Source organism: Paenibacillus sp. W4I10 (assembly GCF_030816325.1).
In the GTDB taxonomy this organism is placed as follows: domain Bacteria; phylum Bacillota; class Bacilli; order Paenibacillales; family Paenibacillaceae; genus Paenibacillus; species Paenibacillus amylolyticus_B.
In genome coordinates this window covers 3,517,962-3,979,334 of sequence record NZ_JAUSXX010000001.1, presented here as the reverse complement: position 1 = coordinate 3,979,334, position 461,373 = coordinate 3,517,962, and the positions used below count along the sequence as shown (strand labels likewise).

The 461,373-nt window shown below is 47.2% G+C and carries 417 protein-coding genes, 6 tRNA genes, 6 pseudogenes, 2 riboswitches and 1 other annotated feature (2 of these 432 running past the window's edge); of the genes and pseudogenes, 295 read left to right on the top strand and 134 right to left on the bottom strand.

All coding sequences use genetic code 11. The features are described from left to right. Positions 1-413, top strand: partial view of an ATP-binding protein gene (locus QF049_RS17980; RefSeq protein ID WP_307539380.1) — the end only. The gene continues 1,138 nt to the left of window position 1, outside the view; the window shows 413 of its 1,551 coding nt (coding positions 1,139-1,551); its start codon lies off the left edge, out of view; its stop codon occupies positions 411-413. A 137-nt stretch (positions 414-550) separates the two neighbouring features. On the opposite strand, the pseudogene QF049_RS17975 reads toward QF049_RS17980, so the two are convergent. From QF049_RS17975 to QF049_RS17965, 3 genes and pseudogenes are all read right to left on the bottom strand, one after another. Then, positions 551-2,393: pseudogene (locus QF049_RS17975) on the bottom strand (ABC transporter ATP-binding protein). Further along, positions 2,377-4,161, bottom strand: a complete 1,785-nt coding sequence (locus tag QF049_RS17970; protein WP_307539378.1) for an ABC transporter ATP-binding protein — start codon at positions 4,159-4,161, stop codon at positions 2,377-2,379. The pseudogene QF049_RS17975 and the gene QF049_RS17970 overlap by 17 nt, the downstream one beginning before the upstream one ends. 103 nt (positions 4,162-4,264) lie before the next feature. After that, complete coding sequence (locus tag QF049_RS17965) at positions 4,265-4,699, bottom strand: MarR family winged helix-turn-helix transcriptional regulator (protein WP_307539376.1); 435 nt, start codon at positions 4,697-4,699, stop codon at positions 4,265-4,267. 216 nt (positions 4,700-4,915) lie between these two features. On the opposite strand from QF049_RS17965, the gene QF049_RS17960 reads away from it, so the two are divergent. The 4 genes from QF049_RS17960 (at position 4,916) to QF049_RS17945 (ending at position 7,893) form a co-directional block, all read left to right on the top strand. Further along, positions 4,916-5,854 carry an NUDIX hydrolase gene (locus tag QF049_RS17960; protein WP_307539374.1) on the top strand — a complete coding sequence of 313 codons (939 nt, stop codon included), beginning with the start codon at positions 4,916-4,918 and terminating at the stop codon, positions 5,852-5,854. A 90-nt stretch (positions 5,855-5,944) separates the two neighbouring features. Continuing rightward, complete coding sequence (locus QF049_RS17955) at positions 5,945-6,430, top strand: riboflavin biosynthesis intermediates N-glycosidase (RefSeq protein WP_307539372.1); 486 nt, start codon at positions 5,945-5,947, stop codon at positions 6,428-6,430. 112 nt (positions 6,431-6,542) lie between these two features. Further along, positions 6,543-7,415: a TIGR02452 family protein gene (locus QF049_RS17950; RefSeq protein WP_307543307.1), complete on the top strand. Its 873-nt coding sequence runs from the start codon at positions 6,543-6,545 to the stop codon at positions 7,413-7,415. A 55-nt stretch (positions 7,416-7,470) separates the two neighbouring features. After that, entirely contained in the window at positions 7,471-7,893 is a 423-nt protein-coding gene (locus QF049_RS17945; protein ID WP_307539370.1) for a macro domain-containing protein, read from the top strand. Between the two features lie 173 nt (positions 7,894-8,066). Here QF049_RS17945 and QF049_RS17940 read toward each other — a convergent pair whose 3' ends face one another. From QF049_RS17940 to QF049_RS17925, 4 genes are all read right to left on the bottom strand, one after another. Next, positions 8,067-9,014, bottom strand: coding sequence for an iron-hydroxamate ABC transporter substrate-binding protein (locus QF049_RS17940; protein ID WP_307539368.1), 948 nt, complete (start codon positions 9,012-9,014; stop codon positions 8,067-8,069). A gap of 60 nt (positions 9,015-9,074) precedes the next feature. After that, a complete protein-coding gene (locus QF049_RS17935; RefSeq protein WP_307539366.1) occupies positions 9,075-10,091 on the bottom strand; it encodes a FecCD family ABC transporter permease in 1,017 nt (338 codons plus the stop codon). 2 nt (positions 10,092-10,093) lie between these two features. Next, a complete protein-coding gene (locus QF049_RS17930; RefSeq protein ID WP_307539364.1) occupies positions 10,094-11,167 on the bottom strand; it encodes a FecCD family ABC transporter permease in 1,074 nt (357 codons plus the stop codon). A gap of 139 nt (positions 11,168-11,306) precedes the next feature. Beyond that, positions 11,307-12,998, bottom strand: a complete 1,692-nt coding sequence (locus QF049_RS17925; protein WP_307539362.1) for an AraC family transcriptional regulator — start codon at positions 12,996-12,998, stop codon at positions 11,307-11,309. Between the two features lie 489 nt (positions 12,999-13,487). Here QF049_RS17925 and QF049_RS17920 point away from each other — a divergent pair, with 489 nt between their 5' ends. From QF049_RS17920 to QF049_RS17910, 3 genes are read left to right on the top strand one after another with little or no spacing between them, the layout of a single operon-like run. Beyond that, on the top strand, positions 13,488-14,489 hold the full coding sequence (locus tag QF049_RS17920; RefSeq protein ID WP_307539359.1) for a Gfo/Idh/MocA family protein: 1,002 nt from the start codon (positions 13,488-13,490) through the stop codon (positions 14,487-14,489). Positions 14,490-14,510: 21 nt separating this feature from the next. Then, a complete protein-coding gene (locus QF049_RS17915; RefSeq protein WP_307543304.1) occupies positions 14,511-15,134 on the top strand; it encodes a pyroglutamyl-peptidase I in 624 nt (207 codons plus the stop codon). Positions 15,135-15,137: 3 nt separating this feature from the next. After that, entirely contained in the window at positions 15,138-15,308 is a 171-nt protein-coding gene (locus QF049_RS17910) for a hypothetical protein (protein ID WP_307539357.1), read from the top strand. Positions 15,309-15,788: 480 nt separating this feature from the next. Here QF049_RS17910 and QF049_RS17905 read toward each other — a convergent pair whose 3' ends face one another. Both QF049_RS17905 and QF049_RS17900 read right to left on the bottom strand, forming a co-directional pair. Next, on the bottom strand, positions 15,789-16,631 hold the full coding sequence (locus tag QF049_RS17905; RefSeq protein WP_036672450.1) for a 1,4-dihydroxy-6-naphtoate synthase: 843 nt from the start codon (positions 16,629-16,631) through the stop codon (positions 15,789-15,791). Further along, complete coding sequence (locus tag QF049_RS17900) at positions 16,628-17,533, bottom strand: futalosine hydrolase (RefSeq protein WP_373428264.1); 906 nt, start codon at positions 17,531-17,533, stop codon at positions 16,628-16,630. Before QF049_RS17900 ends, QF049_RS17905 begins: the two co-directional genes overlap by 4 nt. A 1,213-nt stretch (positions 17,534-18,746) precedes the next feature. Here QF049_RS17900 and QF049_RS17895 point away from each other — a divergent pair. The 11 genes from QF049_RS17895 (at position 18,747) to QF049_RS17845 (ending at position 30,607) form a co-directional block, all read left to right on the top strand. Continuing rightward, positions 18,747-19,136, top strand: coding sequence for a GntR family transcriptional regulator (locus QF049_RS17895; protein WP_036606399.1), 390 nt, complete (start codon positions 18,747-18,749; stop codon positions 19,134-19,136). Beyond that, on the top strand, positions 19,129-20,031 hold the full coding sequence (locus QF049_RS17890; protein WP_307539354.1) for an ABC transporter ATP-binding protein: 903 nt from the start codon (positions 19,129-19,131) through the stop codon (positions 20,029-20,031). The genes QF049_RS17895 and QF049_RS17890 overlap by 8 nt, the downstream gene beginning before the upstream one ends. Then, positions 20,006-22,033, top strand: a complete 2,028-nt coding sequence (locus QF049_RS17885; RefSeq protein ID WP_307539352.1) for a hypothetical protein — start codon at positions 20,006-20,008, stop codon at positions 22,031-22,033. The genes QF049_RS17890 and QF049_RS17885 overlap by 26 nt, the downstream gene beginning before the upstream one ends. A 459-nt stretch (positions 22,034-22,492) precedes the next feature. Further along, positions 22,493-23,428: an AAA family ATPase gene (locus tag QF049_RS17880; protein WP_307539350.1), complete on the top strand. Its 936-nt coding sequence runs from the start codon at positions 22,493-22,495 to the stop codon at positions 23,426-23,428. Positions 23,429-23,520: 92 nt separating this feature from the next. After that, a complete protein-coding gene (locus QF049_RS17875) occupies positions 23,521-24,534 on the top strand; it encodes an alpha/beta hydrolase (RefSeq protein WP_307539348.1) in 1,014 nt (337 codons plus the stop codon). Between the two features lie 52 nt (positions 24,535-24,586). Continuing rightward, positions 24,587-25,126: a nickel-responsive transcriptional regulator NikR gene (nikR, locus tag QF049_RS17870; protein WP_307539346.1), complete on the top strand. Its 540-nt coding sequence runs from the start codon at positions 24,587-24,589 to the stop codon at positions 25,124-25,126. A gap of 288 nt (positions 25,127-25,414) precedes the next feature. Beyond that, complete coding sequence (locus QF049_RS17865) at positions 25,415-27,073, top strand: ABC transporter substrate-binding protein (protein ID WP_307539344.1); 1,659 nt, start codon at positions 25,415-25,417, stop codon at positions 27,071-27,073. 49 nt (positions 27,074-27,122) lie between these two features. Next, a complete protein-coding gene (locus tag QF049_RS17860; RefSeq protein ID WP_307539342.1) occupies positions 27,123-28,118 on the top strand; it encodes an ABC transporter permease in 996 nt (331 codons plus the stop codon). Beyond that, entirely contained in the window at positions 28,115-29,047 is a 933-nt protein-coding gene (locus QF049_RS17855) for an ABC transporter permease (protein WP_307539340.1), read from the top strand. The genes QF049_RS17860 and QF049_RS17855 overlap by 4 nt, the downstream gene beginning before the upstream one ends. A gap of 2 nt (positions 29,048-29,049) precedes the next feature. Next, positions 29,050-30,006 (top strand): ABC transporter ATP-binding protein, encoded by a 957-nt coding sequence (locus QF049_RS17850; protein ID WP_307539338.1) that lies wholly within the window; start codon positions 29,050-29,052, stop codon positions 30,004-30,006. Then, on the top strand, positions 29,996-30,607 hold the full coding sequence (locus tag QF049_RS17845; protein WP_307539336.1) for an ABC transporter ATP-binding protein: 612 nt from the start codon (positions 29,996-29,998) through the stop codon (positions 30,605-30,607). Before QF049_RS17850 ends, QF049_RS17845 begins: the two co-directional genes overlap by 11 nt. A gap of 182 nt (positions 30,608-30,789) precedes the next feature. Here QF049_RS17845 and QF049_RS17840 read toward each other — a convergent pair whose 3' ends face one another. After that, entirely contained in the window at positions 30,790-31,983 is a 1,194-nt protein-coding gene (locus QF049_RS17840) for a MalY/PatB family protein (protein ID WP_307539334.1), read from the bottom strand. Between the two features lie 410 nt (positions 31,984-32,393). On the opposite strand from QF049_RS17840, the gene QF049_RS17835 reads away from it, so the two are divergent. Then, complete coding sequence (locus QF049_RS17835; protein ID WP_307539332.1) at positions 32,394-33,083, top strand: stalk domain-containing protein; 690 nt, start codon at positions 32,394-32,396, stop codon at positions 33,081-33,083. A 132-nt stretch (positions 33,084-33,215) separates the two neighbouring features. Here the strand turns inward: QF049_RS17835 and QF049_RS17830 are convergent, their stop codons facing one another. Then, positions 33,216-35,225: a S9 family peptidase gene (locus QF049_RS17830; RefSeq protein WP_307539329.1), complete on the bottom strand. Its 2,010-nt coding sequence runs from the start codon at positions 35,223-35,225 to the stop codon at positions 33,216-33,218. 395 nt (positions 35,226-35,620) lie between these two features. Between QF049_RS17830 and QF049_RS17825 the strand changes: the two genes are divergently transcribed. From QF049_RS17825 to QF049_RS17800, 6 genes are all read left to right on the top strand, one after another. Further along, positions 35,621-36,178 (top strand): STM3941 family protein, encoded by a 558-nt coding sequence (locus tag QF049_RS17825; protein ID WP_307539327.1) that lies wholly within the window; start codon positions 35,621-35,623, stop codon positions 36,176-36,178. A 46-nt stretch (positions 36,179-36,224) separates the two neighbouring features. Then, positions 36,225-37,088, top strand: coding sequence for an aldo/keto reductase (locus QF049_RS17820; protein WP_373428351.1), 864 nt, complete (start codon positions 36,225-36,227; stop codon positions 37,086-37,088). A gap of 223 nt (positions 37,089-37,311) precedes the next feature. After that, entirely contained in the window at positions 37,312-37,698 is a 387-nt protein-coding gene (locus QF049_RS17815) for a GntR family transcriptional regulator (RefSeq protein ID WP_091015665.1), read from the top strand. Continuing rightward, positions 37,691-38,389, top strand: a complete 699-nt coding sequence (locus tag QF049_RS17810) for an ABC transporter ATP-binding protein (RefSeq protein WP_307539321.1) — start codon at positions 37,691-37,693, stop codon at positions 38,387-38,389. Before QF049_RS17815 ends, QF049_RS17810 begins: the two co-directional genes overlap by 8 nt. After that, the gene (locus tag QF049_RS17805) at positions 38,386-39,126 is read left to right on the top strand and encodes a hypothetical protein (protein ID WP_307539319.1); all 741 of its coding nucleotides are present in this window, start codon (positions 38,386-38,388) and stop codon (positions 39,124-39,126) included. Before QF049_RS17810 ends, QF049_RS17805 begins: the two co-directional genes overlap by 4 nt. A 184-nt stretch (positions 39,127-39,310) precedes the next feature. Then, complete coding sequence (locus QF049_RS17800; RefSeq protein ID WP_307539317.1) at positions 39,311-39,814, top strand: LURP-one-related family protein; 504 nt, start codon at positions 39,311-39,313, stop codon at positions 39,812-39,814. A 257-nt stretch (positions 39,815-40,071) separates the two neighbouring features. Here QF049_RS17800 and QF049_RS17795 read toward each other — a convergent pair whose 3' ends face one another. Beyond that, positions 40,072-40,956: a WYL domain-containing protein gene (locus QF049_RS17795; RefSeq protein WP_307539315.1), complete on the bottom strand. Its 885-nt coding sequence runs from the start codon at positions 40,954-40,956 to the stop codon at positions 40,072-40,074. Continuing rightward, entirely contained in the window at positions 40,904-42,259 is a 1,356-nt protein-coding gene (locus tag QF049_RS17790) for a helix-turn-helix transcriptional regulator (protein WP_307539313.1), read from the bottom strand. Before QF049_RS17790 ends, QF049_RS17795 begins: the two co-directional genes overlap by 53 nt. A gap of 368 nt (positions 42,260-42,627) precedes the next feature. Between QF049_RS17790 and QF049_RS17785 the strand changes: the two genes are divergently transcribed. From QF049_RS17785 to QF049_RS17775, 3 genes are read left to right on the top strand one after another with little or no spacing between them, the layout of a single operon-like run. Beyond that, the gene (locus QF049_RS17785) at positions 42,628-44,145 is read left to right on the top strand and encodes a TROVE domain-containing protein (RefSeq protein ID WP_307539311.1); all 1,518 of its coding nucleotides are present in this window, start codon (positions 42,628-42,630) and stop codon (positions 44,143-44,145) included. Between the two features lie 2 nt (positions 44,146-44,147). Next, positions 44,148-44,951, top strand: coding sequence for a nucleotidyltransferase domain-containing protein (locus tag QF049_RS17780; protein WP_307539309.1), 804 nt, complete (start codon positions 44,148-44,150; stop codon positions 44,949-44,951). Positions 44,952-44,999: 48 nt separating this feature from the next. Then, a complete protein-coding gene (locus tag QF049_RS17775) occupies positions 45,000-45,629 on the top strand; it encodes a copper amine oxidase N-terminal domain-containing protein (protein ID WP_307539307.1) in 630 nt (209 codons plus the stop codon). Positions 45,630-45,762: 133 nt separating this feature from the next. On the opposite strand, the gene QF049_RS17770 is transcribed toward QF049_RS17775, so the two are convergent. Continuing rightward, complete coding sequence (locus tag QF049_RS17770) at positions 45,763-46,155, bottom strand: RidA family protein (protein WP_192132905.1); 393 nt, start codon at positions 46,153-46,155, stop codon at positions 45,763-45,765. A 276-nt stretch (positions 46,156-46,431) separates the two neighbouring features. Here QF049_RS17770 and QF049_RS17765 point away from each other — a divergent pair, with 276 nt between their 5' ends. After that, positions 46,432-46,683 carry an RNA-binding protein gene (locus QF049_RS17765; protein WP_091015650.1) on the top strand — a complete coding sequence of 84 codons (252 nt, stop codon included), beginning with the start codon at positions 46,432-46,434 and terminating at the stop codon, positions 46,681-46,683. Positions 46,684-46,744: 61 nt separating this feature from the next. On the opposite strand, the gene QF049_RS17760 is transcribed toward QF049_RS17765, so the two are convergent. Continuing rightward, positions 46,745-47,665, bottom strand: coding sequence for an AEC family transporter (locus QF049_RS17760; protein ID WP_017690279.1), 921 nt, complete (start codon positions 47,663-47,665; stop codon positions 46,745-46,747). Between the two features lie 121 nt (positions 47,666-47,786). On the opposite strand from QF049_RS17760, the gene QF049_RS17755 reads away from it, so the two are divergent. The 3 genes from QF049_RS17755 to QF049_RS17745 all read left to right on the top strand — a co-directional run bounded on the left by QF049_RS17755 (position 47,787) and on the right by QF049_RS17745 (position 50,695). Then, positions 47,787-48,302, top strand: coding sequence for a mismatch-specific DNA-glycosylase (locus QF049_RS17755; protein WP_307539303.1), 516 nt, complete (start codon positions 47,787-47,789; stop codon positions 48,300-48,302). A 226-nt stretch (positions 48,303-48,528) separates the two neighbouring features. After that, a complete protein-coding gene (locus QF049_RS17750; RefSeq protein WP_307539302.1) occupies positions 48,529-49,104 on the top strand; it encodes an RNA polymerase sigma factor in 576 nt (191 codons plus the stop codon). Continuing rightward, positions 49,082-50,695 carry a hypothetical protein gene (locus QF049_RS17745; protein ID WP_307539300.1) on the top strand — a complete coding sequence of 538 codons (1,614 nt, stop codon included), beginning with the start codon at positions 49,082-49,084 and terminating at the stop codon, positions 50,693-50,695. Before QF049_RS17750 ends, QF049_RS17745 begins: the two co-directional genes overlap by 23 nt. Positions 50,696-50,918: 223 nt before the next feature. On the opposite strand, the gene QF049_RS17740 is transcribed toward QF049_RS17745, so the two are convergent. After that, positions 50,919-51,983, bottom strand: a complete 1,065-nt coding sequence (locus QF049_RS17740; protein ID WP_307539299.1) for a LacI family DNA-binding transcriptional regulator — start codon at positions 51,981-51,983, stop codon at positions 50,919-50,921. Between the two features lie 335 nt (positions 51,984-52,318). Between QF049_RS17740 and QF049_RS17735 the strand changes: the two genes are divergently transcribed. Continuing rightward, positions 52,319-53,638, top strand: coding sequence for a glycoside hydrolase family 125 protein (locus tag QF049_RS17735; protein ID WP_307539297.1), 1,320 nt, complete (start codon positions 52,319-52,321; stop codon positions 53,636-53,638). A 308-nt stretch (positions 53,639-53,946) separates the two neighbouring features. Here QF049_RS17735 and QF049_RS17730 read toward each other — a convergent pair whose 3' ends face one another. Further along, positions 53,947-55,002 carry a Gfo/Idh/MocA family protein gene (locus tag QF049_RS17730; RefSeq protein WP_307539295.1) on the bottom strand — a complete coding sequence of 352 codons (1,056 nt, stop codon included), beginning with the start codon at positions 55,000-55,002 and terminating at the stop codon, positions 53,947-53,949. 75 nt (positions 55,003-55,077) lie between these two features. Continuing rightward, positions 55,078-55,965, bottom strand: a complete 888-nt coding sequence (locus tag QF049_RS17725; RefSeq protein WP_307539293.1) for a sugar phosphate isomerase/epimerase family protein — start codon at positions 55,963-55,965, stop codon at positions 55,078-55,080. 127 nt (positions 55,966-56,092) lie between these two features. Here QF049_RS17725 and QF049_RS17720 point away from each other — a divergent pair, with 127 nt between their 5' ends. The 3 genes from QF049_RS17720 to sigJ are packed head-to-tail and all read left to right on the top strand — an operon-like array spanning position 56,093 to position 59,268. Next, positions 56,093-56,989: a helix-turn-helix transcriptional regulator gene (locus QF049_RS17720; RefSeq protein ID WP_307539291.1), complete on the top strand. Its 897-nt coding sequence runs from the start codon at positions 56,093-56,095 to the stop codon at positions 56,987-56,989. 58 nt (positions 56,990-57,047) lie between these two features. After that, positions 57,048-58,367: a phytoene desaturase family protein gene (locus QF049_RS17715; protein ID WP_307539289.1), complete on the top strand. Its 1,320-nt coding sequence runs from the start codon at positions 57,048-57,050 to the stop codon at positions 58,365-58,367. Continuing rightward, a complete protein-coding gene (gene sigJ / locus QF049_RS17710; protein ID WP_307539287.1) occupies positions 58,357-59,268 on the top strand; it encodes an RNA polymerase sigma factor SigJ in 912 nt (303 codons plus the stop codon). The genes QF049_RS17715 and sigJ overlap by 11 nt, the downstream gene beginning before the upstream one ends. Before the next feature lie 101 nt (positions 59,269-59,369). On the opposite strand, the gene QF049_RS17705 is transcribed toward sigJ, so the two are convergent. Continuing rightward, positions 59,370-60,053: a serine/threonine protein kinase gene (locus QF049_RS17705; RefSeq protein ID WP_307539285.1), complete on the bottom strand. Its 684-nt coding sequence runs from the start codon at positions 60,051-60,053 to the stop codon at positions 59,370-59,372. 398 nt (positions 60,054-60,451) lie between these two features. Between QF049_RS17705 and QF049_RS17700 the strand changes: the two genes are divergently transcribed. After that, a complete protein-coding gene (locus QF049_RS17700) occupies positions 60,452-61,369 on the top strand; it encodes a PD-(D/E)XK nuclease family protein (RefSeq protein ID WP_307539283.1) in 918 nt (305 codons plus the stop codon). Positions 61,370-61,536: 167 nt separating this feature from the next. Here QF049_RS17700 and ald read toward each other — a convergent pair whose 3' ends face one another. Further along, complete coding sequence (ald, locus tag QF049_RS17695; RefSeq protein ID WP_307539281.1) at positions 61,537-62,670, bottom strand: alanine dehydrogenase; 1,134 nt, start codon at positions 62,668-62,670, stop codon at positions 61,537-61,539. 203 nt (positions 62,671-62,873) lie between these two features. On the opposite strand from ald, the pseudogene QF049_RS31495 reads away from it, so the two are divergent. Next, positions 62,874-63,185, top strand: a pseudogene (locus tag QF049_RS31495) (PucR family transcriptional regulator ligand-binding domain-containing protein); the annotation flags it as partial. A gap of 1,144 nt (positions 63,186-64,329) precedes the next feature. After that, entirely contained in the window at positions 64,330-64,530 is a 201-nt protein-coding gene (locus QF049_RS31410) for a helix-turn-helix domain-containing protein (RefSeq protein WP_373428263.1), read from the top strand. A 59-nt stretch (positions 64,531-64,589) separates the two neighbouring features. On the opposite strand, the gene QF049_RS17685 is transcribed toward QF049_RS31410, so the two are convergent. After that, entirely contained in the window at positions 64,590-64,880 is a 291-nt protein-coding gene (locus QF049_RS17685) for a hypothetical protein (RefSeq protein ID WP_307539277.1), read from the bottom strand. Between the two features lie 309 nt (positions 64,881-65,189). Between QF049_RS17685 and QF049_RS17680 the strand changes: the two genes are divergently transcribed. Then, positions 65,190-67,259, top strand: a complete 2,070-nt coding sequence (locus QF049_RS17680) for an nSTAND1 domain-containing NTPase (protein WP_307539275.1) — start codon at positions 65,190-65,192, stop codon at positions 67,257-67,259. Between the two features lie 47 nt (positions 67,260-67,306). Here the strand turns inward: QF049_RS17680 and QF049_RS17675 are convergent, their stop codons facing one another. Together QF049_RS17675 and QF049_RS17670 are read right to left on the bottom strand one after the other, a co-directional pair. After that, complete coding sequence (locus QF049_RS17675; RefSeq protein ID WP_307539273.1) at positions 67,307-69,160, bottom strand: sigma-54 interaction domain-containing protein; 1,854 nt, start codon at positions 69,158-69,160, stop codon at positions 67,307-67,309. A 469-nt stretch (positions 69,161-69,629) separates the two neighbouring features. Then, the gene (locus tag QF049_RS17670; protein WP_307539271.1) at positions 69,630-70,553 is read right to left on the bottom strand and encodes a proline dehydrogenase family protein; all 924 of its coding nucleotides are present in this window, start codon (positions 70,551-70,553) and stop codon (positions 69,630-69,632) included. 445 nt (positions 70,554-70,998) lie between these two features. Here QF049_RS17670 and pruA point away from each other — a divergent pair, with 445 nt between their 5' ends. Continuing rightward, positions 70,999-72,546 carry an L-glutamate gamma-semialdehyde dehydrogenase gene (gene pruA / locus QF049_RS17665; protein WP_307539269.1) on the top strand — a complete coding sequence of 516 codons (1,548 nt, stop codon included), beginning with the start codon at positions 70,999-71,001 and terminating at the stop codon, positions 72,544-72,546. A gap of 129 nt (positions 72,547-72,675) precedes the next feature. Then, on the top strand, positions 72,676-73,980 hold the full coding sequence (rpoN, locus tag QF049_RS17660) for an RNA polymerase factor sigma-54 (RefSeq protein ID WP_307539267.1): 1,305 nt from the start codon (positions 72,676-72,678) through the stop codon (positions 73,978-73,980). A gap of 123 nt (positions 73,981-74,103) precedes the next feature. Here the strand turns inward: rpoN and QF049_RS17655 are convergent, their stop codons facing one another. After that, entirely contained in the window at positions 74,104-75,537 is a 1,434-nt protein-coding gene (locus tag QF049_RS17655; RefSeq protein WP_124117146.1) for an aspartate ammonia-lyase, read from the bottom strand. Positions 75,538-75,871: 334 nt separating this feature from the next. Between QF049_RS17655 and QF049_RS17650 the strand changes: the two genes are divergently transcribed. The 3 genes from QF049_RS17650 (at position 75,872) to QF049_RS17640 (ending at position 79,173) form a co-directional block, all read left to right on the top strand. Next, the gene (locus tag QF049_RS17650; RefSeq protein ID WP_221819020.1) at positions 75,872-77,149 is read left to right on the top strand and encodes a methyl-accepting chemotaxis protein; all 1,278 of its coding nucleotides are present in this window, start codon (positions 75,872-75,874) and stop codon (positions 77,147-77,149) included. A gap of 200 nt (positions 77,150-77,349) precedes the next feature. After that, the gene (locus QF049_RS17645) at positions 77,350-78,195 is read left to right on the top strand and encodes a hypothetical protein (protein WP_307539265.1); all 846 of its coding nucleotides are present in this window, start codon (positions 77,350-77,352) and stop codon (positions 78,193-78,195) included. Positions 78,196-78,465: 270 nt separating this feature from the next. Next, complete coding sequence (locus QF049_RS17640) at positions 78,466-79,173, top strand: stalk domain-containing protein (RefSeq protein ID WP_307539263.1); 708 nt, start codon at positions 78,466-78,468, stop codon at positions 79,171-79,173. An 83-nt stretch (positions 79,174-79,256) separates the two neighbouring features. Here the strand turns inward: QF049_RS17640 and QF049_RS17635 are convergent, their stop codons facing one another. Next, entirely contained in the window at positions 79,257-80,231 is a 975-nt protein-coding gene (locus QF049_RS17635; protein ID WP_307539262.1) for a ring-cleaving dioxygenase, read from the bottom strand. Positions 80,232-80,495: 264 nt separating this feature from the next. Here QF049_RS17635 and QF049_RS17630 point away from each other — a divergent pair, with 264 nt between their 5' ends. Continuing rightward, positions 80,496-81,257 carry a YwaF family protein gene (locus tag QF049_RS17630; protein WP_307539260.1) on the top strand — a complete coding sequence of 254 codons (762 nt, stop codon included), beginning with the start codon at positions 80,496-80,498 and terminating at the stop codon, positions 81,255-81,257. A gap of 137 nt (positions 81,258-81,394) precedes the next feature. On the opposite strand, the gene QF049_RS17625 is transcribed toward QF049_RS17630, so the two are convergent. The 3 genes from QF049_RS17625 to QF049_RS17615 form a co-directional block, all read right to left on the bottom strand. Then, positions 81,395-82,189, bottom strand: coding sequence for an SDR family oxidoreductase (locus QF049_RS17625; RefSeq protein ID WP_307539258.1), 795 nt, complete (start codon positions 82,187-82,189; stop codon positions 81,395-81,397). A 205-nt stretch (positions 82,190-82,394) separates the two neighbouring features. Next, entirely contained in the window at positions 82,395-82,655 is a 261-nt protein-coding gene (locus QF049_RS17620) for a YqkE family protein (RefSeq protein ID WP_307539256.1), read from the bottom strand. A 485-nt stretch (positions 82,656-83,140) separates the two neighbouring features. After that, positions 83,141-83,791, bottom strand: coding sequence for a peptidylprolyl isomerase (locus tag QF049_RS17615; RefSeq protein ID WP_307539254.1), 651 nt, complete (start codon positions 83,789-83,791; stop codon positions 83,141-83,143). Between the two features lie 255 nt (positions 83,792-84,046). Between QF049_RS17615 and QF049_RS17610 the strand changes: the two genes are divergently transcribed. Then, on the top strand, positions 84,047-85,261 hold the full coding sequence (locus QF049_RS17610; RefSeq protein WP_307539252.1) for an MFS transporter: 1,215 nt from the start codon (positions 84,047-84,049) through the stop codon (positions 85,259-85,261). 102 nt (positions 85,262-85,363) lie between these two features. Here the strand turns inward: QF049_RS17610 and QF049_RS17605 are convergent, their stop codons facing one another. From QF049_RS17605 to QF049_RS17595, 3 genes are all read right to left on the bottom strand, one after another. Further along, on the bottom strand, positions 85,364-85,555 hold the full coding sequence (locus QF049_RS17605; protein WP_036611535.1) for a hypothetical protein: 192 nt from the start codon (positions 85,553-85,555) through the stop codon (positions 85,364-85,366). A 39-nt stretch (positions 85,556-85,594) separates the two neighbouring features. Then, complete coding sequence (locus tag QF049_RS17600; RefSeq protein WP_307539250.1) at positions 85,595-85,966, bottom strand: hypothetical protein; 372 nt, start codon at positions 85,964-85,966, stop codon at positions 85,595-85,597. Between the two features lie 121 nt (positions 85,967-86,087). Then, positions 86,088-86,249, bottom strand: coding sequence for a hypothetical protein (locus tag QF049_RS17595; protein ID WP_167483752.1), 162 nt, complete (start codon positions 86,247-86,249; stop codon positions 86,088-86,090). Between the two features lie 145 nt (positions 86,250-86,394). On the opposite strand from QF049_RS17595, the gene QF049_RS17590 reads away from it, so the two are divergent. Then, positions 86,395-86,676, top strand: coding sequence for a hypothetical protein (locus QF049_RS17590; protein WP_017690238.1), 282 nt, complete (start codon positions 86,395-86,397; stop codon positions 86,674-86,676). 189 nt (positions 86,677-86,865) lie between these two features. After that, positions 86,866-88,728 (top strand): sensor histidine kinase, encoded by a 1,863-nt coding sequence (locus tag QF049_RS17585; RefSeq protein ID WP_307539247.1) that lies wholly within the window; start codon positions 86,866-86,868, stop codon positions 88,726-88,728. Between the two features lie 77 nt (positions 88,729-88,805). Here QF049_RS17585 and QF049_RS17580 read toward each other — a convergent pair whose 3' ends face one another. Together QF049_RS17580 and QF049_RS17575 are read right to left on the bottom strand one after the other, a co-directional pair. Then, a complete protein-coding gene (locus QF049_RS17580; protein ID WP_091015589.1) occupies positions 88,806-89,048 on the bottom strand; it encodes an NHLP leader peptide family RiPP precursor in 243 nt (80 codons plus the stop codon). 54 nt (positions 89,049-89,102) lie between these two features. Then, the gene (locus tag QF049_RS17575; RefSeq protein WP_307539245.1) at positions 89,103-90,050 is read right to left on the bottom strand and encodes a hypothetical protein; all 948 of its coding nucleotides are present in this window, start codon (positions 90,048-90,050) and stop codon (positions 89,103-89,105) included. A 219-nt stretch (positions 90,051-90,269) separates the two neighbouring features. Here QF049_RS17575 and QF049_RS17570 point away from each other — a divergent pair, with 219 nt between their 5' ends. Then, a complete protein-coding gene (locus QF049_RS17570) occupies positions 90,270-91,007 on the top strand; it encodes a hypothetical protein (protein ID WP_307539243.1) in 738 nt (245 codons plus the stop codon). A 36-nt stretch (positions 91,008-91,043) separates the two neighbouring features. On the opposite strand, the gene QF049_RS17565 is transcribed toward QF049_RS17570, so the two are convergent. Further along, complete coding sequence (locus QF049_RS17565; RefSeq protein ID WP_307539241.1) at positions 91,044-92,297, bottom strand: acyltransferase; 1,254 nt, start codon at positions 92,295-92,297, stop codon at positions 91,044-91,046. Positions 92,298-92,436: 139 nt separating this feature from the next. Then, entirely contained in the window at positions 92,437-93,432 is a 996-nt protein-coding gene (locus QF049_RS17560) for an LCP family protein (protein WP_307539239.1), read from the bottom strand. Between the two features lie 184 nt (positions 93,433-93,616). Here QF049_RS17560 and QF049_RS17555 point away from each other — a divergent pair, with 184 nt between their 5' ends. From QF049_RS17555 to QF049_RS17535, 5 genes are all read left to right on the top strand, one after another. Further along, positions 93,617-94,168: an undecaprenyl-diphosphatase gene (locus QF049_RS17555; RefSeq protein WP_307539237.1), complete on the top strand. Its 552-nt coding sequence runs from the start codon at positions 93,617-93,619 to the stop codon at positions 94,166-94,168. A gap of 209 nt (positions 94,169-94,377) precedes the next feature. Next, positions 94,378-96,114: a methyl-accepting chemotaxis protein gene (locus QF049_RS17550; RefSeq protein ID WP_307539235.1), complete on the top strand. Its 1,737-nt coding sequence runs from the start codon at positions 94,378-94,380 to the stop codon at positions 96,112-96,114. Positions 96,115-96,457: 343 nt separating this feature from the next. Next, a complete protein-coding gene (locus QF049_RS17545) occupies positions 96,458-99,451 on the top strand; it encodes a glycoside hydrolase family 9 protein (RefSeq protein WP_307543300.1) in 2,994 nt (997 codons plus the stop codon). An 88-nt stretch (positions 99,452-99,539) separates the two neighbouring features. After that, entirely contained in the window at positions 99,540-102,815 is a 3,276-nt protein-coding gene (locus QF049_RS17540) for a glycoside hydrolase family 48 protein (RefSeq protein WP_307539233.1), read from the top strand. Between the two features lie 529 nt (positions 102,816-103,344). Next, the gene (locus tag QF049_RS17535) at positions 103,345-104,139 is read left to right on the top strand and encodes a C40 family peptidase (RefSeq protein WP_307539231.1); all 795 of its coding nucleotides are present in this window, start codon (positions 103,345-103,347) and stop codon (positions 104,137-104,139) included. 120 nt (positions 104,140-104,259) lie between these two features. Here QF049_RS17535 and QF049_RS17530 read toward each other — a convergent pair whose 3' ends face one another. After that, entirely contained in the window at positions 104,260-105,165 is a 906-nt protein-coding gene (locus tag QF049_RS17530) for an ArsR/SmtB family transcription factor (RefSeq protein WP_047844139.1), read from the bottom strand. Positions 105,166-105,347: 182 nt separating this feature from the next. On the opposite strand from QF049_RS17530, the gene arfA reads away from it, so the two are divergent. Beyond that, the gene (arfA, locus tag QF049_RS17525) at positions 105,348-106,853 is read left to right on the top strand and encodes an arabinosylfuranosidase ArfA (protein WP_307539229.1); all 1,506 of its coding nucleotides are present in this window, start codon (positions 105,348-105,350) and stop codon (positions 106,851-106,853) included. Between the two features lie 517 nt (positions 106,854-107,370). Here the strand turns inward: arfA and QF049_RS17520 are convergent. After that, complete coding sequence (locus QF049_RS17520; protein ID WP_307539227.1) at positions 107,371-108,123, bottom strand: MBL fold metallo-hydrolase; 753 nt, start codon at positions 108,121-108,123, stop codon at positions 107,371-107,373. A gap of 131 nt (positions 108,124-108,254) precedes the next feature. Here QF049_RS17520 and QF049_RS17515 point away from each other — a divergent pair, with 131 nt between their 5' ends. After that, positions 108,255-108,686 carry an Lrp/AsnC family transcriptional regulator gene (locus QF049_RS17515; RefSeq protein WP_307539225.1) on the top strand — a complete coding sequence of 144 codons (432 nt, stop codon included), beginning with the start codon at positions 108,255-108,257 and terminating at the stop codon, positions 108,684-108,686. 34 nt (positions 108,687-108,720) lie between these two features. Here QF049_RS17515 and QF049_RS17510 read toward each other — a convergent pair whose 3' ends face one another. The 3 genes from QF049_RS17510 to QF049_RS17500 form a co-directional block, all read right to left on the bottom strand. Then, positions 108,721-109,221 (bottom strand): hypothetical protein, encoded by a 501-nt coding sequence (locus QF049_RS17510; protein WP_307539223.1) that lies wholly within the window; start codon positions 109,219-109,221, stop codon positions 108,721-108,723. 104 nt (positions 109,222-109,325) lie between these two features. Next, positions 109,326-111,143, bottom strand: a complete 1,818-nt coding sequence (locus QF049_RS17505) for an ABC transporter ATP-binding protein (RefSeq protein ID WP_307539221.1) — start codon at positions 111,141-111,143, stop codon at positions 109,326-109,328. Beyond that, complete coding sequence (locus QF049_RS17500; protein ID WP_307539219.1) at positions 111,136-112,878, bottom strand: ABC transporter ATP-binding protein; 1,743 nt, start codon at positions 112,876-112,878, stop codon at positions 111,136-111,138. The genes QF049_RS17505 and QF049_RS17500 overlap by 8 nt, the downstream gene beginning before the upstream one ends. 361 nt (positions 112,879-113,239) lie before the next feature. On the opposite strand from QF049_RS17500, the gene QF049_RS17495 reads away from it, so the two are divergent. The 8 genes from QF049_RS17495 to QF049_RS17460 all read left to right on the top strand — a co-directional run bounded on the left by QF049_RS17495 (position 113,240) and on the right by QF049_RS17460 (position 124,656). After that, on the top strand, positions 113,240-114,163 hold the full coding sequence (locus QF049_RS17495; protein WP_307539216.1) for an S-layer homology domain-containing protein: 924 nt from the start codon (positions 113,240-113,242) through the stop codon (positions 114,161-114,163). A gap of 783 nt (positions 114,164-114,946) precedes the next feature. Then, positions 114,947-115,918, top strand: a complete 972-nt coding sequence (locus QF049_RS17490; RefSeq protein ID WP_307539214.1) for an ABC transporter permease — start codon at positions 114,947-114,949, stop codon at positions 115,916-115,918. A gap of 15 nt (positions 115,919-115,933) precedes the next feature. Continuing rightward, positions 115,934-116,842: a carbohydrate ABC transporter permease gene (locus QF049_RS17485; RefSeq protein ID WP_036668765.1), complete on the top strand. Its 909-nt coding sequence runs from the start codon at positions 115,934-115,936 to the stop codon at positions 116,840-116,842. A 41-nt stretch (positions 116,843-116,883) separates the two neighbouring features. Then, positions 116,884-118,479, top strand: a complete 1,596-nt coding sequence (locus tag QF049_RS17480) for an extracellular solute-binding protein (protein WP_307539212.1) — start codon at positions 116,884-116,886, stop codon at positions 118,477-118,479. Positions 118,480-118,584: 105 nt separating this feature from the next. Then, positions 118,585-119,871 (top strand): alpha-L-fucosidase, encoded by a 1,287-nt coding sequence (locus QF049_RS17475; protein ID WP_307539210.1) that lies wholly within the window; start codon positions 118,585-118,587, stop codon positions 119,869-119,871. A 63-nt stretch (positions 119,872-119,934) separates the two neighbouring features. Then, the gene (locus QF049_RS17470; protein WP_307539208.1) at positions 119,935-120,957 is read left to right on the top strand and encodes a carbohydrate-binding family 9-like protein; all 1,023 of its coding nucleotides are present in this window, start codon (positions 119,935-119,937) and stop codon (positions 120,955-120,957) included. A gap of 7 nt (positions 120,958-120,964) precedes the next feature. Further along, on the top strand, positions 120,965-123,598 hold the full coding sequence (locus QF049_RS17465; protein ID WP_307539206.1) for a transglutaminase domain-containing protein: 2,634 nt from the start codon (positions 120,965-120,967) through the stop codon (positions 123,596-123,598). A 5-nt stretch (positions 123,599-123,603) separates the two neighbouring features. After that, on the top strand, positions 123,604-124,656 hold the full coding sequence (locus QF049_RS17460; RefSeq protein ID WP_307539204.1) for a glycoside hydrolase family 18 protein: 1,053 nt from the start codon (positions 123,604-123,606) through the stop codon (positions 124,654-124,656). 198 nt (positions 124,657-124,854) lie between these two features. Here the strand turns inward: QF049_RS17460 and QF049_RS17455 are convergent, their stop codons facing one another. After that, on the bottom strand, positions 124,855-127,155 hold the full coding sequence (locus tag QF049_RS17455) for a helix-turn-helix domain-containing protein (RefSeq protein WP_307539202.1): 2,301 nt from the start codon (positions 127,153-127,155) through the stop codon (positions 124,855-124,857). Between the two features lie 315 nt (positions 127,156-127,470). Then, positions 127,471-128,985, bottom strand: a complete 1,515-nt coding sequence (locus QF049_RS17450; protein ID WP_307543297.1) for a glycoside hydrolase family 43 protein — start codon at positions 128,983-128,985, stop codon at positions 127,471-127,473. 178 nt (positions 128,986-129,163) lie between these two features. Here QF049_RS17450 and QF049_RS17445 point away from each other — a divergent pair, with 178 nt between their 5' ends. Beyond that, positions 129,164-130,027, top strand: a complete 864-nt coding sequence (locus QF049_RS17445; protein WP_307539200.1) for a helix-turn-helix domain-containing protein — start codon at positions 129,164-129,166, stop codon at positions 130,025-130,027. A gap of 73 nt (positions 130,028-130,100) precedes the next feature. On the opposite strand, the gene QF049_RS17440 is transcribed toward QF049_RS17445, so the two are convergent. The 4 genes from QF049_RS17440 to QF049_RS17425 form a co-directional block, all read right to left on the bottom strand. Then, positions 130,101-130,670 carry a YdeI/OmpD-associated family protein gene (locus QF049_RS17440; RefSeq protein WP_150366315.1) on the bottom strand — a complete coding sequence of 190 codons (570 nt, stop codon included), beginning with the start codon at positions 130,668-130,670 and terminating at the stop codon, positions 130,101-130,103. A gap of 11 nt (positions 130,671-130,681) precedes the next feature. Beyond that, positions 130,682-131,191 carry a DinB family protein gene (locus QF049_RS17435; protein ID WP_307539197.1) on the bottom strand — a complete coding sequence of 170 codons (510 nt, stop codon included), beginning with the start codon at positions 131,189-131,191 and terminating at the stop codon, positions 130,682-130,684. Positions 131,192-131,274: 83 nt separating this feature from the next. Further along, a complete protein-coding gene (locus tag QF049_RS17430) occupies positions 131,275-132,192 on the bottom strand; it encodes a helix-turn-helix transcriptional regulator (protein WP_307543295.1) in 918 nt (305 codons plus the stop codon). 270 nt (positions 132,193-132,462) lie between these two features. Further along, the gene (locus QF049_RS17425) at positions 132,463-133,380 is read right to left on the bottom strand and encodes an ArsR/SmtB family transcription factor (RefSeq protein WP_091033990.1); all 918 of its coding nucleotides are present in this window, start codon (positions 133,378-133,380) and stop codon (positions 132,463-132,465) included. Between the two features lie 397 nt (positions 133,381-133,777). Here QF049_RS17425 and abnA point away from each other — a divergent pair, with 397 nt between their 5' ends. The 8 genes from abnA (at position 133,778) to QF049_RS17385 (ending at position 142,990) form a co-directional block, all read left to right on the top strand. Then, positions 133,778-134,689: an arabinan endo-1,5-alpha-L-arabinosidase AbnA gene (gene abnA, locus QF049_RS17420; protein ID WP_206099161.1), complete on the top strand. Its 912-nt coding sequence runs from the start codon at positions 133,778-133,780 to the stop codon at positions 134,687-134,689. Positions 134,690-134,820: 131 nt separating this feature from the next. Continuing rightward, positions 134,821-136,164, top strand: coding sequence for an ABC transporter substrate-binding protein (locus QF049_RS17415; protein WP_307539195.1), 1,344 nt, complete (start codon positions 134,821-134,823; stop codon positions 136,162-136,164). A gap of 157 nt (positions 136,165-136,321) precedes the next feature. Beyond that, complete coding sequence (locus QF049_RS17410; RefSeq protein WP_124117107.1) at positions 136,322-137,212, top strand: carbohydrate ABC transporter permease; 891 nt, start codon at positions 136,322-136,324, stop codon at positions 137,210-137,212. 26 nt (positions 137,213-137,238) lie between these two features. Further along, positions 137,239-138,081 carry a carbohydrate ABC transporter permease gene (locus QF049_RS17405; protein WP_124117106.1) on the top strand — a complete coding sequence of 281 codons (843 nt, stop codon included), beginning with the start codon at positions 137,239-137,241 and terminating at the stop codon, positions 138,079-138,081. A gap of 56 nt (positions 138,082-138,137) precedes the next feature. Then, entirely contained in the window at positions 138,138-139,553 is a 1,416-nt protein-coding gene (locus QF049_RS17400; protein WP_307539193.1) for an arabinan endo-1,5-alpha-L-arabinosidase, read from the top strand. An 851-nt stretch (positions 139,554-140,404) separates the two neighbouring features. Continuing rightward, the gene (locus tag QF049_RS17395; protein WP_307539191.1) at positions 140,405-141,385 is read left to right on the top strand and encodes a glycoside hydrolase family 43 protein; all 981 of its coding nucleotides are present in this window, start codon (positions 140,405-140,407) and stop codon (positions 141,383-141,385) included. Between the two features lie 195 nt (positions 141,386-141,580). Then, positions 141,581-142,426: an EcsC family protein gene (locus tag QF049_RS17390; protein WP_307539189.1), complete on the top strand. Its 846-nt coding sequence runs from the start codon at positions 141,581-141,583 to the stop codon at positions 142,424-142,426. A 75-nt stretch (positions 142,427-142,501) separates the two neighbouring features. Beyond that, the gene (locus QF049_RS17385) at positions 142,502-142,990 is read left to right on the top strand and encodes a prolyl-tRNA synthetase associated domain-containing protein (RefSeq protein WP_307539187.1); all 489 of its coding nucleotides are present in this window, start codon (positions 142,502-142,504) and stop codon (positions 142,988-142,990) included. Positions 142,991-143,115: 125 nt separating this feature from the next. Here the strand turns inward: QF049_RS17385 and QF049_RS17380 are convergent, their stop codons facing one another. After that, positions 143,116-144,390 (bottom strand): MFS transporter, encoded by a 1,275-nt coding sequence (locus QF049_RS17380; protein ID WP_176872761.1) that lies wholly within the window; start codon positions 144,388-144,390, stop codon positions 143,116-143,118. Between the two features lie 210 nt (positions 144,391-144,600). Here QF049_RS17380 and QF049_RS17375 point away from each other — a divergent pair, with 210 nt between their 5' ends. Next, positions 144,601-144,813 (top strand): hypothetical protein, encoded by a 213-nt coding sequence (locus QF049_RS17375; RefSeq protein WP_307539185.1) that lies wholly within the window; start codon positions 144,601-144,603, stop codon positions 144,811-144,813. Between the two features lie 362 nt (positions 144,814-145,175). Here QF049_RS17375 and queF read toward each other — a convergent pair whose 3' ends face one another. From queF to QF049_RS17345, 6 genes are all read right to left on the bottom strand, one after another. After that, the gene (gene queF, locus QF049_RS17370; protein ID WP_124117099.1) at positions 145,176-145,667 is read right to left on the bottom strand and encodes a preQ(1) synthase; all 492 of its coding nucleotides are present in this window, start codon (positions 145,665-145,667) and stop codon (positions 145,176-145,178) included. Between the two features lie 149 nt (positions 145,668-145,816). Next, complete coding sequence (queE, locus tag QF049_RS17365; protein ID WP_124117098.1) at positions 145,817-146,590, bottom strand: 7-carboxy-7-deazaguanine synthase QueE; 774 nt, start codon at positions 146,588-146,590, stop codon at positions 145,817-145,819. After that, entirely contained in the window at positions 146,583-147,074 is a 492-nt protein-coding gene (gene queD, locus QF049_RS17360) for a 6-carboxytetrahydropterin synthase QueD (protein WP_100530025.1), read from the bottom strand. Before queD ends, queE begins: the two co-directional genes overlap by 8 nt. Next, positions 147,071-147,748 (bottom strand): 7-cyano-7-deazaguanine synthase QueC, encoded by a 678-nt coding sequence (gene queC, locus QF049_RS17355; RefSeq protein WP_307543292.1) that lies wholly within the window; start codon positions 147,746-147,748, stop codon positions 147,071-147,073. The genes queD and queC overlap by 4 nt, the downstream gene beginning before the upstream one ends. Positions 147,749-148,134: 386 nt before the next feature. Then, positions 148,135-148,839, bottom strand: a complete 705-nt coding sequence (locus tag QF049_RS17350) for an AIM24 family protein (protein ID WP_036668803.1) — start codon at positions 148,837-148,839, stop codon at positions 148,135-148,137. 18 nt (positions 148,840-148,857) lie between these two features. Next, entirely contained in the window at positions 148,858-149,313 is a 456-nt protein-coding gene (locus QF049_RS17345) for a hypothetical protein (RefSeq protein WP_124117096.1), read from the bottom strand. A gap of 330 nt (positions 149,314-149,643) precedes the next feature. Between QF049_RS17345 and QF049_RS17340 the strand changes: the two genes are divergently transcribed. The 3 genes from QF049_RS17340 (at position 149,644) to QF049_RS17330 (ending at position 151,846) form a co-directional block, all read left to right on the top strand. Next, a complete protein-coding gene (locus QF049_RS17340) occupies positions 149,644-149,811 on the top strand; it encodes a hypothetical protein (protein WP_017690196.1) in 168 nt (55 codons plus the stop codon). Positions 149,812-150,018: 207 nt separating this feature from the next. Further along, complete coding sequence (locus tag QF049_RS17335) at positions 150,019-150,723, top strand: hypothetical protein (protein ID WP_307539179.1); 705 nt, start codon at positions 150,019-150,021, stop codon at positions 150,721-150,723. A gap of 151 nt (positions 150,724-150,874) precedes the next feature. Continuing rightward, positions 150,875-151,846: a helix-turn-helix transcriptional regulator gene (locus tag QF049_RS17330; RefSeq protein ID WP_307539177.1), complete on the top strand. Its 972-nt coding sequence runs from the start codon at positions 150,875-150,877 to the stop codon at positions 151,844-151,846. Positions 151,847-151,903: 57 nt separating this feature from the next. Here QF049_RS17330 and QF049_RS17325 read toward each other — a convergent pair whose 3' ends face one another. Then, positions 151,904-152,575, bottom strand: coding sequence for a 3'-5' exonuclease (locus QF049_RS17325; RefSeq protein ID WP_017690193.1), 672 nt, complete (start codon positions 152,573-152,575; stop codon positions 151,904-151,906). A 435-nt stretch (positions 152,576-153,010) separates the two neighbouring features. Between QF049_RS17325 and QF049_RS17320 the strand changes: the two genes are divergently transcribed. Together QF049_RS17320 and QF049_RS17315 are read left to right on the top strand one after the other, a co-directional pair. Further along, entirely contained in the window at positions 153,011-154,957 is a 1,947-nt protein-coding gene (locus tag QF049_RS17320; protein WP_307539174.1) for an FAD-dependent oxidoreductase, read from the top strand. A gap of 367 nt (positions 154,958-155,324) precedes the next feature. Continuing rightward, entirely contained in the window at positions 155,325-157,109 is a 1,785-nt protein-coding gene (locus QF049_RS17315; protein ID WP_307539172.1) for a proline--tRNA ligase, read from the top strand. Positions 157,110-157,936: 827 nt separating this feature from the next. Here QF049_RS17315 and QF049_RS17310 read toward each other — a convergent pair. From QF049_RS17310 to QF049_RS17300, 3 genes are all read right to left on the bottom strand, one after another. After that, the gene (locus tag QF049_RS17310) at positions 157,937-159,739 is read right to left on the bottom strand and encodes a 5'-nucleotidase C-terminal domain-containing protein (protein WP_307539170.1); all 1,803 of its coding nucleotides are present in this window, start codon (positions 159,737-159,739) and stop codon (positions 157,937-157,939) included. A 172-nt stretch (positions 159,740-159,911) separates the two neighbouring features. Beyond that, on the bottom strand, positions 159,912-160,328 hold the full coding sequence (locus QF049_RS17305) for an ImmA/IrrE family metallo-endopeptidase (protein ID WP_017690190.1): 417 nt from the start codon (positions 160,326-160,328) through the stop codon (positions 159,912-159,914). A 42-nt stretch (positions 160,329-160,370) separates the two neighbouring features. Continuing rightward, positions 160,371-160,814, bottom strand: a complete 444-nt coding sequence (locus QF049_RS17300; protein ID WP_082219000.1) for a helix-turn-helix domain-containing protein — start codon at positions 160,812-160,814, stop codon at positions 160,371-160,373. 880 nt (positions 160,815-161,694) lie between these two features. Between QF049_RS17300 and QF049_RS17295 the strand changes: the two genes are divergently transcribed. The 7 genes from QF049_RS17295 (at position 161,695) to QF049_RS17265 (ending at position 167,680) form a co-directional block, all read left to right on the top strand. Next, positions 161,695-162,177, top strand: a complete 483-nt coding sequence (locus QF049_RS17295; protein WP_017690187.1) for an ArpU family phage packaging/lysis transcriptional regulator — start codon at positions 161,695-161,697, stop codon at positions 162,175-162,177. Between the two features lie 42 nt (positions 162,178-162,219). Continuing rightward, positions 162,220-163,944 carry a GAF domain-containing sensor histidine kinase gene (locus tag QF049_RS17290; RefSeq protein WP_307539167.1) on the top strand — a complete coding sequence of 575 codons (1,725 nt, stop codon included), beginning with the start codon at positions 162,220-162,222 and terminating at the stop codon, positions 163,942-163,944. A gap of 18 nt (positions 163,945-163,962) precedes the next feature. Beyond that, complete coding sequence (locus QF049_RS17285) at positions 163,963-164,697, top strand: response regulator (protein ID WP_307539165.1); 735 nt, start codon at positions 163,963-163,965, stop codon at positions 164,695-164,697. 188 nt (positions 164,698-164,885) lie between these two features. Continuing rightward, positions 164,886-165,461, top strand: coding sequence for an NADPH-dependent FMN reductase (locus QF049_RS17280; protein ID WP_036611439.1), 576 nt, complete (start codon positions 164,886-164,888; stop codon positions 165,459-165,461). Positions 165,462-165,505: 44 nt separating this feature from the next. After that, a complete protein-coding gene (locus tag QF049_RS17275; RefSeq protein WP_307539163.1) occupies positions 165,506-165,967 on the top strand; it encodes a VOC family protein in 462 nt (153 codons plus the stop codon). Continuing rightward, entirely contained in the window at positions 165,964-166,599 is a 636-nt protein-coding gene (locus tag QF049_RS17270; protein ID WP_307539162.1) for a VOC family protein, read from the top strand. Before QF049_RS17275 ends, QF049_RS17270 begins: the two co-directional genes overlap by 4 nt. Positions 166,600-166,720: 121 nt before the next feature. Beyond that, positions 166,721-167,680, top strand: coding sequence for a hypothetical protein (locus tag QF049_RS17265; RefSeq protein WP_307543290.1), 960 nt, complete (start codon positions 166,721-166,723; stop codon positions 167,678-167,680). 95 nt (positions 167,681-167,775) lie between these two features. Here QF049_RS17265 and QF049_RS17260 read toward each other — a convergent pair whose 3' ends face one another. After that, positions 167,776-168,258, bottom strand: a complete 483-nt coding sequence (locus QF049_RS17260; protein WP_091015510.1) for a hypothetical protein — start codon at positions 168,256-168,258, stop codon at positions 167,776-167,778. Positions 168,259-168,602: 344 nt separating this feature from the next. Here QF049_RS17260 and QF049_RS17255 point away from each other — a divergent pair, with 344 nt between their 5' ends. The 6 genes from QF049_RS17255 (at position 168,603) to QF049_RS17230 (ending at position 174,638) form a co-directional block, all read left to right on the top strand. After that, the gene (locus tag QF049_RS17255) at positions 168,603-170,453 is read left to right on the top strand and encodes a DUF4127 family protein (protein WP_307539159.1); all 1,851 of its coding nucleotides are present in this window, start codon (positions 168,603-168,605) and stop codon (positions 170,451-170,453) included. 331 nt (positions 170,454-170,784) lie between these two features. Next, positions 170,785-171,708, top strand: coding sequence for a hypothetical protein (locus QF049_RS17250; protein ID WP_307539157.1), 924 nt, complete (start codon positions 170,785-170,787; stop codon positions 171,706-171,708). 197 nt (positions 171,709-171,905) lie between these two features. Continuing rightward, positions 171,906-172,106 (top strand): YqzN/YkzM domain-containing protein, encoded by a 201-nt coding sequence (locus QF049_RS17245; protein WP_307539155.1) that lies wholly within the window; start codon positions 171,906-171,908, stop codon positions 172,104-172,106. Continuing rightward, positions 172,106-173,569 (top strand): phage tail sheath subtilisin-like domain-containing protein, encoded by a 1,464-nt coding sequence (locus tag QF049_RS17240; RefSeq protein ID WP_307539154.1) that lies wholly within the window; start codon positions 172,106-172,108, stop codon positions 173,567-173,569. The genes QF049_RS17245 and QF049_RS17240 overlap by 1 nt, the downstream gene beginning before the upstream one ends. Positions 173,570-173,618: 49 nt before the next feature. After that, the gene (locus QF049_RS17235; RefSeq protein WP_124117078.1) at positions 173,619-174,026 is read left to right on the top strand and encodes a phage tail tube protein; all 408 of its coding nucleotides are present in this window, start codon (positions 173,619-173,621) and stop codon (positions 174,024-174,026) included. A 177-nt stretch (positions 174,027-174,203) separates the two neighbouring features. Beyond that, positions 174,204-174,638 (top strand): phage tail assembly chaperone, encoded by a 435-nt coding sequence (locus QF049_RS17230; RefSeq protein ID WP_017690174.1) that lies wholly within the window; start codon positions 174,204-174,206, stop codon positions 174,636-174,638. Between the two features lie 416 nt (positions 174,639-175,054). On the opposite strand, the gene QF049_RS31405 is transcribed toward QF049_RS17230, so the two are convergent. Beyond that, positions 175,055-175,720: a leucine-rich repeat protein gene (locus QF049_RS31405; RefSeq protein WP_373428262.1), complete on the bottom strand. Its 666-nt coding sequence runs from the start codon at positions 175,718-175,720 to the stop codon at positions 175,055-175,057. Here QF049_RS31405 and QF049_RS31400 point away from each other — a divergent pair. From QF049_RS31400 to QF049_RS17060, 34 genes are all read left to right on the top strand, one after another. Then, positions 175,671-176,447, top strand: a complete 777-nt coding sequence (locus QF049_RS31400; RefSeq protein ID WP_373428261.1) for a hypothetical protein — start codon at positions 175,671-175,673, stop codon at positions 176,445-176,447. The two genes, QF049_RS31405 and QF049_RS31400, sit on opposite strands and share 50 nt — an antisense overlap. A 54-nt stretch (positions 176,448-176,501) precedes the next feature. Beyond that, positions 176,502-177,131, top strand: a complete 630-nt coding sequence (locus tag QF049_RS17220; protein WP_307543288.1) for a LysM peptidoglycan-binding domain-containing protein — start codon at positions 176,502-176,504, stop codon at positions 177,129-177,131. Continuing rightward, positions 177,128-178,114, top strand: a complete 987-nt coding sequence (locus tag QF049_RS17215) for an XkdQ/YqbQ family protein (RefSeq protein WP_307539149.1) — start codon at positions 177,128-177,130, stop codon at positions 178,112-178,114. Before QF049_RS17220 ends, QF049_RS17215 begins: the two co-directional genes overlap by 4 nt. After that, positions 178,107-178,517 (top strand): hypothetical protein, encoded by a 411-nt coding sequence (locus QF049_RS17210; RefSeq protein WP_307539147.1) that lies wholly within the window; start codon positions 178,107-178,109, stop codon positions 178,515-178,517. The genes QF049_RS17215 and QF049_RS17210 overlap by 8 nt, the downstream gene beginning before the upstream one ends. Beyond that, positions 178,510-178,965, top strand: a complete 456-nt coding sequence (locus QF049_RS17205; RefSeq protein ID WP_307539143.1) for a DUF2634 domain-containing protein — start codon at positions 178,510-178,512, stop codon at positions 178,963-178,965. Before QF049_RS17210 ends, QF049_RS17205 begins: the two co-directional genes overlap by 8 nt. A 4-nt stretch (positions 178,966-178,969) precedes the next feature. Further along, positions 178,970-180,109: a baseplate J/gp47 family protein gene (locus QF049_RS17200; protein ID WP_307539141.1), complete on the top strand. Its 1,140-nt coding sequence runs from the start codon at positions 178,970-178,972 to the stop codon at positions 180,107-180,109. Positions 180,110-180,246: 137 nt separating this feature from the next. Next, complete coding sequence (locus tag QF049_RS17195) at positions 180,247-180,837, top strand: YmfQ family protein (protein ID WP_307539139.1); 591 nt, start codon at positions 180,247-180,249, stop codon at positions 180,835-180,837. Further along, positions 180,837-182,447 carry a phage tail protein gene (locus QF049_RS17190; RefSeq protein ID WP_307539136.1) on the top strand — a complete coding sequence of 537 codons (1,611 nt, stop codon included), beginning with the start codon at positions 180,837-180,839 and terminating at the stop codon, positions 182,445-182,447. The genes QF049_RS17195 and QF049_RS17190 overlap by 1 nt, the downstream gene beginning before the upstream one ends. Then, on the top strand, positions 182,392-182,799 hold the full coding sequence (locus tag QF049_RS17185; RefSeq protein WP_307539134.1) for a phage holin family protein: 408 nt from the start codon (positions 182,392-182,394) through the stop codon (positions 182,797-182,799). Before QF049_RS17190 ends, QF049_RS17185 begins: the two co-directional genes overlap by 56 nt. A gap of 163 nt (positions 182,800-182,962) precedes the next feature. Then, positions 182,963-183,394, top strand: a complete 432-nt coding sequence (locus QF049_RS17180; protein ID WP_307539132.1) for a phage tail terminator family protein — start codon at positions 182,963-182,965, stop codon at positions 183,392-183,394. A 47-nt stretch (positions 183,395-183,441) separates the two neighbouring features. Next, a complete protein-coding gene (locus QF049_RS17175) occupies positions 183,442-183,663 on the top strand; it encodes a YqzN/YkzM domain-containing protein (RefSeq protein ID WP_307539129.1) in 222 nt (73 codons plus the stop codon). Beyond that, positions 183,663-184,979, top strand: coding sequence for a phage tail sheath family protein (locus QF049_RS17170; protein ID WP_307539128.1), 1,317 nt, complete (start codon positions 183,663-183,665; stop codon positions 184,977-184,979). The genes QF049_RS17175 and QF049_RS17170 overlap by 1 nt, the downstream gene beginning before the upstream one ends. 1 nt (position 184,980) lies before the next feature. Further along, positions 184,981-185,439: a phage tail tube protein gene (locus QF049_RS17165; RefSeq protein ID WP_307539126.1), complete on the top strand. Its 459-nt coding sequence runs from the start codon at positions 184,981-184,983 to the stop codon at positions 185,437-185,439. Positions 185,440-185,610: 171 nt separating this feature from the next. Beyond that, entirely contained in the window at positions 185,611-186,033 is a 423-nt protein-coding gene (locus QF049_RS17160) for a phage tail assembly chaperone (protein ID WP_111620520.1), read from the top strand. 201 nt (positions 186,034-186,234) lie between these two features. Continuing rightward, on the top strand, positions 186,235-188,313 hold the full coding sequence (locus QF049_RS17155; protein WP_307539123.1) for a phage tail tape measure protein: 2,079 nt from the start codon (positions 186,235-186,237) through the stop codon (positions 188,311-188,313). Further along, positions 188,314-189,009 carry a LysM peptidoglycan-binding domain-containing protein gene (locus QF049_RS17150; protein ID WP_074093888.1) on the top strand — a complete coding sequence of 232 codons (696 nt, stop codon included), beginning with the start codon at positions 188,314-188,316 and terminating at the stop codon, positions 189,007-189,009. A 13-nt stretch (positions 189,010-189,022) separates the two neighbouring features. Beyond that, on the top strand, positions 189,023-190,033 hold the full coding sequence (locus tag QF049_RS17145; protein ID WP_307539121.1) for an XkdQ/YqbQ family protein: 1,011 nt from the start codon (positions 189,023-189,025) through the stop codon (positions 190,031-190,033). Positions 190,034-190,039: 6 nt separating this feature from the next. Next, on the top strand, positions 190,040-190,297 hold the full coding sequence (locus QF049_RS17140) for a DUF2577 family protein (protein ID WP_307539119.1): 258 nt from the start codon (positions 190,040-190,042) through the stop codon (positions 190,295-190,297). Continuing rightward, a complete protein-coding gene (locus QF049_RS17135; protein ID WP_307539117.1) occupies positions 190,294-190,707 on the top strand; it encodes a DUF2634 domain-containing protein in 414 nt (137 codons plus the stop codon). Before QF049_RS17140 ends, QF049_RS17135 begins: the two co-directional genes overlap by 4 nt. Further along, positions 190,700-191,758, top strand: coding sequence for a baseplate J/gp47 family protein (locus QF049_RS17130; RefSeq protein ID WP_307539115.1), 1,059 nt, complete (start codon positions 190,700-190,702; stop codon positions 191,756-191,758). The genes QF049_RS17135 and QF049_RS17130 overlap by 8 nt, the downstream gene beginning before the upstream one ends. Next, on the top strand, positions 191,755-192,300 hold the full coding sequence (locus QF049_RS17125) for a putative phage tail protein (protein WP_307539113.1): 546 nt from the start codon (positions 191,755-191,757) through the stop codon (positions 192,298-192,300). Before QF049_RS17130 ends, QF049_RS17125 begins: the two co-directional genes overlap by 4 nt. Continuing rightward, positions 192,301-194,895, top strand: coding sequence for a hypothetical protein (locus tag QF049_RS17120; protein ID WP_307539111.1), 2,595 nt, complete (start codon positions 192,301-192,303; stop codon positions 194,893-194,895). Between the two features lie 13 nt (positions 194,896-194,908). Continuing rightward, positions 194,909-195,334, top strand: coding sequence for a hypothetical protein (locus QF049_RS17115; RefSeq protein ID WP_307539109.1), 426 nt, complete (start codon positions 194,909-194,911; stop codon positions 195,332-195,334). Between the two features lie 85 nt (positions 195,335-195,419). Further along, positions 195,420-195,533: a CD1375 family protein gene (locus tag QF049_RS17110; protein ID WP_307539107.1), complete on the top strand. Its 114-nt coding sequence runs from the start codon at positions 195,420-195,422 to the stop codon at positions 195,531-195,533. Positions 195,534-195,615: 82 nt separating this feature from the next. Continuing rightward, complete coding sequence (locus tag QF049_RS17105) at positions 195,616-196,116, top strand: phage holin family protein (RefSeq protein ID WP_307539105.1); 501 nt, start codon at positions 195,616-195,618, stop codon at positions 196,114-196,116. A gap of 422 nt (positions 196,117-196,538) precedes the next feature. Beyond that, entirely contained in the window at positions 196,539-197,486 is a 948-nt protein-coding gene (locus tag QF049_RS17100; protein ID WP_307539103.1) for a glycoside hydrolase family 25 protein, read from the top strand. A 916-nt stretch (positions 197,487-198,402) separates the two neighbouring features. Further along, positions 198,403-200,052 (top strand): ABC transporter substrate-binding protein, encoded by a 1,650-nt coding sequence (locus tag QF049_RS17095; protein WP_307539101.1) that lies wholly within the window; start codon positions 198,403-198,405, stop codon positions 200,050-200,052. Between the two features lie 207 nt (positions 200,053-200,259). Then, positions 200,260-201,264 carry an ABC transporter permease gene (locus QF049_RS17090; RefSeq protein WP_249911555.1) on the top strand — a complete coding sequence of 335 codons (1,005 nt, stop codon included), beginning with the start codon at positions 200,260-200,262 and terminating at the stop codon, positions 201,262-201,264. Between the two features lie 41 nt (positions 201,265-201,305). After that, positions 201,306-202,205 carry a nickel transporter permease gene (nikC, locus tag QF049_RS17085; RefSeq protein ID WP_307539098.1) on the top strand — a complete coding sequence of 300 codons (900 nt, stop codon included), beginning with the start codon at positions 201,306-201,308 and terminating at the stop codon, positions 202,203-202,205. 725 nt (positions 202,206-202,930) lie between these two features. Continuing rightward, on the top strand, positions 202,931-204,811 hold the full coding sequence (gene htpG, locus QF049_RS17080; RefSeq protein WP_307539096.1) for a molecular chaperone HtpG: 1,881 nt from the start codon (positions 202,931-202,933) through the stop codon (positions 204,809-204,811). Positions 204,812-205,525: 714 nt separating this feature from the next. Beyond that, positions 205,526-206,941: a deoxyguanosinetriphosphate triphosphohydrolase family protein gene (locus QF049_RS17075; protein WP_076209597.1), complete on the top strand. Its 1,416-nt coding sequence runs from the start codon at positions 205,526-205,528 to the stop codon at positions 206,939-206,941. A gap of 21 nt (positions 206,942-206,962) precedes the next feature. After that, positions 206,963-207,988, top strand: coding sequence for an MsnO8 family LLM class oxidoreductase (locus QF049_RS17070; RefSeq protein ID WP_373428259.1), 1,026 nt, complete (start codon positions 206,963-206,965; stop codon positions 207,986-207,988). A 284-nt stretch (positions 207,989-208,272) separates the two neighbouring features. Further along, entirely contained in the window at positions 208,273-209,985 is a 1,713-nt protein-coding gene (locus QF049_RS17065) for a methyl-accepting chemotaxis protein (RefSeq protein WP_307539094.1), read from the top strand. A gap of 341 nt (positions 209,986-210,326) precedes the next feature. Further along, a complete protein-coding gene (locus QF049_RS17060) occupies positions 210,327-211,304 on the top strand; it encodes a TRM11 family SAM-dependent methyltransferase (protein WP_307539092.1) in 978 nt (325 codons plus the stop codon). A gap of 178 nt (positions 211,305-211,482) precedes the next feature. On the opposite strand, the gene QF049_RS17055 is transcribed toward QF049_RS17060, so the two are convergent. Then, positions 211,483-212,439 (bottom strand): D-2-hydroxyacid dehydrogenase, encoded by a 957-nt coding sequence (locus QF049_RS17055; protein ID WP_307539090.1) that lies wholly within the window; start codon positions 212,437-212,439, stop codon positions 211,483-211,485. A gap of 207 nt (positions 212,440-212,646) precedes the next feature. Between QF049_RS17055 and thpR the strand changes: the two genes are divergently transcribed. Both thpR and QF049_RS17045 read left to right on the top strand, forming a co-directional pair. After that, positions 212,647-213,249 carry an RNA 2',3'-cyclic phosphodiesterase gene (gene thpR, locus QF049_RS17050; RefSeq protein WP_307539088.1) on the top strand — a complete coding sequence of 201 codons (603 nt, stop codon included), beginning with the start codon at positions 212,647-212,649 and terminating at the stop codon, positions 213,247-213,249. 130 nt (positions 213,250-213,379) lie between these two features. Beyond that, entirely contained in the window at positions 213,380-214,237 is an 858-nt protein-coding gene (locus QF049_RS17045) for a cell wall hydrolase (RefSeq protein ID WP_091033869.1), read from the top strand. A gap of 274 nt (positions 214,238-214,511) precedes the next feature. Here QF049_RS17045 and QF049_RS17040 read toward each other — a convergent pair whose 3' ends face one another. Then, positions 214,512-215,726, bottom strand: a complete 1,215-nt coding sequence (locus QF049_RS17040; protein ID WP_307543283.1) for an MGDG synthase family glycosyltransferase — start codon at positions 215,724-215,726, stop codon at positions 214,512-214,514. 382 nt (positions 215,727-216,108) lie between these two features. Between QF049_RS17040 and QF049_RS17035 the strand changes: the two genes are divergently transcribed. From QF049_RS17035 to QF049_RS17020, 4 genes are all read left to right on the top strand, one after another. Then, on the top strand, positions 216,109-216,690 hold the full coding sequence (locus tag QF049_RS17035; RefSeq protein WP_036611349.1) for a TetR/AcrR family transcriptional regulator: 582 nt from the start codon (positions 216,109-216,111) through the stop codon (positions 216,688-216,690). A 206-nt stretch (positions 216,691-216,896) separates the two neighbouring features. Continuing rightward, complete coding sequence (locus QF049_RS17030) at positions 216,897-219,179, top strand: YhgE/Pip domain-containing protein (RefSeq protein ID WP_307539084.1); 2,283 nt, start codon at positions 216,897-216,899, stop codon at positions 219,177-219,179. 672 nt (positions 219,180-219,851) lie between these two features. Then, a complete protein-coding gene (gene gltB / locus QF049_RS17025) occupies positions 219,852-224,450 on the top strand; it encodes a glutamate synthase large subunit (RefSeq protein WP_307539082.1) in 4,599 nt (1,532 codons plus the stop codon). 230 nt (positions 224,451-224,680) lie between these two features. Continuing rightward, complete coding sequence (locus QF049_RS17020) at positions 224,681-224,836, top strand: hypothetical protein (protein ID WP_017690128.1); 156 nt, start codon at positions 224,681-224,683, stop codon at positions 224,834-224,836. 97 nt (positions 224,837-224,933) lie between these two features. On the opposite strand, the gene QF049_RS17015 is transcribed toward QF049_RS17020, so the two are convergent. After that, entirely contained in the window at positions 224,934-225,302 is a 369-nt protein-coding gene (locus tag QF049_RS17015) for a helix-turn-helix domain-containing protein (RefSeq protein ID WP_017690127.1), read from the bottom strand. Between the two features lie 378 nt (positions 225,303-225,680). Between QF049_RS17015 and QF049_RS17010 the strand changes: the two genes are divergently transcribed. From QF049_RS17010 to QF049_RS16870, 29 genes and pseudogenes are all read left to right on the top strand, one after another. Continuing rightward, entirely contained in the window at positions 225,681-226,085 is a 405-nt protein-coding gene (locus QF049_RS17010; RefSeq protein WP_143786500.1) for a hypothetical protein, read from the top strand. A 155-nt stretch (positions 226,086-226,240) separates the two neighbouring features. Continuing rightward, positions 226,241-226,999 carry a tyrosine-protein phosphatase gene (locus QF049_RS17005; protein ID WP_105597655.1) on the top strand — a complete coding sequence of 253 codons (759 nt, stop codon included), beginning with the start codon at positions 226,241-226,243 and terminating at the stop codon, positions 226,997-226,999. A gap of 38 nt (positions 227,000-227,037) precedes the next feature. After that, the gene (locus QF049_RS17000) at positions 227,038-227,787 is read left to right on the top strand and encodes a YveK family protein (RefSeq protein ID WP_047841966.1); all 750 of its coding nucleotides are present in this window, start codon (positions 227,038-227,040) and stop codon (positions 227,785-227,787) included. Beyond that, the gene (locus QF049_RS16995; RefSeq protein ID WP_091033856.1) at positions 227,768-228,445 is read left to right on the top strand and encodes a CpsD/CapB family tyrosine-protein kinase; all 678 of its coding nucleotides are present in this window, start codon (positions 227,768-227,770) and stop codon (positions 228,443-228,445) included. Before QF049_RS17000 ends, QF049_RS16995 begins: the two co-directional genes overlap by 20 nt. A gap of 190 nt (positions 228,446-228,635) precedes the next feature. Continuing rightward, on the top strand, positions 228,636-229,538 hold the full coding sequence (gene galU, locus QF049_RS16990; RefSeq protein ID WP_036611572.1) for a UTP--glucose-1-phosphate uridylyltransferase GalU: 903 nt from the start codon (positions 228,636-228,638) through the stop codon (positions 229,536-229,538). Between the two features lie 35 nt (positions 229,539-229,573). Next, positions 229,574-230,234, top strand: a pseudogene (locus QF049_RS16985) (sugar transferase). A gap of 34 nt (positions 230,235-230,268) precedes the next feature. Then, complete coding sequence (locus QF049_RS16980) at positions 230,269-231,645, top strand: O-antigen ligase family protein (RefSeq protein WP_307539078.1); 1,377 nt, start codon at positions 230,269-230,271, stop codon at positions 231,643-231,645. Next, a complete protein-coding gene (gene pssD, locus QF049_RS16975) occupies positions 231,642-232,100 on the top strand; it encodes a PssD/Cps14F family polysaccharide biosynthesis glycosyltransferase (RefSeq protein ID WP_036611329.1) in 459 nt (152 codons plus the stop codon). Before QF049_RS16980 ends, pssD begins: the two co-directional genes overlap by 4 nt. Further along, a complete protein-coding gene (gene pssE, locus QF049_RS16970; RefSeq protein WP_307539076.1) occupies positions 232,097-232,576 on the top strand; it encodes a PssE/Cps14G family polysaccharide biosynthesis glycosyltransferase in 480 nt (159 codons plus the stop codon). The genes pssD and pssE overlap by 4 nt, the downstream gene beginning before the upstream one ends. Positions 232,577-232,614: 38 nt before the next feature. After that, a complete protein-coding gene (locus QF049_RS16965) occupies positions 232,615-233,682 on the top strand; it encodes a glycosyltransferase family 4 protein (protein WP_307539074.1) in 1,068 nt (355 codons plus the stop codon). A 21-nt stretch (positions 233,683-233,703) separates the two neighbouring features. Then, complete coding sequence (locus QF049_RS16960) at positions 233,704-234,648, top strand: glycosyltransferase family 2 protein (protein ID WP_307539072.1); 945 nt, start codon at positions 233,704-233,706, stop codon at positions 234,646-234,648. An 11-nt stretch (positions 234,649-234,659) separates the two neighbouring features. Further along, positions 234,660-235,682: a glycosyltransferase gene (locus QF049_RS16955; protein ID WP_076209611.1), complete on the top strand. Its 1,023-nt coding sequence runs from the start codon at positions 234,660-234,662 to the stop codon at positions 235,680-235,682. A gap of 43 nt (positions 235,683-235,725) precedes the next feature. After that, on the top strand, positions 235,726-236,631 hold the full coding sequence (locus QF049_RS16950; protein ID WP_307539070.1) for a glycosyltransferase: 906 nt from the start codon (positions 235,726-235,728) through the stop codon (positions 236,629-236,631). An 8-nt stretch (positions 236,632-236,639) separates the two neighbouring features. Further along, the gene (locus QF049_RS16945) at positions 236,640-238,016 is read left to right on the top strand and encodes a lipopolysaccharide biosynthesis protein (RefSeq protein ID WP_062833046.1); all 1,377 of its coding nucleotides are present in this window, start codon (positions 236,640-236,642) and stop codon (positions 238,014-238,016) included. After that, positions 238,003-239,031: a polysaccharide pyruvyl transferase family protein gene (locus tag QF049_RS16940; RefSeq protein WP_307539067.1), complete on the top strand. Its 1,029-nt coding sequence runs from the start codon at positions 238,003-238,005 to the stop codon at positions 239,029-239,031. The genes QF049_RS16945 and QF049_RS16940 overlap by 14 nt, the downstream gene beginning before the upstream one ends. Next, entirely contained in the window at positions 239,028-240,410 is a 1,383-nt protein-coding gene (locus tag QF049_RS16935; protein ID WP_307539065.1) for a sugar phosphate nucleotidyltransferase, read from the top strand. The genes QF049_RS16940 and QF049_RS16935 overlap by 4 nt, the downstream gene beginning before the upstream one ends. 32 nt (positions 240,411-240,442) lie before the next feature. Next, a complete protein-coding gene (locus QF049_RS16930) occupies positions 240,443-241,774 on the top strand; it encodes a UDP-glucose dehydrogenase family protein (RefSeq protein ID WP_307539063.1) in 1,332 nt (443 codons plus the stop codon). Positions 241,775-241,787: 13 nt separating this feature from the next. After that, a complete protein-coding gene (locus QF049_RS16925; RefSeq protein ID WP_307539061.1) occupies positions 241,788-242,708 on the top strand; it encodes an LCP family glycopolymer transferase in 921 nt (306 codons plus the stop codon). Positions 242,709-242,729: 21 nt separating this feature from the next. Next, positions 242,730-244,889, top strand: coding sequence for a WD40/YVTN/BNR-like repeat-containing protein (locus QF049_RS16920; protein ID WP_307539059.1), 2,160 nt, complete (start codon positions 242,730-242,732; stop codon positions 244,887-244,889). A 31-nt stretch (positions 244,890-244,920) separates the two neighbouring features. Beyond that, positions 244,921-245,484 (top strand): VanZ family protein, encoded by a 564-nt coding sequence (locus QF049_RS16915; RefSeq protein WP_307539058.1) that lies wholly within the window; start codon positions 244,921-244,923, stop codon positions 245,482-245,484. Positions 245,485-245,568: 84 nt separating this feature from the next. Further along, positions 245,569-246,090, top strand: a complete 522-nt coding sequence (locus tag QF049_RS16910; RefSeq protein ID WP_307539056.1) for a hypothetical protein — start codon at positions 245,569-245,571, stop codon at positions 246,088-246,090. Between the two features lie 294 nt (positions 246,091-246,384). Beyond that, positions 246,385-246,636, top strand: a complete 252-nt coding sequence (locus QF049_RS16905) for a hypothetical protein (protein ID WP_143760279.1) — start codon at positions 246,385-246,387, stop codon at positions 246,634-246,636. A gap of 32 nt (positions 246,637-246,668) precedes the next feature. Next, positions 246,669-247,577, top strand: coding sequence for an ABC transporter ATP-binding protein (locus QF049_RS16900; protein ID WP_047841976.1), 909 nt, complete (start codon positions 246,669-246,671; stop codon positions 247,575-247,577). Then, positions 247,570-248,361 carry an ABC transporter permease gene (locus QF049_RS16895; protein ID WP_307539053.1) on the top strand — a complete coding sequence of 264 codons (792 nt, stop codon included), beginning with the start codon at positions 247,570-247,572 and terminating at the stop codon, positions 248,359-248,361. The genes QF049_RS16900 and QF049_RS16895 overlap by 8 nt, the downstream gene beginning before the upstream one ends. Before the next feature lie 178 nt (positions 248,362-248,539). Beyond that, entirely contained in the window at positions 248,540-249,613 is a 1,074-nt protein-coding gene (locus tag QF049_RS16890) for an AI-2E family transporter (protein ID WP_307539051.1), read from the top strand. Between the two features lie 152 nt (positions 249,614-249,765). Further along, positions 249,766-250,143, top strand: coding sequence for a GntR family transcriptional regulator (locus QF049_RS16885; RefSeq protein ID WP_307539049.1), 378 nt, complete (start codon positions 249,766-249,768; stop codon positions 250,141-250,143). A gap of 23 nt (positions 250,144-250,166) precedes the next feature. After that, positions 250,167-250,886: a DUF1648 domain-containing protein gene (locus tag QF049_RS16880; RefSeq protein ID WP_307539047.1), complete on the top strand. Its 720-nt coding sequence runs from the start codon at positions 250,167-250,169 to the stop codon at positions 250,884-250,886. A gap of 65 nt (positions 250,887-250,951) precedes the next feature. Further along, positions 250,952-251,266, top strand: coding sequence for a DUF5808 domain-containing protein (locus tag QF049_RS16875; RefSeq protein ID WP_307539045.1), 315 nt, complete (start codon positions 250,952-250,954; stop codon positions 251,264-251,266). Between the two features lie 58 nt (positions 251,267-251,324). Then, the gene (locus QF049_RS16870; protein ID WP_307539043.1) at positions 251,325-252,914 is read left to right on the top strand and encodes an alpha/beta hydrolase family protein; all 1,590 of its coding nucleotides are present in this window, start codon (positions 251,325-251,327) and stop codon (positions 252,912-252,914) included. A 121-nt stretch (positions 252,915-253,035) separates the two neighbouring features. Here the strand turns inward: QF049_RS16870 and QF049_RS16865 are convergent, their stop codons facing one another. Next, complete coding sequence (locus QF049_RS16865; protein WP_307539040.1) at positions 253,036-254,394, bottom strand: hemolysin family protein; 1,359 nt, start codon at positions 254,392-254,394, stop codon at positions 253,036-253,038. Positions 254,395-254,771: 377 nt separating this feature from the next. Here QF049_RS16865 and cls point away from each other — a divergent pair, with 377 nt between their 5' ends. Both cls and QF049_RS16855 read left to right on the top strand, forming a co-directional pair. Then, positions 254,772-256,211, top strand: a complete 1,440-nt coding sequence (gene cls, locus QF049_RS16860; RefSeq protein ID WP_307539038.1) for a cardiolipin synthase — start codon at positions 254,772-254,774, stop codon at positions 256,209-256,211. A gap of 349 nt (positions 256,212-256,560) precedes the next feature. Further along, entirely contained in the window at positions 256,561-257,472 is a 912-nt protein-coding gene (locus QF049_RS16855; RefSeq protein ID WP_307539037.1) for a YitT family protein, read from the top strand. Positions 257,473-257,527: 55 nt separating this feature from the next. Here QF049_RS16855 and ligD read toward each other — a convergent pair whose 3' ends face one another. The 5 genes from ligD to ku all read right to left on the bottom strand — a co-directional run bounded on the left by ligD (position 257,528) and on the right by ku (position 262,839). Beyond that, positions 257,528-258,418, bottom strand: coding sequence for a non-homologous end-joining DNA ligase (gene ligD / locus QF049_RS16850; RefSeq protein ID WP_307539035.1), 891 nt, complete (start codon positions 258,416-258,418; stop codon positions 257,528-257,530). 40 nt (positions 258,419-258,458) lie between these two features. Continuing rightward, positions 258,459-259,409 (bottom strand): ATP-dependent DNA ligase, encoded by a 951-nt coding sequence (locus tag QF049_RS16845; protein WP_307539032.1) that lies wholly within the window; start codon positions 259,407-259,409, stop codon positions 258,459-258,461. A 54-nt stretch (positions 259,410-259,463) separates the two neighbouring features. After that, the gene (locus QF049_RS16840; protein WP_307539030.1) at positions 259,464-260,561 is read right to left on the bottom strand and encodes a GerAB/ArcD/ProY family transporter; all 1,098 of its coding nucleotides are present in this window, start codon (positions 260,559-260,561) and stop codon (positions 259,464-259,466) included. 177 nt (positions 260,562-260,738) lie between these two features. Next, positions 260,739-261,608, bottom strand: a complete 870-nt coding sequence (locus QF049_RS16835) for a VOC family protein (protein WP_307539029.1) — start codon at positions 261,606-261,608, stop codon at positions 260,739-260,741. A 316-nt stretch (positions 261,609-261,924) separates the two neighbouring features. Beyond that, entirely contained in the window at positions 261,925-262,839 is a 915-nt protein-coding gene (ku, locus tag QF049_RS16830; RefSeq protein ID WP_307539027.1) for a non-homologous end joining protein Ku, read from the bottom strand. Between the two features lie 250 nt (positions 262,840-263,089). Here ku and QF049_RS16825 point away from each other — a divergent pair, with 250 nt between their 5' ends. The 9 genes from QF049_RS16825 (at position 263,090) to QF049_RS16790 (ending at position 269,505) form a co-directional block, all read left to right on the top strand. Further along, positions 263,090-263,386, top strand: a complete 297-nt coding sequence (locus tag QF049_RS16825) for a hypothetical protein (protein ID WP_192133236.1) — start codon at positions 263,090-263,092, stop codon at positions 263,384-263,386. Positions 263,387-263,390: 4 nt separating this feature from the next. Further along, a complete protein-coding gene (locus QF049_RS16820; protein ID WP_026081228.1) occupies positions 263,391-263,567 on the top strand; it encodes an H-type small acid-soluble spore protein in 177 nt (58 codons plus the stop codon). A 108-nt stretch (positions 263,568-263,675) separates the two neighbouring features. Then, positions 263,676-263,837 carry a hypothetical protein gene (locus QF049_RS16815; protein WP_307539024.1) on the top strand — a complete coding sequence of 54 codons (162 nt, stop codon included), beginning with the start codon at positions 263,676-263,678 and terminating at the stop codon, positions 263,835-263,837. Further along, positions 263,834-264,316, top strand: coding sequence for a tRNA (adenosine(37)-N6)-threonylcarbamoyltransferase complex ATPase subunit type 1 TsaE (gene tsaE / locus QF049_RS16810; protein WP_017690089.1), 483 nt, complete (start codon positions 263,834-263,836; stop codon positions 264,314-264,316). Before QF049_RS16815 ends, tsaE begins: the two co-directional genes overlap by 4 nt. A gap of 2 nt (positions 264,317-264,318) precedes the next feature. Further along, positions 264,319-265,167 (top strand): tRNA (adenosine(37)-N6)-threonylcarbamoyltransferase complex dimerization subunit type 1 TsaB, encoded by an 849-nt coding sequence (gene tsaB / locus QF049_RS16805; protein ID WP_373428350.1) that lies wholly within the window; start codon positions 264,319-264,321, stop codon positions 265,165-265,167. Positions 265,168-265,184: 17 nt separating this feature from the next. Continuing rightward, complete coding sequence (rimI, locus tag QF049_RS16800; RefSeq protein ID WP_036668955.1) at positions 265,185-265,706, top strand: ribosomal protein S18-alanine N-acetyltransferase; 522 nt, start codon at positions 265,185-265,187, stop codon at positions 265,704-265,706. Next, complete coding sequence (tsaD, locus tag QF049_RS16795) at positions 265,703-266,758, top strand: tRNA (adenosine(37)-N6)-threonylcarbamoyltransferase complex transferase subunit TsaD (protein WP_017690086.1); 1,056 nt, start codon at positions 265,703-265,705, stop codon at positions 266,756-266,758. The genes rimI and tsaD overlap by 4 nt, the downstream gene beginning before the upstream one ends. 360 nt (positions 266,759-267,118) lie before the next feature. Then, a complete protein-coding gene (locus QF049_RS31490) occupies positions 267,119-267,259 on the top strand; it encodes a hypothetical protein (protein WP_483874751.1) in 141 nt (46 codons plus the stop codon). Positions 267,260-267,273: 14 nt separating this feature from the next. Further along, positions 267,274-267,610, top strand: a binding site (T-box leader). 335 nt (positions 267,611-267,945) lie between these two features. Beyond that, the gene (locus tag QF049_RS16790) at positions 267,946-269,505 is read left to right on the top strand and encodes a 2-isopropylmalate synthase (protein ID WP_307539019.1); all 1,560 of its coding nucleotides are present in this window, start codon (positions 267,946-267,948) and stop codon (positions 269,503-269,505) included. A gap of 649 nt (positions 269,506-270,154) precedes the next feature. Here the strand turns inward: QF049_RS16790 and QF049_RS16785 are convergent. Continuing rightward, complete coding sequence (locus tag QF049_RS16785; RefSeq protein WP_307543280.1) at positions 270,155-272,113, bottom strand: ABC-F family ATP-binding cassette domain-containing protein; 1,959 nt, start codon at positions 272,111-272,113, stop codon at positions 270,155-270,157. 278 nt (positions 272,114-272,391) lie between these two features. Between QF049_RS16785 and QF049_RS16780 the strand changes: the two genes are divergently transcribed. From QF049_RS16780 to QF049_RS16735, 10 genes are all read left to right on the top strand, one after another. Then, positions 272,392-273,030, top strand: coding sequence for a 5-formyltetrahydrofolate cyclo-ligase (locus tag QF049_RS16780; RefSeq protein WP_307539017.1), 639 nt, complete (start codon positions 272,392-272,394; stop codon positions 273,028-273,030). Positions 273,031-273,057: 27 nt separating this feature from the next. Further along, positions 273,058-273,549: a cyclic pyranopterin monophosphate synthase MoaC gene (gene moaC, locus QF049_RS16775; RefSeq protein WP_306068493.1), complete on the top strand. Its 492-nt coding sequence runs from the start codon at positions 273,058-273,060 to the stop codon at positions 273,547-273,549. Positions 273,550-273,586: 37 nt separating this feature from the next. Further along, positions 273,587-274,072 carry a MogA/MoaB family molybdenum cofactor biosynthesis protein gene (locus tag QF049_RS16770; protein WP_017690080.1) on the top strand — a complete coding sequence of 162 codons (486 nt, stop codon included), beginning with the start codon at positions 273,587-273,589 and terminating at the stop codon, positions 274,070-274,072. A 209-nt stretch (positions 274,073-274,281) separates the two neighbouring features. After that, entirely contained in the window at positions 274,282-274,530 is a 249-nt protein-coding gene (gene tatA / locus QF049_RS16765; RefSeq protein ID WP_036611264.1) for a twin-arginine translocase TatA/TatE family subunit, read from the top strand. Between the two features lie 78 nt (positions 274,531-274,608). Next, on the top strand, positions 274,609-275,391 hold the full coding sequence (tatC, locus tag QF049_RS16760) for a twin-arginine translocase subunit TatC (RefSeq protein WP_307539014.1): 783 nt from the start codon (positions 274,609-274,611) through the stop codon (positions 275,389-275,391). Positions 275,392-275,864: 473 nt separating this feature from the next. Further along, positions 275,865-276,146: a co-chaperone GroES gene (gene groES, locus QF049_RS16755; RefSeq protein WP_017690077.1), complete on the top strand. Its 282-nt coding sequence runs from the start codon at positions 275,865-275,867 to the stop codon at positions 276,144-276,146. 73 nt (positions 276,147-276,219) lie between these two features. Next, positions 276,220-277,854: a chaperonin GroEL gene (gene groL, locus QF049_RS16750; protein WP_036611259.1), complete on the top strand. Its 1,635-nt coding sequence runs from the start codon at positions 276,220-276,222 to the stop codon at positions 277,852-277,854. A gap of 520 nt (positions 277,855-278,374) precedes the next feature. Next, positions 278,375-278,596: a hypothetical protein gene (locus QF049_RS16745; RefSeq protein WP_307539012.1), complete on the top strand. Its 222-nt coding sequence runs from the start codon at positions 278,375-278,377 to the stop codon at positions 278,594-278,596. Positions 278,597-278,718: 122 nt separating this feature from the next. Further along, positions 278,719-278,955 carry a hypothetical protein gene (locus QF049_RS16740; RefSeq protein WP_150366569.1) on the top strand — a complete coding sequence of 79 codons (237 nt, stop codon included), beginning with the start codon at positions 278,719-278,721 and terminating at the stop codon, positions 278,953-278,955. A gap of 132 nt (positions 278,956-279,087) precedes the next feature. Beyond that, a complete protein-coding gene (locus QF049_RS16735; protein WP_307539008.1) occupies positions 279,088-279,435 on the top strand; it encodes a hypothetical protein in 348 nt (115 codons plus the stop codon). Positions 279,436-279,561: 126 nt separating this feature from the next. Here QF049_RS16735 and QF049_RS16730 read toward each other — a convergent pair whose 3' ends face one another. Together QF049_RS16730 and lacZ are read right to left on the bottom strand one after the other, a co-directional pair. Beyond that, a complete protein-coding gene (locus QF049_RS16730; RefSeq protein ID WP_307539007.1) occupies positions 279,562-280,248 on the bottom strand; it encodes a hypothetical protein in 687 nt (228 codons plus the stop codon). A 152-nt stretch (positions 280,249-280,400) separates the two neighbouring features. Further along, positions 280,401-283,520, bottom strand: coding sequence for a beta-galactosidase, LacZ type (gene lacZ, locus QF049_RS16725; RefSeq protein WP_307539004.1), 3,120 nt, complete (start codon positions 283,518-283,520; stop codon positions 280,401-280,403). Positions 283,521-283,613: 93 nt separating this feature from the next. Between lacZ and QF049_RS16720 the strand changes: the two genes are divergently transcribed. The 13 genes from QF049_RS16720 (at position 283,614) to QF049_RS16660 (ending at position 301,308) form a co-directional block, all read left to right on the top strand. Next, entirely contained in the window at positions 283,614-284,480 is an 867-nt protein-coding gene (locus QF049_RS16720; protein ID WP_307539001.1) for a helix-turn-helix transcriptional regulator, read from the top strand. Positions 284,481-284,720: 240 nt separating this feature from the next. Beyond that, complete coding sequence (locus QF049_RS16715) at positions 284,721-285,656, top strand: helix-turn-helix domain-containing protein (RefSeq protein WP_307539000.1); 936 nt, start codon at positions 284,721-284,723, stop codon at positions 285,654-285,656. Between the two features lie 27 nt (positions 285,657-285,683). Next, positions 285,684-286,172 carry a DinB family protein gene (locus tag QF049_RS16710; protein WP_091033740.1) on the top strand — a complete coding sequence of 163 codons (489 nt, stop codon included), beginning with the start codon at positions 285,684-285,686 and terminating at the stop codon, positions 286,170-286,172. Positions 286,173-286,361: 189 nt separating this feature from the next. Then, positions 286,362-286,649 carry a hypothetical protein gene (locus QF049_RS16705; RefSeq protein ID WP_091015368.1) on the top strand — a complete coding sequence of 96 codons (288 nt, stop codon included), beginning with the start codon at positions 286,362-286,364 and terminating at the stop codon, positions 286,647-286,649. A gap of 134 nt (positions 286,650-286,783) precedes the next feature. Continuing rightward, complete coding sequence (locus QF049_RS16700; RefSeq protein WP_307538998.1) at positions 286,784-287,515, top strand: MORN repeat-containing protein; 732 nt, start codon at positions 286,784-286,786, stop codon at positions 287,513-287,515. A gap of 119 nt (positions 287,516-287,634) precedes the next feature. Beyond that, the gene (locus QF049_RS16695; protein ID WP_307538996.1) at positions 287,635-288,159 is read left to right on the top strand and encodes a GNAT family N-acetyltransferase; all 525 of its coding nucleotides are present in this window, start codon (positions 287,635-287,637) and stop codon (positions 288,157-288,159) included. 384 nt (positions 288,160-288,543) lie between these two features. Then, a complete protein-coding gene (rhaD, locus tag QF049_RS16690; protein WP_307538994.1) occupies positions 288,544-289,389 on the top strand; it encodes a rhamnulose-1-phosphate aldolase in 846 nt (281 codons plus the stop codon). 278 nt (positions 289,390-289,667) lie between these two features. Further along, positions 289,668-291,485, top strand: a complete 1,818-nt coding sequence (locus QF049_RS16685; protein ID WP_307538992.1) for an APC family permease — start codon at positions 289,668-289,670, stop codon at positions 291,483-291,485. 344 nt (positions 291,486-291,829) lie between these two features. Further along, complete coding sequence (locus QF049_RS16680; protein ID WP_307538990.1) at positions 291,830-292,792, top strand: carbohydrate ABC transporter permease; 963 nt, start codon at positions 291,830-291,832, stop codon at positions 292,790-292,792. Beyond that, complete coding sequence (locus QF049_RS16675; protein WP_036669010.1) at positions 292,789-293,610, top strand: carbohydrate ABC transporter permease; 822 nt, start codon at positions 292,789-292,791, stop codon at positions 293,608-293,610. Before QF049_RS16680 ends, QF049_RS16675 begins: the two co-directional genes overlap by 4 nt. 406 nt (positions 293,611-294,016) lie before the next feature. Beyond that, positions 294,017-295,375: an ABC transporter substrate-binding protein gene (locus QF049_RS16670; RefSeq protein WP_307538988.1), complete on the top strand. Its 1,359-nt coding sequence runs from the start codon at positions 294,017-294,019 to the stop codon at positions 295,373-295,375. A gap of 429 nt (positions 295,376-295,804) precedes the next feature. Beyond that, the gene (locus QF049_RS16665) at positions 295,805-300,961 is read left to right on the top strand and encodes an S-layer homology domain-containing protein (protein ID WP_307538986.1); all 5,157 of its coding nucleotides are present in this window, start codon (positions 295,805-295,807) and stop codon (positions 300,959-300,961) included. Between the two features lie 134 nt (positions 300,962-301,095). After that, the gene (locus QF049_RS16660; RefSeq protein ID WP_047842001.1) at positions 301,096-301,308 is read left to right on the top strand and encodes an immunity 17 family protein; all 213 of its coding nucleotides are present in this window, start codon (positions 301,096-301,098) and stop codon (positions 301,306-301,308) included. 254 nt (positions 301,309-301,562) lie between these two features. Here the strand turns inward: QF049_RS16660 and QF049_RS16655 are convergent, their stop codons facing one another. Continuing rightward, positions 301,563-304,151, bottom strand: a complete 2,589-nt coding sequence (locus QF049_RS16655; protein WP_307538984.1) for a glycine betaine ABC transporter substrate-binding protein — start codon at positions 304,149-304,151, stop codon at positions 301,563-301,565. After that, a complete protein-coding gene (locus QF049_RS16650) occupies positions 304,117-305,346 on the bottom strand; it encodes a quaternary amine ABC transporter ATP-binding protein (RefSeq protein WP_124116993.1) in 1,230 nt (409 codons plus the stop codon). The genes QF049_RS16655 and QF049_RS16650 overlap by 35 nt, the downstream gene beginning before the upstream one ends. A gap of 501 nt (positions 305,347-305,847) precedes the next feature. Between QF049_RS16650 and QF049_RS16645 the strand changes: the two genes are divergently transcribed. After that, on the top strand, positions 305,848-306,423 hold the full coding sequence (locus QF049_RS16645) for a GbsR/MarR family transcriptional regulator (protein WP_105597693.1): 576 nt from the start codon (positions 305,848-305,850) through the stop codon (positions 306,421-306,423). A gap of 129 nt (positions 306,424-306,552) precedes the next feature. Here the strand turns inward: QF049_RS16645 and QF049_RS16640 are convergent, their stop codons facing one another. Together QF049_RS16640 and QF049_RS16635 are read right to left on the bottom strand one after the other, a co-directional pair. Beyond that, positions 306,553-308,184 (bottom strand): helix-turn-helix domain-containing protein, encoded by a 1,632-nt coding sequence (locus tag QF049_RS16640; protein ID WP_307538980.1) that lies wholly within the window; start codon positions 308,182-308,184, stop codon positions 306,553-306,555. Between the two features lie 186 nt (positions 308,185-308,370). Next, positions 308,371-309,657 carry a DUF5050 domain-containing protein gene (locus QF049_RS16635; RefSeq protein ID WP_307538978.1) on the bottom strand — a complete coding sequence of 429 codons (1,287 nt, stop codon included), beginning with the start codon at positions 309,655-309,657 and terminating at the stop codon, positions 308,371-308,373. 242 nt (positions 309,658-309,899) lie between these two features. Here QF049_RS16635 and QF049_RS16630 point away from each other — a divergent pair, with 242 nt between their 5' ends. Together QF049_RS16630 and QF049_RS16625 are read left to right on the top strand one after the other, a co-directional pair. Further along, positions 309,900-310,913 carry a Gfo/Idh/MocA family oxidoreductase gene (locus tag QF049_RS16630; RefSeq protein ID WP_307538976.1) on the top strand — a complete coding sequence of 338 codons (1,014 nt, stop codon included), beginning with the start codon at positions 309,900-309,902 and terminating at the stop codon, positions 310,911-310,913. A gap of 32 nt (positions 310,914-310,945) precedes the next feature. Beyond that, positions 310,946-311,932 (top strand): Gfo/Idh/MocA family protein, encoded by a 987-nt coding sequence (locus QF049_RS16625; RefSeq protein ID WP_307543278.1) that lies wholly within the window; start codon positions 310,946-310,948, stop codon positions 311,930-311,932. Positions 311,933-311,935: 3 nt separating this feature from the next. Here QF049_RS16625 and QF049_RS16620 read toward each other — a convergent pair whose 3' ends face one another. From QF049_RS16620 to QF049_RS16610, 3 genes are all read right to left on the bottom strand, one after another. Continuing rightward, positions 311,936-312,730, bottom strand: coding sequence for a MurR/RpiR family transcriptional regulator (locus QF049_RS16620; protein WP_307538973.1), 795 nt, complete (start codon positions 312,728-312,730; stop codon positions 311,936-311,938). A gap of 136 nt (positions 312,731-312,866) precedes the next feature. Beyond that, entirely contained in the window at positions 312,867-313,700 is an 834-nt protein-coding gene (locus QF049_RS16615) for an ABC transporter permease subunit (protein WP_124116987.1), read from the bottom strand. After that, positions 313,693-314,598 (bottom strand): ABC transporter ATP-binding protein, encoded by a 906-nt coding sequence (locus QF049_RS16610; RefSeq protein ID WP_150366555.1) that lies wholly within the window; start codon positions 314,596-314,598, stop codon positions 313,693-313,695. The genes QF049_RS16615 and QF049_RS16610 overlap by 8 nt, the downstream gene beginning before the upstream one ends. 444 nt (positions 314,599-315,042) lie before the next feature. On the opposite strand from QF049_RS16610, the gene QF049_RS16605 reads away from it, so the two are divergent. Genes QF049_RS16605 through QF049_RS16595 form a run of 3 tightly spaced genes read left to right on the top strand, consistent with a single transcriptional unit; the run spans position 315,043 to position 317,926 of the window. Then, positions 315,043-316,878: an HSP90 family protein gene (locus QF049_RS16605; RefSeq protein ID WP_307538969.1), complete on the top strand. Its 1,836-nt coding sequence runs from the start codon at positions 315,043-315,045 to the stop codon at positions 316,876-316,878. Then, positions 316,878-317,060, top strand: coding sequence for a hypothetical protein (locus tag QF049_RS16600; RefSeq protein WP_307538968.1), 183 nt, complete (start codon positions 316,878-316,880; stop codon positions 317,058-317,060). Before QF049_RS16605 ends, QF049_RS16600 begins: the two co-directional genes overlap by 1 nt. Continuing rightward, positions 317,027-317,926, top strand: coding sequence for a hypothetical protein (locus tag QF049_RS16595; protein WP_307538966.1), 900 nt, complete (start codon positions 317,027-317,029; stop codon positions 317,924-317,926). The genes QF049_RS16600 and QF049_RS16595 overlap by 34 nt, the downstream gene beginning before the upstream one ends. Positions 317,927-318,077: 151 nt before the next feature. Here the strand turns inward: QF049_RS16595 and QF049_RS16590 are convergent, their stop codons facing one another. The 4 genes from QF049_RS16590 to QF049_RS16575 all read right to left on the bottom strand — a co-directional run bounded on the left by QF049_RS16590 (position 318,078) and on the right by QF049_RS16575 (position 322,742). Next, on the bottom strand, positions 318,078-320,285 hold the full coding sequence (locus tag QF049_RS16590; RefSeq protein ID WP_307538964.1) for a serine hydrolase domain-containing protein: 2,208 nt from the start codon (positions 320,283-320,285) through the stop codon (positions 318,078-318,080). Positions 320,286-320,335: 50 nt separating this feature from the next. Further along, on the bottom strand, positions 320,336-321,106 hold the full coding sequence (locus tag QF049_RS16585; RefSeq protein ID WP_307538962.1) for a DUF3169 family protein: 771 nt from the start codon (positions 321,104-321,106) through the stop codon (positions 320,336-320,338). Position 321,107: 1 nt separating this feature from the next. Next, the gene (locus QF049_RS16580) at positions 321,108-321,317 is read right to left on the bottom strand and encodes a helix-turn-helix transcriptional regulator (protein WP_017690042.1); all 210 of its coding nucleotides are present in this window, start codon (positions 321,315-321,317) and stop codon (positions 321,108-321,110) included. A 174-nt stretch (positions 321,318-321,491) separates the two neighbouring features. Then, positions 321,492-322,742, bottom strand: a complete 1,251-nt coding sequence (locus tag QF049_RS16575; RefSeq protein WP_307538959.1) for an MDR family MFS transporter — start codon at positions 322,740-322,742, stop codon at positions 321,492-321,494. A gap of 123 nt (positions 322,743-322,865) precedes the next feature. Between QF049_RS16575 and QF049_RS16570 the strand changes: the two genes are divergently transcribed. Then, positions 322,866-324,749: an ABC transporter substrate-binding protein gene (locus QF049_RS16570; RefSeq protein ID WP_307538957.1), complete on the top strand. Its 1,884-nt coding sequence runs from the start codon at positions 322,866-322,868 to the stop codon at positions 324,747-324,749. A gap of 49 nt (positions 324,750-324,798) precedes the next feature. Here QF049_RS16570 and QF049_RS16565 read toward each other — a convergent pair whose 3' ends face one another. After that, complete coding sequence (locus QF049_RS16565) at positions 324,799-326,292, bottom strand: serine hydrolase (protein ID WP_307538955.1); 1,494 nt, start codon at positions 326,290-326,292, stop codon at positions 324,799-324,801. A gap of 248 nt (positions 326,293-326,540) precedes the next feature. Between QF049_RS16565 and QF049_RS16560 the strand changes: the two genes are divergently transcribed. From QF049_RS16560 to QF049_RS16535, 6 genes and pseudogenes are all read left to right on the top strand, one after another. After that, a complete protein-coding gene (locus QF049_RS16560; RefSeq protein WP_307538951.1) occupies positions 326,541-327,740 on the top strand; it encodes an outer membrane lipoprotein-sorting protein in 1,200 nt (399 codons plus the stop codon). Between the two features lie 395 nt (positions 327,741-328,135). Next, positions 328,136-329,324, top strand: a pseudogene (gene alr / locus QF049_RS16555) (alanine racemase). A gap of 259 nt (positions 329,325-329,583) precedes the next feature. Further along, positions 329,584-329,865 (top strand): CopG family ribbon-helix-helix protein, encoded by a 282-nt coding sequence (locus QF049_RS16550; RefSeq protein WP_017690037.1) that lies wholly within the window; start codon positions 329,584-329,586, stop codon positions 329,863-329,865. A gap of 3 nt (positions 329,866-329,868) precedes the next feature. Then, positions 329,869-330,219, top strand: a complete 351-nt coding sequence (locus QF049_RS16545) for a type II toxin-antitoxin system PemK/MazF family toxin (protein WP_024630714.1) — start codon at positions 329,869-329,871, stop codon at positions 330,217-330,219. Positions 330,220-330,453: 234 nt separating this feature from the next. Continuing rightward, entirely contained in the window at positions 330,454-332,643 is a 2,190-nt protein-coding gene (locus tag QF049_RS16540) for an alpha-galactosidase (RefSeq protein WP_307538948.1), read from the top strand. A gap of 502 nt (positions 332,644-333,145) precedes the next feature. Further along, positions 333,146-335,368, top strand: coding sequence for a Tex family protein (locus QF049_RS16535; protein ID WP_307538946.1), 2,223 nt, complete (start codon positions 333,146-333,148; stop codon positions 335,366-335,368). A gap of 180 nt (positions 335,369-335,548) precedes the next feature. On the opposite strand, the gene cmpA is transcribed toward QF049_RS16535, so the two are convergent. Next, the gene (gene cmpA, locus QF049_RS16530; RefSeq protein ID WP_017690033.1) at positions 335,549-335,692 is read right to left on the bottom strand and encodes a cortex morphogenetic protein CmpA; all 144 of its coding nucleotides are present in this window, start codon (positions 335,690-335,692) and stop codon (positions 335,549-335,551) included. 183 nt (positions 335,693-335,875) lie between these two features. Further along, positions 335,876-336,232, bottom strand: a complete 357-nt coding sequence (locus QF049_RS16525) for a hypothetical protein (protein WP_017690032.1) — start codon at positions 336,230-336,232, stop codon at positions 335,876-335,878. Between the two features lie 119 nt (positions 336,233-336,351). Here QF049_RS16525 and QF049_RS16520 point away from each other — a divergent pair, with 119 nt between their 5' ends. The 3 genes from QF049_RS16520 to QF049_RS16510 all read left to right on the top strand — a co-directional run bounded on the left by QF049_RS16520 (position 336,352) and on the right by QF049_RS16510 (position 337,077). Next, positions 336,352-336,813, top strand: coding sequence for a SprT family protein (locus tag QF049_RS16520; protein ID WP_036669054.1), 462 nt, complete (start codon positions 336,352-336,354; stop codon positions 336,811-336,813). 93 nt (positions 336,814-336,906) lie between these two features. After that, positions 336,907-336,982 (top strand) — tRNA-Asn (locus tag QF049_RS16515). A 6-nt stretch (positions 336,983-336,988) separates the two neighbouring features. Further along, positions 336,989-337,077, top strand: a tRNA-Ser gene (locus QF049_RS16510). A 221-nt stretch (positions 337,078-337,298) separates the two neighbouring features. Here QF049_RS16510 and QF049_RS16505 read toward each other — a convergent pair. Beyond that, positions 337,299-337,997 carry an ArsR/SmtB family transcription factor gene (locus QF049_RS16505; RefSeq protein WP_124116976.1) on the bottom strand — a complete coding sequence of 233 codons (699 nt, stop codon included), beginning with the start codon at positions 337,995-337,997 and terminating at the stop codon, positions 337,299-337,301. Positions 337,998-338,094: 97 nt separating this feature from the next. Here QF049_RS16505 and QF049_RS16500 point away from each other — a divergent pair, with 97 nt between their 5' ends. Together QF049_RS16500 and QF049_RS16495 are read left to right on the top strand one after the other, a co-directional pair. Beyond that, entirely contained in the window at positions 338,095-338,754 is a 660-nt protein-coding gene (locus QF049_RS16500; RefSeq protein WP_307538943.1) for a flavin reductase family protein, read from the top strand. A gap of 284 nt (positions 338,755-339,038) precedes the next feature. Beyond that, positions 339,039-339,710, top strand: a complete 672-nt coding sequence (locus tag QF049_RS16495; protein WP_091033649.1) for an MgtC/SapB family protein — start codon at positions 339,039-339,041, stop codon at positions 339,708-339,710. A gap of 64 nt (positions 339,711-339,774) precedes the next feature. On the opposite strand, the gene QF049_RS16490 is transcribed toward QF049_RS16495, so the two are convergent. Beyond that, positions 339,775-340,671: a Cof-type HAD-IIB family hydrolase gene (locus QF049_RS16490; RefSeq protein ID WP_307538941.1), complete on the bottom strand. Its 897-nt coding sequence runs from the start codon at positions 340,669-340,671 to the stop codon at positions 339,775-339,777. A 4-nt stretch (positions 340,672-340,675) separates the two neighbouring features. After that, the gene (locus QF049_RS16485) at positions 340,676-341,452 is read right to left on the bottom strand and encodes a DeoR/GlpR family DNA-binding transcription regulator (protein ID WP_307538939.1); all 777 of its coding nucleotides are present in this window, start codon (positions 341,450-341,452) and stop codon (positions 340,676-340,678) included. Positions 341,453-341,758: 306 nt separating this feature from the next. Between QF049_RS16485 and QF049_RS16480 the strand changes: the two genes are divergently transcribed. The 4 genes from QF049_RS16480 (at position 341,759) to QF049_RS16465 (ending at position 342,708) form a co-directional block, all read left to right on the top strand. Continuing rightward, positions 341,759-341,830, top strand: a tRNA-Glu gene (locus QF049_RS16480). A gap of 106 nt (positions 341,831-341,936) precedes the next feature. Beyond that, a tRNA-Lys gene (locus QF049_RS16475) sits at positions 341,937-342,012 on the top strand. Positions 342,013-342,030: 18 nt separating this feature from the next. Further along, positions 342,031-342,113: transfer RNA gene (locus QF049_RS16470), tRNA-Leu, on the top strand. Between the two features lie 169 nt (positions 342,114-342,282). After that, positions 342,283-342,708, top strand: coding sequence for a helix-turn-helix domain-containing protein (locus tag QF049_RS16465; RefSeq protein WP_036610863.1), 426 nt, complete (start codon positions 342,283-342,285; stop codon positions 342,706-342,708). 111 nt (positions 342,709-342,819) lie between these two features. Here QF049_RS16465 and QF049_RS16460 read toward each other — a convergent pair whose 3' ends face one another. From QF049_RS16460 to QF049_RS16435, 6 genes are read right to left on the bottom strand one after another with little or no spacing between them, the layout of a single operon-like run. Beyond that, on the bottom strand, positions 342,820-343,722 hold the full coding sequence (locus tag QF049_RS16460; RefSeq protein WP_307538937.1) for an urease accessory protein UreD: 903 nt from the start codon (positions 343,720-343,722) through the stop codon (positions 342,820-342,822). Next, entirely contained in the window at positions 343,697-344,416 is a 720-nt protein-coding gene (gene ureG / locus QF049_RS16455) for an urease accessory protein UreG (RefSeq protein WP_017690021.1), read from the bottom strand. The genes QF049_RS16460 and ureG overlap by 26 nt, the downstream gene beginning before the upstream one ends. A gap of 33 nt (positions 344,417-344,449) precedes the next feature. After that, complete coding sequence (locus QF049_RS16450) at positions 344,450-345,145, bottom strand: urease accessory protein UreF (protein WP_307538935.1); 696 nt, start codon at positions 345,143-345,145, stop codon at positions 344,450-344,452. Positions 345,146-345,178: 33 nt separating this feature from the next. Further along, positions 345,179-346,897 (bottom strand): urease subunit alpha, encoded by a 1,719-nt coding sequence (ureC, locus tag QF049_RS16445; protein ID WP_307538933.1) that lies wholly within the window; start codon positions 346,895-346,897, stop codon positions 345,179-345,181. Continuing rightward, the gene (locus QF049_RS16440) at positions 346,894-347,283 is read right to left on the bottom strand and encodes an urease subunit beta (protein ID WP_307538931.1); all 390 of its coding nucleotides are present in this window, start codon (positions 347,281-347,283) and stop codon (positions 346,894-346,896) included. Before QF049_RS16440 ends, ureC begins: the two co-directional genes overlap by 4 nt. A 17-nt stretch (positions 347,284-347,300) precedes the next feature. Beyond that, positions 347,301-347,603, bottom strand: coding sequence for an urease subunit gamma (locus tag QF049_RS16435; RefSeq protein WP_076209470.1), 303 nt, complete (start codon positions 347,601-347,603; stop codon positions 347,301-347,303). A 262-nt stretch (positions 347,604-347,865) separates the two neighbouring features. Here QF049_RS16435 and urtA point away from each other — a divergent pair, with 262 nt between their 5' ends. From urtA to urtE, 5 genes are all read left to right on the top strand, one after another. Continuing rightward, positions 347,866-349,116, top strand: coding sequence for an urea ABC transporter substrate-binding protein (gene urtA, locus QF049_RS16430; RefSeq protein WP_169480114.1), 1,251 nt, complete (start codon positions 347,866-347,868; stop codon positions 349,114-349,116). A 183-nt stretch (positions 349,117-349,299) separates the two neighbouring features. Continuing rightward, entirely contained in the window at positions 349,300-350,205 is a 906-nt protein-coding gene (urtB, locus tag QF049_RS16425; protein ID WP_307538926.1) for an urea ABC transporter permease subunit UrtB, read from the top strand. 21 nt (positions 350,206-350,226) lie between these two features. Next, positions 350,227-351,318 carry an urea ABC transporter permease subunit UrtC gene (gene urtC / locus QF049_RS16420; RefSeq protein ID WP_091015303.1) on the top strand — a complete coding sequence of 364 codons (1,092 nt, stop codon included), beginning with the start codon at positions 350,227-350,229 and terminating at the stop codon, positions 351,316-351,318. After that, positions 351,281-352,090, top strand: a complete 810-nt coding sequence (gene urtD / locus QF049_RS16415; protein ID WP_101314094.1) for an urea ABC transporter ATP-binding protein UrtD — start codon at positions 351,281-351,283, stop codon at positions 352,088-352,090. The genes urtC and urtD overlap by 38 nt, the downstream gene beginning before the upstream one ends. Beyond that, entirely contained in the window at positions 352,068-352,763 is a 696-nt protein-coding gene (gene urtE, locus QF049_RS16410; RefSeq protein WP_307538922.1) for an urea ABC transporter ATP-binding subunit UrtE, read from the top strand. The genes urtD and urtE overlap by 23 nt, the downstream gene beginning before the upstream one ends. Positions 352,764-352,793: 30 nt before the next feature. Here urtE and QF049_RS16405 read toward each other — a convergent pair whose 3' ends face one another. From QF049_RS16405 to QF049_RS16395, 3 genes are all read right to left on the bottom strand, one after another. Continuing rightward, positions 352,794-353,429, bottom strand: coding sequence for a nitrogen regulation protein NR(II) (locus QF049_RS16405; protein WP_307538920.1), 636 nt, complete (start codon positions 353,427-353,429; stop codon positions 352,794-352,796). A 27-nt stretch (positions 353,430-353,456) separates the two neighbouring features. After that, positions 353,457-353,660, bottom strand: coding sequence for a hypothetical protein (locus QF049_RS16400; RefSeq protein ID WP_017690011.1), 204 nt, complete (start codon positions 353,658-353,660; stop codon positions 353,457-353,459). A gap of 267 nt (positions 353,661-353,927) precedes the next feature. Beyond that, positions 353,928-354,629 carry an urease accessory protein UreF gene (locus tag QF049_RS16395; protein ID WP_307538918.1) on the bottom strand — a complete coding sequence of 234 codons (702 nt, stop codon included), beginning with the start codon at positions 354,627-354,629 and terminating at the stop codon, positions 353,928-353,930. 444 nt (positions 354,630-355,073) lie between these two features. Between QF049_RS16395 and QF049_RS16390 the strand changes: the two genes are divergently transcribed. Continuing rightward, positions 355,074-355,156 (top strand) — tRNA-Leu (locus tag QF049_RS16390). A gap of 149 nt (positions 355,157-355,305) precedes the next feature. Here QF049_RS16390 and QF049_RS16385 read toward each other — a convergent pair. After that, entirely contained in the window at positions 355,306-355,785 is a 480-nt protein-coding gene (locus tag QF049_RS16385) for a glutathione peroxidase (RefSeq protein WP_307538916.1), read from the bottom strand. A 369-nt stretch (positions 355,786-356,154) separates the two neighbouring features. Next, a riboswitch (cyclic di-AMP (ydaO/yuaA leader) is annotated at positions 356,155-356,330 on the top strand. A 115-nt stretch (positions 356,331-356,445) separates the two neighbouring features. Here QF049_RS16385 and QF049_RS16380 point away from each other — a divergent pair. After that, entirely contained in the window at positions 356,446-356,844 is a 399-nt protein-coding gene (locus tag QF049_RS16380) for an HAD family hydrolase (protein WP_235193755.1), read from the top strand. A 178-nt stretch (positions 356,845-357,022) separates the two neighbouring features. Then, positions 357,023-357,706: an HAD family hydrolase gene (locus QF049_RS16375; protein ID WP_307538914.1), complete on the top strand. Its 684-nt coding sequence runs from the start codon at positions 357,023-357,025 to the stop codon at positions 357,704-357,706. Positions 357,707-357,848: 142 nt separating this feature from the next. On the opposite strand, the gene QF049_RS16370 is transcribed toward QF049_RS16375, so the two are convergent. Continuing rightward, positions 357,849-359,144 carry an Nramp family divalent metal transporter gene (locus QF049_RS16370; RefSeq protein ID WP_307543276.1) on the bottom strand — a complete coding sequence of 432 codons (1,296 nt, stop codon included), beginning with the start codon at positions 359,142-359,144 and terminating at the stop codon, positions 357,849-357,851. A 399-nt stretch (positions 359,145-359,543) separates the two neighbouring features. Between QF049_RS16370 and QF049_RS16365 the strand changes: the two genes are divergently transcribed. From QF049_RS16365 to QF049_RS16290, 16 genes are all read left to right on the top strand, one after another. Continuing rightward, positions 359,544-359,963, top strand: coding sequence for an organic hydroperoxide resistance protein (locus QF049_RS16365; protein ID WP_036610819.1), 420 nt, complete (start codon positions 359,544-359,546; stop codon positions 359,961-359,963). 210 nt (positions 359,964-360,173) lie between these two features. Beyond that, on the top strand, positions 360,174-360,419 hold the full coding sequence (locus tag QF049_RS16360) for a zinc ribbon domain-containing protein (protein WP_036610816.1): 246 nt from the start codon (positions 360,174-360,176) through the stop codon (positions 360,417-360,419). Between the two features lie 99 nt (positions 360,420-360,518). Further along, on the top strand, positions 360,519-360,797 hold the full coding sequence (locus QF049_RS16355; RefSeq protein WP_017690003.1) for a hypothetical protein: 279 nt from the start codon (positions 360,519-360,521) through the stop codon (positions 360,795-360,797). Positions 360,798-361,121: 324 nt separating this feature from the next. Next, on the top strand, positions 361,122-361,544 hold the full coding sequence (locus tag QF049_RS16350; RefSeq protein WP_124116962.1) for a thiol-disulfide oxidoreductase DCC family protein: 423 nt from the start codon (positions 361,122-361,124) through the stop codon (positions 361,542-361,544). 67 nt (positions 361,545-361,611) lie between these two features. Further along, positions 361,612-362,475 (top strand): DUF6612 family protein, encoded by an 864-nt coding sequence (locus QF049_RS16345; protein ID WP_307538910.1) that lies wholly within the window; start codon positions 361,612-361,614, stop codon positions 362,473-362,475. A 209-nt stretch (positions 362,476-362,684) separates the two neighbouring features. Continuing rightward, complete coding sequence (locus QF049_RS16340) at positions 362,685-363,068, top strand: VOC family protein (protein WP_307538908.1); 384 nt, start codon at positions 362,685-362,687, stop codon at positions 363,066-363,068. 161 nt (positions 363,069-363,229) lie between these two features. Continuing rightward, positions 363,230-364,447 carry a nucleotide-binding protein gene (locus tag QF049_RS16335; RefSeq protein WP_307538906.1) on the top strand — a complete coding sequence of 406 codons (1,218 nt, stop codon included), beginning with the start codon at positions 363,230-363,232 and terminating at the stop codon, positions 364,445-364,447. After that, positions 364,444-365,748 carry a TadA family conjugal transfer-associated ATPase gene (locus tag QF049_RS16330; protein WP_307538904.1) on the top strand — a complete coding sequence of 435 codons (1,305 nt, stop codon included), beginning with the start codon at positions 364,444-364,446 and terminating at the stop codon, positions 365,746-365,748. The genes QF049_RS16335 and QF049_RS16330 overlap by 4 nt, the downstream gene beginning before the upstream one ends. Positions 365,749-365,788: 40 nt before the next feature. After that, positions 365,789-366,532, top strand: coding sequence for a type II secretion system F family protein (locus QF049_RS16325; RefSeq protein ID WP_091016179.1), 744 nt, complete (start codon positions 365,789-365,791; stop codon positions 366,530-366,532). Positions 366,533-366,544: 12 nt separating this feature from the next. Further along, positions 366,545-367,414 carry a type II secretion system F family protein gene (locus QF049_RS16320; RefSeq protein WP_307538902.1) on the top strand — a complete coding sequence of 290 codons (870 nt, stop codon included), beginning with the start codon at positions 366,545-366,547 and terminating at the stop codon, positions 367,412-367,414. A gap of 11 nt (positions 367,415-367,425) precedes the next feature. Beyond that, positions 367,426-367,614, top strand: a complete 189-nt coding sequence (locus QF049_RS16315) for a Flp1 family type IVb pilin (protein ID WP_221819185.1) — start codon at positions 367,426-367,428, stop codon at positions 367,612-367,614. Beyond that, a complete protein-coding gene (locus tag QF049_RS16310) occupies positions 367,598-368,272 on the top strand; it encodes a TadE/TadG family type IV pilus assembly protein (protein WP_307538900.1) in 675 nt (224 codons plus the stop codon). Before QF049_RS16315 ends, QF049_RS16310 begins: the two co-directional genes overlap by 17 nt. A 91-nt stretch (positions 368,273-368,363) precedes the next feature. Then, positions 368,364-370,481 (top strand): hypothetical protein, encoded by a 2,118-nt coding sequence (locus tag QF049_RS16305; protein WP_307538898.1) that lies wholly within the window; start codon positions 368,364-368,366, stop codon positions 370,479-370,481. A 29-nt stretch (positions 370,482-370,510) separates the two neighbouring features. After that, positions 370,511-371,542 (top strand): pilus assembly protein, encoded by a 1,032-nt coding sequence (locus QF049_RS16300; protein ID WP_307538896.1) that lies wholly within the window; start codon positions 370,511-370,513, stop codon positions 371,540-371,542. An 11-nt stretch (positions 371,543-371,553) separates the two neighbouring features. Next, the gene (locus tag QF049_RS16295; RefSeq protein ID WP_307538894.1) at positions 371,554-372,069 is read left to right on the top strand and encodes an A24 family peptidase; all 516 of its coding nucleotides are present in this window, start codon (positions 371,554-371,556) and stop codon (positions 372,067-372,069) included. A gap of 338 nt (positions 372,070-372,407) precedes the next feature. Then, positions 372,408-374,180: a DUF6382 domain-containing protein gene (locus QF049_RS16290; RefSeq protein WP_307538892.1), complete on the top strand. Its 1,773-nt coding sequence runs from the start codon at positions 372,408-372,410 to the stop codon at positions 374,178-374,180. Between the two features lie 12 nt (positions 374,181-374,192). Here the strand turns inward: QF049_RS16290 and QF049_RS16285 are convergent, their stop codons facing one another. Both QF049_RS16285 and QF049_RS16280 read right to left on the bottom strand, forming a co-directional pair. After that, positions 374,193-375,104, bottom strand: coding sequence for a TIGR01777 family oxidoreductase (locus tag QF049_RS16285; protein ID WP_307538890.1), 912 nt, complete (start codon positions 375,102-375,104; stop codon positions 374,193-374,195). Positions 375,105-375,261: 157 nt separating this feature from the next. Then, positions 375,262-375,729, bottom strand: a complete 468-nt coding sequence (locus tag QF049_RS16280) for a DUF2621 domain-containing protein (protein WP_176872741.1) — start codon at positions 375,727-375,729, stop codon at positions 375,262-375,264. A 170-nt stretch (positions 375,730-375,899) separates the two neighbouring features. Between QF049_RS16280 and QF049_RS16275 the strand changes: the two genes are divergently transcribed. Continuing rightward, positions 375,900-377,006: a deoxyribonuclease IV gene (locus QF049_RS16275; RefSeq protein WP_124113443.1), complete on the top strand. Its 1,107-nt coding sequence runs from the start codon at positions 375,900-375,902 to the stop codon at positions 377,004-377,006. Between the two features lie 42 nt (positions 377,007-377,048). Then, positions 377,049-377,942 (top strand): formyltetrahydrofolate deformylase, encoded by an 894-nt coding sequence (gene purU / locus QF049_RS16270; RefSeq protein WP_017689986.1) that lies wholly within the window; start codon positions 377,049-377,051, stop codon positions 377,940-377,942. 74 nt (positions 377,943-378,016) lie between these two features. Here the strand turns inward: purU and QF049_RS16265 are convergent, their stop codons facing one another. Beyond that, entirely contained in the window at positions 378,017-378,496 is a 480-nt protein-coding gene (locus QF049_RS16265) for a hypothetical protein (RefSeq protein ID WP_307538885.1), read from the bottom strand. A gap of 433 nt (positions 378,497-378,929) precedes the next feature. Here QF049_RS16265 and tkt point away from each other — a divergent pair, with 433 nt between their 5' ends. The 5 genes from tkt to QF049_RS16240 all read left to right on the top strand — a co-directional run bounded on the left by tkt (position 378,930) and on the right by QF049_RS16240 (position 384,585). Then, positions 378,930-380,972, top strand: coding sequence for a transketolase (gene tkt / locus QF049_RS16260; RefSeq protein WP_036610788.1), 2,043 nt, complete (start codon positions 378,930-378,932; stop codon positions 380,970-380,972). 333 nt (positions 380,973-381,305) lie between these two features. Then, the gene (gene ppnP, locus QF049_RS16255) at positions 381,306-381,623 is read left to right on the top strand and encodes a pyrimidine/purine nucleoside phosphorylase (RefSeq protein ID WP_017689983.1); all 318 of its coding nucleotides are present in this window, start codon (positions 381,306-381,308) and stop codon (positions 381,621-381,623) included. A gap of 189 nt (positions 381,624-381,812) precedes the next feature. Next, a complete protein-coding gene (locus QF049_RS16250) occupies positions 381,813-383,168 on the top strand; it encodes a glucose-6-phosphate isomerase (RefSeq protein WP_017689982.1) in 1,356 nt (451 codons plus the stop codon). A gap of 176 nt (positions 383,169-383,344) precedes the next feature. After that, positions 383,345-383,977 (top strand): YigZ family protein, encoded by a 633-nt coding sequence (locus QF049_RS16245; RefSeq protein ID WP_036610785.1) that lies wholly within the window; start codon positions 383,345-383,347, stop codon positions 383,975-383,977. Between the two features lie 5 nt (positions 383,978-383,982). Then, positions 383,983-384,585, top strand: a complete 603-nt coding sequence (locus QF049_RS16240) for a TetR/AcrR family transcriptional regulator (protein WP_307538881.1) — start codon at positions 383,983-383,985, stop codon at positions 384,583-384,585. Positions 384,586-384,774: 189 nt separating this feature from the next. On the opposite strand, the gene QF049_RS16235 is transcribed toward QF049_RS16240, so the two are convergent. Next, positions 384,775-385,176: a secondary thiamine-phosphate synthase enzyme YjbQ gene (locus QF049_RS16235; protein WP_307538879.1), complete on the bottom strand. Its 402-nt coding sequence runs from the start codon at positions 385,174-385,176 to the stop codon at positions 384,775-384,777. A 344-nt stretch (positions 385,177-385,520) separates the two neighbouring features. Here QF049_RS16235 and cysT point away from each other — a divergent pair, with 344 nt between their 5' ends. The 11 genes from cysT (at position 385,521) to QF049_RS16180 (ending at position 394,674) form a co-directional block, all read left to right on the top strand. Next, entirely contained in the window at positions 385,521-386,336 is an 816-nt protein-coding gene (cysT, locus tag QF049_RS16230) for a sulfate ABC transporter permease subunit CysT (protein WP_307538877.1), read from the top strand. Further along, positions 386,333-387,130, top strand: coding sequence for a sulfate ABC transporter permease subunit (locus QF049_RS16225; protein WP_017689977.1), 798 nt, complete (start codon positions 386,333-386,335; stop codon positions 387,128-387,130). Before cysT ends, QF049_RS16225 begins: the two co-directional genes overlap by 4 nt. A gap of 1 nt (position 387,131) precedes the next feature. After that, positions 387,132-388,196 carry a sulfate/molybdate ABC transporter ATP-binding protein gene (locus QF049_RS16220; RefSeq protein WP_036610770.1) on the top strand — a complete coding sequence of 355 codons (1,065 nt, stop codon included), beginning with the start codon at positions 387,132-387,134 and terminating at the stop codon, positions 388,194-388,196. A gap of 25 nt (positions 388,197-388,221) precedes the next feature. Next, positions 388,222-389,286: a sulfate ABC transporter substrate-binding protein gene (locus QF049_RS16215; RefSeq protein WP_307538876.1), complete on the top strand. Its 1,065-nt coding sequence runs from the start codon at positions 388,222-388,224 to the stop codon at positions 389,284-389,286. Positions 389,287-389,442: 156 nt separating this feature from the next. Beyond that, a complete protein-coding gene (locus QF049_RS16210; RefSeq protein WP_105597729.1) occupies positions 389,443-389,889 on the top strand; it encodes a hypothetical protein in 447 nt (148 codons plus the stop codon). Positions 389,890-390,168: 279 nt separating this feature from the next. Continuing rightward, entirely contained in the window at positions 390,169-390,975 is an 807-nt protein-coding gene (locus QF049_RS16205) for an MBL fold metallo-hydrolase (RefSeq protein ID WP_307538873.1), read from the top strand. Between the two features lie 118 nt (positions 390,976-391,093). Beyond that, entirely contained in the window at positions 391,094-391,966 is an 873-nt protein-coding gene (locus QF049_RS16200) for an RNA polymerase sigma factor (RefSeq protein ID WP_307538870.1), read from the top strand. A gap of 18 nt (positions 391,967-391,984) precedes the next feature. After that, the gene (gene clpP / locus QF049_RS16195; protein WP_307538868.1) at positions 391,985-392,566 is read left to right on the top strand and encodes an ATP-dependent Clp endopeptidase proteolytic subunit ClpP; all 582 of its coding nucleotides are present in this window, start codon (positions 391,985-391,987) and stop codon (positions 392,564-392,566) included. Positions 392,567-392,808: 242 nt separating this feature from the next. Then, on the top strand, positions 392,809-393,183 hold the full coding sequence (locus QF049_RS16190; RefSeq protein ID WP_036610760.1) for a GntR family transcriptional regulator: 375 nt from the start codon (positions 392,809-392,811) through the stop codon (positions 393,181-393,183). A 5-nt stretch (positions 393,184-393,188) separates the two neighbouring features. Then, positions 393,189-394,055: an ABC transporter ATP-binding protein gene (locus QF049_RS16185; protein ID WP_150366464.1), complete on the top strand. Its 867-nt coding sequence runs from the start codon at positions 393,189-393,191 to the stop codon at positions 394,053-394,055. Then, positions 394,048-394,674: an ABC-2 transporter permease gene (locus tag QF049_RS16180; protein WP_307538864.1), complete on the top strand. Its 627-nt coding sequence runs from the start codon at positions 394,048-394,050 to the stop codon at positions 394,672-394,674. Before QF049_RS16185 ends, QF049_RS16180 begins: the two co-directional genes overlap by 8 nt. Positions 394,675-394,814: 140 nt before the next feature. Here QF049_RS16180 and QF049_RS16175 read toward each other — a convergent pair whose 3' ends face one another. After that, positions 394,815-396,236, bottom strand: a complete 1,422-nt coding sequence (locus QF049_RS16175) for an aminotransferase-like domain-containing protein (RefSeq protein WP_307538862.1) — start codon at positions 396,234-396,236, stop codon at positions 394,815-394,817. 120 nt (positions 396,237-396,356) lie between these two features. Between QF049_RS16175 and QF049_RS16170 the strand changes: the two genes are divergently transcribed. Further along, positions 396,357-397,295 (top strand): DMT family transporter, encoded by a 939-nt coding sequence (locus QF049_RS16170; protein ID WP_307538860.1) that lies wholly within the window; start codon positions 396,357-396,359, stop codon positions 397,293-397,295. 64 nt (positions 397,296-397,359) lie between these two features. Here QF049_RS16170 and QF049_RS16165 read toward each other — a convergent pair whose 3' ends face one another. Then, a complete protein-coding gene (locus tag QF049_RS16165) occupies positions 397,360-397,929 on the bottom strand; it encodes a TetR/AcrR family transcriptional regulator (RefSeq protein WP_307538858.1) in 570 nt (189 codons plus the stop codon). A 156-nt stretch (positions 397,930-398,085) separates the two neighbouring features. On the opposite strand from QF049_RS16165, the gene QF049_RS16160 reads away from it, so the two are divergent. Beyond that, on the top strand, positions 398,086-399,612 hold the full coding sequence (locus QF049_RS16160; protein ID WP_307538856.1) for an FAD-dependent oxidoreductase: 1,527 nt from the start codon (positions 398,086-398,088) through the stop codon (positions 399,610-399,612). 167 nt (positions 399,613-399,779) lie between these two features. Here the strand turns inward: QF049_RS16160 and QF049_RS16155 are convergent, their stop codons facing one another. Beyond that, a complete protein-coding gene (locus QF049_RS16155) occupies positions 399,780-400,583 on the bottom strand; it encodes a Cof-type HAD-IIB family hydrolase (protein WP_062833159.1) in 804 nt (267 codons plus the stop codon). Between the two features lie 241 nt (positions 400,584-400,824). Further along, positions 400,825-401,829 (bottom strand): lipoate--protein ligase, encoded by a 1,005-nt coding sequence (lplA, locus tag QF049_RS16150; protein ID WP_237176486.1) that lies wholly within the window; start codon positions 401,827-401,829, stop codon positions 400,825-400,827. Positions 401,830-402,018: 189 nt separating this feature from the next. Between lplA and cobD the strand changes: the two genes are divergently transcribed. From cobD to QF049_RS16095, 11 genes are all read left to right on the top strand, one after another. Next, on the top strand, positions 402,019-403,209 hold the full coding sequence (gene cobD, locus QF049_RS16145; RefSeq protein WP_307538852.1) for a threonine-phosphate decarboxylase CobD: 1,191 nt from the start codon (positions 402,019-402,021) through the stop codon (positions 403,207-403,209). Further along, a complete protein-coding gene (locus QF049_RS16140; protein WP_307538850.1) occupies positions 403,206-404,042 on the top strand; it encodes an adenosylcobinamide amidohydrolase in 837 nt (278 codons plus the stop codon). The genes cobD and QF049_RS16140 overlap by 4 nt, the downstream gene beginning before the upstream one ends. A 37-nt stretch (positions 404,043-404,079) precedes the next feature. Next, complete coding sequence (gene cbiB / locus QF049_RS16135; RefSeq protein WP_307543272.1) at positions 404,080-405,060, top strand: adenosylcobinamide-phosphate synthase CbiB; 981 nt, start codon at positions 404,080-404,082, stop codon at positions 405,058-405,060. Beyond that, positions 405,051-405,737, top strand: coding sequence for a histidine phosphatase family protein (locus QF049_RS16130; RefSeq protein ID WP_307538848.1), 687 nt, complete (start codon positions 405,051-405,053; stop codon positions 405,735-405,737). Before cbiB ends, QF049_RS16130 begins: the two co-directional genes overlap by 10 nt. A 147-nt stretch (positions 405,738-405,884) precedes the next feature. After that, a riboswitch (cobalamin riboswitch) is annotated at positions 405,885-406,034 on the top strand. 409 nt (positions 406,035-406,443) lie between these two features. Continuing rightward, a complete protein-coding gene (locus tag QF049_RS16125) occupies positions 406,444-407,442 on the top strand; it encodes an ABC transporter substrate-binding protein (protein ID WP_307538846.1) in 999 nt (332 codons plus the stop codon). Further along, the gene (locus QF049_RS16120) at positions 407,439-408,485 is read left to right on the top strand and encodes a FecCD family ABC transporter permease (protein ID WP_091015237.1); all 1,047 of its coding nucleotides are present in this window, start codon (positions 407,439-407,441) and stop codon (positions 408,483-408,485) included. Before QF049_RS16125 ends, QF049_RS16120 begins: the two co-directional genes overlap by 4 nt. 38 nt (positions 408,486-408,523) lie before the next feature. After that, on the top strand, positions 408,524-409,360 hold the full coding sequence (locus QF049_RS16115; protein WP_373428349.1) for an ABC transporter ATP-binding protein: 837 nt from the start codon (positions 408,524-408,526) through the stop codon (positions 409,358-409,360). Between the two features lie 45 nt (positions 409,361-409,405). Next, positions 409,406-410,527, top strand: coding sequence for a nicotinate-nucleotide--dimethylbenzimidazole phosphoribosyltransferase (gene cobT / locus QF049_RS16110; RefSeq protein WP_307538840.1), 1,122 nt, complete (start codon positions 409,406-409,408; stop codon positions 410,525-410,527). Next, complete coding sequence (gene cobU, locus QF049_RS16105; protein ID WP_307538838.1) at positions 410,524-411,084, top strand: bifunctional adenosylcobinamide kinase/adenosylcobinamide-phosphate guanylyltransferase; 561 nt, start codon at positions 410,524-410,526, stop codon at positions 411,082-411,084. The genes cobT and cobU overlap by 4 nt, the downstream gene beginning before the upstream one ends. Continuing rightward, on the top strand, positions 411,081-411,971 hold the full coding sequence (cobS, locus tag QF049_RS16100) for an adenosylcobinamide-GDP ribazoletransferase (protein WP_307538835.1): 891 nt from the start codon (positions 411,081-411,083) through the stop codon (positions 411,969-411,971). Before cobU ends, cobS begins: the two co-directional genes overlap by 4 nt. Positions 411,972-412,100: 129 nt before the next feature. Further along, a complete protein-coding gene (locus QF049_RS16095; protein ID WP_307543271.1) occupies positions 412,101-413,645 on the top strand; it encodes a cobyric acid synthase in 1,545 nt (514 codons plus the stop codon). A gap of 126 nt (positions 413,646-413,771) precedes the next feature. Here the strand turns inward: QF049_RS16095 and QF049_RS16090 are convergent, their stop codons facing one another. Further along, positions 413,772-414,857, bottom strand: a complete 1,086-nt coding sequence (locus QF049_RS16090; protein ID WP_307538833.1) for a methyl-accepting chemotaxis protein — start codon at positions 414,855-414,857, stop codon at positions 413,772-413,774. 1 nt (position 414,858) lies between these two features. After that, on the bottom strand, positions 414,859-415,473 hold the full coding sequence (locus QF049_RS16085) for a hypothetical protein (protein WP_307538831.1): 615 nt from the start codon (positions 415,471-415,473) through the stop codon (positions 414,859-414,861). A 353-nt stretch (positions 415,474-415,826) separates the two neighbouring features. On the opposite strand from QF049_RS16085, the gene QF049_RS16080 reads away from it, so the two are divergent. The 3 genes from QF049_RS16080 to QF049_RS16070 all read left to right on the top strand — a co-directional run bounded on the left by QF049_RS16080 (position 415,827) and on the right by QF049_RS16070 (position 418,728). Beyond that, entirely contained in the window at positions 415,827-417,224 is a 1,398-nt protein-coding gene (locus QF049_RS16080) for an L-cystine transporter (protein WP_124113463.1), read from the top strand. Between the two features lie 263 nt (positions 417,225-417,487). Next, the gene (locus QF049_RS16075; RefSeq protein ID WP_036610716.1) at positions 417,488-418,171 is read left to right on the top strand and encodes a queuosine precursor transporter; all 684 of its coding nucleotides are present in this window, start codon (positions 417,488-417,490) and stop codon (positions 418,169-418,171) included. 203 nt (positions 418,172-418,374) lie between these two features. After that, positions 418,375-418,728: a hypothetical protein gene (locus QF049_RS16070; protein WP_307538828.1), complete on the top strand. Its 354-nt coding sequence runs from the start codon at positions 418,375-418,377 to the stop codon at positions 418,726-418,728. A 290-nt stretch (positions 418,729-419,018) separates the two neighbouring features. Here QF049_RS16070 and QF049_RS16065 read toward each other — a convergent pair whose 3' ends face one another. Next, the gene (locus QF049_RS16065) at positions 419,019-420,107 is read right to left on the bottom strand and encodes a M24 family metallopeptidase (RefSeq protein WP_307538826.1); all 1,089 of its coding nucleotides are present in this window, start codon (positions 420,105-420,107) and stop codon (positions 419,019-419,021) included. 262 nt (positions 420,108-420,369) lie between these two features. Here QF049_RS16065 and QF049_RS16060 point away from each other — a divergent pair, with 262 nt between their 5' ends. Then, entirely contained in the window at positions 420,370-421,581 is a 1,212-nt protein-coding gene (locus QF049_RS16060; RefSeq protein ID WP_307538824.1) for a PQQ-dependent sugar dehydrogenase, read from the top strand. Positions 421,582-422,058: 477 nt separating this feature from the next. Here QF049_RS16060 and QF049_RS16055 read toward each other — a convergent pair whose 3' ends face one another. Both QF049_RS16055 and QF049_RS16050 read right to left on the bottom strand, forming a co-directional pair. Then, positions 422,059-422,790 carry an MBL fold metallo-hydrolase gene (locus QF049_RS16055; RefSeq protein ID WP_307538822.1) on the bottom strand — a complete coding sequence of 244 codons (732 nt, stop codon included), beginning with the start codon at positions 422,788-422,790 and terminating at the stop codon, positions 422,059-422,061. A gap of 56 nt (positions 422,791-422,846) precedes the next feature. Beyond that, positions 422,847-423,389, bottom strand: coding sequence for a hypothetical protein (locus QF049_RS16050; protein ID WP_307538820.1), 543 nt, complete (start codon positions 423,387-423,389; stop codon positions 422,847-422,849). 104 nt (positions 423,390-423,493) lie between these two features. Here QF049_RS16050 and QF049_RS16045 point away from each other — a divergent pair, with 104 nt between their 5' ends. Further along, on the top strand, positions 423,494-424,357 hold the full coding sequence (locus QF049_RS16045) for an SDR family oxidoreductase (protein WP_307538818.1): 864 nt from the start codon (positions 423,494-423,496) through the stop codon (positions 424,355-424,357). Positions 424,358-424,369: 12 nt separating this feature from the next. Here the strand turns inward: QF049_RS16045 and thrS are convergent, their stop codons facing one another. From thrS to QF049_RS16030, 3 genes are all read right to left on the bottom strand, one after another. After that, positions 424,370-426,370 (bottom strand): threonine--tRNA ligase, encoded by a 2,001-nt coding sequence (gene thrS / locus QF049_RS16040; protein ID WP_307538815.1) that lies wholly within the window; start codon positions 426,368-426,370, stop codon positions 424,370-424,372. A 472-nt stretch (positions 426,371-426,842) separates the two neighbouring features. Then, entirely contained in the window at positions 426,843-428,603 is a 1,761-nt protein-coding gene (locus QF049_RS16035) for a sensor histidine kinase (RefSeq protein ID WP_307538813.1), read from the bottom strand. Then, the gene (locus QF049_RS16030; protein ID WP_307538811.1) at positions 428,600-429,361 is read right to left on the bottom strand and encodes a response regulator transcription factor; all 762 of its coding nucleotides are present in this window, start codon (positions 429,359-429,361) and stop codon (positions 428,600-428,602) included. Before QF049_RS16030 ends, QF049_RS16035 begins: the two co-directional genes overlap by 4 nt. 220 nt (positions 429,362-429,581) lie before the next feature. Between QF049_RS16030 and QF049_RS16025 the strand changes: the two genes are divergently transcribed. Both QF049_RS16025 and QF049_RS16020 read left to right on the top strand, forming a co-directional pair. Next, the gene (locus tag QF049_RS16025; RefSeq protein ID WP_307538809.1) at positions 429,582-430,682 is read left to right on the top strand and encodes a M23 family metallopeptidase; all 1,101 of its coding nucleotides are present in this window, start codon (positions 429,582-429,584) and stop codon (positions 430,680-430,682) included. Between the two features lie 297 nt (positions 430,683-430,979). Then, positions 430,980-431,483 (top strand): GNAT family N-acetyltransferase, encoded by a 504-nt coding sequence (locus tag QF049_RS16020; protein WP_307538807.1) that lies wholly within the window; start codon positions 430,980-430,982, stop codon positions 431,481-431,483. 114 nt (positions 431,484-431,597) lie between these two features. Here the strand turns inward: QF049_RS16020 and QF049_RS16015 are convergent, their stop codons facing one another. Beyond that, the gene (locus QF049_RS16015; RefSeq protein ID WP_307538804.1) at positions 431,598-432,089 is read right to left on the bottom strand and encodes a DinB family protein; all 492 of its coding nucleotides are present in this window, start codon (positions 432,087-432,089) and stop codon (positions 431,598-431,600) included. A gap of 286 nt (positions 432,090-432,375) precedes the next feature. On the opposite strand from QF049_RS16015, the gene QF049_RS16010 reads away from it, so the two are divergent. From QF049_RS16010 to QF049_RS15990, 5 genes are all read left to right on the top strand, one after another. Continuing rightward, the gene (locus QF049_RS16010; protein ID WP_307538802.1) at positions 432,376-432,795 is read left to right on the top strand and encodes a hypothetical protein; all 420 of its coding nucleotides are present in this window, start codon (positions 432,376-432,378) and stop codon (positions 432,793-432,795) included. Beyond that, positions 432,792-434,081: an ammonium transporter gene (locus QF049_RS16005; RefSeq protein WP_036610695.1), complete on the top strand. Its 1,290-nt coding sequence runs from the start codon at positions 432,792-432,794 to the stop codon at positions 434,079-434,081. Before QF049_RS16010 ends, QF049_RS16005 begins: the two co-directional genes overlap by 4 nt. A gap of 149 nt (positions 434,082-434,230) precedes the next feature. Then, positions 434,231-435,172, top strand: a complete 942-nt coding sequence (locus QF049_RS16000; protein ID WP_307538800.1) for a DUF1963 domain-containing protein — start codon at positions 434,231-434,233, stop codon at positions 435,170-435,172. A gap of 185 nt (positions 435,173-435,357) precedes the next feature. Continuing rightward, positions 435,358-435,816, top strand: coding sequence for a DinB family protein (locus QF049_RS15995; protein ID WP_307538798.1), 459 nt, complete (start codon positions 435,358-435,360; stop codon positions 435,814-435,816). Positions 435,817-436,091: 275 nt separating this feature from the next. Then, entirely contained in the window at positions 436,092-436,643 is a 552-nt protein-coding gene (locus QF049_RS15990; RefSeq protein WP_124113476.1) for a DUF2569 family protein, read from the top strand. Between the two features lie 102 nt (positions 436,644-436,745). Here the strand turns inward: QF049_RS15990 and QF049_RS15985 are convergent, their stop codons facing one another. The 15 genes and pseudogenes from QF049_RS15985 to QF049_RS15915 form a co-directional block, all read right to left on the bottom strand. Continuing rightward, a complete protein-coding gene (locus QF049_RS15985) occupies positions 436,746-437,204 on the bottom strand; it encodes a threonine/serine exporter family protein (protein ID WP_307538795.1) in 459 nt (152 codons plus the stop codon). A gap of 18 nt (positions 437,205-437,222) precedes the next feature. Next, complete coding sequence (locus QF049_RS15980; protein ID WP_307543269.1) at positions 437,223-437,984, bottom strand: threonine/serine exporter family protein; 762 nt, start codon at positions 437,982-437,984, stop codon at positions 437,223-437,225. A gap of 244 nt (positions 437,985-438,228) precedes the next feature. After that, a complete protein-coding gene (locus tag QF049_RS15975; RefSeq protein WP_307538793.1) occupies positions 438,229-438,534 on the bottom strand; it encodes a hypothetical protein in 306 nt (101 codons plus the stop codon). Positions 438,535-438,598: 64 nt separating this feature from the next. Further along, on the bottom strand, positions 438,599-438,844 hold the full coding sequence (locus tag QF049_RS15970; protein WP_307538791.1) for a S66 peptidase family protein: 246 nt from the start codon (positions 438,842-438,844) through the stop codon (positions 438,599-438,601). Next, a complete protein-coding gene (locus tag QF049_RS15965; RefSeq protein WP_307538789.1) occupies positions 438,753-439,643 on the bottom strand; it encodes a S66 family peptidase in 891 nt (296 codons plus the stop codon). Before QF049_RS15965 ends, QF049_RS15970 begins: the two co-directional genes overlap by 92 nt. Positions 439,644-439,740: 97 nt before the next feature. Beyond that, positions 439,741-441,075, bottom strand: coding sequence for a DUF4179 domain-containing protein (locus tag QF049_RS15960; protein ID WP_307538786.1), 1,335 nt, complete (start codon positions 441,073-441,075; stop codon positions 439,741-439,743). After that, entirely contained in the window at positions 441,072-441,587 is a 516-nt protein-coding gene (locus tag QF049_RS15955) for a sigma-70 family RNA polymerase sigma factor (protein WP_307538784.1), read from the bottom strand. Before QF049_RS15955 ends, QF049_RS15960 begins: the two co-directional genes overlap by 4 nt. Positions 441,588-441,760: 173 nt before the next feature. After that, positions 441,761-442,288, bottom strand: a complete 528-nt coding sequence (locus QF049_RS15950) for an ankyrin repeat domain-containing protein (RefSeq protein ID WP_307538782.1) — start codon at positions 442,286-442,288, stop codon at positions 441,761-441,763. Positions 442,289-442,357: 69 nt separating this feature from the next. After that, positions 442,358-443,227, bottom strand: coding sequence for a helix-turn-helix transcriptional regulator (locus QF049_RS15945; RefSeq protein ID WP_307538780.1), 870 nt, complete (start codon positions 443,225-443,227; stop codon positions 442,358-442,360). 18 nt (positions 443,228-443,245) lie between these two features. Next, positions 443,246-443,647, bottom strand: a complete 402-nt coding sequence (locus QF049_RS15940; protein WP_240768276.1) for an NUDIX domain-containing protein — start codon at positions 443,645-443,647, stop codon at positions 443,246-443,248. A gap of 210 nt (positions 443,648-443,857) precedes the next feature. Further along, positions 443,858-444,346: pseudogene (locus QF049_RS15935) on the bottom strand (GNAT family N-acetyltransferase); the annotation flags it as partial. A 150-nt stretch (positions 444,347-444,496) separates the two neighbouring features. After that, on the bottom strand, positions 444,497-444,907 hold the full coding sequence (gene flgB / locus QF049_RS15930) for a flagellar basal body rod protein FlgB (RefSeq protein ID WP_105597765.1): 411 nt from the start codon (positions 444,905-444,907) through the stop codon (positions 444,497-444,499). A gap of 183 nt (positions 444,908-445,090) precedes the next feature. After that, on the bottom strand, positions 445,091-445,906 hold the full coding sequence (speD, locus tag QF049_RS15925; protein ID WP_307538777.1) for an adenosylmethionine decarboxylase: 816 nt from the start codon (positions 445,904-445,906) through the stop codon (positions 445,091-445,093). A gap of 129 nt (positions 445,907-446,035) precedes the next feature. Continuing rightward, positions 446,036-446,614, bottom strand: a complete 579-nt coding sequence (locus QF049_RS15920) for an SLOG family protein (protein ID WP_036669296.1) — start codon at positions 446,612-446,614, stop codon at positions 446,036-446,038. A 36-nt stretch (positions 446,615-446,650) separates the two neighbouring features. Further along, a complete protein-coding gene (locus QF049_RS15915; protein ID WP_307538775.1) occupies positions 446,651-447,799 on the bottom strand; it encodes an RluA family pseudouridine synthase in 1,149 nt (382 codons plus the stop codon). Between the two features lie 190 nt (positions 447,800-447,989). On the opposite strand from QF049_RS15915, the gene QF049_RS15910 reads away from it, so the two are divergent. Then, positions 447,990-448,397 (top strand): hypothetical protein, encoded by a 408-nt coding sequence (locus QF049_RS15910; protein WP_307538773.1) that lies wholly within the window; start codon positions 447,990-447,992, stop codon positions 448,395-448,397. 228 nt (positions 448,398-448,625) lie between these two features. On the opposite strand, the gene QF049_RS15905 is transcribed toward QF049_RS15910, so the two are convergent. After that, on the bottom strand, positions 448,626-449,336 hold the full coding sequence (locus tag QF049_RS15905; RefSeq protein ID WP_307538771.1) for a GT-D fold domain-containing glycosyltransferase: 711 nt from the start codon (positions 449,334-449,336) through the stop codon (positions 448,626-448,628). A gap of 319 nt (positions 449,337-449,655) precedes the next feature. Here QF049_RS15905 and QF049_RS15900 point away from each other — a divergent pair, with 319 nt between their 5' ends. The 5 genes from QF049_RS15900 to QF049_RS15880 all read left to right on the top strand — a co-directional run bounded on the left by QF049_RS15900 (position 449,656) and on the right by QF049_RS15880 (position 455,290). Beyond that, positions 449,656-450,345, top strand: coding sequence for a glycosyltransferase (locus tag QF049_RS15900; RefSeq protein WP_307538769.1), 690 nt, complete (start codon positions 449,656-449,658; stop codon positions 450,343-450,345). A gap of 18 nt (positions 450,346-450,363) precedes the next feature. Beyond that, positions 450,364-451,353, top strand: a complete 990-nt coding sequence (locus tag QF049_RS15895) for an SDR family NAD(P)-dependent oxidoreductase (RefSeq protein ID WP_307538767.1) — start codon at positions 450,364-450,366, stop codon at positions 451,351-451,353. Positions 451,354-451,387: 34 nt separating this feature from the next. Continuing rightward, on the top strand, positions 451,388-452,899 hold the full coding sequence (locus tag QF049_RS15890) for a nucleotide sugar dehydrogenase (RefSeq protein ID WP_307538765.1): 1,512 nt from the start codon (positions 451,388-451,390) through the stop codon (positions 452,897-452,899). Next, positions 452,886-453,632 (top strand): class I SAM-dependent methyltransferase, encoded by a 747-nt coding sequence (locus QF049_RS15885; protein ID WP_307538763.1) that lies wholly within the window; start codon positions 452,886-452,888, stop codon positions 453,630-453,632. The genes QF049_RS15890 and QF049_RS15885 overlap by 14 nt, the downstream gene beginning before the upstream one ends. A gap of 527 nt (positions 453,633-454,159) precedes the next feature. After that, on the top strand, positions 454,160-455,290 hold the full coding sequence (locus QF049_RS15880) for a glycosyltransferase family 2 protein (protein WP_307538761.1): 1,131 nt from the start codon (positions 454,160-454,162) through the stop codon (positions 455,288-455,290). A 714-nt stretch (positions 455,291-456,004) separates the two neighbouring features. On the opposite strand, the gene QF049_RS15875 is transcribed toward QF049_RS15880, so the two are convergent. Both QF049_RS15875 and QF049_RS15870 read right to left on the bottom strand, forming a co-directional pair. Further along, on the bottom strand, positions 456,005-456,529 hold the full coding sequence (locus QF049_RS15875; protein ID WP_307538759.1) for a DUF5412 family protein: 525 nt from the start codon (positions 456,527-456,529) through the stop codon (positions 456,005-456,007). 17 nt (positions 456,530-456,546) lie between these two features. Then, complete coding sequence (locus tag QF049_RS15870; protein WP_307538757.1) at positions 456,547-457,440, bottom strand: AraC family transcriptional regulator; 894 nt, start codon at positions 457,438-457,440, stop codon at positions 456,547-456,549. A 114-nt stretch (positions 457,441-457,554) separates the two neighbouring features. Here QF049_RS15870 and QF049_RS15865 point away from each other — a divergent pair, with 114 nt between their 5' ends. The 3 genes and pseudogenes from QF049_RS15865 to QF049_RS15855 all read left to right on the top strand — a co-directional run. Continuing rightward, positions 457,555-459,375 carry an ABC transporter ATP-binding protein gene (locus QF049_RS15865; protein ID WP_307538754.1) on the top strand — a complete coding sequence of 607 codons (1,821 nt, stop codon included), beginning with the start codon at positions 457,555-457,557 and terminating at the stop codon, positions 459,373-459,375. Continuing rightward, positions 459,368-461,314 (top strand): ABC transporter ATP-binding protein, encoded by a 1,947-nt coding sequence (locus tag QF049_RS15860; protein ID WP_307538752.1) that lies wholly within the window; start codon positions 459,368-459,370, stop codon positions 461,312-461,314. The genes QF049_RS15865 and QF049_RS15860 overlap by 8 nt, the downstream gene beginning before the upstream one ends. Continuing rightward, positions 461,311-461,373 (top strand): annotated as a pseudogene (locus QF049_RS15855) (Rpn family recombination-promoting nuclease/putative transposase) (its annotated part continues 224 nt past the right edge of the window); the annotation flags it as partial. The gene QF049_RS15860 and the pseudogene QF049_RS15855, both read left to right, overlap by 4 nt.

Genomic DNA, 461,373 nt, shown 5'->3' with positions numbered 1-461,373 from the left:
AGCGGGTGATGTCTTTGACCGAGTCAGATGCGGCATCTCGAGGGCATCAAATTACGCTTGAAATGACTAATGAGCCAGTTGTGATCATCATGGATCGGGATAAAATTGTGCAGGTATTGATCAATCTGATTCGTAACGCTTTTGAAGCAATGACAGACCCTGGTGAGGTTCATATGGATTTGTTACAGGAAGGAGACGTAGTACTTATTTCAATTACAGATACAGGAAGCGGTATTCCGGAAAATTCGCTATCTACAATCTTTAATCCCTTTTATACAACCAAAGAAGAAGGTACGGGACTTGGACTCGCACTCTGCCAGAAAATCGTTCAGGATCACAATGGTAAAATTACCGTCCATAGCGAAATGGGGGTGGGTTCCACCTTCACGCTCCATCTGCCAATGGAGACGTAAATCATATAACTTACCCAGAGATAGCAATTAAATAGTCATTAGACAAAAACATAGAAACGCCGCATGGGTCCTGAAGAACCCCGTGCGGCGTTTAGTATTTCGATTAAACTAATGTGCAGTAGCAATGCAGACACACTTTAGTTCGACTTATTTAGCTGTCCCTGATGTAACTGATAATAGAATCCTTGTTGCTGCATCAACTTATCATGGGTGCCCCGTTCAGCGATCTGTCCATCATCAATGACGAGAATCTGATCGGCTTCACGAATCGTGCTCAGTCTGTGGGCGATGACAAAGCTGGTGCGGTCTTTCATTAAAGTGCGCATCGCTTCCTGGATCTTCATCTCTGTACGCGTATCAATACTGCTCGTTGCTTCATCCAGAATAAGAATGGCCGGATCAGCAAGAATTGCCCGGGCAATGGTCAGCAGTTGTCGTTGTCCCTGACTCAGGTTGCTTCCCCCGGAAAATGATGGGGGTATCGTAGCTCTGTGGCAGTTTTCGGATGAACGAATGTGCATTCGCCAGCTCAGCAGCTTGCCTAATCTGTTCATCGGTTGCGTCTGGCTTGCCATAGGCGAGATTGTCGCGAATGGTACCCGAGAACAAGTAGGCATCCTGAAGTACAATGCCGAGTTGCCGACGGAGTTGATCCTTCTCCAGTTCCGAGATGTCACATCCATCGATGGTAATCCGTCCGCCTGTAATCTCGTAGAACCGGGGTAAAAGGTTGATAATGGTCGTTTTACCTGCGCCAGTGGGGCCAACAAGTGCAATCATCTCACCAGGTTTTGCAGTAAAACTGACCTTCTTCAGAATGTCTCTTTCCGCACTGTACCCGAAGGAGACGTCTTCAAATACAACTTTACCTTGAATCTGATCCAGTTGTTTCTTCTGTTCCTCCACATATTCGCCAGGCGTATCCATGATGTGAAACACACGTTCAGCACCTGCGATTGCAGCCTGAATCAGATTGTACTGATTGGCCAGATCGTTGAGCGGCCGCTCGATCTGGCGGGAGTAAGCGAGAAAGCTGACAATCAGTCCGATGGACGTCAGATCATGATAAGCCATCCATCCACCTACAGAAGCCAGTATGGCAAACCCGATATTGTTCATCACGTTCATCGTAGGTCCAACCAAACCCGAAACAGTCTGGGCTTGTGTGCTGGATGTGCGCAGTTTCTCGTTCAGGTTCTGAAAATGTTGATGTGCTTGATCCTGACGGTTATAAGCCGCTACGACTTTTTGTCCAGCAATAGTTTCCTGAGCATACCCATTAAGCTCACCGAGTAATTTCTGCTGGGCGGTGAAGTGTTTGCGTGTTCTTGACGCGATCAGGCGAGTGGCGATGGTAATCAAAGGAACCGTTATCAGACTGAGCAGGGTAAGCCGAACATCGAGTGCAAACATGATCGACAAGGAACCAACGAGCAGGATGGCACTGGACATCAATTGGGTTACGCTTTGATTCAACGTTGTAGATACGTTATCGATATCATTGGTGGCCCGGCTCATCAGGTCTCCGCTTTGATTTTTATCAAAAAAACTGATAGGCAACTCTTGCAGTCGGGAGAATAATGCATGTCGCAGATCCTTAACGGTCAGTTGGGAGACACCAATCATGACATAGGATTGAGCCCACATCAGGAGTGAGCCAAGGACATAAACACTCAGCAAGAGGAGACATTCCTTCAGCAAACCCGCTGTTACTTTGGGCACGATATGTTCGTTAACGGCACGGCCGAGAAGGTAAGGTCCTGCCAGATTAAGCAGTGTTCCGAGAGCCGTCAGCACCAATGCAGCGATAACTCCTTTGCGATGACGTCCCATATACGACCACACCCGAATCAGGGCATGGCGAGCATTTTTCGCTCGGACTTTGGGGACAGGTCCTCTTCCCGCTGGTCCGGGTCTTCCGATGGGAGGCACGACCGTTTGTTGTATGGAGGAAGATGCAGGTTTAGCCAAATTGAACATCCTCCTTACGTTGCTGCGAATAATAGATGGCTTGATAGTGTGATGAATGAGCCATAAGGTCATCATGTGTGCCCCTGGCAACGATCTGTCCTTCATCAATGACATATATACAGTCTGCATCCTTTACGGAAGAGATCCGCTGTGCAATCAAAAATGTCGTGCTGTCTTTCATCAAGGTCTGCAAAGCCTTCTGAATGCTCGCTTCTGTGCGCAGATCCACAGCACTGGTGCTGTCATCCAGAATCAGTACTTCCGGTCGCATGAGCAGGGCGCGTGCAATGGATATACGTTGTTTCTGCCCACCGGACAGATTGACCCCGCGCTGACCCAGTTCCGTGTCATACCCGTCTTTCAGTTTCATAATAAAATCATCCGCTGCCGCAGCTTGTGCCGCAGCACGCAATTCAGCATCCGTTGCACCGGGCCGGCCGAAGCAAATGTTATCCCGGATGCTACCGCTGAACAGAATGGATTCCTGGAGCACAATGGATACACGGCTGCGAAGATCCTGAAGATCCCAGTGGCGAACGTTCACCCCGTTCACGAGCACTTCACCCTGAGAAGCATCATACAGACGGGGAATCAGCTGCACCAGCGAAGTTTTGCCTGAACCTGTGGAACCGATCAGGGCCACTTTCTCACCCGGGCGAGCGATTAGGTTAATGCCAGAGAGTGCATGGTCTCCGTCATAACGGAAAGATACGTTTCTGAACTCCACTTGACCTCCTGGGTAAGAGGGAAGGGGAGACGGTTGGTATGAGGAATGATCACGTTTAGACTGATGTGACTGTATATTACCGGAGTTATCGATTCCCGATTGGATATCCGGCTGTGTATGTAACACCTCGTTAATTCGGGCGGCAGATACCTTGGCGCGGGAGAAACTCATCATCATCATGCCGATCGACGTGAGGGACGAGAGGACAACCGTGACATAGTTGATAAAAGCAATCAGATCTCCGGCAGCAATATCGCCTCCTACTACCTGGAAACCTCCGTACCACAGCACCGCTACAATGGTAGCGTTCAGCATTAAGCTGAGCACGGGTGCATTCAGCGTTACAATTCGCCAGGCTTTGACGGCGGTTGTCGTGTAATCTTCGTTGGATTGCTTGAACCGCTTTTTCTCCAGACGTGCACGTGCAAACGCCTTGACGACACGGATACCGGCAAGATTCTCCTGAAGGACAGCGTTGACCTGATCAAGCTTGCTCTGAACACTGGCGAACAGCGGATAGGATGCTTTTATCAGGATAAATAAAATAATAAACAGAACCGGTACAGTCAGAATAAGAATGAGTGCCAGCTTCACACTGATCGTAAACGCCATGATGATACTACCGATGATCAGCATTGGCGAACGGATAAACATCCGCAGCAGCATCTGCACAAAGGTCTGCATCTGGGTAATATCACTGGTCAGACGAGTGATCAGAGATCCTTCCTGAAACGTATCCAGATTACGGAAGGAGAAGGTCTGAATATGGTCAAACAGTTCCTGGCGCAGATCCGTGCCGTATCCAACGGCAGCTTTGCTTGAATAGAGTGTACAGCCTGCGCCGCCAACCCAGCCGATTAACGCAACAAGTAACATGATCAGACCTGTAGTTACGATATGGGACAGATTCCCTGCAAGTACACCATCATCCACGATGCTGGACATCAGCTTGGGCTGGAGCAGGTCCATGGTTACCTCAAGTACCATGAGCAGCGGGGCAATGATCGCCGCTGACTTATACGGCGTCAAGAATCGTTTTAACGTCCACAATAGGAAATCACCTCAGTTTTAATTGCATAAGTGAATCAATTCCATCATACCTGTAGCTGCTTCAAACCTGTTGTTGCTAGCGATGTTGAGAGTTTGCATCACCTCAGGATTCACGCAGGTTTTGGAGCATACGCTGTGCAAGTAGAGACATGATCCGGAATTCTTCCGGGGTGAAATCTTTCTGAGCCTGCTGTTCCAACTCCTGAATCACTACTCTCAATTCTTGTAGCGCGGAGCGCCCCTGATCCGTCAGGTATACCCGCAGACTGCGCAGATCCTTCGGGTCTGCTTCGCGTCTCACATAACCGGATGTTTCCATGCGCTTGAGCATCACGGTTACCGTTGCGGGACTGCGCTGAAGTTGTTCGGCCAGGTTTTTCTGGGATTGGCCATCTTCCCGTTCAAGCTGGAACAGCAAAGGGGGCTGCCCCGGGTATAACTCGGGGTGGTTCACAAGTTTCTCATGAACCTTGTAACGTTTCAGTTTCACGAGCTCGGATAGCTGTCCCATCAAACGCTCATTGTGGACTGGGTTCATATCATCCGCTCCATTCATATCCTTTTAGACTTTTTGAATATGCTCATTTAGTTAGTCGACTAACTAAATTTTAAGTTTGATTTGACATATCGTCAAGTGAATACAGATCATTTATTTTGGACTGGAAATATTGACCTGAGATAAAACGATGTGATAAATTGATATTATCTAATTGTTAATAACAAAGTGTTAATAACAGAATGGAGTCTGTATATTATGACTAACGAAGGTTCCTCTGGAGGAAAATTCCCCGATTACCGGGAGCATCAGGATAAGGTACATATCAGTGAACAACAGTTTCTGGAAACGTATAATGCTGGTGATTACGAACGTCCTTCCGTCACCGTGGACATGTTGGTATTTACGATCCGCAGTGAAGCTCAGGAGAATTATCGCAAGCTCGCGGAACCCGAACTCCAGTTACTGCTAATCCGGCGGGGCGGCCATCCCTATCTGGGACAGTGGGCATTACCGGGCGGATTTGTCTCCATGCAGGAATCATTGGAAGATGCTGCTCGGCGGGAATTGCTGACGGAGACGGGGCTGGATGATATTTATCTGGAGCAACTGTACACCTGGGGAGATGTGGAGCGAGATCCGCGTACACGGGTCATCAGCTGTTCCTATATGGCGCTGGTCGATAGCAGCGAGCTGGAACTTCAGGCTGGTGATGATGCCAGTGAGGCCAATTGGTTTCGGGTGGAGCAGCGGCTTCTGGAAGAGAAGCGCCATATCCATGAGCGTGGACGTGTGACAGAACGCAGATTGCAGTTGATTTTGACCAATGGAACAGAAGAGTTATCGGCAATTGTTGAGACGAAAGAAACAATAGAAGGAAAAGTGCGGAGCCATCGTTTGACGTTGGGTGAGGTTCAGGGGATTGCATTTGATCATGCCAAAATCATTCATTATGCACTTGAACGTCTGCGATCCAAGATCGAGTACACGGATATTGCATTTAATCTGATGCCGGAGACGTTTACGCTGACTGCACTTCAGAAAGTACATGAGATCATCAGTGGCAAAAAACTGCTGGCTGCCGCTTTCCGGCGTAAAATCGCCGATTGGGTCATTGAGACGGGAGAGTATGCGAGCAGTGCCGGTCATCGACCATCACGTTTATACAGATTGAACCCAGAGAGGCAGACACCCTGAAAAGGGGAAGCATCAATGAAATAGGAGAAGTGATTCAAGCCATGGGCGGGATCGCTGCATACATGAGGAACAAGTAAAGAGGGGATATGGATGGAAAAGTTTACGTTTTTCTGGCGGACTGTATCTCCGTTCTCGCAGTGGCACCCGGCGGATTTTACTGTGAACGGGGTTCACTACACAAGTGCGGAGCAATACATGATGCACCAGAAAGCACTGCTGTTTGGCGATCATACCATCGCAGACAAGATTCTGAAGGCAAGCTCTGCTTCGGTACAAAAAAAGCTGGGCAGACAGGTCATGGGCTTCAACCAGATGGTATGGGAAGCTGAGTGCCAGCGCATCGTTTACGAGGGCAATTTGGCCAAATTTACACAAAACGAAGAACTGCTAACCGCGCTGCGCGCCACTCGTGGAACGACCCTTGTGGAAGCAAGTCCGGATGATCGCATTTGGGGTGTGGGACTGGCAGAGGAAGACCCGCGTATTCGGAATAGAAGAACATGGCGGGGAACCAACTGGCTGGGTGAGATTCTTACCCGTCTAAGAGAAGATATAGGAAGTGATTCAGATGAGTGACGATCAACAGTATAAGAACAATAGCAGCAATAACAAAAATAGCAGTGGGCGTTATAGCAACAACAGTAAACTCGATAGATCAACTGGTAATGCTGGCTCCAACTCACGTTCCATGAGGGCTAATATCGCACAGCAGACGTTGGCTATTTTGGATGATGGGCAATATGTAAATGGTTATGATCGCAAGGTTGAGATGGGTAACGATGTGCAGCAAGCGATCCGAAATTCGGTCTTATACCGTCCAGCAGAATTGTCCGCGCTCAGAGAAAAGCGTCGTACAGAAGCTCACGTTGGAATTCAACCCGCGGCCCCATCATCTGAAGTTGAAGCTGCATTGGGTCGCATTGAAGTTACTGGCGAGACTACACTTGGAGCCGCTTCACGTTTGACGATAGCTGAAGGAAGAGAAGATGTGGTCTGTCTAAACTTTGCATCGGCGAAAAATCCTGGCGGTGGCTTCCTTGGCGGAAGTCAGGCACAGGAAGAGAGTCTGGCCCGAGCGACAGGACTATACCCGTGCATCGCCCAGATGGATGAAATGTACGAGTACAATCGCAAACAGCGATCGGCTCTCTATTCGGATTATATGATCTATTCACCTCGTGTTCCGGTAATCCGTGATGATGAAGACCGACTGCTGGACAAATTTTATGTATCATCATTCATTACTGCGCCGGCGGTGAATGCGGGTGTGGTGAAAGAGCGTGGAGAAGCGGATGATCTACAGATTGAGTCGGTGATGAAGGAACGCATCTGTTATATTCTGGACGTGGCTGTTGCGAATGGTCACCGCACGATTGTTCTGGGTGCGTACGGTTGCGGCGTATTTCGTAATGAACCGGCAGTGGTGGCGAAGTATTTTCATGATGTGTTAGTGGGAGAGGCATATAAGGATTCCTTTGAACGAATTGTATTTGCTGTATATGATCGATCCGCAGGTCAGCGAACATTAAAGGCATTTCAACGTTTTTTGGCAGAGGCCTAATAAAAAATATGGGATATAGATTGAATGAGCGCGCTTGATTAAGGAGATGAATGCCATGCAGTTCCATGAGAGACAACAGGATTTATTTGATCTGGGAGATGAGTACATGCTTGCGCACTGCATATCATCTGATGCAAGGATGGGCAAGGGCATTGCCGTACAGTTCCGCGAGCGATTCGGTTTGGAGAATCTTCAAGAACAGGCCAAACAAGAGCCACTTGAGATTGGACGATGTTATCCGGTAGGACGGACGCTGAATCTGGTCACCAAGGCAAAGTTCTCCAATAAGCCTACGTACCAATCGTTGACTAATGCGCTAGAATCCATGCGGGACGTATGTGTGATGGAAGGCATCACTAAGCTGGCTATGCCCCGAATAGGATGCGGGTTGGACAGGCTGAAATGGGAGAAGGTCAGTCCGATTATCCAGGAAGCTTTTGCCGATACGGATGTTGAGATCATTGTCTGTGCACTGTGAGCGCACTTGGTGGAAGAGGATGGACTGCAGCTTGGTGGCAGATCCAAAGCAAAAAAACCTCAGCTTTGAGGGGAATAGAGTGTAAGTATGATTCATACTAACGCTGTTCCGATTTCAAAGGTGGGGTTTTTTGTTGTTTTTATAAATGATGGGTATCAGATGTATCGGACACTCTATTTTTTGGAGAACATTTCTTTGGCTTCATCCATGGCCATTTTATTACCGATAGATGAGTAATCAAGCCAAGGTTGTGCCCCAATCGGGTAGACGTAACCGGCTTTGACTGCTTTCAGACCTTGCCAGATCGGATTGTTCTCCAGTTCCTTAAACATGGTCTGAGCTTCATCATCCGAATTCACAACCACAAAGATCGCATCTGCATCATAGTCCGGCAATATTTCACGAGAGACGACCTGGTACGGTTTAGTTGAATCGATATCCGTAATCCCTTTGGCAGGCGTCAGACCGAGATCCTCATACAAAATGGGACCCATGGGACGGCGTGTACTGAACACACGTAATTCTTTGGCAGTAACACGGATTGCCATTACTGTACCATCACCGATAGTGTCGTTAATGAGGGACTTCACTTCTTCCGTTTCGGTTGCGTAGTCCTGAATGTATTGCTCGGCTTCCTTCTCGCGATTCACGAGTTTGCCAATGTCTTTCAGATGGTCACGCCATGTACCGTCATCCAGATTGAAGACATGCACCGGAGCAATTTTTTCGAATTTGGCAATATCACCACCGGAGAATTCTTCGTCCAGATAGATCACATCGGGTTTCAGGGCAAGCAAAGCTTCCATATCCGGGTCTTTAACCGGACCAAGTGGCGTTGTGTTTTGAAGGCGATCAGCAACGTGGGACAGGAAACCTTTGGCTTCGCCACCGATAACAGAACCAACCGGCGTAATCCCGAGAGATAGCAGATCATTGGTCAGATGGATCGACATGGAGGCAATACGTGGCTCTCCTGAACTTGCACTGTTGTCCTGATTCTTGGTTGAAGTATCCGTGGACGAACCGCCAGAAGCAGATGGTGAAGTCTTGGCCGTTCCACAGGCAGCGAGTACAAGCACCAGACAGATACTCAGGACAAGCATAAGATTTTTCTTTAACATAGGTAGTCACATTCTCCTTGAACATCTCTTGGATGTCATTATTGTTTTTTGAAAAAAAGATCACTTGCTTCGTACTAAAAGGTACAAAAAGTAAGGTGCACCAATCGCAGCAACCACCACACCTGCGGGAATGGCATTAGGCTGAAATATCGTTCGCCCGATCGTATCGGCGGTCACCAGAATAACCATACCGATGAGCCCGGCGGCAGGGATCAGATGCCGATGCATCGGACCGACAAGCCTGCGTGCCAGATGCGGCGCTGCCAGACCGATAAAGCCGATTCCACCAGCCATTGATACACTGACTGCAGACAAAGCCACGGCACAGAGCAGCAAAATAACACGCTGGGATCGAACAGGCGTCCCAATGCTGGTTGCGGCAGCATCTCCAAGATTAAAGGCATCGAGCGTTTTGGATCGACTCCAAATGTACGAGATACATAACACCACCCAAGGAAGCAACGCTTGCACATGAATCCAGTCCCGGCCCCAGACGCTTCCTGCGAGCCAGCGTGCGACAAAGGAATAGGTGTCTTCATCCAGACGCAGGGATAGGTAGAGGGTCAACGCATGAAACCCGGCCGCTACCGCGATTCCCACCAGAATCAGCTTAATGGGTGATACGCCGTTATGGCGATCATAAGATAGCAGCATGATGATCAGGGCGGCGGCAACACTGCCTGCAAAAGCAAACAACGGAATCAGCAAGGCTACAGAGCCATCCATCGTAAAGGAGAGACTAACAAACACCATGAGTCCAAACGCTGCCCCTGCATGTAATCCCAGAATGCCCGGGTCCGCCAGTGGATTGCGGGTGATACCTTGCAGGGCTGCTCCGGCAATACCAAGTCCCGCTCCAGCCAGTACAGTGACCAGGATGCGAGGCAGTCGGTAATCAAACAGAACAATCTGATCATCCGAACTGCCATTACCAAACAAAGTCTGTAACACAGCCATTGGGGAGAGACGAATGGTTCCCATGTTCAGGCTGATCACAATAACGGCAATGGCGATGCAGAGCAGTGTGATACTGACGACTATCGAACGTTTACCTCGTGAAGGTGTATTAAAATTCATCGCTACAAGGCCCTCCTTTCTTTACGGGCCAGATAGAGGAAGAACGGTACACCGACAAAAGCGACCATAATGCCTACCGCGAGCTCCTCGGGCGGGTTCACGATGCGTGAGCCCAGATCGGCGAGCACCAGTAATATCGCTCCAAGCAGAGAAGACATCGGAATGATGAGTCGATAATCCACACCCACCAGTTTGCGGGAGATATGAGGGATGACCAGTCCGACAAATCCAATCGAGCCTACTGCCGACACGGACACACCAGCAAGCACAACAACTGCTGCGAGGGCGAGAAACCTCGTCCAGCGCAGGTTGATCCCGAGATTAATCGCGACTTCTTCACCGAGTGACATAAGGGATACACGCCGAGCGAGTGGCATAATCAGCACCAGCGTCACGAGCAGTACGGGAAGAATCAACTTCAGATGCCGCCATTCTATTCCGCCAAAACCACCCGCATACCAGAAGGCCAGATCCTGACTCAGGTCAAAATAAATGGCAACGCCTGTGCTGAGCGAGGTTAACATGGCTGCAATAACGGCTCCGGCAACGGTCAGTCTGATGGAATTCAGACCACCAGGTGCTGCCATTCCAAGCAGGAAGATAAGCAGTGTGCCGAGAACAGCCCCCACGAATGATAAAAACATAATCCAGCCGTACGGCAGTCCGGGCCAAAAGGCAAAGCTCAGTGCTACGACAAAAGTGGCTCCAGCATTGATGCCCAGAATGCCCGTGTCTGCCAGCGGATTACGCGTAATACCTTGCATTAAAGCTCCTGCAACGGCAAAGGCAGCACCGATAATAACCGCGGCAAGGACACGAGGCAGCCGCAGTTCATGAATAATCTGATGTGGTGTCAAAGCTGGGTTGTACTGAAATATGGCAGCCCATACGGTTTCCAGCGTTAGCCCTTTGGCACCTAAAGAGATTGCGACAAACATACTTAGCAGCAGTATGGCTACGGCAGACAAAAACGTCAGCCCAACGGTCACTGCAGATTTTCTTGAATTAGACGGACGATGTGGCAGTCCCGGATGTTGAATACGGGTCACTCCTTTGGTACCAACAACGCATTTCATTGTTATTGATTATCATTATCAATTAGTGATCATTATAGAATCTTAATTCAGGCCCGTACATGGCATAAATTAAGATTCTGGAGATGGACATTTTTTAGATTACAGAAGTGAAGGTTTGTTCGTCAACATAGAGAGCGCTTCATCGAGCTGGATGTTGATGGAATATGGAGCATATACGACCCATGAGTTCCAGTCGATGAGATGTACACGTCCGTTTTTTTACCGCAGGATGACTGTTCCACAGTGGATTCGAAGCCATCTCTTTCAACAGTGTTGCCTTTTCATGCATAGAATTAATCGCCAGTACCAGCACATCTGCCTCCAGTCCGTCCCATTCTCCTGGTGTGAAGGGCAGCCAGTTGAATCCAACGCCGGGAGATTTGCCAGCCAGTTCGGTCTGAATACGCTGAGGAGCGGCCAATTGCAAAGTTCGATAAAAAACATGTCCAAAGTTCCGATGGCTGTACATCCGTGGACCTTTAGGAGTTAACGTGCCAACGGCAACGGTAATATCCCCGACGAATTCCTTGATTTTTTTGCGTGCACGCTCTGCCTTGCGTTCATGTCGATCGAGCCAATCTGTCGCGGCTTGGGTACGATCCACAATGGAGGCAATCTGATGCAGATGACCAAAGACGTCTGTATGGTTCCAGGGAATGGTGATGATGGGAGCGACATCGCCAATATGCTCCATGGCTTTTGCAGTGGCATTGTCCTTGGTCAGAATCAAATCAGGATTCACATCGAGGAAAGCCTGACGTCCCTGTTCCCACGGTTCATAAGCGTGGAAGGGCAGTGCCAGCGATTTTGGCAGATGAGGCAGGTGACCCTGGATCTGAGCTGCGCATGGCGTGACGCCAAGTGTCATCAGGTGGTCCGTGTATGGATAGGAGAGCGAAACGATGTTCCGGTGGACCTGCTTCGCATAAGAAGTGGGAGCATAGCCAGCATGGTTCCGGAAACGCCGGCTGAAATAGAATTCGTCACGGTAACCCACTTCACGAGCCACATCACGGATACGCAGATCGGAAGTGAGCAGCAATTCCTTGGCCCGGTTCATGCGCAGATGAGTGATGTATTCAATCGGATTCTTCTGCATGCGGCTCTTGAATAGCTGTGAGTAATAGGACGGGTGCATGTCAGCCAGTTCAGCCAGCTTTTCCAGCTTGATCTCGTGCATATAGTTTTCGCGCATGTATTGCAGGGTGGACCTGAGCCACTGTTCGGGTTCATCCTGCCCAGCCCCTACGTCAGTCTGGTCTTCTTGAGGCCAGAGCATATGTAACAGTTCCGTCAGGAGGAGCTGTGCTTTCAAGCCTGTTTCCAAACCTTCATTGCTTAATTGTGTAAGCTGTGCGGCAATGCGCTGTATACCGTAAAAGGGGCCCTGAATCCAGCCTGTAACAGGTGAACTGAGCTCACGTTCGTAGATACGTCTGGCTTTTGTTTTCTCCGTAGCCCGATACAGATCAAAGTGAATCATATACAGTTCAATATCATGGTCATCATCACTAATCAGTTCAATTGCAGTTCCTGGTAGGGACAGACAAGCTGATTTGCGAACCACGAGGGATTCGGTCCCATTCATGATCAGTTGGCCTGTGAATTTGTGCATATATATGAAGGTATGATGAGCAAGTTCAGTAGTGGACCAGCGCCATTTCCCACGGGTTATGATATGTTCTGCCTGACGAAGTTCGAGCAGGGTATCATTCAGGAATGCATTCAGGCCTGCTCGGGTTGAGGATTCCTTTTCTGCATTGAGACTTGTCTGCTGATGCAACAGGTGTGGATTCATACCGCTGTGGGCGGTACCGGGGATGGTAGTCATGGTGATATGCGGCCTCCTCTCTTATGAACAGTTCAGGTAATAATTGAATCTGGAACGTACCATATTTTCTCGGACCTGAAGGTCTTTCTTGAACGTCTATTGATGCGTTTCGCATGATGTTATGATTACTGGCTGTCTTGTCAAAAGCGCGTTTGCAGTATAGTCAGATGTTTTATGAATAGCACAGGGTATATGATCCCTTTATCAGATGTGATCGATAGTTTAACAAGATTGTCGCTAGTTACAAGTATGCTTAAGGACAAGACTTCTTGGCCCTAGTCTGCTGATAATCTTAGCAAATCTACTGGAGAATTGAAATGTACACAGATATGTTCGAGGCCCTGATGAGCTTGAAGTCTACTGAGAGCATATATTCGAAATCGTTTTCTGACGTAAGCGATTCTTTTTGGTAAAATAAAGGGGATAACATGTTGGCCTTATCTGAATCATGAACCTTTTCAACTCAATTTGCAGTAGGGAGGCTTTAATATGACAGAAGTAGTGGGACGGGACAAAGTACGTTGGGGCATTATGGGCACGGGATGGATTGCATCCCAGTTTGCAAGGGATTTGGAGCATGCCGGGAACGCAGTGAAAGCAGCGGTAGGTTCACGGACAGCGGGAAGTGCGGAGAAGTTTGCAGCTGAATATGGTTTTGCACGCGCTTACGGTTCTTATGATCAGATGCTTCAAGACCCTGAGGTAGATATTATCTATGTGGCAACACCGCATCCTGTGCATAAGGAGAATGTAATCGCTTGTCTGGAGGCGGGCAAGGCGGTGCTCTGTGAAAAGCCGTTTACGATGAATGCGCGTCAGTTGGAGCAACTGGTGGAGACGGCACGGGAGCGCAACCTTTTCCTGATGGAAGGGATGTGGACACGCTTTTTGCCGCCGATCGCTCAAGCCAGAGCATGGATTGCAGAAGGACGAATTGGTGAAGTACGTTTGCTCCAAGCAGACTTTGGATTTCGTGTCGGCTGGGAGCCGGAAGGAAGGTTGCTTAATCCGGATCTGGGTGGGGGAGCTTTGCTGGATGCAGGGGTGTACCCGATCTCCTTTGCTTCGATGATCTTTGGCGAACAGCCCCAGCATGTCTGGAGTACGGCCAATATTGGTGAGACGGGTGTGGACGAGCAGTTTTCCGTATTGTTGTCCTATTCCGAGGGACGTTCTGCATCACTGAGTGCTGCCATTCGTCTGAACCTCAGCAATGAAGCGGTCATATACGGTACGGAAGGCAAGATTCATCTCCCTTTATTCCTGGCGGGCAAAGAAGCCTATCTGCATGTGAATGGTCAGGACGAGCCGGAGAAGTTCACGGATGATCGAACATGTATAGGTTATGCTTTTGAGGCAGAAGAAGCGGGACGCTGTATCCTCGAAGGTCGGACGGAGAGCAACACCATTAAACTGGACGAATCCCTGGAAATCATGAAGCTGATGGACACGATTCGAGGCCAGTGGGGATTGCGTTACAAATCGGAGTAAACAGACAGGAGCTGACGTGTGATGGTGAAAATTCTGATATCCGGGTTTGAACCTTTTGGCGGGGATGCGGTGAATCCGACGGGAGCGTTAATGGAAGCTCTTGCGAACGAAGTGGTGGAGGGGGCTGAGCTAAAAACAGTACTGTTGCCCGTGCACTTCGATGAATGTGCAGACCTGCTGATCGCAGAGATGGAGACCTATCGGCCAGATGTCGTCATCGCCTGTGGACTGGCCAAGGGCAGAACGTCCATCACACCGGAGCGGATTGCCGTTAATGTCAAAGACATTCCGCCTGGCTCCTACGCGGATAACCAGGGGCAGCGTCCCGTGGACGAGCCAATTGTAGAGGGTAGCCCGGACGGTTTGTTCTCCACGTTGCCCATACGTGCCATGGTGAATGACATGTCAGCAGCAGGTATTCCGGCAGCCGTCTCCAATACAGCAGGCACGTATATCTGCAACAACACGATGTACCGGGTACTGGATCACAATCGAGTAGGTCAACTTCCGATCCGTGCCGGATTTGTACACTTTCCGGCCTCGACAGAGATGGCTGTGTTGCAGCCTTCCGTCCCTTCGCTACCCATACCCGTGATGCTGGATGCTCTGCGAATTATGATCCGCACGGTTGTGGCTGATTCGTAGGGGATGGTTGCGATCGTTTGGCTGCGGTTGCAGCAGAACGTAGGCGAAGGTTTATTCGTAGACCACAGTTGTGAATGGGAGAACGGTGAGTTGGGAAGGGTTACAGTAGAGTTCCGAGATGACGTGGAGAGTGTGGAGTTGCATGGGTTTCTTTCTGCTTCTATCTTGGGTTGAGTAGGATGATAGGTATGAGAATAAATATGAAGTTAAATATATAGTGAAAAAAAGAGCTGTCCCATCGTCATGAGTCTGACGTTAGGGGACGGCTCTTTCTATGTCGTGTGTCATGTATGGTCCAACATGGTTAGTGAGGCCACTAGTTTGCAGCAAGTATCTTGATGCTACCAAAGCCCTTATAAAAACAAGACCCTAGGACACCACCATCACCCTGGCTAGTTAAAAAGTTTTTATCCCGGAATGTACCCAATGCAGGACTCTAACGAATTGAGCGCACGCTATTCGCTGGAAAAACGCATATACCAATTTCTAATGAGTTGTAGGATTGTTATTGTGTGGAATGAAGCGAGTTTGTTGGTGATATGAACGAATCTAGCCGAATACGATGTCTGAGATTCTTTAGAATTCTCATCCCACGTTATTCGGCTAAAAAAGATGCGCTGGGTTCTTTAGATATAGAGCGTACAGATATAGGTGTCAGATTCGCAACAGATCAAGGTCGAACTCGGGAACGAGTCCTTCTTTCATGGCACGCCCAAGCAGTGCGGTAATTGCACCATAACCATCGTCACCCAGGTTGGCGCTGAACTCGTTAACGTACAGGCCGATATGCTGTGCAGCTACATCAGGGTCCATTTCTTGGGCATGTTCCATAACGTATGCTCTCGACTCATCGGGGTGCGCCCATGCATATTCAACGGAGGCGCGTGCCCATCCCGCGAGGGCATGAGCATCCATGTTGCGACGTGCAATGATCGCTCCAAGCGGAATCGGAAGACCCGTATCGCTTTCCCACCAGTTACCAAGATCCGTCATCAGTTTGAGGTCATAGTTCTGGTACGTGAAGCGTGCTTCATGGATAACAAGTCCGGCATCGATCTTGCCGTCCCGCACAGCAGGCATGATTTGGTCGAATGGCATGACAACAATCTCACCTACGCCACCAGGAACATTTTGTGCTGCCCACAGACGAAATAATAGATATGCTGTTGAGCGTTCACTCGGCACAGCAACCCGTCGTCCAGACAGATAGGCTGGATCGGTCGTACCGTTTGCGGTCAGAACCAGCGGACCGCATCCTCTGCCGAGTGCGCCTCCAGCAGGAAGCAGAGCATAGTCAGATAACACGTATGGCAGTGCTGCATAAGATATTTTCATCACTTCAGGTGTGTCGGGTCCATCGGGATTTGCCGCCAGACCATTGGTAATATCAATATCCGCATAACGGACATCCAGCTCAGGTGCGCCCGGGATCAACCCGTGCACCCACGCGTGAAAGATAAATGTATCATTTGGACAAGGGGAAAATGCAATTTTCATGATGTAATAACCTCCCGTAAAATGGAACTTGCAGCTTGGAGCGCATCGAGGGCATCCTTGATGCGCCAAGCGTCGCGGTCGCGTGGACCGACCGCGTTGGATATGGCCCGCAGTTCGAGTGCTGGCACGCCGAACTGTTGGGCAGCTGTTGCCACGCCGAAGCCTTCCATACCTTCGGCGGCGGCATCCGGCACGCGGCGCAATAGCTCCGCAGCTGTCTCTGCTGTTCCGGTCGCCGTGGACACGGTGACCGCAGTGCCTCCGCTGACAGCGAGCCCTGCCCGCTGCAGCTCATGGCGCAGGCGAGCGGCATGCTCCGCGTCCGCCGCCACAATGGACGAGCCGAATCCGAGCTCGTCCACACTAAGGAAGCCGTCTGGCGTCTGCGAGCCCAGATCGGCAGCAACCATGGCGTCGGCTACCACGAGGGAGCCGACGTCTGCCCGGCCGGGGAACCCGCCGCCGATACCGGCACTGATCACCAGCATGTAGGCTGGTGAAGATCCGGCTCCGGCAAGGGGCCCCGGCCTTGAAGATGTGGCAGATGCCTGTGCCACATCGGATGGGCTTGGCGCAGTGGAACCCTGCGCCAACGCCCTTGTGCTTGCAGCCGCTACGGCATATGCCAATGTAGCGGCTGTTCCCGCAGCGGCCGAGGCTGGGCCAACGCCCGCAGCGATGACGTCAAAACGTTCCGCGGCCGTATCTCCCAAACCACGGAGGACTGCATCTTTTTCCGCATCAACCGCGGTTACAATTAACACACGTTGTGATGAATTTGCTTGTACCGGACTTATATCTGAAGTGTTTATTTCCCCAGTTGAATCACCGTGGTGTCCACTATTTTCGAATGATGCGTTCGCTTTATTATTCTGATCTTCATCCTGTCTATGTTCATTCATCTCGGATTCTCCTTATGAGGTATTAGAGGCGTAGCATATGCCTCCATAGTATCTTTCTTACAACAAGCTTTTAGCTACACTTCTTTGAGTTATTACTGGCTTGTATATTTCTGTGTAAATGTATAGTTCAACTTATATAAATGGAATTCGGGTACATATTTGTTCACTACAAAAGGACATTTATCTTCATTTTGTCTTTCAAAGAGTGGACACTTTTTCTCAAAAGATACTATATCCATCCAGGAAAATGAAACACTATATATAGATGCTTTCAGATATAAAATTAAAAATGATCTATATGTAGGATATCAATTCCGAAGTGCTTTCTCATGTCCGTGTCCACCCTTTGAAAGACATATCTACAATATGTATGCTCAGTGTGGACAGCACGAGTTGGCCCTCCAAACGAACAGATAAACGATTGAAAACGCTGAAGACTGCCCCGACCCATTCAACGCTAATTATATATCGGGCCATCGGATTATTTACCACAAACCAAATGAATAACTGGCCGTGTTTACACCCGATCCCTATATAGTAGTTCATTTGTGCAAAACCGAATTTAAAGCAAATGAACAGTTTTGCTAACTGGGATATAGCTGCCTGCTGTACGGCCTACCGTTTGTGCAGACAATAGGTCTATAACACAACACAACACAAAACAACACAACACATCTAACGCATAACAGACAGAACGATCAATCAGGTTAAACGCGCACAAAATAGTAATCAATATACAGTGATTGTCGAACCCTTCATCTCCATCATAACGGAAGGGGAAAGACCTGAACAACCTTTGCAAAAAGCGTTCAAGCAAAGGTTGCAGGTAGCCGTATCACTTCGAGTAGCCACATCTAGCCACATCGCTTCAGATAGCCGTTTTGCCTCACCTCATGTGAACGTCACCCTGATCGTGCCACGTCCTAAGTCGAAATGAACCTGCTCCAAAAAAAAAACAATATGTCAAATATACCATATGATCTATCTTTATTAACGTACTCCCAATAAAACAAGAAGTCAAAGTCAACAGTTGACAATCCGATTTAACTGTATTAATAATAGTAGTACAGTTAATACACCTAAAAGTTGAATACGTACAGCTGTACAGCTTAGGTAGCATCTTTTTTACACCCAGATATTTGCACATACACCTCAGATACAGTCATTTAAAACCCATAGGTTATTTCACACATTTACAGAAAGGAGGTGCGGGATGTTCGAATTAGATGTACGCAGCCGTAAGGCGATCTACGAGCAACTGGTGGACAAAGTCAAAGAAATGATCGTATACGGTATTCTAAAGCCCGACGAGCAGCTTCCTTCCGTTCGTGCGTTATCCACGCAGCTGACTGTGAATCCAAATACGATTCAGAAAGCGTATCGTGAGCTTGAACGTGAAGGTTACATTTATTCTTTGCAGGGAAAAGGGAGCTTCGTATCATCGTCAGTGGAACATCCGAATGAAGCCATGAGAGATGAGATCAGAGAGTCTCTGGTGAAGTTGATTGCAGAAGCTTCGTATTCCGGTTTGACCAAAGCGGATATGACGCTTTTGTTTGAGGAAGCGATGGCCCGTATAGAGAAGGAGGAGCCTCATGATTGAGCTGAATCAAGTCGTCAAAGCGTTTGAACAGGAAAAGGCAGTGGATGGCGTAACGATGCACATACATAAGGGGTCGATCTATGGTTTGCTCGGTTCCAACGGGGCAGGCAAGACATCGCTGCTCAAAATGATGGCTGGTATTTACCGTCAGGACAGCGGGACTGTTCGTATCGAAGATAATGAGATTTATGAAAATATGGATCTCAGAGGCCGCACAATTTTTATGGCAGATTCGCCCTACTTTTTCCCGCAATCTTCAATAACTCAGATGGCTGCATTTTATCGTTCCGTATATCCACGCTGGAATGAGGAACGGTTCAAGCAACTGGCTACCGTGTTCAAACTGGATGTAAAACGCAAGTTACATCGCATGTCCAAAGGCATGCGCCGTCAGGCAGCCGTATGGCTGGGACTTAGCTGTATGCCTGAAGTGCTGCTGATGGATGAGCCGATTGACGGCCTTGACCCGGTCATGCGGCAGCAGATCAAAAACTTGCTGTTCCAGGAAGCAGCTGAGCGTCAGGTAACCATTGTCATCTCGTCGCACAACTTGCGTGAGATCGAAGATCTGTGTGACCATGTGGCGATTATGCACAAAGGCCGAATTATTGTAGAGAAGGATCTCGATGATCTGAAGGCCGATACGCATAAAATCCAGGTCGCTTTCCGCCACCCGGACCACGCGAGAGCCATGGATGAGCAGATTGATATCTTGCATGAAGAGAAACGGGGAAGTGTATCCCTGTACATTGTCAAAGGCAACCGACAACAGGTAACCGATCAATTCCGTATACATGACCCGTATCTGCTGGATGTACTGCCTTTGACGCTCGAAGAAATCTTTATCTATGAAATGGAGGACGCAGGGTATGATATTCAACCGATTGTTCTGTAACCGGGGCATCCTGATCCAAAATTTCAGACAGCATGGATGGATAGGCATTTTGTATCTCATCACATTGTTGTTCTCACTTCCGTTATATATCGCTACCGAGTACAGGGATGTGCCACAGCAGATTACAAGTTTGTTTCAGGCTAATGGTGAAGTGCAGATATTGTTCGCCATTACACTGCCGGTAGCTGCGGGTATCTTTCTTTTCCGCTATGTTCAATCCGGTGCACCTTCGGATCTTTTCCATAGTTTGCCGTTACGTCGTAAACATCTGTTAACGGTGAATCTGTTGACCGGATATGCCATGATCCTGATTCCAATCTGGATTACAACTGCGATTACCGGCTGGGTATGGGCGGTACTGGATCAACCTGCGTTTCTGTTCGATGGAAGTACAATCTGGATGTGGGGCTTGAGCATGAGTATCTACTCGCTGTTTATGTTCATGCTTACTGTGGCGGTCGGCATGTGTATTGGTCAATCTGTATTGCAGGGACTCACCGTGTACGCGCTCGTCTTGTTACCTGTTGTCGTGTGGTTCATTATGTCACTTCATCTCCAGCGTTATTTGCTTGGATATCCGTATGATGAATTGGGACGTAATTCGGAAGAAATGTCGCTTGTTCTTCGCGTGGCTTCAATCAGTTATTCTCCTGTCACTAATGGAGAACTTATAATCTATTCGATATTCGCAATCCTGTTTATTCCTCTGACTTATGTGCTCTATGCGAGAAGACAGGTTGAATCTGCTACGCAAGCAATTACGTTTGCTCTTGTGAAACCTATATTCCGATTTGGTTTAATGTTTACGTTGGTTCTGATTGGTGGAGCTTACTTCACTATTATTGCTCCAAGAGGATCAGCTGGATGGGGAATCTTCGGATATGTTCTCGGTGGCATTGTAGGCTATATCGTTGCCGAGATGATTATTCGCAAAACATGGCTGATCTGGAGCAGCAAGTTACTACCCAAGATGATTCTATATGGTATTATCGCTGGTCTGATACTGTACGTACCTATTGCCGACTGGAATGGATACGCTGCGCGAGTGCCTGAACTAAACAAGGTGAACAGCATCAAGCTTGGCGGAGAACGTTATATCTATAGTAACGGTGTCAATCAGAAAATGGATGACGGGCACCTCTATTCCAATGATCCGGAATACATGGGGGCAGTTATCGATCTTCATCAAAAAATCGTGGATTCCGATCTTCCTTTATTGAATGATCCAATCAATCCAGGTATGCGTGATGATGAGTATGTATTTATTAATTACAAGCTGGATAACGGCAAGGTGATGAAACGCAAATACTACATTCCAGAAGCCGAATTCCAACAGGAATTAATGGCTCTGAAACAGTCCCAGGATTACAAAAGAGTCGCATTTGAAACGTATAAGCTGGAAGAGGATGCGCTAAGTTTTGGCATTCGCTCTGCCATGAGCTCATTCCGGAAGGTGTACATTAGCAATCCGGAGCAAGTCCGTGAGTTCAAGGAACTCTTGAGACAGGACATTTTGGATCAGACCTACGAAGAACAGCGCTCTCCGTGGCAGTCGTTTGCTTACGCAGAGATGAATCAGGATTCGTCTTCGAAAGATCCAACTCAACCAAAAGAGATGTGGAATTTTGAGATCAAACCTAGCTACGATCGGGTATTGGCCTGGTTGAAGGAGAACAACTTATACGACCAGTTGCTTGTCAAGGCAGACGAGATTGTCTCCGCACAGTTTGTGAAGCAGGAGATCAACAGTCCGGGTTCGCTTCAATGGGCAAATCCGCAGCCCGAATACATCGATGGGAGTCTAAGCATCAAGAAGCAGGTCGCAACCCAAAATAAAGAAATCATTAGCGATCTGCTCAAACGTCAACGCTCTGGTTATAAAACAGAGAAAGATACCATCTACCAGATTAAGTTGAATGTGACTCGTGGCGAGAACATCTATATGATGCTAAAAGAAGAGGATCTGACCGAGGAAATGAAAGCTATTCTGGTCAATCAATAAGCTGAGCTGTATCAGTTGTTAACTATAAGCGGGAAGGGTTCTCCCGTTGATTGATGGGTTGATATTAGACCAGTCAAACTAGCACGACTTGACCAGATACAACGAATGGAATATATTAGAAAAAGAAAAGGTTCGAGCGACTCGTTCAATCGAATCTCATATGGAACGGCTTATGAGGGAAGCACCCGTAAGAGCAGGCAAATGCCTGACTTGCGGGTGCTTTTTTGTCGTTCGCTGATTTCGTTGGCTATTCTGCTAAATATTTTAGAAGAAAGGGTGTAGAGACGCATGCAAACAGAAGCATGGAAGGAAACAATAAGTGAACAGGAGGCAATGGAGTGTTGTTCTTCCCTATTGGAACGATCAAGCTCTCATAACATCATAGAACATCACAGTTTATTAGAAGAAAAGAAGGGGCGACAGCATATCGAAGATATAGCTACAGAAGATATATCTTTAATGGAGACGAGTGACATTCTATTCCCTTCTCCAATAGCAGGTAGCTATAGTCACATGATGGAACAAAGTAACGTCCGGCGTCGTCAATTGTCATCATTCGCTCATCTTATTTTCGGATCACGCCTACTTATAGGGCTTGTGATTCTGTTCAGCGCAGGCACGATCTATTTTGCTTCTTCAGTGGAGGCTGCGGGCATAGATCTTGGCGTAACAGCGCAGAAAGCCTGGGATTCCGTTTTGAACAAAGCCGATGCACAAACCAAGTTAACGTTGAAGCAAGCGTACGAGAAAGTGGGGAACTGGAAGGCTCAAGAGCAGGCTTGGGAACAAAAAATAAAGACACTTCATGCCGCCAATACCGCAGAGCTGGAGCGATTACGTGTAGAAATAAGACAAACCGATGACGCGAAGGTCGTAGCTCTAGCTGAAAAGGTAAAGCAAACACAGGCCCGCTATGAGCCGCTATTCGCCCTCTATAGTTCAGTCAATCGACAGTTGGATGCAGCCAAGGCCATCAAAAATAAGGAATGGAGTGCAGCGATCCGCACTCAGGCGGAGACGTTGAGACCTGTTGTGAAACTTGCCAGAGAAGACATCCGGATCAAGAAAAAGGAACTTGCTGAAGCACGTAAACAGAAGAGCGCTGAAATAAAACGTTTACGAGTTATGCTAGCAGGGGCCGACTCCGCGAAGAAACAGATTCAAACGGCGAAAAAACAGGCAAGTCTGGCAAAAGAACGATATTCCAACGCTCTACAACAGTTCAAACAGAATACAAAGCAAGGCCAAACGTCACGTATACTCAGCTCATTGAACACATTGGCTTCTGCAGCAGAGAAGTGGACAGGCACAAAACAAAACATTCATACACTGGAGCAAAAAGTGTCCACTACATATGTGAAAGTCAGACAGGAAATCGCCAAGAGACCCAAATAAGAGGAAACCCGGTTCTCTCCGCAACGTACACAACTTTAGATGTAAAGACGCTTCGATGATGATGGAACGAGGTGGAACTATTGCAGTCCAAGTTGGAAACGAAACGTACGGGGGCAAAAGGTTTTAAACGTAAACGTTACAGGATTCCCAGCGTTGTACTAATTTTGATCATTGGTTTCATTGGGATTGGTACACAATGGTCACCAAAAATAACGGTATTTTTATTAAAATCATTAATTGAAATTACTAATTCAGACACAAATAGCAAGGGCACTATGCTCTCGGGTGGGATAACTCGTGTTGCGGATGTACCCTATGTAGATGAAGGGCGTAATGACAGTACGCTGGATATCTATTATCCTTCCGTAACATCGGAGCCTTTGCCTGTTGTGTTGTGGGTTCATGGCGGTGGATGGGTCTTGGGTAATAAAGAGGACATCGCAGATTATGCCGTACAATTAGCCAAACAGGGCTATGTTGTGGTCAGTATGAATTATGCGCTCGCACCGGATATGAAATATCCCATTCCCGTGGTCCAGACAAATCAGGCTTTGAGTTACGTGAAGAAACATATCAGTGAGTATCAGGGTGACCCGGAAAACATATTTCTCGCAGGCAATTCGGCAGGTGCCCAGATTGCAAGTCAGACTGCGGCAGTGGTGACCAATCCTTCTCTCGCCAAACTGATGAATATAACGCCAGCCGCCCAGCCGGAAGAGTTGCGTGGGGTTCTTCTATTCTGTGGTCCATACAATCTAAGTACGGTAGCCAATACAGGCTTTCCACTCATACGGACATTTCTCTGGTCATATACGGGAGTCAAAACATTCGAAGACTATCCACGTCTGCATGAAATGTCGACCGTGCTTCAGGCCACATCAGAGTACCCGCCTGCATTTATTACCTCAGGCAATGATGACCCGTTGACCAGTCAATCGATTGAGCTCGCGCAAGTATTGAAGCGCCTTGATGTTGAGGTGGAAACCTTGTTTTTCTCGAACTCATCAGAGAAGCTGGGACATGATTATCAATTTGATCTGGAGAGTGACGCTGGACAACAGGCGATACATTCGGCAGTACGATTCATGCAACAGTATAGTCGATGAGCAGACAAGTCTGTGGTACACTCGAAGCAAATGAGGGCGCAGGAGGAGAAGTATGGCAGATAAAGAAGATTTGACCCGGTTCGGGGTGGCGTTTCCTACACCTCTGATTGAGCAGTTTGACCATTATATTGAGGAACAGGGATACAAAAACCGATCTGAGGCTTTCCGTGATCTTGTTCGCAAAACATTACTGCAACCTTCTGCATTACAATCCGACCAGGATGTGGCAGGCACCATTGTGATGGTCTACGATCACCATATCAGTGATCTTCCCATTCGTTTGATGGAGCTGCAACATGAGGCGCATCATGACATCATTTCCAATATGCACGTGCACCTGAACCATGACCAATGCCTGGAGGTTATTGCCGTACGAGGGAATCTGGGGCGATTGCGTCATCTGCATCAACAGATCCAGGTGCAAAAAGGGGTATTGTATGCGGAGCTCTCCGTGACTTATGTAGATGAGCTCAACAAACTAGCCCATGCTCAGAGTAGCGGTCAGGATCACAATCCGGATCAAAGCCTGGATCATAATCACAGTGCGGGGCAGCATGGTCACAGCCATCATCATCATCGCTCTACGGAGTAAGACAAATACGAGTGTAATTTCTATGAAAATATAGCAAATCTAAAAAACAGACTATTGGTTAGATGCCAACTGTCTGTTTTTTTTTTTGTTTGTTATAATACCTGACTTTATAGAGCGCTACAAATGCTCGGTTATATAACTTTTTATTTATTGATTCTGAAAAATGAAAAAATATGGATTATGAAGTGAACTTTGTTGACATATGATTTATGTTTTGTGCTACAATTTCTCTAAAAAGTAACACGAAAAAAGTGAGTGCAGCACATATTAAGAGGGGGAACGACCAGAATGGGCAGATTTTCATGGAGATGGGGAAAACGAAAAGTTAGAACAGGATTAGGCATCTTGCTTGCATGTTCCATTGGTTTATCTGGTTGTGCACAGGGCACAGCGCCAACAGCTTCGTCAGTAGAGGATGGACAATCAGGAACAACCTCAACCAAAGACGAATTGGTGCTGGCCGTTGGCACCGAGCCGGAAGGTGGGTTTGATCCAACAACCGGATGGGGGCAATATGGGTCACCACTTTTCCAGAGTACCTTGCTGAAGAGGGATGCCAAGCTACAACTGGTTAACGATCTGGCAACGGCATACTCAGTTAGTGAAGATGGGCTGACCTGGACGGTTACACTTCGGAACGATGTAAAATTCTCTGATGGGGAGCCGCTTACGGCTGAAGATGTAAAATTTACGTTTGATACGGCTGCTCAGAGTGGGTCTGTCATTGATTTGACAAATATGGCTGATGTGAAGGCACCTGATGATAGCACGGTTGTATTTACACTGAAGTCGCCGCAGTCTACATTCATCAGTCTGCTGACGACACTTGGCATTGTACCTGAACACGCCTATGGCGCTGATTATGCAGAACACCCGGTCGGATCAGGACCGTACAAGCTGGTTCAGTGGGACAAAGGACAACAGGCTATCGTTGAAGCCAATGAAGAATATTACGGTAAGAAGTCTGCATTCCACAAACTCACCTTCCTCTATCTGGATGAAGATGCAGCCTACGCCGCTGCACAGGCAGGTACGGTGGATATCGCTGCTATCCCGGCAGCGTTTAGCAAACAACAGGTGAATGGCATGACATTGGAGGCCGTGAAAACCGTAGATAACCGTGGCATCATGTTCCCCATGCAACCTGCTGGTGCCAAGTCGGGAGATGGTCTTCCCGCAGGAAATAATGTGACATCCGATCTGGCCATTCGCCAAGCGGTGAATGTTGTGATTGATCGTAAGGCTTTGGTTGAGGGTGTACTGGAAGGGTACGGTCGTCCAGCCTATTCCGTTAGTGATGATCTGCCTTGGAGTAATGCGGAAGCTGTATTTACAGATGCCAATCTCGAAGAAGCGAAGCAGATTCTGGCCGCTGGTGGCTGGGTAGATGCGGATGGTGACGGTATCGTCGAGAAAAAAGGAGTTAAGGCCGAGTTCAATCTGCTTTATTTTGCAGGTGATTTAACAAGACAATCTCTGGCGTTAGCTACTGCGGATATGGTTGCCCAGGCGGGAATTAAAATCAATGTTGAAGGCAAAAGCCGTGAAGAGACGAAAAAGCTGGCTTACTCCAACGCTGTATTATTTGGTTGGGGCAGCCATGATCCACTGGAGACGTATAACCTCTATAGCAGTACCCACAAGGGAGAAGGATATTACAATGTAGGACTGTACAGTAATCCTGTCGTGGATTCATGGATGGAGAAGGCCCTTCAGGCAACCAGTGAGGAAGAGGCATTGCCCTTCTGGCAAAAAGCGGAATGGGATGGCACAACAGGTTTCAGTTATCAGGGGGATGCACCTTGGGCGTGGCTCGTAAATATAGATCATCTGTATCTGGTTACGAAAGGACTGAACATTGGTGAGCAGCAGATCCATCCCCATGGTCACGGCTGGCCGGTGACAACCAATCTGGAGGAATGGTCCTGGGATAACAGCACGAAGTAGGAAATAGGAAACCTAGCAGTAGCTTTAGCCTGAATTGGGGAGAGATTGGATGACGGGCAGAAATGGATGGGCCAGATTTGTTGGTTTTAAAGTGTTGCGACTTGTATCTTTATTGGTTGGAGTCAGTGTGTTGTCTTTTCTATTAATGCAATTCTCTCCTGTGGACCCGATTGAAGCCTACATTGGTGGAGACATGATCAGGGTAAGCGCCGAACAGCGCAGTCTTATCGAAGAACGGTGGGGATTGAATGAATCCCCTACAGAACGATTGCTCACTTGGGGACAAGCGCTTATTCAGGGAGATCTGGGAACTTCGATGATCTACAGACAACCTGTAGCGGATATTATTCAGGAACGGTTCATGAATTCTGTCGCGCTTATGGCTGTAGCTTGGATATTATCCGGCATCATTGGTTTCACTCTTGGTGTAGTTGCTGCCATGAGACGGGATTCGAAGCTGGATCGTCTGATCTGCTGGTATTGTTATACGCTGGCCTCCACGCCGGTATTCTGGATTGCGCTGTTGCTGCTGATGGTATTTGGGGTGTGGCTCGGATGGCTTCCAGTTGGTCTTGGGGTACCCGCAGGGATGTCGGCTGATCAGGTGACCTGGGGCGATCGGGCTATTCATATGATTCTGCCAGCGTTGACTCTCAGTCTGACCGGAGTAGCTTCCATCGCTTTGCATACCCGGCAGAAGCTTACAGATGTGCTGGAGTCGGATTATATTCTGTTTGCGAGAGCGCGGGGTGAGCGTGGATTTCAGCTGTTCCGTCGGCATGGGTTCAGACATGTTGTTTTGCCAGCCATCACGTTGCAGTTTGCTTCGTTCAGTGAACTATTCGGTGGGGCTGTGCTTGCAGAACAGGTGTTTTCATACCCAGGCCTTGGTCAGGCAACGGTTCAGGCGGGGTTGCGTGGAGATGTTCCACTGCTGCTTGGACTTGTGATGTGCAGTGCGATTTTTGTTTTCACAGGTAATATGGTGGCCGACATTCTGTATCGCTTGATTGATCCACGGATGAAGGAGGAGCTGATGTCATGAAGCAGACGCTAGAACGCTCCTCCGAGCAGACGGCAGAAACAGCCGAAGCACAGAAAGTGAAAACTGCGAATCAAGAGGTACGGTACATGGCCGCCAGCAATCAACGTTTCCGAAATCCTCGCCAAAGAGCGGTGATCTGGGGAAGCCTCGCGGTGATCTGGATTGCCATTGTGTGGTTGACGGGCAGGCTGCTTCCGGCTGGTTCTACGCTGACTTCATTAATGGATCGGAATTTGGCTCCAACCTGGGCGCATCCATTTGGCACGGATTGGCTTGGAAGAGATATGTTCATGCGTACATTAAAAGGTTTGGCAACCAGCATTCAAGTGGGATTACTTGCTGCATGTGGTGGCGGATTGATCGCAATGCTATTGGGTTTGGCTGCCGCTTCAAGCAAGGCTGCTGACCGGGTAATCTCATGGATTATCGACCTGTTCCTGAGTGTACCTCATCTGGTATCGCTGGTTATGCTGGCCTTTGTATTCGGTGGAGGTTTGGCAGGAGTGGCGGCAGCGATTGCGCTGACTCACTGGCCAAATCTGGCTCGGATTGTAAGAGCGGAGATGATTCAACTGAAATCCGCAGAATACATTCAGATTTCACACAGGTTGGGTCAATCGCGGTTACAGATTGCGGTGCAACATATGCTGCCACATCTGGTCCCGCAGCTGTTCGTGGGCGTATTGCTAATCTTTCCCCATGCGATTTTGCATGAAGCAGCCATTACGTTTCTGGGGCTGGGGTTGTCCCCACAACAACCAGAAATTGGAATTATTTTGTCAGAGTCGATGAGATATTTATCTGCTGGCATGTGGTGGCTCGCTTTTTTCCCTGGACTGGCATTGTTGCTGGTTGTTCGTGCGTTTGATGTATTGGGCAACAGTCTGAAGACATTGACGGGTACAGGTAGTTCAAGGGAGGTGAGGTAAATATGGCTCTTCTTGATATTGAGGGAGTATCGGTGTCATTTCGGCGCGCTCGCGGCTGGTTTGGGCACGAACAGACTTATGTCATTCAGAATCTGGATCTTTCCATAAACGAGGGTGAGATCATGGCTGTAGTAGGCGCAAGCGGATCAGGTAAAAGTGTGCTGGCGCAGGCCATTATGGGCATTCTGCCTGCCAATGCCAGGTTGGAGGGGAGAATAAGCTATAGTGGCGAGCCTTTGACTCCAGAGCGGCAGCTTCATCTGCGTGGTGAGGAGCTGATGTTAATCCCGCAATCCGTCAGTTATTTGGACCCGCTGATGAAGGTGGGGAGGCAAGTTCAGCCGATAACTCGAGATTTGGGAAGGAAGCGTAGATTCATGAATCAAACCCACTTGAAAAAGACGGAGCAGGAGCTGACGGATCGTTATCATCTTCCTCAAGGAACAGCTGGGAAATACCCGTTTGAGTTGTCCGGAGGTATGGCAAGGCGGGTGTTGATGGCTACAGCAACCTCAGGTCAGCCCAAGCTGATCATTGCCGATGAGCCGACACCAGGCATTCATCCCGAAGTACTGGCCGAGACAATGAAGCAATTTCGCAAGCTTGCGAATGAAGGTGTAGGAATTCTGTGGATTACTCATGATATCACGACAGCCCTGACGGCAGCGGATCGCATCGCTGTATTTTACGCAGGGGCCAATGTAGAGACGGCGCAGGTTGATGATTTTAAAGGGAATGGAGAACGTCTGCGCCATCCTTATACAAAAGCGCTCTGGAATGCGTTGCCGCAGAACGGATTTCAGCCACTCCCAGGCTCCCAGCCGTTGGCAGGTCAAGAGATCACCACAGGATGTTCATTTGCTCCCCGATGTAGCGCAGCAACCGTTGCATGTACCCGCGAACGTCCAGAGCTTCGTAAGGTACGGGGCGGAGAAGTGAGGTGTTTCCATGTCACTTGAAGCACGGGAGGTAAGTTATCGTTATGATCAGAAATCATGGGTATTCCAACAGATGAACATGCAGGTGCAACAGGGAGAAGTGGTTGGCTTGTGGGGACCAAGTGGTTGTGGGAAAACAAGCCTTGGTCGCATACTTGCAGGATATGCCGAACCCGTGGCAGGACAAGTGTTACTGGAGGGAGAACCGCTCCCTCGTACAGGAGTATGTCCGGTTCAGCTGGTGTTTCAGCACCCGGAGAAAGCTGTGAATCCACGCTGGCGGATGCGTCGTGTACTTCAGGAGGTGGCCGTGCAGGATGAGCAGTTGCTCGAAGCTTTGGGGATTCAGCAAGCTTGGCTTGACCGCAGACCGAGTGAATTATCCGGTGGGGAACTGCAACGATTCTGTGTGGCACGAGCACTTGGTACATCGACACGTTATGTGATCGCAGATGAGATGACAACCATGCTGGATGCCATCACTCAGGCACAGATCTGGCATACCGTGATGGGGGTGGCTCGCCAGCGTAATCTGGGGCTATTGATCATAAGCCATGATCGGGATTTGCTGAACAGGTTGTGCGATAGAATTACACCGATGCCGGTATCGATGTCACTGTAATTTTAATTATGTTTTGAATAAATAAAATGATCGAATACAAAAGGGGTGCCCCGTAGTCATTGACCATGAATGTGAGTCATGGACTTGACTACGGGGCACCCCTTTTACCCTTTTGACAAATATTCGTCATTTAACGAACAGTACACGTTCTGTTCGCAACATACATAGATGTAATTGACAGCTTATTTGCCCGACACATTGCTTAACAACACAGATAACCTGCGCATCGCCTCTTCAACCGTAGAACGTGGACAGGCTACATTAATACGCATGAACCCTGTACCCTCTGTTCCAAAGAAACTCCCGTCATTGAAAGCAAGCCCTGCTTCATGAAGCAGCATGTTGCATAGTTGTGCATGTGGGATATTCAGCTCCCGGAAATCCATCCATAACAGATAGGTCGCTTCGGGCAGATGCATTTTAATCTGAGGCATATGTTCCGCAACATATTGCTGTACATACTCCATATTTCCACGGATATAGGCAAGGCACTCATCCAGCCATTCCTCGGCACCGTTATATGCAGCTTCAGTTGCAACAGCTCCCAACGTACTGATACTGGCAAGTCCCATCGTTTTTACACCCTGCGCGAACGATTCCCGCAACTTGGCATTGGGGATGATGATATTGGATGTGCAGAGGCCAGGAATATTGAACGTTTTGCTTGGAGCCGTACAGATGATACTTAGATCAGAGACGGCGTCCGAGATCAGGGTCAGTGGTGTATGAGTTCCGCGCTGATGAACAAGATCGGCATGAATTTCATCTGAAACCATCAGTACGTTGTATTGCAGACACAGCGACGTGAGCCCTTCAAGCTCCTCTCGAGTCCATACCCGTCCAACCGGATTGTGAGGGCTGCACAGAATTATCATTTTGACCCGCCCCGTCTGTAAGCTGGCTTCCAGTTGTTCCAGATCCATCGTGTAATGACCGTTATTCTCTACCAAAGGATTGGTGATCAGTTCACGGCCTTGACCACGTACTACTTCATAGAAGGGCGCATACACCGGAGTTTGGATGACCACTGCATCTCCCGGTTGAGTGAATCGTTGTACAGCAATACTGAGTGCGGGCACAATACCTGGAGTGAACACAATCCAGTCATCGTTAATTTTCCAGTTGTGGCGCCGTTCCATCCAACCTGCAACAGCGGCATGATACGCTTCAGTCCGCACTGTATAACCGAAAATCCCGTGCTCCATCCGTGTTTGCAGGGCCTGAATGACGGATGGTGGAGCAGCGAAATCCATATCGGCCACCCACATCGGAAGCGCATCAGCAGCGCCGAAGATCTCCTCAAGCGCGTCCCATTTTTCTGATCCGGTAGAGATCCGGTTAATAGACTGGTCAAATGTACTGTTATTGTTATTCATCGTATTTAATCCCCCTTGAGTTCCGTTCCTTCGACCACAAATCGACAAATCATTATCTAATACATTGGTTAATTTCGCAACTGTTGTGCATAAATGATTAGCTTCATATGTATGATCCGGATTTCGGGACTTTATTCATATAAGAACAAATTAACGAGCGAGAGAACAGCAGGCATACAACAAAGACTATTTTTGTACGCCCTTGGCCCTGTTTTATCCATTTATCGTTTACAAGCTCTTGTCAGATGCTATTATATTGCTAACATTTGGTGGAACAACGGGCTGTTATCCGAATAAGCTCGTACCCATACATGATGAGATAACTACATGAGCCTTTTGCATAAATCGAGCGATCGTCTTGAATCGTATTTTGCATAAGGCTGACATTGGAACACAGGAGGCGTTTAGGGATGAAAAGCAAAAAGTGGTTGATTGCTGCGGGTGTGTTTGGCATGGTGTTAACCGGATCGGCAGGTGTATTTGCAGGTACACAACTGGAGACGATCAAAGCTTATCTGAACCATGGGCTCGCCATCGAAGTGAACGGACAGAAATTTACACCGACAGGTGACCAGGGCAAAAAGCTTGCGCCAATTACATATCAAGGCAGTACATATCTCCCCGTTCGTTCGATTGCCGATGCGTTGAAGACCGAAGTGAAGTATGATTCCCAAAACAATAAAGTAAGCATCGGCTCTTCAAGCTCTTCTGGTGGGTCCACATCCACAGGCAACAGTGGATCGACATCACCATCTACAGGCACGAACTCACAGGCGGCAGGCGTGAAGTCCAAGTATCTGCCAGCAGATTTCCCATTACCGAAGGATGCGAAGGCAACAAGTCTCATTGAGAACATATTGGATGGTGACAAAAAAGTAGTGCTCACGTACACAACCAAAGAAACGTTGCTAACCGTTGGAACATCCTACAAAGACTACTACCAGACCAAAAACTTGAGTCAGAACACTCAGGATATCCAGGCAGACGGCTTCAGCATCGTGGGTCGTGAAGATGGGAAATATGCCGTAACCATCACAGGTTCGGTGTCTGCAACCAACAAGGATCTGAATGAAATCACCGTAGTGTGGGGCGAAGAGTAATCTTTCCTTCTATAAAAGGTGAACAACCAAAGCCGCCCGTTGAAATCATTACAGATTTCATTGGACGGCTTTTAGGGTTGAATCCATATCTGGTTCTATACTCTCTGAATTAATAGTCTAAATATTAGTCCGTTACAGGTACTCGTTAAACCATCCGGCAATATGCTCCAAACGGCGTACCCTCAAGTGAGGGTGACCTCCACGGGACAACTCGTGGTTGGCGCCTGGGAAACGAACGAGCCTTGTTGTCTGCTTACGCCGTTTCAACGCAATGTATAATTGCTCGGCCTGTTCAATTGGACACCGCAGATCCTGTTCGCCATGTAAAATGAGCAGCGGAGTACTCACGTTGCCGACATAAGCGAGCGGGGAATGTTTCCACAGCTTTTCCGTGTCATCCCACGCGTTACCCCCAATCTGATCTTCCGTGAAGAAATATCCAATGTCACTTACGCCATAGAAGGATAGCCAGTTGGAGATGGAACGCTGGGTAACAGCGGCCTTAAAGCGGTCCGTGTGTCCAACAATCCAGTTGGTCATGAAGCCACCATAACTGCCCCCGGTTACGCCCAATCTGGATTCATCGATAAACTCATATTGGGATAGGGCATAATCCACGCTCTCCATGAGATCGCGATAATCGCCACCACCGTAATCTCCGCGACATGCGTCTACAAACTGCTGCCCGTATCCGAGCCCTCCGCGTGGATTAATGTACACAACAGCGTAGCCTTGTGCGGCGAGAATCTGGAACTCGTGCATAAATGTAAAACCATACATCATGTGTGGGCCGCCATGAATCTCCAGAATGGTCGGGATTTTGACCCCATCGACCATGCCATGAGGTTTCATGATCCATCCTTGCAGACGCAGGCCATCTGAGGAATTAAACCAGAAGGTTTCCGGTGTACTAAGGTGGATCTCATCCTCAAACTGTGGATTGCTGCGGGTGAGTTGAATCGGTTCTACCCCGGGATCTTCCGGTTGTTCATACATATAGAGATCACCAGGATTTTGTGTATCGGCAACAGCAGCAACGATCTGCCCGTTTTCCAACTCGGCAAATTGATAAATCTCCCGTTCGTCAGGCCATATATAGTCGGCACTGCTGCCGTCTCGTGCGAATTTGGCGATGCGTACACTACCATGGATAGTCGCCAGACAGAGGATGGATGAACCATCCCTGCTGAATACAGGCCCCGTAGTTGTCAGATGTGATCGCATGTCGCCAACAATGCTGTGATTCAACTGTACGTCCCAATCGGTGCTCAGACATACGAGTTCACCACCTGATAACTGAAGGGTGTACAACTTCACAAGTGTGGCATTTCCATAGGAACGGTCACTGGCGAGCAGTGCAATGGATTGTCCATCCGGTGCAAAGGCCAGTCGGCTGAACGTATATCCTTCTTGGGTCAACTGCTGCACATCTGATCCGTCTGCCTTGGCAAGGTACACATGATTGGTCAGGGTGTAATCGTTATGATCCTCGCCATCTTCGGGCATCTGTGCAATCCAAGCGATGGATGTTCCGTCCGGGGACCAGGCATAGTCTCCAACGTCATAATGACCTGTAGTTACAGGAATTGCTTCCGCATCGATCGGTGCGAGAGCGAAGAGGTGGGAACGGCGACCGTTCCATAATCCACTGGCATCTGACTTCATGCGAATCCGGTCTACGACATGTTCTTGCAGCAGTTTGGGTTTATCGTCTATAGGATCTGTATGTTCTGATTCTTCATCTCCGCTCATATTCACGGATGATTTCACAAGTATGGTATGACCATCTGGTGACCAGAGCAGGGAACTGACGCCATGTTTCAGATGACTGATTTGCTGTGCTTCTCCGCCATCTGATGCGATAATCCACACTTGGGATTTCCCGTCAACCTCTCTTAAAAAGGCCAGCTGAGACCCATCGGGCGACCAGGCAGGGGAATGATCCTTCTCACCAGAGGTAAAGGGCCTGTCCTTTTGACTCCCCAGATGCAGCAGTCTCAGGTGAGAACAATAACCGTCACGTGCTTCATTCGTTTTCCGGCTTACATATACCAGTTGTCCGCTTTGAGGGGACGGAGTTGGATCATTAACCCATGTAATCTGATAAAGATCTTCCGATGTTATGCCGCGCTGACTCATCATTGTTTGTCCTCCCACCATGAATTAGAATTGGTTAATTTCCTAACCTTTCCATTTATATTAACGGAAAGCAAGTGACAGGACAATATGACTAAGGATGGGAGGGGAGACTTTTATAACAGCGATCGGAAGGTTGTTCTGTCATCGGAGTGACCCATGTAAAAATTCTTTAGTTCAATTCATATAGGTGTGTTAAAAGGAATTGCTCGAAGGATGACGAATCCTAATGTTGAATAAGCGCAGAAATGATGAAAAATGGTCTTAATTTAATGTTTAACTTCGGTGAATTTGGTTTAATGGACAATGCAATTCCTGTTCTACAATCAGGTATTTGGTTCATAGCCATTCGTTTATATAGAACTCGTATGATTCAGTCGTAATGAAGGAGGAACGTCACGTTGAGCACATCCTATGAGCAGCATGTAGAATATCCAAACCGGAAACGAATGGCGTGGCTTACGGCAGGGGCGGCACTTTTTGTGGCAGCCGGATTTTTTTTGATTTTTGATCGTTCTTCAGGTACGAATGATTCCATCCTTTCGGATGTGATTGGACTTCTATCCATTTTGTTTTTTGGGCTATGTTTCTGCTACAGTCTGGTAAAGATGATTAAGAAGGAACCTTCTTTTGTAATCGATGAGGATGGGTTTGTGGATGCATCTTCTTATACCGCAGGAGGAGCCGTGGCCTGGAGAGACGTTGAGAATATTTTTATGTATGAATTAATGGGACAGAAAATGATCGGGGTCAAATTGCGGGACGAGAAAGCCTTTCTGGATCGCCAGAACGGGATGAAACGCAAATTGATGACGGTCAACAGCAATATGGTCGATGCGACCATCAGCGTTGCCCAAAGTAGCCTCACAGTGCCACTGGATCAATTGTATATCATGATGATGAGCCACTGGAGACATGTGAGTGATAACATGATATATGATTCGTATAACCATCGTTAGAGAGGTCAGAATGTCCATAAGTCTTCAGAATGGAGGAATATAGATGATGCATGATAATCAGACACGCACAATTCTACTTCCGGATGGAACTGCCCTGCCTGCGATAGGGCAAGGCACATGGAACATGGGAGAGAAGCAATCCAGCCAAGAAGAAGAAATACGGGCACTGCGTTCCGGTATTGAACTGGGAATGACCGTGATTGATACGGCGGAGATGTATGCAGAAGGTGGGGCAGAAGTTGTTACGGGAAAGGCCATCTCGGGCCATCGTGACGAAGTTTTTCTCGTATCCAAAGTGTATCCCCATCATGCGGATCGCAAGCAGATGATTACGGCCTGTGAGCGTAGTCTTACGCGTCTTGGTACAGATCATCTGGATATGTATTTGCTCCACTGGCGAGGGGGAGTGCCACTCGAAGAGACGGTTGAGGCTTTGGAACAATTAAAGCAATCCGGTAAAATCCTTCGCTGGGGTGTATCGAATCTGGATACAAGGGATATGCAGGAGTTATGGAGTCTGCCGGAGGGGTCTCAGTGCATGGTGAATCAGGTGCTTTACCATGCAGCTTCGCGTGGTATCGAACATGATCTGCTTCCCTGGATGCGGGAACGGCATGTTCCAGTGATGGCGTATTGTCCCTTGGCTCAGGGTGGCAGACTTCGAAGTGAATTGTTGGAGCATCCCGTCATTCAGGAGATTGCACAGGGTCGAGGAGTTACGACTTCGCAGATCGCATTAGCCTGGGTGATCAGGGATGGAGATGTGCTGGCGATTCCCAAGGCGGTACAGCTGAATCATGTGGCAGACAATGCAGCAGCAGTGAATATCGTTTTGACACAAGAGGAACTCACCCGGTTGGATGAGGCATTCCCTGCGCCTAAAGGTAAGGTACCTTTGGATATCGTGTAGCTGGCTCTTTTTATGGGATAAGCATATGAATAAGATAACAATACGATTAATAATGTTATGCAGAGCAGATCTTCACGATCTGCTCTTTATTTGTATGGATATCGATAGCGGAAGCTTGCCCTTCAATTAAGCGAATATATATTTTAACAAATGGGCTTTACAACACTATTTTACTAGTGTACTATTTAACTAACACACCAGTACGGAGAGGAGCGAGTGCTTTGTGACTATGGAATTTGATAACAACTTACCAATATATCTGCAGATTATGCAGTACATCAAGAGACAGATTGTAACCGGGACACTTCAGGCAGGTGACAAAATCCCTTCGGTTCGTGAACTGGCGGCTGAATTACAGATCAATCCCAATACAGTACAACGGACATTTCAGGAACTGGAGCGAGAAGAAGTGGTCGAAACCAAACGGGGCTTGGGCAGATACGTGACAAGTGAGGAGCGGAAGATTATGACGATCAAAAAAGAGATGGCCGGTGAATTGCTGGAACGCTTTCTGACCGGAATGCAGGAACTGGGGATTGAAGAGCAGGATATCTTATCGATCGTAGCCGATGCCGTTGCGGAAGGAAAGGGAGGAAAAACGCATGAGTAACATCCTTGAACTGAACCAGATTAACAAGACATATGGCAGTAAGAAAGCGCTCAGTAATATCACATTGGATATTGCTCCTGGCCGAATCGTAGGTTTGCTGGGTAGCAACGGCAGTGGCAAAAGTACGCTCATGAAACTGGTTGCAGGTTTGCTGCATCCGAGCAGTGGAACGATTCAAGTCACAGGTAAGCCTGTTGGGCTGGAGACGAAGTCACTGGTTTCATTTATGCCGGATCGTCCATTAACCGAGAAGTGGATGAAAGTGCGGGATGCGATTTCGTACTACCGCGATTTCTATGCTGATTTTGACGAGGAGAAGGCACGGGAGATGCTCGATTTCATGAACCTTGTCGAGAGTGATCGGGTGCGGCATCTATCGAAAGGTATGAATGAGAGACTACAACTAACACTGGCGCTATCCCGTAAGGCTCGTCTGTATCTACTGGATGAACCGATTGGCGGAGTAGATCCGGTTGCGCGTGGCAAGATTCTGGATGCGATCGTCAAATTTTATGATGAAGACAGCAGTCTGATCATCTCCACACATCTGGTGAATGATATCGAACGGATTTTTGATGAAGTCGTCTTCATTCGTGAAGGTCAGCTGGTGATGCGGGAAGAAGTGGAAACGCTCCGTCTGAAGTATGGGAAAAGTGTGGATGAGATGTTCAAGGAGGTCTATGCGGAATGATGACATTATTGAAGTATGACTTTAGAAGGAACTGGAATACACTGCTGGCTGGGCTGGTTATTTTGATTATTGCGCAAGTGGCGCTTTCCCTTTTCATGTCTGAGGTCGCAGGGGTTGTGCTTGGCATTATGGGTTATGTTGGGGTAGGGGTGGCTATTTATGTGAAAATGATCAAAACATACACGTCCAATATCCGCTCTTATAATCGCCGTCTTTTACCCGTAACGGGGCTATCCCATGTGTTGTCTCCTTTGATCTTTGGAGCTCTTTGCGGGCTGGGATTAGTTATTATATTCACAACTCATGCCTACATCTATATCTCAATGAAACTCAGAATGAACATGGTTACCAATATAGATCTTTCGGGTCTGCATGTTTCGGATTATATTAGTTTGTTGCTGTTTATCGCTTGGGTTATAGTATTTATGACTGTCATCATCTTTCTTTCGATCTCGATTGCGGGCAGCTTCCGTTGGAGAACCGGGCCGTGGATCGGAATCGTTGCATTCTTAGTCCTCGTTAATCTGATTGGCTGGTTGGAGAATATGATTATGACAGGACGCTTCAGTCCAAATGAGATGTTCCGTTACACCGAAGAAAGTACAGGTATTGCAATCACAGCCAATGGCGTATTATGGTCGGACGGCATGTGGGGAAGCACTATATTTGAAGTAATCGTAGCAGTTATCTTGGTGTGGGCTACCATTTATCTGAACAACAAAAAAGTTGAAGTCTGATGACAGGATAACTTGAACGTGATGCGAGCAACCAGGGTTGCTCGTTTTTTTTTACATCCAGTGATGATCCGATTTTTGAATCCAACCCCATTAATTATACGTAAATATAGATATAATGTGTGTACAATGTGAGACTAGGCTAAAGAGAACGAAAGGGGATATGTAAGGGAAAGGAGAACGTATTATGGAACTATACTTCAGGGATAATTTTTTTAACGCGGGTTACACCGAGATTATGAATCCGAATCAGGAACAGGCAGGACATCTGGATTTGAAAAGTTTTTTTGGCTCTTCGCTCGATGTATCCGATAACTCGGGATTGGTCTGCAGCGGCAAATTCCGCATGTTAACCAATCGTTGGGATATCACTGCAGCCGATGGGAGACATTTGGGAGTATTGCGAGCGAGGTTTAGTTTCTTCAGCAAAAAGTATGAGTATGATGCAGGATCGCGTGGTACGTACGATGTGTCTGCTCCAGCATTTTCGCAGGAATATGATATAAGTGGCAGTGGTGGCCGCATCGTGGCCAGTTTCCGTCGCACCAGTGGCTGGTTTAGTTCAGGGGCATTTGTATTGGATAACCAGTCGGAACAACTGGACACGTATGAATTAATTGCAGTAGTCATGGGCGTGCACGCCATTAATAAAAGACGGAACTCGGCTGCCAGCAATGGTGGAGGTACGTAATAAGGTAGCGCTGATTCGTCGTGTTCTTGGCCAAAGCAGTTGTTTCAGAACCGGTTGAACCAGATCATGCGAATGTGTCAGAAACAGGAATTGGATCGCAAGTAACAGGAGATAAAGCTCTTGGTTGATCATAGGGTTACGGCCCGTTTTACCAGCAAGTAAGTACAGTAAAAAGGTTTGGATGAGATCATCCAGACCTTTTTTATATGGGATTGTTTTTGAGCGCAAAGGGTTTTGGTTAACCGACTTTTACGAAATCAATGACCATCGGCTTTTGCGAGCGGTTTTTCCTCGGGTTGGCGGTGCTGAACTTCATTGGAGTGTTCGGAATGTTTATCAGGTTCTTTTTCCGCATAACGAGCCAATGCCTTGGCAGCTGTCTCGGACATCCGCTCCCGCAGCATTGGATGGTCAGCAATTCGAACCCGTTTTCCGAGAAAACGCATTTTGGATAAGACGTAATCCATCTCATTGCGCGGAACGGTCAGCTCGATCCGATATGTCTGCTTGGCTTCCAGGTACTCGACCTGTTTTTCGAAGCAGGAGAAGGCATAGAGGATTCGGGACAGCTCCTGATTGAACTCAGGCAATACTTCGATGGTGATGATCGTTTTGCGCTTCTCTGTAATTGCAGCAATTCGGGCAGTGTAGCCAGAAGCGGTATCCGGCTCAACTGGTTGAGCTTCCACGGTAACGATGCTGTGCAGCTTGGTAGACATGAGTTTGTCAAAGCGAGGCGCGTACCAGAGCACGTACCATTCTTTTTTGACCATGGAATACTCCAGTTTATACGGGAAACCAAATTCATCATGACTCGTGCGTCCATTACGGACGCGGCCTGTCATTCGAAATCCCTGATGATGCAGAATGATTAGTCGTAACTGTCTAAGAAGTGGATGAGAGACACTGTTTTCCTCACTTTTGGCTTTTTCGGTCAGATAATCCTGAAGGTTCAGGTCCTGCTCACCATTCAGCATGTTGTGCATTTTATCCAACGTTACAGCGCTCAGGGCTTCTCTTGCGGCAGGGTGATTCAGCATCATGCGAAGCCAGGCCCGTTCCTGTGAAGTCCAGGTGAACAGTCCGGTTTCATTCAGTCGGGTCATCATCTGGTAATTGAACATCTTCTCGAACAGGTTCATAATATTCCGCAATCTCCTTCCATTCCTTGATCATCTCCTGGCGTAGTCTCTGAGGTGCGATGATTTCGCAGCTGGAGCCAAAACTTCGTAACCACGGTTTGATCTCGGTGGTACCGTTGACCTGGATTTCGTAGAGAGAGGTATGATCCGTTTCGGGTATGATCTTGCCCCATTGACCTTGCAGACGAACCCGATCCAGAATGAAGTTGCGCTGACCACGCTCCGGGTGGAAAAAGCGAGCTTGAACCGTCACGGTATTCCCCGTATCTACCAGCCAACTGTAGCGACTGATGTCAGTCCACTGCTGCTTCAACTCGAGCATGTATTCCTCTTCTACGGAGTCCTGTTCCTCCAGTTGGGTTATGCCTTCCATTCGGAATTTCACAAAGCCGCGGCGGCCCTGATATCCAATGACATACCAACGACCATACTGATGGTCATAGACCACTTCAAGGGGAACGATCCGGTTGGTTCGACCACCTGCTTCCCGTTCAAAGCGTGGATTCGTATTCTGTGAACTGTAGCTGGATGGTTTTTTCGGTGAAAAGTACAGAAACTGCACACGCTTGCGCTGACGAATCGCACTAAGCAGCGTGTAGAGATGAGCTTCGTCCAGGATACGAGAGTAATAGTGATACTTATAGATATAGGGTTCGGTAGCTTCTTCTTGTGGAAAACTTGCCGTAATGGCTTTCTTCAGACTGTCCCGCAATAAATATCCCTGTACGGAAGGCACCTGAGTATTCGCCATCATATCCACAAAATCATACAACTCCAGCTGTTCCTCCACTGTTAATTCGGTAAGGACATCCTGTTGCAAGGCATATCGATACGGTCTGCCACCAGGCTCTTTTCGAATAACCCCAACCTCTTCCAGATACTTCAGATCAGAGCGAATGGTTTTCTCGTCAGGTAACGCAAGGTCTTCCGGCAGATCAGCACAGCAGGCGTCCAGCAGTTCCATCGCGGTCAAAGTTTTATGTTGTAAGGTATGCAGAAGGACAGAAAGTCGCTGAACTTCAGTCTCTTTCATCGACTTGGCGCGGAAGAGGAAGAGCAGCAGGGGTTCAGCCGATTCTCCATACTGGAAGCGGACGAGATCCGCCATTTCCCGGCTTGCTTCGGCACCTGGGCGTTGATCAGCGACGGTCTGCATGATTTCTTTTAATTTGCGATTGGTTTTATCAAAGGTATGTACGGATATGCCAAGCCGTTCGGCGTACTGTTTGCGGTTATACGCACCGCTTGTTAGGGATAACATGCGTAAGAACTGAATTTCTTTGTCAAAACTCTCTCTTGCCATGAACATTCACTCCTTGTTATCCCTTCATTGTAGCAGGAAGAGTGGCGGGTTTCATTTTAAACTTGTGAAGATTGCAATTTCAGAAAATGATTCTTCGCCATACTTTCGCCATGTTCGCGTGCAGATGTGTGAGGCATAATGAGGATGTGAAGCGGGGCAGCAACAAGCACTGTGGATCAAGGTTCCGAGGCGCCAGGGAGGGTTACTTCGACTGTTAATCGACCAGGTTGTTGGTTCGAATCCAATCGCCGCCGTTCATGGCGGTGTAGCTCAGCGGTAGAGCGGGTATTATACCTTCCCACCTTTTTCCTCGGAACATTTTATTATGAAAGAACAGCCAATAGACTCACACCGGGAGGCCATGAGTGATGAGCAGAGCCAAACAATTATTTAATCAACCTCAGCCAACGACACGTAATCATGGGGGCTACGGAGCCTATGAGCGATTGGTGGAGGAACAATATATACAGATGTTGATGACCAATACATTAAACAATACGTTCTATGCAGATACCCAGCAACTGATGCACGATGCGATGGTCAGTCATCAGGAGATGGCTGAGGTCGATGCAGGGTTTATGGCGCGGGCGCTGGTCTATGCTCGTAATGAAGGTTTGATGCGGTTACAGCCTCTATACGGGCTGGCATTTCTGTCCAAGGTGGACGCGGATCAGTTTGCAAAGGTGTTCTCCCAAGTCGTACAGACGCCGGCTGATTTGGCCGATTTTCTGACCATTCTGAGAGGAATGGGTCGGGGGCAGGGCGGCCGAGCGGTGAAGCGTCAGGTGAGTCTCTTTTTGAACGGCATTACTGAGTATTGGGCGATCAAATACAACGGGCGTGGGCGTGGATACAGTCTGGGCGATATGATCGCTACAGCACATCCCAAGCCGATAGATATGAAGCAGCAATCCTTGTTTCGTTATTTGCGCGGGCATGAGGTGGATCTTACGGAACTGCCGCAGTTACAAGCGCTGGAAGAACTAAAAGCTACGCCCAACCCCGCAAGCCGGATGCATCTGATCGAGAAAGGTAAACTTCCGTATTCGGTGGTCACCTCGATCATGCAACCGACACGTACGGTGTGGGAGGCGTTAATGTCACAAATGCCGACCTTTGCGTTGCTGCGTCATCTGAACGCAATGGATCGCGCGGGAGTTTTTGAAAAATCGAAAAATATCGATTACGTAACAGGTCGTTTAACGGATGCAGAAGCCCTGCGTAAGTCGCGCATATTGCCTTTCCGATTCGCCAGTGCATATGAAATGATTGCGAGGGAAGAGTTGCGGGATGCTTTGCGACAAGCGGTAGAGCTATCCATTGGCAACCTGCCAACGCTGCCGGGAAGAACGGCTATTTTCCTGGATCGTTCCGGTTCCATGCAAGGGGATTATTTACGGATTGGTTCGGTACTGGCGCTGGCGCTTTATAAACAAACTGGAGGTAACGCACTGTTCTGGTTATTCGACCATATGGTTGAAGATGCTCGTCCCAAGATGAATGAAAGCATTCTTTCCCAAGCTCACCGTATTCGTGCACAAGGTGGAACAGACACCGGTCGACCGGTGCGGGAACTTCGGGATATCGGAGAAAAAGTGGATCAGATCATTATGATCACCGATGAACAGCAGAATGAAGGCAGCCCGTTATATGCCGAGCTTGAGCGATATCGCCGGATGATGAATCCGGAGTTGAAGGCATTTATTGTGGATATAGCACCTTATCGGCAGGCAATGGTACCGCCACGGGATGGCAAAACCTTTTACATCTACGGTTGGAGTGAAACGGTATTGACGTATATTGCCGAGACTGTGGCAGGATATGATACACTCGCGAATCGGGTGAGAGCGATGGATATTGAATTGCGGGAATTTGGAGGCGACTGACCATGACTTATGTTCATGAAGAAATGAGAGATATGATTAGACAACAGCTGAAGCAGATTGAACAGGAGGAGCAGGTACGGATTATCTATGCCTGTGAATCAGGCAGCCGGGCGTGGGGGTTTCCTTCCCAGGATAGTGATTATGATGTGCGTTTTCTGTATGTAAGACCGCTGGAATGGTACTTGTCGATTGAGGATAAAAGGGATGTGATCGAACGTCCGATCAGTGATCAACTCGATGTCAATGGTTGGGATCTGCGCAAGGCGTTGAAGCTGTTTCGCAAATCAAATCCACCGTTATTGGAGTGGCTGCAATCCCCGATTCAGTATGATGAACAGTATAGCGTGGCACAGCATATCCGTGCACTGTCGCCTTTGACCTTCTCACCCAAGTCCTGCATGTATCATTATCTGAATATGGCAAAGGGCAACTTCCGCGATTATTTACAAGGGGAGCGAGTGAGGATTAAAAAGTACTTCTATGTTCTTCGCCCCTTACTCGCTTGTGGCTGGATCGAACGTTATGATGCGATGCCACCGATGGCATTCGAAGAGCTGGTGCAAGAACTTGTACCTGCGACTACACCGCTATATACGGAGATTCATGAATTGCTGCGCCGGAAAAAGGCGGGCGAGGAACTGGATCTGGAGCCGCAGTTGCCAGCAGTACAGGCTTTCTTAGCCGAGAAGATCGAGCATTTTGAACGACTGGCTGGCCAGATGGAGATTGAGCAGATTATTCAATTTGAAGAATTGGACCGGATTTTCCGTTTGGCATTACAAGAGGTGTGGGGCGATCGGGGATAAGAGGAAGAAAGTTGTGTGCTGACAACGCTATTGCTGGAGGTTATCCGTATGCGTATCAAAGTAATAAGCAGTTTGCTTGCCATTTTTATGATTTTTGCTACTGTTGTGTCTGCCCATCCGGGAAGAACAGATGCAAATGGGGGACATACCTGTCGAACCAACTGTGCAAAATGGGGGCTGAAACAAGGGGAATATCATTATCACAACGGAGGTTCTTCTTCGAGTTCCAAATCTTCCTCTTCAAGTTCATCCAGTTCAGGAAGTACCAAGAAAAGTAACAAGTCTTCAACGGCAACCCAAAAGAAAGCCACTCCTAAACCAGAATATATCAAGTCTGCTGTTCAGGTGAAGGTGAATGGTTCCAAGGTTATTTTCACTGAATCTCCTATTGTAATGAATAACACGAATCTCGTACCCCTGCGTGAGATGGCCAAAGCGTTGAAGGCCAAAACGTCTTGGGACAGTAAGACTCAAACCATTACCGTTACCAAAGACAAGTACAAGCTAATCTTTACCTTGGGCAGTAAAAAGGTGAAGGTGAACGGGAAAGAAGTCCCCCTACAGGCAGCACCCAAAGAAATTAAGGGAACAACGTACATTCCGCTCAGAGTTTTGGTAGAAGGGCTTGAGGCATCCCTCACTTCATCTGGTAATACGCTGACGGTGAAAGTCAAATAATAAGAATAAGAATTCATAAAGAAGCAGGTTAGGAGTTCATCCGGCCCTGCCTCTTTTTTGTATATGAACTTCGTTAAAGTGAAACCTCATCAGGCCATTTTACTTGGCGCTGCAACTTTTGACCTGACCTGGATCAGTTGGTATGAGCAACGGCGCGAATCTCAATCAGTTGATGAGGAAAGGCGAGTCCGGATGTGCCAACCATCGTGACAGCCGGACGATGCGTACCGATATACTCTTTATACACGGCAACACATGGCTCAAGATGCTCCTGTGGGTGAACCAAGAAAATCTCCAGTTCAGCAATGTTCGACTTGGTCACGTTAAATCCTGCGAGCACGCGATCCAAGTTATCCAGTGTCTGGCGAACCTGCGCTTCAATATCATCGACACCAATAAAGGCTCCCTGCATATCATGCGAAAATTGACCTGCAATGTAGATCGTACCGTTAACACTGTATCCCTGAGCAACGCTAAATGCGTCTTCCCACGGGACACCGTGGCTATATATTTGAGCTGTAGACATATTTTTCTCTCCTTTGGGAATTCAAGATAAGGTTAGTATAAATGGAGAAAAACGACTTGGGCAGTACGCACTTTTATGATAGTGACTATCCATAAGGATAGTGTGAACACGGTGTTTGTAAGCCTAACGACTCATTCCAGAGAATCTTTATATCAGGATATTTAATTTTGGTATAACTAACTTAAGTCCTATATCCTTCCCCTAGAATCTGGGTAATAATTATAGTAGGCAAGTGATTAATGGAATCTCATAACGTAACGATAGGGGGTAACCTGTATGGCATCTGTGATTCTGCTGGTGAAACAGACGGAGGACGATGAGAAGGTTATTTATCGCTTCGGACCGAATGAGCGAAAGATGGGGCTCATTGAGATGAATAAGATCAAGGAAAGTGTGAGGGAACTGGAACCTGTCCAGGTGGATGGGGTAAGTCCGAGTTTTTTCTTTAACCGAGCCGCGCAGCGACTGGTACGATGTTTATTCAGGGAAGGCGGCAAGTTTCCTGAACGAACGACGTTTGAAACATAGTTTCAGCACCGCAAAAATAAGTCCACAACCCTGCTCATGGGTCATGGACTTATTTTTCGTATCAGAACGTTTTGGCATAAGAGATCAGTGCCGTAATTGTGATGATATTAAGCAACGTTGAGATCAACACCGTCTGGGCTGCAAAATCGGGTTCGTTATCGTATTCTTCCGCGAGAATGGATGCGTTGACACCGGTCGGCATACCCGAAGCGATAATGAGTGCCTGTGCAGCGATACCTTCCAACCCAAGCAGAAGCACAATCGAAATTCCGATAGCCGGGCCGATCAGGAGTCGCAAAAATGTGCTAATATACACATCAAGACGGTATAGTTGAATTGGATATTTTACAATCTGTGCTCCGAGTGTCAGAAGCGCCACGGCAACCATACTTTGCTGCGCATAGGTCAGCGGCATGGACAGGAACGTAGGCAAGGGAACCTTCCACATGTGTAACAGAATCCCCAGCAAGAGCGCATACGGAACAGGCATTTTAAGAAATCCAATAATCACCGCACGGTAATTACCTTTGAGCTTCGCGCCCTGAATGGACAACACGCCATAGGTGAATGTCAGTAATGCTTGTAAAGACATGACCAGCGCCTGGATGGAAGAGGCGAGTGGATCGCCGCGGAATACCAGTGCATTGATGGGCAGTCCATAGTTGCCTGCGTTATCCAGCATAATACTGTTGTTGAAGGCAGCCTTCATGCCTTTATTCATCCGAAGCGAGCGCGCAAATACAGAACCTACAATATAGAGAATCAATACATATATCGCGTAAAAGAGTGTCACGGTCCCAAGCAGTTCGCCCGACATATCCGAGTGGTACATGCTCATAAAGACGGCTGCGGGGGTAATACAATAGAAATTGATTTTGGCGAGTGTGTACAAGTCCAGCTTGAACACCTTTTGCATCCAGGACCCGACGGCAATGAGGAGAAAGACGGGCAGGACGACTTCAAGCATGATGTCTGCAATCATTAGTTCAGCTTCCTTTTTCATGAAAATTTCAATCCGATTTCGAAAATGCTTTGCTCATTATATCATTTTATACACAACCGAATGTGTGAATTGGCTAAAAAACATCAGGAGGGGTTGCATCATGATTCCAGATCATCTGGATGTTGGTTTATCGATATTGTTTATTGGTTTCAATCCGAGCATTACGTCTGGAGAGACGGGTCATCATTATGCTTACAAAGGAAACCGGTTCTGGCGCATTCTTGAACGGGCGGGATTAACCCCGCGTTTATACGATGCACAGGAGGATGGAGAGTTGCTGAAGCTGGGATATGGATTCACGAATATTGTGGCCCGTCCCACCAGAGGTATGGAGGATATTACAAAGGAAGAGTACGCAGAAGGACGACAGATTTTACGACAAAAGCTGGAGAAATACCGACCGGACATCGCTTGTTTTGTTGGAAAAGGCGTGTACACCCAGTACAGCAAGCGTACCAAAGTACAATGGGGATTCCAGGATGACCCGGTCGTCAAGGAAATTCAGGAGTTCGTCGCTCCGTCGTCCAGTGGGCTCGTGCGCATGTCGATGGATGAGATTGTGGCGATCTATTCCCAGCTTGCTGATTTTGTTGTGGAGAAAAACAGGGAAGATTAAGAGGTAAGAAAGACAGGAGAGGTAAGATAGCAGCAGTAATAGGCTACCACGAAACCTATAGAGAATGTGCAGCGACAATCACAGAATGTTGGTACGCAGAGTTCACCCTGTCGGCTTCGCCGATGAGGGCGAATTCTTTTTTTTGGATAAAGTGAGAGGTTTCGGGAACGGCTTCCGTCTATATAGTACAGAACCATGCATGGAAGCTGTAGAGAAGGGGGATTACATGACTCAACAGATACCGGAGGAGGAGCTTATTGAGCGCATTGTTGCAGGGGATAAGCAATTGTTCTCCGTGCTTGTGGATCGATATAAAAATAAAGTCTACGGCATCATGCGCGGAATGGGTGCGAGTCATCCGGATGCACAGGATCTCGCTCAGGATACATTCATTCGCATCTATCGCTATCTCCCGTCGCGGCGGGAGGGGAGTCGTTTCTCGTCGTGGGTGTACACCATTGCGGTGAACCGGATGCGGGATTTTATACGGGAAAAGAAACCCGTCATGTCTCCGGTCGATCAGGGGATCGAACCTGTCAGTAATGAAACACCGGAAAAGCGTGTGCTGCATAAAGAGATGCAGCGTGAAATATATCGCCAACTCGAACAGTTACCTGAATCGTATCGCCTGGTGTTATTACTGAAGTACACAAACGAGTTGAGCTATGAAGAGATTGCAGACATTACAGGCATGAGTTCAACCAAAGTGCGCAACGCCCTTTATCGCGGGAAAAAAACGCTGAGGAAGCAAATGGAACGCAAAGGAGGTTTAGCCACGTATGAAGCCTATTTCAAAGGATGAAGATCGGTTGTGGGAAGAGCATTTGTATCGAGAGGAGCCGGATGCGGATTTTACGCTTAAGCTCATGCAGAAGCTGGATGGCGTGTCCATGGAAAGTGGCGAAGACGGAAGTCCATTCGTAAAAAAATCCATGAGAGCACATTGGATGCGCCGGACTGGAATCGCCGCCGCGGCAGTTGTGATACTTGCCGGAGGGGCCTGGTTTGCTTTTGACCGAACAGCAGAGCCAGCACAACCCGCGGTAAATGCTGTGGATCGTCTGCCATTGCCTAACATACCTGTGCCTGAAGCATTGAAATATTCCTATTTTGCGGATGATTATAAACGTCTTAAACCTCTTGGACTTGTGGTTAATCCGGATATCAATATCAATGACCAGGGCTACACGCTTAAAATTGAAGACGTGCTTGTAGACCGATCTCATATGGTAATGACCATGCAACAAACAACACCTGATGGATTAGGGTTATCACGGTCACTGTATGCGATGGGGAGAATTCATGTTACGGATGAAGAGGGGCGACAGGTTGCCACTCTTGCAAGAGATGCAAGAACAAAGGGCCCTCTATCTGAACGATTGTTATTCCAGTTTGATGATGAAATTCCGGATCAAGTGGTCGTGCGGGGTGAACTGCGTAATTTAAATGTGGGCAGATATTATGATTACGAGAAGAAATCCTACGAAGATAGAGATGTTACGGTGGATTGGAGCTTCCAATTCAATATCGATATGACCAAAGCCAAATCATTGGCTGTTGAAAATTCTATGGATAACACATATACGACGCCAGAAGGACTAAAGCTTGATATGACACAGCTTGTACGTACGCCAAATGGAACCCGGCTAGATCTAAATGTGAAGCTGGAGGATAAGCTTCGTGGCAAAGTTGATGAGAATTGGGCGAGCTATATGAGTATCATCTACCATCTTGAGATTCCTGAAACAAATGAATATCGAATTTTCAATGGAATAAGACCAGATGCCCGTCAAGCCAAGTTTCGACTCCAAGATCAGAGTGACTTAAGGAATGGTGGGCCGTTGAAGTTGTCAGAGACATGGGACCCTGCGTTTGTAACGGTAGATGCGAAGAACATTCGCTTTGTTCTGGATGGTTACACCCTCCCGGTGAAGGAAGAGAAATCAGTGGAAGTTGATCTGGAGAAGAGGCGTAAGGACACGAATTTTTATACTTTTGCACAATTTGAACAGCTTGGAGATAAAATATTATTCTATGATTTTGAGTACGAGCCACTGATGGAATCGTATGATCCTCCGAAGATTGATGTAAAGGAAGGGTATTCACTAGTTCTGAAGGGGAGTGGGACGTTCCGAAATGCTTTCATGGGTGATCGCTGGGTTGCAGTAGATTCGGATGGAAAAGAGTATCCTGTTGAAGTGAACGGTTATCCGGATCAACCTAATAATAACGGTGAATACGTTGAAGATGATCTGCAATTAAAAATACGGGGGTTTAACGATGAAAAGGGTACAAAATTCACTTTGAAACGAACCGCAGTTAACCGAGAGTATCGCGATGTGAATTGGGAAGTGGACCTTCCGTCGTACAATAGCTTGCCCTGGCTGGAATAACCACTAGTACAATTCTCAGACATGAAGTAAATGAAAACTTCGAATGGATGTATAAGGATGGATCAACAGATTTAAGTGTGGATGTATAGACATATAAGGATATAAGCCTAATATACGAAAAGGCCCTGCATAATGGTATGCGGGGCCTTTTTCGTATGCACCAGACTTACGGGGGCATACCTAACGAATCCATCTTCAGAAAAGAGCAGTTACCCTTTCCGAATTATGCAGATTCCCTTGGAATTAACGTGGTCGATAACATAACGGTTTCCTTCGGCGTTCCCGGGCGTTCGATCCGACGTTGCAAAGCTTCCACCGCACGTTGTCCAAGTTCCTCTTTACACAGATTAACTGTGGTCAGAGGCGGGGAAGACGTAACGGCAGAGTGTACATTGTCGATACCGATGACAAGGCAATCTTTAGGCGTGGAGATGCCCATCTCCTGTAGTTTGTGCATCCATTGCAAGGCAATATCATCATTTACACCAATCCAGGCATCGGGACGTTCATCATCTGGCATGTTTTGAATTGTGGTAGCCAATTGGTTAATCCATTCGCCGTTCTCATACGGAATATTCCATTCTCTGAAGCTGGTCGTATGACTGGTGTCCACATGGAAATGGTTTAGAGCCAGTTCAATCCCGATCTTCCGCTGCGCGAAGCTGGCAGCACGACCATCATCTGTGATGAGGCCGATCCGTCGGCAATTCATAGACATTAGATATCTAGCCACGGTGATGCCGGCTTCCAGATTATCATGGCTGATCGTATCACAATTCAGCAGGGGTTCCTGATGATCCACCAGAATAATAGGCCGACCCGTCTGAGAGAGTCGTTGCAGAACCGTATGAGGAAAAGCACCCATGACAATAATCCCGGCACATCGTTCCCAGTCCAAGTGAGGAGCAATAGCTTTTTCGGGAGAGGTGTTCTCGTCTGTCACTCCGAGTGAGGGAGATACAATGGCATGATGCCAACTGCGCTCATTACAGGCGGAGATCATGCCTGACAGAACACGTTGCCAGTAGTGGGGTTCACCGCGGTTAAGCTGATTCATGCATATGAGAACAAATGGAGGATCGGAAGGATCATCCACATGGTTTGCGGCAGCAGGACTATTGCTAGCACCAGGAGTACTTTGGCGATATCCCAGTGCCCGAGCGAGTTCCAGTACCCGTGCGCGTGTCGCTTCACTGACACCCGTCTTGCCACTGAGTGCGCGGGAGACGGCATATTTGGATAATCCGAGCTGGTCAGCCAGCGTCTGAATGGATACTTTGCGTGACATATCATTACTCCTTCATTTGACGATCATCTTCTGACACAGTACACTTACAAATAATAATGTTATTATAAATTATCATAACAAAAATAACAATAGAGTTAGGGTCATATAGTCAATCTATATAAGTTGAACTAATCATTTACACGATAACGGAGAGGACAGAAAAAAATTGACAAAGCGAAGCGTGCGCCTTTATCACCGGATTTCCCCATGAGAAAGGGGATCGAAAAAATCTGGGGATAACAGCGATTGGAAAGTTGTTCTGTCATCGTAGTGCAAGTGTAAATAATCTTTTATCAACTTATACATAAAACCTCAATTCAAAGGAGACGACATCCATGGAACAGTTCAGATTACCGAAAATCCCTATGCCGCATCTGGAGTTGCCACAAGCTGTGCAGGATATTCTGACTGAGGCGGACGAGCGTTTGCAACATCGACCGAGATTGCTGGCTCAGTTTCGCAATTGTTTTCCCAATACACTGGAAACGACCACGAAGCTACTTGAGGATGGGACAACCTTTGTAATAACAGGGGATATTCCCGCGATGTGGTTAAGGGATTCCGTAGAACAGGTCATGCATTATGTTCCGCTTGCCAAGGATGATGAGAAGTTGCAGCGTATTATTAGAGGCCTGGTCAAACGGCATACGTTCTACGCTGATATGGATATCTATGCCAATGCGTTCAATGAAACGGCGAATGGTTGGCATTGGGATGCCAATGATGAGACGGAGATGTCACCGTGGGTGTGGGAACGGAAGTTTGAGCTGGATTCCCTTTGTTTCTCCATGAAGCTGGCTTATACATATTGGCGGGAGACGGAACTTACGGATATATTCGATGAGCGCTTCAAGAAAGTGATGGAGAATATCGTACAACTATGGGAGACGGAGCAGCATCACGCAGAGCGTTCATCTTACCAGTTCATGCGGCGCAATTGTCCAGCTCATGATACGCTGCGTAATGAGGGGTTGGGTATGCCTGTGAATTACACGGGAATGATCTGGTCCGGATTCCGTCCGAGCGATGATGCCTGTGATTTTCATTATAATATTCCGGCGAACATGTTCGCTGCGGTAACCTTGCGCCAGATGGGGGAGATCGGGAAGTGGGTATTTCGGGATGAACAACTGGTAAACCGGATGGCTCGTTTGGAAGAAGAAATACGACATGGCATTTCCCTGTACGGTACTTACCGTCATCCAGAGTATGGACAGATATATGCCTATGAAACGGACGGTTACGGCAACTTTTGCCTTATGGATGATGCGGGCACGCCTGGGCTGATGTCCATCCCGTATATGGAGTATGCTTCGATTGAAGACAGGGTATATCAGAACACACGCCGATTCATTTTGAGTAGGGAGAATCCGTTCTACTATGAAGGGAAGGTAGCCAAAGGGATCGGTAGCCCACATACCCCTCCGGGATACATCTGGCACATGGCGCTATCCATGCAGGGTCTGACCGCAGACAATGACGAGGAAATGCTGGCGATGATTGAATTGCTGGAGAACACGGATGCAGGTACGGGATATATGCATGAGGGCTTCCACGCCGATGATCCAAACACGTTCACTAGACCATGGTTTGCCTGGTCCAATAGCCTTTTCTCACAACTGGTGTACAAGGCAATGAAAAAAGGAATTCTATAAAAGATACATTATAAAAAAAGAGTTCTTACTGCTCGTGAAGCAGCCGTTCCGGTTACGAATCGTTCTTTTGATCGCTGTTATCCCCGGATTTCCTGATCGACTTTTGTAAAGTCGAAATCCGGTGATAAAGGCGAACACTTCGTTTCTTCAGAATCGATTTCGTTCCCTGCACTACTTTTACTATCGAGCGCGACTGTTTTTTGAACGACATCATTTTTAGAATAGAAGAGTAGGTAAAAAACAATAAAGCCCAAACTGCTGAACTTTGCAGTTTGGGCTTTGTTTAATTGAAAAACACAGGCGCTTCGCTATGTGTTTTTCAGTAGATCGGTGATGAATACTTTCTGGCCTGTGCGTGCGCTTTCCAAAGATGCGAGGACCATAGCCATGCTGAACTGGTTATCACTGCAATCGGTCTCAGGCAGTCGGCCGGATTCCAGTGCGGCAAACATGTCTTCTAGGCAGCCGTGGTGTCCTGTTTTATCCATGATCGGCAGTTCCGCTTCAATCCGCTCACTTGGCTGGAAAAAGGATGGTTTGCCGTCGGCATCCAGGTGTTGCGCAGCAACCACCTCAGCATAGATATCTTCATGACCATTCCAGATGGCGGTTCCTTTTTCACCCGTTACGCGCCAGCTTGCTTCCCATGATGTGGGTACACCCTCTGCGCACCATGAGCCACGATAGTTGAACACGGACCCGTCAGACATCTCAAATATACATAACGCCATTGCATTGCCCTGATACCAGGAACCTGGAGGGTTGAATTCATGGCAGTATACCGAGACCGGGTTGGCTCCAAGAATGTACCGTGCCTGATCAAACGTATGTATCGCCATATCGAGCAGCAGTGGACTATCCATCAGATCCCGGAATCCGCCGAAGTGTGGCCCAAGGAAAAAGTCAGCCCCCGCATAACCTACCTGCCCTATAGCTCCACCGGAAATGAGGTGCTGGTAGGCGCGGATACGCGGATCGAACCGGCGGTTTTGCATCACGGCTTGAATGCGTCCTGTGCTGTGAGCGGTTTGCACAATATCTGTGCAGTCGGAGAAGGACTCCGCAAGGGGTTTCTCGCCAAAGACATGACATCCTTCCTTCAGCGCTGTCATGGCAATGCCGTAATGACTCGCCGGAATCGTGACATCGAACACGATATTCGCACCGGTAGCTTGGATGGCCTCACGGATATCGGTGAATGTAGGACAGGTGAGACCATGTCTTGCAGCGAAAGCAGTGGCTGTCTGTTCGTACAGATCGACCAGCCCAACGATTTCCGTATCCGGTCTTTGCAAGGCATAGTCTGCCCACGTATTGGCCATGGCGCCACAGCCTGCGATGATTACCTGATAAGCATGACTCATCGTCTCATCTCCTTCGGATGAATTAGGTTTTTACAGCTTTGAATCGTTTATTACAAGGAGTGTTCAGCAAGGTTTCTATACCGGGTTTGGCACAAAATCGCCACCACGGCATTGCTTCAAATATCGTAATGCATGCACCTGTCCAGTCATTTCGAGTTCATCTTTGTACACCGGATCATGCCAGCCTTCAATATCAATCGTGCCCTGGTAGCCGTTCTGACGCAGAATGGTGATAATGTCTGCCCAGTTGTTATCCCCGAAGCCCGGAGTGCGGTGCCAGACAAATTCCCGCGGGCCATGCACACCATATTCCTTGACGATATCCCAGGCAATCGTGGCATCTTTTCCATGTACGTGGAACACTTTGTGAGCCCATTTGCGCAGCTGTGGAAGAGGATCGATCAGGCTGGACATTTGATGGCAAGGCTCCCATTCCAGACCCACATTTTCATCCGGAACAGCATCGAACATCATCTCCCAGGCTGTCGGGTTATGGGCAATGTTCCAGTCGCCCGTCTGCCAAGTTCCACCCATATCACAGTTTTCAAAAGCAATGCGTACACCCCGGTCTGCTGCCCGGCGCGCCAGTTCACCAAATACTTCCTTGAAACGGGGAATGGACTCGTTAATGGGTTGATCGGTCAGACGTCCGGTGAACCCGGAGACGATATCTGCACCGAAGAGCTGTGCATGATCGATGACTCGCTCCCAGCTCGCGAGTGTATCCGCGTTGTCTCCCGCTCCAGTTAGCGGGTTACCAAACACACTCACCGCGGAGATGACAATGCCCTGTTCGTCCACGATTTCACGAACACGTTTCGCTGTCTCGGCGAGATCCAGATCGCCTGTCGTTTGCCAGAAAGTCAGATTGAATGATTCGAAACCGTGTTGCATGATCTGCGGGATCACTCGGACGGCGTCCTGCCCGCCTACAAGGGTACCGATGCGTAATGGATTTTTCATGGTTGTAATTCACTCCAATATTGGCTTATAGTACTTCGTGACACTCATTATAGACGGGGATTAACGGGATGGCTCTAAACAATCTTGTGTAATATTAGTCGGATCTTGTGAAGAGGGGGAAGAAGTCGTGCTGGATCTGAAAGCGCTTCACGAAAACACCCGAATTGATCATAAATCGCACCCGTTTCAGTTGTTCCGAAATCGGTGTTCGGATATGAAAGCCGAAGAATGCATTCTGTATTTGCATTGGCATGAACATTTTGAACTGATTGTCATGCGAAGGGGCAGTGCGCTGTTTCATATCGATAGCAAACCTTATGTAGTTCGAGCGGGTGAGGTCATCATCATTCCCGGAGGTGCGTTGCATGTCGGGTATGCCCTGGATGATGGGGATGTGCATTATGATTCCGTCGTGGTTAACCGTGCACTGTTTCATGATTTCACCCATGATCCCGTGCATGAGCAATATGTCGCGCCGTATCTGGAAGGCAGGGTGAGATTTCCGGTCAAACCGGCAGAGGAAAACACAGCCTGTATAGGCTATTATTCTTTGTTGAATGAAGCTGTGGAGGAGATGGCATCACAGCCCCCCGCTTATCAGCTGGTAGTGAAGTCCAAGCTGCATGCTTTGTTCACTCTGCTTGCTCGTACCTTTATGCCACAGCAGTTGCCGGATAAGTCGGTCGGATCGTATTTTCCTAATCGTGAACGTTTCAAACAGTTGATTGCACAGATTGAAGCGGACCCCACAGGTAAGATGTCTGTTACGGAAGCGGCAAGTCATGTGGGATTGAATGCGTATCACTTCTGCAAAATGTTCAAAAAGCTGACCGGACGTACCTTTGTAGAATACGTGAACGGGTGCAGGATGAGTGAGGCAGAGCAGCTGCTGCAAGGTAGTAGTCTGACCATTACGGAGATTGCCGCCAGAGTAGGCTGCGACAACGCCAACTATTTTACGAAACTGTATAAGCAATACAAGGGGATGACTCCCTCCCAGGGGCGGTTGAAGAAGGAAGGTTGAGTCACAAAAAAGCTCCGTTCATCGTCATGTATGCATCAAGCGGAAGGGATTGATATACATGATACAGAATCACAATAAACCGATATGGGATGTTGTCATCGTGGGAGCAGGCATTGCCGGATTAACCGCCTCGATATATCTGGCACGGGCGGGCCAGACTGTACTGCTGCTCGACAAAGGAAAACATCCCGGAGGCCGGGCTATTTCGACTGAGATCGCAGCCGCACGCGTAAACTTGGGAGCCCATGCTCTCAGTAAGAGTGCGCTTCCCATTCTGCAAGAGGTAGGCGTCACACCTACCGGAGCAGTACCGAAACCGCCAGGCACATTGGTGTTCGAAGGAACAAACGGCGGTTATAGGGCGATTCCTCTAGCTCAGCTCTTGCTCGGATCGTTCTTGAAGTGGCAGGAGAAGTCCCAACTCCTTCGGTTCTACACTTCCCTAAGCAAGACAGACACATCTGCTCTGTGTAAAGTTAGTCTGCAGGCTCATTTGGAAGCCCAGATCTCCAGTCCACGTGTGCGCAGTGTCGTGCTTGGTCTCGTTCGTTTGAGCACGTACTGCGATGCTCCCGACCAGCTAAGTGCTGGCGCAGTCATCAAGCAGCTCCAGCAGAGCCAAGTGCTGTATATAGATGAAGGCTGGCAATTCCTCGTCAGCCGGCTGACAGAACAAGCTCAGCAGGCTAACGTGTTAATCCGCACGAGCTCGGTTGTACTGGGCATTGCGGGGAGCTATCCGCAAATGATGGTCACTTTAAAAGATGGATCACAGTTGACGACTCGTCAGGTGATATCCACTGCCGGTCCAATGGATACGCTAGCTCTCCTCAATCCCGCTCTTACACCCATGGAAGCGGAAGCATATAAAATTTTAACTCCTGTTCGTGCCGCGTGCCTGGATCTCGTCGTATCGGGAATGCCTCAACCAAAGACGAAATTTGTTTTAGGCGCCGATTACCCGTTGTACTACTCCAACCATTCCGCCGCGGCTTCCTTATCAGAGAACCCGGCAAACGAGGTTGTGCATGTCATGAAGTATTTGTCGGCTTCAATCAATTCGGACCCCAGGCAGGATGAACACGAGCTTAAAGGCTTTCTTGATTTCATTCAGCCGGGGTGGCGCAAGCACGTCATTCAGCAGCGGTTCCTTCCGCGAATGCTTGTCTCGCATGGCATCGTCACCGCGGCGAACGGCGGCCTCCCGGGCAGGCCTGGACCTGCGGTCAAAGGAAGACCCGGACTCTATGTTGCTGGCGATTGGGTAGGAGCTGAGGGGATGTTGATTAACGCATCCTTAGCGAGCGCGAAAGAGGCTGCTCAAATGATAATAGCAGGTAGAGAAAAAGATAAGGAAGGGATGTATCATGGAGCTTGACTTGGTATACAGAACGTACAAACCCCTTCTTCTTTCCATCGCATATCGTATGTTAGGATCTGTCACTCATGCTGAGGATTTGGTGCAGGATGCATTTGTAACGGTACAACAGCAGGATATCCATAAGGAGGGTGGCCCTGTTCGTAACCTAAAAGCGTACTTATGCAAAATGGTTACGAACCGTTGTCTGGATTACTTGAAATCAACACGTAAAAAAAGAGAGGTATATATCGGGCCATGGCTGCCCGAACCTCTGGTGCAAGACTATATGGTCGCTCCAGGATCGGCTTCAGCAGCGGGACAGGACCCACTCCAAACGATTGAACTGGAAGATACGATCTCGTACGCCTTTCTTGTCATGCTTGATCGGCTAACTCCTATTGAGCGCGCGGTATTCGTTCTACGAGAAGCCTTCGAATTTGATTATTGCGATATTGCAAACTTCGTGAACAAGACGGAGCTGGGATGCCGCAAGATTTACAGTCGTCTCAAACGTAAAATCCAAGATGAGCCGGAAGTCGAGTTGACCCCCAGCGCACAGTCCGAGCAGCTTGCACTTCGTTTCCTCCAGGCCACCTCTACTGGTGATATGGAAGGGCTCTTCAGAATGCTTTCGGACGATATTGTGCTGTATAGTGATGGTGGCGGTAAAGTCATGGCAGCAATTAAACCAGTTACATCAAGCCAGCGAGTTCTTGCGTTCATTCAAGGGCTTGTATCCAAAAGTGACAGCACGGGGGCTGTGCGGCTCGTCAAGATCAACGGACAACTTGGATTTGTATTAAGCAGCCCCTCCGAGGCATTCCCGACTGTTGTCAGTCTTGCGTTCAGAAACGACCGCGTTCAACGGATTTATCTCATGCGTAATCCAGATAAGCTGCGGCATTTGAATTTAGGGTGAGATTAATTTGGGAGAGATGGCATTAGACAAACAAAACCCGGATGATTGCCAATCTCTGGCGATCATCCGGGTTATTTTATTGAAGTGAGTTTGCAACATGCTTATTTCATAAATCTGGAGAACAATCTATTCGCCTTTTTGGAGAGGTCGTCTATTTTGACATTGGCATGATCGAACTGATTGTATCCCCATTTGATCGTTTGCAGCATGCGTGGAGATATGGGCGTTCCTTTGATCCGTGGATAGATGTTGTGATAGGCCCAGACAAGATGCTCCCAACGATTGTCATTGCCGTCCTGAATATACTCGGATACGTCAATCACTTTCCCGCGTCCGTTCTGGAGAATTACATTTTTCAGATGAATGTCGCGAGGGTTCAGCCCACGGCTGCGAACGGCTTCTCGCGCTGCGTCCACATCGAGCATCACCTGCTCGGGGACGGGGATTCCCTTTTCCAAACATTCCAGCAACGTATCCCCGGGTTCAAAACTGATCACGAGTACATTCCGGCCGCTGCCGTAATAGGTAGGGAAGTATGGCAGGCCTTTGAGCTGCTCGTATACCTGTTTTTCATTTTCGAGTTTGTCCAAGGCATGATCCGAGTACATCTTGAAGGCATACTGCGGCAAGCCGTCATACGTAAATACAGCCGCGTCTGTACCTGTGCCAATGCAATTCAATCCTTCTACATCGCCGATGATGTTCACGAGCTCATTCCGGTCGCTTCCGATGACTTGCATATGTTGTAATGCTTCTTCCGCCTGGAACCAATCCGGTCGATTCATGGGTGGTGCCTCCTTTTAGGATATGCCTGTACAATTTTTTTATAAAATAATTACGTTCGACAACCCCAAAAAAGACTAATTAGCGTGTCTGGAGATCGTTAGATTTAATAAAGCCACATTATGCACGTGATAAGGTGTGTAAGATTTGTTAGTTCCAGGCCCGCCCTGAGCACATACCAGCATCCCGGATTCTTTGTCCTCTATGAAGTATATTAAGCGTTCTGCTCCGCAATTTCATCTTTTGGTGATGTTACTATATAAACGATACGGATCGAATCGGAAACGGTTGCGTCATAAGAAAATAACGGAAGCGCGCTTGCGACAAGGTTGCCCGGGCTTTATACTGTGAGCATTAAGGGATCTCATGCAGATCCGGCATACAGAAAGGCAGATTACTTATGGCACAATACCCGCAGTGGTCTTATTCGCAGTCGCGGGCGAGTATGTTCGACGAGTGCCTGCGTAAATATTATTATCATTATTACGGTGCCCATAACGGCTGGAAGACAGACTCTGCTGATGAGATGCAGGTTCGTCTGTACCGTCTGAAGCAGCTCAGCAATCTGTACCTTGTCTTCGGGGACCTCGCGCATCGGATGTGTGAGTCGGCGGTACGCAGCAGGGAAGAGGGCAAAGATAAACCGCGTGAACATTTCCTGGAACAGACGATACGCAAGCTGCTGAATCAGGCGTATGTGGAATCCATGGACGCGGATCAGTGGCGGCTTAACCCCAAGAATCGCACGATGCTGTCCGAGATTTATTACGGGGATGATACGTTGAATGACCGGATCGCCACGATCAAGGAACGGGCTTCAGCCTGTGTCGGTAACCTGTACCAGACGCTTACGTGGGAGGACTTGTCCCGGGCAAGTACGGACATTCTGGAGATCGAGAAATGGGATACCATGATGCTGCACGATACACGCGTGTATGTGAAGATGGACTTATTGTATCGGCGCAGTAACGGCAATATTGTCATTGTGGACTGGAAGACCGGCAAGGAAGATGACTTCTCCGATCAGCTAATGCTGTACGCATCCTATGTAAGAGAGCACTACCGGGTTCCCTTGGAACAGATTGAGCTGAGAGTGGAGTATCTGTTAACCGGAAAACACCGAGAGTTTACAGCCACAGAAGAGGATATCCGGAAGGTGGAGGAGAATGTGGGTCGTTACATTGAGGAGATGCGATCCTGCGTGGAGGATGAGTATTATAACCGTCCAAAGGACGTCACCTACTTCACAGCGATGCCATCGCACCGGTCCTGCCGGGATTGCAACTTCCGCGAAGTATGCAGTGAGCGAGCAGTCTGAAGCGCCAAAACCGGAGGAACCTAAAGGTCTTATACCAACCAACAAGCTATTTCATATGTGAAAAAAATCAAGAAGCGCAAGCCGGGAACATCATCTGCCCGACTTGCGCTTCTATTCCGTTCCACAGGCCTGGCGACTATGCGCCGGGTGGAACGATCAGTTCAAGATTACTGGACAGCGGCGGTATTCTCCAGCGCCTGACCCGCAGGAACATAGGCATGCCCGAGATCCCGGGCAACCGCCTCATACGTGATGTGTCCATTCAGCGCATTGACCGCGCTGCGAATGGACGAACTGCCGCGAATCGCGACGGCTGCACCGTGGTTGGCCAGCTGCAGCGCATAAGGCATGGTGGCGTTGGTCAGCGCCACCGTGGACGTACGCGGCACGGCGCCTGGCATGTTCGCCACCGCGTAATGCACGACACCATGTTTCACATAGGTCGGTTCATCATGGGTTGTGATATGATCAATGGTCTCAACGATCCCGCCCTGATCAATCGCCACATCCACAATGACCGAGCCCGGTGCCATCGTCTTAACCACTTGCTCGCTGACAAGGGTTGGCGCCTTGGCGCCCGGAATCAGCACCGCACAGATCAACAGATCTGCTGCCGCAACAGCTGCTGCAATGTTGGACGGGCTGGATACCAGTGTATGGATCTGATTGCCAAAGATATCATCCAACTGGCGCAGACGATTCAGATTCAGATCAAGGATGGTCACATCGGCGCCAAGACCAATAGCAATTTTGGCTGCATTTGTTCCCACCGTTCCGCCACCGATAATGACCACTTTCCCCCGACTGACGCCTGGTACACCGGACAACAGAATGCCCTTGCCACCTTCGGTCTTCTCCAATAACTGTGCTCCGATCTGGGAGGCCATGCGGCCTGCAACTTCACTCATAGGGGTTAGCAGGGGTAGAGCACTGTTGACCTCCAACGTCTCATACGCAATAGCCGTTACCCGACTTTTAATAAGGGCTTTGGCAAGCTCCGGTTCCGCTGCGAGGTGCAGGTATGTGAACAGAATCAGTCCCGGACGAAAATATCCATATTCACTGGCAAGTGGTTCTTTCACCTTGATGATCATATCGGCTTCGGTCCACACTGACTTGGCATCAATCCGAATCTCGGCGCCCGCAGTTTGATATTCATGATCCGTGAATCCACTGCCGATCCCGGCGCCTTGTTCAATCAGTACCTGGTGACCGGCTCTGATGAAATCAGCAGCCCCGGCCGGAGTCATTGCTACACGATTCTCATTATTCTTGATTTCTTTGGGAATTCCGATTCTCATCACCATGCACCTCGTCCATTTATTGGTTGTTAGCTTATACTACAAGTTTATGACTTGAATAATCGTTTTGCACCTTACTTGATGTCTAATCTTTAGGAATTGAACTCAACATATTGTCGAAAAGACTGTTCAGGACATTTGTCCATGGATTATAATGTAAGAAAAAATAACACGAAGAGGGATCGCCATTGCGAAATGACCGTGTGTTTACGATCAAAGATATCCTTGCACGTCCGGTATTTGTCCGAGCACGACTAGCGGCAGGGAAGGATGGAGTGAACCGTCAGGTTGGCTGGGTTCATGTATTGGAGATTACGAATGTATCCCCATTCGTAAGCCCCCATGATCTTATTTTATCCACTGGACTGTGGCTTCAATCGGAAGAAGGGCGTGAAGAGTATCTGCTCCAGCTCATTGGCAGTGAGGCAGCGGGGTTATGTGTGGAGTTTGGTACCAGCATAAACGGGATCCCGGAAGAACTGATTGAACTGGCGGACAGACACCAGTTTCCGCTGATCGTATTTGAGCAACCGGTCCGTTTTGTCGAGATTACACAGGATATTCACTCTCTGCTCATTAATCATCAACATCAACTGCTGAAAAGTCTCGAAGCATACTCCCGTCAGCTTCAGCAACGAACATTACAGAGTACGGATATGTCTGCTGTGCTGAACCTGCTACATGAGTACGCTGCCAAACCGGTGGTGTACATTTCGTCCATGGAGCCGGGCAGTTTTGTGCCCGAACTTCTTCCGGAGATGGAACAGGCCATCTATACCTGGTATGAGCAGGAGGTAGAACATCTGGATCTGAATGATTCAGATACTGAATTATGGTTCCACATGAACGAAGAGAAGGCTCTGTTATGTCATCCGGTCGTCTGTTTCGGCCAGGTATTTTCTGCTGTAGGCATGATTGTGCATCCCGCAGCTCCAGTAGAATATCTCAAGCTGTTGCTCGATTATACGGCGAAGGCGGCGGCAGCGCTCACGCTTCGTTCCCAGTTTCTTGAGGAGAAGATGGTCCGCAATCAGAATGAACTGATCCAGGATCTGATGAATGGCAACATCCATCAGGAGGAACAGGCTCAGACCCGAATGGGGCTTCGTTTGCTGGTGAAGGGACAGTACTGGTTTGCAGGAGGGGTCATCGAGATTGAGCATCGATTGAAGGGTACGGGCCGGGAGCGAATGGAAGCGAATCATCAGGATGTTCTTGTCCTGCTGCGTTCCCTGCTCAAGAAGAACAATCTGCCTAGCCTGATTATGCTAAAGAACAACCAGGTATATCTGTGTTGTGCGAAGGAAGCGGTAACGGCTGCTGCACGTCATCAACTGCTGCGATTACTGGAAGGGATTGCCCAGGACGTGAAACGCTTTGCCAGTCGTAACTTGAAGCAGGTTATGATTCATGTGGGATTTGGCAAGTTACGCAACCGTTTGATCAGCCTGCCGGAGAGCCTTCAGGAGGCCTATCAGGTGATCGAAGTTTCAAGATCGGTAGATCCGATGGAACATGTTCACTTTTACGAACGTATGGGTATATATCAAATGTTAAAGGCATTGCCCCAATCCTTCCTGCAACCCTTTGTCCAGGATCACCTGGGTATGTTGATTGAATATGACCAAACGCATCACCTGCGATTGGTAGAGACGTTAGATGCTTACCTGCAGAACTTTGGTTCCAAGCGGGATGCGGCCGCCCAGTTATTTTATTCATCGGCAAACGTTGTACAACAGACTGGAGAAGCTGGAAGAACTGATGGGTCCAGGTTACATGGATCAAGGGAGAAGAATCTGTCTGGAGATGGCGCTGCTTGCGCACGCGATGATTGAGAATGGACAGTGGCAATCCTCTTGATGAGGTGAAAGGGATGCAAGACAGACTGTGCATCGATCTTACACTACCTTGAGCACAGTCTAGCAGTTTTTACTAATTCGCCGGGTATGTCGTAATGAAGCAGGCAGGCGTTGCAGAGTGGAAGTGGAGCGTCGGCCCCGATAAAGCTTCGTTTGACCGGAGGAAGGTGCCAGTGATAATGAAGAAGGGGCAGCAAGCCGATAAGGGGGTGATGAACGGTCGGGGCGTCCTTCCGGTTCTACTTCTTTGACTGTCGTTGAAATTCCACTTTGGTGGAGCCACTCATTAAGTCGTTTTGCATTGATTCCGAGTTGTCCGCTCAGATTACAGATATCGAGGTTTATTCTCACACAAATCCGCCTTTCTTGGAATATCGGGCTGGTAGTAGGTTTGAAAGGGAAGCATGAATTCGAGATCGGTAAATGCTCATGTACATGTTGGGTGTGCTTGATCGGCGGAATGATCCATTATGTTAAGAAATAGCGCGGAGTGTATATGTATACCTTGTTCCCATGTCCGCTGTGTTGAATATTTCCAATAAATTGGCTTTTAACAAGATTCTATCACTTCACATGCAATTATGCGTCTCAATATAGTCTCATTTTTGGAGAGGATATATTGTATATTAAAAGTACCAGTATCTAGTACGGAGGACATATATGGGAAACAGTAGTGAGGCACAATACGACAAATATGTTGAGGATGGGACACGTTTCGTCGGTCGAGCCAAGGAACTAACGATACTGGAGCGTTGGTTCAATCATCCGGAAGCCCCATTGACCATATTTTCAATTACAGGCATGGGAGGCATCGGCAAATCTTCCCTGCTCTCAGAGATGATATCCGTATCTCGGAATCGAGGTGCGACAGCAATCTGGATGGATGGCCGATCCTGCGGGGCAACACCTTCCGTTTTTATGGATTATTTGTCCTCGACATTGGGGCTGGAAACACTGGATAGTGAAGGGTACACTCGACCACTGAGTCTGCTGAAAGACACGTCAATCGATAAGCGAGTAGTCTTGGCAGTGGATAACTATGAAGAACTCGCACTACTTGAAAGTTGGTTCATGGAAGCCTTCGTATCCAAACTTCCGTTAAGAGGGATACTTGTCATTCTTGCCTCACGCCCGGAACTGGCCTCTGCCTGGCGGACACATCCCCGATTGCATCAGCGATTTGTACAGATGAAGCTACAACATTTTACAGTTGATGAGGTTACGGAGTATATCACGGTAGCAGGCTCTCTGAATCAGGGCGTGGCAGGCAGCATTGCGAGAATGACCGATGGACACCCGCTAGGTCTGGCTCTTGCGGTGGAGGCTGCGGATCAGAGGCGGAATCTTCCGCAGTCTGAATGGGCTGAACTGTCGCATATGATCAGCGCCCGATTATTATTGGAACTTACAATTCCCCGTTTACATCCCATGGTGGAGGTGCTAACACTGCTTGAGACAGCCAATCAGGAGTTGTTATCATCTGTACTGGATATGACCGTGACGACAGAAGAGTACCACATACTGAGACAGATGTCGTTTATCCGTTCCGGCCCGGATGGTCTTGCCCTGCATGACATGGCCAGGGTGCATCTGCTGCGAGATTTTCGGCAACGTGAGCCTCATCGGTTGCAGGCAATGCGTATCAAGATCGTGAAGTTACTGAAACCGCTGCATGAACAGGCGGGGCCGCATGAGCGTCGGCTGATCGCCCGGAAGATGCTGTTGCTCTGTCAGGAATCCATGCTTCAATACCGCAAGTACGCGGATGTGTCCCGTGATTCCTTGTTCTCACCTCTCGAAACGATGAGAAGCGAGGATCTGCCCGTTCTGCACAGCCTGTTACAGCAATGGTGCGAATACAGCGTGGAACCAAGACAGGCGTTATCCTATGGTCCCTTCCTGGATGAACTTGCACAACGTTATCCCGAAGGGATTGTATTGATGCGTGACAAGCTTGGGGAGACAATTGCCATGTTCATTACCATCCTTGTACATAAGGATAGTAGTGAGTTGTTACTAAAATATTTTCCGAATGAGATACATGAATGCTTCACACCACAGGAGCTTGAGAGTGATCCGGATCAGAGTGATACGCACTTTGCATTACTGGCTGCGGCAAGAGATGATGTGCCTGGTTACACACGAGAAGAACTGGTGGGATACATGGCATTGGACCGTCTGTCCCTGTTGGGCGATGGTGCGCGAGCGATGCTCGTTGCAACGAACCCTCACCTGAAACTATTTTTGCAAAGTATTGGATTCCGGATGCGAAGAACCCGCACCCGTGTCTGTGACCGTTTTGAGGACCGAGCGGACATACTTGATTTGGATCTGCGTAGTGGGCAATTCGGAGAGTGGGTCATGTCTCTGCTTGATCCGGAATCAACGGTGAATCGTATACAGCCGGAAACAACGGAAGCGGGTGGAGGAGTCTGGACTGAACAGGATGTTCGCAAGATGTTGGGATACCTTCGTTCTCCGGGAGAATTGCATGAATATGCTGGCAGAATTAAAGGGGTAAAGGATGGAATCCAGTTACAGCTGTATGTCATGGATCTGTTGGAAGGCAGAGTGCATGGCCTGTCTCCACAGGATCAGATGCTGTTATACGCGGCCTACTGGACGCATGCTGGCAATCCAACTGCCGCAGCCCAGACGTGTTCCATGAGTCGGGCGACATTTTATCGCCATCTCAGAACAGCGCTGACTCGCTTGGCGCGGATTTTGTAGGGTTCTATTCGTTCATCATACCGATAATAACGACAAGAAGAGGCTGGTCATAGACCAAGCCTCTTCATGCGATTATAGAGCGTTGCCCTTGAGATGCCAAGTTGCTTGGCGAGTATTCGTTTGTTGCCACCTGCTGCTTTCAGATATTGAATTAGAAGTTGGGCCTCATGGGTGTCCAATTTTTGCTGGTAGGTAACACCGGAGACAAGTTCGGAATCATCCGAGATATCTAATTCGTCCACATTTGCAACCGTTCGAGGTTCTTGTTCTGATTCTGCTCCCGCCGAATCCTGAGGTTTCTGATTTTCGTTGTTGGCATGTGAATGAAATCCAGATGTCAGTTGAACTTTGGACTGTTCTTGCATGGTGAGGGAAGTGAGGGTATCAGGCAGATATTCCTGCTTCACCTCACCATCAGTCGTCAGAATGGTCAGGCGCTCGATCACATTTCGTAATTCACGTACATTGCCTGGCCAATCATATTGGAACAGCAACTTGAACACTTCAGGTGGAACCAACTCAATATGACGGTTATAGAGCAATGAGAATTCTTGAAGGAACGTCTGGGTTAATTCATATATATCTTCCTTGCGCATACGCAGAGGAGGGATGACAAGGTTAATGACATTCAGTCGATAGTAGAGATCTTCTCGGAATTGATTGCGGGCAATCATACGCTGTAGATTCTGGTTGGTCGCAGCGATAATCCGGCAGTCGGCCTGTTTCATTCGTGTTCCCCCCACAGGAAAGTAACTCTTCTCCTGCAACACCCGAAGCAGCTTCACTTGCAATTCCAATGGCATCTCACCGATCTCATCCAGAAAAAGAGTACCCCCTTCGGCAAGCTCAATCTTGCCCTTTTTTCCTTTGGGATCCGCTCCGGAGAACGCGCCTTTCTCATAGCCGAATAATTCACTTTCAAACAATGAAGCGGGAATTGCCCCGCAGTTAATAGCGATGAACGGTGCAGTCTGCAATTCACGAAGATCATGAATGGCTTTGGCGAATAACTCCTTGCCTGTGCCGCTCTCTCCGAGGATAAGTACGGTTGCTGAGGTGGTACTGATCTTGCGAATGGTCTCCAGACACTTCTTAATGACCGTGCTGCTGCCCTTGATTCTGGCGAATGGATCTAATTCGGGCCGTAGCCGAGCAACGGCTTTCTCCAGATGCTGGACTTTGGAGGTCATATGTAATAGTTCCTGATGTAATCGGATTTCGGTTGTTATATCCACTTCGGCAGCAACTGCACCCACAATATGTCCATCCAGTTGGACCGGACGAGCATTAATCAGGGCGAAGAGGTCGGGCCGTGGCTGATGCTGTTTGCGATAGACCGTTTCGCCGGTATACAACGTCTTGAGAGATTGTAACCGATCTGGAGGAAAAAAGTCCGCTGCGGGTTGTCCAATGATGTCTTTTTTGCTGATCGAAAAAACATGCTCTGCGCCAGTTGTCCAGTAGGCCACTTTGGCATCTTCATTAATTAATGTCAGAGCTGAACCCGCTGTCTCCAGTGTGGTCTCAAAATAAGCTTCTATTAGGCGATGCGCATGCATCATGGCATGCAAAACATCGGATACGGAGATATATCCCTCATATTCGCCCTGATCATTCTTTATTAATAGAAGAGGGCTCGTAGCAAATAAGGGGATCACTTCCGCAAGTTCGATCGAAGCAGAGACGACAGGCACAGGAAGACGGCCGTATGGTACTGTTCTATTGGGTTGGCTGTACAACCAGGCGTATTCTGTATTACAGCGCATAAAGACAGGTCTGTCCGTACCTATATGGAGTTCTGAAGGTATAGACTGAAGTGGGTGTTCGTCATACAGGGCTTCATCTAGAATACACATATCGGTTCGTAACAAAGCATTCAGCTCAGGTAATAAATGTCTCATCAGAATCACCTCGGTTGCAGCATATACTTAGACAAAAATAAATAATGTGAAATTATGTATATTATAACGTTCTGAGGTAGTTGTGTATATATTTTTTGACATCGGGTGTGCAGGTTGGGATGTTGGACTCGATAAATAAGTTTTCGCTTTTTAATGTATGCGATTACATTAGATTGAAGTAAAGAGAAGTGTTGCTTGTAGCTGGAATTTAAAGGTTCTGAGTGGACTTAATGTTATGAAACCTGACGTTTGTATTCTTGCTAAATAGAGCCGTCAGACCGGAGGAAAGAGGACCGCGGGGGATTGAACGAGGTTGAACAGGTACAGGAGTGTCCATTATATTAGACATTTCAATTGGAGGCTTCTTAAATTTTAGACATGTGAATGGATCTCGTGTTAAGAATGAGAATTCAGTTTATAGCTCAAATAACCATGCTTTCCCAAAAAAACAGGAGAGCATGGTTATCATTTATCTAAACATATTTTTAACGACCATCCAGAGATTAGCCGGTTTTTCGGCTAAACGACGGGTATAGTACGGATACCACATGGTGCCATAAGGTACGTAACAACGAATGCGATAGCCTTCTTTGGCGAGACGTTCCTGTTCGCTCATGCGCAGACCATATAACATCTGGAATTCAAAGGCATCCGGCGAGATTCCCCGATCTTTGGCGTATTGTTTCGTCCAGTTAATGATGTGATCATCATGCGAGGCAACCGCAGTGTACACACCCTGATCGAGGTGATTACGAATTATCGTTTTGAATTGATGAATGACTTCAGAAGTATTCTGATAGGCGACTGATCCAGGTTCTTTGTAAGCACCTTTAACCAGACGAAGCCGGATGCCTTCCCGAATCATATCACGCGTATCTTCTTCGGTGCGATGCAGATAGGCTTGCAAGACTGTGCCCGTATTGTGCAGTCCTTCCGAGTGCAGTCTTCGAACAATATCCAGCGTTGCTTGAGTAAATGGACTATCCTCCATATCAATTCGGACAAATAAGTCATGCAATTTGGCTTGTGCGGCAACGGTACGGATATTTCGATAACCCTCTTCCGGGTCAAGTGCGAGGCCCATCTGGGTTGGTTTCAGCGAGACGTTGGAGTCTGCCCCTTCACGTGCAATGCCTTCTACCAGTCGTACATACTCATCCCTGTATAATGCCGCTTCGCTCAGACGTGTGATACCTTCGCCTAGATGATCGAGCGTAGCCATAATGCCTTTATTATTGAGTATGTGGATCTCTTTGAGAGCTTCTTCCAAGGTGTTTCCTGCGATAAACTTGCCTGCCAGCTTCTTACCATATCTAATGGACAGGTTCTCTACAGCTTTGTTGCCTGCCACGGTTAATAAGGTTTTGCGATATATTTCCGTTCCTACACTCATTTTCGTTTCCTCCTTCAGCATTGTGCATCATTCGATTCAGGCTCGGTTAAATCATGCTTTTTATTCCTAATTAGAAGCAAGAAGCGTGCCAGATTTAGCGATGGCCTACTATTTTTCATGAAAATTATCTATTTAAATTGAACTAAACATTTACACAAAACGGAGAGGACAGAAAGAACCTGAAGAAGTGGAGCGCTCGCCTTTATCCCCGGATTTTCCCTCTATAAAAAGGAGTCAAAAAAATCTGGGGATAACAGCGATCGGACGGTTATTCTGTCAACGGAGTGGCCCGTGTGAATTTTCAGTAGTTGAATTTAACGAGAAAAATATTTCAATCCCAACCTGAGTTGGCACGGATTTTGCTACATATATTTGATGATGAGTAACATGCAAAATAATTCAGGCGAGCAGCCAGCAACCCCACATCCTGAAGGAGGAATCATTGATGAATATCCCTTTTGTTAACGAACCATTCACACCTTTTGCGGTCCAGGCGAACCAGGAAGCATTTGAAGACGCACTTCGTCAGGTAGAAGCTGAACTTGGGCAGGAATACCCGATTATTATTGGTGGGCAAAAAATAACAAGTAGCCGCACGTTAACGTCTGTGAACCCAGCGGCCAAGAATCAAGTTGTCGGAACGATCCATCAGGCAGATCAGGAATTGGCCGAAAAGGCCATTCAGAAAGCGGCGGAGACATTCCACACATGGAAACATATTGACCCGAATGAACGGGCTCGTTATCTATACAAAGCAGCTGCCATTATGCGCCGTCGCAAGCATGAATTCTCCGCATGGATGGTTTATGAAGCCGGCAAGACTTGGCCTGAAGCCGATGCGGATACAGCGGAAGCCATTGATTTTATGGAATTCTATGCACGGGAAATGCAGCGACTGAGTGAACCGCAGCCCCTCGTACGGATTGCAGGGGAAGATAATGAACTGAGTTATATACCGCTGGGCGTGGGCGTTGTCATTCCACCTTGGAACTTCCCGCTGGCGATTATGGCAGGCATGACCTCTGCTGCACTGGTATCCGGCAACACCGTGGTGTTAAAGCCCGCCAGCACAACTCCGGTGATTGCCGCGAAGTTTATGGAGCTGCTCGCAGAAGTTGGTCTGCCGGATGGCGTCGTGAACTTTTTACCAGGATCAGGCAGTGAAGTGGGCGATTATCTGGTGGATCATGCGCTCACCCGGTTTATCAGTTTCACCGGTTCCAGAGATGTAGGACTGCGAATTAATGAACGTGCAGCACGTACAGCTCCAGGTCAGAAGTGGATTAAACGGGTTATTGCAGAGATGGGCGGCAAGGATTCCATCGTAGTTGACAGTGACAGTGATCTGGAACTCGCAGCAGAGTCCATTACCGCTTCGGCATTTGGTTTCTCAGGACAGAAATGTTCGGCGTGTTCCCGTGCCATTATTCATAAGGATGTATATGATGAAGTATTGCAAAAAGTGATTGAACGGACACAGAAACTGACGATGGGTAGTCCTCTTGAAGTTGGCAGTCAGGTCGGGCCGGTTATTGATGACAAGGCATATGCAAAGATCACGGAATATATTGAAATCGGCAAGGGTGAGGGGCGTCTTGTGCACGGTGGCGGTACAGGGAACGTTGAAGGTTATTTCATTGAACCAACCATAATTGCCGATGTGGACCCGAAAGCCCGGATTGCTCAGGATGAAATTTTTGGACCTGTGCTTGCGTTCATCAAAGCAGAATCTTTCCAGGACGCACTGGATATCGCCAATAATACAGACTATGGTCTGACCGGCGCGGTGATCTCACGTAATCGTGAACATCTGGAACAGGCAAGACGCGAATACTTTGCGGGTAATCTGTATTTCAACCGGAAATGTACCGGAGCACTGGTGGGCACACATCCATTTGGCGGATTTAACATGTCAGGCACGGATTCCAAGGCAGGTGGAAGAGACTATCTGCTGTTGTTAACACAGGCAAAGCTGGTATCGGAGAAATACTAGACAGAAACCCATGATCCGACTAAAAACTTCTTACATTTGCTTGAATAATATGCTATTATCCCTGCAAATCCTTTGGTTCGTATAAGAAACACAGATGTTTGTTGCCACAAGGCATAAGGAGGGAAACGGATGTTAGGTGTTCAGTTGGTGCAGGAACAACGTATTCGGCTGTCCATCACGCCGGAGATGAAACAATCCTTTCATTTGCTGACCATGTCCGGCCAGGATCTGAATCGTTACTTGCTGGATGCGGCGGAGGAAAATCCAGTTCTTGAACTGGAAGAACAAGCTGCGCCTCTCGCCAGGGTGCCACGGCGATTGGATCAGCGCAGGCATGATTCCTACGATCCGCTGCTTCAGGTCAGAGGTGCCGAGTCTACACTGGAACAATTGCTGATTGCGCAAATTCGAGTGATGACACTTCAGGACGAATTGGAGAATGTGGCAGTATATTTGGCAGGATGCGTCAATGATGATGGTTATCTCACCGTTGAACTGGCAGAGGTGCAAGCAGCGCTTGAGCAACCGATGAGCAAGATTGCAGCGGGACTGGAGCTTCTCCAATCGCTGGACCCTGCTGGTGTAGGGGCGCGGAATCTGCAAGAATGTCTGTTGCTCCAGATTAGACGTGATCCATCAGCAACGCTGAATGCGGAGCGGATGGTGGAAGCCGGATTGGAAGCACTGGTTCCTTTTCACCCAGGTAGAACAGGAAGTCGATTAGGTATGACTTCACGGGAAGCTCAGACTGCCTATGACTATATTACACGTCTGGACCCCAAGCCCTGTCGATCCATCGGATGTACAGAACGGCCACATTACATTATTCCGGATGCCGTTGTTGGGTTGCGTAACGGTGAGGTCCATTATAGTCTGCATGCAGCAGGTAACCCTCGTGTATCAATGAATGAAGCGTGCTTCCGCTGGATCAGGGAAGAGGCTCCGGACGCAATCTGGTCTACCCGCGTGGCACAGGCAAGGGCTATCATTCGGAGTGTACACCTGCGGCGCAGGACTTTAGTGCGTGTGCTGGCGGCAGTGATGGAAGAGCAAAAGCAATTTTTGGTCAAAGGCCCATCCGCGCTAAAACCACTTAATCTGGCTGTTATTGCAGAGAAGATTGGCATGCATGAATCAACGGTAAGTCGTGCGGTGAACGGTAAATACATTGAGACCCCACATGGTGTGTATGAACTCAGAGCTTTTTTTGACTCCGGAATCAGTACAACGTCAGGGGATAAAACATCAGCATCAGCGGTGAAACGCAGATTAAAAGAAATCATTCGCATGGAACAGACTCAGCGTCCATACTCCGATAGTCATTTGGCTACACTGCTCGCCGAGGAGGGGATTGTTATCTCCCGCAGAACGGTTGCCAAGTACAGAGAGGAACTTCAGATTCTGCCTTCCCTTGAGCGTAAACGATGGGCTTAATCAAATAGCTGGCGTCTTATCATCTCAGAATACAAGAACCCCCGCAAACCGTATAAACGGTCTGCGGGGGTTCTTGTTAATCATTCGTGTTTGGGTTGCTGCTGCACCAGTTTTCCTGATTACCTACAAACGTTCCATATTACGCAGGAAGTGTTCTCCGGCAATTCCTGGTGTAGTCATCTGTTCCGGATGAAGAATTTCTTCCAGTTCTTCCGGTGTCAGCAGTCCGCGTTCCAGGATAATCTCCTGTAAGGAAAGTCCAGTCTTGAGCGCTTCCTTCACGATGGAGGCTGCCACATTATAACCTAAGTGCGGGTTCAACGCCGTAACCACACTGAAACTTTGCTTCATGATTAATTCGCAGCGTTCACGGTTAGCTTCCATCTCTTCCACTGCATAACGTGTGAAAACATCGATACCGTTATTCATAATTTTCAGGGATTGCAGCAAGTTGAACGCAATAACTGGGCCCATGACATTCAGCTCGAATTGACCGGCTTCGCACGCCATACAGATCGTATGGTCGTTCCCCATCACCTGGAAGGATACCTGGTTAATGACTTCCGCCATAACCGGGTTGACTTTGCCCGGCATAATGGACGAACCTGGCTGACGCGGTGGCAAGAGCAATTCATTGAATCCTGCACGCGGACCTGAAGCCATCATGCGAATATCATTACAGATTTTGGACAGGCTGACCGCACATACCTTCAGCGCCGCTGAAAGTTCCAGATAGGCATCTGTGTTCTGCGTTGCATCCACGAGATCCTCAGCTGTTTGTAGTGGAAGTCCGGTAACAGCTGACAGGTGCTCTGTAACCTTGACGATATATTCGGGTTTGGCATTAAGTCCAGTACCTACCGCAGTTGCACCCATGTTAATGGTAAGCAGGCGGCGATTGGCGAATTCAAGACGCTCGATATCCCGTCCGATGACGCGGGCATAAGCGCCGAATTCTTGTCCAAGGCGAATAGGCACGGCATCCTGAAGATGGGTACGGCCAACCTTAACCACATCGTTAAATTCCACTTCTTTTTTATGGAACGCCTCCTGCAGTCTTTTCATGGTAGCGAGTAACGTCTCCGACAGTTGGTACGCCGCAATACGCAGTGCTGTAGGTACCACGTCATTGGTGGACTGGGACATGTTTACATGATTATTGGGATTGCAATGGAAGTAGTCTCCCTTGCTTTTAGTTAACAGTTCCAGCCCGCGGTTGGCCAAAATTTCGTTCATATTCATATTCATGGAGGTGCCTGCACCGCCCTGAATGGAGTCTACAATAAAATGATCCAGATGATGGCCTTTCATCATTTCTTCAGCCGCCATGACGATTACCTCGCCAATCTTGCTTGGCAGCATCTTCAACTCCATGTTGGTAATCGCTGCTGCCTTCTTCACCGCAGCCAGAGCCGTGATCAGCTCCCGGTGTACCGGAACGCCGGTAATCGGGAAGTTTTCCACGGCCCGTACCGTCTGAATTCCGTAATAAGCATAAGCCGGGATTTCTTTTTCACCGATAAAATCTTTCTCCGTCCGTGTGGACATAGTAGACATCTCGTTCGCCTCCAGTGGCATCAATAAAAATAGTTCGGCTTCAGCATTGCTGAAGCGCACTCAGTATATCATTTAAGCAAAATGGATGCCAATCTAAATCATTTGGCCGCTTGTGCCGATAATAAATAAAATTAGGGATATTAAATGGAATATTATTCAATTTTCAAGAAAGGGAGGAGTGTCCAAGCTTGTCTTATACATTATGCGCTTTATGGTAGAGAAGTCATGCATGAACGGCAAGTATGGGAGGAATAGAACGTTTTCAGTGATGTATATCACATGAAATTTGGTACTTGATTGGTAAAATAGGAAAAAAGGACTACGGGGTGTGCACATGAAATGGACTTTAGGAGCAAAGACTGTCGCAGGTCTGGTACTGATTTCGATTATTACCTACGGAACTAGCGGCTTTTTTATATTTTTTGTCAAAGACTGGATTACATTAGATATTCCGAATTGGGTATACATATCGATTATCCTGATCATGGGAGTTTGCTGGAACGGGATTTTGGGATGGTTTGCCTCACGCTGGCTGACTCGTCCAATCGTTCACCTGTCCCGGGCTGCACAGCAGGTTTCAGCGGGCGATCTGACAACCGAAATTCCACAGCGACGCACGCAGGATGAACTTACAGTATTATATGATGCTTTTCGCGCAATGGTTTCTAACCTTCGAAGCATTGTAAATGATATTGCAGACAGTACAAGAACGACTTCACAGAACGCACAGTCTCTGAGTGAAGCGATTACCCAAGCCGCTGAACAGATCGAGATGATGTCGGATGCGGTGGATCATATTGCGGTAGGCGTTGAAGAGCAGAAGGTCACTTCCCATCAATCTCTGATCACTGCGGATGAGATGCTGAACGATTTCCAGCGTATGCATAGCCAGTCCATGGATATGACAGAGATGTCTGGTCAGATGGAACGATCGGTGGATCATACAAAACAGACTTTCTCATCGTTGATGAAAGGAATGGACGAGCTGGCCGAGTCGCACAATCGTTCCCGCGACATTATGCTGTTGCTGGAGAAGGAAGCCTCCGATATCGAGGTAATTACCCATTCTGTCAAAAACATTGCTGAGGAAACAGGGTTACTTGCCCTGAATGCTTCCATTGAGGCTGCTCGAGCTGGTGAAGAAGGTTCTGGTTTTGCAGTCGTGGCGCAGCAGATCCGCAAGCTGGCAGACGAAAGTAAGGAATCGGTACATCGTATTAATGAGCTGATTAGTCGTGTACAGCAGCGGATCAGGGAGACAGCCCAACTATCTCATGAGCAGCATGGTCTCGTGGTTAATGAATCGGAGCGGACCATCTCTGTGGATCAGACGTTGCATGAACTGACAGGAACAGTGGAAGTATTTATGAAGGGTGCGCATGATATCGGTTCCAAGATTGCAGAACAGACTGGTCGCGTGGAGCAAACGCACGGTCATGTGAAGAAGATCCAGGGGAAAGCCGGATCGTTCTCGGATGAGGCGAGACGAATTATGGATGCCGCACACGAAGAGACAGCCATCATGGAGGAGATTTCATCCTCGGCTGAAGAACTGAGACAATTAACCGATCGGTTATTGGACAAAACTAAAGCATTCCGAATGCAGCCTTAAGCTGTGTTCGGGATTTTTTTTGTTTTTTTTGAGAACAGTTTTGGCATGATAATTTGCTTATTCTGGTTAAAGCCGAACGTTCTTTCGTGAAAACGGAAATTTGTAAAGATTATTTTATGAAAGATTAACAAATTCGCAACTTGCAGGCGATAAATGAAGATATAATAGGATTATCACAACAGATAAAGGAGCCCAGTATATTGAAAACTTGGACAGGTATCCTGCTGATGATTATTTTGGCGGTAGCTACGATTAGTACAACTTCGGCTGCCAGAACCATGAATGAATCGCAAAAACAGCTTAATATAGATGATCAATCCAGCCAGACCGCAGTGGTCGAGGCTTCCAATATAGATAAACTGCATGACACAGCGGAGACAACACAGGAATCCATCCCCGTGAAAGAGGAATATGTTTCGGTAGCTCCAGAGAATGAGAACGTCAGATTATACCCTATGAAAGTCGAGGGTTCAGGATATATATACAACGGAATGATTTTGGAAGTGGACGGCAAGATACAAGAATTTAGTGATTGGCAGGGAGAAGGTGGGTCTTACAAACCCGAAGTGCACGAGCTGGATCTGAATGGAGACGGCCAGAAAGAAATTATTGTTCTGTACACGGAAGGTCATGGAACAGGTATTTATTTGGGACAAGCACGTATTATTAATCCGGTAACGCTGGAAGAAATGAAGATGCAATCTCTGGATGAGATTGCGAAACAGCATGTGAAGTCGAAAGTTACGGTTAGTTCAGACCGCGTGGATGTTGATGTCGCCGTTGATGGCGTTCAAGCAGAACCTTTACGAATCGAGGAAGATACGAGTGGCGGCGTATATAACGAAGAGTTGGGATTCGGTGGAGTTACCTATTACAGTGTAGAGGATGGCCAGCTTGTCGTATCAGCAGCAGGATCTTACGGAGCGGCACTATATGCCGGTGATCTGACATTCACTTATGAGTATCAAGATGGCGAGTGGAAGGCCGTAGATTTGAAGTACAGTATGGAAGTGTATGAAGAAGAATATTATGAAACTTTTGATTAATGGCCTCATGTTGATATCGTAGTGCAGCGGGAATTTGGAAGTTCACGAATGTGAAATGTAGTGAGCATCTGAACAGAATACCTCCTTATCTGCGTTTGCAGACAGTGGGAAACAGGGCGAGGCTGAAAAAAATCGGGACATACAGCCTCGTTTTGTGCTGCCCGGAAATGGGCACAGGGTACTAAAAATGCAGTAAACAATTTGACATTATCACTTTAGTCGTTTAAATGTATAAAGGAAAAATCATTTTAACATTCAGGAGGGATTTTGATGAAGAAAAAGGTTGTACTGGGTTTGATGGTAGGCACATTAACGCTTGGGATCGGAACAGGTGCACTCGCAGCAACAGGACTGGAACAGATTAAAGCCTATCTGAACAGCAAGATTACGCTAAAAATGAATGATGCTACGGTGACAGCCAAAGATGCCAATGGTAAAACAGTGTTGCCTATCACTTACAACGGAACGACTTATTTGCCTGTGCGTGCTGTGGGATCCTTGCTTGGGACAGAGATCACTTATGACAGTGCAACTTCATCCGTCCTGATTGGTGGGAAAAATGAAACCGGGCCAGTAACCAACGATAAAGTAACACTAAGTACACTGGGAACAACGGTGTTGGGATCTACCGCATGGCATACCAAAGATCCTGCCGAGACTACTTACAAAGGCAAGGATTATAAAGATGTATATCTGCATACAGATTCCGTGAAGCAAGGAGACGACTTCCAGATCATGACGAGCAAAAAGTATTCTTCCCTGCATCTGGAACTGGCCGCTCTTCAAGGGAATCAGGAGATACAGGTCATCAACCAGGACAATACGGTTCTCAAAAAGCTGAGCATATCGCCGGGCAACGGATTGGTTAGCCTGGACGTGGATGTATCGGGTACTGAAGCTGTTTTTGTTGAGATTGTTTCAGAAGATCCAGGTTCATCGCTATTTGTACCTCTTACAACATCATATTTGGTTAAATAAAATAGACGTAATAAAAAACGATTATCAACGATGGTGTTGCTGGATCAAGTCCATAACACACATTGTGATAATCGTTTTTATGTTTAACGAATGACGGTATCCAGCGGTTTGAGATTAGCTTCAATCTCGGCGCGGCGACCTTCAAGGAATGGTGGCAAAGCAAGCGATTCACCCAGATGCTCCAATTCTTCGTCTGTATCAAATCCCGGACCATCGGTTGCAAGTTCGAACAGAATACCGTTTGCTTCACGGAAGTACAGGGAGCGGAAGTAGAAGCGATCTACAAAACCGGAGTTAGGGAATTGGAAGTTACGAACCCGTTCCACCCATTGTTTCAGTTCTTCTTCGTTATCCACACGGAACGCAACATGGTGTACGCTGCCACGTCCAGGACGCTCTTGAGCAAGGTCATTCCGCTCCTCAACATGCACCTCGGAGCCGCTGCCACCTTCACCGGATTCAAAAACGAGTACATCAGGTTGACCTGGAGTAAAGGCAGGGTAACTTCCTTTAGCTCTGAAACCGAGCAGTTCGGTAAGGACCGGAGAGGTAAGGGAAGCATCTTTTACCGTAAGATGGATAGGGCCAAGACCTATAATGCCATACTCGGCAGGCACAGGGCTCTGATCCCATGGTTTACCACCAGCGACACCTGTGTTGTTTTCATCCGAGACCAGAATCAGACGTTGTCCTTCAAAGTCTGTGAATGAGAGCGTCGCACGATCACCCCGTTCAACAATCTCTCCATGTGGGACTTCGAATTCTTCAAAACGCTGCTGCCAGTACGTTAGTGCCGCATCACTTGGAACGCGCAGTGACGTTCCAGATATGCTGTTCACACCTTCACGAGTCTGTCCGGCCATCGGAATCTCGAAGAAGGTAAGTTCGGTACCCGGATTGCCTTTCTCATCGCCATAGAAGAGATGGTAGACAGACACGTCGTCCTGGTTGACTGTTTTTTTAATGAGGCGCAGACCCATGATGTTGGTGTAGAAACGATAGTTCTGATCGGCATGTGCGGTTAGAGCTGATACGTGGTGAAGTCCTTTGATTTGCATAATAATTCCTCCTAGATGAAATGGGATAGTGTAAATGTTTAGTTGAACATTTGTTGAGTGCTGTATTTTTATCATTTCGATTAAGAAAGTTACTAACTTTTCGTTTGTTTTGGTTCTGGATTTATCTTAACATAAAGATATTTAAATTACAATGCTTATTTAGAATTCCAACTGGACAGCAATTTCATTCAATGGCAAAATGAAAAAGTTAACATTAAAGAGAGATAATGTTGGTGAGATCCTTGTAAAGGAGAGAAGAGATGCATGGCGTATCCACCAAGGCTGGACCCTTATGATGCAGAGCCGTTTATTCTGTTCTCCACTTCACATATCGTTTCAATTAGCGTAATTACAGCATTAATTGTACTGATGTTTTTGCTTCGACACCATCTTCGATCATGGTCAGAGCGGGCACGCCGCATACTGCGGATTGTTCTGGCCTGTATCATGTTTGCCTGCGAAATCGTGCTGCAGCTCTGGTATGTGTATGGAGGGATATGGAGCCTGCAGACGTCACTGCCACTCGAACTATGCAGTCTGTCTCTGCTATTATCGGCATTGTTACTGCTGACACGCAGTCGACTGTTACATTCTGCACTGCTGTTTGCAGGTATTGCTGGAGCCCTTATGGCGATCCTGACTCCTAATCTGGGTTATGGTTATGCACATTTTCGATTCATTCAATTTTTCGTTGCTCATGCCTGTATCATTCTGGCTTTACTCTACATGACCTGGGTGGAACAGCTGCGACCTAGCTGGAGGTCTGTAACAGGTTCCATGATATTTGTGAATGTGGCTGCACTAATCGTATACGTTGTAGATGTCATGCTTGACGCGAATTATATGTTTTTGAGACACAAACCGAGTACACCCTCGGTGCTTGATATGTTAGGTCCGTATCCCTTGTACATCCTTGGGGAAGAGATACTTGCGTTAGTCTTGTTTTCGCTGATGTACATTTTGCTCTTTGCCATCCCAGATCGGTTGAAGCATCGTGTGAAAAAAGGTAAAAGCTCCGCGGTATAGGGATAATCCTTGTAGTTGCGTCTACGCCGTATTATAAACTCTTTATAAATAAAATATCCCGCAGTAATCTGAACGGATCAGATGCTTACGGGATGTTTGGGCGTTGTCCCTGAAAGGGGGCAACTTATATTTATATTTTATCCACGGAGCAGAGATTCCGCACCATCCACATAGATTCGTGTACCTGTAACATGAGAGGCTTCATCGGAAGCGAGGAACAGAACGAGGTTCGCCACTTGCTTCGACGCTCCAGGTTCGCCCTTGAGCGGATGTTCATGACCCTCAGGGAATTCAACAGGAATCTGTACTTTTTTCAGATCATCCGACGGGTAGGTGTTATCATCAATGTTGGTATCAATCGCTCCTGGGCAGACGGCATTAACACGGATCTTATAACGAGCCAGCTCGAGTGCAGCCATCTTTGTAAACGCAGTTTGTCCTGCTTTGCTGGAAGCGTATGCAGAGAAACCGATCCCTGAGAAGACCCGGTTACCGTTGATGGAACTGGTGATTATGATGCTGCCGCCATGTTCTTTCAGATGGGGGATGGCATATTTGACGGTTGCGAAGGTTCCGCGCATATTGATCTCCATCGTTTGGTCCCAGTCCTCAATTTCCATCGTTTCGATCGGGGCCATCGTTCCGTTAATGCCGGCATTTGCAAATATGATATCCAGTTTACCCGCTTCAGCCGCAGCCTGATTGATTGCCTTCTGCACATTATCCGGTTTGGAGATGTCACATTCGATCACATACGCTTCTCCGCCAGCTTTTTCAATCGTCTGCTTGGTTTCCTCCGCATTTTCGGGTGTACGATCCAGCATGTACACTTTGGCTCCATGCTCGGCGAAACGAATAGCGGTAGCCTGACCAATACCCGATCCACCTCCGGTTACAATCGCCACTTTGCCTTCCAAACGTTGTTCACTCATCTCTGATCCCTCCAGGAGTTAGATTATCGTTGTACGCTCTACTTCTAACATACCCGGCTCAAGACTGATGAATCATATGTGTCTATATCAAAAAGAACAGGACCGCGATGCGGCCCTGTTCTGTGAGCAGATCATCTTCATAGATGTCTGCAGTAATATTATTTTGGCATGTGTGATAGGAGACACCCTTAGGTCATGCCTTGGTTTACTTATGTTTCTTCCAATCCATAGCGCTGTTATTGAGCAAATATTCGAAGTCGTTATCCCGGCGCTTCTGCTCGGCTTGGCGAGCTTCTTCTGCTTGCTGACGTTCCTGCTCTTTAAGTGCTGCCTCAGCAGCCTTTGCCTCATCCGCCTGAGCTTTCAGCTTCTCCAGCACATCACTGCTCAGTAGATCTTTCAGTGTTGTAGGTTTATCCTGTGTTGCTGCTTTGGGAGCAGGGGGGCGTTTTTTGGATTTTGCCATAGGAAAATCTCCTTTCCAAACATGAATCAGGTTCCATTTATCGTACAGTAGTCATAGTATATCAGGTTCCCGTAATGCATTCCATGAAACTGCGGAACAAAAAGCAGGAAAACGAGGGTTGCGTGACGAATGAAATCGGGTATAAAATCATATAATATTACCGATACTGCGACTATTCCCTGGAGAAAGGAGTCGTTGTTCGTGGAAGTAAACCGTGGTTTACTGAAAGGGCTTGCATGGGGTGTTGCCTTCAGCTGCCCGTTATGGATTGCGATTATCGGCTGGTTACGTTTGATGGGATGGATGTATTGAGGATGATGCCGGAAGAGGTCATTTTTTATAAAGTCATATATGTAACCGCTATCATTAAAATCAATAAATAAAGCTCTGCCTTGCGAATTTCGCATAGGACAGAGCTTTTGTTTGTTTAGAGTTCATTAACAAGTCATAACCATGGATTATCATCCGTTTGGCAAGGATGTTAATTAAGGCATTTTTACCGGTTCTGGATATTCCAGACCGTGGGTATCTACCGTAACCTTTTTCATAACTTGATCCTTAACGGGTTTGTCACCTTCACCTATTTCCTGAGCAGCAATACCATCAACAACTTCCATACCTTCTGTTACCTTACCGAAGGTAGCGTATGCGTTATCCAGGTAATCCGCGTCAGCTAACATGATGAAGAATTGGGAGCCTGCTGAATCAAGATTATCCGATTTACGTGCCATCGAAATGATTCCCCGAGTATGATTTAAGTGATTCTTATGGCCGTTGGATGTAAATTCCCCTTTAATCGTATAACCTGGGCCGCCTGAACCGTTGCCATTGGGATCACCACCCTGAATCATGAAGCCCGGAATGACCCGATGAAAGATCAGGCCGTCATAGAACCCTTTATTCGCAAGGGAGATGAAATTATACACCGTGTTGGGCGCAATCTCGGGATAGAGCTCAATAACGATCTTTTGACCATCCTGCATCTCAATGGTAGCCACCGGGTTTGGACCTTCAGGTGCGGCCGGAACCGGCGCTTTCTCGGCACTGGTCGCAGGGCGTCCGCAACCACTAATGACGATAAGCAGCATCGCAAGAACGAGCGATACTGCGGTTGTTTTTTTCCACCGTAAAGACATGAAAACGTTCCTCCTTGCATCTCTGCATTATATATTTTCTCCAAATCATATTTGGATATTTACCCAACTATCATACCGTTTTTGTGGACAGGATGGCAATGTAATACATGTGTTTGTGGTGAACAAGGGATGGTCTTCGTGGAATGATGGGTGTAAAATAAGGAAAATGCTTCCGCATCGGGACGTACGGGTCTGTTCCGTCCGCTCCAATACACGGCAGTCCCGGCGTCAGTAACGGAAAGGGCGTGCGGGTATATGAACTTCTCGTGGAAGCGCAATCTGGTCATATTGTGGATTGGTGTATTTTTTTGTAGCACCGCGTATTCGATCTCGATTCCATTTCTGCCCCTGTTTCTAAGTACTGACTTGGGGGTTCGTGATCACCTGGAGTTATGGTCAGGACTGGCATTTGGCATTACGTTTCTCGCGAGTGCACTCGTGTCTCCGTTCTGGGGATCCCTGGCTGATAAATACGGACGCAAGCCCATGCTGATCCGGTCGGGATACAGCCTTGCCGTCTTGTATTTAATCAATTATTTCGTGCAGGACCCGTATTCGCTGATTGTTGTTCGATTGTTTCAGGGTCTGCTTGCAGGGTTTGTTCCGGCAGCGATTGCTCTGGTAGGTACGAATACACCTGAAGAGAAGACTGGTTATGCCCTTGGTATTATGTCCACTGCAGGAGCCACTGGTGGTATTATCGGACCCTTAATTGGTGGCGTGGTGAGTCATTATTATGGTAACCGGAATGCATTTTTGTTTTCGGCTATTGTTGTGTTAGTCTCAGCAATCATCGCAACCTTCTGGGTAAAAGAAGAGAACTTCAACCGGAACAAAGCTCGTTCCCACGTCATGGATGACATTCGTGAAGCGAGAGCAAATCGTTTGTTTATGACGGTGCTTGGCATGATGGGTATATGTACATTCTCCGTCATGATTCTGGAGCCACTATTGACGGTATATGTGATGGAGATGGGCGTTCAGCCGGATCGTGCCTCACTCAGCTCGGGTATTATTTTCTCAGCGGTGGGGGTAGCAACAGTTATTATGGCGCCGCGGTGGGGCAAGATTGGTTCAAGGATTGGATACGGTAAAGTGTTGATCATTGGACTGGTTGGTGGGGCTGTAGGGAATCTTCTACAGTTCTTTACAACAGGTTATATAGCATTCGGCATTTTACGATTTGTGTATGGTTTATTCTTTGCGGCTGTATTTCCGGCAATTAACGCCATGATTGTGCAGGCTACCGCATCGAGTTTCCGGGGCAGGGCCTTTAGTCTGAATCAGTCCGCTGCCCAGATCGGGACGATGGCAGGGCCGATCATTGGTGGTGTACTTGGGGGCTGGCTGCCGATACGCTGGATATTTATTATTAATGGAGTGGCATTGATCATCACTGCGATTGTAGCGAAGTGGTCAGGATTGGATCACAAACTGCCCGTGGCAAGTAAGGTTCCCGCTAAGCGATGATGCTGAATCACTAAGAGTAAGTGAACTTACAGGTAACAAAAAAGATGACGCTGTGAAATTACAGACGTCATCTTTTTTAAGTCTACTACGGATCTATATAAGTTAGTCATCCGAAGAGGGCTTACGAGAAGCCTTCTCTTTGGGAATGGCATGCTCGACCGCATCACGTTGATCCTCATCCTCAAGTGCTTCGGGGAAGGAGTCCTCAGTGAACAGTCCAAAGTCCGGGTCAATATCTCGTTCGGTCACGAGATTATCCGGTTCATGCACATGCTTTTGGCGATCTTCCTTCATCGTGTATGCACCTCCTCATTCAGGATGTCGTAACAGCCGTTAATGACGTGGTGGAATGTCGTTCTCCGGTTTGGCATCCGCACCAGCACCATTAAGCAGATCGGTACCATGCAGCGCATCCGGATCGGGTGCAGCAGGATCAACCGGACTGTTCGGTTGTAGAAGATCTGCATCCGGTACAGATTCCAGCGGTGTCTCAGCCAAACGTGAATCCAATTCCGGCTCGTCCACAGCAGTTGCGGCTACGGGTGCCGGATCCGTATCTTCCGTTACAATCCGTCTGCCGGAAACTTCATCAAAGGTATCCATATCGCCTTCCGGGACTTCCGTCTCTGGGGGAATATCGCGGGACCTCTGATAACGGTCATAATAGCGGTCGCTCTCTTCGTTACTAATTGGTTTGTCAGACATGAGTAACACTTCCTTTCATTGTCGGTTGTCCAAAGCTTCTTACCCCGTAGTTACCCAAAGCGCTAGTGTTGTAATCTTGCACAGGTTATTATCTCCGGGTGTTCACTACGATATGAATGCCTTAGAATTTGGGGAATACATATTTAACCAAGAAGTATAAGAATCCGAAAAAGATAATGATATATGCGGCATATTTAATAAATGTGGAAGCGACCTTACTTGAATCCGATTTATGCTGAACATCCTTATGTTCCACCTCAACCGTACGATGTGGCTCATTCATTGTAATCATCTCCTTAGCGTAATTGTTTGCTTTGAGTAACCATTACACCCGGAGCAAAGGATTGAATCGCAGCCACCGTTTTTACAGCTTTTCCTGTTTTGCCTATGTTATGATGTAGCTTGAATATGTAAGGGAGGGATTTCATGTGGACTGGTTCACACTGGGCAATATGATCACACGCATCCGTATCGGGCAAAAGGCGTCCACACCCGGGTTCTCACGTACCGTCATCCGTCGTCCGGATGGTTTGTTTTGGGTAGGCGGTATATGGTCCGGGCAAGTTGTCCAGTTGCGGGACTTCCTTTTTTCCGACATATGGACCATCTATGATGATGAGGAGACAGAGCAGTGGCTTGAATTTCGCAGTCAAGTTGAACAGAAAGAACGGGAAATGATAGTGAACCAGTTCGAAGACTTGCGTGATTAATCAGATAACTTTAACAATAAAATGGAAATAAGACTATAAATCTACTTAAATGTGAAATTTCATTTTATCTCAAGAAGGTGACGTGACAAACGGTGGCGAATGATAAATGAGAGAATCTAAGATAGGGAAAATTGGAACTTTGAGGTGCTGTGAATGAAAAATGTGCCCAAAGCTATCGTCATCTTATGGATGAGTGTATTGATTATTCTAGGCATGCCACATGGGATAGTCTTTGCAACTACAGGAGTGGTTCAGCAACCTGTATCCATTACAGGATGGGAAGTAAAATGGGGGAACGTTGACGATCAAGGGTTCATCAGTGAGGTTAAGGGAGCAGACGAGATATGGGAAAAGCAGGGCAGCGATAAGTTAGAGTATAGTAATACGGATCGATCGAATTCTTTATGGATTCGCCTGACCATTCCTGAGTTGAGTGAGGAAAGTTCAGCCATTCGATTTGAGAACATTAAAGGCAATCATATTGTTGTTTATCTGGAAGACCGCAAGGTCTACGAGAACTACCATTACAATTATGATAATAATGCTGTGTTGCTGCCCTTATCCAGCGAAAATTCAGGTGACACGCTCTATGTATGGTCACAAAATGAAAAAGGCCGTCTGGGGATACAAGGTACTGTTCAGGTTGGACCTTATGCCGCGTTACAGGAGAAATATATTCATAACGGACTTATTGATGTAATTTTGGGCGCGACCTTTGTTTTCACAGCGATTACGATGCTGAGTTGTACGTTCTTCCTTGGCAAATTCCATAAGGGATTATGGATCTCGCTATGCATTGTGATGGGTTCCATTGGCACGATGATTATCACGTACTCGCAATTTTTGTATACGTTCTATCAGGTATATGGTGACCTGTATTCTGTAGTTTTTGATCTGGCGATGCTGCTGGGTATGCCAGCGCTATGTTATTTTTTTGAACAGATTATCGGGCCAGGACTGCATGGAATCTTCACCAAACTGAGAAAAATACTATTCATATATTCAGTTATCGCTGTGTTCTCTCTATTTATCTATGTTACTTCAGGTGGGCAATGGGAGATCCTCTACAATCTGCTCGTACAACGTGTGGTTGGCATTGTGCTGGTCATTCTGCTGACAATCCTGTTGGTTGGTACCATCGCCAAAGCTCTGCAACGAAATCGGGAAGCTATGCTGCTTGCGACGGGATTCGGTACATTTGCCTTGATCAGTGTGGCTGAACTGTTGTGGTATTATCAGCGGAGTGGGACGTATCATCTGTTATGGTGGAAATGGTCCATGGTTGCATTTGTGATCTCGTTGATTGCCATTCTCGGAAGTCGTTTTGCCGAAAAACATACTAAAGTTCTAGAGTATTCCAAGGAACTGGAGCTGTTCAACAATGAGTTGCAGCGATCCGAAAAGATGGAGATTATTAGTGAATTGGCCGCTTCCGTTGCCCATGAAGTTCGTAATCCACTTCAGGTGACAAGAGGGTTCCTGCAACTTATGACGGAACAGGAAGACAACAAAAATAAGGGGTATGTGCGAATCGCACTGGAAGAACTTGATCGGGCATCGGGCATCATAACGGATTTTCTTACCTTTGCCAAACCTGAGTTTGACCATATTATCTCGCTCAATATCTCGGATGAATTCAATCATATTGAAGGCATTCTTGTACCGATGGCTAATCTGGAAGGTGGTAAAATCACCACCGACATTCCGCCAGATCTATATATTCGAGGTAATTCCTCGAAGTTCAAGCAGGCTTTTATCAATATTATCAAGAACAGTATTGAAGCTTTGCAAGGACAAGGCCAGATTGATATCTGGGCGTACAAGCAGGATGGAATGATTAAGGTGCATGTCAGGGATAACGGAGAAGGGATGGACGAGGAAGCACTCTCCCGGTTGGGCGAGCCTTATTTCTCCAATAAAATCAAAGGCACAGGCCTGGGCATGATGGTGACATTCCGAATTGTTGAAGCGATGCAAGGACAGATCAGCTTTACAAGCACCAAAGGGGTAGGAACAGAAGCGGTTGTATCTTTTGCCGAGTTCGTCGAATGACGAACTCACAGAAGGATACAGCGGCTTTTTTTGTTCCTACCCCTGATTTCTTACACTACAAGATTAGCTCACCCGAATTAACTTCTCCAAGGTCCGCAATTCACATCATAATTTACTTTGGAAGGATTGGGAGGTATGACAAGCACATAGTCATTTTGCTGCTCCTCAACAGTACGTACCTGAATGTGCTCCGGAATTACGATGCCGAACGCTTCACGAAGCGCCTGCTTCGGATTGGAATGCAATTGTTGTCTGAAGTGCTCGTCAGTCCAAGCCTTTTCAATAATATCCTCATGCAACGTTTTCTCTGATACCATCATCGTCAACATTCCCTTCATATTTAAAATTAAACTGAATCAGCTTAGTCCTTATGCTCAGAATCCCAACTGTTGCTCGCTAATCCAGTGATGAAACCCGCCTTGGAGAAGCTGTTTCTTCCGTTGTGTAATGTTCTGAACAGCTTGTACTAAAATGCTGCATAAATAAGAATTAAACGCTTCGAGATGCGATATTCCTAAGTTAGACGATGTTAGTGTACGATTATAGTGATAAGCAATGTCTACGTAAGAGTTCATGAGTTGTGTATTGTATACATTGTCATGTATACGTTCGCTTAGAGGATGAACTGGATAGTTGTGATTCAGTGCTGCGGATATGTGGGAGAGGTAGCTGTTGTAGTTTCCATGCACAGCATCTTGTTGCGTGTCTGTGAAGTCATCGGTCATCTGGAGGGTCATGAGTGTGATGTTGATGGCAGAACACACCGGGATGATCCGGTCGGACTGATTCAGCAGAAGCAGTGCACCAGTAGCTCCAATGAGCAGAGGGGCAGCCTTTTGTGCAATCAACAAGGGATTCTGTTGGAAATAATCAATGGAATGCTCACCCGTAACACTCACGGCCCAATCCACTACATATTGTCTGAAATAGACCCAGAACGTGGAGGAAGGATTGAATAATACCGAGTAAAGTTGAAGTGCATCCATGTAATATAAATTACCCAGGGATAACTTCAATGTGGCATTCTCCGGTTGTTCATCCATCACGTCGTCCTGATTCAGAAAATATAACATATGGATGAGACAGGCTGTACTTAATTGGTGTGCTTTCTCTGGGGGTAGTTTATCTGAGTGTTGCATCCAAAGTGGAATGATGTACCCGATGTAGCTGTGTCCCGAATCTCGTAAAAGCGGATTAACCGAACGAAGCTGCTCTAATGCATGTCCTGACAAGGGTTCGGGATATTCTCGTACGAGTTGTTCCGCTGAAGCAAACACGACCTCCAGATCGGATCTAAACGGATCTAACCAATCTTTCCGCACTGTTACATCTCGTCCTTCCTGCGATAAGGTGGTCCAGGACTGTTCAACTAGATCATGAAGTTACATTCATTATAGCGGAAATAAAATGAAAAAAATAGGATTTTTTGTGATCAATTGTGAGAAAAATGATGACTTTTTGTATTTTATGGCATAAAAAAGTGGATTTTAGGCTCAAACTAGGAAGGCACAGGATTTCGACATCGGAAAGGCGGCAGAAAAATGAATTTGAAATGGAAAACATGGATGGCAGCCGGATTGGCAGCCGTAGTCATAACAGCAGCAACAGGACATGTAGCATTCGCTGATTCAACCGTTCGGGCTGAGGAACATGGCAATGCGTCAAAAGTTTCTTCCTCCGGCAAACCAGCGAAGCCATGCATGCAGGCAGGACACGGTCTGTTCATGATTGGTGAGACGGCAGACTTACTTGGGATTGGACTTCGGGATCTGAAAGAACAGATGGAACTTGGCAAGACGTTGTCCCAGATTGCGAAAGAGCGTAAGGGACTTAGTGAGGAGCAGTTATTACAGAAGTTGAAGCCTACACTTGCACAGCGTCTGGATCAAGCTGTAGATGAGGGGTGCCTCACCAAGGAACAAGCTGCGGCCACGAAGGCGGACATGGATACCAAGTTGAAAAAGGTCATTAATACCCCCCTGCGTGATTTGCGGCGTGAATTTGCCCACCATGGCAAACGTTCCATGGTGGATAAGGGCGAAATTGCCCGGTTTATTGGAGTCACGCCTGCTCAATTGCACGAACAGCTTCAGGGAGGGAAATCTCTGGCTGAGATTGCTCAGGCAAAAGGCATTAGCGAAACGCAGCTGGTGGACAAGCTGAAGGAACAATTAACGGGTGATCTGAAGAGATTTGTGAATCAGAAGGGCAACGTGCATCCAGCCCCGGGTCCCCAGGAACCTGTTCCTGGACGATCAACTTCGAGTGAAGTGAAATAAAGAAGAGCGTCTCCATAAGGGGACGCTCTTCTTGCTTCATAATGTCTCACGCGTTCCCCGACTGTGGGCGGGAATAGGTGAGGGGCTTGGCTGGGGTGAGTTTCTCTTATCCGCATTAACAGATGAATTAGGTATAGAACGTGGTTTGCGTATTAACCCTACGGTGAAACGTGAGCCAGGAAGCTTGGATAATGCCCAACTGATTGCAAGAGCAATACCAACCGTTACAAGGAACGATAGCAACGTTACAGGCAGATGCCATCCACTGAGTTGAAGCGGTCTGGTTACATAAGCGATCGCGTAGATCACCAGTGCATGAACCAGATATCCACCAAATGAATAGCGGCCAATCCAGGATAACAGGCGCTGAAACCGTGTATCTTTGCCCCGCATCAGTACAAGGAAACCATACATCATAAACATCTGAGCCATAATGATCAGGAATGTGGTTGGTTTCAGATAGGTGGAGATATTCAGATTAACAACATCCCCGGACCCACGCAGCACATCGTAACCAAGCCATATATACATCCCTATAAACAGACAGATCGTCCATGGCAGCACCTTCGTGGTCCAACTCCTCCAGCTATCCACTGACCAGGCACATACGGCACCCAGTAAAAAGTAGAACCAGTACATCACCCATGAATAGGAGCGATATTGCAGTAACGTTGACCAAGGCTCAGACATGGATTCTGTCCAGCCCCCCATATTATAGTAGGACCATTTCATAAGCAGGCCGTAGAATGCAGCTGCCAAGACAATGAGTGCCACAATGATTTGCATGGGCGTGAAACGTGAGGCGTTCTGGATACGTATCTGGATGGCTTTTGCTCCTGTCCAGAATAGGGGAAACAGAATATAGAACTGAAACACCATAATGACAAACCAGAGATGATATCCCGTCTGCGGGACAAACAGTTCACGAATCAGACTGCGAAAATCCGGTATGCTTGCAAGCCAGAACGCGGGGGTGAAGATACGGACAGACAGCCAGTAGATCAGTGTCCATACGACAAACGGCATATAGATATCGCCAAATCGCTTTCGAATGAAGCGAGGATATTCCGGTTTGGTGTTACGATGATGGTAAAACAACATTACACCCGATAGAAATACAAACGTTGGCGTACCAAATCGGGTCAGATGATAAATCATGGTCAGCATAATGGAATCCGGTTGTTCAATATCAGCGCGATAGATATACTCAGCGATACTATGCTGCATGACGATTGCCAGAAAGGCAATGCCCCGCAGTTCGGTCCATTCTGCTATTCGCGGTTTTTTCACACGTAATCCTCCCTCCAGGAACCGGAGTTCATCATATAAGGGTACCCGTTAAACATTAAGGCTGCATTAAATGGAGAAAATAGGTACTAAAAAAAGACGGTCTCAGCCGTCTTTTCTATTGATATATTTCATGCTTGTTTTAGTTCTGTTCCTCTGATGATGGAGTCTCTGAGGACTCGGCATCTTCTTCAAACAGTTTCTGAATGTAGGACTGGAGTTTGGTCACATCAACACCCAGTACCTGAGCTGAGCCGACCAGTTCATTGGTGAGTAGTTTGTTCGGTGGAATCTGCTGCTGATCGATATCGTTCACATGGATATCGAAGCCAAGTGATGCGAGTTTTAACATCTGGGTTGGACTGAGGTCTGTCTCAATATAAGGAGCGATGGCTTCCAGGATATCCGGGATTTTGAAGAGCGACGTAGTGCTCTGCATTTTCTTGGCCAGCTCGGTCATGAAGATCCGCTGCCGTTCGGTACGGGTAAAATCCGAGGTGGCATCATGCCGGAACCGAACATATTGCAGGGCGGTTTTGCCGTCCATATGCTGCAACCCTTTTTTCAAGTCAATGTCGTACATATGTTTATCTGCTTTACTGGTGTAATACATGTCTTTCTCCACGTCAATCTCAATACCGCCTACCGCATCAACGAGTGCCATGAAACCTGTAAAGTCTGTGTAGACATAATGCTGAATGGGAATACCGAGCAGATCACTGACGGTTTGTTTGGTCAGCTCCGCACCCCCGTAGGAAAAGGCTGCATTAAGTCTGCTTTTGCCATGCCCTGGAATGGCTACATAGGTATCTCGCAGTACAGAGAATAGATGGGCTTTCTTGGTGACTGGATCAATGGATGCCACCATGACAGAGTCCGAACGTCCTGCATCGTCGCCTCTTGAGTCTCCACCAAGGAGCAGAATGTTCACCCGTTCCTGGCCCTCCCATCTGGGAATCGTTGTAGATGGTGTGTCTGAATCGCTGTCTGTGCCGGAAGAGGACGAGTTGGATGAAGTCCCGGAAGCAGTGGAGATGCTATTGGCAAAATGAACAATCGAATATCCGTAATATACAACGACACCTGTAATCGCAAGTGCCAGGGTCAGGGCTGTACCCCATAACCATTTTTTAAGCATAATCTTCACCTTTCTATGATTGAACTGATATGTAACCCAAACTAGTTTAACAAAAAGAAAGCAAAATGTCCTCTTTGATTTCGTAACTTCGGTCAATGTGAGGATTGTTTGACAAATAGTTAGTGTATATTTATTATGTAAAAAATAATCTTGTTTTGTGTAATGGGGGTATTAAAAGCCAGTTATGAATCAATCACTATTTAATTGGATTAATCAGTTTGCAGACCAAATACCGTTTCTGGACTGGTTTATGATCACATCATCCGAGTATGCGGTTTGGGTCATGATCGCACTGCTCGTTATCGTATGGTTTCTCGGCGATCCATCGAAACAACGAATTGTTTTCTATGCCTGTGTGGCTTCCATTATAGCGCTAGTTCTGGCCAAATGGGGAATATCACCAGCGGTCGGTCATCCAAGACCTTTTATGGAAGGGACTGTGCATCAGCTGGTAGCCCATGTACCTGATCCTTCTTTTCCAAGTAAACATGCTTCCTTTGTATTTGCTCTAGCGGCTGCTTCATTCTTTATTGGACGTCGCTTCGGGTCATGGATGTTGTTACTCGCTGTGTTAACAGGGGTGTCGCGTGTATATGTTGGTGTGCATTATCCAGGAGATATTCTGGGAGGATTCATTCTCGGAAGTCTGCTTAGTGTGGTTCTGATTACAACCCGCAATTATACCAAGTCGATTCCCGACTTCTTCATTAACATACACCGACGTGTTTTTCGTTAGCGATTGAAAGCAATGTCTAGTGAAGTTTTGGTAGTTTAGATTATTGAAAGAAGTCTCTTATCTCTGGTTCTGCCAAAGATGGGAGACTTTTTTTTTGCGTTATTTTCGAAGTTACATGAAATTTCTAGAAATTGAATTCTAACATCTACAATTCATGACGATAGGTGACGATATACTATAAATATGTATTATTTTGAGGAGTGGGACACATGGAAGACACGCGGGGGAATATGTTGGGGAAATTGAAGTTAACGATTCGAGGCAAGCTACTGACTGGTTTTCTGATAGTCGTGGCTCTGTTGATTATTGTAAGCGGCTATGCACTAGTACAGATCCATGATATGTCTAATAAAGCGGCTGCTGTGGATAAGACTTGGATGCCGAGTGTAAGCCTCCTGGGTAAGATGAACGGTGATATTTCTGATGTAGAGCGCTTGGCACTGGCCATCATCGTTGAACGGAACAAAGATGAAACAACTAAGTTAAATGAAGCGTTACAGCTATTGCTTACGAAGATTGAAGATGAACGTAAACAGTTGCTAACGTTCATTGAGAGTAATGATGAAGCGATGAAGCTCTACAATGATTTTAGTACGAATTATGATGCTTATGTGGCGAAAATGCCAGTATTTATCGAATTTGGTTTGAACAACAATTACGAAGAGTCCAGTCGTTTACATACAGAGGCTTACCCGATGTGGTACACAGCAAACGACTCTATCACCAAGTTAATCACTTTAGGTAATGAAGGATCAGACGCGGCAACGAATGAATCTGTTGAGATGGCCGAAAATACATTTAATGTAATTTTGGCGGTGACGATTTTTGCATTCCTGGTAGCTGTATTTATTGCCTTCTTCATTGCAAGCATCATTTCACGTCCAATCAAAAAGATGAATGAAGCGGCCATGGCTATTGCCAATGGTGATCTGACGGGTGAGACGATTGTGCTCAAGAACAAAGACGAATTGGGAACGCTCGCGGCTTCCTTCAATACTATGAGTGGCAATTTGCGCTCCATGATTGAATCGGTATCGATGACTTCCGAACAGGTAGCCGCTTCATCGGAGGAGCTTCTTGCAAGTGCAGAGCAGAATACCCAAGCCTCGGAACAGATTTCCCAAACGGTCGAGGAACTGGCTGTAGGTACGTCTGATCAAGTTGATATTGTGAAGCGATCTTCACAGGCGATGAATGAGATGGCTCTCGGATCAGAGCAGATTGCCGAGCTTGCTCAGAGTGTATCCGTATCTGCTGTAGATGCGGCGAATCAATCTTCCGAAGGAAATATGATTATTCAGCAAGCGGTTGAACAGATGGGTTCTGTTCGAAATTCCATTGCTTCGCTTACAGAATTGGTTACAGGGCTGGGGGAACGTTCAGCAGAGATTGGAACCATTACCGAGGTAATCAATAACATTGCCCGGCAGACCAATCTGCTTGCACTGAATGCAGCCATTGAAGCTGCACGAGCAGGAGAGCATGGACGTGGTTTCGCCGTAGTTGCGGGAGAAGTGCGGAAGCTCGCTGAGGAATCTTCTACATCTGCGCAACGAATTACGGATCTCGTTCAATTGATTCAGAAAGATACGGATCATGCTGTTCAGGCAGTCAAAGTGAACAGCAGTGAGACAGAAGCAGGAATCGAGATGGTTACTGCGGCAGGACAAGCGTTCGAGCAGATCTCGGATGCGGTCAACAAAGTAGCGGGTGAAATCCAGGAAGTGTCTGCAGGTTCAGAAGAAATGTCGGCGAGTACAACTGAGGTTGTAGGATATGTAAGTCAAATCTCCAACATTGCTGGAGAGGCAGCGGGCGGGGTTCATAATGTATCTGCCGCAACTCAACAGCAGTTGGCTTCGATGGAAGAAATTGCATCATCCGCAGGTTCATTATCCAAGATGGCGGAAGAATTGCAGGAGCAAATTAACAAATTCAAAGTGTAACCGATGAGGTGACCTGACACATGGTGATGTGCAGGAACACACAGGCTGGATGGATAGAAATGCCTTTCGGGTTGTGGTATTGGTTACAGCCCAATCAAGAAGCTGTTTCTCTAACGCGCATATGCGTCAGAGAAGCAGCTTTTTTTGTCACATGACGCAGAGCAGGTCACAACAATGTTATTTCAGAAGTCACCAACGCTTATATAGCTAGTGAAACAAACGGCTATAATGGTAATTAATGGTGGAACTTACACTGAAATACACCATGGGGAGGAGCGATATAAACTTGCAGTCCAGAGTAATGCATACGAAATATTGATGAAGAGGAGATGAATAGTTGAACATGAAGGGGAGCTGGTGGAGACGAGTCGCTATGATCGCGTTATCGGCAGGACTACTGGCAGGGAGTTTATCGATGGGCACAGGAATCCGTAAGGCGGATGCGGCCGCCGGAAATCAGAACTATGCTGAAGCACTGCAAAAGGCCATTTACTTCTATGAGGCACAGCGTTCGGGTCCGTTGCCAGCCAGTAATCGGGTCGAATGGCGTGGTAATTCGGGCATGCAGGATGGGTCTGATGTAGGCGTTGATCTGACCGGAGGATGGTATGATGCCGGAGATCACGTGAAGTTTGGTTTTCCGATGGCTGCTTCCGCAACGATGCTCGCCTGGTCTGTCGTGGAATATGGCGACGGATATGAACAGGCCGGACAACTGGAGGAGATCAAGGATAATATCCGATGGGCGACCGACTATTTTATGAAAGCGCATACGAAACCAAATGAATTATGGGGACAAGTGGGGGCAGGTAATACCGACCATGCCTGGTGGGGTCCCGCAGAAGTCATGCAGATGAACCGTCCTTCGTTCAAGATTGATGCTTCATGCCCGGGCAGTGATCTGGCGGCAGAAACGGCTGCCGCACTGGCAGCGTCATCGATTGTATTTGCAGATGATGATCCGGCATATTCGGCCAGACTGCTTCAACATGCGAAAGAGCTGTATAACTTCGCAGATACATATCGGGGGGAATACACCGATTGTATCACTGATGCTGCAGCGTTTTATAATTCGTGGACAGGATACGAAGACGAGCTGGCATGGGGCGGAGCATGGCTTTATCTAGCTACTAATGATAGCGCTTACTTGTCCAAAGCCATTGCAGCTACGGACCGGTGGTCTTCTAGCGGAGGCTCAGCCAATTGGCCGTATACCTGGACACAAGGTTGGGACAGTAAACATTATGGTGCCCAGATCCTGCTTGCCCGTATTACGTCCAGTTTGAACATGCCGGAGGCGACGAGATTTATTCAGTCGACTGAGCGCAATCTGGATTATTGGACGGTTGGAGTCAATGGGACACGAGTCAAGTATACGCCAGGAGGTCTGGCGTGGCTGGATCAGTGGGGCTCGCTCCGATATGCAGCAAATGCATCCTTTATTTCTTTTGTATACTCCGACTGGGTCAGTGATCCTGTGAAAAAGTCAAGATATCAGGATTTTGCTGTCTCACAGATGAATTATATTCTGGGCGATAATCCGCGTCAGAGCAGTTATGTGGTCGGATATGGGCAAAATGCACCTCAACATCCGCATCATCGGACCGCTCACGGTTCATGGCTGAATAACGAAGATATCCCGGCAAACCATCGCCACATTCTGTATGGTGCCATGGTCGGTGGCCCGGATGCATCGGATGGATATACCGATGATATCGGGGATTACGTGAGTAATGAGGTCGCAACCGATTACAATGCTGGTTTTACCGGCGCACTGGCAAAGATGAATTTGCTATTTGGTCAGAATCATCAGCCCCTTGCGAACTTCCCTGCACCTGAGGTGAAGGGAGATGAGTTCTTTGTGGAGGCTGCGATCAAATCATCAGGTGCCAATTATACAGAAATCAGAGCACAGCTTAATAATCGTTCCGCTTGGCCTGCCCGAATGGGAGATCAACTGTCTTTTAAGTATTTCCTGGATTTGAGTGAAGTGTATGCTGCCGGACGTACGGTATCGGACGTGCAAGTGACAACCTCCTATACGGAGGGGGCGACGGTATCCCAACCCGTTGTGGTGAATGCAGCCCAGCATATCTATGCCATTACGGCGAACTTCGGTAATACCAAGATCTATCCAGGTGGGGAAGGAAATTATCGTAAAGAAGTACAGTTCCGCATTACAGGCCCACAGGGTGCATGGAATGCCAGCAATGATCATTCGTTCCAGACGCTGACCACAGGTACTCCTGTGAAGAGCATATACCTTCCAGTCTATGATGCAGGGGTGAAGGTGTATGGACAGGAGCCTGGTGTTACACCAGTCACGGTTCCAGGCGCACCTGCTGGCGTGCAGGCTGTAGGGGGAAGCAGTCAGGTTAACCTGACCTGGGCCGCTGTATCCGGGGCCGAATCGTATACGGTGAAGCGTTCCGAGGTGAGTGGAGGACCATATACAACTGTCGCGACGGGTGTTAATGGACTAACCTATACAAACACGGGACTGACCAACGGGACGGCTTATTATTATGTAGTGACTGCTGTGAATTCAGCAGGGGAATCATCGGGTTCTGTACAGGTGTCGGCTACCCCGCAAGCAGCTTCGACGGTGCCGGGAGCACTGACTTTAAGTGGGACAGCTGGTAATGCGCAGTCGGTCCTGATTTGGACAGCAGCCTCGGGCGCGACTAGCTATAAGGTACAACGTTCGGTGGCAGGTGGGACATATGCAGATGTGGCAACCGGATTGTCCGTGTTGACTTACACCGATACAACAGCGCTGAATGGCACCACGTACAATTACCGGATTGCAGCCGTGAATGCGAACGGACAGACACTGTCCAATGTCCTGGCACTGACGCCTTCTGCACCTCCGGTGACGACCGGTACACTCGAAGTGCAGTACCGCAGCGGAGGGTCCGGGAATTCAAGTAATGCGGTGACTCCGCAGTTCAACGTGAAGAATACCGGAACACAGGCGATTGATCTCAGTACCGTGAAGATCCGATATTATTTCACCAAGGATGGTGCGGATCAAATGACCTTCTGGTGTGATTATGCCGAGATGGGCACGACCAATGTTGAAGGTACATTTGTCGCAGTGAATCCGGAGAAGGGTACCGCAGATACGTATCTGGAGATTAGCTTCAAGTCTGGAGCAGGCAGTTTGGCCGCTGGAGCAGAGACCGGCGTGATTCAAGCACGCTTTTCCAAAAATAACTGGAGCAATTTCGATCAAAGTAATGACTATTCCTATGATGCTTCCAAGACGGCTTTTGCCTCATGGAACAAGGTAACCGGGTATCAGGGAAACACCAAAGTATGGGGCTTGGAGCCGTAACTGGCTGAATGTCAGAAGACGAAGAGCAGCATGGGCAGACCAACAACACTTATATTCAATTTCCACTATTCCAGGGAGGTATATATTAATGTTGAAATCAGCTGCGAAAAAAAGTTTAACAGCCATGCTGGCGGGAACCGTCATGTTGACCGGATACACCGGACTGTGGGCAGGGCCACAGACGGCACATGCCGCAGATCAGGCCATCGAGATTCAGTCAGACAGCATCAATGAAGCCCGGTTTTTGCAATTGTATGAACAGTTGAAAGATCCGGCAAACGGATATTTTTCGCCAGAGGGTCTACCGTATCATTCCATTGAGACGCTGTTGAGTGAGGCACCGGATTATGGTCATATGACGACGTCAGAGGCATACAGTTACTGGCTGTGGTTGGAAACCATGTATGGTCACTACACGGGAGATTGGTCCCAATTGGAAGCAGCTTGGGACAGTATGGAGAAATACATTATCCCGGTCAACGAAGGTGACGGCAAGGAAGAGCAGCCTACGATGAGCTCATATAACCCAAACAGCCCTGCTACGTATGCAGCGGAAAAACCTTTCCCTGATCAATATCCATCGCAACTTAATGGTCAATATGCAGCGGGTAAAGACCCGATTGATGCCGAACTTAAGGCGACCTATGGTGACAATCAGACCTATCTCATGCACTGGCTGGTCGATGTGGATGACTGGTATGGGTATGGCAACCTGTTGAATCCATCACATACGGCTACCTATGTGAACACGTTCCAGCGTGGGGAGCAGGAGTCTGTGTGGGAAGCCATTCCGCATCCATCCCAGGATGATAAATCTTTTGGTAAGGCAAACGAAGGCTTCATGAGCTTGTTCACAAAGGAAACTCAGGTACCGTCAGCACAATGGCGTTACACTAACGCAACGGATGCCGATGCGCGTGCTGTACAGGTGCTGTATTGGGCGAAGGAGATGGGATACAACAATCCGGAATATCTGGATAAAGCGAAGAAGATGGGGGACTATCTGCGCTATGGTATGTATGATAAATACTTCCAAAAAATTGGAAGTGCAAAGAGCGGTACACCAACTCCGGGTACAGGCAAGGATTCCAACATGTATCTCATGGCTTGGTATACGTCTTGGGGAGGTGGCTTGGGTCAAGGTGGGGATTGGGCTTGGCGCATTGGAGCGAGCCATACCCATCAGGCTTATCAAAACCCGGTTGCAGCGTATGCTTTGTCTGACCCGGCGGGCGGCTTGATTCCGAAATCAGCAACAGCGAAGGCAGATTGGAATGCTACGCTGAAACGTCAGTTGGAATTCTACACTTGGCTACAATCCCATGAAGGAGCTATCGGCGGGGGAGCAACGAACAGTCTGGATGGTTCATACAAAGCCTATCCGGCAGGCGTAAGTACATTCTATGACATGGCATATCAGGAGGCACCTGTATATCGTGATCCGGATTCCAACACCTGGTTTGGATTCCAGGCATGGCCGCTGGAGCGTGTAGCCGAGATGTACTATATTCTTGCGGAGAGCGGTGATTTGACCTCTGAGAACTTCCAGATGGCCAAAAAAGTAATCACGAAATGGATTGACTGGTCCAAGGATTATGTATTTGTAGGTGAGCGTCCGGTAACGGATGCGCAAGGTTATTATCTGAATGCGGCTGGACAGCGCATTGTAGGTGGAACTAATGTTCAGGTAGCGACAACACCGGCTCCGGGAGAGTTCTGGATTCCGGGTGGTCAGGAATGGCAGGGTCAACCGGACAAATGGAACGGATTCAGTTCGTTTACGGAAAATCCGAACTTCCGTGTAACGACCAAAGATCCAGTGCAGGACACAGGAGTTCTGGGAAGTTACGTTAAAGCTCTGACCTTCTTCGCAGCGGGAACACAGGCAGAGAACGGCACACTTAGCGCGGAAGGCCAAGAAGCCAAGGATTTGGCCGAGGCTCTGCTGGATACAGCTTGGGATTACAATGATGGTGTGGGGATTGTTACGGAAGAAGAGCGTAAAGACTACTTCCGCTTCTTTGCCAAAGAGATCTATATCCCGGCGAACTGGTCTGGAACCTTTGGTCAAGGCAACACGATTCCTGGTACAGCAGGTGTACCTTCCGATCCGGCGAAAGGTGGCAATGGCGTATACATTGGATATTCCGATCTGCGTCCGGCCATCAAGCAAGATCCGGCATGGGCTTACCTGGATAATCTGTACAAAACGTCATATAATCCGACAACGAAGCAGTGGGAAAACGGTGCACCAACCTTTACGTATCACCGCTTCTGGTCACAGGTGGATATGGCTACAGCGTATGGGGAGTATGATCGTCTCCTCGGAGATTCCGATAGTCCGGAAGTGGAAGTACCCGCTGCTCCTGCTGGCGTAACAGCAACTGGAGGAAGTGAGCAAGTGGTTCTGAATTGGAACGCAGCCGCTGGTGCAGCCTCGTATACCGTGAAGCGTGCAGAGGTGAATGGTGGTCCTTATACGTCTGTAGCGACAGGGATCACAGGATCGACATTCACGGATACAGGCTTGACCAACGGTACAACGTATTATTATGTCATCACTGCGGTGAATGCCGTAGGTGAGTCTGCACCGTCGACACAGGCATCTGCAACACCACTCGCAGGTACTGTTCTGCCAGGCGTATTCAACCTTACTGGAACGGCTGGCGATGCCCAGGCGGTACTGACATGGACTGCATCAACTGGAGCATCAAGTTATAAGGTACAACGTTCGGTAGGCACCGGGGCATATGCTGATCTGGCGACAGGTTTGACCGCACTGACGTATACCGATGCTACAGCGGTGAATGGTACGGCTTATAATTATAGAGTCGTAGCCATTAATACGAGTGGTCAGACGAATTCAAATGTATTGGTGTTGACTCCATTAGCACCTCCAGTCACAACGGGAACGCTTGAAGTACAATACCGTAATGGTAGTTCAGGAACTTCGGTCAATGCGATTACTCCACAATTTAATGTGAAGAATACAGGTACAACTGCTGTGGACTTGAGCAAAGTGAAGGTCCGGTATTATTTCACCAAGGATAGTGCCGCTGATCTGAGTTTCTGGTGTGATTATGCACAGATTGGCAGTGGTAACGTGGAAGGGCATTTTGTTTCGATAGATTCGGCCAAGGGCACGGCAGATACGTATCTGGAGATTGAATTCAAAGCAGGTGCCGGCAGTTTGGCCGCAGGTGCCGAAACCGGAATCATCCAGGGACGTTTCTCGAAAAACAACTGGACGAATTTTGATCAAACGAATGATTATTCCTTTGATTCCACCCAAACGGCCTTCAGTGCCTGGACAAAAGTGACAGCTTATCAGGATGGCGCCAAGGTATGGGGAATTGAACCTTAAATGAGTTGATCGACCAGTTGTAGAGTGATGTTACTCATCATATAGGTTAAGCCAAGGAGAAATCCCTGGCTTTTCTTTTTTTTTATGGAAAAGCGAAAATGAAATACGAAATAATCAAACGAACACTGCTGATAAAACGATCCGTATTAAGGCTGGAGGCAAAAATGTGAATTCGGGGAACGGTAATCGGCAAATGAATCATAGTAATGTTTACCATATTTTTGATTTTAAACATTAAAATCTAGGTCATATGGCATATGCCCTGGATGAGAAACGACCTAGCTCTTGTATCGCAGAAAAATCAAGCACATCAAATAGTTACAATAATTTAACCTTTCAAAAAGAAGGGATCAGCAGTGAATTTTTCCAGCAGATTACGGACAAACCCTGATACTTAGTGCTCAAGTTCGCCTGCATCAATACAGGACTTTTGACTGATGAACGTTATGGATAGCCCGTTTACAATGGGGCAAGCCCGGGAGAACCAAGCCAGGTTAAAATTCTGTAACATCAGGGGGAACTCGACATCATGAACTGGAAGAAAACGATTATTACGGCAAGTGTCACAGCATCGATGCTGATGGGAAGTCTGACAACAGGAGCACTAACGGCACAGGTATCGGCAGCTGCTGTTGACAATTCACAAGTAAAAGTAATTTGGGGCGTAAACCTACGCACAACACCTTCTTCTTCTGCGAAGATTGTTCGCTTGGTCGCTAAAGGGGAAACGGTAACAGTGCTTCAGCAATCCGGTTCGAATTGGTATAAGATTAAGGATTCTGCTAATCGGACAGGCTACATATCTTCTTCATCCAAATACACACAAGCGATTAGTGGCGGCACAAGCGGATCTGGTTCGAATAGTGGTACATCGGTGACCGGCAATGCATCTGTAGAAAAAGTAATTGCGGCGGGAATGAAATATTTGGGAACACCTTATGAGTTCGGAGCCAGTCGTAACAGCACAGCTACTTTTGACTGTTCCAGCTTTGTACGCCAGGCCTTCATTGATGCACTTGGCATCAAGCTTCCAGCGGATTCCCGCAAACAGGGAGCCTATGTAAAAGCCAAGGGTACAGTTCAGACGAACTGGAAAAACCTGAAACGCGGTGATCTGATGTATTTCATGTCGTATAAAGGCAGCTCTGCATCATCGTATTCGGGCGTGAATAAATCTAGCGCAACCATTACTCACACAGGGATTTACATGGGCGACGGAAAAGTATTACACACATATTCCAACGCTGGCGGTGGTGTAACAACTAGTGATATCTCCGGCAAACACTGGGAGTATCGCTTCCTGTTTGGTGGCAGTGCGTTGTAGGTTAGAACAAGAATCTTCTTAAATAATCCACGCATGTTCATATGCATACAAAACACCTCCCATTCTGCCTTTGACAGGCGAGTGGGAGGTGTTTTTGTGTTATTTATTATTTTGAAAAACTCAATCGTGATAGTACAGTCGGAACAGGATGTCCTGATTGTAGTTGCCGAATCCCTCGCCATATAAGGTAAGCCCGCCTACATGCTGAGCATCTTCTTCCACTGAAAGACGAAGGGTCCACTGGTTGCGTTCGACCGGGATATCTGCGAGTGTAATGTCGGATAGATGTTGTCCATCAATAAACGTACCCTCATTGGTAATTCGCAGTACCTTGAGCATGCCGTACTGATTGACACTGTCACTCCACCATTCCGGGGTGAACATGCCACGTCCGTTGCCTGAATCTCCAGGGCTTGTCCATTCCCCTAATCGGATGCCATTCAGCATGAATGTAATATCCGAGGGCCAATTCGGATTCACCGAAGGTGCTTCTGACCCGATCTCGAGGGACAATTCAATCGCATTGATCTGCTGTCCGGATAAGATATAGTTTGGAATTTTGTACTCCACAAATCCACGGCCAAACCATAGAATATGGGCATGCATCCGCTCAGGGTCGAGAAAATAACGAGGGTCATCATACTGACCGATAACATGATTGGACGTAGCCAGACCACATGTCGGATAGACGTCAAAGTGAGTATAGTGTCCCACAGGGACGGAAACCTCGTGCAGCTTGCGGGCTGTGCCGCTTTCCTGCGGCATGGAGATGCCAATCCAGTCTACAGCAAGGCTGTTCATTTTATGTGTGCCGCCGTCTTTGCGTATCATTTTGGACTGAATAATGCCCACATCCTGAAGTTTGCGGACATGCATGGTCACGATGGCACTACTCAGACCCAGTGAAGCAGCAAGGTCCTTCACATTCATCGGAGTCTCTGCAACAAGGCGGATGATCTGTAGACGGACTTCACTGGCAAGTGCTTCATATAGGGGGAGCCATTCGGCATCGGTATTTGCTCTGATCACAGTTGTTCCTCCATTTTATCTGTATAGAATTAAGTTAAACATAAATTCAGTAAAAAGAATAACATTTTGCAAAATTCAGGTTGAAATTAAGGCTATAATCGATTTTAATATAAATATGAACGTTGATCCATAGAATATCAATTAATTTTTATATTAATCTTAAGGAGTTGAAATTCATTATGGAAAAAGCAAAAATGACGGTAGATAAAGATTTTACAATTGGTGTAGTGGATAAGCGCTTGTACGGATCATTTATTGAGCATCTGGGACGTGCCGTCTATGGCGGGATTTACGAGCCGGGGCATCCATCAGCAAACGAACAGGGTTTCCGCACGGATGTGCTGGAGATGGTCAAGGAGTTGAATGTACCGATTGTACGTTATCCTGGAGGTAATTTTGTATCCGGTTACAATTGGGAAGATTCGGTTGGGCCTGTGTCAGAACGCAAACGCAGACTGGAACTGGCCTGGAGAACGATTGAGACCAATGAATTTGGCTTCAACGAATTCGTGGACTGGGCGAAACAGGCTAATTCTGAAGTCATGATGGCTGTCAATCTGGGAACACGGGGCGCCGATGCAGCACGTAACATTGTAGAGTACAGCAACCATCCGGAAGGTTCGTACTATAGTGATCTTCGTATCAAGCATGGATACAAGCAGCCGCATGCGATCAAAACATGGTGTCTGGGCAACGAGATGGATGGTCCTTGGCAGATCGGTCACAAAACAGCAGAAGAGTATGGACGTGCAGCTGTTGAAGCGGCAAAAGTCATGAAGTGGACGGACCCGACAATTGAACTGGTAGCCTGTGGAAGTTCAAACCTGAATATGCCATCATTCCCGGAATGGGAAGCAACGGTGCTGGATCATACGTATGATCACGTGGAGTATCTGTCCTTGCATCAATACTACGGCAATCAAGAGCAAGATACGCCAACGTTCCTGGCACGCTCGCTTGAAATGGATCGTTTTATCGATACCGTGAAGGCAACTTGTGATTATATTAAAGCAAAGAAACGCAGCAAAAAAACGATGTATCTGTCCTTTGATGAGTGGAATGTATGGTATCACTCCAATGAAAATGATTCGAAGATGGACCCTTGGCAGATTGCTCCGCCACAGCTTGAGGATATCTACAATCATGAGGATGCACTGCTTGTTGGATGTATGTTGATCAGTATGCTCAAACATGCGGATCGGGTTAAAATGGCATGTCTGGCACAACTCGTTAACGTAATTGCACCAATCATGACAGATACGGGCGGTGGTTCATGGAGACAGACAATCTTCTATCCATTTATGCATACGTCCCTCTTCGGGCGTGGAACAGCATTGGTGCCATTGATCCAGTCTCCAAAATACGATACAAAACAAATCACAGATGTTCCTTATCTGGAAGCTATTGCGGTTCATAACGAAGAGCAGGGTGAAGTGACTGTATTCGCAGTCAACCGTCATCTGGAAGAATCCCTTCCGCTCGAAGTGGATCTGCGCAGCTTCGGGAAGTGTACCGTGATCGAGCATATCGTGCTGGAGAGTGATGATCTCAAAGCATCTAACACGGCAGCACAACCAAACCGCGTTGCTCCTCATAATCGCGGAGGTGCAGTCATCTCCGATACCCTGATTACAGCGAGTTTGGCGAAAGCGTCATGGAACGTAATCCGTTTGAAAGTCCAGTAGGGGATAGCATAAAGGGATGTGACACGTGAGAGCGCAATGGCAGGCATGATGCCCGAGAAGGAAGCCAGCGGCTCAGCGTGTTCCTTCAATTAAAAAAGCTGGGTGCGAGTTCATCGCATCCAGCTTTTTTCGTTGTGTTTTGTAGGGAAAGGGAAGGCATGGGGGACAAGAGTGATGATGTGGCAGACAAGGTAGCATATAAGTTAGGTAACGGCGTGTGTTGAAAATGGAGTACATGGTCATGTGCATACATGCTAACTAACCTAGGACGCCTTATTGTGCCGATTATCGTTATAGTAGAAATTTAACGAATCTGAGACACGTTATCCTGGCAAAAAGATGGATAAATCTCGGGAAAAGTATGCCCGGAGCGGAAATAAGTGTCTAGGATTCGTTAGAATATTAGAGTATCCAACAACAGACTAATAGCGTGTGCTGAGTTCGTTACAATTCACCCACCTGTGTGAAAAGGTTATTTCTCTTCAGCTTTGATTCAGCGTAGCTTCCGCTTCAAAACTCAAAACTCAAAACTTTCGCCGTCACGTGGGATGAGCACCTGACCATCCAACTGCTCTGATGCCAGATAAGTCGCAAGATCCGTACGAGACATCACACAATGGTTAATCGCATCCATGTGCACAGCGATGACATGAGCAGATGGCGCATGGCGTTTCACGGCTACAACGTCAGGCCCGTCCATTGTAATGGGATCACCCTCCAGGAAGCGTGCGCCTCCGGCATTCACAACAATGACTTCAGGCGTATATTGACGAATGGCCTCAGCAGGTTCTTCACACCAGATGGTATCCCCAGCGATATAGGTGACGGGTTCTCCGTCTGCTTCAAGTACGAAACCGGACACGTTGCCCATACGTTCTCCGATTTCACCTGTACCATGATGCCCGGATGTACGGGCGAATCGGACAGAGTGATGCTCATGTTTTTCATCTACAGCTGTTACATTTGTGAATCCGGCACCCAAAAATACATTTTCATCCCCGGGCTGGCAGAACAGAGGAATGTCTTTATCAAGTTGTTTCGCTGCTGCTTCATCCCAGTGATCCGGATGGGTGTGTGTCACAATCAACAGATCTGGATTCAGGTAATCCGTTTCGGTTTCAGGCAGAGCAACTCTTGGATTACGTAACTCATTGGGTGTATTGGGGATTGCGGGGATGACTTCGGCGTCCATCAGCATTGGATCAACGAGAATGTTCAGCCCGCCATATTCGAGCCACAGTGTTGCATTGCGAATCAATTGAATTTTCATTATATTTGCACTCCTTCGGGTTGTTTAATAGTATTACCCTATATGGTATACAACCCGTTTAACGTAGTACATAACATGATGAATGGAATTAGACCACACTAATTTCACCGTGAAAGGATTGCTGAAGCAAGATGAATGAAATGATAGATGACACGGATATCCGTATTTTGCAGATCCTGATTCAGGATGCCAAACGTTCTCACAAAGAGATCGGTGAACAGGTTCATCTCACGGGACAGGCCGTCGGTGCAAGAGTGCGCAAGTTGCAAGACCTGGATGTAATCGAAGGGTACACGGTAAAATGGAACCCGGAACGCCTTGGCCTCGGCCTACAGGCATTTGTCACGGTTTTCTTGAACTCTGGTGACAGACATGCTGCCTTTCGCACATTCATTGCTGATCGTAAGGACATCGTTGAAGTCCATCGCGTCAGCGGAGAAGGCTGTTATCTGATGAGAGTGCAGACCGGCACCACAGAGCAGCTTGGCCAACTGCTTGAAGCATTGCTACCTTACGGCAATTACAAAGTCAGCCTGTCCATAGGTGTAGAGAAATCACAGTGATATGTGGGGAGCTTGTCCTCATCCATCCCGGTACTCAAAGAGCCTGCTTCTGTTCTTGCAAAGTCTCCTGAAGCAAAGTCACAGCCTGGTTCAGCTCTTTTTTGCTCAGCAGATGATCTGTCTGAATATGAGAACGTGTGCCGTCCTTCAGGAACAGAACGATCATTGGAGAAGCAGACAGGAGCCACTTGCTGCGGGCAGGTGAGGCGAGTTCAACTTTGCGAATCTGGCTCCAAGAAATCTTCCGTTTGCCCATGCTCAACACATCATCATTCCAGGATAACAACACGGCAGGGGTTCTGGTTAGTCGTGACACAAACATGAAGAATAGTGGTCCAATCAACCACATACCCAGTACGGCTGCGATGAAATAGTATATCGTCTCAAGTCTTTCGGCTTGTCCGTCTACGATGATCCATAATAAGCTCACGCACAAGAGAAGGAACAGGAAGCATAAACTTCCTTTCCATAGAGCTGTGCTGCGTCGGTAACGAACCTGCTGATGGTCACGCTTGGGTGTTTCAGGTTGTTGCATAGATGTTCCTCCTAATTAACAATGCTGATCGATATGCCAAACGTGCCGCCTGCATAAGCAGAGCGGCATGTTCAACGTTCTGTATTTACTATAACTCAGGTTCATTACCCTGATATAGCTGAATTTTTACCTGCATCACGCGCATGGGTGTACAAGTCTGCATACACACCTTTGGCTGCGATTAGTTCCTGGTGCGGTCCTTCCTCCACAATCTCACCATTCTCCATCACCAGAATTCGATCGGCATGCATCACCGTGGACAGACGATGAGCAATGACAATGGTGGTGCGTCCCTGGGATACCGATTCCAGCGCCTGCTGCACAAGCTGTTCCGTGTGTGAGTCCAGATTGGCGGTTGCCTCATCAAGGATGAGCACTCGGGGCTGGAACACAACGATCCGGGCAAACGATATCAACTGCCGCTCCCCGGCGGACAGTCCGCTTCCGCGTTCGGATAGATGCGTATCATATCCTTGAGGCAAACGTGAAATCATCGCATGTGCTCCGACAAATCGGCAGGCCTCAATCGCCTGCTCTCGCGTAATATCCTCACGAAACATCCTCACATTATCAATGATGGAACCGGAGAACAGGAAGGGTTCCTGTTGAATCAGACCCACGATACGATGAAGCTTAGCCTGCGGCAGATGCCGGATATCGGTACCATCAATCTCGATACTGCCCTTGTCTACATCGTAGAAGCGATTGAGCAGGGAGATCAGGGTGCTTTTTCCAGCGCCCGTTGTGCCCACGATACCTACCATTTCACCCGGATAGAGGTGCAGGTTCATCTGTTGGATCAAGGGCCGGTCTGCCCGATAACCAAATGACACATCATTAAAATCAATCTGCCCCATCACATTTTGTGGTTCCAGAGAGGAGGCCATCCCGGGTTTGGGATCAGCAACTTCAGGCCGTGTATTCAGGATGTTCCAGATGCGATCCATCGATACGGTCGTGGACTGGAATGTATTCCATTGCATCGTAATCTGGTTAATCGGTTGAAAGAACTGACGAATATAGCTGATAAACGCATACAATACCCCGACTTGCAGGGACTCACCCAGTACGGCGCGACCTCCAAGCCAGACCATCATGACAAGTGCCGCATTGCCAAGGATATCAAACGTTCGGTTGAAGATGACATTGGAGCGGGCTTGAGCAATGTTGGCTTTCAGATGGAGCGCATTCTGTTCCGAGAAACGTTTCTTCTGTTCTTCCTCTTGGTGAAAAGCCTGAATCAAGAACATGCCGGACAAGTTCTCCGCCGTAAAAGCGATTAAACGGGAAAGCCGGGTACGAGCATTTTGATAAGCTTTCCGCAGTCGACTACGGAATAATACCGCAACCACTGCAATGACAGGCAGAACGATCAGGGAGTAACTCGCCAGCACAGGATCAAGTTGGAACATAAAGACGATAATGAGCACCAGCATCATACCATCCCGAATCAGACTGAGCAGTACTTGAGTGAAAAAGCTGCTGATGGTCTCCGTATCACTGGATACGTTCGTAACCAGACTGCCGATATGAAAACGGTCAAAGAAGGACATGGACATCTTGGAGATATGTTTGAACAGGTCTTTTCTGATCCGGGATACAATGTTCTGTCCCACATGCTGCAATAGATTATTCTGGATATAGGTAAAAATAAAACTAATGACCGCCAGCCCAAGAAAGATGGCTGCGAGCTGAACGAGAAAGCCCACACTGGTCTGGCCGATGGCCAGATGATCATCGATGGCGATCTTCACCAGATATGGTTGTAACAAATCTGCCGATATGCCAAGCAGTGAGCAGAAGAAGATACCGGCAAAAGCCCATTTATGCGGTTTGGCGTATGCCATCATCGCTTTAAACGAAGTTCGTTTACTTTGATCGGCCTCTGCATCTGGGTGAAGTTCAGCGTTAGCGTTAGACATGATGTAATCCCTCCTCCTGCAAACGGTAGGTGGCCGCATATAACCCCTTGGCAGCCATCAACTGAGCATGTGTTCCCTGCTCAGCGACTCGCCCTTCATCCAGAACGATGATATCGTCTGCATGACGGACCGCGCTGATGCGATGAGAGATGATCAATGTGGTTTTGCCCTTGCCGATCTCGCGCAAACTGCGCAGAATACCACTCTCGGTGACAGCATCAACCGCGCTCATACTGTCATCCAGAATAAGTAACTGTGCTTGTTTGATCAGTCCTCTTGCAAGGCTGGTTCGCTGACGCTGTCCACCAGACAGGGTGAGTCCACGTTCGCCAAGACGTGTATCGAAGCGATCAGGAAAACGGACAATATTGTCATAGATCATGGCTTGTCGTGCACTATGTTCCACTGTATCCAGCGATACTTCCCGGTCGCTGAATGCGATGTTATCCCGGATGGTGGTACTAAACAGGAATCCATCCTGAGGGACATAGGCGATGCGTGATCTAAGACTTTCCAGCGACAGCTGCCGAATATCGGTACCATTGATGCGAATCGTTCCTTCAGGTGGTTCGTATGTACGCAGCAACAGCTTAACGAGGGTGCTTTTACCTGAGCCGGTCTTGCCTACAATACCGATCGTTCGCCCGGCACGGATATTGAGTTGAATGTTTTTGAGAGCAGGAGATGAACTGCCGGGATAGGAGAAGGTTAGATTCTCCATGGTGATATCTTGTACGGTTTGGAGCGATGTGGCTTCAGGAAGTTCACGTACATCCGCTACTTCGCTGAGCAGGTCATTCACCCGCTCCAGTGATGCGCCTGAGCGCTGAACCGTATTAATAACATTGCCGATCTGTTGAAGCGGTCCCATGATAATGCGCAGATATAAGGTTAAGGCGACAAAACTCCCTAGTGTAATAGAATTCTGCATGGTCATAATACCTCCGACAAGCAGAGAAACGACCAATGAGATAGCTCCCAGCAGCGGGAGCAAAGCCTGAAACAACGACGACAGACGAACCAGACGAAGCTGTTTGCTCTTGATTGCATCGACGGTAGTTCCAAAGCGTGCACGAGCACTGTCTTCAATGGCAAACGTCTTGGTTACGCGAATACCACCCAGTTGTTCTTCTGCGGATTCCGTCATGGTTGCAAGAGCTTCCTGTACGTCACGAGAGCGCTTGCGAATCCGCGGACCAAAAAACACGACCAGAAATGGAATCGCCAGCAAAGGTACAACGCTGATTAGAATGAGTGTCAACGGAATCCCGCTAAGCAGCATCATGACAATGCAAGACAACAGCAGGAAGGTGGCATTGGTCATGAGCGTCACGCCATTGGAGATTGCTTCACGTACGGAAGTAACATCGTTCATGACATAACTCAGCAGTTTTCCGTTTCCTTGTTTGGAGAAATAATGTTCGCTAAGTTCGGAAAACTTACTGAATATACGCTCACGTGTCATGAATTCGAAGCGTCGACCAAGCTTCATAATCATGAACTGTCCGGTACCAAACAGCACATTATACCCGATGGCAATAGCCAAAAGAGACAGGCTGTACCTTACGATTGTCTGCATCTGAAGTGTGTTCTGCATCAATTGATCCGTGAAACTGCCAAGTATTCGGGGCAAGGATGCTTGCCCCACATTGGAGGCAATAATCAGAAGAACAGCAACCAGATAGACAGGCCAGTTCGATACAACATAACCGCGAAGTAATCCTTTCTTGGACATAAGCATTGTTCTCCTTTTGTTATAGGTGAAGTCAGTTCAGCGGGTGGAGTCAAGAAAAGGGCCGACACCTGTTATTAGCGCGTCGTGCCCTCTTACTGTATGCGATCTGGTTCGTTGTTTATCCGTCATCCGATGGATTTCTCTATTCTTATTTTTGCGCTAATCCGATGGGATGTCAACGAAGCCAGTTAGCAAACCGTAGGTGAATCGGATTATCGGCGTTGGAGAAGAGTTCTATGCCATGTTCCCGTGTTGTATTCACCACATGTCGAAATTACTGAAACATTTTCTGAGGGTATCCCGTCTGTAGGAATGAAGAGGTAAAAAATAGGCTTTACTAATCATATGGAGGTGCCAGGAAATGAAACATAAAAAAGGATTGGCTGCAACGCTTGCACTCTGCGTTTCTTTGACAGCAGGAGGTGCATCGGTATTTGCTTTTACAGATGTGAAGGATGAAGGTCAGAAGTCGGTTGTGGATTCATTGAAATCAAAAGGCATTGTTAACGGAGTAACAGCGGATCTGTTCCGTCCAGATCTTGCATTGTCCGAGCCTCAGGGTGTTCAACTGATTGTGAACGCATTTGGTCTAAAAAATGAATTTGCGGAAGCATCCGCTCAGAATAAAATCAGTCCGGATACGTGGTATGCCGATGCGGTGCAGGCCGCTACTCAGAATGGACTGTCCATTCCGGTTGAAGTGAACCCACAGGGCAAGATGACGCGTGAACTGTTTGTCATTTTGCTACATGAAGGGATTAACACAACCGGGAATTATCCGGTCGTCATGAAGTATAATCTTGTTAAGGACGAAAATAAAATCGGTAAGGACGCCATATCTGCAGTCCAGAACCTGCTGAACATGAACATCATTGAACTGGATAAGGACGGGAATTTCCGTCCAGATCAGTCGCTTACCCGTATGGAGGCTGCAAGCATGATCTTTAATGCACTCGAATTTGTGGATAAACACGGCAATGGCGGCTCAGCAGAGCCAACTCCAACCAATCCAGGTGAAGGCCAACAAGCGATTGTACCTGAAGTAACAACGACCAAGGTTGATGACAAAACAACCAAAGTTAAACTCAGTGCTGAAATGCCACACCCTGGTTATGGATTGAAGATTGATGATGTGAAATTGGAGAAGGATGGACGCGCCATCGTGCTCTATTCCATTATTCAACCTGATCCAGACATGATGTATCCGATGGTTATCACAAATGTGACTGCAGAAACGGATATCCCAACAGGCTATACAGCAGAAGCTCAACCTTCTGGTAAGTAAATTCACTGCAAACCCTACAACTGAACATGGTTAAAACGGATGTGTATCTTCAAAACGACTCTTCATACATGTATGGAGAGTCGTTTTTTATTTGAGTTGAAACTGTACACAGGTTTTCATAAGATCATTTATATTACATTGAATGTAAATAATCCTGTCGTTTCTTTTATAAAGAAATGGATATCTGCTTAGGATGTAAAGCCAGTTCGTGTTAGCGGAATGGCTTTTTTTAATGGTCTTTTCCGAAATATCTACTGTTTTCAGATTCCACACCTTGTGCAAAATCTACATATATGATTCCATATTTCCAGTGTTTATAAGCGTTTATGTATCCTAAAGCCAAAGATAAAAACAACATATATACGAAAGAGGGAGGAGAAATATAGAATAAAGGCAAGCCATTATAGGTTTGTAATGTGCGAAAGATATATGACAGATAATATTACATTAAAGTATGATGGCTGTAGACATCAATACCGTGTCCCATGCGTATATGTGGGTTTTGACTTTAAGGTCTGTTTTCTAACCTAAGTTCGGATCTGACATCTTTCAAGTTCATGTGATGAAACTCTCAATGACAACTACAGGAGGGAAAAAGGTCAAATTCTACATGTTTTACAACCCCGAAATGACAATGACAAGCTGGCAACAAAAGTGTAAACCCCCGTTGTAACAGTATATTCCGTGATTTTAGAAGTGAAGATTGAAATGGCATATTTACGAATTAGGCAATGAACCATAAACTCGGTATGTAAGCGTTACCAAAAAAGGAGGAAACAACTGATGCAACCAGATGGGAAGTCCGCCTTATCGCAAAACTTATCGGTATACACCAATCCGAGCAGTAAGAAAAATAAATTATGGAGAAGGACGATTCGGAACTGGGAGTTGTATCTGTTTATTGCACCAGCCTTTCTATATTTTCTGATATTCCATTATGGTCCGATGTACGGCATACAAATTGCATTTAAAAACTTTATCCCAACGCTTGGTGTCACAGGAAGCCCATGGGTCGGATTTGATCATTTCATCCGTTTCTTCAATTCGTATTATTTCTGGGATTTATTATGGAACACCCTTAGCATCAGCTTGTATGAGCTGGCTATAGGTTTTCCACTGCCGATTATTCTTGCGTTAGCGTTCAATGAAGTGAAGGATTCCTTCTTCAAGCGTACTGTGCAGACCGTCACGTATGCACCGCATTTCATTTCGGTCGTTGTGATGTCGGGGATGATCATTACCTTTTTATCACCCTCGTCAGGCATGATTGTCAATTTGGTACAGGCTCTTGGATTCCAGGCACCTCAATTCCTGACGGACCCTGCGTGGTTCAAGACAGTGTATGTACTGTCGGGAGTCTGGCAAAGTGCAGGCTGGGGCACCATTATATATCTTGCCGCTCTATCGGGTGTGGACCCGCAACTGCATGAAGCGGCTGTGGTGGATGGTGCGAGCCGGTTTAAACGGATTTTGCATATTAACATTCCAGCGATCATCCCTACGATCACCATCTTGTTAATTCTGAATATGGGCAGTATTCTGGGCGTCGGATTTGAGAAAATCCTGCTGCTGCAAAATCCGCTGAACATGGGCTCGTCCGATGTCATCTCAACATTTGTCTATCGGTCCGGTCTGGTCGATGCACAGTACAGTTTCTCTACGGCGGTGGGATTGTTCAACTCTGTAGTTAATGCGATTCTGCTTATTGCCGTGAATCAGATTGCACGCCGTACCAGTGAAAACAGCCTATGGTAAAAGGAGGGAATACACATGTCATCCGCTGTGAAAGAAAGCAGAAGTGATAAATTGTTCTTATTGTGCAATTACATCTATCTGACGGTAGCGCTCGTCATTGTGCTGTATCCGCTGTTATACATCATTAGTGCTTCAATCAGTGATCCCAAATATGTAGCCTCCGGTGAGATGTGGTTACTACCAAAAGGGATTACGTTTGAAGGTTACGCCCGGGTGTTTGAGAACACCAACATCTGGATTGGGTACAAAAATACGATTATCTATACCGTTGTAGGCACCATCGTTAACCTGATTGTTACACTACCGGCAGCCTATGCGCTCAGCCGCTCGGACTTTGTGGGACGCGGATTCTTCATGGCAATGTTTATGGTAACGATGTTCTTCGGCGGAGGGCTTGTCCCAAGTTACCTGCTGGTCAAGGATCTTGGTATGGTGAACAGCATGTGGGCACTTATTCTGCCCGGGGCTGCATCCATCTGGAATATTATCGTATGCCGGACGTTCTTCCAATCGACCATTCCCAAGGAGTTACAGGAAGCGGCGCATATTGATGGGTGTACCAACACCCGGTTGTTCATCAAGATTGTGCTCCCGCTTTCCATGCCAATCATTGCAGTGATGGCGCTCTTCTATGGAGTCGGACACTGGAACAGCTATTTTAGTGCCATGATCTATCTGAATGATTCCTCCAAGTACCCGCTGCAGCTCTTTCTGCGCCAAATTCTGGTGCTTCAGGAAATGGCTGCTCAAGGGGGAGGAGCGATTGATACCTCTTCAGCAACGGCGATGAATACCAAAGCGGAGATTGCTGCGCTGGTCAAATATGCTGTCATTATTGTTGCCACCCTACCAGTCATTGCAGTGTATCCATTCCTCCAGCGTTACTTTGTACAGGGTGTTATGATCGGTTCCGTTAAGGGATGATCTTAATCCATATACCACATTAAACAAGGGGAGTTGTTGTTATGAAAAAGCTTCGCAAGGCTTCATCCATTACACTCTGTCTCACCTTATTCGCAACATTGCTTGCAGCTTGTGGTTCAACCAATGAAGACGGAAGCACGACCTCCAAAGTAGAGGGGGTCAAAAAAGAAGGTTTCCCCATTGTAGACAAAACGCTAACGTTAAAGGTCATGTCCCAGGATGCGGGCGTAGCCGATTGGAGCACGATGCCTGTGCTGCAAGAAATGGAGAAACTGTCGGGCATCAAGCTGGAGTACCAGCTCTCACCAATCGACAGCTTTGAAACGAAGAAAAATCTGGTTTTTGCGAGCGGAGACTTGCCCGATATGTTCTATGCTGCGGACCTCAAGCCAGCCGAGCAGGTGACATATGGCAGCCAGGGCATCCTGATTCCGTTGGAAAAATACATTGACGAAGGTTACGCCCCAAATATCAAAAAGATTCTCGATGAGAACCCGGATGTCCGCAAATCATTTACAACACCTGATGGACATATGTATGCACTCCCATTCATTGATAAAGCCGCCGTGTGGTATAGAGGCCCAATGTGGTACAACGGGGAATTCTTGAAGGTACTTAACGTTGAAGAGCCTAAGACCACGGAAGAATTGTATACGTATCTCAAGCGTGTAAAAGAAGAAGATCCTAATGGCAATGGCCAGCAAGATGAAATTCCGCTGACTTCTGTAAAACTGGATGATCTTCGCATGTTTTTCTTCGGCTTCTGGGGAATGTACAACGAAGGCATCTATTCTGATAAGGACGGAAAAGTTCACTACCCTTATCAAGAAGAAGGTTATAAAGGGTATCTGACATTCATGAATCGCTTGTGGAAGGAAGATTTGCTGGATCATGAGACCTTCTCTCAAACAGGCGATCAGAAAAAAGCAAAAGGTGAAAGCAACAAACTTGCACTGTTCAACGATTACCATCCATACTTCACGCTCGGCGGTGAACCGAGCACGGATCATCCGCTGATGACACCAGTGAAGAGCGAAGTGGCAGACTCCCCGGTATACGGCAAACACCCGGGTATGTCGGCTCGCGGTACCTTTGCTATTACGAGCAGTAACCCGTCACCTGAGGCGACGATGCGATGGATCGATTACTTGTACAGCTATGAAGGTGCGACTCTGTTCAATCAAGGTCCGGAAGGTGTGTTATGGCAATTCAAAGACAAGGAAAATCACGTAAAAGAGTGGCTCCCCGTTCCTGGGGGTGGGGATCGTGAGGAATACCGCGGTAAAATCACTCCGAACTTTGGTATCTTGACACCGGGCATTAATGATCCCGAAGTAGCGAAGGGTCTTCGCACCGAATTTGATGAGTGGATTGACCAGCAGAATCAAGAGAAGTTGGTACCTATCGGAAAAGCACCATTTCCTAACGTTTATTTGACGAATGAAGAGCAAAGCGAAGCAACCGCTCTATTGTCTGACCTGGATACGTACGTTAAACAGATGGAAGCGAAGTTTGTGACCGGCCAGGAACCACTTGAGAACTGGGATAAGTACATTGCACAGATGAAGAAAATGGGCAGTGACCGTATCATCGAACTGTATCAGGGGGCATATGACCGCTGGAATTCGGGGCAATAAAGCCTATCGAGGTACATCCCATGCAGAAAGACAGCAGTTAGCTTCAATAATGTTAGCTGCATTAAATTTTTCGCATATAAGAATTCTCGGGGGAGGTGGACCGTTATGCAGAAATGGTTTGAAGAAGCCAAACTGGGGATATTCATCCACTATGGCATCTATGCGGTGGACGGGGTTGCGGAATCCTGGTCCTTCTATAATGGCAGGATATCCTATGAAGAATATATGAAACAGTTGGATGGTTTTACGGCATCGGAATTTAATGCGGAAAAGTGGGCGGACTTGATTGAGAAGTCTGGTGCTCGGTATGCCGTATTGACAACGAAGCATCATGATGGCGTTGCATTATGGGATACGCAATATAGCGATCTCAATGTTGTCAAACAGACACCAGTGAATCGTGACATTGTGAAGGAATATGCGGAAGCGATTCGGGAAAAGGGCATTCATCTGGGGATGTATTTCTCGCTGATTGATTGGTCACACCCGGATTATCCTAGCGTCTATGAAGGTGGGAAAGTACCGGAGGATCTCAGCAGTGTCAATCGGCATTCAAGCCCTGTGGATGGTGTTGAGGATCAGGAGAAATGGAAGAAATTCCTTGAATTCAATAACCACCAGCTGCGGGAGATCATGACGAATTACGGTAAGGTGGATCTGCTGTGGTTCGATGGCGATTGGGAACGGAGTGCCGAGCAGTGGAATCTGCCGGAGTTCAAGCGTTACCTGCAATCTTTTAACCCGGATGTCATCATCAACTCCCGCCTTCAAGGTTATGGAGATTATAAAACGCCAGAGCAAGGCATCCCGATTACAAGACCGGAGGGACCATGGGAGTTCTGCACCACGATCAACACATCATGGGGCTATGTGCCAACAGACCATAAATACAAATCGTTAAATCAGATCATTCGGATGTTCTGTGATTGTATTTCGATGGGGGGCAATATGCTGCTGGATATTGGTCCGCGAGAAGATGGCACCATCGATAAGAGGCAGGAGGATATTCTGCTTGGACTGGGAGCTTGGATCCGAACCCATGAGGAGGCTGTTTTCGGAACGGGTGAAGGCATTATGACCCGCTATTATCTGGGAGGAAGCACTGTATCCGAGGATAGAAAAACGTTATATCTGTTTGTGTATGACGAGCCGAAAGAGAATGTGTGCATCAAAGGTCTATGCAATCCGATCAAGAAAATTACCGTGCTGCATTCGGGCCAAGAGCTTACTCATGAAATCCATGGAGGTGTGCCTTGGTTCAATATCCCGGGGACAACGTGGATCAAGATGGCCCCGGAGGACACGCATGAACAGGTGACCGTTCTTAAGCTCGAATTCGATGAGGAGCTGGAAATGTACGGCGGCTCAGGCGCCGTTGTCACCCATAACTAACCATTACGGGGAGGGGATGTGCCGATAGATGCATGCCCTCCCTTATGAATTGGAGAGAGCGAAATGAACCAAAGTGGAGTGCCGGAGCCGAAGATTGAGTATGCTCCCAAACATTATATATGCAAGCGTGCAAAGGAGCCGCTGGCGCTGGATGGTCGTGTGGATAAGGCATTCTGGGATGCAGCCGATTGGACGGATGATTTCGTTGATATCGAAGGCGATCTTCGTCCGAAGCCCGGGAAACAGACGCGGGTAAAAATGCTGTGGGATGACGATTATTTCTACTTTGCTGCCGAACTGATTGAAGATCAGATCTGGGCAACGTTGACCGAGCGGGATTCTGTTATTTTCTATGACAATGACTTTGAGATTTTTATCGATCCCGATGGGGATTCCCATCAATATTATGAGTTCGAGATCAACGCGCTCAATACGGTATGGGATCTCTTATTGGTAAAGCCATATCGGGATGGTGGACCTCCGGTTAACGGTTGGGATATCAGCGGTCTCAAGACCGCCGTATATATCGATGGAGAGCTGAACAGACCTGGCGCCGATAACCGGAAATGGAGCGTGGAAGTCGCGATTCCCTGGACCAGTCTTAAGGAATGCGCCGAAGGTAACCGTCCGCCTGCACCAGGTGAGTTCTGGCGTGTCAACTTCTCGCGTGTGGAGTGGCAGACCGAGGTACAGGACGGTGAATACCGCAAGGTGCTGAATCCAGATACGGGCAACCCTTATCCGGAGGACAACTGGGTGTGGTCACCTATGGGTATTATCAACATGCATTACCCGGAGTTATGGGGTTATGTTGTATTCTCGGATGACGAAACGGATCAGTCGTTTGAGTTGCCGGAAGACGAACGAATCAAATGGGAGCTTCGCAGGCTCTACTACCGTGAACGCAATTATTATGAAACCCATGGTGAATTTACACAGGATGTGAAGCTGCTTATGGGTGAGGAATCGTGGAGCTGTGAGCCTGTTATTGAAACGACTCGCAGCCTGTTCCAGATTACTGCGCCGTCTTCGGACGGAACGGCCTTGATCTGTATTCGGGAAGACGGAAAGCTGTGGAAGGAGTGATAACGCAATGACCAGCCAAACCTTGGTATTTTCCCTTGATGCACAGTCATTGGAGAGAATCGAGCAGAAGTTCCAGGAGAAGGTACGTTTTGCAGAGGCCCGCAAATCGGAATTGTTTCATGTTTTTCAGCAGGAGCTAACGCATGAAGAGGCATGGGCGTTGAAGTGTGTCTATGCCTATATGCCGGTAAACGACATGGCTGATTATAACGGGGACTTGTTCTTGAGCCATGTGCGCCGGGCTTTGGACACTCGCAAACGTGTGCCTTGGGGAGAACGCGTTCCTGATCATTTGTTCCTTCATTTTGTACTGCCTTATCGCATAAATACGGAAAATATTGAAGATTTCCGCGGTTTGATCTATGACGAATTAGCCGAGCGGACAGCGAAGTTATCCATGGCTGATGCCATTCTGGAGACCAATTACTGGTGTCATGAGAAAGCGACCTATATTGGCAGTGATCTGCGCACGATATCACCGCTGACGATGATCCGGAATGCTCGTGGTCGATGCGGCGAAGAATCCACGCTGGCGGTGGCCGCTCTTCGCAGCATCGGTATACCTGCCCGTCAGGTCTATACACCGCGCTGGGCTCACTGTGACAGTAACCATGCTTGGGTAGAAGCCTGGGCAGATGGTCAATGGTATTACATCGGGGCATGTGAGCCTGAAGCCCGTCTGAACCAGGGGTGGTTCAGCCCGCCAGCCCGCAGGGCCATGCTGATTAATACGAGGATCTATGCCGACTATCCCGGACCAGAGGATATTACGCTCTCGGAAAAGGGATTTACGGAAATTAATTTGCTTGAGAACTATGCGCCCATACGCAACATCTATGTGAAGGTGAAAAATGAACAGGGAGAGCCCGTACCCGGCGCGAGTGTTCGTTTTGAGTTGTACAATACGGCTGAATTCTATCCGATTGCCGAAATTAGCACGGATGCACAAGGGGAAGCGACCTTTAAGACTGGCTGTGGTGACCTTTTGATTCGTGCGGTCAGCGGCGGCAAGTGGAGTGAGATCCTATTTAAGGCTCAGGAAAACAAGGTTATAGAGCTTGTGCTGAACTCATCAGAGCAGCCTACAGGGATTGCAGATTTCGATATGGTTCCTCCTCCGGAAAGGGAGGGAGAGGTCGTGGTTGCATTACCGGAAGAGAAGATTGAGATTCATAATCGTCGTCTGGAGGAAGGATCGCAGACCCGGAGCGAGTATGAGGACACGTTCCTGAGTGAGGAGGAAGCTGTCTCGCTGGCTAAAAAGGTTGGACTGCCCTCGGTACGTGTGTGGGATGTTCTCCGCAAGGCACGGGGGAACAGCCAGGAAATTGCAGCTTTCCTAGAGGCACGTTCCAATCCATACGGTGAGTGGCCGCTCCGGTTGCTGGAGTCGATGAATGAAAAAGATTTAATTGATACTTTTCGCCAGACGCTGGATGATCATCTGATCGGTGCGCTCTCGCAGCAAGGATCTTGGGCGGAAGATACATTTGTGAGATACATCCTGTGTCCGCGGATTTCCTATGAGATGCTGGTCCCTTATCGAGGTGTATTCCACAATGCCTTTTCGGCAGATGAGGCGGCAGCGTTCAGGGAGAATCCCTCGACACTTGCCCGAATGCTGGAACAGCAATATGAATACTATGAAGATCTTCCTAATCTAAAAGGCAAAGGGAATCCAATAGGGACGTTTAGTCTAATGAAGGGAGACTCTCAGTCGCTGGATATTTTGTTTGTGGCTGTATGTCGCAGTTTGGGTATTCCGGCCCGATTACATCCCAGCGCACAGAAACCACAGTATCTAAGTGACAAAGGCTGGGAGGATGCAGTGTTTAGTCTCACCTCACCTCAAACTCAGAAGAGCACAAGTTGGGGAATGCTCCATCTTCATAGGGATATAAAGGTTCCGCAGGATACACCTGAAGCATCTTATTTCGAAAATTTCTCGTTTGCCCTTCTGGAGGATGGCGTCTACAAGACGTTGATTTATCCTTATGGCAGTACGGATGTCTATAGTGAGCCATATGAGGTTGAGGCAGGAGCTTATCGCTTAACGACAGGCGTTAGGCTGAAAGATGGAACGGCAAAAGTACGATTCGTTTACTTTACCGTGAGCGCTGGAGATACCACTGAGGTTGTCTTGTCTTATCGCGAGACTGAGGTTGATATTCCTGTACTGGGTAAACTGGCACCAGGAAGTATACTGACCCGTCTGGATGGTTCAGAGGTAGAACTGGAGGAACTTCTGGGATCGGAGGGTGCCATTGCTGCCTGGATTGAACCGGAGCGGGAACCGACCAAACATCTGATTCGTGAACTGTGCGAGCTGGCAGAGCCGCTGGATAAGCTGGGTATACCAATCGTACTCATGATCGGAGATATGGAATGGAACGCTTCTTTTGACCCTGTTGGTTATCCAAAGCTGCCTGTACGTACGGTTTTTGTACGAGATTCCAGTTATGCTTCCTTGTCAGGCTTCAATTCGAAGCCTGCGGCTTATGAAGCGGGTTATCCACATCTGTTTGTACTGGATACTCTGCATCAAGTTCGTTATTCGGCTTCCGGGTACAAGATTGGTACCGGGAAGGAAGCCTTGCAGATTGCTGCTGCGATATCTCAATCATCGATTGGATCGGAGTGAAGAGAGTGATGAAATATATTGCTGCGGGTTATGCCGTTGATTCAGTTCTTCCTGACATGACACATGAGGATCTGTCGAAGTTAACACATCTGAACATAGCCTTCGGACATGTCAAGAATGATGCAATCACTACCGAGCATTTAAAAAATGGCCATGTGATCCAGAACATCAAGCGGGAGCATCCAAATCTTACAGTGCTGTTGTCTGTAGGTGGATGGAGCGCTGGCGGTTTTTCCGAAGCCGCCTCAACCCAGGCGGGGAGGGACAGCATGGCTGCATCGGCGTTTAGGGCGCTGGAGGAATATCCTTTTGACGGGATCGATCTGGACTGGGAATATCCTTGTTACGGTGAAGCTGGTATCGCATCCAGCCCAGATGATAAACGGAATTTCACCTTACTTCTCAAGACAATGCGGAAGGCACTGAGTGCCAAGGGAGAAGAGGATGGCCGTCATTATCTGCTCACCATTGCAGCAGGGGCTGATCAATACTACGTTGATGGTACAGAGATGGCCGAGGTGCAGCAGTATCTGGACTACGTGCAGTTGATGACCTATGATATGCGCGGCGGTTTTCAGGTTCTGACCGGACACCATACGAATCTGTACACGCCAACAGGAGATCTGTTTCGAATTAGTACGGATGCTTCCGTGGCCCTGTTTGTTCGCGCTGGTGTCCCGAAGGAGAAGATTGTGATCGGAGCTGCGTTCTATTCCCGGATCTGGAATGAGGTTCCTGACCGAAACCACGGGCTCCATCAAATGGCTGGTAGCACAGGCGGCTACGGTCCGTCATTTGCCGAGCTGGAAGCGAAGTACATTAACAAGAATGGTTACACTCGTTATTGGGATGAAGAAGCCTGTGCACCGTTTCTGTTTAATGGGTCCAGCCTCATATCTTATGATGATGAAGAATCGATCCAATGCAAATGTGATTACGTAAAGGATCAGGGTCTGGCCGGGATCATGTTCTGGGAGTACGGCTGTGATCCGACTCACCGTTTGCTGGGTGCAGTACATCAAGGGCTGAAGGTTCTTCCGGCTGGGAAAATCGGATAAGGCCACCGGCCGCGACGAATCAGATTATTCCTTCGGACTAAAAACATACGAAGGGGCCGTCCTATACGTCATGAGCATGACGTATAGGACGGCCCTTGTTTGCGTTATTTTGGTCTAATGAATCAGGCACTGTTATTCGCTCTCATATACATTGTTTACTGTTCTGAGATGTAACCATCACAGAGACGATATCTCCCTTTATCCAATACATTCCTCATCATCATCATCAGGGGAATCGGCGGAGCCGTTGGGACGGTGCATTTTACGGTATTGCCCTGGGGTATAACCCGTCTCTTTTTTGAATTTGCGGATGAAGTTTGGTGTATCCAGGTAACCGACACGCGTGATGATATCTTTTAACGGATCGGTAGTATGCAGCAGTAGTCGAATGACCTCATCCATCCGTTTCTGCCAGATATATTGGGTAAAGTTCATGCCGATCTTTTCTTTGAAAGAACGACTGAAATAGGATGAAGAGATCGTAAATTTCGATGAAATCGTACCTAAACTGAGATCATAATCAGAGAAATTGGCATCGATATACGCAACGATTTCATCCATAAGAGAGCTTTCTTCCGTCTCACTTTTCGCCTCGACATGGGCGCAGATTTCGGCGGCGAGGCCTGTCAGTTTTTTCTCCAAATCCTCCAACGAGTCGTAGGAAGTGATTCTTGGAAGTTGATCAACCACATGATGGATTCCAAGCTCCGAGGCGGTTTTGAGCATTGTATTCAGAATATCAAAGCAGATGCAACGCAGCAGCGGTACAGACGGCATTTCGGATTTCAGGGTATTCAACGCAGTTGACACCATCTGAACCGCCACATCATAGCTGCCTTGTTTTAAGCTCTGAACCAGCTTTAATAACACATCCTTAGGGACCCAGAAGGAAGAATCCTGTGCATCGGAACCGGAAAGGTTGTTAAAGTATGTACTGCTGCCCTGTCCATGCAGCATCGATGCTTCCAGAGCGGTCGAGGCCTCAATGTAGGATTGATTCAGCTGTTTCGGATAAGTGTACCGATTGCCTATCCCGATCGCGGGCGCGACCCCGGTGTGTTCAATCACCATCCATTGCAGTTTTTCAACGATAGGCTCCATAAGGGTATTCAGGCTACCTTCATGCCCAATTTCGGCATCGAATCCCACGATAAGGGCCAATTGGTCTGCCTGTGGCAGCTCTACGCCGTAAGCATAAGCAGACAACTCAGGCAGCTCCACATCGTTCATCAGCTGCATGACAGTAGGTTGCTCGGGGTTATCACCGATAGGAAAAGCATGCATTTCCCAGCCCATGATCATGACAAAATAATGGGATCGGTTAAAGCGTATGCCAAGCTTATCCGTAAACTCAGAGGGAAAATCTCCGGTGTGACCGTGCTTCAGCAACATGAGCAAAATATGATTGCGAGCATAGGGCTCCTGAAGATCTACGCGCTGACTATAATCATGCAGTGTTTTCTTAATCCATTCCAGCTCGTTGGTGGTGGAGGATGGATCAGGATCATTCTTCAACCGAATGAACTCCATTAAGTCTGAAATCGGATGGTACTGTCTTCGGGCCAACATAATGGCGAGGAACGTGCCCATCACCACCATGAAGGAGAAAACAAGAACAACAAAGGTGCGAATATGAACGATTCGGCTAAAAAATTGGTTGCTGGGCATAGCGGTTACATAAGTCCAACCCGCATCCGATTTAACGGATACAACCGAATGTGGTTCTTGATTTAAGGAGATGCTGTGCGTTCCGGGTTCAAGAGCAAACAGAGCGTTAACTTCCTGTTCGGATATGATTTCTCCCTTGTAATTGGCTGCCAGTACTTGCCCGAAATTATCGAAAATATAAGTCATCCCGTGATAGTCGCTGAGGATGGAATCAATTAGGCCCGTCAGATTGGACTCGTGAATCAGGTACATGACGGTTCCATGGGCGGGCGTATTGTTAGGTGCAATCGGTACAAGGTAGGCCAGCATGGAATTGGGTATTCTGGTTCCTTGGACGACCTGCTCCGCTGGACGTATCGTGGGGGACTGTACGCTATTCAAATCCCGGATCATGTCTGTTTTGTTCCACGTAGTAAATTTGTAGCGACCAGTGAATACATCCAGGTTCTCAGAGCCTTGAGAAGAATAGATGTTATCATCTCCACGGAAGAACAGGAATAACTCATCGATAATGGAACTGGTGGCTTTGTATTTGACCAATGCGCCGATTGATTCCCGACTATAGTACGGATGGTGGGTCCAATACCGCGTTAACTGCTCATCGTAGGCGATGCGAAAAGCGATGTCTTGGAGTTCCTTCATGCGATCATCAATGACCGTTTTGGCTTGAGTGAGCTGATTGACATTGGTCTGTTCAATCTCTGAACGGAGCGTGTCCACAGCGTTGTGATAAATAATGATGGTTAAAATAACAAGAGGGATAAGGAAAATGGAGATATAGGATAGTGTGTACTTAAACAGAAGCTTGGACTTGAAGTGATTCCATTTCATATCTGCAACCTCCCGTTTTTCTTTCGTGCTGCAGCGATAGCGCTCTCATATGGGCAGTGAAGGTATTGCCAAGATGGTAGCTGCTGGGGTGTTCCTTCTGAAAATACTAGGAGAACTTCTCTAATAAAGCAATGGTTCTTTTATAAATTCCAGTGCAATCCGTAAGAAAGATATAGTTATAGCAAAATCCCCTCAAAGTTCACTCATTTCCTTATGCTACCACACAAGGCTTTTCAAAGAGTATCTACTTTAAGGGGATAATTTTAGCTGATCATATATTATATTTTCTATTACTGAATATAGGAGTTAAAACGATTATTCGTTCAGAGGTTCATAGTCAAACCAATCGTAACTTGCAGGTGTACACTCCTCCGATGGAGCATAGGCGTACATGGCTATCATCACACCAGTGAAACCACTCGCCACTTCGGTAGATAACAGATGTGTTTCTCCTGAACCCACTTCAATGGCATCGGATGAACCTTGCTGGTAGAGGAACGTGAAGTGATTACGGTCAGCCTTGATTTGTAATACAACCGGCCCCTTGTCACAGTCAAGCACCTGTTCGGTTCGCATAGAGCCGACGGTTCGTCGCAATACGATTTTCTTCTGACCGTCAATCCGAGTTACAGCCAAATCATAATGATATTTATGATTCATAAATACCGTTAATCCAGCTTCCTCACCGCTCGCATTTGGCTCATAATACAGCTCGGTGGCCGTATTGCATAAGAAATGGCTTAATCGACGCCCGACAAAGGCAGGATTTTGTCCATCATCGAGTGAAACCGAATGACCACGAAGGATGAGCTGCCCGGGATTTTCAGTGAGCGTCCAACTACCCGGAGCCGGATTACGTAAGAAAATCCAGTTCATGCCTAATGATGGTTCGTCAAAATCATCCCGAATAGCCTGAGGTGACCAAGGGTGCTCAGCCAACAAAGGCCCAGTCATCTCCTGCTCGATATGTCCGTCCACACCGATCACCGGCCAACCGGTATCCGTCCAAGTGACAGGTGCCAGGAACGTTTCGCGTCCCAGATGGTGCCGCATGGGGTAACCTGCTGGACGGATGCCAAGAGATACGGCCCACCAGCTTCCATCCTGGATCTGGACAAGGTCTGCATGACCGGTTGCATGAATGCTGGATTTCATGCTCCGATTGGACAGAATCGGATTATGAGGACACGGATCAAATGGTCCATATGGCTCTGTGCTCCGAGCAATGGTCTCCATATGACCATACTCGGTTCCACCTTCAGCGATCATCAGATAGTAGAGGCCGTTTATTTGATACATGTGGGGAGCTTCGGGTGCTGCTCCTCCGGTTCCAGTCCAGATCAATCGGCTATCGGTTAGTCTGGCTCCGGTCGTGATGTCTATCTCGCACTGATAGATGCCCTCGCCCTCATCGCCGTTAGAGGCCGTTTGAAAATACACATGTCCATCTTCATCGAAGAGAAAAGAGGGATCAATGCCGCCCTGATCAACAAAAATCGGAGCAGACCATGGTCCCTCGGGCTGGGCACTACGTACATAAAAATTTCCGCCGCCGCTGACATTGGTTGTTGTCATGTAGAACCAGCCATCATGGTACCGGAGTGTTGGGGCAAAAATACCGCCAGAGCTGCCTGCATTCGCTAGAGGGAGTTGCTCCGTTGTTGTGAGGACATGGCCGATCTGTCGCCAGTTCACAAGGTCTTTGCTGTGGAAGATGGGCACACCTGGGAAATATTCAAAGGTACTGGTTACCAGATAATAGTCTTCATCTACACGGCAGATACTTGGATCTGGATAAAACCCCGGAATCACCGGATTGGTATATTTCATCATGTTATGCTCCTATCATTTCGAGAGTTTAATATGGATCTGAACGAGAACGTATGAGATGTATCCTTGCTACAAGGGGAATTATATCGTCTTTAATCATTTCCAACCTTGATTTTTCGGTCCTCGAATAGCATGATATAGACATTCAACCCAACATGGTTTGCGGAGGGGAATGCTTTTGAGTAATGCATATTTGAGATGGTTTACTTCAGATCAAGAGTTTCCATTTTTCATTCAGTATGGTGGACACGACCAAGACATGGAACTTCATAATCATGTGGACTTTACGGAACTTGTCATTGTTCTGAGTGGTCATGCAACCCATGTAGTGAACACCGAGGAATTTTTTATTAAAAAAGGGAACGCATTTGTGATTAATGGCGACACCCATCATGCGTATAAAGACCCTCATGATTTTAGGATCTGTAACATTATGTTCAGTCCCGAGATGCTTGCTTCGGCTGGGCCCGATCTGAGAAAATCTAACGGCTTCCAGGCGCTGTTTGTTTTGGAACCGTTTTATCGTAATATTCACTCCTTTCCGAGTAAATTGGCGTTATCCATTTCCAGTCTGGAGTATGTAGAATCACTGATATCGTTCATGATTGAGGAGTATCAGAGTAAACAGCAAGGGTATCAGACGATGTTGATCTCACGTCTTACGGAGATGGTTGTTTATTTGTCGAGGCAATATGATACGCAGGAGAAAGGGATCGAAGGTAATAATCTGATGCATCTGGCCAATGCCATTTCATTTATCGAAGATCATTATCTGGAGCCACTGTCGCTAGAGGATATTGCGGGGAAGTCAAATATCTCTATAAGGCATCTGAACCGGATTTTTCGATCCTATTATCAGATGACCCCGATCTCTTATCTGCAAAAGTTGCGTCTGGAGAAGGCTTGTCATTTGTTGAAAAACGGGAATCTGTCCATCACGGAAATTTCGTATGAATGTGGATTTAACGACAGTAATTATTTCACCCGCCAGTTCAAGAAAGCTTTTGGCAAGTCTCCCAAAACATACAGGCAGACTCATTAATACCTGACCGAATATAAGACACCAAAACAGGGCCCCCTCATATGGAGGTCCTGTCTGCTGTCTCAGGGAAAATCTAATAGTCCAAAAGCCGTCCGTTGTCATGCCACTGACCGTACATTTTATTTTCCTTTGTGTTGGTTATGAACTTATCTAATCTGCTCTGGAATAATGCTGGCTGATTCTTAACACTTTGGATCGTATCGATCCGAACGTTTTGATACAGGGTAGGGAAGGCCATGAAATTTGCATAAACCTGATGGTCTTCTTTCAACCTTTGTTCGATCACACCATCAATTATGAAAGCATTTGGCTCCATAACAGGAAGAACCTCTCTACCCTCGTCATGCATGAAGCCCAACTTTTCAAGTCGACGGACACGTTCCTTGTTCAATTCAGTCCATGAGCTGCGTTTACTTCTAGGAGATAATCTCTGTGCTAATTGAGTCTCGGATATTTTCTTTTTGACTCCATCGATCCAGCCAAAGCACAGCGACTCCTCAACCACGTCCAAATACAGCAGGGTATTCGGCACGGGTTTTATGCTTATCATTACCCAGCAAGATTTCTCAACTTTTCCATGCGTCCGCAACCAATTTCTCAATTCATCCCTCGATGTCACGGGGATACAATGTACATTTTCCATCCGATTATCAACTATACTTGAGCCTGTTCCTGATACCAAAAGAGTGAATAGTCATTCATGATGGAGGCATGCCCCAATTGACGCAGCATGGTAGAAACATTGCCTCGATGATAGGTTCCGTGGTTAACCACATGGATTACGATATCCGATAAGCTGGTTTTGCGAATTCCTGCAAATGGATTATCGAGTAGAATGGTTTGCTCCAGATCAGCTTGGCCTCGTAACCACTCACTGTATTGTGCCGACAGGTCGGTAAAACATTGGACGTACTCATCCACAGAACCGTGAATTTCACTATTGAGTGGTATGCATGCTTGCAGTGCCTCGGGCATACCGGTGCCAGTTAACACCAGGTACCACATCTTATCCACTGTATAGATATGGCTGAGTGCGTGAGCAATGGTTGGATATGAACTGTTCACTTCCTGACTCAGTACAGAAGAGGGCAGTTCCTTGATTCTGCCCAGGATCGTTTGGTTGGCCCATGCGTGGTAGTTATACATTTGTTCCGAATGATTCATTGATGATCGTCTCCTTTAATTTGGCTATAGATTGGGTTAACTTACTGAGATGATTATAAAAAAAGAAGTATGACAACAGCGTGTCATACTTCTTCATAGAGCTTAAGTGCGTTTCGAAGTTGTTCTTTCAGAATGCCTCGTAATTCAATCGGTTCAAGCACCTCAGCGCCACTACCCAAACTAAGCAGAAACGACCATAACCACTTGGCTTGTAACGGTTGATGAACCTGGATACGCATCGTCATACTTCCATCCTCGTGAAATTGCTTATCTGCCTGTTGAAAATGATCCATGGCTTCCGCGAGCGCTTCCGGGTTCACCCGAAATACCACATTACTTACCTGATCTTGCCATGACGGATCTGACTCAACCGTCTCTTGGGGAAGCTCAAGGTGGGGTTGGAAGTGTTCCGATGTCAGCTGCACGTTCATCATCCGGGACAGTCGGAACTCGCGATAATCTTGCCGTGTCTGGCAAAATCCATATACATACCAATTACGATATTTAAAATGAAGTCTTACCGGTTCCAGATGGCGGGGTGTATGTTCATTCTTTGTATTGATGTAGTCAAAACGGACAACCTGATGATCCGTAATACCTTTACGCAGATGAGGAAGGGCGTCAGGTTCTGTTCGGCGAGTCTCCAGATCCACCGACAGACTTGAGGTTTGATGCTCCGGTCCAATCGTTTGCAGACGTTCAATCGTGCCTTGTGCACGTGCATCTTCGAATACTGTGGATAGACTGCTCAGGACCGTGATCAGGGAATCCACATCATAAGAACCGAGCAAGCTTTTATCCATCTTGTATCCGTCCATCATGCCGTAGCCGCCTTTGAGTCCCTGATGGGAGACGACCGGGAAGCCAGCGGCACAGATTACATCAATATCCCGATAGATCGTTCTTGGGGACACCTGAAACTCTTCCGCCAAGGTGGAAGCAGACAATACTTCGTGGTTCAGCAGTTTGTATATGATTGAGATTAATCGCTCCAATTTCAAAAGGTATCCCCGCCCGTTATTCCATTTTGTCATTACAGGCCATTATTATATCACGCCAGAGTAAACAACATGGAGGATTACAGAGGGTCTATAGAAGTCATAACAGCCCGTGTGTTTATTCCAACTTGGTTGAATTAAGTTCTTAGGCGAGATGAAAAAAAGAGTGCTGGATAGCACCCTTTTGAAGAAACATGATTGTTGTTGTATTGAACATTATGTTAGCAGATCGGTCGAACTTAATTAATATCGAGTGAATAGTCAGAGCCGGCTCTACTCTTCTTGCACGTTATAGAGAACCCGAGCGAGCAGATTCTGTCCATAGTTTCCGAAGTTTTTACCAAAGATCGTTAAACCCCGTTTGTTCAAAGGTTCGTCCGTAACCGCAATGCGGAAATGAATATCGCTTTTGTAATCCAGCCCAATCTGGTCCAACGTCACGTCCGAGATGCGGCATCCGTCGATATAGCTACCTTCCTGTGTAATCCGGATCAGCTTCAGCATGCCGTACTGATTCAAGTGCGGAGGCCACCATTCCGGGTTGAAGGTACCGCGTGTATTACCAAAATCCCCCGGACTTGTCCAGCAGCCAATCTCAATACCGTTAATGTAGAAATAAATATCCGAAGGGTAATTGTCACAAAAGCCAGGGGCCTCCGATCCCAGTTCCATCGACAACTGAATTTCGCTAAAGGACTGATTAGGTTTGAGATAGTTGGGAATCCGATACTCGAGATAACCTTCAGCCAGCCAGATCATCTCCGCATCAATTCGCAGTGGATCAGCAAAGTAACGCGGATCATCGAACTCTCCAACAATGCTGTCCCGGGTAGCGAGACCACATGTAGGTGCAGCCTGATAATCGCTGTAATGACCGACCTGAATTTCCACCTCATAACGATTGTTAATCTCCTGTGAACGCAGATCAACCATCAATTTCTCCTCATTGAGATAACATATCTTCTGAATTCCATGTTTGCCAACAGCGGTGTTGATCTCGATCAATCCGCTCTCTTCAAGCTTCTTGATATGCATTGTAATGGCGCCATTACTCAGTCCCAGCTTGGTTGCAAGATCATTGAGATTAAGACTTTGGTTCTTGGCCAGCAGCTCGATGATCTGAATCCTGATTTCCGAACTGAGCGCTTTGAAGATATTCACACCCGACATCAGATCTTTAATATAAATCATAGGTGGATTTCCTTTCCCCGTTCTGAACAAAGTCTTCGACACAGACATTTGCACATTTATATGTTTTATTTCAGATAATTATAAATCATTCCCTCATGGAAGGGAAGGGTGGAGAAATAGAAGCCAAAACCCTTGTATATAGCGCAAATACGAAAATATAATCTATATTTTGTTCACTATTCCGGTTAAAATAAGTGTTAATCAGTTCACATATATTTGAAATATACCATTGAAATGTAATGTAACCGCTTTTATAATCCTATTATACCTAAATTGATTCATTACTTCATGAACCTAATTAACCATTTGATCAGGAAAGGTGGAGTTTGGTTTGGAAAAGTTAAGCAATGTGAAGAGGTTTAAGTGGAAACGGTTGGCGTTACCGGCATTACTTGTGATGGTATTACTGCTGGCAGGTCAGTCAAAAGCTTTGGCGGCGTTCTGGAATCTGACCGGAGATACCGCTGTTCATGATCCGTCGATTATCAAAGAGGGCAGTTCCTGGTACACCTTTTCAACCGGCCCGGGCATTCAAGTATTGAAATCCGATAATGGATCGTCCTGGTATCGTGTTCCACAAATCTTCTTAAGTAAGCCATCCTGGTGGGCTTCTGCCGTTCCGGGACAAAGCGGATTGGATGTATGGGCACCGGACGTAGAGCAGTATAACGGAAAAGTATGGCTCTATTATTCGATCTCCACCTTTGGCTCCAATCGGTCTGCGATTGGTCTTGCGTCTGCGAACAGCATTGGAGCAGGGCAATGGAAGGACGAAGGATTGGTGCTTCAAACCACGACCGCCAATAACTATAATGCCATTGACCCGAATCTGGTCATTGATGCTTCAGGCAATCCATGGCTGGCCTTCGGTTCTTTCTGGAGCGGTCTGAAGATTGTCAAGCTGGACAAAAATACGATGAAACCGACGGGAAGTATAACTTCCATTGCTGCGCGCCCGAATAACGGAGGTGCTATTGAAGGACCAAGTATTGTATATCGGGGCGGCTACTATTACCTGTTTGCTTCCATCGATTCTTGCTGCCAAGGGGTGAACAGTACCTACAAAATGGTCTATGGACGTTCGACCAGTATAACAGGCCCTTATGTGGACAAAAACGGAGTTAATATGCTGAATGGTGGCGGAACGATATTGGATACAGGCAATGTGAAATGGAAAGGTCCAGGTGGTCAGGACGTGTACAACGGCAATGTCATCGCAAGACATGCCTATGATGCAGAGGATAATGGCAATCCAAAATTGCTGATTAATGACTTGTTGTGGGACGCTAATGGATGGCCGAAGTATTGATTTATTTTAGATAAATATAAAATGTTTTATAAAAGTGTTGACTAAAGTGATCTGGATTTGATAAATTAACAACAGAAATCCTATTTCATCCAATTGAATACGGTTACAAGTCCAGATCAGGAGGGGTTCAGATGGTAAAGAAAAAGAATTGGGTCACATTTATGCTTCTTATGCTGGTAAGTGCACTGGTACTTGCGGGCTGCGGAGGAGGAAGCGGCGGTGCAAGTGGGGACAAGGAGTTAACGTTTATGTTCCGCGGGGGCACAGATGAGCAGAAAGCATACCAGGCAGTGGTCAAGAAATTCGAAGAAGATCATCCGGGTGTGAAAGTCAAAATTATTGTAACGGCTGCGGATCAATATGCAACCAAGCTGAGAGCGGCAATTACAGGCAACAGCTTGCCTGACGTATTTTATTTTAACCCAGGCGATATTAAGGCCTATGTGAACAGCAATGTTCTCATGAATCTTACACCTTACATTGAAAAAAATGCGGATGTTGATTTGAATAACATCTGGAAATATGGAGTGGATCTATACCGTTATGATGGCAAGATGGCAGGACAGGGTGATCTCTACGGCATGCCGAAGGACCTCGGGCCATTTGCACTAGGCTACAACAAGACTTTGTTTGAAAAAGAAGGCATTCCACTCCCTGACAAGGATAAACCATATACATGGGAAGAGTTCATTAAGGTGAATCAGCAAGCGACCAAGGATACCAACGGGGACGGTAAACCGGATGTATTCGGTACAGGTTTTAACGTACAGTGGGCACTGCAATCCTTTGTATGGAGCAATGGCGGGGACTGGCTGGATGAGAGCAAAACGAAGGTGACCATTGATGATCCGAAATTCGCAGAAGCTCTGCAATTCTTCGCGGATATGCAGAACGTATACAACATTACACCTTCCATTGAGGAAGCGCAAACATTGGATACCTATCAACGCTGGATGAAAGGGGAAATGGCCTTCTTCCCTGTAGGTCCTTGGGATATGAGTACATTCGAGACTTTGCCTTTCGAGTATGATTTGTTACCTTTCCCTGCGGGATCGACTGGCAAGTCGGCTACGTGGATTGGTTCCCTGGGAATTGGGGTATCTGCGAAATCGAAACATCCGGAAGAAGCGGCAGCATTGGTGAACTACCTAACCGCTTCGAAAGAAAGTATGCAGCAACTGGTAGATGCCAAGGTACAGATTCCGAATCTGCTTGATATGGCAGACGAGTGGGCCAAAGATACATCCACGAAACCATCCAACAAGCAGGAATTCATTGATATCGTAGAGGATTACGGACGTTCTTTGCCAGGTAACTACACGTACAATGCGGAGTGGTATGACCTCTTCTTCACAGACATCCAGCCGGTATTAGATGGCAAGATTACAGCCGCTGATTATGTGAAGCAACAACAGCCAAAAATGCAGAAGCTGCTCGACAAAGCGGTTGAACAGGAACAGAAATCTCAGAAATAGTAGATAGGAAAGGGTGATGCCGGCAGCCTGCAATCATGCTGCTGGCATCATTCGTATTGGAACTTATTGGATTCCATACGGGCATGTGGCATTCGTTGATCGGCAAGGTTCAATCGAAGAATGCCACATGCTGATACTAGAAACAGGGGTGAACGCCGTGATTACGAAATCGAGTTTGTATCGCAAAGAGATGCTGTACGGATATCTGTTTATCTTACCTCCGATTCTTGGGTTGCTGATCTTTGTCATGTTCCCATTCCTCTACTCCCTCTATGGTTCCTTTACCGACTGGGATGGATTGGGACAGATGAACTTTATCGGATTGGCCAACTTCAAGGACTTGCTAACGGATGACTTATTTTACAAAGCGATGTTTAATACATTCTTCCTGATGCTCGGGATCCCGATTGGCCTTTTGCTGGCATTGTTGCTGGCTATGGGTTTGAATCGTAAAATTCCCGGGACTACGACCTTCCGTGTAATTTATTATATTCCGGTCATCTCCTCCCTGGCTGCGGTGTCCATCATGTGGAACTGGGCGTATAACGGGGATTACGGTCTGGTGAACCAGTTCCTCGGCCTGTTTGGCATTGAGGGTCCCAACTGGCTCGCGAACAAAGACACAGTCAAACCAGCACTGATTATTATGACGGTATGGAAAGGTTTGGGATACACCATGTTATTGTACTTGGCAGCGCTGCAAAGTGTATCACGTACATATTATGAGGCGGCTGAACTGGATGGAGCCAATGGGTTCCAGATTTTCCGCAATATCACCTGGCCAATGGTGAAGCCTGTTACCTTTTTCCTCGTCGTTACAAATATCATTGGCGGCTCCCAGATCTTTACCGAGATGAACATTATGACGCCTACAGGTGGTCCTGAATATTCATCGGCTTCGATTGTCTTCTATATTTGGCAGAAAGCCTTCAGTAACCTTCAAATGGGTTATGCGTCAGCCATGGCTATGATTCTTGGTATTTTCATTTTTGTCATTACCTTGGTGCAATTCAAAATGAACGAAAAATCAGCCTATGATGGGGATTAATTGTCAAGGGAAGGAGTGAATCGGAGATGTCTTACAGTCAAAAAAGGAATTTAACGAACACGATCATTTTTATCGTACTCGCGATCGGTGCTATTGCGATGGTTGCACCACTGATCTGGATGCTATCCACCTCATTGAAGGAGAAGCAGGATGTATTCGCGCTTCCACCAGTGTGGATACCTGAAGTGTTTCAATTTGGAAAGTATAAGGAAATATGGGAAGCAGGCCCTCTGCTAAGCGGGATCAAAAACAGCCTCATTGTTGCGGTGAGTGTAACGATCGTCGGTACGTTTACATCCAGTATCGCTGCGTTTGCTTTTGCCAAATTGAGGTTTCCACATAAAAACAAACTGTTTCTTGCTTTGCTTGCTTCCATGATGATTCCATATCCAACAGTCATGATTCCACAGTTCATGATGTTCTCAAAGCTTGGCTGGACAGATACATTATTGCCGCTTATTGTACCGGGGTTGTTCGGTAATGTGATTATGATCTTCTTCCTCCGGCAATATCTGCTTAGTGTGCCAGATGCCATTATTGAAGCAGCCAAAATTGATGGAAGTTCCTATTTCCGGCTCTATTCCAGTATTACATTCCCGTTAATTAAACCTGCCGTTGCTGCACAGTTAATTCTGTGGTTCATGGGGATCTGGAACGATTATCTTGCACCGATTATCTATCTGAATTCACCGGAGAAGCAGACGCTGCAGCTGGTCATTGCCAACTTCAATGCCACGTATGCAATCCAGACGGATTATCCACTTATTATGGCAGCGTCGATTGTGGCTCTGTTACCGGTATTAATCATCTTCCTGATCTTCCAGAAACAGATTATTGAATCGGTTGCCATTTCGGGAGTGAAGGGATGAACCAGCGGAAGAAATTCCGAGGATGGACATTTTCGAAGAGAGGGGTGGTTACTTCCATGTTGCTATTGTCGGTTGTTGGAGCTACGGGTTGTTCTGGAGCAGGAGAAACGGTGTCCCGTCCCGTCTTTCCTGAAGCTCCTCAAGATACTCAGCTGTATGACACATCCATACTGGATGATGAATCACGCTGGACGGTAAACAATGCACATGATCCGGCCATTATCAAAACAGACCAGGGATACTACGTCTATTCCACAGACGTTCGTGTAGCAGGAGAAGCAAAACCCGGCGTCATGGTACGCAAATCAGATGATCTGATCCACTGGAAGTGGGTAGGTCAAGCTCTCCCGGGTATTCCGCAAGAAGCGCTGGACTGGACAGGTGCGGTCAATCTGTGGGCACCGGATGTGATTCAGGCTGGTGATACCTATCGGATGTATTATTCGGCTTCTTCTTTTGGCAGTACCCAGTCGGCTATTGGTCTTCAGACATCCTCATCTCCCGAAGGTCCTTGGACAGATGAAGGACTGGTTGTGAAAACTTCTGCGAATGAACAGGACAAATTAAATGCCATTGATGCCAATCCCATTGTAGATGCCGAAGGCAATCCGTGGATGGTATATGGTTCATTCTTTGACGGAATCTACATTGCGCCACTTGATCCCGACACCGGGAAATTCAAGGACGAGGGTTATGGTACTCGCATTGCCGCTCGGGATCGTGCAACTGAAGAAGGTGCAGTCGAAGGTCCATACATTGTGTATAACCCGGAGTTCAAAAAGTATTATCTGTTCGTTTCATATGATTCCTTGTTCGAAGATTATAACGTGCGGGTTGCGCGTGCTGATTCAATCACAGGACCGTACACGGACATAAACGGCAATAACATGCTGGATACAGAGTATCTGCCGCAATATGAGATCGGCACCAAAATTCTCGGCGGTTATCGCTTCACAGAAGGCGAGGGCTGGGTTGCGCCCGGACATAACTCCGTTCTGAAGGACGGAGACGATTATTACATCGTGCATCATGCACGGGGTGAGACGGATAAAAACTGGCCCTATCTTCATGTTCGCAAAATGTTATGGACGAAGGACGGCTGGCCTGTCGTTTCACCTGAACGTTACGCAGGTGAGACTACACAGGATATTCCGAAGTCCATGATTGCCGGGGAATGGGAAGGCATGGCGATTGATCCGTCCGTGGACGGGCAGATTCAAGCCGTGCCTTATACCCTAACAAGCAACGGTAAAATTAAAAGCGAAAAAGGTTCAGGAACCTGGACATTTGATGACAAACAAACACTGACACTGAAGTGGAAAGAAAGCCCATGGGGCGGAGCCTCCACAGAAGAGCTGAAACTGCTGCCGTCTTGGGACTGGGAGAGAAGCCAGCCCGCGCTGGTGGTGACAGGTCTTAATGACCGCGGTGTGGCGGTCTGGGGCAAGCAGATCAGCGCAGCGGAGGAGTAAGGGGGCGAGCAGCGAGCGCGGTAAGAGCGAGCTGCTGCGCCAAGGTGCACAAGCAGTGAGGGGGAGGAAGGAGCCGCAGGAGCGAGTTTGCATCCGATTTCAACCGCCAAGAGCGGTGATAAAAAGAAATCGGAGGACAAGAGAGCACCAAGGCACTACCACCCCCGAACGCCCGCTGTGCATGACAAAGTTGGCCTATATCTGAGGCCAATAATGGACTAAATATGGGGAGAGTTGACCCTGCGAAGCGGTCAACCCCATAAGACCGAGCCAACAAAAAGGCTCAAAGTGAGGTTGTAACCCAGCGAGCGCAATAAGAGCGAGCTGCTGCGCCAAGGTGCACAAGCAGTGAGGGGGAGGAAGGAGCTGCAGGAGCGAGTTTGGCATCCGATTTCAACCGCCAGAAGCGGTGGGAAAGAGAAATCGGAGGACAAGAGAGCACCAAGGCCCTACCACCCCCGAACGTCCGCTGTGCACCCTAAGCTGGCCGAAAGAATGCGGCTAGCCTTGCATTACATGGGAGTTGACCCTGCGAAGCGGTCAACCCCATAAGACCGAGCCACACAATGGCTCGAAGTTGAGTTGTAACCCAGCGAGCGCGATAAGAGCGAGCTGCCGCTCCGAGGGTGCACAAGCAGTGAGGGGGAGGAAGGAGCCGCAGGAGCGAGTTTGGCATCCGATTTCAACCGCCAAGAGCGGTGGGAAAAAGAAATCGGAGGACAAGAGAGCGCCAAGGCCCTACCACCACTGAACGTCCGCTGTGCACCACCCAAAAAGGTTTTCGCTTTTTTCGCAATTGGGTTACATTCCCCAACTTCGAGCCAAACAACATTTGAAAGGGGAGCATTCCCATGACTGATTCTATTACATTTACTAATCCCATCCTGGAGCAACGCGCTGATCCGTGGGTGTACCGTCATACAGACGGTTACTATTATTTTTCCGCTTCTGTACCAGCCTTTGATCGGATTGAGATCCGGCGAGCAGAGACTTTGGAAGAGTTAAGAGATGCTGAGCCGGTAACGGCTTGGACCAAGCGTGACACAGGGCCAATGAGTGCCAACATCTGGGCACCGGAGATTCATTTTATCGATGGCAAATGGTACATACACTACGCTGCGGCTCACACCAGTGAGACCAACGAAGGTCTGTTCGATCATCGGATGTATGTTTTGGAGAACGATTCTGCGAATCCACTCGAAGGAGAGTGGGTAGAGAAAGGGCAGATTTACACCCGGTGGGAATCATTCGCGCTGGATGCAACAACCTTTGAACATAAGGGAATCCGCTATCTGGTCTGGGCGCAGAAAGATCCGGATATTGTGGGCAACTCGAACCTATACATTGCCGAAATGGAAAACCCGTGGACGATACGCGGCGAACAGGTTATGATCTCTACGCCAGAGTACGATTGGGAAATCATCGGCTTTAAGGTGAATGAAGGGCCAGCCGTGATGCATCGGAATGGGCGGTTGTTTATCGGCTACTCGGCAAGCGCGACCGATTACAATTATTGCATGGGTCTGCTTACCGCAGATGAAAATGCCGATTTGCTTGATCCGGCCAGCTGGGCGAAATCACCCGAACCGGTATTCCAGACTTGTGAAGCGAACGGCCAATACGGCCCGGGTCATAATAGCTTTACGGTGTCACCGGATGGCAAGACCGATATTCTGATTTATCATGCGCGTAATTACAAAGACATCGAGGGTGATCCCTTGTATGATCCGAACCGCCACGCTCGAGCTCAAGTGATTCGTTGGCGTGAAGATGGCACACCTGATTTCGGTGTTCCGGCACCGGATGGCAGCGCAGTAGCGGAAGCAAAATAAGAGGTCGTGTAACCTTTCATACGAGAGCCCTTAGTTAGCGAGTGATGCTGATTAAGGGCTCTTCTGTATGTGAACGATAAGATAGAGCAGTCTGAGTATCGATGTCTTGGATACAAAACAAAGCAACCACAACGATGACCTCTGCGTATGAGAAAGATACAGATTACGATGTAGAACTTATTAGGAGGATCACATATGGATTCACGCGAGACATTGGACCTGGAGCTTGAACAGATTTTGAAATGGGAGAAACAGCAGAAAGACTTGTTTATATGGGATAAAATCGGGCGTTTACCCTTTGCGATGTTGGATAAAGTGATGCCTAAAGCGCTGAAACAGAAGATCGGAGATTCCCTGAACGACGTGGGTCAGTATGTGCAGAATGGAGGCAAGTTCCTTGTACAGAAGAAAAAAGTAGCCAAGCTGCTGCAAGAGGAAGCTGAGAGGTCCGGTTATTCCATGATGGACACGACCGATCGTCTGGAGCAGGATGCTGAAGCGGAGGGGATAGCGAAGATTCATAGTGTAGAGAATCTGCCACTTCAGGTGCTGGACCAGGTGGCTGATAACATCACAGAGAGTCGAACCAAGTTTGCCGCGGCTCAGGGAGCAGCTACAGGGTTTGGTGGCATTGTAACCATAGCAGCAGATATTCCGATGGTGATGGGGCTTTCTCTGAAGGTACTGCAGGAGATGGCTCTTTGTTATGGTTATGATCCCGATGAACCGCTGGAGCGTATCTTTATCGTCAAATGTCTGCAATTCTCTTCCGCCGATATTGTAGGTAAGAAAGCGATCATTGAAGAACTGGCCGCCTACGACGATCCGGACAAGCCAATTGAAGTGGTATCGCAGATGCAGGGCTGGCGGGAAGTGTTTAACTCCTACAGTGAATCCTTTGGTTGGAAGAAACTGTTCCAACTCGTGCCGATTGCCGGCATGGTGTTTGGTTCCGTGAGCAACAAAAATACAATTCGAGATGTAGCCGAAGCAGGTAAAATGTTGTACAAAAAACGGCTGATCCTTCAGCGGTTAAAATAATAATACAGAAAAAGTAATATTACAGAAGAAGTAATATTAGAAAAGAATATTTATATTGAAAGAGATGAATTTGATATGTTAAACAAACAGGGTTTCTATGATCTATTGGATCGCAATAATATCGTTTACGAGAGCATTGAACATCCCGCAGTATATACGATGGAAGAAATATTCTCTTATCAAATTCCACATACAGAACATATCGTTAAAAATCTGTTTCTGCGTGATGACAAGAAGCGCAACTATTATCTGGTGACGATTGCTGGAACGAAGTCCGTTGATTTGAGAAGTTTAAGCGAAAAGATACCTAGCCGCAAATTAAGTTTTGCCAGTGAAAAGGATTTGTTGGAATTCCTCCGATTGGAAAAAGGGCACGTCAACCCTATCGGAGTTCTCAATAATATTCAGAAAAACGTGACCGTAGTTTTTGACAAGGATCTAGTCGGTCAGAAAATCGGAATTCATCCGATGGAAAATACGGCGACGGTATTCCTTGAATTTGAAGATGTGAAGGAACTGATTACAGCTCATGGCAGCAGCGTTATCATGTGTGACGTTGAATAATACGTTTGAAGCTAAATACGAGAAAAACATATATAACAAAAAAGGTTCCTGCCGTTCTGTATATACAGAGTTGGCGGGAACCTTTTTGTTATGGTTAAACTTTTTATTCAGCTTGCAAATGTAGGTTACTCTTCACTACCATTTTCTTTCGCCCAGATATTGAGTAATTTATCAGATGGAAGCAAGAACGTGAAGATCCCGAGCAGGGGCAGGAAGCTGCACATCTGCATTACCGGTGATACACCGAAAACGTCAATCCAGTTGCCCAGCACGAGTGCGCCCAGGCCTCCCATACCAAATGCCAGACCAGTAATTAGACCGGAAACCGTTCCGATTTTGCCCGGAATCAGCATCTGTGCGTACACAACCGTAACTGAGAAGCTGGATAACATGATAAAACCAATAATGGTAAGCAGTACACCTGTCCAGAACAGATTCGCATAGGGCAGCAACAGCGCCAGCGGAGCAGCTCCAGCCATGGACAGGAAGATCAGATTACGTTTGCCGAATCGATCCGCCAAGGGGCCTCCGAAGAACGTACCAAGTGCTCCAGCAGCCAGGAACAAGAAGATATAGATCTGCGCGTCCTCTGTGGACAATCCAAAAGTATCTTTCAGATTAAATGCATAGAAGCTGCCGATGGAAGCGATATACCAGGAACGAACAAAAACAAGCAAGATTAATATTGTAATGGCGGCAGTAATCTTTTTGCGCAAAGCAGGATTGGGTGCACGACGGGCAGCAGCCTGTCTACGCAGATATCCTCCCGATTGCAGCATGCGTCCATACCAACGGGCTATGTAGATTTGGACGGCAATCCCCATGGCAGCAATGCCTGTAAATCCAATGGCACCGAACAATCCAAACGGGATAAAGATCCAGCGTGTAAGCAATGGGGCAAGGGATTGCCCAGCGTTACCACCGACTTGGAAGATGGATTGTGCCAGCCCACGGCGCTGACCAGCAGCCATATGTGATACCCGTGAACCTTCGGGATGGAAAGCAGCGGAACCCAGACCGACAAAGATAACGGAAATCAGGACAGCCATATAACTGTCGGCGAAGGCCAACAGCAACATACCGGTAAATGTAAAACCCATGCCAATAGGCAGGATAGATGGTGTCGGTTTTTTATCAGCAAACCAGCCTACGACAGGCTGCATAATGGAAGCGGTAAAGTTGATAGCAAATGAGATCCATCCGATCTGAGTATACGTGAGATGCATGGAATCTTTCAGAATCGGAAAAATGGCGGGAATAACCGACTGGATCGAATCATTGAACAGATGAACCAGACTTATTGCAATGAGTATCCGGTAAACGGTGCTTTGGGCATCCAATCCGGGTGGGTTTTTCGAACGCGCTGTGGCGTCCTTGGTTAATGAGGTTTGTGTAGACATGTACAATTCTCCTTTGGTCGCGGTCACGAGGGATCAGCGCCTGATGTTGTATTCTATGCGTGTAAGCATATTGTTACATAATAGGATAGATTGATTGGACCGACAAGGGGAACAAGAGAAAACATGCATTTACAAAAGAAACGTATTACTTTAGCATCTACTGTAAGAAGACCCATATTTATGTGTAAGAAGGATAGAGGAGGGATACATATGAAATCCTTATCACCTTATGAATCCGCCAAACGTGAGTTGGTGATGACTATTTCGTATATGGCTGTAATAACGTTTCAGGCTATCTATGTAGCACCGAAATCTCTATCTGCTGCTATCGTCATATTTATCATTTTTCAGTCAATTGGTGTGCTTATGTTGAGACATTACATTAAAAAAATCAAAGCACTAAAGGAAGATCGATCTACTTGAAAGTGACTCCAAGCTTAGGGTAACGGAGGTTCTACAGGATTAAACTAAAAAGCCGAACTTCTTAAGCTATATAAGCTGAATTAATCATTTACAAGGTAACGGAGAGGACAGAAAAAACCTGAAAAAGCGAAGCGTTCGCCTAAAAGCTTTCTGAAAGAAAGCTGCATCGGAAGCATACGCCATCCCCGGATTTTCCCCTTTTAGAAAAGGAAATGTAAAAAAATCTGGGGATAAAAGCGATTGGAAGGTTGTTCTGTCATCGTAGTGTCAGTGTAAATAATCTTTAGTTCAACTTATATAGCAGAGTTCGGCTTTTGGCATTCTATGATTCTATTTTATACAGAATGGATGAACCTGACGATTTAACGATTATCAATCGTCTCCGGATACATATCATGATTCATCATGCGGTGGTCGGCCATCTGCTCGTACTTCGTTCCCGGCTTACCATAGTTTGTATATGGGTCAATGGAAATACCGCCGCGCGGTGTGAATTTGCCCCATACTTCGATGTAGCGGGGGTCCATCAGCTTGATCAGGTCGTTCATGATGATGTTCACACAGTCCTCGTGGAAATCACCATGGTTACGGAAGCTGAACAGGTACAGCTTGAGTGATTTACTCTCGACCATTTTGATATCAGGAATGTAACTGATATAGATCGTTGCAAAGTCCGGCTGACCCGTAATCGGGCACAGGCTGGTGAACTCCGGGCAATTGAATTTTACAAAATAATCGCGGTACGGATGTTTGTTATCAAAGTTCTCCAGGATGCCCGGATCATATTCAAACGTATATTTTACGTTCTGGTTGCCCAGCAACGTCACATCTTGCATCTCATCAGGTTGTCTCATCGGTTATTAAACGCTCCTTGTTTCCGTCAAAGCCGAAGCCTCGCGGTATATATGAATAGGCATTTTTTTGCCTGTTGAATTCTCTCATTTTCTAAGGACATTTCGTCCTCATCCTTACATCATGCCGCCCATTCCACCCATACTGCCCATTAAACGCCGCGTTTGTTACCCCATACCAGCGTATGAAGCTGTGGAAGCACACGAACATTGTTCAGGTCATCGGAGGCACTGACTTGGTCGATCAGCCACTCATAACGAGCAAGCAGTGAGGACGCCAGATCTGGCGTATCGGCGGAAGTCACATCCGGGTTCCCGGTTTGTAAAAATAAATCTGTGCCCGGATACCGCGCATGTACACGGCGGGCATAGTCCAGGTCTGTCTCATCGAAGATCACGATCTTCAGACTGTGACTTCGTTCTACCGGGCCAGCGGCCAGCCTTCCGATCAGATCATCCAGCACGGCCCAATCGGTGTCCATGCCGGAGCTGGGTGGCTTGGGGGAGACAGTGACTTCGTCAATGTCCGCCAGCCAAGGCTGCCAGCGGGAGCCCTGCGTCTCCACCGCAGTGCGGATGCCGTTCTCCCGCAGCAGGGCAACCAACCCGCCCAGCGAAGCGAGCAGGGCGGGATTACCGCCAGAGATGGTGACATGGGAGAAACGGGTGCCGCCAACGCGGCGCAATTCTTCCCATACATCCTCTGGCGTAATCATTCGAATCTGGTCCTTGCCACTGCCGTCCCAGGTAAAGGCCGAGTCGCACCAGGAGCAGCGATAATCGCAGCCCGCGGTGCGAACAAACATCGTTTTTTGCCCGATGACCATGCCTTCGCCTTGAACCGTCGGACCAAAAATCTCCATCACGGGAATACGAGCCTCTTTGCGAGATCCCGTCTCATTCACCTGCTGTGTCACACTACTCATGGATCATCCACTCCCGTCTCGCTTCCGCGTAACTGGTTGGTGTCTCGAAGAGCCTTACAAACTCCGTCCGCCCACCATCGGTCAGCCCGGCATAGGGCTCCGTCTGGAGCGCATGTTCCATCTGTTCGAACAGCCAAACGACCATATTTTCAGCCGTTGTATTCATTAAAGGAAGTGTCTCGTTGAGGTACTGATGATCCAGATATCCCTCAATCTGAGTTTTCCATATATCTTTGATATGTCCAAAATCAACCGTCAGCCCGGTCTCACCCGGATAACCGCTGATGCCAAAAATAACTTTATACGTATGACCGTGCAGGTTCTTGCACTTGCCTTCATAACAATGCAGGTGATGTGCTGCGTCAAAGGTGAATTCTTTGCTTACAAGCACACGTTTGCGGTGATAGCGCAGCTGGGTGGGTAGAATATCTTCTCCGATGCGTTGCAGATGCTCTACAATACGGAATGTTCCTGGCTCTCTCATCGCACATCCACTCCCGTAGATCCGGCAGCATGTTGCTGTACATAACGATCCAGTCCGGCTTTGCGCAGTTTGCAGGCAGGGCATTCTCCGCATCCATCGCCGATCACGCCGTTATAACAGGTCAAGGTACGCTCGCGTACATAATCAAAAGCACCGAGATCATCGGCCATCTTCCACGTTTGGGCTTTGTCCAGCCACATGAGCGGGGTGTGAATGACAAATGGATAGTCCATCGACAGATTAAGTGTCACATTCATCGATTTCACAAATGAATCCCGGCAATCCGGGTATCCGCTGAAATCTGTCTCGCATACACCTGTAACCAGGTGACGTGCTCCTTTTTGCTTTGCCATGATGGCCGCAAAACTGAGGAACAGCAGATTTCGTCCATCTACAAATGTACTCGGCAGTTCGCCTTCTTCATGCGTAATCTCCACATCCGTGCGAGTGAGCGCATTGGGGGCAAGCTGATTTAACAGACTCATATCGAGTACCGTTTGCTGTACGCCCAGATCACGAGCGATCTCGGCTGCACATTCAATCTCCAGCTTGTGGCGCTGACCGTAATCAAACGTAACAACCTCGACTTCGGCAAACTGTTGTTTGGCCCAGAACAGACACGTGGTACTATCCTGACCGCCGCTGAATACAACGACTGCTTTTTCTTCGTTCAACATAAAAAAACCTCTCTATCTTCTTGAGATCAAACCATGCACATAGGCATAGAGTGTCGGAAGAACAGAGAAGTTCATGAACTGGCATCCATCAAAAAACACACTTTCTCGATAACCGCTTCAAAAAAGCAGGCAAGAGTAAGTGTCCTTAGTTTTTTACGTACATGATTGCATGGTGACCGCAATGTGTACGCAAGACTTATACTGACCAACACATGGTCAAGTCTTATAGAGGGAGTTCGCGAACCTCTCCCATGCCACAGGCATGGATTTTCTTCTTCAATTGTCTGAACCATTATAACATGAAACCGCGTGGTGACCACCCCACTGGAGCATAATGGCAGCTAATCGGTCGGCTCCATCAACTAACAGCTTATTTGATCAGTTTATTTGATCAATACATTGCCGAAAGGGATAACTTCTTTCAAAATTCGTTTGAACAGTCCCTCATCGTTAAGATCCTGTTCCAAGCGGTGATTCTCACGTCCAGCCTGAAAGAGTACAGATCCATGTCCTGTCATCTTCCAATGATAATTCATATGCTGACTGGCAAGGTTGTTACCATATACGGTGAGTTCAAGATGTGCATTTTCGGGATAGGCAATGATGCTGCCAGCATCCACATAGAGCGGCGCTGTTGGGTGAAGTTCCTGTTGGCAGACCTGGCCTTGAGTGAGCAATCCGATCTTGCCTTTGCCGGAAAATTTCATTTTCACTGCATCACGGGTGATCAGCATGTTTTTGATTTTCTGGATTTTGGTATGCATGGTTACACCATCAGAGTAGAAGAACAGGTGGCGGAAGTCATAGAGCAGATCACTGTCCTCCGTGAGCTCCACTTCCTTCATCGTGAATCCGGGAGGCAGGGCAGCCACAAATTGGCAAGGTCCGGTGATTTCGGATTTAATCAGCTTTTTTTTGCGATATATGCCCGTGATATTCATGAATTTGTCATTGCGACTCCCACTTGGACCGCGGAAGGCCACAATTTGCTGCGGATGCAAAATATGAAGGCGGTCATCTTTAATCAGTGAAAATGTGACGACTTGTCCTGCTCCGCCTGCTTCAGCATTGTTCAGGTGTATGTTCATGCAGTTGCTCCTGTTCTTTTATACTCGGCCGGAACGGCGACGCATTCCCCAGCGCATCACACGAATCAGAATAAAGTAACCCAATATGAGAGAAACGACAGTGATGATCGTCGTCTGAATTCGTTTGGTGGTAGCTGCTTTGGCATTCTGGTCGTCCTGTAATTTACTTACCATTTCAGTGAGTTTCTGGTTCTGAGCCAGCAGTTGTTCGTTCTGGGTCTTAAATGCTTCGACATTGGCCTGGGCTTGTCCCAACTGAGCAGACGTTTGATTTAATTGCTCCATTGTTTGCTTATAACTTTCCTGCAGAGCGTTCACTTCTCCGGGCAATTCGGAGACTCGCTCCCATCCGCTGTATATATCCGTAAAAATATTGGCACTGGCAGCACTTGCTGTCGAAGCGATCGAAACGGTAAATAGAATGCATGTGGTGAATAACACCCGAATGAAATAACCCTGAATGGATTTTGGCATCGTTAACACCTCTTTCTTCGGTTAGATAGATCAATCGCCGAATTCGTCGTCTATTGTTGAAATACGGCTCTTACATTATACGTCAAAACCGGGACGATGGGTTCAAGATGATATCGTTTTATTACCCGAAATATTTAAAATTATTTAGGAACAGGGCTGTTTAACTTACAAATCTGTGGGGTAATAGAACGATAGGCAAGCACACCGGACCGTTTTACAGATCTTTTACTTCAGTTCCGGGTGCATGCTATTCACAAATGCGCAATTTAATGAACGATACCAATATATCCGATTGAATATAAGATCGTGAACATGAAGGAGTAGAAACATATGTACACAACAGATCAGAACACATCAACCAAAACAATCATGATCACTGTGAATGGAGAGCCAGTAGGGCGTAAGCTGGTCATTGATAGTGTCACCTATGCACCGGTAAACGAAGCAGATGGTGTGCAATATTTACACAAAATGGGAATCGATCATCCTACTGTTTAATTTGGGACTTGTCATAGATAAGTGATTGATAAGCTTGGCCTAGTGCCAGGCTTTTTCGTCGTTTATTGTCGTATTGAGACGGATTTAGGGATATAAAACTAATATATTGGAAAAATTTAATGAGAACATGTGTTCCGTGACAATATAGTGTCCATTCACCCTGATAACTTAGAAGATAATACATATAAATCGGGGGAGAGACTACCAGTGAACTCAGTCTTTGAAGTATCTTATTCGTGGAATAAAGAGGCCATACCGACAGGGGGAGCCGACCCCGTATATATGATGGTAGAGTGGCGTAACGGTGCCCCTGCCAAAAGACTTAGGAAAATAGCACCCAAAATTGTATCAAGAGATTTGGAACTTTTGCTCAAACCGGAATATGGAGTACAGCTAAAAGGCATCTATGGATGTCGTTCCAAAGAAACGGATATTGGCTGGTTATTGAGGCTTGGGGATATGTACAAGGGAGAAAGTAAACAAATTTTGCTTGAATTCGTCATGGGACCCCATGCATCAGGAAAAGCTGCCGTATGTTCAGCCTACTGGAGCACAAGGAAGTTGAAGCAAAGTCAACGTGTATTGTTACGAAGAGAACAGTTGTATATTCAGTACACCAGTCATCTGGGCATGTTGCGACAGCCGGAAGATCCCAAGGTGGAGAAGACGATCAAATTAAGTGAAACCGTGCCCCTGATCAAACAAGCCCTGCGCGCCTACGAAAGAGGCCGGGTTCAAGAGGGAAGTAATATGTTACGTCGTCGTGCTGATGCGTTGTTAATTGAAGCTGCGCGGAAGCAAGATCTGGACTATTACGCGGAAGCCGAGATCGTTGAAAAGTTGCGTTATCACTATGAGATAACGTTTACAACAGGATATCATGATCGTGAAAAAAAGATATTAGGGGAATAGGGTTGATTTCAGATGGTAACGGTATAGAGAGAGTCTACATATTTGAAGGTGAAGTTTAGGAGAAGGTCGAATGTATGTATCAATATCATATTAAACAATGGATGGAGTTGTATCAAATTTATTGAAACAACATCGTGGAGGGTCCGGCAAAATGACAGACCGACTAATCCGATTAATGCGCATTATCACACTGGTGCAGGCCAAGCCGGGCATACTGGCACGTGAGCTTGCCCAGCGATGCGAGACGACGGAAAGGACGATATACCGCGACATGGAGGCCCTCAGTGCAATGCATATCCCGATCGCCAATATGGGACACGGGCAAGGGTACATGTTTATCAGCCAATTTGCCATGTATCCGCTAAATTGGTCTGATGAAGAAGCCCAAGCTTTCATGCATCTTGCTGAAGTTATGGAGAATATTCGTCCTTTGCTGAAACCTGCTTTTGAGAGCGCTTATGAGAAAGTGGTTGCTGCGAGTCAGAAAAACAAAACAGAACGAGTGGAATGGTCGGAGCAAATTAGTGGATTGTTCAAAGCGGGATTGCCAGCATGGCAAAATGAAAACAACGATTCGCAGAATCAATCCCTGATTACCCTGCTTCAGGCTGGCATTTCACAGAACACCATTGAAGGGGAGTATCTGTCTCAAGGTAAAAAAGGGATCGTTCGCATAGATCCTTACTCTCTTATCCCTCGTGAATACAGATTTGAGCTGTTAGGGTATTGTCACCTGTCGGAGAAACTTCGAATATTTCAGGTGAGCCGGCTGCAAAGGATACGGATATTGCCACGCACGTTTCGCAAAGAGGATTATCTGATGCAATCGCACTTCCGCATTCCTTGGGCATACGAGGGAAGTACGGAGTGGACTGCGTTCAAAATTCGATTTGCACCTCATGCTGTGGAGCGTGTGATGCAGGAGCAATTTTTTATACGACCCATCCTAACCATTGAACCGGAAGGTAGCCTGTTATTTGAAGCCATATTAAGTGATGTTGACGAATTTCTCGTATGGATATCTAAATATGGACCTGATGCGGAAGTTCTCGAACCGGAGATCTTCCGCATCAAGATGAAAGAACGCCTAAAATATTGGCAACAAATGTACAATAAAAGTTGAGATTAGAATGCCACCTATCCTAAGGCAAAACACGATTAAGTACTGTGCTGTGGACGGTTACTCTTTGGTTTTGAAAAGGCTTGCCAGATTGCCAAAAGGGGATTCTTTCTCTTCATCTTCTGTGGAACTGGAATAGACAACCTTGGATGTAATGCCCTCATCATCGGCTGCACAGTTGTTTTCGAGAGTGAATCGGTCAAATTGATGCATAAACACCTTGGCTGTATTAATGGCATCATCCAAGGCACGGTGCTGGGTACCATCAAATTCAATTCCGCAGATTTCAAGAGCCTGAGCGAGTCCGAGTTGGCGGAACTTGCCTTCTTTACGAACGGTGCGGGACCATTGTTGCTGGAGATCGTTATGATTGGTGATCCAGGCCACATCAAGTTGATGGGTGCGACAATGAGAGATCAGTTTACTGCGGTCATCGGGTCCCCAGGAACACATGTAATAGGGGTCACTTCCCATCCAGGCAATGAATTGGTTCAATGCTGCCGGAAAAAGAGGGGCTGCATCAATATCTTTCTGTGTGATACCTGTAAACTGAATCGTGTCAGTGGACAGAACAGACTTATTGGAAGGACGAACATACGTATGGAACGTATCCGTTACAACCAATCCATCCGCACTTTCCGTAACTTTGACGGCACCAATATCAATAATTTCAGAAGAATAGCGAGTATTGCGGCTTACCGTGAATTCAAGATCATATATGATATATGGCATAGGACAAGCTCCTTTATCGATTAATACCTGTGATAGATTTCTATTTCTCTATATTACAGGGAACGTGCTGCCATGTCAGCCATCGCTAGAGAATTCATTGTAGTCAGGATGAACGAACAGTCTGAGTGTTTAATGATCTTTCTGATGCATTTCCGGTTTTGGTAAGTCTTTACTTCGCAAAAAGTGGTCGTTATAATGAGGAAAGTTAGGGACTTTCCTATATTTTGTTTGTATTTATGGCAACATAAAAGTAGAATTTTCCGTCTTATTATCAAAACTTCCTTACACCGTTTGAAGTGTTGGGGAGTTTTTTTATTGTTTATAGCATACTCATGTAGGAAAGGAGAAAAAGTTAGTTGGTTGTTGGTATAACATAGGAAAACTACTCACGAGTTAGTATTATTGAATTTAAAGTACATATGGAGGTTTGTTTCTTTGATTAGTAGAAAATTGAAAATAACAGCAATTATAGCCAGTGTGTTTATTGTTTTAATGAGCGCTGCATATGGTGCATTTTATATTTGGAACAAGAATTATAAATTTAATAATAATTATGTATGGCAGCCTTTGGAGGACGTGCAATCTACACTAAACCTGAAAGATTCCTATAACGTTATTGTAGCTGGAACGGATCCGGAAGGTATTACTGCTGCATTATCAGCTGCTCGTAATGGGATGCGTGTATTACTGGTGGAAGCAAGAGATCGCAACATGTTGGGAGGATTGTTGACCGAGGGAGGCCTTAATACGCTGGATCTAAATTATTCCCCTGAACAACCGCAGTTATTGAGTAGTTTGCGGCAGCCTGACTTTTTGAACAAAGGCATTTTCCAGGAATGGTTTGACCAGATCGAGGGTAGTTCATTTGATACCAATACTGCGGCTAACATATTCTATCGGATGGTTCGTTCTGAACCTAATATTGACCTGTTGATGAATGCTAAGGAATTAGTTCCCCTTACTGAACAATCTACAGGAGATCACACGACAATAACGGGTATGAGCATAACTAAAGAAGATGGAACAACTGTTCAGGTCTCAACCCGCTCCATCATTGATGCAACGCAAGACGCGGATATTGCAGCCGCTGCAGGAGTTCCATATTCCATAGGTAGACAAGATATTGGAGACGGTAAATCCAAAATGGTCTCTACGCTTGTATTCAAGCTAAGCGGTGTTACTGATGAGGTATGGCAAAAGTTTAGGGAAAGAGAGGGAACCGGGGTTGATAAGATGAGTGCTTGGGGGTACGGTGATGCTAGAAAATATGAATCCTCCAATCCACAACATATTAAGATTCGAAGTCTGAATATCGGAAGACAAAATGATGATACAATCTTGATTAATACGATGCAGATCTTTGGGGTAGATCCGTTAGATCCGATATCTGTGAAAAAAGGTCTGGAAATCGGGCGTAAAGAAGCCCCACTAATTGTTGATTTTCTGAAGAAAAATTATGATGAATTTGCAGGGCTACAATATGCTGGAACAGCAGACGAGCTTTACGTGAGGGAGTCACGTCATATCTATGGCGAGTACCGATTAACATTAGCTGATGTCATGGAAAATCGTGATCATTGGGATGCCATTGGATACGGCTCATACGATATTGATATTCAGAGCACGAGTGTTGGAAATCCCGGCACGATTATGTTGAGTCCGATTCAATATGGTGTACCCTTTCGCTCGCTTGTACCGCTAAAGGTTGATGGTTTACTCGTCGTTGGACGTGCAGCAAGTTTTGATACAATCCCACACGGTAGTGCAAGAGTTGTCCCACTGGGAATGGCAGAGGGAGAAGCAGCAGGAGCGGCGGTCAAGCTGGCATATATCCATAAGGAGTCCTTCCGCGAACTCTCAACTTCCGAAGAGCGAGCATCTGAACTACGTAAGATGCTGGAGAATCAGGGGATGGATCTGAAAGTACATCGTTTCGAGCAGCCTGATTATATGGAGCATAAGGATTACAAGGGATTGCTGGCTGCAGCGAGTATGTATATGACTTCAGGCAATTATAATAACGATGGTTGGGAACTGGATAAAGGAATGAATCCAGAACGATTTTTAAGTAAATTGAAAAGAATGCAAGCGATGTTTCCAGAAGCTTACTCAGGCAGTGCCGACCAAGCTCTAGCAAATATGGAGAATGCCGTAACCCTACCTTTAACGTTGGATCAGGCTGCGTATATGTTATGTCTGGCAATGGGATCTTCAGAAACGGAAACTTCACTTGAACAGGCACTTGCTCAATTACAAACGCAAAACTTTATAAGTGCCAACACGCTTGCTGGCATTGCTGACAAGAACAATCTTACCAATGGGGATGCGTTTATGCTCATTCGTGATGTAGTGGAGTATTATTCTGGAGTTGTATTTGACTAATTGGTTGACAATTACTTGTAAATGAACTAATGTGGTCAAAAATGATAACAGCGTTATAACGAGGACATGATTGTGCAAGCCAGCTTCAACAGAGAGGGAACAGTGTGCTGCAAGGTTCCTGTAGCTGCTTCATAATTCCTACCTCGCGAGCTGCGGAAGAGAATGCCCATACAGGGTTGCAACCTCCGCCGGCAGGGCCCGTTATGCCCCGTAGGACTGCATGTTACAGATCGCATAGGTTGCGAACGGATTAATTTGCAGTTAAATAAGGGTGGTACCACGACACATTCGTCCCTTGACGGATGTGTCTTTTTGCTGTTTATGCGCCGTATTTGATAACAAAAAGGAAGATTAGGAGTGTGTTCAGATGCGTCAAAGTGAAATGCTTGTTCCAACATTACGTGAAGCGCCAGCGGAGGCAGATGCAGCGGGACATCGCTGGTTACTGCGTTCCGGTATGATTCGCCAACTTGCTGCGGGAATTTACAGTTATCTGCCCCTCGGACGGCGTATATTGTTAAATGTTGAACGGATTGTTCGAGAAGAGATGGATCGTGCCGGGTGTCAGGAGGTGTTGCTGCCGATTATGCAGCCTGCGGAGTTGTGGGAAGAATCCGGAAGATACACACAGTATGGTCCCGAATTGATGCGTCTGAAGGATCGTCATGCACGGGAATTTGCTCTTGGACCAACACATGAGGAAGTCGTAACCGCTTTAGCGCGGGACGAGGTGAGTTCGTATCGTAAGCTGCCATTCACCCTGTACCAGATCGGAACCAAGTTCCGGGATGAACGCCGTCCTCGATTTGGATTGCTGCGTGGACGTGAGTTCATCATGAAGGATGCGTACTCTTTTGCTTCGGACTGGGAAGAGCTTGATCGGACTTATCAGGCGATGAACACGGCGTATAGTCGCATTCTGGAGCGTTGTGGTCTGGACTATATCCGTGTTGAGGCTGACGCAGGAACGATTGGCGGTCAAGGGGAAACACATGAGTTCATGGCTCTTGCTGATGTGGGTGAGGACACAATTGTAACCTGCAAACATTGTGGATATGCTGCAAATCTGGAGAAAGCAGATTATCAGACTTCTGGAGATATTGAGAAAAAAGAAGGAAGTTTGGAAGTTCCAGCCGACTCTGCGAGTGCAGACTCCGCGCTTCAAACGGATGAACATTCAGGAGCGGAAAAGGTAGTACGCATCTCCACACCTGGCGTTCGTACGATCGCAGAGTTAAGTTCCTTTGTTGGCGAAGGGGCTGAACATATGATCAAAACGCTGCTTTATGTGGCGGATGGTCAGCTCGTCGCTGCGCTTGTGCGTGGAGATCATGAACTGAATGACATCGCATTGAAGCAGGTGTTGGGGGCAGAGGAACTGATCCTTGCAGACGATGCAGCCATTGCGGCACATCCAAATCTGAAGGTAGGATTCCTGGGTCCGATTGGACTAAATCTGCCGATGGTGGTGGACGCTGACGTGGCAGTGATGAAGAGTGCAATTACAGGAGCCAATGAAGTGGATGTGCATGTTTCCGGCGTACGCCCAGGCATTGATTTTGCATTGGAGCGAGTAGAACGAATCCGTTTTGCTGCGGAAGGGGATGCTTGTCCAACATGTGGATCACCACTTGTGTTTACCAAAGGTATTGAGGTTGGACATATTTTCAAATTGGGAACGAAATATAGTGATGCCATGGGCGCTTCATTCCTGGATCGTAATGGTCGCCAATGCGCGCCAGTCATGGGATGTTACGGCATTGGCGTATCCCGCCTGATGGCTGCGATAGCTGAACAATATGCAGGAGATGAAGGCATAAGATGGCCTGCCGCTGTTGCGCCTTATGATGTGCATCTGATTACAGTAAGTTGGAAGGATGAGCAGCAGCGTCAGCTCACTCTCGAACTGGAACAACAATTGATCGATGGCGGTTACACGGTATTGGTTGATGACCGAGATGAACGTCCGGGTGTGAAATTCAAGGATGCGGAGCTGATCGGATTGCCTGTGCAGATCGTTATTGGCCGAGGAGCAGCAGAAGGACAGGTCGAACTGGGATCACACGCACTTGCAGCATCAGGTGAATTGAAACGAATCGCTTTGACGGCACAGGACGCTGTGTTTTTTGTGAAGGAACAGCTCACTTTCTAAATAAGTTGAACTAATCATTTACACAGAGACGGAGAGGACAGAAAAAACCTGAAAAAGCGAAGCGTTCGCCTAAAAGCTTTCTGAAAGAAAGCTGCATCGGAAGCATACGCTATCCCCGGATTTTCCCTTGAGAAAAGGGAATTAAAAAAATCTGGGGATAACAGCGATTGGAAGGTTATTCTGTCATCGGAGTGTACGTGTGAACATATCTTTAGTTCAAATTATATAGATCAAGGGGAATCGCTAATTATATGAGTTTATATAATAGTACCGAATATGATGCGGTAGCTGATTTTGATTGCTGAAATTCCAATGTGAGCATGAAAAAGAGGGCTATAGGCATGCAATTTGGTAGGGTTTTATGAGTGATATCATACGAAATAACTATATTTGGACATATGTATTTAGTATACAAATGATTTTATGATTAAGGAATTGAAGATGATCATACGCAGGCGGATTTATGTGCAAGTATGCAATTTTGAGAAGATAGAGATGTCGAAATTAAATGTACAATAACCGCATGAGCACGGTCATTCCGGAGAGTTTTTATATAGTTCGGTGTCGAAGGCACATGATAAAGTTGGTCCGTAAAGGCCTGGCTGGGATTTATTTTTGCCTCAGATGATTGTCAGAATCAGCAGGATATGTCCACAGGAAATGTTCAAGTATCTGATGTGGATTGATGTTTAAGAACGGAGATACAAAAGGGTGTCCCCTTAACCAGTAATCTGGCCTGAGGGACACCCTTTTTGTTATGACAAGATAGATCCTTATGTTGATGCACTATAAGCGGTCATGCCTATATGCACTTTGCTTTGCTTAGCTTAAGAAGCTGCAGGCAATTTCAATTGTTGACCTGGATAAATCCAGTGTGGATTTTTGATATTGTTCAGCTTTTGCAATGCCTGCCAAGTTGTGCCGTATTGTTTGGAGATAGAGTACAGGGAATCTCCGGATTTCACAACATGCAGTTTGGCTGGAGCAGGTTTACTAGGCGTTGGTTTAGACGGTTTTTCCGGTTTTGGTGTTTCTGGTTTTGGCTTGGTTGGAGCTGGTGTTTCTGTTGCCGGAGTTTCCGGCTCTACTGCAGGTTTTTTCGCTTCACTGATCCGACCATCTGTTTTGATGTCTACAGCGCCAAGCTTCTGCATGTAATTGATCAATGCTTCGTCCAGCGCGCCATACATACCCGTAGTTGGATATTTGGCAAACATGGTGTATTCGTCACCACCAACAGCTGTGAAATCATTGGTTGCCAGTGTATACGTTGCTTCCGAATCAAGGGCTTTATCACCAACAGTCACGGAATGTACACGGCTACCTTCAGCAGCGGAAGCGTCGATTTTGAACTTGATTCCAGATACTTGCGGGAATCCACCGCTTGGTTCCGGATAGGAGGCTACACCGACTTCAAGGGCTGCCAGGATATCGGACCCTTTCACTTCAAGAGTTACCACTTGATTACCAAAAGGAAGCACTGTGATAACATCACCTTTAGTTACGATCCCTTTTTCGATGGAAGCACGGATACCACCACCGTTAGTCAATGCGATGTCGGCTTTGCTGACATCACGAATGGCATCTGCAAGGAGGTCACCCAGGTTGGTTTCACCTGCACGTACCTGCTCACGTTTACCATCCAGCAGAATGGCTGTATTGGCTACTTCTTCTTTCAAAATAGGCTCTTGTTCTTTTTGAATGGAGTTCACGAGAGCCGCGACTTTCTCATTCGGTTTGATGTCTTTTGCTTCAGTTTCATCAATTAATGTTGCTTGTTTCTTCGTTACTTTACCACCGTCTACCCACAGATCAATGACACCGACGTAGTTAGTGTATTCTCCTGCACTTGCGATCAATGTTCCGTTATCGGATACAAGACCGTCCTGCAGTATTGTGTGGCTGTGACCATCAATGAATATATCGATGCCAGGAACTTCTTTAACTACTTTTAAACTAGTATCCGTGCTGGACGCGTCTTGTCCAAGGTGTCCCAATACCACAACAACATCTACTTTGCTGCGGATTTCGTTTACCAGAACTTTGGCTTCCGCAGATGGATCTGTAATATCAAGACCTTCTACGTTTTTGGGATTCGTTTTGTACAACGTTTCCGGTGTTGTCAAAGCGATGATACCAATTTTCACGCCATCTACCTCTTTAATGAGGTAAGGATCGAAGAGACGTGTTCCGTCTTTTTTCTTCACATTGGCACTCAGCATGGGGAAGTTCATCATGTCTGCCAGTTCGATCAGACGATCCGAACCGTAGTTGAATTCGTGGTTACCCGGTACGATGGCTTGGTATCCCATTTCATTCATGACTTTCACGATGCTCTCACCATTAACGAGAGTGGCAAAAGTTGTACCATGCACAGCATCTCCAGCATCAAGCAAGAGTGTGTTCGGGTTTTCGCTACGATATTTGTCAGCGATTCCAGCTACTTTGGCAAAACCCATAGCAGGTGAAGATTCAACTGCACGGGCATGCGTATCATTCGTATGTAGAATGGTAATGTGTTTGCCTGTGCCCGGAGTGGTGGTATCCGTTGCAGCCGCGGCAATACCTACACTGCCAAACAGCAAACAGACCGTTAGCAGAAGTGAAACGTAATTCTTCCAGATTTTCATATGAATCCGAAACCTCCCCAATTAATAATCTACTTGAGTGTTTACACAGCTCACGTAGTATTTTAACAGACTATTATTAGGAAATCTCGCGAATTACGTAAAAATAAGTAACCTGAAAGTGACATGTAAATCTGCTATTGGAAAATATAATCTTTGTAAAGAACGTATGTTCTTAAAGGGTGTAAAAAAAATGCTGCGCTTCACGCGGCAGTCCGGTACGTAAACAAAATTTCTCCAAAGATTCATCCGGTTCAGGCATCACTCCGGAGGTTAGCAATTGAATGGCAAAACGGTTGGCCTGTCTTTCCAGCTTGCCTGGAGCAAAATAGGAATGTTCCTCCAGAAAGAATCGATTAATCCCTTTATGAAGCCGGTCGTGTCCAAGCTCATGGGCGCATACGAACCGCTGCCATTCCGGCGGCAAATCATTGTGTATGACGATAAACCTGCGCCGGAGCTTCCGAAAGTACAGTCCTTTGGTGGACTTCCCCAAATTGGTGAAACGAATCTGTATTCCAACCGCGCGGGCAATGCTGAAAGGGCAGTTGGTCCGGTGTTTTCGAATCAGCTTTGTTACGATGTCATCCATATGATCTCACCTGCTGCCTCATTAAATTCAGTGGGTCATGCCTCATGGGCGATTGTCCGATTCGTCTGTCTTTTTGCGTTTGTTCATCTGTTTGGCTTCCCAGAACAGACCTGTCAGCACATCCTTGATTCGTTTCTTGTCCTCTTCATCGAGTGGAATGCCGTCAAACATCAGATCATCATCGTCCTCCAACATCTTTTTGAAATCACGACGGTCTTTGTATGTAGCCCATTCCGGTACGTCCTGAAGTTCAGCAGCACTTCCTGGTTCAATATAACCAGCCTGCTTCATCATCTCTGTATAAGGCACCGAGAGTGCATCTGAAATCTTGCGGATGGTCGCTGGTTTCGGCACACCCCGGACCCCATTCTCAATACGTGAAATCTGTGAGTTGCTTATTCCGGCTGCTTCGGCGAGCTGATTGATGCTGTATCCCTGTTGCTCGCGCAGTTGTTTCATATAAGGACCAAAAGCGTGCTCCACAATTATGCCAACTCCTTCGATTCGTACAAGTACTTGAGTTATAAAGAAGACAGTTGGATGTGGGGGAGGTAGATGTGCGTTCTATGCGCCGTTCCGGATTCGGATCGTTCTTTTGATCGCTGTTATCCCCGGATTTCCTGTTTCCCTTTCCTAAAGGGTGAAATCCGTTGATAAAGGCGAGCGCTTTGCTTCTTCAGAATCGATTCCTTCTCCTTCACTATGTATGCGCGTGATACACACCTAAGTCCCTTCCCGAAAAATCTCGGTGGCTTCTTTATAAAAATCAAATGACTTATACGGAAGTTCATTAATTAAACAGTACTATAACGTATATATACCATTAGGTAAAGAGATATGAAACAATTATGCCAAAAGGCATAGGAAATGAGAGCGAAGGTTTTATTTTATCGTCAAAACGAACCAAAATGAAGGTTTACTCCGATCTCCAGAAAGTGGTATCCTCAAATAGAAATACGAACACTATACGAACAAAATGTAACATTGCCACAGGTTGGAGTTTAAAAAATGACCCTTGAAGAAGGAAATTCCCCGGTTTATACCGATTTGGAGTGATTCCAAAAGGCAACAGGGGGAAATTAAAAAATGTCGTTATTATTTCAGAGATCTGGATAACTCTAATAAAAGATGAGAGCATGAGGGTTTAACTTTTATAGAATGAATTTTAAGGTACGCAAGAACGAAGAGGGCAGAAAAAAGCTGGAGAAGCGAAGTGTTCGCCTTTATCACTGGATTTCCACTTTTGAAAATATAATCAAAGAAATCCGGGGATAACAGCGATCGGAAGGTTGTTCTGTCATCAGAGTGAATATGCGAAGCTACTAGACTTTCATTCTATAGCGAACACTAAAGGAGGAAGATAAATATGGAATTGATGCTGCCCGAATTGGACCGACGCAAAACGCAAACAGCTGTTGAAGCTGCGCTGGAAAAATACCGAATCTATAAAACGATTGCATTTGAAGAACGAGAGGTTATGGTGACGGCAAGTTATGCCGAGCGTTTCCACGGTGCAACCAATGTGACGGGGGATTCCACGGCGAGAACGGCGATCTACAATGTGGACGTGCAGCGCGCGCGTCAGGCATATTGCGATACGATTGATTTTGTGGTGTCCCGGCTGAGTGAAAAGGAACGTGTACTCGTCTGTGAACGATATCTGAAAGACGATGATGTGTTTGACTATAAAGTGTATAATCATGTGTTTGATCCACCTGTCAGCAAGGATACGTATACGAAGATTCGTACACGTGCTTTCTACAAAATGGCGCTGGCTTTGTCAGATCGAGGTCTGATTAATATGGAGCCTTTGTCTGTGTCCCGCAAAGAGCGGCAGAAGCTGGGCTAAGTGAGCGATTGAAGAAGTTGATCCTTTAATATCCAAGGTGGATTGGTTACAATAGTTGAACAAACCACAGTTGGCACAGCCAAAGGAGAGAAGTCTGCCATGTCGGAAGAAGTCGGAATGCAGGAAATGGTCACGTTGAAGACAATCGCGGAAACGCTCAATACGTCCAATGATCTGAACTTAATGCTGGATACCGTGGTCGGCAAATTACTGGAGTTGACCGGATTAACGGCAGGCTGGATGTTTCTGATTAATGAACGTGGAGAATATACCTGTGTTTCGGATTACAATCTGCCCCCGGCATTACTGCGTAAAGATAAGGAGCCCATGCGAACGGGTACCTGCTGGTGTGTGAACCGCTTTAAGGACGGTCAACTCAATCATGCGGTCAACATCATTAACTGTAAACGGCTGGAGGATGCGGTGGAATTCCAATGGGGAGATACCCATGATATTACCCACCATGCAACCGTCCCGTTAAGGTCAGGTGAGAAGATGCTCGGCCTGCTCAACGTGGCTGCGCCAGCCAAGGAACATTTCAGCGACAGTGAACTGGCGCTGTTACAGGGCGTGGCGTACCAGATTGGTAGTGCGGTAGAGCGGATGAGATTGTATCGCGCGGAGCAGCGACGAGCTGATCTGTATGCCAAGCTGGGGGAGTTCAGCACAGCCTTGGGTCTTGCAGTGAACGAATGCAGCAATTCTGATGCTTTTTCTTTAAAAGTTGTACAGCTGCTTGGGCAGCACTATGATTGGCCTTTTGCTACAATTATTCAGCAGAAAAACGGAATGTTCGTCTTGCAGGCAGCCTATGCGGATGATAAGGTTCGAACGTTATCAAGTACTCCGTTATCTTCAGAAGTGACGGGCCACATTAACCATGTAATTAATAGTCATCGTGCTACATCTCTGTCTGGGACAGAGATCGCTGAGATATTTACCTTGTGCAAGTCTGAACAAGTTATGAATTCCATTGCCTCGGGAATTGCGGCTCCCCTTCCATACCATACGCCAGGGGAAATGGGAATTCTGGTGATCGGAATAGGAACATCAGGTACTGCGCAGGCGGACCGTGAAGTGCTGGAGGCATTGGCCGAACATATTGCTGCCTCATGGGAGAGTCTGAAGCTGGCGGAGAATCGCCGCGAACTTGCACGAATGGAAGAGAGAAACCGTTTGGCTCGCGATCTGCATGATTCGGTTAATCAGATTTTATTTTCACTATCGTTAACTGCTAAAGGCGCGGAAAGTATGTTATCCGGCTCTGAGCAGTTGCACCCGGCAGCGGAAGCGATGAAGGATATTCGGGCTTTGTCTCAGGAGGCGCTCAAGGAAATGCGCGCATTGATTATGCAGCTCCGTCCCGCGGGACTGGAAGCAGGGCTGCTCCATGCGCTACAGGAATACGGCACCAGCCAGGGTCTTCAAGTGGTGATGAATCGGACGGGAATGAGGTCTTTACCGCGTAATATAGAAGAAGCATTGTGGCGAATCGGACAGGAAGCGCTGAATAATGTACGGAAACACGCGGATGTTCCTTCTGCTGAGGTCACCCTCAAGTTAAGTGATCATGAAGTGGTGCTCACCGTCACAGATCAGGGAAAAGGTGGTACGGAAAGGCCAAAAGCCTCGTCTGGAAGCTCCCTTGGCCTGTCCATTATGAAGGAACGGGCTCAATCGCTCGGGGGCAGCTTAGAAGTAGTGAGTTCTCCCCGCAAGGGAACAACAGTAACGGCAGTCATTCCACTTCCGTTCGAATCTGTATAAAGTCAGGGGGAAGAAGAGATGCCGATTACGATTTTGCTCGCAGATGATCATGCGATGGTGAGAAGAGGTTTGCACGTTTTTTTGACCACACAGCAAGACATGGAGGTTGTCGGTGAAGCATCGAACGGACAGGAAGCACTGGTGCAGGCGGAAGCGTTAAAACCTGACGTGGTATTAATGGATCTGCATATGCCGGTCATGGACGGAATTGAAACAGCCAGACGGCTGCGCACGTTATTGCCAGCAACGCGAATCATTGTGCTCACATCGTTTTCCGATCAGGATCATGTGGTTCCTGCTGTGCGTGCAGGGGTGAAGGGGTATCTACTCAAGGATATTGAACCGGAGGATCTGGCTGTGGCCATTCGCAATGTGCATGCAGGTCAGGTAGAATTGCATCCCGCCGCAGCAGGTCAATTGATGCATGTGATGGCTTCATCCGATTGGTCTATAAATGAACAGCAACCACAGCATATAACGGCAGATCAGACAGCAGACAGTCAACATCAGGAGCCAAAGCAGGTTGGAAAATCAAATGAAACATCCCTTGGTGGTCCGGATATGCTCACTCGCCGTGAACAAGAGGTTTTGGGGCTGATTGCTCAAGGATTGAGCAACAAGGAAATTGCAGTTCAATTGGTCATCACCGAAAAAACGGTCAAAACCCATGTCAGTCATCTGCTCGACAAACTCGGGCTGGCGGATCGGACACAAGCGGCTCTTCATGCCGTAAGAAATGGCTGGGTCGTCTGACCAATTCCGACATATGTTCATACTTAAGTCGTATAAACTCAACCTAAAGGTTGAGTTTTTTTGTATTTCAAGTTAAGTCTATCTGCTGACGATTTGGATGCCAAAGAAAGGTAAGATAAGAGTAGAAATAACAGATCGGTTGAAACATGAGAGTTTGAATTATTAAAAAACCAAGGAGAGTGACATGAATGAATATTGTTATTTTGGCAGGCAGCAATCGGAACAATGCAACCAGTACACGTCTGGGAGAGTATGCTGTGGAGATTATTCGCGGCCAGGGACATCAGGCCAGCCTGTTTGATCTGTACCAGACACCACTTCCATTCTACGCACCTGATGAGAAACAAGCGGATCATGAACATCTGGCAGACCTGAATACACGTATGCTCGCGGCTGATGCAATCATCCTGTCTACACCAGAGTATCACGGCAGTATTAGCGGTGTGCTCAAAAATGCACTGGACCACCTGAGTCAGGCTCATTTCAGCGGCAAGCCCGTCCTGTCCATCAGCTCCTCTGGCGGAGCGGTGGGGGTAAGTTCGCTTTTACAACTGCAAGCGATTGTTCGCAATCTGCATGGTATCAATGCCCAAGAGTGGATATCTATTGGGGGTGCGCAGCGCAGACGATTCGAAGCGACATTTGACGGATACGAGGAGTACGAAGGCAGTCAGGATATAGAGGACCGGGTGCAGCGGGTCATTGGATCGTTTTTAAATCTGGCCCAGACGTTAACGAATGCGCGGAATTCAACCATGAGTTGAGAACAAACGAAGATGAAAAATCGGAAAAGGAAAAGAGGTTGAGCATGATGATTACAGGCATATTTGAAACACATCTAAACGTGACGGATCTGGAGAGATCCCATCATTTCTATGAAACGGTCCTGGGTTTACCTCATGCCTACGGGCAGGAAGAACGTGGAAACTCCTTCTACTGGATTGGTGGAAAAGGCAATGCCATGCTGGGATTGTGGCAAAAGGATCCTTCCGAGGTGAAACGTCAGCACTTTGCTTTTCATGTATCTCTGGAGGATATGAAACATGCGGTGGCTCACCTGGAGAACAAAGGAATCAAGACACAGAACTTCCTGGATGATGATATCGGTGAACTGTACGTCTTCGGCTGGATGCCTGCGGTATCTGTATATTTTACCGATCCGGATGGTCACTCGCTTGAATTCATCGCCATGCTCCCGGATGAAGCGAAGCCTGAACTTGGCATGGTGCCGTGGAGTCAGTGGGAGGAGATGCAGGAGAAGACCATATGATGATTGAAGAATTACAGTTATATACAACACGGTTGGAGGACCTCAAGCATTTTTATCGTGATACGTTGGGAATGGAAGTGTCCGATGCGACAGATCAGACCTTCAACCTGCAGGTTGGAAGGACAAAGATGATTTTCAAACCGTGTGAAACAGATCATGAGCCCTTTTATCATGTGGCCTGGTTGATTCCGACGAATCAGTTCAAGGAAGCGAAGCAGTGGGCTGCATCACGTGTTGTTTTAAGCAGGGAGGAAAATCGGGATGAAACGTACTCTGCTAATTGGAACTCTCATTCTCTCTATTTCGAAGATCCGGCAGGCAATATTATCGAGCTGATTGCTCATCATCGTATTCAGAACGAGAGTGACCATGACTTCTCGACTCAAGATATATTACAGGTGTGTGAGATTGGCCTAGTGACGGAGGATGTTCTGTCTACGGTGAATGAGCTTCAGCGGATTGGACTCACGCGCTGGGGTGAGGTTAGTGATACCTTTGCTCCTGTAGGAGATGTACATGGTTTATTTATTGTGGTGAAGAAGGATCGGACGTGGTTTTTCTCTACGCAAAAAGCAGAGATCTATCCGTTGGAAGTATCCATCCATGGCGTGGGCAAGCTTCGAATTGGCTAAACTTTGCATTCCGGGGCAAAACGGGCATATGTGGAGCATTTCCATCATGTTATAGAAGTAAACGCTTTATTTATTCATTCCAGGGTAGTTTCTCTGATGGGTTTACATATGATGAAGGGTGGTGGCAAGCTTGGATCGACGTTTGTTGGAAGATGGACTTGCGATTATCGTTTCCAGTCGGGAACGTACAGGAGATCTGTGGCACGCCCATTATGGGGCGGGTGCGATTGCGGCATATTTTTGGGTACGGGAAAATCGTCTCACTGCCCTTGCCGCCGGCAGTGTTACGGCCGAAGCAAAAGCCATGCTTCGCCAGCATGGAATCAGCCCTGGTCAGACCTCTCCGGTTGGTGAAATGATGCCCAGGGAAGATGCCGAAGCGCGTATTACGGACGCATTGGATCGAACGATTGGAGAGCTGCACTGGGTTGGGCACCAGGCCATCTACGGGGCAATCAGTCTGAAAGCCATTCGTGAACTGGATGGATGGGGCACTGCGGAGGATATTGGTCGGCTGGTTGAACTGATCGATTCATTCGATCGAACCATCCCGGGAAGATCCTGGATGAACACAACGATGAAAGAAATTCGCAGTCTCAAGCCGGAAAAAAGCGATGGTTTCCCGGAGATTGAAGATCCAGTTCAGTTGTCACGTCTGATTCTGGATGAGCTTGGTTCGTTCCAGACCATATATCACGCGGAAGCGCATCATGACCTGATTGGTCATATGCTCACCTACGGACATGCGCTTAACATATTATATGAACTGGGTTATCCGGCATTATTCCACAAAGGCATTCCGCCTTTCCTTACCATGGTGAAGGCACTACGCTTAAGCCGAGATGTGGATATTGAACAGGAGATGCCGACATTGCAATCACCCGTAGACCTGCTGCCACTGGAACGAGCGGAACGATCAGTGGCGCTACCTCATGAATTGGAATATTGGCTCACCGACAGACGTTCCCGTGACTGGAACGGAGGTCATGTATTTAAATTCCCGTTCAGCTTCTATCATCATGCCAAGAACGGGGAGCCTGTACCGGAAACATGGGAGAACTTTCGTTATATCATCGCGTGAGATAAAACATACATTTCAGAAGGGGTGTCCGTCATGACGGACACCCCTTATAGGCATTATTCTGGTCTACCGAATTGTGGGCATCCTGTACCTGTTTAACGGGGCCAAATTTCAAGGATAAAAAGGATCAGCATGACTCTGGACACCAGCATGTATGGTGATTTTCGTACGGGCTGACGCGCTGCCCATATTCCCCAGGAACTCATAAGTGCAATACTCCCCCAGAACATCCATAAGGAGATGCCTTCGGGTGTAAATAGAAAGGACAGCTTGGGCAGTCCCCTGTTGCCAGCCCCAAGAAGAACAGTGGTCATATAGACGAGGACAAGGAAAAACAACTCGAAGAGCAGGGTTTGCAGCCAGAAATAATAGATGTTGAACACTCGTAGCATGATGACTGTGATCAGGATAAACAGGATACCAACGGATAAGAATGTTGCCGCGGTCCATCCAATGAGAGATGTTGTTATAACATCTGTTTCTTGATATAAGATGTACATCGCCAACGCATACATAGCGGGGCCCGCCATATAACTGGTGACAGCAATCCAAAGATAGAAGAAATACCTCTTTTTCATGGTCATATCCATCCTTTATTGTTCGTAGGATTTGAAAGCTACTTATGTCATATAAACATCATCAGGATGGGTTTGGTTGGACTACCGATAGGAGTTTCTCGCGAAAAATCGGCATTTAACCGCCATAGAGACGACTACATTCAGGCGTAATTCATCCCGATTACCATCAGCGCGAGGGGGCAAAGGCGGTAAAATGGTATTATCGGATCAGCAGCAAGGAAGACACACCGACAGCTCATACGCTAAAGTACAGCCGGCCATGGGGCTGGTTTTTTAATTCGGTGATTGCATCCTTGCCCTGATCGGGTATTAAAGACTAAACAGATAACAGGAGGCTACGTGATATGAAAACAGTATTGTATGTTCCACTGGATGATCGTCCAGCGAATCTGGATGATGTGATTGTGCAAGGGAAAGCAGCCGGTATCCATATCGTTACACCGAACCTGAGTGATATTAAGAATCGTCTGGACTCGGAGAAAACCGTAGATGGCACAACGCTGCTCGGCACCTCTACGCCGGTTTATGGCAAACCGTCCAAGATTCATGACTTTATTCTGAAACATGCTGCCAAAGTCGACGGATTTATTATCTCATCCGATATGCTCGCTTATGGCGGCCTGATTGGCAGTCGTCAGCTCCGCGAAGATGGAGGAGGCGCCTATCCAGAATACGATAATGAGACCACGCGTTTGCTGGATGTGATCCGCGTGATCAAGCAAAAATATCCACGCAAACCCGTATTTGTAATGGATACCATCATGCGTTTGGCTACAACCTCGTTTGCAGATGGCTTGGCGCTCGATGCATATAATGAGTCCCGTGCGTTGATGCAGCAGCCACGTCAGACATACACCGAATTTGAGGATATTATCGAGGGTTATAACCTGTCCCCGGATGGAGTGGAATATGGGACAACGACCTATTTTGATAAAGAACAGTATTACAATACAAGACAGCATAAGTTCAAAACAAATCTGTACATTCTGGATCAACTGGCTCGCACAGGTTATATCGATTTCCTTGCAGTTGGTGTTGACGATGCTAACACCCAGGGGGTTCAGATCAATGAAATCAAATATGTAGAAACGCGGATCAATGAATGGCTGGGTGGAACCAATGGACAAAATCCGGATCGTGCTATCATCTTGCCGGATGCAGATGGTCTGGGGCACGCTTTGGTCGCTCGCATGGCAAACCAGTTGTTCCGAGGCGGGGCGAGGACACGTTACGCAGTGAAATATTTTGGTCCTCACGGCAATTCCATCATTAACACGTATGAATACATGGATGTACACGAGAATGTGGTTCGTCATGTGGATATTGTAGGTGGTGTGCTTGTAGCGGATTCGGCATATCCTGAACCGGATGTGGTGACGGATGTGGGTGCTGGCTTGGAAAATGAACAGCTAGTGGCTGTAGCAGCCGATCAAGTTGTCCCGTTTGACATGACCTCCGAACTGGATCGTATGACCAAGGGTCATCCGGGAAATTCCGGAGAGAACACAGGCATCGACATTGAGATTATTGCCATTACGGCTCTGGATCAGGTGCAGGCTGCGTTGGAGCAGTTGACGCTGAATAGTGAGCAAGGTCTGCCTTCGGTATTGATTGATTTTGTGGGTAAAGGACCAGCGAATGTCGATGTTGCCGAAGCATTGCTCAACAGTCCATATACCGGACGGGTTCTGGGTTATAGTGCATGGAATACACCGGGCAACAAGATCGGTATTGCTGTAGGCATGGGGCAGTCCAGGTACGCGTTGATTACAACAGAGAAGCATGACCATAAGTTGCGCGATGCGATGAACGCGCATGGCTCACTGTTATTTAAGCGTTTCCTGAAGGATTATTACTACAAAGCGGTAGCGATCGCAGAGATCCGCACATATTCCCGAGCCCATGCGCTGTATACCAACGTGGCTACCCTTTCGGATCAAAATATGTTGCTGTTTAACTCGGAGGAAGACTATGCCCATCTGCAAACATTGCTCCGTGATTTGATGCAGACTTATACCACGGCGCTTGCGAATAAAACAGCTTTCCAGACAGGCAATGTGGCGATTAAGCAGATCTGTAATGACGAATTGTCCTATGCCACGTATGGCAGTGCGCTGTTGGAATATGCGAATCCCGATTTCATCTGGGGCCGTGCATTTGAGATTACGTTGAATCCGAAGGTTACGCTGAACTAAGGTTTGAAATAGTAGAACGCGTTATGTCGTCTTTTTTCCACCCGAATGACTCCCTTAATCGCACCGAAGTCGTACGGAACACCATCCGCGCTAGGGATAAAAGGGTGTAAGATTGTATTATCGGATCAATAACAAGGGACACACCGAAAGCACATACGCTAATGTACAGACCGGCCAAATGGCCGGTCTTTTTGATGCGGTGAATGTAGTCCCGGTACTGATTCGGTCGGAACACAGACACTGAGTTAAAAGGGGGAGTCTACTGCTGCTGCACTGTCGCTGCATCGTGTGGGCAGATCTCAAACTTGCAGCCAAAGGGGGCGAAATGAATGTGTCTATGAGAAATGAAATTAGCACTGCCGTGAGCACCAGTAAAATGAGTACGCTCATTAAAAAAACGCTGAAACAGAAGCTCGCTGTACTTGTTTCAGATTGGGACGGTCGTGTGCTGGATGCACCTGCGTCAGGCGAAGTATTGGCTGGGCCTTGTGCCGTGGTTGCGTTTGCGGAAGAGGTGCCGAAGTCTGCCTGGGCGGGATATCGACGGATCATTAAAATCTCCCCATACGTTCGTCCGGAAGATGGCGGCGCTGAACAAGTGGAAGCTTGGTCAGCCCATCTAATCGAAGGGTTGCACCAGGTAAGACTGGTGGATGAAGCAGGTGGGGCATTCACTTGTATCTATCTGGGTTCTTCAGATAGTGACCGGGTGGATGCAGGGTCTGGCATGCTTACGCGCAGTCTGCGATTCGGAGTGTATGTTCCCGAAGACTCGGGAACTGCTCTCGTTGAAACAGAGGACGCATGGTTAGCTGCGCTTCAAGGCTGGACACAGCAGGAGCTTGGCTCGAACTGGTCGGTATATGGGGATGTATGGCCTGGTGGGTACGAGAAGCCGTCTGTGTTATGGCGATTGGCTGGATGTAGCACGTCTGTGGCGGGGACTTCGGCATTGGAAGTTCGACAACAGTGGATTGGGCATGTGCTCACCGATCATTCGGTGCTTAAACGGCAGACCGTTACTCGGTTGGTCCGGCAACTTGCAGTGCAATCTCGTCTTGCCGTCACTGAAACGGGTGGCGAAGAGCAAGAAGGTAACACGCGATATATCACAGTGGATGAAGTCACAGCAGATTTACAGGCAGATGCCTATCTGAACGGACAGATTCGTCTGACACTACAGCAGCGGATTCGTCGTCCGGGTACAAATGTGCCTTTGATTCGTGAGATTCACCATAGCAAAGGGATGGAATAGATGTTGAGCCCAGAGGAACTCCATCACAGGTGGTTCCAGATGATAACTTTAGATTGTGGATATAGCTTTAAGATGATTGATTTAGCTTCAACATTATAGCTTCAGATTCATAGTTTCATAGGATCGAAAATTCATAGATCAAGCTTAAAGATCAATGTTCACGAAATTAGCAGTCCAACAAATGAGGTGAGATGGCAATGGCAAGCTCAGTGAAAAAAAGCAAACAGATCGCCCCGCGGTATACAAGGGCAGAACTGATGAATCATGCAGAAGCCCTCTTTGCCGTTAAGGCAGAGGTGCTGTACGGTGCGCTGTACGAAGCGGTGCAAGAGACGTTTTCCATTGAAGAAACGCAAGAACGAATTAACCAATTTATGAAAGCGAAGGTGAAGGGATAATGGCAGGTGGAACTTGGGAACAAACGAATCGTCCGGTCCTTCCGGGCTTATATATGAATTTTCAGGCGGCAGCATCCTCAGCCATTCAAGCGGGTACGCGGGGAACGGTCGTTGTGCCGATCAAGGCCAACTGGGGTCCTGTAGGGACTTTTGTTGAAGTAGGGAGCGAAGCAGCGATTGAACGTATGTATGCGGCGAATGTGCTGGACAACGGTACAGCTTATACGTCCTTGAAGCTCGCCCTGTTGGGTGGGCCGAAGAAGTTGCTCGCTTATCGGGTAGCAAGTGCTGGGGCCAAAGCAGCTACGCTTACTTTGAAGGACAGCAGTGATGCCAATGTGCTGCAACTGGATGCGAAATATCCGGGTGATCGTGCAAATGGATTCTACGTCACCATCCAGCCAGGTGTGATTGATAATACGAAACATGAAGTGCGTCTCTTCGAAGGTAACCGGATGTTGTATGCGCTCCTGACAGCGGATATTACAGCAGCTTCTCTGGCAAAAGAGATTAACGCGGATGAACAAAATGTCTGGGTAACGGCGCAGGCCATTGGAGATGGTACAGGTGTGGTAGCCACTGTTGCGGGTGCGGCATTTAAAGGCGGCGTAAGTGGCAACGACGACCTGACCAATGCAGAGTACATTGCTGTGCAGGGTGCGCTGGAAGGGGAGCAATTCGACGTTTTGGCTTTGGATCAGGCGGCTGATGCGCCTCTGCTTGCGAGTTTTGCGGCATGGGTGAAACGTGTGCGTAGTGAAGGCAAACCGGTGGTGGCCGTATTTGGCGGTTCCGTAGCGGACGATACCTCTGCTACAGCAGCACAAAAAGCAGCAGCACGTTCGCTTGCGCTCAACCATGAAGGTGTGATTAATGTCGGTACAGGCGTGCGCCTTGGAGATGCATTTTACAGCTCCGCGGAAACATCCGCCTATGTTGCAGGTCTGATCGCCGGACAACGTCTGAACCAATCCACAACTTATGCAGCTACTCCGTTCGATGATGTGACACGTCGCTGGACGCGTGCAGAACAGGAGCAGGCGGTACAGAATGGTGTATTTATTTTCTTCCATGATGGACGTCAGGTGAAAGCACTTCGCGGTGTAAACACACTGGTAACTCCGGCCGCTGGACAGAATAATGCGTGGAAAAAAATCCGTTCCATTCGTGTGTTGGACGCCATCAACACGGATTTGCAGCGCTCCGCAGAAGATACGTATATCGGTAAAGTAAATAATACCGAAGAGGGTCGTCAGGCACTGATTAGTGCCATGAAGGCCTATTTGGCGTTGCTCGCACAGAGCAATGTGATTGAAGCCGATGGCTATGATGTCATTCTTGATCCGGCGTATTATGGTGCGGCACCAGTTCTCAAACCGGAAGCGGATCAGGTGTTCCTGCAATGGAATGTGAAGCTGACCGATGTAATGGAGCAGTTGTTTGGTACATTTTACGTGCAATAAGGTTGTGTGGAAGGAAAACGCGATTTTTTAATTTTAAGGAGGAAAATATATGTTGGATGCGTCAAGAGTAATTCTCGGTACCCATGGTCAGCTGCATATCGATGGTGTGTGGCAGACAAACATTAACAAGCTGGAAGCGAGTGTAGAGATTGAAAAGCGTGAGCTGAACCTGGTCGGTAATGACTGGAAAGTGCACAAAAACGGCGCAAAAAAAGGAACAGGCACGATGACGGGCTACAAAGTCACTTCGGATATGATCCAGCGCGGCTTCACCAAATTCGAGATTATTTCCAAGTTGAACGACCCTGAATCATATGGACATGAGAGTGTATTGCTGAAAGGTTGCATGGTGGACAAAATCCAGCTTGCCAACTGGACAGCGGGTGAGGAAGTACCAGAGGAAACGGGCTTTACGTTCGAAGGATTTGAGTTGCTGAATCCAATTGTGGCGAACTAAAGGTTGGAAGTGGTCACGTGTTGAAGCTAGTTTGCTCAAGCGTGATTGCATAGTTACTTCATTAATAATATGGGCACCATTGTAGGCCGAGATGATCTCGGTCTCTTTGTTGTCTCTACAGGCTTGGAAGATGGCATCGATGAACCCATTCGTGAAACAAGAAGGAGATAACGCCAGATGAGTATGAATGAAAATATGTCCGAAGAACAGATTTTGGATCAGTTGTTTGAAGCAGCAGAACGTTTGCCAGAGGAGAATGTGCGCATTCAGCGTCTGGATCTGCTGTTGACCTTGCGTGGACTGACTTCCTCCAAAGTGGATCACATTCGCGAACGCTGTACGATTCGAAAAACGACCAAAGGCCGCACCGAGGAAAAGGTGGACACCGAGACGTTTAACGCACTGCTTATTTCTGAGGCAACCGTGAAATTGAAAGTCCGTAGCCTGGAACTCTCCGGCTGGGGAGACACCCGCATTACCGGCCGCATGAAGCTGTCCGGTGGGGAACAAGCGGTTCGCCGTATGCTGCTCGCGGGTGAATTGGATGCTGTAGGCGATAAAGTGCTGGAGCTGTCCGGCTTTGGTGTGGAGATTGAAGACCTAAAAAACTGATTCACTCCGGCGGAATGACCACGTTCCTGTATCACATGTGGGTGCGTCATCATCTCCGGCCCGGAGAGTTCTGGTCTTTGCCACGCGGGGAGCGCTCGCTGTTGATTGCGTTCTCGGAAGAGGAAATAGAAGGTGCTCTAGAAGGATAAAGGCCAATGGAGGTGATATAGTTTGTTTGAAAATATAGTTAGTGATGGTATTAAATCATTTAGCAGGTTGAGGAATTATATGGGAAAATCCAATAAAAAGAAAGTTTTTAGCTCACCTGCTATAAGTACAATTCATAAAATTGTTTCAAAAAATACGGTGAGCGATAAAATAAATAAATCGAATTTCCTAAAAAAAAATAAAAATTTAGTCAAACTTATTAAAGGTACAGGTTCATTAATAGCTACTGCGGCAGATCAGAAAAGTTATCATAATGGATATAATTGGAATAAAAAAGCTGAAAACAAAGACTCGTGGATTGAAAACAATGCAAAGTGGCTATGGAAGAAGGGTGTATCGGTTAAGGATGCTACATTTTCCGGGATAGGCAACAATGCAAAGTGGCTGTGGAAGAAGGGTGTATCGGCTAAGGATGCTACATTTTCCGGGATAGGCAACAATGCAAAGTGGCTGTGGAAGAAGGGTGTATCGGCTAAGGATGCTACATTTTCCGGGATAGGCAACAATGCAAAGTGGCTGTGGAAGAAGGGTGTATCGGTTAAGGATGCTACATTTTCCGGGATAGGCAACAATGCAAAGTGGCTATGGAAGAAGGGTGTATCGGTTAAGGATGCTACATTTTCCGGGATAGGCAACAATGCAAAGTGGCTGTGGAAGAAGGGTGTATCGGCTAAGGATGCTACATTTTCCGGGATAGGCAACAATGCAAAGTGGCTGTGGAAGAAGGGTGTATCGGCTAAGGATGCTACATTTTCCGGGATAGGCAACAATGCAAAGTGGCTGTGGAAGAAGGGTGTATCGGCTAAGGATGCTACATTTTCCGGGATAGGCAACAATGCAAAGTGGCTGTGGAAGAAGGGTGTATTGGCTAAGGATACTACATTCTCTTGGCTTGGCAACACGAGTGTTGGCATTAAAGATTGGTATGACAATTCTAAAGAGAAAATCAAACAATTTTTTGAGATATCTGACTGGATTAACAAAGGTAAAGAGGGCGGTCAAAAAATACTGGAGACTTTTAAAAATTATGGTTACGGACTAAGTTACAAAATGCAAGATATGTGGGATCATCCATGGACTAAGCGTGTGAGAAAAGTAGGGAATGGTGCCTTTAAATTTCTTGATATTGTTGGAAATATAAATAAAGTTGTACATGCTTCTACACCAGAAGAAAAAATGATTGAAGTAAGTAAGATTATTGGAGCGAAAGTAGGATCTATAGCTCTAGGAACTGGATTGGGTGCTTTGGGTGGAATCATTCCAGGTGCGCAACCAGCTATCCCAATCCTTGCTGGTACTGGAGCATTCTTTGGTGATAAGTGGGGAGAGAAATTAGGAGAATGGGGCGGTAAGGCTCTTACCAATATTTGGCCTAAAAGTTGGTGGCCTTTAAAAAAGGTTAACACTAGCAGTATAAAGCCTACAAAAAACATAGGGTTAGATAAAAGTAGGGCAAATAATATCTTATCTTCTTCAACAAAAAAAACCAAGCAAATTAATGTGAATTTACCTAATGGCGCAATCCAAATATCCAATAATAATCATAAGTTGGATTATAGTGATCTGGCAAATCAAATTAGTAATCAGTTTGTTAAAGAATTACGTCGTGCCATGGAAAACCGAAAAACGATTATGGCCTAAGCTGAAAGGAGGCCTGTTATGACTGTATTTGAAGATAACGTAGATGGTGTCAGAATGGAATTCGCCCTGATCGATGGGAAAACAAAGTTCCAATTTCCGGTGAAACCGGAAGAACTGACAATCTCTCGTTCCAAAGGATATGAAACGATTAATATGTTGGAGCATGGCGAGTTTGATTTTGCGCAGGGAGAGAAGGTGAAGGAGATCACCTTCTCTTCTTTTTTTCCCAAAGAATATGATGCGTCCTATTGCATGTACGAAGATTTGCCTGATCCGCGGGTAGCGATGAATTTGCTGAATTCGTTTCTGATATCGAAAAAGCCACTACGATTCATCATCACCAACACGGGGGTGAACGTGCCGGTATATCTGATCTCGCATAATACGACCTTCCGCGGCGGCGAGAGCGGGGATATTTATTTCGACCTGACCCTGCGCACATGGCGGGATTCCAAGGTGGAGAAAGTTGGCGGGGCTACATCCGGGAGCAAGTCGGGTTCTCGTACCGATTTGAAAAAGAGCAGCAAGACCTACACCGTCAAATCTGGCGACTCCCTGTCCAAAATAGCAAAGCTTGAGCTGGGGAGCAGTTCCAAATGGAACGAGATCTACAAGCTCAACGCAAAGATCATCGGCAGTGATCCAAACCGGATCAAACCGGGACAAAAGCTGGTGATGCCATGACCTACAAGGTCATTGTCGACGACAAATATGACATTACGAAGCTGGTGGAGACGATTACGCTGAAGGACTCGCTCGACCAAATTGCCTATCAGGCCAACATCCGGTTGGCGGTGTCTGCATCTTCCGGTCTGCCTTCGATCTCACCGGGCATGGTGGTGCGGATTAGCGGGGTTCCTTTTGGCGAAAAATCCATGGTTCACTTGCTGCATCCTGCGGTCATCTGGGAGGTGGAAAGCTCCAACAGCGGCACCAAGCGGCTATCCCTCACGGTGTACGACCGGATGATTTATCTGGAAAAATCAGAGGACGAGTTCCTGTTGCCGAAGGATCAGACTGCTACGCAACGACTCAAGACCTACGCCAAAGAGTGGGAGATTCCATACGGCACGCTGCCGGATACGAAGACAAAGCTGGGAAAAGCCGTGTATCGGTCACAGACGATCTTTTCGATGATGTTTGCCGATCTGAAAGAAACGGCGAAGTCCGGCGGGGAAATGTACCATCCACGGATGACACCCGGCGGGTTGCAGCTCTTCCAGGTTGGAAGTAATGCAAAGGTGTATGAACTTGATCGACTGATTGATCTGACCCAGATGCGTACACTCGAAGGGGCGGTTACCAAAGTTAAAGTGATGGCAGCGTCGGAGTCACCGAGTGGCAAAGAAGTTCCTTCCAAAGTGCTTGCAATTGAGCAGAATGGTGTGGAAGAACTGGGCACATTGCAAAAGCTGGTAGAGGACGATCAGGTGAAATCGACAACTGCCGCGAAAAAACTGGCGAAAAGTCATCTGACGGGTATTCAGGAGACCTTTACGATATCGGCACCGGATATCAATACGATTCGCGCCGGGGACGCAGTGTTGTTGAAAGGACTGAAGCTAATCGTCATGTCGGTCAGCCGTGATCTATCTGCCGGGCCTGGAACGATGACGTTAGAGCTGGGGACGGCTGAGCTGGTGAAAAGGAGGTATTACCTTGAATAAAGATGATCCGTATGGGCATTTTGCCGACGTCATGCGGGGTGCGATGAGTACACATTCCCGTCAGGCCGTGAGCGGTCTGGGAGCGGTACTGGGTACGATGACATCGTCTGGTGTGAAGCTGGATGATTTCAAGCACGAAGTGCAGGATTATCTCGTGGCCGAATTGCCGGGCACGCTTGGACTGCCGGAGCGCGAGGCTACTGGCGCGATTTCCGGTATACCTGACGTGACAAACGGCGGAACGACGGGCACGGGACGGTTTCTTTTGCAAGAAGAGGAAGTGGAAGAAACGGTGTTGTCTCTTGGCAAAGGTCTGAAAGCGGGAGATCGTGTGCTGGCGATGCGGGTGAATGGCGGCAACGACATTGTGGTGCTGTGTAAGGTGGTGAGTGCGCATGCCTAGTTTGTTCCCAGAAACGGGTGTGGTATGGGGAGATGAGGAGGATCTGTCGGGGGCGGCTTCGGAAGAGGTACTCTTTGGGCGGAGCTGGCGATTCGATTACGATGCAGGAGATTTTGTGCTGACCTCAAGTGGCAAAGTAGCCGCGGCGGATGCACATGAAGCCTGGGTGCAGTGGTGCATTAAGGCTGTCAAAACGCCACGTTACAGACATGTGATCTATTCTCGAAACTATGGTTCGGAGCTGGAAGATCTGGTGGGGCAGGGTGACAGCCGGGGTGTGATGGAAAGTGAAATTACCCGGATGGTTACGGAGACGTTGCTGGCTGATCCACGCACGGATTCGGTGGACCAGTTCACGTTTGATTGGAATCGGGAGCAGTGCATGTTCTCGTGTCGTGTGGCGAGTGTGCAGGAAGAGATGTTTATTCTGGAAAGTGAGGTGATCTGACGGGATGGCTGAGATTCCGCGTTATTTGGAGGACCAGACGGAGGAACAGATTATGCAGCGCATGCTGGATCGTCTGCCCGTGGATCTGGATAAGTCTGAAGGATCGTTCCTGTGGGATGCGGAGGCTCCGGTTGCGTTTATGCTGTCTGAGGCGGCATTGTGGGCACAGGAATTACTACGGCGGGGGTTTGCAAGTACTGCGGCGAGCAGTGATCCGAATTTTCGTTCGGAAGAGCTGGATCTGCGGGCAGGAGAGCACGGCATCACGCGGCGAGCTGCGGTGGCGGCACAAGGTGCGGTGAGGTTTGCGGGTACGCCGGGGAAAGTGGTGCCTGCGGGAACGGTCGTGGCTACGCTTGCGGATGAAGTATCTGCTGAAGCTTCGCTCGAATATGAGACGGTGGGGCGTTTGGAACTGGATGCGGATGGTTCCGGGATGGTAGGCGTGCGAGCGCTTGTTGCTGGAAAAGAGAGCAATGTACCTGCGGGCACGGTAACTGTGCTGTCTACACCTGTAAGTGGCGTGACTTCTGTCACGAACATTGAGGTGATCAAAGGCGGTGCAGATATTGAGGCCGATACAGCGCTGCTGGAGCGTTTTTATGCCAAAGTCCGCAACCAAGGAACCAGTGGCAACAAGTCGCAATATGTGCAATGGGCCAGTGAAGTACCAGGTGTTGGTGCAACGCGTGTGATTCCTTTGTGGCAGGGGCCGGGCACGGTGGGATTGTATTTGCTGGACACGGACAAACGTGCTGCGGGTACCGATCTGGTGGCGGCTGTGCAGAAGTACGTTGATCCAACGCAGGATGGACATGGTGAAGGTGTTGCACCGGCTGGGCCAGTGGTGTCCGTAATGCCAGCCGAGGAAGTGCCGATGAACATTCAAGTGAAGCTGACGCTGGCAAGTGATGCGACACTGACCGATGTACGGGCATTGATCGAACGCGGGGTGACCGCGTATTTGAAACAGTTGGCTTTTGCCGATCCACTCGTTCGTTACACTCGCATTGCCGCGATTTTGTTGGACATTCCGCCGATTATCGACTATTCGGAGCTGACCGTGAACGGTGCGAGCGACCAGAATATTGAGATGACCGCCAGTCAGGTGGCCGTGCTGGGGACGGTGGATGTGCATGAGTAGCGTTGGGCAGATGGTGGATGAGGAAGTGATTTCGGAGTACGGAGACCGAGGAAGATTGGGAGAAGTACGCCGATCCGGGTTGGAGCTGGTGAGCGAGACGCTCCATGTTGATGTGAAAGGAAGGGAGGGGACAGGGCATGAGTGCTCCTTCTATTGTAGATGTTGGATTGACGAGTGAGAAAGGGCGGGAGCTGTTCTCGTATTTGCCAAGGTATTATGAGACTTCGCGTGTCATGCAGGCCGATATGCAGGCCAAAGGCACCGAGATGGATCTGCTGTATCAGGCGCTGGATGAGACGTTGGCGCAGTCTTTTGTCCGTACAGCAACGTGGGGGCTGGACTTCTGGGAACAGGAGCTTGGCATTGAGACGGATCGTCTCAAACCTGTGGAACAAAGGCGTGCCGTGGTTGAGTCGAAGCTACGTGGTGCCGGGAAGTTCTCTGGAAGATTGGTTGCGAATGTGGCTGAGGCGTACGCCGGGGGTAAAGTGGATGTAACGTTTCAGCCGGAAGCGTGGAGTTTTACGGTGAGCTTTGTAGACACGATGGGTATCCCGCCCAATATCGACGATCTCAAACGGGCGATTGAAGAATTGAAACCGGCCCATATGGCCGTGGAATATAAATACCGTTATCTGGTCTGGGACGATCTGGACAAGAAGCAGAAAACATGGGATGAACTGGACGCCGCGTCCTTGACGTGGAATGAACTGGAGGTGTGGGCATAATGCCACAAGAAACAGATCGACTGAAATTACCTCTTCCTTTGGGGAATGAGACCGTAAACCGGGAGAGTATTAACGAAATTTTTGAAAAGATTGATGCTGGTGTGGCAACGCAGGCGGATTTGGATACGCTTCGTGAAGCGATAAGTCAGATGGATATTCCTGATGCGTCTTTGACGCAGAAAGGGAAGGTGCAGTTGTCGAGCAAGACGGACGGCACGTCTGAAACGGTGGCTGCAACGGAGAAGGCGGTAAATGATGTGTTAGCAGCTGCTAACGCATCAAGCTTGCCACGTACAGGCGGTGCTTTGACGGGACCCTTGCGGATAAGTAGCTGGGGTGACATTAGCGCCAGCAGTGGTGGATATGTATTGTATGGTCATAACTGTTATCTGGATGCTGCTGGCGTGGTATATCGTTACCGCAACACCCATGCAACGATGGGGGCTCGGGGTATTGTCTTTCGGCTGGGAGCAGGGCTTCAAGGGGCTTGGATGTTTGATATGGGCGCGATTGCTACAACAGCAGGCACAGCTTTTACACCAACGCTTAAACGTATCCTTAACATTGACGATTATACCGCGTTACTGGATGCTGCTAAGGCATACGCTGATAATAACTTCCGCAAGCCCTCAGAAATTATTAATGCTAACCTTGTTAAAAATTCATCTGGCTTGATCGGGATGAATTATTGGACAAATGTGGGCGCTGTACCATTCTCAACAACTGTCAATCCTACATTGGGTGGGATGTTTTTTGTAACCGAAGCGGTGTCCGCGCAACAGTACGCCGTTTTGGATAGCGAGATAATCGGAGTTGATTCAGGACATAATTACTTGTTGCAAGCGATGTTTCACACAGCAGGTGTAGCCGCTGGAGCCGCAGTGCTTATCGAAATCAAAAATGCGGATTCAGACGTTACTATAGATAGCTTAGTTGCAGACCCTCAAAGATGGTGGCACCGAAAGGCTAAGTTTGTGCTTATCCCATCGGGTGTGTCTGCTATCAAGGTTAGGCTTGTCGTTAGTAACGCCAATTTTGCTACGAAAGGTTTCGGCAGGATCGGCTTCATGGAATCGCAATCTGGCGTTGATGTTCCCTACACTATGGAACGAGACACCCTCGCCCTTTACGGACAAATCGAAGCGGTAAAGCAATCTGGCGTTGATGCTAAGAACGGCATTGTGGGTGCCATTAACGCCAAGGGTGGTAGTGCATCCACAAATGACACATGGGTGCAGTTGGCGGACAAGGTAACTGCGATTAAACAACCATATAGAGTTTATAATGCAAGCGTGTGGTATGCAGGCGGCACTATATCCAACATTCCGTTCAAACCATACATGGTCATGGTGTTTGTGAGTGGTGTTAAATCGGATAATACTGGTGGTTCGACCGTTGACGTAAGGGCTTCCGGTACGATTGGCGCTTACGTCAACGAATCGGGGAATACAGTCACTATCGGAGGGCCAGGAGCTCAGGGTTATTACGGTTCTTCCAGCGCTGCTATGACCAATGTGGTGTTTGGTAGTAATTCTGTCAGTTTCAGCATAAGTTATGGCGGATATCCGTCAAACCAAGGAAACGTTACTGTGCAAGTTTTCGGTTTATAAATATTATGCCCTCTGGAGTGGTCAGGGGGCTTTTCCTATTACAAAAAGACAGGGATTCATTGTGGAAACTGTAGGCAAATGGATTATGGCCGTAGGTAGCGTAGTGGCATCATATTTTTTCGGTGGGTGGTCGGGTGTGCAAGGTGCGTCGCTGGTGTTTGGCGCGTTGCACTACCTGACAGGGTTTGCGGTGGCAGCCATGACAGGCACGCTCAAGAACAATATGGAATGGCTTGGCATTGCACGTAAGGCGCTTATTTTTGCCATGGTGGTTGTCGGCCATTTGGTGGACGGCATCTTAGGTGATGGTCACATGTTTAGGATGCAGTCGTCTTTTTTATACCGTGAATGAGCTCCTGTCCATCATTGAAAATGGAGGCAACAGGGTGAACCGATTACGTCTTTCACATGACCAGGTCTGAACGTATATTCATAACAAGTAAGATCGGATGCTAGTCCTTGTTAGATAGGAAGACTAACTTATTTCAAATTTCCAACCCCAAAGGAGGTGAACCATGACCACAAACCAACTAACTAATGCCATCGCAAACACGCTCACACAGCATTTCCCTGACATCCCGGTCCACCCATCAAATGGCGGCAGCACACCTGCTCCAGACACCCAAGGCCTCACCTACCGCTTGTTGTCTGCCAAACTTACCCGAGAACGCAGTGATCGCTTCGTGCAGTTCCATACCTTCGAAATCTGCTGGCTCGATGCAAGCAACATTCCAGACACTTTACCCGACAGGCTCTGTGAAGCACTGGAGACCATTGAAGTAGAAGGGACGCCGTATCGTGCTACCGAATTGCGATGGAAAACATGGGGGCAGATACCCAAGCTGCTGGTGTATTACACGATGCGAACCACTAAAGTGTCGGAGTCCGCCACGCCCATGCAACAACTGGAACAGCGACCAACGACACTTAAAGGTGCGAACGAATAATAATCAAACGAGGGATTTACATGAAAGGAATAGGAGGCGCATTGGCAATGTTTACGAAAAAGGAACCGGACCCTAAGAACCCGGAAACCAAACAGAAAAACAACCAGCAAACCAATCCGAAATACAGCAAAGCACAGTTCGCCGAATCCCGGCAACTCAGCCGGATGGAGAAAGACATTTTGGCAGCAGTTCTACTGGAACAAGAAACATACACCTTGCAAGAAGCACAGCAACACATCCAACAATTTATGAATGGGGAGGCACAATAATGGCTGGAGGAACATGGACGACACAAAACAAGGTACGCCCCGGCGTATATATGAATTTTGCATCAGAGGGCTCATTGCCGGGTACGGTAGGGGAGCGGGGAACGGTGGCTTTGGCGCTTCCATTGTCATGGGGGCAAACAGGCACAATCCTGACGTTACAAGCAGGTGAAGATGTACAAGCCAAACTCGGCTATGACTGGACAGCACCGCAATTGCTGCTGATCCGTGAGGCATTGAAACGGGCGCAGACGTTGCTTCTGTATCGACTCAATGCAGGTACCAAAGCCAAGGCAACCTTGGATAAACTGACAGTGACAGCCCATCACGGCGGTGTGCGTGGTAATGATCTGGCAGTTGTAATCTCCGGCAATATCAATGACCCGGAACAACTGGACGTTTCCACTTTGCTTGCGGGTAAAGAAGTGGACAAACAAACCGCGTCTACCATCGAAGCTCTGGAATCGAACGCATACGTCACATTTACTGGTGAAGGTGCACTTACAGCTACAGCGTCACTTCCACTAACAGGTGGCTTGGATGGTACAGCAACGAACCAGGAGCATTCCGATTTCCTGACCAAGCTGGAAGTACTGGATTTTAACACGGTTGGTCTGATCTCAGACGATGCCACACTCAAATCAGTCTACACAGCTTACATCAAGCGTTTGCGTGATACCGAAGGCAAGAAGGTGCAACTGGTTCTGTCTGATTATCCGGCTGCAGATCATGAAGGGATTATCAGTGTCAAAAATGGTGTTGTGCTCGCAGACGGTACCGTTCTTACGCCGAAACAAACCGTAGCATGGACTGCTGGCGCAACAGCGGGAGCTAACCTGAATGAATCCCTGACGTTCCGTGCGTATGACGATGCCGTGGATGTGAACGGACGATTGACACATAGTGAGACAGAAGCAGCATTGCGCAACGGCGAGTTTGTGTTTACGGCGAGCAGTAACCGCGCGGTCGTGGAGCAGGATGTAAATACGTTCCGTTCGGTGACACCGGATAAGGCACGTCATTTTGCCAAAAATCGTGTGGTGCGTGTTCTCGATGGCATCGCTAACGATATGAAACGCATTTTCGAGTCCTATTACATCGGCAAAGTGAACAACAACGAAGATGGGCGCAGCCTGTTCCGTTCCCAATGTGTTACTTACCTGAAGCAACTTCAGGATATTGGGGCGATTCAAAATTTTGATTCCAAAACAGATATCACTGTTGCTCCAGGCAATGAAACCGACAGCATTCTGATCGAGATTCAGGTCCAACCTGTGGATTCCGTTGAAAAAGTATATATGAAAGTGAAGGTGGTTTAAGATGGCATTTTTGAAAGCAAGTGACACAATCTCCGGCCAGGAAGGCCGCGCATACGCAACGATTAACGGACAGACGGAAGAAATGTTCTATGTGAAGACACTGGAAGCAACGGTAGAGAAACAAAAAGCAGAGGTCAAAACGTTGGGTCGCCGCGGCGTACAGCACAAAGCAACCGGTTGGTCTGGCTCGGGTTCCATGACGATCTTTTATACCACATCCCGTTTCCGCGAGCTGATGCTCCAGTACATGCAGAATGGTGTGGACACGTACTTCGACATTGAATTGACCAACGAAGATCCTTCGTCCACGATTGGCAAACAGACCGTGACCCTCAAAGGCGTCAACCTCGACAGTGTGATCATGGCATCTCTGGATACCGAGGCTGAGGCGTTGGAGGAAGAAGTGAGCTTTACTTTTGAAGATGTCGATATGCCTGTATCGTTCAATCTTCCTAAGTAATTTAGCGTGGAAAGCATAGTAATTTAAGATTTATAAACAGTTTAACTTAGCAGTGGGTTTGTAAAAGAAACCTGTTCAACTTGCCTGTGTTACGGGCTATTTGGCGTGTCAAAATTCTGCTCTTCGCCGCTTCTTGCGGCGGGGAGCCTAACTTTAGAGGAGGAACAATACATGAGTGGATTGAGTATGTTTTTTGCCCAAAATGCAGCAACGGATACAACGGAGGAGTTTATCGTTTCCCCCCGATTCAAAGATGAAAAAGGCGAACCGGTTGCCTGGAAACTGCGCAGCATGACCGAGGACGAAAACCAGGAATGCCGCAAAGCGGCTACCCGTAAAATTAAGGGTAAGAACGGTGTCTACACACCCGACATCGATGCGAATGATTACATGGCTCGCCTGATGAGCGCAAGTGTAGTATTTCCCGATTTGAAAAACGCAGAACTACAGCGGTCATATGGCGTGATGGGGGCGGAATCGCTTTTGCGGAAAATGCTGTTGCCTGGGGAATTTGCTTCTCTCGGTGAACAGGTCCAGAAGCTGAACGGCTTCAATCAGGATATGAACGAACTGGTGGATGACGTAAAAAACTAATTAAAGAGGGCGATTCCGAAGCCAATCTGGCTTATTACGCTCTCCATGAATTGAATATTTTGCCGCATGAGCTAATGGCCTTCTCCATGCGAGAACGAGCGGCCATCTATGCAATGATCTCCATCCGGGTGGAGGAAGAGAAGAAAGAGCGGTCCAAGAGCCGCGCCCGGAAGAAATAAAAAGGAAAGGAGGGAGAAATAGATGTCCGATACAAGGATCGATGTAATTAGTCCTCCGTCCATGAATACCCTGATCAATAATCTAAATCTGGTTCAAGTAAGAACAACCGAGATCCTTAATAATTTCAACCAGATTAACCGGATTAATCTGAACCAATTTAACCAGACGAACACGACCAACCATTTTAATCAAATCAATCAACAATTGAATGTAACGATTAATCTGATGGAAAAGTTGGAAGATACGGTCGATGATACAAGTGATTCGTTAGGTGATAATCTGAGCAAACTCTCCAAGTGGATGCAAATGGTAAAGTCCGCTGGAAGTGTCGTGTTAAAAGCGGCTGCTGAACAAGAAGACTTCAAGTATCGTTACATGGTTGCCGCAGAAGATCCGGTGCTCGGGGAAAGCATCTATAATAAGTATCGAGATCAAGCCTCCAAGAGCGGTCAGGATGTCAATGATTCGCTTAAATCTTCTCTGGGCTTCTTGCCATTGGCACAAAATACAGGGCAGGTAGATCAGTTAAATGAAATGACTCAAAGATTGAGTATGTTGTCACCGGATAATAAAAGTTTATCAGATGCATCCAAGGCTATTGTTAGTGCCATGAATGGAAAGAATACTGATTTGGCGAGTCAATTTAACATACCGGAAAGTGCATTGACCGGGGCTGGATTGGATGAATTTATACAGACTAAAGACCTTGACGGTTTTATACAAGGTTTGCAGACGGTTCTTGAAATGCAAGGTTACACACAAGAAGCCTTTGATACAATGCTGGATTCTCCATTGCAAAAATGGACGGCTCTCGTGAATCAGTTCAATGGAATACTATCTGAAATCGGGACAAGAGCTTTGGAAGTTTTATCTCCTGTGCTTGACCGATTAAACGAAGCAATAAGCTCAGGTCAGTTCAGTGCTTTCATCGAATGGATTGGTGGGGCCTTCGCAATTATTGCTCAGGTGGTGGCATTTATCGTGGACGGGTTCATCAATTTTGCTACAGTTGTGCAAGAAAATTGGGCTATCATAGCACCTATTTTGACTGCTATTGCTATGGTGCTGCTTTACAACATGATTATCTCACTTGGCATTGTGATCGCTGAAGTGTTTTTGCTTGCTGTAGCATGGTTGGCTGTAAACTGGCCTATATTGCTGATCATCGCAGCAATTGCTGCAATGATTATGATTTTCCAAATGTTCGGAGCAACCGGTACCGATATTCTCGGGGCTATTATTGGTACATTTATGATGCTTGGCGAGATCATCAGAGTGGTAATTGCTACCGTGTGGAACATATTTGCTTCATTGGCAGATTTCTTGATTAACCTGTTTATTGATCCTGTCTACGCAATTCAAAAGTTGTTCTATGACCTAGGCATGTTTGTTTTACAAACTCTTTACAATGTTATGGTAGGTATCGAGGATTTTCTTAAAAGGGCTGTAGGGGCCATTAGCGATGTTGCTTCATTTATCAATGATACCTTTGGTACGAACCTGAGTGTGATGTCCGAATCGGATATTAACATTGGCAGCAAGAACATTAAGAGTTGGATGGACACTCTGAAGTCTATGGAGCCACAGAGCGACAAAAATGTATTTGAGTCTATGCGAATGGACGGAGAATATAATCCCAGTGTATATGGGGAGGGTCAGATAAAGGCTGAGGAGTGGGTTTCTAAGTTCTCTTCCAACCCGAAGGATGACTCCAAGGATAAAGGTCTACCAGGTAATTTTGGCAAAGACTTCACACCCGAAATACCGAAAACACCTCCTATGCCATCGATACCAACTGCACCTGCTCCCACCGTTGTTCCCAATAGCAACATGAGTAACATCAACAAAATCAACAATATCGGACAGGTGGACAAGATCGGTGACGTGGATGGCACAGTGGATGTAACTAGCGAGGACTTGAAACTGATGCGTGAGCTTGCAGAGATGCAGGCGATTCAACGATTCGTCAGTCTGACGCCAACTGTTCAGGTCACCACGGGTGATATCAACAGCGGACATGATGTGGACAGCATCATCAGCAAAATCACCGATGGACTGAACAGTCAGATCGTCTCCAGTGCCCAGGGGGTGTATGGATAAGTGGAATATTATATTCAACTGAGTTTCAATAACCGCTCCGAATACATGTTTTTCCCGGTGACACCAGAAAGCATTGAGTTTTCGGATTCGGGAGACGGCAGTACGTTTAACGTTAGCGCTTTGGGTGAAATTAACGTGATCAAATCGCCGAAGCTGCGTGAAGTCAGTTTCAGCGGGATTTTTCCGGCAGACTACAGCCCGTATCATCTGAACTACGATGCTAGACATCCGGCAATTCAGAAGCAGTTTTACCGTGATCCCTATGAATATGTGAAAAAGATCATCCGTTGGATGCAGACGGGCAGACCCGTCAGACTGTTCTTTTCCAGTGCAAGGTACACCATTAATATGGCGGTTTCCATTGAGAGCTTCGACTGGAAGGAGACAGCGGGTACGGTGGGGGATATCCAGTATGATATCAAGCTGAAGCAGTTCATTTTCTATGCCGCCAAAAAAGTAGTACCACTCAAGGACAGCAAGGATACGGCTGCTTCAAAAACAAAAACCAAAGCCTCCCGGCCCAATGAAAAGATCCAGCCCAAGACCGTCACACTCAAAGCTGGAGACTCCTTGTGGTCTGTAGCCAAAGCCCATCTGGGAGATGGATCTCGCTGGAAAGAGCTGCAAAAGCTGAATGGCATCAAAGATGCACAACTGAAGAAGCTGCCGATTGGACTTGTGATCAAGCTTCCGTGAAAGGAGAGGGAATATGCAAGAGCAGATCAGGCTGGATGATAAGCTGGCCAACATGAAGGAACGGTTATTACTGGATGACAAGCAGGGCAACATCTGGGACATTAGCGAAATTGCCGGTGACATTACGTACAAAACCTCCCGTATCGGCAAACCTTCCTCTCTGGAATTCACGTTGATCAAGGGCAGTCTGTACCAGAATAAGAAATTCACCTATGAGAATGGATATGTTGTGAAATATATCAGCAACGAGGTAGGCATATTTTACGGATATATCTTCTCGTTGGATAGCGGCAAGGACGAAAGTGTCAAAATCAAAGCCTACGACCAGACTCGCTATCTAACCGCGAATCAGACGTACAAGTTCGTTAACGCAACGGCTACGGATGTAATTAAACGAATAGCAAAGGATTTTCTGTTGAAGACTGGCGATTTGATTCAGCCCAAATATGTAATTCCGCGCATGTTATTTGATAACAAAAAGCTGATCGACATGATCTGTGAGGCGCTCGACCGAACGCTGATCTATGGCGGCAAAAACTATATCTTCTACGATGATTTCGGCAAGCTTGTGCTTCGGGATGTGGAAGAGATACCTTATGGCTTTGTCATTGGGGATAACAGTCTGCTCACGGATTACAGCTATACAAGGTCGATTGACGACCAGACATATAACAAAATCAAGCTGTACCGGGATAACAAGGATACGGGAAAAAGAGAAACGTTTGTTCATCAGGATTCAGGCAGCATCCGTCAATGGGGGCTGCTTTTTTTGTACCAAAAAGCGGATGATGGCCTGAACGAAGGCCAGATTGATGCCATGCTGAAAACCCTGATGACCCTCCGTAATCGCGAGACGCAGACGTTGAAAGTGGATGCGCTTGGTGATTTCAAGGTGAGGGCAGGTAGTTTTGTCAACATCCAGATCGATGAACTGAAGATTAATCAATATTTTCTGGTAGACGAATGTACGCATAAGGTACAGGGGGGCGTGCACACGATGTCGCTGGATTTGAAGGTGGTGTAACGATAAATGATGCTGGACGTGATTAAAAAGGCGGCGGTGGCCGCTGTAGATGCCAAGTCTCCCGTTCAGATAATGTACGGAAGCGTGACAAACACTCAGCCTCTGGAGATCACCGTTGAACAAAGGCTGGCATTGGCTGAACCTTTTCTGGTACTGCCGGAATCCGTAGTGAACAAAGCTTGGACCGTGGGTGACTATGTCTTGTTGTTACGTGTTCAAGGCGGAGACAGCTTTGTTGTGCTGGATCGGCTGGTGAATCCATGATTCCACAGGGTGCGCAGATAAGTGCAGAAGATCAGGAAGAAGCTGCTGTGCTTCCGAGTCTAACGTATGTATTTCAAGCTTCGGGACAACGAATTGGAAGATTGCAACTGGATGGAAAAGATGCGGTAAAACAGGCCGTGTATAAAGCGTTGTCCACACGCCGCTACGAGCATCTGATCTACTCTTCGGATTACGGCATGGAATGGTCCTGGGAAGGAGTAGCCGGGAGATCCATGGTGGAATCGGAACTGGAACGCTGGATTCGCGAAGCATTGCTTCCGGATGATCGTATATCGGATGTAACCGAGTTCGATTTTGTACACGAGGCCGATGGAGTGCGGGTGTCTTTTACCGTGGAAACAGATTTTGGCAGCTTCAGGGAGGAGACGGAGGTGAACATGGATGTATGAAGAGCAGACATTTGAAGTTATTTTAAACCGAATGCTGGATAGGGTACCAGATGGTGTGGATAAACGTGAAGGCAGCATTATCTATGATGCACTTGCGCCAGCGGCTGTGGAAATGGCTCAGATGTATATCGAGCTGGATGTGAACGCCAATCTGAAGTTTGCGGATACAGCTTCTGGAGAGTATCTGGATCGCGCGGTGGCTTGGTCTGGCATTAGTCGAAAAGCGGCCACGAAGGCACGTTGGGCTGGAAGTTTTCGGGACAACGAAGGTAAGCCTGTTGAGGTTCTTTTGGAGAGTCGTTTTTCCACGGGGGATCGGGTGTATGTTGTTGTGGAGCGCGTCGCGGCAGGGCAATATGTGTTGGAGTGTGAAGTCGCGGGAGCGGAAGGTAATGAATATACGGGGGCACTGCTGCCCATTGATTATATTGCCGGCCTAACGATAGCTGAATTGACACAGTTGCTGGTTCCTGGAGAAGACGAGGAAACGGATCAGGCCTTGTATGATCGCTATCAGGATAAAGTTTCCCGTCCGGTTACGAGTGCCAACAAATATCAGTATGAGTTATGGGCGCGGGAAAATTCCGGGGTTGGCAAAGCGAAGGCTTTTCCACTATGGGACGGGCCAGGTACAGTCAAAGTGGCTTTGCTGAATAACGAAATGCAAACACCTGCTGAGGCGGTTATCGAGACAGTGCAAGAATATATCGATCCGACCCAGGATGGAATGGGCGAAGGTGCTGCTCCAATTGGACCTGTAGTCACAGTAGTGGGAGCGGAAGAGGTTCCTGTTGATGTTGAGGTGCAGGTCACGCTTGCTTCTGGTTCAACTTACGAGGGTGTGAAGACACTGATTGAAACGGGAGTTACGGCATATCTGAAAGAACTTGCTTTTGCCGATCCGTTGGTTCGTTGGACACGGATTGCGAATGTCATTCTGGATATTCCGCCCGTAATCGATTATAGCGATCTGCTGGTGAACGGTGGTATGTCCAATCTGGAGATTGCCCCCGGCGCAGTAGCCGTTCTTGGGACGGTGAAGGTGACATGAGTAAAGCACAGGTATTAATGAATCTTTTGCCCCCGTTGTATGAAAATGTGCTGGAGATGCAGCTTCTTACAGAGACCGAAGGTGTTGAGCTGGACAAGCTTACTGTTGGTTTAGAAAGTGTGCTGGACCAATTCTACCCAGAGTCTGCAACCTGGGCATTGGAACGTTACGAGCGGGATTTGCAGATTTCTACGAATCAAGCCAAGCCAGACGACCAGCGGAGATCCGTAATCATCTCCAAAATGCGCGGCAGTGGCAAAGTCTCTGGTTCGATGCTGAGGAATGTGGCACAGGCATACGAGAGCGGTGGGATTGAGGTATCGGTTGAGCCGAGCAAATACCGGATTATAATCCGTTTTGTGGATACGTATGGACTGCCGCCCAATCTGGACGATCTGAAGGCAGCGATTGAGGATATCAAACCAGCACATATGACCGTGGAGTACCGTCTGCGGTATTTGACGATTTCGGAAGTTGAGAGCATGACGCTGGATGAGATTGAACAGACCCGGCAGGATAAATTTGCAGGAGGTGGAGCTTAAATGAATGAACCAAAAACACCAAATTTGGGATTGAATAAGATTGACCGTTCCTCTCCATCGACAACCTATTTTGATCTGGATAAGTATTTGGATCAGAACTGGGAGAAGATTGATGAGGGTGTAGGGCAAGTCGTAGAAAAGGCTGAGGAAACCGCGGCACAGGTGAGTAGTATTCAAGAGCGGCTGGATACGGAGAAGCGTAGATCAGTGACGTTGGAGCCTGGATTGCAAATTATTAATGCTGAACGTGCCTCGGCATTTAAGTTGGAAGGATTGAAGGGTCGTACGCTGGTGAACTTGTTGGGGCGTGATGGTAACTTTGAGAGTGCCGCTCGGTGGCTGTTGTTTCAAGGCGCAGCCTCAATAGATCCCGCAAACAAGACCGAAGGCTCCAACGGAATTAAGTTAACGGTTACCTCGGGTGCTTTTGCCACGGCGACAGCTGTAAATACGATCAATGCCAAAGCAAACAAGTTTTACATTGCTGTAGTAGACGCCAAAAATGGCAATGCGACGAACGCCTCCTTTTATTGCAATGGATTAACGGCAACGAAAGGCGTCAACGTTACTTCCGATACTACTAAGTTCGTACCTTTGTGGAGGGCATATGCGCCTACATCGGATGTCGTTGGATCGGTAATTATACAAACTAATAGTAGCGCTACGGGTCAATATGCGTATTTTGATGCTGTGAGATTTTATGAAATCACCGCAGATGAATACGCTGCACTGGACAGCATGACGCCGGAACAGGTTAACGCTAAGTATCCCTACGTTGATAGCGTTCAACCCGTGCGAAATCCGTATGCGATTCGCTACGGCGAGAATTTACTGCCACCGTTTTACGAATGGTTAGTTAACGACGGAGTCAATGCCATGGTTGAAGGTCCTTATACTTTAACGGGCACAGCGACAGCCGCAAATCAACCTACGGACTCACCACTTATTAGTGTTCCTGTGGGTACAACTTTGACGATAAGCGGAGGCGGTAATTTTGAGAACGGTTATATGCAAATTATTAATAAATCCAAAACTGCGCCAATAGCAAACAACGCGGGGGCTGTATATGCTTCGTTCACCGCGACAGAAGAAACTCGCGAATTTTACGTAAGGGTGCAAGTTCAAGGGGCTGGGGCGTATAAAATCGAAAACCCAATGCTTAATATCGGTTCCACGCCCAAACCATTCAAACCGCGTGAAGACACCATACTGACAATGCAAACGGATCTATTCGCTGATCCAGTAACAGGTGAGAATGCTGACGAAGTGTTCGAGAAGGACGGGCGATATTTCAAATTGGCGAAGTGGTCAACATTTGATGATTTTAAATCTTTGAATTGGGTCATGAATGATTCGGCATCGGGCGTTAAGCGTGTTCGTGTAGATAATCTTTCATTTAATTGGATTGATCATGATAAATCTTCAATGACGAAATATGATGGAAAGGTTATGAAAGTCGGACAGAGTACGGCGGGCGCCGGTAGTTATACATTTGAAGCGGACGCAGGTCGTCAACTTTTTGTCGTTGTGTCTAATTCAGACAGCGGATGGGGAGATTCATACAATCCAACAGCCGACGAGATTAAAGCGTATTTCATGGGATGGACAATGTTCAACGGAGCAGCGGGTACAGGTGTGGGCAATAGTCCAGATGTGCCTACAAATAATGTATACAACGGTACAGGAATAAAATGGTGGGCACGGAGATCAGATGGAGTAGTACGTAGTTGGGCAGATGCTACTAATATATTGCCTACGACACAAGCGCCAAACTGGACACCGTACCAACTGATCTACCAGCTTACAACGGCTACTGTCGAACCTATCACGTCAGAGGGACAATTTACGTTTATTGAGGGCAATAACCATATTGAGGTCGGAACGGGGCTTGTGTTGCGGGAAGGTGCTAAGGCTATATCTGATGGGGCTAATTACTTTATTAACTCTAATACTCTTGGCTCTCAACTGAAATACCGTACAGCAAAGATATTAGCGTTGTACTCAAGTGGTAGAGTTGTCAATAATGCAGAGTTCCAAGCTAACGCGAATGCTTACGGCTTATATCAAATAAAAATACCTCCACAATATCTCAAACAATCAGAACCTTACAGCGTCACATACCTGATGCTGGACACATCTCCGGTAGCAGCATTTGTCGGAACGGTATCCGAGAACGAAAAGGCGTTGCTTACGGACTTGGTACAGGACGTTCAACAGGCCACTGCTCGGATCAGCGTTGTGGAAAGTAAGAAGGCCGAAAAGGATTCTCCTGCATGGATTACGCCGACACTGCTAAATGGATGGAGCCAGTATTCATCTGGGTATCCGTCTGTACAATATACTAAAGATTCAATCGAATATGTACATGTAAGGGGATTAATTAAAGGCAGCGGTACGGATGCAGGGACGAGACTGTTTATCTTACCAGCAGGATACCGTCCAAAAACCAGACGGATATTTAATGTACTTTCTTTCAACGCAGCTCCGGTGGCTACGACAGTGGAAGTAACAGAAGATGGGGCGGTATATTTAGGATCAACTGCCGCATCTCTCTGGCTAAATCTTGAAGGCGTATCATTTAATATCAATATATGATGGAGGAGCTAATATGAAAGCCGTACCTAAAGTAAATACAGAAGGCCTCTATATCGAGGACGAGTTGGTGGACGATGCCTTTTTCGGTGTCGTCCCTTTTTATGCCGAGCCTGAGCCGGATATTGCCGGTTATATTGTGGGCATTCCGGTTCCTGCTGGCCTGTTTCATCCACACTTCAATCTGGAAGCCTGGGATGATTACCAAACGGCCTTACAAGGTAATCGCCAGGAGAGTTTACCTGCCCTATGGAGCGAAGGGTTAAGCCAGGAAGAGATTGACGAACTGATCAAATCGCAGCCTGAAGAACCTTCGGAGCTGGACTATCTGAAGCAGCGTCTAGCGGAAGCTGAAGCAAAGAATACACAGTTGACTGAGGAAAGCACGCTCAACCAAGTTGCTCTCATGGAGCTGCATGCTATGATTTTGGCGATGGCTTAAGGCAGTGGGTCGAGTGAAGGATAAGGATAGGTTTGCTGGTCTACTAATCCGCTGTGGTATAGCACTCATGAGGGGTGGTGAAACGATGTTGGCTGTATATGTGATGTTGATTCAAAAGGGCATGATCTCCCTTGAGCAAGTGCCATCAGAGAGCCGCGAAAAAGTGGCTGAAGCACTTGGCGAAGGCGATATGGAGTAGCAGATACGCCTGATAATGGAGCGTTTTTTTGTCCTTTTGGAGAGGTGTGGGTTTTTATTTTGAGTATAAAGGAGGTGAAACCATGGAACGTTTGGAAACCCTATGGAAATGGGGAATTGCACTCATGAGCAGTTCAGCAACTTACTTCTTCGGAGGCTGGTCAGGCGTGCTCGGCGTATTGCTTGTATTCGTCATCCTCGACTACCTTACCGGTTTCGCGGCGGCGGGTATGAGCGGCAAGTTAGAAAGTAATGTTGGCTTCTTCGGCATTGCGCGAAAGGTATTCATATTTGCAATGGTATCGGTGGCTCATCTGGTGGATGGTGTTCTGGGAGACGGACATCTGTTCAGGGATGCGGTCGCCTTTTTTTATATCGCAAATGAGTTGTTGTCCATTATCGAAAATGGGGGCAAGTTAGGCGCTCCGATTCCGCCGGTGATTCGGCAAGCCATTGAAGTGCTCAAGGGCAAAGGGGGAACCGGGGAACTCCCCGGTAACTTCTCCCCAAGTGTCAAAGACTCTTTTTCACAGGCTGATCCTGACGACACAGAATTACCAACAATCAAAGATAACGATAAGTAGCGTTTAATATTGCTAGTTTAGAGTTATATTAAACATTTGTTGATTAGTAAGAATGCAAATTAAACAAAAACTAATCTGAATAATTAATGAGATATTATACATCTATACAGATTGAACTTAACATTTTACACAATAACGGAGAGGACAGAAAAAACCTGAAAAAGCGAAGCTAAAAGCTTTCTGAAAGAAAGCTACTTCGTAAGTATAATCTCGCCTTTATCCCCGGATTCTCCCCTTTAGAAAAGGGAATAAAAAAATCTGGGGATAACAGCGATTAGAAGGTTATTCTGTCATCGGAGTGTCCGTGTGGACAAGGCTCAGTTCATTTCAAACACATGAGGGACACGCACACAAGCAACCCCTGATCCAACCGCATTAACTATATACAAACGGCAATTTGCCGCATAAAGGGTGTGAGAAACATGCAAACGAGAAGTTCGGGCAACACACAGGGCATTGACGTCTCCCGATACCAGGGCAATATTGACTGGGCGAAGGTGAAGGCAAGTGGCATGACATTTGTATTCATCAAGGCAACCGAGGGGCAGACATATACCGATCCGAATTACCAGAAAAATGTAACAGGTGCACTGGCGGCGGGCATGCTGGTCGGAACGTATCACTTCTTCCGCGCAAACTCTACCGATGGTGCCAAAGCTGAAGCGGCACATTACGCCAATACGCTTAACAAAGTTGGAGGCGCCAAAGCGTTACAACTTCCACCTGTTATGGACTACGAGAACAACCCAGGCAACCTGAGCAAAGCGCAGATGAATACGGTTGCCAAAGCTTTTTTAATCGAATTACAACGTCTGACAGGTGTAAAACCGATCATATACACGGGCAATTCATTTGCCGGGAATTTTGATACATCACTCAGCTCATACGATCTGTGGATCGCGCGTTACAGCAATACCCGTGTACCGGACGACCAGCCGGCATGGAAGCGTTGGACGTTCTGGCAGTATACAGATTCAGGCAAGGTGAATGGCATTAGCGGCAACGTGGATATGAATGAATTCGAGGGAACAGCGGCACAGCTCAGAGCAAGATACGCAGCAGCCACTCCAAAACCACCGGAGCCTTCCAATCCAACGAATCCAAGTCACCCGAATCCACCGACTGAACCACCGAAAGGGGGCGAACCGATGACAGCCGAAGAGAAAGTAGCGTTTGACGCGCTCAAATCCCAGGTCGATAAACTGCAGGCGCGTCAGCAAATGGAAGTTCCAGTATGGGCGAAAGCTGCTGTGGATGCAGCACTGGCATATGACACCAAAAATCCATTGTTCAGCATCGATAATGGGGCGAGTTATGATTTTTACCGTTTTATTACCGTGATGCATCGTAGAGGTTTGTTTAAAAAGTGAGCTGATTCTTAGCAAATTAATATGTTGATCTTATATAAATGTGGATTGAGTGGAGAAGGAACACGAGACGTTTTTTGTCGAACTGTGTTCCTTTTTTGTGTTTTGTGTAAGTAATATTAACGCATATAATAAAGTTGAAGACTTATGTCTATAAATCTCTTGTCTAATTGATTAATGTGATGTAAAGTAAGTTACACGAAATTGTTTTTCACCACAGTTTATTTACACAATCCTCCTCATCATGACAAAACCATAACATATGAAGTTATTGTAATGTCTCCCTGTTGTACAATCCAACATCTCAAGATGACTCGTTCATACGTTATACACATCCAATCTGCAAGAGAAAACCACCGTTTTAAAAAACTTACACGATCTAAACAACCTAGCCTATGTTGAGTTTCTTTCGTCCGTATTGCAAACGATACCTAGTCCAGCTCCCGCACTGCATACTCAAGACGACCCGCGACCCGCTCAAGGAACAGATTTTATTGGTACCCAGCAGCGTAGTATCCATATGTCCATCTGTATTTCTAATCTACTGACTTGAACTTGCTCTTACCGGTCCGTAACCATTTGCGGTTATTTATTGACCTAAGTTCAAATAAATCGCAACAATCTCTCATTCAATTTCATAGATTCATCTCACAGGATACTTTAGGAATCTTTTTCTTTTCTATAAAAGTAATCAATTCATGTCCTCACTCAATGTGCCCGATCTGTTATGTACCTGTATTCCATACTTTTTTACGTTTCATATACATGCCTTACTTTTCCCAGAACATTAATTCAGGTATCGCAGGCACTTAAAGCCTTTTATATGATACATAGCACCAAACCGATTGCCAACATTGGAGATCTTTCATGCCAGCATCACACACATTATGAGACAGGGAAGGGTGTTGTACGTATGCGAATGAGAAAGAAATGGATGTCCGGTTTTTTGACTCTTGCTTTGAGCACCGTCTTGGTGTTGTCAGGCTGTTCGAGCAATGAGGGGGCTGGGAATTCGCCTGCTCCGGCGGAAGGCAGCGAGCCACCAGCCGAAGTGACAGAAGCGCAAGATACGATGATCATGGGCCGCGGCGGGGATTCCGTAGCGCTCGACCCGGCGATTGTAACAGATGGGGAGTCTCTGAAGATTGGGCATCAGGTATTTGATTCGTTGCTGGACTACAAGGAAGGCGGAACAGAAGTCGTTCCTGGACTGGCAGAGAGCTGGGAGATTTCGGCGGATGGACTCAAGTATGTGTTTAAGCTGAAGTCCGGTGTGAAATTCCATGATGGAACTGATTTTAATGCCGAGGCTGTTGTGTTCAACTTCAACCGCTGGGGTGATCCGGCGAGTGAATATAAATTCGAGGGAGATTCCTTCGATTATTACGATTCCATGTTTGGTCCAGAGGACGGACGTGTGATCAAGGAAGTGAAGGCGACGGACGAGACTACGGTGGAGTTCACATTGAACCAGCCACAAGCGCCTTTCCTGCAAAATATTGCGATGACGCCATTTGGCATTGCCAGCCCAAAAGCGGTTCAGGAGAAAAAAGAAAACTTCAAGAGCGAGCCTGTGGGCACGGGCCCATTTGTATTCAAAGAGTGGAAGCGTAACGACTCCATCACCCTGGAGAAAAACGCGGATTATTGGAAAGAAGGACTGCCAAAGCTGAACAAAGTAATCGTTCGTTCCATTCCGGATAATACCGCTCGCTTCAATGCCCTGCAAAACGGTGAGATTGATGTCATGGAAGACTTGAACCCGGACGATCTGTCCATCCTTGAAGGCAACAGCGAGTTGCAGAAGATTGAGCGTCCACCGTTCAACGTGGCGTATATCGGCTTTAACTTCAAGAAGAAACCATTTGATAATGTCAAAGTCAGACAAGCCCTCAACCATGCGGTGAACAAGCAGGCCCTTATTGATGCGTTCTTTGCTGGACAAGCTGAGCCTGCTGTTAACCCGATGCCGCCAACGCTGTGGGGGTACAACGATACCATTGAGGATTACCCATATGATCTGGAAAAAGCAAAAGCTCTATTGGCCGAAGCTGGCTTCCCTGACGGTTTGCCTGATCCGATAACCTTCTATGCGATGCCGGTATCCCGCCCGTATATGCCTGATGGCAAGAAGGTTGCGGAAGCGATCCAGGCCGATTTTGAGAAAATCGGAGTGACAGTCACCATCGAATCACCGGAGTGGGCAACGTATCTCGAAGATACAAAGGCCGGGGAGAAGGACGACATTTACATGCTCGGCTGGACAGGTGACAATGGTGACCCGGATAACTTCCTGTATACATTGCTGGATAAAGATGCCATTCCAAGCAACAACCGCAGTTATTATGTAAACGAAGAATTACACACATTGCTGACGGGTGCACAGAAAGAAACAGATCAGGAGAAACGTGCGGAGCTTTACAAACAAGCGCAGGAGATGATCAAGGAAGACGCACCATGGATTCCTCTGGTACACACGACGCCAATTCTGGCAGGTAAAGCCAACCTGAAAGGTTTCGTCCCTTCTCCACTGGGCACCGAATCCTATGCCGGTGCTTATTTTGAGTAAGCTGTAAGCTGAACTTATCCATTTCAGGATAACTGCGATCTGAAGATGGCACTACAGTTCGGAGTGATTACGTTTTAATTCTTTCTATTAAAGCGCTGGTAAGACGAAATGCTTGGCAGAACCCACATCCGGACGTAACTATCCAAAGCATGCGTTTCTGCCGGCGCTTTTTATTTTGCACGATATGTCGAAGGCAGGTGAACAGGATTGAACAGCTATATTGTCAAACGTGTGCTTGTGTTGCTGCCCGTACTGCTGGGCATGACCCTGATCGTCTTTTCCATCATCCACGCGATTCCGGGTGACCCGGCCGAGACCATACTTGGGCAAAAGGCAACCGAACAATCCAAGCAGGCCCTTCGTGACCAGCTCGGTCTGGATAAACCCTGGTTCCAGCAATATTTTGCCTACTTGGGTGATTTACTCAAAGGAGACCTCGGAACATCCATCCGAACCAAGGTGCCTATTGCCCAGGAAATTGTGCCTTATCTGACAGCAACCCTTGAATTAACAATGGCAAGTATGTTGTTTGCTGTCATTATTGGAGTGAATGCCGGGATTGTCAGTGCATGGAAGCACAACTCCTGGTTTGATTATTGCTGTATGGTCATTGCTTTGGTGGGTGTATCCATGCCAATCTTCTGGCTCGGTCTGATGGAACAATGGCTGTTCGCGAACAAGTTGCAGTGGCTGCCATCCATTGGGCGCATGAACGCACGAGATCCGGTTGAAGCCATCACGGGCTTGTATGTGCTAGATACGATGATTGCCGGACGCTGGGATCAGTTGTGGACCGTTACGAAACATTTGTTGCTCCCAAGTATTGCGCTTGGTACGATCCCGATGGCCGTTATTGCAAGGATGACCCGTTCCAGCATGCTGGAAGTCATGAGTTCCGATTACATTCGTACAGCAAAGGCGAAGGGACTGGGTCCGTTTTTTGTCGTATATGGACATGCACTCAAAAATGCGTTTATCCCTGTGCTCACGGTTATCGGCATCCAGACCGGATCGTTGCTCGGGGGTGCGGTGTTGACCGAAACGATCTTTGCTTGGCCGGGCGTGGGACGTTATATATATGAAGCGATTAGTTCGCGGGACTATCCGGTGATCCAGAGTGGCATTCTGATCGTGGCGTTCTTTTTCGTGGTGATCAATCTGATTGTGGACTTGCTCTACGCCGTGTTTGATCCTCGGATTAGTTATAAATAGGGAATTCATCAATCATTCATATCCATGAAAGGAGACGCCGCATGGCCAAATTATCGACCAATACCGGACCATCCATTGACGCTGCGTCGGCGAGCACATCCGGTCCATGGCGGGAAGCGTGGAGAACGTTTCGGAAAAATCGGCTTGCGCTTGCAGGTCTGATTATTATCGTATTTTTTATCCTGTTGGCCTTCCTCGCGCCATACATTGCACCTTACGATTACAAGGAACAGGTGCTGGTGGATCGGCTTCAGGCCCCTTCGGCAGAGCATTGGTTTGGTACGGATGATCTGGGGCGTGACGTGTTTTCCAGAGTGCTGCATGGGGCGCGTATTTCCTTGTGGGTGGGGTTCTTCTCCGTCATTGGTTCCATTATCGCGGGTACGCTACTGGGGCTGATTGCCGGATTTTATGGAAAATGGGCGGACATGCTTATCTCGCGTCTATTTGATATCTTGCTCGCCTTTCCGGGGATATTACTGGCCATCGCCATTGTGGCGATATTGGGCCCGTCGTTGCAAAATGCACTGCTCGCCATCGCCATCGTGAACGTCCCGACCTACGGAAGATTGGTGCGTTCACGGGTACTTAGCTTGAGACAGGAGGAATTCATTACGTCGGCACGGACACTCGGAGCGGGCAACGGGCGGATCTTGTTTCGCCACATCTTGCCCAACAGCCTTACTCCGCTGATCGTGCAAGGTACATTGGGAATTGGAACGGCGATCATCGAAGCTGCTGCACTCGGATTTCTGGGCATGGGCGCACAACCACCCGACCCGGAATGGGGTAAAATGCTGTCGGACTCCCGTCAGTTTATACAAAAAGCACCGTGGACACTGATTTTCCCCGGCGTTTCCATTATGTTGACCGTTCTCGGCTTCAACCTCATGGGCGATGGCCTGCGCGATACCCTTGATCCGAAAATGGCGAAAAAGTAGAAGTTTCTAATTCTAACCGTAATTGTTTCTTCTATGCCGGTTCGAACTTTGGTTCGAGGCGGCTTTTGTTTTACCTGCGGGATTACGTTAAAATGATTGGTGATGTGCAAAAGTAGAAGGGTTATTCGATCTTTTTGTTAAAATAACCGCCTGCGTATTGACACCCAATTTTCCCATATGTTATATAAAAGGAAGGGTTTAGCACTCCGATCATTAGAGTGCTAACAAATGATGTTTTACTACACGACTACATATGGAATGATTCTGTTTTTGAAAATAGAGATTGAACCTGAGTAGGACATGTGAAGCCAAGGGGCGCACAGACCTGAAGAAGCGAAATGATTGCTTAATCAACAGACTCCATCTAAATAGAAGGCTCTAATCCTCATACAAGTTCCTGATAAATGCGAAAGTAGTGCAGGGGACGAAATCGATTTGGAGGAAGCGAAGCGTTCGCCTTTATCACCGGATTTCTCCCTTCTTAAAAGGGAATCAAAGAAATCTGGGGATAACAGCGATCCGAAAAACGATTCGTAACCGGAACGGCTACATTGCAGAACGTCAGGCATTTTGAAGATTAGCAATCTATTGGATCTAATGATCAAGCGTTTAAGCTTCGAATGATGTTCTGGTACCATTAAGTTTTGCATGAAACACTCAAGGATTTACTTCCTATTTTCAATCAAATCATTCGATATCCAATTTGAAAGGAGTCCCAACCACTCATGGCTAAAAAAGAATTCCAGGCAGAATCCAAACGTTTGCTGGATATGATGATCAACTCCATTTATACCCAAAGAGAAATCTTTTTGAGAGAATTGATCTCCAACTCCAGTGACGCCATTGATAAAATTTACTACAGAGCACTGACAGACGATACGCTCGTTTTCAACAAAGAGGACTACTTCATCAAGCTTACGATCGACAAAGAGAATCGCACGCTCACACTGACGGATACCGGAATCGGGATGACGCAGGAAGAGCTGGAGAACAACCTGGGGGTTATCGCGAAGAGTGGTTCCCTGGCGTTCAAGAAGGAAAATGAAGCTAAAGACGGCCACAACATCATTGGACAATTCGGGGTTGGTTTCTACTCTGCATTTATGGTTGCGGACAAGCTGACCGTAACAAGTAAAACGCTGGGCAGCGACGAGGCTTGGAAATGGGAGTCCGAAGGCGCGGATGGTTACACGATCACACCAGCTGAGAAAGATTCCGTAGGTACAGAGATCGTGCTGACGATCAAAGAAAATACCGAAGAAGATTCGTATGACGAGTTTTTGGAAGAGTACCGCCTGAGATCCATCATCAAGAAATACTCTGACTTCATTCGCTACCCGATCAAGATGGATGTAACGGGTCAACGTCCGAAAGAGGGCACGGAGAACGAGTTCGAGGAATACCAAGAAGAACAAACCGTGAACAGCATGGTGCCGATCTGGCGTAAAAATAAAAGCGAACTGACCGAAGAAGATTACAATAACTTCTATATGGAAAAACGCTACGGTTTTGACAAACCGCTCAAACACCTGCACATCAGCGCAGATGGCGCTGTGGTATACAATGCAATCCTGTTTATCCCGGAGAACACGCCGTTTGACTACTACACGAAAGAGTATGAAAAAGGCCTTGAACTTTACTCCAACGGTGTATTGATCATGGATAAATGCGGGGATCTGTTGCCAGATTACTTTGGATTTGTCAAAGGTATGGTGGATTCGGAAGACCTGTCCCTGAATATTTCCCGTGAGATGTTGCAACATGACCGTCAGCTTAGCCTGATCGCGAAGAACATTAAGAACAAAATCAAGAGCCAACTGCAAAGCCTGTTGAAGGACGAGCGTGAGAACTACGAGAAGTTCTACCAAGCGTTTGGTCGTCAATTGAAATATGGCGTATATAGCGACTATGGTGTGAACAAGGATACTTTGCAGGATCTGCTGTTGTTCACGTCTTCCAAAGAGAGCAAACTCGTGAGCCTGGACGAATACGTCTCCAGAATGCCGGAAGACCAGAAGTACATCTACTATGCATCCGGTGAGTCCATTAGTCGTATTGAGAAGCTGCCACAGATCGAGGGTGTTCTTGAGAAAGGGTACGAAGTACTGTACTTTACCGATGACATCGACGAGTTTGCAATCAAGATGATCACGAACTACAAGGAGAAAGAATTCAAATCCATCTCAAGTGGTGACCTGGGTATCGAAGATAACGCGGACAAAGAAGAAACGGACGCTCAGGACAACGACAACAAAGAGTTGTTTGAAGCGATGCAAGCTCAATTGGCTGGTAAAGTCAAAGCGGTTAAAGCTTCCAAACGCCTCAGAAGCCATCCGGTATGTTTGTCCACCGAAGGTGAATTGACGATTGAAATGGAGAAAATCCTGAAAGCTATGCCGAACAGCGAAAACGTACAGGCTGATAAAGTGCTGGAAATCAACGTGAATCACGATGTTTTCAAATCGTTGAAAGACGCTTTCGCGCAGGATCAGGAAAAACTGAACCTCTACACAAGCCTGCTGTACCATCAGGCATTGTTAATTGAGGGACTGCCAATTCAAGATCCAGTAGAGTTCACCAACGATATTTGTAAGGTTATGGTGTGAACTTCTGCAATATCGCAGTGATGTAATAACGGTGCACTGAATCAAAAGTAATGGAATGTTCCATGCAGTTTCAGGGTCCAAGACTCTATATAGCTGGAAACTACAAAATTCCGTTGCACCCACCATCTCCACCCCGACAGGGCGTTTCAGTCCTGTCGGTTTTTTTTGTTTTTACCCACAACGGGGAGGGCGCGGGGGAGGCAGACTATCATTGTAGTGATGGATGAACATTGTAATGAAATTCATTAGCCTTTCAAAATTTTGAAGAATTCTCCCTTTATAGGGAATGTAATGACATTTAAATTGGGAGTGAATCAAACAGCAAAAGTAGTGAAGGGGACGGAATCGATTCTGAAGAAGCGAAGCGTTCGCCTTTGTCTCCGGGTTTTTCCCTTAGTAAAGGGAATTCAGAAAACCTGGAGACAACAGCGATCAGAAGAACGATCCGTAACCGGAACGGCTACCTGGTGGCACAGTGAGTACTTATGGTTGTTCAGCTATGGGAGCGAGCATATGTGAATAATGAGTTCAATATGAATCATTGTCATTTAGATGCACGGATGATAGTCTGGCAGGGTATAATAAGAGAAGATGACTGTTCATTACAAGTTGATGTAAGAAGAGATGACAATCGCAGACAGGTTTTGCTTTTCGAAACCACAGATGTTGTGTATAATCACTCAAAATAGAGACAGTCGGCTAGGAGTGATCCCCATGCAATGGAACGATCTGAGAGAACATAGACAATATCCTGAATTAACCAAATTGGATGGATCTCGTGCAGCGTATGAACGGGACTATTCGAGACTCATTCATTCACCGACCTTCCGTCGGTTACAGGGCAAATCGCAGGTGTTTGGCGCAGGAACGGGTGATTATTATCGTACTCGCTTGACCCATTCCCTGGAGGTGGCACAGATTGCACGAGAGGCTGCCCGAAGTCTGATTCGCCGTTTTCCCGAGGTGGACTGGGACCGCGCGGACAACCCCGGCCTTATTATTGATTCAGAAGTGGTGGAGTGCGCTGCAATCGCACATGACTTCGGTCACCCGCCGTTTGGACATAAAGGTGAAGAAGTATTGGATGGTATTCTGGATGACCTCATTAACACCGAGGCTAAGAAAATCATGAAAAAAAGCCGCAGCGCCAAAGTTCCCAAGGTGGAGTCTGAAGTCCGTGCCGAGCTAAAACGGAAATACGAGCATTTTGAAGGCAATGCGCACAACTTCCGTCTCATTATGCACTTGGAGAAGCGTGAAGATATCGACGGACTGAACCTGTCTGATGCGGTATTGCTTGGAATCAACAAGTATCCGTACCCTGGGACAGAGAGCAAAAAAGGCATGTATCATCATGAGTGGCAATATATTCGGGAGATCCGTGATCGCTGGAACGTGCCAGCAGGCAAGAAGACACTGGAAGCACAGTTGATGGACCTTTGCGACGATATTGCGTACTCCTCACATGACCTGGAGGATGGCATCAAAGCAGGCAAAATTGAAGTACATGAACATTTCCTGCAAGATCCGCATGTGAATCGACTGATTGTGGATAAGATTACAACGCTGGAGGATCTGTTCTGGAACGGATGGACCCGAGAAGCGATTGGGCAAAAAGTAGAAGAGGTCCTCGCTTCGTTCCTGCGCATCTGGAATGAGAAGATGCCGTTCTGCGAGCATGATTACTCGCGTACCCGTCGTGAAGTGAAGGCCTACTGGGTGAGCTTTTTTGTAGGCAGCCTTGGCGTTATTGACGACGGCGACTGGAAGAAGGTAACTTTTGTCCGTGAAGGGGCTGAAGACCTTGATATGCTGCGTACGGTGAGTGTGCTCAAGAGTTTTGCCTGGGTGACCATGATTCGTGACCTGCGTGTGCAGCGGCTACAGAAGCGCAGTGAGTGGATGATTAAGCGATTATGGGATGCATTTCTTGATCCGGAAACGTCCAAATCCATTATTCCATCCGACTGGCTGCAGCGGTATGAGAAGGATCAAGCCAAAGCCCAGCCAATCTGGACTTGGGAACACATGGTGATCGATTATATCGCAGGAATGACGGATGCATTTGCCGAGAAAATATACAATGAACTCTACGGGCTGAAGGTGGGTTCAATCTACGATCTGGATTAAAATTAACCGATATAAAGGGAGATGAGACGCGTGGCTAAGCGAATGAGTGAGACGTTCAGTCTGGGCGTACTTGACCTTGTTCCAAGGTTAGACGATGCCACAGCGGAACAGGCACTTCAACAATCGGTGACACTTGCGCAACATGCCGAGGCTTGGGGATACGCCCGATACTGGACATCAGAGCATCATGATATGGCTGAACTGGCATCGGCCTCTCCTGAAGTACTGTTATCGCACATCGGAGCAAGGACAACAACGATCCAACTTGGCTCTGGTGCGGTCTTGTTGCCGCATTATAGCCCACTCAAGGTTGCGGAGTCGTTCCGCCTGCTGGCTGCGCTCTATCCGGGGCGCATTGAGCTTGGGCTCGGACGTGCTCCTGGCGGTGGACCTCATGCCACGATGGCACTCAGTGGCAATTACTTGCAGCATGTGTCCAAGCTGCCCGAATCACTTGCAGCACTCACAGAATTGCTCGAAGACCGCTACATGTACGAGGATCATCCCGTGACAGCTCGTCCGATTCCAAAGCTTCCGTTATCACTCTGGATGTTGGGAACTAACGTGAAGAGTGCAGAGTTTGCGGCACGGTTTGGCATGGGATATGTATTTGGTCAATTCATGAGTGATGCCGATGGTACAGAGGCTGTAAGGCGATACCGGGAAGGATTTATTCCTAGTGCAACTATGAAGGAGCCTGAGGTTATGGTGGCAGTCAGCGTATTGTGTGCCGAGTCGGAGACGGATGCTATGGCCTGGAGTCGTGACATGTTGGAGAGACGCGAGGCAAATGGGAAAGAACGTTTAACTGAGCCGAATTCAAGTGGTATCACGGTCTCTAACACGAATGATGCAGCCGTGATTGATCATAATGAATCGGTGCGGCACTATGCAGGTACAGCTGATCAGGTATGGGCGCGATTGCAACAGGTGAGTAGCAGGTTGGATACGGAGAGGTTGCTTCTGGTTACGGCAGGACCAAATTATGAGCGCAGGTTGGATTCATATCGATTGCTGGCTGAGCATAAGACGGCAATACTGAACTAGGCTGATCACGTTAGATGTTAGCCGTTGAAATCCGAACAAACCGAAGAGCTGCAGATCGGGACTTTACCGTATGCTGCAGCTCTTCGGTTTGAACTTTGTCAAGGTTCAACAATCTTTTACAAAACCAAGCATCTTAATGACAAAATAATGTTATAATACTTTACGTCTATTTTCCTATCGATATAATATAGATAAGTTCTTTTGACAAGAGGTCAAAAGAAGGGGAAAACAATGACAAACGCACCTGTATTCGGGATGACCGAAGAGGTCAAGGGGGAAATCATATGTTCAGCAGATTCAAGATCAAGAGTATCGGTCTGCGTATCAGCATCGCGTTCTACTTGTTAATCCTCTGTTTAATTGTTTTGAGTGTCACGATTGTCACCCGGATGAATTCAATTGAAACCAATACCAATGAAATTACGAACAATTGGATGCCATCAATCCAGCAAATTAATCGGTTAAACTATACCACAGAGCATGTCCTGTCACTAAGTTATCGTCACTTTGACGCGGAAGAAACAGACAAGGCATTTTTGTCAGAAGAGCGTACCAAGTATATTCGTGAAACGACGCAGGCGATTAAAATTTATGATCAGCAGGAGAAGTCTGCGGAAGAGCTCGAACACTGGACTGCGTTCAAGAACAAATGGGAAGCATATCTCAAGATTAATACGCAATCGATCAAGCTGAGTGATGAGGGTCAGACACAGCTGGCGAAGGAAGTATCTGATAAAGGTGCTGATTCCTTTGACACCATGCAAGTCGATCTTGATTATCTCGTGGAATACAATCAGGAACAGTCCAATCTTGCGGCGGCCCAAACGATCAGATCGGTGCAGGATGGTAGATTAATTATCATTATCGGTGTTCTTGTCATGATTGTCATTACAGCGATCAGCATTCCGATTATTCGTTCACAGGTCGTGAAACCATTGCTACGTGTCATTAGTGCGGTGAAACTGATTGCAGAAGGCCAATTGAATGTTCAGGACATACATACCAAACATGAGGATGAAGTCGGTGTTCTGGCCAAAGCGGTGAATGACATGAAAGGTAACCTGACTTCCATGGTTCTGAGCGTCAGAAGAATTGCGCAAGCTGTCAATCTGCAAAGTGGGGAACTGGCAATATCCTCAGAAGAGGTTAAGATTGGTAGTCGCCAAATTGCTGTGACCATGGAAGAGTCAGCCAAGGCCGCGGAGAGCCAGGCAGAGACAGCCGTGGAATCAGCCCGTACGGTTGAAGTGTTGAATGATCACATTCAGAATCATACGGAACAAGGCAGTCAGCTACGCGTCATGTCGGATCTTGTACTGGAGCAAGGGCTGAATGGCCGCAAGGCGATGGAACAGTCGGTGCAGCAGATGCAACAGATTTCCGGTTCGGTCTCGGCTTCCATGAACAAGATGGAACGGTTGAATCGTAAAAATGAAGATATTTCCAAGCTGGTTCAGGTCATTCATGACATTGCACGTCAAACCAATCTGCTGGCATTGAATGCCTCCATTGAGGCAGCACGTGCGGGAGAGAGTGGACGCGGATTCGCTGTAGTTGCATCAGAAGTGCGGAAGTTATCTGAGGCTGTGCAGACTTCGGTCGAAGAGATCACAGCGATTACCGAGGATATTCAGCAGGAGTCACAAGGTGTGGTTGCGGAATTACGTACGGGCGTTCAGGAGACCGAACTGGGTCAGGAACATGTGCTTGCTTCAGGTCAACTCTTCCGTACAATTAACGAATCAGTGGAAGGCATGGTTGGTGTCATCAGCACGATGACAGATGGACTGGCAGGCATGCAGGAAGCAAGCGGACGAATGAATGATTTCAGTCAGCAGATTTCCGCTGTTTCGGAACAATCGGCAGCGAGTGTGGAAGAAGTTTCTGCATCGGCGGAAGAGCAAGTAAGTTCCATGGAAACGATTAGCGGCAACATTCAAAGTCTGAAAGAATTATCGGAAGATTTGCTTACATCCATTGAAAAATTAAAAATATAACCTTCTTCTTATAATAGAAGAAGCTGGAATCAAGCAGGCGGCGATTGGTGAGAAATCAGTATGATATATGAGCTGTTGGCCTATAACGTTTGCCAGCAAGAATGATTAGGTTTCCAATGTTATAATCTCAAAAAAAAATAAGGTGTTCCTAAACAATGGGAACACCTTATTTTTTTTCTTTCCAAATAGATACGTGCAAGGAAATGTATAGTTGTCTAGGAGCCTAACATTGTATACAATGACTACCTAAAGGAAACGTATGAGTCGTATTTGATATGTCTTCAATGAGCTTACTATTTATATAGAAGAAACATGATTAATGAAGGAAGGAGAGGGGGATTTTGCCTGATGATACACTTGGTATTTACGCTACTTCTGGGAAACACCTCTACACCTTTGCTTGCCACGAGAACGAGCAAGAATTATGCATGCTGGAGCTGAATACGCTGCTTGAACCGAGTTTGGAGATCCGTATGAATATGGGGTCGTATGTGTGGTCGGAACGATGTATTCCACCTGGACGCAGTCCTTTTATCCATGGCAGACTGGACGTGATCGGCGAAGGGGATGCCGTGACTGATTTGCTTCCTCTTGCCAGAGATATTCACCTGTTGCCTGAAGAGACATTTAAGGTGGTTTGTCTGAAAGAAGGGGACCATACCCCTGATTATGCACAGTTTCGTCAACTGGAAAAAGAAGTTGGTATGTGTATTAAAGGCAAGGCACAGATGAAACAACCTAAGGTGACTTTCGGCCTAATCCGAACAGGAGAAAAATGGATCTTGGGCCAGTGGACAGAAGCGGATCGATCATGGCAGATTCACCGACAGAAGCCGCAAAATTACTCAACTGGATTTGGCATCACGCTTGCGAGAGCGCTGGTTAATATTGCCGTTCCGAGAGTAGAAAACCATCGGTTGCTTGATCCATGCTGCGGTATGGGAACGGTTGTGATTGAGGCTTTATCCATGGGAATTGATGCAAAAGGTAACGATCTGAATCCGTTGGCTGTCCGAGGTGCGCGAATCAATCTGCCGCATTATGGATATGATTCAGATCGAATCACACTGGGGGATATGAATGAGCTGCAAGATTTGTATGATGCAGCAATTCTGGACATGCCCTATAATCTCTGCTCTGTACTTCCGGATGATGAGCAACGAGCCATGCTGGAGAGTTTGCGCAGATTGGCAAAACGGGCGGTAATTGTTTCCACAGAGTGGGTAGAAAAGCACTTGTTGGAAGCCGGATGGGCTGTAAAAGAATACCGAACAGTACACAAAGGCACGTTTATACGTCATATTTGGCTTTGTATGTAAGCGTAAAAAACAAAAAAAATCTACCTTAGGGAAATTTCCAGAGGTAGATTTTTTTATTGCTTACATATCCATTGAACTAACCGTTTACACTAGAACGTAGAGGACAGAAATATTCCTTTAGTTCTATTGATATCGTTGATCTGATTTGCACAATATTGCATGGGAACGGGTGTTTGTGTTAATATTTATGACTATAATCCACAAGGTTCAACGGTAGGGTATCGCCAGCGACGTAAGCTTCCAGATTTTTGACGAAAATATCGACTGCTCGATCCGCGTATTGCTCTGTACTTCCTGCGATATGAGGCGTAATTAACACGTTATCCATGCCCCATAGCGGGTGGTCTGCAGGAAGAGGTTCTTCCTCGAACACGTCCAGTGCGGCGAAGGCAACTTGGCCGTTTTGGAGTGCATTCAGCAATGCTTCCGTTTTCACACTGGGGCCACGGCCGACATTGACGAAGCAGGCACCGGATCGGAACTGCTCAAATGCAGTTTGATCATATATATGTTTGGTTTCATCAGTTAGCGGTAAAATGTTAATTACATAATCGCCCTGGCTCAAGGCTTCATGTAAACCAGTCATGTCGTACATTTGGTCCACATTGGGGACATCCTTACCTGAGCGGCGAACTCCGATCGTGCGCATGCCGATTGCTTTGAGAATACGGGCTGTTTCCGTACCAATCTCACCTACACCCACGATGACTGCTGTTTTGCCATGCAGTTCCGGCAGTGGTTTGGCAGGAGTTTTCCATTCGGCCTGCTGTTGATGCAGCATAGCTTGTCTCAGCCAGCGACTGTGGGATAACATCATGCCCAGAATAATTTCGGTGATTGGAATCGCGTGAACTCCATTTGCACTGGTGACCTGAACGTTCTTTTGTTGCAGATCTGCGAAGGGGAGATTGTCCACACCAGCAGACCAGACCTGAACCCACTTCAACAGGCTGTCCTGTTTCAATGCATGTTCTGTGACGAGTGGGGACCAGCCGAGAATAATCTCAGCTTCTTTCAACTCAGCGGGGTCCAATTCCTTGGCTTTTCCGAATTTCAGGGTGTATCCCGGTGCAGCATTCTGAATGCGTTGTTGCTGTTCTTCGGATAGAGATGGAAAACATACAATTTTACCCATAATGTGTGGTCCTCCTGAGATAAATGGTTTGATGAGTTTGATAATTAAAGTGTATCAGATTTGGTGTTGGATGTGCATTAAGGTGGGAAATGCAGGAATCTAGCCTTATTTGCAAATGGTTATATTTGTGTCACTCTATACTTACCCAACTTGAAACGATATGTATAGTTATGAAATAATAGAGCGAACTTTAGAGAGGTGTATGCAATGAATAACCAATCACATCAGGATCATTCATCCCGACGGGAAAGATTGTTTGTAGCCATTCGTCTTCCTGTTGCTGTTCAGCAGTCTCTTCAGATGGATGCGAGGCTTGTACAGAACAAGCTGGATTTTCGTAAATGGACAGATCATAGAGATTATCATATAACCTTGCAATTTTTGGGGGATACGTTAGTTAGTGACATCGGGCACCTGCGTAAAGCATTGCGCTCAGCAGCAAGCGGATTCCAGCCATTTGAACTTCAGCTTTCCGACTGGGGCACATTTGGACTTGAAGAAGCACCTAAGGTGCTTTGGAAAGGTGTTAGCGGAGAGATAGAGCGCTTGTTTTCATTGCAAAAACAAATCGTGCAGGCGACTTCGCCCCTTGGGTATGAAGCTGAATTAAGACCTTACGCTCCCCACATTACCATTGCCAGAAAATATCTGGGACAGGTTCCAGGTAATGAGAATAAAGGGGTATCTGGAGTGCTTCCGGAACATTCCACAGGTGCTAATTCATGGATGGTGGAGGACATTGTACTTTATGTGACAAGGCTGGGGCAATCGCCAATGTATGAGGTCGTGGATACGTTCTCTTTTTCCTGATAATCATTTTTATGCCATAAAATCACATTGACATAACGTTTATCCCTATGTAATATTAGCCATCGTTATTCAAATTCTTTTTTTTGGGTTACTTAGTTAAGGGAATTGTTTCGACAGGAGGAATCTTCGAATGAACATTATAAGCAAAAATCGTTGGGTAGCACCGATGTTATCAGTGCTGCTTGTATGTATAGTGGGGGTAAATGTCGTTCAGGCGACGGGGAAGTGGAATGAAGCTAGTGATAGTAAACAGATGACCGAACTTGCGGCTTCTGTGCAAAATAACCAAACATCTACGCAAGAAGAGAGGCGCATGATGGAAGATGGGACAAGTCTGTCCTCTAATCTGTCTGCCCAAACCGTAGCGTGGACTGAATCTCTGCCAGCGAAGAACTGGCTTACGACTGCTCAAGAAGAGCAGGAACTGCAAGAAGCCAAGGCCAAGAACAAAGCTAGAGCGGTAGCTGCGGCCAAAGCCAAAAAAGAAGCTGCACTGAAATTGGCCAAAGTGAAACGTGCCAAAGAAGTCGCTGCTGTAACAACTCCCCCCCAAAAACTATACTTTACCCGGACCAAACTTCTGAACCAGGAAGACTCGAAACTTGCAACCTGGTCATACAGTGTGTCCGATAAAGAACTGCATCTGCTGCAAAAAATCGTCATGGCAGAAGCGGAAGGTGAACCGTACGAAGGCAAAGTGGCAGTTGCCAATGTTGTCTTAAACCGGCTGCGGTCAGCCAATTTTCCCGATACCATTTACAAGGTCATCTATCAGAAATCCCAGTTTAGTCCTGTAGCGAACGGACGTATGAAACGTGTGGTTCCCAACGAGGACAGCATCAAAGCAGTGAATGCTGCGTTGAACGGGAAGAAGGAAGTTGCCGATGATACGTATTATTTCTTATCATTGACGCTTGCCGACGATCTGACAGTTGCTCGCTCGCAGAAAAAAGTAAAAACGATCGGTCATCATACTTTTTACAAGTAATTGACCCGTAAATTCTGCAAACAGGCAGGGTAGTTAACTGTGTGTGCATCACACGGCCCTTGAAAAAGCCTGAATCGTAGTTTTATTTCGTTATTTAAAATATCGTTATACTCTAAATTACCCTTTTTTCTGCCAAATCATACGGTGGAATTCGTGAAAATAAAAGAAGGTTCCCTTCCAAAAATTCGGAAGGGAACCTTCTTTGTATATCGTGAGCAATTGTCTTGTTCCCTATAACACCTCGTGAGAGCTATTCTATAGGTCCATAGAGACGTCAGAATGGTATTCTGGTACCTGACAAGGACGTGGCAGCAATTCCGGCTGTGAAGCGCTCCACGGAGGTTGTTGTGACTTCGGCTGTAGTCGGAAACAATAAGTTATGAACAGCTTGAGCACAGCACTTCGGATCATAGACCGAATGGTTACCTGAATTATGCGCTACGTTCAGCGGGCTTTCAGTTTGAGTAGATGCCTGCTCAACTAGTTGTCTGAAACGATTGGTAATCACGTAGGCAGAGTGAATGACCTGGCCGTATCCGGCTTGTACAAAGTATTCACAGTTCTCTTCCTCTTGACCTGCAATCGGAGGAATAAACAACATCGGTAGACCCTTGGCCAACGCTTCAGTGCATGTCATGCCACCTGGCTTTGTAATCAGCACATCGGATACATCCATCAGTTTGCTTACTTCTCGTGTATATCCCAGAATACGAATATTCGGATGCTGGAAGCAAGGCATTTCCTTCATTTTTGCAATCATTTTTTCATTGCTTCCTAGACAGAAGACCAATTGAACACGATCTGCCCAAGATGTGAGAGCTTTCATATGATCCTCATCAAACGAAAGTCCCCATCCGCCACCCATAAGTAGCGCTGTAGGCATGTTCTGAAGCCCCATCTCTTCCCGTAGCTTCACCTTATCTCCAGCTTCCCAGAAGTCTGGATGCACAGGGATTCCCGTGATCTGAATATGGGAGGGATCGACACCCCGGATCTCAAGCAATGCTTTGACCTGAGGGGTAGAGACCAGATATTTGTTCACTTCCGGATTAATCCATGTTCCGTGCACGTCATAATCCGTCACAACCGTATAGAGCGGGATATTCAGACCCTGGCGTTTGAGCCGGGAGATGACAGCATTCGGAAAAGGATGGGTACAGATCACCGCATCGGGTTTCAGTTGGGATACGACCTGTGCCGTCTGTGTATAGAAAATTCGGTGCAACGCCAGCTTGGTAAAACCATTTAATGATTTATTGTACTGTGTGCGGTACAACAGGCTGACCAGTTTGGGTTGAACCGATAGTGTCTTTCGATATGCAGAGAAAATTAGTGGAGCTACCGTTGGGTTCAAAAATTTGCCTAGTTCAATGACACGACTGTGAACATGTGGACTGACTTTTTTGATGCCATGTGCCAGCGCATGAGCGGCCTGAGTGTGACCGGTACCGAAACCTTCCGATAATAAGAGCACTCTTGGTTTTCGCATGAGTTCACCTTTATTCATAAGTTTTAATTCAAAAAGAAAATATTCATCGTTTATTCTAGCTATGGAATGCGTTACTACATGAATATACATTGAAGCACAAAATCATGTTTCTTCTATGAATATTTACACCATATATCTTACAATGAGACAACTTAAACTTCATTATATACACGTATTATCTGAGTCATCTTACACTATAGACGACGACAGAAGGAGTTTCCACTGCATTTCGGTTAAAAAATATTAACACAATTTTTAAAATGTTAGGGTTGCAATCTTATTTCGAAGGTGGTATTGTAGTTTTTGACCGAATGACTGAATTGTATTTTTGGTCATTTATATGAAACGTTTAAACAATGAATCAGCATAAAGGAGGGATACGATGGCTCCGATTGACAGGAGACAGCAGGTTATTCATGCAGCAGCCCAGTCGTTTGCCATGTTTGGATACAAAGCAACGACGATGGATCAGGTCGCCAAGATTGCGAACGTTGGCAAAGGAACGATCTATACGTTTTTCACCAATAAGGAACAATTGTTTGATCAGATCCTGGTAGAAGTGATTCAGGAAATGAAGAACATCGCGCATCGTGAAGTACATCAGGAAAGTGCATTTTTCGATAATCTGTTTCGGGTACTGGATGCATTGTTAGAGTTTCGTCGTGATCACGATCTGCTCGTTAAGTTATCTCAGGAGCTGAAGGACTTTGGAACGCTGCAGGCCAAGGAAGGATTGGACAAGGTGGAGAAAGTAATCTCCGACTTTCTGGCTAAGGAGCTTGAGAAAGCAAAAGACAATGGAGAGATTCGAGATTGTGATCCGCAAGTAGTCGCATTTATGATGATTCGCCTGTACATTGCACTCACCTCAGACTGGAGCAAACAACATCAACCGCTGAGCAAAGAGGAAATTAAGACTTACTTTCGCCTTTTCTTAATGGAAGGAATTGCTGCTGTAACGTAATCCGAATTTAATCTACTATAGTATAAGGATTTTCACGCGTATCAAGCAGGGAGGCTTGTCGGAAGACAGGTTGTTTTTTTGTCCTGAAGTGACCGTTTGAGGAAAGTGGTCAGTTCGTGTTTCAGTATGTTTTCTGGAATGCGACATTGTATTTCATTATGGTTATTCCTGCTCATGGAGCAGAGAGATTAAGGGGAGAAAATGACATGAAATCTTTATCCGTGTTTTTCAAGGATGTGGGATCGGCCGTGAGAAACCCGAAGGTGTTGATCCCTGTTATTGCAATTATGTTTATACCGATCCTGTATAGTGGCATCTATCTGGCGGCCTATTGGGACCCGTATGGTCATGTGGACGAGATGCCGGTTGCCGTTGTCAATCTGGATAAAGGCGCTGAGCTGGAGGGCAAATCCCTCCATGTGGGTAGTGATCTGGTGGATGAGCTGAAGAAAAATGCCGATTTCAAATGGGATTTTGTCAGTGCGAGTCAAGCCAAAGAAGGCATGAGTAATGACAAATATTATATGCAAATTACGATACCGGAGAACTTCTCATCCCAAGCAACAACATTGCTCGATGACAAGCCGGAGCCGGCTGATCTGATCTATGAACCGAATGGCAATTACAGCTTTGTCGGTGCACAGATCGGTAAGACCGCTATTAAGGACCTGAAAGCAAAAGTCTCAGCCAAAGTAACGGAATCCTATGCAGAGACATTACTCGACAAGTTCTCTGAAGTATCAGATGGCTTGGCTGAGGCAGGCGATGGGGCAGGTGAACTGAATACCGGCGCAGGCAAACTGGATGATGGTGCTGTTAAGCTCAAGGATAACCTGGCGAAGCTTGCATCAGGAACGCTTGAACTTCAGGAAGGACTTTCTCCATTAAGTGATGGTGTTAACGCGCTGCATACAGGGGCAACCAAGCTTGAAAGTGGAACATCGAATCTTGTATCCGGTCTGCAACAGCTTCAGGCAGCTGCTTCGAGCCAGCTTCAAAGCGGAGCAGATCAGTTGAAGGATGGCAGCGCCAAGTTGGAAACCGGACTCCAGTCTTCACTGGATGGCACAAGTAAGTTGCAGGCTGGCCTGAAATCGTCAGAACAGGGCAGTGCGAAGCTGTCGGATGGTCTGCAAAGTGCCGTTCAGGGCAGCGGCACACTGGCAACAGGCCTGCAATCGGCTGTAGATGGCAGTGGTAAGGTTGCTGATGGTGCACAGGGCGTAGCCGCCGGATTGAAACAGCTTGCTGCATCGAACCCCGAACTGGCCGAAAATGCGGATGTACAGAAGCTGCTTGCAGCAAGTGAGGCTGTCGCTGACGGCAGTGCACAACTGCATGAGAGCGAGCAGAAACTTGCGCAGGGTGCAGATCAACTGCATCAGGGCAACCAGCAGCTGGCTGCGGGTGCAGCCGAGCTTCATGGAGGTCAGGAACAACTCCTTGCTGGTGCGAATCAACTGGTGGATGGTCAGCAGCAATTACTGGCTGGTGCCGGACAGCTTAGTCAAGGAGGAGCGAAACTCTCCGATGGTCTGAAGCAGTTCAGCGGCAAGTTGGGTGATGCTGCAAGTGGCGGTACATTGCTTGCAGATGGTGCCAAGCAGCTGGGCTCAGGGACAACAGCTTTGCAAACGGGTGTAGGTAAACTCAGTGGTGGCGTTAATTCACTAACTGATGGTTCCAAGCAACTGGGTGATGGCGCGGGCAAACTGGCTGACGGTCTTACCGAGCTAAAAGATGGCTCAAGTGAACTGGCAACCAAGCTGAATGATGCCGCTCAGAAAACATCCGAAGTTAAGAAAACGGATGATGTGGTGAACATGTTCGCTGAACCTGTAAACTCCTCGGAGAACACAGCAGAGAACGTGAGTAATTATGGTACAGGATTGACACCGTTCTTCCTGTCGATTGGTCTGTTTGTGGGATCGCTGATTTCCACGATTGTATTGAAAATGCGGGAAACGTCCGTACCTGGTGTAACAGGCTGGAATCGTTTTGTCAGCCGGACACTGGTATTTGGCTCCGTGAGTATTTTCCAATCGGTTATTGTGGCAAGTTTCATGTTATATGGTCTTGGACTGGAGACGCACAGCGTAGGGCTGTTCTACCTGTTTACCATTATTACGGGGCTGACCTTCATGTTGATCGTTCAGGCACTTGTAACCTGGCTGGATCTGCCTGGACGTTATGTTGTCATTCTGCTTCTGGTCTTCCAGCTTGCGGCTAGTGCAGGGACCTTCCCTGTAGAACTGATTCCATCATGGCTTCAGGCATTTAGCCCTTGGTTGCCAATGACACACAGCATTATGGGCTTCAAAGCCGTGGTATCGAGTGGTAATCTGGATGTGATGTGGCATCAGGCAGGAATTCTTAGCATCTATGCAGGTGTATCCATCCTGCTGACGCTTGCTTACTTCCTTTGGAATGGCAGACGTCCGAAAAAAGAAGTCGAACAGGCTGATTCTGGTCAAGTAGTGACGGCATAAGTCGAACCTGATCTTCAGCAGGGTCATATTTTTGAAAAAAAACTTTATTTTCTTGTAGTGAAATTATGCAATATAGTAGTCAAATAGTGCAAATAGCCTGTGGCCCCAAAAAGGGGTTGCAGGCTATTTTGTATACAAATGCATAGAGAAGTAAAGTTTCGCTGGCTTAAGCAGTGAAAATTTGGTGGAATTATGGATAAACCTAGGCTGTACATGGAACGATTTTCTTCTGTCAGCAATTTAAATCAGTTGTACTCTGGCTTAAAAAGTGTATAATTATTCGAAAAAGAGATGAATTTAAACGTCACTACTGTAAAGCTGTACTGCAAAACATTTCTTATCAGAGGTATTAAAAAGTTTAAATTGCGCTGATGTTAGGTCGGTGTTAAAATAATAGAACTATATCAAAAAAACGTCGCTCCATTTCAGTAGCCGTGCCAGCGGCTGCGTGTTGATTTATACAGGCTGTTTGCCGGATCGTCCGGATCAGCTCATCTCATTTAATGGCTTCTGCCCAATAGCAGGCATTATTTTTGACAGTCTCATGCTGTCACCTCTTCTATCTAGCAGGCTCTATCGCAAGCGAAAGGCCAGCTCCTCCCGTTTCATTGTTGCCTGTTGCCTATGTTCTTGATCTTTCCGAAATACTTCATTATAGAAAGGTTGCGTTCCATGAGACACATCGGATTACCTCCAAAACAGGGTCTGTATGACCCGCAGTTCGAAAAAGACGCATGCGGAATGGGTTTTGTTGCCAACATCAAAGGAGTACCTTCACACGATATCGTTAGTCAGGCACTGACCATGCTTAGTAACATGGAGCACCGTGGAGGACAGGGAAGTGAACCAAATTCCGGTGACGGAGCAGGTATCCTGATTCAGATCCCACATCGCTATTTTGCACAGGAAGCGGAACGTCTTGGTTTTGCATTGCCTGAACAGGGTTTCTATGGCGTAGGGATGTTGTTCATGTCCCAAGACCCTGCCATCCGTAGTGCACATGAAGAGAGCCTTAAGAAGATTATTGAAGAAGAAGGACAGACGTTCCTGGGTTTCCGGGATGTTCCTACTTTTGATGAAATGCTTGGCCGTTCTGCACTTGCAGCGAAACCTTATGTACGTCAGGTGTTCATTGGAAGATCAGCAGATGTGAAGGATGAGCTTGGATTCGAGCGTAAGCTGTATGTTATTCGCAGACGTGCTGAGCTGGCTATTCGTTATTCGGCAGATGAAGCAGAAGGCGGTTCATTCTACCTTCCAAGCTTGTCTTGTCGCAAAATTGTATATAAAGGCATGCTGACAACGGAACAGGTGGGAGAGTTCTATCTGGATCTGCAGCAAGACCTTGTTGAATCGGCTATTGCACTCGTGCATTCCCGTTTCAGTACGAACACCTTCCCGAGCTGGGAACGTGCCCACCCGTATCGCTTCATGATCCACAACGGTGAGATCAACACGATGCGTGGTAACGTGAACTGGATGCATGCTAGACAGTCCTTGTTCGAGAGCGAGTTGTTCGGTGACGACATCGCGAAAGTAAAACCGGTCATCAATCCAGATGGTTCGGATACAGCCATGTTTGATAACACACTGGAGTTCCTGTATCTGAGTGGACGTTCCCTGCCACACGTGGCCATGATGATGGTTCCTGAACCTTGGAGCACGGATGAGGGAATGGACCCTGCCAAAAAGGCATTTTATGAGTATCACAGCACGATGATGGAGCCTTGGGATGGGCCAGCAGCAATGGCCTTTACAGATGGTTTGCAAATTGGTGCAACACTTGACCGTAACGGTTTGCGTCCAGCTCGTTATTATGTAACCAAAGATGACCGTATTATCCTGTCCTCAGAAGTTGGGGTACTTGATATCGCACCGGAAGAGATCCTGTACAAAGATCGTCTGCGCCCAGGTCGGATGTTGCTTGTGGATACACAAGAAGGCCGCATCATCGCGGATGAGGAAGTAAAAGCAATCATTGCAGCCGAGAATCCGTATCAGGATTGGCTTGATGAGCATTTGATGGATCTGAGCGAGTTGCCGGAAGCGCCGGAACTTCCTGATCCAAAACATGATAACGTGACCCAGCTTCAGCTGGCATATGGTTATACATTTGAAGAACTGCGTAAAATCCTGGAGCCTATGGCAACAACAGGTATGGAAGCTACGGGTTCGATGGGTTATGATGCACCGCTGGCTGTGCTGTCGGATCGTCCGCAGCGTCTGTACAACTACTTTAAACAGATGTTCGCCCAGGTAACCAATCCGCCAATCGATGCGATCCGTGAAGAGATTGTAACGTCTACGGCAACAACCATTGGACCTGAGCGTAACTTGTTGAATCCAGAACCGGAGAGCTGTCGCCAGATCCGTCTGGATACACCGGTATTGTCGAATGAAGACTTTGCGAAGATTCGCCATGTGCGTCGCCCAGGCTTCCGCTCCATGACGATTCCAATCTTCTTCACCGCTGCGGAAGGAGCAGAAGGACTTCGCAAAGCGATGGATTTGCTCTTCGAAGCTGCGGATCGTGTCATCGACAAAGGACATAACATTTTGATCCTGTCTGACCGCGGTGTGGACGCAGAGAATGCTGCCATTCCTGCATTGCTTGCTGTAGCAGGTCTGCATCACCATCTGATTCGCCAGGGAACCAGAACAAAAGTCAGCATTATGCTCGAATCGGCAGAACCGCGTGATATTCACCACTACGCGTTGCTGCTGGGTTACGGTGTAAGTGCGGTGAACCCTTATCTGGCCTTTGAAACGCTGGATGACATGATTCAGCAAGGGTTGCTGCGTGGTATCTCGCATGAGAAAGCAGTGAAAAACTACATTAAAGCAGCTACCAAAGGCGTTACTAAAGTGTTGTCCAAAATGGGGATTTCTACGATTCAATCGTATCGTGGAGCTCAAATATTCGAAGCGGTAGGTCTGAAATCAGACTTCGTTGACCGTTACTTTACCTGGACACCTTCCCGTATCGGTGGAATTGGGTTGGAAGAAGTGGCAGCCGAAGCGTTGACACATCATAACCGTGCCTTTACGGAAAAAGACGGTAACGATAAAGTATTGGATTCCGGTGGGGATTATCAATGGCGTAACGACGGAGAAGAGCATCTGTTCAATCCGCAAACCATTCATACCCTGCAACATGCGGTACGCACTGGGGATTACAAGCTGTATAAAAAATATTCCAAACTTGTACAAGGTGAGAATGATCAACTGTTGACCATTCGCTCCATGCTGAAACTGAAACCAGTTGGAGATTCCATTCCACTCGAAGAAGTTGAATCCGTAGAAGATATCATGCGTCGTTTCAAAACAGGTGCAATGTCCTTCGGTTCGATCAGTAAAGAGGCGCATGAAGATCTTGCCATTGCTATGAACCGTGTTGGAGGTAAATCCAATACCGGTGAAGGTGGAGAAGATCCGGCTCGCTTCATTAAAGATAGCAACGGGGATTCCCGTCGCAGTGCGATTAAACAGGTAGCATCCGGACGTTTTGGTGTTACATCCAACTACTTGGTTAATGCCGATGAAATTCAGATCAAAATGGCTCAGGGAGCTAAACCAGGTGAAGGCGGACAACTGCCAGGACGTAAAGTGTATCCTTGGGTTGCTGAAGTCCGTGGTTCAACACCAGGTGTAGGTCTGATCTCACCTCCACCGCATCACGATATCTACTCGATCGAAGATCTGGCAGAGTTGATCTATGACTTGAAAAATGCCAATCCACGTGCTGAGATTAACGTGAAGCTTGTATCGGAAGTGGGCGTGGGTACCATCGCAGCTGGTGTAGCCAAAGGCCGTGCCGATATCATCCTCGTCAGCGGTTATGACGGTGGTACAGGTGCATCACCGCAAGGTTCGATTCGCCACGCAGGTATGCCTTGGGAACTAGGTCTTGCAGAGACACATCAAACGTTGATGCTGAACAATCTGCGTGACCGTGTTGTCCTCGAAACAGACGGTAAAATGCTTAACGGCCGTGACTTGGCTATTGCAGCCTTGCTTGGAGCAGAAGAGTATGGTTTCTCTACAGCACCGCTCGTTGCACTTGGCTGTATCATGATGCGTGTCTGTCAAATGGATACCTGTCCAGTTGGTGTAGCGACACAGAATCCGGAATTGCGTAAAAATTATATGGGTGATCCAGCTCATGTGGTTAACTTCATGCGATTTGTTGCTGAGGATGTGCGTGAGATCATGGCTGATCTTGGTTTCCGGACTATTCAGGAGATGGTCGGACGTACAGATTGCCTCGAAACGGTAGAAGCCGTAGATCACTGGAAGAAAAAAGGTGTGGATCTGTCTGTATTGCTGCACGTGCCTGAAATGCCGGAAGGCTCTGCACGTTACCGCACACAGCGTCAGAATCACCAATTGGAAGAAACGCTGGATATGCAACAATTGCTGCCACTGGCACAGTCTGCTATTGAATCCGGTCAACCGGTTGAAGCGGTGCTTCCAATTACAAACGTTAACCGTGCAGTAGGTACCATTTTGGGTAGTGAGATCACACGCAAATATGGACTCGCAGGATTGCCTGAAGATACGGTTAAATTCAAATTTGTCGGCTCTGCCGGACAAAGCTTTGGGGCCTTTGTACCTAAAGGTATGACCTTGACCGTTGAAGGGGATTCCAATGACTACGTAGGTAAAGGACTGTCCGGAGGTAAACTGATCGTGATGCCTTCTCCGAAAGCAACGTTTGAGGCGGAAGATAACATCATTATCGGTAACACGGCTCTCTACGGAGCAACAAGCGGCGAAGCGTATATCCGTGGTATTGCGGGTGAGCGATTTGCTGTACGTAACTCGGGCGCCAAAGTAGTCGTTGAAGGTGTAGGCGACCATGGTTGTGAGTATATGACAGGTGGACGTGTCGTTGTACTGGGCGATACAGGTCGTAACTTTGCAGCAGGGATGTCCGGAGGTATTGCCTATGTGTATGATCCGGAAGGCACATTCCTGAAACGTTGTAATCTGGAAATGGTTCTTTTGGAGCGTATCGAAGATGTGGCTGAAAGTGCAGATCTGCGAGGCATGATTCAACGTCATGTTGCCAATACAGGAAGTGCTGTCGGTCAGCGCGTTCTGGATAACTGGCAAGATGCGCTGAATCAGTTCGTTCGGGTTATTCCGAAGGACTTCAAACGTATGACAGAACAGATCGAACGGATTCAGGCAACAGGTTTGACTGGAGAAGCAGCGCTGCTTGCAGCGTTTGAAGCGAATATGCGTGAACTTGCACGTGCTGGAGGTTAATAACTGCCTTGTTCAAAGGTATAAGTGCATGAACAGGTTGTATTAAGAATAATAGGAGCAATATGGTTGCCATTCCGGCACCATATTGCTCCTATTTTGCTTTCGACAAAATTAGAACCCCTTCAAAAAACGTTATCGCCATGAGACGACAACATCGAGGAACTTTCTCAAGTATAATAAGGCTAGTTTTGGAGGGCAGGGAAAGTATAAAGATAAGAGAGGTTAGCGGAATGAATATGAAGCATCCAAACAGGGACGATCGTAGGCCGACAGGTAAACAAGTCGAAGCAACCCAGATGGACATCATGAAGGTTTTACTGCAATGCGGAATCGACCCGGAGCGTTGGAACCATTTCGTATCCTCCGTCAACAACAAGCGTCCTTGACACAATAGACAAGCATGGAATGAAAGGGAATTAAGACACAAAAAAAGCCCAGAAGCCAGAGATGTTATCTCTCGGGAACTGGGTCCTCTTTTCGGGTTTAGTCCATACTGCGTTCCATTCGGACAAACGCAATAAAACGACGTGCCTCTTCTTCTGTTAAGGACTTCCCATCAATCATCAGATCGAAGCGTTCCAACACTTCCTTATCTGACAACTCCAAGGTATCAACGAATTCACGTACATCTTCATCCATCACAACATCGCTTTGCTTTGTACGTCCTATAAGATAATCAATAGACACCTCAAAGATGTCAGCAAGTCTCGTTAACACTTCGAAATCCGGTTTACGACGGTTCTTCTCGTAGTGGGAGAGAGCAGCTCTGGTAATATGAATGGAGCTCGCAAGTTCTTCTTGAGTAAGTCCCCGCTGTTCCCGTAATTCAGCAATGCGATTTCCGTAGCTCATAAGCTATTTCCCCCTGAACGACATCAAATATATATTGAAACAATCCTGAGCCAAGTGTTTGATCAGGGCAGCTTTCCTGCAAAAGAGTAACTCCTCATGTGTTTCCTTTAACCCATTTCCATTTGTAAATAGGTCTGTCTAAGGACATCTCAAATTGTCGTAAATCAAAAGAACCATGTCCAAATACCGCTTGACATGATACGTATTGTATCGTAAATTGGACGTATGGAGTTACAAAATGTATCATTTGGAATATTTTAAGTATCTCCTAGTTGCCTGGACCATATACCTGTGAGAAGGAAGTGGAGGCAGTCCATGTAGGCTAATCCATTCTAAAGGAATGAAACCATGTATTCAATAATTCAGGAATGGGCTGATATGAAATTAAATGTCCATATGTACATTCAGGAGTTTCAAGGGAAAATGGTAGACCGTAAAAGACGCCCTGTTCTGTTACTTGGAATGGACACTCAAGCAATCACCTTCCTGAGCGACCTGAACTTGCCGGTATCATCAGAAATGCTCATTGGTTTGGATGTTGAAGATCAACATGTATGTGTAAGACTTCACGCAAGGTTGCAATGGAAACAGCCCTTCGGAGAGCTCACAATGTATCATTCAAACTTGCATATTCAGCACGAACAGAAACTATATATAACTGGACAGTTAAACACAATGCTTACTGAAGTTCAGTTTCCCGCGGTTTCCCGTTTTCAGTATGAAAAGGCAACAGAACAAAAGGCTCTGCAGGAACCCTATCATTACATTGATTTCACCATATAATTCCAAGTCGATTCTTAACATTTTCTGAACAAAACATGTACTTAACGCCATTTTACTATATTTCATAGCGTTATGCATTAGTTCTTTAACACCAAAAGCATTTGCGCAATGAATAAAGGGGCGAGGGGGCTCATACTATTTCAGGAAGTTTGGATATGGTTGAAATGCACTGCCACATATTATCCGGCCTGGATGATGGTCCTGTTCGAATGGAGCAGTCCGTTGCGATGGCTGAGAAGGCGGCAGCCTCAGGAATTACCTCCATTATTGCTACTCCGCATCACCTGAACGGGCAATACAACAATGAACCGATGGTGGTCAATCAGGCCGTGAACCTGCTTCATGCAGAACTTCGCAAACGTAACATTCGCCTGGAGATCCGTCCCGGACAGGAGATCAGGGTGCATGACAACCTGATTGGAGACTTATATGCAGGAAAGTGCTGCACACTCGCCGGAAGTCGTTACATGTTGCTGGAACTGCCCTTTGGTCATATTCCCTCACAGTTCCCCAGGATACTGCATGAATTACGAATAGCGGGAATTACCCCTATTATTGCTCATCCGGAACGCAATCGTGTCATTTTGAAGAAGCCAAGGTTGTTGGCTGATTACTTGAGTCAAGGCGGGCTATGTCAGCTTACGGCTCAATCTTTCACTGGGCTTTTCGGACGGAAAGTTCGGCAGTGGTGTTTTCATTTTTGCAAAGAAAACGGGTTTCATTTCATTTCATCAGATGCACATGATACGTGCAAAAGGACATTTGCCATAAGTGAAGGAGAGCGGGCCATCGAGCGTCGATTTGGAGCTGAAGCCGTTAAGCGGCTGGCAGAGAATGCGTCGCACATTCTATCGAATTCGTGTCTGGTCACAGAACGCTGGAAACCTCGCAAATGGCTACTGTCCATCTGGTAGTTACATAGGATAGATCACAACGTATAGGAGGAATGAAAGTGGAACTGAAAGGATATTTTCGACTCTTACAAAAGAAACTGTGGTTGATTGTTGCAATTGCTTTGATAGCCGGTGTGGGTGCAGGGGTTAAAAGCATTTTCTTCACCCAGCCCATCTATGAGGCAAGTTCCAAACTGATCGTGAACCAGACCTCTAATGTTCAAGGCCAGGCGATGATGGATTTCAGCATGATTCAAACCAATATCAAACTCATTAACTCATACAGAGAAATTATTAAATCTTCCGCCATTATGGATAAAGTCGCTACTACGTATCCAGACCTGGGCTTAACCTCTGCTCAGCTCATGAATAGCACCTCCGTCTCTACAGCCAGCGAATCCCAAGTGATGAGCATAACTGTACAAGGGACTACCTACGAAAAAGCCGCAAAAACGGTCAATGCCATCTCCAACGTGTTCCAATCTCAAATCCCCCTAATCATGAAAATCGATAATGTGGCTATCCTCAGTGAAGCAAAAGTGGATAGTAACGCATCTCCAATCAATATGAAAACCACATTAAGCATCATTGTCAGTCTGTTCGCAGGTCTTGTGCTCGCGATTGCACTCGTATTCCTGCTGGATTATCTGGATGACACATTCAAATCCGAAGCTGAACTTGAAAAAGAGCTGGGCCTGCCTGTGCTTACAGTGATATCCAAAATGAAAAAAGACGATCTGAAAAATACGAAAAATTACGTATCTCAACAGAAAGTGGGGGATGGCAAATATGTCGCGGCTAACCAATGAAAATAACAGTCTGGTGACCTATTTTAACTCCAAATCTCAAATCTCGGAGGGATACCGTAAATTACGGACGAACATCCAGTTCTCCTCAATCGACAGTCATATCAAAAAAATCATGGTGGCTTCCGCCGAATCCGGCGAAGGCAAGACCACAACCATTAGCAACCTGGCGGTAACCTATGCCCAGGAAGGCAAAAAAGTTCTGCTGATTGATGCGGATCTGCGTAATCCTTCCTTGCACCAGGTGTTTTCCGTACCCAATCATATCGGTCTTAGTAGTGTGCTGTCTAATCAGTACAGTGTGGAAGACGTGCTTAGAGAGAGCTATATCGACAATCTCCAATTGTTCACTTCTGGTCCAATTCCGCCGAACCCTTCCGAGATGATCGGTTCCAACCGGATGAAAAGGCTGATCGAGAAGTTAGAGGATCAATATGATGTCATCATGTTTGATACACCGCCGGTGCTAGCGGTAACGGATGCACTCATTGTGAGTTCGCTGTGTGATGGCGTGCTGCTGGTCGTGAACTCGGGCAAGGTCAAGAAGGAATTAGTGAAGAAGACCAAGGCTGCTCTGGAGCATGTGAATGCACGAATCCTGGGCGCAATTCTGAACAATATCAAAAACGTTGCAGTTCCGGTGGGCTACGGAGAGAAGTAAACCTTCCATCCAATGCTCCCAAGTAAACAGGTAATGTCTACTGCACCTTTATCACTGTAGGCACTCGGTCATGCTGTGGGTTCAATGAACCTTAGACGTTAATCGTCGAAGGTATGACGTGAGGACGGGTTAGATGCCCTGGTTCAACTTTTATCAAACTAAAAAAAAAAAAGAGGATAGGGTGGTATTTATGAAAAAAGTGAGAAAAGCAATCATTCCTGCAGCTGGACTAGGTACACGATTTTTGCCAGCCACAAAAGCGATGCCCAAAGAAATGCTCCCTATTGTGGACAAACCAACTATACAGTATATCGTTGAGGAAGCCATTGCCTCTGGAATCGAAGACATCATCATCGTAACTGGTAAGGGGAAACGGGCAATTGAAGATCATTTCGACAACGCTTTTGAATTGGAACATAACTTGCTGGAAAAAGGGAAGCTGGGCCTTCTTGAAGAGGTTCGCAAATCCTCTAACGTGGATATCCACTACATAAGACAAAAAGAGGCCAAAGGACTTGGTCATGCTGTCTGGTGTGCACGTAACTTTATCGGTGACGAACCTTTTGCCGTGTTGCTCGGAGATGACATCGTCGTATCGGAAGTTCCATGCACCAAACAATTGATTGATCAATATGATCAGGTTCAACATTCCATTGTTGGCGTACAAACCGTACTTGCTGAACAAACAGACAGATACGGCATTGTGGACCCGCTTCAATCGGATGGCCGTTTGACAGAGGTTCTCAGGTTCGTAGAGAAACCTGCCCAAGGCACAGCGCCTTCCAACCTGGCGATTATGGGGAGATACGTACTGAGTCCAGAGATTTTCGAACATCTGGAGCAACAAGAGATTGGTCAAGGGGGAGAGATTCAATTAACAGATGCGATTCAGCGCTTAAATGAGACACAAGGAGTGTATGCTTACGATTTCGAGGGAGTACGTTATGACGTGGGCGAGAAACTGGGATTCATTTTGACAACCATCGACTTCGCTCTGCAAAAACAGGAACTTAGAATTCCAATGCTGCAAGCTCTGCAACAGATTTTGGAAAAAGAGTCGGTAGAACATGTAGCTGGGGGGGAGTTTGAATGAGTCCATCTCCCCAATCGAAGGAAGCGGAGATTGTTATGGACCCAAGTCTGGGGTACAATGCATCAACGATGTCAGGACAAAATGCGGATAAAGTGTATCTATTTATGAAAAGAATGCTCGATTTGCTGGGTTCTTTCATAGGTTTGATCATTTTGTGCCCCTTGTTTGCGGTCATCGGATTACTCATCAAAATCGAGGCCCCGCAGGGGTCTGTTTTTTTTCGTCAGGTACGGGTCGGACAGAATGGAAAAGAGTTTCACATGTACAAATTCAGGTCCATGGTTGCGAATGCAGAAGATCTGCTGGAACAGCTGATTGATCAGAATGAAGTGAACGGGAGATATGTTCAAAATGAAAAATGATCCCCGTATTACCCGGATTGGAAAGTTCATTCGGAAAACCAGTCTGGATGAGCTGCCACAGTTGTGGAACGTGTTCAGAGGAGAGATGAGTCTCGTTGGACCCAGACCGGCTCTGCCCAGAGAAGTGAAGAACTACACTTCCTATGACAGACAACGCCTTCAGATGATCCCGGGATGTACGGGATTATGGCAAGTCAGCGGTCGAAATAGTGTTGGTTTTGAGGAAATGGTGGAGCTGGATCTGACATATGCCCGTGAGCGCAGCATGATGGTGGATATCAAAATTATCTTCAGAACGTTCAAGGTGCTGGTAGGTTCGAAGGATGCGTTTTGAAACACGATTCTGGCTTTGAGGTGGCATAGCAGATATGCAAAAGACCGGTATACTTGCTGCATTAAATATGAAGTCGTTTAATATCATTCTTTTTTCGCTGGTAATTGTCTTCGCAGCAATCTATCTTCCGCTAGTCTCGGTTGTTGCACTCATAGCTGTGATTCTGCTGGGCGTTTATATTAAACAGCCCAGCTGGATTTTTATGATTCTCATCGTAAGTTTTTCATTGTCCATTGACAAAATATTTAGCATTCATCTGGCAGGACTGGATTCGCTGTCCTTCTACAAGCTGGCGATTCTGGGTTTTGTCGTCTCTCTTTTTTTACGCTTTGGTATTCGCAAAGATCTGATATATCCTGCACTGGCGATTGGTTTTTTATTTGTGGAGAGTTATTTTCTATCGGATCTGCCCAGTAAGGTTAGTCCGCTCGATCCATTCAAGGCCTTTCTGGGAGTCATTGTTCCTTTTTTGTTGCTGATGCCCCATTTTTCAAGAGAAATCAGTCAACGAATTATACGTGTACTCGCATGGTTGCCGCTGTTCAGTCTGGCTGGTGGTTATATTCTGCAACTCGTCGGCATATTGTCCATTACTAACCTGGAGATGTCGGGTGTAACCCGGTTACAGGGAGCTAACATCGCCGCGCATCTGGCCATGTTGTGTTTTATCTCGATCTGTGTCTGTCTGATTCAGATCAAGCAAGGCCATCAGGTTGTTCTGTATTACATGCTTACCTTGACACATCTGGTCATTCTGGTCCAGACGGGAACAAGGGGGCCACTTATTGCGCTTATTCCGATTATTCTGGTCTATCTTTTTGATCAACTGAAAGCCTTCATCAAAGGCAGAGTCAGTGCCATTATTCCTCTCATTCTGTTCGTTGTCGCTGTGGCCTATATGGTGATTGCGCAGTGGGACAATTATGAGATGAGGTCAGAGAGCAAAGGGCTGTCGGGAAGGGATGTAGCCTGGAATTATTTTATTGGCAAAGCAAATGAGTATCCGATATTTGGACGTGGACTCGGCTCAACTCTCGTAGCAAATGATGGAAGTATTTTTTCTGGATTCGTTGTTCCTCATAATGAATACATTCGTTTTTATTACGATGGCGGGTTAGTTGGAGCCATCCTGTTGTTTCTATCGCTGCTGCTGGTGTTTCGGGCTGTTTACTTCCGATTGGGCGGCATGATCCGGTTGTATTTTGCCGGTATGATTATCGGTTTCCTGACCTATTCCTTTTTTGACAATACCCTGTCCACGGTTCATCTGATTGCTCCATTCTGTATCTTCCTGAACGCGTTATATGCTACGGGAAATGGAGTTCATTCCAAGTCAGGGGCTGAAGCAGAAGTGGATATACAGATACAGCGAGCCAAGGACGTATCCTTTTCAAAGGAGATTAGAACATGAAGGTCTGTTTGATCAGTTCTACAGGCGGTCATTTTGATGAATTAACCAAAATTATTCCTGCGGTTGAAGAACATGATTATTTCCTGATTACCGAGAAGAATAAAAGCAGAAAAGTAGATTCTGCACAGGGCAAAGTATACTTCTTAATGCAGCAAGAGCGTAAAAATGCGATGTTCTTGCTAATCTTTGTGGCTAATATTATCAAGTCGTTCTTTCTATATCTGCGTGAGCGTCCAAAGGTGATCATTACAACAGGGGCCGGTGCTACCTACCCTTTTTGCCTTATCGGTAAAATCTTCGGTGCCAAGCTGATTTATATCGAAAGTTATGCCAAAATCTATTCCTCCAGCGCAACCGGGAGATTGATGTACAAAATCTCGGATGAGTTCTTCATCCAATGGGAAACGTTGCAGGATAGCTATCCCAATGCAAAATACAGGGGGGCTTTATTTTGATATTTGCTATCGTTGGAACCCAGCGGTTTCCCTTCAATCGGATGTTTGAGCTTATTGATGAGGCGATTGAGGCAGGAATTATTGAAGAAGAGGTTGTTGCCCAATCTGGATATACCGAGTATCAGCCGCGAAATTTCACTGTGATTCCTTTCCTCGCCCAGGAAGAGATGAATGAATATGTGGAACGCAGCAGATGCATTATTTCTCATGCGGGTGTTGGCTCCATTACAAATTGTCTTGAACGCGGCAAGCCCGTTATTGTCATTCCACGCCGGAAAGAATGGGGCGAGCATGTGGATGACCATCAGCTTGAAATCTCCAAGGTTTTTCAGGAAAACGGCTATGTGGCCGTCGCGGAGAGTCGGGCTGAATTGCAAAAGTTGGTTCCTTGCATAGAGGAGCTGACGTTCCAGCCCTATGTGAGAAAACAGTCTGATCTGATCTCATCCATTAAAAATTACGTGAATAGTCTGTAAGTGGTCTGAAGATTAACCATGAAAAAAAGGAGTCTATCATGAAACCAAAAGTATTGGTTGTTGGATCATCCTTGAAGGATATGGGCGGAATTGTGAGTGTCATCAAAAACATTGAGGATTCCTCCATCTCGGAAATGTACGCCATGCAGCGGGTCGAAACGTATATCACGGGCAGCGTGTTCTCACGGCTGCTTATTTTTATACGGGGATTCATTCAATTCTGGATGAAACTGTACACGTTTAAGCCGGATATCGTGCATATTCATATGGCGAACAACGGGAGCTTTTATCGGAAGTCTCTATTTCTGCTAACGGCACGAAAGTTGTTTCGAAAGTCAGTCATTCTGCATATTCATGCGGCCAGCTTTGCTGATTTCTACAATCAATTCGCTCTGCAGCGCAAGTATTGTCACTACATTCTGAATCAGGCAGATAAGTTGATTGTCTTGTCCCAGACGTGGAAAGAATACTTTGCTACGATTGTGCCGGAGACAGCGATTGAGGTTCTTTATAACGGGGTCTTTGTCAAAGAACCGTTTGTGAGAGAACAACAAGCAGCCGTTAATGCTCTCTTCATGGGCAGACTCGGTGAGCGAAAAGGAGTCTACGATCTGCTTCAGTCCATTCAGCAATTGAAGGCGCTAGGCGTTACAGCTACCTTCAATCTGGCAGGGGATGGTGAAGTCGAAGAAGTCAAAGCAATCGTGCAGCAGTATGGAATAGAGGATCGTGTCAATGTACTCGGCTGGATTAACGGAGAGCAAAAGGAAAAGCTGATGCGGGAAGCGGATCTACTGGTCCTGCCTTCTTATCATGAGGGATTACCTATGGCCATACTTGAAGCAATGAATTGTGGCTTGCCCATTATATCGACCACCGTCGGAGGCATCCCCGAAGTGATTACATCCGGTCATAATGGGCTGTTAATCGAGCCGGGAGATGTGCACGGGCTGACATCAGCGCTGGAATACCTCATCACGGATGAAGAGGTTAGAGCAAGAATGGGTTCGCATAACAGAGAGATTATATCGGATAAGTTCGATATGAATCTTCTCGTAGGCAGATTATCAGGAATATATGATGCACTTCAAGTGAAGGTATCCTAGTGAACAGGAAAAGGTGATGAAATGAACCCCTTGGTATCTTGCATCATTACGACCCATAACCGGGCCGATTTATTGAAAAATGCGTTGAGAAGTGTACGAGAGCAAACACATCCGTATCTGGAAATTTTCATTGTGGATGATGGATCAGAAGATCAGACGCCAGAGATCTGTCAGGCTTGGGCCCGGGACGATTCACGGATTCGGTACATCCGGGTTCCATATCCCAAAGGAGCCAACCATGCACGGAATGTAGGGATATCCCAAGCCAATGGCAAGTACATTGCCTTCCTGGATGATGATGATGAATGGATGCCTGACAAAATAAAAACTCAGGCGGAAGTGCTGGAACGAACCCAGGAATCATTCACTTTTTGCAGCAAGTATCTCGCATACACGAATGAGCAGCATCAGGTGGTCAAACGGAAATTGTCGGTGGAGCCTCGTGATGTTGTGCGGTATGAGGATCTGCTTACATTCAACTGGATCGGGGAAACGTCCAAAATCATGGTACTTACCTCGCTTGCCCGTGAAGTTCGATTCGATGAAAATCTGACATCCGCTCAGGATTATGACTTTTATCTGCGCATATTGAAACGAGGCTACATCGCCGTAAATGTGAAAGAACCGCTCGTGGATATCAATATCCATAGCGGGCCGCGCATTTCAACCTCCACAACGGCCAAGTACAAAGGCCAACGCAAGATTATTTTGAAATACTACAACGATATGTCCAAGGAACAGAAACGCCGCCAATTACATCATTATCGAATGCTCGAATGGTCGAGAAATACTCTGCGCAATAACGTTTATTTGAAAAAAGCACTGTCGCTGTATCCCTGGTGGAAAGATTGGGTGCTGCTCAAGCGTAATACCAAAATTATGATGCAAGGATTTTTAATGAGATTTCATGCAAGGCGCGCAGTTGGAACGTATACAGAGGAACCTGTGCGAATGAAACTAAAGTAAGAGGTGTCTGGATGGAAAATCCGACGGTGTATATGCTGCCCAAGATGATTGAGAACAATAAATTCAATGAGCTGTTATCCGATTCCATTGAGAACAAGGGATGGGAAGTGAAACAGTTTACCAAAAGAGATCTAATCAAACTGAAAAAAAATGATGTGCTGCATTTTCATTGGCCCAGCTTCTATTACAGAGGTTCTTCCGTGCTGACAACCGTGATCAAGTCCATTCTGTATGTATTGATGATTTGTTTTGCACGCTTGCGAGGGGCCAAATTGTTCTGGACGGTGCACAACATCTGGCCACACAACAGCGGCAAGACGCGGTTCGATTATTGGATGAGAAAAATACTGGTCCAAAATTGCTCCAAGCTGATTGTCATGGGTAAACCCTTGATCTCTGAGATCTGTTCGACGTTTGGGATTGATTCCAGCCGGATCGAGGTTATACCGCATGGACATTACAAGGGAGTGTATCAGGGGAAAGGCGTGAATATCCGCTCCCGGTTTGGCATCCCGGAGGATAGTTATGTGTATGCTTTCTTCGGTCAGGTGTCGCCTTACAAAGGCGTGGATGATTTGCTGGAGGCATTCAAGGATCTGGATTCCGAACAAGCCCATCTGTTGATTGCTGGCAAAAAGGTAAAGGATTATGACCTTGGAGATGAATTTCTCAAGAGTGGACATATTCATACCCATTTTCATTTCATCGAAGATGATGAATATTCGGACTATTTCGATGCAGTCGATTCGATCATTCTCCCATACAAGCAAATTGCAACTTCCGGTAGTGCGATTCTGGCATTGACCTTCTGTAAACCGGTGGTGGCACCACGGATTGGCTTATTGGAGGAATACCTGCCCGAAGATTGTGCGGTCCTCTACGAACCTTCGGATCCGGATGGATTGCTTAAAGCGATGAATATGATCCGATTAAAACAATCGGAGTTTCAGGAAGGCAGTGGTTTTGTCAAAGCGTTGGAGCGGCTGGATTGGCCAGTGATTGCCCAAAGGACACTTACCCTGTACTCCAGTTAGTGCAGATGAACGGGTGGACCTAATTGAAAAATATGGGGATGAAATGATGAAGGTAACCGTCGCGATCTGTACGTATAACCGTGCACATGATGCGGTAGAGGCCATACGAAGTGCAATACAACAGAATTACGCAAGCAGCGACTATGAGATCATACTCATTGATAACAATTCGAAAGACAACACACGGGAAATCGTGCTCCAAACCATCTTGCAGCATGAAAACCATTCGATCCGTTATGTGTTGGAAGAAAAGCAAGGTTTGTCTGTAGCCCGTAACCGGGCCATTCACGAGGCGCGCGGCGAGTATATCCTGTTCCTTGACGATGATGCCTTTGCTTGCAGGGATTGGATTCGCCAGATCGTTAGCGTGTTTGAGATGAATGAAAACATCGGTTGTGTCGGAGGCAAGATTGACCCGATCTGGGAAGTGCCTGAGCCAATGTGGATTCCACCGGAGAACAGGTCGCTATTCACCATTCTGGATTTTGCAGATGAAGTCACTGAAATGAAAAGTCCTTATATTCCATTTGGTGCAAATGTGGCTTTTCGTTTATCTGTCTTTGATCAACTGGCTCCCTTCCGTGAGGACCTTGGAAGAGTGGGGAATAATCTTCTCTCCAGTGAAGAGAGTGAGTTGATTGCAAGAATACGGACAAAGTTCAAGGTATATTACACGCCGTATGGCGCGGTACAACATAAAGTAGCCAAAGAGCGAACGACAAAGAACTGGTTTCTGCGCCGAATCTATTGGCAAGGTGTGAGTGATGCCATTCGTGATCAGGATCGTGGTGTTGTGCGTACGGCCAAACATGGTATCAAGCTTGCACAGGGGATCACAACCTCACTGATCTACATTTATAATGCAGATCGGTTCACACGTCAGCTTGCCAAAGTATGTTACCGAAACGGCATGATTGTTGGGTCGCTTCGTCAAAACAGTAAGGGATGAGGATCGCTATGGCGCAAGTTGCACTTCGCAAAGTATTCAGAGGAAACGGCTTAATGAGTGCCATATTTCAGACAAGTGGAACCAATCTGCTGGTCATGACACTGACGATGTTGTCTTCCATTTTGACGTCACGTATGTTCGGTGTGGAGGGAAAGGGTGCATTCTCGGCCATCCTGTTCTGGCCAGCGCTCTTAACCGGTTTGGTCGGATTTGGACTACCAACTTCTATCATTTATAACATCAAACAGAGCGCAACCGAGAAGAGTGCACAGTATGTTCGGTTAAGCTTTCTTTTTCAAGTTCCGGTGTGCATCATCATTGGTATTGTGGCCTGGTTTGGGTTACCTTTCTGGCTCTCCAGCTTTCCGCCGGAGGTCGTGCAGATATCCAGATGGTATACGATTGCTACCGTTCCTGTACTTATTGTCATCAATCTCATATCAGCCCTCTCGCAGAGTCGGGAGAAATTCGCTGTATATAATGGTATCCGGTTAATGATCCCCCTGTTTAATGTAGGCGGGCTTTTTGTGTTATGGGGTCTGGGCATGCTGAGCATTCAGCTCGCGGCTGCGATCTATTTTGTAACCAGCTTCTCAGTGGTGGCGTGGGCTATCTATGCGAACCGTAATGAATTAAGACTGAGATGGTTCAAGGATCGGGTGGACCAGAGTTCGGCCAAGAAACTTTTTGGTTATGGCAGCAAGGTGTATGGCGTTGAATTGTTAGGAACGCTGTATACCCAGTTTGATAAAATCATTATTTTGGCTTTGCTCACCCCGCGTGATTTTGGACTGTATTCCGTCGTATTTGCGTTATCCCGAATCTACAATGCCGTTCAGACGGCGATTAGCAATGTTGTTTTTCCAAAAGTGACCGGATTGCCCCAAGAGCAGATTATTCGAACAGTTGGCAGAGCCTTCCGCATCTCGCTCATGGTCATGATGATCATTGTAATACCCACTATGTTTGTGGGGAACTACCTGATGGGTCTTCTGTTTGGCTCCGAATTTTTGGAAGCAAGCGTTGCATTTTATATTTTGGCTGTTGAATGCATCATTGGTGGTGGCTCCTGGATTCTGGCATCCGCATTTAATGCACTTGGTCGGCCTGGACTTGTGATGATCAGACAGCTCATTGCACTCTCGGTGACGGTGGCTTTGTTCTTTGTATTCACCCCGCTGTGGGGGCTCAACGGAATTGCGATTGCATTATTGATCGGGTCCATTGTGCGAATGGTGGTTACTGTGGCCGCCATGAAAATTGTATTTAAGGTAAAGTTTGCCGCCATGTTCTATGACAAAGAAGATTTGCCGTTCCTCTATGAACGGTTAAACAAAAAAAGAAGAAGAGTCACCCAAGGAGGAGATGGAGATGCTGGGCACTAACAATATTCATCCAATGGAAGAGTTGAAGGGACATTTACGTCAGATTTTGAAGGTCATTCCACCTCGTACCGAAATCTATTATTTGGATTACCCGGTGCATAGTAACGGTGGCGACTTGTTGATTATGAAAGGTACTGAGGCTTTCTTCCGGGACAATGATATTCATGTACGTGCCAGATACAGCATTCTGGATTGCCCTTTGTCCCTCAAGGTTCCGGAAGGTATCACGATTGTGTTGCACGGGGGAGGTAACTTTGGTGATCTGTACCCTGCCCATCAGAAATTGAGAGAGCGCATGATTGCCCAGCATCCGAATCACCGGATTGTCATTCTGCCACAGACGATGTTTTACAAGAGTGATATTGAATTGAAGAAGACAGCCCAAGTATTCAATCGTCATAAGGATGTACACTTTTTTGTCCGGGATACCTTATCTTATGAGATAGCCAGTAAAGAATTTCAACAAACAAATGTCTATCTGTCTCCTGATATGGCGCATCAATTGTGGCCTCTTAAGTCCAAGAGCAAGCCTAGTGCAGAGATGTTGTATTTCTTCCGTAAAGACATTGAGAAAACTCAGAATCAGGTGCATTACGAATCCGTCAGTGGACCTAAGGCCACGTTTAAAGACTGGGAGACATTGTACAACCGGGTAGACCGGAAGATCATTCGCATGATTACATCCCGGTTAAAGTCAGGAAAAGGCAGCTCTTTTGCCCGCTGGTTGTGGTACAAATACTCTGATCGGATGGTACATACGGCCATTAAGGAATTCAATAAATACCAAACCATTACGACATCCCGTCTGCATGGACATATTCTGGCCTGTCTCCTGGATCAACCGAACATCCTGCTGGATAATTCATACGGCAAAAACTCAAATTATTATGCAGCTTGGACCAAGAGCAATCCGGCAGGCAGACTGGAGTCCAATCAGACCAGCACATATAACAAACCAACCGAGACCGGCAAGGGAGCAAGTACGGTTGTGTTGTCGGATGGTGCAGCCCTATGAGAAGTATTCTGTTATCCGGCGGTTCTGGCAAGCGTCTCTGGCCGTTATCCAACGATTCCAGATCCAAGCAATTTCTTAAAGTTCTTCATGGGCCAGAGGGAAATCCGGAATCCATGGTACAGCGGGTATGGCGACAGCTGAATCATGCCGGACTTGCATCAGAGTCGCTTATCGCGACCAGTTTGCCACAGGTGGAGATTCTGACTTCTCAGCTGGGAGACGATGTGAGACTGGTTGTGGAGCCTGAGCGCAGAGATACGTTTCCTGCGATTGCGCTGGCAGCCTCCTATCTGTATTCCGTAGAGAGTGTGAGTCTGAATGAGACAATTGCAGTGTTGCCTGTAGATCCCTTTGTTGAAAAAGAATTCTTCGAAGTGCTGGCAACCTTACCGGAGATGCTTGATAAGTCTGGTGCTGATCTGGCCTTAATGGGAGTTGTGCCCACGTACCCGTCAGAGAAGTATGGATACATCATTCCGCAATCCCTATCTTCCAGTGAAAATAACAATGAATACGTGAATGTAGCGAAGTTCCAGGAGAAACCCTGCGAATCCGATGCGGTCCTCATGATTGAGCAGGCCGCATTATGGAATTGCGGGGTTTTTGCTTTTAAGCTGGGTTATTTGATCAATCTGCTCATTGAGATGGAACTGCCGATCCAGTATGACGAAATGCTGAAGCAATACGGAAGATTAAACAAGATCAGTTTTGATTACCAGGTTGTCGAGAAGGCAAATCAGATTATCGCTATTCCGTATAACGGTTTCTGGAAAGATCTAGGCACGTGGAACACACTCACGGAAGAGATGGGAAGCTCGGTTGTAGGAAAAGGGTGGATTACGGGAGATTCCCTGAATACGCACCTGGTCAATGAATTGAACATTCCGGTTGCCATATTGGGATTGTCGGATGTGGTGGTCGCCGTGAGTCCGGATGGCATTCTGGTCAGTGACAAAGAAGCCAGCCCACGGATCAAGGAAATCTTGAAGAATGAGGATCAACGCCCCATGTATGAGGAGCGTAGGTGGGGGTGCTACCGGGTTCTGGATTACACAAGAAACGAAGCTGGCGGCGAGGTTCTCACCAAACGAATCTGCATCAGTGCCGGGAAAAACCTGAGTTATCAATACCATTTGCTTCGCAATGAGGTATGGACGGTTGTATCGGGAACAGGGGAATTGATTCTGGATGGGCAGAGCCGAATGATCGGGCAAGGAGATACGGTGATCATTGACCGGAGTATGCTTCATTCCGTCAGAGCCGTTACGGAACTGGAGATCATTGAAGTACAGATCGGCAGCCAGCTGATTGAGGAAGATATCGTTAGAGTGTCTACCGAATGGCAGGATATTGTTCAGACATATGTGAAGCACGCGTAACCAACACATTAGAACATGGGGGAGATTATGGAATGAATATTACGGTGATTGGCACAGGGTATGTGGGTTTGGTATCGGGCGTATGTTTTTCGGAACTGGGAAATAACGTGATCTGTGTCGACAACAATGTGGAAAAAGTGAATATGTTAATGGACGGTCATGTTCCGATCTATGAACCGGGTCTGAAGGATATCATGAATGCCAATATGAAAGCAGGAAGGCTGTCCTTCACCACGAACATTCAGGATGCTATCAGTCGTTCGGATATCATCATTATCGCGGTGGGTACGCCATCCCTGCCTAATGGCGAAGCTAATCTGAGCTTTATTGAGCTTGTCGCGCGAGAAATAGGTTCTTATATGGATAATTATAAAATAATAATGACTAAAAGCACTGTTCCTGTCGGAACGAACGATCGTATTCAGGAATGGATCAGCAGTTTGACGAATCATCCATTCGACATGGCATCGGTACCGGAGTTCCTGCGAGAAGGTACCGCTGTACAGGATACGCTTTATCCTGACCGGATAGTCATTGGGACACATAGTGAGCGGGCAGTCGCCACGTTGAAAGAGCTGCATCAGCCATTAACCGATCAGATTATTGTTACGGATATTCGTTCGGCCGAAATGATTAAATATGCATCCAATGCTTTCCTGGCAACCAAGATTTCATTTATCAACGAAATCTCTAACATCTGTGAGAAAGTAGGAGCAGATGTCAGCCGCGTTGCCGAAGGCATGGGCTATGACAGACGAATCGGTGCCTCCTTTCTCAAGGCGGGCATTGGTTACGGAGGTTCCTGTTTCCCTAAGGACACACAGGCTCTGATTCAAATTGCAGGTAATGTGGATTATGACTTCAAACTGCTGAAGTCCGTGGTGGAAGTGAACAAAGATCAACGCTTCAACGTCATTCGTAAACTGGAAGACGCACTAGGCTCACTCGAAGGGAAGGAGATTGCCATCTGGGGGCTTGCTTTCAAACCGGATACCGATGATGTTCGTGATGCTCCGGCGATTGAGATCATTCAGCGTTTGCTTGAGCAGGGGGCAGTGATTCGGGCGTATGACCCCATCGCTACCGAGAACTTCCGCAAAGAGGTGGATTCCCCATCCATTACGTGGGAAGAGCGTGCCATGAAAGCGGCGGAAGGTGCTGATGCACTCTGTGTTCTGACGGAATGGAAAGAGTTCATGGAGGTTAATCTGACTGATTTGGCAGCGCATATGAGTCAACCCATCCTGATCGATGGAAGAAACATCTACGGAGAAGATCAGATTAAAGATACATCCTTCCAATACTACTCTGTTGGTCGTCCAGGTCTAACCAATATCGATGGTAGAAAAACGGCAGTCATCTAACGGAGGCCATAACATGAGACGCGGGATCAAAATAACATTAGGTGCCATTTCCCTTGTTGCAGTTGTCATGATTGGATATTCTGTGTATCTGTATTCGCATGTTAAATCAGCGGCGGATCAAATGTATGAACCCCGGGAACCCATCAAGCAGGTATCTATTGTTGACCAGCGGGGTGGGGGAGATTTCCCTGTGGACATGGAGAATGAAGAACCTTTTAATGCTTTGATCCTGGGTGTGGATGAACGTTCCAATGATCGGGGGCGCTCCGACACCATGATTGTATTAAGTGTTAATCCTGCGAAACAATCCGCACTTATGTTTAACATCCCCCGAGATACCAGAACGAATATTGTTGGTCACGGCACCGAGGATAAGATCAACCATGCCTATGCTTTTGGGGGCGTTAACATGTCTGTGCAAACGGTGGAACAATTGCTTGATGTTCCCATACATTACTACATGAAAGTGAATATGGAGGGCTTTGCACAAGTCATCGACATGGTGGGTGGAGTGAATGTGAATAACCCGTTTGCATTTGACTATGAGGGTTACCGGTTCGAGCAAGGGAATATTCATCTGGATGGTGAAGCTGCTTTGGGATTTTCGCGGATGCGTTATGATGATCCGAAGGGAGATCTCGGGCGGAATGACCGTCAGCGGGAGATCATCAAACAAGTGCTGAAGAATACGGTTCAGGTATCCAACGTGTTGCAACTGGAGACGTTGCTGGACGAAGTCAGTGCTCATGTCAGAACCGACGTTACCTTTGATGAGATGAAGCAGATGTTCTCCAAATATCGTTCGGTACTGGATCATATTGAATCCGTTGAGATTAAAGGCACGGGCAAGAAAATAGACGGAGTGTATTACTATATCGTGGATCAGTCGGAACGAGACAGGGTACATCAGATGATTGAAGAACATTCAAAATGATCGGATAGGGCGGTGAACCAGATGCGTATCTCCAGGCTAATGAAATTGTCCCTGATTGTGCTACTAATGTATATGCTCATGATACCAGCAAGTACAAATTATGTTCAATCAGCTCAAAACTATCAGTGGAATAATATACCTATTGGTGGCGGGGGGTACGTTACGGGGGTGGTCATTCATCCGACTGAGCCTGATCTGGTTTACGCTCGAACTGACGTTGGAGGAGCTTACCGCCTGGATGTAACTTCAGGAGATTGGGTTCCGCTACTAGATCATTTTGGAGATGAGGACAGCAATCTGTACGGCGTGGATGGAATTGCGCTGGATCAGCAAAACCCCAATGTCGTGTATATCGCTGCTGGGAAGTACGGGAACGTGGGGCCGAGCGATATTCTGAAATCCACAGATCGGGGAGAGACCTGGATTCGAACCGGACTTAATCTTCGGAATGAATCGAATGGAAATATCCATCGAGCCATGGGAGAGAGCATCGCGGTTAATCCCACGAACTCCAATTACCTGCACGTGGGTACACGATATGATGGATTGTACACTTCCAGTGATGGTGCAGCAACGTGGAGCAAGGTATGGGATGTACCGAGCGGGCTGTCCGGTGAGGGAATTCGGAGTGTAGCTTATGGATTGAATCCCGTGACGAAGCAGGGTCAAGTTGTGTATGCGGGGGTTCGCGGTATTGGTGTGTATAGCAAAGCACCAAGAAGCAATGGGCAGACCACCTGGCAACTTACCGGGAGAAGTCCCGAATATCCTGCACGTATGACTGTGGCGAAGAACGGGACGTTGTATGTGACCACGGATAATCAAGGCGTCTACAAGTACAATGGTGTGCAGTGGACGAATATAACACCCAGCTCCAGTTACTCATCTTATTATGGAATCACGATTGATCCCAATAATGATAATCACATCCTGGCAGCCGTTCGAACAGGCGGAGATAATCTGCCACTGTATCGTTCCGTTAATGGCGGACAGAGTTGGACAACAGTGAGCAAAACGTTGGTATCCAAACCTTCATGGTGGACACCCAACATGTTTTTCTCAGCGACGTCTAGTATCAAGTTTGACCCACATAACCCGGGCACCGTATATGCTACAGACTGGTTTGGCGTATACAAGACAGACAACATTAATGGTACAAATGGATTGACTGGAAGTACTGCGAGTACCTGGGAAGCCATTACCGATGGTCATGAAGAAGTCGTTGCGCTGACTGCATCCACACCCCCTCAAGGTGTTTCATTTTTTAGCGGTTTAACAGATCAGATCGGATTTAGACATGAGAATGTATCCGATGTTCCTCTCAATAAAATCCCGCTCGCGGGTATGCGAGAAATTGTAAGTATTGACTATCATGAAGCAAATCCGAATTACATGATATTTCTGGGAAGCAGCGACTGGTATGGTACGACCACACGATTATTTGTCTCTTCCAATAACGGAGTTACCGTAACTCCAATGAATGTTCCGGCTGGCTCCAAACTGGGGAGGGTCGCCTACTCGGCCATTAATCCGAATGTAATTGTTTATTACCCCCAGACCGGTAATCCGGTCAGAAGCACGAATCGTGGCGCAACCTGGCAAAATATGAACGGTGCCCCTTTTCAGGCTATCGGGGGGAATATGGTCTTTGCCTATAATCATCCACTGGCTGCCGATCGCATCAATGGATATAAATTTTATATGTATGCTGCTGGTTATCTGTATCGCTCAACGGATGCGGGTGCCAACTGGTCCAAAGCCAATGCGGTTCGCCTTCCTGTTAATACGGATATCAATACGAGTTCCATTAAAGTCGAGGCTGCACCTGGTGTGGCGAATGCCGTATGGGTAAGTTTGGGAACTGATGGACTATATGCATCGACCAACTCGGGAAATACATTTTCCAAGATTCAGGGTGTACAGAATTCCAAATTATTTGCCTTTGGAAAGGCTCAGCCAGGCAAATTGGTTCCAGCCGTCTATGTATATGGCACCGTAAATAATGTGAATGGATTCTTCCGTTCAGATGATATGGGGGCAACCTGGAACAATATAGGTCCTTTAGGTGATGGAATCGGGCTGGGCAATGAACCGCAAATTATGGTGGCAGACCGTCAAATCTATGGTCAGGTATATGTAGGTACAAATGGCAGAGGCATGTATGTTGGATCAATAGAATAACGATAGAGATATGAAAGTGGTGAAGATCAAAATGATGGAGGAGGGCTCCGGACGCACGAGACAAAAGCATGTACGAAGAACGTACGGATTTCTCATTGCTCTGCTGTTGATTGTGATCTGGATTCTGGTCATCTGGTCCATGTCCACGCAATCCTCTCAACAGCAAGACATTCAGCCTTGGCTTCATAAATGGTCTCAAAAATTGCACATCGGTTTTACACTTCCTGATGTGCAATTCACTTACGGGGAGTATGAGTATTCGCTGAAGCAGCGGCCGTATGATTTTGCAGAGTTCGTCTTTCGCAAGAGTGCGCACTTATTTGTATACGCTGTGCTCGCCGTGCTTGTTTACGGCGGGCTACGGTACAGAAGAACATCCCTTGTGACCAGTATCGTTTCTGCTCTGGCTGTGGTGTTTGTCATAGCCTCCATTGATGAGTATATTCAGCAGTTCAGCCCGGACCGGACAAGCTCGATACGTGATGTTGGAGTAGACTTACTCGGCGGCTGCTGTGGGATTGCCATATATGCAGGACTTCAGTCCATGATCCGAAGGATCAGGAAGGGAAAGTGTACTTCCATTCACAGCGAGTGATTTCCCAGGAAATTAGATGTATCGTTCAACTTCTACTTGTCTGCCATCCATCATAAGTATGGAGTAGGACAAGGAGGACTGGACATGCTGCGAAGAAGGAACCGCAATGCTTTGCTCAAAAAGATCGGGTTCATCACGATCATTGTATTATTGCTGTGGTTGATTGCCAGAACCATTCCGTATTTGTTTCAGGCAGATACAACGGATGAAGCTGCTGCTGTTGCCGAAGAGTTTTACAAATATGAGCAGACGGGTGACTTCGGCAGTTCATGGGAACTCTTTCATCCCCTGATGAAAGAGCGGTTTCCCAAGAGTGCTTACGTACAGAACAGAGCACATATATTTATGCAGCATTTTGGCGTGGAAACGTTTGAGCTGGAGATGGAAAAGCCGGAGCGCGAGTTCGATGTAACCGTGATCGATGGCGTTAAGCCATTTTCTGAAGCCTACAGAATTCGGGTCACCCAGAAGTACTCAGGTACCTTTGGCCAATTCGATATTGTGCAGACCTGTTATCTGGTAGAGGATGGCGATGAGTGGACCTTACTCTGGTATTATCCAAATCAGAAGAATGAGGATACCTCGCAGATCGACAATAGTGACTGATCAGGAATCGTGGGCATCGTTGTGAAAGAGACGATTGGAACTCCGTCATAATGATATTAACCCATACATTGAACCGAATTGTATCATTTACCTAACATGAAGCTCCATGAATGCGAGACTTTTGTCGCATTTATGGAGCTTTTTTTGCGTTTTGCTTGTTTTCATGCCTGTAAAGCCTTGACATTAGTCCCGGTGTCAAGTAAATTACGAGATAGATACAAAATGTATCAATTTTCAGCGTCTAACGACAAATAACAAGGACTTCTAAGCTCCTTGTGAGGGGAAGGAATATCATTGATCGAAACGGGCCGCTTTTACTGTGTCAGTTGTGGGATGATTGTGTCGGTCACTAGAAGCTCTGTCGAAATGAAGGAAGAGGGCAATGGAGGCAATCACGTATTTCGCACCGGATTCTACCGGAGTGAAATGCCGCTTGGATGCTGTGAAGCGTGTGTAGTTGAAGCGAAACGTCAGGGGAAATCCCAGTTTGCGGGACAATATACTAAAGATTATGATACACTATGTTCATATGAGAAACGGGCATGAGTTATGTGCTCGTCCATGAAGGAGGGGATTGAATGCAGCAGGAGCCGGTCGTCCGGATTCAGGGCGTCAGCAAAATCATATCCTCCCGATCATTGGTCAGCGACCTGACTCTGGATATTTCTCCGGGGCAGGTTTTTGGTTTTTTAGGACCTAATGGCGCGGGGAAAACAACAACGATTCGGATGATGGTTGGACTGATGTCCATCAGTAAAGGTGACATTTTCATCTCGGGACACAGTGTGAAGAATGAATTTGAGAAGGCGGTAGCCCAGGTAGGAGCTATTGTGGAAAATCCGGAAATGTACAAGTTTCTGACCGGGTACCAGAATCTCGTTCACTTTGCCCGCATGTCGCCGGGAGTTACCAAAGAACGGATTGCGGAAACGATTGAACGTGTGGGGCTTACGGCCCGTATTCACGATAAGGTCAAAACCTATTCACTGGGCATGCGCCAGCGTCTGGGTGTCGCGCAAGCGATATTACATAAACCGAAGCTGCTTGTACTGGATGAGCCGACCAATGGTTTGGACCCACAGGGTATACGGGAACTGAGAGATTATTTGCGTCAGCTCACCCAAGAGGAAGGCATTACGGTCTTTGTATCCAGTCATTTGTTGTCAGAGATGGAGCTGATGTGTGATACGGTGGCCATCATCCAGAATGGCAAGTTGATTGATGTAAGAAACCTTCGGGCTGAAGCCGGTTCGGATGCATTAATCGAAGTTGCTTTTGAGCTGAATGATGCTGACCGCGCTGCGGATCTGATTCAGGGTGCTGTCGTACAGGGCAATGTCCTGGTGATGCGGGTGTCTCGTGAGCAGATTCCGGATATCAATGCCAAGCTGGTTAGCGAAGGGTTTCAGGTATACGGTATTCGTAACGTGACTCACACCCTGGAAGAACAATTCTTGCAAGTCACTGGGGGTGGAGGCATTGGGTAGTTTTGGTAATCTGATATTGAACGAGAATATGAAAATTTTCCGTCGTCCCCGTACCTGGATCATGTTATCAATTCTGGCGCTGATCTCGCTATTAATGCCAGTGTTACTGCGAGAAGGGATGGGGTCCAATGAAGTTTTGTACTGGGAAGCGGCTGTAACGACCATCCAGATTACGTTTTTCCTGAACACGATCTTCTGTGTCGTGATTGCAGCGGAATCGGTCGCGGGCGAATTTACCTGGGGAACCATTAAGCTATTGCTGATCCGTCCATGGTCACGAAGCAAAGTTCTTGCTTCCAAATATCTGACCGTCGTTGGCTTCAGTATTCTCAGTACATTGCTGGTCATCGTGATGGCCATGCTAACGTCTTATATCCTTTTCTCGCATGATGCTCCGGGAGGAAGCAGTAGTCCGGCTACGAATGCTCTGACGTTATGGGGGTATTTGTACGTTGATCTGTTCATTACGCTTGCGATTGCCTTTATGGTGTCTTCCGTATTTCGTTCAGGTGCACTTGCGATTGGATTATCCCTGTTCATTATGTTCTCACAGAGTATCTTCTCACTCATATTTAATCCGGTCCGTTATGAGTGGGCCAAGTATGTTCTATTCAACAACATGGATCTTAGCAAATACATGACCTCCGGGGCGGATTTTGCGCTAATGGGTGGTCCAAGTGCAGGAATGACACTGGGTTTTTCCATTGCAGTTCTGGCGGTGTATTACGTTATTTTCATGGTGATTTCCTGGGTTGTATTCAGCAAAAGAGATGTGGCAGGCTAACGCCTGCTTCTTTTTTTTGTTCCAATGCTGTTTTGGAAAGAAAAAAAAAGTGTATATTCAGCATCGCCTGTGGCATGACTGTCATTTAAGGGTACTTAGTATCATAAGTAAATGACTAGATATACATATGAACGCCGCAGTCACTTTGGCAGAGCAGCGCATGGAGGGATCATGTTTCTTGATAAATAACAAGTTCTACCGCATATGCACAGCGATAATTCTGCTGCTGCTCATCGTGTATCTGGGGGATAAAGTGAACTTTATTTTCAGCCCGCTGACCTCACTGATTCACATCATCATCATTCCGCTGCTGATTGCTGGTTTCTTCTATTATCTGCTGCGCCCGCTCGTCGATTATATGGAAAGGCATAAGATCAAACGTGCATTGTCAGTTCTGATTATTTATGTCGTAATTGCACTAATACTTGCAGGTTTTAGTGTGCTTGTATGGCCTTCCCTGCGTGAACAATTGATGAATTTCGTGGAGAATGCTCCAGCGTTGGTCACTTCACTCAGCGATCAGTTGAATGCACTTGAAAGGAGCAATTTTGTATCCAGATACCTGCCTGATGATTCCAATCTATTCTCACGATTATCCGATGTTCTGAGTCAAGGGATCACTCAGGTAACCGATTATGTCTCCGGGTTATTCTCCGTGGTATCCAATCTGGTTATTATTCTGGCAACGTTCCCGATCATGTTGTATTACATGCTCAAGGAAGGCAGCAAGTTTGGAACGAATCTAACCTTATTGTTGCCAAGACATTATCGGAAGGATGGGGAAGAAACCGTCCATGAGATTGATGAAGCACTAAGTAATTATATTGTTGGCCGGGTTATTGTTAATGTAGCCTTGGGGATTCTGATGTACATCGGTTTTCTCATCTTAGGTTTGCCTTATGCTTTGCTGCTGATCGTTGTATCCATCATTCTGAACTTCATCCCTTATGTGGGTGCTTTGCTGGCAGCTATTCCGGTTGTCATTGTTGCGTTTATTGAATCACCTTCGATGGCGATCTGGTCCCTGGTCATCATTGTAATCGCACAGCAAATTCAGGATAACCTGATCTCACCTTATGTCTATGGCAAGCAGCTTGATATTCATCCACTGACTACCGTTATCCTTTTGCTCGTGGGTGCTGACCTGGGAAATATCTTGGGTATGATCATCGTGATTCCCCTATATATGATTCTGAAAATTATAGTTCGCAAAATCCATTATCGGATTGTCGAAGATAAGACTGAAACTTAAATGGAATTTGAAATACAACGCTGTCATGTGCCACTACTAATGTTTGTTATTGAATCACATCGATAAGCTCAACAGGATAAGCCGCATATCAATGGTGAAGGGTCAGGTAAGTTTGCCCTCGCCATTGGTATGCGGCTTTTTTTCAACTGGATATGCAGTCCGAACTTCCCATCTATTCGCAACTTGTTTATCAAATTATTGAAGGTATTGCTAGTGGTGAGTTACAGCTAGGTGAGGCGTTACCATCGGTTCGGAATTTGGCCGCAGATATCGGTGTTAACCTTCACACCGTCAACAAGGCTTACACACTACTCAAGCAAGATGGATACATTCTGGTTCATAGACAAAAGGGAGTTGTGGTAAACCCTGATGGAATGCCAGATTTAACAGATGATTTTTTGAAAAAGCAGCAAAGAGAATTAAGACCGATTATTGCGGAAGCGATATGTCGCGGAATGACCAAAGAGGAACTATCTGCAGTGTTAGACCAAATGTATGATGATGTGAAGATGGGTCACAACAAAGAATAAAGAATCAAGGGAGTGTGTTATGTATGCAACTATTTAGTATATTGCCTATCATTTTAATCTTTGCTCCATTAGCCTTACTGCTATCCTTTGCACCTTATGTGACAAGGGAAACAATCAGCTTTGGGGTTACGGTAAGTCAATATAATTACTATACACCGGTCTTACGTAAGCTCCGGAGAACGTTTGCTACAGTAAGTCTGATCGGAAACGGGTTGATTATTCTTACCTGTCTGTATATACTCCGATCTGCCAATGAAGAGTCTACCACAATGATCACCGGTGTTTGCACAATGATATTCATTGTGTACTGGGCCGCACTACACATATTATTTCATTTCAAGATGAAAAAGATAAAAGAAACACTTACAACTGTAGAAGTACCTCAAAGGGTTAAAATCGATACCACCTTCCGCCCAAATAAACTCACCTATTCCAACTATTGGTTTCTCGTTCACATTGCTATTATTGTAGCCATGACGATCATTACAATCTTGAATTATAACGCACTACCTAACGTCATTCCGATGAAATATGATCTTCAGGGCAATGTCACTTCCAGTGTGCCCAAAACCTACCTTTCAGTATTGGCTATTAACCTTGTACAGCTAGGAATCATTGCACTGATGATGTTGGTGAACTGGAGTATTAAATCAAGCAAACAACAGCTTACTCCATCTAATCCTGCCCAATTTGCTGCTGATCATATCCGATTCCGCCGTAAGTGGCCCTATTTACGATCATAACAGGCTTGCTTCTTACCATCTTATTTGCCTTCATTCAGATAAATATGTTCGTTCCTAATCAGGTCTTGTTAACAGCGATTAGTCTGATCACCTCAGTGGCGATCTTATTAGGCGCTATATTGCTGTCTCTTACAGGCAGACAAGGCGGTGGAAAAATTAGGAACCATCAGGAAGATCGCGAACGGTCCAAGGAGCAGCCTGTGAATGACGATGATTATTGGAAACTTGGTTTTATTTACTTCAATCCCAAAGATCCTTCTTTTACCGTAGAAAAACGTTATGGAATAGGTTGGACGATTAACTTCGCTCGTCTACTATCTTGGGTCCTAGTGTTATTCATTATTGCTATTGTTGTTTTAAGCAGAGTTCTGAGCCAATAAATGCTCATAATTCTATGCATATAATAGATGAAAATAATTATTAGGAGGAGTTATTACAATGAACAATTGGAAAAAGCTATTACTTTCTCTTACTTTCGTAGGTCTCATCCTTCCGGTGACATCCATCTCAGAAGCTGCTAAAAAATCCGCTGGTAGTGAAAATCTTGTTCCTATTCGTGAGATTGCAGAACAGAATGGGGCAGAGGTATCTTGGCAACAAAAAACAGGAGAAATCACAATACGAAAAAGTGAGCTTACTATTGTAGTTAAGGTAGGAGAGAAACAGGCGATGGTGAATGGGCAAGCCATATCCTTAAACAATCCTGTTCAGTTAACGAAAGGAGTTACCTTTATGGATGGGGCATTTCTTTCTGAGACGCTGAAGGCAGCACTTGAGGATATATTCATTTCCCTTATTAGTGAGGGCGATGGCAAGGAGGCTGCCAAGTATGTTCATACCTCTGTGAGTGGAGTGTTGTCACCCACGTTGTTGAGTCAGCTGTGGGGAGCTTTAGAAGGACAAAATGGCAAAATTACAAGTGAAGCCATAGCTAAGCATGTAGAAAATAATACAGTGCATCGCAATGTTACCTATACGTTCAAAACAGAGCTGACTCGTTTAAATATTACGGTCAGAATGAATCATAACGGACTTGTGGATGATTTGCATATTGCCGCCGCTACTCCAGATGTGTACCAAAAACCAAGTTACGACGACCCATCTGCCTATACAGAACAAGACATTACGGTTGGTCAGGGTGATTTAGCTTTGCCAGGGACATTAACTTTGCCCAAGGGAGAGGGACCTTTCCCGGTTGTCATTCTGGTACACGGATCTGGGCCTAGCAATCAAGATGCTGCCATTGGTGGTGCAAAGCCGTTTCGCGATCTTGCGGTAGGTTTAGCTTCACAAGGAGTTGCTGTATTAAGATACGATAAGGTTACGTATGAGCATACCTATAAGGTGGCTTCACAGCCTAAATTCACATTAAAACAAGAGAGCGTAGATCAGGTAAACGATGTAGTGGAACTGCTTAAAAAGAATGCACATATTGATTCTACAGCGATTTTTGTAGCTGGACATAGTCAAGGCGGGTTTGCAATGCCGTTAATCATTGCTGAGGATAAGCAGCATGATATTGCAGGAAGTATTCTACTTGCTGCACCAAGTAGTAGCTTTGTGGATGTGCTTACCGAGCAACAGGACGAATTGGTAGAGCGGATGAAGCAGCTTGGTTTAGACGCGGATGTCATTCAAGGGCAAGCTGATTTTTATAAAAATGTAGCTGCGATGGTTAAAGATCCACAATATTCTGTAGATCATCTTCCTGAGGCGTTTCCACTTCAACCTGCTTATTGGTGGTTTGAGCAAAGAGATTATGTGCCTGCGGAACTGGCTAAAACACAAAATACACCTATGCTTGTTATACAAGGCGAAAACGATGTGCAAGTGTCTATGAATCAATTCCAAAACTGGAAATCGGCTCTTCAAGATCATTCCAATGTAACGTACAATAGCTATCCAAAGGTAAATCATCTTTTATCCAGCTATGATGGACTTTCAATCGGTCAAGAGTACGCTGAGCCATCTAATGTCTCCAAAGCCATTATCGATGATATTGCGAAGTGGGTATTAAAATCAAACTAAAAACGGGAGTTCCAATTTTGGTTGAGTGATAACATGGAGAAGTGACACATGGGGCGAGATATAATAAGAAGAGCACTTACCGATATAGGCAAGTGCTCCTCTTCTTATTTATAAATTTGCTTTATTTAGACCAATTGGACTCTTTCTCGTCTTCATCTGTGTAATCAGACATGGTCAGTGGTTCCTTGGGAACAACGGCCACTTTGTAGAACCGATTTTTGTCTTTTTCAAGCAAAACAAAGATTAGATTTTCGAACTCATATTCTTCCTGTTCGTTCATCTCGGGACGATGGCTGTAGAGCCATCCACCAATGGTGTCCCACTCATCTGCATCCAGGGTGGACATAAACATGTCGTTCACCTTCGATAAGGAAACCTTGCCATCCATAATGACATAGTTCTCATTGATGACTTGAATATCTTCCACTTCGTCTGCGTCGAACTCGTCGCGAATCTCACCAACAATCTGCTCAAGTACATCCTCGATGGTTACAATTCCGGAAGTTCCTCCATATTCGTCGACAAGTACGGCGATATGTACGCCATCCTTCTGCATTTTCTTGAGCAAGTCCTTCACAGGAGTTGTTTCGTGAACAGCCGATACAGGCTGAATCAGGGAGGATAGATCGACAGGTTCATCGTTTCCGTAAAGTTCCAGGAAGAATTGTTTCGTATTAATGATACCGATGATATCGTCTTTACTCTCATTCACTACTGGAAAACGTGTATATTGTTCTTCACGAATGATCTCCAGGTTTTCCTCGTTTGTTCTATTCACATAAAGGCAGACCATATCGGTCCGGGGTACCATGATTTCTTTGGCTAACATTTCATCAAAAGCAAAGATCCGGCTTACATAACCGAATTCGGCTTGGTTGATTTTACCACTTTCAAAGCTTTCATTAATGATGATCTGCAACTCTTCTTCGGAGTGTGCATCTTCATGTTCAGAAGCAGGTTTGATTCCGAACAGTTTCACCAGTTGGTTCGCTGAGCCGTTTAACAGCCAGATAAAAGGATACATAATTCGGTTAAACCAGATGATAGGTGTAGACGTCAGCAGTGCAACAGTTTCGGCTTTCCGGATTGCAATCGTTTTTGGAGCGAGTTCACCAACCACAACATGCAGATACGTGATGGAAGCAAACGCGATAACAAACGATAAGAATGAAGAAACCGCCTCAGGAATTTGCAAGCTTTCAAACACAGGGTGGAGAATCTTCTCTACCGTCGGTTCACCCAGCCAGCCCAGTCCCAGAGATGTGATCGTGATTCCAAGCTGGCAGGCAGACAAATATCCGTCCAGATTGGCAACGGCTTGTTTAACAGCCAGCGCACGCTTGTTTCCTTCTGCAATCATTTGGTCGATCCGGCTCGGTCGAACCCGCACCAGAGCGAATTCCACTGCAACAAAAAACGCCGAAAGTCCTATCAAAAAAGCAACCATTACTAAATTTAACGCATACCTCTCACTTTCCATTCACTGCTCTTCTCCTTTAGGTAATAAGTTTTTAACGATTATTATATCTAATTTTACGTAAGAAGACCACCTCCCGACAAAGAAATGAGGAAGAGTCTGGAAAGTGAAATGAGCAGATTGGTGTCACAATGCGAATCTGTTCCATCATTAAACTGATATGTAGAAGGTAACACAGTCAGAATATACAATAAACAAAGTAGAAATTTGAATTTCCAGAATCAAGTATTCCGTCTGCTTATGTAAAGTTTTATCTAAACAAACGTTACGAATAGGGGGTACATTGGGTATCTATGATTAGCTGTATACATAATCGTCAAAGCTGTGTAGGTGAGGAGAAGGGCAAGGTCATGAAGCTTGCCACTTGAGGAGGAAGCCAAATGTTCTGGCTGGTCATTATATTACTCGTATTTATTTTCCAGGCAGCCACAATTCTTTTGCTGGAATTTCGTAATCCGGCTAAAGCTGTGGCTTGGCTGTTTATTTTGTTCTGCGTGCCTTTGATCGGTTTTGTAGTGTACTATTTCGTGGCGCAGGATTATAACAAACGAAAAAAACTTCGCAAGGGTGGATCGCGGATCTTCCGTGAAATGAAGGAAACGATTTGGGAACAAGCCCACATCATTGGAGATGTCGAACAGATGCCTGGCGATCGTTTCAGCCACCAGCATCGATTGTTTAACCTGTTATCCCATCTGTCGGAGAGCCCGATTACAGGTTGTAACCACAGTACGGTGCTCACAAATGGTGAAGAGGCATTTGCGGCAATGCTGAGGGAAATGGAAAAAGCAAAGCATCATCTGCATGTGGAATTTTACATTTTCCGTGATGATGTGATCAGTACGAAGTTTCAGGATGTCATGATTCGCAAGGCACAGGAGGGCGTGAAGGTTCGGTTTATTTGTGACGGTCTCGGCAGTCACAAGATGAGCTGGAGTTTTATCCGCAAACTGCAGGATGTAGGTGTGGAGTTTCATTATTTTCTACCGCCACTGATTGCAACGATTGACCGAAGAGTCAACTACCGGAATCACCGTAAAATTGTCGTTGTGGATGGACAAGTTGGCTTCGTGGGTGGCATTAATGTAGGCGATGATTACCTTGGACAATATCCAGAGGTGGGTTTCTGGCGGGATACACATGTGCAGATCGAGGGAGATGCCGTGTACTTCCTGCAAAGTACGTTCCTTAACGACTGGAAATTGGCTTCCGGTGAGCGAATTACCGAACCCCAGCTTGCGGAATTATTTCCACCACATATCTGTAGCGGGGAAGAACGAATTCAGATTCTGGCCAGTGGGCCGGATCAGGACTGGGACGCCATTCAGGAAATGTGTTTTGGGGCCATTTCGGTAGCCTGTGACCGGATTTACATTACAACACCATATTTTATTCCTGATCCTGCCCTGTATGAGGCACTCAAAACAGCTGCTGTCAGTGGCGTGGATGTGAAAATTATCATTCCATATCAATCCGATTCAAAGCTTGTTCATTTGGCGTCCCTTTCATATGTAGAGGAACTTCTGCGAGCAGGTGTTGAGTTCTTCCAATATCGCAAAGGTTTTGTACATGCCAAAGTGATGATTGTGGATGAGTTGCTTGCAACGGTAGGCACGGCCAATATGGATATGCGCAGTTTTTTTTGCAATTTTGAGTTGACGGCTGTCCTGTTCGAGTCCTCTCCGATTCGTCGTTTGATCACTGACTTTGAACGTGATCTCGGGGAATGCAGTCAGATCGATGGGGAGGTATTTCAGAAGCGTTCACGACGGCAAAAAGGCGCAGAAATGCTTTCTCGGATGCTTTCTCCGCTTCTTTAGCCGATTTAGGGCAGATTTCTGAAGATAAGTTCACTTTTTGTGAATTTATCTTCTTTTTGCTAAGTATTTTGCGCAAATTTGATCTTTTATGATATAATAGATATATAAATTATGTCTTGGTGAAGGAGGGGAGTCTGAGGGAAAACAGGCTCCCTTTTGTTCTCTTTTGAAAGTGCAAACCGGGATGAAGACCATTTTGAATCCATTTTATATCGCCTTTAGATGCTTGTGCTTGTATAGCCAGGGTACATGTAGAACGCAGTTTGCTGTTTTCTAGATGTAGATTCACCCTGAGTATTTAAATGATTTATAAAATGGATTCACACACTGATTTAACGGGGGGGATACCATGTCCAATGTAACGGTGAAAGAACTAACAGCCAAGCCAGCTGACCGCGGGGTCAAAAGCTCGGTGTTTACATTAAAGCTGCTGCAACGTATTGTGATGATTCTGATTGGTGCTGCACTAATGGCTGTATCACTTGAAATATTCCTTGTGCCCAATGGCGTAATTGATGGTGGGATTACAGGTATTTCGATTATGGTGTCAGAGCTTACACATCTGCCGCTCGGAATATTCCTGACCTTGCTCAACTTGCCTTTCCTGATTCTGGGTTACAAGCAGATTGGTAAAACATTTGCGTTATCCACACTACTGGGGATCGTGGTCATGTCCATCGGTACATCATTATTGCACCATGTTCCTGCATTAACACCGGGAGAGCCTTTGCTCGGAGCTGTATTTGGCGGATTGATCCTGGGTGTGGGTGTTGGACTTGTCATTCGGTCTGGCGGTTCACTGGATGGTACGGAGATTGTGGCCATCTTGCTTAGTGAGAAGTCACCTTTGTCTGTAGGACAGATCGTATTGTTCATTAACGTGTTTATTTTCGCAGGTGCAGGATTTGTATTCGGCTGGCCAAATGCCCTGTATTCCATGATTGCATATTATATTGCGATGAAGATGATTGATATTGTGAATGAAGGACTTGACCAGTCCAAATCGGTATGGATCATCAGTGAGAAGTATCGTGATATCGGTTCAGCCCTGACAGACCGTCTCGGTCGGGGTGTGACTTTCCTGGATGGAGAGGGCGGATTCAGCGGGGATGAGAAGAAGATTATTTTCGTTGTAATCACCCGGTTGGAAGAAGCCAAGCTCAAGTCCATCGTTGAAGACTGGGACCCGCAAGCCTTTGTGGCGATCGGTAACATTCATGACGTGAAGGGCGGACGTTTCAAGAAAAAAGGTATCCATTAGCGATTGATATATACATGAATGATAATAGCCGACACCCTTGTGATGAGGGAGTCGGCTATTTTTTCTTCAAATGTTTGAGAATGTGTTCAACAGGTTGGGGTTCAACAGCTGCGATTAAATCACCGGTTTTGTTCAAGCGTTCAATAATGTTCATCAGATGATAATCCTGGATGGAGACGTTGCTTCGAACCTCATCCCAGGTAAGGGGTGTAGAGACAGTGGCGCCAGATTTGGCACGTGGTGTATAGGGAGCGGCAAGGGTTTTGCCTCCATAATGCTGGAGATAGTCAAAATAAATGCGGTCTCCTCGGTCCTTTTTAAGTCGTTCCAGTGTGAACAGATCCGGGTGCTTCTGAGTGACATATTTGCCTACAAAATAACCAACCTCTCTCAATTCATCAAAGGTTACCCCTTGGATAATCGGAACGATGATCTGAACTCCTGTTGCGCCCGAAGTTTTGGGAATGGACCTCAGACCAAGGGAAGTCAGGGTTTCGCCAACGATGAGTGCAGCTTGCATAATCCGGGGTTCATGTTCCTGAGAGGGGTCCAGATCAATCATCCATTCACTGGGCAGATGGCTTCCCACACTATGCAGAGAAGGATGAAATTCAAGTGCAGCCAGATTGCCAAGCCATAACAATTCGGGAAGTCCATTCATGACCACATAGCGGATGCCGTCGTGAACTTCAGTGTGCACATAATCTGGGACAGGCTCAGGGGCATTCTTTTGATAGAAAAATGTTCCTCCAGCGCCGTGGGGATATCTTATCGTGGTGAGAAGTCGATTGCTCGTATACGTGAGCAGATAAGGAGCCAGAGCGGCCAGCTTTTGCAGATAGATGGCTTTGGTAACACCCGCATCCGGCCATAACAACTTGTCCGGGTTTGTGACCGTCAGTTCTGTGCCTTCTATTATGATGGTTCCCTGGATCTTGGGGGCCATATGGAATACCTCCTATATGTGTAATCAATCTTGGACTGACTCATTGAAGAAGCTGGTTCGCCAGACAATCCTCACGGGTTACCTCTGCGAAGGTCTGAATACTGGGGTGGCGTAGAGTGTTATGGTGAGTCAGCTCCATATATTGCACTTTGACTCCTATTCGAGGTTCCACCCAGGTGGTCTCTGCACTGCGCTCGGGTACATTATGGAACGGTCTGTCCTGCCTGATCAGAGGCTCGACTTGATGTGTGAGTTCCCGCCACGTATTGGAGTTCAGCTTGCCAGTCCCGACATGACCAATATAGACAAAATCAGGCCCATCATATACACCGACCGCGACGGCATTCACAATACCGCTCCGGTACGTGACTCCCCCGATCATGGCATATACATCATGCATGATTTTGACCTTCTGCCAGCGCTGATCCTTGCCCTGTATGCCATAACTGCTGGTGAGATCCTTGCAGACAATGCCTTCCATCTGATGTTGTCTCATGACCGTAAGCAGGGAAGCGGCATCAAGCGTATTGGTGACCTCCTGAACATGGGGAGCGGTGTTAAGGACCTCGTGCAACAGGCGCTGTCGATCTACCAAAGGCTGATCCGTCACCCATTTCCCCTCATAAAACAGGATATCAAATACCATATATGTGACCGGAATCTGATGTATGGCTTGGGCGATACCTTCGGGTCTGCTCATCCGATCCCGCCGCAGAACATGATAAAACGAAGGTTTTCCGGTGTCTGGGTCCAGCGCAATAACTTCTCCATCCAAAATATAAGAGGAGCCTGAACATAGATTGCGTGGTGTTACCAGCTCGGGATACTGTGCGGTTCGATCATGTAATCTGCGATTCACCAGGCGCAGCTCATGCCCGTCCTCATAGGCAAGCATGCGGACTCCATCCCACTTGACCTGGGCAATCCATTGCGGCCCTGTGGGCAAAGTATCTCTGGAGATAGGTTCGAACGGAATCAACGGTTTGAACATGGGGTAACTCCTTCCTCGATCTAACCAATTAGCGCAGGTTCATTCGGAATTTAGTTATATTTTTTGAAAACGGGACTTCATATGATGCACCAGAATGAGCAGTAACGGAAGTGCTATGCCACAGGTCAGATCCCAATCAATCCAATAGGGAATAACGACCTTGAGATAAAAGTTCTCGTTCGGAGAGATTAGAATAGACATGGCGAGAATAAGCATGGCACCCGGCAGGATTAGAGAACGGTGACTGGACAAGCGAAACAGGTGAGCGACGCCCAGGACAAAACCGTAGAAGAACAGAGCGGCTTTGAAGAAAACAGCGATAATCCAGACCGATGCTATGAAGGCTTCGATGCGTTGCACAAAGTTTCCGATATTGATCTTCTGTGAAAGGTTGAATGAAGCGAACCAGTGATGCTGGGTCATCCATGGTCCCATAACGAGCAGACACATACTTAGCGTCAGTGTGAGTAACAATCCGCCAATCATCCCTGCTAACAGGATGTCCTTCTCCAGATGGGGCTCTTTTTTTGTGTAGGGAAAAAGCATCATGAAGATGCATAGCTCACAGTAGGGATATGTGAGTACAGCAACAAAACCTTTGAATGGATCGAGAAATCCTTGTGCCAGCACAGGTTGGATGTTGGCCAAACGTACATGGGGGATTAGGCACACCGTCAGAATAAGCAGAAACAACACGATCAGAGGAAGAAAGACCTCAGCAGTTTTACCAATGCTCTCCAGACCCGACAGAAGCCCCAAAACAAGCGCACACATAAATACCAAATGCAGAATCAGTAATGGAGATTCCGGCAAGATCTGGGTAGACATAAAATCGCCAATCTCCCTAATGAACGTTGAGGTACTGATCAGGAAATAAAAGAGATAAAAAGAGCCAAACAAGGTCCCGATCCAGGGTCCCAGTGTTCGAAGGGCATTTTGAATCAGATTTAACCGGGGATGCAGTTTGTAGGCAGCAAGCATAATGAAGAGTATGCCAATTCCCCCTGCGACTCCCAACAAGGCTGATAACCAGGCATCCTGATGAGCGTAGGATGTGATCATGGAAGGGAAGACCAGAATCTGCTCCCCAATTGTGCACAGGAACATGAGTGAAGCGAGCTGTCTAACAGTCAAACGTCCCTTTTCGATCATGAGGTATCTCCTTAACATATCTTGACTATGTATTGGTTAGAATGCACCAATTGTGCCAGTTTTATAAAAGCCAACTCAAAAAGCCCGGGTAACTGATCTCTCTGTGATGTAGAGAAATCAGTTACCCGGGCTTAATAAAATGTGGTTAAGCAAACATATTGTAACGCCTAAACAAAATCAGTTTGCAGTTGTCAGACGTATACGAATATTTTGTGGGTCTACCGTAAACCAGATACCCTCCACTTGTGTAACGACTGCACCGGATTGACGCAATTGTTCGAGTGCCTGATCCAATTGTTCCTTTGTGGCGTACACAATGGTGAAGTAGTCAATTCCTGTAGCGTTATCTGGATTAACAGGTGCGTTCACTCCGGCCCAGATATTAAGTCCCAGATGATGATGATAGCCGCCTGCGGATACAAATAGTGCTGACATGTTGGCGAAGTTACCCACGATATCAAAACCGAGTATGCCGGTGTAATAGTTGCGTGCTTCTTCCAAGCTGCGGACGTGGAAATGTACATGACCAATAACGGTGCCAGCAGGCAGACCCTGCCAAGGTTCATTCTCCGATATGGCAAACAGGCTTTCCACATCAACAGGATCACTTGCCATCACGTAGTTATTGTCGCTATCCCGTTTCCAGGTATCACGTGCACGATCGGCGTAGATCTCAATCCCGTTCTGATCGGGATCGGAGATATAGAAGGCTTCGCTGACCAAGTGATCGCCTTGGCCGATATCGATACCGGATGCAGCCAGATTACGAAGAGCAAGACCCAGGGACTTACGGTCAGGCAGCAGGATGGCGAAATGGTACAAGCCAGCGTGTGAGCGTTCCGGCAGGGTAATTCCATCCGTGAGCTCTTCTAATCGCAGCAGGGACTGTTTTCCGTCGGCTGTCAACGTGGCCACTTTGCCACTACGCTCAAGTAATTTCAATCCAACCACATCGGTATAGAACTTAATTGAACGCTCTAGGTTCATAATTCGGAGACTCACTTCACCCAGATGGGTTGTGGCAGGGATTTGATACGTTGTATTCATGATTGTTTCCTCCTGATCATAGATAATATGGGTTCTCGTTTGATTGTGTATATGTGTTGAAAACGGATTATTTAAGTGCATACTGCTGAAGCAGAATTACAGAGTGACTGTATATTCATAAATAAGTTACTTTTCATAAGTTAATATAAAATATAAATCAGCTTTCGTCAATCGCATTTTGCAATTATAGCTGGAGTTTGATTGACAAGAACTGTTTCAATAGTTCTGAAAACAAAAAAATCCGACTGTGAAGCCGGATCGGAGTAAACCTCATTACATGAGTTATATAACGGAATCGGTCTTGCCTTAGCGACATTCAAACTTTTGGTTTGGGTGTCGCCTTTTTTCTTTTGGCTGGTGCAGCAGGTGTATCGGATTCTCCTCCGGCAACCGCTTGAGTAGGCGTTTTTCGTGGCGCACGTTTCTTAGGCTTGGCCGTTGTTGTCCCAGGGTCAGCCGGAATAGGCTTCACAGCCTCGATACTTGCCTGCAAGGCAGCCATCAAATCCATCACATTGGCTTCTGGTTTGGCTGGAGCAATCTTGATTTCTTCGCCCGCCACTTTGTGCTGGATAAGATCCAGCAGTTTGCTGCGATAGTCATCGGTGTATTTACCGGGTTCAAAAGGCGTGGACAATTGATCAATCAGCAACTTTGCCATCGTGAGTTCCTTTTCATTCACGTTCTGCACTTCCGGCAAGTTGGGCACCTGGGAGACAGGACGAATCTCGTCCGGATAGAAAATCGTCTCCATGGAGAGGCAATCTTCCAGCACACGTATGGCAGCCAGACTGCTCTTCGAGCGAATGGAGATTTTGGCGATGCCAATTTTGCCGGTATCCCGCATGGCGTTCATTAACAACTGATAGGCATTTCCACCAGCCTGATCGGGCGATAGGTAATATGTTTTCTGAAAATAGATCGGATCAATCTCAGTCAAGTCGACAAAATCCAGTATGGTAATGGTTTTGCTGGTGGAATCATTTAATGCTTCCAATTCATCTTTCTCGAAGAGAACAAACTTTCCCTTTTCATATTCATAACCTTTGGTGATCTCTTCCCACTTCACATCCACTTCACAGGAGGGACATTGACGAACATAAGCGAGCGGGCTGCCGCAGACTTTATGGATATAGCGCATCGAGATGTCTTTGTCTTCGGTAGCCGAGAACATTTTGACAGGGACATGCACAAGGCCAAAACTGATTGCACCTTTCCAGACGGTATGCATAGGTCGGCTCCTTTCGAAAGGTTGTTCAAAAATTCCGCTTTCTCGGTATTGAAAACCAGACTTTTTGAACACGGATTTATATTCAATAGTATGGGCATCTGGTGCGAGGGATAATCGTCTTGTAGACGAACGAATTCGTATGGTTCGGCGATACTCGGGGATGATAACAGAAACATGCTTGGATTCCGACAGGAAGATGAGCATGGAATAGGTAGTTATTCTCGCAGCACATATGCCGGGAGGTGCAATATTGAAAAACAGACGTGATGAGGAAGAAGCACACAAGCATGCATTTTCTCCATATCCTCTTGCCAAAGCCGAAAGTGCTGAAGAATTCTATACACCTGCTACAGCTGTAAACTGGGAAGCGGTCACTTCGGAAGAATTGCCCCTTGATCGGGAGTCGTTCATGCTCGACATTGACCGGATGGTGAATGAAGGGTTAGGCGGGGGGCAGGTTACGGAAGATAACGGTTATATTGGTGATAGCACAACAGACACCATGATTAGGGAAGACCACGAAGATCCAGAAGGGGAGTATGAATAAAATGATGGATGCGAAACGCGCCAAAGCGATCTATGATTCGAAGGATACCATTGCCGTTACATTGGAGGGAGATCCAGTCTGGATCGAGAATGTGGATGAAGCCAATGGCATGGCAACCGTTCAGGTTGGCAGCAGGCCGGGAAATACCCAGACGGTTCGTGTGGATCGTTTGGAGGAGTAGATACAAGTAGCATATAGTTATTGAGGCATTCGAGAATGAATAAAAGCTGAAATATATGCATAACATGGCCGGTACCGAGAGGTGCCGGTTTTTGGTTTTTCCTAATAGGTGTCTGAAACTTCGAAGGAAGCGAGTTTTGAGACACGTCTAATCATGCATGTTGTATTTCCGCTTGCCTCCTTGGATGTTGCGGGGGAAGAAAGGGACCGATATAATAAGGTTCAAAGTGAACTCAGGCGGCTGGACCGCCAAAGGTGGGGCGAATATTGAATCAGACGCACGAGCAGTGGGTGTATCAATCCCATGGCATTGCAGATACAGAAGCACTCGCTTCCGCACTTGCCAGACAGGCAAACGCCGGCATGGTGATTGCTTTGGATGGTGATCTGGGCGCGGGAAAAACGGCATTTTCACAGAAATTTGCCTGGCATTTAGGTGTACGTGATGTGGTAAGTAGTCCCACATTCACGCTAATCAAGGAGTACGAAGGGCGTCTGCCTCTATATCACATGGATGTATATCGCATATCGCTGGAAGAAGCGGATGAGCTTGGACTTGATGAATATTTCTATGGAGCCGGAGTCAGTCTGGTGGAGTGGTCGAGTATCATTCCCGAATTGCTGCCGCAAGAGCACTTGCATGTGCAGATTGAAACAACGGGCCTGGAGGATCGAACGATTACACTGGATGGGTACGGTGAGACTTATGCAGCCATGTGCCGACAGTTCAGACAGAATGGGGTCAAATGATGATGGAAGATTTACAAAAAGAGCCGCGTCAGCGGTTTTTGGCGTTGGATACATCCACCGCAGTGATGGCAGCTGCGATGATGGAAGATCATGCGCTTCTGGAAGAACGCAATGAACGGGCTGAGCGTAACCATTCGGTACACGTCGTACCGGTGATGGAGCAGCTGCTGGCCGCCAGCAACACACAGCCTGGGCAACTTGACGGCATTGCCGTTGGCGTTGGCCCAGGCTCGTACACGGGCATCCGCATTGCGGTGACCGCGGCGAAGACACTGGCCTGGGCGTGGGACATCCCTGTAGCCGGGGTGTCCAGCCTTCAGGCCATCGCCTGGGGCGGCTGGCACAGCGGCCTTGCCGCCAAGGCAGAAGCTGCGGCAGAGGAAGCCGCAGCAGGGGCTGGCGGAACGCCATCCGCGGACCAGGGCAGCACAGGTGCTGCCCCTGTCCACTGGATCGTTCCGCTTGTGGATGCACGGCGCGGTCAAGCGTGCACCGCGCTGTTTGCCTCCGCCGGGAGCGATGCGCCCCGGCGTTTGGCGCCTGATGCCATCCGCAAGATGGACGGATGGCTGGAAGCTCTCGCCGCCCGCATGGCGGAGGCGGCGCCGGAAGAGCGGCCCGCAGCCGTCTGGATCGTCGGCGAGACGGGCCCTCATGCTGCGGCAGCGGCGGAGCTACGCTGCCCCGCAGGAACGGCGCTCCAGCTCGTGCCTTATGAGCTGGAAGGCCGCTGGGTTGGGCGCCTTGGCGCCGCCGCGCTGCTTGCAGGTCAGCGTGATGACGTGCATGCGCTGGTGCCAAACTACACCCAGTTGTCTGAAGCGGAAGCCAATCTGCTGCGCAAAGGCTGAAGGGGGAGGGGAAGCAGATGGACAATGTGGCGAATAATAAGCAGGAAGCAACGCTTCAGTTCAGGTTCATGACACTCGCGGATATTCCCGATGTGATGGAGATTGAACATGAGGCCTTTACCCTGCCCTGGACGGAAGAAGCATTTCAAAATGAATTGACACACAATCATTTTGCTAAATATATGGTGATGGAATTAGAAGGAAAAGCCATTGGCTATGCAGGTATGTGGACGATCATGGATGAAGCCCATATTACCAATATTGCAGTCAGAGGCGCGTATCGTGGACGCAAGCTTGGCGAAAAGTTACTGGATGAATTAATGAGTACAGCGGCTTATCTCGGGATGGAACGAATGACGCTGGAGGTCAGAGTCTCGAACAGCATTGCTCAGCGTTTATATCAGAAAAAAGGGTTTGAATCGGCGGGTCTTCGTAAAGGGTATTACTCCGATAATGGGGAAGATGCGATGATTATGTGGGCGAACTTGCCGTCTGCAGGCCGGAGCGGCGAAGAGGAAGGAAGCGTACTGGATTCATGAACGAACTCAATGAAAAAATAAATTCTGCACCATCTTACATTTTGGCGGTGGAGACAAGCTGTGATGAAACATCGGTAGCTGTTGTTAAGGATGGGAGAGAAGTGCTATCCAATCTGATCTCAAGTCAGATCGAGACGCATAAGGCATTTGGTGGAGTGGTACCTGAAGTGGCTTCACGCAAACACGTTGAAGTCATTACGTTGATGCTGGAACAAGCGATCGAACAGTCCGGCATTCGTCCACGTGATCTAAGTGCAATCGCCGTAACACAGGGGCCTGGGCTGGTCGGAGCACTGCTGGTGGGTATCGTTGCGGCCAAAACGATGGCGATGGCACTGGGCAAACCACTCATTGGCACACATCATATTGCGGGGCATATCTATGCCAACCGACTTACTCATGAACTGCAATATCCAGCGATGGCACTGGTCGTATCCGGTGGACATACAGAACTTGTGCATATGGAATCCGAGGGCAAGTTCAAACTGATTGGTCGTACACGTGATGATGCCGTAGGCGAAGCGTATGACAAAGTAGCACGTGCATTGGGTTGTCCTTATCCGGGTGGCCCGCATGTGGACCGGATGGCGTCTGAAGCGGAGGATGTAGTGCCATTACCACGGGTATGGCTGGAAGCGGGTTCGTACGATTTCAGTCTCAGTGGTCTGAAGTCTGCTGTACTGAATGTGCTCAATCAGGCCAAAATGCGAGGAGAAACCTTGGAGCCGTCTGCGGTTGCGCGTGGTTTCCAGGAAGCTGTTGTTGAAGTGTTGGTGGAGAAAGCCGTTAGAGCAGTTCGTGAGTATGGTTCACGTCAACTGTTATTATGCGGTGGTGTTGCAGCTAACCGGGGGTTACGCTCGGCATTACAGGAGCGATGCACGAAGGAAGGGCTTGAACTGTTAATCCCGCCAATGGAATATTGTACGGATAACGCGGCCATGATAGGAGCAGCTGCGTATCTGAAATGGCAGCGGGGAGAAATTGCTGAATTTGATGCGAAGGCAGATCCGGGACTTTCCTTGGAGGAATGGTCCGTTCAGTCCGTATAGGCAAGCAGTTTGAGATTAAGAGTTGACAACAGGGATGTAAAGAATGTATATTTAATTACAAATTTAAACAGGAATTCAGATTCCTGAACTGATAAACGCGATGAACAGGAATAGTAAGGTCATTCCCGGTCTTAGAGAGCTGCGGTACGGTGCAACGCAGTCGAAGGAAACCTGAAACTCACCTGGAAGCGGAACGATGGAACACGGTGACTCCTTGGGAGAATCCGAAGGCCGATCATGGCCCAAAGTACATGGTTACGGGTTGCCTCCGTGAATGGGCCGTTGTCGGTAGGACCGTTTTTACAAGGATCAACTGACGATAACTGAGGGGGCTTTCAGGCTGCTTCAAGTGATCCGGATATGCGAAAGCATTCAGGGGTTGTCTTGAATGAACAGGAAGGAAGTCAACAAGAGTGGTACCGCGAAGGTGAACAGCCTGTCGTCTCTTGCATTTTGCATGAGGTGGCAGGCTTTTTTGATTTTCAAAATAAAGATGAATGAAGTTAGGTCATATTATAAATGTGATGAACGGGAGCAGTAGAACGATAAAGCGCTCAGAGAGCTGCGGGGTGGTGCGACGCAGTGGCTGGAATCATTCGAATCTCGCCCGGGAACGGAGCTGTGGAAGCGTGGGGACGATATCAATCGCCCAGTTGTCCTGATGGACAACAACATGTGTTACACAGCAACGGTTAACCCCCGTTATAGGGTGTTTCTCCGAATTCCATTGGTGTCGTGCGTGTACGCACATCCAGCGGATCGGAGACGACGAGGTGGATGGAGTCCGGCGCAAGCCTGGCCCATCAAGCGAGAGTGGTACCGCGGAGGGGATAATAACCCGCCGTCTCTTATATGAGATGGCGGGTTATTTGTGTTTGCTGCCGGCAGCAGGGTGGGCATGGGAAGAACCATATGGAGATTGAAAAGTCAGAGGATCAGGGTGTAAGTCGACGTACACTCTGTCATGAGGGTAAGCGGGATATACAACGAACGAGTAATGAACATTGAACAACAAGTATAGGCACTAAACATTCATCAGGCTTTAATGATCACCCAGGACTAAGCTACAAACAACATACGCATTTACAAACAAAATATATAACAACAGCGACGGCGATTAGCGGGTGTTCTGTGGCACGTGGATCGTAACGAAAATATTTATAAAAATTTGATGGAGGTTGATGGATATGACAACAACTAATAACAAACGCATGATTGAGATTTTTGATACAACGCTGCGCGATGGAGAACAGGCACCAGGAGCAAGTCTGCAACCCGAGCAAAAGATTGAACTGGCACACCAACTGGCTTCTCTGGGTATCGACGTCATTGAGCCTGGATTCCCGATCTCCAGTCCAGGTGAGTTCGCGGCGGTTCAGGCGATTTCGAGACAGTTGCAGAACGTGGAGATCTGTGGATTCGCGCGTGCGGTCAAAGGTGATATTGATGCAGCCGTTCAAGCAACAGCGGATGCAGCACGGCGCCGAATTCACCTTTTTATCTCTTCCTCGGATATTCATATAGAACATCAGCTGCGCCGTCCGCGCAGTGAAGTGGTGGCTACCGCTCGTGAGATGGTATCGTATGCACGCCAGTTCACGGACATCGTAGAGTTCACTGCTATGGATGCGGCTCGTACCAAGATGGACGATCTGATTGAAATGGTTGAAGTCGCTATTGAAGCTGGAGCGAGTATTATCAATCTGCCGGATACGGTCGGTTATGCCCTGCCACATGAGTATGGCGAGATGTTCCGCCGGGTACGTGAGGGTGCAAGAGGCGGCGATCAGGTTCGCTATAGTGCACACTGTCACAATGATCTGGGCCTGGCCGTAGCCAATAGTTTGGCTGCAATTGCCAATGGGGCTTCCCAGATTGAAGTGACGATCAATGGTATCGGAGAACGGACGGGGAACTGTGCACTGGAAGAACTGATTATGGCGCTGGAGACCCGGGGAGATGCAATTGGTGCAACGACCAACATTAAGCTGAACCAGCTATATGAGACTTCTCGTCAGATTAGCCGTGCCATGCACTTCCCGATTGCATACAACAAACCGGTGGTGGGACGTAATGCATTCCAGCATGAATCTGGCATCCATCAGGATGGTCTGCTGAAGAATCGGAGTACCTATGAGATTATGGACCCGGAAGCGCTGGGTATCCCGCGCAGCATGATTATTCTGGGCAAACACTCCGGTCGTCACGCCCTGAAGGATCGGGTTCGCAAATACGGTTTTGAGCCGGATGAGCAACAGATGGAGCAATTGTATGAGGTGTTCAAAGAAACCGCAGACCAGCAAAAAGTGGTCAGTGACGACCAGTTATTGCAGATGGTTAGCCAGACCATGAATATTCCTGCACAGGACTATGAACTGGTTGAATTGCAGGTGACAGCGGGCAGCATGACGGATCGAATGGCCGCCGTTCGCATTCGCACAAGCGCTGGAGAACACTCTTACTCCGCTGTTGGCGGGGGACCCGTGGATGCGACCATTCGTGCAATTGGTCAGAGCATTTCCGATGATATTGCATTTGTAGATATGGAGATGCATGCCTTGAGTGGCGGAGAGGGTGCAAGTGCGGAAGCTGTAGTTACCGTGGAGCGTGCAGGACGTGAGTTCCGGGGAACAGCAACACATAATGATATCGTCATGGCTGCCGGTCTTGCTTATGTAGCGGCTTGTAATGCTGCTGGGCTGAAGGCTGAGTCTTCCGAACATCATGAACAAGAAGCGCATGCGTAAACCATCTTTGCCAGATCGCATCTACAGCGGCAATAGTAGCAATTGCGATTTGATGTAAATATGCAGGGCATATAGTAAATAAATGACGGGCAGGCCTTGAACGACAAAGGTCTGCTTTTGTCTTATTATGGAGGAACATTGAGGGGCGGGAGAATGCATTTGTCAAGGTGTGACTATAGTTATCCACATATCCAGTGTAATTTGTGGGTAACTACCGCAAAGTCAAACCAGTATAGTTTTCGAAACGAAAAGGGTTTAGGGGATAGAATGACTCCTTGCTATCCACAAAGTTGTGGATAAAGTGGATAACTTGGTGGATAAATATGGTTTTCACGTGTAAAAGGCTATTCTACCGCTGTATAATTAAGCTTATTAATGTGCTTGCTATCTTGCTTTCTTGTGGATAATTGTGTGGGAAAGGGGGATAAAAATATTTCTCTTCATTCGAGTAAATTTGACAAAAGCCAAAACAGTTCTCCCAACCTTCGTATGTTAGAGTTCAATCTCAAGGAACATAAAGAACATAAGGTGCATACCTTCAATACCTCCGTAACAAACAAAAAGCTGATCCCAATAAGGAATCAGCCGGTGGTACAGTTATACTTGTATGGACGCGATCAAGCCATGGTCTGAGTCTGTACTATTCGTACTATTCCATAGCTAGTTCTTCCCAGTCCTCGTATGCCTTAGTGAGTTCTGATTTGTGTTTCTCCGATTGTTGCTGGAGTTCTTGCAGCTTCATATAATCCTGATAGATTTCAGGCAGAGCCATCTGTGCCTCAAGCTCTGTAATCTTCGTTTCCAACTCCGCAATCTGTTGTTCCAGAGCTTCCTGCTTGCGTTGCCGGTTACGTTCTTCACGCTTCGCCTGTTTTTCCGCTTCGAATGAAGCCGCTCCGGATTTTTCGGTTGTGGCTGTGTTCAGATCGGATTTGGACGAGTTCTTGGTTGAAGCCTGACGTGCCTCAGCAGCTTCACGTGCGATGTCCTCAAGCTCCTGTTTTTTCTCCACATAATCATCGTAATTACCGAGATAGTGTTCCGTGCCGCCTGGATGAAGTTCGACAATGCGTTCAGCCATTTTGTTGAGGAAGTACCGGTCATGGGAGATGAACAGCAGGGTGCCTTCATAATCCATTAATGCCGCTTCCAGCACTTCTTTGGCAAACAGGTCGAGATGGTTCGTAGGCTCATCCAGAATGAGCATATTGGCTTCCTTCAGCATCAGCTTGGAGAGAGAGACACGTGCTTTCTCACCGCCGCTGAGGGAGGAGATCTTCTTGAGCACATCGTCACCGCTGAATAAAAAGTTCCCCAGTACGGTCCGAATGCGTGCTTCTTCCATCCCGGGATAGGCACTCCACAGTTCTTCCAGAACCGTGTTGGACGGATTGAGCCCAGTCTGTTCCTGATCATAATAGCCAATCTGCACTTTTGTTCCCCATTGGATCTCCCCGGTTACCGGACGTAAACTTCCCGTAAGACACTTCAGCATGGTGGATTTACCAATACCGTTTGGACCAATCAGAGCAACCGTTTCCCCGCGCCGCAGATCGAAGGATACGTTGCGGAACAACGGAGAAGCCTCGTCATAAGCGACGGACAGCTGATCCACTCGAAGTACTTCCTTGCCTGACATAACGGCGGTTTCGAAGGAAAAATGGGCCTTTTTCAAATCTCCCATCGGTTTATCGAGGCGCTCCATTTTGTCGAGGGCTTTGCGCCGGCTTTGCGCCCGTTTGGTCGTCGACGCACGTACAATATTTTTCTGGACAAAATCTTCCATCTTGGAGATTTCACCCTGTTGTTTCTCATATTGCTTCATCTGAGTTTCATATTCAGCAGCTTTGAGTTCCATATAACGGCTGTAATTGCCCGTATATTTTTTGGAGCGGTGACGTTCGATCTCAACGATGGTTGTTACGAGTCGATCAAGGAAGTACCGATCATGGGATACCACGAGCAGTGCGCCTGAATAACCTCTCAGATAATCTTCCAACCAAGTAAGGGTGGCGATATCGAGATAGTTGGTAGGCTCGTCCAGCATGAGCAGATCGGGTGCCTGAAGCAAAATACGAGCAAGAGCAAGGCGTGTCTTCTGCCCGCCGCTCAGAGTAGCAATGGGGGTGTCTGGCGAAAATTCGCCGAATCCCATCCCGTGCAGTACACTGCGAATGCGGGTTTCCATCTCATAACCGCCATGGTCCTTGAACCAGTCGGAGCGTTTCGCATAACGTTCCAGCAGGTCAGCATACTTTTTCTCGTCTTCCATCTGGGCAGGGTCGGCAATATCGCGTTCCATCTGACGCAAATCAGCTTCAGCCTGTGTCAGGTGAGCGAAGACGTTCATCATTTCTTCCCAGATGCTGCGATCGGATTGCAGCCCGCTGTTCTGAGCGAGGTAACCGAGCGTTGTTTCTTTGGACTTGAAAATCTGTCCTCCGTCATAGGACATTTCACCGGCTACAATTTTGAGCAAAGTGGATTTCCCTGCACCATTTACACCAACGAGGCCGATGCGCTCGCGTTCTAATATTTGTAAGTTCACGCCGTCCAGGATTGGATCGACACCAAAACGTTTTATAATTCCGGATACTTGCAGCAGCATAAAATTAAGTTCCTCCATAGGTCCAGTTCTTGATATGACAACTATATCCCAGTTTACATGAAATACAGAGCAATTGCACCGATTGGGAACGCATGGGGCATGTAGTCTTTTTGATCAATCAATGATAAACTGAAAGAAGGCATGTTATTACATGAGGATTTTGCAGAAAATGAATCATTTTAACCATTTCAACAAGATGACAACTGGTCATAACATATAAATTTTTTTAATGAGAGCTTTTTTCTACCTTCCCTATCAACAGGAGGTTATTCAAGGATATGCAGGATCATGCGGAACTGAAAAGTCAGCTTCGATCCAGACTAAGACAGAGCCGTGATTTGATGGATGCGAGCATGCGTCAGCAGGCAATGACTAAGATTAACGCTGGAGTGAAGCGGGAGCTGGAGCGCCTTAGACAGGCCAAGAATAAGGTCGTGAACAGACCACTCGTTATATTCAGTTATTTGTCCTATGGAAGTGAAGCATCCACAGCTTTTCTGTTTCAAGAGGGCTGGAACCATGGAGATGTGATGTTTGCACCGAAAGTATTGGCGAATCCACCCCGAATGGAGCTACGGCGAGTGACCGGAGAACAGGATCTGGAGCCAGGCCTATGGGGGATACCTGAACCTAAGGATTCCTGTGAAGTCCTGACGCCTGATGATTGGCCGGATATCGATCTCGTATTGGTACCGGGGCTTGGTTATGATCTCCATGGAGGGCGTATTGGTTATGGTGGCGGTTATTATGATCGTTTTGCCGAGACGCTTGCAGCAACATGTGTGATGACGGGCAAGAAACCGTTGATGGCTGCGATGGTATTGCCGGGTCAGCTACAAGAGGAGATCCCAATGGACCTGCTCGATCTGCGGATTGATCTGTTGATAACAACCGAAGGTATATTACATATCGAATAAAGGGTTGTGATGTGATTGAGTTCAGAAGTGAACAACGGCCAGGCTTCGGGTGGCAAACTGACCCATTTTAATGAACAGGGGCGGGCCCGGATGGTTGATATTTCGGGTAAGGAAATTACCGTACGTACGGCTGTGGCCGTAACGAAAGTGACGATGAATCCAGATACACTGGAAGCGATTCGGGAGGGCCGAATCGGCAAAGGTGATGTTCTGGCTGTGGCTCAGATTGCCGGGATTCAAGGCGCGAAGAAAACGTCAGACTGGATTCCGATGTGCCATCCGCTGGCACTGACGGGTGTGGATATTCGTTTTCATGATAACGGAGTGGATGAATTACACATTGAAGTTACTGTCAAAACCGAAGGCAAAACGGGTGTTGAGATGGAGGCGCTCACGGCTGCCTCAGCTGCAGCACTGACGGTCTATGACATGTGCAAGGCCATGCAAAAAGATATGATTATCGGTCCAACCATGCTGAATTCCAAGAGTGGTGGCAAAAACGGTGATTACAGCCGATAGGCAATATTTATTTTCATAGAGGAGAAGGGTGATCTTTATGGTGTGGAGAACAGCAATCCTGACAGCCAGTGACAAAGGAGCCCGCGGGGAACGTGAGGATACGAGTGCACAAGTCATTCGGGAGCTGGTGGAAGAAGAGCTGGGTGGTCAAATCGTGGAGTACCGTATCGTTCCGGATGAACCCGATGAGATTATTGCGGCTTTGATTGAGATGACGGATTATTTTCACGCCGATCTGGTGCTGACTACCGGTGGCACGGAGCTGGCCATTCGTGATATTACTCCGGAAGCGACCCGGCGCGTAATTGAGCGGGAAGTTCCCGGGATGGCAGAGGCCATGCGGTACAGTGTAATGAGCAAAAACCGTTCTGCAATGCTGTTCCGTGGGGTATGTGGCATTCGTGGACGCACGCTGATTGTTAATCTGCCAGGTACACCAAAGGGTGTGCACGAACATCTGGCGGCCATTATGGATCAGCTTCCGGAAGCGCTGCTGATGGTTACGGGTCAGTTCAAGCAATAATCGAGCACGGACTCTGGGGCAAGATATCCGATTAGCCATGAACCGGTGTTAGATTGTTATAGTGACATCTCTTATTTGTGAATTTTGCGGGTTATGTAAGTGGTTACATCTATGGTATGATGGGCTTAAATTAAGAACGCAGCAGAGACATCTATGAACATCTGGCCGAGTATGCGCATCTTCGAAGCTTGAGACGAGGAGGATTATCAATGTTAAGTTCCATTGGACCAACGGGTTTTATTTTGCTGGCCGTGATTGCATTGTTGTTGTTTGGACCCAACAAACTTCCGGAACTGGGACGTGCAGTTGGGCGTACCTTCCGTGAATTCAAAGAGGGCGCTCGCGAGATTATCTCTGAGGATGACTCGTCCAATCGCAAAGAGCAGGAGAAAGCGAAACCGCTGGCGGCTGAGAGCACACCTGCAGACAAGCCTGCTGATAAACGCCTGCCGGAATAATCTTGACGGCAATGAAAGAGAAATCCCTTCCTGCCGGAAGGGTTTTGTATTTTAAGCTGGCAATAATGGGGGGCAGGCATGACGCAGCAAATGGAAGAAATGTCGATTACGGAACATCTGAGTGAGCTGCGGAAGCGGCTGATCTACGTATTAAGTATTTTTGTGCTGGGACTTGTTGCAGGATTTTTTGTGGCGGACCCGGTATACCAATATCTGACCAAGGCAGAGTCGGCAAAAGGTTTTGTATTGCATGCCTTCTCGTTTTGGGACGGGATTGGCATCTACATGAAGATTGCAGGGCTGTTTTCACTTATAATTACACTTCCATTTACGGTGTATCAGATCTGGAAGTTTGTTAGTCCAGGGCTAAAGCCGCGCGAACGAAAAGCGACGCTGAAGTATGTGCCCTATGTGTTTCTCTTATTTCTGACAGGAATGGCTTTCTCGTATTATGTTATTTTTCCAATGGCACTTGCCTTCACAACAGCGATTACGGAGAAGATGGGACTTGTGGAGACCTACGGGATGAAGCAGTATTTCAGCTTCTTGTTTGGGATCGTGCTGCCTGTGTCCCTGTTATTCGAACTTCCATTACTTATTATGTTTCTGACAGGACTGCGGATTCTGAATCCAATTCGCCTTCGCAAGATGCGCAGAGTTGCTTATTTTGTTCTGATCTTCATTGCAGTGGTTATTACACCTCCAGACTTTATATCCGATCTGCTGGTGATGATTCCCTTGCTCCTGTTATATGAGATCAGTGTGTTATTATCCGCAATCGTATATCGCAAGCAGCTTGCAGCCGATGAAGAGATCGAATCCCGCTATGTTCGTGCCGAGGATAAGAAACATGCGGGCTAGAACAATAAGTTGATATGAAAATGGAACAGAGGATATCTCATTCATTGTGGTGTAAGACTGGTATGTGTGTGGATGAGGATGATCTGTAATGTGCCCGGAAAAGACGGTCTGTTCTTATCCGGGCTATTGTTGTAGATTGTTCTCCTGTAAGCAAGGACAAGCAGGCATATTATGCTCAACAATGGATACAATGGGAAAGGGGCTGTCTGCTAAGCGTTGCAGAAGGGCTAAACAATTTCGTAGAATAAGATTAGTGAATTGCAACATAGAACCAGGCACAGCGGGTGTAATTTGGCTATGTTTGTGTAAATTCAACGTAAATTCTCGCAGGAATTCGTCAAAAGGACTTGAAATCATGCTTCAAGTTGAGTATCATAAAGTTGGTTGTTAGCACTGAACACTGTCGAGTGCTAATACATATGGCTACAACCTACAATGTAACGTTATATAATTTCAAAAGGAGGCTATTTTTCATGATCAGACCTTTAGGTGAACGCGTATTGGTAGAACCACTGGAGCAAGAACAAACAACTTCTTTCGGGATCGTACTCCCGGACTCCGCCAAAGAAAAACCGCAAGAGGGTAGAATCATTGCAGTTGGTGCTGGAGTATTGAAAGACGGCGTACGTGTAGCTCTGGAAGTGAAAGAAGGAGATCGCGTTATTTTCTCCAAATATGCCGGTACAGAAATCAAATTCGAAGGTAAAGAATATTTGATTATGAAAGAAAGCGATATTCACGCGATTCTCGACTAATTCAAATTTAATCGGATAACCGAACCATATAGCAGTACCATTTTCCAACAAAAACTAGGGAGGTTTTCTTAACATGGCTAAAGACATTAAATTCAGTGAAGACGCTCGTCGCTCCATGCTTCGTGGTGTGGATGCATTGGCTAATGCAGTAAAAGTAACACTCGGTCCTAAAGGCCGTAACGTGGTTCTGGAGAAAAAATTCGGAAGCCCGCTCATCACTAACGATGGTGTAACCATTGCTAAAGAAATCGAACTGGAAGATGCATTCGAGAACATGGGTGCACAACTGGTTAAAGAAGTAGCAACGAAAACCAACGATGTTGCCGGTGACGGTACTACAACAGCAACTGTATTGGCGCAAGCGCTGATCACAGAAGGTCTGAAAAACGTAACTGCAGGCGCTAGCCCAATCGGTATCCGTAAAGGGATCGACAAAGCGGTTAAAGCTGCGGTTGCTGAATTGCAATCCATCTCCAAACCAATCGATTCCAAACAATCCATCGCACAAGTTGCAGCAATCTCTGCAGCTGACGAAGAAGTAGGCGAACTGATCGCTGAAGCTATGGAAAAAGTAGGTAAAGATGGCGTAATCACAGTAGAAGAATCCAAAGGATTCGCTACAGAGCTTGAAGTGGTTGAAGGTATGCAATTCGACCGTGGATACATCTCCCCTTACATGATCACTGATACGGACAAAATGGAAGCTGTTTTGGACAATCCGTACATCTTGATCACAGACAAAAAAATCTCCAGCACGCAAGATATCTTGCCATTGCTTGAGAAAATCGTTCAACAAGGCAAACCGCTGGTATTGATCGCTGAAGATATCGAAGGCGAAGCACTGGCTATGCTGGTTGTGAACAAATTGCGTGGTACATTCAATGCTGTAGCTGTTAAAGCTCCAGGATTCGGTGACCGTCGTAAAGCAATGCTGCAAGACATCGCTGCCCTCACTGGTGGCCAATTGATCACGGAAGAACTGGGTCTGGACCTGAAATCCGCTGTTGTGGAACAACTGGGTACAGCTCGTCAAATCCGTGTAACAAAAGAAAACACAATCATCGTTGACGGTGCTGGTAACAAATCCGATATCGATGCACGTGTTAGCCAAATCCGTACACAACTGGAAGAAACAACTTCCGAGTTCGACAAAGAGAAACTGCAAGAGCGTCTGGCTAAATTGTCCGGCGGTGTAGCAGTAATCAAAGTTGGTGCGGCTACTGAAACAGAATTGAAAGAACGCAAACTTCGCATCGAAGATGCCCTGAACGCAACTCGCGCAGCGGTTGAAGAAGGTATCGTATCCGGTGGTGGTACAGCGCTCATGAACGTATATAGCGCGGTTGCGGCTGTAGCTCTGTCTGGTGACGAGCAAACAGGCGTAAACATCGTCCTGCGTGCTCTGGAAGCACCAATCCGCACAATCGCAGCTAACGCTGGCGAAGAAGGTTCCGTAATCGTGGAACGTCTGAAAAAAGAACAAACAGGCATCGGCTTCAACGCTGCAACTGGCGAGTGGGTTAACATGATCGAAGCAGGTATCGTTGACCCTGCGAAAGTAACTCGTTATGCATTGCAAAACGCTGCTTCCGTAGCAGCAATGTTCTTGACTACTGAAGCGGTTATCGCTGACAAACCGGAACCAGCAGGTGCTGGTGGCGGAATGCCTGACATGGGCGGTATGGGTGGAATGGGCGGCATGATGTAATAAAGGTGTAAAAACCTTTAAAGCATCATGTGCCTGGCAGAGTGAATTATCGTTACGATGTGACGATAATTTGTGAAGCAGTCACTGTTACAAATTATAAATAATACAAAGACCACTTCTTAATATCTATTTAAGGAGTGGTCTTTTGTATTGTTGAATATTTTCATAATCAAAGTCACTAGTGTGGAGAACTTCATTTTCTCTTTTGTAGTGTTGCCATATATATATGCTTCCTATTGCATAGGGAATATTTGCAGTTGTATGATGAAAGTTAGTATCAAGAGTTATGGAGGACATATATCATGAAACATATTAGAAAAATGATATTAGCAGTTTTGGTGTCTACTGCTGTTATCATCTTAATTTATAATTTCACTTCCAATTCTGAAGGAAGATTCGTAAAAGCAAATGAACCTATAAGTACTCCATCAACTCCATTAACAGTAATTAATAATGAGGATTTCGCAGGTACTGCTAACACGCATCGGTTTGATATTCCGGCAGGATTTAGTTATGTAAAGTGGCTTTTAAAAACACGGGTTCGAAACACTTCACATTTACGATCAATGAAGGATCTACTAGTGGAACCGCGATAACGTCTGGCAGTGTTCCAGCAGATGGAAAAGAGCATACATATTTTATTGACAAAGCGTTGTCGGCTGGTGGGTATTATGTGAGCACCTCTTCTGCACAAGGGATGTCGGGCATACTGGATGTGTCTCTTGGAACTAAAGTTAATTAAAGATTCGGGAATTCGCTCTAAATGCAGATTTGAAGCCCTAAGATTGAAAACTCGTTCCTATGGTTTCGTATGTACTGTGATACATAGAGAGCTTATCAGTAACGACTTGAGGAGGAAATGATTTGAGAAAGGGTACAAAGTGGGTATTATGGATTCTGGGCTTGATGCTAGCTGCAATATTTATCAACTTTTTTATGAATTTATATAGCTTTGCTTATGCACTGATTACCGTGCTTTTACTTGCCTTTATGGGATGGGGATTCTTAGCAAAGTTAAAGAACGACGTTCGGCAGCATGAAGACCATCATAGAAGAGAGCACGAGTCTGCGATCGATGACATTGATCGATATACAAGATAGGTAACACATACATGATTTTTCACACGTAACCCAGCTTAGCTCTGATCTGATAATCTAGCCAATTGGTTTATCAGCCGTTTTTCGAGATTGATTTTTCAATTTATGGTTATTTTATTATATTGGAGGGATTTTATGAAATTATTTAAATTGCCATTGATTCTTTGTACTATATTACTTTTATCTATTGTCTCAGCTTGTAGTGCGGATGATAGGCTACACGGAAAGAGCGATAACTGGGATGTGTCTCTTCAGAGATCAACAGGGAACTATAGTATTACTTATATAGGTGATGAAAAGCGTATAAAGGATTTTGTGTTTGACCTTACCGGCAGTAATATAGACCAACAGGGGAAAGCGCTGGAAGAGCAAGAGGTTCCGTTCAGTATGTCGGGTACGGTTACTGAGGCGGAGAAAACGAAAGACCCGATTACCTTTAAAATGAGTTGGAACAATCAAAGCGAGACTGTAACTTTTGAGTAACTCTCGCATGGTGGAGGCGTTCATCATTGGTTTGTTGGCAAACACTGAATCATTCCTATAGTACATACCACACGTTAGGCCGTTCCTTCATGGAGCGGCCTTTTTACCTTTTTGCACACTCGCATCTTATTTCGCAACAGTTATTTCAAAAGTAGAGTGATCATGAACCTGTACGCTGAAGCGATATTCCAATCCGTTGCGAATAGTCACTCCATCAAAATCAGGCTGATTCACATCGCGATCCAATAGACGCATATCCTGAATGACATCTTGTGCATCTTTATACGAGTACTCACTATTGGTTGTGAGAATGAGTGTGGCGATAGCAGTCAAAAAAATTCCACCTGTTGGTTTACGCGTATCACCAGTTCCATATAACCTGATTTCCTGTACGCTCTCATCCGCATTCACTACACCAACCAAGCGCAATTCATCATTGAATACATACTCGAAAGTACCAGTGCCCTGCTCGGAAGAGTCTTTCATATCCAAGCGGGTAATACTCAAACCATTCAGTCGGTATTTGCCCACGGCGCCATTAAACTTGTTTTTAAATTCATCGGTAGTCATGTGGAGGCCCGAAAGTTTAATCTGGGGTGAAGGGGTCTGATCTATTTCAGACTGAGTAGAGTTCGAAGATAAATTCAGCATCCCATATAAACCTGTTGAAGCAATCGCAAAAAAGGCCGTCGTTAGAAAAATAAATCTGATCGGCAACCTATTACCTTTGCGAATAGATAAGATCATCCCAACAACAAATACCAAGAAAGCGATAAAGCCAAGAATGAAGAGAGTGGTAAACAGATATTGCAAATTCTCACCTCGTAATAGAGTAATAGCTGGTAAAGATCTTTTCTTGCACCTCATTCATTATAATGTTCCCATGGAAAACTTCAAACTCTCACTACTCACTGCCCCAACAAAAAAAGCACTGCTGGCATACTGCCAGCAGTGCTTGCTTGGTGTTATACAGGTCTTACCGTAAAGGTGAAGTGATACGCGCGGTTGGCTGGTAAGGTGTATTCAGCGTGGGTACGTGCGCCCCAGCTGTCATCTCCGCCAACACCCATTTGTTTGTAATTGATGCGTGCGACAGTCTGTGTGCTCTGAGGTAATTTGTACACATGGTCGTTTACTTCCAGTTCCTCCGGTGTCCACGGCAACGCGTTAATTTCAAATGGTATGGTGGCTTCAACATGAAGGCCAAGCTGACCATCCGTTGACGTAATTTCGGCAAAGCGTACATCCGTTTTGTTACCACACTCTTGTGGTTTCAGATATGGAACAAATTGATCTCGAACCGCACCTGTGTAATAACCGAGACGTGCACTGGTCAGACGATCTGCGTAGTTGTCATGCGGACCTCTGCCGTACCAGGATATCGTATCCAGGCTGCTATTCAGTTGCAGCAGCATACCAAATTCCGGTAGATCGGGTAGGCCCTCGCCTGGAATAAGAGTTTGGCTGATTTCGAGCACGCCATCCGGACTAATTCGGTACATAATAGACAGCGTACATCCCGGATGTTGATCCCACGTATAATCGCTCGTCACTAGAATGCCTTGCTCGTCTGTATGGTGCTCAAAGCGAATTAATCTGCTGGTAGCGTGAGCATCTCTCCAGAAGGCAGAACGCTCATTCAGGCGGTTCCCCATATCATTGTCTGTCATGGCTCTCCAGAAATTTGGCCGGACAGGTGCGAGCAATTGCTCCTGATTGTTGATCTGATAGGACGTTAACGCGCCAGTAGCTGGATTGAAGCTCAATGTTACTTTATACGTTGCCACTCTAAGTTCATCTTGCAGATTCTGAACATGTAGCGCATTGCCTTGCCCTTGTTGTACCGATTGGATTGGACGCAATCGCGGAGATACCACGAACTGATCCCAGGCAATTTCGTGACCTATTACTGCCCATTTGGTTGCAACTTTCGTAACCAGAGATACAGTCAGCACCGCTTCCTGGAACAGATCGGACGATGGCGTGTACGGGATTCGGACTTCAACCGATTCGCCAGGAGGTACCGCGATATCCAACGTGCCGTTCTCTACAGACTTGCCATCGTGAGTTACTGTCCATACGAGCGAATATTCGCTCAGATCCGTGAACAGGAACTGGTTTTTGATACGAAGCAGGCCGTCTTTCACATCAACGGTTTCCATACGAACGTTCTGATAACATTTCTTCACTTCTTCCAGCTTCGGTGTAACTGTCTTATCGGCCAGAATCAGTCCGTTCCCGCAGAAATTGCCATCATGAGGAGATTCACCGAAATCTCCGCCATAAGCAAAATATTCTACACCGTCCGCCGTAGTGGTACGAATGGACTGATCGACCCAGTCCCAGATAAATGCACCTTGCAACACATCATATTTATCGAACAACTCCCAATACAGATGTAGACCTCCACAGGAGTTACCCATGGCATGGCTGTATTCGCAGATAATATAAGGCTTCTTAGGTCCCTTCATGCGCGCGTATTGCTCCACATCTTGTGGACTGATATACATCGTCGATTCAATATCACTTGCCGAATCAGAAGGGCGATAATGGAAGGTGCCCTCATAATGAACGAGACGGGTTGGATCGACTTGTTTCAGATAATCGTACATAGCGATGAAGTTATCGCCCCCGAAGGACTCATTACCCAGAGACCAGATAATAACAGACGGATGGTTTTTGTCCCGCTGGAACATTGAGTTACAGCGATCTATTACGTTACTACGCCATTCCGGCTTGCTCGCGGGAATATTGTTCTCGTTCATTTCCTTTTGCCCATAATCCCAGGTGCCGTGAGTCTCCAGATTCGTTTCGTCAATGACATAGAGGCCATATTCATCACACAGTTCGTACCAGAGTGACTGATTCGGATAATGGGATGTGCGCACGGCGTTAACGTTATAGGACTTCATCAACTCGATGTCACGGATCATGTCTTCCCGCCCAATGGCTCGACCCTTATCCGGGGAAAATTCATGACGATTCACGCCTTTGAACACAATGCGTTTGCCGTTGATTTGCATCAGGCCGTCCTTCAGTTCAAACTTGCGGAATCCGATCCGGCTGCGGACCACTTCCAGTGTTTCGCCTGATTCGTCCTGAATGGACAGTACAAGTGTATACAGATGAGGGGTCTCGGCGCTCCATAGAAGCGGCTTCATAACCTCTGCTGACAACTGGAATGAAAGTTCATCCTCACCCTGGAAAGTAACCGCCGCAGTAAGTGGTTGCTTCAGTACAGTCTGCTGTTGTGCATCATAGAGCTGTGCCTGAACGGACAATCCGGCAGTAGTCTGCACCGCATTATGATTAAATAACTTCAAATCCAGCAGTAGCTCCGCATCCTGATAGGCATCATCAAGTTCAGTGCGAACAAAGAAATCGGCGATCTGAACCGGTGAAGGTGAGTGCAGGTATACACCACGGAATATGCCGCTTAACCGCCAGAAATCCTGATTCTCCAGCCAGCTCGCATCACACCAGCGATATACCTCTACAGCCAGTTTGTTCTCACCTTCGGTCAGATACGGTGTGATATCAAATTCTGCGGGCGTGAATGTGTCTTCACTATAACCGACGAGTTCCCCGTTGACCCATACATAGAAGGCAGATTCAACGCCCTCAAAGTGCAGCAGGACAGGCCGGTCTTTCCAGTCCGCAGGAACAGTAAACGTGCGGATGTACGAACCCACCGGATTATAAGTTGTTGGTGCAAATGGTGGCTTCAATTCAGGCTCACGCTCGACCCACGGATACGTCATATTTGTATAGTGGGGATAATCGTAACCTTGCAGCTGCCAGTTGGAAGGAACAGCGATCTCGTCCCAGTCACTGGCATCATAGTTGTTCTCATAAAAGGATGCAATCCGTTGCTCCGGTGTCTCCGCAAAGGCAAACTTCCACGGACCGTTCAGTGATTCGTACCATGGCGATGCGCTGGATTCATTGGATAACGCTTCTGCTACAGATGGAAACGCTACCATAGACGCATGTGCGGGTAGACGGCCTACTTGAAAAGTCTCGGGATTGTTGTTCCATTCCGGGTATCCATTTGCCGGAGGGGTGTGTACCAGTTTCTTTCGCATAACAGCAACTCCTTCTGAAATGTTATAATATTGTCATTATAGAATTGAATGATGACTTAGAGAATAAAGAATATTGCCCATATATATCACAATATGAAACTAACGATGAAGAAAGTGGTGTACTGGATGGATACCCGGATTTTTTTTGGTAAAACAGAAGAAGCTGCTCGCCTGCCGATCTATATGACGACGGTTGGTTACTGGGAACACCAATATGAAACCGAGCGTCCAGAGGGATTCCCGGATTATCAGATCCACCAGATTATTCATGGTCAGGGGAGACTGATTATACAAGACGAAGAGTATATCGTCGGACCGGGTGACGTTTTCTTTCTGTATCCCGATGTCCCGCATCGATATATGCCCATCAGTGACCGCTGGGAGCTGGCTTGGGTCTCGTTTCAGGGGAGAGAAGCCAGCCAGTTATTATCTTATGCGGGGATAACCGGTTCACGCGTATGCAGACTCAGGACAGCCACGCTGCTGCATGGCCTGGAGCAACTTCTGGTTAGAGGAGAGAATGGCGGTGATACGGATTACGCAGATTACGATGTTGAATGCTCCAAACAATTATATGCCCTGCTGCTGGATCTGAAGCCACTGCTCATCGCATCCGCCAATTATAATGATGAACTGGAGCGCTTGAAGCCTGTGCTGCGTTATATCGCAGAGCATCTGGATCGTTCACTTTCGCTGAAGGAACTGGCCGATGTGGCTGTGGTATCTCCCCAATATTTGTGCAGGCTGTTTCAGAAGGCGCTCCATATCAGACCTGTATTTTACGTGAACCAGGAACGGATCAATCGGAGCAAACAACTTATGTTCAGTGAGAGAGAGCTTCGAATATATGAAGTTGCTGATCGGGTGGGTTACGAGAACGCCAGTTATTTCTGTGCGATGTTCAAAAGGCATACAGGCATGAGTCCAGAGCGTTTTCGCAAACTGCACGGACTGAATTGAAAGTCTGAATCTTGTTCTTTATTTTGAATTTTGATCTGTTATTCATCCCAATTTCAGTTTTTATTAAGGTTGGGAAGGTAAGATAAGCCTTGTAAACCCCTTCTCGTGTTAAATAGATGTGTGACTGGCCCTATCGGATTGTCCTCCGGTAGGGCACTTTTTTTCTTCATTTCTTCGGTTGGTGGTATGATAGATGAATACATATTGTGTAACCAACTCTAGTGACCGGAGGATGGAATTGTGGATCATAGTCTGCACCCGTTGTTTAAGCCGATTCAGATGAATGGAACGTACCCTAACAGTTATTATGTTGAGAAAATACCTGCTGCCGGTCTGATGGCTTATGTGGCCTGTTATTGGGAATCTGGATCTCTTCCGAACTCGCATGCGGATGTTACTTCGGGAGAAGATCGAGAGCCATCGGTGATGACTGTGCCTGCTCGGGTATTGCCGGATGGTTGCACGGATATGCTGATTACATACGACCCGGTCTGTTCAGAGCACTCCTATGCTTACTGTGGCAATTATACACTGCCGTTCGCTCTACCTGAGCCAACCGTTCATGGTCCTCCTGCTGGAGACTACACCTTTGGTGTCCGGTTCTTCCCGGGTGGAGCGCATGTCTTCCACGGCATGCCTCTGGAGTGGTTTACGGATAAGCGAATTACACTTCAGGAATGTTGGCCGGAGAAGCTGAACGAGCTTCAGGAACGGATGGCTAAAACGAATAGTTTTGCAGAGCGAGTAGAGGTTATGAATGCGTACTTGAATCCGTTGCCCGTACAGGCAAGCACATCTGAGAACAATTTGATGAAAAACGTGTTGCACCGCATCTTTATAGATGGGGGACGTATGAGTGTCCAAGAGCTGGCGATGCGTGAAGTGATCAGTGAACGGCAGTTGCATCGCAAGTTCTCGGAATGGGTCGGAATCAGCCCCAAGCGATTCAGTGAGGTGGTTCGTTTTCATCGTGTGCTGAGTGATATTCATCAGGGGAACACGGCAGACTGGGCAATGCTTGCCCAGAATCATGGATTTTTCGACCAAGCCCATCTAATTCGGCAATTTCGCAAGTTTTATGGAGAGACTCCGTTGACAGCGGCCAGGGAACATGGCAGAATGTTGTCCGATTTGTACAATAGATCGGTAGCACCTTCGGTTATACTGAAGTCGTGAGAATAAAAGATAAGGGAGACATCATATATGAATGGAACATTACAGATTCGGGATCATTTGTTGAATGAATTGGAAACAGGCGTACGGACGGGGGCTTCGTTAATTCGCTTGATCCGTTCGGAGGATTGGTCTTATCGTCCACAGGAGAATATGCGTTCATTGGTGGAACTAGTGCATCATTTTATCCAGATTACCGCATCTGATCTTGCCATTATGCAGGAAAAAGGTGAAGCTGAGGTTGGGCTGGTAGAGAATAGCCTATCGGGGATTGAGGATATCGAGAAGCTTGAAGCAACGTTATGGAGCAATTTCGAATCCTACAAAGCCTATATCACGGGATTGAGCGAAGATGACTTTTTGAATCGTTCAACGAAAGCTTTTTATATGGAACATGGTCACTTGCAGGTTCAATGGCAGATTGAAACGGTAACGCATGTATTCCATCACCGTTCGCAGCTGTATAACTATCTCAAGCAGCAGGGCCATGAACTGAACTTTTTCATGCTGTATGCGTAATTAAACCTGTAATATTAAAGTAAGCTTAGTTAGCTCCACCGGATGGTCCGGTGGGGCTTTTTTTGCGTACATTCGTCTATCAATCTATGAAGTCTATTAAAATTGGACATTATGACGCTGGTAATTCACCGTTGCTTTAATAGATTTCAAGCATAGAATACCGTATCAAAGCAAAAGGAGGTGATTTCAATGGCCATCCTTTTACCACAACAGTTTTATAATTTGGCAGCAGGTGTGGGCAAATCCTACTATGAGAATTTGGCTGGGGGCACTAATGCCAGTATCACGGTTAACAACTTTGGTCCGTTTGCAGTTGAGTTGGTTGTTACTCGCGTGAATGCACCTGTCATCACGTATTTAATTCCTGCCGGCAACAGCCTTACACTGTCTGTACACTTGCTGCTCGTAGCTGCCTTATTGACTAGTGCAGCTGGTGCTTCAACAGGTACGATTCAAGTGGCAACATCTGATTTCTAATTGTTGTTGCGGGTCCAATTGACCTCTGTCGGACATCTTGTCGACGGGGGTCTTCTTTTTTTATGTGGAACCTTCTGGATTGAAAGTGATATTATACTAGAGTCTTATTATTTGATTAATAGGTTGTTATAAGAATGAATTTCTTATACAGCGAGAGAAAGGGAGATTTGATGTTTAGAAAGATGTTCATCTGTATTTTGGGGATAACCTTAGGATTGTCTGCAATCCTGGCACCACATGTTGCTCAGGCGGCGAATGAAAAGACCACTCTGGAGTATGGCAATGGGGCTACATATTATGGAGAGACCAAAAATGGAAAACCTCACGGAAATGGAACCATGACCTGGGGGAAAACCAAAACCTACAAAGGAAGCTGGGCACAGGGGAAACGTTCGGGACACGGCGTATATAAAGTTATAACACGCGGAGAGGACAGTATTACAGAGTCCAAGTATGATGGGAACTGGAAGAGTGACAAGAAAGATGGTCAAGGTAAACTTGAGACAAAAGAAACATCTCTGGATGGTGTGATGTTAAGAATGCGTGTTCAGAGCGGGACATTTGCCAAAAATGAGTGGGTAACTGGTTATGATGTTCAGCATGCGGCAGTAGCGGATCCTCCATATTTGTTTGCTTACAAAGATTCGAAAATGAGTCTTAAAATCATGGGAGATGCCGGAAATATTTTGAATGGATTGAAGAATAACTACTTCTTCTCGTTTACATATCAAAAGGGAAAAGTATATAAAAGTGTTGGTGTTGGAGATGAGTACAATCCTAAGCGATTTAGTTCTTTTATAAAAAGCATAGAAAAAGAGATCAAGCCTCACATTAATCAATTCGAGAGATTGGCTAAGCAATTATAAGTGTTATTACAAGGAATGAACATATACAGATTATAAATGTTGTTTACCCCGACGGTCATTCGATTAATTTAAGGTATAGGCGGCACGCAGATTTGTGTTGGCATACAGGAGGTTAGTGGATGATGAACAGAACAATCTTATTTGAAACCGAGCGGTTGGAATGTGCGACGTGGAATGAAGGAGATCGTGCGCTGGCATTTGCGTTGTGGGGCGATCATGAGGTTGCCAAATGGATTAGTAGCAAGGGATTTCTGAGCGAGGATGAAGTAGAAGCGCGATTGACACAGGAGATTCAAAGGCAGAAGGAAGCTGGTGTGCAATATTGGCCCCTTTTTGAGAAAGAATCGGAGGTGTTTGTCGGTTGCTGTGGCCTGCGTCCGTATTCTCCAGAAGAGGAGATCTATGAATTGGGATTTCATCTAACCCGGGATCACTGGGGCAAAGGGTATGCCCAGGAAGCGGCGCAGGCGGTAATCGGTTATGCCTTTGACAAAATGAACGTGAAGGCACTGTTTGCCGGGCATCATCCGGATAATGAAGTGTCACGTCACATCTTGATCAAGCTGGGATTTGAGTATACAGGTGATGAACGCTATGAACCGACAGGAAAGATGCATCCATCGTATATGCTCCAAAGTTCTTAAATCTCTTTCGGAGTATGGACAGGCCTCAGCGTATCACGCTTAACGTGAATTCGATCCAAAGAGGTATACGCTCCTTACTGGGTCAGCTTGCTTTTCATGCTTTTTTTATTTCGCTTTCAGCTTCTATTAAGGTAGCAGAGGTAAGATAAGTCTTGTAAACCCCTTCTCGTGTTAAATAGATGTGTGACTGACCCCACCGGGCGCCGGCGGGGTATTTTTTTGTTTGATTTTCAAATAAACAAAACTAAACAAAAACAATCAAAAGTATATTTCTGTGTTTGTTATTGACTACCAAAGATAAACAAAGGTATAATGAATGTGAAATAAGGAACTTACTATGTACGTGGCAAGCCATTTGATTTTCAATATAAGGAGAGATTGATCATGAACGTGACCCTTACGAATGATACAACGCAGGCTGCAGGTTTCCATATTCCATTTATCCGTGAGATGGCCGAGATTACACAACATATGTGGAAAAATGGCTGGGATGAGCGCAATGGCGGTAATGTCAGCTATCTACTGGAGGAAGATGAAGTAGCCCAATATATCGATATCCATCATGTAATTCGCAAGATCAAACCGGCATTTTCGGTGCAGGAGCTGGCAGGCAAGTATTTTATCGTGACCGCATCGGGCAAATATTTCAAAAATGTACTCGCTGATCCGGAGAGTAATCTAGGGTTGCTGCGTGTATCGCAAGATGGACAGGAGCTGGAAGTACTCTGGGGATTGAAGTCGGGCGCGAATCCAACAAGTGAGTTGCCTACGCATTTCATGAGCCATATCGAACGTTTGAAATTGGACCCGAACCACCGGGTTGTCATGCACAACCATGCCACTCATGTATTGGCTATGACGTTTATCCACGAATTGGATGAAGCAAAATTCACCAAGACCCTCTGGCAGATGTGCACGGAGTGTGTAGTTGTATTCCCGGATGGCATTGGCATTATTCCATGGATGATTCCTGGATCGAATGAGATAGGCCGCGAAACGGCTGAGAAAATGAAAGAATACCACGCGGTCATCTGGCCGCAACATGGCATCTTTGGAACAGGAACAACGATTGACGAGGCATTTGGTCTGATTGAGACCATCGAGAAGGCAGCCCAGGTGTATATGCTGGTTGCTGGTCACGAGATCCGGCAGAGAATTACGGATGAGCAGCTGACCACACTGGCGCAAGCGTTTGGTGTCACCCCTCGTCCCGGCATTCTGGGCAGTTAAGGAAATCTGGATTGTTTTATAGTCAACGCATAGATCAAGGAAGTGGTCTTTGGTTCATTGAACCAAAGGCCATTTCCTTTTTTTTGACGAACAATCGTCATTTTGGTTCAAAAAAGTTCAAATTGCTGAACAAGAATGGCTTTGTTATCGATTATTGAATCGTAGTATGCATTATCACGCGCTGGCGAATTTCGGGTGAAATGACGTATTGTCAATGGCTCTGCGATTTTGCATAATAACAATGCTTCACAGATGAGAGACGGAAGGAAGTTATGATCATGCTTGGCAAAATGAAGAGAATCTTAATAGGCAAGCCCATGAAATCGGCTGAACTGGATGGAGAAAAATTGGGGAAATGGAAGGCACTCGCCATCCTGTCCTCGGATGCCCTATCGTCCGTTGCCTACGGTACGGAACAGATTTTGCTGGTGCTTGTTGCGGCCGGATTCGCCGCCCTGTGGTACTCTGTTCCGATTTCCATCGCCGTACTGGGATTACTCGTCATTTTAATTTTTTCCTATCGCCAGACGATATTTGCTTATCCAACAGGGGGCGGCGCTTATATCGTAGCCAAGGATAACCTGGGTACAACATCCAGTCTGATTGCCGGAGGATCTCTGCTAGTCGATTATATTTTGACCGTTGCGGTAAGTTCGTCCGCAGGTACGGATGCGATTACGTCGGCTTTTCCTATGCTGCATGACTACAGTGTTGTGATTGCTCTGATTATGATTGTTTTTCTAACCATTATGAATTTGCGGGGAGTGACGGAGTCGGCGTCTGTGCTGGCGATCCCCATATATCTGTTTATTTTTTCGATTGCAATTCTGATTATCTCGGGCGGAATCAAGTTTCTTGCCGGGGGGATGGAAGCAGCTGCACCAGAATTCGGAACAAGTCTATCCCATGTGAGTATGTTTCTGTTATTGAAAGCATTCAGCTCCGGATGTTCGGCCTTGACTGGCGTGGAAGCGGTAAGTAACGCGATCCCGAACTTCAAGCAGCCTGCCGAGAAAAATGCCGCGGGTACATTACTGCTCATGGGTTGTATATTGGGAGCCATGTTCATCGGCATCACCTTACTGGCTTATGGGTACGGAGTGAAGCCTGATCCTAAAGCAACGGTCATTTCCCAGATTGCTGAAGCCACGTTTGGCAGGGGCACGATGTATTTTATCATCCAGGGTGTAACGGCACTGATCCTGTTCCTCGCAGCCAACACAGCTTATTCGGCTTTTCCGCTGTTATCCTTCATGATGGCAAAGGATAAATACATGCCGCATGCATTTATGGTCAGAGGAGACCGCCTCGGTTTCTCAAACGGGATCATTTTTCTTAGTGTGATGTCTGCGCTGCTGGTGGTCGGGTTCAAAGGAAATACGGAAAGCCTGATTCCGCTCTATGCGGTAGGGGTGTTCATTCCATTTACCCTGTCGCAGCTGGGTATGATGATTCGCTGGATCAAAGTCAAGCCGTCTGGCTGGCAGATGAAGTTGCTGGTCAATACCGTCGGTATGCTGACTACACTATCGATTACCCTGATCTTTATTTTCACCAAGTTTACGCAGACATGGGTCATCTTTATCTTTTTGCCACTCGTTGTTTATGTGTTCATGCGTATTCACCGTCACTATTGCAACATTGCCGATGAGCTGCGGATTGATATTCAGGTTGATAAGCCGGCCAAAAAAGGCAATACGATAGTCATTCCTGTTGCGGGCATTACCCGGGTCGTCATGAATACGATCAGTTACGCCCAGACGATGTCGGATCACGTGGTCGCACTGTACATTGGCTTCGATGATGAGGCGATACGCAAGATGGAGCAGAAGTGGGGAGAGTGGAACCCAGGCGTCCGTCTGGTCGTTATCAAATCGAGGTACCGTAGCATTATGGGGCCGCTCAAGAAATTCATTGATACCGTAGAGTGGAAAACGGCCGAGACCGATCATATCACCATTCTAATTCCACAATTCATCACCAAGCACTGGTGGCAAAATGTACTGCACAACCAGACCAGCTTCATGATCCGGGCTTATCTGATTAATTACAAAGACGTGATCGTCACCACGGTGCCATATCATCTTAATCGTTAACTCGAAGGATTAATCGCTTCACCCCGTTTGGAATATTTACAGATTAATGTAAAATGGGCCACTTTCATTAATAAGCAAACGTTCATATTCCATTTACAGATCAAACCGCAGGAATATCTCCAAAAAGGGGAGTTCTTGCGGTTTTTTTGTCTTGAAATCCGGTCTGGATAGCGCTTTCGAATGGATACACATTTGCGTAAAGCCCCTAGTCCATGATTAACGTTACGTTGATTCAGAATGAATTTTGCTGTGACATTCGACTCGTACACTAGATAACGTGGTGCTGAAGTTGATGTAACATTTCACACACACTGAATGCGTGAAACAAGGGGGAAGAAAATCCGATGAGTGAGCTTGATAACCGGATCAGCTTGCCCGCCGCCAAACGGCGCGTAACCGGTACGAGTGAGCGACGGACAGCCTCGCTGCGCGTGCAGCGAATGCGGGAGAATCTGCTGGCATATGGTTTCCTGGCACCATCGCTGCTTTTGTTTGCAGTGTTTCTGTTTTACCCGATGTTTAAGTCCGTGTACCTGAGTCTGCATTCCACAGATCCGACGGGACAGATTGCGGCTTATGTAGGACTGGATAACTTCAAGGCCGTGTTCCAATCAGGACTGTTTATGCAAGGGATGAAAGTGACATTACTATTTGTCCTGTTTACAGTCCCCACGGGCATGCTAGCTGCTCTGATTCTGGCTGCACTGACTCACAATAGGTTCAAGGGAATGCGTGTGTTCCAATTTGTATTCTCTCTGCCCGTGGTGTTATCCGTCGGTTCGTCAGCGGTGATCTGGAAGTTTCTATTCCATCCGACCCTGGGCATGCTGAATTATCTGCTTGGCAAAGTAGGCATCGATCCAATTCCCTGGCTCACCAGCCCGGATTGGGCATTGATCTCGATCTCCATCATGACCATCTGGATGAACCTCGGGTTCAACTACATTATTCTATCCAGTGGTCTGGCAGGCATCCCGGATGAGATCTACGAGAGTGCCAAGATTGATGGCGCAGGAGCATTGCTTACGTTTCGTAAAATCTCGATGCCGCTACTGTCACCAACGTTATTTTTTGTTACGGTCGTATCGATCATTGGCGCTTTTCAATCGTTCGGTCAGATCAACATTCTAACCCGGGGTGGCCCGATGGACAGTACGAATGTGTTTGTCTATTCCATCTATCAGGAAGCCTTCGTTAATTTCCGCTTTGGTACAGGTAGTGCACAGGCACTGATCCTGTTCGTGGTGATTATGCTGCTGACCCTGATCCAGTTTAAATGGGTAGAAAGGAAAGTGCATTACCAATGAGTGCGACATGGACCAAAACGCTGTTGTATGTATTACTGACGATCTGTGCAGCACTTGTGTTGTATCCGGTGATGTACACCTTTTTCATGGCCGTGATGACGCCGGAAGATGCGAGCGCTTATCCGCCGCATATCATTCCAAATTCCATCGATCTGTCCAACTTTAGCGAAGTATTTGATATTGTTCCGATCGGCCGATTTATCGGCAATACCTTTCTTGTCGCAGGACTGACAACACTTGGTCAACTGATTACAGCGAGTATGGCAGCCTATGCTTTTGCGAAAATGCAGTTCAAAGGCAAAAACGTCATCTTCAGCATGTTTGTCGCAACGATGATGATTCCATGGGAAGTAACGATGATCCCCAACTACCTGACGGTTCGCAGCTGGGGTTGGCTGGATAGTTACCAGGGGCTGACGGTGCCGTTTCTGGCAACGGCGTTTGGTACATTCCTGTTGAGACAGTTCTTCATGCAACTGCCCAAGGAACTGTTTGAGGCGGCGAGGATCGACGGTTGTGGTCATATTCGCTATTTCATATCGCACGTCTTGCCTTTGTCCCGTCCGGCACTTGGTACATTGGCAATCTATTCATTCTTAAGCATGTACAATTCGTATCTCTGGCCGCTGCTGGTGACAAATACACCGGAAATGAGAACCGCACAGATCGGAATCTCGATGTTGGAGTTCCAGGAATCTACAGCGTGGAATCTGGTATTTGCCGGAACAGCAATGGTCATTCTACCATCCTTACTACTATTGATCTTCGGGTTGAAACAGCTTGTCCGCGGAATGGCCGCAGGCGCGCTGAAGGGGTAAGGAAAGTAAGGTTTACAACTATTTAATTGAAATTGAAATCCTGAAGGTTTTGATCTTAAGTTTTTAATCTAAAGGTTCTGTATTAAAGGTTGTGACTTAGAGATTTTGAGTTAAACCTTGTATCTTCGTACAAGGTCGACGGTTTTGATACCAGGAGCGAATAAAATGAGGCTCGCTTTTCAATAAGATGTTGAGATGAACGACGGTAGTAGTGGAGGGGACGAAATCGATTCTGAAGAAGCAAAGCGTTCGCCTTTATCCCCGGATTTTCCCCTAAGAAGGGGAGAATAAGAAAAATCCGGGGATAACAGCGATCAAAAGAACGATTCGTAACCGTAACGGCCACACCGCGTTATCCCCAAGATTTTATTATTACGCGAGCCATATAAAAGGAGAGCGATTTCGTTTGAAAAAAAGAGGAACATTTGCATTAATGCTGGCTGCACTCATGTTGGTCATCTCCGCTTGCGGAACAAAAGCTGAAACAAGCAGCCCGACAAGTGGAGCTCAAGCAGAAGCGGCCGCGGCCGAAACAACACAATTGACGTGGTGGCATTCCATGTCTGGCGCTGGGGAGAAAGCCATTAATCAACTCGCTTCCGACTTTAACGCCAGCCATCCGGACATTCAGGTGAAACCCATCTATCAAGGGAAGTACGATGAGAGCTTGAACAAACTCAAAGCATCCATGGGCTCAGACAGCGGTCCAGACATTATCCAGGTCTATGAGATCGGCAGCAAATTCATGATCGATTCTGGCATGATTACGCCAGTACAACAGTTCATCGACAAGGATCAGTTCGACCTGTCCCAACTGGAGCCAAACATTATCCGATACTACACCATCGATGGCAAATTGAATGCCATGCCGTTTAACACATCAAACCCGATCCTGTATTACAACAAGGATATGTTCAAAGCAGCGGGTCTGGATCCGGAGAACCCGCCGAAGACATATGAAGAGTTTGAGCAAGCAGCAAAGGCATTGGCGAAAGACGGTAAGCCAGGTGCATCCATGGCGATCTACGGCTGGTTTATGGAACAGTTCTTTGCAAACCAGAATGCAGATTATGTAAACAATGGAAACGGAAGAACTGAAGCAGCTACAGAGTCTCTGCTGAACTCCGAAGCTGGAGTGAAGACATTAACATGGTGGAAAAAGATGATTGACGAGAAAACCCTCTCCAATCTGGGACGTAGCACAGACGATACAACAGCAGCATTTACCGCTCAGCAAATCGGTATGACCCTGGATTCCACGGCTGGCCTGCGTAAAATCGTAGAAGGTTCAGGTGGCAAGTTTGAACTGGGAACAGGTTTCCTGCCTCGTCCAGCGGATGCCAAAGAAGGCGGCGTTGTAGTGGGTGGAGCAAGCCTGTACATCATGAACAACAAATCGGAAGCACAACAACAAGCAGCATGGGAATTCATCAAGTACTTGGCTACACCAGAGGTACAAGCAAACTGGAGTGTTGCGACAGGATACTTCCCTATTACGACAGCAGCCTACAATGAGCAAGTATTAAAGGATAATATGGCGAAGTACCCGCAATTCCAGACAGCAGTCGACCAATTGCACGCTTCCGCGGATTCGACAGCAACATCCGGGGCATTAATGGGTGTATTCCCGGAAGCCAGACAACTTGTCGAAGGAGCGATTGAAACGGTCCTGAATGGACAAGGTACACCACAGGAAGCATTGGATGCAGCAGCTAAACAAATTACAGACAAGATTGCGCAATATAACAGTACGGTGAAGAAATAATTGTAGGCTAATCTCAAAATAAAGATGCGGCGATCATTCCTGATCGTCGTATTGTTATGCCTGTGTCTTGAAATTCTATAAGACTTAAGTCTGATTTTTCTTGAGAAGGGATAGAAAGATGCTGTAAATAAGTGTCGAAATACGAAACGATTTATAACTTGTATGTTAATTTATCTAACGTAAATGGTTTAATATGCACATGGATATGACCCAAAAAGATCAAAAAGACATGAATTTGATCTGAAATTAGTCCTAATTAGCATTGGATAATAGAAAATGATTTCTTTCTGTAATGTATATGTTCTATTTTATTTCATATCGAAGAAATATTGTTTACACAAGTCTGTTATTCAGTTATCTTATATTTGAACTAATGTACAAGCTGGCTGAACAAATGATTGCCAAGTTGAAAACATGGGGGTAGGACGAATGAACAACAAGCAAGTGAAACGTTGGGCACAAGGGTTTCTGGTTTTCGTTCTTGTCGTTACAGGTGCGGCACCAATAGGTGGATTAAGTAGCACCGCATATGCTGATGAGGAAAGTGTAGTAACGGAAGAGCCGCAAACAAGTGATCAGGAGACATCCATACCGGATGCTGTCCCAACTGAAGAATCGTCAGACCTAGAGTCACCGACTAACGAAGATGATGATATGGATGAAACTAAAAGTGAGGAACCAGCTGAGACGGATAATGCAGAAGTGCAGGAAGCAGACGGGACTGGAATCATATCCATTGCTGATGCACGAGTACTTGCACCAAATACAAATGTAGCCGTTTCAGGTGTCGTAACGTACAGTGAACTCTCCGGAGAATTCACGAATTATTATATCCAAGACGAAGAGGCTGGCATTGTAGTCCGAGCGAAAAATCAAGTTGACGTGGGGGATCGTATTGAAGTGTATGGTCCAATTACCCACTACAGCGGACTCGTCCAGATCGAGAAGGATAAGTCAGGTTTTTCTGAAGGATACATGAAGGTCACTGAGCAAAATATAACACTCCCCGAACCCAAAAATATGGTGTCCACAGACTTTGTCAGACCAGCAGACCAAAGTAACAAAGGTCCGGGCGAAAAGTATGAGGGAATGTTTGTCGAAGTAAGAGATATTCAGGTAACACGGGGCAGTAGTTCGACGTTTTACGCTACGGATAGTCACGGTGCTGAGATGACGATTTATGCCAAAAACTCTCCTACCGCGCTAACTGTCGGCAAAACCTACGAATATGTGCAGGGCGTTCTGACCTTCAACAGTAATTACGGATTAGAGCTTTTGCCTAGAACAGCCGCAGATGTTGTAGAAAATAGCCTGTCTGTGATGGCAAGTGTTCCATCTGGCGGAATTCCCCGAAACAATGAAGTCACATTAACCTCTCCAGCCAAGGGTGCAGTTGTACATTACACGACGGATAATACAGAGCCTACTTCTTCTTCCGCCATGTATAGTAGTCCAATAGTGATTGATCAAGACATCGTAATCAAAGCCGTTGCTATTCTTAATGGACAATCCAGTGTGGTGTACACCTTTACGTATCAAGTACTTCCTGATAAGGAAAACTTGCGTATCCATGATATTCAGGGTGCAGGACATACCTCTGTTTTTAACGGCTACGATGTTAAGGATATCGAAGGAATTGTTACCTCTGTCAGTACAAGCAGTTTTTACATGCAAGAGCTTCCGGATGAGATGGACGATGATCATCGGACATCCGAAGCCATTCAGGTTTATAAACCGAGTCATGGAGTTGTCGTTGGCAACCAGGTGAAGGTATCCGGAAAAGTTACGGAATATGGGGCGGTTAACGAATTAACCACCACGCAAATTACGGGGAGTACGATTGTAAAAGTGTTAGAAAAAGTCGATCTACCTGTACCTGTGAAGTTGGGTGTCAAAGGACGAATCATTCCCACAGTCATTGACTCGGACTCTTTTGCAGAATTTAATCCCGAGAAGGATGCTATAGACTTCTATGAAAGTCTGGAAGGCATGCGTGTTGAACTGGAAAAGCCTGAAATTATAGGTCCTTACTCCAGTCAACCGGGTTTGGCCGTTGTTGTGGATAATGGTGAGAACAATCCACTTCGCACACCTAACGGTGGTGTTATTCTGACCGATAACAAGAAAGGTGTGAATGAGAGTGATCTCAATCCGCAACGTCTGTTTATCGGCAAGAAACCTTCCAAAGCAGTAAAAACAGGCGATAAGTTGGATGGTAATGTAGTCGGAGTAATGACCTACTCTAGTGGCAATTTCAAGGTGAGTCCGGAAGGGAGTTTGCCAGCAGTTATCCCTGGAGAAACGAAACAAGCGACTACTTCCATTGAACAAGCGGCAGATAAACTGACCATTGCTACGTTTAATGTGGAGAACTTTAGCAAAAAAGATGCCACACGAGCCAGTAAAATCGGCAAAATTATCGTGGATAATCTGAACACGCCAGACATCATTGGCATTATGGAAGTTCAGGATAACGATGGAGATGCCGACACGGGCACAACAGCGTCCAATGAGAGTTTTCAGACTCTAATTGATGCAATCAAAACGAACAACGGACCAACATATCGATATAGTGAGATTTCTCCGGAAAATAATAAGGATGGCGGGGCACCTGGTGCCAATATTCGTGTAGGATTCCTTTATCAACCGAACCGTGTATCGTTGGCTATTGGTATCGGAAAAGGAAATGCTACGACAGCGATCACAGTCAAAGCTGACGGCAGTCTCTCCAATAACCCAGGTCGTATTGCACCAGGGGATGAGGCGTTCGCCAGCTCCCGCAAACCACTTGCCGCTGAATTCGAATTCAATGGTGAACGTGTAGTGGTGATTGCCAATCACTTCAATTCCAAAGGTGGAGACCTGAAACCTTTTGGAAACATACAGCCTGCCACTCGAAGCAGTGAAGTTCAACGTGCGAAGCAAGCTGCATTGGTGAATGGATTTGTGAAAGAGTTACTGAACAAAGACCCTGATGTAAATGTCGCCGTTCTCGGTGATTTCAATGACTTCCAATTCTCAAATACATTGAACATTGTTGAAGGTGATGAACTGGACAATCTGGTAAATGAACTGCCAGAGAATCATCGTTACTCCTACATCTATGATGGAAACTCTCAGACACTGGATCACATACTGGTGAGCAAAAACCTGACTGAGACAGCAGCCATCGAAGTGGTACATGTGAATGCCGATTTTGAGACAGCAGATGGACGGGTGAGTGACCATGACCCACTGCTCGCACAATTGAGTATTGGAGACCCAGTGGAAGAAGGGGACTTCAACCTGCGCGTACTACACACGAATGATACGCATGCGCATCTGGATAACATCCCGCGCCGAGTAACGGCAATTAAGGAAACACGCAATGATAATACTCTGGTGCTGGATGCAGGGGACGTATTCTCTGGTACATTGTACTTCAATCTGTTTAGTGGTCTGGCTGATCTGGAGTTCATGAACATGATCGGATATGATGCCATGACTTTTGGTAACCATGAGTTTGATAAAGGTCCAAGTGTACTGAAATCATTTATTGAAAAAGCAGAGTTCCCGTTTGTGAGTGCTAATATTGATTATTCAAAGGATGCGAGTTTGAGTGGTTTGTACAACAATAGCATCGGTAACCCGGCTGATAAAGCCGAAATCTATCCGGCGATTATTACGGAAGTGAATGGTGAGCGAGTCGGTATTTTCGGATTAACGACACCTGACACGGTATCTCTTTCTTCACCAGGAGATGACTTGAAGTTTACGGATTACAAGGCAAGTGCACAAGCAACTGTACAAATGCTGCAAAATGAAGGTATTAATAAAATCATTGCTTTGACTCACCTTGGCTACTCTGAGGATCTGAAATTAGCTGAAGCCGTAGAAGGAATCGATATTGTGGTAGGTGGTCATTCACACACCATTCTGAACGCACCAGTTTTGGTGGATACCCATGCGGACCCAACTTTGGTTGTGCAGACTGGGGAATATGACGTTTCTCTTGGTCAATTGGATGTTACGTTTGATGAAGCAGGTATATTGAAGAAGTGGAATGGCAAATTGCTGAGTCTGGATGCGAAAGATGCTACCAACCAATTCATCTATGCTGATGATGTGGAAGCTGCAAACAAGCTGGAAGAATATGCTCCTCAGTTGGAACAGTTCAAGAAAACGATTATCGGTAAAACAAATGTCTTCCTGGATGGAGAACGTGGCACTGTGCGGAAACAGGAAACCAATTTAGGAAACCTGATGACAGATGGTATGCTGGAGAAAGTGAAATCTATTGTTCAGGAAAACGACGTCAAAGGATACGTCGCGATCCAGAACGGCGGTGGCATTCGTGCTTCATTTCAGACAGGTGATATTACGCTGGGCAATCTCCTGACTGTGATGCCATTCGGTAATAACCTGTCTGCGTTGAAAATGACAGGCAAGGAAATCACAGCCGCGCTGGAAAATGGCGTTAGTGGTGTGGAAACGGGAGAAGGGCGCTTCCCACAAGTGGCAGGCATGCGTTTCTACTACGATTCCACGAAACCAAGCGAGAAAATTGATGCAACGACCAATACCGTGACCCAAGTGGGTCAACGTGTGGTCAAAGTTCAGATTAAGAATGCAGATGGTACGTACTCGGATATTGATCCGAACGGGTATTATATCGTTGCTACCAATTCATTCATGGCTAACGGTGGAGACTTCTATCGTGCTATGAGAATAGCGAAAGATGATAATCGATTCTACGAATTGAATCTGGTCGATTATGAAATCTTCCATGGACATTTGGACCGTGTAGGTACAGTCGATCAAAAGACGGAAGGACGCAGTATGGATTTGAAGGGAGCGCCACTTCCGGGGGACGGAAATGGAAGCAATCCTGGTAATGGTGGCGGCAATAATGGAAGTAATCCGGGCAGTGGTAACAGTGGTGGAGGGTCTACAACACCTACTCCGCCTGTAACTCCAACCATACCGACTACACCAACCAATCCTACAAACCCAATTACGCCAACCGTTCCGGGTAATGGAGGAAATCCTAATCCAACTACTCCGGTTATAGACCTGAAGGACATCGGAAATCACTGGGCTGCTGCTGCCATTGAGCAGGCCATTTCCCGGGGAATTGTGAACGGATATCAGGATGGTAATTTCCGTCCGAATGCACCAGCGACACGCGCCGAATTCATTGTGATGTTGGGAAGAGCATTTGAACTTCCAGCCAGCAACAAGGCATTGACGTTTAAGGATGCTGCTGGGATACCTGCATGGGCACAATCCTTTATTGCTCAGGCAGTGGATCAAGGCATCATTAGTGGGTACACGGATGATACGTTCCGTTCATCGGGTAAAGTATCGCGGGTAGAGATGACGGTTATGCTCGTCAGAGCACTCGGTCTTCCAGTGGAGTCCAATCCGGCACTGAGTTTCGCGGATGCAGATAAAGTATCGGCGTGGGCTGTTCCATATATCGCTGCTGCATATGATGCAGGACTGGTGAAGGGAACAGGGAAGAATATGTTTAACCCACTCGCTGAAGCAACACGTGCTGAAGTGGTAACCTTGTTATTGGCGGCAAGCGATTTGAAAAAGCAATAAAACACATGATATAGACGGTGTAAAACAGCTTGCAGACTTTCATCTGCAAGCTGTTTTTTTTCTAATTTATGCCTGTTAATTTTCACCAAGTGAAGGTATAGTAGACAGGATTATATTGAAGGAGTGTTGACGACATGCAAGATCAACCCGTTTTAATCGCATTATTTGCCATAGCGGCAGGAATTTTTAGTTTGCTCGGTGGTATCAACAATTGGGATTGGTTTATGAAGAGCTTTAGAGCAGGAATTTTTGTAAAGACTATTGGAAGACAGGGCGCAAGAGTAGTATATGGTATTCTCGGTGTAGTCATGATTGTCATTGGTGTACTACTGTTACTGATCGGATAGTTACTGGGAAATAAACGGACTCACCAAGTATCATCTACATACGATGTTCATGAGCGAAGGCAAAGTAAGAGGATATGTGAGAAGAGTCAAATGGAAAAAGCGTTTGAATGCTTAAAGTAGCAGTATGCAGTATGACCAGGATAGAATATCAAATCAAATAGCATGCCTGAAAAAATCATAGCCATAACAAAAAGACCACCGAAAAATTTCGGTGGTCTTTTTACCAAATTCAGGTTTATTCATCTCAATCTGGTTTAATTATCTTTTAAGTCTTCAACAGAATTGATATCCATGTAAGTCGGAACAACCAGACCTTGTTTAACTCCTGTCATGCTGACAGCGATATCTTCAATCTGGTCACCATATGTCTCCCAGTAGTCCCCATGTGTAAGCGGGAGCCAAACGGCTGGAGAAGCATCAATATCACCTGCTGCCAAGCCTGCCCACATTGGACCAGCTTCGACTTGCAGTGCTTTGACTGTGTAACCCAGATCCGTCTCAAGCACATACTTCATCAGGTTGGTACTCGCAATTTCAGAGTCCCATGCAACATAACCGAGACGTAAATTGTCACCTTTAACCGGGGTTAACCCCTTGGTCCATTCTTCAATTTGGTCCGGATGTTTTTCTGCATAAGTCTTGGCAGCTTCTTCAGGCGAAACGCCCTTTTGAATGTCTACCATGATTTCACTCATTTGATCCGCAGTCCAATTAAAACGAGAGAAGAACTCATAGGCAACAGGATGATCTTCTTTGATTCCCTTACGTCCAACCGTGTGAACTTCCTCTGCATCGCCGAAAATTAAGTCGGGATCGTCCAAATACTTCAGATCATACTGATTGAACATCCAGTGCGGAGTCCAACCCGTAACGATGATTGGTTCTTCATTTTTATAAGCTTTGTCCAATGATGCAGTCATTGCTGCTCCAGAGCCTTCAATCAGATTCCAGTTAGACAAATCATAATGCTTAATGGCGTTTGCTGTGGCCTTCATCAGACCTGCACCTGGATCAATACCAACGATTTGGTGATTAACCTCTTCGCCCACATTGGCACTTGCCGATGGAGTGGAAGAAGTGGCACCTGTCTCCAGATCTGCAATTGAATTGACTTCAGTCATGTAACTAGGAACCACGAGGCCTGTACGTACACCTGTCATGTTGGCCCCCAGATCGTCTACCTGGTCTTTGTAACGTTCCCAGTAGTCTGCGTGTGTCAATGGCAGCCAAGCTGCTGGAGAGGCATCTACGTCGCCTGAGGCAACACCTGTCCACATTGGTCCGGCTTCTACTTGCAGAGCGTTAACTTTATAACCCAATTCGTTTTCCATCACATATTTCAGCAAGTTCGTACTTGCGATTTCGGAATCCCAAGCCACATAGCTAAGTTTGAATGCATCACCATTCACTGGAGTCAAACCTTTGGTCCACTCAGCAATCTGATCGGCATGTTTCTCAGCATAAGCTTTAGCTGCTTCTTCTGCTGATGTGCCATCCTGGATAGCAGTCATCATTTCACCCATTTCATCCGATGTCCATTGGAAACGGGACAGGAATTCAAACGCAACAGGGTGATCTTCTTTCAGACCTTTACGGGCGATGGTATGAATTTCTTCAGCATCACCGAAAGATTTCTCAGGGTCTTCCAGATATTTCAGATCATATTTGTTGAACATCCAGTGCGGAGTCCAACCTGTAATAATGATTGGTTCTTCATTTTTGATCGCCTTGTCCAGCGTGGCCGTCATGGCTGCACCAGAGCCTTCAATCAGAGTCCAGTCAGTCAATTTATAGTCTTCGATCGCTTTTGCAGCAGACTTCATGATACCAGCCCCTGGATCGATACCAATAATCTGATAGTTCACTTCTTGACCTACAGCATTGGCTGCTGAATTGTTGCCACCAGCGGAAGTTGTGCCACCAATGAAGTATTGTGAGAAACCAGCTACAAGCACAAGGAATGTTGCCGCAGCAGTGATCCATGCTTTTTGCTTAACTGTAATGCGTGAGTTCTTTTTGCGACCTGGCATAAACACATTTTGTGTAAAACGGTCCAGGACAATCGCGAGTACAACAACGGCCAGACCGGCTTCGAAACCTTTACCGATTTGCAGTTGTGTTACAGCACGATAGACTTCCGCACCAATACCTTGTGCACCGATCATGGATGCAATAACAACCATGGACAGTGACAGCATGATGGTCTGGTTAATACCGGACATCACGGTAGGCAAAGCGAGTGGAAGTTGTACTTTGAACAACTTTTGCATGGAAGTTGAGCCGAATGCATCAGCTGCTTCAACCAATTCGCCAGATACCTGTCTGATACCCAGGTGAGTCAGACGAATCGTTGGCGGAATCGCAAATATAACGGATGCGATAACACCTGGAACGACACCTAGACTAAAGAATGTAACCGCAGGCAGCAAGTAGACAAATGCAGGCATCGTCTGCATGAAGTCAAGTAGCGGTGTAATGATACGCGCCGCAGTTTTACTGTATGCGAGCCAGATTCCGACAGGCACACCAAGCAGGATCGAAACCAATCCTGAAGTGATAACCAGACCGAGTGTGTCCATCGATTGGGACCAGTATCCCAAGTTATCTACGAGCAAGAACCCGATAACCGTAAATAGTGTCAGTGGGAGTCGACCTACGAGGAACGCAAGAACACCCAATATGGCAATGAACAGGAGTGGATGGGGCAGCATGAACAGCCCGGAGAAGAATCCGACTACTGCTTGAATAACAAGAGAGATTACATTAAACAATCCGGAGAGCGAGGAGCTCATCCAGTCAACGATGGATTCAATCCACGATGCTAGTGGTATTTTGGGAATCATTCGCAAGTTCCTCCTTTACTGCAACTTCACCGCTAAGTGCACCCAGCAGGGCACCGCGGACGATAACACCTTGCAGACGGCCATTCTCACCAACAACAGCTAGCGGCACATGGGCAGAACTTACAATCTCGAACAATTCATGAATCAAGGTCTCAGGCGCAACAGTAGGCCCGTCCGTGATCAGAATGTCGTTCAATAATTTGTTTTCGCGCATGGCACGGGTTGCATCTTCAGCTGTAATAACACCAAGCAATTTTTTCGAACGGTCAATGACAAACAGGTTGGAAATACCACGTTCGCGCATTAATTCGAGGGCAACACGAGGACCACGATCAAGCGTAATTGTTTCAGGGCGACGCATTACGTGAGATGCTGTAAGGACCTTGGACAGATCCACGTCTTCGACGAAGCGGGCCACATATGAGTTGGCCGGTTGAATCATGATTTCTTCCGGTGTACCGATCTGCACAACTGCGCCGTCTTTCATGAGGGCAATACGATCGCCGATGCGCAGCGCTTCGTCCAAGTCATGGGTAATGAAAATAATGGTCTTTTTCATTTTATCCTGAAGCTCGATCAACTCATCTTGCATATCACGGCGAATCAATGGATCAAGAGCACTGAAGGCTTCATCCATCAGTAGTACTTCCGGGTCATTGGCAAGTGCACGCGCCAAGCCGACACGTTGCTGCATCCCGCCACTGAGTTCATCTGGCATTTTGTCTTCCCAGCCTTTAAGGCCAACCAGCTCCAGTGAAGTTTTCGCCTTCTCCCGGCGTACTTCCTTATCTACTTTTTGTATTTCCAATCCATACTCCACATTATCAAGAACGGTACGGTGCGGGAACAACGCAAACTTCTGGAAGACCATGCTGATCGTTTTCCGGCGCACTTCGCGCAATTGTTCTTTGTTCATCTTGCGTAGATCCTTACCATGGACCAGAATTTCTCCGGATGTTGGTTCAATCAAACGGTTGAACATCCGAACCAGTGTGGATTTACCACTCCCGGACAGTCCCATAATAACGAAAATCTCGCCTTCTTTAATGTCCATGTTGACCCGGTTGACACCAACCGTTATCTGTTTTTCTTTGGCCAACTTTTCTTTACCCCAACCTTGCTCCAGTAATTGCAGACCTTGCTCGGTTTGGGGGCCAAACAATTTACTTACGTTTTTCACTTCAAGTATGGTCATGTTTTCACCCCTTCTGATGTGTTGTGCACTTCGAACGGCTTTCAGCATCCATAAGCCCATACACTTATGCGCCCAGCCACGAAATCCGGTAGTTGTTGCTTCGCTTCCCGTCTTTCTGGGTAACGAGTTTAATACTAACAATACTTAACCAGTATATCAACCGAATAAACAGTACATAATGTTTGTACAGTAAAAACTGTACAAAGTTTTTCGTCCAAATACTCCGTCATTCTCCTTATTCTGGCTAATAAGGCAGCTTTACATTTGACATTGCTTTTCCTACAATAGAAAATGAGCTGAATTGAAGCTGAATTTTTTGGTTAAAAGATAGTCATAGGCAATTGTAGCCTGGTAAAGTTCCCATTTTCATACATTGGGTGAATGAAAGCCCTCTGGCATATATGATGTCCGGCCGAGTGCTTTCCCATGTAAGCAGGACTTTTAAAGTGTTGCAATTATTTCGCCAAAGACTGTGGAATGTTCAGAATGGAGGTTGCAAGCATGGGCTTGGACCATTTACAAGAGGAACAGCAGGCAACCGTGCTGAAGATTCGTAAGCGTGTCATTGAAGCCATTGGACGTAATATGGATCTTTACGGCGTTACGCTGTCGACGGGACACTTATATGGATTGCTATTTTTTGCAGACAAACCAATGACCCTTGACGATATGGGACGGGAAATGGAAATGAGCAAAACGAGTATGAGTACAGGTGTACGAACACTGCTGGATTTGAAAATGGTAAATAAAGTATGGAGCAAAGGCTCCAGGAAAGATCTATATGAAGTGGAATATGACTGGCATCAGACATTTACGGATTATTTTGCAATTAAGTGGAGAAAAGCCGTGGAGAGTAACCTTCAGATTCTACGCAAATCGATTGAAGAACTGAATCGACTAGTCGATGATTTGGATGAAGAGGCGGATGCTGAACTTATCCACATCCTGATGGAAGACAAACACAAAGTTTTGCAAGCGGAAGCATATTACAAATGGTTGGATCGGTTGATTGATACCATGGAAAATGAAGAGATATACAAGCTGGTTCCGAAGGAAGAGATTAAGGAACATTCATAATGACATGCAAAGGGCCCTTTCCGTTAAAGGAGAGGGCCCTTTGGCCTGTGCAATATCTTACTGAATTATAATGAAGGAACACGTTGTAAAAAAGATAATCTTGCCCATCGTATCAACCTATGTTTACATCTAATGTCCGATCAGACCTGCCTGAGGAAAGACTACAGACTGCTGAGCAATCTGTTCCAGTTCGTTCAGAATCTGCAACCGGCCAGCCGGGGTCCAGCATAACCGTTGCCAGTTCGAAATATCGTGAACGTTACCATACAATACAGCAGGGGATCGATTCCACGATGCCGTTTGTTTCATGCGTCGGAACACCTTTTCACTGGCAGCCTGAAGCGAAGCACGATGGATCAACAGGTAATCCGTGTCCAGCACGGGGATACTATCCGCTGCATACTCATTTTTGGAACTTTCGGGAGATACAAGCTGAGCAGGCTGGAGTCCCAATTCAGCATACAACAAGTGATTTAATGGATGCTCGCCAGTTCCTTGTAAGCGAATAAACTGATTCGTAACCTCCATCAGAGCCAACCGTTTTTGTCCGAAATAGGGTTGTAGGTTCAGGCTTGCTTCAAGCTTGCGAAACGCAAGTTCTTTGAAATTTAGCAACGCTTGCTTTTCACGTCCGACCAGTTCGGCTATGCCAATATGGTTCTCTTTCCAGTCATCAGTGGACTCCAAGATGATGGTGGGTGCAATACTTTTCAGGTGATCGTAATAGGGCTTGTGGTAAAAGTCACCGATGATCAAGTCTGGCTTCGCCTGCCGAAGTTGATCTAATTGTCTGGTTAATCGGCGTTCTTGTTCATATTCATCCGATTCTCGATCAAACACACCTTCACCTTCCAGCACAGCTACCGGGCGCAGTCCAAGCGAGGCCAAGTTCTCATGGAATCCCATAATGGATGCCGTAGCTACGCGAAGTTGATCTCTTTTCATATATACGCTGGGAGCAATCCCCAAGGTTTGTTTGAATTTGCGGCTAAAATAATACTCATTGCCATACCCGACAGATACCGCGACGTCTTTGAGGACACAGGATTCCTCTGTCAGCTGTTTCTTGGCTTCGTTTATACGTAAACGATTGAGGTAATCGGTCGGTGACATGCCTTTGGCCTTCTTGAAACTGCGTGAATAAGAGCTGGGTGTGAGTCCAGCAATCTTGGCAAGCTGATCCATGCTGATTCCTTCACTCATGTAACGTCGCATATACATAATACTGCGTTCCAAGGCAGGGTCTACTTTCTCATGATTGGCTTCCAGCCGGTTCTCTGAGAGAAATTGCAGCAGTTCATGCAGCTGGCTATGTATGCTGATAAAGTGATCCGGTTGAAGACCGCGATAGGTTTCATACAGTTGTTCCAAACGTAATACAGCCTGCTGCTCATGACGAACCGGCAACCTGCCTGTCTGCCAATCCAGCGGGAAGGCGGGTGATGAGGTCATTTTCCATTCACCGCGCACTTGCTGCAAACAAACCGTATCCATGCTTAGCAATATACATTCGGTCACATTCGAGCGTGCGGCGGCCTCAATGGTTGTTCCTGGCTTCAGTACAAACAAGTTGCCCGCTTGCGCCGTATAGACTGTATCATTCAGGACCAGAACACCGTCTCCTTGCAAAATAAGACAGAGCATGGGCCGTGACACCGTCTTGCCTTGCACACGGAAATTCTCCCCACGACGCACACGGCACATGGAGGAGAGGAGTGGTAGAGATGAGGTTTCAGCAATGAAGGGAAACTGTTCAGTCATACGGACCATCCTTTTGTCTTATTTTCTTAATGATAACAATTATCATTCTCATATGGAAGATGTTTTTGAAAAATAGTTTTCGACAACCAAAAAAGGACTACCAAGAGCCGTTATGGCTGCATGGTAGTCCTTTTTGTTATGGACAAGTCCGTTGAATGGGCTATATGCCTGAATCAACATTATATGTTAGTACGGTGTCACCAATAGAATATTGTCGAGGAAAACGTCACTCATTACTTTTTTCCCTGTTCCACCCGTTTGCACGTGATACAAGCGATATTGATCTTTGGCATTGATATAGAAGAGGCCCGCAACATCATCTCTGATATGGAATGCATCCCATTCGTCCCCGGTAAGTTTCGTTACCTTGAGAGCTGTATTAACCGAATAGAGTCCGTTGTTGCCCGAGATGTATGCAGCCGTAGATGTACCATTGGTCAATTGATTCGCAACATACGTTACATTTGTCAGGTTCAGGTTGGCGGATTTGGTCACTTTGTTGCCCGAGACCGTTTTGGCATAAGCCTTTTTGTCTGCATCAATAAGGACAACCTTGTCTGTACCTAAGGCACTTACTTCCCGAACGCTTTTGTTATGAAGCTGAAGTGTTTTGGCTGAAGTCGTTAACGCAAACGCTTTGCCTTTGGCATAATTGTAATCCTTATTGTTGTCGAGAACGATTCCTTTGTTATACACGTAAAGATTGTTTCCCCAACCACCGGAATATACAGCATTCACATCCAGTTTGGCTTTGGGATTAACCGGAGTTGCTTTGCCAGTGTTGTAATTCACCTTATACATGACAACAGCATTGGTAGAATAGAAATCCTCGTACGGGTCTGTATTTACCATCAGTTGCAGTTCGTTTTTAGCTTGATTTGTAAAATAACGTCCTTCCACTGCGCCTGCGGCAATCCGCTGCACAGCTCCAGAACCGTTGGACGTTTTGGACACGATCCACGTGTTTCCATTAACCAACGCATTATAGTAGGCACGCCCTTTGGTTACCAGGAGGAATGGGAAGTCGGTATCAGCCTTGTCAGCAATCTTGGTGACAGCTGAAGCGGCACTATTGCCATTCGCGCGATAAATGGTACCTGTAGCATCCAGATAATAGATGAATCCGTTATCCGTATAATAGCTGAGTACATCTGTAGCAAATGTCTCTGCCGCATCGGTGGACCCGTCATTTGGAACCCGAAGCAAAGTTGTGGAAGAAGCAGTCTGCGTGTAGTAGAGATAAGAGCCTGCCGCGTGCAAGTCCACACCTTGGAAATCAATTAATACTTCTGTTGTATTGCTGCCATCCGCGGAAACTTTGTACAAAACTCCGTCGGACTCATAATACACTGTGGATTGGCTAAGTGAAGCTGCCTGGGCTGCGGTTCCACCTCCCAATGTCATTGCTGCAATGAGTGTAAATAACAGCAATGTACAGATGGTGCGTTGCAAGTATGTATACCCTGTTTTCATTCGTTCATCGTCCCCTTTGTTCTTCTATATGTATGTCGTTAATTCCTTATGTTATATCGGTAAACTATGGAAGATATGTTAGATCACCAACATGAAAAAAGAAGAGGATGAAATTGAATTTCATAGTCATTCAAACCGGAAATCGAATTGCGAATGATGCTGCCAATCCGGTTCCAAAGCATTCTCCGCCTGACTTGATCGTGATAACATAACATTCAACCAGAGCAGAGGAGTGAGCGATCATGTTAATGAATGTGGCGATCATCGGATTTGGAAACGCAGTGGTGAATTATCATTTGCCTTATCTGGACAAAAAAGAAAACATCAAGGTGAAGACGATATACCGTCGCGAGGAAGATCGGGTTGGCGATACAGAGCGTGAATCACGCTATCCCGAGATTACTTTTACGACGAATATCGAAGACATATTGCAGGATGATGAGATTGAGTTGATTGTTGTTGCCTCCCATGTGGATAGCCATGTTGAGTACGCCAAGCTGGTCTTGGAACACGGAAAACATGTGCTGGTGGAGAAACCTTTTGCCTCCACTTCTGCGGAAGCCAAAGATATCTTTGAACTAGCCACTCGTAAAAATCTCATCGCCATGCCAAATCAAAATCGCAGATTTGATGGTGACTTCCTGACATTGAAAAAAGTGATTGAGGGCGGCAAACTGGGGAATATTGTTGAAATCCAGTCCCACTATGATTATTTTCAGCCACAGTACGCGAGAAGTGGATTTGGATTGCTGCATGGTTTGGCCGTACATACGATCGATCAGTTAATCTCCATCTATGGCGTAGCTGACCGAATTGATTATGATGTTCGGAGTTTGATCGCGCCGGGTGAATCCGATGATTATATCGATATTGATTTTCGTTATGGACGAATGAAGGCCACGATTAAGTGCAGTCTGCTTGTGAAGATCGAGCATCCAAAATTCATTGTCCACGGTGATCGAGGGAGCTTTGTTAAATACAGCAGTGGGCATCAAACGAAAAATGGAGATGGACGAACCAGGGTATCCATTCAAGCTGAACCGGAGGATAACTGGGGGACGATTAGTTATGTGGACGATGAGGGAACATCACATACGGAGAAAGTTCCTTCGGAAGCGACAGACTATGGCATTTTATATGATCAACTGCTTCAAGCCATTCGACATAACGGTGATAAACCGGTCAAGGATGAAGAGGTTTTATATGTATTGGATATTTTACATGACGGAATCGAAGCGGCGAAGAAAGCCAACTGACAAACAACCAACGACAGGAGCGAAACGATATGATGAATGTAGCAACGATTGGTACAGGGTCCATTGTGGATGCCATTTTAGCTGCGATAAATGAACTGGATGATGTTACGTGTACAGCGATGTACTCCCGGAAGAGAGAGACAGCACAGGAGCTTGCGGGGAAGTATGAGGTCGATACCATCTATACGGACCTGGAATCCCTATTTTCAGATACAAATGTAGATCTCGTATATATTGCTTCACCAAACAGCATGCACTACGAACAGGCCTATCAGGCACTTCAGCATGGCAAACATGTCGTCTGCGAAAAACCGTTCACGTCTACGCTTCAGGAAGCAGAAACGCTGATTGCACTTGCAAAAGAAAAGAATCTGTTGCTGTTTGAAGCCATCTCCAACATTCATCTGCCCAATATTAAAGTCATACAGGAGCAGCTACCAAAGCTCGGTCCGATCAAACTCATCCAGTGTAACTACAGTCAATACTCGCGCAAATACAATGATCTGCTTGCAGGGGAAACACCGAACGTATTTAATCCACAATTCTCTGGTGGAGCGCTGATGGATATCAATATTTATAATCTGCATCTGGTCATGAATCTGTTTGGCAGTCCGAATACCGTATCGTATACCGCGAACCAGCATGCAAACCGCATTGATACGTCAGGTGTTGTGGTTCTCAAGTATCCGGAGTTTATTGCGGAATGTGTAGGTGCCAAAGACACAAACAGCATGAACTTTGTACTCATTCAGGGAGAGAAAGGTTATCTTCAGGTTGTGGGAGGAGCAAACGGTTGCCGGGAGATCAAGCTTCAAATCGGGAATGAGCCTGCTGAGGCGTATAATGCCCAGACTAAATCCAATTGGCTGTACTATGAGTGGGAAGCGTTCAGGGACATTCATGCAAGTGGTGATTACAAACGGTGTTACGAACTACTCGAACACAGCCAGTCTGTGATGAGTGTACTTATGAGTGCACGTCAGGATGCCGGAATTGTATTTGCAGCAGATCCACGGTAATCGTTAATACTTATCGCTAATGCTCCCCATGTATAACATGTCGAAAATGTAGAGTACCGAGACCATCGAAGACATTTTGGATAGCCTTAATTGTTCATTGTATCCATAAGCCAGCAGCGTTTCATCACAATGCTTGGATAGGGTTGAATGGTTGTTGCCCGTGACCGCGATGACTTTCATGTGTTTGCTATTGAGCACTTTGGCGGCTTCAATCATGGATTGGTTCTCACCTGTGTGTGAGATAACAAAAGACAGCGTGAGGCTATTGGGATTCATCGTGTTCAAATAATGCATGTTTGGACTATTGTGAGCAATCGCAGATATGCCGAGTTCATTCCACTTGGCACAAGCCTGTTGAGCCAGATAATAATTCATATCACTGCCATAGATATCGATACGTCCGGATTCTTTGACCCAGCTCGCGATTCGTAGCAAAACAGGAGCATTTAACATCCGGCGGGTATCATCCAGCGCTTGCTGGTACAGGTAAGGAACCGAGTCGATGGCAGCCAGCACGTTGCCTTGTTCTGCAATTGCATGATCCTGAGTCTGCAACGAGGAAGGCATCTGTTGATATTCAAGAGCAAGCTTGAGCTGAAAGTCTGGGTACCCCTTGGTACCCAGCTTTTTGCATAGGCGAACAATGGTGGAAGAGCTTGTATAAGTCTGCTGAGCCAGTTCATGGGCTGTAGAATCAAATACAACTTCGGGGTTGCTCAGGATATAGTCCACAATATGTTTCTCCTGTGCCGTTAATTGTGAAGCATATTTTAATTTTTGAAGTAGTTTGGATTCCATACAGTTGTTCCATTCCTCTCTAAAATCATCCCATAGCATATATCTCCACATCATAACCTGCACTTATTTATTTCTCAATCTGTATAGCGGAGCGACAGTGTGGTTTGTTGAATTTCGTCGCTACACTCCATATCATTCAGATCTGACTTTCCGCCAGTTGCTGACGACTATTCCACGCCGTGACCAGACGAAGAAGAACCAAACTTATGAGCAGGAGCACTGCTCCAATCATGAGTAACATCCAAGGACCAATCAGCAGCATGCCACTGGCTTGACCTGCGACTAAGGCGATCAGGGGAAGGACAATTAATCCGCCCAGCTGATAAGCTTCCTGGAACCCACGGACTTTTGCCGAGATCAGCACGTTTAATAAAATGACCATAAGACTGCAAGCGGGAACAACCCAGACCACAAGTATGATCCAGTTCAGATTGGGAAACATCAACGTTCCAAACATGGGGTACATCAGAATATTGGCAATGATTCCATAGATCAGGAAAGTAACCCAGGATAATAGAATGGAAGGGATCAGGGCAGCTAGCACTTTGCCTTTAAAAAGAGTGTTCATACTTATCGGTGTGAATAACAACCCTTCCAGCGTCTTACGTTCCTTCTCACCAGCGAAACTATTGGCCGTCAGAATACTGGAGGCCATCACCGGAATGATGAGAAACAAGGGAGCGAACATATACATGGCCAAGTAATAGACAATACGATGATTATCTGTAGGCATGGAAGCAAGCTGGGGAATCTGTCCACCATGGGTTAACGCATCCAATGATTCGAGTAGAAAGCTGATGTTGCCCAGAGAACGAAGTTCCATTCTGGAGGCCGCCCACAGGAGGGCGGAGGGCATGATGATTCCAATAATCAGTGGAACGATCAACATGGGCAACCAGAGCTGAACGCTGGCTGTGACGGACCGGATATCTTTACGTACCAGTGCACGTATGGCTTGGCGGTTATTCATGGTGGTGTGCCTCCCTTATGGCAAAATAGATACTTTCCAGATCACTGCCCGTGATGCGGGCCTGATAGACTTGACCATGCTCCGTTAATTGCCTTAGCAGTAATGGAATATCTTCACGCGATGTAAGCTGGAATGTCGCTTGATGTGCGGAGATTATTTCAGGTGTAAAGTTGGTTGCCGTGTGCCATCCATCGGACATGTCGGCTTCTACTTCGAGCTTCGGAGTGGACAGGTACCGGCTAACAATCTCCTGTTCCGTGCCTTCCTCCACGATGCGCCCCTTTTCCATGAAAATATAATGATCACAGACGGCTGACAGTTGAGACAGCACGTGGGATGAGACCAGAATTGTCATCTTTTCTTCCTTATTTAACTGACGGATAATGCGCAGCACCATCTGAATTCCATCCGGATCCAGGCCATTGGTGGGCTCATCCAGAAACAGGATGGAAGGACGGTGCAAGAGTACTCGGGCAAGGCCCAAGCGTTTCTTCATGCCTGTGCTATAGGTGCCGACTTTTCGATGCTGATAATCCTGTAACTCGAACAGAGTTACAAGCTCATCGATTCGTTTCTTGGCATGCTTCAGGCCAAAAACATCTGCGAAGAAAGTCAGATTGTCACGCCCGCTCATATTTTCATATAATCCACTTTGTTCGGTAAGAGTGCCACACATGGCCAGTACTTTCTCCGCCTCACGAGCGGCGTCCAATCCGTTAATGGTTACCTGTCCACCGGAAGCGCCTAAGACCCCATTCATGATGCGAATCAGTGTGGTTTTGCCCGAACCGTTGGGTCCAATCAACCCGGTGACACTACCTTGTTTAACTGTGAAACTGACATCATGCAGTGCTTGATGCACCTTGAATTGCTTGGATATGTTGCGTACTTCGATCATGTATATTCACCGTCCGATCTGAGTTTGGAGATTATACGTGCGGTAGGCTGATATCGTTCAAATGGACGACAAAAAAGATATTTTCCTCCTTCAATAGTCCCGAATGTAGGATGCACAATTACCCTGAAGTCTGCCTGAAATCGGGTCTCAGGTTTGTTTTCACTCTGCCTTGTAACATGTATCCTTATTTTAGGGTAGAACATCCGTTTCATTGCTATTCATAACGTGGTAATGAAAGATAAGGCCATACGTCTCATGAATGCCTGAAATATGCATATACGCCGGTCTTGGTTATCCAGGGCCGGCTTGATGTGATGTTTTGGCGTGCCTGTCACGGGGAACGTCTGTTTCTAACGATTACATAATGAATTCGTCTAACACATCCATATGAATACATTGTATGGATACATATTGTGTTTGGACGTAGAGGAAGGTGAGTGAGTCATGACAGCATCCAATGAATATCGTTTTCAAGTGAACCTGAGCGGGATGATCCAGATTTTATCCAACCATCTATATAGTAGTCCTAAGGTGTTCTTGCGCGAACTGATGCAGAATGCGACGGATGCGATTACCGCACGAACGGAGTCGGAGCCGGGGTATCAGGGTGAAGTGCGTGTTGAACTGACGGGAACAGGTGAGCAATTGACCATGATGGTGGAGGACAACGGCATCGGCTTGACTGAAGCTGACATCCATGAATTCCTGGCCATGATTGGACAATCCTCGAAGCGGGGGCAGCAAGCGCTGCTGGATGGAGAGACTTCGTTTATCGGACGTTTCGGGATCGGGTTGTTATCCTGTTTCATGGTAAGTCACGAAATTGTCATGCTGACGCAATCCGCGAAGGGCGGCCCTTCGATGGAGTGGCGGGGCAAGCCGGATGGCACCTATACGATTCAACAGTTGGACACACAGCTGTCCCCGGGGACCAAAGTATATCTGCGTTGCACACCGGACGCGGCGCACTACTTTGAACCAGATTATGTGAAAGAAGCTCTGTTCTATTACGGAGCGTTATTGCCGTATCCGGTCACGTTGCATCATGACGGCGCGCAACATGTGGTGAATAGTGAGACACCGATCTGGCTGATGGACCCTGCGCTCGCACGTTCACGCAGATCAGAGGTATTGGCATTTGGTGAACGTCTGCTTGGCGAGCAGTTCCAAGACTTCATTCCGTTGACGACAGCTTCAGGCCGTACCGGAGGTATTGCTTTTGTACTGCCACACGCGGTTAATCTCAATGCCAAGCGTTCTCACAGGGTTTACCTGAAGCGAATGCTGATTTCGGAGAAGGCCGAGAACATTTTGCCAGAGTGGGCGTTCTTTGTGAAATGTCTGATCTGGACAGATGAGCTTCAACCGACGGCATCACGAGAGCATTTTTATGAAAATGAAAAGCTGGAGGAAGTTCGCTCCGAACTCGGAGACGCACTTCGCAAGGGACTGGCCGACATGGCTGAGAGCCAGACGGAACGGCTACAGAAGCTGATTCGCCTGCATGCCTTATCCATGAAGGCACTGGCTGTGCAGGATCAGGCATTCTACGCGATGATTCATCGCTGGCTGCCTTTTGAGAGTACGAGGGGGCACCGTGAACTGGGTGAGCTGATCGATGAAGGAGAGACATTGTATTTCACGTCCTCTGTTGATGAGTACCGTCAGATTCATCATGTGGCATCCGCACAATCAATGCTGGTGATTAACGGTGGTTACATCTATGACAGCGAGTTGATGGCGACACTGCCGATGACCGTGCACAACGTACACACGGAGCGTCTACAGCCGGATCAGGTCTCGATGAGTTTCACAGATGTGCCACCCGCTGAGCGTAATCAGTATTATGATGCGTTGCGACTCGCCGATTCTGCTCTGCAGCGCTTCCGTTGTCGGGCTGAGGTGAAAGGTTTTAAGCCATCGGATCTGCCGGTGTTGTTCACGCTGTCTCAGGAATCGTCAACACTTCGTGCGCTGGAAAAAGCAAGCGAGGAGAGCACGGAATTGTTCTCGTCTGTTCTGGGTTCATTGTCTTCTGGCATGAGTTCAGCAGGGTACTCAACCTTGTATTTGAACGTGAGTAATCCGATCATTCAGCGTGTACTGACATCACCGGATGACCAGATGACACCGATTGCCATCGAAATGTTATACGTCAATGCACTGATGATGGGGCATTATGCCATGAGCAAGCAGGAGCTTGAAGTGTTAAATCAGGGCATTGTTCGTTTTATAGATTGGGGTTTGCGTGCAAATACAGATCGTAAGGGGGATGCCTGATGAAGACAGAGATGGACTTTGAAGAACTGATGGACGAGGCCTATGGCTTGCCCAATGGTCCGGCGAAGCTTGGTATGCTGGAGGAAGCGGCAAGAGTTGCCGATGTGAACGGCATGGAGGAGAGGCATACGAAGCAAGATCGGAGATTGTGGAGACAGCAACATTCTGTGGTTATCCGATGAAAGCACTGATTGCTTTTTCCTGGCAGCTGGGCAAGTTCGACCAACAGCCCGAAGAATATGATGAAGAAACATTAATGTGGTCGTACAAATGGATATTGGGCAAGATGCCCGACTTCCCGGAAATATCACGTGAGAAGATCCTGGAGCTGTTGGAGGATTTCGGACGGCGTTTCAAGTCCTACGGTTACAGCGAACGCTCCTACTGGTATTATCGGTTCCGGATCTTTATGGATTTTGGGGAGCTGGAGGAAGCGGGACGCAGTTATGATCGATTCAGAACGATGGATCGTGACTTTATGAGTGACTGCGAAGCCTGTGAGCAGGATGAGATTATGCGATATTTCTTGTTAAAAGGAGACGATGAGAAGGTCTTGGAAGTGGCACAGCCTATCCTGAAAGGGCGTATGAGCTGTGCAGAGATTCCGCATCTGACTTTGTCTGAAATTTTGATGCCGCTATATCGGTTGGGACGGACTCCGGAAGCAGATAAACATCAGACCAAGGGATATCGCCTGATCAAAGGCCAGAACGATTTTGTGCAGAGTTTTGCGGAGCAGATGGATTATCTCACACGTACGAATCCGGCAAAAGGCATTGATGTGCTGGAGGAAACACTGGTGTTTGCTGCTGATCATGAAGATCCTTACGCCAAAATGTTGTTTTATGCCAGAGCAGCATCGTTGCTTCGCCGCTGGGCGGAAGAATCTCCAGAATACCGATTACGTCTGCCAGCATCTTTCCCGTATGAAGGTGATCCAGGCGACCTGCTCAAGCTGGCCGATTACTTTGCGGAGCATGCTCAGACCGCTGCAGCCAAGTTTGATCAGCGCAACGGGAACCGCCATGTATCTTCGTTGATCGAATAGAGACGGATATAACTGAGTAACAGATTTTTATAATAAGTTATGAAAAGTAACGAAAATGGCTTGTTCGAGAAGGATCTTACCCTTCTGAACAAGCCTGTTTTTTTTGCATCATGAGCATGATAGATCTAATCGGTATGAAGATGTTTTATTTTTATTGTGCTGAAGTCGCAGAAGGGACCGGCGCTGGTACTGGAACCGGTGCAGTTTCAGATGTCTCCTCTGCAGCTTCGGCTTCTTCAGCAGGTTCTGCTTGCGGCTGCCTAGCAGCCATCAGCTCAGCGACGATTTGATCTGTTGGTTGGGTAAGCAACGCATACATAATCGCAGCCTCTTCCTGACGAATCAGAGGTTTGCGAGAAAGTAAATCAACGGATCCATCTTCAAGCACTTTTACCTCAGGTCCATGGATACCAAGCTTCGCCATCATCTGAACGGCTGGTACAGCCCATGGGTCCGTGTGACCCGCAAGTTTGACATCCGTGAACAGTTCACTAGGATATTGCAGTTGCAGAATTCTCCACATCATGACCATGGCTTCCTGTCGGATAATCACTTGATCCGGCTTAAACTGCTGTTCGTCTTTGCCAGTAATCATACCCATTTCATATCCAAGTTGGATATATCCGGCTGCTGCATGGTCTGCCCAGTCGGTGCCTGCAGGAGGTGTTGTTTTGCTGGGCTTCAATCCACTCAGTTTAAGCGTGTTCTCAATAAATTCAGCTCGTGTCACAGCTGTTTTCGGTTGGAAAGACTTGTTAGCATCATTCTCATAATATCCAAGAGATTGTATGGCATAGATTGCTTCAGCATAAGGACTGTTATCACGAACATCCCGGAAGCCCATAGGCTTTTGCCCTTTTTTCTCATAACCCATAGGGTTGAGGTAAGGTTCTTTCATATAGATGGTTCCATCAGCATTTTTCTTGAATGCTGTGAATTGACCGGTCAATTCATCTTTGAAGAGATTATCTTCCACTTGAATCAGGTTGCGTTGACCCAGAAAAACGTCCGAAATGCTCAGTTGTCCAGGCTCTGTACCAGCATTTTTCAGGGAGCTGACGATCGTGCTAATTCGCAGATCCGCGTACAATCCGGTGAAGCGTTGCAGCTCAGCTGCGGATTGCGGCGTGTATTCCTTGAACTGTACAGGCTCTGCATATTGCGGGAAGAAACTTTGAATGAATGCCGGGTAGAACAGATTACGAAGTGCTCCATTTTGATTATACGTCAGGAAAACGCCTGTATTTTGCTCGGGAATAAGGAAGAGATAAGAGCTGAATCCGGTCAGGTCGCCTCCTTTTGTAATGATACTTGGACTACTTCCTGCTCCGGGAAGCTGAAATGCAGCTTCGAATCCATACGTGGTGTTTGGTAACAGTGGATGAATGGAGGAACGGTACTGTTCCATGCTTTTCACCGTGGATTCCTTGAGAATGCGCTCGTTGTCTTTCACGCCATCATTCAGAAACGCAATCATGAACTGCCCGATGTCCTCAGCGGTAGACAACATGCCACCTTGAGGCATTGGTGTTGGAGAGATGGTGTACAGATCAAGCGGATTGTGTGCCGCATCATAGCCTGTAGCTAGCTGCTTTTGGAACTTTTTGTCCAGCATGAAACTGCTGTTATCCATTCCTAGCGGTTTGAAGATATGTTGTTGCATGTAGGATTCAAAAGGCTCGCCGCTTACATTTTCAACAATCATGCCAAGCAGCAAAAACGAGAAGTTATCGTACATGTAGGCGCTACCAGGCTCGCGAACGACAGGAGGCATGTGTTGCTGTGCGTAATCCTCCATCGCTATGTACTTGTCGAAATCAGTATGGATGTCTTCCTGCTGCGGATCACGAATCTCGAATCCGGTCGTGTGTGTGAGCAGGTTCTCCACAGTTACAGGTTTGTCAAAAGGATTATCAAACTCGAGCCCTTTCACATAGTTCTGAAAATCAGCTTGCAGATCAACCTTGCCTTGCTCGACCAGCTGCATAACAGCTGCTGACGTGAACGTTTTGGAGACAGAGGCTACACGGAAGGCCGTATTTTTCGGATCGATAGGCGTTTTGTTCTCCTGATCAGCATAGCCGTATCCTTTTTCCGCCAGAACTTTGCCATCCTTCACAACAACAACGGAGGCTCCCACATAATGGGGCTTTGCCTCAGGTGAATCGAAAAAAGAATCCAGAAATGCTGTAGCCGATTCAGTTGTCAGCGCTTTCGTCTTTCCTTGTTCAGCACCTACTGGAGTTGCGGTCTCCGCCTGAACTGCGGGTACCCACAGACTGAGAGACAGAACCACAGCCATAAAAGCTCCTGTTAGGGAGGTGAACCTGAAACGGGTCTTTCGTTTGGATAAATGCATGCAAACACTCCTTTATGAAAATATTTACAAAATAGTTACCTACCCATGTATTACTGATTACTCGCACGATAGGTTTCACGATAATAGATTCCAATGTTGGCAATCCAGATCACAGAGAGCATTACAATCGGGAATGGAGCAAAGGTAAAGAGCATCGAATATAGAACCATAGAGACCATTCCGACACCAAGAAGTACATTCATCATCTGAAAAGAACGATAGGCTGCGCGATACACGATCCATTTCTCACCTTCATCCAGCTTCTCAAAATGATCTTTCTTCATATTGCGCGAGTTCAGATCCAGAGTGCGTTCAGGGTAATAACGGTTGTATCGCTTCACAGTCAGAGTTTGCACTACCACAACGATGATAATAGAGATACACGAAGCAACAAAATTTAAGAGGTTGAACAATTCTGGAGAATTCGGCATGGTTCGGTTGGATGCATACAAGGACAAAGCAAGTGCTGCCCAGGTAAACGTAAGAATAACGCTGAATCCGCTGAGTATCATCGCTTTTCCGAGGGAGCGCTCTGCGGGAGAGATGAGTGAATCGGAATCTCCATAAGCATCATCTTCCATGGGAGGGACAGATGGCGTGCGGGAGAGACTGAAGATGTTCCACACCGTCATAACTACCACAAGAGCCGCCAGGATTGCGAATAAAAGATCATAGTCATAATACACGGACAGCGTCCAGTTCAAGTCAGAAGGGAGTTTACTGACTCCGCTAGCTCCGAGAAAACCAACTACAGCGCCACCTGCTGCATACAAGGGAAGACGCAACCGCTTTTTAATGGACGAGGATGATGAACTTTTCATTTTAATCTCCACCTTTCAGTTCAAAGATTTTTTCAACAGGTTCACGAAATACATGTGCTATTTTTAGTGCCAGAACGACCGACGGAGAGTAATCTCCACGCTCTATCAGGGCAATGGTTTGACGGGATGCACCAATGAGTTTGGCCAGTTCTGCTTGGGATAGCCGGTCTCTGGCTCGTAACTCCCGAACGTGATTGTGTAATTCTTCCACTTGCTCACCTCCATGAACCTAATGTACATGATATTTGACTAAATGTAAACTATAATATACAAAATGTTAAAGATAATTTACTTATAAACGTTGATAATGGACATGAAAAAGAGAGCCTGCTGGGCTCCCTTGGATGATTATTTTGTTGTCGGAAAAGTTGCCAGAAAAGTGAAATCAAGATGCATCTGCACACGGCAGATGTTGATTCTGTTCCTCTGCCTTCCGAAGTAACATTCGGAAAAAGATGAGCGCTCCAAGTCCCATCAGGATATACAGACCAGCCATCGCATAGGAGGGCAGAAAGGCTCCAATGGTTAACCCGAGACTGCCGAGGAGGGCAGCTGCGTTGTAACTCAACCCGTCAGCAGCCATATAGGCAGCACGGTCCGAATCTGGAATCATACCCGCGAGCATGACCTGACGAACAGGGGCGTACATCAATTCTCCAACGGTTAGCAGTATAGCGGATGAGATGAGTAACCAGGCCCAGTTGCTGAAAGCAAGTACGGTGAAACCTGCGGTATAGAGGAGCATACCGACAGTCATGATAGATCGGGACTGGAAGCGACCTATCCATCTGGAGAATGGAATGGCAACCAAGGCGACCATTACGGTGTTGATGACCATGATCAGGCTGAACATATGCAGACCTGAGATATCTGAGCCGAACAGTTGGGCGGTGAATTCATTTTTTAGACGAACAGCGATGTATTTATCCAACTGAAATTCCAGGGAGACTGCAAGTACAGTAGCCGTGAAAAATATCATGAAACGTTTGTCCTGAAAGACCGCCCAGTACGTTTTCAGTATGTTCCTCTGGATGGGAGCATCGCCATAACCAAGTACACGTTTATCCATTGTTTCACGAATCATAAAGATCAAAATAAACAGGGTAGCTAGGCTTTCAAGGCATACCAGACTGAACAATAGGAAACGAAATGATTCGAAAAATAGCCCGCCTATCAGTGCACCAAAAGTTACAGCAACGTTTGTGGTCCAATATTGCAATCCATATACATAATGACGTTCATGTTCACTGCTCACGTCGACAATCATGGCATTAGCAATCGGCACGGTGATCCCTGAACTGAGACTGCTGAGCAGAAACATGAGACAAGTGACAATGATCGAATCCATCCACGGCGAATTGGCGATGGCCAAGCCGAGTAGAGCCACGACCTGGAGACTTTGTGCGATCACCATCAATTTCTTCCGTCCAATCCGGTCAGACCAATATCCTGCCCACAATCCCACAATCATGGACGCCACAATATTGACAGTCAGCAATAACCCCGCCAAACTTGCGCCAATCTGAATACTCAGATAGATCGCCATGAATGGAATGATGGACTTCTGGGTCAGATCGGTGAAAAAATCAGTAATGATACGTATCCTGATGTTAGGGTGCAAATCGGCGTATTTCATAAGTCGTTTTTCTTCCTTCCCACTGGTCATGTTGATGTTACTGAGTATAATGGAGGAAAACCTGAAGAAAAACTGTAGAAGCATCCGGATGGATTTCGTATTTTAGCAGAAGGTAGGGCATATATGGACGTATCAGAACATTACATTCAACTGCGATTAAACTTTCCACATGTACATGATGAACAAGAATTGCATACAACGGTAGGTGAACTCGCCGATCTATTATGTTGTACCATGCGTAACATGAACCTCATTATGAACAAATTCAAGGAGAACGGATGGGTCAGGTGGAACCCGCAACGCGGAAGAGGCAAAAAATCGATGCTGGTATTTTGTGTCCCGTTACTTGAAGTGGCGCGTGAACGATTTGACCATCTCCTGGATGGGAACAGGATGGAGGACGCCTATGAACTGGCCGCCACCTTACCAATTACGATGAGAGAACATCTGATGCAGCAAATGCAGCATCAATTTGGTCTGCGTTCGAATGGAGGGGACAGAGGACGAGTGGATACATTGCGGATTCCACGGAATATCCCTTTTAAGACATTGGATCCCACGCAGACGGCCATGTGGGGAGAAGTTTTTATTGTTGCGGAGGTTTTTGATTGTTTGGTTCGCTATAATGCTGAACACCAGGTCTGTGAACCGAGTCTTGCTATGGCATGGGAGAGTCATTCAGAGGGGAGGGAATGGACTTTTTATCTGCACAAAGGTATACCATTTCATCATGGCAGAACATTGGATTCAGAGGACGTGAAGTTTACCTTTGATCGCATTATCTCTGACAATAGTAACCCGTGCAGACCTCTATTTGGATCTATTGAGCGCATAGAGACGTTGGACGAATTGACAGTACGTTTTGTGTTAAACAAGCCTAACTTCATGTTCCCGGATCTGATGAGTAGTATGTCTGCATCGATCTTGCCGAGAGATGTGGAGATGAATCCGCTCCATCCGATTGGAACAGGACCTTATCGGTTGACACGTCATGATTCCAAGCTGCTTGTGTTGGAAGTATTCCCTTCCTACTTCCGAGGCCGAGCCTATATTGACCGCGTTGAAGTATGGCAACTTCCCCACTCTGGGAGGGTGGAGTCCGTCATCAAGCATAATATATTTCCGGATGCGGAGCCTCGTGCCGTGCAGCATGAGATGCAGGGTGGCATGTATATGACGTTTAATATGCAAAAGGAAGGGCCACAGCATGATGTGAATTTTCGCCGGGCTGTTCAACAACTATTGAATGCGCAGGAGTTGTCGCAAGCGCTCGGAAGCACGAACACGCAGGCTGCTTATAGTTTGATTCGAGGACGAGTACAGCAACCTTTAAAGGTGGGTTCAAATCAAGGGGAGCCATGGAAACAGCAATCGGAACAACTGGATGGTTCGGTCACACCTGTACCTGAACTTTCCGTGGAGACCTCACTGGCGCGGGCCTCAGCATTATTGCGTCATAGCTCTTATCAAGGGCAGAGTTTAAGTCTGTGGGTGGAAGAAGGCGAGAAGATGGAGGCAGATATGGTCTGGTTTGCAGAGAGAAGTAAACAGATTGGCCTACATATCAACATTATGCAGGGAGATCCGATCCATGCAGTCTATCAAGATGGGTTCGGGGAATGTGATCTGATCTATACAGGAGAAATCTTCAATGATCATGTCGTGCTGAGTCTCGTGACGATGTACACCTTCCAGAACACGTTATTCCTGATTGCGATGAATGATTACTGGAGACATGAACTGGAACAGGAATGTGGACGAGTGGTGATGATCCAGGAACCTGCGGAGCGGTTGAATAGATTGATTCGGTTAGAAGATCGACTGATTCAGGAGGCGTTGCTTCTGCCGACATACAGCTTCAAGGAAGAACACGCCCATCATGATTCGTTGCGAGATTATCGTCTTGCGGGGTATGGTCTGCCTGATCTGCGGAGATTGTGGGTGAAGAGAAGACCTGGTGCCGAGGAAGAGGATACGAGTTACCCAGTGTATATTCCGTTGTGGTAGGTATGGATACCACAACGGAATGAATCAGGTGTTCACCAGTTCTGATCGTTTACGAAACCCTGGTGAATTCAATAGGTTTTGTACCCGGCTCAAGCAACAAAGGAATGGAGATGGATTGAGCAACTTCTGATGATTCATTCAGGGTGAATGTAAATGTAATCTTTAGCCCGAATGTGACCAGTTCGACAGAGAACGTATCTTTTCCGGTGTATTCCATGGGCATTTCAATGGCGTTAAAGGTTGCTTGCAACCCGTCCGTTGTCTCCTGAATAGACATCTCGCCATAACCAGGATGCGTGTAAATACCCGCATAAGCGGTGTAAGGACGATCACAAGGTGTAATGTGAGGTTCTTCAACTTTTTCCTCAACGGCAGAGTCTGGCTGAAAAGGTACTTCCAGAGGATTCTCCGGATTAGCCTCCGTTTCAGCTGATTCTTTCCCCATTAATTTGCTCAATTTGGAACTCCAATTGACGGGCTCCAATCCAAGCAGTTGATCCATGATATGAAAAGCAACCGTATACGGAATTATACTTCCGTTGGTATTGCTCAGAACCACGATTCCAATCTGCTCCTCTGGCAAAAAGGCAACTTGTGATGCAAAGCCATCAATAGCCCCACCATGATGAATCATGGCATGTCCACGATAAGGCTCAATCATCCAACCCAGACCATATGTACTCACAGGCAGTTCTTGGCTTATGAACGGCGAATCACTGGGCATCTGAGGACTATGCATAATCTTCATCTGCTCCTTAGATATCAAGGACGTTCCTTCCCATTGACCTTGATGCAACTGGAATTGAAGCCATGCAATCATATCGGCTAGATTGCTGTTAATGGAACCAGCAGGTCCTACGGCATCAATGGCTCGAAAAGGTATTCTCGTATTCTGACCATCCTTCTCCATATAAGGGTACGCATAGTCAGGCTGAAGTTGCATTTTTTCAACAGAGAACAGACTTGAGTTCATACCCAGCGGATTAAATAGGGTCATCTGAACCATCTGCTCCCACGAAGTTTCATTGAGCTGTCCAACCAGATAACCTGCCGTCATGTACATCAGGTTCTGATACTGCCATTTGTTTCGGAAATCCTGATTTGGCTCCAGATACTGTAATGTACGAACAAGTTCTTCTCTTGTACGCGGGGAGTTGTACCATACCAACTCATGCCTTGGAAGACCCGAACGATGACACAGCATGTCGCGAATAGTTATACGTTCTGTTGCGATCGGATCGAACATCTGAAAATCTTTCATATACGACTTCACAGGGGTATCCCAGTCGAGTATCCCCTGATCCACAAGCAGAGCAGCGGTTGCTGCGGTAAAGGCTTTGGTACTTGAACCGATGGCAAACAACGTATTAGGGGTAACTTCAAGTTTGGACTCCAGGTCACGATAACCGTAGCCTTTTTGCCAGACGACTTCATCCTTATGGACCACAGCCACCGCTGTGCCGACACCATTCCATAATTGAAGCTGCTCGTCGATGAATTCATCCAGTCTTTCCAGAGATGTGCTAAGCTTTGTTGTCGTCATGCTTTTCCCTCCCAATATTCAATAAAACGAATAATCTCCTACAATTCACTATGCCTTTTCTGGATAAAGTTAACATCCTCCCCGAGACTGATTTTGCGTAGCAATGCCGTATTAACGGACTTCACCGATTGCTTGTCAAACTAGTCCGCATATATCGAACAAGTCCCTCATAACATGTACTAATCAAGTAGGGGTTCTGCTGCAAGCACAATCCTGAAGTGAAAACATGTGCTAAAGGGGATGATGTCATGCGCCGAATATCATGGATGCTTGCCATGGTATTGGTCTTATCGGCCTTACTTGCCGCCTGCGGGAAGAAGGATGCGGCAGCTGTGGTCAAAGATCTGAACGAAGTCGTAGGAGAGATGGAAAGTTACCAGGGGGCAGGCGTGATGACGCTGCATACCGGAGATACGCCGCAGCAGTACAAGGTCGAGGTATGGCATCAGAAGCCTTCCTATTATCGTATTGCGTTAACGAATGCCAAAAAGGATGTAACACAGATTGTCCTGCGTAACGATGAAGGTGTGTTTGTTCTGACGCCGAGCCAGAACAAAAGCTTCCGTTTTCAGAGCAATTGGCCAGATAATCAGGGACAGGTATATCTCTATGAAACATTGATTCGGAGCATTACGGGGGATACAACCCGCCAGTTTGCGGATGAGAAGGAAAGCTATGTATTTGATGTAGCTGCCAACTATAATACACACGCACTTGTCAGACAGAAAATCTGGCTGAACAAAAGTGATTATGCTCCTAAACAGGTGGAGGTATCCGACTCCAATGCCAATGTTGTGGTCGATGTGAAATTTGACTCCTTCAAATTCGGGACTGAATTTGAGAAAGATGCCTTTGACATGCAACGTAACATGACAGCCGCTACAGAAGAAGGCGGCAAAACAGGAACGGACTCCGGTGTCACTCCTGTAGAACAAACCGGTAATGAGGGCGGTAAAGAACCTGCCAATCCTCAGACTGCGCCTGAACCTGACGGAGCTGTCACTGATGGACAGACGGGTGTAGGTGGGGACACAGAGCAGCAAGGTACAGAAGGTGCTGTAACAGGTCAGGAAGGCGAAGAGCCAACACTCGCAGAACCGGAAGATGCAGACAGCTTCGGCGTAATTCAGCCGACCTATGCGCCGGAAGGTGTGCAGCTCAAGGATGATCAGATTCTGGAAGAGGCGGGGGACTATTCGGTTATGCTTCGTTATGAAGGAACATATAATTACACGATATTCGAAGCCAGACCGCAGGATCGTGCTGTGTCGCTTGCCCCATCCCGTGTACTGGATCTGGGATTCACACTAGGGATGGTCAGCGGAGATGCGTTGCAGACACTGACATGGACGACAGATGGCATAGAATATCGGATCACCAGTGCCGACCTGCCTGATAACGAAATGGTACGTATTGCAACATCGATGCAAGAAGAGTCAGGCAAATGATTTTTGAACAAATGAACGAATAGTAGCATAAACATAAGGAATGCTAAGAAGCATCGGAGACCTGTTCTCCGGTGCTTTGCTTTGATGTAAGACAGGTATTCATCTGGCGCCGTTTTTCTTACTCGATACACCCAATAATGAAAAATTCGCTTCTACGCAGAGGGAACCGGGTAAATAATCGATATAAGCAGATTTTGCTGGGGTGGGAAAGTGGAATTTTGCCCTGCCAATCTCGCTTATTGGTCTTCTTCTGTGTTCGCATTTGTTCCTCAAACGGCGCACCTTACATCTGTTTTTGAATGCGAAACTTCGGTTCATTTGACAGTCACATGCTGGAGCATTACGATGGAGTCTGACGTGAGCCGGATTAAGATGATTAGAGAAGGTGACTTAACGTGCAAGGACAATATCGGCCGACCCAAGCGGACATCAATTTGGATCATTTGTGTACTAACGTAGAAGCTTTCCGCGAGGCATTGCCTCAGGGCATGAAATTCCTCGCCTGTGTGAAGGCCAATGCCTATGGACACGGAGCGGTGGAGACGGCCAGAGAACTGGAACGAGTGGGTGTGGATTACTTAAGTGTGGCTTTTCTTGACGAAGCTCTGGAACTGCGACAACATGGGATTACGATTCCAATCCTGGTATTGGGTTATACGCCGCCTGAAGGGATCGCTGTTGCATGGCAACATGATGTGACCGTCACACTGTTCAGCAAGGAAGTGCTTGAAGCCATTCGACATCTGGATGCGAGCACATTCGCTAACAAACTGAAGGTTCATATTAAAATCGACAGCGGAATGGGCCGATTAGGTCTGTTGCCTGGTGATGAGGCATTGGCTTTCATTCAGGAAGTAGCTTCGCTCAATCAGGTGATGCTGGAAGGCATGTTTACCCATTTTGCCAGAGCAGATGAAGAAGACAAAACCTATACACTGGAGCAGTATAGACGGTTCCAAAGCGTGGTTCATGCGCTCAGGGATCAGGGATGTTCCATCCCGATTATACATACGGCGAACAGCGCCGCTGCCATTGATACACCGGAATTATCCTATGACATGGTACGTGTGGGAATAAGCCTGTACGGACTGTATCCTTCGGCTGAGGTGAATCATCAGGTGGTGAAGCTGTCCCCGGGTATTGACGCTGAAGACAAAAGCGGTTCTGGTCAAAACACTGCCACCCCATTGGGGGATCAGTTACGGAACCCGTTATTTTACGCAAGGGTACGAACGAATAGCGACACTGCCGCTCGGATATGCAGACGGATTCTCCAGAATGCTGACAGGTAAAGCACAAGTGCTTGTACGCGGCCGCCGCGTCCCTGTCGTCGGTACAATCTGCATGGATCAGTGTATGGTGTCGTTACAATCTTTCGCGGAAGAGGCGGAAGAAATTCAAGTCGGCGAAGAGGTTGTCCTCATCGGTCATCAGTCTGGTGGCGTTATAACCGCAGACGAGGTGGCATCCCAGCTCGGTACGATTGCTTATGAAGTGATCTGCATGATGGCGCACCGCATTCCACGGGTATATACCCGCGGGGGAGCAGTAGTCGCCATAATCAATCCACTTTTGACATCCTGACAGCTAAATGGACGTCATTACCAATAAACTTTTTTTCAGAACAGAAGGAAAACTGTCGGAGCATCTCGAATTATGTATGACGGTAAGGATTTAATTCCTGAATTGAGATGTTTGGTCTGTACGAATATTGTTCCCCGTGTTTATAATGGAGTACAGCATACTTGATATACTCGGGGCATATATATTCCTTTGTATAAAAGTTCTGGAAAAACGTAATACTGGTTCACAATGGCGAAAGGTTTGTGGGGGTGGAAGAAAGGTGGCCAACTTGCAGAACACCAAGCGGATCATGATCAGTTTACCTGATTATCTTTTGCAGGAAGTGGATGGCATCGTAGCGCTGGAGAATTCCAACCGCAGCGAATTGATTAGGCAGGCTATGAAGCTGTATTTAACGGAGCGTAAGAAACGTTACATCCGTGAAACGATGCAGCGAGGATACATGGAGATGGCAAAAATTAATTTGACCATGGCATCCGAAGCCTTTCATGCGGAGGAAGATGCGGACAGCACTCTGGACCGCTTAGTTAGCGGGGTGTAGACATTGATCGTAAAACGTGGTGACGTTTTTTTTGCGGATCTTTCTCCCGTTGTCGGTTCCGAGCAAGGTGGAGTCAGGCCGGTTCTGGTGATCCAGAATGATATCGGCAACCGGTTCAGTCCAACTTGTATTGTGGCGGCTATCACCGCCCAGATCCAGAAGGCAAAGCTGCCAACGCATGTGGAAATTGATGCGGCGGCACACGGCTTTGACCGGGACTCGGTTATTTTGCTCGAACAAATACGGACGATTGATAAACAGAGGCTGACTGACAAGATTACCCATCTGGACGAGGAGACCATGAAATTGGTCAACGAAGCCTTACAGATCAGCCTTGGTTTAATCGATTTTTAGGCAGCAACCAGCGTCTTGTACGCTGTCCTGCTGTCCGTTGGCAATGGATGTTCCTGTAAGGGAACACACTGAATTCAGACTGTAATCAAAAGAGCGTATGACATCCTTCGGGCTGTTATGCGCTCTTTTGATTAAAGCTTGATGAAAGCGTAGAACATTGGCGATCTTTTCGCTATAATGAAACCTGAGAAACCGTTTACCCGAAAGACCTATATATAGAGGTGGAGGAGACATATGAGCATTTACATCAATCAGGAGAAGCTTCAATTTCATTTACAGACCCGTGAGGCCAGTTACGTATTTCAGGTACTGCCTTCAGGATATTTGGTGCATTTGTATTATGGCAAAAAATTACGCGACACCGATCTGAGCTGGTTGCATGTACGGACAGAACGAGCGTCCTTTAGCCCTAACCCGGTGCCAGAGGATCGTACGATCTCCTTCGATACGTTGCCAGTGGAATTGCCAGTGTATGGCACGAGTGATTTCCGTAATCCTGCAATCCAATTGGAACTTGAGAATGGCTCAACGGTTTCGGAGTTTACGTATACAGGCCATCGATTGGTCAAAGGAAAGACAGCGCTTACCGGACTCCCAGCAACGTATGTGGAATCCGATGACGAAGCAGAGACGCTGGTTATTGAATTGGAAGACCGCGTTGCTGGTATCAAAATCGAGCTCTCCTATACAGCCTTTACGGCATTTAATGCGATTACACGCTCCATACGTATCGTTAATGAGAGCGCTACCCCAGTGAATGTAGTGCGTGCGCTCAGTTCTTCCGTCGATTTCCCGCATGCAGATTATGAATTGTTGCAATTGTCCGGGGCTTGGACACGGGAACGGGATATCGTTCGCAGACCGCTTGCTTCTGGACTACAAGGTATTGAGAGTCGTCGCGGTTCAAGCAGTCACCAGCAGAATCCATTTATTGCGCTGATGACACCAGGCACGGATGAAGACCAAGGTGAAGTCTACGGATTCAGTCTCGTTTATAGTGGCAGCTTCACCGCACAGGCTGAAGTGGATCAGTTCCAAACCACCCGTGTATCGCTCGGGATCAACCCGTTTGAGTTCAGCTGGAAGTTGGAGCCACAGGAAGCGTTCCAGACACCTGAAACGGTTATGGTGTACTCGACTGCAGGTTTGGACGGCATGTCACAGTCCTACCACGAATTGTATCGGGAGCGTCTGGCACGCGGCAAATTCCGCAATGCGGAGCGTCCGGTGTTGGTCAATAACTGGGAAGCGACTTACTTTGGTTTTGATGCAGACAAGATTGAACAGATTGCTCGCGCTGGACAGAAGTTGGGTATTGAGCTGTTTGTCTTGGATGATGGCTGGTTTGGGCACCGGGACAGTGACAACTCCTCGCTGGGTGACTGGATTGTCGATAAAAACAAATTGCCACAGGGACTGGATGATCTGGCTAACCGCGTAACAGGTCTGGACATGCAGTTCGGACTGTGGTTTGAGCCTGAGATGATCTCACCAGACAGTGAACTGTACCGTGCGCACCCAGACTGGTGTCTGCATGTGCCTGATCGTCGCCGGACAGAAGGACGTCAACAACTGGTACTCGACTTCTCTCGTCAGGATGTACGTGATGAGATTGTACGCATGTTGACAGACGTACTTGGTTCTGCACCAATCACTTATGTGAAATGGGACATGAACCGGAATATGACGGAAGTGGGTTCCGCATTGCTTCCGGCAGACAGACAGCGTGAGACTGCGCATCGTTACATGTTGGGGTTGTATGACGTCATGGAACGAATCACTTCTGCGTTCCCGAACATTCTGTTCGAGAGTTGTTCAGGTGGTGGTGGCCGCTTCGATCCAGGTATGCTGTATTACATGCCACAGACGTGGACAAGTGATAACACCGATGCGATCTCCCGTTTGCGGATCCAATACGGTACGAGTCTTGTGTACCCGGTAAGTTCAATGGGGTCGCATATCTCAGCGGTACCGAATCATCAGGTCAACCGGATAACTTCGCTTGAGATTCGGGGACATGTTGCGATGTCGGGCAACTTCGGGTATGAGCTGGATCTGACAAAATTCACGGAGGAAGAGAACAACATCGTGAAAGCCCAGGTTGAACTGTACAAAGAGATTCGTGGAACGGTTCAATATGGAACATTCCGTCGCTTGCTCAGTCCGTTTGAAGGCAATGAGACAGCTTGGATGTTTATTGCACCAGACGGAAGCGAAGCTGTTGTATTCTACTTCCGTGTGCTCTCAGAGCCTAATGCGCCACTTCAGCGCCTGAAGCTGAAAGGATTGGACCCGAATGCGGATTATCGCCTGAAAGGCGGATCGGAGACCTTTACCGGCGATGCCTTGATGTATGGCGGCATTTCGGTAGGCAGTACATCAGGAGACTATCTGAGTGAGATGTTCCGCTTTGAACGCGTCTAGATAAAGTGAACTACAGTTTATTTACACGGATAATACGATGACAGAACAACCTTCCAATCGCTGTTATCCCCAGATTTTTTGATTCCCTTTCTCAAAGGGAAAATCCGTAGATAGCGTATGCTTCCGATGCAGCTTTCTTTCAGAAAGCTTTTAGGCGAACGCTTCGCTTTTTCAGGTTTTTTCTGTCCTCTCCGTCATGGTGTCAATGAGTAGTTTCACTTATTAGATTGCTTATTGTATATAGAGTTTTAAATAAAGGAGGACCGAGGAGCGTCGTGTTGACGTTTTTCGGTCTTTTTTTGACGTAATGGGGAAGGCTTGAGGATGACATCATTCTGTCAGAACTTGTATGCTTGCGGATTGATGGAAATCTGGACGTGATTCTGTGATAATATAGGGTAGAGTGGAAGAAACAAATGGTTCAACTATACTGTAATTACAGCAGCAAAGCTGCCCTGAAATGATTGTAACGAACGATTCAGGAAGGAAAGAGGGATTTATTTTGTCTGAACAGGAAACGGTTCTGGAACCCAATGAAGAAACAATAAAGGCAGAACGCCATGAACGAATCATCAAACAGGTAGCCAAGGAACTGTCACTGTCCTTGAAGCAGGTCCGCACAACGTCGGAGCTTCTGGACGAAGGCAATACGATTCCATTTATCGCCCGCTACCGTAAAGAAATGACTGGAGAGCTGGATGAGAACCAGCTGCGATCGATTGAAGAACGCATTGTTTATCTGCGCAATCTTGAGGATCGCAAATTGGAAGTCATCCGTATTATAGAGGAACAGGGCAAGCTGACCGGAGAACTGAAGAACTCCATTACCCAAGCTGTGAAGCTGCAGGAAGTGGAAGACTTGTATCGTCCGTTCCGTCAGAAGCGGAAAACACGTGCCAGTGTGGCCAAGGAAAAAGGTCTTGAGCCCCTTGCTGTATGGATCTGGGGTCAACCGAAACAAGGAGATGCACTCCAGGAAGCTGCGAAATATATCAATGCTGAACTGGGTGTAGAAGATGCGGAGGCAGCGCTTCAGGGAGCCAAAGACATTCTCGCGGAGAACATCGCAGATGATGCTGCCATTCGTGCCTGGATTCGTCGGTACACCTTGGATCACGGGATGCTGACTTCGGAAGCGAAGGATGCTCAAGAGGAGTCCGTGTACGAGAATTATTATGATTACCGCGAACTAGCCAAAAAGATGCCTCCACACCGTATTCTCGCGATTAATCGCGGTGAACGTGAGAGTATTCTGAAAGTTGGCCTGGACGTACAGGCAGAACCGGCCCATCGTCATATGGAAGGACAGATCATTCGTGGTGCTTCTGCCGTACAGGATATCCTGCGTGATGTGATTGAAGATGCATACAAGCGGCTTATTGCACCTTCCATCGAGCGTGAAGTTCGTGGAGAGCTCACGGAAAAAGGTGAAAATCAGGCCATATCGGTTTTCTCGGCCAATCTGCGTAACCTGTTGCTTCAACCGCCGATTCATGGCAAACGTGTGCTGGGTGTCGATCCGGCCTATCGTACCGGTTGTAAACTGGCTGTAGTAGATGATACGGGCAAACTGCTGGAAGTGGCTGTGACCTACCCAACGCCACCACACAACAAGAAACGTGAAGCTGCGGAAGTATTCCATCGGATGATCAAGCAATATGATATCGGACTGATCGTCATTGGTAATGGTACCGGATCACGTGAAACGGAGCAGTTTGTTGCCGAGATCATTCAGGAGAACGGTGATGAAAGTCTTGTGTATCTGATTGTTAACGAAGCAGGCGCGAGTGTATATTCTGCATCCAAGCTGGCCCAGGAAGAGTTCCCTGATCTGGATGTTGCGGAGCGCAGTGCAGCTTCCATTGCTCGCCGGGTACAAGACCCGCTGGCGGAGTTGGTTAAGATTGATCCAAAAGCCATTGGCGTGGGTCAATATCAGCATGACGTCTCCCAGAAGGTTCTGGAAGAAAGCCTGAAGGCTGTTGTCGAATCCGCAGTTAACCATGTGGGTGTGGACGTAAATACGGCATCACCTTCGTTGCTGTCATATGTTGCCGGAGTTAACGCTACGATTGCCAAAAACATTGTGAAATACCGTGAAGAGAATGGCCGGTTTACGAACCGCCGTCAGCTTCAGAAGGTGCCACGTCTGGGTGCCAAAACCTATGAGCAGTGCGTAGGCTTCATGCGTATTGGTGAAGGTGAGAATCCATTGGATCGTACACCGATTCACCCTGAGTCTTACAAGGTGGTGGATCAGCTGTTCAAGGAGCTTCAGGTTGCACTGGACAAGCTGGGCAGCAAGGAACTGTCGGTATTACTGTCAGAGCAACAGCCAGAACAATTGGCCGTGAAACTGGGCGTAGGTGTGCCTACATTGCGTGACATTCTGGACAGCTTGCAGCGTCCGGGTCGTGACCCGCGTGAAGAAATGCCGTTGCCAATCTTCCGTACAGATGTATTAAAAATTGAGGATCTGGTGGAAGGCATGGAGTTGCAAGGTACGGTTCGGAACGTTATTGATTTTGGTGCCTTTGTTGATATTGGAATTAAGAGTGATGGGCTTGTCCATATCTCACAGCTCAGCAACGGATATGTTAAACATCCGATGGATGTTGTATCTGTCGGGGATAATGTAACGGTCTGGGTTATGAATGTGGATACCAAAAAAGGCCGTGTCGGCCTTACGATGAAGAAGCCTGCTTCTGCGCATCAGTCTTCTTAAATAGTAGGATTGGAGAACAGCCTTCCCTAACCAGGAAGGCTGTTTGTTGTCGACAGTAATAGTCCCGTTGTCCGTTCTAATTCCTCTAGTAAGTACGGTGGGCAATATGTGCATTTTCTTAAAGTACGTGTTCAAAAGGCCATCCTTCGTAATCCGATGCAGACTTTTATGAACAACCTCTTAAAGTTCGTTCTCCGCGCTGCGTGGTGTGCCATTTGCTGGTTTGTTACGATAAAAGAACCAGCATTCGTTCAGCAACTTGATTTGCCGGCTGTCCTTTTTGTGAAATGCACGCATCAGTTGATTGCAAAGCCATTGAGGCAAGGGTATCTCCTCCTCTTGCATAATTCATCTGTACGTTAGCATATGTGGCAATAGCCTGGACTGTGCGGGATAAGTGGAAGCCTCCGGCAAATCAATGTCTCGTTGACTCAAAAAAAGCACAAATCCCAATTCAGGGAGATGTGCTTTTCGTTCTCATCATTATAAAATGATAACTGCGGTGAATTAGAGAGCCTCCATCTCTTCTTCATACCATTGTTCCAATTGGGCCTGAAGAGCCCGGATTTCGGTAAGCAGAGAAATCAAAGGATAATGGCTTTCACGTAGTGCTGCAAAAGATTCTTCAAGCGCATTGATATAATCAAGGCCGCCGATGATAGTAAGATTTTCGTTTAGGAGATCGAGGCTGTCACATTCGGCGATCGCCCAAGGCAGGACAGGGACATCTGCTGCCGTGAGTTTATCAATTTCCTTGTGCAGGCGCAAGTTGAGCGCACTGAGTTGATAGGCGTAATCTGCCGGCATTTCCACGAACTGCAATTGTTGTTCCTGCTGCAGGATGACATAGCGCATTGTAGGCATAACGAGTAATAATCTCCCCTCATACATTCTACTTGACAGTGTAGCCTACGAAACGGTTAAAATTCAAGTATTATGCCGGAAAAACAAATGCTCCGAGGGGGTGCAAGGAGAGGATACCGATGGAAAATGAGGAATTGCAACAATGGATTGAACAGGTATCACTGGATCATTTCGGAGTACCGTTCACCCATGAAGCGTTATTTAACAGTCGCCTGACCACTACGGGTGGGCGTTATATGCTCAAAAGTCACCGGATTGAAATCAATCCGCATCAACTCGAAGCCTATGGGCGAGATGAGGTTGAGAAAATCATCAAGCATGAGCTGTGTCACTATCATCTGCATATTCGTGGGCGCGGCTATCAGCATCGTGATCCGGAATTCAAGGCTTTATTGCAGAAGGTAGGTGGCTCGCGTTACTGCCAATCCCTTCCTGACGGCAAAGGCAGAAAGCCGCTGCCATACCGTTATAAGCTGGTATGCAAGAGCTGTGGTACGGAATATTTGCGCAAGCGGAAAATAGATCCGAAGCGTTACCGTTGTGGTCGTTGCGCGGGAAAACTGGGGCTTCAGAATATCTGATGTGTGTATCGTTCAATGTATTAAAGAAAGTGATGGAAGGGATGTTGACTTGGATTATTAATCATGATAAATTAATCTTATTCAAGTTAATTTTCCCTGATAGCTCAGTTGGTAGAGCACTCGACTGTTAATCGAGTTGTCACAGGTTCGAGCCCTGTTCGGGGAGCCATTTCTTGGAGAGATACCCAAGTGGCTATAAGGGGACCCTCTGCTAAGGGGTTAGACTGCGTAAGCGGTGCGAGGGTTCGAATCCCTCTCTCTCCGTTCTGAATTAAACTTCTCTGCAAAGGGATGAGAACCCTAAAGGTTCGTCGGAGCATAAGCTTCGTTAGCAATACTCCGCAGTCTCGAACGAAGTGAGAGTAACCCTCTTTCTCCGTTCCGATTGACAAAAAATCCTCTTCACATTAGATCGGTTAACGGTCAGTGTGAAGGGGATTTTTTGCGTTTACTGATCTTTGGTTATCCCTCGTGTACGCTTCTGCTTAAAGTGAAATGTTCAACACCTCGTATAAACCTTTCTTGCCTGCTTCCGTTACTTCGACAGAGCGACTTCCTGTTTTTTGACGAATCCAGTCCAGTTCCGATAATCGATGTCTGAGTTGTTCCCCAAGCATGCCTGAGAGATGATGACGGCGTTCGCTCCAATCCAGACATTTGCGAGCGATGGCCCGGCGTGATCCTGGCTTCATCTGAAGTTTAATTCCAAACGTAGTGAACCACTGTATTCCTTTCTCTGTAACTTGATAATCCTTGCTGTGTGCCTCTTCGGGCTCTGAAAGATACCCCTTCTGTATTAAGGCTTCACAGAGCGAGATTCCCAATTTCCCAGCCAGATGACCATAACAGGTCCGTGCATGACTCAGTTGTTGAAGCTGATCGGATTGTTTGAGAGAGCGGATCTGTACAGGCGGAGCAATACTGGCCATCGTTTCAATCAGATTAGCAATTTCTTTGTTTGCAAGACGGTAGTATCGATGGCGTCCTTGTTGTTCAACTTCGAGTAATCCTCCCTCTACGAGTTTAGCTAGGTGGCTGCTTGCCGTCTGGGGAGTGACACTTGCCATATGAGCAAGCTCACCTGCGGGCAACGCACGGCCATCCAGTAAGGATGACAGAAAAATAGCGCGGCTTGGATCAGCGATTAACGACGCAATAACAGTAATATTCGGATATACATTCATACTTCGATCATATCTGAACTATTACTGTATTACAATCCAGTTGTATCGGTCAGATTGAGCTTATAAATCATTGGAATTGGAACAGGAGAGGTACAGGATGAAAAAGATAACGAAACAGGACTTTGCTACAGGGCAGTTGTCCGAGAGTCCAGCAGTGATTCAACATGAAACGATTAATCCCAGTATTTTATATTATGGTACGCCCGTATTGCTGCTAAGCACATTAAATGAGGATGGGTCAACCAACCTGTCACCATTATCCTCATCTTGGGCGCTGGGGGATTGTCTGGTTCTCGGTCTAGGTACACAAGGCAAAGCCTATGAAAATCTGAGTCGACATCCGGAGTGTGTGATTAATTTACCAGATGCAACCATGTGGAGAAAGGTTGAGGCATTGGGTCGTTATACGGGAGTTAACCCGGTTCCTGAGGAGAAAAGGCAGATGGGATATGAATATTGTCATGATAAATTCACTGTAGCTGGACTGACATCCGAATGCTCGGCTCAGGTGGCACCAGATAAAATAGTTGAATGTCCACTCCAAATTGAAGCGGCTGTACAACACATACGTATTCCCGAACATACACCGTTCATGGCGATTGTCGAAGTGAAAGCGTTGAAGGTGCACGCGCACACAAGGCTAATATCTGGACCGAACAAGATTAATCCGGAGGAATGGCATCCGCTGATATATAATTTCAGACATTATTTCGGATTGGGCAAGAGACAAGGGGGAAATTTCCGGGCAGAGAATTGACCTGAGTGGAGGCTTTTTATTATATAAGATGAATTAATCATTTACACGATAACGGAGAGGACAGAAACAAACTGAAAAAGCGAAGCGCTCGCCTTTATCCCCTGATTTTCCCCTTTAGGAAAGGGAATGGAAAAAATCTGGGGATAACAGCGATTGGAAGGTTGTTCTGTCATCGTAGTGCCAGTGTAAATAATCTTTTGTTCAACTTATATAGTCAGGGAAAGATTGGGTAATAGTAAAGATAGACTAATGTAAGCATATACATAATGAAAGAGGTGATGTGCATGGAAGTGGAATATTTGATGCGTGTACTCATAGCTGGAATATGTGGTGTGCTAATCGGATATGAGCGCAAGAATCGAATGAAAGAGGCAGGAATTCGTACTCATTTTGTGGTTGCTGTCGGTGCAGCCCTGATGATGATTGTGTCGAAGTATGGATTCCAGGATCAGGCTGGCTGGGCCAATCTGTCTCTTGATCCGTCAAGGATCGCTGCACAAGTTGTTAGCGGTGTGGGGTTCATTGGAGCAGGGATGATCTTCACACAACGGCATACGGTCAGGGGATTGACCACAGCGGCTGGCATATGGGCTACGGCAGGCATGGGACTTGCTGTGGGTTCAGGTCTGTATTGGACGGGTGCAGGCGTGACACTGCTTATTGTCGTGGCACAGATGTTACTGCATAGACCCACACGCTGGCTGGTATCCGCCCGAACAGAGACGTTAACCATCCATCTGCAAAATGAGGGAGAGGCCCTGAAGACTGTTTTGGCACTGCTGGGACAGGAGAAGATCTCGGTCATCGGATTTAAGACTGAACAGCAAACAAGCACAGACTCCGTGGAAGAGACTGTGCTTGAGTTCACGTTGCAACTACCGGGTTCATACCGGGGCGAGCAACTGATTATTTTGTTACAGGACGTGCCTCACGTTCGATCTGCGGAGTTAAAATGAAGCGAACCTGCATGGATCAACAGGCGACCATGCAGGTTCAGTGCTTAATTCAGTATAGGTTCAATTACTGACCTTCTCCGACAATCGTTTCTGGACGGGACACCGGCTTACCTTCAAGCAGGCACTCGATGGCATGGGCAACACCGTGCTCCACATTGGTCAGCGTTATGGCTTTGGCTAATGCCTGGATTTCGGGTTCGCCATTACCCATGGCGATGCCGAGTCCTGCCATTTTTAACATGGAGACATCGTTGAAGTTATCACCGATCGCTACTGTATCTTCCATGGAGATGTTCAGGTGAGCCGCCAGTTTGGTGAGGGCATTACCTTTGGATACGTCCGGGTGCTGCATTTCGAAGTTGTGCTCAAAGGATACAACCATAGCGACATCGGATCGGGAAGCGAAGTATTCTCGTCCTGTCTTTACTTTGTCCGGATTCATGGAGAAGGCCATAATGTTATAAATGTAGGCTTCTGCCGGAATTTCGAGGTGGCTGTTTACGCGGTGGTAGTCTTTTTTGTCATAGTGTTTCTTGATGGAGCGAATCATGCGTGCAATGTCCTCACCTGGGTTCGAACCAAGAACACGTTCCATCTCGGCGAGCAAGGTCTCATGACTGCTACGCGGGGCATAGATGCCTTGTTGTGTTGAAGCCTCATAATAGACATCATGATCTTCCAGCCACTGCATGACGGAAGCTGCTGTGTCATGCTCGAGCGGAAGATGGAATAAACGTTCACCGTCTGCGTCATGAATTGTCGCTCCGTTGGAGCCGATAATTGGGGTTTTGATTCCGCCTTCACGGCTGATGGTCACAACATCGGAATAGACGCGTCCTGTTGCAATGGTAACTTTCATACCGGATTGCTGGGCCTTTTGGATAGCTGCGGCATTCTCCGGGCTAATCTGGCTATCTATGTTCAACAAAGTTCCATCTAAATCTGTGGCAAATAATTTCATATATTTACAACTCCTTATCATCTGTAGGTTCAGGAATGAGAATCTCAACCTGTTGTTCGGCTAGAAAAACAAGCCATTCTTTGGTTGGCCATTGATCCGTAATCAATACATCCACCAATGACCAGTCGGCAAAACGATAACCATAACGTCTATCAAATTTGGATTGATCTGCAAGAACAACAACTTTCTTGGCAGCTTTCATCATTTGGTGTTTAATTTTCCCTTCCTCTTCGGAAGCACTGAAGCCATCCATGGTGATACCACCAATTCCGATAAAGGCTTTATCTACATAATAGTGGGAGAGGGTCTCTATAACAGAGGTACCGTAGACATAACGTTGTTCCTTATCTACTTTGCCTCCGAGCAAACGAATCTGGACAGCAGTGTGATTGGAGAGAAGATCAGCGGAATGAATCGAATTAGTAATGACGGTACAGGATTTGCCGTTTAAGTTCTCGGCACAGGCCTGCACAGTCGTGGAAGAGTCCAGAATAATGATCTCGCCTTGCCTTACAATGGCCGCAGCGAGTTTGCCGATGGCCCTCTTTTCCTCAGATACATCGAGTAAACGGTCTTTGTAGGATCTAAATTCTTGCGGAGGAGGGGGGAGAATCGCGCCGCCGCGTGTTCGGATAATGGCATCCTGCTCCTCAAGCTTAATCAGATCCCTGCGTGCAGTATCCCGTGATACATCAAACAAGGCGACAATATCATCGGCTGAGATGCGATTGTGTTTGCGTAGATGTTCAATAATGAGCTGCATTCGTTCTTCTTGAAACAAACATGTCACCTCCGAGTATATGGATGACCGTACTTATACTGATACTTTAATTATAAGTATTCTTAATGTGATTTGCAATATTATAAGTGAACGTAAGTTTTTATAAGTGTTTTAATGGATGATTTACATTGTTCCTGCATGGGGATGACATTGGCATGAACGGGAAGTGGCTAATAACGGGGCTCTGAAGAACAGTATGCAATGGACAAAAAGGCTTGAAAAATAAATTTTAAAAAAAGTATTGCAAGTTCAATTTCTCCTGTGGTATACTCATTCTTGTCGCCAAGAAAGACAACTTGTTATTAAGGCCCGTTGGTCAAGGGGTTAAGACACCTCCCTTTCACGGAGGTAACAGGGGTTCGAATCCCCTACGGGTCATATCTTCACTACCTCATGAGATCTACATTTTCGATGAGTAATCCTCAAAGTCATTGCTCTTATAGACAAGAATGAAGCATGGCACATCCGGTGAAGTTTACAGCAAGAGCCATTAGCTCAGTTGGTAGAGCACCTGACTTTTAATCAGGGTGTCGAAGGTTCGAGCCCTTCATGGCTCACCATTTTTTACAATTGAATATGCGGTCGTGGTGGAATGGCAGACACGCTATCTTGAGGGGGTAGTGGGTGTATACCCGTGGAGGTTCGAGTCCTCTCGACCGCATCACAGCAACAACATAAGATAGACTTCTATGATCATTCATGGGAGTCTATCTTTGTGTTATACGATATACCTCATCCTGTTCCAGGCATATAAAGGCTGAGCATTCAGGAATAATGTGGTATAATTCAAGCAGATGAGTTGATTATTACGGTTGGAAGGCGGTTCTTGTATGCAGTCGATCTATGAGCGAATTGAACACCTGATTGCCGAACGAGGAATGACCAAGAAGGCTTTCTGCCAACAGCTGAAGATTAGCACAGGCAATCTGGGTGATTGGAAACGTGGCAAGTCTATTCCGAGTACGAATAAATTAATTGAGATTGCTTCGTTTTTTGATGTGAGCCTCGACTGGCTCATGATTGGACGTCCATCGAAGGAAGCGATGGTTCGGGAAAAACGGGAGGATTATTTTTTTGACGTTTTGCGGCAATTGAATTGCCAAGAAAGTGAATTATCGACTGTGGAACAGTCTTTTATCAGCGAATATATTGAGTTCACCCGTTACCGCAAATCGAAGGAAAGCAAGGATGCAGGCGACTATCGCTATAAACCTGAGAACAAATCAGAGAACGATTCTGAGGAAAACGAAGCGTAAGTGATATGAGCAGCATCCATAGACTGAATGTACAAAAACCTCTGGACTAATCCGAACACACTCGGAGACAGTTCAGAGGTTTTTTGTATTAACCATGCATGCTTCATGCCCTTATTTACGAAAGATAAGAGTTTCTTTGCCCAGCAGATGGGGGCGGAGTGTGTTCCAGATATGAAGACACTGCTCCTGAAGCTCCCAAGCTGCCATGCCAAGGAGTCGAACACCGATTCCACCTGATGCCAGCAAACTTGCACCTGCGAGCATTCGTCCATCTGGTGGCAGCGCGGATCTGACTTGCTCCAACTCCACAGTACCGAGCCCCGGGGCGATCATCCATAACGCAGCGGTATGGGTATAGTGAAGGAGAGACGCGGAGTGTTTGGGATCATCGGTATCCGGTTCGAGTCCGAATCGATCCCAGACAGCCAGTTGCTCACCTTGCCATATCTCCGTCAAGCTGCGATAACGCTCGAATTGGAAAGCTTCTCCCCGATGAATCCGTCCGGCAGACCAGATATCTGCATAGGCCAGGATTGCCCCTTTTTCCAGCTCAAAGGTTACAGCGAGCGAAGAAGAACTTCCCTTGAAGGGGATGACGCATTCAGGAAAGTACTCCAGCGTGGCCCCTTTTCCCAACCGAAAGTGATGATTAACGGATGAGGGAATGGAAGGTGTAGGATGAAGTCTGGTAGCAGATGTGCTGCTCAACATGACATGGGTGCCTTCACCTAATTCCCACTCGGAATGATAATGATCCCCGTTAAGGACTCCGGGCGAGACGTCTGACGTGTACACACATAATTCGGTTCCACCTCCGGGAGGTCGAAAGGATCGGCTAAACCGGAGCGGTGCGCTGTAATAACGATCGGTCATGACAGTTCGGTCGCCTTGAAAGGCAAAGGTGGCCCGAAGCTCGCTGCGGCGTGTGAAGGGCGCACCTGCACTTTCATTCCGATTCACCTCTGTCCCCGAGGGGACAGAAGATGAATTAATGCGAGTGAGTGCCATGTTCATGGCTGTGTGAATGCAGATGTGCAGCGGAAGCATCGTCATCCATGTATTGATGTTCGAGCCAGTGGACAATCTCGGACACACCTTCACCGCTCATTAGATTAGACATGACATAAGGGCGGCCTTCGCGTACCCGCTCGGTATCATTTTTCATAACTTCCAGGCTTGCTCCAACATAAGGGGCGAGGTCGGTTTTGTTGATTAACAACAGATCTGAACGCGTGATGCCGGGACCGCCTTTGCGAGGAAGTTTCTCCCCTTGGGCAACGTCGATAATGTAGATGAACACATCGGCCAGTTCCGGACTGAATGCAGCAGAGAGATTGTCGCCGCCGCTCTCGATGAAGATTAGTTGCAGATCCGGGAAACGTTCAATCAACTCGTCAACTGCTTCGAAATTCATGGAGGCATCCTCACGAATAGCCGTGTGCGGGCATCCACCTGTCTCTACGCCAATAATACGCTCTGGTGCCAGGGCGTTCTGACGCAGCAAAATCTCGGCATCTTCCTTGGTATAAATGTCATTGGTGATGACAGCAAGGCTGTAACGTGTACGCAGTGCCTTGGACAGCTTCTCCACAAGGGCTGTTTTACCTGAACCTACCGGTCCACCAATTCCAATTCGCATCGGACGACTCCGATCAAATGCCTTACGTTCCCACTCCGGATGATGCGTATGATTAGCTCCTCCACACATAACAATTCCTCCTTGGTTATATAAAAGTTGATGTTAAGACATAAACAGCCGCGCGGGTAAGGTCTCATGCCGCATGGCGTAGATTTCCTGGGCGATTCCGAAGCTGTGCATATCTTCCGGGTCATTGTCCCGCATGAGAGCCCATTCCGCTTCGATATCATCAAGCAGTTTCTGAATCAACATCTGCGCTTCAGTTTGTCCGATGGGCAGCAGGCGAAGTGCGCTGTTCACATAAGCGTTCACCGAGGTATACAGATGCCCGGTAACGGCTTCATCCAATTCAATCTCCAATTGATAGTTGATATAACCGTGAATGGTCGTGATGCCGCAATACGCGCCGTATTCCCGGATGGCCTCATCAATCAGGGAAAAGTCCATCCATGGATAGAGTGAGCGGGCCAGCTTGAGCAGTCGCTTTCCCATTTTGTGGCCGCTTTCCCTGAGTTCCCGAGGGGAGCGCTGGGAGTGGACACGTTTATCATACAGGGCAAGTAGAGCGGCATCTTGCTGTTTTATCGCCTGATAGACGCCTTTGATGGCAAGACCATCTAGTCGTACAAGACTGGAATGAAGTTGGCTACGAATAAACTGTTCAAGCTGCGCGGTATTTTGCACGGTGCCATCATGCGTGTAAGCTTCCAGACCGAAGGAATGGGAGAAACCACCGATGGGCAGGGCTGAATCCAGCAGCTGAACATAACGGAGTAGCTTTGTGCCACTGTTCATCATGAGTGCCCCCTTATCAGCTAATCCGTATTCCTATCAAAACATAAAGTACCGCTGTGCCATAGGCAACTCGTCTGCGGGTTCACAGGTGAGAAGCTCGCCGTCGGCGCGTACCTCATAGGTCTCGGGATCGACTTCAATGACAGGGGTGACGTCGTTGTGAATCATGTCTTTTTTGCTGACCGAGCGGCAGCCTTTAACGGGTTCAACCCGCTTTTTCAGGCCCAATGACTCTTTGATCCCCGCATCTGCTGCGGCTTGGGAGACAAAGGTGATCGATCCGCTGGCAATGGCGCTACCATAAGCTCCGAACATGGGTCTGCCAAATACGGGCTGAGGTGTCGGGATGGACGCATTAGGATCACCCATCTGGGCAAATGTAATCATGCCACCCTTGATGACAATCTCGGGTTTAACTCCGAAGTAAGCTGGTTTCCAGATGATTAGATCTGCCAGCTTTCCAACTTCCACCGAACCGACGAGATGACCGATTCCGTGTGCGATAGCTGGATTGATGGTGTACTTGGCGACATATCGCTTGATCCGATCGTTATCGGAGGGGGAATCCAGGTTGAGTTCAAGTTTGCCGCGCTGTTTTTTCATTTTGTCGGCTGTCTGCCAAGTGCGGATAATGACTTCACCCACTCGGCCCATGGCCTGTGAATCGGAACTGATGATGCTGAACACGCCAAGATCATGCAAAATGTCTTCGGCTGCGATTGTTTCGGGACGAATCCGCGAATCGGCGAAAGCTACATCTTCCGGGATGGAAGGGTCCAGGTGATGACACACCATCAACATATCGAGATGCTCTTCTACAGTGTTGCGTGTGTACGGTCGTGTTGGGTTGGTTGATGAGGGGATAACGTAGGACTCCCCAGCGGCCCGGATAATATCCGGTGCGTGTCCGCCACCAGCGCCTTCTGTATGGTACGTGTGAATCGTCCGGCCGTTGATTGCAGCCAGGGTGTTTTCGAGAAATCCGGTTTCGTTCAGGGTATCGGTATGGATAGCCACTTGAACATCATGTTCCCCGGCGGCAGTCAGGCAGGCATCGATAGCACTAGGGGTAGTGCCCCAATCCTCATGCAGCTTCAGGCCGATTACACCCGCTTCAATCTGTTCGATTAAAGGTGCGGTGCTGGAACTGTTGCCTTTGCCGAGGTAACCGATGTTCATGGGAAAAGCCTCTGCCGATTCTAACATCCGGTGGATGTGCCAGGCTCCTGGTGTGCAGGTGGTGGCTTTGGTTCCTGTTGCTGGTCCTGTTCCGCCACCAATCATGGTCGTGACCCCGGAGGATAATGCAGTCTGAATCTGCTGTGGGCAGATGAAATGAATATGGGTATCAATGCCGCCAGCGGTTACAATCATGCCTTCACCAGCGATGATTTCGGTGGAAGCACCGATGACCAGTGTGGGATGTACACCGTCCATTGTATCCGGGTTACCGGATTTGCCAATGGCGCAGATGTGACCATCCCGAATGCCAATATCCGCTTTTACAATGCCCCAATGATCGATAATGATAGCGTTGGTGATAACGGTATCAGGAGTGCCGTCACTTCGCAGAGCAGTAGTAGACTGGCCCATCCCGTCGCGGATAACCTTGCCGCCCCCGAACTTGCTCTCATCTCCGTATACGGCATAATCATACTCAATCTCTGCCCATAGTTCGGTATCTGCAAGTCTTACGGCATCGCCGGTTGTCGGTCCAAACATGGACGCGTACTGTTCACGGCTCATTCGTTTCATGAAGATTCACCCCCATCTTGTATGGGAGGGGAGAACGTCTTCAGGAATGCCTCCAGTTTCAGTGGATCAGGAGTTTGATCGGCAGAGCCTTCGGTTAATCCGTTGAACCCGTGAATCTGGCGTTTGCCGCCAAAGGTCGTGAGTTCAACAGGTTTCTCTTCACCAGGTTCGAAGCGGACTGCGGTGCCTGCCGGAATATGCAGGCGATGTCCAAAAGCTGCCGTGCGATCAAAGTCCAGTGCTGCATTAACTTCATAGAAGTGAACGTGAGAGCCGACCTGAACGGGGCGGTCGCCGCGGTTAAGGACAATGAGTCGTAGGGTTAAACGATCCGGATGACAGATGATGTCGTCATCTGGCTTCAAACGGTATTCACCAGGAATCATGGTTTCTCCTGCCTTTCTCAGCGTATAGGTTCATGTACGGTAACCAGTTTTGTACCGTCAGGAAATGTGGCTTCTACCTGTACTTCAGGAATCATATCGGGAACACCATCCATACAGTCTTCGCGTGTCAGGATGGTGCCTCCGTATCTCATTAATTCGGCAACACTCATTCCATCCCGTGCTCGTTCCATCAGTTCGGAGGTCAACAAGGCGATGGCTTCGGGAACATTCAACTTGAGTCCGCGTGCTCTTCGTTCACGGGCGAGGTTAGCAGCCACGGTAATCAGGAGTTTTTCCTTTTCCTGCTCAGTCCAGTGCAAGGCAATCCGACCTTTCGCTTATAATGTCTGATATGTTCATGGATCATGTTATATGTTAAATATACTCACACAGGGTGAATCCTTTGTCAATAAGCTTCAAAGCATATTAGCAGTATGCATGAAACGAGTAGGCATGAAATAAAATTATGTAAGCTATATTGACATGAAGAGTGTAACCCTCCATAATTTGGATCAACGAACATTTCGGACGCAAATGACCTTAATGTTCGTCAATAGACTAAAAAAAAGGGAGTGTAGGCTATTGAAGAAGAGGTCGGTCAAGTTATGGAGTATTTTGCTCGGTGCGGTCATTGTGATGACAGGATGTGTGGAGGGCGCTGCGCCGCCTGAAGCTTCGGGTTCAGGTGGTACAGGAGAGCCGGCTGCATCCGGTGATACGATTAAAGTTGGCATTCTTCACTCTCTCAGCGGAACGATGGCGATCAGTGAAGTATCTGTTAAAGATGCGGAGATGCTTGCCATTGAAGAGATTAACGCCGCAGGCGGAGTTTTGGGTAAACAGATCGAGCCTGTAGTTGAGGATGGCGCTTCGGATTGGCCTACTTTTGCGGAGAAGGCTGGAAAGTTACTGCAACAGGATAAGGTCGCTGCTGTATTTGGTGGATGGACCTCTGCAAGTCGGAAGGCTATGCTCCCGGTGTTTGAACAGAATAAAGGTCTATTGTTTTACCCGGTACAATATGAGGGATTGGAATCGTCGCCAAATATTTTTTATACAGGAGCAACAACCAATCAGCAGATCGTTCCATCCGTAACCTGGTTACTGGAGAACAGGGGCAAGACGTTTTATCTGCTCGGTTCAGATTATGTATTCCCAAAAACGGCCAATCAGGTCATTAAGGCACAACTCGCAGCAGAAGGCGGCGAAGTAGTGGGTGAAGAATACACACCGCTGGGCCATACCGATTACAGTACCATCATTAGCAAAATCAAAGCTGCGAAGCCGGATATTGTATACAATACGCTGAACGGAGATAGCAATGTGGCCTTCTTCAAACAATTGAAGGATGCCGGAATCTCCTCGGATCAGATGACGACCCTCTCGGTAAGTGTGGCGGAGGAAGAAATCCGTGGTATTGGCGCAGACGTATTGAAGGGACATCTGGCTTCGTGGAATTATTATCAGACAACCGATACACCTGAAAATGCAACATTTGTTGCCAAGTATAAAGAAAAATACGGTGCTGATCGAGTGACAGCTGATCCGATTGAAGCGGGATATGTGGCAGTTTATCTCTGGAAGGCGGCGGTGGAAAAAGCAGGATCAACCGACGTGGAGAAGGTGAAGGCAGCTGCCAAGGGTCTGGAGTTTGATGCCCCGGAAGGTAAGGTAACCGTGGATGGAGAGAATCAGCATATCTATAAAACCGTACGGATCGGTGAGGTGCAGGAAGATGGGCAGTTCAAGGAATTGTGGAATTCTGGTGAGCCTGTCAAGCCGGACCCTTATCTGAAAACGTATGAATGGGGAGCTTCCCTCAGCGCTAAATAACATAGAAACCTCGCAATAAAACAGGCAACTCGCTTCAAAGCAGCCGAAACATAAACGAGGGTGTGACAACACATCCTCTCACCGCATTGCAGTAAAGCGTTACTGTGATGTGAAAAAATGTTGCTGCCGCTAATTGAAGTCATGTGAAATATCGAGAGTCACGGTATGGAGGAGGGGATAGCGATGGATATGTTTATCCTGCAGATGTTCAACGGTCTGAGTATCAGTTCAATTCTGTTGTTAATTGCATTGGGGCTTGCAGTAACGTTTGGGCTGATGAATGTCATCAATATGGCTCACGGTGAACTGATCATGATCGGTGCATATGCAACGTATATAACACAAAATTTGTTCATGTCCTATGCTCCAGCAGCGTGGTTTGGTGCCTATTTTGTTGTGGCTCTGCCGATTGCGTTCATTGTAGCGGCTCTGATTGGCTGGTTGCTTGAAGTGGTGTTGATCAGGCATCTGTATGGCAGGCCGCTTGATAGTCTGCTTGCGACATGGGGTGTAGGCATGATGCTGCAACAACTGGCCCGTACAATATTCGGAGCACCCAATGTGGGAGTATCCAGTCCGGCTTGGCTCAATGGGGGATTGGCGATCTCGGATGGTATTGTATTTCCGTATAAACGAATTTTCATTATCGCACTGGTTGCGGTTGTGCTGCTGTGTATGTATCTCTATATCTATCGAACATCTTCCGGAAGACGAATGAGGGCTGTAATGCAAAATCGGAGCATGGCGGGGTGTCTTGGGATTTCGACCCGGCGGGTGGATGGCATGACCTTTGCGATTGGTTCGGGCATTGCCGGAATTGCTGGCTGTGCATTAACGCTCATTGGTCCGATTGGTCCTTCACTTGGTACGTATTATATTGTGGATGCTTTCATGGTCGTTGTCCTGGGTGGTGTGGGGAAATTGGTCGGAACCGTGTGTGGTGCATTGGGGATTGGTATGTTCAACACGCTGTTCGAAACTTATACCTCGGCCTCCATTGGCAAGGTGCTTGTGTTTGTATGTATCGTTGCTTTCCTGCAATGGAAACCACGCGGATTGGTCGCGATGCGCACACGGAGTCTCGATTAACGTGAAAAAGGGGGTTAGTTCATGTCCGCTTTACTCAAGACTGGTAGTCTGAAAATGAGGATTATTTGGGCGGTTGTACTGATCATGATGTGTCTTGCTCCACTGATGTCCACGGAGTTTCGTCTGAGTCTGTTAGCCAAGTTTTTGGCGCTGGCAATCCTGGCCATCGGTCTCGATCTGATCTGGGGTTATGGGGGCGTGCTGAGTCTTGGGCATGGGGTGTTCTTTGGTCTGGGTGGGTACGCGATGGCGATGTATCTGAAGCTTCAGGCCAGTGGAGCAACGCTTCCTGACTTCATGGGATGGAGTGGTCTCAGTGGTCTGCCATGGTTCTGGGAACCGTTTCGCTCTTTCCCGGTGGCGCTGTTATTGGGGATAGCCCTTCCGGCATTGCTCGCCTTTGCGCTGGGATGGTTTACGTTCCGTAACCGGATCACCGGTGTTTATTTTACCATCCTGACTCAAGCCTTGGTTCTTATTACGGTAACACTCTTTGTTGGTAAACAGGAATGGACGGGTGGAACAAATGGCATTACCGGATATAATTCGATCTTTGGTTTTACACTTCATTCCGCTGGAACAACAATTGTTCTCTACTATATAACGCTTGCTGTTCTGGTGATCGCGTATGTGCTCTGTCGTCGAATGGTGAACAGTCGGTTCGGCCAAGTGCTCGAAGCTGCGCGGGATGGAGAGAATCGGGTGCGATTCCTCGGATATGATCCGGCAGGATATAAAACGCTGGCTTTTGCTTTTTCCGGTGCGCTTGCAGGCATCGCGGGCATGTTGTTTGTTCTTCAGGTGGGTATTATCTCGCCATCGATGATGGGAATTGTGCCCTCCATTGAGATGGTCCTGTGGGTTGCGCTGGGTGGTCGCGGTACGCTTATTGGAGCGGTCATCGGAGCGGTGGTGCTGAATGCAGCCAAAACAGGCATAAGTGAGGCTTATCCCGAAGGGTGGCTGTTTGTCATTGGTGGGCTCTTTGTAACAGTAGTTTTGTTCATGCCAAACGGTATTGTAGGTGTATATCGTCATGTCGTTCGCTTGCTGAAGCGGAGAGGAGAGAGTGCGCATGTCCAAGTCACTCGGGAAAAACCTAAAGTCTACTGAGGAATCAGCGGTGTTGGTAGCCGAGGATATTACGGTCGCCTTTGGTGGGTTCGTTGCTGTCAAAGGAATGAATCTGAAGCTGCATGAACATGACCTGCATTTTCTGATCGGACCCAATGGTGCTGGGAAAACAACGATGCTGGATGTGATATGCGGCAAAACAAAACCCATGTCCGGCTCGGTGAAGATGGCGGATGGCACGGAATTAACACGACTGAAGGAGCACCAGATTGTTCGCAAAGGTGTGGGACGCAAATTCCAGGCGCCATCGATCTTTGCGGGACTGACGGTACAGGAGAATCTGACGCTGGCGGCGGAGACTCGCCGTTCCCCTTTACAAGCCATCGGTATTCGTCGATATGGGAAAATGAGTGCTGCGATGGAGCATGTTACCCTCCAGATTGGTCTGCAAGACCGCGTTGATGCTCGTGCAGGAGCGTTATCACATGGGGAGAAGCAGTGGCTGGAGATCGGCATGCTGCTTCTGCAGGAGCCGCGTGTGTTGTTGCTGGACGAACCAGCCGCAGGCATGACGGATGAAGAAACACACAAGACCGGACGACTTCTGCAAGAGATTGCGCGTGAACGCTCGGTTGTGGTGGTGGAGCATGATATGGAGTTTGTGCGAGAGTTCGCAGCCAAGGTAACGGTGATGCATGAAGGGAAACTGCTGAAGGAAGGTACGATGGCGGAGGTTCAGGCAGATCCGAAAGTGGCCGAAGTGTATCTGGGCAAAAGGAGGGATGACCATGCTGTCGCTGCAACGAATTGAATCCGGCTACGGGGAAAGCAATGTGCTTCGTGGTGTGAACCTGGATGTACAGCCTGGACAGGTGGTGTGTCTGATGGGTCGTAACGGTGTAGGGAAAACAACGTTGATGAAAACATTAATGGGGTTGCTCAAAACACGCAAGGGCAGTATTCAGTGGCAAAATCAGGAGTTATCCACTTTGGACACAGCCAAGCGGGCAAGGGCGGGGATCGGTTATGTACCGCAGGGGCGGGAGACTTTCCCGCAACTTACGGTGAAAGAAAACTTATTGCTCGGTCTGGAGACAAGTGCGCCGGGAGTAAAAACGTTCCCGGAGGATGTACTGACGATGTTTCCAGTGCTTGCGACGATGTATGGACGGCAGGGTGGGGATCTGAGTGGTGGACAGCAGCAGCAGTTGGCATTCGCCCGGGCATTGGCTTCGCGTCCGGGGTTGTTGCTACTTGATGAGCCGACAGAAGGCATCCAGCCTTCTATCGTGGAGGACATTCGGCAGGTTATTTTGCAGCTCAAGGCAAAGGGGAACCTCTCGGTTCTGCTGGTAGAGCAGAGTATCGATTTTGTACGAAGTGCCGCAGATTACATCTATATCATGGACAAAGGAACCATAACCCTGCATGGGACACCGCAAGAACTGGATATGTCGCAGTTTGAACATCATCTTTCCGTATAGTTGTAGTTAGTCGGCGAGTGGAGAAAGGTTTCAGGAACGCTTGTCCAAGATATTCGAGTATTTGGGATATAACCGCCGGATGCATTCCGGACAGATGTCATGGGTGAATTCGGCGTGGGTATGCTTCTCCAGATAACTCTCAACGGAGTTCCAGTGTTCCTCTTCGTCCTTGATTTGTTTGCAGACGGCGCAAATAGGCAGCAGTCCGCGCAATGTGCGCACTTCAGACAATGCCTTCTTCAATTGATGTTCTGTCTTTCTCTGTTCGGTAATATCCATGTGTGCAATCAAAGCGAGATCGGTATCCAGAATTGAATTTGCATAAGATAGAGGGGTGAGTTCTACACGAAACCACCTCTTTTCGTTGTATACAGTATACACGCAGATGTCATATGTATGATTTCGATTAAAGGGTATTCCGCGTTCTTTCAAATTCTGTGTGACAAGTGCCATGTTAGCGTTCTTGCCTCGTTTTGCCCAGGCTTCCGTCAGATGCAAGTAATGTCTATAACTACTGTGTATATCCGGGTTTGGTGAGCATTGACCAAGTCCCTGTTGCCAGGCACGGTTACAACTTTGGATAATCCAATTGTGATCAACGATGATGAGTTGGTGACGTATGGACTGGAACGACAGCCTCTCCAGATCGGATGTAACATGTCTCATGGATGGGACCCTCCTTTGGCAGAAATCTTATCTCAGTTCATCTGGAATATCCAAAATATCAGCGACCAGGTGTCTGAATCGGGTTGCTTTGCGTGTGCCGTGAATGAGATTGGATAAACGATAGGGTGGGATGCCATGCTGTTCACAAAAGGTCTTCTGGTCCACTTGAAGTTCGGTTAGCCGTCGTTTGATGGCCCATCCGAACGGAGTAACTGGTTTTTTCTTGTTCAAAAGGGTTCACCCCTGGTTAGAATGTAGTATTCAGCCGCCCTTTCTTCATGTAGAATATATAGAAATGCGAGCTGTATGTTTCATTATATACGTAAATTCGTCATCTAACAATTAAAAAAGACGGAAAATAGTGTATTTTGTGATTATAAATGGCGTAAATACGTAAATAAAACAAATAAAATGACAAAAAAACACGTCGGCAAGGAGGTTGCCGCGTGTTTTTTAGTTTGTCTGAATGAAGGGGAGCAGGTATGAGGCGGAAGAGGATTAGGCCCTGTAGGCATGAAGTCCAGCTCCAAGCATATGGAAACTGGGGAAAAACGATTTCATGGACATCGAGGTTGGCTGTGCCAGTCCATCCGCAGCCGAGGCGCTGACGGTCTTCCATTCATTCTCCAGATCTGTGGCCAGGCGGCCCATCAGATCCTTGGTTGTATCGTTTTTCAGGGGAATGACTTTGGAGGCTTCGGTTATGCAGGCATTCATGGCTGAATGCAGGTAACCAAGGACCGCCTCCTCGACTGGGATGTCGAGGTGGTGGTTAATCCAGGCGTGAACAGTGGAGAGGCAGCCAACCGAATCGTATTTGGCAAAGATCTGTTCGAGCTGGCTGAATTCAATCCAGGGGTGCAGAGCGCGTGCGAGTCTGATCAATCGTTTACCCATGGCGGCAGCTTGTTCTCTGAGATCTCTAGGGGTTCGCTGAACATGGACGAGCTTGTCGATTAGAGCTATCCGCCATGTATCCTTGTGATCTGCTGCGGTATAGATGCCTTTGATGGCCATACCTTCAAGACGAACGATGCTGGGATGCAACTGACAACGCATGAATGATTCGAGATCTTTAGCATTACGAATGGTACCCTCCCTGATATGGATATCCATGCCGAAGGAATGGGTGAACCCTCCAACCTGAATAGAGGAATCAAGCAGTTTGACATAATCGAGCAGCTTATTCCCACGGTTCACAATCATTCGCCTCCTGTGTTCGTTAAATGTCACTTAAAGTAACATTAATATTCCTTTTTGTTTGCTTTATGTTTAAAAGTCCGAATTATATGATAGTTATCATCCCATAAATGTCCGCTTTTTGTCAATGGTATCAGTGAAATTTAATGGATTAAATCTGGAATTTAATATTTGTGTTATTTTATATAACTCATTATGTTATTTTTGTGGCGAAGTGCAGGGAGGGCCATATATAAGGAAGGACTACATATAAATGAATCAACAAGATCGGCTCTTACCGAAAAAGAGGGGATCAAATCTAATAATATGCAGTTCATGGGTAAAGATGACGAGATTATGCGATTTTTGATGAAAATGCCTAGCTGAAAAAGTAGTATTAAAAAATACTTTACTTTTAGTTCTGAACCCGGTATAATCAATTCTGTTGCCGATTATTTACGACATGCGGTCGTGGTGGAATGGCAGACACGCTATCTTGAGGGGGTAGTGGGCGTATGCCCGTGGAGGTTCGAGTCCTCTCGACCGCATCATATGAACGATTAAAAAGAAGCTTTCCGTTATTGGAAAGCTTCTTTTTTTTGTCTTTTTCGAACAGTATGACATCAAAGTTGAGAAAAAAAGCCATCCATTACCGGGGCAAGACTGCTCTACCTTCCGGCTGTGGGTGGCCAATGTATTATTTTTGCAGCAAGTTTTTGATATCTTCTTCAATCTTGTCCGGTGTTGTTTTGGGAGCATAACGTTTAATTACCTCTCCGTTCTGATCCACGAGGAATTTGGTGAAATTCCATTTGATTGCTTTGGAGCCGAGCAGGCCAGGAGCTTCTGTGCTAAGGTGCTGGAAGAGAGGGTGAGCGCTTGAGCCGTTCACATCAATTTTCTCAAACATAGGGAAGCTTACGCCATAATTCATCTGACAGAACTCGGCAATATCGTCGGAAGATCCTTTTTCCTGTGCAAACTGGTTGCTTGGGAAACCAAGAACTTCAAATGGAGCATCTTGAAACTTGTCTTGCAGTTCTTGCAGACCTTTGAATTGAGGGGTAAGTCCGCATGAGCTTGCCGTATTCACAATCAGGAGCACTTTGTCACGGTAGTCGGACATTTCAACTTCTTGACCGCGAAGGGTATTCACTTTGTAATCGTAGACTGTCATCTAAATCGCCTCCATTTATTTACTCTTTCTTATATTATATTGGTTACAATTAAATATTGCAAAACTAATATGGTGTTATAAGCATCAAAACAGGCAAGTTGTGCAGAATACGTGAATGAATTGCGAAGTGATTTTCGTCAGAGTGAGAAATAGATAGATTTAAAGAGATGGATAGAGTATGACCTTATTGTAAGCGCTATTATATGTGAGTATTGCCGAAAATCTGTCGATTCGGTGATCTGTACGGACTTTACACCGTCATGACGCGGGTGTATGATTCATAACGTAATTTCAATTTAAACTAAATTGTACCTGAAAAACGTAACAAACGATAATATCGCTCGATCTTATCCTTAAGATATACGAACGATGTTTTAATCGCTGAGTTTCCATTCATTGATGAGTGGAAAACGGGGGAACCAACAGAATGCGCTGTCCAGGACAGTAGGCATTCATGGGGTGAATTTTCCGGTGACAGCCGGAAATAGGGCGACTCTCGCGCCCGAATCCGTCAGCTAACCTCGTAAGCGTTAAAGGGAGAGGCAACAAGCCGTACGCTGGTTCATGGTGTTTTCGCCATGGGTTATTTAAGAAGCGTTCGGGAGGCCTTGGTCCCCCACGCTTCTTTTTTGTTGTCTTTTCACGCCAAGGGAGGAACGAATGATGGATACTGAGATGATCTTAGTGACTGCTCCAAATGAAGCAGGACGCAAATTTATCAAATTGCTGATGTACAAAAAAATGCCGTTTGCCGTTCTAACCAACAGTGCAGGGGAAGAGCGCAGACTCCGTAGAATCGGAGTAGAACATGTCATTCGCATGAATACGGCTGCAGCTCAAAAATGGTTTTTGCCGCAGGGCAGCGTAGGCAACGTGTTTATTTTCGAGAACAGCCTGAATCTGACCTGTCGTTATTTACAGATCTGCCGTTCATGGACATCGAAATCCCTGTGCGTCATTACGGAGCAGAGTCATCCTAAGGGCATCTATCGGGGCATGGGCGCAGACCGGATTGTATATTCGCTCAATGGGGAAGTTGGCTTTCTCCTCAATGGTTAATGCCATAGCTTGTGATTGCTCAGGTGTAAGGTGCCTGTTATAATTGAATGTATCGATAAACGGAAGTTTGAGGAGACTCATGCATGATGGTGAGTCTTCTTTTTTATGGGTTTAAAGGTGAACGCGAACTTTTAGATTAGGATCAGGAATCACCTGTGGCTTACAAGGAGGAATTGGCGTGCCGGATGTAGGTGGATTGAAATGGTTGTTTTTTGATGTTGGAGATACGCTGGTGGATGAATGGGAGCCGGTTGATGATATTATCGGACAGTTCGTCCGCGAAGCCTGTGCATTGGGGTATCCGGTGAAGATTGAGGCGGTACGCGAACTGTTCGCGAACTGTTACCAGAAATATGAGCAATGGCCTATGAGAGTGGCGATTCGCACATTTGTTGAAGACGAGGGACACCAGAAACAGATTCAGGACAAGTTGAAGTTTCAAAAAGATCTTGAACGTCCTTTTCCTTCAGCGGATTCCGTTCTTCAGCAGTTGTCACGGCATTATCGCATTGGTATTATTGCCAATCAGAGTCCTGGAACGGAAGAGAGACTGGAGAGCTACGGGTTGCGGAAGTATGTTGATGTTCTGGCATGTTCGGCTGAAGAAGGAGTGTCCAAGCCAGACCCTGAGTTATACGCTGTGGCCTTGAAGCAGGCCGGTTGTAAACCGGAGGAAGCCGTCATGATCGGCGATCGGATCGATAACGACATTATACCTGCTCGGAAGCTGGGCATGCGTACGATTCGAATTATGCAGGGTTACGGAAGATTCCAGCCAGAACTATCGGATGACAAACGTGCGGATTGGACTGTGGATTCATTGGATCAACTCCTGCCATTACTGATACCAAATCAGGATTAGATTTAGATGGTTGTTTATTGGAGTTTGAGTTTTACTATAAAAGGAAACATGTTGCTGTATTGCAACAATAAAGGCTGATCAACTTGGGTATTGCATACCAGAGTTGATCAGCCTTTTTAGTATTTAGTCGATTAGAACGAGATTAGAATAGCCGGATCGTTTGAATGATCAGATATACATTCAGCACAACGATAACAGCTGCAATGAACCATGAGATGATTTTGAGCCACATTTTGTTGGCGAATGCACCCATGCTTTTTTTATCACTTGTGAACATCACCAGGGGAATTACAGCAAAGGGCAATTGAAGAGACAGCACGACCTGGCTCAAAATGAGCAGTTCTTCTGTGCCATGTTCTCCTGCAATGGCTGTCACAATTACCGCCGGGATGATGGCGATCAGACGTGTGACCAGTCTGCGCAGCCAAGCCGGAATTCGAATGTTCAGGAAACCTTCCATAACGATCTGCCCAGCGAGTGTACCTGTAAGGGTAGAGTTCTGACCTGATGCTAATAGCGCCACACCGAACAGAATACTTGCAACCGTAGTACCCAATAGAGGTGTCAGCAGATGATAGGCATCTGCGATCTCGGCAACCTGCGTCATACCAGCACTGTGGAATACAGCAGCAGATACAATCAGGATGGCCGCATTGATGAACAGGGCGAGTGTCAACGCGATTGTAGAATCCATGGTCGAGTACCGAATAGCTTCTTTTTTACCCTGTGGTGTCTGTTCGATCTGACGCGTCTGCACAATGGAAGAATGCAGATACAGATTATGCGGCATCACGGTTGCTCCTATAATACCAATGGCAATATAGAGCATAGCCGGGTTTTGCAGAATCTCAACATTTGGTACAAAACCATGGAGAACACCGCCCATATCCGGTTTTGCCAGAAACAGGTCAATACCGAAGCAGAGGGCAATGGTTGCCATCAGCACAATGACGAGAGTTTCCAAAGCGCGGAAGCCTTTGTTTTGCAGTACAAGAATCAGGAGTACATCAACTGCAGTGATGATAACGCCGTATAACATGGGTATGTTAAATAACAGCTTTAATGCGATGGCAGAACCTATGACCTCAGCCAGATCGGTAGCTGCAATGGCCAGTTCACACAGAATCCATAACATCATGACAACAGGCATGCTGAATCGTTCACGACAGGCTTGAGCCAGATCCCGTCCAGTGACGATGCCGAGCTTGCCAGCCAGCGACTGAAGGACAACGGCCATCAGGTTCGATAACAGGATAACGGATAACAGGGTATACCCGAACTGCGAGCCGCCTGCGATATCTGTTGCCCAATTCCCGGGGTCCATGTAACCTACGGCAACGAGGTATCCTGGGCCTACAAAGGCGAGGAATTTCTTCCACCATGCAGCATTCTGCGGAACTTTCATGGAACTATGTGCTTCTCCAAGGGAAGGGGCCATGCCCGCAGTAGACAATGATTCTCTTGAAGGAGCGTTGAACGGATTTTTTTTACTCATACGATAATCACCTGACTTTGAATTATTGATTTGGAAATATTGTTGCGGAACAAACCGCTCATGATATATCTAAATTTTTATGTTTATTGTTACATTGTACTCCTTCAATTATTTTTGTCTAGTGCAACTTTTATGTATCAGCACAAAATTTCGGTTGCAGCTTGAAGATGCCCCTCCGTATATTACCCAACCTTAGGGAAAATACAGCCATGGCATTGAAATGCATGAAAATAATAAAGTTGTAAAAGCTGATAAAGATATAAAATTGCGTTTCAAAATGAGCCAGAAGTTTAAATTGAAAGGAAGGCAGTAAAAACTATATGGATAAGGGAGAGATTCTTAATGGAAGCTTTATATACAGCAGTAGCGACAGTTAAAGGTGGACGTACAGGTTCCGTGACTTCTTCGGATGGCGTGCTTAAGCATGACCTGAAAATGCCAAAAGAGCTTGGTGGCTCCGGTGGTGAAGGTACTAACCCTGAGCAGCTTTTTGCCGCTGGATATGGAGCATGTTATGAAAGTGCCCTTGCCAATGTAGCACGCAAAGCAGGTGTGAAATTGGAGGATGTGGTCGTTACAAGTAACGTATCCATTGGTAAAGACCCTGCGGATGACGGTTTCCAGCTGTCTGTTCGTCTGGACGTTAGCATGCCTGGTGTAGATCACAGTCAAGCAGAGGAACTGGCCCGCAAGGCGCATGATTTCTGTCCATATTCCAAAGCAACACGTGGCAACATTGATGTTGTTTTAAACGTAGTCTAAGATTTGACTCCCGGCAAGTCAAGGGAACATATAGAGCAGGGTATCCCAGATACCTGATGTTCGACTACAAAGCCCTGCTGGCAATCGGCAGGGTTTTGTGTTGATTATAATATATGGACATGATGCAGGAGATTAGATGCCAGATCGCGTACTATTTTACATAATTGCACTCCCACTTCATGCTACACATTCCATAAAGGGGGAACGAAGATGAGTATTGAAGAGATGATCGAGCGGCGATTTGTGTGTACGAAATGCAGGGGGACGGATTGTAACATTAAGGAAGTTTCCATGTCAGGAGCAGGCCTGAGCAAGATGTTCGATATACAGCATAACCACTATCTGTTCGTGGCTTGTGCTTCCTGCGGGTATGTTGAAGTATTTGATCCGGATGTCTTGAAAGGGAAAAAACAGGGGCAGGTTGGGACTATTCTGGATATTCTGTTTGGCGGGTAGACATGCGCGAGTTGACATTGAACTGAAATTTCTTTAATATAACTTAGTACTGAGTAGTGTCATTGCATGAACCAAATTTGAATTAAACAGGTGATATCCATGTCTTATAGACCGCGTATTGCAGATTTAGAATTAGCTTATGGTAACAAGGAAGACGGATTGTACGAATTCAAAATGAATTTGGTAGACGGTACAAAATGCCGTGTATTCTACTCCCGTTCCCCGGAATGGAAGATGACCAATATCAGCCGTTTGCAGAAAACGCCTTGTCCAGTATGTCGCAAAGATTTCATTTGCAAATGTATGGACCAGTGGGCAAGTGACCTGCATCAACAAATGATCGATGACCAATGGATGGAAAAGGCAGTTACGGAGTAATTGTCGGACAGATACGAGCGTGGGCACAATGCCTGCGCTCTTTTTCTTTTTATTTCCATTAATGCGAGTTCAAAAAGACCGGTTTTCAGTACCGAGAAGATGGGATGAAGCTAGAAATGGAGTAGCGGAGCGTAGGGAAAACTACGTGAGCAACGGACATTTCGGCTGAATTCCATATTCGATGCTGATGATGCCACCAGGCATCCTTCGTAATCAAAAGCGGACTTTTTGAACTACTTCTAGAAGAAATAAATTTAGAATTAGTGAACAAGAAGGCTCAGATTGGGTAAGTTACTCTAACCGCAACAATAGGAGGCAGCGAATATGACAGCAACTCAAACGGATGTGCATCAGGGACATCCCATCGTACTGGTGGATGGCGTCTGTCACTTCTGCCAGGGCTTAACCAAATGGATTATTAAGCGTGACCCGGAAGGGAAATATCATTTTGCATCGCTCCAATCGGATGTAGCCAAGGAACTGCTGGCGAAGGGCAATTTGTCGACAGACAGTATGGACACCTTTGTTCTGATTGAGAATGGAAAATACTATACACGTTCAACCGCTGCACTGCGATTGGCTAAAGGTTTGAAGTTTCCTTATCCATTGTTATATGTGTTCATTATTGTACCGAAATTTATTCGTAATGCAGTCTATAACTGGGTTGCTCGCAACCGTTATCGCTGGTTTGGCAAGGATGAAGCGTGCATGTTGCCTACACCGGAGATCAAAGATCGATTTTTGTGAGTGTGATTAATAACGGAAATAATTGGGTAATGACTACAGATCATATCTATTTTGGGAGGACAACAACTTGAAGAAGTGGACTACATTATTTATCGGGGCATTATTAGCAGTGAGCTTGGCAGCATGCGGTAACGATACAGATAATACGGCAACGCCGCCAGCGACTAACAACGAAACATCCAACGAGGGCAATACACCTGCAGAGCAGGCAACAAAGATCCCTACCTTGGACGAATTGATTACCAAAACGAATGCAGCAACCAAAGAAATGAAAAGCTTCACAACTGAAGCAAACATTGATCAGAATCTGAAAATGGATGCTGGTGAACAGTCCCAGGATCAACAGGTTAAAACATCACTCAAGATGGATATTATCAAAGATCCAATGATGATCTATCAAGAGATGAAAATGGAAATGTCGGGACAGGAAGCTCAGAACGTGAAGCAGTATATCACTTCGGATAAAATCTACTCTCAAGTTGGGGATCAATGGGTTGCGATTCCTGAAGCTCAAACCAAGGAACTGATTGAGCAGATGAAAGCAAGCATGAATCCCGAAGGTGAATTGGAGCAATTCAAAAAGATTGAAGAAGATACTGAAGTGACCGAAGAAGGCGACAATTATGTGATTAACGCTGACGTATCCGGTGATAATGTGAAGGAACTGGCCAAAGCCGTGATGGAGCAGAACGGATCGGATGCCCAGATGCAAGCCATGCTTGATCAGATGAATATCACCAGCATGAAGATGAAGTATATGATCAACAAAGAAACCTACCTGCCTGCAAGTACGGACGTAACCATGGTCATGGAGATGGAACAAAATGGACAGAAAATGACGATGGACATGAAGATGAACAGTACATTTTCTAACCACGATCAAGTGGAAGAAATCAAGATTCCACAAGAAGCATTGGATAGCGCTAAATAAATTGGTTATGCCAAATGTGCTGAAGATGATTTAAAGCGTTAAACGCGCTTCCTTGTATGCCGTTAACAGGCACCTCTGAACTAGATCTGTGTGAGCCGAGAGGTTTTACCGGATTAGAATCAGGGGTGTTTTTCTGTTTAGCGGAGATTATGGTCAGGGTTGAAAGTGTTATAGTATAGTCATATTGAAGTAGAGAGGGGAGATAAAAGATGATTGAATATGCACACATCCACCATGTTAGTCTGGCTGTACGTGATCTGGGAATCGCGAAGAAATTCTATTCGGGGTTACTGGGAATGCAGGAGATTGAACGTCCGCCTTTCCGCTCCACAGGTACATGGTATGCCATCGGTAGCCAGCAGCTTCATCTGTTACAGCACCCGGAGGGTCACACGTTACGTGAGGCTGGGATTGACACAACAGACGGCCACTTTGCAATCTGGGTCACCAGTTATTCGGGGACTATAGCTTGGTTGGAGGAGCAGGGAATTGAGTATGAAGCGAGACCTGACAGTGTGGCTGGATTCGCACAGATTTTTGTACTTGATCCGGACCGTAACATTATTGAGTTCGATTCACCGTACAACTCTTAAGGGGAAAAGGGTTAGAATAAATCCCTTGCTCCCCCAGAAATTGTATGCTATATTATCCATACATTCATAGCATGTGACGGAAGCACCGTCCATATACTGCATATTCATGCGGTTATTGGACGGTGTTTTTTTGTGCTTTTTGACAGGGAGGGAAGGGGAATTTGATTGTACTGAAGGTTGTTCTGGTTTCAAAGGATAGAGATTACATTAGCGCCTGGCTTGATTATGTACAGGGAAATTCGTCTGGTCTCCATGTGCGTTTCACGGCATTCTCCCAAGGAGATTCATTCAAGGATCACATGAATGAGCAAGAAGGTCGAGAATTACCGGATCTGGTTATTGCGGAACCGGAGTTTCTGAATGACTGGCTGAATAACGGGGGAGAAGTATCGGGTGTACCTTGGCTAATGCTTAGTGAAGGGATGGAAGAGGTAGATGAGGCCAAGCGGCTGATAAAATATCAACCCTTGCCTGCTTTGCTGGATGCTGTGATGCATGCTTGCCGGCAGCCACGCCGTAAGAAGGTTCACCATCCGGGGCAAGAGACTCTCTCCATCGGTGTAGTATCCGCTTCAGGTGGAAGTGGCAAAACGGCAGTGGCCCTGCATATGGCGAAGCAATTGGGACTTGCAGGATATGCTGTTCTCTATCTTAATCTGGAGACGCTGGACAGCACGCTCCCGTTTCTGGAAAAGGGACTAATTAGAAGTGGGCAGCGTCACCCGGATGCGGAGACGGGATTGTCACGCCTGTTATACGATCTGAAGGTGGGAAGAAAGGAATCCGGCAAGCAGTTACAGGTACAATCGAAGGGCGTAGATGGATATGTGGTCCGGCATGAAGCGCTGAAATCCGATGTGTTCTGGCCATTATCGAATCGGAAAGAACTGTTGCAAATGAATCGTGAGGATACGTCGAATCTGCTTCGTTATTTAACGGATTGTGGACAATATGACGTGTTGATTCTGGATGGGGATTCCGGTTGGGATGGGCGCAGTGAAGGGGTACTGGATGCAGCAGATGCATTTGTCTGGTTGGTTGAGGATGATATATCTGCCATGCATCGATGGGGACAATGGTTACAGCATGCTGAGCGTACGAAACCAGATTTGTACGAAAGTATGCTGGATCGTTCACGCTTTGTGGTTAACAAATATCGGGACAATGTCGTCAATGCACTCCCACGCCCTGATCTACATCTTGATGCAGTGTTGCCCTACATCCCTTCTTGGAAACAACTCAGTCAGGAGGAAGTCATGCTTAGTTCTCCGATCTTCCAACGTGAAGTGAAGAGATTATGTGCCATGCTGGTACAAGATGGCGAAGAAGAATTGAAGCAGACGGGACGAATTCAGAAGCAGGATCGGTGGGCACTATGACGGACTCATCCAATAGAATACTGGATCGTGAAGAACAGTTTCAGATGATGCGCAGGGAAGTCAGGGCTGGCCTCGATTTAACCTCTTCCGCAGGAGATGATGAACTGTGGCAGGGGATAGAACGCAAAGTTCTTACTGACCCGAAGCTGGATGATCTGACCTCAGGAGAGCGTCATACGCTGGTACAGCGATTGTTTGACTCCTTTCGTGGATTGGATATTCTACAGCCGCTTGTGGATCATCCCGATATTACGGAGATTATGATCAATAGTCACAAGGAGATTTTTGTGGAGCAGGAAGGTGAAGTCAGCCAGATCACCCTTGAATTTGAGTCCAGGGAACGGCTCGAGGATATCATCCAGATGATTGTGTCCGGGGTAAACCGGATTGTGAACGAGTCTTCTCCAATCGTAGATGCCCGTTTAAAGGATGGTTCACGGGTCAATATCGTGTTGCCTCCTATTGCCTTGAAAGGCCCCACGATGACGATTCGTAAATTCCCCAGTGAACCGATGAGGATGTCCGATCTGATTGAAAAGGGAGCCCTGCATGAAGAAGCGGCAGAATTATTGCAGCAGTTGGTACGGAGCAAATACAACATCTTCATTGGAGGCGGGACCGGATCGGGAAAAACGACCTTTCTGAACGCATTATCCCAGTTTATCCCTTCCGATGAGCGGATTATTACCATTGAGGATTCGGCTGAGTTACAGATAGTTACGGTACCGAATCTGGTATCACTGGAAACGCGGAATGCAAACACCGAAGGCAAGGGACAGATATCTATTCGGGATCTGATCAAATCTTCCTTACGGATGCGTCCGAACCGGATTGTGATTGGCGAGGTAAGGGGCGCAGAAGCGCTGGATATGTTGCAGGCCATGAACACTGGCCATGATGGATCTTTGTCTACAGGGCATGCGAATACCATCTCGGACATGATTAGCAGACTCGAAACGATGGTGCTCAGTGGTGCAGATCTTCCCATTGCGGTTGTAAGGCAGCAGATTAGTTCAGCAATCGATATTTTTGTACATCTATCTCGGCTGCGAGACCGCTCACGGCGGGTGACAGAGATTAGTGAAGTGATTGGTATGCAGAACGGTGAGGTTATGCTGAATCCACTGTTTCGTTTCCAGGAACAAGAAGAGCGTGAAGGCAAAATTATTGGCGGGTTAGTGCAGGTTGGAAAGTTGAATCAGGTGGATAAAATTCAGATGGCTGGGCTTGGGGAATGGCTGGATGAATACATAGAACAATATAGTGTTGAAACTGATCCGTCGGATAACAACGTGAATTAAAGTTATTGGAAGGTGATTACTGTTGGGTGAAGCCAGACAGATGTTGACGGATTACACCGTATATACGCTTTCCCGGAGACAACGAATGGTCTGTATGCTGATTAGTGGTCTGCTGTTTTTTGGCATCGGAATTCTGTTCTACCATCACTGGTTGGCTGGAGCGATCCTGGCTGCGGGTTGCATATGGGTACCAAAACATTGGACTAAAGTGCTGTTGGAACGAAAAAGAATGACACTCAGTTTACATTTTAAGCAAGCGTTATATGCATTATCTTCGGCACTTGCCGCAGGAAAATCGGTGGAAAATGGATTCAAGGAATCCGTAGAGGATCTGCGGATGTTGAACCCGGAAGCGGATACCGATCTGATTCGTGAGTTCACGATATTGCGGACACGGATGGAGTATGGACAACCAATCGAAGAGGCGCTACAGGATTTTTCGGATCGGGCGCAGATTGAAGATATTACGAATTTTGCAGATGTGTTCATTACGTGCAAACGAACTGGCGGGGATCTGGTTGAGGTTGTGCGTCGTACCTCTGCGGTGATTGGTGAGAAGCTGGATATTCAGCAGGATATTATGGTCGCGGTATCGCAGAAAAAGTTCGAATCAAAGGTGATGTTTGCCGCTCCATTTATTTTTCTGATATTCCTCAATCTGACCGCTAAGGACTTTATGGAGCCGTTATATAGCGGGATGGGGTACCTCATCTCTAGTGGTGCATTGGCAGTACTCGCCTGCTGTTATCTGTGGATTAATCGCATTATGGATATCAAAGTATAAGGAGCTGAAAAGATGCTGCTTCCCGTTATAATCGCAGGGATGCTCGGAGCGGGATGGCTGGTGCTGGATCGAACCCGGGGACAGACCTACCGGCATTTGCGCAAGCTGGATATGGAAGGATTACGACTGAAAAAATTGCATGGCCCCTTCCTGTTTATATTGGACAAGTTTGAGATTGGACGCAGATTGCCAGTACTCATGTTTCGGATGCAACATGCCATTCAGAAAATGTATGGCATACAGCACAGTGGAGAGAAAACGATGCTCTATTGCGCTGAAATGTTGACCTATACATGGCTCATGTTGCTGGTGGGCTGCCTGTTATCACTCGTTGGAGATATGGGCATCGGAGGTATGGTGGGTGCGCTCGCGCTCGGTGCAGCGTTGCCTTTTGCGCTCTACAAAGACCTCAATACAAAGGTGCAGCGAAGAGACCAGGATATTCTTATGGAACTGCCTGAGCTGCTGAACCGAATTGTACTGCTGGTTGGCGCAGGGGAGACCGTGCAACGTGCTATCGTTCACTGTGTGACAAGCCAGGGGGAACGGAATCATCCGTTGTACAACGAACTTAGAAAGACGGTGGGAGATTGGAATAATGGTTACTCGTTTCAACAATCCTTTGAACAGTTCAGTCGCCGCTGCGGTGTACAGGAAGTAACGATTTTTACGACAACAGTGCTGCTGAATTTCCGACGTGGGGGAGGTGACTTTGTATTGGCGCTGCGGGATCTGTCACATGTGTTGTGGGAGAAACGCAAGGCTGTCAGTCGGGCGAAGGGAGAACAGGCTTCTTCCAAACTGGTGTTTCCAATGGTACTGATCTTTTTTACGATTGTGGTCATGATCGGGGCACCTGCTTTTATGATGATGAATATGTAGGAGGAATTGGGATGATGGAAGTGTTAAAAAACAAGGTAAACGTATTTTGGGAGGAAGAGGACGGACTCGGCACGTTGGAGCTGATTCTGATTATCGGGGTTATTATCATTATTGCTTTGATTTTTAAAGACCAAATTAAAAAATTGGTAGAAAGACTGTTAACTAATGTGAGTAATAAAAGTAATGAATTCTTCGAATAACAAGTTCAAAAAGGAAGAAGGGAGCTTCACCGTTGAAGCCTCCCTGATCTTCCCTGTCGTGCTGTTTATTCTTGTGTTGTTACTCTTCTTTACCATGTACATGTATCAAAAGACATTCCTGAATCAACATGCCTATGCCGCTTCCGAACGTGCAGCCTATAGCTGGGACAACAGCCACAAACTGGCGATGACAGGTGAATATGTTGCTGGAGAACATGACAATCTGTACTGGAGACTGACGGATGATCGTATGCTTGGAGCGCTGTTTGGTTGGGCGGGAGCTGATAATCAGGTTAGCGTTTCTATACCTGCTGGTGAAGGTGGCAATCTCTCGGAACAGAAATTAGCACAAGCGGTGCAACATATGCCCTCAGCTATGAAAGGAACGATTGAGTATCAGAATTCTCTGATTCAGCGGAAAGTAACAACCAAGCTGGAACAAGTAATTTCTTTGCCTCTTCCTTCTTTTTTGTTCGACTCAGGTAACCGTGTACTGACCCAGGGATCGTCTGCAGTTGTTGAACCGGTTGAATTCATTCGAACTGTAGATCTGGTCCGTTATTACACAGCGAAGTTTAAAGGCAAAGGCGGAGAAGCCGCGAGTACTGCTGCGGAAGCAGGACAGGTTGTGCAGCATTTTGGCAAAAGCAAAAAGTGAGTAAAGGAGGAGGGCGGAGCTGTTTAGAAAAAAAGACGGTGAGTTGGGAGCCGTAACCCTTTTTTTAATATTAATATTGGCTGGAGTTTATATGTTTGTAGCTATATTCATTGATTACGCTCGTATTGCTGCATTCAAGGTACAGACCGAACGAATGACTCATGCTGCAATGAGATCCGTAATGTCAGCCTATGACACATCACTCCGGGAGTATGGTTTATTCGGGTATGGCGACAGCAGTGGGGATGCAATTATGGCTAAAGTGTTGAACGATAGTGTGAAGCCTTCAGCTGTAAAAGATGGATTCCCCATTCTGGATATCCAGTGGGATACAACTACGCTGAGCATGGAGCGTGAACTGGGCAGATACGATATATTTAATCGCCAGATTCAGGAGGACATGAAGTACCGGGCTCCGGTTGATTTTACCCTTGAAGTGATCAATCGGTTCAAACCGATATCAGACGAGATGAAGGAAGCAGCGCACACGGTAGACTTGCTGAAAAAATTACAGAAGTTATATGACAAACGTGAAGAACTACTGGACGAAGCCATTGCCAATCAGACGGAATCCGCGGAGAAGCTGAAGAATCTTCCAAAGTTAATCATGGACCCGCCTTCACAAGCTATCTATGAAGAAATGTTGGAAGAAACACCAGAGACAACTGCCGAGGTAGCAGCACGTTATGCAGATTATCTTAACAAGAAACAGGCAGATGAGGGACTGCCGTTCAGAGAGCAACAATACATATTGGAACTGGCTCGTTATCGGACTGGTGTTGGTAATGTGGTGGCAGGCATCAGCATGATCATACAGCCCGCGTTACAGGCCCATCAAACAAAGCTGGAGGAAGCACAGTCCAAAATCGAAGAAGCGCGCAAGATTAATGATGAAATGAAACGTGTGATCGCGGAGGGGGAGAACCGTTCACAGAATGCCAGCTACGACAACGTGGGCAACTCGAATCTTCCTGGGACGAATCCTGCATCTACTGGATCAGGCACTGAGGCCAAAAGTACACGTTCTCTTGCTTCGGAGCTTGTGAGGGCAGATAGCCTATTTGATCAGTTGAAAGCACGTGTGGTTTCACAGAATTCGGACTTCTCTAACGTCAGAAGAGACAACATGGAGTTGAATAATCAGCTTCGCAGCGTTACGGGAATGAGTGGAGTTCCGATTAAACCGGCGGTCAGACAGGCAAGTCAGGTTACGGAACGATATATGGACACCTATGTACGTAGCGGTCCTGCCAATCTCATCCTCCAAAGTAAGCAGCAGCTGGAAAGTGGTCGTGGGTCGGATGCCCAGCGCAAAGCGAATGACAAAGAATCCAAAGGGAAATTGAAGGAAGTCAAACGAATCTTGTCGCAGGTTCAGAATGGAAGTTCGGGTTCCATGGACGCTTTCAAACAGTTGGAGGAATATTACAACGCTAATATTTCTTTTAACGAGGCTAGTCGTGAGGAAGCCAAAAAGGCAGAGATTGCTGGTGATCCCTATGACTCTGGTGGCGATGCCATGAAGGGAATGGACAGTTTGTTTGGCGGGATGTCCGGTCTGCTGGACAGTCTTGGCGACGAATTATTTCAGAATGAATATGCTTTAGCCTATTTCAACTCCATGGATTTTGGTCAGTTATTTACCTGGACTGAAGGTGGTGGAGATGCTGCTGATGTCTTCAAACTGGAGAATCAGGAACTGGAGTATATCGTCTACGGGTTTCATAATCCTTCGGGTAACATCGCTGCGGCATATGCGGAAATATTTGGGATGCGGCTGGCTATTCGGACGGCCAAAGGGTTAATTGAGCACAGCAAGCTTGGGAACCCACTTCTGGTTTTATCGGCGGCAATCTTATACGGGATTACAAACGCCATCGCGGATATGGTGAAACTAGCAAAAGAGGGCAGTGTCGAATTGTCCAAGTATATCAAAGTCAAACTGACGTATAGGGACCATCTCCGATTGTTCCTATTGATGCATAGTAACAATGAACGCAAAATGTCCAGAATGCTGGCGCTAATTCGATTGAATACGGGTGTGAATCCAGATGAGAAACAGACGTATGCTTCGGGTAACATGCGTAGTAGCATCAAGCTGTGGTTTTTACCAGGGGTGGTTAGAAGCATAGGTGCAGTTATGGGTAGTGAGGATCAGGTTGAAGATGGGCGATTTTTCATTGAGCGAAAGGCGGATTATTCCTATTGAATAATTAGGATCGTTTCGGTGGAGGGATTATGGATAAGCAGCAACATTATGAAAAAGAAAGCGCACAAATGCAGATTCGTTTAACAAGAATAATCAGATTGCAGCGTTTGAAGTCTCTCAAAAAGCAGATATGTTCTCCGAAAAAGGAACAGGGCAGTATGGTTCTGGAAGCTTCACTGGTGTTACCTGTCTTCCTGTTCTTTATCATGTTTCTCATCTTCATAGTGCAAATGACTCTAATCTCCACAGCGTTACAAAGCACAGCAGGTGAAGCGGTGAAGCAGTTATCAACGAAAATATATCCCGTTTCCCTTGCATTCACACCTTCTGATTCTGCCGGCGGAGAAGGTTCTGGAGGGGGTTGGAAGATACCAGAGTTATCTCTGACGGAATGGGCAGAAGGTTATGCTTCTTCTCTACCCGAGCCATTAAGTGATTGGGTACGTTCAGCGGCGGCAAGTGGTGAACAGCCACTACAGGAGATCAAAACATCCGTCTTGGAAACCGTACTTGATCCCACGGTAAAACCGCTGCTTCAACCATTTATCGAACCAACTCTGCTGAATATGGAACGTGTTCATGTGAATGGTATTTCCATACCTGATCTCAAAAACAAAACAAATCCATATTTCCGACTTGAACTGAGTTATGAATTGCCGGTAAAAGTCCCATTTCTCAGTAAACCGCTTCGGATTCAGGTTGCTGCGGCAGAACGGGTATGGATTGGAGATACCGGAGAAGGGGCAGATGGCAGCGCAGGAGACGGGGATACTGCGGGTTCAGCAACGGTACTGTCGAAGCCTGACCCGGCATACATAGGCAACAATGCAACGATCAAGGTGAAGGTAGAACCAGGAGCGACAGCCAACTTAACGATATTTTACAAGTCAGGTGAAAGTTCTGCGAAGCACATCGGCTGGGCTACCGCAGATGAGAATGGAATTATTGAATGGAACTGGTTTGTTGGTACTCGGACAACAGAAGGAACATGGAGTTTTGTTGTCGAGACAGGGGACGGTGCCAAGACGGAGACTACGTTTACCGTGGCCTCCAAAAAATAAGGAAGGGGATGATGGAGGTGGAGTGGTTTTACATTGCCTGTGGCATATACGTCATTGCAGCTTTTATTACAGATATTCGTTTCATGAAAATTCCAAATCGATTGACTTTACCCGTGACTGCCGCTGGCGTATTAGCCCATATCATATGGGGAGGTTGGGATGGTTTCTTGTTCTCAGCCGCTGGATTTGCAGCAGGTTTTGGCATTTTGTTTCTGATGTATGCGATTGGGGCAGTAGGAGCAGGAGATGTGAAATTGTTTGGTGGGATTGGCGCATGGACGGGGCTTGCTTTTGGCATTCATGTCATTATTTACTCCGTTTTGTACGCGGGCGCAATTGGTTTAGTGATACTTCTATTCCGTAAAGATTCAGCGAAACGAATTCGAGGCATGGCAGGTAGTCTTGCAGGTTTTTTCATGCTCGGTTCGCTCAAGCTGGTAAATAAAGAGAAGACATTGAAATTTCCATTTATGCTTGCCGTATTGCCCGGGTTTATCACTGTACTTATCTCAGGAGTTTTCCCTTGATATCAGGAGTCTGGATAACGTTAAGATAACAGTGATCGAAGATAGCACTGCGATTGGAGTGGAAGAGTGTGGTGTATTGTAACTCAACTTATATCAACTAAATTTTTTACACGAGAACGGAGAGGACGGAAAAAACCTGAAGAAGCGGAGCTAAAAGCTTTCTGAAAGAAAGCTGCATCGGAAGCATATACTTCGCCTTTATCCCCGGATTTCTCCCTTTATAGAAGGGAATCAAGAAATCTGGGGATAACAGCGATCGGAAGGTTGTTCCGTCATCGTAGTGCCCAGTGTAACTTTCTTTAGTTGATCCTATATAACAATGGAAAGAGAGGATTGGCATGTATGGATTAACGAGAGATTTTATTCGTAACGGCGGAGCGTTCATGGTTTTGGAGAAAGAGGACGGGTTACGAATGGAGGAATTGAGCCGGGTACAGATGGGGATGTTATCCTCCAATCAAATTCCGCGACTTCTTCCTGTTCATATTCGGGAAGTCGATCGAAATGTAACTTTGCAGTACGACATATCAGGGTACAAGATGTTATCCCAGATGTTAAAGTCAAGCAAAATCAAGTTGCGTGTTCTGTATGGTCTGTTGTTCCAATTAGCCGATGCCTTCACGGAATGCCGACAATATATGCTGGAGCCTCGTAAATTATTGATCCAGGAAGAGTACCTATTCATCAACGGTTCATTCGAACAGGGTGAGCTTGGCATGGTATATGTGCCTATCTTGGACACCGTTGAAGTTGATCCGATGCCTCAGCAATTCCGTGAGCTGGTAATCAGGCTGATGGCCCATGTACAGGAACTGCAGGGAGAAGGAATTCAGCGTGTTCTGCAGTTATGTGACAACGAGCGCTGGGATATCAGACAGTTGCGCGAGCTTCTGCTGGAATTATACGCTGACGAGCAAGAGAATGGAGGAGGCGCAGCAGTTCTCTCGTCCAGAACTTCGGAAACCATCGATGGTCCAGGAGGTAATCTTCATTCGTCAATTACTGGGCGGGATAGCAGGCAATCCACTGGTTATTCTCGTCCAGATCAACTCGGTGCTCCCGTTCAAAATGCTGGTGTGGGGCCGCAACTAAATTTCCGTCAGCCGCAGAAAACGAGTGAATCTGAGGTTGAAGACATACCGGTGAGATCTCGAACCTTTCCAGGCAGGCGCTCACCTGAGCAATTTCCATTAGAGAGCTCAAACAGCATGGATCAGGGACGAAGTAACCCGTATGATTCGCTAGAGCGTGTTGATATGGAAGTGGAGGAAAAGTCCGGATCTTCCAAAGTAACCTATATCATATTGGGCTGCATGCTTGCCATGGCATTGGTATGGAGATTTATTTACATGGAGCAATCGGGACAGACGCAGATGATCCTGTGCATGGTACTAAGCCTTGGCTTGTTTGGTGTAGCAGGATGGACGTGGAAGCGTAAGGCAAACCCTCAGAATGACTCAGAGAATAAGCGGTCTTTTTCATTCAGTTTAGTTAAGAACAAAGGCAAGCAAACGGAAGAGGACGAGGAACAATTTCAGGAAAGTTGGCGCTGGAATACAGCTGATAGGAAAGAGGAACGCATAAACCAAATGGTTGCATCCGCCTCAGAAGGTGGTAGCGAGCATTCCCGTTTTCAAAATTTGCATATGACACCTGAACACTCCGAACCACCGTTCGTTCAGCGCCATGTGGAAACGGTAGCTTCAACTTCAGAGCTAATTCGACAGGATGCAATTGCGGAGGCAACCGTGAATTTGCAGAATCTGAGTGGAGGTAATGTTACAGGGGCAGGCCCGGTGATGGCGTCTTATTATCTTGAACGAAGATCGGGAAGCAGTGACCAACATGAACGGATGGATGTGCAAGGAGCATCTTTTGTCATCGGAAGATCAGTGGATATGGTTCAGTGGGTGGACACAGCGACCGGCGTGTCCCGTGCTCATGTGGAATTGAGCCGGAACAAATCGGGCTATGTGATTAAGGATCTGGGTTCCGTCAATGGAACCATTCTTCAGGGCAATATTCTTGCTCCGTATAAGGAGTATCCCTTGGCGGATGGAGACACATTTACACTTGCGGAATCTGTTTACACTTATCGGTCGGTTGAATAAGGCATAGTTCAATCAGTCAGATAAGCCGCGGTGCTTCAGATCTTCCAGTGCCTGGGTTAAGGTTGGGAAGGTGAACTGGAATCCGTGGTCGAGAGCTTTTTGCGGAATGACTCTCTGCCCCTGAAGCAGAACAACGGATAGTTCACCAACTAAGGTTTTAATTAAGAAGCTGGGTACGGGGAACCAGTGAGGGCGATGATACACTTTACCGACCGTACGACCGAATTCATCATTGGTAACAGGGTTCGGGGAGGAAGCATTGACAGGACCTGATACTTGTTTATTTTGAATGCTAAAATCAATGAGTCTTACGATATCCATAATGTGAATCCAGCTAGTCCATTGCTTGCCACTGCCGATCTTGCCACCAACACCCAGCATATAAGGCAGTTTCATCAATGGAAAAGCACCTCTTTTATGTCCAAGAACCAGACTTACTCGGATTTTAACGAGTCTGACATTTTTGATTGCATCTGCAGCAACTTCCCATTGTTCCGAGACCCGGGACGGGAAATTCATGGGTTTTTGCGGACTGCTCTCGTCAAAGGTTTCGGTAGGGGAGGTTCCATAGATGGCCATGGCAGAAGCCTGAACGACCACTTCCGGCTTTTGTTCCAGGGATTCTACCAATCGGGCTACCCGTGCTACGGTAGTGACTCTGGATTCAACAATCTCGAGCTTCGCTTTGGTTGTCCAACGTTGATTCAGCGTTTCTCCGGCAAGGTTAACAAGAGCGTCCATACCTTCCAGCAAGTGAGGTTGTTCTTCGACTTGTTTCCACGATATATATGTAAGATTTTTACTTGGATTATGCAAGTCAGGCAGTTTTCGTGTAATAACTTTCACATGGTGCCCGGCTTGCAGCCAATAATCTACAAGTGCTCCTCCCACAAATCCGGTACCTCCACAAATGGCAATTTTCATATCAAACATCCTCTCTGTATTTTCACTGCGCTGATATACCGTTGGATCGACAAACAGCCCCGTACGGTAAGCAATGCCTGTTGGGAACAACTTACCTGACGGAGCATATCTGTATCTAATTAACCAAATCTATATGCCACTTAACTCATGTTTTATTTTATTTAATCAAATGTTGATAAGGGGAATAATCGATTTTGTTTTTCTCCAAAAATTTGACCAAAAACTTATTATCCCGCTTCGGTGTGGCAATAATGTATCCTTTGATGCAATGATCTCTCGATACTTCCGTAGCATTGTCTTCAACTGCAATTTTACCAATCTCTGCAGCAATGGAATGTTTGGCAATGTCACGAAATGGCCCTGGCACAGGCTCCACAAGTTGATCCAAAAAAGCTTTAGCTTCATCTGTCCATAAGTGACGGCTGGCTTCAACCCAATAATTCTGCCAATCCAGTTTGGACTTTCCGTCCGCTTTTGGTAGCACTTTCAAAAACTTGCGCATCATGAAAAATCCACCGATACACATGCTGCCAAGCAATAAAAAAGTCCAGAATGCGATTGTATTCATAAACCAATTGCTGGGGGAACTGCTGGTCAGTATCATCGCGTAGGAGTCGAAAATCATTGCGGAGTCACCTCGGTTCATTGATTTTCACGGAAAGACGGATTCCGCCTACCCATGTTCCACATATTAGCTGTAAAAAATAGCCTCTATCCCGAATTATAGCGCATTTCTAGATTTATTTCGATAATCGCGTTAGAATAAGGGATAATTCAGATTAAGGGGGATCAATAATGCTGAAAATCGGCTCCCACGTGTCCTTTTCGGACAAGGGATTATTGAGTGCAACGAAGGAAGCGTCTACGTACGGTTCCAGTTCGTTTATGATATATACGGGTGCACCACAGAATACACGTCGCAAGCCAATTGAATCCATGTATATTGAAGAAGGCAAACTTGCCATGCAAGAGGGTGGAATGGAAGATATCGTTGTCCATGCACCGTACATTATTAATCTTGGCTCATACAAAGACAACACGTATAGACTCGCTGTAGATTTCCTTCAGGAAGAGATCCGTCGTACACATGCTATTGGTGTCAAAAACATCGTATTACATCCCGGGGCATTTACAGACAAAGATGCCCACTATGGGATCGGACGGATCGCAGAAGGGTTGAATGAAGTGCTGGAAGGTGTGAAAGAGACAGATGTGAACATCGCTCTGGAAACCATGGCTGGCAAAGGTACGGAAATGGGGCGCAGTTTCGAAGAAATCGCCCAGATCATCGAGAAAGTAACGTATAACGAGCGCCTGACTGTGTGTATGGATACATGCCACATTCATGATGCCGGATATGATATCGTTAATGATTTTGACGGTGTACTGGAACAATTCGATCGTACGGTAGGACTTGACCGCATTGCCGTAATGCATATTAATGATAGTAAGAATGCTGTGGGTGCGCACAAGGACCGTCATACACCAATTGGCTCTGGCTGGATCGGGTTTGAGGCGATTAACCGCATCGTCAACCATGAGAAGCTTCAAGGACGTCCATTTATTCTGGAGACACCTTGGATTGGTAAAGAGGCCAAGACACAGCGTCCAATGTATGAGGTGGAGATTGCGCTGCTTCGTGGGGATGTTGCCGGTCGATTCGGCCAGGAATTCCTGACAGAAGTAGAACAGTTGCAACACTTTTTCAAAGGTAAAGAGATTGAGTCTCGTTCGTATATTCTGGATGTGTGGACGTTGCTCAAAAATGATGCCAAAGCCAAAAAGGCAGATCCGCGCGAACCACTGGAACGCCTCTATGACATGGTGGCTGAAGCTGCACTATTCCCGCATTTGAATGAAGAACAACTGAATCATCGCTTGATTGCATGGCTTGCGGGTTAATCCCGCAGGTCATGGCTTAATTGAAGGAGGAAGAATAACCCGATGGAGATCCACGCTAAACAAGTACGCCCTGATTCTAAAAACCGCGCCGATCGTGCGCGCATGCTTATTTCCTGTCCTGATGGTCCAGGAATTGTAGCTGCCGTATCTCATTTCCTGCACCAGCATGGTGCGAACATTGTTCAGTCGGACCAGTACACAATGGACCCTGCTGGCGGCATGTTCTTTATGCGAATTGAGTTTGATCTTCCGCAATTGTTGGTCAATTTGCCGAAACTGGAAGCAGATTTTGCAGAAGTGGCAAGCCGTTTCCAAATGGAATGGACGTTATCTGCGGTTAGCCGCAAGAAGAAACTGGCTATCTTTGTATCCAAAGAAGATCATTGTCTGGTTGAATTGCTGTGGCAATGGCAGGCAGGCGACCTGGATGCTGATATTGCTCTTGTGGTCAGCAACCATCTGGACATGAAGGACTATGTAGAATCATTTGGCATTCCATATCATCATATTCCGGTAACAGCAGATACGAAGAAAGAAGCGGAACAGCGCCAGCTGGACGTCATTGGCAATGATGTGGATGTGATCATTTTGGCTCGTTACATGCAGATTATCTCTCCGATGTTCATTGAGCATTACCGCAATCGAATCATTAATATTCACCATTCGTTCCTGCCAGCCTTTGTGGGTGGTAAACCGTATGCGCAGGCGTACAACCGCGGTGTCAAAATTATCGGTGCGACAGCGCACTATGTTACGGAAGAACTGGATGGCGGACCAATTATCGAACAGGACGTGCAGCGTGTAAGCCACGGGGACGATGTAACCGAGCTGAAGCGTATTGGACGTACCATTGAGCGTGTTGTGCTTGCACGTGCCGTGAAATGGCATGTCGAAGACCGTGTTCTTGTTCACGAAAATAAAACCGTTGTATTTTAAGCTCACGCTTTAATACTGTGCAAGGTTGATTCGGAACCACGTAATAGACTAACAATAAAGCGACCCCAATTCGTTTACGAAACGGGAGTCGCTTTTTTTGTTGTGTTGATATACTTTCCGCACAAGCCAAGCATAATACCGAATAGCAGATGTCCTACAATCCAGTAGAGGATGGCGGACACATTGTACAGGTCTGGCACACGTGATGACAATTGAGAGAGTGGAATGTAGAGCAGGGATGAAGCGGCACCAAGCAAAATTCCTTTGAACATGGGACGCCCTGTGCGCCGTACCCACCACACATAGAGGATGCCGATCACAACGGACACAACTAGATGCAGAGAAAATTCAATGATTTCGGGTAAGGTTGGTGGAAGACCAGACACAAAATCAATATTCAGCAACAGGGTATATACTTTTTCACCTGTGTTGGCCTGAATCATTTTGAGGAAAAATCCCAGGACAACTCCCGAGAGAATTCCCGTTAAAATACCGGATATCCAGGGTAATGAGTGTTTTACCGATGTTGATGAGTGAGCAGCAGGATCTGGCATGATTGTGACCTCCTATGATTGACGCGAGTACATCTGAAAAGTAAACCACAGCCAACTTTCGAATCCATATTAAGGAACATTATATGTGAATTGAGGATGAATATCTAAAAAATGCATGTTTTTCAGGTTAAAGGTTATACTTCATGCGATGGATTTGCGAGGCTCCTTAAGTCTGCTTTTGGAATTTAGTACCTTGTACAGTACGATTTTTGCTTGATAGGCCAAGGAATATTCATCACAAACAACCGATTTTTCACGAACTTCTGAAAGAAGGTTATGGAAAAGCTTCACGCCAAGTGATACAATACAAAAGTGAATAAGTCAAAATGAAACACTCAAGCGGATTCACTTATTGTGAAATTCGGTTTGCTTGTATGATGAGAGGGATTCGCTTGCGCACCCGACTTATCTAAAGACATGAGGAGGACAAACCATGACTGACAAGAACGAAGCGATTCAAAAGGACGAGAACACTACAATCGACAACCTGTCGATTACGACCGTACGTACTTTGGCGATTGATGCAATTGAGAAGGCAAATTCCGGACATCCGGGCATGCCTATGGGCTCCGCTCCAATGGGGTACCAACTTTTTGCAAAAACGATGACTCATAACCCGGACCACCCAACTTGGGTTAACCGGGACCGTTTTGTCCTGTCTGCAGGACATGGCTCCATGCTGCTGTACAGCTTGCTGCACCTGAGCGGATATGATCTTCCAATGGAAGAACTGAAACAGTTCCGTCAATGGGGAAGCAAAACTCCGGGTCACCCGGAATTCGGACATACTGCAGGTGTTGATGCAACTACAGGCCCACTGGGTCAAGGTATTGCAATGGCTGTTGGTATGGCGATGGCTGAAGCTCAACTGGGCGCAACATACAATAAAGACAAATTCAACGTAGTTGACCACTACACTTACGCAATCTGTGGTGATGGCGACTTGATGGAAGGCGTATCTCATGAATCAGCTTCCCTGGCTGGACGCTTGCACTTGGGCAAACTGATCATGTTGTTCGACTCCAATGACATCACGTTGGATGGTAAATTGGATCTGTCTTCTTCCGAAAGCATCGCGAAGCGTTTTGAAGCTTATGGCTGGCAAGTGCTGCGCGTTGAAGATGGTAACGATCTGCCTGCAATCGAAAAAGCAATTCAGGAAGGTCAAGCAGATACACTGCGTCCTACACTGATCGAAGTTAAAACGGTTATCGGTTATGGTAGCCCGAACAAACAAGGTAAAGGCGGCCACGGCGGTACTCACGGATCTCCACTGGGTGCAGACGAAGCCAAATTGACTAAAGAGTATTACAAATGGGTTTACGAAGAAAACTTCCACGTACCGGCTGAAGTTCGCGATCACTTTGCACAAGTGAAAGATCGTGGTATCTCTGCTAACAAAGCTTGGGACGAGAAATTTGCCGAGTACAAAAAAGCTTTCCCTGAGCTGGCAGCTCAATTCGAAACAGCGATTAACGGCGACCTTCCAGAAGGCTGGGACCGTGATCTTCCTAAATATGCAGCAACAGACAAAGCCCTTTCCACTCGTGTAGCATCCGGTAACGCTCTGAACGGTCTGGCGCACAACGTGCCACAACTGACAGGTGGATCTGCTGACTTGGAAAGCTCCACAATGACTCACTTGAACAACCTGGAGAACTTCACACCTGAAGATTACTCCGGCCGTAACATCTACTTCGGTATCCGTGAATTCGGTATGGCTGGAGCAATGAACGGTATGGCACTGCACAGCGGTGTGAAAGTATTCGGAGGTACGTTCTTCGTATTTACCGATTACCTGCGTCCGGCTGTTCGTCTGGCTGCCCTGATGGGATTGCCTGTAACGTATGTTCTGACTCACGACAGTATCGCTGTTGGTGAAGACGGTCCTACGCATGAACCGATTGAGCAATTGGCATCCCTGCGTATCATTCCTAACCTGACGGTTATTCGTCCGGCTGACGGTAATGAAACTTCGGCTGCTTGGGCTTACGCGCTTGAGAACAAGAGCAACCCGGTTGCACTCGTACTCACTCGTCAAAACCTGCCGATCCTGGAAGGTACGGTTGAAGGTTCACGTGAGAACGTGAAACGTGGTGCTTATGTTGTCTCTGATGCAAAAGATGGCAAAGCGGTAGCACAAATCATCGCTACAGGTTCTGAAGTGCAATTGGCTGTTAAAGCTCAAGCAGCACTTGCAGAACAAGGCATCCAAGTTCGCGTAATCAGCATGCCAAGCTGGGATCTGTTCGAGAAACAAGACAAAGCTTACAAAGAGTCCGTTCTTCTTCCGGATGTTAAAGCTCGTCTTGCAATTGAAATGGCTTATCCAATGGGCTGGGAGAAATATGTTGGAGATCAAGGTGACATTCTCGGAATCAGCACATTTGGTGCATCCGCGCCTGGCGACCGTGTTATCCAAGAATATGGCTTTACAGTGGATAACGTGGTTAGCCGCGTAAAAGCATTGCTGTAATAGAGGTCGTTCAAAAAGTCTGCTTTTGATTACGAAGGATGCCTCCCGGCATCATCAGCGTCGAATATGGGATTCAGCCGAAATGTCCGTTGCTCACGTAGTTCTGCCTACGCTCCGCTACTCCATTTCTAGCTTCATCCCATCTTCTCGGTACTGAAAACCTGACTTTTTGAACACGCACTTATGGCTTCATAAGCGCTGCTATGGTTGGGAGGGCGTCATGCTGTCCTGATCCATGGCAGCAAGTTATTTCCGCAGAGATGGGCGGTGACTCATTATCGCCCTGATCTGTTTTGCCTTTTGTTTTCATTAACTTCAGGGGAGCGGGTACGCATGTCACAATTCGATCAAGTCAGTGTAGTGAAAGAGGCCAACATTTATTATGATGGTCAGGTAACCAGCAGAACGGTTATTTTGGGGGATGGCAGCAAAGTGACTCTGGGTATCATGCTTCCAGGCAGTTATGAGTTCGGTACAGATTCCCGTGAAATTATGGAGATTTTGTCCGGAGATCTGAAAGTATTGCTTCCCGGAGAAGAAGAGTGGCAAGAGATTCAAGGTCAAGCTACGTTCCACGTGCCTGCCGAATCCAAATTTAAACTGGAGATACGCAGCGTTACTGACTACGTCTGCTCGTACCCGGCGGAATAACATAAGAAGGGTAAGCAGAACCGCAACCCGCGGATTCGGTTTACCCTTTTTGCTTCTTGAATTCTAACGACAAAGTTCGAGCTGCAAGCTTGTCAGCCCCGTGGATTTGAAGTATCCTTAAGGCAAGTTGTTTAGAATGGAACACGGATACGGAAATAATATAACCGAAATCAGGAGGTTTTTGAGATCATGGCAAAAAAAGTGACATTTGACTATAGCACGGCACTGCAATTTGTAAATCAGCACGAAGTAGATTATTTCGCAGAACCGATTCGTCTGGCTCACGAGCAGCTTCACAACGGAACAGGAACAGGCTCCGATTATCTGGGCTGGATTGACCTGCCAACGGCTTATGACAAAGAAGAGTTCGCTCGCATTCAAAAAGCGGCTGCCAAAATCCAAAGCGACTCCGAAGTACTGATTGTTATCGGTATCGGTGGATCATACCTGGGTGCACGTGCAGCGATTGAAATGCTGACTCACTCGTTCTATAACAATCTGCCAAAAGACAAACGCAAAACGCCTGAAATCTATTTTGCAGGAAACAATATCAGTTCCACATATGTAACTCATTTGCTGGATCTGGTTGAAGGCAAAGATTTCTCCGTCAACGTTATCTCCAAATCTGGTACAACAACAGAGCCGGCAATTGCTTTCCGTATCTTCCGTGCAGCACTGGAAGAGAAATATGGTAAAGAAGAAGCACGCAAACGCATCTATGCTACAACAGACAAAGCGCGCGGTGCACTAAAAGAACTGGCAAATGCAGAAGGATACGAATCTTTCATTATCCCGGATGATGTAGGTGGACGTTACTCCGTTCTGACAGCTGTAGGTTTGCTGCCAATCGCAGCAGCTGGTATCAGCATCGAAGAAATGATGCAAGGTGCGGCTGACGCATCCAAAGAATACAGCAACCCGAACGTAGCTGAGAATGAAGCATATCAATATGCTGCAGTTCGTAACGCATTGTATCGCAAAGGCAAAGGCACTGAGATTCTTGTAAACTATGAGCCATCCCTGCACTTCGTGTCCGAGTGGTGGAAACAACTGTTTGGAGAGAGTGAAGGTAAAGACTACAAAGGGATCTATCCTGCATCCGTTGATTTCTCTACAGACTTGCACTCCATGGGTCAATTCATTCAGGAAGGTAGCCGGAATATTTTCGAAACTGTTATCCAAGTTACTGAAGTTGCTGAGCATATCTCAATCAAATCGGATCCGGACGATCTGGATGGTTTGAACTTCCTTGAAGGCAAAACCATGGACTTTGTTAACAAAAAAGCGTTCCAAGGAACACTGCTTGCACATACGGATGGTCAAGTACCAAACCTGATTGTGAACATTCCAGATATGACTCCATATTCTTTCGGATATCTGGTATACTTCTTTGAAAAAGCATGCGGTATCAGTGGCTACCTGCTGGGCGTCAATCCATTTGACCAACCAGGCGTGGAAGCTTACAAGAAAAATATGTTCGCATTGCTGGGCAAACCAGGCTTTGAAGAAGAGAAAGCAGCGCTCGAAGCGAGACTTTCCGAATAATTCATCGGTCTGCTCATATAGTTAAATAAGGTAATGTAAATCTAACCGGGAATCACTGTTCGTGTAAGATGCAGGGTTCCCGGATATAGATAACCAGGGCAGTTCGTCCGCGTTCGCGCGGTGAACTGCTTTCTTGTAAAATGGACTCAGGAAAAGATCAGAAAGTTGGATTTAGGATGATTGAACGTTATCGCACGGTTCGAGGACCGGGCAATCTGGAAATTGTAATCAAGAAGTCGCGATTTATCGGTCATATTATGCCGGTCACGACAGAGGAAGAGGCTGTTGCCTTCATCGATGAGATCAAGAAAAAACATTGGAATGCAACTCATAACTGCTCTGCATATATGATTGGGGAGCGGGACGAGATCCAGAAGCAATCCGATGACGGGGAACCCAGCGGAACAGCAGGAAAACCCATTCTTGAAGTGATCAAAAATCAGAAATTAAAAAATGTGGCAATTGTGGTTACGCGATACTTCGGGGGAATTATGCTTGGAGCTGGCGGGTTAATTCGTGCTTATACGGATGGAGCTGTAGCAGCCATTGAAGCCGGAGAAGCCATTACCAACGTGCTGCATCGTGAAGTGTTTGTTGAACTGGATTATACGTGGCTGGGTAAAGTGGAAAATGAGTTAAGAAGCCGGGAAGTCCGTACAGGTGAAACTGGATTCACCGATAAGGTTACGTTGACTTGTCTTCCGCCGGATAGTGAAACCGAGGCTTTTGTAGCCTGGATCACGGATTTGACGCAAGGGCAATCCCGGATCACGGAGGGACAGCGGCTTTATTTTATTGAAGGGGAATAAAATATATGGCTAGAAGAGCAGTCGAACAGGAGTTGTCGAGGGAGCGGATACTGGAGGCGGCGAGGCACCTTTTTATTACCAAAGGATACCGCGCCATTTCGATGCGAAGCATCGGCCAGCATCTAGGCTATAGTCATGGGTCGCTGTATTATCACTTTAAGGAAAAAGCAGAGTTGTTCTATGCTATCGTGGTTGAAGATTTTAATCATTTGGGGCATTTGCTGCTGCAAGCCATGGTCAGGCCGGTTCGTGATGGTGTGAGCAAGGTAGAGCATATCATGATGGAGTTTATTCGCTTTGGTCTGGAGAATCCATATCAATATGAAATTATGTTTATGATTCGGGACGAGGAACTATTGTCTTATTGTCGGACCGAACAGGGACGTTGCTTCGAGTTGTTTGCTTCAATTATTAGGCAGTACATGAACGAAGAAGGTTGTACGGAAGAGGATACTCAAAATGTACCGCGTACGCTATTTTTGGCTATGCACGGATTCATTTCTTATTACATTCAGGACCGTTTAACGTTTGTGGAGATTGAATCGTCTGCGCTGTCTCATGTCAAAGTGCTGTGCCGCAATCTGGGTCAGCAGCCTGGCGTCCAATAATGGCGCTATTGTTGCACCCCTACACTTCAGGGCGGTGATTTGTCATAACTTTAATTCTTTATAACGTTGTCTCGCGAAAGTTAGTATGCGCAGCAGACCAAGTCAGGCGGCTCCGACCCGGAATGAGGGTGGACCGCCTGTTTGTGTTTGCAAAAATGAACGAGTAGGTGGCAGGCCTATTGGACCCAACTAACCTTCCATGATTTTGAGAAAATACTCCCGCTCACGCGGTCCATCGAATTCGCAAAAGTAAATACCTTGCCAGCGGCCAAGCAGCAGCCTGCCTTCGTGAATAATCACCGTCTGTGATGGCCCTGTTGTGATCGACTTGAGGTGAGAGGCTGTATTGCCTTCGGCATGTCGATACTTGGGATGCTTCCAAGGATACACTTCGTCCAGACGTAACAAGACATCATGTTTCACATCCGGGTCTGCATTTTCGTTGATGGCAATCCCCGCCGTCGTATGTGGGCAGTAGATGAGCACCGTCCCGTTCTGCACACCGTTACTCTGGACAACCTGCTTCACGTCCCGTGTGATATCCTTGATTTCATCTCGTGTGGAAGTGGATATATTCTTCGTATATAACATGTTAGATCACTCCTTATATTTCTTTACTTACCCTCGATTGTACCTTAACCACTACATAACAAACAAACCACATATGAAGACGGATATGTGAATCGCACAATAACGGAGAGGTCAGAAATAACCTGAAGTGATTTTATTAATTAATCTCAGATGTGGCCCAATTATATTCAATAAAAGCATTGACGATTAGCACTGCAAACTGGTAAAGTATCAGAAAAGCAAAACCAAGTAGACTAATGGGAATAATATTAAAGTAATATCATCCAACTTAGGAAAAATGTCGTATTGAAGCCAGGAAGACTGCCGACCGGAGCTAAAGCCGGAGGCTGGGAGGGAACGCAGCAATGAATACCGTTCTTCGTCATAAGGGATGGACTTGGGGATTCCGCAGTACCGTATTGTTATATTTTATCGTACTTATTGTACTTCCAATCATCGGTGTGTACGTCAATTCCTTCTCTGAAGGATGGAGCAACTTTGTTCAGAGCATTATGGACCCTATTGCGTGGAAAGCCGTACTGCTGACCATTCGGCTGGCCGTGATTGCTACGCTAATTAATGTGGTTCTGGGCACGATGATCGCCTGGGTGTTGACAAGGTATCGCTTTGTCGGCCGATCGTTTCTTAACAGTCTGGTTGATCTCCCGTTTGCACTGCCAACAGCGGTGGGCGGTTTGATGATTATGCTGCTTTTGGGTCCGGTCAGTGCCATCGGGAAACTGGCAGAATCCATGGGATTTGAGATTGTATTTCACCAGCCCGCCATTGTTATCGCGATGACTTTTGTCACATTTCCGTTTGTTATTCGTGCAGTGCAGCCTTTGCTGGAAGAAATCGATTCTTCCGAGGAAGAAGCCTCGTACACGATGGGAGCATCGAAGGCTCGCACGTTCATGCAGGTTATTCTGCCGTCCATGGCACCTGGCATGATCAGTGGGGGGATGTTGGCTTTCTCCAGAGGACTGGCTGAATTCGGAGCTGTCGTGCTGGTGGCTGGTAACATTCCGGGCAGAACACTGACCGCTTCCGTATTTATCTACGGGGAGATTGAAAGTGATAATCCAACGGGAGCCGCTGCGGTATCGGTGTTGCTCCTGACGCTCTCCTTCCTGATCCTCTGGCTGATCAATCTGGTGCAGATGCGGGGGAGAAGACGATGAGACGACTCTTAATTGGACTGACGTTTGCGGTATTTATTGTACTGCTGATCATCCCGCTTGGACGCATTTTTATTGGCGCATTTGAAGACGGGGCAGGTGGATTCCTGAAAGGGCTGATGCGCCCTGAGGCGTTACACGCCTTGATGATGACCGGACTGGTGGTTCTGGTGGTCACCCTGTTAAATACATTGTTTGGCATCATGATGGCTCTGTATCTGGTTCGTGCCGGATGGCTGAGTGAACGGATAAAAGGGCTGCTAAACAGCATTGTAGACCTGCCTTATGCCGTATCTCCTGTTATTGGCGGCTTGATGATTGTGTTGATGTTGGGACCTAACAGCATTATGGGCGCTTTTTTTGAAGGGATTGGATTCAATGTGGTCTATGCCTTCCCAGGTATGGTGATCGCAACGTTATTTGTTACCTTTCCACTGATGGTCAGAGAGGTTATGCCTGTCCTCCAGGAACTCGGTTCTCAGCAAGAGGAGGCTGCATCTACACTTGGCGCCTACGGCTGGAGGACGTTCTGGAGTGTGACCTGGCCTTCCATCCGCTGGGCGGTAGTGTATGGTCTAGTCTTGACGGTTGCGCGCTCGCTTGGGGAGTTCGGTGCAGTGCTGGTTGTATCGGGGAATATTATGAACAAAACGCAGACCGCAACAACCTTGGTGTATCAGGATGTTGAGAATTTTAATGTGGCTGCCGCAAATGGTGTGGCATTGGTGCTGGTCACCTTCTCCGTCGGGCTGCTGCTCATGATGGAATGGGCCAAGAAGCGAAAGGAAGTGCATTGATATGCATGTAGAAGTCCGTGATTTGAACAAACATTTCGGTGATTTTCATGCGGTAAAAGATGTCTCATTCGATATTGCCAAAGGCCATCTGATCGGTCTGCTTGGACCCAGCGGTGGCGGGAAAACGTCCATTCTGCGGATGCTTGCGGGTCTGGAGAATCCGGGTTCCGGAGAGATTCGCTTTCACGGAAAAGTCGTGAACCATCTGCCTCCACAGGAGCGGGGCATCGGATTTGTATTCCAGAACTATGCCTTGTTCAAACATATGACGGTATTTGAGAATATTGCTTTTGGACTCAAGGTCAAGAAGACACCAAAAGCCCAGATCCGTGATCGGGTGATGGAACTTGTTGAACTGACCGGATTAAAAGGTTTTGAACAGCGCTATCCACATCAGTTATCTGGTGGGCAGCGTCAGCGTGTGGCTTTTGCCAGAGCACTCGCCCCGGAGCCACAGCTATTATTGCTGGACGAACCGTTCGCGGCCATTGATGCCAAGATCCGTCAGGAACTGCGTTCATGGTTGCGGGAGCTAATCGAGCGGGTAGGAATCACTTCGATTTTTGTAACGCATGACCAGGATGAAGCGATTGAAGTGGCGGACGAAATTATGATTATCAGCCAAGGGCGTCTGGAACAGAAGGGCACACCTTGGGATATCTACAAAAACCCGCAGACACCGTTTGTCGCTACATTTATCGGGGAGTCTACGGTTGTGGAGGATGCTTCCCAGTTGAAAGGATTCGAACATGCCGTCGAGGGTGAACACACCAAAGCGCTGATTCGACCGGAGTATATTGAGATCGGCTTGAAAAACGAATTCACCATGTTGTCTGCAACGGAAAAAGGTACAGTCAAACATCTTCATTTCCGCGGTAGTGAATGGATGGTAGAGGTGGACGTACAGGGTCATAAGTTAATCACATATCGTTCCCTGGAGAAAACGACATTGGAGATCGGTCAACAAATTCGAGTCCTTGTACACCGTGCATACCTGTTCAATGACTCCAACAGTTGGGTGGTTGAGAACCGACTGAAGGAAGATCCGATGCCGGTGATGATTTAGATCAAGTGGAAGAAAGGGGCTGCCCATGCAGACGAGGAAGAAGAAAGCCATACTCTTATATGTTGCCCTCATACTTCTGCTCGTCTGCATGACCGCTGGATGCAGCAAGCAGGAGGAGTCAAGCGAACAGAACGAGCCCTCTGGTAACGATTCATCCAATACGCTAGTGATTGGTGCTTATAGTGTAGCGAAAGATGCTGTAGGCGAATTGCTGCCCAAGTTCCAAGAGGAGTGGAAGGCAAAAACCGGACAGACGATTAACTTTCAAGAGTCCTATGAAGCTTCGGGCACACAGGCAAGAGCCATCGTTGGTGGATTCGAGGCTGATGTAGCCTTGCTCGCGATGGAGAGTGATATCGAGAAGTTGGTCAAAGCCGATCTGGTTAGCTCCGATTGGAAACAGACCCCTCATGAGGGCATGATCACCCGTTCAATTGTTGTTCTGGGCACAAGAGCGGGCAACCCGCTCGGAATTCATGATTTTCAGGATTTAACCAAGCCGGGAGTGAAGGTACTCTACCCTAATCCAAAGACATCCGGTGGTGCACAATGGGATATTAATGCCATTTACGGTGCTGGATTGAAACTGTCGGAGGAGCAAGAGGGGAAGAAAGATCCTGCCGCAGCCAAGGCTTTTCTCGAACAGGTACATCGTAACGTTGAGTCATTGGACAAGAGTGGGCGTTCTTCGATGGCGGCATTTGAATATGGTGTGGGTGATGTAATCGTCACGTATGAAAATGAACTGCTAGCCCGGATCGCCAAAGGTGTGGATTATGACATCGTTATTCCGAAAAATACGATCCTGATTGAGAATCCGGCAGTTGTGGTGAATAAATATGCCGACAAACATGGGAATCGTGAACTTGCGGAAGCTTTTGTCGCCTATCTGCGTACACCAGAAGCACAGCGCATTTTTGCCAAGCATGGTTTTCGTTCAGTAGATCCGGATGTATTTGCACAGACGGAGTCCACATTCCCAACGCCAGAAGGACTATTTGATATCAATTATCTAGGGGGATGGGACGAAGTTCGCAGTACGTTGTACTCCAAACGCGGCGTGTGGTATCAGGTGCTCGCGGGATTATGAGTATGGCTGATGTAATCGAATAGGTAACCGAGCATGTGGAACTAAACCTTCATTTCAATGGAAGTAGAGATGGAGGTTTTTTACTGCCAAAGGGTTATAATAGAGGTATACTGAATCATGATTGTTACATAGTACTAGCAGGAAGGTGTGAGTTGGATGAGTGCAGAGATCAAATTATCCCAAAGTACAGCAATTCGACTGGAGCAGGCCCGAGGTAAGGGGATGCCTGAGGAAGAAATTTTAAAAGCCATTCAAGCCAAAGACGTTTCCGCTTTTGACGCCGTGTCTGAAGAGGAATACCGATATAACGAATTTTTCTCGTATGCGGATGAGCATGGTGAAAATCTGGAGGCAGCAGTGAAAGACGGCTACCGGATTACCTTTAACACGCGTGGTGGACTCGGAATCTGGTTGGAAAAGGCCTTTAAGGTACAGCCAGAGAGAGACTTCACAGTGGGTGAAGGAATCGTCACCGGATTACAGCTGAAACCGGAGCAGGCAGAGGTGCTGGCGAAACGGCTTGCGTCGAACTGGGTGATTACGGATTCGAAGGATGTACCTGCGGGTCAGGAACTGACGTTGAAGCTGCGGGCACTGGTGTAGTTCCAGCGCCGAGTGTGACTCGAATTAATGAGTCGTGGCCTGTTTAAAAGGTAAGGCCTGATCTTCATGCGGATGACCCGCTTATAAGGTTGCACCACATGCTGACGAAGCGTACGCTCCCGAATGGAGCGAAGCATGGAATTAAAGTCTGACGGTGAACGGTCAGACCACAGACTGTCCCGAATTGCAGTGGAGAACTGCAGCGGGATGGTCTTTTTTTTGCAAAAACAGGGGTGGACGATTACAATTTACATATCATTAATTCAGGGGGAATGCGGATTGAATCAGCTAACATTTCTGGGCACTGGCGATGCGATGGGCGTTCCACGTGTGTATTGTGATTGCGAAATATGTACAGAGGCAAGGCTTACGGGAGAAAATAAACGGAAACGTTCTTCTGTTCTGATTGACGGTGGTGGGGATGGTGCGAATGAACAGTTCATGATTGACTGCGGACCGGACTGGAGATCACAGATGGAGGATCAGGGATTACGTATGGTGCATACGCTGCTCATCACTCATGCCCATTTTGACCATATTGGAGGATTGCCGGAATGGGCGGATGCGTGCCGCTGGCTGGGTGTAAAGGGACGTTTGTATGCACCACGTGAAGTGATTGCGACCATTCAGGGACAGTTTCCCTGGTTGGGTCGTCATATGGACTTTCTGGAAACGGATGATGATATTGAACTGGGCGGCTGGAAGGTACATTCCTGGAAAGTATGCCATGGACATAACGGATATTCGTACGCATATCGGCTAGATCGAGACGGGTATAGCTGGGCGTACTGTTCAGATGCTATTGACCTGAAGACATCCGAAAAAGAGCCGTTGCACGGACTGGATCTGCTGGTGCTTGGAACAAGCTTTGTGCATGAACTTGCTGAATTCTCAACACGTTCCGTGTACGATATGCGTGAGGCGCAGGAGCTGCTGTGGGAACTGAAACCGGGTCATACTTATTTTACACATATGTCTCATGACGTCGATGTACGGCAGAATTATAATCTGGATCAACGTATTACGATTGCCCTTACCGGGATGAAGGTGCCGCTTGGAACATTAAAGCTGGAAACGAATGCGTAACCCAACTTAACTAGCGTAATAAAAATAAATTCAGAAGAGCGTATCCTTTACAAGGGGTTCTTCGTTTACATAGTGTAAGTCAAAATCAATCAGGAACCAGCAAAGGGGGGCCCCCAAGATGGCCTTTGTGAAGTCCGTGGATTGCAGAATCAACAGACCACATGATGATGGTAAACAAGATAAATTCGATATTGAATTCAATGGCAACGACAGAAAAAATCAATTGAACCAAAGCATCCATACCGTACTACCCGATCTGATGGGTTCGTTGTATGCGTATTGTTTATCTCTGACGAAATCAGTTCCAGACACGGAAGATCTGGTTCAGGAGACCTGTCTCAAAGTATTGTCGTCGAGAGTGGTTGGATCTTCCGGGATGAATAAAGATATAAACTGGGAAGCTTATCTGATTCGTATTGCACGCAACAGCTGGATTGATATCTTACGTCAGCGGGAGAGATTGGCATATAAACTGGATAGCTTGAAGCCGCTCTTGCACGAGATGGAGGAGGAAAGGCGATTCGAGGAGATGGAGTCTGCCGTACAACTTCTTGTAAATACGCTACCACCGTGGCAGCGAGTGATATATGTATTACGTGAATTAATGGGTTATAAGGCGGCAGAGACTGCGGAAATGCTGGATACGACAGAAGGTGCTGTGAAAGCAGCCTTAAGTCGAGCCCGCTCTGCTATAGCAGAAGTGAGGCACAGGTTGGAACAATCGGACACAGAATTGCAGTATGAGGAGGGCGCAGTGGAGGACAATCGGGAGGAACTGCGCAGCTATCTGCTGGCATTTCGTAATGGGGATACAGCCCGAATCATTGATCTGTGCCTGAATCGGACCGATGATCCGATGGCTGTGGCGGGGACGATTTTGCAGCAGACTTTGCCGTCTCCATCCATGCAGCCAATGATGTACGGGTACTCTACTTCTGGCATGAACTCGATGTCATATGGAGGCGGGTACACGATCAACATGGTTGCCTAAACCGAGGAGGCGACACATATGAATGTAGTGCCCTATGTAGTGGAACAAACTGCTCGCGGAGAGCGGAGTTATGATATTTATTCCCGTTTGCTCAAAGACAGGATCATTATGGTGTCCGGAGAGATTGAGGATCAGATGGCAAATGCCATCGTGGCCCAGTTATTGTTTTTGACTGCAGAGGACCCGGAAAAGGACATCCAGATGTACATCAACAGCCCTGGTGGGTCGGTGACCGCAGGATTTTCGATCTATGACACGATGCAATTCGTGAAGCCAGATATCTCCACGATCTGTACAGGTATGGCGGCAAGTTTTGGTACGATATTGTTGGTGGGTGGAACAAAAGGCAAACGTATGGCATTGCCCAACAGTGAGATCATGATCCATCAGCCACATGGCGGTACGCGAGGGCAGGCGTCGGATATGCTGATTCATGCTAACCGCATCATTCAACATCGTCAACGTCTTAACAAGCTGTTAGCCGAACATACAGGACAGTCAATTGAGCGGATTGAGAAGGACTCAGATCGAGATTATTTCCTGACCGCTGCTGAAGCCGTCGAATATGGATTGGTGGATAAGGTCATATCCAGCTCATAACAGTAGCCCGGAAGGTCATGTGACCTTTCGGGCTTGATTAATCAAGAGGACGAACAGGAAACTGACGTCCTCTTTTTGTCGTCCAGATTAGCCAGTCCGTGTCTATGGATTGGATCAGAATAAGAACAATCAGAATGAGAACAATCTGAAATAAAGATTGACCATCGGTAGGTATAGTGTATATATTATATATATACACTATACCTACCGAAAACTATTTAACATCAATGAGGTGAGGAAAGATTAACATTTTAATATCGAACGCATCGAGTGATCCGATCTATATGCAGATTTTAACTCAGATCAGACAGAGCATCTTGAGCGGAGAATTGGTTGCTGGAGATAGTCTCCCCTCCATTCGGCAGCTCGCCAAGGATCTGCAAGTCAGTGTTATTACAACTAAACGTGTCTATGAAGAGCTGGAGAAGGAGAAACTGATCGATTCAGTTGTAGGCAAAGGGAGCTTTGTATCTGGAGCCAATCAGGACTTTATTCGAGAGCGGCGGATGAAACAATTGGAAGAGAAGATGCTCGAAGTGATTCGTGAGAGCAGAGAACTGGGCATGAGTTCACAGGATGTAATCCATCATCTTACATTGTTGGTTGAGGAGGAATAAGCATAATGAACGCTATCGAATTACGTAATGTAACCAAAACGTATCCCTTATTTAAAGTAGATAATGTATCTCTTGATGTGAAAAAAGGATATATCACGGGACTTATTGGTCCGAATGGGGCGGGAAAGAGTACTTTGATCAAAATGATCACGGGTCTGATCCATCCCGATAAGGGGAGCCTCAAGACATTGGGCAGTGAAATGCCCAATCAGGAAGTTGACATCAAGCAGCGCCTTGGCATTGTGTCCGATGAATGTTTTTACTATGAGCATCTAACGATCCGGGAAATGACACAAATGATCGCTCCTTTTTACACCAAATGGGATAATAAAGCGTTCAATGACTACTTGGATCAGTTCGAACTGTCTCCAAAAAAGAAAATTCAGGATCTGTCCAAAGGCATGAAGATCAAGTATTCTCTCGCCGTAGCTTTGTCGCATGAAGCAGATTTGCTGATTATGGATGAACCAACATCCGGGCTTGATCCTGTATTTAGGCGGGAACTGCTCGATCTGCTTGCAGATATGATACAGGACGAAACAAGGTCCATTATTTTCTCGACGCATATTACGACCGATCTGGAACGTATTGCAGACTACATTACGTTTATTCATCAAGGAAAACTGGTGTTCAATGAAGCCAAAGATGATGTGCTGGAAAGGTATACGATTGTAAAAGGGGATATGGATCTGCTTGATTCCGACATTCGGAAACATTTCATCGGAATACGCGAGACAGCCGTTGGTTTTGAAGCATTGTCGGATCATAAGGCAGAGGCCGAACAGTTATTTGGCAGGCTTGCTCTTTTACAAAGACCTACGTTGGAAGACCTCATTTATTTTACGGCGAAGGGAGGACGCAAATATGCTTAACTTGCTTCGTAAAGATTTCATTGTACTGAAAAGTTCACTGTGGACGATTGGGTTATACCTGGTGGTATTTAGTCTCGCCTTTATACCCCAGAGTGAACTGTCAATGTATTTTGTAGGCATCTACACAGCCTTTGGTTCGGTCATGCTGGCAACCATGATTGATATCAAGAATCATAATCATAATTTTCTGGTCACGCTCCCCATTAGCCGCAAACAGATTGTGAAAGCCAAGTACCTCTCTGCTATAGTCTATACGTTATTCGGGGTGCTCGTGTCGTTTGGAATTCACCAGCTTGTGAACCTGAATTATCCTGAACTGAACAAGCCAAATTATTCACTTAGGGATATTGTCATTGCCGTAGGCATGGTGCTTGTATTAGTTTCCATATACATGCCTCTTTTCTACGGACTTAGCAAAAAAGGTGCTGGTATCATCAATGCGATATTCATGGTCTGCATGATTATACTGGCGCAACCCGTTGCGTACCTCATGAGTATGGCCAACGAGAACGGTATGATTACCACAACGACAATGGCATTGGTTTCTGTAGGCATTATAGGTTTGTTTGTAGTGTCTTATCTAATTACGATCCGCCTGTTTGCAAGAAAAGACCTTTAAGGACATAGCGGGTGCAGGTAGAGAATATAGAACACCAAAAGTAAAGTCGCCACAAGGCGACTTTTTTTGATGTAGCAGAGTGAGAGGGCAATTGCATTTGATATTCTTCGGAGTGATGTCAGTTCCAGGAAATCCAAACCTTACATTTCTTTAGCCAGCGTAATAAGCCTGCTCATGCCTTCCCGAATCTGCTGCTCATGTGCATAAGAGAAGGACAGGCGCAGCTTGCCACTGGCGGAATGATCCGAAGAATCAAATACGGTTCCGGGTACAAAGGCAACGGATTGTTCCATGCATCGGTGAAGCAATCTCCCTGTATCCACACCCTCAGGAAGCTCTACCCAAAAGTTGAGTCCGCCCTCTGGCCGGGTCCACGTCCAGTCCGTTTCCAGCAGATATTGTTCCATCACTTCCATCCGTAGCTGGATGGCGGTCCGCAGCTTGGACAGATGCTGATGCATACGTTCTGACTGAAAATAACGGAGAAAAAGCTTCTGGTTCAGAAGGGGCGTTCCGTTATCTGTCAGTGATTTTACAGCCTGTAGTCCCGGCATGAAACGCTGACGGCATATGATGGCTGCAATTCGCAGCCCGGGTGCAACATACTTGCTGTAACTGCGGATGTATAGGGTGTGTCCAGTGGTGTCGTAGGTGAAAATGGGTGCAGGAGGTTTTTCCTTAAGATAGATATCATAGGTGCTGTCGTCTTCGAGCAGAAAACAACCATACTGTTCTGCAAGTTCGGGTAACTGCTTGCGCTGTTCTACTGGAACATTAATGCCGGTTGGATTCTGAAAGGTCGGTGTCATATAAAAGAGACGCGGCTTCTCACTTTTCATCAGATGTTCGATCTGCTCCAGATCATACCCGTCCGAGTGAATATCCGTAAAGATCAGACGAGCACCTTGTTTGCGGAAAATCTCCATTGCTGGTCCATACGTAGGCCGTTCCATCAACACCCGATCTCCGGGTTTGACCAGCGTCCGCGAGATGACATCGATCGCTTGCTGGGCACCCGATGTAATGAGCACTTCGTCTGCAGAGAGATAGAAACGTTCTTTTTTTGTTAGATGGCTTGCCAGCGCACTTCGCAATTCCAGATCTCCCTGAATTGTGGAATACGTTCCGAGCAAACGGGGATATTGATCTAGCAAATCACGCATTAGTTCACCCCAATAACGGTTGGGCAACAGAGAGGGATCGATTAACGATTTGGAAAACTGGTATTCTGCTTCAAGGGACTGTACTCGTGCTAGTGAATCCCAATGCAGCCAAGCAGACACGGCGGGATCATCCGCCTGATCCGTTACTGAGAAGGGAGTTGATGGACTGACATAATAGCCGGACTTGTCCTTCACATAAACACTCCCACGTTCCTTTAACTCCTGATAGGCTTTGAAGACGGTCAGACGATGTACGCCGAGTAGCTCGGACAGGCTTCGTACAGATGGCAGTTTTTCATGTTCGCCCCACTCTCCCGCTTCTATACGTACAACGAGATAATGGATGACTTGCTCATATAATTTCAGGCTGTTATCTGTCATCATCAAGGTTTTGCCCACCCGGCTCACACTCCTTTTAAACTCTATTGTAACAGCTAATGGGAGAAAACTGTTCTGTTTTGTTCATTCTGTTCTGTAGACCATGAGATATGATGGAGAACAGACAAAGGAGTGGTTATCATGGTGGGGATTGCATTTACGGTTATGTGTCTTATTTTCGGTACAACATTTCTGGCTATTAAAATTGGAGTAGAGGCAGGCATGCCGCCTTTTCTGTCAGCCGGACTGCGTTTTGTAATCGCGGGAGCGCTGATGTTTGCATGGATGTGGATGAAGGGCAAAGTGAGCTGGTCCCTGCTGTTCCGCAAGGAGATGCTGCTGACGGGAGCGGGTCTGACCTTCGGCACCTTTGCCACATTATATTGGGCTGAACAGCATGTGAGCTCGGGTGTGGGTGCTATTTTGTCAGCGACAGGGCCGCTGATGATTATGTTGATGCAGACGGCACTGTTACGGCAAAAAACATCTGCCCGTATGATGGTAGGCTGCCTAATCGGGTTCACCGGTGTGGTTCTGGTTGTACTGCCAGGTGTATCGCTTGGTGCAGGTTCCCTGTTCATATGGGGCTGTATTGCGGTATTGGTGGGGGAAGTCTGTTATTCGGCAGGTGCATTGTACTCCAAAAAGGTCATTCATCAGTTCAAGGAGGCTAGTCCTGTAGCAATCAATGCGGTGCAGATGATGTATGGGGGACTGCTGTTATCCCTGCTCTCGGCCGGAACGGAATCGTGGAATATGTCTGCTCTGGACTGGGTGCCTGCCGTCTCGTCGGTGATCTATTTGACTGTCATTGGCTCCATGGTGGGGCATAGTCTGTTCTATTGGATTATGTCACGCACTAATCCGTTATTCCCGGCAACCTGGTTATACATTTCACCACCCATTGCCGTGGGGCTTGGCGCTGTTGTCTATGGTGAGCATGTCAGCTGGGTTACGTGGATCGGTGTGGTGCTGGTCGTTTCAGGTCTGCTGGCGATGAATGAGAAGGTGAGCGGCTGGTTGAAGAAAAGAAGTCGTGCGAGGATGACAGTGCAGGCTTCCGAATCTGTTTTAAAATAGGTGAAGTTTGAAAGTATGCAGCTCAAACTCAAAATCAGCCATTGATTCTAGGTTGAGCTGTTTGTTATTCCAACATGATGTTCTCGTTAACCAGTAGGTAGTAATATTCATCCATCTGTTCTGCCGTAACATTTTCTTCATAATGTTGTATCCACCACGTCACAAGTAAACGAATCACCCCCGAGTGAAAATCCGCTACAAGTTCTATGGGAAGTGAAAATTGTTTACCTCTTCTCTTCAATTCCAGAAAATCTCTTCTGAATATCTCTCCGATATAATGTATGAAAAAGTTGTTAAACGCCTCATCCTTCTGTTGGTTCTGCACAATTGTCTCTAGTACATTTCCAAACAAAATTTTAGATACGCTTTGCAAAGGCTGCTGTAATCGATCTTCTACATTCATGTGTAAATAATCCCGAAGGACATAAGTTAGGGTGGAGGACAGTAGAGCAAATTTATCTTTGAAATGTTTGTAAAACGTTGTTCGGTGAACCATAGCTTTGTCACATATCTCATTAATTGTGATATTGCTGAATAGCTGGCCTTTCTCACATAACAGATCGAGTAGCGCCACCTTTAACAATTTATGAGTTCGGGTAACTCTCAAATCCACCTTTTTATCAATCATTTTCATCTACATCATTTCCTTATTGTAGTTTAGCTATATATTATCAACACAATGATTCTTACATGATACGAGATTTCAAGTGTATATTGGTATTATAAGTAATTTTTTGATAGGGCTACAAGTGTAGATAAAATATGATGGATTAGAGAGGGTGAAGTGGCGATGTCCGACATGAAAAAAGCTGTGGTGATCGGGGCAGGTATCGCAGGGTTAATCACTGCAAGGATGTTATCTGATTATTATGATGAGGTATGTATCATTGAGCGAGATGAATTGCCTTCGGAGCCGGCAAATCGGCAGGGTGTACCTCAATCCTTTCATCCACATCGTGTATTACCGCGCGGCGGACTCATTCTGGAAAATTACTTTCCCGGATACAATGACGAATTGGTCGCGCTTGGTGCCATTCCTTCACATGAAGAGAAGTTTATGATTGCCAATCGCTATGGTAGATTAGTTAATAAGGCGAATGCTGCTTCCTCATTCAAAATTGCATCGAGCAGCAGAGCTCTGCTGGAATGGGTACTGCGTCAGCGAGTCCAGCACATAGATCAAATAAGCTTCTTAACGAGTACGGAAGTTACCGGGTTAATGGCATCAGAAGATGAGCGTTCGATTACAGGCGTGTATACCAAAATAAGAGGTAGGGATAACCGGGAAGAAATGCTTGCAGCAGATATGGTTATTGATGCCTCGGGACGTTCTTCCAAATTGATCAAATGGCTTGAACAGATAGCGTTTTCCGTGCCTGAGCCGGAAGTGCTGAAGGTGTCGCTTGGTTACAGCACGCGCTATTATAAGATACCATCCTCTATTCAAAACGACTGGGGTACGGTGATAACAGAGTCCGATCCTGTGCAAGGAATTCGTGCAGGCATGTTGTGGCGCATTGAAAATGATATCGCTGGACTATTATTGTTCAACGCAGGAGGAGATGAATATCCTTCAACTCATCCGGATGAGTTCCAAGAGCAAATCAAACATCTGTTTGCTTCGGATGAAATCGTAGCGTTGGCAGAACAGCTGGAGCCTTTTCAAGGGCCGCGTGGATACCGTATTTCCGAGTCTGTCCGTCAACATTTTGAACTGATGGAGAATTGGCCCTCCGGGTTACTCGTCCTTGGCGATGCATTTTGCAGTTTCGATCCGATCCATGGCCAAGGCATGACGGTCGCTGCAATTGAAGTCGAGACCATAGAGAAATGTTTGGATGAGCAGCGAATGCATCCTGAGCCGCAGTTTGAGCGCCAAGTGTTACTTCGTATGCAGCAGGCCATTGAACCGGCCTGGTGGCTTAGTTCGGTGGCCGATCTGCGTTGGAAAGGGGTCGAACATGTTGGGCCTTCCCGAATGAAAGGGGTTGCGTTTGCTCAGAAGTATATAAACTTGTTTACTAAGCAGGCTATGAAAAAGGCGAGTCAGGAAAATAATAAACATCTCTTTTTTACCCAGTTCCTGATGAATGCTCTAATCCTTCCTCCAAGTGAATACTTTAAAGGTGAAATCCTGAACATGATCCTGAACGACAATGGTTCCGAAGAAGAAATGGAGTTAAGAGCGGAGCTTGGTGTCCAAGATCCGGAGCTGTTCCAGCAAAGAATAGATGAGATCATTCCGTCATTTCAACTGGAATTTGATGGGCAAATCAAGAAACTGCTGGAGTCTTTCCAGCATGCCATGAGCAAGTAAGAGACAATGAATCGTGGTGCGTGAAAGTCAGCGCATTGTTGCTCTCAAAACATAAAAAATAACAGAGAAATATAATCGTTTTAATAGGATAATGAACATATTTTTAAAATCAAAAAAACAGCCCTGCACGGCGAAATTCGCCGGACTGGGCTGTTCGTTGATCTTATTTACTCTGCGTTCAGCACAAACTTCTCAATAACCTCTTTTACACCGTCTTCGTTATTACTTGCCGTAATGTAGTCCGCCAGCTCTTTCAGCGCAGGGATGGCATTCCCCATCGCTACACCAAGACCAGCAACTTCGAGCATCTCATGGTCGTTCCATGAGTCGCCGATGGCAATACACTCGCTGAGCTGGTGACCGAAGTGGTCAGCCAGGAACGTAAGGGCGTGGCCTTTAGTTCCTTCATTGTGCATGATCTCCAGGAAGTAAGGTTTGGACTTTGTAATATGCACTTGTGGTCCGAGCAATTCACGCAGGTCAACGGCAACCTTATCCAAGTAGTCTGGCTCATCGATAATAAGCAGCTTCGGTGTTTTTTGTTCGATGACTTTGATGAAATCAGATTCGATATAATATTGGGTGCCGTTTAATTTGGCATAATCACGCAGCTTGTCGTTTTCCTCACGGGCATACAGCTTGTCGTCAATGTATGTTTGAAGGTGGAGATTGTTCTCCAGGCAGTAATCATACAATTTGCGGGAAGCTTCCTGTGGAACGTAACGCTCATAGAGGACTTTTTCGTCCAGCAGGTTTTTCACCAATGCGCCTTGATACGTAATGATCGGCACGTTAAGTCCGGTTTGACGAGCAAGCGCTTGTGCGGAAGCATAAGCACGTCCAGTCGCGAGTGTCACAGTTACACCATGGGCAACCGCTTGTTCCAGTGCTGTCTGTGTAGCAGGGGTAACTTCCTTGTTGTCGTTGATCAGGGTGTCATCAATGTCGATTGCAATCAATTTGTAGGTCATCTGTGTTTCTCTCCTTTTTTATCTGTATCTATACCCGACTTTATTTATATCAGTTCAATATGAACGTTTTACACGAGAACGGAGAGGACAGAAAAAACCTGAAGAAGCAGAGCGTTCGCCTTTATCACCGGATTTTCCCTTTCGAATAAGGGAATCAAAAAATCTGGGGATAACAGCGATCGGAAGGTTATTCTGTCATCGGAGTGGCAGGTGTAAACATCCTTGGATTGAACTTATATACCTACTCTTCCAAAAAAACAAGGCCGATAAAGTCTTCCAGCTCAAGGTTGCCGAAGTAATGTTTTACGTCCAGGCCCTCAAGTGCAGTACGCACCTCGGATTCCTCATAACGTTTGCCGCGCAGCATATTTTCGATATCCGCCACATCGCCTACACCGAAGAAGTCACCAAAGATTTTGATATCTTCGATGCGTCCATCCTTAATGTTCATGCGCAGATCGATGATGCCAACAGGGAATTTGCGAGTGTGCTTCACATTGCTTTCCGGAGACAAGCCATAGTTCCAGTCCCAGTTGTTATAACGCTCAGCAGAGATTTCCTTGATTTTGTCCCAGTCCTTGTCAGTCAGCTTGTATTGCGGGACGTCTTGTGGCTCCATTCTGAAAATGTGACGTAAAAGCTCATCACGGAACTGCTCAATCGTCAAGTTGGTGTCAATCAGATCCCGTATGTTGGCGACCCGGCTGCGCACGGACTTGGTGCTCTTGGATTTGAACTTCTCGGGATTGACGTTCAGGGAAGCCTGAACATGCTCCAGATTCAGATCAAACATCAATGTGCCATGACTGAACATGCGCCCACGTGTGGAAAACTGGGCGTTGCCCGAAATTTTCTTTTCGCCGACTTGCAGATCATTACGCCCGGTCAACTCGGCATTTACACCAAGCTCGTGCAAAGCTTCAACCACAGGCTGGGTGAACTTGCGGAAATTGTGGAAGGATTGACCGTCATCCGCTGTAATAAAACTGAAATTCAGGTTGCCCAGATCGTGATATACCGCTCCGCCTCCCGAAAGACGACGAACCACCTGCACACCGTTATCCTGAACGTACTCGATATTAATTTCTTCAATCGTATTTTGATGTTTTCCGATGATGATCGACGGACGGTTGATGTAGAACAGCAGATAGCTGTCATCCTCCATCGGCAGATGCTTCAGAATGTACTCCTCAATGGCAAGGTTTACAGAAGGATCTGTAATGCCCTGGTTGTCTACAAACAGCATGGTCATTCCTCCATTAATGTATGTGAGGGATTGCTAGTCCCTTATGTAGTGAACCTTGGATATCAAACGGAACCGAAATTCCTCTTCTATTGTAAACGAATTATGGTTGGGACACAAAGAAAACAGGATTGACCCACACCTCCCGTGCCATCCATAATAAAAAGGACATACAGAAAGGATGACGGAAGAATGACCGGTTATATCGAAGTATTCGGACATGGCGGGGACGTGGAGACGGCTGCGTCACGATTTGGGAGGGAAGCCGCTGATTTTCTGGATTTCAGTGCCAACATTAATCCGCTCGGTCCGCCCAGAGGGGTGCTGAAGGCTATACAGCAAGGATGGCAGTCGGTGATTCGATATCCCGATCCGGGGCATCGGGGATTCAAAGCACTGCTGAGCGAGCGTCTTGGTGTGATGCAGGAGCAGATTTCCGTGGGCAATGGTGCAGCCGAAAGTATGGCGCTTATTCTACTGGGGCTTGCCCCGCGCAAGGTGGGTACGGTGGAACCGGGATTCTCGGAGTACCGCGCATTGGCCCGACAATTCGGTGCTGAGGTAGTGCATACGAAGGGCAGAGAAGAACTGGCGTGGCGAGCGGAACCCAATGACATTGAGCAGCTCATGGAAAAGGTAGACCTGCTCTTCCTTGGCCAGCCCAACAATCCGAACGGTGTACAATATCCGCTTGAAGTATTGCAAAGACTTGCCCGTAAAGCAGAAAAAACGGAAACCGTACTCGTCATTGACGAGGCCTTTATGGATTTTATTCCGGTAAACCGGCGTCAGTCCCTGGCAGCACATCTGAGCGACTATCCCAATGTAATCATCATTCGTTCGATGACGAAGTTTTATGCCATTCCGGGCTTGCGTCTCGGCTATGCTTTGGGTCGTGCGGAATACATCCAGGCGATGACGAAGAAACAGGTGACGTGGAGTGTTAACGGTCTGGCGCTCATGGCAGGTGAAGCCTGTTTGCACAGCGGAGAACGGTACGAACAGGAGACCATATCACAGATCACGGGGGAACGGGGGCGTCTCATCGCTGGACTGCAGGCGTATGGATGTGCGGTGACACCGGGAGAAGCGAACTTTATTTTGGCACGTGTTCCAGCGCCTTGGACAGCAGCATCCATGCAGGAGGCGCTGGGCCAAAGGGGTATCCTGATTCGCAGCTGTGCCATGTATCCGGGGCTTGACGAAGGGCATGTACGTTTCGCGGTCAAGGATGCAGACGCCAATTCCACATTACTCGAAGTGCTGGGCAGCGTGCTGGAAAGCAAGGGATATCCAAATGTCGATCAGTCTTCCATTCATGAATCAAGTCAGCAGGAGAAGGCGAATAATTCGGAACAGGAACAGGGAGGGAAGCGGTCGTGACACTCCCGTTTTATAACTACTTTGCCAATGGAGTAACAGGTGAGAATGAATATGCGTCCTCTTCCTGGCCGGGACTGAACATATCTGCATATGAACGACATATCAAAGCACAGAGCCCAAGGTCAGCCCAAGCGCTGTCGAGTGCGGTATATGGCGGCGGGATGCTTGAACTGGATCGCATATTTAACATCTATGTGGACAGGCATTACCGCTGTGATGATCCGCCCCGTGATATCGAACAAGCACTGAACGAATGGCAAGAGCCAGGGGATCAATGTGCCGGATTATTGACGGCCGTAAGGCTGGAGCATACCTCCATTCAGGAATATACAAGTGATGAATTTGGTCTTCTGTGCTGTACCACTGCGGGTGTATCGAATGCCGCACGCGCGGGGTCGGAGAGAACGGTATTTGATGCGGCGGGAAATAAGACGATGTCTTCCGGCAGGGAGCGCTCTGCTCCTTCAGCACGGAATCTAACGATGGCCCCCTATGTCCCGGGTACAATTAACATCATGCTCTGGTTGAATGGACGCATGACCAGCGGGGCGATGGTGAATGCAGTACAGACGGCGGTGGAAGCCAAAGCGGCCGCGTTGGCGGACGCGGGTGTTCTGGATTCGGAGAACGGTTTGCCCGCCACCGGCACCACAACCGATGCCATTGTGTTGGCGGTACGTCAGGCAGTGGAGGAACCTCATCCGATGATCACATATGCCGGGACAGCCACTACGGCAGGGGCGGCGATTGGCAGATTGGTGTACGACACGGTGACAGAGAGCCTTCGGGCCGGATTGTATGGAAAGAGAGGGTCGGGCACAAATGACTTTTGAGCTGGAGCATCTATGGACCTGGCCGTTCTGGACAGGCATGGCGGGAGCCTGGATTATTATACTGTCTTACCTGTTGGACCGATGTATCGGAGATCCGCGCTGGATTCCCCATCCGGTGATTGGCATGGGAAAAGGCATCTCGGCGTTGGAGCGTGTCATTCGCTCGCGTGTGAACACAGATTCGGGGCTGAAGAGAGCCGGGCTGTTGTTCCCAATTGTGATTGCGGGGGGTTCCTTTGCCATCACATGGGGACTCGTATATATGCTTGGGTTGATTCATCCTGTCATTGCGGTGGCAGCTGAAGTGGTGCTCATCGCAACGACCATTGCTTCAAAAGGGCTGAAGGATGCAGGTATGGAAGTGTATCGTCATCTAAAGCAGCAGGATTGGCCGGCTGCCAGACGTTCACTGGGCATGATTGTAGGCCGTGATACAGCGCATCTGGACGAACCTGAAGTTGTGCGGGGAACGGTAGAGACGGTAGCTGAAAATATCGTGGATGCCATTGTATCGCCGTTATTCTATGCGCTCATTGGAGGCGCTCCACTAGCCATGGCTTATCGCGCCGTCAACACACTGGATTCCATGGTCGGATATAAAAATGACAAGTATCTGCATCTTGGTTGGGCCTCGGCCCGTCTGGATGATGTGGCGAACTGGATACCCGCCCGGCTGACCGCGATGCTGTTAATCGTGGGTGCCTGGGTCATGAAGCTGGACGCCAAAGGAGCAGCACGCATGGTCGAACGGGATGCAAGACTACATCCAAGTCCGAATAGCGGTTTTCCCGAATCAGCGGTGGCTGGAGCACTGGGCATCCGGCTTGGCGGACATAACGTGTATCACGGCGTTGCTTCATTTCGTGCCTACATGGGTGAAGCCACACGGCCGATGGAAGCCGAGGATATTGTGCTAACATCACGCCTGATGTTCTGGTCGGCAGGGGCTTTTGTGATACTATGCGTGTTCATAACGCTGGGGGTGTGGCTGGCAGGAGGAACGCTGTTATGGCCGTAAATGAAGAGAATGCAGGCAATGAAGTACATAGGGACCAACCCGGGCCGCTGAAACGAAACATTCTGTGGGTCCGTCATGGGACAACGCTGTGGAATGTGGAAAAAAGATACCTGGGGCATACCGAAATCGGTCTGCTGCCAAATGCCAAAGAAGAACTGGCTCCGCTTCATGAACAATTGAGCGGTGTTTCGTGGCACGAGGTATATTGCAGTGATCTGCTTCGCTGTCGGCAGACGCTGGAACAGATTCTTCCTGATGCCATCGGACAGGTGAAGTTCGACTCGCGTCTGCGCGAGAATGATTTTGGAGAGTGGGAAGGGCTGACGTATGATCAGCTCAAGGATAACCCTGTGTACCGAAGCTGGATTGATGCGCCACAGGAGGTCACTCCGCCCGGAGGGGAATCGTGGCAGGAGTTTACCGGACGGTTGGATTCCTTTCTCCAAGAGATGTTGTTGGAGGGTCGTCCTTCGATGCACGTTGATGAGGGGCGCGAGTCAACCATAGTTGTGGTTACGCATGGTGGTGTCATCCGCTATGTCTTGTCCCGTCTGATTCCCGGTCTTGGATTCTGGGATACACATGTTGTCCCGGGACAGGCGATTCAGGTTCAGCTTGATCAACAGGGGAATCAGTGGTTTGGCAGCAGAGTGACTTTTCCGCCAATCGGGTTGTAAGGATGTACAATATACCCTATAATCACAACAGAAGTGTGACTTCAGCATGGGTACAGATACGCTGCAGGGTGTGAAGCCTGAAGGAGTATGCAGCATGCAGAAATTACACGGCAATGGTTTACCATATCAGCGACCAAGGGTCCCGCGTGTGAAGGCTGTTTTCATGGCAGATTACTACGAGCCATGAAATACACAAGGGTGAAATGGGGAAGCCGGTGCAAATCCGGCACGGTCCCGCCACTGTAAAACAGGATGATTCCTGTAAGTCAGGTTACCTGCCCTGGACGTACAAACCGGTGTTCCTTCGAGGAAAGGACAGCGTTTCGGGCTATTCTATGCGCATGGACAACCCTTGGTTGAACATGTACAGATTGCCATATGCGAGACGTCATCCCTAATCCTGGACGTAAGGATTAGGGATTTTTTATTGTTCATGTAACATGAACGAGGCCAATTTTACACGAGGTCACTACGATTGCAGTACCATCTTCCGATCGCTGTTATCCCCAGATTTTTTTGATTCCCTTTTCGAAAGGGAAAATCCGGTGATAAAGGCGAACACTTCGTTTCTTCAGATCGGTTCTGCACTCTCCGTTAACGTGTAAATGTTGAGTTCAAATCTTGTACAGGAACACCAAGGCATGGGAGTAGGAGTTTGAGCACGATGCAAGAAAATAGTACAAATAGAGAAGGGGAGAATAACAGAATGAATTTCAAGAATTGGAAAAACGTAGCGTCCCTGCTAAGTGCAGCGGCACTCGCCCTGGCTTTGGCCGGATGTGGCAATGCAACAACAAACGAGGGCACAGGTACTTCACAGCAACCGGCACAGGAGCAGTCCCAAGGCCAGGCGCAGACAGACCTCAAAACCCAATATCCACTGACGATTACGGATGCAACGGGGGAGTCTTTCACTTTTGAAAAGGCGCCAACCAAAATTGTCTCTGTATCTCCAGCTGAAACGGAGTCTTTGTTTGCCCTCGGACTGGACAATGAGATTATTGGTGTATCCGATTATGACGATTACCCGGAAGCGGCAAAAACCAAAGCGAAAATGGGTGGCATTAACAAGCCGAATGAAGAAACGGTTATTGCAGCAGATGCGGACATCGTGTTCACTGGTATTTCAATGAGCGAGGATGCGGTGAAAAAGCTGCGTGATTTGGGTATTACCATATTCAAAACGGATCCCAAATCCATCGACGATGTCATGAGTAATATCGAAACGTTCGGTAAAATTACCGATCATCAGGAGCAGGCACAGAAGTTAATCACACAGATGAAGCAGGATGTAACGGATGTGACGGAAGCGGTGAAAGCCGTTAAACCGGAGGAAAAGAAAAAAGTATATATTGAGTTCTCCCCAGGTTGGACCGTAGGTAAGGGTGAGTTCATGGATGAGTTGATCACCGTAGCCGGCGGTACCAATATTGCTTCGGACCAAGAGGGTTGGTATGAAATTAATGAAGAGAATGTGATTGCCTCCAACCCCGATGTGATCCTGTATGCCAACGATGTGATTGATGAAAACTCCAAAACACTGGATCAGATCATCAAGGCGCGCAGCGGCTGGGATCAAATTACAGCGGTGAAAAATGATGCGGTTATTGGCCTGGATGCCAACCTGCTGAGCCGTCCGGGTCCACGTGTAACTCAAGGGTTGAAAGAAGTAGCCAAAGCGATCTACCCTGACTTGTTCCAATGAGTAAAAAGCTGATCCTGTTCGGAACGACGGGCATGGTGCTGCTGGTGCTCACCGTGCTCATCTGCACGGGCATTGGTTCAGTAGCGTTGCCGATCCGGGATATTGCAGGCATCCTGATTCACAAAATTCCCTGGGTGGGCGATTGGATTACACCGGATTGGAATAGGGCAGCCGAACAGATTATCTGGAAAGTCAGATTCCCACGTGTACTGCTTGCCGTGCTCGTGGGCGCATCGTTGGCGATTGCCGGTACGGGATTCCAGGGGGTTCTTCGGAACCCGCTGGCAGACCCGTTCACACTGGGCGTTTCATCCGGTGCTTCGGTGGGGGCAGCCTTTCTGATTTTCTTCGGATTGCAGTATGCACTGATCGGAATCTGGACGTTGCCACTGGTGGCGTTTTTGACGGGTGTAATCACGTTATGGTTTGTGATGGCACTGGCTCGTGAAGGGCGTAAAATACCTACACACAGCCTCATTCTGGCTGGTGTGGTCATGCAAAGTTTCCTGGGCGCAGTTGTTTCCTTCCTGTCGACCATGTCGAAACAAACCATTAATGAAATTATATACTGGACGATGGGAAGTCTGGCTCTGCGTGGGTGGTCGTATACGGCCATCCTTTTCCCGTATTTTCTGTTAGGACTGGTCTTTCTCTGGAGCCGCGCACGCTCGTTGAATGTGCTTGCACTGGGAGAACGTCAAGCGGCACATATCGGGATCGGGGTGGACAGACTCAAGCTGTCGGTACTGGCAGTTGGCACACTGCTGACCGCAGGTGCTGTCTCCGTATCGGGTGTCATTGGATTCGTTGGATTGGTGATCCCCCATATGTTGCGGCTGCTGGTGGGACCGGATTACCGACTGCTGGTACCTTTGTCTGCCATTGGTGGAGCGATCTTCATGGTGTGGGCCGATACCATCGCAAGGTCGTTGCTGGCGCCAACTGAGATTCCGCTCGGTGTTGTCACCGCCTTTGTTGGTGCGCCGTTCTTTGCTTACCTGCTGCACCGGAATAAAAAGTTGCAGAAGGGGATGATGCCATGAGTGAAGAGAAGGAAAGTCGTACGAATCAACTTCGGGGCATGGTTTCGGCTTCTAGTACAAGTACCCATTCCAGTACCAGTTCCAACTCGACTTCACTTATCTCCATTAAGGGAGCAGGGAAGTCATATGGCAATCATCAGGCACTGCGCAATGTAGACTGGCATGTTGGCGAAGGTGACTGGTGGGGCGTTGTCGGGCCAAACGGCAGTGGCAAGTCCACCCTGATCCAGCTTATTGCCGGAACGGAACAGTTAAGCGAAGGTCAGATACGTATCGATGGTCGAGACATTGGCTCTTACAGCCGTAAGGACCTGTCGCGCATGATCGCTGTATTGCAGCAGGACGGCTTGCCACCCATCTCTTATCCCGTACGGGACGTGGTGGAGATGGGGCGATATCCATACCAGAACTGGCTGGGGCGGGAAGTGGGCGATGGGGCACTTGTGGTGGACAGAGTGCTTGAAGACCTGGGATTGACTGGTATGGCGGACAGACCGCTGGATGCACTCAGCGGCGGGCAACGTCAGCGGGTCGCACTAGCCAAAGTTATGGCTCAGGAGCCGAGGTTACTACTGCTGGACGAGCCGACCACGTTTCTGGATATTAAATATCAATTGCAATTCATGGAATTGTTATCGGCATGGCGACAGAGAAATAACATTACGATTGTGGCTGTGCTGCATGATCTGAATCTGGCCGCGTTATTTTGCGATCACATTCTGGCGCTGCGTGAGGGCATTGCGGTTGGAAAGGGCACGCCTCATACGTTAATCAACGATGAGAATATCCAGGATATATTTCGCGTCAAACCCGCGATTGTCTCTCACCCCGACCATGCCATACCTCAACTGCTGCTGCGGCGGGACATCGATTAAATGAAGCAGGGCAACCCATATTTTGATGAAGGAAGTGCTGGTTGTATGAATAATGAACAGGTGTTGGAGCATTTAATGCAAAGGATTACTGCTCCTGATCAGGAAGTCGCGGCAGAAACCTCTGCACATGTGGATTCGTTGACGAAGCCGCCGGGAAGTCTGGGCAAATTGGAAGAGCTGGTGATCCGCCTGGCAGGTATGACGGGCAATGCACGTCCGCGTTTTGATCACAGGGCGGTCATTGTCATGGCGGCAGATCACGGCGTAGTGGAAGAAGGCATCAGTGCTTTTCCTGCTGAAGTAACCCCGCAGATGGTCATGAATTTCCTCGCTGGGGGCGCAGCCGTGAATGTGCTTGCACGTCACGCAGGTGCTGATGTGATCTGTGTGGATATCGGGGTGAATGCCGATCTTGAACATCCGGGCCTGCTCTCCTGTAAAATTCGCAAAGGCACAGCCAACATGGCCCGAGGGGCAGCGATGACCCGGGATGAGGCAGTTCGGGCTATCCTTGCAGGAGCCGAAGTTGTATCGGCAGAGGTGGCGAAGGGAACACAGCTGTTTGTCACCGGGGAGATGGGAATTGGCAACACCACTGCAAGTGCTGCGGTAATGAGCGCGTTAACCGGAGTTGCACCAGCTGCCGCCGTGGGGCGAGGAACCGGCATTGATGATGCAGGCTTGCAGCGCAAGGCTGCTGTAGTCAGCCGGGCGCTTAGCGTAAATGCACCAAACCCGGGAGATGCACTGGATGTTCTGTGCAAGGTGGGTGGACTAGAGATTGCCGGACTCACAGGGGTTATTCTCGCAGCAGCATCTCATCGTTGCCCGGTCGTTGTAGACGGGTTCATCTCTACAGCGGCAGCGCTGGTGGCGAGACAACTTGCACCTCTGAGTACAGCTTATATGATCGCTTCTCATACGTCACACGAAAATGGACATGGAGCGCTGCTGCGTGAACTGGACCTGAAAGCGATGCTGGATCTGGACATGCGTCTGGGTGAAGGCACAGGCGGCGTGCTCAGTCTTCATCTGATTGACGCAGCATGTCTCATTCTAAATGAGATGGCAACCTTTGCAAGCGCGGGTGTCTCGGATGGCACAAGCTCTGCTCCAGATTCCGCTGCGTCGGTTGATTCATCCCTGCAAGGAGAGAGTTCTAGATGAGCGTACTGGTGACGGGCGGGGCACGCAGTGGCAAAAGCTCCTTTGCCGAACGTCTCTGCATGCAGCGTTCCTCGGAGGCGTGGTATGTGGCGACAGCTCAGGCGTACGATGATGAAATGCGTGAGCGTATCGCCATGCATCAGCATCAGCGCGAGGCATCAGGGTATCTGTGGCACACGATGGAAGAGCCGATACATTTGCCTGCTTTGATTAACCGTATGGGTGAAGGGCACACAGGGACTTCTGCACCCACTATTCTGGTGGATTGCCTGACGTTATGGCTGACAAATGTTTTGTTAGCACATGAGCATGACGAGAAGCAGGTATTACAGGGACATTTGGACGCGCTGGTTGAAGCGATTCGAACCTATCCCGGGTTGCTTGTTCTGGTTACGAATGAAGTGGGGGACGGAATCGTACCGGAATATGCCCTTGGCAGGAAATATCGGGATCTGGCCGGTGTATTGAATCAGCGCATTGCGGCGATATGCGGTGAAGTGTTTCTGGTGACCGTAGGCATTGCGATTGAACTAAAAAGCAAGGAGTATCGCTTATGAAGGAAGGCGCGACTGCTCCTCAGCGCAAACATGCGGCGGTAGCCGCTTTTCAATTTTTGTCCCGTTTCCCTGTCAAAATGCAAATCGATTTTGTCCCGCCGCTGCTGCGGGAAAGTGTTGTCTTTTATCCGCTGGTCGGTGCTGCAATCGGTCTGTGTGTCTGGCTCTTGGGAGCCTTAAGTGGTGCAGTGCTTCCGGCCTTACCGGCTGCCGTCCTGACCCTAACGTTATGGGTATGGCTCACCGGAGGACTCCATCTTGACGGATGGATGGATACGGCGGATGGCTTGCTCAGTTATCGTACCCGTGAGCGGATGCTGGAGATTATGAAGGACAGCCGTGTAGGGGCCATGGGGGTAATTGCCTGTGTGCTGCTGCTTATGATGAAAGCTGCGCTGATCGCCGATTTTATTGCCCGGGGCCACTGGGTGTACGGTGCGTTGCTGATTCTGCCCATGATCTGGAGCCGCTGGTTCATGGTGTATGCGATGTCGGCCTGGCCTAATGCCCGCGGAGATGATGGACTTGCCGTATTGTTCAAAGGTCTGGGTGATCGGAAGGAGGTCCAGCGTGCACGCAGCTCAGCCGTTGGCCTGACCTTGACCGCAGGTGCAGTTACGTTTGCCGCGGTGTGGCTTTTCAAGCCGGATATGGGGATTGCGGATGCGATGGTGAGTGGTCTGGGAACACTGCCATGGTGGCTATACCCGGTGACGGCAGTTATTATACTGCCTGTGGCGTGTTATTACATCGGCCGATTCGTGGCTGCCCGGATCAGTGAACGGCTCGGCGGTTTAACCGGAGATACGTATGGTGCCATGAATGAGCTGTTGGAGGCGGTTTTGTTGACCGTGCTGAGCGTGCTTCAAGGAATGTTCTGGCTTTAACTTTTGAAGTGTGAAGCAGTTTGGATAGCGTTACGCATGAGGTCGGGAGCAAGGTGATCTGGAGATAACACGGAGACAGGGGGAGAGATTGTGGAGGGTAAGCCTGTACAGCAAACAGCGGCAGTACTCATGCTGCAAGGAACGGCTTCCGATGTGGGCAAAAGTGTCATCACAACGGCATTATGCCGCATATTCAAACAGGATGGCTTCAAGCCAGCCCCGTTCAAGTCACAGAATATGGCGCTGAATTCCTATGTGACGGAAGATGGCAAGGAGATTGGTCGGGCTCAGGGAGCACAGGCCGAAGCCTGCGGTATTGAGGCGACAACCGACATGAACCCAATCCTGATCAAGCCGGTGCGGGACATGCATTCGCAGATCGTGGTACACGGTGTACCTTTTGCTCAGATGAGTGCATCAGACTACCGTCAGCATTTCCTGCCTGAAGCAAAGCAGACGGTTATGGATGCGTTGAACCGGCTACGGGATGCCTATGATATTGTGCTGATGGAAGGAGCGGGCAGTCCGGCCGAGATCAATCTGAAGGATCGGGATATCGTCAACATGAATCTGGCAGGTTGGGCAGATGCGCCGGTGATTCTGATCTCCGATATTGATCGGGGCGGGGTGTTTGCTTCCATTGTAGGTACGCTCGAGCTGCTGGAACCCCATGAGGTTGCGCGTGTCAAAGGGTTCATTATCAACAAGTTTCGCGGTGATCTGTCCCTGTTGCAGCCAGGACTCGACTGGCTCGAAGAACGGACAGGCATTCCAGTATTGGGTGTATTGCCTTACATAAGAGATATTCAGATTGAAGCAGAGGATTCAGTGGTGCTGGACTCCATGCGTCATGGGAAATCCGGCAAAACCGAGCTGGATCTGGCGGTGATCCGATATCCGCGAATTTCCAACTTTACAGACTTTGATGCACTTTCCCGTGAACCGGATGTGAATGTGCGTTACGTGACCTCGCCAGAGGAATTGGGTAGTCCGGATGCCATTCTTCTACCGGGTACGAAGGATACCATAGGTGACCTGGCATTTCTGCGTGAGTCTGGGCTGGAGCAGGCGATTGCGAGCCAGACCGAGCGTGATCATGTTCAGCTCGTAGGAATATGTGGCGGGTACCAGATGCTGGGACGACATCTGAAGGACCCGTTTGCTGTGGAGGCGAATCAGATCCAGGAAGCAAAAGGACTTGGCTGGCTCCCGCTATCGACAACGTTTCTTCAGGAAAAGCAGACCGTCAGAGCTTCTGGACGGGTGCAGCCTGATCACCCGATTCGTCTGTATGGTGAGCAAGATGAAGCAGATGCTTCATTACCCATTAACGGATATGAGATTCATATGGGCGTTACGGAGTGTCACGAGCCTGAACGTGTAACCGCGTTGTTTGAAATCTCACATCCAGGTGGTCAACCTTTCCAAGAAGGCTGGGGCTCAGTAGATGGCAGTGTGTGGGGAACCTACCTGCATGGTTTGTTTGAAAGTGATCAATTCCGACGTTCTTGGCTGAATGCCTTGCGTGCAGGAAAGGGACTAGCTCCACTTCAGGAGACGTATAGTGCGCATGAGCGTAAGGAGATGGAGTTTGATCGGGTAGCCGAATCGTTACGTTCGGCATTGGATATGAAGCGCGTGTACGAGATTATGGGTGTTCAGGCACCCGAGTGAAACAACAATACCCCCATGACCGACAACCCGTTCTCTAGAAACGGAATGTTAGCGGCATGGGGGTATTGTATATCCTATGATTAAATGAGGTTTAAATCAGGTGATGATGGGTTAATGGTTTACCTGTTAGTTTATTTTGAATTTCTTCATAGCGGATTGCAGTTCTACAGCTTGTTCATGCAGATGGCGAACCGTATTCGAATGTGAATCCATCTCGCTGAGCTGAAGATCTGCTGTTGAAGAAATCTGTAGCATACTTTCACGGGATTTGGTCGTAATCTGTGCCGTTTCTTCAACGGATGCACTCACTTCTTCAGCACCAGCAGATACTTGTTGTGTAGAAGCCGAGACGGTCTGAATGGTCAGATTCACGTTCTGAATCAATTCATTCAGTTGCTGGAAGGCTGAGCCTGCTTGTTGAACGACAGTTGTGCCTGAACCAATCTCCTGGGTTACACGGTTCATGGCATCAACCGAGCGTTCAGCATCTTCACGAATGGTGCCCAGATAATCCGAAATTTCTTCGGTGGCTGTCTTGGATTGCTCGGCAAGTTTGCGAACTTCTCCGGCAACAACAGCGAATCCGCGGCCATGCTCTCCGGCACGTGCTGCTTCAATGGAGGCGTTGAGTGACAGCATGTTAATCTGTTTGGTGATTTCAAAAATGGAAGTAACAATGGTGCCGATGGCAACCGAACGTTCATTCATAGTTTCAACATAACGCAACGATTCGCTTGCTGTCTGGCCTACACGCTCCATCTGCTCAATGGCATTCTGAGCCAGTTGGTTACCGTTAACTGCCTCGTTGGCTGCTTCACCAATCTGGTCAGACACTTCAGCGGAAGAAGAAGCAATATGCATGATACCTTGCGTAATTTCTTCCATAGCTCTGGCGTTCTCGGATGCGCTTGACGCAATGCTGATGCTGCCTTTTTCTGCATCTTCTGCGGAGCGGCTGGAGTTTCGAACCATACCGGACATCGATTCAACCCGCTGAAGCAGGTCATTGGAGCCTGACACAACTTCATTGGACGTGGACAAGGCACGGCTGATCATTTCTTTCAGGTTATGCGTCATCGTCTGGAAGCTTGCGGCAAGCTGGGCAATTTCATCTTTGCCCTTGATCTGGAGTTCAGCGGTCAGATCACCCTGGGATATTTGTTTGCTATGTTGGACGAGCTTGATGATTGGTTTGGTAACTCTTTTGATCATACTAGTGGAGATAAGCCACGCCGAGCACAAACACTAATGCTGTAATCCCAAGACACAACCAGAAAATCTGGGTAATCTTGTCTTGAATGAACTGGGCATCCATGCTCACAGCCATAATCATGTTACTTCCTGCAATGGGGATAAAGGCTGCTTTATGTACACCAAAGGAATCGGAGTAGACCTCACTGATTACCATTTCTTTGTTCTCAATAGCTGCATTCATTGCGGATTCTACACTAATCTCATCCTGGGCTTTCATGTTTGAGGAAGAATTGGCCACAACGACTTTGGCTGAGCCATCTTGAATAGCAACCACGTAAGCCGCATCCAAATTATGTTCTTTTGCTTTTTCGGCCAGATACGATTCCACGGTCATGGCAGCACCTTCAGAACCGGCTCCGCCACTCTGTACCTGTAGGATTTTGGATGCTGAAGTATTCTTGTATATATCCTGAATGGACGTGTTTAGGACTTTGTCAAACTGCGGTAGCACGTAGCTTTGAATAATATTCATCGACACGGCATAGAAACTAATACTGAACAACAGAGAAGCAACCAGCAGAACGAGGAACAATGTGCCTCTGATTTTACCGGCAACGGTGCGATTACGAAACATATGATCATCCTTTCACGTCAAGTTCATTAACATTATCGCTTTTCCGTACTCATAAGACCTATCTACCAATGAAGAAAGACCTAAATTATATGTTGAGAAAACTTGGGAATAAGCGGATATACCTATATTACAAAATTAACCGAAGGTTGAATAGAACAATTTTCACGAATTGGTGTATTTTTTTCAGAAATACATGAATCTATTACATGCATATTACATAATATCAATTAATACCTACCAGAATAGTTTGTTATATGTTATATTGTAAAATGTCTTTGTCGGAAGTACAAAAAGATAAAAGAGAAAACCGGATATTTTTCGGTTACACACATGCCTGAGGAGGATTTAAAGAAATGGATACTTTTCTAGTCATATTGAATGTAGTGGTTATGCTTGCCTTACTTGGCATCCTCTACTGGATGCAGAAAAAGCATATCTCCTTTACGAAACGCGTATTTGCGGGTCTGGGACTGGGGGTTGTTTACGGGGTTATTCTCCAATTGGTGTACACATCAGGTTCTGATGTAGTTACGAAATCAGTCGATTGGTTCAATCTGGTCGGTTCAGGATATGTTCGTTTGTTGCAAATGGTCGTGATTCCATTGATCATGGTATCGATCATCTCAGCCATTATGAATCTGAAGGGCAAGCAAAATCTCGGCAAGATGAGTGTTTCCATTATTGCCATTCTGTTGATCACCACAGCGATTGCCGCAGGGGTCAGCATTGTAACGAGCCTTGGCTTTAACCTGACTTCCATTGAGATTCAAGGAGGAGACCGGGAGAATGCGCAGATTCAGAAGGTGGAGGAACGGCTTGTTGATGTGAAGGATCAGACCATCCCGCAGCAAGTGCTGGAATTCATTCCTTCGAATCCATTTGCAGATATGACAGGAGAACGTCGTACATCCACACTGGCGGTGGTTATCTTCTCCGCGTTCATCGGTGTAGCCGTACTTGGACTGGATCGCAAAAAACCTCAGCAGGCGGAGACGTTCCGCGGTATGGTTAATGCGGTATATGCGGTGGTTATGCGAATTGTTACGCTGGTGCTGAGGCTTACGCCTTACGGGATTCTAGCACTGATTACAAAGGTAACGGCGACAACCAATGCGGAAGAGATATTAAAGCTCATCAAATTCGTGATTGCGTCTTATATCGCGCTGGCGATCATGTTTATTATTCACCTGATCATTATCTCACTGTCCGGGTTCAACCCGATTACGTATGTGAAAAAGGTTCTGCCAACACTGGTATTTGCCTTTACATCCCGTTCAAGTGCAGCAGCGATCCCGCTGAATGTGGAGACACAGACGAAGAAACTGGGCGTATCCGACGGTATTGCCAACTTGTCTGCAAGCTTTGGTGCTACTATTGGGCAAAACGGCTGCGCCGGGATCTATCCGGCCATGCTGGCGGTGATGATTGCTCCGACGGTCGGCATCGACCCGCTGAGCTGGGACTTCATTGTGACTTTGATCCTTGTAGTCATGATCAGTTCGTTTGGTGTGGCTGGCGTTGGCGGCGGGGCAACCTTCGCTTCCCTGATCGTATTGTCCACCATGAATCTGCCTGTGGCTTTAGTTGGACTACTCATTTCCGTGGAGCCGCTGATCGACATGGGTCGTACAGCGCTTAACGTGAACGGGTCCATGACTTCAGGACTCGTAACCAGCAAAATTTTGAAAGAAAATGATCATGACACATTCAATGATCAGAGCCGTGAGCTGGATTCAGCTGTTCAGGCGTAATTCAAAATGGATTAGATAGAGGCTTATATTAAGATATCTGGAGCTGTCTATAAGCCAAGTGGGAAAAGCCGTCCTTCGGAGGAATCTGGAGGGCGGTTTTTTTGTGGCAATCAAATTATACTGTCACTCAGGCAGACCTGGAGTTATTTAGTTCTGTTCATGGGACGAGAAATGTGATAGAGTATTCATGTTTTGGCCCTGAGCCAAACCGCGGTTCGTAACCATCCCGCGTAATCAAAACTAGGAAGGCAGTGTATGTATTTATGTTTAACTTAGGGTGGGGAGCAGTTTTTGTTCTCGTAACTTATGGATTTTTCCTGTTGTGTTACCGCTTGTTCGGTAAAAAAGGTCTCTATGCCTGGATTGGTGTGGCTACGGTTATAGCCAATATTCAGGTGACCAAAACGATAGATATTATGGGAATCGTACTGACGCTTGGTAACACGATGTATGTCAGCATGTACCTGACCAGTGACCTTCTTAATGAGAAATATGGACCAGGTGAGGCACGCAAAGCGGTATGGTTTGGATTCTTCACGCTCATCATGACGACGGTTCTGATGCAGATGGTGTTGTACTTTGACCCGGCACCAACGGACTTTGCACAGGAATCCATGGCGAAGCTGTTCGGTCTGCTGCCACGTCTGGCCCTCGGAAGTTTGACAGCGTACTTCATCAGTCAGTTCCTGGATGTTCGATTGTACTCCTGGTTACGCAAGGTGGCTCCAGGGCGCAATCAGTTGTGGATACGTACCAACGGTAGCTCGATCATCAGTTCATTTGTGGATACACTGGTGTTCTGCACAATCGCGTTTGCGTTCATCTACCCTTGGGATGTTTGGCTGGAAATCTTCCTGACCACGTATATTATCAAATTTGTATTAACTGCAGTCGGAACGCCGTTCCTGTATGCTGCACGCAGCTTTAAGTTTAAGGATGAAGCTTAGAGAATATTCAAAGAGGATCACTTAAAATCACCCTTTGCGCAGTCAATTGTAATTCGGACTCTGCAAGGGTTTTTTTTCATAGAAAAGACCCGAAACAAGAAAAATCCTTTTTACATTTTTATGAAAAAGTTATAATATAAACGACCTGTCGTTATAAGCGTGTATCATTAGCAACGATGATTTCATACAAAGGGGAATCGCACATGTACTCTACACTGCGTTATACACTGGAAAGCAATGGCACAACCTACGAGAATGATAGCATTAATGCCTCATTATTGGTGGATTTGATCACCAATCTGGAATTGCAGGAATACGTAGTACTTGCACCTTCGGAGCTGGTGGAGGGAAGTATGTATATGCAGGCTGCTGCGCTTGAGGAACCAGGGCAGATGGTGGCGGAGATTCGTTTGCAGGAAGGCGAGGACCGTTTCCGGCATTACAGCTGCACCACAACAGATACGACTGGGATTATTCAATGGTTTCTGGATTACTGGGGGAAGCAACAGCTGCCACAGCTGGAGTCTTGGCAGGATATCACGCATGAGTTTGACTAATGGTTAATGAGTGAGCAGGAATAAGATTACGTAGAATGCAGACGGAGTAATTTAGGATATGCTTTGTATTAATTACAATCCCGCAACCCATGATATCCATGGATTTGCGGGATTTTTGCGTTCGCGTGTGTACTTGCTACTATTTCTGTATACAGGCCTGAGGCGTACGCGAAAGGAGTATATTATTTTGAAGATACAGTTCAGCACAGTTTCGTCAGTTTAGTTCATGATGCATAATATCGGCTGAGCATTGATGTATATGGGCTGTTTTTGACATAGATCCAATTGGATTAGTCGGTAAGGATTTGCAGTTCTTTTGGATATGTCGTCAGAACTTCGACACCCGTTTCGGTCACAATTACATCATCCTCAATGCGGACGCCGCCTGCTGCGGTATATATGCCCGGCTCAATCGTGAATACGGTACCTTCATTCAGGATATCCATATTCTCTCCATGGAGAGAAGGATACTCATGTACGTCAATACCCAGTCCATGGCCTACTCTATGCATAAAACGCTCACCGTATCCCGCTTTTTCCGTGACCTGGCGTGCTGCACGATCCACTTCGGCGCAGGTGATGCCTGGTTTCACGATTTGGATAGCAGCTTCGTTCGCTGCGAGCACCGTGTTATAGATGGTTTTGAGTTCAGGTGAGATGTCACCAAAGGCGAATGTACGTGTGATATCCGAGGCATACCCTCCAGCATACACACCCATGTCAAACATCAACAGGTCACCATGTTGCAGTTTCCGTTCACCCGGTGTACCGTGTGGCAGACCTGTTTTGGGTCCCGTGAGCACCATGGTATCAAAGGAAGGGCCGTCGGCACCCAGCTTTTTCATCTGATACTCCATCTCGGCGACAAGTTCAATCTCGGTTACGCCTGTGCGAACATGAGAGAGGCCTTGACGAAGAGTTTCTTCAATCAGATGAATGGCGTGGCGAATGCGGGCTACCTCATCAGGTGTTTTTTTCACACGTAATGTGCGAAGCAGGGGGCCAACATCTTCAAAGCTGGCAGCACCTAGAGCGGCGGTCAGTTGTTCATAACGTGCGACCGTCACGTATTCTTTTTCGAGACCAACCCGGCCCAAGCGCCCCTGATAACGATCAAACAAAGCGTATGGATTATCCGTATCCGTGTGAGTAGCAATGTTGGATACCGAGGAAGCGGCTGCGGCAGCTTCAGCATCAAGCGCAGGTACGATCAATAAGGGTTCTTCGCCACGTGCGAGAACCAGACCGAGGAAACGTTCATGCGGATTGCTTGCAAATCCAGTTAAATAGTAGATATGTTTCGGATCTGTGATCAGCATGGCGTCCAATCCTTGCCCGGACAGATCGGCTTCAAGACGAGATAAAGGGTTTTGATTCATAAGTGTAGTTGTCCACCTTTCCATTCATACTATCCTTCTATTATAAAAGATTATGATGGAATTCCAAACTGCGATGATTTCATGTCCTCGGAATCCCTTGATTTCTCGGTTTAAGCGGCTGGTATGAAGGGTAATACAGGGCGAAACCGCTTTACACATGAATAATAGCATCACAACTATAGAGAGCAATACATTAACAATACGTTGAAGCATGGCTTATTTATTTTATACAAAAGAACGATATGCGAAGGGAGATGTAATCATGAATAATCGAGTAAACGTTCCACTGTATGCTTCATTATTAAGTGTGGCACTGTTGACCGCGTCATGCTCTTCAGGCGAACCCTCAACGGGAGGAGTAGAGCAGACGTCTCAGGGACAGGGAACAGGTCAGGGACAGACAGCGAATGGAAGCAATACCGGTGCAAGTGGAAATGAGAGTGGAGCGCAAGGCGAGTCGGTTATTCCGTATCAGGCTTCCGTTTTGGTTGAAGGGCTGAATGCACCATGGGAGATTGTGAGTGTGCCTGATGGTCGAATGTTCGTAACGGAACGCCCTGGTGTGATTCGAGTCATTGAGGATGGAAAACTAGCCCCTGAACCACTGATTGAATTCTCAGCCCCATTTAATGAAGAAGGTGAAGGAGGTTTGTTAGGTCTTGCAGCAGATCCGGACTTTGAGGAGAACGGTTACTTGTATGCATACCACTCTTATCTGGAAGGCGATGACATTGCCAATCGAGTGTTACGTCTCAAGGTGAATGATGCGAAAGCGGTCATAGATCAAGAGTTGCTTGGTAACATTCCAGGCGGAACAAATCATAATGGTGGGCGGATCAAAATTGGCCCGGACAAGTTGCTCTATATCACGACAGGTGAACGTTATGAGCCGGAATTGTCACAGAACGAAGATAGCCTTGGAGGTAAAATATTGCGGATAGGTCTTGACGGGTCGATCCCGGCAGACAACCCATGGCCGAATTCACCTGTATACAGTATGGGACACCGTAACGCACAGGGACTGGCCTGGAACCCGGACAACGGTTACCTCTATTCTACTGAGCATGGTCAGCGGAATCATGATGAGATTAACCGGATTGTGGCTGGTGAGAATTATGGCTGGCCCGAGGTGGAGGGAGACGACGATGACAATGGCGCATATCAGGCTCCGCTTGCACATAGTGGGAATGATACATGGGCGCCGTCTGGTGTAGCTTTTGTTGAAGAAGGGCCTTGGGCTGGATCACTGATTGCTGCAAATCTGCGTGGAGAGCAGTTGCTGAAGGTCACTCTTTCGGAAGATGGCACACAGGTGGAGAAGGTGGAACCCATCTTCGAAGATGAATGGGGCCGAATTCGTAATGTGAGTGCTGGCGAGGACGGAAAGTTGTACGTGCTTACGAACAATCGGGATGGACGAGGATCGCCACGTGATGGAGATGACAAGCTGATAGTGCTTACTCCGGAGAGTTAAGTCTGGAGTTCGTTAGAAAAACTTGATACTCAAAATACTGCGTATAGGGTGTCTGAGATTCGTTACAAAACAACTATAGCGTTTAGACTGTGCCCAATTCATTAGAGGCGGACCTGAGTCAATAAGTGGACACTTACGTTACGGATTTTTCGGTGAGTTGTTTTGCCAAACGGGCAGGGGAAAGATACTGTGCACATGTCATGGTGCAATATAAGATACTGCGTGCATACTGTATGCATGGCGTGCGCAATAGGAGCTATCATACGGTCAACACCAGTGCAGTGGTAAATACACATGGTTAATTAATCAAAGGAGCTGTCCCCGTCAAATTCATGACTTATGGGACAGCTCCTTGATTGTAATGTATGTGTCATCCTAATCTTGAATGAGCTACAACGCACAATGCCGCACGAAGAGAAACAGCGTTAATAGGATGCTTGTGTCGTTCCAAAACACTCACAAGTCCGCTTTCTATTCTTACTCTGCGCTCTCCGCAAGTGTGGCAATGCGCTGAGCCAGATCATTCGTGTACTCTCCACCGTGATAACAGAGAACCTTATTGAGCTTAAGGTCGGTCAGTTTCTTCAGGCTTCGCAGCGCTTCAGGCATGTCCGGTGTTGCGGGTGGCGCAGGGCCAACCAGTTCATCATCGACCACACGAAGTTCATCGGCAGCGAGCAGGAATTGTTGCTCACCGAAATACAGGCAGATATGGCCTGGCGTATGTCCCGGTGTATGAATGACCTGTGTACCGCCTTGAAGGGGTAATAAGTCTCCGTCTGCCAGCGTTCTGCTGATGTTCACTTCAGGCAGCTGCAAGAGCAGTTGGTCTGCCAGTGCCAAAACGGGCGCGGGCAGCAGAGCACGACGTTCAGGTGTGAATTTGATCAAAGGTTTCTCACCGGTTAGATATGGAATCTCATCGGCATGTGCCCAGATTTCCAGATCAGGGATGGCATCCAAAAGAGCACCCAAGTTACCGATATGATCGATGTCCTGATGAGTAATAATCACCCGTTTAACGTCCGAGAGCTGTACGCCTTCTTGTTCCAATGCGGATTGAAGTTCGGCAAATTGTCCAATCATGCCCGTATCCACCAAGGTAACGCCATCTACATCACGAAGCATGACGGGGAATATGGGGCTGTTCCCGGAAGGTGTCGGAATCTGAAGATTTAACACAGTAATTGAAGTTGTTGGATGGCTCATGGTGATCCGGACCGTAGTCCGGTACACCTCCTTTTCTTTTTTAGCGATGATTGTTGTTATTCAGGGCGATTATATTTTAAGTGTTTTCTATATTTTTTGACCGTATGGAGTAATGCTTCAAACGTTTCTTCTTCATTACTGCCATCCTTAACGATGGAGACAAACGAGAAGTTCTCATGAACAAGTTTGTTCCTTGTCTGAAATACCAGACCAAGGGCTTCAGCGAAGTGTTCTTTTTCGGATTCCAGAGCAATGAACTCTTTACTCAGTTCGGATTGAATGATCTCCATGTTGGAGCGTGCACGGTAGGCAGGAGTTTTCATCAGCTGGGTCGAATTAAACTTTTTCTGATATACGTCTCTGTACAGTTGATGTAACATTTGTTCAATAATGGCGCATAGTTCGATGACGAGTGAAGCATATCTTCGGTTTTTGCGTTTTCGGGTGAGCTCACGTGTTTCTTCTTTGTCCAAAATACCGTATTTTTCATACAGCGTAGTGTCAACGTTCTGCAAGATTTCCTGATATTCCTGTTCGAGTAGTGCGATTTCAAGTTTGGCTTGTTTTTTAACTTTTTTAAAATCTTCTTTGGTCAGCATACTTGTCCTCCCATGGAAACCGAGATGTGATCCTATCATTATCTCATATTGTCCGTCGTCGCGCCTCTAATTTCGGAACCTCAGGTTCAGAAGGGAAGTACCTCATGTCCAATCAGACAGCAATTGTAACAGGAGCTAACTCAGGTATGGGGTTGGCAACCACCATTGAACTTGCAAGACAAGGATATCGCGTAATCATGGCGTGCCGCAGTGGGAAGCGCGGACAGGAGGCTCTTCAGGAAGCTGTGCGTCAGTCCGGCTCTTCTGCGATTGAATTGATGCTGTGTGACCTAGGTTCACTCGAAAGTATACGCCAGTTTGCCCGCACATTCCGCGAGCGTCATGATCGCCTTGACGTTCTGGTTAATAATGCGGGGGTGGTGATGGTCAAGCGGAAGGAAACCTCAGATGGGTTCGAACAAAGTATCGGTATTAACCATCTGGGACATTTCCTGCTGACTTTACTTTTGATCGAACCTCTGAAAGCTGCGAAGCAGGGACGGGTTGTGAACGTTTCGTCAGGTGCTTACAAGGCCGGCAAAATCCACTTCGAAGATCCACATCTGCACACAGGTTATAATCCGATCAAAAGCTATGCTCAATCCAAATTGGCTAACGTGCTGTTCACTCGTGCACTGGCTCGCAAACTGTCAGGTACGTCTGTCACAGTGAACTGTCTGCACCCTGGTGCGGTGGGAACGAGTATTGGCGTAGATCGCAATACCGGATTTGGCACACGCATTATGGCGTTTGCAGGTAAACTTCCATTCTTTCTGTCCCCTGAAGAAGGGGCACGAACGGCTGTTTATCTGGCTACAAGCCCTGAAGTCGTCGGGATCACCGGGCGTTACTTCTATCAACAGAAAGAGCAGCAGCTGAAGAAACATGCCGTTGATGATGCTTCAGCTGAGCGTTTCTGGACATGGAGCGAAGAACAGGTGGGGCTAAAGCCTGACGAGAAGTTGTGATGCGGATGTGGTTCAGACTTTTGCCTTCACAGCTTGTTGGATCATTTCAATAACAGCTTCAATAGGTTGAATGCCTTGATCTCCCTGACCGTATGCACGGACAGAGGCGGATGAGGCATTTTTCTCATTCTCTCCAAGTACGAGCGAATAAGGAACTTTTTCCATCTGGGCTTCACGGATTTTGTATCCAAGTTTCTCGCTGCGCAGATCTGTTTCTACCCGAATGCCCGCCGCACGGAGCTGGCTCTGTACTTGGAGCGCATAGTCTGCGTAATGATCCGATACAGGCAGCAGCTTCACTTGCACGGGGGCAAGCCAGAGTGGGAACGCTCCTGCATAGTGCTCAGTCAGGATGCCGATGAAACGATCGATGGAACCATAGATGGCACGGTGGATTACGACCGGACGGTGTTTCAGGCTATCCTCGCCAATATAAGTGAGGTCGAACTTCTCCGGCATCTGAAAATCAAGCTGGATTGTTCCGCACTGCCAGCTGCGTTTGAGTGCATCGAGGATATGAAAGTCAATTTTCGGTCCATAAAAGGCACCGTCCCCTTCGTTAATGCGATACTCCACGCCCCGACGATCCAGCACATTTTGCAATGCGCGTTCTGCCTGATCCCACAGTTCTTCCGATCCCATGGAATCTTCTGGACGAGTGGACAACTCAATCTTGTATTCGAATCCAAAGATATCGTACATACGCCCAATCAGTGAGATCGCCTGATTGATCTCGTCCTCGATCTGCTCTGGCATGACGTAGAGATGGGCATCATCCTGGCAGAATGTCCGCACACGCATCATGCCGTTCAGGGCTCCTGAGAATTCATGACGGTGAACCTGACCAAATTCCATCATGCGAATCGGTAATTCGCGATAGGAATGGAGTGTATTTTTGAAGATCAGCATATGCCCAGGACAGTTCATCGGTTTCAGTGCAAAAGTGGCATCGTCCACTTCCGAGAAATACATGTTGTCCTTGTAATGCTCCCAGTGACCGGATTGCTCCCACAGCCGGTTGTTCATCATGAGAGGAGTCCGAACTTCCTGATAACCTTCCTGTAATTGCAGCTCACGGGAGAACTGCTCGAGTTCAGTGCGAACAGTCATACCTTTGGGCAGATAAAAGGGCATGCCGGGCGCTTCTTCGGAGAACATGAACAGTTCAAGCTCTTTGCCGAGTTTACGATGATCCCGTTTTTTTGCTTCTTCGAGCATGTACAGATGTTCATCCAGCTGGGCTTTGTTCGGGAAAGCAGTGCCGTAGATGCGTTGCAGCATCTTATTATCCGAGTTACCCCGCCAGTACGCACCAGCCACATTCAGCAGCTTGAACGCTTTGATCCGGCCAGTGGATGGAAGATGGGGACCGCGACACAGATCGAAGAACTCTCCTTGATCATAGATCGAAAGTTCGGCGTCCTCTGGCAAATCCTGAATGAGTTCAAGCTTGTAGGGGTCCTGGATTTCTCCGAAGATACGGAGGGCTTCCTGCCGGTTAACGACCCGGCGACTAATCTTATGATTCTCCTGGATGATTTTGTTCATTTCCCGCTCGATGGCAGCCAGATCACTGATGGACAAGGCATGCTCCAGATCAACATCGTAATAGAATCCATCTTCAATGACTGGGCCGATACCCAGTTTCACTTGTTCCGTACCGTAGATGCGTTTGAGTGCCTGTGCGAGCACATGTGCTGCGCTGTGACGATAACGATACAGACCTTCCGCGCTGTCCAAAGTAACGATAACAAGTTCGCAATCTTGCTTGAGCACCCAATCGAGATCAACATTCTGACCATCTACAATACCGCCAATGGCCTGTTTTCCCAGGCTTGTGCTGATAGATGAGGCAACCGCGCCTACAGTGATGCCTGCTTCGTAAGAACGTACCGCGCCACCTTGCAGGCGGACCTCAATGGAATGACCGGATGGTTGAAGATCATTTGCTTGGTAGTTTATTTCGTTACCTGATTTGTTGTTTACTGAGTTACTGTTTTCTTGTTTGCTCATGTGAACCACTCTCCATTTCTTAAAATGAAAGCGCAAAAAACACCCGTCCCGGAAAAGGGACGAGTGCGCTTGGCTCGTGGTTCCACCCTAATTTGGTTATGGTACACCCTGATCTCGACCAGCCGCCGTGAACAGGAAACATCATAACCCTCATTGGAATCCGTTATCGGGGATCAGGCGGTGAACTCTACTGGCAACAAGCCGAACATCCGAAGGAGGTCCGAAATGCTGAGGTTCGAGGTCACGGCTGCAGAGGGGTAATTCCGGTCCGTTCGCTGAAGAAGGTTTCACCAATCCCCTCTCTCTCTGGGCAGCACGCAAACGAAATCATGTCTCTGGTCATCGCCAAATATGTTAGATCAACTCATTTAAGTTATCCTGAAATGTGTTGCATTTAATATCAATATATTGGAACAGGTGTTATTGAGTGTCGATTATATAGACTGAAAATGGAAAGGTCAAGCGGAACATTTTAATTCGTTTCGGACGGCCCATCCCATATTAAGCGAATGATTGTTCCTTCACCAGGGGTGGACTGTACCTCAATACGACCATTCATGGCTTCAATCAAACCTTTGGTTACCGCCATGCCCAGCCCTGATCCAACGTCCGATGTACCTGTATCTGTACCGCGATAGTATCGTTCAAATAACTTCCATACCGTCTCGGGGTCCATGCCTCGTCCATTATCGACAAACTGAATGCTGAATTCATCTGCCTGCTTACCAGAATGCACACTGACAACCAGGATGGACTCGGGCGGATTATGAAGAAGGGCATTGGCGGTCAGATTATCCACAATTCGTTCAAACGACGGAATATGGACAAGTCCATACACAGGCACTTCGGAAGGTTGGAATATGATGCGACCTTCTCCATATGCCGGATTCCGTTCTGCGCGCTGGATCAGATCACGGAGCAACGTATTTACGTCAGTCTCTTCCACTACAGGTTGATATCCTCCACTGCGTAATCGATAGGTCATGGCAAGGTCGTTGACAAGCCTGTCCATATACATGGACTTATCGAGCATTATGCCTGCGAATTCCCTGACTTCCTCCGCGGTCCAGCTATACTTATCCGCCTCAAGCATATGAGCATATCCCTGAATGGAGGAGAGGGGTGTCTTCAGGTCATGTGTTATGCCAGCAATCCACTCCTCCCGCAGAGAATCGTTCTGTTTCCGAAGTTCTTCATCTTGCTTCAAAGTGTGAGACAGGGCCTGCATGGAGCGAAGCACTTCAGCATACACGTTGTATTTTCGCTTCCACTTTCCGTTACGACGCTGACTGCGAGGAACTCCAAAGGCTCCGGCAGGTTCCTCGTAATGTCCTCGTTCCAGACGCTGTAACCATTGGAGCATATGCAGCATGGGTGAACCGAATCGGTTGGCATACCAGAAGGCAAGCAAAATGAGCAGAATGATGATGGATACGATCAATATGACCAATGCCGGTTCCAAGATAAAATTGTAGGGGTTTTGATTTCCGGTCGCCAATGAATCACTAGGTATGCTAATCAGCCAGGTAGTTTCATTCTGTTCGTCGTACCACGTTGCAACAGACATACCTGATCGACTCGGATAGCGAACTTGCAGAACGAGTTCCTGAATGGTGTATTCGCTAGGTACGCCCATGGCCGGTTTGTTATAGGAGGAGAGTTCGCTTCCTGACGCGTCCAGTACTTGAAGATAAGCATTGGCGGCACGAAGGGCCTCCTGTTGGTCGGGCTGAAGATCAAGTTTTCCGTTGGTGAAAGCAAGGTCTGAACGAATGTTATTCATTAAGGACTTGGCCGGGTTAATCTCGCCATATAACAAGGTGAATTCCTTCCCATTTTTCTCCCGGATCAGCATCACAATCTGATAAGGGAACGGCTTCTGGCTTTCCCAGTATGCAATCAATTCCCCTGGTTTATAGTGAGTGGGGACATCAGCGGGTGTGTGATATTCATCAATGGCGTAACCTTGTTCATCCAGAACCTGGAGCCAGCCGTTATTTTTATCCACTTGTTTCAGCAATTCGGGGTCATATCGGATCGTATTATCTGGCAGAATCTCTGCTGTATTAATCAATTGATCCAGACCGTTAAGTGCAAAATCATCCACCAAATTCACTTCATTTACCCTTTGAACGACCCAGTAAGTGGCTACAGACCCAAGCAGGATGATAAGAACGACTGCACCGGCAAGCATCCCGATAAACCGGGTCATTAACCTGCGACGAATACTCATGGGCGTGACACATGTTCCGGCTGAATCAGTTTGTAACCCAGACCCCGGACGTTGACGAGAAACACCGGATTGGAAGGATCGGCTTCAATGCGCTCCCGAATGCGGTGAATATGAACCATCACGGTATTGTCATCACTAATGGCTTCAGAGCCCCAGACCCGTTCATATAGATCTGATTTGGTGAAGATTCGATTGGGATGTTTGCAGAAAAAGAGCAGTAGTTGAAACACAAGTGCCGGACAGGATACGGACTCTCCTTCAACCCGAAGCTCACCAGCCCATTCCAGCACCTGGAATCGTCCAAAGTCGTACACACCCTCCGATGTGCTGGGAGATGACGCATTTACGTTAGATGGGGCGTAATCCGAGATCGCTGCGGTTATAGAAGGTAAATAACGCTTCAGTAATGATTTAATTCGAGCAACGACTTCCAGCGGATTGAAGGGTTTGGCGACATAATCGTCGCCACCAACGGCGAATCCGGTTAATTTGTCATAATCGGTTGTTTTAGCCGTCAGAAACAGGATAGGCGCATCGGTGACCTGCCGTAGAAAAGGACAGATTTCCAGTCCGCTTTTGCCAGGAAGCATGATGTCGAGCACGATGCAATGATAGGTCTTGTTATTGCATGCCTCAATGGCAGCTTCGCCTGTTGTAACGGTATCAATATCGAGAAACTGCTCTTTGAGCAGAACGGTTTTGAGCATATGCAGAATCGCCTGTTCATCATCCACAAGCAGTAATGAGACGTTATCCATAGTTTAAAAATGACCTCCTGATCCTTCTGTTGTGTGTATTGCTAATCATACCATCCAAGAAGGCTGTATAGCGTACGAGTATCTTAACGGAATCTTAATTATACAACCTCAAAAGGCGTTGCAAGTTTAACTACATGTAAGATGGGGTTAGACGAAGGATAAGACTCATTCTGTACACTTAACTGGAAAGTATAATGAATTAGCAGAAGGGATGTTGAAAATGAAGAGGGAAGGTCATCTGAAATCAGAGCAACATACACATTCGAAATTACAGAATAAAAGGGGCTGGAAGGTGCTTGCGATTACCCTTGGAGCTTGCATGATATTGTCTGCTTGCGGCAACAGCAATTCTATTACTTCCGACCAGGCGGAGCAGCAGTCGGCCGAACAGGCATCCAATAATGAAGCGAGCGAGAACTCTAATCAGGAGCAGGATTCCGCTTCAGAAGGTGCTGCAATGGTTACACCCGACAATTTTGTTGATACCCTGATGAAGGGTTCCATTGAAGATATTTACCGTCAGTTGAGTCCTCAAATGAAGGAAGCGATCACACTTGAAAAGCTTAAAACGTCTGCTGACGAGTTCCTGGAGGGAGTAACTTCCCTGGATCAAGTGTTCGCAGCTGAGATGAACAATCTGACCGAGTTCGCCTGGAAGGATCAAACAGGGACAAAAGGGATTCGAGCCTATTTTACCGAGGCCAATCAGATTGATGGTCTGTTGATCCAGCCGCTGGAAACGCATGAGGATACAGATCAAAAGTTCACCAAAACCGAATTCCATTTCCCTTTAAAGGGTGAATGGTATGTGTTCTGGGGAGGCAACGATGTGATGTCGAACTATCATTATGAGCATGAAACACAGCGCTATGCGTTGGATATCATTCGGTCAAAAGAAGGTTTCAGTTATAACGGGGATGCCAAGGTAAACGCAAGCTACCATGCTTTTGGTGAACCACTCTATGCTGCTGCGGATGGAACCGTCGTTGAAATCAAGAACGATATTCCGGACAATGTACCGGGTGTGATGAATCCGGAAGAGCCGGCGGGTAACTATGTAATAATTGACCATGGCAACGGTGAATACAGCATCACAGCACATATCAAGAAAGGCAGTGTTTCGGTCAAAAAAGGAGATAAACTCAAGCAGGGGGACCTCATCGGTGAGCTGGGCAATTCGGGTAACTCCAGTGAAGCCCATCTGCACTTGCAGGTATCGGACGGCCCGGATCTGTTCACATCTCGCTCGATCAACATTCGCTGGGCAGACCAGAGTCAACAGTTCACTCGTGGCAACACAATTCAGGGACTTCCAGAGTAATTCTATATATAAGTTAAAGCATTGAATTTACACTTAACTACTACGCGGACAGAACCATCTTCCGATCGCTGTTATCCCCAGATTTTATTGATTCCCTTGTATAAAGGGGAAAATCCGGGGATAAAGGCGCACGCTGCGCTTCTTCTGATTGGTTCTGTCCTCTACGTTGTCGTGTAAATATTTACTCAAAAATATAAAGATTTCTCTGTCAGAATGTTAGAGGTGACGAAAACTTCTCTTCTCCGTTATAATATCCTCTATGATAATAGAACGATCTGGAATGATGGAGGAATAGGGATGAAACTGGAAGATGTGCAGATTGAATATGCGCGCCTGGAGGACTTGCCGAAGATTGTAGAAATTTATAATTCCACCATTGAGAGCCGTATGGTAACAGCGGATTTGGAACCAGTGACAGTGGAGCAACGTGTTCCGTGGTTCGAGGAACATTCACCGGATCATCGTCCTCTTTGGGTGATGAAGCAAGCAGGACATGTGGTAGCTTGGGCAAGTCTCAGCTCGTTCTATGGACGCCCTGCGTATAATGGAACGGTGGAAGTTAGTGTATACGTGGATCGGCAATGCCGCGGAATTGGGGCTGGTGGGCGTTTACTCGAAACGGTATTTGCGGCTTGCCCTGCACTTGGAATTACGACCATTCTCGGATTTGTCTTTGGACATAACGAACCGAGTCTGGGATTGTTGCGCAAGCATGGTTTTGAACAGTGGGGATATTATCCTGAAGTGGCCGTGTTGGATGGTGTGAATAGAGATCTGGCGATTTTGGGAAAAAAAATATAAGTGTCGTTCTTATTCGTAGAAAAGAACATTGAAAACCTCCAACCTAAATTAATAGGATTGGAGGTTTTTTGTCGTTCAACTATATTCTTCGCTATGTGAAAGTGTAGGTTGTGCTTACACGCCAAGCTGCTGTTTGATCTCTTGAATCTGTCCCAGATGACGTTCCTCATGATAACTTGTAAAGTCAATCCATTGTGTAAGATCCATCTCACCAAATACGGGATGAGGAAAGGACTTGCTGCGCAGCAGGTCAGGATCATGATCCAATGCAAAGTTGTTTAACGCTTGGTGAGATTCGTCCAGATCACCGCGTACGTCTGCAAGTGCTTCAGGCGCTGCTGGAGGCTGAAGATGGGGTGGTGCCTCGACGGAGCGGCTGCGGTCCAACGATAATTCATATGGTTTTTTGTCCACAGACACCGTCTGTTCCTTTTCGAGAGCCAGGCGGGCTTGTTTTCCAATTACATTTTCCATCAGGTTCAAATGACGTAGTACTTGCATAATACTCCATTGTTTGGGTGAAGGTTTTTGGTTCAATTGTTCTTCTTCGAGTCCCGAGACGGCTTCCCAGATTTGGTTGCGTATATCGTCATTACGAGTAAACATCGTACAATCCTCTCCTTATATACGGGTTCTATGATGCGGGTAGTCTGTGTATGTTCATTACCCAAAATGTGGATGCTTATTCTATAAGCATAAAGAATGGAAAGAGTGAATGCGAACCTAGGCAAGATTAGCCTTTGTTAGATGTAATCTGTGCCAAATAAAAAAAGCCGTTCTCCATGAACGGTTCATTTAAATCCATCCCAAGTCCAAAAAAAGATTGACTGGCAGACCCCGGCAAACTATAATCGGTACAAGTAACTTGATATGTAAGGAGTCCTGACATGATATGTTAGTAATCGACGAGGTGTATCACCATACAGCATTGCAAATATCATCGTCCGATTTATTGTACCTTATCGAACGGCTGAAGGTCAAAAAAGAAAATGAGATTCAAACGCTCAAGCAGAAGATCGAACAGTTCGAACAAAAGCGTCGAGCGGAAGAGGTTGCTTATCAATCGTTGTCGCCCGTACGCAAATGGTTTGCGGGACGCCCCGCATCCCATCATCAGGCGGTAGAGTATATGGTGCAGGTGAAGGAACGTTTTCGCAAGATGGAACAGATTCGCAGACGCATACGTGAATTGGATCAGATCGCAGAACGAATTAAGCATCCGGACAGCATTGAGCGGGACGAGATTGAGCTTGCGCCCGATACAATCCGTGAGCTCAGACAGCTTAGTGAAACGGAGGATGTACAAACATGACTTTGGAGACGTTAAGCACCGGGATCGATACGGTCTGGGTCGTACTGAGTGCAGCGATGATTTTATTGATGGAGGGCGGATTCGCCCTGCTCGAGGCTGGCTTTGTGCGTTATAAAAATAGTGTGAACATTATTATGAAGGTTTTTGCTGACATTACGATTGGAACGTTACTGTTCTATGCTATCGGTTTTGGACTGATGTATGGTTCGGACGTTGGCGGTTTTGCGGGAGTAACGGGATTTTTCCTGAATGGGGATTTGTCTCATCTGGACGTACCGGTATCTCTGGAGACATTCTGGTTGTTCCAGGCTGCCTTTACCATTGCCGTTATTTCCATCGTTTCAGGAGCGGTAGCCGAGCGCATCAACTTCCGTGCTTATCTTCTGTATATCATATTGATGACGGCGATCATTTATCCAATTGGTGGACACTGGGCATGGGGCGGCGGCTGGCTTAGTCAGCTGGGGATGCAGGACTTTGCCGGTTCGGCTGTCATCCATGCACTCGGCGGATTCTCGGCACTGGCTGCTGCGATTATCATTGGCCCACGTAAAGGGAAATACACACCACTTGGCGTAAGTGCCATTGCACTCCCGAGCAATCTGCCACTGGCATCTGTAGGTGCATTTCTGTTATGGTTCGGCTGGTTTGGCTTCAATGCTGGTAGTACTCTCAGCGCGACGGATGTAAGAATTGGTCACATTGCGATTGTCACGATGTTATCTGCGGCTTCGGGTGGTGCGGTTACGCTGTTGTATACGTTATTCCGCTTCAATCGTTCAGATGCGCCATCGGTCATTAACGGTTCGCTTGCGGGACTGGTCGGTATTACGGCAGGCTGTGCTTTTGTTGGCGATGTAGCAGCGATATTCATTGGGGCAGTATCCGGCTTATTAATGATGGCTGCCACCAACTGGCTGGACCGTCGGCAGATTGATGATCCAGTTGGTGCTTTCCCGGTGCATGCCGCATCAGGAATGTGGGGCACGATTGCTGTAGGTCTGTTTGCCACGGATGGTGGATTATTCATGGGCGGCGGCTGGAGGTTGCTGGGTGTTCAGGCACTTGGCCTTACAGCCCTGGTCATCTGGGGATTCGCCATGACCTGGATCGGGTTAAAGTTGATTGGCAAAATTGTGCCTGTACGTTCGACAGAAGAAGAGGAAGATCTAGGTCTGGATATCAGTTATCATGGGGTGATGGCAGCCCATCAGGCCCATGAATTCCTGGACGGTGAGGAGCATATGCGTGCTTACCAGGAAAAGTCTTCTGATCCAAATCGTTAAATGGAATATAGGATAAGGAAGTAGACTGACAAGGAATGTCAGTCTCTTTTTTTGCTAGAAGCAGGGAAAGACGTCCGGGCGGAAGAATATACAGGTGTGAACCTGAATATGTCTCAGCATAGGTGTATTGTCAAAAGGGGAGGATCTATATGATTAAGCCAGAACAATGTGAACGTCTGACCAGAAAAGCCCGTAAAACACTTGAGGAATATGGTTTAGGAGTCGCTGCCGATCTGTTGTTATCTTCAAGCCGCTGGGGAATTCGCCTCGATGTATCCACACTGGACGAATATCGCAGAACAGGAAACTCACGTGTGGGTGGACATCCGGATTTGCCAAGTCGCATGGAATGGCCCGTAACACAAGAAGGAGTTCCAATGACTTTCCTGGCCCAGTTGAACCTGGTGGATCTGTCGCCGTATACGCCGAATGATGGGCGCGGGACCCTGCCTGAACGTGGTATGTTATACTTTTTCGTTGGTGCGGATGAATCTGCTAGTCCCATTGAACATCGTGTGATTTTTGAGCCGAGTTCTCATAACCTAATAAGGCGAGAGCCTGAAGGTGATACCACGCTGGATGGAGCACCCTTTGTTGCACATTCGGTGACTGTGCTGCCTAATCTTGAGTTTCCTACATACGCTTATATTGATGCCGCCGCGCTGAACGAGCTCTCGCCAGCTCTGCTTGAGACCGATGAGACCGAAGCGGAAGTAAGTCTGTATGACCGATACCTTGAATTCGAGTCGAGCTGGAATCATCCGAGTATGCTGAATTGGGGTGGTATGTTTGGATATCCAGATGGGCAACATCCGGATGCCGAGCATCGGGCCTTGTTACAGATCGCACTGGGAGAAGAGTACGATTATAATGAGCAGGCGTGTGAGAAGAAGCTGACCAAGTATTACGGCGGAGATGAGGATCGGACATGGCAGGAACTATCCGATACGCTGCTGCTGTTGAAGATAGATACACATGATGCCATAGGTTTTCAATGGTGGGATTGCGGGGAACTGCAATTTTTCATTCGCAAGTCTGACTTGGAGGCTGGACGATTCGAGCAAACGTATTGTTCGTTATACTCAAGTTGAGCAAAGATTTGAACTCAAATAGGCAACAAAATGTCCTGAATCCCGTCTATATGAAGGAGGAAGGACTTTTTTTGTTCGTAGATTGATAGATTTGGGGTATAACTTGTTTATATTTTAAGGAGGGATATCTTGGTGGACAACCGATCATACGTTCTGTATAATGGGATAAAAAGGAAGTGTATCTGTTGATTCAATCTGCGTTCAAACATATTGACGTGGCCGTAACATCGTTGATTGATATATGTGATCAGTTGTCGGAAGAAGATTTGGCTTTAACTCCAATTGAAGGTAAACGGCCTGTTGGAGAACTACTAGCTCATCTGTCTATGATCTGCCGAGCGGATATTTATATTTCCGAAGGTGCATCGGAAGAAGAGATGGCTCAATTCTATGCAGAGAATCAGGTGCATTCGCTCCGTGAGATCAAGCAGGCTTTGATTGATAACCAGATGTATCTATACCAACGGTACAGGCAGTTTAACACAGAAGAGTTACTACATGTGACGGATTCATACTGGGGAGCATCATATAGTCGGCTGGAGTGGTTGCTTGAGATTATGGGGCATGTATATCATCACAGGGGACAATTGTATACGATGCTGACCCTGACGGGCAAAGAACCCGAATCAGCACTTTTTAAATAGAAAGGTATTATTCTCTACGAGACATAAGGTAATGATAGAAACGGATAGAATACATATAAGCATGTTACGAGTAACATTATGGGTTAACATGGGGATAGACCAACGAAATTACACGTAAATGTAGTTAGTCAGGAAACAGGAAGTCGTGCATAGTTAGGTAAGCACAAGGTAGTAGGGAAAACGGGAATAACACGTTCCGTTCGTCCTCTAAAATACACAGAATCCAGATTTTAATGTATAATATGTTGTCTTATCTAGTGTAAAAGGAGGATGAAATGGAAGGTCAATACAGTAACTCGGATGCAGATACGGATATGAACGCACTGCAACCCAAAACTGGTGTCAGACCGGAACGGCCTGGTATCTCCGGATTAGGTGGATGGCTTATTTTAATCCAGATCAGTCTTTGGCTTGCCCTGGTGTTTCTCATCTCGGATGTATCGCAGGTGAATGTCATCATGGACCCTGCCAGATGGGAAGTCGGCCGTGGTGTCGATCCTCAGATCTACACGGAGATGGTTCGTCCACTCCTGTGGTTTGGCTTCATAAGCAGTATCATTCTATTGATGATCGTTATCGTGAATCTCATTCTTTTATATAAACGGAAGAGACAGTTTCCACGTATGATGATGGTGATGTACGGGATGAATGTGATCATAAGCATCGTGACCTGGATTCTGATTGCGCGAAATGAAATCCCAAGAGAACAGCATGTGCTTGATGCAACTCCGGCTTTTCATCTGATCGTACGATCCATTCTGGTGTGTTGTATCTTCATTCCGTATTTCCTAAGGTCGGTACGTGTGAAAAATACGTTTGTGAAGTAAAAAGGATGGATTAGGAAAGTGACACGTAAGGCCCGCTGGAATACAAGAGCTCATCCTGTATGCCAACGGGCCTTACGTGTGTTGAATCTATGAAAAGAATAATCATTTCGATGATGATTTTGTCCGCAGTGAGGCGGGAATTCGGCGTATCATCTGGTTTAATACCTCGGATAACACGAGGCCTACGGCAATGGCGCCGGATAACATGAGTGCCTTGGCGGCCATCTCCATAGCGGCACTGTAGTCATTTTGCACAAAACTTCGCATCGCATTATACGCCAGTCCACCAGGAACGAGAGGAATGATGCCTGCGACGCTGAAGATGATAACGGGTGCGCGAAACATGCGAGAGAATACCTGGCTGATGACACCTACGGCTATGGTCGCTGCAAGTGTAGCAGGCACCGCATCCGCTGCATATTCAAGCACGATATAGATGATCCAGCCGATCATGCCGACAAATCCACCGTGGAACAGCATGCGCCGTGGTGCGTTGAAGATGATTCCAAACGCGGCTGAAGCGACAAAACTGGTTAAAGCTTGTTCGATAAAATGGAGCATATCCTGCATTCCTCCGTCTTACATAAAAAGTGAAAATACAACTGCAATGCCGGTACCTATGGCAAAAGCAGTCAGAAATGCTTCGGCTCCCTTGGATAATCCGGATACGAGGTGCCCAGCCATCAAGTCGCGTACAGCATTGGTAATCAGTAGCCCCGGAACCAGCGGCATAACCGAACCAATAATGATTTTGTCCCGTTCATGACCTACTCCCATGTAGATGAGGAAAAAAGCGAGCATGCCAATGACAAAGGATGCCGTAAGCTCGGCAAAGAATTTGACCCGTACTAGTCGGTGAAAGGCAATAACGGCTGCATAACCTATGCCCCCGCAGATCAGCGCCGGAAGAAAGTCGCTCCAGCCCCCGCCAAACATAATGGTAAAACAACCACTGGATAACGCCGCGGCCCCAAGCTGTACGGCCGTTGAATAGGAGGAGGGCTTGCCTTCGATCTGTACCAACAGATCATGGGCTTCCTGAGCGGATAGCTCACCTTGCCCGATGCGGCGGGAGACCGCATTCACCTCGGATACCTTATCCAGATCCGTCGTACGCTCGGAGATACGAATCAGCTTGGCGGGTTCGGTTGCATCAACAGAGAAAAAGATGCCTGTAGGCACAACGTAACTGTGTGAATGGGGTAAACCCAGCGCAGCGGCCATACGTTTCATCGTATCTTCCACACGGTAGGTTTCACCACCGCTTTGCAGCATGATTTTGCCTGCGAGCAGACAGATTGCAATCACGCGGGATTGTTCAGTAGGGTTGCTGCCAATCATACCCGTATCGGCTTGTGATACGGGTGATGAATCATGACGTATGTATTCCAACCGGATCAAGCTCCGTTTCATAAGTGATATGGGGTGGTGCGACACCATTGTATCATATTTCACACGCTCGCAAGGAATCATACCGAACCATCGCCAAGACGATAAAAAAGCTTCGTCCCCAAGACTTGAAATCTCAGGAGCGAAGCTTCGTGGAACAGGTTCGGATATAAACGGATAATGATGAACAATACCCCTACATCAACAAGGTGATAACCAACAATTCATACAGCACAAGCGGCAAAATCGTGGGTCCAAACAAGGCGCGCGGTTCAGGATATCCATGCATCGGGGTAACCTGGAGATACAAAATTCCCCGGTCTGCACTGATGATGACACCTTCCCACACTTGCCCATCGATATTCTGGACTTGTACCTTCTTGCCTGTATGCTGCCGGGCTGTATGATGAAGCATATTCCGCACACTTTGCACGGATTGAAGCATTGGTTGATTGGCTTGATACACGACACGTGTGGATGGCGTGGATGTGGATTCAGACATGATGCACAACCCTTCCTCAAAATAAGTTCTTACTTCAAGGTATGCATCTGCCTATAAAAGGTGATTACACAAACGCCATCTCAAGGCTCCCGCGTCCATTTTCATAAGCGACTTTGCCCAATGCTCCATTAACAAAGGTGAGCTGGGGCGGAACATGGCCGAGATCCACATCGTACAGTACAGGGACATCCAGATCCCCAAGTGCAGAGGATAGGGCATCAGAGAAATTGAAATCCGCTGTATCGGAATAACCGGTAGGTCTGCCAAACATGAATCCTTTCACACCTGCAAACCAGCCAGCCTGTTTCATCTGCCACAGATGACGGTAGATATCCCCCGCCATTCATCTCACAGCTTTCCAGATACCAGATCGTACCTTCGTCTGCACAGTACTGATCCAGATACGATTGGACGGGTGCATACGGCGTACCAATCAGACTAGTGATCGTATCCATACAGCCGCCGATCAGCCGACCGGAGAACGCCACAGCGGTATCTGCATCTTCCGAGTGGCCGAGCTGTTTCCAGCGCGAAGGTGTATCCAGGTTAAATCCAGGAGATTCCGGTTTCCATGCCGATTGATAATGTGTGGAAGACGATTGTGTGATCTGTCCGCCATCTTTGGTCTGTAACACATCAATCCAGCGCGCAGTCACGGGATCGAGGGCGTTTGATCTTAGATCAACATAATTGGTGCCATGTGCGGATGCTGTTCCAGTGATCAGGGTATAGGCGAACAGGAACGTACTGATATCCGAGTATCCCATGACCCATTTGGGCGGCAACGATTTCAAAGCTTCCCAATCCAGCAGGGGCAGGATATCCATCAGAAACTCCCCTCCCCATGGAGGGATAATGGCTTGAATAGTTGGATTGCGGAAAAATTCATTCATCTCTTCAGCGCGTTCCTCTTTGGAGGCACTCACACATTTGGTGTTGTGGCGGAGCGATGGGCTTTCCATCACGCCAAAACCAAGGCGCTCCATGTTGCGTTTACTCTCCTCAAGGTAATGGTGCAGGGATTCGCCTACACCGCTGGAGGGTGCTGCCACACCGATCATGTTTCCTGCTACGAGTGGCTTCGGATAACGGATGGAACGTTGATTCATGACTAAACATACCTTCCCTATGAACATCATTGCTCGTAATAATGAATGTTTCCATTATATAGATTATTTGCGATAATCACAGCCTACTGGTAGAAAATTAAGGGTTCACCGGAATGTCCAATGAGAATGGTGACTTCACTTTAATGGGATAGGTGGAGATGTTCATCTTCACTTCTCCTTTTAATTTGGCTCCATTTTCGACAGTAGAAGAAACAATCGTATGACTGTCATCCGTCCCATCTCCACTACTCCAACTGGAGCCAGGAACCTCATATGACTTCCCTGCACTGTCTGTAACGTTTCCGAAAGAGAGAACGAACCCACCGTCCATACTGCCAGCAACAGAAAAGTCGATAATTAGATCTTTGCCTTCAACCTTGCTGCCAACCATCTTCAATCCAGGAGGGCCACCTGTAATCTGGTGTGACTTCAGATCAAGGGAAAGAGCCAGATCCTTTTTATCCAATCCCGAGAAGCCAGATCCTTGCAATGTCAGCTTTTTCGGTATGGAGAAGTACATGCTTTCGAAGTAAATGGAACGTTCATCCTCACCTGTTGAGGTATCTGTTCTCCACGCGCGGCCTTGCTCATCGACCAGTTGAAGATCGCTGAGGCCAAATACCTTTTTGGTATTCTTTGGATCAAAATTCACATCAAGCACAAGACGTGTGGGATACAGAGTAGCCTGTTTCACATCAATACGCTGTCCATCCACTGTTAACGTCTGATTCACAGGAATGACTTTTTTCATGCCTTTGGTAAGATTCTTGTCTACCGGGAATGTTATTTTCCACTTTTCTGCACTCGTTGTATCTCTGGACTTAAACACGACGCTCAGCTCTTCAGGAGGAGAGGTTCCATCCGTGAAGATCACGTCTATCATATTCTCATTCACATTCTCGTCTGGAGAAGGTGTTGGATAAGCGTGAGTAAACGCAACAGGCAGATCTTTACCGTTCTCATCGAGCAAATCGATATCAAAGTTGAATTTCTCGGGATCTTTCATACCTTTCATCGTGTAAAAAATGACCATACGTGACTCGTCTGTGATAATGCCTTCAACGGTCAAGGAAGCACCATTATGCTCGTCGGTGACGCCGACCTTCTGCAAGAGGGATTGATCAATCGCCATCATTAATCCCTTGTCCTGGCGAATCATACTCACAATGCCTTCCATGCCGGGCAATTGCTCCACAAAGGACGCAAAAGCGGGAGAGACACGGATACATCCGGTAAACAGCAGGATGAGGGCCGCTGCCGAGATGGAACTCATGTACCAGCGCAGCTGGGACTTGCGTTTGCGGGCAGCCTGGCGGATTCCAGACTGCACAGCCTGATAGGCAGCATCCGGTACAGGCATGGTTTCATATTCCGTCTTGCGAGCATTCAGCCGTTCTTCCAATGTGTCAAATGATTTTTGTTCATCCGTCATGAGGATGCATCTCCTTTCGTTTCAAGTTGATCACGGAGCTGTCCGAGTGCCCGATGTAATCGGGATTTTACGGTTCCGGTCGGAATTTCGAGAATATCGGCAACTTCAGTTAAAGAGAAACCTTCGAAATAACTCAGAATAATAATCTGTTTGCAATCCCGGTCAAGAGTGGATACAGCGGCAGCAAGATCGGGGTCCGCAGGACGATCCCAGCTGCTGGATTCATGAATCTCGGTGACGGGACTGAACCGACTTTTGCGTTTGCGTTCGTCCGCACAGTAGTTGAGCAGTATGCGGATGAGCCAAGTGCCAAAGTAGGAGGGCTCTTTTAATTTTTTGAGTTTATGGAATGCCCTGAACGTTGATTCCTGAATCGCTTCGAGCGCATCACCTTCGTTATGCAGGTAGGCATAGGCGATACGGTACAGTTGGCTCTGATGTAATTCCATTAAGGCTGCAAAAGCCTCGGCATCCCCCTTTTGTGCGGCGATGGTGAGCTGAGTAGGGGTCACATGGCTCCTCCTTTCCTGGATATGTTGAGTATTAGACCATGTAAGGCGTCAAACGGTTCTTATTTTCTGAAAAAAGGTATGTAATCGAATAACAAATAACCGTCAGACCTTCTCTTTGTCCTCCAAAAAGAGTCCTGACGGTTATTCGCTGTATTACTCACGTTATCTAATCATTATTGCTGATGCGCTGTAACGGCTGCTCGCAGACATGAAGCTGTAGACGTGTTACCACGTTCAAGTGAAATATCCAGTGCGGTCTGGCCAGCTGAGTTCAGCGCGTTTGGATCAGCTCCATGCTGAAGTAACATCTCGATAAGTTCGATCTGATCCGTATGAAATGCTGCCGAGTGCAACGCATATTGTCCATCGCTGTCCAGAATACTCGTGGATGCCCCATGTTCGAGTAAAAGGCGGATAACTTCTGGCGAACGTTCTCCCGCAAGCGCGGCATGCAGTGCAGTATTGGACGGAATAAAGGAAATCTTGGAATGAGAAAGGGCGTTAACATCGGCTCCATGCTCCAGAAGAAGACGAACTGCTCCTGCTTGTCCATAATGAGAGGCATATCCCAGCGGAGTTAACCCATCCTGATTTTCAGTATTGGTGAGTTCCGGGTGAGAAGCGAGCAATAATTGCAGGTTGACCACATCTCCAGCCTGTGCAGCCTGAAATAGTTGATTCATCTGTTCTGCATGATTCATAAAGGAATACCTCCATCTGATGAGATAATGTAATTATAGATGTTCCTCTTCAGAGGTTCTTCTTCATAATCACCTTTTTGCCCGCAGCTGGGAAGGAGAGCTATGGAAGCGTCTAGTGAATAATGAACTGAACGAACCGAGGCTTTCGAAGCCCACATCATAACAGATATTGGTGACAGACCTGTCCGAATCTAGCAAAAGCCGCTTCGCAGCCAATAGTCTGCATTCAGTCAGATAACGATGGGGTGAAGTACCAAACAACTTTTTATAATTGCGTAGAAAATGATTCACGGATAGTTGTGCAGCCGATGCTGTCTGTTCTAGCGTTAACGGCTGATCATAGTAGGCGGAGATATACTCATGCCCGATATACACTCTTCGATACAACTCTTCTCGGGTTGAAAGTCTGATCATATCCAGTTCGTTGATCTCTTGCTGAACGTTACGGTGTAGATCCAGCATGTGAACAGCAAGCTGATGAAGCTGCTCCGCTATTGCCCAGGAATCCAAGGTGTCTTGACTATACAAATTCCGCAAATGTTTCAGGGCTGCGCCAAGCCGATTATCCATCGCGTATGTACGTTCTACCCACTCCATCTTGCTTGCGGATGAATACCTATACGGCTCATCAAGTATCTGAAGATCACTGCTAATTAGATTCCGGCCGATCTCTTCCATATAACCGGGAGGGAAGAAGATACAGAAGGATTCAACTGGAGTAGATGAATCAATGTGAAGACTATATTCCTGGCCCTCATTCAGAAGCAGATAGTTCTCATTATTGACTGCGAAGTGACCGCGTCCCGCTTCATAGAGCGTTTTTCCGTTACGGAATGTTTTCAGTGATAGCGAGCCGCTGCCTTTCCAATCGAATTGGGAACTCGATTCATGCAGAATGAAGGGGACGGGTACAGGTCGAGGAAGAGGAATCTCCAACACTTGCAAGCACCTCCAAGCTTAATTCTGGTTATACAGCTTCTTCACAGCTTCCAGCCCAGGTACCGCAAAGCAGGCGAGTGGAGAGGGCAGGTCATGGAGCGGAAACCAGCCGATCTCACCGATGGCTCCGCCTTCTTCCAGATTACGAGCATGGCCGCCAATCACCTTGGTGGAATAGAGCACGGATATCCAATGTTCCTTCTGTTGTGGCTGGATCGTCTCCGCCGTACAGAGCAGACTGTCAATGGCGATATCCAGATTCACTTCCTCCTTGATTTCACGGATGACGGCAGTCTCCAGTGATTCGTAGGGATCGACTTTCCCGCCAGGAATACTCCAGGTGTGCTGCTCAGGCTGACGATTCCGCCAAGCGAGAAGCACTTCGCCCCGTTCATTCAGGATGACCGCACCTACGCCGATGCGAGGTGAAATTTCAGAATCACCTTTTGGATCTGAACTTAATTCCGACAGGGACAGCGCAGCTTGTTCGTTCCCGTTTCGTTGTGAAAAACCACCCGCGTCCATATCCCCAGATTGAGGAGTGTGAGTAGACCGGAATGATAAGGGAAGCCCAGACTGTGCCGACCATTCTTCCCCAAGAATACTCATCGAGATCAGGTCATAATGCATGCCATCCCGCAAAACTGCAGAACGCTGGCGACCCTCTTCCCGGAATCCGGCTTTCAGGTACGCACGTCTAGCGGCTTCATTGTATTCGATGACTTCCAGCGCAATCCGGTTCAGGTTCAATTCATGGAAGCCATACCGAAGAATCAGAGCCAGAGCGTCGCTTCCGTATCCTTTCCCCCGATCATTTTCTTCCCCGATACCAATGGCCAGACGAGCGGAGCGATTGTTCCATTCAATCCGGTATAGGGCTGTGAATCCAATGAATCGGTTTCCCTCCAGTGTACGTAATGCAAATTCAAATCCGTTGTCTCGGCGGACAGAGGAGGACCCTGTCTCATCCGGCGTTAACGGGATCGCGATATCAGTATCCATGTTGCGCAAATATTCATAATCGTCTGTGAAGCGGGAGAGACGCATGCAATCTTCCGGGCATGGGGCCGCTAATCTGACTTTGGAACCTTGAAAACCATTTAAATGACGTGGAGACATGTTGCACCTCTTTTATACGATATGAAATCATTCGTTTCTTCCCATTATACTACGAACAGGAGAGGATACCGAAAAATGGCACCAAACGAGCTACACTCAGGGGAAAAGACCATAAAAAAAAGCAGCCATTTCGGGCTGCTTGTACATTCATTATTTCAGATCATTCAATAAATTCTTCATTTTTTTGTAATGTCCACTGACCCGATCAACCATGTAGTTATACATGAGCTGGTTCTCCGAAAGATTCGCCATTTCCTTGTCAATGTCAACGTTATTGTTGTTATTGTTCATGGTTGTTTCGTTGTTCTCGACAATTCGGTACTGTACGATGGAAGAATGGGGATCACTGATAGGGAAGTGTTTGTCATGAGTCCGCTTCATGGCGAGCTGATCTGTTTTGCCATTCTCCACGATCCGTCTAAGCTCTTCCTGAAACTCTACCGTTTTCTTTTTGTAGTTGGGCGTGTCTGCATTGGCAATGTTATTGGTAATGGCATTGTGCTGTGCAGTAAGCGCTTGTAACAGTGATTCATTACGTCTTGTCGTATTCGTTTCGATCACGGGCTCAGTCTCCTTCACTGCAGATTGTACAGTTACTTCTATAATAAGAAATAAAGTTGCACACTGTCAACATAACAAAGAAAAAGACAAGCACATGCCGGAGGTTCCACGAAAAGAAGAACCCTGCCTTCATGAAATCTTGTCTTAGACTTTGCCCTTATGGATCAGCGTTGAACAACCTCTCTAAGAGGGACGATTAATATTTTTGCCGTAATAGATCTCGTCCATCTCCAGCTTCAGCCACTCCGTAATCTCCTGTTGTTCCTTCGTGCTGAGCTTATCTTTGGTGTACCCAAACAGATAATTGTCGAGATCGAATTCCCTCAGTTTACACTTGGTGTGAAAAATATTCTCCTGATAGACGTTCACGTCAATCATGTCAAAGCTGCTCTTGATCTCGTCCGGAATATAATTCTGAATCGAGCCGATCTCATGGTCAATGAACAGCTTGCGTCCGCTTGTATCCCGTGTAAAACCACGCACCCGGTAATCCATCGTCATAATGTCCGTATCAAATGAGTGGATCAGATAATTCAGCGCCTTAAGCGGTGAGATCTCACCGCAGGTGGAGACATCAATGTCCGCACGGAAGGTACTGATACCTTCACTAGGGTGAAACTCAGGGTAGGTGTGCACAGTAATATGGCTTTTATCCAGCTGCATGACAACGTTATCGGGCAGAGGGCCGGGAGATTCATCGAGTGATTCTTCGGGGATCTCCACGATTGGACCCTCCGAGACAAGCATCGTAACACTCGCACCTTGAGGCACGTAATCCTGCTGGGCAACATTAAGAACGTGGGCTCCGATGATATCGGAGACGTTGTTTAGAATTTTACTCAGCCGGGCGGCGTTATACTGTTCATCAATATATTCAATGTAAGCTTCGCGTTCATCTTTGGTTTTGGTATAACAAATATCGTACATATTGAAGCTCAGCGACTTGGTCAGGTTGTTAAATCCATGCAGTTGAAGACGCTGCTCTGGCGTAATTGTCATGGTTGCAGTTCCCCTTATCCCATACGACATTTCATCGCAGTTATAATACTACTTATACCCAACCTGCCTCGAAAAAAAACATATGTACGTCAATCGAAATACGATTCCCCTCAGATGATCTACCCTTATTCAGAATGAAGAATCGTCAAAGTCTATAACATCGTTCATGCGCTCATCCTCAGCTACAGATTGAATATCCTCTGAAGTGACGCTGATGATCGTATAATCCTCGTTCTGCTGTTTCTTCACGGCTTTTTCCTTCACAAAACGGGGACTGCCTTCCCCGGCATCTTCGTCATAGACGAGCAGAAGACCGTCGCTTTTACGCAGCAACAGGTCATCCCGTGCAGTGAACTGCCACGGCCCGATATAAGGTTGATTGCTAATTGCACCGTAATAGTCCACACCCGAGAGGATGGAACGGTAATACTCCTGCTTGTCTTCTTTCCATTGCTCCTCCGGGTTCTGAAAGGCAGTGATGATCGACAGTTTCAGATGCGGATACGTCTTCTTCAGATCAATCACCACTTCGCAGGCCCACAGATCCACACCGTATTGTCCCGGCGTCAGCACCCATTCCAGACCATCTTCGACAAGAGGTGTGAGGCGGGAGGAGATGGCTTTTTTGATAAAAGGAATACCTTCATGCTTCTGTCCAAAAATCTGCAATTCATGTGCCCGGTAACCGGTAATTAACAGGTTTTTCAGTGTCCGTTCCTCCTTTCAGGCATGATCAAGATGCAGTTATTTCGCAGGTGGAGCATCTGCACGGAACGGATACAGGAATGGTTTCGGAATATCCGTTTCAAATGACATCAGCTCATCCGTTGTCGGATGAATAAATGAGAGGATACGTGCATGAAGTCCGAGACGGCCGAGGTCTCTTGTGCGTGCGCCATATTTTCGGTCGCCGGCAATCGGATGTCCGAGATCTTCCATATGCACACGAATCTGATTTTTACGCCCTGTCTCCAGACGCACTTCCAGCAGGGAGAACTCACGGTTCGACTTCAGACGTTTGTAATGTGTAATGGCGTGTTGTCCATCATTGGGCCGAGAGCTGGAGTACATTTTCAGCGTTTTGGTTTCCTTCAACCAGGAAGAGATTGTGCCTTCTTCTTTGGCTACTGCACCTTCAACAAGGGCAACGTAGACGCGGTCCTGCACATTTTCCTTCCAGTTGTTTTGCAGCTTCTGTTGTACTTCTTCACTTTTGGCAAACATCATCACACCCGACGTATCCCGATCCAGACGATGGACAACAAAGATCCGATTGAGCGGATTGGTGCGGCGTACATGCTCTGTCAGTTGGCGATAAGCCGTCAGGTCATCTGTCTTGTCAGCAGCAATGGACAACAGTCCTGCTTCCTTGCGGATCACAATGATATCATCGTCTTCATGCAAAATGTTAATGCCTGTCAAGGACGGAGCGGCGACTGCACCTTCTTTACGGATGTATACAATCTGACCTGGCGTCAGCGCCTCATTAAACTTGGTGACGACCTTCTGATCCACGGATACCTGTCCACGACCCAGAATGGACTTCACTGCATTCCGTCCTGACTTCAGATGTTGCAGCAAGAAATTCAACAGTTCATCCGGTTCCGTTACTTTGTACTGGCGTGGTGGTTCCTGCTTGCGATAATAGGAGTTGCCCGGGCGTTTGGATGCGCTGGCATTTTTGGGTTTGTTGCCTCCAGCTTTCTTGGGTGCACCCGACGATTTCGCGGCTATTGGCTTCTTATTCTCCTCCGTATTGCGTGGTGCGGAAGCACCTGATGATTTTGCAGATGAGAAGTTAGACTTGCCGGAACGTGCTGCAGATGAACCAGCATAAGATTTCCCTTTGGCCGAGGCCGATGTCTTGCCCGTTGGACGTTTGCGTTTATTCATGAATAGTAATCTCCTTCTGAACAGCCTGTACCGCTTGTGTGCATACGATCCGTTCATTTTCGTTATGCAGTTCAATATACCATTAACCGTCGACAAATAAAAATAGGTTCATGCAATCTGCTATACATCCAATCATAAGAGTAATGAGATTCATAGGATAGGGTATCCCATAGCATTGGAGGTGTTACTCATGGGCGTGTTTCTCGATATGAGAACTTCGATGAACTCGGCAACCGTAGGACAGCCCGGTTTGTCTCTGTCGGTATCCCCGGCAGCGTTCGGGACCATTGGTCTTCAGACGCTGGGAGTGGTGAATCCCATTATTACGTTGAACGGGACAGTAGGTGTTACGGGAGAACTGGGAGATACCTTTGTTGTAGAGCTTGTGCGGGGTTTTTTATATGATCCTTTCTATGTCATCTACCGTGCTGAAGGTACGATCGGACAGAACGGCGGTGCCGAATTTCATTCGTTCACAGCTCAGGATCTGTCTGCACCACCTGCACTGGAGAGTGTGTATACTTCGTTTATTTCGGGGGTGTCCACAGTAGTAAGAACCGGGCCGGAGATGTTCTATGGTATTGCAGCCACCGGCTAGTAGTGAAAGGCGTAATATGACAGGCAGAGTGCTTCGTCATCACTTCTGTTGACGGCAGAGTTCGGTTCATACCTCAGAAAAACCAGACGTACAAAGTAATGTAGCGACCAGTTTGACTATCGCTCAGCATAACCCCCCCGGCTCAATGAGCCGGGGGGGTTATGTCTTACAAGCATAAGCATGTTTACGATGCAACTCAGCGATTCGAGGTTGAAGGTGCCCTGAAAATCAGTTGGCACGGCCTTTCAGAATGATGTTGTTGGCTTTGCCAAAGTCGATGGCGACTTTACCGGCGAGTGAGGCTGTTCGCTCAGCAAGAATAACCGCGTTGACACCGCAGGAGAAGAGAGCGACATCAAAGGTATGCTGATTCGTCTGAATCCACTCAAGCGTGTCCTGCATTTGATCATAACTGTCAAAGGATAGTGCAGTCACAATGTTGAGTTGATATGGCTCACGTTCGAGCGTGGCACGCAGTGCCTCGATCTCACGGGTAACGAGAAGCACACGCTTGCCTGCGAGCATCTGCCAGAAACGCGGGTTCTGCGCCAGCTCCCGATTGACACAGGCATGACAAGTCAGTGGAGGTGAGATGCCATAGTGTGCAAACACCATATCGGTCAGGGGTCTTTTGAGATAATCCGGAGCGTTAATCGTACTGTCACCACGGGGAAGAACGCCGACGATATCCGCCCGCTGCAAGGAAGCGGCGACTTCATCCCGTAGCTGCAGGTTGGGAAGGCTTAGTCCTTTTTGCCCTAAATTGGCCTTAATGGCCCAACGCTCCTGAAGAACCTGTTCCGTAGTCCACACGGTTTCTTGAGACATGACGATATTCTCGCCATCGCCGACTCGCACAAGAGAGAGAGGGCGCTGTTCAACCAGTGCCGCTTCAAGCTGATCAAGCACACCATCCATTTCAAGATAGATCGAATCCATTCGAGTGATTGCCTCCTTTGAAAATTGAACTGTTCTATTCTATGTTGCGGCTGCAGCAATGATATGTACGTTCGACCCGCAGGGCACCATTTTCAGCTGTATACTAATCTATTTCGGTGAGAATCAGTGCATATGTCCATACCGCTTCTATTAACATTTCATACTTTATAGAGTCGGCAGGATTCGCAAGCGAGACCCGGATGGATTGTCGGCTTCCAGACAGCCTGAGGTTGTGTTGCGCATGGAAGCGACTGTTGAAACTATGAAAATGGTCTGTATCCGCTGAAGGAAAATGGCAGAGTTCATGAGGAGGAATATTATGTCAAGGAAAGTGGTTATTGAGATTAATTTCAACAATTATGGGTTCGACCCACAGCGATTGACGAGAGAATGGCTGGAGCGGCGGATGGGCATTTTTCGCACATTTACATTGCACTGCCTGAAAGCTCAGACGAATCAGGATTTCCTGACGGTGGTGAAGTTATCCAAGGAATCGGGAGAATTAATGCAGGAGATTCTCGCGGAACAGGAGCCGCTGCCAGCCAACATTCGTTTCGGAACTCATATTGAGAGTGTACGTGCAATTTTGGCATTTGCTGAAGGGACGGAGCACATCTATATTGCCCGTCTGGATTCAGATGACCTCTATCACCGGACTTTTGTACAGCAGCTATATGACGTGCAGCCACAGCCGCAGACGATGGCTCTGATTAACCAGAACGGCTATCTCTGGGATAGCGTGAACAACGAGATGGCACCTGCATTTCATCGTTCTCCGCAATTCTATGTCTACCTGTATAAAACAGCGGAGTACGCCTCCGGGTATCGGGTGAAGCTGCCGGGCCGAGGTACGCATGGCAATGTCATTGATCTGCCGCATGAGCTGCTGGCTCCGCGCAATTACGTGAATATCGTCCATTCGAGCAATACTTCGGTCAAAAAGGTACCAGCTAAAGACCGGTTAAGCCAAGATGAGATGGCAAAGGTATTACGCGAATTCATGATCTGATCAGGGAGGGGTATATGCATGATTAAAGGACAAACGATTCTGGTTACCGGGGGCACAGGCTCCTGGGGTCAAAAGCTGACCGAGGTGCTGCTGGAACAGGACCCGGCAGAGATTCGCCTCCTGTCTCGTAACGAATATGCCCAGATTGCGATGCAGCGTGAGTTCAACCATGACCCGCGTCTGCGATTCATCATTGGGGATATCCGGGATTATCGGGCAGTGGAAGATGCGTGCAAAGGCGTGGATGTACTCTTTCATCTGGCTGCGCTGAAGCATGTACCAGTGTGCGAGGACCAGCCGGATGAAGCGTTCAAGACGAATGTGATCGGGACGCAGAATATTATTCGGGCTGCAATTCGGATGCAGGTTCCCAAAGTCATTGATGTGTCCACCGATAAGGCGGTAGATCCGATTAACGTATATGGCATGACAAAGGCCTTGGGTGAAAAAATGATGATCCGTGCCAATTGGCTGAGTGAAGGTACCCGGTTTGTCTGCATCCGCGGCGGTAATGTGCTTGGAACCAGCGGTAGTGTCGTGCCCCTGTTCCGTCGTCAGATCGATGAAGGCAAGAGCCTGACCATTACGGACAAAGGCATGACCCGCTTTTTCCTGACACGCACCGAAGCCATACATCTACTGCTTAAGGCAGCTGAGGCGGCTGTAGGCGGGGAGACGTTTGTGATGAAAATGAAAGCTTGCAAGATGACGGAACTCGCCTCCGTCATGTTGGAACAGGCAGGTCGTCCATCCTTCGACTATAAGGTGACGGGCATACGTCCAGGCGAGAAATTGCATGAAGTGCTGATCTCGCCCTTTGAAGCGCCGCGCACGTACCAATACGATGCGCAGTATTATGTGATCCTGCCGGAGCACCCGGACAAGGGGCTGACAGATCAGTACAGCAGCCTGCCTCGTGTGAACTTCTCCGAGTATCGTTCGGACAGTGCCATGATGAACAAACCAGCGATTGCCAATTTCTTGCGTGCAGGCGGCTATATCGACTAATCGAAGGGAGGCGGAACATTTGGAGGTGGAAGGGATGGAAGAGAAACATCAGCACGAGCAGCACGAAGGAAAAGAAGGGCCGCAGCAACCTAATACACTTCAACACATCAATGACCGCTCCCTGAAGGCTGTTGTCATCGGTCTCGGTTATGTTGGTTTACCCATGGCCGTGGAAATGGCACAGGCAGGTTATCAGGTCCACGGGATTGACATCGATACCTCCAAGATAGCCAAGCTGAACGCCGGGCATTCGTATGTCATCGGTATAGAAGATGATGTCCTGCAGTCGCTTATGCAGACAGGACTGTTCACGGCAAGTGACGATTATGCAGCAGTGGCGCAGGCGAATGTGATTGTAATCTGTGTACCCACTCCGCTGACCGCCGAGCATCAACCGGATATCTCTTATATCTCGGCAGCGGTGGATGGTATGACTCCTTATCTGCTGGAGGGCAGTCTCGTCATATTGGAGAGTACGACTTACCCAGGAACGACCGAGGAACGCGTGAAACAACCGATTGAAGCGGCAAACGGCTGGCGAGCTGGAGAAGAGTTCTTCGTCTGTTATTCTCCGGAGCGGGTAGATCCGGGCAGTGTGCATTATGGTGTGAAAAATACCCCGAAGATTATTGGCGGCTCCACACCCGCCTGTCTGAATTATGGTAAACAGTTCTACGGCTCGTTCCTCAACGAAGTTGTTCCGGTCAGTTCAACAACGGTGGCGGAGACGGCAAAGCTGTTCGAAAATACATTCCGCAGTGTCAACATTGCCCTTGTGAACGAGCTGACCCCAGCCTGTGAACAGATGGGGGTAAACATCTGGGAAGTGCTCAATGCGGCGGCAACGAAGCCATTTGGTTATATGCCATTCTATCCGGGTCCAGGCATCGGTGGGCACTGTATCCCGATCGATCCGATCTATCTGTCCTGGGCGGCAAACCGTCAGGGATCGGAGCTGCAATTCATCCGGCTGGCCGATGCAACCAATCGGCAAATGCCAGAGAAAGTGGTGAAGCGTGCAGCGGAGTTGCTGGAACAGAAGGGGATAACTATGCGGGGCGCGCGTGTTGTACTGGCGGGTATGGCTTACAAAAAGGACATTGACGACTTGCGCGAATCACCAGCGCTGGACGTCTTCCGGCTACTGAGCGCAGCGGGAGCAGAAGTGGTTTTCACCGATCCGATGGTTCCTGTCTTCCGCAAGGATGACGGTACGATGCTCCAGTCTTGGCCTGCTGTGCCGGAATTGTGGACAGGAGCTGATCTGGTGATCATCACAACGGATCATTCGGGATTTGATTATCAGGAGATGGCAGATCATGCGAAGCTGATCTTTGATACACGTAACGCCACTGCCGGATGCCGCGGGGGAAATATTGTGGTGCTGGGCAAGCCTGTACGGCCTGAGGTGAAGGGCGTTCGTGAGCAACAGGAGATCGTAGCATGGGTAGGACAAAAAGAAACGGCAGTCGAGGATACTGCAGCTCACCATGAAGTTGCCATCGATCCCGACAAGGATCAGGGAGATGCCCATGGTAAATCATGATCGTGTAAGTGAGCGCTACTATGGCGAGATTAACTCGGAAGATTCTCATGAAGCGACGAGAACACGTATCCACTGGATGTGCCGTGAAGCGACAGGCAAACGTATCCTGGATGTCGGGTGCAGTCAGGGTATTACGTCAATTCTGCTGGGCCGTGAAGGATTTCGTGTCACTGGCATTGATCTGGAGGAAGAGAGCATTAGGTATGCACAAGAAGAGCTTGCCAAAGAATCCAGGCCCGTCAGGAACAATGTGGATTTTCGGATGCTGGATATTACGCAATGGAAAGTCAGAACGACTTTTGACACGGTACTGCTTGGAGAAGTGTTGGAGCATTTTGCTCATCCAGAGACGTTATTGATTCAGATTCATCGGCTGTTGCAAGAAGAGGGGACGCTGGTTGTAACCGTGCCATATGGATATCATCCGTTCTATGATCACAAGCAGACCTTCTATGCAGGAAATCTGGCGATGTGTCTAATGCCCTATTTCGAAGTCTTGAAACTGGAAGTTCATCATAAATATCTATGTTGCGTGGCCCGCAGACGGCGGAGAACACAGCTGCATATGTCGCCAACGTTAGATCAACTGATGGAGTGGATGGAGCTGGATCATGCGCATTTTGCCGAGGTGGAACAACAGCATCTCCGCGTAATGAAACAGCGCAAGAAGGCACTGGACAGTGCGGTGGAGCAGGTGAAACGGCTTCGCCGTCAGGAGAGTGGGGAAGGGTAGCAGTGAAGGTAGGGACAGGGACAGCGGCAAGGGTAGGGTTAGGGCCACAAGAGCATCTTTTATCCCTCCCTGTTGTTTAGTGTGACGGCAGAGCTAGAGCTATTCTATATTCTAACGAATCTCACACGCCTTATTTCGATGATTAGATGAGATGAGAAATGTAACGAATCTCAGCGACGCTATTTCATCCGAAAGCTGCGATAAACGACGAATGGATGCCAAAAATGCGGAAATAGTGTGCGTCAGATTCGTTACATTATCCAAGTGGCTGAAATACACCATATAGCGTTACCTCAGTTCGTTAGCCACAATGTAAATGAAATGAAGTCTTTATTGGACTTTGAGATTTGGAAAAATGAGCGTGTGAAAGCAGCCGCTTGTAGTGGTAGTGCTGATGATCTTGGATTACAAGTTACTCGCAAGTTTGAAGAGGATATTGGAGTGGCTTAGTACCCGTACCTAGCCAATGAAGAACAGACCCGTTATGACATTTTGCAATACGCGTACGACAGGAAGGGGCTCAAAACGTGATCACCATCAGTCTGTGCATGATTGTGAAGAACGAGGAACGCACGCTAGCGCGCTGTCTCGACTCGGTTGCTGGCATCGCCGACGAGATCGTCATTGTGGATACCGGTTCATCAGATCGCACGATGGACATTGCTGCGCAGTACACCAACCAAGTCTACACGTATGAATGGGAGGAAGACTTTGCCGCAGCGCGGAATGAGTCATTCGCCAAGGCCACGCAGGAGTATATTCTGTGGCTGGATGCGGATGATGTGCTGCTGCCCGCGGAACGGGCGAAGCTGGAGGTGTTGAAGCAGCAGCTTCCGTCTGAGGGGGAGACGGCGGCTGTGATCTTGAACTACACGCTGGCCGAGGGGCCGGAGGGGAGTCCGCTAGTGACGGACCGTCGGCTTCGCCTGGTCAAGCGAGATGCCGGGTGCCGCTGGCATGGCCGACTGCACGAGCAGCTTAGCTTCCCGCGGGGCGAGGTCATTACGGCAGACATTGCCGTCACGCATCGCCGCGAAGCGGGACATCATTCGGCGCGGAACGTGCGCATTCTGCGCAAATGGATCGCCGAAGAGGGCGTAGCCCAAGGTCGCCTGCTGTTCTATTATGCAGGCGAATGTTATGACCGCCAGCGTTATGCGGCGGCGGCACGCGGATACACAAAGCTGCTGGAGCAGCCAAGCGGTTACCGCGAGGATCGCCTCATTGCCTGCGCGAGGCTGGCAGAATGTCATGAACGACTGGGTGAGACGGGCCGCAAGCTGGGGGCGTTGCTGCAATCGTTCCAGTATGATCTGCCACATGCCGATTTCTGCTGCGCCATTGCGGCCTGTTTCCATGAGCGGCAGGAACCCATCTCGGCGATCTACTGGTATATGCAGGCGGTGGACGTGAGCAGCCGCGATCCGGGTCTGCGCCCGGTGCCTGTGGCCTGCCGTACCTGGTTGCCACATGCCCGTTTATCCCTTTGTTATGCTCATCTGGGCAACTGGGAGCAGGCATTGATGCATAACACCAAAGCCCGTGAGTACTTGCCCAACGATCCGGGGCTGCTTGCCAATTGGCAGAAACTCGAAGTAGTGGTGCGCAAAGAGATGAAGGAGCGGGAAGAACGTGGTGAAGAGTCACCTCGTAAGTAGGGAGACGAACTGGGGCAGATGAGGACAGAAACGTTTGAAGCGGGAAGAAGGAAGTAAGGCAAATAGATTGAAGCAGAAGTGAGAGGGCAACAAAAACGAATCGTTGCTGTAGGGTGCGATAGGACGGATCAGTGTGAAAATAAGGGTTGAGTGGAAATAGAGTGTAAGGCACAATTGTGAGCAGAAGCAGAAGCAGAAGCAGAAGCAGAAGCAGAAGCAGAAGCAGAAGCAGAAGCAGAAGCAGAAGCAGAAGCAGAAGCAGAAGCAGAAGCAGAAGCAGAAGCAGAAGCAGAAGCAGAAGCAGAAGCAGAAGCAGAAGCAGAAGCAGAAGCAGAAGCAGAAGCAGAAGCAGAAGCAGAAGCAGAAGCAGAAGCAGAAGCAGAAGCAGAAGCAGAAGCAGAAGCAGAAGCAGAAGCAGAAGCAGATTAGATATGATAGATAAATTATAATGCTGCCATATGTTTTAAGTCCGATAGATACGAAGTTGTTAGTGAACAAAAGAAGCCCCGCTTGACCGAAAGAGTCGGTGAGCGGGGCTTTTAATGCTTCTCGTGCCGCGTGTATCTCCTGCCATGGTGTAATGAAAGTAGCATTTGGTGAGATTTCTCACAAGGCATATGCATCGTGGAACTTCTGATGTGAGATGCAGTGAGTATTACGCGTCAAGATGAGACCTTCATTGCTTAGGGTCGTCATTTTAGCTGCTAACTTGTTTTACTTTTCGGGTGCTAGGCATCGCACAGACTGGTCTTTCATACGTAAGCTTTTGCACGCCCAGCCCCATCCATCATATATTTCGTTATCGATGTTGAGGGTCATGGTCTCATCCGTATATTCATTCCAGTTTTCAATCCGGAGTATGTTTTCACTTTCCCATTCGAGATGGTTATTTCCGTGGTGCTCGGCACGATAGATCGTTTTTACCGTGGCGTCCTCAGGGGCATTTGTCTTCTTTACATCGACCCAGATCGTAACGCCGCCTGCCGCACCACCGTAAGGTACGCCGTAAATCTCGGCAGTATATTCACCGTTCCGTGAAGGCATGGAATAGCTCAAATCTCCTTTCTCAGAACGTTCAAATGTGGAGAAGTATGGACGGAGCCAGAAATACAGGAATAAGGCAACGAACAGTACAAGAATCAACAATGAAAATGTGGTGAAAAAAGGGTGTCTACGTATCCAAGGTTTGCGAGAATCTGTATTGGATGAACTTGAACTAGCTTGATTAGTTTGATTCATAAGTATCGAACCTCCACCTACAGTGAAATTTGCTTTGCAGGAATATAGATGTCCATTTCTCCGTAGTGGTCCTGAGCCAGACTGCCGTCAATTCTTTCAAAATAGTATGGATCACTCTTCTCGTACCCCGAATGGCTCTGCCAATATTCATCGATAAATGTCCAGACACTGTCCAAGTGATCAATGTTGATCAGACTTGGGTGGAAATCACAGACGAATTTGAATACGGCATACTGGTTGGCAGGGACCTCAATTCCGTCCAGTTCTTCAGGAATATGATCCAGACTGGTTACTTCTACAGACGGCTGATATGTACTGTAATCCTCGTTAATTTCATTGGTAAATCCGATATATACGTTGGGTTGCAGCACGTTAGGAATCGAATGAAAGTGTTTTTCAAAAAAGTCGTTGCCTGCTGAATTGGCTTCATAGTGCTCTTCGTTATCTGCATACCGAATATGGGATCGCTGTCCAATGAGTTTCATGGCCGGTTTTCGTACATACGTTGGTTTGAAAATATATCCATATGGAAGCATCGTGATCATGGATGAAGTCATGCGGGCTGTGAATTCAAGGTCTCCAGCTCCCTGTTTGCGATACTGCAGGGGTGTAATGCCGAAAGCTTGTTTGAAAGCACGTATGTAGGATTGTTCATGTTCAAAAGCGTAATGTCCGCTGATATCGATAATCTTCCAGTTCAGATTCAACAATTGTTCGAGGCTGCGTGCCAATTTGCGTGAACGAATGTATTCTCCAGGCAATTGTCCGCTTACATGTTTGAACATGCGATGCAGGTGGAATTTGGATATATGAGTCACAGATGCCAGATGATCCAGCGTTAATTTGTCTTGAATATGGTCTTCTATATAGTCGAATAGCTTATCCAATGTGTCTAGCAAATCATGTTGCATATCAATCTCCCTACTTCAAATAGTACTTACAGCAATAAATGTTCATTTTTTCCTTATCACCGATGATATCATAACCAAGTACATAATTTAATGACAAGATTGGAGAAACCATCCATGTTTGCTGACAAAAGAACTTATACAACGTTAGGCATGTTAACTCGATTATGGACACTAACGGGCAAGTACCGTATGTTCATCATTCTGTTACTTTTCGCCGCATGTATGGTCTCCCTGATTGAGGTCGGTTATTTGGAATCGATCCGAAGACTGGTCAAAGGCGCGACTGAAGCACAGTTTTCGTTACTCTACTCAGGTTTGATCATAGGCGTTAGCATTGTAGTATTACGATTGATTGTAACCGCATTCATGACGAGGGTCGAGACGTTATTCCAGCAAAAGACATTATTGTCTGTGCAGTCTCTATTGCTCTCCTCCCTTGGTAACACAGAGACACGGGATCTGGCACATTATCATACGGGTGACTTAACCTCTAGGATCTGGACTTCAGCCAAGGAAGCACAGAAGGGGATAAACCAACATGGCATTGAACTGGCAAAAAATATCATTCAACTGATTCTTGCCTTTGCTTACTTCAGTTGGGTGAACTTGCCGCTGTCGTTGGCTATCATTGCATTTACATTAATCTATCCTCTTGTAACGGTAGGACTTGGTAAACGTCTACAAAGACGGCATGATCAGTTAAATGCCAGCGCAGCGTCAAGAGATGAGATACTGACTGAAATCATCCAAGCTCCAGTTGAGATCCGAAGTTACGGACTCGCCGGTTATCTACACCATCATTTTAAAGATCGAATGGATCAAGTGTTCAGACATACGATGTCCGTATCTGTGTTACAACGTCTTTCGGAAGCAGCCGGACGGGTCTCGACGTATGGTGGCATGATTCTGATTCTCTATCTAGGCGGCATGCAGGTCCTGAATGGACATATGGATGTAGGAGGACTGGCAGCTTTTCTGGTAGCAAGCAGTCAATTAACTCGTCCGATTGAATCGTTATCTGGGCTGTGGAATGATTTTATTGGTTCGGCTTCTCATGCGTCCAGGATCTTTGAGGTGCTGGATTTGGAGAAAAAGAACACGGTTGCTAATACCAGTACAAATATATATGTACAGTCCGATACGCATTTAGGGCAGCCTGAAAAGCAATCTAAACCAGCTGGCATCAACGTGCAGCATGTGTCTTATAGGTATGCGGAGCAAGAAGAAGTGTTAACAGATATTTCTTTTGAGGCCAAGAAAGGAAAGCTTACTGTAATCACAGGGCCAAGTGGATGCGGGAAGACCACGTTATTGAAAATAATAGCCGGATTAGATAGACCTGTTACTGGTTCGATTCAGGTCATGAATCAGAAGAATTCACTGAATGGTGTGAACGAAGTTCAGACAGCACATGTCAATCAGGTGTATGTTTCGCAACAAGCCTTTATTTTCACAGGCACAGTGGAAGAGAATATTGTTTTTGGACAAGAGGAGATATCTGCCGAACAAGTAGAGGTTGCGGCCCACATGACTTATGCACATGACGCCATTATGCGTCAATCGCTCGGTTATGGGACAGAGCTTCAGCCGCAAGGCGGGACAATGTCGGGTGGTGAGCTTCAGCGTATTAGTCTAGCCAGAGCGATACTGAGGAACCCGGATATTCTATTGTTGGATGAACCAACGTCATCTCAAGACCCGTGGCATGAGCAACGATTGAATGATCTCTTTGCCCGAATCACTGCTGACAAAGGCACAACGGTTATTGCAGTTACTCATCGATTATCGCTGATAGAACGGGCGGACCAGGTCATCTATATTCAGAAGGGACGCGTCAAAGATACGGGAACTCATCGTGAATTGCTGGATCGTTCAAACGGATATCGAAGCTATATTGCGGAACAGGATACGGAAGTGGAGGGACAGCATGAGTAACAAGATTGAAGATGCAGCATATGCCGATGACGTTGAAATGAAAAGCAGTCATGAGAAAAGCGGAGCATATGAGATAAATGAAAAGTCTGAAATAGAAGCTCATCATCAGATGAACGAAAGTGATGTTCCAGATGACCCAAAGCAAGCTGTATCATTGGTAACGGTGTGGCCCGTTATTTTTCGCTGGATGAAGCCTTATGGATTAGCTGTAGCGATCTTGCTCATTTTTATCGCAGCAGATGCGGTCTTTGATTGGGGACTTGCCTTTGTACAGGGATTCTTCGTGGATGCCATTCATGATGGGGGACAGGAGCAGCTTAATGCTACGGCGTTGATCTTTATTGCCATTCTGGCAGGGTTTATCGTGTTGCTCGCGATGCATCGTTATGTGCTGGTATGGCTGAAGGAGTCAATGCAACGGGACATGTCCATGGATCTGTTGAAACTGTTAAACCGGATGCCCTATTCCTGGGTGCGCAGACAGAAGTCCGGGGATGTGATGCTTCGCATCAAGGAAGACACCAAGCATGGTGCAGAAGTTGTGGAGGCTATTGCAGAGGGTGTTACGGTTGTATTCATCATTGCTCTATCGCTGGGATACTTGTACAAAGCAGATGCATGGGTTGCGGTTATCGCCTTGGTAAGTGCAGGGGCAATCTGGTTCACGGCGAGGTTGTATGATCAGCGGATTGTACATCTATCCGATGAGGTCGAATCCAGGGAAGGCGAGTCCCAAGAACAGATCCAGCAGTATGTTGAAGGGATACCGGTGATTCAGATGTATAATGCTTCACCGTGGTTTCTCGCTCGTTTTCGGACACAACAGCAATCACTGAATCGTGTTCAGGCTAAGTTGCAGATGACCCTGAGCATGTCGGATAACGTGGCGATGGCGGTGTTTGGTCTGGCTCAATTGGCAGCCTTGTTCCTTATTGCTTTGTCAGCGGCTAGGGGAACTTTGTCTCCGGGCATGGTTGTTGCAAGTAGTCTGCTGTTTGAACTGGTGGTGTGGCCAGTACTCGGCTTGTCCAGCCAGTGGAGTCAGATGCAAGCCAGCGTGGGTGCATTTGGACGTATCTCTGCATGGTTGAAATTGGCGGAGAACAAGAAGACAGACGCATCTAATACTAAGCACGGGGCGCTTGCACAGGGAATGTGTAACCAAGATCAAGGGAATACACAAAAAGGGGCACATAAAGAGTACGAAATGGCTATGCTACGTCTTCAACAGGTTACGGTAACCGATGAAGACAGTGGTCGGAAGATTTTGGATCAGATTACGCTTAATCTGGTTCCTGGTGAACTGGCTGCGGTAGTTGGCGCCAGTGGTGCTGGCAAATCTACACTGTGCCAAGTGTGTGCAGGGCTGATCGAGCCAACAAACGGAAGCGTTTTGCTGGGTAATCAACATGTTGCAGAGTATATAGAGATGGATGACCAGTCCAGACTCACGTATATGCCGCAGATACCAACCTTCTTTTCAGGAACGATTGAGGACAATATCCGTCTGAATATAGACGCTACGTTGGACAGAGTGAAGCTTGCGGCAGAACAGGCTGATTTGCAAGAATACATTGAGGCTCAGGAAGGACAATACACATCAATATTGCAAGAGAAAGGCGCCAATATATCTGGGGGACAACAGCAGCGACTGTCGCTGGCCAGGCTCTTTATGAGGTCATCCGATCTGTACATTCTGGACGAACCGACGTCATCACTGGATATTCAGACAGAACAGAACGTGATGAATCACTTGCTGAACTTTATGAAAGGCAGAATCGGGTTGCTTGTCACACATCGCATGGAAGTTGCTCGTCAGTGTTCTCGCATCCTTGTGATGGAACATGGCCGAATTGCCGAAGATGGAACGCATGAACAACTGATGCATAGGAAAGGATTGTATTATCGTATGAATGCAAGAGGCGGTGATACAACATGAATGAATCTGGGGTTAAGAAAGTAATGGATACGCTGGAGTTCTTGAGTCAGGATCGTGAA

What these genes read in the sequence shown, in the direction of transcription:
- QF049_RS17965 (WP_307539376.1), bottom strand. Translation starts at nt 4,699, where the DNA reads ATGAACCCAGTCCACAATGAGCGTTTGATGGGACAGCTATCCGAGCTC.
- QF049_RS17960 (WP_307539374.1), top strand. Translation starts at nt 4,916, where the DNA reads ATGACTAACGAAGGTTCCTCTGGAGGAAAATTCCCCGATTACCGGGAG.
- QF049_RS17955 (WP_307539372.1), top strand. Translation starts at nt 5,945, where the DNA reads ATGGAAAAGTTTACGTTTTTCTGGCGGACTGTATCTCCGTTCTCGCAG.
- QF049_RS17950 (WP_307543307.1), top strand. Translation starts at nt 6,543, where the DNA reads ATGAGGGCTAATATCGCACAGCAGACGTTGGCTATTTTGGATGATGGG.
- QF049_RS17945 (WP_307539370.1), top strand. Translation starts at nt 7,471, where the DNA reads ATGCAGTTCCATGAGAGACAACAGGATTTATTTGATCTGGGAGATGAG.
- QF049_RS17940 (WP_307539368.1), bottom strand. Translation starts at nt 9,014, where the DNA reads ATGTTAAAGAAAAATCTTATGCTTGTCCTGAGTATCTGTCTGGTGCTT.
- QF049_RS17935 (WP_307539366.1), bottom strand. Translation starts at nt 10,091, where the DNA reads ATGAATTTTAATACACCTTCACGAGGTAAACGTTCGATAGTCGTCAGT.
- QF049_RS17930 (WP_307539364.1), bottom strand. Translation starts at nt 11,167, where the DNA reads ATGAAATGCGTTGTTGGTACCAAAGGAGTGACCCGTATTCAACATCCG.
- QF049_RS17925 (WP_307539362.1), bottom strand. Translation starts at nt 12,998, where the DNA reads ATGACTACCATCCCCGGTACCGCCCACAGCGGTATGAATCCACACCTG.
- QF049_RS17920 (WP_307539359.1), top strand. Translation starts at nt 13,488, where the DNA reads ATGACAGAAGTAGTGGGACGGGACAAAGTACGTTGGGGCATTATGGGC.
- QF049_RS17915 (WP_307543304.1), top strand. Translation starts at nt 14,511, where the DNA reads ATGGTGAAAATTCTGATATCCGGGTTTGAACCTTTTGGCGGGGATGCG.
- QF049_RS17910 (WP_307539357.1), top strand. Translation starts at nt 15,138, where the DNA reads ATGGTTGCGATCGTTTGGCTGCGGTTGCAGCAGAACGTAGGCGAAGGT.
- QF049_RS17905 (WP_036672450.1), bottom strand. Translation starts at nt 16,631, where the DNA reads ATGAAAATTGCATTTTCCCCTTGTCCAAATGATACATTTATCTTTCAC.
- QF049_RS17900 (WP_373428264.1), bottom strand. Translation starts at nt 17,533, where the DNA reads ATGAATGAACATAGACAGGATGAAGATCAGAATAATAAAGCGAACGCA.
- QF049_RS17895 (WP_036606399.1), top strand. Translation starts at nt 18,747, where the DNA reads ATGTTCGAATTAGATGTACGCAGCCGTAAGGCGATCTACGAGCAACTG.
- QF049_RS17890 (WP_307539354.1), top strand. Translation starts at nt 19,129, where the DNA reads ATGATTGAGCTGAATCAAGTCGTCAAAGCGTTTGAACAGGAAAAGGCA.
- QF049_RS17885 (WP_307539352.1), top strand. Translation starts at nt 20,006, where the DNA reads ATGATATTCAACCGATTGTTCTGTAACCGGGGCATCCTGATCCAAAAT.
- QF049_RS17880 (WP_307539350.1), top strand. Translation starts at nt 22,493, where the DNA reads ATGGAGACGAGTGACATTCTATTCCCTTCTCCAATAGCAGGTAGCTAT.
- nikR (WP_307539346.1), top strand. Translation starts at nt 24,587, where the DNA reads ATGGCAGATAAAGAAGATTTGACCCGGTTCGGGGTGGCGTTTCCTACA.
- QF049_RS17865 (WP_307539344.1), top strand. Translation starts at nt 25,415, where the DNA reads ATGGGCAGATTTTCATGGAGATGGGGAAAACGAAAAGTTAGAACAGGA.
- QF049_RS17860 (WP_307539342.1), top strand. Translation starts at nt 27,123, where the DNA reads ATGACGGGCAGAAATGGATGGGCCAGATTTGTTGGTTTTAAAGTGTTG.
- QF049_RS17855 (WP_307539340.1), top strand. Translation starts at nt 28,115, where the DNA reads ATGAAGCAGACGCTAGAACGCTCCTCCGAGCAGACGGCAGAAACAGCC.
- QF049_RS17850 (WP_307539338.1), top strand. Translation starts at nt 29,050, where the DNA reads ATGGCTCTTCTTGATATTGAGGGAGTATCGGTGTCATTTCGGCGCGCT.
- QF049_RS17845 (WP_307539336.1), top strand. Translation starts at nt 29,996, where the DNA reads ATGTCACTTGAAGCACGGGAGGTAAGTTATCGTTATGATCAGAAATCA.
- QF049_RS17840 (WP_307539334.1), bottom strand. Translation starts at nt 31,983, where the DNA reads ATGAATAACAATAACAGTACATTTGACCAGTCTATTAACCGGATCTCT.
- QF049_RS17835 (WP_307539332.1), top strand. Translation starts at nt 32,394, where the DNA reads ATGAAAAGCAAAAAGTGGTTGATTGCTGCGGGTGTGTTTGGCATGGTG.
- QF049_RS17830 (WP_307539329.1), bottom strand. Translation starts at nt 35,225, where the DNA reads ATGATGAGTCAGCGCGGCATAACATCGGAAGATCTTTATCAGATTACA.
- QF049_RS17820 (WP_373428351.1), top strand. Translation starts at nt 36,225, where the DNA reads ATGCATGATAATCAGACACGCACAATTCTACTTCCGGATGGAACTGCC.
- QF049_RS17810 (WP_307539321.1), top strand. Translation starts at nt 37,691, where the DNA reads ATGAGTAACATCCTTGAACTGAACCAGATTAACAAGACATATGGCAGT.
- QF049_RS17805 (WP_307539319.1), top strand. Translation starts at nt 38,386, where the DNA reads ATGATGACATTATTGAAGTATGACTTTAGAAGGAACTGGAATACACTG.
- QF049_RS17800 (WP_307539317.1), top strand. Translation starts at nt 39,311, where the DNA reads ATGGAACTATACTTCAGGGATAATTTTTTTAACGCGGGTTACACCGAG.
- QF049_RS17795 (WP_307539315.1), bottom strand. Translation starts at nt 40,956, where the DNA reads ATGAACCTGTTCGAGAAGATGTTCAATTACCAGATGATGACCCGACTG.
- QF049_RS17790 (WP_307539313.1), bottom strand. Translation starts at nt 42,259, where the DNA reads ATGGCAAGAGAGAGTTTTGACAAAGAAATTCAGTTCTTACGCATGTTA.
- QF049_RS17785 (WP_307539311.1), top strand. Translation starts at nt 42,628, where the DNA reads ATGAGCAGAGCCAAACAATTATTTAATCAACCTCAGCCAACGACACGT.
- QF049_RS17780 (WP_307539309.1), top strand. Translation starts at nt 44,148, where the DNA reads ATGACTTATGTTCATGAAGAAATGAGAGATATGATTAGACAACAGCTG.
- QF049_RS17775 (WP_307539307.1), top strand. Translation starts at nt 45,000, where the DNA reads ATGCGTATCAAAGTAATAAGCAGTTTGCTTGCCATTTTTATGATTTTT.
- QF049_RS17770 (WP_192132905.1), bottom strand. Translation starts at nt 46,155, where the DNA reads ATGTCTACAGCTCAAATATATAGCCACGGTGTCCCGTGGGAAGACGCA.
- QF049_RS17765 (WP_091015650.1), top strand. Translation starts at nt 46,432, where the DNA reads ATGGCATCTGTGATTCTGCTGGTGAAACAGACGGAGGACGATGAGAAG.
- QF049_RS17760 (WP_017690279.1), bottom strand. Translation starts at nt 47,665, where the DNA reads ATGATTGCAGACATCATGCTTGAAGTCGTCCTGCCCGTCTTTCTCCTC.
- QF049_RS17755 (WP_307539303.1), top strand. Translation starts at nt 47,787, where the DNA reads ATGATTCCAGATCATCTGGATGTTGGTTTATCGATATTGTTTATTGGT.
- QF049_RS17750 (WP_307539302.1), top strand. Translation starts at nt 48,529, where the DNA reads ATGACTCAACAGATACCGGAGGAGGAGCTTATTGAGCGCATTGTTGCA.
- QF049_RS17745 (WP_307539300.1), top strand. Translation starts at nt 49,082, where the DNA reads ATGAAGCCTATTTCAAAGGATGAAGATCGGTTGTGGGAAGAGCATTTG.
- QF049_RS17740 (WP_307539299.1), bottom strand. Translation starts at nt 51,983, where the DNA reads ATGTCACGCAAAGTATCCATTCAGACGCTGGCTGACCAGCTCGGATTA.
- QF049_RS17735 (WP_307539297.1), top strand. Translation starts at nt 52,319, where the DNA reads ATGGAACAGTTCAGATTACCGAAAATCCCTATGCCGCATCTGGAGTTG.
- QF049_RS17730 (WP_307539295.1), bottom strand. Translation starts at nt 55,002, where the DNA reads ATGAGTCATGCTTATCAGGTAATCATCGCAGGCTGTGGCGCCATGGCC.
- QF049_RS17725 (WP_307539293.1), bottom strand. Translation starts at nt 55,965, where the DNA reads ATGAAAAATCCATTACGCATCGGTACCCTTGTAGGCGGGCAGGACGCC.
- QF049_RS17715 (WP_307539289.1), top strand. Translation starts at nt 57,048, where the DNA reads ATGATACAGAATCACAATAAACCGATATGGGATGTTGTCATCGTGGGA.
- sigJ (WP_307539287.1), top strand. Translation starts at nt 58,357, where the DNA reads ATGGAGCTTGACTTGGTATACAGAACGTACAAACCCCTTCTTCTTTCC.
- QF049_RS17705 (WP_307539285.1), bottom strand. Translation starts at nt 60,053, where the DNA reads ATGAATCGACCGGATTGGTTCCAGGCGGAAGAAGCATTACAACATATG.
- QF049_RS17700 (WP_307539283.1), top strand. Translation starts at nt 60,452, where the DNA reads ATGGCACAATACCCGCAGTGGTCTTATTCGCAGTCGCGGGCGAGTATG.
- ald (WP_307539281.1), bottom strand. Translation starts at nt 62,670, where the DNA reads ATGAGAATCGGAATTCCCAAAGAAATCAAGAATAATGAGAATCGTGTA.
- QF049_RS31410 (WP_373428263.1), top strand. Translation starts at nt 64,330, where the DNA reads ATGCTTACCTGCAGAACTTTGGTTCCAAGCGGGATGCGGCCGCCCAGT.
- QF049_RS17680 (WP_307539275.1), top strand. Translation starts at nt 65,190, where the DNA reads ATGGGAAACAGTAGTGAGGCACAATACGACAAATATGTTGAGGATGGG.
- QF049_RS17675 (WP_307539273.1), bottom strand. Translation starts at nt 69,160, where the DNA reads ATGAGACATTTATTACCTGAGCTGAATGCTTTGTTACGAACCGATATG.
- QF049_RS17670 (WP_307539271.1), bottom strand. Translation starts at nt 70,553, where the DNA reads ATGAGTGTAGGAACGGAAATATATCGCAAAACCTTATTAACCGTGGCA.
- pruA (WP_307539269.1), top strand. Translation starts at nt 70,999, where the DNA reads ATGAATATCCCTTTTGTTAACGAACCATTCACACCTTTTGCGGTCCAG.
- rpoN (WP_307539267.1), top strand. Translation starts at nt 72,676, where the DNA reads ATGTTAGGTGTTCAGTTGGTGCAGGAACAACGTATTCGGCTGTCCATC.
- QF049_RS17655 (WP_124117146.1), bottom strand. Translation starts at nt 75,537, where the DNA reads ATGTCTACTATGTCCACACGGACGGAGAAAGATTTTATCGGTGAAAAA.
- QF049_RS17650 (WP_221819020.1), top strand. Translation starts at nt 75,872, where the DNA reads ATGAAATGGACTTTAGGAGCAAAGACTGTCGCAGGTCTGGTACTGATT.
- QF049_RS17640 (WP_307539263.1), top strand. Translation starts at nt 78,466, where the DNA reads ATGAAGAAAAAGGTTGTACTGGGTTTGATGGTAGGCACATTAACGCTT.
- QF049_RS17635 (WP_307539262.1), bottom strand. Translation starts at nt 80,231, where the DNA reads ATGCAAATCAAAGGACTTCACCACGTATCAGCTCTAACCGCACATGCC.
- QF049_RS17630 (WP_307539260.1), top strand. Translation starts at nt 80,496, where the DNA reads ATGGCGTATCCACCAAGGCTGGACCCTTATGATGCAGAGCCGTTTATT.
- QF049_RS17625 (WP_307539258.1), bottom strand. Translation starts at nt 82,189, where the DNA reads ATGAGTGAACAACGTTTGGAAGGCAAAGTGGCGATTGTAACCGGAGGT.
- QF049_RS17620 (WP_307539256.1), bottom strand. Translation starts at nt 82,655, where the DNA reads ATGGCAAAATCCAAAAAACGCCCCCCTGCTCCCAAAGCAGCAACACAG.
- QF049_RS17615 (WP_307539254.1), bottom strand. Translation starts at nt 83,791, where the DNA reads ATGTCTTTACGGTGGAAAAAAACAACCGCAGTATCGCTCGTTCTTGCG.
- QF049_RS17610 (WP_307539252.1), top strand. Translation starts at nt 84,047, where the DNA reads ATGAACTTCTCGTGGAAGCGCAATCTGGTCATATTGTGGATTGGTGTA.
- QF049_RS17605 (WP_036611535.1), bottom strand. Translation starts at nt 85,555, where the DNA reads ATGAAGGAAGATCGCCAAAAGCATGTGCATGAACCGGATAATCTCGTG.
- QF049_RS17600 (WP_307539250.1), bottom strand. Translation starts at nt 85,966, where the DNA reads ATGTCTGACAAACCAATTAGTAACGAAGAGAGCGACCGCTATTATGAC.
- QF049_RS17595 (WP_167483752.1), bottom strand. Translation starts at nt 86,249, where the DNA reads ATGAATGAGCCACATCGTACGGTTGAGGTGGAACATAAGGATGTTCAG.
- QF049_RS17585 (WP_307539247.1), top strand. Translation starts at nt 86,866, where the DNA reads ATGAGTGTATTGATTATTCTAGGCATGCCACATGGGATAGTCTTTGCA.
- QF049_RS17580 (WP_091015589.1), bottom strand. Translation starts at nt 89,048, where the DNA reads ATGATGGTATCAGAGAAAACGTTGCATGAGGATATTATTGAAAAGGCT.
- QF049_RS17570 (WP_307539243.1), top strand. Translation starts at nt 90,270, where the DNA reads ATGAATTTGAAATGGAAAACATGGATGGCAGCCGGATTGGCAGCCGTA.
- QF049_RS17560 (WP_307539239.1), bottom strand. Translation starts at nt 93,432, where the DNA reads ATGCTTAAAAAATGGTTATGGGGTACAGCCCTGACCCTGGCACTTGCG.
- QF049_RS17555 (WP_307539237.1), top strand. Translation starts at nt 93,617, where the DNA reads ATGAATCAATCACTATTTAATTGGATTAATCAGTTTGCAGACCAAATA.
- QF049_RS17550 (WP_307539235.1), top strand. Translation starts at nt 94,378, where the DNA reads ATGGAAGACACGCGGGGGAATATGTTGGGGAAATTGAAGTTAACGATT.
- QF049_RS17545 (WP_307543300.1), top strand. Translation starts at nt 96,458, where the DNA reads ATGAAGGGGAGCTGGTGGAGACGAGTCGCTATGATCGCGTTATCGGCA.
- QF049_RS17540 (WP_307539233.1), top strand. Translation starts at nt 99,540, where the DNA reads ATGTTGAAATCAGCTGCGAAAAAAAGTTTAACAGCCATGCTGGCGGGA.
- QF049_RS17535 (WP_307539231.1), top strand. Translation starts at nt 103,345, where the DNA reads ATGAACTGGAAGAAAACGATTATTACGGCAAGTGTCACAGCATCGATG.
- arfA (WP_307539229.1), top strand. Translation starts at nt 105,348, where the DNA reads ATGGAAAAAGCAAAAATGACGGTAGATAAAGATTTTACAATTGGTGTA.
- QF049_RS17520 (WP_307539227.1), bottom strand. Translation starts at nt 108,123, where the DNA reads ATGAAAATTCAATTGATTCGCAATGCAACACTGTGGCTCGAATATGGC.
- QF049_RS17515 (WP_307539225.1), top strand. Translation starts at nt 108,255, where the DNA reads ATGAATGAAATGATAGATGACACGGATATCCGTATTTTGCAGATCCTG.
- QF049_RS17510 (WP_307539223.1), bottom strand. Translation starts at nt 109,221, where the DNA reads ATGCAACAACCTGAAACACCCAAGCGTGACCATCAGCAGGTTCGTTAC.
- QF049_RS17505 (WP_307539221.1), bottom strand. Translation starts at nt 111,143, where the DNA reads ATGTCTAACGCTAACGCTGAACTTCACCCAGATGCAGAGGCCGATCAA.
- QF049_RS17500 (WP_307539219.1), bottom strand. Translation starts at nt 112,878, where the DNA reads ATGTCCAAGAAAGGATTACTTCGCGGTTATGTTGTATCGAACTGGCCT.
- QF049_RS17495 (WP_307539216.1), top strand. Translation starts at nt 113,240, where the DNA reads ATGAAACATAAAAAAGGATTGGCTGCAACGCTTGCACTCTGCGTTTCT.
- QF049_RS17490 (WP_307539214.1), top strand. Translation starts at nt 114,947, where the DNA reads ATGCAACCAGATGGGAAGTCCGCCTTATCGCAAAACTTATCGGTATAC.
- QF049_RS17485 (WP_036668765.1), top strand. Translation starts at nt 115,934, where the DNA reads ATGTCATCCGCTGTGAAAGAAAGCAGAAGTGATAAATTGTTCTTATTG.
- QF049_RS17480 (WP_307539212.1), top strand. Translation starts at nt 116,884, where the DNA reads ATGAAAAAGCTTCGCAAGGCTTCATCCATTACACTCTGTCTCACCTTA.
- QF049_RS17475 (WP_307539210.1), top strand. Translation starts at nt 118,585, where the DNA reads ATGCAGAAATGGTTTGAAGAAGCCAAACTGGGGATATTCATCCACTAT.
- QF049_RS17470 (WP_307539208.1), top strand. Translation starts at nt 119,935, where the DNA reads ATGAACCAAAGTGGAGTGCCGGAGCCGAAGATTGAGTATGCTCCCAAA.
- QF049_RS17465 (WP_307539206.1), top strand. Translation starts at nt 120,965, where the DNA reads ATGACCAGCCAAACCTTGGTATTTTCCCTTGATGCACAGTCATTGGAG.
- QF049_RS17455 (WP_307539202.1), bottom strand. Translation starts at nt 127,155, where the DNA reads ATGAAATGGAATCACTTCAAGTCCAAGCTTCTGTTTAAGTACACACTA.
- QF049_RS17450 (WP_307543297.1), bottom strand. Translation starts at nt 128,985, where the DNA reads ATGAAATATACCAATCCGGTGATTCCGGGGTTTTATCCAGATCCAAGT.
- QF049_RS17440 (WP_150366315.1), bottom strand. Translation starts at nt 130,670, where the DNA reads ATGGAAAATGTACATTGTATCCCCGTGACATCGAGGGATGAATTGAGA.
- QF049_RS17435 (WP_307539197.1), bottom strand. Translation starts at nt 131,191, where the DNA reads ATGAATCATTCGGAACAAATGTATAACTACCACGCATGGGCCAACCAA.
- QF049_RS17425 (WP_091033990.1), bottom strand. Translation starts at nt 133,380, where the DNA reads ATGATTTATATTAAAGATCTGATGTCGGGTGTGAATATCTTCAAAGCG.
- abnA (WP_206099161.1), top strand. Translation starts at nt 133,778, where the DNA reads ATGGTATTACTGCTGGCAGGTCAGTCAAAAGCTTTGGCGGCGTTCTGG.
- QF049_RS17415 (WP_307539195.1), top strand. Translation starts at nt 134,821, where the DNA reads ATGGTAAAGAAAAAGAATTGGGTCACATTTATGCTTCTTATGCTGGTA.
- QF049_RS17405 (WP_124117106.1), top strand. Translation starts at nt 137,239, where the DNA reads ATGTCTTACAGTCAAAAAAGGAATTTAACGAACACGATCATTTTTATC.
- QF049_RS17400 (WP_307539193.1), top strand. Translation starts at nt 138,138, where the DNA reads ATGTTGCTATTGTCGGTTGTTGGAGCTACGGGTTGTTCTGGAGCAGGA.
- QF049_RS17395 (WP_307539191.1), top strand. Translation starts at nt 140,405, where the DNA reads ATGACTGATTCTATTACATTTACTAATCCCATCCTGGAGCAACGCGCT.
- QF049_RS17390 (WP_307539189.1), top strand. Translation starts at nt 141,581, where the DNA reads ATGGATTCACGCGAGACATTGGACCTGGAGCTTGAACAGATTTTGAAA.
- QF049_RS17385 (WP_307539187.1), top strand. Translation starts at nt 142,502, where the DNA reads ATGTTAAACAAACAGGGTTTCTATGATCTATTGGATCGCAATAATATC.
- QF049_RS17380 (WP_176872761.1), bottom strand. Translation starts at nt 144,390, where the DNA reads ATGTCTACACAAACCTCATTAACCAAGGACGCCACAGCGCGTTCGAAA.
- QF049_RS17375 (WP_307539185.1), top strand. Translation starts at nt 144,601, where the DNA reads ATGAAATCCTTATCACCTTATGAATCCGCCAAACGTGAGTTGGTGATG.
- queF (WP_124117099.1), bottom strand. Translation starts at nt 145,667, where the DNA reads ATGAGACAACCTGATGAGATGCAAGATGTGACGTTGCTGGGCAACCAG.
- queE (WP_124117098.1), bottom strand. Translation starts at nt 146,590, where the DNA reads ATGAGTAGTGTGACACAGCAGGTGAATGAGACGGGATCTCGCAAAGAG.
- queD (WP_100530025.1), bottom strand. Translation starts at nt 147,074, where the DNA reads ATGAGAGAGCCAGGAACATTCCGTATTGTAGAGCATCTGCAACGCATC.
- QF049_RS17350 (WP_036668803.1), bottom strand. Translation starts at nt 148,839, where the DNA reads ATGAACATACACCTGAACAATGCTGAAGCAGGCGGAGCAGGACAAGTC.
- QF049_RS17345 (WP_124117096.1), bottom strand. Translation starts at nt 149,313, where the DNA reads ATGCCAAAATCCATTCAGGGTTATTTCATTCGGGTGTTATTCACCACA.
- QF049_RS17340 (WP_017690196.1), top strand. Translation starts at nt 149,644, where the DNA reads ATGTACACAACAGATCAGAACACATCAACCAAAACAATCATGATCACT.
- QF049_RS17330 (WP_307539177.1), top strand. Translation starts at nt 150,875, where the DNA reads ATGACAGACCGACTAATCCGATTAATGCGCATTATCACACTGGTGCAG.
- QF049_RS17325 (WP_017690193.1), bottom strand. Translation starts at nt 152,575, where the DNA reads ATGCCATATATCATATATGATCTTGAATTCACGGTAAGCCGCAATACT.
- QF049_RS17315 (WP_307539172.1), top strand. Translation starts at nt 155,325, where the DNA reads ATGCGTCAAAGTGAAATGCTTGTTCCAACATTACGTGAAGCGCCAGCG.
- QF049_RS17310 (WP_307539170.1), bottom strand. Translation starts at nt 159,739, where the DNA reads ATGAAAATCTGGAAGAATTACGTTTCACTTCTGCTAACGGTCTGTTTG.
- QF049_RS17305 (WP_017690190.1), bottom strand. Translation starts at nt 160,328, where the DNA reads ATGGATGACATCGTAACAAAGCTGATTCGAAAACACCGGACCAACTGC.
- QF049_RS17295 (WP_017690187.1), top strand. Translation starts at nt 161,695, where the DNA reads ATGGAATTGATGCTGCCCGAATTGGACCGACGCAAAACGCAAACAGCT.
- QF049_RS17285 (WP_307539165.1), top strand. Translation starts at nt 163,963, where the DNA reads ATGCCGATTACGATTTTGCTCGCAGATGATCATGCGATGGTGAGAAGA.
- QF049_RS17280 (WP_036611439.1), top strand. Translation starts at nt 164,886, where the DNA reads ATGAATATTGTTATTTTGGCAGGCAGCAATCGGAACAATGCAACCAGT.
- QF049_RS17275 (WP_307539163.1), top strand. Translation starts at nt 165,506, where the DNA reads ATGATGATTACAGGCATATTTGAAACACATCTAAACGTGACGGATCTG.
- QF049_RS17270 (WP_307539162.1), top strand. Translation starts at nt 165,964, where the DNA reads ATGATGATTGAAGAATTACAGTTATATACAACACGGTTGGAGGACCTC.
- QF049_RS17260 (WP_091015510.1), bottom strand. Translation starts at nt 168,258, where the DNA reads ATGAAAAAGAGGTATTTCTTCTATCTTTGGATTGCTGTCACCAGTTAT.
- QF049_RS17255 (WP_307539159.1), top strand. Translation starts at nt 168,603, where the DNA reads ATGAAAACAGTATTGTATGTTCCACTGGATGATCGTCCAGCGAATCTG.
- QF049_RS17245 (WP_307539155.1), top strand. Translation starts at nt 171,906, where the DNA reads ATGGCAAGCTCAGTGAAAAAAAGCAAACAGATCGCCCCGCGGTATACA.
- QF049_RS17240 (WP_307539154.1), top strand. Translation starts at nt 172,106, where the DNA reads ATGGCAGGTGGAACTTGGGAACAAACGAATCGTCCGGTCCTTCCGGGC.
- QF049_RS17235 (WP_124117078.1), top strand. Translation starts at nt 173,619, where the DNA reads ATGTTGGATGCGTCAAGAGTAATTCTCGGTACCCATGGTCAGCTGCAT.
- QF049_RS17230 (WP_017690174.1), top strand. Translation starts at nt 174,204, where the DNA reads ATGAGTATGAATGAAAATATGTCCGAAGAACAGATTTTGGATCAGTTG.
- QF049_RS31405 (WP_373428262.1), bottom strand. Translation starts at nt 175,720, where the DNA reads ATGCCAACACTCGTGTTGCCAAGCCAAGAGAATGTAGTATCCTTAGCC.
- QF049_RS17220 (WP_307543288.1), top strand. Translation starts at nt 176,502, where the DNA reads ATGGAATTCGCCCTGATCGATGGGAAAACAAAGTTCCAATTTCCGGTG.
- QF049_RS17215 (WP_307539149.1), top strand. Translation starts at nt 177,128, where the DNA reads ATGACCTACAAGGTCATTGTCGACGACAAATATGACATTACGAAGCTG.
- QF049_RS17205 (WP_307539143.1), top strand. Translation starts at nt 178,510, where the DNA reads ATGCCTAGTTTGTTCCCAGAAACGGGTGTGGTATGGGGAGATGAGGAG.
- QF049_RS17200 (WP_307539141.1), top strand. Translation starts at nt 178,970, where the DNA reads ATGGCTGAGATTCCGCGTTATTTGGAGGACCAGACGGAGGAACAGATT.
- QF049_RS17195 (WP_307539139.1), top strand. Translation starts at nt 180,247, where the DNA reads ATGAGTGCTCCTTCTATTGTAGATGTTGGATTGACGAGTGAGAAAGGG.
- QF049_RS17190 (WP_307539136.1), top strand. Translation starts at nt 180,837, where the DNA reads ATGCCACAAGAAACAGATCGACTGAAATTACCTCTTCCTTTGGGGAAT.
- QF049_RS17185 (WP_307539134.1), top strand. Translation starts at nt 182,392, where the DNA reads ATGGCGGATATCCGTCAAACCAAGGAAACGTTACTGTGCAAGTTTTCG.
- QF049_RS17180 (WP_307539132.1), top strand. Translation starts at nt 182,963, where the DNA reads ATGACCACAAACCAACTAACTAATGCCATCGCAAACACGCTCACACAG.
- QF049_RS17175 (WP_307539129.1), top strand. Translation starts at nt 183,442, where the DNA reads ATGTTTACGAAAAAGGAACCGGACCCTAAGAACCCGGAAACCAAACAG.
- QF049_RS17170 (WP_307539128.1), top strand. Translation starts at nt 183,663, where the DNA reads ATGGCTGGAGGAACATGGACGACACAAAACAAGGTACGCCCCGGCGTA.
- QF049_RS17165 (WP_307539126.1), top strand. Translation starts at nt 184,981, where the DNA reads ATGGCATTTTTGAAAGCAAGTGACACAATCTCCGGCCAGGAAGGCCGC.
- QF049_RS17160 (WP_111620520.1), top strand. Translation starts at nt 185,611, where the DNA reads ATGAGTGGATTGAGTATGTTTTTTGCCCAAAATGCAGCAACGGATACA.
- QF049_RS17155 (WP_307539123.1), top strand. Translation starts at nt 186,235, where the DNA reads ATGTCCGATACAAGGATCGATGTAATTAGTCCTCCGTCCATGAATACC.
- QF049_RS17145 (WP_307539121.1), top strand. Translation starts at nt 189,023, where the DNA reads ATGCAAGAGCAGATCAGGCTGGATGATAAGCTGGCCAACATGAAGGAA.
- QF049_RS17140 (WP_307539119.1), top strand. Translation starts at nt 190,040, where the DNA reads ATGATGCTGGACGTGATTAAAAAGGCGGCGGTGGCCGCTGTAGATGCC.
- QF049_RS17135 (WP_307539117.1), top strand. Translation starts at nt 190,294, where the DNA reads ATGATTCCACAGGGTGCGCAGATAAGTGCAGAAGATCAGGAAGAAGCT.
- QF049_RS17130 (WP_307539115.1), top strand. Translation starts at nt 190,700, where the DNA reads ATGTATGAAGAGCAGACATTTGAAGTTATTTTAAACCGAATGCTGGAT.
- QF049_RS17125 (WP_307539113.1), top strand. Translation starts at nt 191,755, where the DNA reads ATGAGTAAAGCACAGGTATTAATGAATCTTTTGCCCCCGTTGTATGAA.
- QF049_RS17120 (WP_307539111.1), top strand. Translation starts at nt 192,301, where the DNA reads ATGAATGAACCAAAAACACCAAATTTGGGATTGAATAAGATTGACCGT.
- QF049_RS17115 (WP_307539109.1), top strand. Translation starts at nt 194,909, where the DNA reads ATGAAAGCCGTACCTAAAGTAAATACAGAAGGCCTCTATATCGAGGAC.
- QF049_RS17110 (WP_307539107.1), top strand. Translation starts at nt 195,420, where the DNA reads ATGTTGGCTGTATATGTGATGTTGATTCAAAAGGGCATGATCTCCCTT.
- QF049_RS17105 (WP_307539105.1), top strand. Translation starts at nt 195,616, where the DNA reads ATGGAACGTTTGGAAACCCTATGGAAATGGGGAATTGCACTCATGAGC.
- QF049_RS17100 (WP_307539103.1), top strand. Translation starts at nt 196,539, where the DNA reads ATGCAAACGAGAAGTTCGGGCAACACACAGGGCATTGACGTCTCCCGA.
- QF049_RS17095 (WP_307539101.1), top strand. Translation starts at nt 198,403, where the DNA reads ATGAGAAAGAAATGGATGTCCGGTTTTTTGACTCTTGCTTTGAGCACC.
- nikC (WP_307539098.1), top strand. Translation starts at nt 201,306, where the DNA reads ATGGCCAAATTATCGACCAATACCGGACCATCCATTGACGCTGCGTCG.
- htpG (WP_307539096.1), top strand. Translation starts at nt 202,931, where the DNA reads ATGGCTAAAAAAGAATTCCAGGCAGAATCCAAACGTTTGCTGGATATG.
- QF049_RS17075 (WP_076209597.1), top strand. Translation starts at nt 205,526, where the DNA reads ATGCAATGGAACGATCTGAGAGAACATAGACAATATCCTGAATTAACC.
- QF049_RS17070 (WP_373428259.1), top strand. Translation starts at nt 206,963, where the DNA reads ATGAGACGCGTGGCTAAGCGAATGAGTGAGACGTTCAGTCTGGGCGTA.
- QF049_RS17065 (WP_307539094.1), top strand. Translation starts at nt 208,273, where the DNA reads ATGTTCAGCAGATTCAAGATCAAGAGTATCGGTCTGCGTATCAGCATC.
- QF049_RS17055 (WP_307539090.1), bottom strand. Translation starts at nt 212,439, where the DNA reads ATGGGTAAAATTGTATGTTTTCCATCTCTATCCGAAGAACAGCAACAA.
- thpR (WP_307539088.1), top strand. Translation starts at nt 212,647, where the DNA reads ATGAATAACCAATCACATCAGGATCATTCATCCCGACGGGAAAGATTG.
- QF049_RS17045 (WP_091033869.1), top strand. Translation starts at nt 213,380, where the DNA reads ATGAACATTATAAGCAAAAATCGTTGGGTAGCACCGATGTTATCAGTG.
- QF049_RS17040 (WP_307543283.1), bottom strand. Translation starts at nt 215,726, where the DNA reads ATGCGAAAACCAAGAGTGCTCTTATTATCGGAAGGTTTCGGTACCGGT.
- QF049_RS17035 (WP_036611349.1), top strand. Translation starts at nt 216,109, where the DNA reads ATGGCTCCGATTGACAGGAGACAGCAGGTTATTCATGCAGCAGCCCAG.
- QF049_RS17030 (WP_307539084.1), top strand. Translation starts at nt 216,897, where the DNA reads ATGAAATCTTTATCCGTGTTTTTCAAGGATGTGGGATCGGCCGTGAGA.
- gltB (WP_307539082.1), top strand. Translation starts at nt 219,852, where the DNA reads ATGAGACACATCGGATTACCTCCAAAACAGGGTCTGTATGACCCGCAG.
- QF049_RS17020 (WP_017690128.1), top strand. Translation starts at nt 224,681, where the DNA reads ATGAATATGAAGCATCCAAACAGGGACGATCGTAGGCCGACAGGTAAA.
- QF049_RS17015 (WP_017690127.1), bottom strand. Translation starts at nt 225,302, where the DNA reads ATGAGCTACGGAAATCGCATTGCTGAATTACGGGAACAGCGGGGACTT.
- QF049_RS17010 (WP_143786500.1), top strand. Translation starts at nt 225,681, where the DNA reads ATGAAATTAAATGTCCATATGTACATTCAGGAGTTTCAAGGGAAAATG.
- QF049_RS17005 (WP_105597655.1), top strand. Translation starts at nt 226,241, where the DNA reads ATGGTTGAAATGCACTGCCACATATTATCCGGCCTGGATGATGGTCCT.
- QF049_RS16995 (WP_091033856.1), top strand. Translation starts at nt 227,768, where the DNA reads ATGTCGCGGCTAACCAATGAAAATAACAGTCTGGTGACCTATTTTAAC.
- galU (WP_036611572.1), top strand. Translation starts at nt 228,636, where the DNA reads ATGAAAAAAGTGAGAAAAGCAATCATTCCTGCAGCTGGACTAGGTACA.
- QF049_RS16980 (WP_307539078.1), top strand. Translation starts at nt 230,269, where the DNA reads ATGCAAAAGACCGGTATACTTGCTGCATTAAATATGAAGTCGTTTAAT.
- pssD (WP_036611329.1), top strand. Translation starts at nt 231,642, where the DNA reads ATGAAGGTCTGTTTGATCAGTTCTACAGGCGGTCATTTTGATGAATTA.
- QF049_RS16965 (WP_307539074.1), top strand. Translation starts at nt 232,615, where the DNA reads ATGAAACCAAAAGTATTGGTTGTTGGATCATCCTTGAAGGATATGGGC.
- QF049_RS16960 (WP_307539072.1), top strand. Translation starts at nt 233,704, where the DNA reads ATGAACCCCTTGGTATCTTGCATCATTACGACCCATAACCGGGCCGAT.
- QF049_RS16955 (WP_076209611.1), top strand. Translation starts at nt 234,660, where the DNA reads ATGGAAAATCCGACGGTGTATATGCTGCCCAAGATGATTGAGAACAAT.
- QF049_RS16950 (WP_307539070.1), top strand. Translation starts at nt 235,726, where the DNA reads ATGATGAAGGTAACCGTCGCGATCTGTACGTATAACCGTGCACATGAT.
- QF049_RS16945 (WP_062833046.1), top strand. Translation starts at nt 236,640, where the DNA reads ATGGCGCAAGTTGCACTTCGCAAAGTATTCAGAGGAAACGGCTTAATG.
- QF049_RS16940 (WP_307539067.1), top strand. Translation starts at nt 238,003, where the DNA reads ATGCTGGGCACTAACAATATTCATCCAATGGAAGAGTTGAAGGGACAT.
- QF049_RS16935 (WP_307539065.1), top strand. Translation starts at nt 239,028, where the DNA reads ATGAGAAGTATTCTGTTATCCGGCGGTTCTGGCAAGCGTCTCTGGCCG.
- QF049_RS16930 (WP_307539063.1), top strand. Translation starts at nt 240,443, where the DNA reads ATGAATATTACGGTGATTGGCACAGGGTATGTGGGTTTGGTATCGGGC.
- QF049_RS16925 (WP_307539061.1), top strand. Translation starts at nt 241,788, where the DNA reads ATGAGACGCGGGATCAAAATAACATTAGGTGCCATTTCCCTTGTTGCA.
- QF049_RS16920 (WP_307539059.1), top strand. Translation starts at nt 242,730, where the DNA reads ATGCGTATCTCCAGGCTAATGAAATTGTCCCTGATTGTGCTACTAATG.
- QF049_RS16915 (WP_307539058.1), top strand. Translation starts at nt 244,921, where the DNA reads ATGATGGAGGAGGGCTCCGGACGCACGAGACAAAAGCATGTACGAAGA.
- QF049_RS16910 (WP_307539056.1), top strand. Translation starts at nt 245,569, where the DNA reads ATGCTGCGAAGAAGGAACCGCAATGCTTTGCTCAAAAAGATCGGGTTC.
- QF049_RS16900 (WP_047841976.1), top strand. Translation starts at nt 246,669, where the DNA reads ATGCAGCAGGAGCCGGTCGTCCGGATTCAGGGCGTCAGCAAAATCATA.
- QF049_RS16885 (WP_307539049.1), top strand. Translation starts at nt 249,766, where the DNA reads ATGCAGTCCGAACTTCCCATCTATTCGCAACTTGTTTATCAAATTATT.
- QF049_RS16880 (WP_307539047.1), top strand. Translation starts at nt 250,167, where the DNA reads ATGCAACTATTTAGTATATTGCCTATCATTTTAATCTTTGCTCCATTA.
- QF049_RS16870 (WP_307539043.1), top strand. Translation starts at nt 251,325, where the DNA reads ATGAACAATTGGAAAAAGCTATTACTTTCTCTTACTTTCGTAGGTCTC.
- QF049_RS16865 (WP_307539040.1), bottom strand. Translation starts at nt 254,394, where the DNA reads ATGGAAAGTGAGAGGTATGCGTTAAATTTAGTAATGGTTGCTTTTTTG.
- cls (WP_307539038.1), top strand. Translation starts at nt 254,772, where the DNA reads ATGTTCTGGCTGGTCATTATATTACTCGTATTTATTTTCCAGGCAGCC.
- QF049_RS16855 (WP_307539037.1), top strand. Translation starts at nt 256,561, where the DNA reads ATGTCCAATGTAACGGTGAAAGAACTAACAGCCAAGCCAGCTGACCGC.
- ligD (WP_307539035.1), bottom strand. Translation starts at nt 258,418, where the DNA reads ATGGCCCCCAAGATCCAGGGAACCATCATAATAGAAGGCACAGAACTG.
- QF049_RS16845 (WP_307539032.1), bottom strand. Translation starts at nt 259,409, where the DNA reads ATGTTCAAACCGTTGATTCCGTTCGAACCTATCTCCAGAGATACTTTG.
- QF049_RS16840 (WP_307539030.1), bottom strand. Translation starts at nt 260,561, where the DNA reads ATGATCGAAAAGGGACGTTTGACTGTTAGACAGCTCGCTTCACTCATG.
- QF049_RS16835 (WP_307539029.1), bottom strand. Translation starts at nt 261,608, where the DNA reads ATGAATACAACGTATCAAATCCCTGCCACAACCCATCTGGGTGAAGTG.
- ku (WP_307539027.1), bottom strand. Translation starts at nt 262,839, where the DNA reads ATGCATACCGTCTGGAAAGGTGCAATCAGTTTTGGCCTTGTGCATGTC.
- QF049_RS16820 (WP_026081228.1), top strand. Translation starts at nt 263,391, where the DNA reads ATGGATGCGAAACGCGCCAAAGCGATCTATGATTCGAAGGATACCATT.
- tsaB (WP_373428350.1), top strand. Translation starts at nt 264,319, where the DNA reads ATGGAAGATTTACAAAAAGAGCCGCGTCAGCGGTTTTTGGCGTTGGAT.
- rimI (WP_036668955.1), top strand. Translation starts at nt 265,185, where the DNA reads ATGGACAATGTGGCGAATAATAAGCAGGAAGCAACGCTTCAGTTCAGG.
- tsaD (WP_017690086.1), top strand. Translation starts at nt 265,703, where the DNA reads ATGAACGAACTCAATGAAAAAATAAATTCTGCACCATCTTACATTTTG.
- QF049_RS31490 (WP_483874751.1), top strand. Translation starts at nt 267,119, where the DNA reads ATGCGAAAGCATTCAGGGGTTGTCTTGAATGAACAGGAAGGAAGTCAA.
- QF049_RS16790 (WP_307539019.1), top strand. Translation starts at nt 267,946, where the DNA reads ATGACAACAACTAATAACAAACGCATGATTGAGATTTTTGATACAACG.
- QF049_RS16785 (WP_307543280.1), bottom strand. Translation starts at nt 272,113, where the DNA reads ATGCTGCTGCAAGTATCCGGAATTATAAAACGTTTTGGTGTCGATCCA.
- QF049_RS16780 (WP_307539017.1), top strand. Translation starts at nt 272,392, where the DNA reads ATGCAGGATCATGCGGAACTGAAAAGTCAGCTTCGATCCAGACTAAGA.
- QF049_RS16770 (WP_017690080.1), top strand. Translation starts at nt 273,587, where the DNA reads ATGGTGTGGAGAACAGCAATCCTGACAGCCAGTGACAAAGGAGCCCGC.
- tatA (WP_036611264.1), top strand. Translation starts at nt 274,282, where the DNA reads ATGTTAAGTTCCATTGGACCAACGGGTTTTATTTTGCTGGCCGTGATT.
- tatC (WP_307539014.1), top strand. Translation starts at nt 274,609, where the DNA reads ATGACGCAGCAAATGGAAGAAATGTCGATTACGGAACATCTGAGTGAG.
- groES (WP_017690077.1), top strand. Translation starts at nt 275,865, where the DNA reads ATGATCAGACCTTTAGGTGAACGCGTATTGGTAGAACCACTGGAGCAA.
- groL (WP_036611259.1), top strand. Translation starts at nt 276,220, where the DNA reads ATGGCTAAAGACATTAAATTCAGTGAAGACGCTCGTCGCTCCATGCTT.
- QF049_RS16735 (WP_307539008.1), top strand. Translation starts at nt 279,088, where the DNA reads ATGAAATTATTTAAATTGCCATTGATTCTTTGTACTATATTACTTTTA.
- lacZ (WP_307539004.1), bottom strand. Translation starts at nt 283,520, where the DNA reads ATGCGAAAGAAACTGGTACACACCCCTCCGGCAAATGGATACCCGGAA.
- QF049_RS16720 (WP_307539001.1), top strand. Translation starts at nt 283,614, where the DNA reads ATGAAACTAACGATGAAGAAAGTGGTGTACTGGATGGATACCCGGATT.
- QF049_RS16710 (WP_091033740.1), top strand. Translation starts at nt 285,684, where the DNA reads ATGAATGGAACATTACAGATTCGGGATCATTTGTTGAATGAATTGGAA.
- QF049_RS16705 (WP_091015368.1), top strand. Translation starts at nt 286,362, where the DNA reads ATGGCCATCCTTTTACCACAACAGTTTTATAATTTGGCAGCAGGTGTG.
- QF049_RS16700 (WP_307538998.1), top strand. Translation starts at nt 286,784, where the DNA reads ATGAATTTCTTATACAGCGAGAGAAAGGGAGATTTGATGTTTAGAAAG.
- QF049_RS16695 (WP_307538996.1), top strand. Translation starts at nt 287,635, where the DNA reads ATGATGAACAGAACAATCTTATTTGAAACCGAGCGGTTGGAATGTGCG.
- rhaD (WP_307538994.1), top strand. Translation starts at nt 288,544, where the DNA reads ATGAACGTGACCCTTACGAATGATACAACGCAGGCTGCAGGTTTCCAT.
- QF049_RS16685 (WP_307538992.1), top strand. Translation starts at nt 289,668, where the DNA reads ATGCTTGGCAAAATGAAGAGAATCTTAATAGGCAAGCCCATGAAATCG.
- QF049_RS16680 (WP_307538990.1), top strand. Translation starts at nt 291,830, where the DNA reads ATGAGTGAGCTTGATAACCGGATCAGCTTGCCCGCCGCCAAACGGCGC.
- QF049_RS16675 (WP_036669010.1), top strand. Translation starts at nt 292,789, where the DNA reads ATGAGTGCGACATGGACCAAAACGCTGTTGTATGTATTACTGACGATC.
- QF049_RS16665 (WP_307538986.1), top strand. Translation starts at nt 295,805, where the DNA reads ATGAACAACAAGCAAGTGAAACGTTGGGCACAAGGGTTTCTGGTTTTC.
- QF049_RS16660 (WP_047842001.1), top strand. Translation starts at nt 301,096, where the DNA reads ATGCAAGATCAACCCGTTTTAATCGCATTATTTGCCATAGCGGCAGGA.
- QF049_RS16655 (WP_307538984.1), bottom strand. Translation starts at nt 304,151, where the DNA reads ATGATTCCCAAAATACCACTAGCATCGTGGATTGAATCCATCGTTGAC.
- QF049_RS16650 (WP_124116993.1), bottom strand. Translation starts at nt 305,346, where the DNA reads ATGACCATACTTGAAGTGAAAAACGTAAGTAAATTGTTTGGCCCCCAA.
- QF049_RS16645 (WP_105597693.1), top strand. Translation starts at nt 305,848, where the DNA reads ATGGGCTTGGACCATTTACAAGAGGAACAGCAGGCAACCGTGCTGAAG.
- QF049_RS16640 (WP_307538980.1), bottom strand. Translation starts at nt 308,184, where the DNA reads ATGACTGAACAGTTTCCCTTCATTGCTGAAACCTCATCTCTACCACTC.
- QF049_RS16635 (WP_307538978.1), bottom strand. Translation starts at nt 309,657, where the DNA reads ATGAAAACAGGGTATACATACTTGCAACGCACCATCTGTACATTGCTG.
- QF049_RS16630 (WP_307538976.1), top strand. Translation starts at nt 309,900, where the DNA reads ATGTTAATGAATGTGGCGATCATCGGATTTGGAAACGCAGTGGTGAAT.
- QF049_RS16625 (WP_307543278.1), top strand. Translation starts at nt 310,946, where the DNA reads ATGAATGTAGCAACGATTGGTACAGGGTCCATTGTGGATGCCATTTTA.
- QF049_RS16620 (WP_307538973.1), bottom strand. Translation starts at nt 312,730, where the DNA reads ATGGAATCCAAACTACTTCAAAAATTAAAATATGCTTCACAATTAACG.
- QF049_RS16615 (WP_124116987.1), bottom strand. Translation starts at nt 313,700, where the DNA reads ATGAATAACCGCCAAGCCATACGTGCACTGGTACGTAAAGATATCCGG.
- QF049_RS16610 (WP_150366555.1), bottom strand. Translation starts at nt 314,598, where the DNA reads ATGATCGAAGTACGCAACATATCCAAGCAATTCAAGGTGCATCAAGCA.
- QF049_RS16605 (WP_307538969.1), top strand. Translation starts at nt 315,043, where the DNA reads ATGACAGCATCCAATGAATATCGTTTTCAAGTGAACCTGAGCGGGATG.
- QF049_RS16600 (WP_307538968.1), top strand. Translation starts at nt 316,878, where the DNA reads ATGAAGACAGAGATGGACTTTGAAGAACTGATGGACGAGGCCTATGGC.
- QF049_RS16590 (WP_307538964.1), bottom strand. Translation starts at nt 320,285, where the DNA reads ATGCATTTATCCAAACGAAAGACCCGTTTCAGGTTCACCTCCCTAACA.
- QF049_RS16585 (WP_307538962.1), bottom strand. Translation starts at nt 321,106, where the DNA reads ATGAAAAGTTCATCATCCTCGTCCATTAAAAAGCGGTTGCGTCTTCCC.
- QF049_RS16575 (WP_307538959.1), bottom strand. Translation starts at nt 322,742, where the DNA reads ATGAAATACGCCGATTTGCACCCTAACATCAGGATACGTATCATTACT.
- QF049_RS16570 (WP_307538957.1), top strand. Translation starts at nt 322,866, where the DNA reads ATGGACGTATCAGAACATTACATTCAACTGCGATTAAACTTTCCACAT.
- QF049_RS16565 (WP_307538955.1), bottom strand. Translation starts at nt 326,292, where the DNA reads ATGACGACAACAAAGCTTAGCACATCTCTGGAAAGACTGGATGAATTC.
- QF049_RS16560 (WP_307538951.1), top strand. Translation starts at nt 326,541, where the DNA reads ATGCGCCGAATATCATGGATGCTTGCCATGGTATTGGTCTTATCGGCC.
- QF049_RS16540 (WP_307538948.1), top strand. Translation starts at nt 330,454, where the DNA reads ATGAGCATTTACATCAATCAGGAGAAGCTTCAATTTCATTTACAGACC.
- QF049_RS16525 (WP_017690032.1), bottom strand. Translation starts at nt 336,232, where the DNA reads ATGCCTACAATGCGCTATGTCATCCTGCAGCAGGAACAACAATTGCAG.
- QF049_RS16520 (WP_036669054.1), top strand. Translation starts at nt 336,352, where the DNA reads ATGGAAAATGAGGAATTGCAACAATGGATTGAACAGGTATCACTGGAT.
- QF049_RS16505 (WP_124116976.1), bottom strand. Translation starts at nt 337,997, where the DNA reads ATGAATGTATATCCGAATATTACTGTTATTGCGTCGTTAATCGCTGAT.
- QF049_RS16500 (WP_307538943.1), top strand. Translation starts at nt 338,095, where the DNA reads ATGAAAAAGATAACGAAACAGGACTTTGCTACAGGGCAGTTGTCCGAG.
- QF049_RS16495 (WP_091033649.1), top strand. Translation starts at nt 339,039, where the DNA reads ATGGAAGTGGAATATTTGATGCGTGTACTCATAGCTGGAATATGTGGT.
- QF049_RS16490 (WP_307538941.1), bottom strand. Translation starts at nt 340,671, where the DNA reads ATGAAATTATTTGCCACAGATTTAGATGGAACTTTGTTGAACATAGAT.
- QF049_RS16465 (WP_036610863.1), top strand. Translation starts at nt 342,283, where the DNA reads ATGCAGTCGATCTATGAGCGAATTGAACACCTGATTGCCGAACGAGGA.
- QF049_RS16460 (WP_307538937.1), bottom strand. Translation starts at nt 343,722, where the DNA reads ATGAACATGGCACTCACTCGCATTAATTCATCTTCTGTCCCCTCGGGG.
- ureG (WP_017690021.1), bottom strand. Translation starts at nt 344,416, where the DNA reads ATGTGTGGAGGAGCTAATCATACGCATCATCCGGAGTGGGAACGTAAG.
- QF049_RS16450 (WP_307538935.1), bottom strand. Translation starts at nt 345,145, where the DNA reads ATGATGAACAGTGGCACAAAGCTACTCCGTTATGTTCAGCTGCTGGAT.
- ureC (WP_307538933.1), bottom strand. Translation starts at nt 346,897, where the DNA reads ATGAAACGAATGAGCCGTGAACAGTACGCGTCCATGTTTGGACCGACA.
- QF049_RS16440 (WP_307538931.1), bottom strand. Translation starts at nt 347,283, where the DNA reads ATGATTCCTGGTGAATACCGTTTGAAGCCAGATGACGACATCATCTGT.
- urtB (WP_307538926.1), top strand. Translation starts at nt 349,300, where the DNA reads ATGGATATGTTTATCCTGCAGATGTTCAACGGTCTGAGTATCAGTTCA.
- urtC (WP_091015303.1), top strand. Translation starts at nt 350,227, where the DNA reads ATGTCCGCTTTACTCAAGACTGGTAGTCTGAAAATGAGGATTATTTGG.
- urtD (WP_101314094.1), top strand. Translation starts at nt 351,281, where the DNA reads ATGTCCAAGTCACTCGGGAAAAACCTAAAGTCTACTGAGGAATCAGCG.
- urtE (WP_307538922.1), top strand. Translation starts at nt 352,068, where the DNA reads ATGCTGTCGCTGCAACGAATTGAATCCGGCTACGGGGAAAGCAATGTG.
- QF049_RS16405 (WP_307538920.1), bottom strand. Translation starts at nt 353,429, where the DNA reads ATGAGACATGTTACATCCGATCTGGAGAGGCTGTCGTTCCAGTCCATA.
- QF049_RS16385 (WP_307538916.1), bottom strand. Translation starts at nt 355,785, where the DNA reads ATGACAGTCTACGATTACAAAGTGAATACCCTTCGCGGTCAAGAAGTT.
- QF049_RS16380 (WP_235193755.1), top strand. Translation starts at nt 356,446, where the DNA reads ATGATGGATACTGAGATGATCTTAGTGACTGCTCCAAATGAAGCAGGA.
- QF049_RS16370 (WP_307543276.1), bottom strand. Translation starts at nt 359,144, where the DNA reads ATGGCCCCTTCCCTTGGAGAAGCACATAGTTCCATGAAAGTTCCGCAG.
- QF049_RS16365 (WP_036610819.1), top strand. Translation starts at nt 359,544, where the DNA reads ATGGAAGCTTTATATACAGCAGTAGCGACAGTTAAAGGTGGACGTACA.
- QF049_RS16360 (WP_036610816.1), top strand. Translation starts at nt 360,174, where the DNA reads ATGAGTATTGAAGAGATGATCGAGCGGCGATTTGTGTGTACGAAATGC.
- QF049_RS16355 (WP_017690003.1), top strand. Translation starts at nt 360,519, where the DNA reads ATGTCTTATAGACCGCGTATTGCAGATTTAGAATTAGCTTATGGTAAC.
- QF049_RS16350 (WP_124116962.1), top strand. Translation starts at nt 361,122, where the DNA reads ATGACAGCAACTCAAACGGATGTGCATCAGGGACATCCCATCGTACTG.
- QF049_RS16340 (WP_307538908.1), top strand. Translation starts at nt 362,685, where the DNA reads ATGATTGAATATGCACACATCCACCATGTTAGTCTGGCTGTACGTGAT.
- QF049_RS16330 (WP_307538904.1), top strand. Translation starts at nt 364,444, where the DNA reads ATGACGGACTCATCCAATAGAATACTGGATCGTGAAGAACAGTTTCAG.
- QF049_RS16325 (WP_091016179.1), top strand. Translation starts at nt 365,789, where the DNA reads ATGTTGACGGATTACACCGTATATACGCTTTCCCGGAGACAACGAATG.
- QF049_RS16320 (WP_307538902.1), top strand. Translation starts at nt 366,545, where the DNA reads ATGCTGCTTCCCGTTATAATCGCAGGGATGCTCGGAGCGGGATGGCTG.
- QF049_RS16315 (WP_221819185.1), top strand. Translation starts at nt 367,426, where the DNA reads ATGATGGAAGTGTTAAAAAACAAGGTAAACGTATTTTGGGAGGAAGAG.
- QF049_RS16310 (WP_307538900.1), top strand. Translation starts at nt 367,598, where the DNA reads ATGAATTCTTCGAATAACAAGTTCAAAAAGGAAGAAGGGAGCTTCACC.
- QF049_RS16305 (WP_307538898.1), top strand. Translation starts at nt 368,364, where the DNA reads ATGTTTGTAGCTATATTCATTGATTACGCTCGTATTGCTGCATTCAAG.
- QF049_RS16300 (WP_307538896.1), top strand. Translation starts at nt 370,511, where the DNA reads ATGGATAAGCAGCAACATTATGAAAAAGAAAGCGCACAAATGCAGATT.
- QF049_RS16295 (WP_307538894.1), top strand. Translation starts at nt 371,554, where the DNA reads ATGGAGGTGGAGTGGTTTTACATTGCCTGTGGCATATACGTCATTGCA.
- QF049_RS16290 (WP_307538892.1), top strand. Translation starts at nt 372,408, where the DNA reads ATGTATGGATTAACGAGAGATTTTATTCGTAACGGCGGAGCGTTCATG.
- QF049_RS16285 (WP_307538890.1), bottom strand. Translation starts at nt 375,104, where the DNA reads ATGAAAATTGCCATTTGTGGAGGTACCGGATTTGTGGGAGGAGCACTT.
- QF049_RS16280 (WP_176872741.1), bottom strand. Translation starts at nt 375,729, where the DNA reads ATGATTTTCGACTCCTACGCGATGATACTGACCAGCAGTTCCCCCAGC.
- QF049_RS16275 (WP_124113443.1), top strand. Translation starts at nt 375,900, where the DNA reads ATGCTGAAAATCGGCTCCCACGTGTCCTTTTCGGACAAGGGATTATTG.
- purU (WP_017689986.1), top strand. Translation starts at nt 377,049, where the DNA reads ATGGAGATCCACGCTAAACAAGTACGCCCTGATTCTAAAAACCGCGCC.
- QF049_RS16265 (WP_307538885.1), bottom strand. Translation starts at nt 378,496, where the DNA reads ATGCCAGATCCTGCTGCTCACTCATCAACATCGGTAAAACACTCATTA.
- tkt (WP_036610788.1), top strand. Translation starts at nt 378,930, where the DNA reads ATGACTGACAAGAACGAAGCGATTCAAAAGGACGAGAACACTACAATC.
- ppnP (WP_017689983.1), top strand. Translation starts at nt 381,306, where the DNA reads ATGTCACAATTCGATCAAGTCAGTGTAGTGAAAGAGGCCAACATTTAT.
- QF049_RS16250 (WP_017689982.1), top strand. Translation starts at nt 381,813, where the DNA reads ATGGCAAAAAAAGTGACATTTGACTATAGCACGGCACTGCAATTTGTA.
- QF049_RS16245 (WP_036610785.1), top strand. Translation starts at nt 383,345, where the DNA reads ATGATTGAACGTTATCGCACGGTTCGAGGACCGGGCAATCTGGAAATT.
- QF049_RS16240 (WP_307538881.1), top strand. Translation starts at nt 383,983, where the DNA reads ATGGCTAGAAGAGCAGTCGAACAGGAGTTGTCGAGGGAGCGGATACTG.
- QF049_RS16235 (WP_307538879.1), bottom strand. Translation starts at nt 385,176, where the DNA reads ATGTTATATACGAAGAATATATCCACTTCCACACGAGATGAAATCAAG.
- cysT (WP_307538877.1), top strand. Translation starts at nt 385,521, where the DNA reads ATGAATACCGTTCTTCGTCATAAGGGATGGACTTGGGGATTCCGCAGT.
- QF049_RS16225 (WP_017689977.1), top strand. Translation starts at nt 386,333, where the DNA reads ATGAGACGACTCTTAATTGGACTGACGTTTGCGGTATTTATTGTACTG.
- QF049_RS16220 (WP_036610770.1), top strand. Translation starts at nt 387,132, where the DNA reads ATGCATGTAGAAGTCCGTGATTTGAACAAACATTTCGGTGATTTTCAT.
- QF049_RS16215 (WP_307538876.1), top strand. Translation starts at nt 388,222, where the DNA reads ATGCAGACGAGGAAGAAGAAAGCCATACTCTTATATGTTGCCCTCATA.
- QF049_RS16210 (WP_105597729.1), top strand. Translation starts at nt 389,443, where the DNA reads ATGAGTGCAGAGATCAAATTATCCCAAAGTACAGCAATTCGACTGGAG.
- QF049_RS16200 (WP_307538870.1), top strand. Translation starts at nt 391,094, where the DNA reads ATGGCCTTTGTGAAGTCCGTGGATTGCAGAATCAACAGACCACATGAT.
- clpP (WP_307538868.1), top strand. Translation starts at nt 391,985, where the DNA reads ATGAATGTAGTGCCCTATGTAGTGGAACAAACTGCTCGCGGAGAGCGG.
- QF049_RS16185 (WP_150366464.1), top strand. Translation starts at nt 393,189, where the DNA reads ATGAACGCTATCGAATTACGTAATGTAACCAAAACGTATCCCTTATTT.
- QF049_RS16180 (WP_307538864.1), top strand. Translation starts at nt 394,048, where the DNA reads ATGCTTAACTTGCTTCGTAAAGATTTCATTGTACTGAAAAGTTCACTG.
- QF049_RS16170 (WP_307538860.1), top strand. Translation starts at nt 396,357, where the DNA reads ATGGTGGGGATTGCATTTACGGTTATGTGTCTTATTTTCGGTACAACA.
- QF049_RS16165 (WP_307538858.1), bottom strand. Translation starts at nt 397,929, where the DNA reads ATGAAAATGATTGATAAAAAGGTGGATTTGAGAGTTACCCGAACTCAT.
- QF049_RS16160 (WP_307538856.1), top strand. Translation starts at nt 398,086, where the DNA reads ATGTCCGACATGAAAAAAGCTGTGGTGATCGGGGCAGGTATCGCAGGG.
- QF049_RS16155 (WP_062833159.1), bottom strand. Translation starts at nt 400,583, where the DNA reads ATGACCTACAAATTGATTGCAATCGACATTGATGACACCCTGATCAAC.
- lplA (WP_237176486.1), bottom strand. Translation starts at nt 401,829, where the DNA reads ATGCTGTTTGTAGACAACCAGGGCATTACAGATCCTTCTGTAAACCTT.
- cobD (WP_307538852.1), top strand. Translation starts at nt 402,019, where the DNA reads ATGACCGGTTATATCGAAGTATTCGGACATGGCGGGGACGTGGAGACG.
- cbiB (WP_307543272.1), top strand. Translation starts at nt 404,080, where the DNA reads ATGGCGGGAGCCTGGATTATTATACTGTCTTACCTGTTGGACCGATGT.
- QF049_RS16130 (WP_307538848.1), top strand. Translation starts at nt 405,051, where the DNA reads ATGGCCGTAAATGAAGAGAATGCAGGCAATGAAGTACATAGGGACCAA.
- QF049_RS16125 (WP_307538846.1), top strand. Translation starts at nt 406,444, where the DNA reads ATGAATTTCAAGAATTGGAAAAACGTAGCGTCCCTGCTAAGTGCAGCG.
- QF049_RS16120 (WP_091015237.1), top strand. Translation starts at nt 407,439, where the DNA reads ATGAGTAAAAAGCTGATCCTGTTCGGAACGACGGGCATGGTGCTGCTG.
- QF049_RS16115 (WP_373428349.1), top strand. Translation starts at nt 408,524, where the DNA reads ATGGTTTCGGCTTCTAGTACAAGTACCCATTCCAGTACCAGTTCCAAC.
- cobT (WP_307538840.1), top strand. Translation starts at nt 409,406, where the DNA reads ATGAATAATGAACAGGTGTTGGAGCATTTAATGCAAAGGATTACTGCT.
- cobU (WP_307538838.1), top strand. Translation starts at nt 410,524, where the DNA reads ATGAGCGTACTGGTGACGGGCGGGGCACGCAGTGGCAAAAGCTCCTTT.
- cobS (WP_307538835.1), top strand. Translation starts at nt 411,081, where the DNA reads ATGAAGGAAGGCGCGACTGCTCCTCAGCGCAAACATGCGGCGGTAGCC.
- QF049_RS16095 (WP_307543271.1), top strand. Translation starts at nt 412,101, where the DNA reads ATGCTGCAAGGAACGGCTTCCGATGTGGGCAAAAGTGTCATCACAACG.
- QF049_RS16090 (WP_307538833.1), bottom strand. Translation starts at nt 414,857, where the DNA reads ATGATCAAAAGAGTTACCAAACCAATCATCAAGCTCGTCCAACATAGC.
- QF049_RS16085 (WP_307538831.1), bottom strand. Translation starts at nt 415,473, where the DNA reads ATGTTTCGTAATCGCACCGTTGCCGGTAAAATCAGAGGCACATTGTTC.
- QF049_RS16080 (WP_124113463.1), top strand. Translation starts at nt 415,827, where the DNA reads ATGGATACTTTTCTAGTCATATTGAATGTAGTGGTTATGCTTGCCTTA.
- QF049_RS16075 (WP_036610716.1), top strand. Translation starts at nt 417,488, where the DNA reads ATGTTTAACTTAGGGTGGGGAGCAGTTTTTGTTCTCGTAACTTATGGA.
- QF049_RS16070 (WP_307538828.1), top strand. Translation starts at nt 418,375, where the DNA reads ATGTACTCTACACTGCGTTATACACTGGAAAGCAATGGCACAACCTAC.
- QF049_RS16065 (WP_307538826.1), bottom strand. Translation starts at nt 420,107, where the DNA reads ATGAATCAAAACCCTTTATCTCGTCTTGAAGCCGATCTGTCCGGGCAA.
- QF049_RS16060 (WP_307538824.1), top strand. Translation starts at nt 420,370, where the DNA reads ATGAATAATCGAGTAAACGTTCCACTGTATGCTTCATTATTAAGTGTG.
- QF049_RS16055 (WP_307538822.1), bottom strand. Translation starts at nt 422,790, where the DNA reads ATGAGCCATCCAACAACTTCAATTACTGTGTTAAATCTTCAGATTCCG.
- QF049_RS16050 (WP_307538820.1), bottom strand. Translation starts at nt 423,389, where the DNA reads ATGCTGACCAAAGAAGATTTTAAAAAAGTTAAAAAACAAGCCAAACTT.
- QF049_RS16045 (WP_307538818.1), top strand. Translation starts at nt 423,494, where the DNA reads ATGTCCAATCAGACAGCAATTGTAACAGGAGCTAACTCAGGTATGGGG.
- thrS (WP_307538815.1), bottom strand. Translation starts at nt 426,370, where the DNA reads ATGAGCAAACAAGAAAACAGTAACTCAGTAAACAACAAATCAGGTAAC.
- QF049_RS16035 (WP_307538813.1), bottom strand. Translation starts at nt 428,603, where the DNA reads ATGAGTATTCGTCGCAGGTTAATGACCCGGTTTATCGGGATGCTTGCC.
- QF049_RS16030 (WP_307538811.1), bottom strand. Translation starts at nt 429,361, where the DNA reads ATGGATAACGTCTCATTACTGCTTGTGGATGATGAACAGGCGATTCTG.
- QF049_RS16025 (WP_307538809.1), top strand. Translation starts at nt 429,582, where the DNA reads ATGAAGAGGGAAGGTCATCTGAAATCAGAGCAACATACACATTCGAAA.
- QF049_RS16020 (WP_307538807.1), top strand. Translation starts at nt 430,980, where the DNA reads ATGAAACTGGAAGATGTGCAGATTGAATATGCGCGCCTGGAGGACTTG.
- QF049_RS16015 (WP_307538804.1), bottom strand. Translation starts at nt 432,089, where the DNA reads ATGTTTACTCGTAATGACGATATACGCAACCAAATCTGGGAAGCCGTC.
- QF049_RS16010 (WP_307538802.1), top strand. Translation starts at nt 432,376, where the DNA reads ATGTTAGTAATCGACGAGGTGTATCACCATACAGCATTGCAAATATCA.
- QF049_RS16005 (WP_036610695.1), top strand. Translation starts at nt 432,792, where the DNA reads ATGACTTTGGAGACGTTAAGCACCGGGATCGATACGGTCTGGGTCGTA.
- QF049_RS16000 (WP_307538800.1), top strand. Translation starts at nt 434,231, where the DNA reads ATGATTAAGCCAGAACAATGTGAACGTCTGACCAGAAAAGCCCGTAAA.
- QF049_RS15990 (WP_124113476.1), top strand. Translation starts at nt 436,092, where the DNA reads ATGGAAGGTCAATACAGTAACTCGGATGCAGATACGGATATGAACGCA.
- QF049_RS15985 (WP_307538795.1), bottom strand. Translation starts at nt 437,204, where the DNA reads ATGCTCCATTTTATCGAACAAGCTTTAACCAGTTTTGTCGCTTCAGCC.
- QF049_RS15980 (WP_307543269.1), bottom strand. Translation starts at nt 437,984, where the DNA reads ATGATTGGCAGCAACCCTACTGAACAATCCCGCGTGATTGCAATCTGT.
- QF049_RS15975 (WP_307538793.1), bottom strand. Translation starts at nt 438,534, where the DNA reads ATGTCTGAATCCACATCCACGCCATCCACACGTGTCGTGTATCAAGCC.
- QF049_RS15970 (WP_307538791.1), bottom strand. Translation starts at nt 438,844, where the DNA reads ATGAAACAGGCTGGCTGGTTTGCAGGTGTGAAAGGATTCATGTTTGGC.
- QF049_RS15965 (WP_307538789.1), bottom strand. Translation starts at nt 439,643, where the DNA reads ATGAATCAACGTTCCATCCGTTATCCGAAGCCACTCGTAGCAGGAAAC.
- QF049_RS15960 (WP_307538786.1), bottom strand. Translation starts at nt 441,075, where the DNA reads ATGACGGATGAACAAAAATCATTTGACACATTGGAAGAACGGCTGAAT.
- QF049_RS15950 (WP_307538782.1), bottom strand. Translation starts at nt 442,288, where the DNA reads ATGAATCATGCAGAACAGATGAATCAACTATTTCAGGCTGCACAGGCT.
- speD (WP_307538777.1), bottom strand. Translation starts at nt 445,906, where the DNA reads ATGACAATTACGCCAGAGCAGCGTCTTCAACTGCATGGATTTAACAAC.
- QF049_RS15915 (WP_307538775.1), bottom strand. Translation starts at nt 447,799, where the DNA reads ATGAATAAACGCAAACGTCCAACGGGCAAGACATCGGCCTCGGCCAAA.
- QF049_RS15910 (WP_307538773.1), top strand. Translation starts at nt 447,990, where the DNA reads ATGGGCGTGTTTCTCGATATGAGAACTTCGATGAACTCGGCAACCGTA.
- QF049_RS15905 (WP_307538771.1), bottom strand. Translation starts at nt 449,336, where the DNA reads ATGGATTCGATCTATCTTGAAATGGATGGTGTGCTTGATCAGCTTGAA.
- QF049_RS15900 (WP_307538769.1), top strand. Translation starts at nt 449,656, where the DNA reads ATGTCAAGGAAAGTGGTTATTGAGATTAATTTCAACAATTATGGGTTC.
- QF049_RS15895 (WP_307538767.1), top strand. Translation starts at nt 450,364, where the DNA reads ATGATTAAAGGACAAACGATTCTGGTTACCGGGGGCACAGGCTCCTGG.
- QF049_RS15890 (WP_307538765.1), top strand. Translation starts at nt 451,388, where the DNA reads ATGGAAGAGAAACATCAGCACGAGCAGCACGAAGGAAAAGAAGGGCCG.
- QF049_RS15885 (WP_307538763.1), top strand. Translation starts at nt 452,886, where the DNA reads ATGGTAAATCATGATCGTGTAAGTGAGCGCTACTATGGCGAGATTAAC.
- QF049_RS15875 (WP_307538759.1), bottom strand. Translation starts at nt 456,529, where the DNA reads ATGAATCAAACTAATCAAGCTAGTTCAAGTTCATCCAATACAGATTCT.
- QF049_RS15870 (WP_307538757.1), bottom strand. Translation starts at nt 457,440, where the DNA reads ATGCAACATGATTTGCTAGACACATTGGATAAGCTATTCGACTATATA.
- QF049_RS15865 (WP_307538754.1), top strand. Translation starts at nt 457,555, where the DNA reads ATGTTTGCTGACAAAAGAACTTATACAACGTTAGGCATGTTAACTCGA.
- QF049_RS15860 (WP_307538752.1), top strand. Translation starts at nt 459,368, where the DNA reads ATGAGTAACAAGATTGAAGATGCAGCATATGCCGATGACGTTGAAATG.